Below are 461,373 nucleotides of genomic sequence, written 5' to 3' on the forward strand. Positions count from 1 at the left end.
AGGCATTAAGCACTTCGCGGCCATCCATCACTTTTGCATCATCGGCATATTGCGGGGCAATAACCGGCACATATAAAGGCGATTTTGGCGTATTTGAAAATAACTTAGAGTTATAACGCTCTTTATTTTTATCATTCTCTGCAGCCAGCCAGTTTACCAGAGCGTTACGTGCATCTGATGGTTCTTTCACAATCAGGCGTAAAACTTTACGCACAGTACCTACTGTATCTTTCCTACCCGGATCAATACAGGTTTGCAGGCCCGACATCAGCTTTTGCAACTCATCACGGTGCTGTGACGGCTGTGCAACATTATCTATCAGTTGTAAAACGCCGGTTATTTCGGCTTTTATTTCTTCCTCAAGTTCGGCCCATGCTTCACGCTGGCTATTACGCACATGTTTCTTGGCCTCGCCCTCAAGTACTTCAATTTCCTCAGTAGTAATAATGGCCGATTGGATCATCCATTTACGCATCTGCACCAGGCAATCGTGTTCTTCTTCCCAGGCCAAACGGTCTTTTGACTTATAGCGCTCGTGCGAGCCTGAGGTTGAGTGCCCTTGCGGCTGTGTCATCTCCACAACGTGGATCAACACCGGTACATGCTCTTCGCGGCAAAGTTTAATGGCGCGCTCATAAGTTTCGCAAAGGGCAACATAATCCCATCCGCGAACTTTAAATATTTCATACCCGTTCCCTTTGCTATCGCGCTGGAAACCTTTCAGTACTTCAGATATATCCTCTTTGGTGGTTTGCAATTTGGCAGGTACAGAAATTGCATAAGCATCGTCCCAAACGGAGATAGCCATAGGCACCTGCAGAACACCGGCAGCATTAAAAGTTTCAAAAAATAAACCTTCTGATGTAGCACCGTTACCGATGGTACCAAAAGCTACCTCGTTACCGCTTACCGAAAATTGTTTAAGATATTCAAGCTCTTTGTTCTGGCGATATAGCTTTGATGCATAAGCCAAACCCAATAAGCGTGGCATGTGCCCGCCCGTGGTAGACATATCTGCCGAACAGTTTTTGGTATCAACCTGATTAGTCCAGTTACCATCAGCATCAATAAAGCGGGTTGCATAGTGGCAATTCATTTGCCTGCCGCCTGATGCAGGGTCTTTCTCAATATCGGGGTGAGCGTAAAGCTGGGCAAAAAACTCTTTAAGGTTGCTCATGCCGGTGGCAAACATAAAAGTTTGATCGCGGTAGTAGCCGGCGCGCCAGTCGCCGTTTTTAAAGGCCCTTGCCATAGCCAGTTGGGCTACCTCTTTACCATCGCCAAATATGCCGAATTTCGCCTTCCCGGTAAGTACTTCTCTCCTGCCCAATAAGGCCGCCTGCCTGCTCTCGTAACCAATACGATAGTCGGCGATGACGATCTTCTTGAAATCCTCAAAACTGAGTTCGGCAGAATTGATTCCGGTAGCTGTGTTTAATGCAGTTTCTGGCATATAATATTCCGATTAAGGGGTAAAAGTAGGAAATTCTATTTTGTTTCGGTAATTGGTACCAGCAAAACAGTTAGATTTTACATAAGTTTTGACATTATATTAATCCTTCTATCTTTGTAATAGTCAAACACGAAAACGATGAAAAAACTAATTCTAATATGTGCAGTAATTTTAGGCTTCGCCTACACTGCATCAGCCCAAACCGCCGAATTTAAATTTAACGAGGAGAAACACGATTTTGGTAAGATCCCTCAGGGAACTCCGGTAACTACTGTATTTGAGTTTACCAACGTTGGCACTACCCCACTGATCTTGAGCGAAGTAAAACCTACCTGTGGTTGTACCATTGCTGACTACACCAAAACACCTGTAGCGCAAAACGGTAAAGGTACCATCAAGATCACCTACAACGCAGCTGTAGTATCGGCCTTTAACAAAACCATTGTGGTAACTTCAAACGCTAAAACCCCAACCAAATATTTAAATATTGTTGGCGAGGTGGTAGCTAAAGAAGGCGGCGCAAGTAAGTAAAAGCCCCACCCAAACCCTCCCCTAAAGGGAGAGGGCTTATAAGAATTTAAGGCACCGTTTAGCGGTGCCTTTTTTGTTTATTAGCCTCTCCCCAACCCCTCTCCGAGGGAGAGGGGCTTTTAAAAATTATATATCAAATATTTTATAAAAAGTCTCCCCTTTCGGGGGAGATTTAGAGGGGGCTAAATATTTTTCCTAATTTTGCGCATGCCAAAAATTTCGCAAAAGGGGCACGATATGCCCGCATCGCCTATACGTAAATTAACGCCGTTTGCCGATAAAGCTAAAACCGACGGTAAAAAAGTATATCACCTTAATATCGGCCAGCCTGATATTGAGACGCCAGAAGGCATGCTGAATGCCATTAAAAACATCGATTTTAAGGTTTGGGCCTATACCCCATCAGAAGGTACATTAAGCTACCGCAAAAAACTGGTAGAGTACTACAATAAATTGGGTTATAATATTACGCCGGATAACATCATTGTTACAACCGGTGGCTCAGAAGCGATAACCATTGCCATGATGACCTGCCTTGATGAAGGCGATGAGGTGATCATCCCCGAGCCTTTCTACGCCAACTATAATGGCTTTGCCAATCAAACGGACATCGTTGTAAAACCAATCCTTTCATACATTGAGAATGGTTTTGCGTTGCCGCCGATTGCAGAGTTTGAAAAGGTAATTACTGACAAAACTAAGGCAATCATCATCTGTAACCCTAACAACCCTACAGGTTATTTATACTCTCGTGAAGAGTTAGAAGCTTTAAAAGAGCTTTGTTTGAAATACGACCTGTATTTGTTCAGTGATGAAGCTTACCGCGAGTTTTGCTACGATGGCCGCACCTTTACCTCGCCAATGCACCTTGATGGATTAGATGAGAACGTAGTGGTAATGGACACCGTAAGCAAACGTTACAGCGCATGTGGTGCACGTTTAGGTTGTTTAATCACCAAAAATAAAGATGTTATTGCTACCGGTTTAAAATTTGCACAAGCCCGCCTTTCGCCGGGTATGGTTGAACAAATTGCCGGCGAAGCTGCTGTTGATACGCCTGATGAATATTTTGAAGCGGTAAGCAAAGAGTACACCCAGCGCCGCGATACGCTGGTAAATGCTCTTAACCAGATGGATGGCGTTTACTGCCCTAACCCGGGCGGCGCATTCTATGTGGTAGCTAAACTACCTATAGACAATGCCGACAAGTTTTGCCAATGGATGCTGGAAGACTTTAGCCACGAAAACCAAACCGTGATGATGGCACCGGCCACAGGTTTCTACAGCACGCAAGGCGCAGGCACCAACGAGGTACGCATGGCATACGTACTCAACAACGCCGATTTGACCAAAGCGATGGAATGCCTTGCTGAAGCATTGAAACAGTATCCGGGAAGAATTTTGTAGTTTGCAGTTTTTAGTGGGCAGTTTGCAGCAAGTTTAAAAGTTTTGACTTTCTGCTAACTGCAAACCGCCCACTGCAAACTAAAAAAGCGTATATTTGTAGTTCGTTTAACTGCAAACTGGAAACAGCCAGCTACGAACTCAAAAAATGGGGTCGACCGGAATTGACAGGATGGAGATAAATAGGTAAGCATGCAGCGCGTTGGGTGAATTAGCGCTAAAATCTGAACGCTCAAACTTACAAATGGCGAAAATAACTACGCCTTAGCTGCCTAATTTAGAATTAGCATAGCTTTTGTCCCGCCGGTTTTCGGTTCTGTTGAACCGGTATTTGGGGCATCATCAAACGGAACTGGCCTGCTTAGGGTGCGATAAGCGGGCGAGATAAAGCACCTACGGATACGGTACAGGCAAGCAACTGGCCTTCCTCATCCCGACAATTAAACAGAAGCTAAGCATGTAGAAAGCTTATCTTATACCATGTTTGGACGAGGGTTCGAATCCCTCCGGCTCCACTAAGTAAGTATCAAAAAGCACTAAAACCCTTCATACGCTACGTATGAGGGGTTTTTTGTTTTAGTTTGGTGCCATTTATTGGTCTTTGAACGCCGATTTTGGTGAGCATTCTGGTGAGCACGAGCTTTCAGAACACCTGCTCACCAGATCCGATTTAACTAATTGTCTTACAGCTTGTTCAGCGAGTGAACATCTTGTAAAAATTATGCTGTGAAAGTAATTTTGTTTAACTTTTTAACAGCCTTTTATGATTAAAAATGTGGCTATCCTCTTTTACTTGAAGAGAAGAGCAAATGCAAACGAAGAAAAAGTACCCGTTTATGTAAGAATTACTTGTGAGGGTCAACGGGTCGAAATGACAACCGGACAAAAGATCCATCCAAGATCATGGGATCCAAGTCAGGAAAGAGCAAAGGGCAAAGCAAGTGATAATGTAAAGCTTAACGTGGCACTTGATGAATTTGGACGAAAGATCAATGACACGATCCGTTATCTGAGAGACATACAAGAAGAACTCTCCGCAGAGAAGATCAAAAATCGTTTCTTAGGTAAAGCCGAAAAGCCAATTATGCTGATGGATGTGTTCAAAGAGCATAATCAGAAAGCAGCAGCTTTAGTTGGCCAAGAGTTTTCTCCATCTACTGTCACAAGGTATGAAACAACGCTAAAGCACACTCAAAACTTCATGCAATGGAAATACAAGATCAATGATATCCGTGTTAAAGAGATAGATCATCGATTTATTAGCGAATTTGAATTTTACCTGCGTTCAGTGCGTAAGTGTAATAATAACTCAGCTTTAAAGTACATCAAAAATTTTGGCAAGATCGTTCGCATTTGTCTTGCCAACGGCTGGATAATCATAAACCCTTTCTTAAATTATAAAATCAAAATTAAGAAGGTTGACAGGCCCTTTCTTTCGCAGGAGGAACTGGAATTGATGGCGTCCAAAAAATTCGTCGGTCCCCGTCTCGAACAAGTTAGGGACATATTCCTGTTCAGTTGCTATACCGGGCTGGCATACATCGACGTACAAAAACTAAAACGTTCGGAAATAGTAAAAGGCTTCGATGGCGAACAATGGATTTTTACCAATCGCCAAAAAACAGATACGCCTTCGAGAATTCCCCTGCTACCTTATGCAATGACAGTAATAGAAAAATATCGTGAGCATCCTCAATGTACAACTGAGGACAAACTTTTACCCGTGCTAAGTAACCAGAAAATGAATGCTTATCTTAAAGAGATAGCCGACTTGTGCGGTATTCTCAAAGACCTGACATTCCATATCGCGCGACACACCTTTGCCACTACCGTAACATTGCTAAATGGGGTACCGATCGAAAGTGTTTCAAAAATGCTGGGACATACGAATATCAAAACGACCCAACATTATGCCAGAATTTTAGATCTGAAAGTCGGAGAAGATATGAGTGTGCTAAGAACAAAAATGCAAACAAAATAGGCTGATCAATATGACAAATCAAACTGAAGTGGCATCAGATGCAATCATCGCAGGTAAGATTGTGAGAAACCGGAAAGTCATGTTTGACCGGGACTTGGCGGATTTATATAATGTACCGACAGGTCAATTGAAGCGGGCTGTACGCAGAAACATCAAACGATTTCCGAACGACTTTATGTTTCAGTTGACCCAGGAAGAATTTAAAAACTTGATATTCCAAAATGGCACATCAAACTGGGGAGTTACACGCAAATTACCTTACGTCTTTACCGAACAGGGTGTTACCATGCTATCTGGAATCTTAAACAGTGAACGTGCGATAAGTGTAAATATTCAGATTATGCGGATTTCTCAAAAGTGCGAGAAGTATTTCTCGATAACACAGAAATCCGGCTTGAGCTTGAAAAGATCAAGACCCACTTATCCAATCATGATACGAATATCGAGCTCGTTTTTCAGTATCTGGATGAATTTCTTGTGTCTAAAATTAATCTTCCCCACCGCAAGAGAATAGGATACAAATCAGATGATCTTTGAACATGTTAAACTCATGCTAACACCGGTTACTTTCAGCGTTATTCTGCCCTTTATAATTATAAAAGGCTGTGTCTCATAACTGTCACAACCAAAAAGTCAATTTCAAGGTCTCGCAAAATGCGAGACCTTCCGAACGCCAATAATTAATTCATCGAACTATATTCCATCGGCGAATGCCCTACCTGTTTCTTGAAAAGCCTTGCAAAATGCGTTGGTATTTGAACCCTAACTCATAACTTAGGCACCGTTAGGTGGCCTTCCGAATGTAGACACGGAGTCTTTGCTTTGTGTGTAGCGGTATGAGTGGTCAGTGCCAAGAATCATTAATAGGTCAACCTGCCGAGCTCAGAATTGTTTTCCGAACGGCAATTAACTTAACTGATAGTTAACCAGCGTGGGACTCAAACACTAGTAGCAAATCCTGGAAGACCTTTGGTTCTGATGTATGGCCTATTAAGTGAAACTGCCAGTAAGAAATGCAATCTAGCACATCATAAACTTCTCAAATTTTATTGCAAAAGCAATACATTAGGTGGTAATTAATATGATACCGCATAATGCGGTATCATATTAAACCATTTAATAACGCTATTATTCAAACCAATTCACTTATCGTTTGGTAAATACCAAGCTTATTTGACACGCCCCCAGTTAAAGACATTTTTATCGATAGGCTATCATCATCTTACATCGTTTTTTATTTTATTGCCGGTGCTGCGTGCAGGTAAATATATTTGGAAGCCAAAGGACAAATTCAGATTGCTCTGATAACCCTGACTGCCGAACCCACCTAATCCATTATATTTAAGAAGAGTCTCCAATCCGATATTTGGCGTAATAAAGTACGCAAAACCGGGCCCGAAGCTAAAGTCAAGCCCGTTAGTATTGCCTCCGCCATTACTAACGTTTACGCCGCCAAGGCCGATGGTGCCTTCTCCGAATAGGCGTCCGTGTTTTAGTATTTCTACGTCTGACCCTGTGTAGTACCGTCCTAAAGCACCTAAACCATAATTAACGGTAGTATTTGACCCTTTTGCTGTTTGGATGCCTAGGTCAACATAAGCGCCTAAGGCGATATTGTCTTGTACGAACCATGCGGCTTTCGGAGTGACATCAAGGCTAAACACCTTCGGATCATTTAAGCCCAGATTGATATTGGTGAAATTGCCACCGACCATAACATTTCCTTTCTGAATCTGTGCCGTTGCATTCAAGCCATTAAGGATTGTTAAAATAACTGTAATAAATAATACTTTTTTCATATGTTTCTGTTGATTTTTACAGGATCGTAGACCTGCCTTAAGGCAGGTATTAATTAATGATTAGCCGTTCTTAGTGAACAATGTCGATGACCGTGAATGCAATTTCACTTTATTGATCAATTCGTCTATGTTAAACGGTTTTGAAATAAAATCTTCGCAGCCGAAGCTGCCGGGTTTAAGCCCTTTGTCTGAATAGGCAGAAAAAATGATCACCGGGAGGCGCGCTGATGAAACGGAATTTTTTATAAGCGCACAAACTGCACCGCCATCCGGATCACCCAGTGAATAATCGATCAATATCAGGTCCGGTCTTCTTCGCGTTATAAGATCTAATACATCTTTCGCATTAGGAGCGGTATCCACCTCAAAACCCTCATACATTAATACCTCCTGTACTATGTCAAGAACTTCTGATCTGTCATCTATTATTAGTATACGTTTGTTCATATTTAGTACTTTAGTTACATGAATAATGCAGAGGGGTACAAAGCCATCGCTAATTTTAATGTAATGCGAAACGCTTTTACTTATTAATAAACCAAAATTACTAAAGGCGATTTTTACTAAAAATGTTGAAATCCCCAAATTGCATACGCGTTTTACTCTTTTTAGGAGTGTTCGAATACGGTAAATTTTTGATGGTGACAAGGGTCACTCTGAGAAGTTAACCATGTGAGATTAGTAAAACTTAGTCAAAAAATGGGTAATTAGAAGCTATAGCAAAATTTACATCCATCGTGAGTATGGGGGTGCAATAGTTGAGGTAAAAACAGAAGATGCTGATGACGGTTTAGATAATCCCGTTTAGTATTGCAAATCTTACCAAGGCGATAGTATTTCGCGTTCCGCTTTTATCGATCATCGCCTGCCGTTGATTTTCGATAGTTCGCTTACTGGTAAACAATTTATCTGCAATTTCCTGATTAGTGAAACCTTCACCTAATAAAGATAATATTTCAATTTCGCGGGTAGAAAAATCAAGATCCTGTACATTTTTGTGGGTTACGGGGTCAGGAAGAGCCAGCAATCTGTTCAAAAAACGTCTTGCAAGATCTGAACAAATGTATTGCGTAAAGTGATGTGTATGTTTGATCGCGAATACCAATTCGTCCGGACTGACGCTTTTTAACAGATACCCCTTAGCACCGGCTTTAAAAGCTTTTAATACGTACTTCTCGTTATCCATAGCACTTAAAATAATCACTTTTGTTTCAGGATAATTTGTTTTTAGCTTTTCAGCAAGCTCTATTCCACCTAATTGGGGCATATTCATATCCGCCAGGATAATGTTAGCTTTGACACCATTATCGAGCAAATTAAGCACATCCTGCCCATTTGAAGCTTCTCCTGCAATTGAAAAGTTTTTTTCCTTCTCAAGCAGTGAACGGATTCCCCCGCGAACAATGTGGTGATCTTCTGCTAAAATAATTTGTATCATAAGATATCTGCTTTATTCATTCCTGTAACTCAAGGTTGCTGTGACAGATGTTCCACTGCCAACAGAAGATTTAACCTGCAAAGTTCCATTATACAGGTTTACACGGTTACGTATGCTTGTTAGCCCCGCGCCTGTAGGCACCTGGGGCGGCGCTGTAGGTGGGAACCCCCTGCCGTTATCCGTAACGTGGATCTCAATAAGTTTATTTTTGTGCACATCGATAGTAATTTTTGAAGCACCTGAATGTTTCATTGCATTATTTACCAGTTCTTGTATAATTCGAAAAATGCTTATTTCAATGTCCAACGAAAATCTTCTGGAAAATCCACTGAGATTGGCAGTTATCTCCATCTGGTCTGTAGACAACCGCGTACAAAGTTCTTCAAGGGTGGCACCCAGTCCGAAATCTGCAAGAATAGCAGGTGCCAATCGAAATGATAAATTCCTGGTTTCTTCAATAACAGCGTCTAAAAGCGCGTTCACTCCGTTTACCTCGGGTAGGTTATCATCAGTTTGTAAAGCAGATAGGCGGATACGAATACCGTACAGTAACTGGCTTACGCCATCGTGCAGGGCATCACTTATCCTTTTGCGCTCATTTTCTTCGGCGGCCAGTGTAGCCAGCGCGATGGCAGTCTGCTGATCATGTTTTAATCGGGCGGACTCTTGTTCTATCCTGCGCTTTTCCGTTATATCCATCATGATACCAATAAAACGATCAGGCTGGCTCTCCTCACGTACAACGTGGCCGCGTATACTGGCAAAGCATTCATGTCCTGCATAGTTTAGGAACCTGCACACCACATCAATTTCGCTTTGTTGGTTCAAAGATTTGCGAAAGTGCTGATCAACTCTTTTTCGGTCATCAGGATGCACCATATTGATAAAGGTTTGATACTTATCATCAAATTCGTTATTTTTAATAGCAAATATTTGAAAGTTGGTATCATCCAGGAAAAAGGTCATGGTATCAGGTTCCAGTTCCCAGGTACCAGAGGCAGAAGCTTCCAAAGCGAGTTCAAGTCTTTCCTTAGTTTTGATCAGGTTTTTATCTGCGTTTACACGTTCGGTAACGTCGATCATAGCAATATCACACTGAAGCGGCATCGCCTCCGCAGGAGAAATAGCAATACCTTCTACCTGCACATAAACTTCCGAAGCATTATCAGTAAGTAATTTAAGAAGACAACTTTGTTTGGATTTGGTCCTGATGAGATCGCGAAAAAAAAAATGGTAGCGGTCAGCGTATTCTGGCGACAAAAATGATTGCAGCCGCTTGTTCAGGATCCTGCGTTTTATTGTCCCCAACATGCTCATGCCTGCATTGTTTACCTCATTTACGATTCCGTCAGTATTTAAAATAAAATATCCTATCGGGGCCAGATCATAGATACCCGCAAATTTTAACTGCTGCAGTTCTAACTGTTCATTAGCCAACCGCAGTTCATCATTCTGCATTTCAAGCTCAGCTTGGTGAAGCTGCAGTTGCTGGAGAAGATAAAAATCACCAGATAATTTATCCTCTTTAGGGTTGGCTGATTGTTTCGTCATCGATCGTAAACAAGATTAAGAAAATGTCGTTTTTGAGTTCAGCATCAAATAGACGAGACCTGATAATTATTTCCTTATCCGTCCCGGGTATCAAAATAGCCGCTTCCTGCGGCATTCCCGTCGCAAGGCATTTATCCAACGTCTCGATAGTTGCATCTGTTTGCCAACGCTGGCTCAGAAAAGCGGGTAGCGATTTTCCAAGCAGATCCGTCCTTAGTACTTCAAAGAAATTAAGGAATGCCGGGTTTGCATGTGTAATAGACAATGATCTGTCCAACCTGCACATTGCCAAGGTAGATTGTTCGGCCATTGCATCTGTATACTCTTTAAGTGTATTCAGTTGCGACTGCATTAATTTAAAATCTGTTATCAACGTAAAGGTGATCACCGCACCTGATATAAAATTATCAGACGTACGGTAAGGCATAATCCTGACCCGATACCATTCCTTGTCATATGTGCTCATATCGATTTCCTTGATCGCGAGCTTATCTATTACTTCCCTAATGTCATCTTCCTTAAGTGATTGTTCAAAATTGTCCACTACATGCATGATAGGCCGACCTATATCTGTTGAGATGAGGTTAAACAGCTCTTTAACTTGTGGCGTATAACGAAGAATAATTAAGTTATTGTCCAGGAAGATGGTGCCGATCTCGGTAACGTCGAGCAGGTTTTTCATGTCATTATTAAGCCTTGTAAGCTCTTCTGCCTTCGACTGATATTGCACATTAATAGTCATCAGCTCTTCATTTAGCGATTGCATTTCCTCTTTCGTGGTCAGCGATTCCTCGTTGGTACTCTGCAATTCCTCATTTGTGCTTTGCAATTCTTCGTTTGTTGATTTTAGTTCTTCCATCGATGATTCCATTTGCTCAATGGTATTATTTAACCTTTGCCGTGTAAACAGCAGTTCGCGTTCAAGCTCAGACACCCGCGAAGATTCATCCGCAGTTGCAGCCTTTATCCGGTTATTCCGCTTTACAGGAGCAATAGATTTTTCAAAAATCAACAATACCGAATCCTGCATGCCTTCTTCTTCAACTTTAACAGCACGCAGATTGATCACCTGGTCAGATTTTTCACCTTTTAGCCTTACATCGCGCACTGCGACGTTCTTTCCATCAGCCAAGGCCTGACTTATGCAGTATTCTACCGGGTAACGCAACTCTTCCCGAACCATTTTATGAATACTCATGGTTGCCTGGCCGCTCGGGAACGACAATAATTCATCGGTTTTTCCATTTGTAAACAAAATGGTACCTTTTATATCTACCAATATGGCAGCAGGTGCAACGTGTTCTATCAACACCCGGTTAAAAAATTCATTTGCCGACTTTACCGGGTTCAATGCCGGAGCTTTTTTGTCCGATTTATCTTCCAGCATTGGTACCGGCGCAACATTAAAAGGGAAATCGGCCAGTCTGGTAGCCTGTACATTGCCTTTCATTCGTTCAAATAGCTTCCATTTATGATCTACCGATAAAAACATATCGGTAAAGCCCCCAATGGTTTCGGCGGGGCCCATTAACAATAACCCACCGGGATTAAGTGCGTAATAAAATAGCGGAATGATCCTTTTTTGGAGTTCAGCAGTAAAATAGATCAGCATATTGCGGCAGCAAATCAAATCAAGCCGTATAAAGGGCGCATCTTTGATTATATTTTGCTGAGCGAATACGATCATCTCCCGCATATGTTTGTTCACTACGTATCCATTTCCTCTTTTTGTAAAAAACCTTCGCAAGCGCTCAGGTGAAATGTAAGCGGCAATATTTCCATGATAAACTCCTGCCCGCGCATGCTCCAATGCGTCCTGATCCAGATCGGTAGCGTAGATCTGTACTTTACGCTGGATGTGGTTAGGTTCTTCATCCTGGCATTCCATAATGATCATGGCGACAGAATAGGCTTCTTCCCCCGTGGAACATCCTGCAATCCAAACGCGTATGGGATCGTCTTCGTTCTTGTTTTTCAACAAGTTATATATTTTTGATTTTAATCTGTCAAAAGCTTCCTCATCTCTAAAAAACTTTGTAACTCCTATCAGTAGTTCGTTAAAAAGTGTTTTTATTTCCTGTGGATTCTCTTTGAGCAGATCTACATAACTGTCGTAATCTTTTAACTGATAATAAGCTATCCGCCTGTCAATTCTTCTGGTGATGGTGCTCATTTTATATTGAGCGAAATCATTGCCGGTGTAAGACCTTAACAGCATCAAAACTTTCTGCACGGCATTACCTGTTTGCATAGCAAACCGCTCCTGATCCGAATCCAGTGCGAGCGCAGGGTGGTTCATATACCGGATAAGGCTATGTGGCATTTCCTCCGGCGCAAGTACAAAATCAACCAGACCGGTTCCGATAGCTGCCCTGGGCATACTGTCATATTCTGCAGTTAAGGGGTCCTGAACTAAAGTTACGCCAAGTTTTTCTTTAAGCATACGGATACCGGTTTCACCATCAGAACCCATGCCAGAGAAAATGACACCCGCCCCTTTACCCCATTGGTCGTCAGCAAGGCTTTGCAGAAAAAAGTCGATAGGCTGGCGAACACCCTTTGTTTTAGACGGCGGCATTAATAACAACCGCCGGTTATGCATCCCCATATCTTTGTTACGGGGTATCAGGTACACTTTATTAGGTTCGATAACCATTCCGTCGACCGCTTCAGAAACAGGCATCGGCGTAAAACGCTGGAAGACCTCATCAAGATGACTACGGTAATTCGGATCAAGATGCATGATAATGACAAAGGACATCCCGCTATCTGCAGGCATTTTCGAAAAGAATTTTTCAAAAGACAGGAAAGATCCTGCCGAACCGCCCAGGCCTATTACAGGGAAAGATTCAGATGATGTATTCCTCGGATCGGCTTCAATCGTTACTTGTTCTGTAATTTCGTTTTTCTCGGGTGTCTCAGGCATCGGTCGCGCTTAGTAGGTAGGTGATAAAAGTAACCATAAAATTAGATTTATGACACGGTTTAAAAAAGTGAAGTATTTAACCTATGAAATTGGTGTAATTTACTTAAAGAGTAAAAATACATCGCCGTAATTTTGTTGTACATCATCAATTGTGCAAACTGTCCTATGATTATCCATGCTCAATTTACGGGATACCTAAATCAGCTTTACTGCGCAGAATCGCACCTTGTAGAGCGATTATCTGATATATGCGCACATCCCGATTTTGATGATTTCCAAAGCCTGATCAATATTATTTGCGAAAACGCAGAAGCCCGGTGTTCAAAACTTGAATCAATTTACGCATTGATAAATCTGGAATATTCTTTCGTTTACTGTAAAGACCTGATCAATTTTGCGGATACTGTCTTCGATAGTATCCTGAAAACGCAAGAAAATATCGTTGAGCGGAACCTTGCACTACTATATTATATCAATATGATAAATGCCGTGACAGCTGCCGCTTTTGAAAATATCCAGTTATTGGTGACGGTTTTAAATGACGATCGCCTTGTCAATTTATTTAATAGCTATCAAAGCGAAAATAAAACAGGCTTTCATCTTTCTGTATTAAGTGACCATATTCGATCGTATCAAAGTTTAGTAAACTAAAATCCAGATAGAGTATTTTTCCAGCCTGCCAGGCGTATTAATTACTGATATGTAAAAATCCAAAGTCTCAACTTTGAGTTAACCCGACAGTTTGAACTGAAAACAGATAACTCAAGTTTGATGATATGGCTTTTCTTGATCACGTTTTACAACCGCCTTCCTACGGATGGACCGATATCAACGGGAATCTCTCGCGCCCTACAACCTCGCAAATTATTGTGGAATTTTTATCAAGGGTCAATATTTTCCGAGATAGAAAAAACTGGTTGCCTTTCTTCAGTTGGTTAAAAGTACTGTGCCTCATACCTTTTTTTGTAAGCTTTGCGCTTTACTATATGAACTGGTGGACGTTAATTTGCGCGTTTATCTACGGTATGATCGTGATGGGCACGCATGGCACCATCTGGCATCACCGGTATTGTACGCATCGTGCATATAAATTCCGGAACCGATTCTGGAGGTTTATCACGCAAAACTTAACTATAAATGTTATTCCTGAAGAAATTTATGTCATCTCGCATCACGTACATCATTATAAATCTGACCAGCCTGGCGACCCTTATAATGCCGAAGCGGGGTTTTTATATTGCTTTTTGGCAGATGTTAACCATCAGCCCATTGCAAAAAATTTGAATGAACAGCAATATAAGCGAGTCTGTTATCTGATGGCTCATACCGGCGTTGCTGGTAATAGCTTTAAACAATACAGCTGTTGGGGTTCTTATGCCAGCCCGGTATGGGCGGTTTTATCCTGGATTTTAAATTGGCTATTCTGGTTCCTTGTTTTTTATTTAATTGGGGATTTAGCCTTAGTTACATGCCTGTTTGGCGCAGCTGCAGTTTGGGCAATCGGTGTTCGCACTTTTAATTATGAAGGACATGGAAAAGGAAAAACTCAACATCGTAACGGCGTTGATTTTAACGAGTATGATAAATCCATTAACCAGTTATGGCCAGGTTTAGTGGCAGGAGAATGGCATAACAATCATCACTTATATCCCAGAAGTGCAAGAAGCGGGTTTAAGCCCCGTCAGATTGACCTCGCCTGGTATTATATCAAATTAATGAGCTGGTTGGGGGCAGTAAGCTATTACAGAGATTATAAGCAGAAATTTTATGATGATTATTATTTGCCTTACAACAAATTAAAAAACAAAACATCCGATACTTCCACCTTAACCAACTACTCACATGCAAAATCCACCTGAAATTTCAAAGCCTGTCAGAGATGTTCCAGATACTCAACTTTTTAGTTTTTTAACAGCAAGCCTGTTAAGCATATACCGCACAAAACGGTCCCTCGTTACCCGGCTCCCGAAAATTGCATGCCAGGCTGCCTCTGGGGAGCTAAAATCGGTTATGATGGAAATAACGAATGATCTTGCGGTGCAAATTTTACGTTTAGATAAAATATTTGCCTTGTTGGGTTTTGATAAATCTTTAACAAAGAATCTTCCGGTTTTCTCTTTAAATGAAAATACTTTTCAATCGACGGTAACCAAAAACGTTGACCCTATGATCAACGAGTTTGATATTCTATTGTATATCTCAAATCTTGAAAGTATGGATATAGCCGCTTTCCCGATGGTATTGTCAGCCGCAGATAAATTAGGATTTGACGATATCCGGCAACTGTTGCAAGAGTGTTTTGATGACGCTAATGATAACCGGGCATTAATAGATGTAATTGTAGATAAATATCTGGCTGCGCAATACGAAAACAGGAAAATAAAATTAAGTTTAGATGTAAAGGCAGATAACCATATGTAAATTTTGTTAAAGGATAAAAATATTAGAAATGGACAGAAAAGGTCAAAGAGTAAGCACGCCTGATGGAAAAGGTGAAGTTTTAGAGACAGTTGGTGATGAGGTGAATGTAAAACTTGATTCTGGTGAAACAAAAACCTTTCCGGATGATGATGTTGCGGATGACAGCACGGCGAATTGATTTCCAATATCAATAGCTTTCAAAAAGGCCTTAGGCCTTAATTATCTTCCTGCAGGACGGCATTCCGCATGTGCAAATGCCGTCCCAATTCGAACCGGGTAATATTATAGCGTAATCTATAGTGATCTCCGCATCTTCTGTTAGTATATTAACATTTACCAGGCAGCCTGTATCTGTAAGCTGGGCGTTAGGTTGACAACAGTGATTGATGTGCTTAAAAATACTATCCTCCGGAGTGGCGGGGTCTACCCCATCTACGCCAATGATCGCCCTTTTGTCACGCAGTGACAAAACATCTCTTAATCCTAAACGGCGGCACAGTATAGTATGTGCTAATACAGTAACATTGGTAAACAAGCCTCTGCCATGTATTAATGATAAGCCTGTGTATAAGTTTCGCTTCCCGTTATCAACCAGCGCCATATCGTATAAACTCATCATATTAAACAGCAATATTGCAGCGCGCAGGTAAAACGTTCTTAACGCATTGGCTCGCAAAACCCTTTTCATCTACTTTCCATTCCCCTAACACGCCATCAAGCAGTATGTCAAGTGCCGCGTCTATTTGCTTAACACTCTGATTGTCATGAAAATAAATGATAAGATCTGGTTTGGCCTGGGTAATTACTTTCATTTTATTATCAAAGTTTATTGCCACGGGTATATTGAGGTTTCGTTTTTTGGAAATAACAATAAGTTGCTTTGCCTGGCTTCCTGTTACAGCAATTAATTGCACAAAGTGATTTTCGGCTTCTGTTTCCTGTTTACTCCCATAAATTATCCTGCAGGGACGCTTCCACCAACCCTTTTCCTTTAATACCACGTGGAAAAACATTTCGCCTTTGCTAAATGATCTGATCATAGCTGCCAGAATGGTTGGTCTGGGATAACCATCTGCAAGGTCAAACACGCCGGACTCATACGTTCCACCATGACTTTTCAACAATTTATCCCACCCGAAAGATCCTAGTAAAGCCCAGGGTGTGATAGCAATTACACTAACGCCGTTACTATTAATTCGATTGGCAGCAAGCCAGATCTCGTTAAGCCATCGCATTTGTTCTTCGCGCGTACAATGCAAGTGCACTTCGGTAATGGCGATAGGGATATGGTATCGCTCCCAGGCCTCTCTAAGCAATTGGTTTATACCAGCCGGGCGAACATTGTTTACCCTTACCGCTTCCACATCGGCATAAGTATGTCGCCCGTTTCCACCATGCGTATGCACCGGGTAGAGGGTTTTTTGCGTATCCAGATAGCGCTCACTTGTAAGATAATAGTTGACACCCATGATATCAGGTGGGCAGGGATTGGCTATAAAATATTCCAGATCTTTCACAGCCATCCCATGTGCAAGTAGGTACTCCCATAAAGAGTGGTTTTCGTTTACATGACCGCATAGTAGATCAAAACTTAACCAGCGTCTATCATTCTCAAATGCTGACTGGTATAGTAATGACGGGCAGCTATGTACTTTTGCCAGATCGTCGGTTTGTACCAGTTTAGCATCAGGATTGACTTTTCTTATAGCCTCCATAGCCAGAACCGTTGCTTTGCATTCATTCAGTAGTATCCTGCAAAATGTGTGATCGCTGGTGGCGTGTGGGTACCAATGCCCATAAAGGCCGCAGAAACGTGCGGTTGTCAAAGGTTCATTTATGGGTGTGTAATAATTGATCCATGGAAATTGTTCTGCAACCTTAGCGGCATAAGCAGCCAGACCGATGGCGAAGCTATCTTCCATTATTTCTACATAGGCAGGGCCACTTCCGTGATGAACAAGCCCCGCGATAACATCAATGTTATAGTCACGAAGCTCGTTAAGTTTTTTTGCAGTACCTGCCCAATCGATAGCAACATCTTTATGAGGCTGATGGCGTTCCCAGATAATTGGAAAGCGCATTTTCTTCAATCCTAATGAAGCAAACATTTTTATATCACTATCACGATGCCAATGACCGGATTGATCCAACTGATCAAAATAAGCATCTCCAACCCGGTTAACGGTACATTCTACCCCGCCCCAAACTTGAACTTGTTTCTCAGGCAATAAATTCATCAGCCTCCGGTTTGTCAGCCGTTTCCGCCTGTATTTTTTTAAATGTGTGAAGTGCTTGTGCCACAACCTGGTCCATATTATAATATTTATAAGTGGCCAACCTGCCTACAAAGTGCGTATCAGATGCATCTGCAAGGGATTTGTATTTTTTGTACAGCTCTGCATTCTCCGGCCTTGGTATAGGATAGTATGGGTCGCCTTTGGCTGTCGGAAACTCGTAAACCAAACTTGTTTTGTGATGCTTTTGTCCGGTGAGGTATTTAAATTCTGTTATTCGCGTAAACTGATAATCGTTTGGATAATTGATAGTCCCGGTGTTTTGGAACTTAGCCATATCTAGCGTTTCAAATTTAAAGTTGATTGATCGATATGGCAGCTTTCCGTAGCAATAGTCAAAATATTCATCAACCGGTCCGGTAAAGATCATTTTTGTAAAGGGAATGCTTTCTACAATTTCATGATAATCTGTGTTCAGCATCACTTTTATATTAGGATGGCTAAGCATTTTCTCAAACATCCGAGTGTAACCGTGCAAAGGCATTGATTGATATGTGTCCGTAAAATAGCGGTCGTCTTTATTCACCCTTGTTGGTACCCGGGCAGTTACGGATGCGTCAAGTTCAGACGGATCAAGATCCCATTGTTTTTGCGTATAACCTTTAAAGAACTTATTATATAAGTCTCGCCCTACTGCTTTGACTACTACATCTTCTGAGGTGCGAACCTGCGGCACGTTTTCTCCTTTCGATGCAAAAAACCCATCCAGTTCGGTACTGCTTAGATCCAGATTGTAAAGTGTATTTATCGTAGTTAAGTTTATGGGGATAGGGACCTGTTGCCCGTCAAGGTCGGCCAATACTTTGTGTTGGTAATGCCGCCATTCTGTAAAACGCGACAAGTGCTCAAATACCTCTTTACTATTGGTATGAAAAATATGCGGGCCGTATTTATGGATCAGAATACCATCATTATCGTAATGATCGTATGCATTACCACCAATATGATTTCGTTTGTCTAACAGTAATACTTTTTTGTTTTCTACAGCGGCAAGTCTTTCGGCAAGGATACTACCGGCGAATCCCGCGCCGACAATCAGATAATCAAACATCAGGATTGAATTAGGGAATTATAAACTGCAGGTGCAGGTGCCAGTACGGCCTTCATTTTTTCAGTCATCTGTTCGCAGGTTTGGTCCCACGAATTTTGGGCAAGGAAGAAATCAACTTTTTGTAACCATTCTTTTTTATTCGAACGATTCAATTCTATTTCGGCCTTGGCAACAAAATCTGCCGCGTTTGTACCGATAGATACAAACCCAAGTTTGCCATACGGATGAACTACATCTTTGATCGCTGAGGATACCACCGGTAGTCCTGCTGCGAGGTATTCGGGCGTTTTTGTAGGGCTTATGTAGCGTGTCGATTCGTTCAGCATGAAAGGAATAAGTGCCAGATCCCAGCCTGCCATCAAGGTAGGAAGTTCGGCATACGTTTTAGAGCCTGTATAGTAAATATTGCTATTTTGAGGCAATGTGTCCGGATCTATCTTTACCACAGGGCCTACAAGAATGATGTCCCATTCAGGTCGCATTTTGGCCATATCTTTAATGAGGCCTATGTCAAACCGCTCGTCAATAACGCCATAAAAGCCAAGTTGCTTACGATCTTTTTTATTAGCTTTTAAAGTTCTGGCTTGCGCAAAGTGCGCTTTATCAATACTGCTTGGAAAAGCATATATGTTCTGATGCTGATTTTTTTTGGCTTCGTAAAGTGATTGACCTCCGGTGAATACGATATCGGCTTTTTTAAGCAGTTCTTTTTCCAAAAGTTTTATTGATTCAGGGGCGAATTTGAAAGCAGATAATTCGTCCATGCAGTCAAATACTGTAAGTTCGGGTCGATAGCCCCTGCTAAATTCTAAAGCCATAGGTGTATAATACCAAAACGCATAATCAGCCATTTGGTGCCCGGCCATAAAGTCCTTGAACAATTCTATCTCGATATCTTTGGATTCTTTTGGCCCGAGTCCTTCGGGTAGCTGCGGCTTTACAATGGTGATGTGTTTCCCACGCTTTAAATAAACATAATGAGGCGTAGTTTGCCCCGGAAGAAAAACGGGTTCTTCGATATAAAATAGTTCTGTTGACTCAGACAAACGCGTTAATATGTGCTGCGGCCGCTGAAAAACAAAGTCCCATCTCAGGTGAGAAAAGCATATCAGATTAGTTGGCAACCGCCCTGGAATTGCAGAGATTGGCTTGTTATTTAAATCTTTAATTAATTGCATATCATGTTTTTATCGCCGAAGCGTATTGTTTATTAGTAAAATTGATAAAGCTATTTTTGCGATATTGAAGGCTTCGGGATAAGTTAAGTTGGTTCTCTTAGTCCAATGGATATACTTGCGCACGGTCTTAATACTTGAGCTGTCGAAACAAAACCAACATACAGTTGAAAAAATTGCATGTTGGTTTTAATTGATCTAATTGGTTACGATTCTTTGTCGTGGCCTTCGAGTTTTACCAGTTTGTTGTATACACCCAGCAAAAGAAATGGCGCTGCCCATTGCCCTACGAATAAGGCGGTGTGCTTCTTTTGAAAGATCTTCAGCGTTAATGAGGTAGCCATTGATGCTAATGCCGCCCACAGAAAAATATCTGATGGCAGTTTAGCGGTTTGTTCTTCGATAGCTTTGGCAACAGGGCCTTCGCTTTTTGATTGATTGTTTTCCATGTTTTTGTTATCGGTATGATTGTTATTTAATTGAATGTATTACTGTAAGCTTACGCTTAGTGGATGTAGGTTGATTATAACTTAAGAAGTTTATCACCGATTTTTTCAGCATAAAATTGACTGATATTTTTGGGTATTATATGCCAATAGCCTTCTTTTTTAAAAAGCAAAACGTTCTTCCCGCCTGGTATCATAACTACCCATGCCTTAAAAGTGAAATTGTTTACAGGATGTATCCTGATGTTCGTAATTAATCCTGATTCTGGATCTTTAATCCTGATAACGATCATAGTCATAGATATTGATAGTTAAAGCATATTGGTGTTGAATACAGCACCAATATTATTCATGCTTTTATCAAAAATATCAGTTAGGATTATTTCCAATAAGAGTATAATACCTGCTGACTATGTGGCTATTACTCGTTTTTAACTTTTTCTTATTTTCCTTCCTTTTGAACCGGATCTGTAAGTAAAGAAGCCATAAGTCCCGTAACACCAATGCTCATCAGCGCGTTACGAGCCACATTCTTTTTATTGAACGCTAATAAGCAGGGTGATGCCAATACCAACAGACTTATCGTAATATAAATCGGCAACGGCGTTTTGGCAGGTATCAGTTTTGTTAACCCCCAGTTTGCTTTGGTAAGTACAATGTACGTAAGCGCACCTGCTCCAAGTGCGCAGCAGATAATTGCTGAGATCTTTTGATCGTCAATCCTGTTAAGTGCGGTATGAGCGGAACTACAATTGCATAATTGTAATCGATAATCCCATGGGTAGTAATAGATATTGGTTTTTTCATATTGGCAATTAAGCAAGTTATTAATTATGATTATTTGCTTCCTTGGGCTTTGGCAAAGGCCTAAATACAGCATAGTGAATAGCGAAGTGTTTGGCAGGAACGGCGTTGCTATCAAGCAATTCATTTAACCTTGCATTCATGACCCAAACTTCGTTGCGGTTAAATGTTGCGGTGGCAGGGTAAGTAAAGCGGTCTGCTATCAACGTACTAGCAGCAAGTTTTGCGTTTTGCCAAATATCTGTTGATTCAAGTTGAATGATCATATCATTAATCGAGATGTTGCGGGTAATGGTGACCATTTTCGCTTTGATTCCGGTTTTTGGGGGGCAGCCCTCGTTGGGCATAAGCACTAAAACCAAGCGTGTAAATGCCGACTATAATGACAAGTTTGAGTAACCCCATATATTATTTATTTTTAGTTAAATAATATTCTTTTTAGAATAATTGTTTCGAATCTAAAAACTATATATTCCAACCAAGCGAAAACCCTTTTAAGTTGCTTTTCAGCTTCATTTTTAAATGAGCGATACTGACAACGAAAAAATTGCAGGAACTACCTGATGAGATGGTACAAAAATAGGCGGGACACAAGCCGATAAAATGCGTTTAATCTTTTCGACTGTAGAATTTTATCTAGAATTTCGTTGTTAGCATTAACTGCCAAACGTTAGTTCTGGTAATACCCTCTTTTTCTTTTTGAAGCCAGTACATATAACCAAACTCCGCATCAATTTTTTTGCTGACCCGATAGCCTAAAGAAATGAATGACCGGTTTTGATCGAACAGACTGTTATTTACATTAGCATTATTTTGAGCGTTAAAAAAGAGCTCGTCCTGTACACCGGTAAATAGTCCTCTGGTGAAACCGGTATCGGCAACCAAGGGGATCTGCGCGCTGATAAACGCCCGAACACGCTGAGAAAAGAAAGAGCGGTCATCCTCCTTCAAAAAACGCTGTTCCAAACGTAAACGAAAATTCAACTCTGTTTTGCCTGCTTTAAAATTGTAAAGGTATTGCTCATAAATCCGATTCTCCGGCGAGTAAATAATTTTACTTTGTTGATGCTCCCAATCGCCTTTGTAAGCATAACCCAGTGCCAAAGATCTCTTTTTATTAAAATTGTAACTAAAGGCGCCTCGCAATAGCAAAGTATTGAAGTATTCAAATTGATTTGCAGAGCGTAGCTGCACATCAGTTAACAGATCAATTTTTTTGGATAAAGAATGCGTGTTACTCAGAAAAAACCAACCCCTATTATTAACAGATTGTCCGTATCCAAGCGTTGCAAAAAACGAGAAAAATACAAGAGCTGAAATTTGTCTCGTCATATTACATAGGTCAATTACTTACAATCCCTTTTTATCGGTTAATGGAGATCGTTAATTTCAATTACTAAAATCAATAATCACTCTACACTTACAACCCCAAAAATTAGCTTTTGTTAAGCATGCGTTAATATTTAAAAATTCATACAACTGCATTTAAATTTTGCGTCGTCCGAACCCGGAAGTATTGGATTTTGACGTTAATATTTTGATTGTCTCAAATAGGTGATAATAGACCAGCTAAGATGAACGCAGACTTAGGAAAGTCGTCAAGTACTTAAAAACTTTTGAAAGTCCAAGAAAACTTGCCAAAAACAGCATCAGTACAGCGGAGGGCACATAGGTTCTTAACCTAACTGTCCTGTTGAGCCCGGCGTTACAACACTTCAAAATTTCCCAAAACGGCAGATAGCAGAGTTGCGGGAGCAGTTTATCGCTATACTGGGACATGACCTGCGAACCCGGCCGGCGCGATCAATCATAATGTTGCGCAGCTCGTGCTGCGCATGCCACTCGATGACCGTATGCGACGCCTTGCGTACATTCTGAGAGACTTTCTTCGGAATGCGGGAACTAATCGAGAACGTATTCGATTTCGCGCGGAAAAATAGAGGGAGGGATCTTTAATGCCGGGCAGCCGATATCGGAGGTTTTGCTCAGGAACCTCTGCCAGCCTTTTTCCAGGGGAAAGATCAAACCGGGGCAACAGGGATTGGGCCTGGGCTTTTTTATTGCGGCCAAGATCGCGAAGGCGCATAGCGGCGAACTTGCTATTAGTTATAATGACGAAGCGACCTGCTTCACCCTGACGATTCCGTTAGGATAATTTATTGGTACATTATTTGTCTTTAATAACTATCCGATAGCCCCTAACCGGCCACCGGCCGGCAGTATGGCACAAGAAAAGGTTCGCAAAGCGTTAGTAGTTGACGATGATCCTAACATCCGCGATATTATCATGATGGTACTAGACATGGAAGGGTATGTCGTCACAGGCCTGGATAACGGTCACCAGGTCATACAGGTCGCCAAGCTGGAACATCCTGATATCGTGTTGTTAGATGTCATGCTGGGCGATGCAGACGGCCGTGAAATTTGCCGTGCCTTGAAGACTGACCCGGCAACGGAAGCAATCCCGGTGTTGATTGTTTCTGCTACTCACGGGACGGCTGACCTGAAAACCAGCAGTTGCGGCGCAAACGACCACTTGGCGAAACCTTTCGATATCCGGGAGCTAATTGCCCGGGTCAAAAAGCTGGCGGCCTGAAACGGGGAAAAATTGCCACATTTTCTACGATTGATCGTGAATGAACTGAATCTAAACTGGATGCAAACCGCGTTGCATTTAGGAACCGGTTGACAGCGTTCCTATTAAATTCTCCGAACAGATTACTATTTTAAATTATGGGTGTTCTTTCAAACCCCAAACAGAAACCGAACCGGCCTTAACCGTAAATTGCGCCCAGCCATCTTCATTAATCCTTATTTCCTCATTTATTTTATTTAATAGATCGACAAATACTTTGCCCGCAAAATTACTGCCCAACTCCATATTTTTGGTACCAGCGTCGCCATTAGAAATTAGTACCGCGCAGCCAGAGTTTTGATGTTCCTCGTTCCCGATTCTCGTCCATCCGATGCAATTCGGATGGTCGAAATAATCGTGTTGCTCACCATAAGCTAAATGTTTACGTGCATATAATAAAGCCTCCATCTCATCCACATTTTCTAAGGTAACTTTATAGTCTTCACCGTCTCCGCCCTTATCTTTATACTTTGCGCCGTATAGGTCTGTGTAGAAAATACAAGGATAACCATCTGCACGTAGCAGGATCAATGCATAAGCAATAGGCCTGAACCAGGCCTGTACCGGTTGTTCTAAAGATTGTAAAGGCTGAGTATCGTGATTTTCTACCAAAGTGACCGCCAGTGCGGGATTCGCCTGAACTAAAGTTCCGTCGAAAATACTGCGGAGATCAAAGTTATTTCCTCCATTAGAAGCTTTATGAAAATTGCCCTGCAAAGGAGCGTCGAATAAGGACATGCGGCCACCGGTCGCTTCGATATAGTTCAGCATAGGTTGCAGATTATAAGGCTCCCAATATTCACCCACTGTAAAGAATTCGTGCTGTAATTCAGTCCGCAGGTAATCCAGCCACTCATTAAAGAAGGTTGGGTCCATATGTTTGATGGCATCCAAACGAAAACCATTGAAACCGACAGTCTTATAATACCATTTGCCCCAGCGTTTCAATTCTTCCCTCACGTTCGGATTTCGGAAATCAATATCACAAAGCATTAAAAAATCATAATTACCGTGCTCATCAGACATCACCTGTTGCCAACCTTCGCCAGATTCGTTCTGGATGCTGAAGATAGCCGTTTCTTTTGTGCGTGCATCGTAATCTACACCGGCAAAACACTGATGATCCCAGATAAATTGTGAATATTGGCCCTTACGGCCTGGGAAAATAAATTTGGTAAAGGCTTCAATCTCGTAAGGATCGCTAATGAATTCGTTACGGTTGTCTGGGTTGACCTTGCGAACTGTAATGGTTTCTTTTTCATCTGCGCCGCCCATATGGTCCAGGACGATATCGGCATAGACTTTCAGGCCCGCGGCTTTTGCTGCGGCCACCGCATCGATCAGTTCCTGTTTGGTGCCATATTTTGTAGCTACCGATCCCTTCTGATCAAATTCACCCAGATCGTACAGATCATAAGAATCGTATCCATTTGCTTGGCTGCCTGCCATCCCTTTATGTGCCGGTGGCAGCCAAACGGTATCGATTCCTATATTTTTTAAGTGCTCAGCTTCAGCTTTGAAGTGCTTCCACAAACTGCCGTCTGCCGGGTAATACCATTCAAAGAATTGTAACATGGTGAAGTTTTCCATAGGTTGTTTTTTGGCAAAATAAAAGCGCGCCGGACAGATAACTTATATAATGAGTTCTGGTTTGAAATATTATGCTCCGGCTTCAATTTTGATAAAACTTTGGCTCCTTAAAAAGTGCCGGAAGATTCTGCGCATGGAATAAGTTTTTGACCGCCGCGGCCCAGGGTGATCGTGCATTCATCGTTAAAATTCAAATCGTTAAACAAAAATTCATTACAGCGAAAACACGTCGGATAGCGCCAATAAGATAAAATCGTGAACCAATAACTTTACAGTTTATGATATTGTTTTGAGCAGTAGATAAAATATAGTTAAATTATTTTCTTTTTAGTTGAAACATTCAGCCTCATCGGCGGTTGCTTTAATACACGCACGATCCCTCTCTCATCCAGCCGCTAGCTACTGCGATCATTCACTTTTTTTAAAATCATAAACAATGTTTCACCACGTTAAATCACTACAATTTAATGCCAGGGTTTCGCGCCCTGACCCGCGCTTTGCTAACTTATTATTAGAGCAATTCGGCGGCGAGAACGGGGAGCTCGCTGCGGCCATGCAGTATTTCACCCAGGCTTTCGGGGCTAAGCAACCGCACCCGGATAAATACGATATGCTGATGGATATCGCCACCGAAGAATTCAGCCACCTGGAGATTGTAGGCGCAACCATCACCATGCTATTAAAAGGGGTTAACGGCGAACTGAAAGATGCTGCCGAACAAAGCGAGATCATGGTTGCCATGAACGGGAAAGCCGAAAAGGAAAGCGTTATCCATGCCGCCCTTTCCGCTAACCCGCAGTTCCCGATCATTACCGGCGGCGGGCCTACACCGCGAAACAGCCAGGGCATTCCCTGGTGCGCATCGTACATCAATTCCAATGGTGACCTGACCGTAGACCTGCGGACCAACCTGGCCTCAGAATCACGGGCCAAACTCGTTTACGAGCACCTCATGAAATTTACCGACGACCCATATATCCACGAAACCCTGTCTTTCCTGATGACCCGCGAGGTGACCCACTATAAGATGTTCGAGGCGGCGTTGAACAGCATCCAGCCTAACTTCCCGCCAGGCGTTTTGGCTGCTGACCCGCGGTACCTGCAGAATGTTTACAACCTGTCCGACGGTACCGTGCGCGGTCCCTGGAACGAGGGCGAGATCAAAGGCATGGGCAAAGAATTTGTTTATGTCGAAAACCCATTGCAACAAGTGCAGGAAACCGATGGCCAAACCCAGCTGTCTGAGGACTTCACCAAAGAACTAAATGACAAAGACAAACTGGATAAGCAAATGAGCGAGCTCAAAAGCGCGGAGGTGAAGAATGCCGAACCTAAAGGAGTGGCACAATGGAATGAATACCCCGGCACGAACCAGCTTCAATAAAAAAAATTATCCGGCTCCGGAACAACAATTATATGGAAACAACGAACAGGGTCAAACAGATCCACACCAACTTCCGGCAAAGTATCTGGCTGGATTTTATAGACCGGGAGATCATGCGGTCAGGCAAATTGCAACAGCTGATCGCTGAAGATGGCATCAGGGGCGTAACATCGAACCCGGCCATTTTTGCGCAGGCCATAGCTGCCAGCGCGGATTATGATGCCGATATTGCAAGCCTGTCGGACAATTACCCCGACGATGAAGATCTATTCTATCAACTGGCGATCAAAGATATCCGGCAGGCTGCCGACCTTTTCGCGCCCGTATATAACGAAGAGATCAGCGGCGCGGACGGCTATGTCAGCCTGGAAGTGTCGCCCTTTCTGGCCCTTGATGGCGAAAGTACCAGCCGGCAGGCTATGAAACTATGGCTCGCGGTTGACCGGAAGAATGTCATGATCAAGATCCCCGCCACCCAGCCTTGCTTGCCATCCATAACAGAGGCTATCAGCCAAGGCATCAATATTAACGTTACGCTGATCTTCGGATTGGAACGTTACCGCGAGGTTGCACTGGCCTATATCGAGGGTTTGGAACAGCGCCTGCAGGCCGGGCTGGATGTCAGCCGAGTCGCTTCCGTAGCCAGCTTCTTTTTAAGCCGGATCGATATCCAGCTTGACCCTGTGCTGGATAGTAAGGACCTGGGTGAAATGAAAGGCGAAGCGGCTATCGCTTTAGCAAAAACTGCATACCAGGTGTACCAGGAACTGTTCAATTCAGCACGCTGGCAAAAGCTGGCTGCTGCCGGGGCGAAACCCCAGCGCTTATTATGGGCCAGTACCGGCAACAAGAATCCGGCTTACCGGGACACCCGCTATATCGATGAACTGATCGGGCCGGACACCGTAAACACCGCGCCGCTGAATACCATTGCGGCGTTTCGCGATCATGGCAAGCCGGCGGCGTCCTTACAGGGAGAACCGGACTGGGCCAAAGGTATTCTCGCGGCACTTAGCGAAGCCGGGATCGACCTGACAGCCGTTGCGGCGGAATTGGAAACTGCCGGTATCGCCAAATTCAATGAACCTTATCAGCAAATGCTGGCGGCAATTGCCGCCAAGCGGATTGTAATTCACTAGTCAAAAAACATCAAACCTCTGACTTTATCAAAAAGTCTGTTGCAATGAGCGCAGGCTTAACCTTGGCAGGCAGTTTGCTGCAGTCTTTTCAAGCGGAAGCAGCAGTTGACCCAGGCAGCCCGGTGGCAGCGAACGAAAAAGAGTTTCGCATGGGCGTAATTGGCCCTGCCGAATTATCCCTGGCCACCAGCCAGATCGCCGCAGGTAAAGCTACCAACAAGAACGCTAAAGAATTTGCGGGTTTTGAATTAGGTGAAGCGATCGCGGTTACAGGCGTTCTAAAAGACCTTGGCACACCAGTACCGGCGATGGACGCTAAAGCCAAGGCCACTTTGGAAAAAATCAAATCTACACCTGCGGGTCCTGAATTTGATAAAATTTATATCAAGGCGCAATTAGAAAACCACGAATTTTTACGCGACTTAGCACAAAATTATATCAGTAAAGGAAAGCTGGCCGGCGCTGCGGAAAATCAGGGCAGGCATTTAGCTACCTTATCGCTGACTGTTTTTAAAGAGCATATCGCTATTACATCCCGGATTTTAAAAGAACTCGGCGCATAACGGAATACGATCTTAAGGTCACCCTGCGGCAGGCAGTCGCCGGGTTAAGTACTACACTGGCAGCTGTAGCGGTGTCGCCGGTATTGGCTGCTGCAAAACCTACAACTATGGAAATCAGAAATTGGAAGTTCCGATGACCAAATATCCGCAATTACCGTTTACAGGAATGGCTCGGGTTAGCCATTAAAATGAACCCTAAGCCCGATCACGGTGAAATGAGTTACAAAGGTTCAGGAAGGTTAAAAGGGCGCAAAGCATTGATCACTGGTGTTGATTCGGGCATCGGCCGTGCAGCTGGAATCGCTTACACCCGTGAAGGTGCAGACGTAGTCATCAACTATTACCCGATCGAAGAACCTGATGCACAAGAGGCAATCGCACTCATGAAAAAGGAAGGCGTCAAAGCCGTCGCGATCCCAGGCGATCTTCGCGACGAACAATTCTGTATCAAACTCGTTAAGAGGCCGTTAAAAATTGGCGGTTTAGATTTTGGTCAGCAATGCTGGCCGTCAGCAAAGTCATGCTTCGATCTTGGCTATCTCTAAAGAGCAGATCGACTGGACGATGAAAATCAATATCTATGCGCCTTTTTGAATCATCAAAGCCGCACTGCCGCATTTATCGCCAGGTTCCACCATTATCGGAACAACTTCAGAGCAAGCGGCTGACCCGACACTTGATCTGTATGACTACGCACAAACCAAAGCCGCGAGGATCAACTGTGTGCGTTTGCTCGCTAAATAATTAGCATCGGTGTGGGTATACTCAGGTAAATCGATGCTGTTACTGGGCTCGGCTTAAAACAACAGGATTTGTTATCCTGTATTTGAAAAGATTTATCACGATATTGATTTGAATCTTTTCTGATACTGAACTATATCACCCGCGTGGTTGGAACATTAGTTATCCTGCTGTGTTACATCAATATGAAAAATCCATTTGAAAAAGAAGATCATACCGGTTTGATCGTTGGAATTGCTGTCGGCGTTGCAGCGGGCATCGGTTTAGGTTGGCTCTTACTGACCGATAAAGGCGCAGTTTACCGTGACCAGCTAGCACGCAGATTAAAAGACGGTATTAGTGATACTGCAGCTGATTTTATCGATCATAAAACTTTTATTGCTAAAAAGGTGGCAAAAGTTGCCACAGATGCCGTGATCAAAGAATAGGTTCTGGCGTGAAGATCGCTACCTATAATATCAACGGGATTAACGGCCGTATATACAATTTGGTGCGCTGGCTTGAAAAGGCGCAGCCTGATGTTGTGTGTTTACAGGAATTGAAAACAGAAGATCATAAGTTCCCTGAACGAGCCCTGCTCGAAGCAGGTTACCATTCGATCTGGCAGGGGCAAAAAAGCTGGAACGGTGTAGCCATCCTCTCCAGGTATGGCGAGATCCAAGAGACCAGGTGGAGATTCTGATGAACTTGACCACTATGTTCCGGAACAAACTGACCATCTATTCCGGGCGAAACTGACCACCTGATTCCGGGGCAAACTGACCACCGCAAAGTCGTAGCAAATGCTGTAAAAGAGACCATCTTTTGAGGGCAAATACACCTTCCTAAGAATGGCAAACTTAACAATCAGCATGAGTAAGATCAGAAAGATACTGAAGATGTATAGCCAGCAGCGGCCTTTAATGACCATAGCTGCCCAGGCTGATGCATCGAGAAACATGGTAAAAAAGTATGTAGCAACATTCAAAGCCAGCGGCCTCACCTTTGATGAGGTTAATGCACTGAACGACAAAGAACTGGAAGATTTGTTCGGAAAGTCTAAAGAACACCCACCTAACGCACGTATGCAGTCCATGCTGCGCTGTTTCCCCCACGTCGATAAAGAGCTTAAAAAGACCGTCATGAACCGGCAGATCCTATGGGAGGCCTACTATAAAGAGTTTCCTGGCGGGTATCAGTACAGTCAATTCTGCTTTTATTATAACCAGTGGAAAGCCAGGGTCAACCCGACCATGCATATGGATCACAAAGCCGGTGATAAGCTTTATGTGGACTTTGCAGGCGAAAAGCTAAGCTATACCGATAAGGATACCGGTGAAGTTATTGCAGTAGAGGTCTTTGTGGCTATCCTCGGAGCCAGCCAGTTAACCTTTGTTGAAGCTGTTATGAGCCAGCAAAAGGAAGACTTTATCGCGGCCTGTGAGAACACTCTGCACTTTATCGGTGGCGTTCCTGCCGCCATTGTCCCCGATAACCTGAAGGCTGCCGTAACCAAAAGCAGCCGCTATGAGCCCACTTTGAACGAAACGTTCGAGGACTTTGCAGATCATTACGGCACTACCATACTACAGCGCGGGCGTACCGCCCGCGTGATAAAGCATTGGTAGAAGGTGCCGTTAAGATCATTTATACCAAGATCTATGCACCGATCAACCGGGCTACCTATCATTCTTTAAAAGAGTTGAATACAGCTATCTGGCAAGCATTGGAAACCCAAAACAGCCAATTGCTTAAAGGTCGCAACTACAGCCGCAGGCTACAATTCGAAGAGATCGAGCGGCATACCCTGATGCCATTGCCTGTCCTGCCCTATCAGTTCAAAAAGCACTTCTACGCTAAAGTGATCAAGAACGGCCATGTCAACCTCGGCCCGGATAAACACTATTACAGTGTGCCTTATCGCTTCATTGGCAAGCGGGTTAAGCTTTTGTATTCCAGTACCATCGTAGAGATCTACTCCAACTACGAACGCATTGCTTTGCACAAACGGGCAAAGAACCCTTATGGCTATACGACCGACAAAGACCACATGGCTACTACGCACCGCTTTGTAACCGACTGGACACCTGATAAGTTCTTAGAATGGGCTGCTTCCATCCATGAGGATGTCAGGCTGTATATCCTTAAGATACTTGACCGCAAACAGCACCCGGAACAGGCTTACAAGTCCTGTCTGGGCGTACTTGGCTTTGCCAAGAAAGCAGGTAACGAGCGATTAATAATGGCCTGTCAGCGTGCACTCAGCTATGGTATTTACAACTATAAAACCATACAAACCATCCTGGAGAATAAGATGGACGGCTATGAGGAAAGCTTGTTTGCCGATGAGCTGCCGATGCCTAACCACGATAATATTAGGGGAAAAGACTATTACAAATAACCATTAAACAACAAATAACATGAACACAAGTACATTAGAAAAGATGAGGAAGATGAAGTTCTTCGGTATGTTCCATGCTTTCAAAAGCAGCATGGAAACAGGTAAAACTAACGATCATACAGCGGATGAGCTACTCGCTCTGTTGGTAGATGCAGAATGGGACGACCGGCAAAACAGGCGTATAGAAAGGACAATACAGTATGCCAAGTTCCGCTATAAAGCCTCTGTAGAGGACGTTCATTACCATGCCGAACGAAGTATCGACCGCAACCAGATCATGCGCCTGGCAGACTGTACCTTCATTGACCGAAATGAAAACGTACTGGTTACCGGTAGTACCGGCATTGGTAAAAGTTATGTGGCTTCTGCTATCGGCTACCAGGCCTGTATGCTGGGCTACAGGGTATTCTATGCCAGTACCCCCAAACTATTCGCTAAACTGAAGATGGCGAAGGCAGACGGCTCTTATATCAAAGAACTGGCTAAACTCGAAAGGACACAGCTGCTTATACTGGATGACTTCGGTATACAGCCTTTTGATGCACAAAGCAGAGCTGCGCTCATGGAGCTGATCGAGGATAGGCATGGCAAAACCTCACTGATCATTACTTCACAGCTACCGGTAAGCAAATGGTTTGAGGTGATCGGGGAAAAAACGGTTGCTGATGCGATCCTGGACCGGATCGTTCATGATGCGCATCGCATTGAACTGAAGGGGGAATCTATGAGAAAAAAACGTAGTGTTGAACCTGCAAAAAGCTACTAATGGAAATACCTTTTAAATAACTATTTTTGTACACGCTTTTATAGCATTTGCTGCAACCCAAAAGTCAGCTAACCCAGTGGTCAATTTGGCCCGGAACAGGGTGGTCAACATCTCCATAACATACAGGCTCATCCGCGAATAAGATCTTTGGCTGGTTGCTTAATGCCCTCGCCAGCGACACCCTTTGCTGCTCGCCCCCTGATAATTGCAGCGGGTAGTGGTGACCACGATCAGCGAGGCCAACTTTATCCAGCAGCTCCAGCGCACACGGGCGGATATTCTTCTCGCCACGCAGCTCAAGCGGCACCATTACATTCTCCAGAGCGGTAAGCGTTGGCAATAGCTGAAAATTCTGAAAGATGAAACCTACGTTACGGTTCCTTACCTCGGCACGCTCATCTTCTGTAAGCTTGTCAAGCGCGATCCCGTTCAATTCTACCGAGCCTGTTGTTGAGCGGTCTAAACCTGCACAAAGGCCAAGTAAAGTGGTCTTGCCGCTTCCGGAAGGGCCTACTATAGCATTGGTTGAACCGGGTGAGATAGAAAAATTGATATCATCGAGTACCACTAACGCACGGCCCGCGTTTTGGTAGCTTTTTCCGAGATGGCTGATCTTTAAAATAGAATCCACTTATTGCTGTTTTTTATTTGGACGATTGACAACCCTGATAATTACCCGGAATCATAAAAAGTTTATGAAAAGCGGGGTTTATGACAATTGAGTGAGTTTAGAAAACTCTGCATACCTTTAGCATGATTGTAGCATTACAAAACAAAAACCGTTACTTTAAAATTTAATTACAAGGAATTTGACTTAATTACATATTAAGAAAAACAATAACTTGTATAAATCGTTGGAAATAAAAGTAGTTTAGGAGCTACAATCATTTAACTATCCAAAGCCGGATAGCCATCACAGTATTCTTAATCAAACCACTATGAAAATCAAACTTTACTTGATCGTCCTTGCTTTTATATCCTTACACGTTGCCTGCAGACCGATTGACGATGTTAAACCCTACGATGTGACCAATAAGGTTTTCAGAGTAATAGCTTATTACCAAAACGAGCCCTATAACATCACTATCAACCAAATTAAGCCCAATGCCGTTAATGCTGCGCCGTACAGCATCTTAAATACTACCCAAAATGCAAATTTCGAATTTGGATTTACACCAGCAGCGGGAGATACCATCAAAGTTAATGCTGATTCGAAAACGGGTTCGTTCACGATATTTGCACACTACCTTGGAAAAGACCTCGGGAAAATAAATTTAACTCCGACCAATAATGGCAAACATACGGCTGAATTTATTTACGTTGTGCCTAATTAGGCACACGTTGTTGTCGACGTTATCACTATAACAAAAACAAAAAAGCCGCTTAAGCGGCTTTTTTGTTTTATAAAAGATCCAGAAAAAAATATCTTAATGTTACGGATGCTTAAAATTGCCTCTTCATTGGCTTTGAGTGCGTCACAAAAGCTAAAAACCATCCTATCGAACTGCCAATTAGCGCTGCCAGCATCCATAACCAATGTGTGGTAATAAAATTACCGATACTTGCAAAATCTATAATTTGACTATTCATATAAATCTTATTTTTTTATAAATTTTGTTTTTAAAAACCTAATTTACTGATATATGAGCAATTTTATCCTTATAATGTTTTTAATTTAATAAAAAATCATACAACTTCAATGTGTATTTGATAAATGCAAACGGCAAAATTAACTGTTGTGCAATTATAATGGCGTTATCCAGTTTCGTACTTTTAGCAACAGCGTAAACTCGTTTTTTATTAATATCTTAATATCAAAGCATAATAGAGCTAAATAATTATCTTATTGTATTTTTTATGCCTATTTTTTTGTGAAAATAAGATTTTAACAATATTGCTGTAACTATGCGATCTGTATCTCCGTATAAAATCTCAATGAGAAGAGCAAAGGCTTTATTTTTAGATGGTGCTGAGCGAATTGTTGGCGTCAACCAAAATCCTACCGATGTAGCTGGCAGGACAGTGATCGTTTTGATCGTAGCTAATTTATTTGCGGCTGCGCTTTTATATCTGGTGTATCTGGTATTCTGATACTGAAATACTCTTCTATCATCTTCTCGCTTCAAAGGATATTCTTTAATCTACACCCTGGCGGTATTTTAATATCATACTGTAAATCAAATGTTTTAGATAATTTGTAGCCCTATAGGGCTATTGATGGCTAAACGTAAAAAGCGGACGTTTGTATCAGCAATTGTTTAATCTACACTTGATGATATGAAAAAACAGAAACTTGATATCTTACGTTTTTTTCTGAGCCTAAGTGACATCTTATTACTCAACATGTGCCTGTTTGTAGGCACTTATCTATCTAATAAATACGGCAATCAATACAACGAGAATATTTATTTACATAGTGTTTTGCCGCTTAATGCTATATGGGTTTTAGTTACAAATTTGTTTAGGGTTTATAACGAATACACGGTTTACAAATTGGCGGATATAAAACGGGCTACATGGCGAAGCATATTGGCTTTATGCTTGTTTTTTGAATTATATACTAAAATTACTGTTCCGTACAGCTATCCAACCCAATTCACTTACTTCGTTCTTGGGCTTGTAGTATTGATGTTTGCCTTAAGCCGGTACCTGTATTCAACTATTGAAAAACTTATGCAGATAGACCCTGCCGAACGTTCTGCAACGGTTTTGGCAATTGCATCAATTGGCGGCCACTGGGTTGAGTTGCAACGTTTAAGCCCTTTATTTAAAGAGCACGACGTGACTTATATATCTAACACCCGCAATATGGACACCAAGGTTAAAGGCAGCAAACATTATTACGTTCCCGATGCAAATAAAGACAGGAAGCTCGACCTTATAAAATGTTTTTTTGCTGTTTTAAGACGTGTTATATTATTAAAACCCAGGGTGGTGATCACAACCGGTGCTGCACCGGGCCTAATGGGTATAGTGGTTGGGAAAATTCTTGGTGCAAAAACCATCTGGATCGATAGTATTGCAAACGTGGAAAAACTATCTTTAAGCGGACGCATAGCCTTGAAGGTAGCTGACCGTGTGTATACGCAGTGGGAGCACCTTTCTAATGACAAGATTGTTTACAGCGGTAATTTACTATAATGGTATTTGTAACAGCCGGTACCCAATTACCTTTCGACAGGCTTATAGAGGCGGTAGATGATATCGCATCAATGCATCCTGATGTTCAGTTTGTTGTTCAGGCATTAAGTTCTCGTTATAAAGCTAAACATGTCGAAGTTGTCGACTTCCTTTCATCGCAGGAATTTGATCAGTATTTTAAGCAAGCAAATATGATCATTAGCCATGCAGGTATGGGAACGATCATATCTGCCCTTGTAAAAAAGAAGCCGATCATCGTAATGCCAAGACAATACGCATTTAATGAGCACAGGAACGATCATCAGGTTGGTACGGCCAAGCAAATGGAAGCCAATGGCTATGTGTATGTTGCTTACGATAGCGATGAATTGAAAACACTGTTTAAAAATATGTGGCCTGATAATTTAAATATCCGTGCCACCATCTCGGATGTAGCATCTGACGAAATTATTCAATCGCTGAATGATTTTATAAAGTCCAAATAACGGGTTCAAGATCTTTTGTGATAGATCGATTTAATCATAATCATTTCATTTTTTATTATGTGTGCACAGATTTCTGATTTATTTCCCATAACAAACAAAGATGAAAAAAACACGTCCTCTAATTTTAGGGATAGTCTCAACATCTATTTTTATCACTGGCCGCTTTTTGTGCTTTGTTTGATCATCACCCTTTCTGTTGCTGTTTACTTTATAAAACATAAAGCATCCTATTATACTGTTAAGGCCACTGTAATCATAAAAGATGACAAAAAAGCGCCTGCTGCACAGGAAAAATTATCAGAGCTTGATCTTACAGCTCAATCTAAATTAGCTGAAAATGAACTGGAAGTTTTGAAATCCAGAAAACTCACCACACAGGTTGTCAATGACCTTGGGTTATGGATCAATTATAAACAAGGTAGCAAATCTTCGGGCGACGATCTGTATGCTTCTACACCTGTTGCTTTTAAAGTCGTAGATTCCATCGGCGCTTTTGACAAGCGCTCTTTTAGAGTAAAAATTAAAGATAATAAATCGTTCTACTTAATAAAATCTGATGGTTCTTTAAAGGAGTTCCGTTTTTATGATGTACTTGCAAATAGTTTTTGCACCTGGAAACTAATTCCAACAAAAAACCTGCAAAAATATATCGGCACTACCCTAACTATTACTTTAAACAATGTAGAAAGAGTTTCTGAGGTATATCAGAAAGCTATTGAAGCAGAAATTCCGAATAAAACGGTACCGGTAATCAATTTCACTATTAAAGATGAAGTTGAACAACGTGGAAAAGATGTTTTAAACCATTTAATTGTATCGTACAACAGTGGTGTTGTTGCTCAAAAAAATCAGCTAACCAAATCAACTTTAGATTTTTTAGATGCCAGGATAGCTACGCTTGCCAGTGAATTAAATAATTCTGAAAAACAGGTAGAAGGTTACCGCTCAAGCAAAGGGTTAACAGATATCTCTTCGCAATCTAAAGTTTACTTAGAGAATGCGCAGTTAAATGATAATAAACTGAATGATGTAAATGTGCAGCTAAATGTTGTAGAAGGCATTGAGCAATACTTAAACTCCTCGCAAAGCATTCAAAGCGCTTCGGCATCATTAGGGCCAAACTATCCGGCGCTAAATAGCTTGATAGAAAAACTATCGGTAGTTCAGTCTCAAAAAGACAAGTTGTTAGCCACCACGCCCGAAAGCAACCCCGTATTTGACCCTCTCAATCAGCAGATCAAATCGTTAAAGGTTGAAATAAGGGATAACATCCGAAATATCAAAAGATCCCTGATGGCTTCTAAAAGCCAACTGCAATCATACGGTTCACAATTCGAGTCAACCATTAAAGACATACCTGTGCAGGAACGTGAGCTTGTTGATAAAACAAGGAAAAAAACCACGAAAGAAAACCTGTATGTATACCTTCTGCAAAAGCGGGAGGAAATTTCATTTAATTACGCATCCACACTTCCAGACGCAAGCATAGTTGATTATGCGTACTCGGGCTCAGCAAAGTCGTCGGCAGCACTGCTAATTTTTGGTGTCGCTTTTATTTTCGGTTTATTGATCCCGTTCGGTATTATCACTGTAAGGAATATACTTTCAAACCGGATAACCGAAGGCCGGGAAATTGAAAATTTTACCGGCAAGAGAATATTTGGAGAACTATCAAACGCAGCAGCTGTTGGGGACAAGATAAAGCTTGATGGTGATAACGTACAGTTAGGAGAAGAATTTAGGGGCGTGCGCACCAACCTGCATCTGTTAAAGGGCAGCACAGCTACGAACTGGGTTTCGGTGATCACCTCCAGTATATCAAATGAAGGAAAAAGCTTTTTTAGCAGTAAGCTGGCAAGCGTTGTTTCAGCATCGGGAAAAAAGACCGTGTTGCTGGAGATGGACTTGAGAAGACCGAAAATTTCACAACTGTTTGACCTGCCTAAAAACAAATTGGGGATAACCGATTATTTGAATGGCACAGCAAACCTTTCAGATATCATTCAACCCTGCCCAGACCATCAAAACATGGACATCATCAGCAGCGGAACTACAACGGCAGACCCCTCTGAATTACTTGAGCAGAAAACCTTAAGCACATTGATAACCGAATTAAGAGCTCGCTATCAGCACATTATAATTGATACGCCGCCGGTTAACCTGGTTACTGATGCCAGGATCGTTGCATCATTTGCCGATTGTATTTTCTACATTATCCGCCAGGGGGTCACGTTTAAATCATTGCTGCCATTTATCAAATCTCTTGGTGCTGAACGCAATTTCCAAACCATGAATTTAATATTTAACGGCGTTGAGAAAGGCAGATATGGTTATGGTCACAATTATGGAAACGAGTATTACCAGGAAATGAACCAAGGCAATCACAACCGCAATAAATTCCGGTTTGCCGATTTGTTAAAAAGGTTTTAGTCACACTTTTAAGCTAACTTTTATAACATGTTAACCCGGATAGCCAGCCCTTTAAAATTTGTCCAGCAATTTATCAATCAGGGACAAAGCAGAAGCATAAAGGCAAAAAAAAATATAATCACTTCTTTCCTCATAAAAGGGGTTAGTATCTCTATCAGCCTGGTTTTGGTGCCTTTAACCATCAATTATATCAATCCTTCGCGTTACGGGATATGGTTAACATTGAGCTCGATAGTCGGGTGGTTCAGTTTTTTTGACATCGGGCTTACGCACGGGTTGCGTAATAAATATGCCGAAGCTAAAGCTAATAATGATGATTCAAGCGTGCAGATGTACATCAGTACTACCTATGCTGTTTTAACCATCATTTTTGTATCGCTCTGGCTGATATTTTTGATCATAAACGGGTTTCTTGATTGGGCATCTATCTTAAAAGTACCGCAGGATATGAAACATGAAGTATCCCTGCTGGCCATGATCGTTTTCACTTATTTCTGCGCTCAATTTATTTTACGCGTTGTAACCACTATAGCAATTGCTGATCAGCAATCCGCAAAATCAGCTATGATAGATGTATTGGGGCAAATCATTTCACTGATTGTTATAGTTGTACTTGTTAAAACAACTAAAGGCTCTTTAATCAATTTAGGGTTGGCTTTATGCCTGTCGCCTTTACTTGCACTTATCAGCGCCAATATTTTGTTTTTTAAAGGAAAATATGAAAAGTACAGGCCTAAGTTTTCAAAGATAAATTTCTCATATGCAAAAGGCTTGTTCAATTTAGGTTTAACTTTTTTCATTATACAAATAGCTGCAGTAATTCAATTCGAATCAGCCAATATCATCATCGCAAGAAATTTTGGCACTTCAGAAGTAACCTCATATAACATTGTTTACAAATATTTCGGAATGGTTACCATGCTATTCACCATATTTTTAACGCCTTTTTGGTCGGCCTCCACAGAAGCCTATGCTCAGCGGGATTTTTCGTGGATAAAAAGCAGCATGAAAAAATACAATCTGTTGAATGTTCTTTTATTCGCGGTAAGCCTCCTTATGCTGGTTTTCTCTAACTATATATATTCATTATGGTTGGGTAAAGGCAAGGTTGATATAGGTTTTTGGCTTTCTTTCTGGGGCTTTGTTTATGTAAGCTTCACGATATTCGGGTCTAAGTATGTAAACTTCCTGAACGGTATAAGTGCGCTGCGCCTCCAGTTCTGGACATCGATATTCAGCCCTGTTATTTACATAGCAGTTGCTGTGTTACTGATCAAATATTTTAAAGCGGGGGTGGCTTCTTTGTTTATCGCTTCCATTATTGCAAATCTGTACGGGATTATCATGGCGCCCATACAGTATTACCAAATAATAGTTAAAAACAAAAAAGGAATCTGGACCAAATAGAGATATGACAAAAATAGTTCAACTACAACACACAAGTGAATCAGCCGGCGGCGCTGCAATGCGGCTTAACAAGGCATTTTTAGATCACGGTATCGAGTCGTCTGTTTTGTCACTTTATCCCGATCTGATAAAAAAACGGCCTATAGCTTCTGTTGGCTTTAAAGAGAGGCTTTATTCTAAAATTGATTTAAAGTTACAAGAATATGCTACCAGAAACTTTGACAAAAAAATGGGCTTATTCACCTACCCTTTTATTGGTTCTAACGTAGCAAAGCTCCAACAATTAAAAGATGCCGATGTAATTTACGTACACTGGGTTTTGCACGGGTTTTTAAGCTTCAATAGTATCCAGCAAATACTTGAGTTAAATAAGCCTGTAGTGTTTTTTTTGCATGATATGTGGTCGATCACCGGTGGTTGTCACCAAGCTTTCACGTGCGAAAAATATATGTCTCATTGTCATAACTGCCCAATGTTCCCGGGAGAGAAAAATCACGACCTGTCATGGAAAGGGTTTGAGAAAAAAATGAAGCTTTATTCGGCATTTCAGAATATATATTTCATGTCGCCGAGCAAGTGGCTGCTTGATTGTATTAAACAATCGGCACTTACCCGTAATAAACCGATGTACCTTGTGCGAAATGCGCTCGACCAAACAATATTTAAGCCTGCAAACAAACGCGAGGCTAAAGCATTTTTGAACATCGACCCGGATGAAACGGTGATCAGTTTTGGTGCCGTATCAGTTACCGATGCCTACAAAGGCTGGGCGTACCTGCAAAAGGCCCTGGAGATCATATTTGCTGATAACAGCTCCCGCAAAATTACCGTGGTAATATTCGGCAGCTCGCATAATGAGGCGCTTAGTAAAGCTATTCCTTTTAAAACCAAATTTATGGGTTATTTAAGGGATGAATATACCACCTCGCTTGTTTATAATGCTTCAGATGTTTTCGTGGCCCCTTCTTTAGCAGATAATCTTCCTTACACAATTTTCGAGGCATTAAGCTGCAGCACCCCGGTAGTTGCTTTTGACGTTGGCGGTATCCCAGACCTTGTTCTGCACAAACAAAACGGTTACCTGGCTAAATATAGAGATGCAGACGACCTTGTAGCCGGTATCAAATATTGTTTGGATAACCAGATCAAAGGCTTTACCACGCCAGAATATGGCACACAGGCCGTGGTAGAAAAACATATTGAGTTTTGGCGTGGACTAAACCCTGCAAATGTTTAACAATGTCCCTATAGAATCAATTGGCTCTTATGTTAATAAGAGACAGATAAAAGCACTTAACTTTTTCTGGATAGGTATTGCTGCCTATACTTTATGTGTTACGTACACCGGCTCGCCAAATGCTAATTATACCATTAGCCAGGCAATTCAATCAGTGGCAATAGTTTGCTTTATGTCTGCCGCAATATTTATAGCAGACTTTAAAATAAAGAGCGTTTACCTTAGGGTAACTTATATCTTATATCTGTTTTGGTTGCTTACGGTTATATCGCGGGGCTTTGTTTTCAACGTGCAATCCATGAAAGATTATCTCTTCGACGGCTGGTTTGGCATATTCGCTTATTTTGTTCCGCTCGTGCTCTTATTCCCCCAAAATATTTTAAGCTACAAGAAGGCATTCAACGTAATTGTGATTTTAGGGATATTTTACTTGTTCTACGATGCATTATTTATCAAAGGTTTAATTAACAGGGATATCTCCAATACCGATAGCAGGACGCTGGTAGAATACTTTACAAAAAACTTGGCCCTGCCTTGTACTTTCCTGCTGTTGTGCCTTAATTATCAATCAAAAAAAGTAAAGATCTTCGTTTGGCTAATTGCTATCACCGGTTTACTATTCGCCATTTTGCGGGCACGCAGGGGGCTAATATTTACCCTGGCTTGCCCTATGTTGTTCGCTTACATCATATATGTGTTGCAATCTAAAAAGAAATTCATCCTGGTATTATTTTCTGCTTTGATGGGTGCCATGTTGATGGTTTTTGGCATAGCATTTTTTAACAACAGCAGCCTTTTTCATTCTGTAAAGGAGAGAAAAGATGAAGATACCAGGACACCGGTTGAAGACTGTTTTTATAGTGATATGCAAACCACCGATTGGATCATAGGAAGAGGTTTAAACGGAAACTATTACTGCCCTAACATTGATGAGGACGATAAAACAGGCTTCCGCTCGGTTATTGAGACCGATTACCTCAACATCATTTTAAAAGGCGGCATAATAAGTTTAGGGTTGTTATTAGCTATCCTTATACCTGCTGTAATTAAGGGGCTATTCTTTTCAAAAAATCAGTTGGCAAAGGCTGCCGGTGTCTGGATCCTTTTATGGATTGTGAGCTTGTACCCTACCACCGGTTTTGCATTTAATTTAAACTACATATTGGTTTGGCTCGCTGTAGGGATATGTTACAACAAGAGCCTAAGGGAAACTCCTGAAAATGTAATGCAGGCCTACTTTAAAATAGTTGAAAAACTGCCTCAGCAATTTACATAAGTCCTTTTTTAACAACTACCATGAGCAATCCAAAAGTTTTAATAATAAATGAGGCCTTTAATAACCATACCGGCGGGGGCATAACACTCAGCAACCTTTTCTCGGGCTGGGAAAAAGATAAAATAGCTGTTATTTGCCAAAGCTATTTGTTAAACGGTGTTGACAATAGTATATGCGATACTTATTACCAACTTGGCCACAAGGAACGTAAGTTTTCTTTTCCACTTAACCTTATTAACAATAAACATTACTCCGGCATAATTGATGTTGACAACAATAACGCTACACCGGCCCAAAATGAAGCTAAACCAACATTAAGGTCGCGGTTGATTATGAATTATTTTTATCCGGCCTTAAAATATCTGGGGCTTTATCACCGCATACTTTCTACAGGTATTTCTTCGGAGTTATCCGAATGGTTGACCAATTATAACCCCGATATAATTTATGCACAGGCCCACGATAGCGAGGGCGTGTTGCTGGTGTTAAAAATACAGCAGCATCTAAAAAAGCCAATGGTATTTCACATGATGGACGATTGGCCTGCAATTGCTACCGGGAATAAATTACTTACCCGCAGTAAAAGGAAGGCGGATGAATATAAGTTTCGCGAATTGCTGAACAGATCCTCGGTCCTAATGAGCATCAGTCACAAAATGGCCGAAGTTTATAAGGTTAAATACCAAAAGAACTTTACGACCTTCCATAACCCGATAGATCTCGAATTTTGGAGCAGGTTCCAGCGAAATAATTACGACCTGCCTAAAACCCCAACGCTTCTTTATGCCGGCAGGGTTGGTTTAGGGATAGACAGTTCATTAAAATTGGTAGCAAAGGCCGTTCAAAAAACTAACACCGACCTGAAGGTTGCATTGAGATTTGTGATACAAACCAAGCAGCGCCCGGAGTGGATAGACGAATTTGATTGTGTTGATCACAAAAGCTTTGTCAGCTATGAAGATCTGCCAAAAACATTTTCAGAAGCTGATTTCCTGATCCTCCCTTATGATTTTTCGGAAAAATCACTGCAGTTTATCGGTTATTCTATGCCAACTAAAGCTACAGAGTACATGATAAGCGGGTCGCCGGTCATCGTTTTTGCCCCACAAGAAACAGCTTTAGTTAATTATGCCGAAAAAGAAAATTGGGCGGCAGTAGTTACTAAAAACGATCCTTCAGCACTATACAATTGTTTGGCAACGTTAATAAAAAGTAAGGAAAAACGGGTCGCTTTGGCAAGCCGCGCAATTGAAGTTGCGACAAAAAACCACTCTTCGCAGGCTATTAAAAGCCAGTTTAATGAAACGCTACGGTCACTTATTCAATAAAGCACGCAAATGAAACGTAAGGCCATTTACTTATACCCCATTACTGCTGATAACCTCCCGGTTAACGGGAACAACTATATTGGGAATTTAATTAATGAGCTGGAAAAAGAATTTGTGGTGGTTAATAAACAACCAACCACTTTGGGCATTATTGATATCCTGAGGAAGATCCATAAAACAGATATCATCTATTTCAACTGGATAGAAGACTTGCCCGACCGCCGGTTTGCCTTGTTGCAAACCTTCCTGTTAATGGTCCTGCTGCCACTTTCGAAAATCTTGAATATAAAGGTACTCTGGTTTGTGCACGATAATTTATCGCACACAAAAAGGGCTATCCGCCATAAAAAATTCATAGCCGGCATGATGCGCCGCCGCGCCGATTACATCGTGGCCCACACCCCAAACACCCAATATAATAACCTGGAAAAATTTTATTCATTCGATCATCCTATCGAACAGTTTAATCCCATCGCCCCGGAATTACCTTACAAATATGATCTGTTAATTTGGGGAAAAATGCTCGAATATAAAGGCATTGCCGAGTTTGTGGAGTTCCATTCAAAAAAAGGCACCAATACCGACCTGAACATTTTGATAGCAGGTGCGTTTCCTTCTAAAGAATATTACGAAAGGGTAAACAACAGCATTACTCCTAACATGACCATTTCTAACAAGACAATACCTGAGGATGAGTTAAGATCGTTGTTTGCCAAATCAAAATATATATTATTTACATACAACTCACCTTCTGTTTTAAGCTCGGCTGCCTTATGTAAAACAATTGGGTGGGGAAAAGAAATGATAGGCCCTAACATAGGTTCTTTTAAAGAATTTGGCCAAAAGGGGCTTATTTATACCTATAATTCATTGGAAGACCTGGAAGTGCTTCTATCAGTACTGCAGGGTGGCTATGTAGAGATAAAGCAGGCGGAAATGAAAGTATATGCCGAGCGTACTACATGGAATTTGTTTTTAAAATTTTTAGTGAACATTTTAAAAAATTAATAGTCGGTCGCTTGGTAAAAAAGGCCGTAAGGAATTTACATGAAGGTAGTTATCCTCGGAAATGATTTGAAAGCCTATTGGAAAGGCAGAATAGGTTATTTATATGCATTTTTTGCAGCTAATAATATTGAATTGTTTGCAATCGAAATATTCGGGCAAGGCTCTCCGTATGCTTTCGATAAGGCAAACGAAAAGGATAATTACTGGAAACTTATTTTTCCAGACCGCCGCTCAGACCAACTTACTAAAAAACAGATCACCAAAGGTGTGTTTCATCACCTCGATAAGTTAAAACCAGACGTTATCATATCGTCATCAATTGTGTTTTATGCGGGTGCACTTGGCCTTAGATGGGCAAAGAAAAACAACAAGAAGTTTATTATGTTCGATGATATGAAGGTTGTCCAGGTGAAACGGAATTTTCTGGTGCAGTCTGTTAAAAACTTGATCACCAGCCAGGTTGATGGTTTTTGGTTCCCGACAGAAAAATACTATGCAGATTATTGTTATTATCACAATAAGGACATCGAATTTATTTATGGACTTAATTGTGTAGACAACCAAAAATTTAAAACTAAGGGACAGAAAAAACTAAACCACAATACTTTAATATGCGTTGCAAGACTTGTTCCGGTTAAGAACCTCGAACGCCTTTTGATGGCTTGGCAACTTGTTGAAGAAAAACATCCGCATTATTTATTAAAGATCATAGGTGACGGACCTTTGTTAGATAACCTGACCACGTTAAAACAAAGCCTGCAGCTTAAAAACGTGGAATTTTTAGGCGCGGTAGATAACAGTGCCGTAATTGAGCATTATTTTAATGCTGATGCATTGGTGTTGCCCAGCCTTACAGAGAGCTGGGGCCTGGTTGTAAATGAAGCTATGTCTGCTTCCCTGCCGGTGATATTAAGCGATACTGTTAATGCAGCTGAAAGCCTTTTAGAAGAAGGCGGGAACGGCTTTAGTTTTGACCCTCTGGACGTTTCAAAAATAGCCGGTTCTATACAACGGTTCGTCCATCTTGATGAAGATGAAAAAGCGCGAATGTCAGATAGGTCGCTTCAGATAATTGAGGAAATGAGCTACAAACAAATGGGCGACCAATTGCTGGATGGGATCATAAAAGTAAAATCAAAACCCGGAAAATCAAGCCTGTTATCATCAATGGTTATCAACTATTGGGCAGGTGGTAATAATATAGCAGGATGGGATACTCTTAAAACGTAAACACAAATAATAAACAAAGGAGGTGAAGATGATGAGTGAAATTAAAAGTGCGTTAAAAAAAAATGAAACGGTTGTAAAATTAGTAAGGCTCTTTAACAAACTCCTGAATGACAGGATAAGTAAAAATATTTCCGGAAAAAACAACAAAGTATTGTTTTCTCCGCTAAGCGGTGTGATCAAATGCCATATAACCATTAATGGTAACAACAATGAGATTCTTGTTGAAAAAGGAGTTACGTTAAATAACTTGAAAATTTTTATTGAAGGAAACAATTGCCTTATACATTTACGTAAAAATGTACAGTTTAAGGATGGAGGCACGCTTTGGGTAGAAGATAATCATGGTAAGATATCTATTGGAGATGATACCGTGATACACCATGCCGAGTTGGCGGTAACTGAAAATAATTCCAAGATCACGATAGGCTCCGGTTGTCTTTTCGCTTACGGGATAGACATCAGGTGCGGCGACTCGCACTCCATTATTGACCTTGGCAACAAAGAAAGGATAAACCATGCAAAAGATGTAGTAATTGGAAACAAGGTTTGGATGGCCGCCCATACTACCGTGCTTAAGGGCGTAACCATACTCGATAATTGTGTTGTAGCAACAAAAGCGATAGTCACAAGGTCGCCCGGGCTAAGCAACGTTATACTTGGGGGCATACCCGCGAAGGTTATCAAAAAAAACATTAGCTGGGCCCATGAGCGGATGTAGGTAATATTTCAACAATAAATAAATACTAACTTGTAAGTGCATTGTATTTGCAGGTTCAAAATTGCGAATTTGTCTCTTTTGAAGTGCGGATGAGACATTGCCCCCCGGTTATGAAAAAGATTATAGGTATAGCCATTTTTTTCTTGTGTATAGTTAAAGCATACGGCACTACCTATTACGTAGACTCTAAAGGAAACGACAATAACAGCGGAAAAAGCCCTGATAAGGCCTGGGCTACATTAAAAAAAGCAAATGAAGCTGTTTTAATGCCCGGCGATAAGGTTCTTTTTATCAAAGGCGCGTCATGGTACGGTACAATTATTCCTAATAGATCTTCCTACAGCACAAGTTCAAATCCGGTTACCTGGAGTTCATATGGCACAGGGGCCAACCCTTTGATATCTGGTTTTATAAAGGCTTCCGGCTGGGTTAATAAAGGTGGCGGGATATGGAGCTTTACCAGCCCTGCTCTAACTAAAATGCCAGGTATCCTTACTATAAACGGAAAGGTAGAACACTTGGGAAGGTTTCCCAAAAATACTTTTAATACATACAGTTCCCACACCCAAAAATCATCAATCACTGATGCCAAATTTACGGGGGGCAAAAGTTTTGTTGGTGGCGAAATTGTGATACGCACTGCGCATTTTGTATGGTCAAAGGGTAATATTATATCTCAGGCAGGCGGTCATTTCAACTACCAAAGCGATAGTGATTATGAACCGGTTAACGGCTATACTTACTTTATTCAAAACCACGTTAATTGCCTGTCGCAATTTGGAGACTGGTGTTATGATAAGGCAACAAAAACCGTAAGTGTGTTTTTTGGCGCCGGCTCAAATCCGTCAGACTACGCTGTAAAATTAAGCAGTTTACCCACGTTGGTTAGCGTATCTTCAGAAACCCCTTGTAATAGTTTTATCGGGATAGATTTTGAGGGGGCGGATGCTGCGTTTGCAGGCACCGGAGCAGACCATACCGTAATAAGAGATTGTAATATTAAAGCAATTGGTGACAACGCCATTGATTTTGGACACTCTAATAACCTTACCATTACCGGTAATAATATTACAGATTGCAACAACACAGCAATTGCCTGCTGGTATGGCACAAGCAACAGCACCATCAGTTCAAACACTATATACCGATCAGGCGCAGTTGCTGGTGCGGGTGAGAACGATACAGGTGGAAAGTATAACAAAGGTGCATACAGCGGTATAGTGATAAGCGACCTCGGCTTAAGCAAATCAAATAAGGTAGAATATAACCATCTTACCAATGTTGGCTATAACGGCATACAGGTTAACGGACACAGCTACGTAGTTAACAATAATTTTGTGGATAGTGCGTGTGCTGTGTTAGATGACGGCGGTGGTATATATACCTACGTTGGCCGCGAGGCAATAGCTTATGCTGATAGGGTTATTAGCAATAATATAGTACTTAATTCAGTTGGCAGTCATTTATTTGATTACGAGATAGCCAGCGGCATTTACCTGGACGATAATTCATCTAACATTACCGTAAGCGGTAATACCGTCGCCAATTGCAAAACGCACGGATATTATTTACATAATTGCCACGATGTGGTTTTCAGTGATAATTTTTCATACGATAACGGATTAGCCCAGCTATTTATAGTGTATGACGACAATGTACCTTCCCTGGCCGGTAAAAGTAAACGGGTCACCATGAGTGGTAACACACTGGTTAATAAAACAAATAAACAATTAGGGATGCTGTTCCAGTCTGTTGGGTATAATAGCTCAGTAACAGATTTTCAAATGTTCGGCACTTCAACAAACGCGGTTTACGGATCACTCTCCGCAACTAAATCTATTGTTACCACAGCTATCAATTGGGCAACCAGTACAATAAGCGATCTGACTGGCTGGAAAACGATTTCCAAGACCGATCAAAACTCAACATTTTATAGCCCCACCTATATCAGTGCAAGTTTCCAGTACAACAATAAGCTTACCGAGCAAACCATATCTCTTAATGGCATATTTAAAGATATAACAGGTAAAACTTACACAGGCAATGTAAAGATAGCGCCGTTTAAGTCCTTGCTGCTGCTATCGCAATCGCCAAACTGCGTAATAAAAAAGCCAGTGATATTATGGGATAATTGAGCCCACAATATTACCGGCCTTTAAATTGCCTTTATCCGTTTTATTAACGGTTAAATATCAGATAAGCAGATGTAGCTAAAACCGACAAGATACCAATGATCAAACTTGCTCTTCTGTATCCGGCAGTTTCAATCGTGCTTACTTTCAATTTACCCGGCTTCACATACAGCAGATCGTTACTTTTCAGGTAATAATATGGCGATTCAAAAAGGTTGGCTGAAGTCATGTCAATATGATAATATTCCCTTTTACCATTTATTTCCCTTACAAGTAATACATCACGCGCTGCTGTAACGTTCAGGTCTCCGGCCAAGCTTAGCGCCTCAGGAACGGTTAAACGCTCGCTTGTACTGCTGTAAACATTCGGCCGTGCAACGTCCCCCATAATCGTTACTTTAAAATTAAGGAACCTTACCGATGTCCTGGGTTCTTTCAGGTATTTTTTTAGGCGCTCGTTCAAACTTGCACTCAATTCATCGGTGGTCATACCGGCAACTTTTGTAAGGCCGATGATAGGCAAATTTACTTCGCCTTTGTCGTTTACAAGATAGTCATATACAGGTGTATTAACAGCATTAGTGGCGGTTTGCATGTTATTATTAAACACTAATGCCCCTTCGGGACTTAAGCTACCTATATGAATCAATAATTCGTCTTTAGGTGCTATGGTGTGTGCAGAATAATTGGTTATTTCTTCGGTTTTATCTTTTACGCTAAGGTCCTGAAAATAAGGGATCTTCTTGTACGATGCGCAAGATGATAATATTACCGGGCCTAAAAAGGCCAATAATATAAACTTGTTAAAACTTTTAATTTTTTTGAGCATGCTGTTTTTTATAGGGTGATGAATAAAATAATTTTAACTATAACGAGCTATTCAAATTGATTTCTTATTAAGTAGCCAGAGTCTTTCAATACTTTTTCACGGCGGAAAAGTTCAAGGTCAGCCGCTACCATTTCACTTACCAGGCCTTGCAAATCATATTTAGGTTTCCAGCCAAGTTTGGTTTGTGATTTTGTTGGATCGCCTATTAAAAGGTCTACTTCCGTTGGTCTGAAATATTTCGGATCTACGGCAACAACTTCAGTTCCTGGTTCTAACTGGTAATCCGGATTGTTGCATTCCGTCACAACCCCCTTCTCATCAGCACCCTCGCCCTCAAACTTTACTATTATTCCTAATTCGGCGAATGCCAAGCGCACAAATTCACGCACACGGGTAGTTACGCCTGTTGCAATTACAAAATCTTCAGGTGTATCCTGCTGCAGTATAAGGTACATCGCTTCCACGTAATCTTTTGCGTGGCCCCAGTCTCTTTGCGCATCAAGGTTTCCCAGGAAAAGTTTATTCTGTAGCCCTAAAGCAATTTTGGCCGCCGCCCTGGTAATTTTGCGGGTTACAAAAGTTTCGCCACGTAAAGGGCTTTCATGGTTAAACAAAATACCGTTGCAGGCGAAAATTCCATATGCTTCACGGTAGTTTACAGTTATCCAATAAGCATACATTTTTGCCACTGCGTATGGCGATCTTGGGTAAAAAGGGGTGGATTCTGATTGGGGTACAGCTTGTACCAAACCATATAGCTCAGAAGTTGAGGCCTGATAAATTTTAGTTTTCTTAGTTAATCCTAATATACGAATGGCTTCAAGTAACCTTAGGGTACCTATCCCATCGGCGTTGGCTGTGTATTCGGGCGTATCAAAACTTACCTTAACATGAGACATTGCCCCCAAATTGTAAATTTCATCAGGTTGTACCTGTTGAATTATTCTGATAAGGTTAGTAGAATCAGACAGGTCACCATAATGGAGAATAAAACGTTGGTCATCATCATGCGGGTCCTGGTATAAATGATCTATCCTATCGGTGTTGAATAATGAGCTACGTCTTTTAATACCGTGCACTATATAGTTTTTGGCTAACAGTAAATCAGCTAAGTATGCACCATCTTGCCCGGTGATACCCGTTATTAATGCTACTTTTTGTGGTTTTATCATATATTGTAGGCTGTTTTTCAGTAATTATAGTTTGATGAATTATTTATGGATCAATGTTCGTGTTAAACCTAAAATTCTAATTCTACAATGTTTTAGCATCATAGTGAGGTTAGTATTTCCTCTATTTTTTCCGATGAAATAGGTTTTATTATGTAATTAGATATGAAAGGATAACTCAAGGCTTTCCTCATATTATTAGGGTCGATTGATGAAGAAACAACATAAATTTTGATGGTCTTGTAAATTATTTTATGCAGGTCGTTGTAAAGCTTCATAAAGTCCCATCCGCTAAAAACCGGCATATTTAAATCAACAAATATGAAGTCGGGCAGCTTTAATGGATCGTTATAATTATTCCTTAAAAAATCAATTACCGACATCACATCCCAACTGTAGGTTACCGTTGTAGACGAGGTATGCCTGTTCATCAGTTTTTTTATTATAAAATGAAAGAACGGGTCGTCATCAATGATTACTAAATTCTGCACATGGTAAATGTTAGAGGTTTAAAAAATAAAAGAGGTTTGGTTAGTACGCATTCGCATCCCCTTTAATCGTATTTACAAAAGTTTTGTAAACAATGAATATGTCTTTTAAAATAGACCAGTTTTCTATATACCAAATGTCATGTTCAATCCTTTTGGTCATTTGCACGTTCTCTTTTGTTTCGCCCCGGTAACCGTTTACTTGTGCCCAACCTGTGATGCCCGGCTTAAAAAACAACCTGGACATATACCGTTCTACAACCAACCGGTATTGCCCGGTGTGCGACAGCATATGCGGCCGCGGGCCCACTATGCTCATATTGCCTATCAGCACATTAAAAAACTGAGGTAGTTCGTCAACACTGGTTCTTCTCATGAATTGCCCCAACTTGGTAATACGTTTATCGTTTTTTGATGCCTGCACATGATTTGAATCACGGTTTACCGCCATGCTTCTGAATTTATAGCACCAAAAGGGCTTATTATTTTTGCCAGACCGGAGCTGCTTGAAAAAAACCGGCCCGCGCGATTCAGCCTTGATCATAATAGCCAGGATAGGCGTAAGCCAGGATAGCAGTAAGATGATAACCATTAAACTAAACCCAATGTCAAATAAACGCTTAATAATACGATCATTAATAGAGTATGTAGGCTCGGGGCCGGCGGTTAGTATAGGAACACCGTTACAGAAGCGGTTTAAGCTGTACTGCAGCTCTTCAATTTGCTCCATCTCGGCTATCGTCGCTATAAAGCGCACTTTAACACATCTTTCTTCGGCCAGTTTAATAATTGATAAAAAATCAGCATTGTTGACCAGGGGTATCGTGGTGTATACCTCATCCAGATGCCTTTTCACGGCAAACTTTATCGTTTTTTTTATATTGGCATTTTTACCGTTTGTAATGCCCCCATTCAACTCCTTAAAATGCCCTATGAAGTTGTAGGCTACTTTATTCTCTAAAAAATATTTAGCTACTATTTCGCTTGATTCATTATCACCTACAATAGCGATCTTACTTTTATAGAATTGCAATCCCGAAAAATGTTTCTCGATAAAGAAAATACATAGCCTTTCAAACAACAACATCAGTCCGCCGCAAAAAAGGCTGTAAAAAACAATTTTTTCGTCCAGAAAAACTCGATTGAAAAAGCTTATGGCCAAACCAACAAAAACAACCTGGAAGCTAAAAGCAAGCAATGCCGTACTTAAAATCTTACCGTTGGTTTGAATATTAAAGGCATTATACACCCTGTTTATAAAAGCAGCCAAGAACCAGCTACTGTTTAACAGAAGGAAAAAATATAAATTGAAAGATTCTTCGCCGTAATTGCTATAATTTAAAAAACTAACCAGGCAATAAGAAAAATTTATACCTATAAAATCTAATAAGAACAATAAGAAGATAAGGATAAATGTATTCCGGGTTTCCATTTTAACCAAAAGTTTAATGTAGAAAAGCACTGTACACTTACCTGCTGATCCAGGTTTAGTAAGTCTCCTCGTTTGCAACGATTTTCACTGGTACAAATCTGTTGCTAAAAATCTGGTAAAAAAATAGCCCTTACGGGCTATAACAATACTATCGCATTGTAAATGTGATATTTAAATTAAAATTGGTTAAGCGTTGAACTTATTGAGGGCCTCTACCCTGTTTTGAACGTGAAGCCTTTTATAAATATTTTTGCAATGGTTCTTAACTGTATTTAAACTAATTCCTAGTAGATCGGCAATTTCTTTATAAAGTAGGCCTTTACTTAAATGTGATAACACTTCAATCTCACGTTCGGTAAGGTCATAATTATTTTGATCTTCTTTGCCATGTAACAAGTTGATCACTTTCTTTGCAATGTAAGGGCTCATGGGCGCACCGCCGTTATAAAGTTCTTTTACGGCACTTTGTATCTCTTCGGCCGAAGAGCCCTTTACTATATACCCGCTGGCGCCGGCTTTTAACGCTGTAAAAACATTTTCATTATTTTGGTAGGCTGTACACATTAAGAACAATGTTTGCGGAATTTTACTCTTAATACGTTGTATAAGCTCAATACCAGAAAGAGATTTTAACTTTATATCTATAATAGCAATGTCGGGCGGGTTTATTATTATACTCTTTAAGGCCTCTTCTGCAGATGAAAAGCTATCTAAGATTTGAAACTCAGGATTGTCGTTTATCACTTGGTATAACAGATCGCGATACTGATCATGATCTTCGACAATCGAAACGGTAATCATATAATTTGTAGTTCAAAAATATTCTTAAATATAAAGCTAATAAGTCCTAAATGTTTAAACATTTATCCTACTTTAAAAAAAAATTAACAATTAAATGTTAAAAAGGTTATTAGCCGCTTTTTTTTTCACTTTTATTACCCTGAGTAATGCAGTGAAAGCACAGTCTCGATCCTATCAAACGGCATTTGAAATGCCAACCAGGGTTGTTTACAACCTAATGGTTGACAAACGGGGATTTTTATGGATCGCCAGTGACATCGGCATTTCCAGATTTGACGGCGTAAACTTAGTTCATTTTAAAAGTGCTGAGCAATCGTCGCTATCAGCAGTATGTTTATATGAGGATAGCCATGACAGGATCTGGTTTACCAATTTTGCCGGACAGATATTTTTTATTAAAAACCAAGAAGTACATCTTTTAAAAAATTATAGCGACAAAAATGGCAAAGGTGCGCCGGAGATTGTTTTATTTGATGATAAACTTATCGCCACGACCCATAATGGGTTGTTTGTTGTTGATTTGAATACGCTTAAAGGCAAATATCTCACACTCAGCAATAATTCTGATTTTGAAGCTTACTCATTGACCAAAATGAGCTCGGGTGTACTTATTTACGGGAAATCGGGTTATTATTTATATGGCATTAACGGCAAAATAAAAACAATCAAAAGCAGTTTGAGCATGTCTGCTTTAAACGCTGATGTAACAATCCTTAACCCTTTAACTAAGAACGATACGGTATATCAACAATCTAATCCTTCCGGCATAATAAGGAAAATTATCATACAGCATGACAGTATTAATGTAATAAAGACAACTAAATATGATAGTTATATCAATTCAGTAACGATAGACGGCAATGAACAATGGGTAAACACCACAAAGGCGAGTTACTTGTTGAACAGTAACATGCAACTTAGAGATTTAAATATTTCAGATATCGTTACTGATAAAGAAGGGAATAATTGGATAAGTACGCTTAATAATGGTGTTTTTGTAAAATATCGTAAAACCCCTTTCATTGCAGAGTTAAAACCAACTGGTTTGGATAGCAATGATCTATTTACTTCATTTTTAAAAGCCGGGGAAATATTTTATTGGGGTACGCAGGGGGGTAAATTGATTTCTTATAACCCTGCAAGCAAGGCAATAGTTAAAAAGGTGAGTTTCAACCCAAACTTCGGCCCTATTAATGCAATCGCTATTGATGGGCATAAAAATATATTTGTTGGTTTTGCTACAGGTTTGGCTATTCTTAAAAGTAACGGAAAGCGTGTTAACCTGCCGGTTATCAATATAAAGCAAATACTATCCGTTGGCGACTATACTTTCGTGGCATCGGGTAGCGGCTTAATTGCCATTGCAGATACCCCTTCAAGTGCATCCATCAGAAAATTCCGGTCGCTATTCGGCAAGGATGTTGAATATGACCCGAAGGCGGGTTGGTTTAACTTAGATAAATCCTGTCGCGAGATATGTTTCGACCCTGAAAAGCAATTATTAGCCGTAGCCTCAAAAGAAGGTCTCTTTTATATCGGTAAGAACGGGCGCCAGCCTGTATACTACAACAAAAAGCCAATTTATGCCTCTACAATATGCTACCTGCATGCTAAACTTTATGCCGGGACAATTGACAACGGGTTACTTATACTTGATAAAACAGGCATCAGAAAACTTTCAATAAGCGATGGATTACTATCAAGTAATATCATGAAAATAAGACCTGGAACCGACCACCTTTGGATCATTGGCTCGGGGCCTTTACAGCTATTTGATTTGAACAATAATAGTCTTGAAAGTTATGATAATTTGCCATCGCGCAAAGATGCACAGGTAATTGACGTGAACGAATCAGGTCACAATGCTTATTTGATGACGCTGAACGGATTGCTCATTTATCCATTGAACAAAAAAACACCCAATCCGGCACCGATAATTTATCAGTTAAAGATCAATAACAAGATAAGATCCGACAACGAGATCGCGAAGTTTTCCTATATACAAAACAACTTTAATTTTAAACTGGAGATCCCTAACTTTTACTATGCAAAAGACATATATATAAAGTACCAATTATTAAATAGTGCTGATATTACCTGGAAAGTAACTGAACCTGGTGGCAGGCAAATTAATTACTTTACTTTACCTCCGGGGAAATACGTGTTTAAAGCCGTTGCAATTAACCCCAAGGCAAATTTAAATGCAAAGGTGATCACCTACAGTTTTCAGATATCTCCGCCCTGGTGGAAAAGAACGTGGGTAAGGTTCTTCGTCGCGATCATCATTTTTGCTTTAATTAACTATATTGTAGTTAGCTACCATTTTAGGCAAATTGCTTACCAGCGTGCCTTCCACGAAGAACAAGAATCAGTTCGCTTGGAAAGGCAGAGGATCAGCAGTGAAATACATGATGATATTGGCGCTGGTTTATTTGCCATTCACTTGTATGCCGACAGGGCAAAACAAAGACTTCCTCATGTTCCGGAAATCAGCGAACTAAATAGTATGGTAAACGGTATAGCTGATAAGATCAGAGATATTATATGGAGTACAAATACAGAAAACGACAATCTGGAAAATCTCATTTACTATATCCAGTTTCAGATGGAAAAGCTGTTTGAGAATTCTTCCATAAAGTTTGAGTCATCTATTCCGGATGAAATTATCGATGTGAACGTAAGCAGCCAAGCAAGGCGGGATATTTATTTAATTACTAAAGAGTTAGCCCATAACTCAATTAAGCACTCAGCTGCTGTGAAGGCAGAATTGACCATAAAGATAGACCAAGAATGCTTATACCTGTCAATGGAAGATGACGGAATAGGGTTTGAAAAAGGAAAGAAATTAGTTAACTCAATGGGTCTTGAAAATATCCAGATGAGAATTAACCGTTGGAAAGGGTTATTAACAATGACCCAGGGAGATGAAGGGATCAAAATAGTCATCCAAATCCCGCTTAAGCAGATGCTTACTTTAAAGCTCAATGATATGCTTAAGAAATGGCAGATGTCTATTTTTGAACTGTTAAGAGCATTTCGTAAAAAAACTTAAATCAACTTCTACAGCACCAGTATAAAGAAAATTTAAAAAAACTGTTAATTAATTTACTTTACCTTAAAGAATACATTAGCTTTTAATAATGATGCCTCTTTTTTAAACAGAGAGCACAACTTTTCACTCTCAAACAGCGTAAAAAACCAAATAATTCTCAAGTGGTCATTTAACCACGGAGAAACCCTGATTATTTGATTGATTTTAATTATTTAAAATGAAAAAACGCTATTGTATTCTAAGCTTCGCTGTTTTTATTATTACTTTAACAACGAATAGACTGTGTGCTCAAGTATTTCAGGGGCCAAGTGATGCTGTATCTGCTGCTCCTGTTAATCCATCAGATGTTAACAAGATCATTACTTCCGGTCAGTCTATTACAATGACAGGCCCTCAGGATGAAAATAAAAAAGACTATTCTACCTACAGTTGGTATAAGATAGATGCCAGCGGAAAAAAACAGCTAACATCTGTAAAAACTAAAAAGTATACGGAGGTTGCTACAGCTCAGGGTTATTACAGCTACCAGCTGGTCACCGAGAACAGTAACGGCTGTGAATCACCCGTTTCAGACGTTTTTAAAGTATTTGTACTTCCGGTAATTGATATCACCGTTACGGCCGCCAACACCTCAATTTGTACAGACGTTGGTTCTACTACCCTTACCGCTAAAACTTCGCTAAAAAATCAAAACCTGGTTTATCAATGGTACCGGAACGGTGTTAAAATAAATGGTGCCAATGATGAGACTTACAATGTTACAGGCGAAGCAAAAGCCGAAAAGATCATATTTTCTGTAAGTGCGTCTTTCGCCCTTAATCCCAATTCACCTGTAACGGTAACCAAAGAAGTAACCGTTATCCCGCAGGCCACTAAACCAATGATCACTGCCAACTAATCAAAACGGATTAACCGGGGAGAATACGCGGGCATGTTAAGGAATTTGTTTTATGTGATACTTTTTGTTGGCATAGTAATACGCCCTCAGGTCGCATATGCGCAAAAGAGTTTAGAAGAAACTCCTCAGCAAAAAGTACTTTATATGGCTAAGGGTGCAAAAATCATACTTCATGGCAATTCTAATGCAGCTGCAGCTTATCAGTGGTATAAAAACTCTGTCAAATTACAGGGTGAAACAGCAAAGGATATCGTGATAACAGAAGAAGGAATATTTAATGTTTTATCATTTAACCGGGAGGGCTGCCCCTCAGAAATGTCTGATAACATTAAAATAGCCTTCGCTACAAGTACCGATGTCAACCTTTCAATTGATATGCAAACAAACAACGCAAAGATATTGCCCGGGCAATCTTTTGATTGTCAATTATCTGCATTTAACAAAAGTATAACAGATGCATCCGGCGTGATAGTTTCGCTGAAAATTTCAGGTAAGTTTCTGTATCAACCTGATCCTCTTAATCCTTCAATCGATTATGACCAGAACAACCAGCTTATCACCTGGAGTTTGGATAAACTTAACGCCGGATCAAAAAAAACTATCACCTTAAATATCAAAGCAAAACAGCCCGGGCAATTAGATCTGTTGGCTGATATCCGTGGTTCACAACAAGATCCTGAAATGGGCAATAATACAAAAAGATTGTTGCAGCAGATAGATGCATTAAATATCCCCAATGTTTTTACACCTAACGGGGATGGAGTGAATGATACCTTCGCTATACCGGGGTTGGAATCTTTCGCTGAGTCTGAAATTACCATTGCAAACCGAGCGGGTGCAAATGTATTTATAAAGAAAAATTACAAAAATGACTGGTCTGGCGAAAATTTGCCGGAGGGTACTTATTTCTATCTGCTAAGAATCAAAGATAACGAAGGATCATGGCAAGTTTATAAATCATATATCACGCTTTTAAGATCAAAATTATAATGTTGAAAAAGTTAATTGTATTATTGGTCATGGCATTAGCCGCAGTTAACTGTGAGGCACAGTATACAACTAAATTTAACCAATACCTGTTTAATCAGCTTTACATCAATCCGGCGTACGCAGGTTACAAAAATGACCTTTCCGTAAGCAGCATATACCGCTCTCAGTGGACCGGCATCGATGGCGCGCCAAAGACGATCGCATTGGCCGCAGATGGGATGTTTGACAATAAAAATGTAGGGATTGGCTTAACTTTACAAAGTGACCGGGTGGGCGCACAAAATTTTACAGCAGTATACGGTAACTACGCTTACAAAATAAAGCTCTCAGATTTTAATGATTCTAAGATCTCGTTCGGTCTTGGTTTCGGGCTAATACAGTCGGGCATTAACGGCTCAAAATTAGTTCCTGGTCAGGAAAATGATAACGTTGTGCCTGTTGGCGACCAAAGTAACATCTTACCGGATGCCCGTTTCGGGTTTCTTTACTCTAATGAACATCTGTTTTTTGGCGCTTCTGTAGATAATTTATTAGCCAATTTTTTTTACAAAGCCAATGGCAACTTTCTATCAACATTTATCCCTAAACCAAATGAATATCTTACTGCAGGCGCTTTACTCGTAATAAACGAAGACATGAAATTCAAACCATCTATATTGTTGAGAGACGGTCCTGAAAATCCAACAAATATAGATTTTAACACTGCTGTAATACTAAAGGACAGAATAGGGTTTGGGTTTACATACCGAACGGATGTTAACCTGTATAATAAAGCTATAACACATCGGGATTTTCAAAGATCAAATGCCATGGTAGCTTATACCAGTTTTTCCATCAACGGCAATATTTCCATTGGTTATGCTTTCGATTATTCGTTGAGTAAAATTGATAACGCGAGCTATGGTAGCCATCAATTATCCATAGGCTTTCATTTACAACGAGCCAGCAATTTAAATGATAGCAACCTTTCTACATTTTGATTATTATTCGGTTGCTGATCTTAAAGTACTTTTAATTGCTCACCTCATAAGCAGTATGACCGTCCTTATTGCGGTGGTATAAATAGCTAAATATTTCCTCGGCGCCTTCATAGGCTAAATAAAAACCGCCTGCTAACATGATGACCGTGATCGATGCCGGCAGAAACGCATTCAGCAATAATGCTGCGGGAGCAACATCACCTTATTTAGTAAAGAACCCTTAGTGGTAGACCATAGAACAGGAAGCTTCCTGGAAGCCATGAAGCCCGTGGCCTTTTCTGCATTTACAGCAAGGTCGTCGCCAAGTATTCCCGCTGTTTTCCTTGCGGCTATCTTCGTCGTTACCGCTACGTCATCCATTAGAGTGGTGATGTCATCTACTAATGCAAAAAATCCGGATGCCATGTCTATTAAAGGCTGGCAGCAGCATTTAGGTTTAGGGATCACGAATTTATGGTCACAGATCTGTTCGAATTACGATCATACAACTGAATAAAACTGCCATCATTAGTTCGTTCGCATATTAATCGTTTCCATAAGTTATAATAAGGCCATCACAAAAATTATAACGACCCATAATCTCTGAAAGTTCTGTTTCATGGAACCTGTCTATCTCACCTCTAAACCAACTTCCCGTTTTCCGCCTGCGGTATCAGCCATTTTACGGATAAATAAATTCAATATTTTACCTTTCAAACAACAGGAATAAGTTAATTTGCATGATGGAGAGATCTCAAATTGTCGACAGACTTTTAAGTAACATGAACAACATTCATGAGCTGGGCAGGCAAAGGGCTTTTGAATTAGGCAATCCTTTTTATTCAAAACATGAGGATGACGGGGATTACTACAGAAAAGAACTGCCGACAGGCGAACAGTATCTGGTTGCAGTAACTATCGTAACCGACGATAATGACATGCCCGTAAAAGTGGAAGACACCATTATAAAAAAATTGAGCTTATAATGGAAGTGCCTGAACTGATCTTTGTGGCGGGTCCAAATGCGGCCGGGAAATCGAGTTTTATAAGGACAAGGCTCGATGAGCTGCAAGGCTTTGAAGTTATCATGACTGATGTTTACAAAGGCAGGACAAAAGCTGTTTTCGGGCAGGCGCTTAGCCAACGGAAAAGTATCATCCTTGAAACCGTATTTAACGATGGAACTTTTAAAGACCTGGTGGACAAGGCGAGAGACGCGGGTTACTATACATCTTTGCTTGTCCTGTTCCTTGACAACCCAAAGCAATCATTGGACAGGGTGTCCTTTCGAAGTATTGAGCAAAATGGCCTTACAATAAGTGGCAGCAACATTAAAATCAACTTCAACGAAAGTTTTAAAAACATTGCTTCATGTTATTTTTATTTCGATCAGTCTGATTTCGTTTATACCGGCATTACCGGCAGGAATGAGCTGATCATGAGTTTCAATAAAATGAAACTGACTTTATACACCGAAAACAAACTTCAGTATCCGCAAAGATTTGCTGAGTACGCTTTTATGCATCAACGATTGAGTGAACATGCTAACACACTGATCCGGAGAAATCATTCCTTCAAGGACTCTGAGATCGGATCAGATCAAAAAGAAAAGCAATCTTTCAAGAAACGAATGAAATTCTAAACTTTCAGCTCTGATTTACAGTCAATCACATGATTTGGATGGATCTGCGGGCACTAATTTCATTATGCAGAAAGATTGTGAATTATATTTATAAAAGATCAGATTATTCCATTAAGAGATTCATATTGGGAGTCTTCACTCGGTTAATTCCATTATCTCATCAATGCACAAACGATAAATTTACTGGTTAACGGTGATACTATTGTGGTTGAAATGCCTCGCGCTAAGCGTTCGGGGATTTCTTATTTATGATGCACACACGACGGCATTGCAGCGCTTGAACAACCGAAGCATGAAGCAGAAAAACTGTCAAGGGCGACGGCGACAGCCCTCGTTTATATACCCTTGACAGTTTTCCTGCGCCGCTATCTTTGTGAAGGCGGTGCTTGCCGAAGTTCAAAGTGTTGGAAAAGCAGGGCTGGTCAAGGAACGAAGACCTGCAATGCGCGCGGCAGCGAGGTTTGATGCGAAATGGAACCCGGCGCGAAGCTCGTGGTGCAATGCAGCGATCATGCCGCAGCTGCAAGGGCAAACTAGAGCCTTACATAGACGGCCCTCTGTACTGATCCGAACCCTGTCCCAAACCCCTCTTTTTCTTCTTCCGTCGCTTCAAGTCCTCATCCATACCGCCCCCCGCAGGTGGACCCATAAACTCCGGCTCCAGCAAAGCTTTTAATAGTGGAAAAGATTGAGATACCTTCTGACCTGAAGCAGCCTGCCACTCAAGCTGTATATCGTTCATTTGTTTACGCTCCTCGTAACTGCCATTCTTTAACGTATTAGCATACTTAAATGACTCATCCAACGTCCTCGTATAATCGAACAACCGATCGAACAAAGATTCAGCAGCCTGCTTAAATGCTACCCTGTCGAACTGTCCGACCTTCAGACTATGCTCCGCATTCTTACCCTTGGAATTATTGAGCGGACTTAGCTTGATACTGTTACTAGCATCCTTTCGGCTAACGATGATCTGCACATGCATCTGCCGCCCCGGCTTGACCTCGCCGCGCTTCGCTTTACCTTTCCTAACTTCAAGGTCTTTATAAGTATAGTAGCGGTTATGCTCCAGCTTCCCGAAGTAGACCAGGTCTTTCCCACTTTCCACACCGCTTCGTTTAAAGTTACCGGCATAAGCATCCATTACCTGTTTGGCATAAACTTTCAGATAGTCACCTGCTTTGTCTCCAAACTTATCTTCCAGATACAATAGCTCTTTCTCACTTGGGCTAATGTTGACCAGAAAGAATTTAGCATCATCACGGGATAGCTTCGCGATGTTATTATCAATGCCCTGTCTCACCTCATAAGCCTGCACATCATCCTGCTGATGGCTGAACCAATATTCAGGAACAGCGAACTTATCCAACGCCTCCGCAAGCCTGTTCTCTTTCTCCAAGTAAGCCACCAATTGGCTGCAACTACCTTTGTTGTTACCGGCCTCGCTTTTTGTAATGTTGATATGCATAGACAATACTTTATCCTTCAGCTATAAATTTTGCACCCTTTGCCTCACCTCATTTATCAGCGCATCTTTATCCGCCGGGCTGCTGAGCATTCCCAGCTTCTCTCGTTGCCTGATATAGTATTCCAGTATCTCACTGGCCTGTTTCTTTATCCGGCTTTTATCTAAATGTGCATTATCCATTTTCGAGAGAAACTCCCTGACCTGCTTCAGCTCTCTCGCATGGACAGCTAATACCTCCTTTTCCCAAAGATTATGGTCTGCAATGTCATGCTGAAAGTTCTGCATAATGCTCCGCTCAAAAGCCATTGTCCTTTCCCCATCCTTTTTGATGGGTATCAACAGGTCTTGTTCTTGTCTCTTGATAAAAGCAACGATATTATCGGTCTTTCTATTGATCGCATTTTTTAGTAACTCATCATTCAGGTCTCTTGGGTCTTTCTTTGTTTTATAGAAATAATCTACCATAAATACAAAAGCATCCAGCTTGGACAGCCCGTTTTTACGGGCAATGGCCAACAGCCTTTCATCCGTCTTTGCAGGAAACCGTACCGTCTTATTGTTTTCTGCATTACCCATAAAATCATTCAAACTCCATCCTTGCGTATACCGTCAGGTATACTGTTTTCTTTGTTTATCCTATCAGGCGGGGGGCAAAGTATACTGATGGTATACTGAAAACCGCCATAGCCCCGCAGGGCGAGCGGAAAAGTCGGGCTTGCCCGACTTCCGCTCGCTCCCCCCGCATGCTGCGAGAGGACATGAGATATACTGCTGCATAGCTATCCGGATATACATCTATACCGCTATACAAATGTCTCGTCCTAAAAAGTCTTTACAGTTTCGAGGTGTTTGTCCTGTATAATGTTTACTTTCTTTGGTTCGTCCTGAGTGGACTTTACATATGCAATTTTACTCATCCTGTTTCAGCTTTACAAGTAATTCGTCCTTAGCATTCATGGGTTCAGTTTTATCCTTTTGGTAATAACTTTTCCACGCCCGGCTGAGTTCCCCTTTTAATGTATGCGCTGTTGCGGGTGTTCGCATGCCGATACTCATGTGAGGCCGTTTATGATTGTAAGCGTGAATAATCTCTGGTAACACAGCCTGCGCTTCCCATTTGGTTTGCGGCATTCTTTTGTTCAGCCACTCAGATTTTAAGATGTCGTTTACCCTTTCAGCGATAGCGTTTTCCAGCGGATCGCCATTTTCAGTCATACTGATATGAATGTCCTTTGACCTCAGCCTGCTAATGTACTTATCACAGCAATGCTGGATGCCTCGGTCAGAATGATGAATCAAATCGCTGGGATGGGGATCCGGTAACTGCAGGATGGCCATATCCAACGCGTTCACTGCACCATCCGCTTCCAGCTTAGGTGATAGATTCCAGCCCACGATCTTACGAGAATAAGCATCAGTAACTAACGACAGGTACAGGTAGCCTTCTCCGGTTTCTACGTAGGTGATATCACTTACCCAAAGCTCATGTGGTCTGCTGGGCACCAGCTCCCGGATCAGATTGGGATACCTGCGGAAACGGTGCCTGGAATCCGTGGTTTTGATCTTAGAGCGCAGGTGACGTACTAAAAGCCGGTTTTCGCGTAGCAGGGCAAAGAAAGCATCCCTGCCCAGCTGAATGCCTTCTCTTTTCATCAGCCCGCTCATCAGACTAAGCAGCTTACGCCCACCGATACCGGGAAGGCTTTGGCGCTCATTACTGACCATCTCTAAGATGATCTGGGATTGTGCCTGATATTTATATTCGTACTGCTGCAGCTGGTAAAAGGCTTGTCTGCTGTAGCCAAACAGTCCACAAAGCGTATCCATATTGATTTTTGGATAACGTGCTTTCATTTCCCTGACCGTTTGGCTCCAGACTTTTTTCGGATGGAGATCTTCAGGTCACGCTCGGCCACATCGATCATCGTGCTCATTGCCTGACTCCGAAGACGCTCGTTTTCCAAGGCCTGCTCCAGTTCCTGGATACGTTTAGCCATAGTCTCGGCATCGCCTGGATCAATCGGTTTTTCTTTTTTTGCTGGTTTACTCATTCCCGGCTGCGTAGTGGATTCGCCTATAAATTTACGAACCCATCGCATAACCATTGCAGCATAAGGTACATTAAATCGTTCTGCGGTCTTTTTATAACCTTCGTCAGAATCCAAGTAATGGCGAACCAATTTAAGTTTAAGTTCGTCCGGATAGTGCTTTACAATTTTCATTTTTCGATCTTGTTTAGACCTCAAAATTTGTAAACCTATTTCAGGACAAGACAAAATACATCAGTAAACTCATCATAACAGTCATCAAATCGAAGGCCATCAAACCGTTTCGGTCTCCCATCCGGCAGGCCACCATACCAGGCTGCCTTTTTTTGGGTGATAAGATGGCTGGTAACGGATATAACCATAGGCATCCAGTTCTTTGATGCACTTGTGATAGGTAGCAATGGATGCAATCCTGCTGTAGGCCATTAACAGCTTACGGGTGATGGCAAAAGGACTGATGTAGCTATTCCGCTGCCACTGGACGAATAACCCGCTGAACAGACTGATATGCGTCGCGTTCAGCCGCTCATCCCTGCTCATCTGTCGCAGCAGTTTACCATAGCCGCTCAGCTCTGCATTTGAGATAGCAAAAGACTTGGACTTAGCATTAGGCTTATTCATTCCAAGCCTCCTTCCAATAACTTGTTAATGTCTTCCTGCTTGTAATAGATGATACTGCCGATACGCGCAAAGCTCAGCGTACCGTTGATGCGCAGGTTCTGCAAAGTACCCGGCGAGATCTTCAACAGTTTTCGAACCTCGTTACTCTTCAGCCATTTCTTTGACACCGTTTCTCCGCCCACTTGTACGATCTTTTTGATCTCGGTCAGCAGCTTGTTCTCCAGTTCCCTCAGATCCTCTTTCGTGATCAATTCCACATTCATGCTTCCTCCTTTTTTGTTAAATAAATCAAACCAGTTCAGCAGGAATAGCAAAAGCGTTCCGCTGAACACAACGGATCAAAAGTGAAGGAGAAATGTGCGAAATGAATGACCAATGGCAGCGTTTGGTCAGATTTGGAGAGGGAAAAAAGCTAATCCCTAATCGTCCTTGCGGACGATCTTGAAGAGCTTATCCTTTTCGGCGATCTCGATGAACTTGGCAGGCTTATCATCCTTCTGCGCAGGGAAGTAATTACGGGCGGTATCAATAGAGATATCCTTGTCGCCATGCTTAAAATATTTGGCGATCATCTTGTACCAGGGTGCCTGGGTTTGTGAGCTGACCAGCCTGCCGCTTTCTGGAATACTTAGGTCAGGGATTTGCTTAATGACATTAATGAAGGCAGCGATATGGCCTTTAGTGATGTTGACCTTTTCGCTGACATCGTATTTGGTCGCTTCTTTTAACAATCTATTCAGCTCAACGACCTCCGCATTCAGCCTGTCGATCTCGCGGTCTTTCTCCGCAACAACTGATTCGATCGGCTCCAGCTTATGCCAGCGGTCGATGGTTTTCATAAAAGATAAGAATGACTCCAGCTTTTTGGCATGTATCATGCTGCGAGCATACTTCGAAGAGAACGGGTTCTGTCTATTGAAGTAATCGATGCGTATTCTTATAATGTCTGAGACATGGTCAAAGAACGCTTCTTCTTCGGATGGATGTCTTTCCAAAAAGTAAGCAAGATGAAAGCTATAGTAAGGTTCAAAGTCAGCCTCTACAAAATCATAGATCTTCAGCAAAAAGAAATTGTCTTCCAACGCCTTGTTCTGAATGATCGGGTTACCAATCTCATACTTGTGAGGGGAAAAATCAAAACGGTTTCGGAATTGGAAATAGAGGCTAGGGTTGGACATCAGATGTGTTTGCTTTAAAACAAGCTACACACCATTATGATTTATTTTTCTTAAGCTATTTAGGTTCTAATGAATTTATCAAATCGATCCTCTAAAAAAAGCTATAAAATAAACTCGATTTATGCAATTTATTATGTCTACGCGAGATTAACACTCTCTTCTGAGACCAGAAAAAACTGGTGAGAACTTCGGTGAGTCGACACTAGCTGTCTGTAACATAAATTGAAAAAAAGGCTATAAGCATTTAAGTTTTGAACTCTCCCCGAGGTTACTGCAAAATCATTTTTGTTAAATAGTTTTCTAAGTCTCTAATAAATCTTATCTTTATAATACTAAGTAGCATAATAAAGTCAATTAGTTTTTGGTGAGCACCTGGTGAGCAGAGCTTAAAACCAAGTAATAGATTCTGAAAGCGAGCCCTTTACGCGATTCTTCACGTTCCCTCCGGCTCCACAAAGTATTAAAAAGCACAAAAACCCTTTATACGTTACGTACGAAGGGTTTTTTGTTTTGTAAAAGCCGGATATAAATCAGGAAGCACCTCTGTTAAAGCCTACAGTATCCCGATAAAGTTGCGGTGATACTTCCGTTTTGCTTTTAAATACCCGGCTAAAATAATACTCATCGTCATAACCAAGTTCGTAGGCTATCTCTTTTATTGTTTTATCGGTAAGGTATAGTTCGCGTTTGGCTTCAATAATGATACGCTCAGTAATCAGGTCAGATAATGTTTTGTTGAAATGGCTCTTTGCTACCCTTGCAAGTGAGGTTGGGGTAAGGTGCAACAGATCGGCGTATTCGCTTGCCGAATGCTTTTCTCTGAAATTATCCTCAATGGCATTCTTCAGGTTTTGGATAAGCATAAGCTGCTTACCGTTAACAGTTTGAGCATCCTGTACATCCTGCTGATCAAGTTTTATACGGGTTGCCATAACCAGCAATATTTTAAGGTATGAAACCAGCGCCTCGTCTTTCCTAAACGAGTCTGTTTTTAACTCGTTAACAATACCTTCAATAAGGTTAAACATTGTGTTCCTACAGCCTTCGTTCACAAGTACAAATGGTTGCTCGTACACATTGTTAAACAATAACCCATTGTTTGCTATCTCTTTATGATGGCGATAAATACAAAAGAAATCATGATGAAACTGAATAGCAACCCCTCTTAAAGCACTTCGGGATTGCAGCATAAATGGCTGGTATGGATAAAAAGCGAATAGCGTATTTTCTGTAAAAGAGTAATCGCAAAAATCGACTTTAGCAAGACCTTCGCCCGCGGTAACAAGGATGAGGGTGAAATAGTTATTCCGCTGGATGTGGTCGAAATAGCTGTTGTTATCAAACTCAAAAAGTTTGAATGCCAGATTACCATTTTGCTGATTAATAAGCGTATATACCGATTGAGATAACATGATACTTACAAATTATTGGCTTTCCTGAACTCCTCGCTCAGTAAGTCGCATTCTGCCCTATACACTCCGCTGATAATGGTTGGCTTATCTCCCCATTTTGGTACATCCTGTGTAGACAAAATGTTGAATTTTGAGGTTGCCCCGCCTACCAAAGGTACGGATGTTCCGTAAACTATTTTTGAGATCTTATGGTGCCTTATCACGTACGAACACATCAAACAGGGCTCATGCGTAGTATACATAGTAGCCAGGTGCAATTGCTTAAGATAACCATTATCTATCGCATTTCTCACGGCCACTATCTCGGCATGGTTAGTTACATCGCCGGTTGACCGGCCTGCTTCTACCCCTTTGCCTATCACCTCACCCTTATAAACCAGTAAAGCGCCCACTGGCGGGTTGCCGGTAGCCAGGGCAACTTTTGCCAGGCGAAGGCATTGCTGCATATAATTCTCGTGTTCTTTTTGCATTTTGTTATTTAAGCCCGCACCAAAATAAAAACTGCCCCCTGATAGTTGCCAGGGGACAGCCATTAAACCCGGTTAGAAAATCAAGATCTGGTAGCCTTCGTTTCTAAGGTTAAGTAAACTTGGCAAGCCCGGGGTACCCGGTACTTTGTTATCGTTTAACAGATCATACCCAGAAATTTCGGTACCAAATACCGCCACACAACCTTGTGAAAGGCCATGAACGTGATCTTTTACCTCATTATAAAGACCATTTACCGGGTTCTCGGGTTTCTCCAATTCTTCAGGCCATCTGATGCCTGCGCCCTGAAAAATGATCTTTACGTCCTCACCTGCATGTTTAAATTCGTATGCCGATGCCAAAGCGTTAAATACGCGTCCGAGTGCTTCTTCTGAACCAGCCTTGGGATCAGAAAGAATTATGATAGCTGTTTTGCTCATTTCTATAATTTTAATTACACCACAAAGATGGCCGACTGCGCTTTGCCAATGAATGGATGTTTTTGACTATGTAATGGATGATTTTTTGTCTGAACTCGAATTATAAGAATTTATGGAATGCTGTGCTCGATGTATTTGATCTCTGTTAATTCCATAAATTCTTTTAATTCTGATTCAGACCATACTCACGAGCCTGGCTTAACAAACGTTTGCCAGCCGCGCATGGTGGTTATAAAACGTTCACTTAAACCACCCCGGCGCAGGTAATCAGCCGTAACAGGCATTTCCGGACTTTGATACATGGGATTGGCCTTTACCTGCATCGGAAAATCGCGCTGAAGGATACCAGCGCGGGCTATCAGCACAAAATCGCAACCTTCGTCCAACAGTTCGGCAGCGCGCCGGCCGCTGTAGATCTTGCCGGCTACGCCTAAACGCACGCCTTTACGCGGCAGTCCGGTAAATATGCTTAGCATGGTTTTTCCCTGGAAAGTTCCTTCCCTTACTACCTGGGCTGAATCCCAGAGGGCGAGGTCGAGATAGTCTATCAGTTCTTTATCAAATATTTCGGCCGTGATATCGCGCATTTCTTCCAGCCGCAAGCCGTAACGTTCTATTGACAACCGCCAGCCTATCTGAAAATCGGGGCCGCATGCCTTGCGGATACCTTCTATCACCTCGATGGTAAAGCGTGCACGGTTCTCCAGGCTGCCGCCATATTTATCCGTACGGTCATTTAAATGCGGCGATAAAAATTCAGACAGGATCCAGCCGAAGGCACCATGCACCGAAACCCCATTAAACCCGGCTCGTTGTGCTCTTTTAGCCGCAGCTATAAAACTATCGCGGATACGCTCTACCTCTCGGGTAGTTATGGCCCTAACACCAGGTACGGTATTGTCTGATGCGGGGGCGGGTATACCGCCAACTGCAGGCTTTGCCCGATGGCCGCCATGGTGCAATTGTACGGCAGATAAACCACCGCCCTGGCGTATAGCTGTGGCTATTTTGGTAAGGCCCGGCAGATGATCGTCGCTGTGGATACCAAACTGGCGTTCAAACGCAATGGCACCGGCTTCAACCGTGGCAGCACTTGTTTGGATCAAAGCATACCCGCTTTCGGCAAGCTGCTCATACCATAGCTGGTCAAACTCAGATGCGGTACCATCAAACTCGCTTTGTTGGCTGGTTAAGGGGGCCAGCATAAAACGGTTTCGCATGGCCGGCCCATGCAACAGCGTGAGCGGCTTAAACAGATCAGAAACTGACATATTGATTTACTTTTTAATATTGATTTTTTTTTGCCGCTGCAACAGACAGCAGTTCATTAATAGCCTTGGCTGTAGCACCCCATACTTTATGGCCATCCAAACTATAGTGCGGAGTTAGTACCTGGTCACCGGGAATAGATATCTCGCTTATACTTACTGCGCCGAAAGCTGCGAAGTGCTCAAGATCAACTTCAAATATTTGTTCTACTTCTCTTGTATCAGGCACAAAATTTGGCCGGTAAGGAATATATCCCAATACGGGCAGCATCATAAAATTGCTCGGGCCGATAAATACTTCGGTAAGCGTACCTAAAATGCGTACATCGCTTGCTACCAGCCCTATCTCCTCATTTGCTTCGCGCAGGGCTGTTTGTATCAGGTCATTATCACCTAACTCATACTTGCCGCCGGGAAAGGAAACCTCGCCGGAATGAAACCCGCTGTAGCTGCGCCTCAGGATCAACGGAAAACATATCTTACCGGCACATGGATAAAGCAACATCAGCACGGCGCTCTTGCGGGTATTTTCATCGGGCAGCACACCTAAATATTTTGCAGCCATGGCTTCCATTTCAGGATGGGCCGCCTCACCGGGAAGCGGTTTCTTCAGCCCCTCAGCAAGCTGTTCAATGAAACAACTAAATGATGTACCTGCAGCCATGTTTAACATCCTAACCCAATTATTATCCGGCTTAATAAGCGCAGAAACCATCAGCGCATGATTGCCCCGCATTTAATTCGGTAGCGGTTTGCTGTGCCAATTGTTCGTCTACCACCATTTTGAGCAGATCAAACTTTTGAAAACCACGGGTAAGCACTTTAACCGCTCCGTTATCGATAGTAAGCAACGTAGGGAAACCTTGCACACCAAGCTGGCGGCTAAACTCAAAACCATGAATGGTTTTACGCTTTGCATCATCAGAATCAAAGTGCTCTAAAAAGCTGTTTCTATCAACGCCTAACTCTTCGGCTACATCGGCAAGCACATCGGCCTTTGTGATATCCAGACCGTTTACATAAAATGCTTTTTGTAATAGGCTCAGGTATTCAAAATCTTTACCCGGCATCAGGTTCTGTACCACCACAAGCGCACGGCTTGATGGCTCGGTATCATAGCGAAAGGTATCGGAAACAAACTTCATGGCATGATCAAAATACTGACCGCTCATCTTGTTCACATTTCTCCAATGGAACTCCAGAAATTCCCTATATTCATCATTTACTACTTGTTTGCTAAAAGGCGAAAATCCGCCCGAAATAATTTGCAGGTCTATATTGGGGTAATTCTCTTTCAGTTGCTGCACTGTAGGGCTAAAGCCATAACACCATGAACACATAGGGTCGGTGAAATAATATATTTTCATAACACTCAAATTTTATTGCTATACAAAGATGGCCCCACTTTAAATGCTTTAAAATGGATGATTTTTGCTTTGTGATGGATGTTTTTGTATGAGAAGGGCATTATCAAATACGATTAAATAAAAAGGCCAAACGGTAAACCGTTTGGCCTTTTTATTCTAACAAGAGGTATTTACGATACACGCAAACGCAAAACTTTAAGCGGCATCGGCACCGTCGCTTTTAAAACTTTCAAGAAAATCAAGATACAGCGGAACACTTCTCTCTATCCATTCTTCCGTTGGGTTAAACGTCATTCCGTAATAAGCAAAAAATGGTTGGTAGTCTGCTTTAATATAATCAAACAGTGCTTCAAACGGGCGGGTAAGCTCTTCAAGGGTGTACTTGAAAATCGTACCATGCTGCAAATGCTCTTCTTTTAGCCCTAATGTTACCGCCAGCGCCACCTTTTTACCTTTAAATTTAAAGTCGCTTGCGCTACCATAGGCCCAGCCGCGGGTAAGTACTTCATCAAACCATTTTTTTAACAGCGCCGGGCTATGGTACCAATAGTATGGAAACTGGAAAATTATCCTGTCATGCTCTTCAACCAGTTTCTGCTCTGCGGCTATATCAAATTGCTGATCGGGGTAAACTTGATGCAGTTGATGGATATGAAACTGCTCGGGATATTTTTCTAATTCGTTAAGCCATCTTTTGTTTATCACTGAATTGTTGATATCAGGATGTGTTACGATAATCAATGTTTTTTTCATTTTAATTTCAAATTATACAGCAAAGGTATTTTGCCTGATTTGAATCGTCTATATTCGCAACCGGTTGTAGGATACTATAAAAAATGTTAGTATGTCTAAAATAAAAGAAACCTCTACCAACTTTGCTAACAAGCAAGCGTTGGCTGATCATTGCTCAGAAGTATATGCTTCCATCATCCTCGGCGGGCAATGGTCTATCGCCATCTGCTCGTGGTTGGCCAATGGCAAGCTAAGGTATTGCGAACTGAAAAAATCCCTTCCAAATATTACTGAACGCATGCTTTCGCTTCAGCTTCGCAAACTCGAAGACCATAAGATCATTAGCCGTTCTGTATTTGCAGGCGTGCCACCAAGAGTTGAATATGAATTAACTGCCATTGGTTATGAATTAGTGCCCATTATTAAAATGCTCGAAAGCTGGGGAGAGAAGCATAAAAAATGTATGGATTAGCTGCACAGATCCGTGATATGACAGCTCCTTACATAGCAAGCGGTAAGCTGATGTAGAATGTAGTGCCTGCCCCTTCCCTGCTATCGCACCAGATACGGCCATGATTGGCACGTATAAAGTCCCATGACAGCATCAGGCCCAATCCGGTACCTTTTTCGCCTTTGGTACCGTAGGTACTGTTAAGTTGTCCTTCAGAAAAAAGTTCGGCCTGTTTTTCTGCGGGGATGCCTTTACCATCATCATGCACGGCGATCAATCCGTTATGGTCTTGTTTTTCGGCGCTGATCTGTATCCTGCCACCGGGATAAGAAAACTTGATGGCATTGCTGATGAGGTTACGCACAACAAAATCCAGTTGATCAATATCGGCCAAAACAGCCACCGGGTTGCCGGCAGGTGCGCTGATCTCGATGTTCTTAGCAATGGCCTGCGCACGGAGCAAATCAAGCGAACGCTGTATCGCACTCATGGCGTTTACGGTAGCCACCTGCGGTTCGGCACCTTTTAGCTGGGCGGTGGCCCAATTGAGCAGAGTATTAAGCGTTTCGTTAAAAGACCAGCTTTGCTCTTTAAGTAAGGTAATCACTTCTTTTTCTTCCGCATCGTCCAGCAGGTCAAGGCCCAGTACATCCAGCGCCTGCATAATGTTACCCGCAGGGCCCCTCAGGTCATGGCCGATGATGGAGAAAAGTGTGTCTTTAATGCGGTTTGATTTGAGCAGGGATCTATTGAGACGACTTAATTTCCTGTGATAAAGCGCAAAAACAAGGAAGAGCAAAACAAGCGATGTTGAGATCATGATAAAAATCAGCCGATCGTCTTTATTTTGTTCTACCGCACGCTGCCTGGCTTCTTCTTTTCGCCTGTTGCTTTCAAAAACCGTTTTAAGGAGTTCCTGGTGAGCTTCAAGCGCGGCGAGCGCGTCACCGTAGTTTTGTTGTTGTTTATATACAGCACTCCTGGCTTTCATAATATCGGCCAGCAGATCTGCGCGGTTGAGCCTAAGGGCTATTTCGCGGGCACTATCCAGGTAGTTCAGGCTTTCGCTACTGTCTTGCCCTTTTAAAAGTATGGCAATGCGTGTTAGCGAGCGGGCTTCATGTTCAGGAAGCTTGTGCAATCGTGCATGTGCAAGCGCTCGCTTGTGGTACGCTATCGCTTTGCTGGTATCCTGTTGTCTGGCAAAATCATCAGCAGAATCGGTCAATAACCTATGCCTGGTTACATCAATAGAGTCGGCCAAAGGCAAAGGTTTGCCCTGGCAGCCCTGGGCTACGCATAAAAACAATACACAAGTGGTCAGATAGGTTCTCACTGATCATAGTTACGTATACTATTCCCGTTTGTTGAGTATGCACTACAGTCTGTTTTTTTTGAAATAGCACTAATAATTTACGTCTGGTGCCGGCTTAACGGCTGAGGGCAGTTCAGGTTAAATAGTTTACTGACATAACGCTCTTGAATATATTGTAAACAAAAAGTTACAAAGTGTATAAATAACACATTGACATATTTTCATAAAAAGCCTATGTTTGCACTTTATTTAGATTTAGTCCAAATAAATTGAAGATACTTTACTATTTCATTATTTTTTTATTTCTGATCTCAACCTGCGCTGCTTTCGGGCAATCAGGCGAGGTAATAGTTACCGGTAAGGTAACAGACGATGCCGGCAAGCCTATTGAATTTGCCAACATCTCTTGTGCCGACCTCAATATTTCTACATCCAGCAATGCCGGGGGGAATTTTAGCCTGAGCCTGAGAACAACCCGAGCCGACTCAACCACGCTTAGCATCACCTTTGTGGGTAAACGCGCAGTAAGTATTCCGGTAAGCATGCACGTATCTACAAGTAACCTCGTGATCAAGCTACAGGCGTTAAGCCTAACGCTTAACGAGGTGCAGATCAACTCGCAACGCAAACGGAGCAACATATCCAACTCATCCATCATATTTGACCGCGAAGCAATAGAGCAGGTACAAGCTTACAGCCTGGCCGATGTGCTTAACAATTTACCGGGCAAACGCATGTCTGCGCCCGATCTGCAGTACAACCAGCAGGCAACCCTGCGTTCGGCAAGCACCACCGGCGATCCCGTGCAGCAAGCTAATAATGCCCGGGGTGTAGCTATTTATGTTGATGACATTCGCCAATCAAACGATGCTAATATGCAAACCCGCGGCGTTGGTGCCTGGGGAATAACAGGTGGCGCCATTGGCAACATAAAAGACCCTCTTACAGGTAGCCCACAATATGATACACCTTTCGGCGGGCTTGATATAAGGAACATACCGGCAGATAATATTGAAAGTATAGAAGTGGTATCGGGCGTGGCATCTGCCAAATACGGCGAACTTACTGATGGTGCTATCATTATCAAACGTATGGCCGGCAAAACGGATTACCGGGTTAACCTGCGTTTAAATGGCGCATCTACCAACGCATCTGTTTCAAAGGGTTTTAACCTGGGCAAACGCCTGGGTGCCATCAACGTAAATTTCAATTACCTCAACAGTATACAAACGCCTACTGATAACCTGAAGAATTACGGCAGGGTAAGTGGCGGCTTAATGTGGACAACCAAACCCTTCCGCAACTTGCGAAACACATTTAGCGCCGATTACAGCCATAAGATAGATAACAGGAAGATAGACCCTGACGACTCAGAGAGCCAAATGATGTACTCTAAAGAACAACGCTTAAGCCTCAGCAACCGCATGAGCCTGGAAGTGAACAATTCGGCCTGGTTGGAGCGAGCCTCGTTCAGTGTGTCTTATGACGAAGGGTACCAGGAAAGCTACCGGCAAAGAACCGTGAACAGCGCAGTGGTAGGTGTTGCGGATAAAGATACCACAGGTATTTACGAAGGCTATTTCAGGCCGGGGAATTATTTATCTGTAGATCATATCAAGGGCCGCCCTTATAATGGCAGCGCGTCCCTGGATCTGGTTAATACAGTTAACTGGGGAAGCTTTACGCACAACATTTCCCTCGGCGGTACTTTCTCCTTTTCGGGCAACAAAGGCGAAGGTGTTCTTTCTGATCCGGACCACCCTTTTTTCAATATCAACGCCGGCGGCAACCGCGGCCAGCGACCTTACCCCTTTGATCTGTTACGCAACATTTACAACGGCGGCGTTTACCTGGAAGATAAAGCAACTACCAGTATGCTGGGTAAGCCGCTCACCCTATCTGCAGGTGTGCGGTATGATGTTCAAAACGGATTTCCGAGCTGGCAGCCACGTATCAACGCCAGTTATAATCTCTCAACTAAATGGTCGGTAAATGCGGCCTTTGGTATTGCCAGCAAGGCCCCGTCCATGTCATTCAGGTATCCGGCGCCAAGTTACTTTGATATCCCTTTACTTAATATTTACAATGGCAAAGTAAATGAGAGCGTTTTCCTGGCCTACACCCAGAAGATAATTAAAGATAACAGCAATCTTAAACCATCCAAATCTAACCAGGTAGAAGTGGGTTTGCGTTATGATGGTGGCTGGCTAAGCTCATCCCTATCAGGCTATATCAAACGCAACCGTGATGGTTTAAATAGTGTAAGCAGTTATCTGGCCATATATCTGCCAACTTATGATACGGTAATTACGCCCGGTCAAAAACCTGTTTACACCCCTACGGGCAATTTGAAATTGTACGGATCAGAACAAGACAGGAGCATCACCAATAGCGTAAAATCAGACAACTATGGCCTGGAATGGTTCGTCAGTACCAAAAAGGTAAGATCTATACAAACCTCTTTCAACCTTAACACCTCGTTCAGTTACAGTAAATACGAGAACGTTGGCGCGGTGAGGACAGAGAAAGTGGATGATAACTTCATCATTGCAGGCCGTAAAGCCTGGTATGGTATTTACCCTGCAGAACAAAGCCAGAATTGGGCTGTAATGAGTAAGCTAACTACCAACACCCACATCCCCAAACTGGGCTTCATCGTGAGCATAATGGCCGATATTTATTGGTCTACAATAACATATTCGCCGGGTAAAAACGCCTATCCGATAGCTTATATCGATAAAGACGGTATTGTAAACCCTATACCAGTGTTTGACCCTACTAACACCGATTACAACTATTTAGTAAGAAGCCCCGAAGATGCAAGAAGGCTCAAAAGGCCGGCATTTGTTTACAGCAACCTGAGTGCAAGACTATCAAAAGAAATAAAAAAGAAAGTAAACATATCCATCTACGCCTACAACTTTCTCAACCTGCTTATCCGCGATTATGACAGGTTGCTGGATACCGTTAATACCTACAACAACCCGGTAAACGTGGGTGCCGAAATATCATTTAAACTCTAAAAATCCTTAATCCATATAATATGAAACATATCAACTACCTTTTTCTAATGCTGAGTTTTATTGTACTCGCAACATCCTGTAAAAAGAACGACCCTAAAGACATTGAACTGGCTTCATTAAGCGTAAAAACAGCATTTGATGCCGATAATGCAACCTACGGTTTTGACATGAGCCAGCTAAAAGTTACAGCCACCAACCTGGTTACCAACCAAACCTACACCGGTAAAACCGAAACAGACGGTACTGTAAACTTCAGCTCATTATCTCCCGGTGATTACAACATAGCCGCAACACTAACTATTAAAGCGAGCGACTATAATGCCAAGGCAGGTACCAATGTTGAAGACGATGTTGTTTTTAACGGTTCCATTTCGCGCCAAAACGTGCAGCAAGCAGCTTCTGCAGCCATCACTTTAAAAGCGGGCCGTATTGGCGACTTTGTGATAAAACAGGTTTACTACGCCGGTTCTGACATAAAGGATGGTGCATTGTTCCGCGATCAATTCATCGAGATCTACAACAACTCAAACGAAACCTTATATGCTGATAGCCTTTATTTTGGCCAGGTAGAAAACGTAAGCGCAGTAGCTACCCGTATTGATTTTACCAAAGGTTACTACCAGGCCAACGGTAGCTGGGACTGGACAAAAGCTGTTGACATGAACAACGATAAAGCCAACACTGATTACATCTACTCAAAATCATTGTTCATGATCCCGGGTACAGGCAAACAATACCCTGTTGAACCGGGCAAAAGCATCATTATAGCGGCAAATGCACTTAACCACAAAGCCCCTTATACCGATGCCACAGGCAAAACTATAGGCGTTAACAAACCGGAGCTAACGGTAGATCTTTCTGCTGCTGACTTTGAGGTTTACCTGGGCAACCAGGACGGTATTAACCCATTGGCATCAGACATAGATAACCCTGCGGTACCTAACGTTGTGGTTATTAACCGTGGTGGTAACCGCGACCTTGTGATAGATAACCTGGGCCGCGATGGTATCATGATCTTTAAAACTGCTGCCGATGTAAAGAACCTGCCGCGTTACGCAACGCCTGATAAAACCGTAGTAACGGCAACAAGCACACTTTCTACACAAATACCTATCAGCTATATTATTGATGGTGTAGGTTTACAACATGCTGTTGCGGCATCGCGTGTACCAAAACAATTGCCAGACCTGCTTGATGGTGGCGAAATATTTGTTACCGGTGGTTCTTACTCATCACAATCAGTAGTGCGTAAAACGCGCCGCGTGGTTAACGGCCGTATTGTGTTGCAAGACACCAACAATTCAACTAACGATTTTGGTGTACTGATAAAAGCCGATCCTTCTAAATCAGCAACATCATTTATTAATTGATCTGGATGCGATATTTGATCATTCTGATATTTATTACGCTGCCGGGGGCTGTATTTGCACAAATACAGCCCGACAGCGTATTGCTTTTTGAACAGGGCAAGCGTTCTGTTGATTTTGCAGGCCAAAATGCCACGCAATTGCTTAGCGCGCTTTACCGGTCGTTAAGTAGTAATGCGTTGAGTTATGATACGCAAAGCGGGCATTTCAGAACATCGCAACAGGCCGAAAGTAATAATGCCATTCATTTTGGCACCAGTGGTATCCAAACACTTGGCCGGTTCAAAATGCGCGGCTCATTTGATTTTACACGAATGACAGAGGATAGCCTGGGTAACGTAATGAAGGGTTTATCTACTGATGTAACACCTTTTTATTACATGGCGGCCAAGCCGGGGCAATATCGCCGTTTAAATTATACGCTTACGGGGCTGTTGAGCTATGAACTGTTGAAGGATAAACTTTATATCGCATCAGGCATCGATTATTTGTACAATAACACCACCCGGTCGGTAGATCCGAGGCCATCTATACAAACCTTTAAGATGTTGCTTAAACCCGAAGTGGTTTACCATGCGGGAAATCATTTTATTGGGATAGGTACCGATATTGGTTACGGCAACGAAGACCTGAGCGTTGGTTTCAAGAACTCGCAGTATTCTACAGGTAACATGTACCCTGATAGGATACTATACCTGGTGCGTGGCTACGGCTACAGCGACCGGCCCGACGAAAGGAGATTTAAACGGGAATATTCTTTTGGTGGCTATCACGTTAATTATGCTGCACAGTTGAACAAATGGCAATTGGGCGCAAACTTCAGCTATGCCAGCGATACTGAAAAAAACTTATTGCCATTATCAAAATCAGAAAACGATTTGCTATTTGCCACATTTAATTTAAACACCTATAAAGTAAAAACCTTACTGGCTTACAGTGGCCGGTATAAACACCAGTTTTTTGCTGATGCTGCATGGCAAAATGGTTATGATGAAAACGTAAATCTCGGTGGCACCAATTACCGTTATCACACTACATCGGTAAATGCCGGTTACAGTTTTATTAAAAGCCAAAGCAATTTTGAGTTGGTGCCCGAGTTTGGCATTAACGTGGGCTATCAGCAAATTAGCCACCGCGACATTAGCGGCGGGGTTAGTTCGTTGCAATCCTATCTGCAACCCGGCTTATCAGTCGCATTGTACAAAAAATATCATAATTACAGCCGGGCATCATTTAAACTGCAGCCGTCGCTGCGTTTACCGCAACAGCGGGATCTAAGCATTACAACCGGCTTGTACCAATATTTTACAGATAACATTGCTGCGCCGGATCATGTGTATTTCAGCACTTCGGCTTTATTTTTAAATACCGAGGTGAGTTATTTAACCCCTCACCTTTTTAAAGGCATCAATAGCGGTATTCGCTTAAATACCACTTACGCCAGGCCCTTAAAAAATTATGCCTATGATTATCAGGGCACTTTTAAACCAGGTGGTCACCGTTTATTTACCTCATTAAGCCTGATTATTTATTTTTAGCCCATGAAGAAAGTTTTGTTTGGTTTGCTGGCTGCTATTTTTACAATGGTGCAACTGGGCTTTTACAACAGCAAAAGCAGTTATAACGCACTTCCTGCAGACTCATTGAGAGCAATCTACTCCCACCCTGCTGCAGAATGGCCAAAGCCTAATGTTGATAGTGGCGTGCATTGGGCTGAGCTTACCGCTTTACCAAAAGCCCCCATCGCTTCAAAGCAAAAAGAGCTGGAGAAAGTAATAGCGCTGGGTAAAGTGCTTTTTTACGATCCGCGGTTATCAGGCTCTAATCAGATCTCCTGCATCAGTTGCCACTCGCCAGATATGAACTGGGCTGATGGTAAACGCGTATCGCTGGGTCATGATCAATCACCTAACCAGCGCAATGCCCCGTCGTTGGAGAACGTTTGGTACCTTAAAAATTTGTTCTGGGATGGCCGTGCAAAAAGCCTGGAAGAGCAATTGGAAGGCCCTATTGGTTCAGATATTGAAATGCACCAGGATTTTGCTGCTCTGCCAAAAAAGCTGGGTAAAATAAATGGTTATAAAGCGCTGTTTACAGATGCATTCGGTGATAAAAAGATCACTACAGAACGCATAGCCACAGCATTGGCAGATTACCAGCGCACTTTTACCAGTCGCAAAAGCGATTTTGATTACTTTATGGAAGGGAACAGCAAACGCCTTACCGACCAGCAGATAGAGGGCCTTCATTTATTCCGCACAAAAGCGCGTTGTATGAACTGCCATTACGGCCCTTTATTTACCGATGATGATTTTCATAACCTCGGCCTCACCTATTATGGCCGCGATAAGTATGAAGACCTTGGCCGGTACAACATCACAAAGAAACCTGAAGACGTTGGCAAATTTAAAACACCCGGATTACGCAATATCATGCGCACCCGCCCTTGGTTTCATAACGGGCTGTTTGATAATATTGAGGGTGTGATAAACATGTACAATGCCGGCATGCCACAACCAAAGCCCCGCCCCGACCAACTAAACGATCCTTTGTTCCCAAAAACAGATCCGCTTATTAAACGCCTGGGCCTATCTAAAACCGAAAAAGAGGCTCTTATTGCATTTTTGAATAGTATTACCACTGAGCCATGGCGAATACAGGCGCCTGAAATGCCGAAGTAGGTGGCGTAATAAATAAAAAGCCCGCAGAAATTCTGCGGGCTTTTTATTTAAATTGATAATCTCTACTTAGCTGTAAATAACCCGGGGTAAAGAACGCCGTCAATACCCGGCATTTGCAGGTTAAGCAATTTTGCTACTATAGGTGCAATATCTTCCTGTCCTATCAGCGGTAAAACTACACCGGGTTTTATACCACGGCCAAAGGCCACAAAACCGGTTTGGATCTCTTTAAAATCAGTAGGCAGATAGCCATGTGTACCGCCTTTTGCTGCGGTAAGCAGTTCACCTTTGGCAGTGGCACCAAAGCTGATACCCTGGTAAGCCGCCAGTGCGATAGGTGCATTCGGGTCGCCCTGGGCATCGGCAACCTGCTGTTTATTAAGCACGTGGAAGAGTCTCTTAGTCCCCTCGGGCAAGGCATTAAGCGCCTTGTTTACTTTTTCAAGTGTTGCTTTATCATTAGGGTTGCGCAGATGTAAAAATGCCGAGCCACCGCTGGCCTGGAAGTAAGCTTTCCAGCCTTCTTTGTTTGCATCGTCATACAACCCTGCTTTTGCCAGCATCACGTTTGGGTTAACCTGCGTGTGGATGTCAACAAAACCATGGTCGCCGGTTACAATGAAGGTGGTACTGTCTTTAAGGCCCGCCATTTCAATAGCATCAAACATGGTTTTCAATGCAACATCAACGCCCACTACCGCAGAGCGTACTTTATCGCCATCCCTACCTTGCTCGTGCTCAAAATGATCAGTTAAGCCTATGTGTATCGCCAAAAAGCCAGGTTTATATTTGCGCAGTATGTAGCCGGCCATACGTGCCTTGTTCTGGTCGTTGGTGTAATAATCAAGGGTTGCGCCAAACTCTCCCAATTTGCCTATGGCATTGTCCTGCACTTCTTCAAAAAGAGTTTTCGGGTTCGATTCATCGTACAATGCTTTTATTTCATCCTTTTTCTCACCCTTGTTTTTTGGCAATATCACAAACTCAGGCAAATTATAATCAATAGGTGCACCAACGGTAACCGGCCAGCTTACACCTGCCGTAACCAGGCCTGCTTGCTTAGCTGCCGTCCATAAGGTTGGTACTTTTATATCTTTATAATACCAAAACCATTTGCCGGTAATGCCCAGCGGCTCAACCGGGGTGTTATAATAAATACCATGTTTAGCCGGCAACACACCGGATACAATGGTAGTGTGTGATGGATAAGTAACCGTTGGGAAGCTTCCTCTTACGCCTTCTGCATACGAGCCGGTGTTCATGGCCTGGCGCAGGTTAACCATTCCCCACGAGGGGTCGAGGTAAAACTCGGGCCTAAGTCCGTCAATGCTGATGAGTACAACGTGTTTTTGAGCCTTAACTCCTGTAGCCAATAACAAGCACACAACAAGGCTCTTTAATACTTTATTCATGATAATAGATGTTTATTTAGATGATGGGTTATCAAACAGAGGAACTGTAAACTGGCTGTCGCCATCTGTTTCGGTTACGTTGGCATACGGCGAAAATGTTTTAACGCTCAGTTCGTTTTTCTTTACTGAGAATTTATAGAGGCGCATTAAGCCATTGCCACCGTTTGGCCTGCTCTGGTAATCGTTAAGGAAGGTTTTAATGCTATGGCCTTCATAAACATCGGTACGGTAGCCTTCGCCGTTATCGCCAACGTGGCCGCAAAGCATCATAAACAAATTGGAGTTGGCTTTAAGACTTTCGTAAATGGCTTTACCTTCGGCATTAAAAGGTGCCTGCGGTGTGTTTGAGCCCTTAACAGGGTTAAAGTGGATGATAGAATGGCTTACCACAATAGCTTTACGCTGGGCATTCTCTTTCAGGATGCCGTTTGCCCAGGCGTATAAATTTGCCTGGTCTTCGTTATGAGAATCAAACTCAAGAAACAAAACAATAAAATCAACCCCACCTGCAGTAAATTTATCGTAATGGCTATCGTTGTTGTTGCCATAATGACCACCATAATAAGGGCGCCCTTCAAAGTGTTTCACCCCAAAATACTGATTGTACCCATTGGTAGTGCCCTTAACAGGATACTGGGATGGAAACTGATCGTGGTTCCCTACACTTAAACCGTAAGGAATACTAACCGGATTTTCCAATCCGTATAATGCTGTCTTAGCCAGGTACCACTCTGATTTTGATGTTACAGGGTTGTCGCCATGCTCGGTTATATCGCCCATGTGGGCCACGTAAGCAATATTCTCTTTAGCCTGGTTTTTCTGTATCCAATCTATCTGTGCCTTAAACATATCAAAGGTGCCGCCCAGTTGCGCCTGCGCCAGGTAGTATTGAGTATCGGGCAGTACGGCTATTGAAAAATCGCCGGGTTTAACCACTGCAGGCTTGCCTGGTGTATTTAAAACAGTATCTATAACTACCGATGTACGCGGAAGCATATCATTGGTGATGGCAGCAGCATTAGCCGCTACCCCGGTAAACAATAAGCCTGTAAGCAAAGCGGCAGTCTTCATGTTCTTGTTGTTTCTCATATCATTAAAATGTGTTGACAGATAAAATTACCCGGCAAGCCATTTAGCCTGCCGGGTATAACGAAATTAATAACCGGGATTTTGGATCATCCCGGATGGGTTCAGTTCCACCTCGTACTGTGGTATAGGGAATAATAGTTTGTTTTGGTTAAGCTTGTAAGCATCAGATGTAAGGTAATTTACCTGTGTTCTTAATTTATCGCCAAATGCATTAACTGTTTCAATGGCTTTACCTGTTCTCACCAGATCATTCCAGCGGTGATTTTCAAAGGCCAGTTCAACACGGCGCTCGTGCGCTATAACGTTACGTAAAGTACCCGGATCTGCCGATGCGGTTGTTAAACCTGCGCGTGAACGCACTGCACTTAGCGCCGTCATAGGCGATTTACCTTGCTCGTTCTGTGCTTCGGCCAATAGCAACAACGCATCAGAGTAGCGGTAGATAGGGAAATTATCGTTTGTACCAAGCGTTGTGGCCACAGGCGAGTGCATATATTTTTTAATGTACGGCACACCTACTTTACCACTTGCAGGCGTGTAGTTGATGATACTTTTATTAGCCGAATAAACAAAAAGGTTACTGGTATTATAAGTACCTTCTGCAATACCAATTGATGCATCAAGCCGGTTATCACCAGGCTCATAGCTATCAATAAGATCCTGGCTTGGGGTGTTCCAGCCGCCTGTTGAACTGTTATTGATATTTGCACCTTTACCATCAACAACGGCTGCTAAAACAATACTGATATTGGTACTGCGTGGCAAAAATTGAAACGGAAGTGGGTTTGGGCTGGTACCCAAAACGCTGCCGTTAAGGTACTGCACCTCAAATATCGATTCTTTACTGTTTTTATTGGTTGGCGAAAATGCATCGGCGTAGTTGGCGTTTAAGCCGTAACCCATTGCCGATAGCGTGTTTAACAGTGTCTCTGCTTCGGCCCATTTCTTTTGGGTAGCATAGACCTCGGCCAGTAGCATGGTAGCCGCACCTTTTGTTGCATAGCCCGATTGCGGAAACTTTGCTGGTGGCGCCAGTTCACTTATCGCATCCTTTGCATCAGCAATTATCTGGGCGTACACTTCATCTACAGTAGCGCGCTTTTTAAATGCATCATCGGCATTTTTTACCTCTTTTAAAAACAATGGTAAACCACCGTATAACCTTACCAGTTTAAAATAGTAATACGCTCTTAAGAACTTAGCTTCACCATCTAAAGGTGCTTTAACTGCCGCGTCGAACGTGGCCGCAGGTAAACGCTCAATTACAATATTAGTACGTGATATACCGGTGTAGCAATGCTGCCAAACCGCGTTTGCGTAATCGTTGGTTGAGGTATTGGTAAAATCTGAGATCTGCTCGCGATAGATATAAGCTGTACCCCTATTGCTTGGGTAAGGCTGATAAATAGAATTATCTGAGTGCATTTCAGAGGTAAAGTAATCGTTCAGCAATACATCTTTTAGCGGTGTATAAGCTGCGATAACCGCCTGTCTAAACTGGTCTGGTGTTTTATAAAACGTCTCACCTATGTAAGAATCCTCGGGCACCAGGTCTATAAAATCTTTTTTGCATGATGATGCCGATATGGCAAGCACTGCAAGTATCATATATATCTTTTTCATATAGCGTTAGCTGTTTTATCTGTTATTTAAAAGTTGCTGATAAACCCAAAGAGAATGTTCTTGGTACAGGGTAGGCATTTTCATCAACACCTATACCCAGGGTTGGGTCCTGGCCGGCAAAGTTTATCTCGGGGTTAAGGCCCGAGTAACCTGTTATTACAAATGCCTGCTGAACCGAGCCATAAACTCTTAAACTTTTCATCAGTGTATTTTTAAGGTTGATACGGTAACCTAAAGAGATGTTTTTGATAGACAGGTATGAGCCGTTCTCTAACCATTGCGAGTTTACCTGCCTGCCCATTGCCGTAGTACCGGTTTTGGTACGCGGATATACACCCGAACCCGGATTCTCTTCAGATCTCCACCTGTCTGCAGCTGCAGCAAGCATCACCCTTGAACCGTCGAGGTTGCTTTGGTAGGCCCATTTAGCAGCATTCAGAATTTGGCCACCAACCGAGAAAGCGGTATGGATACTCAGATCAAAATTGCCATACGAAAAGTAGTTGGTTAACCCACCGGTAAAGGTTGGTGTAGGGTCGCCGATGAAGGTACGGTCGTTAACATCATCAATAACGCCATCGCCGTTAATATCTTTAACTTTAATGGTGCCAACATCAGATGCGGTGCCGTACTTTGCAGAGTTAGCCAGGTCATTGGCGTCTTTATATAATCCCTGGAAAACAAAGCCATAGAACTCGCCCAGGTGATGGCCTTCCTGCTGGCGGTAATAATCTGAAGAAACGGTGTTGTTTCTGCGGATAAAGCCCGGATCAACCAGATCCTTAATAATGTTTCTATCAAACGATATGTTGAAGTTGGTATTCCATTTAAATTTGCCTGTAAGGTTGGTGCTGCTCACAGAAACCTCGTGGCCCCAAAGTGCAACCACACCCACGTTATCCAATATGCTTGTAAAGCCTGATGCTTTGGGAATAGGCCTGTTCATGATCAAACCATCTGATATTTTGTGGTAATAATCATAAGTAATGTTTAAGCGGTTGTTAAGCAATGACAGGTCGAAACCGATATCAAATTGTTTGTTACGTTCCCAGCGCAGGTTAACGTTCTCCAGCCTGTTGATGGTTTGGCCCGGGGCAGAATTACCGTCGGCGGCATAGTAGTATTTGCCCAGGGTTGCCTGAGCCTCGTAGTTGCCAAAGAAGTTATTACCGGTAATACCGTAACTGGCCCTTATTTTAAACAAGCTAAGTGCTTTTATATTCTGCATAAAGCTTTCGTCGCTCACTACCCAGCCTGCAGATACAGATGGGAATGTACCATACTTTTGATCGGCACCAAAACGAGATGAACCATCGCGGCGTACAGCGCCCTGTAACAGGTATTTGCCTTTATAGTTATAGTTTACACGCGCAATGCTCGATAATAAAGAGTATGCTGAATAAGTGCTGCCACCTTCTGCCAAACTGGTAGCGGCACTCAGATAAGGAATGTTATCATCAGGGAAACCCAATCCTCTTAAAGAATTGCTGTAACCACTATACTTTTGGGCAGAGTAGCCTGCAAGTACTTCGATATTATGATCGTTAGCGATAGTTCTGTTGAACACAAAGTTTGCCTCAGCGGTGTATGAACCGTTATCGGCCGAGCTGCTTATACCAACGGGTTGGTTAATGGTTGATGTTACAACGCCGGATTGGTAGTACTTACGGCTCTCGTTACCTTTATCAACCGCAAAGTTTGTTTTTAAGCTAAGGCCTTTTATAAACTCGTAATTGAAATAGGCATTACCTAAAATACGCGTGGTTTTATAATCATCCTGCGTAAGGTTAAACTGAGCCAGCGGGTTAATGTAAGCCACCATACCCGGCGAATAGGTATCGCGGTTATAAGTACCATCCGCGTTATAAGGCGATTTTAACGGGCTTGCTTCAAATATCCTTTCAAACAAACCACCCACACCATCAGTACCCAGGCGGTTGTTATGGTCAAGGCGGTAGCTTGGGGCTACGTTAAAGCCAATTTTGATACGGTTATGTAGCAGGCTCAGATCTTGATTTATCCTTAACGAGTACAATTTTGTACCAGTATTTATCAATACGCCCTGTTGCTCCTGGTAACCAAATATCACGGTTGATGATGAGTTTTCGCGTGCCGATTGTACGGTAAGATCATAGTTCTGGATTGGTGCTGTGCGTGTAAGCAATTTGTACCAGTTTGTACCTTCGCCGTATTGCTCGGGGTTTTGGTACTCTACCGGTGTTGCTGTAGTGTAATTGGTTTCATATTTGCGCGCATCCTCAAACTTCTCTTTCATGTATTGCGCAAAGCCACGCGCATCCATCATTTTTGGCACACGCTCGCTGGGTATTTTTTGAATACCGTAGTTGGAGTTAAACTCGATTTTGGTATCGCCCGGTTTAGCATGTTTGGTGGTGATCAACACCACGCCATTTGCAGCCCTTGAACCATACAGTGCCGTTGCCGATGCATCTTTTAAAACGCTGTAGCTCTCAATTTCAGACGGGTTAATGTTGTTGATGCTACCCGTAACCGGGATACCATCTACCACAAAAAGCGGCTGGTTACTGGCGTAAAACGATGCAGCCCCACGTATCCTGAACTCCACCCCACGGCCCGGCTGCCCACTGCTTTGCGCAATGTGCACACCTGCAACCTTACCCTGCAATTGCTGGGCAAACTGGTTAACGGGCATATCATCAAGCTGCTTTGCATCTAACTGCGCAATTGAGCCTGTAATTTCCCTTGCTCTTTGTTTACCATAACTTACGGTAACTTCCTGCAGCATTGCGCCGGCAGATAGTTTTATGTTCTCTACTGTGGTACGCTCGCCGGTGATGGTAACATTAACCTCGGCTTGTTTAAAACCTACAAACGTTACTGTTAACGTGTAGCTACCCTCTGGCGCGGTAATGCTGTAATCGCCATTAACATCAGTAGTGGCACCTAATGTTGTGCCTGCTATACGTACGGTTGCGCCGGGTAAAGGTTCGCCTTTATCATCAGTTACTTTACCGGTAATTTTACCCGCGGCCTGTTTAAAAAGCAATATGTTGCCACCCTGCTCTTTAAAACCTATGCCCTGTTGGGTTAATAAACCTGTAAGGATAGCCTGCACCGTTTGCCCCTGGTAAACAGAACCTTTAACGTGCTTATCGCTCAGTTTTAAATAAACCTCGTCATAGGCAAATACCAGATTGGCTTTCTTCTCGATCTTTTTTACCGCTGATGAAAGCGACTCGTTCTCAAAAGAAATATCAATGCGGGTATTTATGCCCTGTGCGTTAAGCCCACTGGCCTGCACCGACAAAAGGCCGGTTAATAAAATGGAAAATAGTAGAAATGTGATGCGCATAAAATGCCTCCATAACTCTGGATGAAAATTCATATTTTTGATTGCTTTGTAATAAGTAATTGATTGCTGAGCCGGGCAAACTTCGCGTCGAAACTTGGTTTGCTTAAAATTTTGGCCGGTTTCTGCTGTAACAGAAGCCGGTTATTTTTTTAGTATAACACTACTTCATCGCCCTCCCTTCTGAAATGTGTATTGTGTATCAAACTGATGATTTTCAGCGCGTCATCTGCCGGCATGTTGCGTTTTAGGCGCAGCGTAAACTGGTACTGCTCTACAGCCTTACTGGCCGCCTTAAGTTTAAGGCCGAACATGTTTTTTACTATCAGCGACAGTTCGTCGAAATTGGCCTGGGTTAAGTAGGTTTCGCCATCTTTCCAGCCTTGTGTTGCAGATATATCTATGTTGTTCTGTTTAAAAGCTTTGGTTTTTTCATCAAAAACCAACTCCTGCCCCGGCGTAAGAAACGAAAGCCTTTTACCCGCCGTACTAACTGCCACCTTGCCGGTAGCAACCGCCACACTGGTATGCTTAATACTTGCGTAGGCCTTTACGTTAAATGATGTACCCAGTACCTGTACCTGCAGGGTATGAGTATTTACCCTAAATGGTTTAGCATCGTTGTGTTTTACTTTTAGGAATACCTCCCCGTCATCAAGCAAAATATTACGGATGGAGCCGTTAAAGGCCGCAGGGATGCGCACCTTGCTTAATGAGTTTACCCACATCACCGAACTATCAGGCAATACGATCTGTTTAACTTCGCCTGCTTTGGTTTGTAAAGTAGTGTAGATATCTTCAGATGTGGCTTGCCCCCTGTTTTTAATAAAAAACAAAGCAATGCCTGATACCAGCAGTAAGCCTGCTGCCACGCTATAGTTACGCCACTTTAATTTTATAACGGGCGTGGTTGTAGTTTTGTGTATTTTTTGGCGGATAGCATTTTTTACGGTCTCTTTATTTTCAGAGCCTATCTCCGCTTCTTCCGCATCCTGGTATGATTTGTACCAGGCTTCAACTATAGCACTTTCGGTTTCGTTTGCAGTGCCTTTTAAATACCGCTCTAATTTCTTTCTGAACTTTGTAATATCCATCCTTTGGGTTTTCAGTTATATGTCGCTGAAAAGGCCCGCAGGTACTTTTAATTACAATGAAGTTTACGTTAATTATTTATTAAGGATGGCAATAATGAGTGCAAGGTAAGTAACCTGTTTTTCGGGATGCTTATCTACTATGGCAATGCGTAAGCGACGTAGTACTTCTGAGATATAGTTTTTTACTGTTTGCTCGGCAACACCCAGTTCGCCTGCTATTTCTTTAACAGGTTTGTTGGCGCTGCGTAATTCATAAACTTTTTGAAGCATATCGGGCATTTTACTCAGGGCGTCTTCCAGCGTTTTCTCCAGCTCAAAATAACCGGCATTTTCATTGATGGATGCTTCAAGCAAATGCACACGCTGCAGGGCATCATCAAGCCTTACCTCGTTTACATTTTTTGAACGGAAATGGCTTATCACACTAAACCTTACCGCACTAAGCAAATAATTCTCTAACGATAATTGGATGGCAAGTTTATTCCTGCGCTCCCAAAGTTTAATAAACAGCTCCTGAACAATGTCCTGGGCAACAGAATCGTCATCTACGCGGGCGAGGGCTGCACGGTAAAGGCGTTCCCAATAACGGTCAAACAACAGATCAAACGCAGAGTGATCGTTCTCTTTTATCAGGAGTAAAAGCTCCGTATCTGAAATTTGTTGCGTTATCATTTATTACGCAAAAATATACGCCTAATGTTAAGTTAGTTTTAAGGAAACGGAGTGTACGCAAAATATCAAACGAGATATTAAGCTTTAAGCTCAGGACAGTATTTATAGATCAAGGCTTGCTCCTGGGCTGTTAGTTCTTTTAACTGCACTGGCTTATCCTCGGGGCGTAGTCCTTTCTGGTTAATCCGGTTAATGATGCTCCAGTCTTTAACAGGATGATCTGGCCGGGCGCCTGTTGGTTCATGTGCAGGCAGGTCATACCTTGTAAAATCGATCACCATTTCAGGGGTATCATGGTGCCAGTCGCGCAGCAAAGCTAACCTGAAAGCCTTATTCATAAACCAGCGGATCTCGAGATTATTGTAAGAATCGCCCAATCCGCAACCGCGCTCTACAAATTTGTAGTTATAATCGTCATTGCTTTTATAGTGGTTACGCCAGATGTTTCCAAACTCACCAAAACTTACCCATTGTGTATCGGGCCAGCGCTTAAGTGTGTCCGTTACCCACATTTTCATGGCGTCGCAAATAAAGTCCATGCCAAACTCATATACCATTTGCGCTTCCCAAATATTAGGCACCCAGCCAAAGCCATTGAGCTCAACACCCTTATCAAAATGGATAGATTGTGTATGCATTACCTCGCGGTGCCCCAAATCAAGTCCCCAGCCTTTGTACGTTTCAATAGGCCCCACACCGCGGCGGCTATTATAGCCGGTTATCTCGTGGCCGGTTTGCCCGCTTTGCCGCGCACAAATAAAATCCATCGACCAGCCATCAAGGTTAACACAATCTATCAGATCTTTCTTACCCTGGCCCGGCTTGCAAAAATGTTCGGTAGATGGATAGTAAGGATACGATAGTGAGCCATCTGCCCCGCCCCCATCAATATTATGCTGACTCCAGATCACGGCCTGGGCCACGTGGATATTCTCTTTATCGGCTAAATATTTTAATGATTCGGCAGGCAAAAAACCACCAATTACAGATTGTGGCTTGTACCGCTTCCCCACAAAACCTGATATGATCTGCAAGGCTTCTGACAGCTCTTTATTGATACGCGCGGGCGGCAGGTACATAGCCGGGAAATATCCGGGGAATACAGTTACTTCATCGCCATACTTTGCGTGGCAATAAGCGGCATATTCTCTTATTTGGGCAAAATTAGTGCGCTTATCTTCGAGCGCATTAAGCGTAAAGCCCCAGGTTAAACGCCCATTCGGATTATTGGTACCAAAAGCCTCACGAAGCCTTTTGACGCCTTCAAGCGTATGCCATTTTCCCTCATCACGCGGGTGCAGTTTCACATCTCTTGATACTTCCCAGGGCGTGGTGCGGATCATGATACACAGGGTAACAAACCTGCCGCCCATTAACTGCGTTGGGGCCAACATACCTATGGGCATAGCATTAAGCAGCTGCGTACCGGCCAACAACCCAGCGCCCGTTAAACAAGTATTTTTTACAAACGATCTTCTGTCCATTTATTTTTGTGGTATATCCAAAAATGGACATTTTTTGGCGTATCAAAACATCACTTACCAAAGTTCGTGGCCATTTTATCTAATTCGTCTTTACTCAAGGTTTTAGCGCCGTTAGTGATAACGATGCGATATCTGAACGTAACCGACTCGCCTTTTTTTAACGTCAGGTTCTTAGCCGATTTGCCATTGGTAAACACTTTCTCGCCAAGTGGGTTTGCTGCAAAAAGCCCATATCCTCTTGCATGCCAAAAAGTTGGATAGTTGGGATTTTTAGGATGATCAATAATGGCAATACTCACCGAATCAGACCCCATTTTGCCGTAAACTTTGCACCACACCGCGCGGCTGCTCCAGGCGGCGTCGCCGGTTTTACCTTCGCTGGTAAGGTAATTGCCATTGGCAATCTTATCGGTACCGCCCTTTACTACGGTTACAATGCCCTTATTATCTGTGAACTTTTGGTCTTCAGTAGTGGGCATTTGCAGCTCATGTGCCAGGCGCAGGCCAAGCATCCCGTCTTTTGCATCGGTAAAAACGGTTTGGGTATCGGCTTTTAGGGTGGTGATGCGATCTATTACGCGCTGGTTCTTATCTCCACTGAACTCAAAGTGAGTAGTTTCTTCTAAAATAACGCTGCCTTGTTGGTTTGTCCAGTTGGCGTGGTATTCCAGTACGCCGGTTTTGCCGCTGCCGGTTTTTAGTACCTTATCTGTTTTTATCCATCCGTAGGCGTTCTTTTTTTCCTTCGGGATGGCGTACGAGTTATTCCAGAAATCCAATCCGTTAACATTTTCAAAGTTGAACCAGAGGCCCAAATGATGCGGATGATCGTTCGGTTCATCAGGTCGCGGTGCCAGCGGGAAACCACGGGTTACAATAGCGCCACCCGCCGAATATAGCGGGTAAAGCACAGGTTTCTCCAAACTATCAGGATAAATAAACTGTGTAAACAGCTTGCCGCCTATCAGCACATCTACATTTTTTTTATTGGCATGCGGAATAACATCCACCCGTTCAGTTTGCTGGGCTTGTGCAATAAACGGCATGGCGGTAAAAGCAGTCGCCATTATCCGTAAGGCAAGTTTATTCATGGCTTTAGTATTTAAATACTTTACCGTTGGCCATTACTTCCTGTGTTTTTTCATCAAAGGTAGCCTTGTAGCCGGTATGCACGGCAGCATTGGTCATGATGTTGGCAATAGAGTGACTGTAACCCGCCTCTACAGGCGCGTTTGGCTGCTTGCGGCTTCGCACACATTCCATCCAGTTACGTACGTGGTTTGAAGTAAGCACATCGCCGCCGGTATTGGCAGATGCTACCACCTTTTCGCTACTGGTAAGACTAACTTCGGGCAGCAGATTGGCCTTCATGTGCATGGCATCGGCCATATCCTGCGAAAGCCCACCTACCGGCGATACTTTGTTGGTATCGAGGTTCAGTTCGCCACCGTTAGCGTAATAAATTTCTTTAGGATGCTCGTCGCCATTATGCATACGCGAGCCGAATGTCACCTGAAAGCCTTTAGACAGGTCATCAGCGGGGCCATAATCAAATGCCGCGGTGATGGTGTCCCAGTTACGGCGGCCATCCTTCCACATATAAATACCGCCGTTAGCCACCACGCTGCGCGGATGTTTTAAACCTGTAAACCAGTGCACGGTATCGATCTGGTGGCTCATCCACTGGCCGGGCAGGCCTGATGAGTATGGCCAAAACAAGCGGTACTCGAGATATATCCTCGGGTCAAATTTCTCGAAAGGGCGGTTCATGATAAAACGCTTCCAGTCGGTATCTTCTTCTTTCAGCAGAGGTATCAGATCGGGCCTGCGCCAGCGGCCGGGCTGGTTCACGTTCCAGGTCAGTTCAACCATAGTAATATCGCCAAACTTGCCCGAGCGGATAAAATCATTAGCGGCGTGGTAGTTTGCCCCGCTCCTGCGTTGCGAACCTATCTGCACAATTTTAGCTGTTTCTTTTATGGCCTTCAGCGCCGCACGGTTATCTTCCATGGTTTCGGCAAAGGGTTTCTCTACATAAGCATCGCAACCTGCCTGTACCGCCTCAATGGCATGGCGAGCATGCTGGAAATCTGCCGTGCTGATAAATACCGCATCTACTGATTTGCTGTTGTAAAGCTCCTCGTTATTGCGATAGGCCTTCACATCGTTTTGCATCTTCTGTTTCCAGACTGCGGCACCCTCTTCGCGGCGGCGTTTCCATATATCAGATACGCCAACCACCTCAAAGTTCAACTCTTTATAATGGTTCATAAATGCCGGGATGTGCGAGTTTTTGTGCCTGTCAGAAAAACCGACAACACCCACGCGCACCCTGTCGTTTGCACCTATAATGCGTTTATAACTTTTTGCACTGAAACCGTTTTTGGCCAATAAAACACCAGCCCCGGCAATAGAAGTTTGCCTGATAAAATCACGACGCGAATTGTTCATAAAAGGTAGCTATAATTGGTAAAGCAGTGGCCGCTAATCAGGGGAAAGCGCCACAAATATTATTGAAGATACAAAAGCAAATAATAAAACAGTAAGATTGACAGATATTTTCGCCCTACCGTCTCATGATTATTACAATTGCCCTCTGATATCTACTTTACCACTTCCCACTTTTTGATAGCGTACCTTTTGTTGCCGAAGCTGCCTTTGCGGTTCAGTTTTCCTTTGCCGTTCTCATAACTCAAACCAATGCTGTTATACTTCCCTTTTTCGTAATTGAAGGTTATACCATCATCCTCAAATAAAGTTCCTTTGGCATTATCACCATACACGTAACAGGTAATATCAAACTGGCTGTTCGGCGCAACATATTCAAGCGGTTTGGCTAACGGCAATATGGTACCTTCTTTTATAAAGATGGGCAGTTGGGTGTAGGTTGGCTGGATGGTATATTCTTTACCGCCTTCCATTTTTTTTCCGGTGTTAAAATCATACCAGTTACCGGCAGGCAGGTAAATTTTGCGCTGGTCGGCCTTTTCGGTAAGTGGCGCGGCCAGTATGCCCTGCCCTATCATGTATTCGTCCCATATGCCGAATACTTTTTCATCATTAGGATAATCCATCACCAAGGCGCGGAATGGTGGGATGCCCTTAAAATGATACTCAGCAAAAGCATTATACAGGTATGGCAGCAAACTCATGCGGAAGTTAAGCAACTGGCGAACATCGGCCTCAATCTGTTTGGAATCTGCCATCAGCTCATCATGGTTGTTCTTTTCTTTATTGATCTGCAGCCATGGCGGGTTTTGCAGGTACCAGGAGTTATAAAGCGTTTGGGCCGATAGCACGGCGGTTTGGCTGCGGCGCATCAGGTCTTTAACGGTATTTGATTCCCTCACCTCAGGCGACCAGATCATGCCCGAGAAACCCGAGTTAACTACCATGCGGATATACTCGTCATGTTCATAGGTATCGCTGTACAATGCTGCCGGGTACGATGATGCAAATGAGCTTGAAGCACGCACATCCAGATAAGTGCGGATGTTGTTCTGCTTATAAACATTATAGATGGATTTCTGATACAGCAAACCAAACAGCTGGTGCATCTGCTCGCCATCTATCCCCGAAGGGAAACGGCTGTGTTCCGGGAAACTCCAGGTGGCGCTGCCGTAGCTGAGGTTGGAGTTATCACACTCGTCCATTTTAAAGCCGGAGATGCCTTGCTTGATGAAAGTATTCTCGTGGTAACCGGCAAACAGTTTACTTGTGGCGGCGTTGGCAAAATCGGGTACCAGGCCATTCCACACCAGGTAATTACCCGACTTGTTCTTCAGCGGCTCGTACAAGGGCGAGGCAGGATTAACGAAGGCGTGCTCCCAAAGATTAATATGGTAGCCCTGCAGTTTCATACTATCGATCAGGTTTTGAGGGTTCGGGAAGAAATCCTTATTCCATACGTAAGAGCAGGAATAGGCCGTGGTTTGCCAGCGCGGCTCCAGGCCCAGCACATCAACTGGGATATGATTATTACGGAAATAGGCGGCTGTTTTCTTTACTTCGTCCTGCTTAAAATCGGCTTTAACACGGTATTTTACACCGAGCCCCCAAATGGCAGGCAAGGCACCACCGCCCGAGAAAAGGTTGTAGCGCTGCATGGCGCTCAGCATATCAGGTCCTTCAAAAACATAGATCTCAATACCTTTAGCACCGGGCACATCTGCCGATACCACGCCAGAAGCGCCTGATCTATTAGCGTACAAATCTTCTACAGAGTTACCGCCATTGGTTTGTTTAACAGCGGCTACTGCACCGTTATTTCTTGAAGTAGAACCGCAATAAAAAGTGGTATAGCGCGATGTATTCACCAAAATACCATAGCCTTTGTTGGATACGTAAAAGGTTGTTGGCCCGTGGGTGTAACCCAGATCGTTTGATGGGTTATCATTCACTATAGGCTTTTTGCGCAGGCCACGCTGGTTGAATGAGCCTATCTGCAAACCGAAACCATAAAGCTGCTCGTCGCCATCAAGTGGCACTTCAACTACCACGCCGCGATCGGTAATGGCTACGGCAATGTTGTTGATATCAAAAGGCAGTTTAGCCGCGGGCAATTGCTGCATGGCGGCAAGCTGCGGCTTTTCATCGCAAAAACTGTAGGGACTGAATTTATCGGCCTGCCCTATGCTTATTTTCTTTACGCCGGGGGCAACTTCGGTTACCTGCCTTTGCTGGGCCGATGCAGGGTTTATCAGACTACAAACTACCGTTAATGCCAAAAGCACTTTAAATGGAACAGATATCATGATGGTTTATAAATAGGTTCGGTGGCTAAAATATCGATTTAGCATTCAATAATCGAAGAAATATTTTAATTTATTGTTATCAAATATACATTATCTGACAGAAACAGGTATTCACGTTCACGCCATGAACACCGTGAACGCCAATGCACAAAACATAAATACCTGATAATCAATAAAAATACAAAACACCAGTATAAATAAATTTTGCTAAATCGATTTATTAATTTACTTTGCCTGCAAATAAACCTTCCAATGTTTAAACCTTTTATTGCCTTTTTAACCTCGTTATTATTAACGCTTAACTTGTGTGCGCAAACTACTGCGCCATTAAAATGGAAACTGTTTCCGCAAAGTGCCGGTAAATTTACCGGTGCCGATGTATCATCTCCCGGGTTTACAAACGCCCAATGGATAGACGGCATTGTACCCGGCACGGTGTTCTACGCCTATGTAAAGGCCGGCAAGGAAGCCAACCCCGATTATTCTGAGAACATTTATAAAGTAGATAAAGCCAAATACAACCAGCCTTACTGGTACCGCGCCGAGTTTTCGGCAAAACCGTCAGGCAAAAGGATCTGGTTAAACTTTAACGGCGTACACAAACGCGCCGAGGTTTATTTTAACGGTAAGCACATTGGTACTATACAAGGTATTGTGCAGCGCGGGCAATATGATGTTACCGATCTGCTGAACAACGGTAAACCCAATGCGATTGCGGTGCTCATCACGCCGCCTGATGCAAGCTTTGGACTGGCTAACCGCCAGGCTCCTACTTACCTCAGCAGCGGCAGCTGGGACTGGATGCCTGCCGTACCTGGCCTGAATAGTGGTATCACCGATACCGTTGCCCTTACCAGCACCGGCCCTGTTGTGATACAGGATCCGCAGGTGCGTACCAAACTCATCAGTAAAAACCTGGCCGAACTGATGGTTAACACAGGTTTAAAAAACAGCACAAATAACGCGGTAAGTGGTAAATTAAAAGTAACTATCCAGCCGGGCAACATTGTGCTGAGCAGCGAGCAGATCACGGTTAAAGCCAACTCAGAACAAACTGTCAGCTTCGATAAAACGAAGTACGCTCAACTGAACGTTAAGAACCCGCGCCTTTGGTGGCCAAATGGTTACGGTAAACAAGACCTTTACACCTGCAAGGTTAGCTTTAGCCTGGATGATAAGAATTTATCTGACGTAAATACGCAAACTTTCGGTATCCGCAAGGTATCGGCAGATACTACCAGCATTAACGGCCGACTGAGGGTGTATGTGAACAATGTACCTATCCTGCTTAAAGGCGGCAACTGGGGCATGAGCGATTATATGCTGAAGGTACGCGGTAAGGATTATGAGCCGCGCATCCGTTTCCACAAGGAAATGAATTTCAACATCATCCGCAACTGGACGGGTGAGGTTACCGACGAAGCATTTTATCAATACTGCGACAAGTACGGCATTATGGTTTGGGATGATTTCTGGCTCAACAATTTCGGCCCTGTAGATAGCGTAAAGAATTTCGCAGTTAACGCGGTAGAAAAGGTAAAAAAATACCGCCATCATCCGTCCATCGTGATATGGTGCGGTGCCAACGAGGGTTTGCCGGGCGGAGACACCACGGGCGCTTTGAGCATGGCTATCAAAAACGCCATTAAAGATAATGATGAAGGCCAGCGTTTGTACATTGCCCGATCAAACGCGGGTGATACTAACCCTAATTTTTCTATCCATGGTGGCAGCCGTAACCTTTCAGGTAGTGGTAACTGGAGCAATGCCGACCCTAAGGTTTACTTTACCGACCCACATAACGGCTACCTGTTCTCCAAAGGATCATGGGGTATGCGCAGCGAGCTGGGCACGGCCACCTTCGTAAACGTTGAAAGCTTTAAGAAATTTATGCCGAAGGATTACTGGGTGGCTCCTACACCGCAATCGGTGGACAGCAAGGAGAATATGTGGGCGAGGCACTATTTTAGCACCAACGGCGACCTGGGCGGCGGCGCAGCACCCGCAAAATATGTAGCCGACGTGAACAAGAGCTATGGCGATGCAAAATCGCTGGAAGATTTTTGTAAAAAAGCCCAGATGCTGAACGTGGAGACCATGAAGGCCATGTTTGAAGGCTGGAACGACCATTTATGGAACGATGCCACCGGCATGCTGATATGGATGAGCCAATCGGCCTATCCATCCATGATATGGCAAACGTATGATTACTATTACGATTTGACCGGTGCTTACTTCGGTGCTAAAATGGCCTGCGAGCCGGTGCACATCCAGTGGAATGCGGCTACCAGCTCGGTAAAGGTCATCAACAATAATAACTACGTTATAAATAACCTTACCGCGCAGGCAGAGGTCTACGGTTTAAATGGCAAGCTTATTTCGGGCTACTCAAGCATTAAAACCATCAACGCACCTATATCATCAGCTACCGAAGCCTTCAACGCTTTTGCGGGTAAGGATACCACGGCCCTGCCGGATGTTTACTTCCTGAAACTGAAGCTGACGGATGCTAATAAGAAATTAGTATCAGAAAACTTCTACTGGATAGGAAAAAAACACCTGAATTACACCGCTTTAAACAATATGCCGGCAGTTGGTTCGTCTTTACAAATAAGCAAGGGCCAGCTTACCAATGCTGCTGAGGGACACAAAGTTATCACTTACACCGTTACCAATAACTCTAAAACCAGCGCAGCTTTCGGCATAAGAGCGCAATTGCTGAACAACAAAGGCGGGCAGATATTACCGGCCTTTGTGAACGATAGCTACTTCAGCTTAATGCAGGGCGAAAGCAAACAGGTAAAAGTTGAGGTAGAGGCCGGTCAACTGGCACAAGGCTATAAACTGGATGTAAAGGCTTATAATAATTAAAATGCAAACTTAAACAGGACTGGTATGCAACACTTTACAGATATTATCATCAGGATATTCAGCGTAACCGCTATACGCTATTTTGTAATAGCCGGCATACCATTTCTGTTTTTTTATGTATTGTTGAAAGGCCGTTTTGAGCGGTCGAGGATCCAGCAACGAGCCGCGAATGCAAAGGATTTTTTGCGGGAGATACTCCATTCAATGCAAACCACGGCAGTTTTTACGGTGATCGCTTTAGCGTTGCTGTTTACACCGCTGCGCAATTATACTTTGATCTACGCTAATGTGGGCGATTACCCCGCTTGGTGGATCCCTGTAAGTTTAATAATCAGCCTTATTATCCACGACACTTATTTTTATTGGATGCATCGCTTATTGCATCATCCCCGATTGTTTAAATACACACACCTGGTGCATCATAAATCGGTTACACCATCGCCTTGGGCATCATATTCGTTCCACTTTTTTGAGGCCTGGACGGAAGGTTTTGTACTGGTAGTGCTGGCGTTTACGCTGCCTATGCATCCTATTACCATCGGTTTATTTACCGTGGTGGGATTTATTATCAACGTATACGGGCATTTGGGGTTCGAGATTGCGCCAAAACGGCTGAGGAAATCGCCGCTGTTTAAGATCATCAATACCTCAACCTACCATAACCTGCACCACAGCAAATTTAAAGGCAACTACAGCCTGTACTTCAGGTTTTGGGACAGGCTGATGAAAACCGAGCATCCCGACTACGAAAAAGAATACGATAAAGTGCAGCAGCGCCGTTTCGGTGATGCTATTCAGCCGCAGTCTTTGAATGCTGCAGAGACGACTCACGGATATTCAAATTTGTAGAAAGCGTTATCTTCTGCGTGGTATTATTCGCTGCATTGTTATCCAGCTTTTTCAGCATCAGGCTTATCACGTTATCGGCCAAAGCCTCTATTGGCTGGGCAATAGCGCTCACAGGTGGCGAGTAAAGCTTAAACACGTCGTAATCATCAAAGGATACAACGGCCACATCATCAGGCACGTTCATACCCAGCTGTTTGATCACTTTCAATCCGCAGGTGCCAATGTGGTCGGTACCAAAAAGAACGGCATCAATATCCTGGTTCTTTTTCAGGAAAGCAGTCAAAGGCTCTATGATAAGCGCCTCGTTACGGTTAAATTCTATCTCTTTCAAAAATGGTTTCAGCTTGCTGTCCTTCAAGGCATTTTTATACCCGTTTATACGATCCAGCATCTGGCTTTGCTCTGATGAGAAAGTAATAAAGGCAATTTTGCTGTACCCCTGCTCTGCCAGATGTTTGGTGGCATTGTATGTACTAAACTCGTTATCAACCACCACGTAGTCGGTATCTACACCCGGCAAATAACGGTCAAACATTACTACCGGCAGGCCGGCGTTTATCAACTCCTTCACATCTTCTTCTATCTCCCTGGGTGGTGCCATAATGTAACCATCCACATGGCGGTCGCGGAACATGGTGATCAGGTCGCGGGTTTTTTCTGAGTTATTATCAGTGCTGCAGTAAATAATACGGTAGCCTTTTTCGTAAGCCCTGTCCTCTATCAAACGGGCAATATTGGCGAAGAAGGGGTTGGAGATGTCCTCAACCATCAGCCCGATAATATTTGATTTACCGGTACGCAGGCTTTTTGCAAGCGAGTTGGGTTTATAGCCTACTTCTTTAACCAGTTTAAGTACGCGAGCAACCAACTCTTCGCTTATTCTCTTCTCCTGTGCCCTGCCATTCAAAATAAACGACACCGTTGTTTTTGATATATTAAGCGTATTGGCAATATCAACAATTGATACTTTTTTACTCATACTAAACCGATTTATGCTGCAAGGTATATTTTATTTTCAAGTTATGAAAATAACCCACTTATGTTGAAAATTATAAAGCCTTTTTCAGTTTATTATAACCCGATGCAAAAGCAAATATCACGAGGTAACAAATTATAGGCAGCAGATATGATGTAGCTACGTTTTTGTTAGCGATAAGCCCCATAAGCGGCGGGAAAAGCGCTCCGCCAACCACTCCCATCACAATAAACGAGGCACCCTGCTGCGTATTGCGGCCAAGATCTTTTAACCCCAGGCTAAATATGGTTGGGAACATAATGCTGAAAAAGAAGTTGATCATGATGAGTGCACCGAATGATACCCAGCCAAAAGCCTGCGACACGATGATGCACATTACAATGTTGCAGGCTGCAAATATGGCCAGCAGTTTATTGGGCGAGATATAACGCATCAGGAAGGTGCCGATAAAGCGCCCTATCATCATCATAAAAATACTGAAGGCGAAATAATTGGCTGCAACAGCATCGGTAAGGTGCATTTTCTCGTGACCGTAATTGATGAAATAAGCCCAGGTACCGCCCTGTGCCGCTACGTTAAAGAGCTGCGCAACTACGGCAAATACAAAGTGCTTATTTTGAAATAATTTTTTTGTGGGATGCGGGGTTTCTGCAACGGCCATAGCATCGGGAGCCACCACATGCGGGTCGGTAAGGTCTTTAGGTACTTTTACAAAGGAGAATACCAGGCCTATCACTGTGATAACTGCGCCGATAACAATGTATAAATGCTTTACGGCAACAAGGTCATTAGTATGGCCGGCCTCGGCACGGAGAATGAAGTAGCTGCCTATCAGCGGACCAATAACACCGCCGATACCGTTAAAAGCCTGCGCGAAGTTAATACGCTGGTCGCTGGTGCGTTGGTCGCCTAACGATGCTACAAAGGGGTGTGCAACGGCCTCAAGAGTTGCCAAACCGCAGGCAAGGATAAACAGTGCTACCCTAAAGAATGTGAATGATTCTGCATTAGAGGCCGGTACAAAAAGGAAAGCACCGCAGGCATATAAAAACAAGCCTAACTGTACACCTCGCTTATAGCCAAAACGTTTCATGAACAGTCCCGCAGGGATACCCATTACGCCATAAGCCCCAAAAATGGACAGCTGTACCAAGCCAGAACGCGACTTGGAGATGTGCAGCACATTCTGGAAATGTTTGTTCAGCACATCGCCCATGGTCATGGCTACGCCCCACAGTAAAAACAGCGATGTTACAAATGCAATAATAATGTAGAACCGTTTTTCGGTAAAGCGGGGTTTAGCTTCCATTGCGGCTTAAATAATTGGGTACACAATAATAACATTATACCACATAGTCCGCAAGCTAAAACCCGCTTTTACCGCGCCCGGCAGCATTTATTTTTTTGCTACCGATACCGAGAACGGTTTATCAGCATCAGCCAAACCACGTTTGTAGGCCGGCTTAGCTCCCATTTTAAACTGCAGTTTACCACCTTTCATAATATCGGCATGGCTTAGCCAGTTGTGTGTATAAGTTTTTCCGTTCAGCGTGGCCGACTGGATATAAACATTGCTCTTAGTGTTATTATCAGCCTGGATAATGAATTTCTTACCATTCTCCAGCGTAAGCGTCACCTTAGGGAAAACAGGACTGCCAATAACATACTGATCTGTACCGGGGCAAACGCTGTAAATACCCAAAGCACTCAGAACATACCATGACGACATCTGGCCCTGGTCTTCATCGCCGGGGTAACCGTTTTCGGTAGCGTTATATAACTTATCGGTTACCTTACGGGCATACATTTGCGATTTCCATGGCTCGCCGGCGTAATTGTACAGGTAAATCATGTGCTGAATGGGCTGGTTACCGTGGGCATACTGGCCCATTTTTATCAGCGCCATTTCGGTCATCTCGTGGATGACTGAACCGTATTGGCCCGGTACAATGGTTGATGGCTCAGAGAACACAGAGTCAATCTTGGCTGTAAAGTTCTTGTTGCCACCCATCAGTTTGATCAACCCATTCACATCGTGAAAAACCGACCACTGCCAGTGCCAAGCGTTGCCCTCGGTGTAAGGGCCGCCCCATGCCAGCGGATCAAACGGTTCTACCCATTTGCCCTTATCATCCTTAGCGCGCATAAAGCGGGTGCCGGGATCATAAAGGCTTTTGTAATTGTACATGTTTTTGCCAAAGGCATCCATGTACTCTTTATTGCCTACGGCTTTGGCCAGCTGATATCCGCAGAAATCATCATAAGCGTATTCTAATGATTGTGCGGTGGCTCCCAATGTCTTTTCAGAGTACGGCACATAGCCATGCTCGTTGTAATAACTTGCTAAACCGCGGCCGTTTGCACCGCCCCACGGGCCTTTGTTGTTGGCCTCGTGCGAGTATGCTTTAAGCGCCTGTTGCGGATCAAAAGTACGGATACCTTTTACCCATGCATCGGCCAGTAAAGAGATGGCGTGGTTACCCAACATACCACCTGTCTCTGACGGGAAAGACCATGCCGGGAACCAGCCGCATTGTTCCTGCGCGGCCAACAATGCCTGCATATACTGGCCTTCCATTTTAGGGTGCAGAATGGTGTTAAGCGGAAATTGTGCACGGAAAGTATCCCAGAAACCATTATCAGTATACATATAGCCGTCGTGGATCTTGCCATCATACGGGCTGAAGTAGTAAGGTTTACCTTCTTTGTTGATCTCGAAGAAACGGTGCGAAAACAGGTTGGCATGATACAAGCAAGAGTAGAAAGTAGCACGCTGTTCTTCGGTACCACCCTCAACCAAAACGCGGTGGAAAAGCTTGTTCCAGATCTGGTTTGAAGCTGCCCTTGTAGCATCAAAGTTCTTGAATTTACCTAACTCGCTGGTAAGGTTTAAATGCGCCTGCTCCGGCGTGATGTATGACGAAGCTACTTTTGCCTGCACAACTGTGCCCGGTGCAAATTCTATGTAAGCACCGCGGCCTTCGCCTTCGTCGGTTTTATTATTGGCGTTGATAGTACCTTTTTTATTCTCCCAGGTACCGTAGCTTTTAAAAGGCTTATCAAAAACTATCTCAAAGTAGTTCTTGAAATTATTAGGCGCCCAGCGGCAATTGTTCACCCAGCCTACAATTTTATTTTCTTCGGGAATGATCTTAACGCTGGCGTCTTTGGTGTAACCATCCAACACCAGATGGGCAGCGCCACTGGCCGGGAAACTAAAACGCAGGTGAGCGCCGCGCTCGGTGGTGGTCATCTCGGTAGTGATACCGTTGTCCAATTTTACTTTGTAATAATCGGGCTGTGCCACTTCATTCTTATGCGAGAAGGTTGAAGCGCGATCATCATCCATTACCACCAGTTTACCCGTAACCGGCATCAGCGAGAACACGGCGTAATCATTAACCCATGAACTACACTGGTGCGATTGCTGAAAACCGCGGATCTTGTTATCAAAGTACTGGTATTTCCAGCCTTCGCCGTTCTTGCCGGTCTGCGGGGTCCAGGTGTTCATGGCAAAAGGTACGCTGGTTGCCGGGTAGGTATTACCGTATGATAATTCGAACTTGCTGTTAGTACCCTGTGTGGTATTGGCATAATGTACCAGATCGGTAGTTTGGGCCATAGCCGATGTACTAAAAGCAAGTAGAGCTGCAATTTTGCAGAGATTAGTTTTGTTTAACACGATGCAGATGTTTTTTGAGACGAGTGTAAAAATAACCGGGGCGTTTTACCGCCCCGGATACCCATCTTATATTAACCAATTAAAAAGTATTCAGGTTTTTTAGAACGTTACCTGTAAGCCCAGGTTAGCTATGCGCTGGTTTGGATAAACATCGCCGGCCGAGCTGGTGGCCACCTCAGGGTCTTGCTGATATTTATCGTAGTTGCGCCATGTGAACAAGTTGTAAGCACTAATGTAGATACGCGCGTATTTAAAGTGGAACGGCAACATTTTGCTCGGGAACTGGTAGCCTATATCTACACTTTTTAAGCGGATGTAGTGCGCGTTTATTAACCAGTAATCAGACATATAGTTGCTTGGGCTGCTCACCGAAAGCGGATCGGTAGTTAAGCTCGGGAACTGTGCTGTTGCCGCCGTTGATGGCGTCCAGCGTTGCTGGTGCACCGGCTGCCACTGGCTTTTGAAAGGTTCAACACCCGTACCCACAACAGCAAAGCTATACCCAAATGCGCCTTGCAATAAAACGCTTAAGCTAAAGCCTTTGTAAGCCACACCAAGGTTTAAACCTACGTTAGTGTTTGGCACGTTAGGGTTACCGATGGGCCCCTGGTCATACTTATCTATTTTACCGTCGCCATTTTCGTCGGCATATTTAAGGTCGCCTACCTGCACGCGTGATCCGTTGCCCGGTGTAGCAGGTTTATCCTGCGGCGCTACAGTAGGGTCGTTTATTTTTGCAATATCATCAGCAGTATAGTAACCTATGTACCTGTATCCAAATAACTGGCCAATTGGGCGGCCTGTTTGGCGTAACCTGTCATAAGCAGGTTGGGCCTCGCGCATATCCAGGATCTTGTTTCTGGCATAAGAGAACACCAGGCTGCTGTTAAATTGCAACTGCCCTATCCTGTCCTGGTAAGTAATTTGCGCCTCAAAACCGCGGTTTACTGATTTACCTGCGTTTATAGCCGGCACACCAACACCAATAACATTTGAGATATCGCCCGGAATGATCAACTGATTATAACGTATGTTTCTGAAATACTCTAACGTTACGGCCAGTTTACTGTTAAACATGTTAGACTCGATGGCTAAGTTGAACTCCTTTTGCGATTCCCAGTATACATAAGGGTTAGCCAGCGTACCTTCATATATGCTTCCTACCGGGTTATTGGTGGTACCGAAACTATAGCCACCACCGTTTTGGTAAAACTGAGTATATATGTAGCGCGAGCCACCGATTGCATCAGAACCTACAATACCGTATGATCCTCTCAATTTAAGGTATTGGATAAAATGGACATTGTTCTTAAAGTAATCTTCGTTAGCGATGTTATAACCAAATGATACCGCCGGGAAGAAACCATAACGCTGGCCCGAAGCAAAGCGGTCGCTACCGTTGATGGCGCCGTTGAAATCAATAAGGTATTTATCTTTATAACCGTAACCTACTTTAAGCGACTGCCCGCGGAATTTTGCAGGGGCATCTGCCTGGTTATTATCCTGGTATTGGTTGTACAATAATAACCCGCTTACGCGGTGTGCGCCATCAAACACCCTGTCATAAGTAGCAAAAGCCTGCAGGTTTACACGGGTAATGTAACTATCAGTAGCACCTTCAAGGTTATAATCTGATAGTACGTATTTACCGCGCGGATCAAGCGTATAACTATCATTTACAGGGTTGTAGTGGTAGCTTGGCGGGTTAAATGTTTCTGCACCCGAGTTATTGTAACGATATAGTTTTTTGGTGTATTGCTCAATGCTTGAGTAGCTTAAGCGGCCTGTTACAGTTAACCCCGGTGTTATATCATCCAGTTTTTCAGATACATCAAGCAACGAGTTAAAATCCGTACGGGTACTGCGGTCATAACCACCGTTGGCCAGCCTTGCATTAATGGTGCTTAACTGTGACGGTGTGTTTTTCCACGAGTTACTGTTAAATTGCGAGTAATTAAATGCATAGCTACCATTAGGGTTTATCAGCGGCGCCGAAAACGGCGTAACCTTGCTAAAGTCATAGATCTCGCTCAGGATGTTTGCGGTGTGCGGTTGGTTAATGATACCAAAACGCGCGCTCAGATCAAGCCTTACCGAAAGGTTCTTATTCGCTTTCATATCAAGGTTTGAGCGGAAATTGTAACGTTTGTAATTATAATTACTGTTTATCTGGTTCAGCGGATCAGAGAAATCCCTTAACAAGCCGTTTTGGCTTAACAAACCGCCGGTAATAAAGTATTTTACGTTATTGGTACCACCCTGCAGATCGAGGTTGGTATTTTGCTGATAGGTATAGTTCTTAAGTATAGCTTTATACCAGTTAACATCAGGGTGGCCGTAAGGATCACTGCCGCTTTTGAAGGCAGCAAGGTCGGCATCTGTAAAAGATAACTGGCCGTTTGCGATGTTGTAAGCTGTATTGTAGTTACTTTCGGCTTCGTTCATCAGCACTGCAGATTCATAGGCATTTAAAAAGTTAGGTATTTTGGTTGGCGACTGCAGGCCCGACTCGATACGCAGGTTTACGGCAGGGGGGCCGGCTTTACCACGGCGGGTAGTAACCACCAATACACCATTAGCACCTTTTACACCATATATGGCAGTTGTGGCCGCATCTTTTAAAATGGTAATGGTTTCTATCTCGTTAACGTTTATTTGTTGTAACTGGTCTGCCTGGTACTCCACGTCATCAACAATAATTAACGGGGTGTTTGAGCCATTGATAGAGCTTAAACCACGTATGTAAAACGTAGCCGCATCCCTGCCCGGCTGGCCCGAGGTTTGTTGAGAGAAGAAGCCCGGCAACCTTCCTGATAGCGTATTTTGAACGTTAGCAGTAGGTACAGTGCGTACTTCGGCAGCATTTATCTGCGCTGCAGAACCGGTTGATGTGATACGTTTTTTGGGCTGATAGGCCATTACAACCACTTCATCCATATCCTGGCTGTTTGGCTGCAATATAACATCCATAATACTTGACGCGCCAACCCTAACTTCTTGCTGGGTAAAACCTACATACTTAAAAACCAGCACATTTGATGTACCCCTTAAGCGTATGCTGAATTTTCCGTTTGAGGTTACAACAGTTACGTTTGCAGGCATACCTTTCTCGAAAACTGTAGCACCCGGTAAAACTCCCGAAGCGTCTTTTACAGTGCCGGTTATCAGCCTGCCTTGTGCAAAAAGCATCACCGGCAGCAGCATCATAACAACATTTAACAGTATTAATTTTCTCATGATAAGTTCTTGATTCTGATAATTGGTTAGTGGTTATTTACCATCCGGGATTTTGTTTCAAATTGGGGTTCTTAAGTGTCTCGTCGTACGGTATAGGGTACAGGTACATTTTAGGCGCATCAAACTTAGGGGTAAGCACAGTGCCATAAGTGTATGTATAACCTGCTGCCGTATTTGCTATAGTTACGCCTGTTATAGGCTGGTTCATAACGGTTTCGGCTATCTTCCAGCGGCGTATATCAAAGAAGCGATTCTCTTCAAATGCCATTTCTAAACGGCGTTCGCGGTGTATAGCCTCGCGCATCTTGTCTTTGTTTAAGCCTGTAGGCAACTGGTACGGAACCAGGCCGGCACGTTGCCTTATTTTTTCAACTGCCGAGTAAACCGAAGCATCAGGCGCACCCAATGCCTCGTTTTGTGCTTCGGCATACGATAGGAGGATATCTGCATATCTAAAGATCATCCAATCTTCGGGAGCGGTGGCATAGTTGGTTGCATCTTCGTACAAACCCATAAACTTGCGCATGTAATAACCGGTAGCCGTTTGCTGTGTACCTACATTAGGTTTACCTCTTGAGCCCTCATAAGTAACCACTGTTGATTTTAGCCATTTTGCTCCGTTAAAAAACACGGTAAAGCCAAGGCGTGGGTCGCGGTTATCATAAGGATTGGCCGGGTCATAGCCTGATGCTGCATCGGTAATATCTAAACCATTGCTCATAGGGTATGCGTTAACCAGGTTTTGACTTGGGCTTGTACGGCCCCCGCCAAGTGGGCTGGTGGTAAAACCAAGCGGCCCGTTAGCCCCTTCAACCCCATTGGTTAGGCCGTTAGGCCTCTGGAAAATAACTTCGGTATTGGCAGGTACCTGGGTAATAAATGCATTTCTGAAATCAGATACCAAACTATAGGCATTTAAATCCATTACTGCTTTTGCTGCAGCGGCTGCTTTTTGCCAGCGGCTAACATCATAACCAGCGTAACCGGTAAGCGAGTTTGTTGCATCAATATTGCCACCATTATAAAGCGGACTTGCCGCGTACAATAAAACTTTAGCTTTTAGTGCCAACGCTGCACCGTTGGTTACACGTTGTGAATAGGCCGCAGGCTGTGCAAGCGGTGCGGTAAGCAATGTATCTTTTATAGCATCACACTCGCTTACTATGTAGTTTACACAATCTTCAAACGAATTACGGGGCAAGGCAATGTTGTCTTCAAGGGTAAAAACCTTATCGCCAACTATAGGGATACCACCGTAGCGTTTAAGCAAATTAAAATAGGTTAAGGCTCTTAAAAAACGGGCTTCGCTTTTCCAGGCAAATTTCATTGAAATACCGGGGCGCAACTGGTCTTTAACCGGTACAATATTAATATTGGTAATAAAAATATTGGCTTGCCTTATGGCTTTGTAGCTGTTTGCCCAAATATTATCGCCCGGGAAAAAGTTAGTTGCGTTGTAGGCCGCAGTTGCCATTCTGTAAACATCCGCAGCTGCGTTATTAGGTGATGATACCGCATCATCACTTGCAGCATCAAGATAATCTGATGCTACCCTGTTATGGCCCGATTGCGTGAAAGCGTAAACGCTGTTTAAGTAAGCGTACGCATTAGCGCCAAGCGAATCGTCTTTATCAAAAACAAAATCGATAGTACGCTGCTCTGCCGGTACCGGCTCATATTTTTTACAGCCTACAATAATTGCTATTGCTATAAGAGCTGCTGATATATTAAATGATCTTCTCATGGTTTTAGCTGTTATAGTTTTACACTTACACCTGCGTTAAATACTCTCTGAATTGGATAAACCTGGCCAAAAACCTCAGGATCTATCCCTTTATAGCCTGATAGGGTTACCAGGTTTTCGCCGTTAACAAAGAAACGCAGGTTTGATACGTTGAACTTTGAGGTGATGCTGCGTGGAAGTGTATAACCAACCTCGGCATTTTTAAGCCTTATGTAATTACCCGAGTGCACGTAGTAGCTTGAGGCAGCCGAGTTGTTTTGATTAAACCCTGCTGTAAGCCTTGGCGAAGTTGCGGTTGCCGCGGTCTCGGGTGTCCAGCGGTTTAATATTGAAGTGTAAGCCTGGCCATAAGGCGGGCCACCAAGGCCACCTTTTCCATTAAAGCCCTGCGTAACATCTATCTGGCTGTAGTTTATCTGGTTATTGCCAACACCTTGCAGCAACACGCTCATGTTAAAACCTTTGTAGTTAAAACCAAAGTTTAAACCGTAATATACCAATGGTTTTAGACCGCCTATGGCCGATATATCATACTGATCTATAACGCCATCGCCATTAAGATCTTTGTATTTAATGTCACCTGCTTGTGGCGTGTAACCGGCTGTAGTAGGGCTGCTGGCAGCTTCTTGTTGTGTTTGGAATAAACCCAGCGCAGTATATCCGTAAATAGCGGTTATTGGTTTACCGGTACGTACCATCCATGGATATACTTGTTTCAGCTCGTCAAAGTATTCGGCTTTTGCTGATACGATGCTGGCATTACCGGTTACAAAGTAGTTGAAATCGCCTACGTGGCTTTGATGTGTAACAGTCAGCTCGCCGCCGGTCATTCTGTTTATGCCCAGGTTCTCAACCGGGTAATTAGACCCAAGCAACTGGTTGCTGGCTCCTCTTGAACGAAGCAGGCCGTAATATTTGTTGTTGTAGTAATCTGCCGTAATGGCTAATTTATTATCGAACAAAGAGATATCGGTACCAAAGTTTATTTTGTGTGCACGCTCAGGGTTAACATTTGGGTTTATAACACCATTCACCTCTCCGTAACCACCACCGTTTACATAACCTGTACCCTGCGGATAAGCATTACCGCTCCCCGAGTCATAGGTACTGCGATAAGCAAAATAACCCGTCCAGTCTACGTTACCATTGCCGGTATTACCGTATGATGCTCGCCATTTCCATGAGTTTATCCACGGCAAGTTATCTTTGATGAAGCTCTCGCGGCCCATTTGCCAACCTAAACCACCGGCGTAGTACCAGCCAAAACGATGGCCCGGTGCATATCTGTCGTCGCCGCTATTGTTTACCGTACCGGTGATGTAGTACTTGTTATCGTAGTTGTATGAAAGCTGCAAAGCGCGGTTTTGTAATAACCTTGGCAGGTCATAGGTTAATACCACAGACCGGTAATCGTAAAACAGCATGGCGTTAATGTTATTTTTTCCAAAGCTGTTATCATACGCCACAGCAGCCTGTGCGTACGCATATCTTGAATTTGATACGTTATTAAAGCTATTGCTTTGGGTACGCGGGTTACCAAATGCAGTATAACTCCCATCAACCTGCGAATACTGATAAACCGCATTTTGTAAGCTTCTGTCAATAAAGTTTTGCGAGTTAATGGCAAAGTTTCCTTTTCCGCGCAACGACAAACCTTTAAGCGTGCTGCCCATATCATACTTCAGATCCACGTTAGTTAAAATGTCGTGGTTTTGGGTATTGGTGTAGCCCGAGTATTGGCTCATAGCCAATAAGTTATTGCTAAAGTAATCTATGTTGCGGCCTGCAAAGCTGCCATTGAGGTTGTATATAGGGTAGGCATTACTTGGCGTACCGTACAAACGCTCAAGCAACATTGGGAATGTTGTACCACCCTGGCCCGGGTAAGTAATGGTTTGTACCCTGCCAAATAACTGCAGATCTATATCCAGATTTTTTGCCGCACTAATGTTAATATCAGAGTTAAGCGTGTAACGGCTTAAGTTGTTATTGGTATTGTATGACAGTGATGGATCTGTTTTCCACATCCCTCCCTGGTTAAAATAATTTAATGAGATAGAATATCTTGCAATGTTATTACCGCCTGTAATGTTCAACTTATAGTTACGCATTGGCGCATTTTTGCGAATCAACGTATTAAACCAGTTAACGTCAGGATGGCCAATAGGATCGCTGTGGTTACGGTAAGCCTCAAAATCGGCAGTGGTATAAATAGGCGATTTGTTATCGTTCTGCAAAGCCTCATTAGCCAGATAAGCATACTGGTATGCCGAAATTGGCGTTGGCAAACCCAATGATTGCTGGATACCGTACTGCGCCGAAAACGACAGTAACGTGCGGCCCTGTTGCGCTTTTTTAGTAGTGATAAGCAATACCGAGTTTGAGCTGTTTATACCCAAAAGGATGGTTGAAAGCCCGTCTTTAAGTACTGATACCGACTCGATGGTTTCAGGGTCGATAGAGGATATCTCGCGCTGCACGCCGTCAATAATGGTTATTGGTGCTTGAGGTGCGTTAAAAGGGTTTACAGCGCCGCGTACCTGTACATCAAACTGCCCGTTGTTATCCTCGGCGTTAATATTATGTTTACCAACGTAGTTAAACAAAAATGCGGCATTTGTTGGTGTTGCTGCCTGCGGATTTGGGAAACCGGTTCTTTGGCGCACATATAAACCTGCAAGCTGGCCGGGTAACGCAAAGGTGTATAACGATGCCGGCGTTGTGGTAAGCTGGTTGGTGTAAATGGTTGAAATTGCTGCCAGGTTATCCTCAGCTTTTACATTGTTGTACAGTACATCAATGCTTTGGGGCTGTTTCAAAAACTGTTCAGACAATTGTATTCCAACGCTATCCTTTTGCCCCACTTTATACTGGGCTACATTGTAACCCGGGCCTTTAAAACTAAGGGTAGCGCCCTGTTTTGCGTTGATACTAAAAAATCCTTTAGTATCGGTGCTCACGGTATCATTAGTTTTAACCACCACTACCTTTATACCTTTTATAGGCACGTTGTATTGGTTAAATACAGTTCCGTGTACGGCACGTGCTGTTTGCGCACGGGCAACGCCTACGGCTGTTACGCTGATGATAACAGGCATTAAAATACTTTTTATAACATATCTAAGTTGCATCAGATTAAGGTTTAAAAGTTGCAGAGCGGACATAAGCCAGGCTAAGCAGCTAAATTTTTGCTTTACTTTTAATGTATTTTATAAGCTTACTTGTGCGTTTATTCGCAAGCGAACTTTATGGTAAACGGAGCATCGGTATTACCGTAGCCAACCTTTATGTTACCGGCCTTGTTGGTTATAAAGTAGTCCATACTGGTAATGGTCTGCCCGGCTTCGACATTAAAAAGCTTCCTGGGCCAAAACGTTATCTGAAACTGGTTTGGATCGGTCTCCATAAGTTTCGAAGTTTCATTCTGCGCACATACGTTAATACTTTTACCATCACTTGTATGTGCGGTTGCACAAAGGTACAGGTCATGATTTCCCTTCAACTGAGTGTCTATCAAAACGTTGTTGTACGAAATGGTCTGGTAATCATTATCAAGCGCTTTGGTTGGATTTAGCGATGTAAGCGACGGGTTACAAAAATCTATCAGGTCGCCCTCTCCTTTTACTTCCAAACAATCAGCGTATTTAACCGGGGATAATTTAATATCGTCATCTCCAATACCATCATCATCATTACAAACCACATAACCCAACTTTACTGAAGTGTTTGCGCCATCAACACCAACTTTTATCTGTACACTAAACACGGCATGCACATTTTCAAACGGTGTTGTTTCGATATTTGCCGGCGTCCAAAAAGGTACCCATTCCATATCATCAATATAGTTGGGGCCTATGCCAAATCTGTTCTTCATACGGGTTGCCCAGTTCTCGCCATTCTTGGCTTTAGCGGCTACAACGCTTGCGGGTATAGGCACCAAAGTACCGCTACCTTTATTTTCTGATGTATAGGTTATCTTTACATTCTGGTTTTGGCCGAGTTTCCAGGCGCGCGGCGCAAGTACGCCCACTACTATCCTTTTACTATAAGGACCTTGCTCGGTCTGGAAATTCATATCCAGTTTTGCAGTGATCACATCACCTGCATTGGCACTGGTTGGTTGCTCAAGAGAGTTAATAAAGAACTCGCAATTGCTTAATAGCAATATGAGCATCCCCAGCGTTAAATTTCGCAGTAGGCTTTTGCGAGAGCTACGTAAACGTCTTATCATATTCTATTTCGTTAATTGGTTCTTTTTAAAGTATACTTATACACATTGGTTTCGCAGCCGGGGCTAAATGTGAGTACGATACGACGGCTGCCCTGTATGTTTGGCGACTGGTAAGTAGATTTTACCGGCGCCGGCGCTCCTTCTGCAGTAAAGCTGATATCAAAAGGATATTTGGGGTCGTTAAACTTGTACTCGCCATTACCGCTAACAATAAATGGCACCGGGTTTTCAACAGTATATTTACCATCGGTAAATGTTATTTTAAAATCGGCCAGATGCGTCATGCCATTTGGTAAGTTTATCAGTTCGCGGCCATTTTGTGTTGCCGATGAAATTGTCCAGGTACCGTTAATATCCTTGTTACTTTCTGTTACATCGGGCACCAGCTTATCTGTTTTACATGATGCGGCGGCCAGCACGTAAACCAGCAACGCAAGCACCGTAAATATTTTTTTATTTATCATGATCTCTGTGTGTCTCAAAATTTAATAACCAGGGTTTTGAAGCGTTTCTTTTGATTTTGCAACCTCAGCTGCGGGCAGCGGCCACAAGTATAAAGCACCTTTAAAACCATGTTTACGCACATTTACGCGTTTGTATGCTTTTAAATTACCTGCACCATCGCGCTGTATCTCCATACCTGTAAACTGGGCATTTTGTGTATCGCCCAATAACCAACGGCGCACATCCCAAAAACGGTGGCCTTCAAATGCAAGCTCAATACGGCGCTCGTGCTGTATAACCTTGCGCATTTGATCTTTATTTAAGCCTGTTGGCAACGCAAACGGAACAAGGCCGGCACGTTTTCTTATAGCCTCGATAGGTGCGTAAGCCTGTGCAGGGCCTTGCGATTCATTTATAGCTTCTGCGTAACTTAACAATACCTCGGCATACCTTATCAAGGGGATGCAACGTGTAGTACTGTTGAATGAGTTAGGCACAGCCGCCGGATCAAGCATTTTAGCGCCATAATAGCCTGTTTTAGTACCCGAATAAATGGCATCGAGGCCTACACCCTGCCCGTTAACGGTATAAATATTTATCGGTGTTTGTGTAAGTGAGCTATTGGTGATCCAGGTAGATTGATCGCGAAGTACGGAGTATGCCAGGCGCGGGTCTCTGCCATCATACGGTTTATTAGGATCATAACCAGACGCCGGATCGGTAATATCTTTACCATTTGCCATCTGGAAAGCATCTACAAACTCCTGGTAAGGGAAACCACCACCCTTACCACCACGGGATGGCGGCAGATAAAGGCTTTCCAGGTCGTTGTTATTACCTTTCATTACCTGGAAGATATACTCGTTATTATAGCGTTGTGTAAACACATACTGGAAACCATAACCAGGAGATGCATTATTTTCTTCAAGCTTGTATGTACCTTGATCCATAACTGCTTTTGCTGCAGCCGCTGCCGTATCCCAACGCAGTTGCGACGGTGTAACGTGTCCAAGCAACTTTTTCAATTCCTGGTTACCGCCGGCCATGTTATAAGGCATCTCTACAGAGGTATTCTCGGGGTTAAATAAAGGGCTTGCCGAGTACAGCAAAACGCGCATTTTTAAAGCCTTACAAGCACCGCCCGATGCACGGCCGTAAGTTAATGCTGTTTGTACAGGCGGCAGTATCTTGGCAGCCTCGTCACACTCTGAGACGATATAATTTACGCATTCATCAAATGACGCGCGCTTTGCGCTAACCTTATCGTTATAGTTATAAACAGTATCGCCAACAAGTACTACGCCGCCATAATGCTTTAACAAGATAGAGTAATACCACGCCCGCAAAAAACGCGCCTCGGCAAGCACCTGGGTTTTAGTTAGCTGTTTAAGCGGCGCCTTCGGCAAGTTTTTCATAAACACGTTTACAGACCTTATTTGTGTGTAACAAGTGTTATAAGCATCGTCAGAAACCGTGTTGGCATCAACCGAACCGTTGGCAAATGCAATCGGGGTGGTGGCACTGTTATCATAAGGCTCAGCCTCGTCTGATGCTATATCAAGGCCACCATTGGTAAACCTCTTGGAATCCTCACTAAATCCTATTTTAGAATAGATGTTAGACAGGAAGGCAATAGTTTTTGTACTATCGCTAAATACCGCCTGCTCTGTAAGGTCGGTAGTTTGTGTCTGCCCCAAAAAATCTCCCTTTTTACAAGAGAAAAGAGCAAACCCTGCCGCAAATAAGAAGACAAATTTGTAGAGTTTCTTCATATCATAATTTAATCAAGGTACTAACAACCGGCAGGTAAAGGCTCACCCTTAGTTGGTTATAATTGGTATATCAAATTTAATCTATAAAAACGATTTAGCAAACTTTTTAAGAGGATTATTGTAAATAATGCAACTTTTTACAAATTTTTAATTCAAAGCCGTTTTTTTAGAAGATTTTCAATTATAAACGGCTTAAAATACTAAGATTGCAACCCACTAAATCAGTTTAGCTTATTAAAGTATCTTTGAAAGAACAACATCTGATAATTAACAGAGTTACTCCAATACTCCCAGGTGTGCCCACCCGGCCTTACAGTGTAATCATGAGGTATCTTAGCATCAAGCAGTTGCTGATGGAAGGCGTTATTTATCCCTGCAAAAAAATCGTCGCTGCCACAGTCAAAAATTATCTTTAATGCGCCTGGCTTTAGCTTACCTACCATGCCGGTAGCACTATGGTCTAACCAGCTTTTAGGGTCTTTATCATACTCGCCTAATATCTGCTTAATAGCAAAATCATTTTTATACGGGCGCAGATCCATACATCCGCTCATAGAGCCTACCGCGCCATAAACGTCCTGGTGATTAATCCCCATAGTGATTGCACCGTGCCCGCCCATACTTAAACCGGTGATAGCCCTGCCGGTGCGATCTTTTACGGTTGAAAAATGACTGTCGATGTAAGCCACCAGTTCTTTAGATACATAAGTATCAAACATCCAGTAACTATTTACCGGGCTATCGATATACCAGCTGGCAAAAGCACCATCGGGGCAAACTATCAGGCAGTTATACCTATCGGCAAGGCCGGCAACCGCAGGGTCTTTGCTTATCCAATCGGCATAGTTGCCGCTAAAGCCGTGCAGCAAGTAAACTACCGGGTAATTAGCTTTCTTTGAATATTTGGCTGGAGTGATCACTACCGCTTTAATATCACGGTTCATGATCTGGCTGTGTACCGTAACCGTATCAACCTTTGCGGCCTGTGCGTTTAAGAAAAGGCAAAGTGCCGGTAAAATGATCAGTTTTTGTATTATTTGCTTAAGCATTGTAGGTTTAGTTGATACGTGTTAATGATATTTTGCGGGTTACAGGCTTGTTTATTTTGTAGATCTGGTTTACCAATACATCCTGCTCCATCTGCCAGGCTTCCCTGATATTTTTATACTGAGATAGTAGATAGCTTGGTTTATTGCCAGCAACAAAAATGTCTTTCTTAGCGCGCACGTTAACGGTGTCCATCGCCGCACGATTATCGGCATTAAGCAGGCCGCGCTCCAGCAATACGTTATATTCCATAAACGCATGGTTGCGCAGGCGGCGCTCAATTTCCCAGCGTTCCTCGTTCAGGTGCATTACCTGCATGGCCTGCTGGTATTGCGGCGTAGCAGTTTGCTCGGCAAGGTTAATACCCCGGCCCAGTTGGTCTGCAGACCATGCCCCTATCTTCTCTCCGTCAATACTTAACTGATAGCTGCCGCTTTGCAGATTTTTAACTGTTAGCATCTCGCGATCCAGTTCCTGAATAATAGGCGCTACTTTCACAGCTTCTGACTGGCGGCGTTTGTTGCCCCAACCATGCGAAACGGTATCTAACGGATAAGGCAATGATTTTGCCAGGTAATCAAAAGTGATGTTGTTGACATCGCCGGTTACTTTGCTGATCTTGCTGTTATCGGCCTTTAATATTTGCTTAGATGCAGCATCAAGCTCAACATCCGCAACAGGTTTGTTAGCCAAGCCCTGTGCTTTAAGAAAAAGATAAGCCATCACCATGTGGCCATCGTTATCCGGGTGGATACGATCATTAGGTGTTAAACTATAAGCCGGATTTTTCACCTGCTCGCGTTTGTTTATCTCGGTCATGGGGCGGTTAAAATCCACAAAACCCCAGTTGTTCTTTTGGGCAGCCTGTTGCTGAAACTCGGCCACTTTTAACAATGCTGCGCTTTTGCCACGGTAAATATTGTTTGGCGTAGCATAAGTAAACTCATCATAAGGCGACGACGCAATAAGGATGGGTTTTATCTCAGGGTGCTTTAACAATTTCGCCTCTATCTGGTGGTAGTATTTATATGAGGTATCTAAACGGTTTTGCAAGGTTTGCTGTGCATCGTCACGAAACCACTCAAAATACCCCGTATCATTCATACCCCATGAAAGGGTTAACACCGTTGGGTGATGCACCATCACATCGGTATCAAACCGGCGGGCTATTTGCCTGGCAACATCGCCACCAATACCAATGTTGTAGCAAGTAATACGCATTTCGGGGAAGTGCGTCATGTAATACAGCCATATATACGAGTGGTAATGCCCGCCATCGGTAATGCTGTTGCCTACAAAAGCTACCCTATCGCCGTTTTTAAACGGGGCCACATTTTGTGATTGCGCGCTTGCCCCCACGCTCATTAAAGCCGCCCCTGCGCATAGCAGCGTTCTTTTCCAAAATCCCGATCTCTTTTTCACTTTATCCGGTTAATCGTTTTAGTTATTTTATCTGAGCAGCCAATGCTGATCATTTTGGTTTAGTTTAATATTCCCCAGGTTTTTGACGGCGTACTGCCCATTACCAGTTTCAGCGTACCGCCGGCAGTGATATCGGCATAATCAATAAAGCACTTGTGGTAAGGCTTGCCGTTAAGCTCGGCACTTTGTATGTACACATTTTTGGCCGAGTTATTTTGTGCGATGATGGTAAAGCTTTTGCCTTTTGCGTACTTGCTATCCAGCGCAACGGTCACTTTATTAAAAACCGGACTGGTAATTTCCTGCCTTGTATCGCCCGGGCAAACAGGGTGCAAGCCCATGGCCGAAAGGATATACCACGCCGACATCTGGCCAACATCTTCGTTACCTACCAAACCTTCAACACTGTTGTGGTAAGCGCGGGCGCAGATAGCGCGTGTCCATTTCTGGGTTAGCCATGGCGTCCCCAATCGGTTAAACAGGTATGGCACGTGATGCACGGGTTCATTGGCGTGGTTGTAGTAATCGTTCCACATCATATCCTGAGGCGTTTTGGCAAAGAAGCTTTCCAGATCGGCAATTACTTTTGCCTTGCCGCCCATCAGTTTTACCATACCGTCTACATCCTGCGGAACAAACCAGCCCTGCTGATATGGGTTACTCTCGATACTGCCGTACCACTGCTTCAAACGGCCTTCGGCAGGCCATGGCAACCAGTTGCCGTCCTTATCTTTAGGCCTAAACCAGCCTTTATCGTTATCAAATATGTTTTTGTACGATGCCGAGCGGGCCATGTATTTTTCGTAGCCCTTATCGTCACCTGCTGCTTTGGCTAATTGCGCGGCACACCAATCGGTATAAGCATACTCTAAGGTGTAAGAAATGCTCAATGGCTCGGGCGTGAAGCCTTTTTCGCCGTTGCCAAATTTCTCAACTGAATTTGCTGACAGTTCATAAGCCTTCTGCAGATCATACCCGCGGATACCTTTCGCGTACGCATCGGCAATTACCGATACGGCGGGGTTGCCCAGCATACAGCCGCTATAGGCGTTTAAAAGCTCCCAACGTTCCAGATAATTGCGGTCTTTTTCCTGTGCAAGGGTAACGAGCGAGTTGATCTCATCATTAACCAGGCTTGGGTTGATGATGCTTTGCAGCGGCATCTGGCTGCGGAAAACATCCCAGCCGCTAAATATGGTGCGTTTTTTAAATGCTGTTGAATGGTGCGCTTTGCCATCGCCACCCGGGTACTGGCCGTCAACATCGGTAATAATACGAGGATCGAGCATGCTGTGGTACATAGCCGTGTAGAAAACTACTTTCTCCTCGCGGGTGCCACCCTCTATTTTAACTTTAGATAAGGCCGCGTTCCATAAAGCTACAGCCTTTTGATGCACAGCATCAAAGTTCCAATTCGTAATCTCTTTTGCCAGGTTATTACGTGCGCCTTCAACGCTAACGAATGAGATACCGGCTTTCATCAATACCGCTTCGTTGGCTTTGGTGGTAAACTCGGTATAGAAACCCAAATGTTTGCCTTCTTTCTCTTTAGCACCTTTTAAAACGGTTGCCTGCGCAACGCGGGCCTGGTATTTGGCTGATGTTACATCTTCCAGCTTGCGGGCCCAGTCGTTAGGGATATCGGCGCTCCAGATGCCATAGTTCTTTAATGGCTTGCTAAACTCAGCATGGAAATAAACGGTGTAATCGGCATGGCCTTCGCCGTTGCCCCAGCCGCCGCCATCGGGCGTGCATTTCATCCAACCCTCAATGGTGTGGTCGTTTATCACCTTAACATATTGTAATGACGAGGTGCCGCCTACCCTGCGGGCCAAATCTATCTGCATGCGCGATTGTTTGTTTTGCGGGAAGGTAAAACGCAAAATGCCGCTATGCGGCGCAACCGTCATCTCGGCTTTTACTTTATTGGCAAGCGCTACCGAATAGTAACCCGCCAACGCTTTTTCTGTTGATTTAATAAACCCGCTGCGGTATCCACCAACGGGATTCTTCAGCGTACCTGCACTGGTGTGCAGTTTGCCTGTGGTAGGCATCACCAGGAAATTTCCCAGATCACCACCCCAGCCTGCGCCGCTCATCTGCGTAAAAGCGAAACCTTCAATGCTGGTATGCTCGTGACTGTAGCCCGGCGCATTATCGCCGCCGGTAATAGTATTGGGGCTAACCTGCACCATGCCGAAAGGCACATCGGCACCAGGGAACGTTTTGCCTAAACCATGGTAAACACCAGCGGCAGCGGTGCTTGTACTGGCCCCTATAAAAGGGTTAACATAACCTGCAGGTGCCTGCGCATAAACCGAAGCACTGCACAAAAAAGCGGCAGAAAAAGCTAAAAGATATTTAAGTTTCATCAGTTCGTATCAGGTAAGGGAGCCAAAAACTCCCATAATTGGCGAACACAAATTTATCAATTAAAACGTTTTAGCAAAATTTATTTCAATTGATTGAAAATTTGCAGGCTACAATTGGAACCTCACCGTACGGAAACCCATCTTAGGCACATCAAAACTTAGCTGTTTACTATCGCCTGTTGTTTTGGCGGGTTGTAGTTGCTTCACTACCCTTCCATCCAACTCAACCAGACCGGCTGTTTTGAACTTAAATTTCGTAATGATGCTCTTCGTTCCGCTGATGCCTTCAGCATTAAAAAAACGGATATCCACATATCCTGCACCTGCAGTGGCGGATGACAGGCTAAGCCCCGAGTTATCCGCATCTATCAATGAGCGCGTGTCAGCAGCACCATTGCCAAGTACCGCTTTCAAAGGTTCGTTCCATCCTGCAGAAAGCGACCAAATGCCTGCTTTATCCCATGTACCTTTATGCGGCACTATGGCGTAACGGATGGTTGTAGGGCCATCAGTAAAATAATCTCTGCCCCAAAGCCCCATGCCCGAGTATTGGGTAACCAAACCAAGTGGGAAGTTCTCACCATGCGTGTAGCTGGTGGTATGGTCGGTAAGCAGTGCCATGCCGTATTCTCCGCGGGTATCCGTCACATCAACCCAGTTTAGGATAACGTTGTTTTTGATGCCGTCCCAGCTATTAAAGAATGTATTTTTCAGTTTACTCTCAGTCACCTCAAACGGGGCGTTCTTGTAAACTTTTTGTCCGGCCAGGTTCAGCGGGAAAACGGTTACCAGTTTGTTGCTATCGTTATAAAAAGGCTTTTTATAATCCGTCCATTTATAGTTCTTGCGGTCAACATCCTCACCTACCCCAACATTCTTTTTCCAGTCGATATTTACCTGCAGATCTACCACCGACGAGCCTTGCGACAGGGCGATGGTCTGCGTAAATGCCGTACCGGCGATGGTTCCCTTCACCTGTACAACAGAGCGTAGGGCACCATTCTCAATTACCTCTACCTGTGCCGCTTCATCCATAGACTTTTTCAACCCGCCATCATTATAAAAATTACCGCGCAGGGTGTTAAAGCCATTACGGTTAGCTTTATCTACCATCTCCTTACCATACTTTTTAAAGATAAGGCTGGTAATGCTGCCGCCCTTTTTGGGGTCGATGATGAGTTTGTATAGATCTGATTCTAACTGTATTTTACCATCGTTCAATTTTGTACCGATGCTTTTAGAGGTCTTTGCGCCACCTTCTGCCAAACTATAGGTCTGATAGCCAAAAGCAGGGACAGATGCGTTGATCAGCAAGCTATCTTTTACCATTTGTGAAGCAACCGTCTTACCCGCTGCATTTTTTATCACAATGTTCTTACCCTGCAATTGCGACGGGATAGCGACAGTCACCAAACCCGTTCTGCCTTTGCCCTGCGTATTTAAAACAGTCACGGAATTACCTTTTGAGAGCGATGAACCATTAGTAATATCATCTGAGAGGTGATTGGTATTACCCGTCCAGCTGATCACTTTATCTGCCCAGGTATCGCCTTTACTACCGTTGTAGGGCACTATCCAGCAATCGTGGTGTTGGGATAGCAATAGTGTGCGCCACGCACTGTCGACCGAGGCAGACGGCCACGCCGCCCCGTTGGTTAGTTTATTGATAACGGCAACTTTCTCGGCCCTTAAAATATTGTTCTCGGCAGCACGCACGCGTTGTGCAATTTTCTGCGTCACCTGCGATCCCCAAACCAAGCTCACCAGAATATCTTCCTGGCTAACCTTCCAATCTGTGCGTTTATCTTTTGGTACAACCGTTTCAAAATAGTTGCGCCAGGTGGTGTAAGTATTTTTTTGGCCTGCGCTATCCGCCTTGCCCAGGAAAGGGCCGCCTTTCCAGCCCGCATCCTGCAGGGTCATACCTATGGGGTTGGCCATACCATATTTGCGGGCAGCGTTGATGTATTTAGGCGAGTTATTCCAGGCAATGGTTTGCCAGGTTGATTTTGGCTCCAGTTCCTCAACCGCATAACGTGGCGAGGCGATGATAGTGCTGCCATCAGGACCAATCCAGTTCACCAATTCGCCGCCAAAGGCACGGGTGTAACCACCAAAACATGTATTGGGGTTCTTTAACGATGCATATTTAAAGCCGTACGAACTCAGGATCCCCGGCAGGGCATTTGTAAAACATGGCTCCTCAGACGAGTAACTGCTGAACTTTATGCCGGGGAAATACCCGCGCAGTTTCTGCATACCATAACCTAACTGCCTGATAATGCTTTCGCCTTCAATATTGTACATATAAGGCTGCCCGTAAGCCGGACTAACATATTCTATCCGCCCATTGGCCGACTGATCTTTCATCAGCGCCGCGAACTCTGCAAAAGCCTTCGGGTCAACTTTCGATGCCCTGTCCCAGGTCTCGGGTTCAATCTCGAGGTTTATTTTCCAGAAGGGCTGCTTATTCAGCATATCCACCATAAAGCGGGTATTCCAGTCGGGGTAATGGCCCCAAACACCGCCGTGGTAGCCATCGATATACCAAGCCTGCTGCGCCGACGCGCTTAACCCTGCCGATAGCATAATACCGGTTAATAATGCTTTAAACTTTCTATTTCTGCGTAAGTACATGTTGCTGTTGGTTTACCGCGGTTATCTCCACTTTACGTGCAACGGGGCGGTTTATCAGGTAAATTTGGTTAGTAAGCAGGTCCATTTCTTTCTGCCAGGCATCGCGCACGGGTTTAAGGCGTGCCTTATAATAGGTGTTCAGCGTGGCAGCCACAAAGAAATCTTTTTTAGCGTATTTCTGAAGCGAATCTACCGTTGCTTCGCCATCGTTATGCAGCAGACCGTGCGGTTTCATTATAGAGTATTGCAGCCACCAGTACTCGCGCAGGCGGCGCTCGGTTGCCCAGCGTTCTTCGTTTAGATGCATTACTGCAAGGGCTTGCTGGTATTGAGGTGTGGCTGATATATCGGCCAGGTTTATCCCCTGCGACAGTTCAGCACCGGTACGCGTACCCAGATCCTTGCCATCGATCCTGAGTGCGTAATTGGTTTGCGATGATAGGCCTTTCACCTGCACCAACTCCTGGTTAAACTCCTGTTGAAAGGGCACCAGTTTTAAACCATCTGCCTGCGAGCGCGGTTGATTGCCCCCGCCTCTTGGCAGCGTATCAACCGGATAAGGCAAAGCATTTGCTTTATAAATATAGCTTAAACCATCTGCTTTGGTAATGAGGTTGCTTACCTGGCAATTCTCCGCTTTTACATTTTTACTTTTTATATCGATGGCAACATCCGCCACCTTTTTACCGGCAAGGCCCTGCGCTTTCAGGAAAAGGTAGGCCATCACCATGTGGCCGTCGTTTGTTGGGTGGATGCGGTCGGTGCCTTCCATAGTGAACGCGGTGTCGCGTTTTTGTTGTTGCTGGTTAATGGCTTGCATGGGCTCATTAAAACTGTAGAACTCCCATTTATTGGCTTCGGCAGCTTTCTTTTGAAAATCGATCACCTTTTGGATAGCCTCGTTCTTCTTATAAAGCGCTATGAATTTGATCTTAACAGCCTCATCATAGGGTGTTGAACCCAGCATGATCTTGCGAACCTCTGGGTGAGTCTTTAGATGCTGTTGGATGCTTTGGAAACTTTGGTACGAGCGTTCGATGTTGGCCTTATAATTAGAATCGGCCTTGGCACCTTTGTACCACTGGTAACCGGTGTCGTTCATGCCGAAGCTCAATGTCATTACGGTTGGGTGATGCGCAAATACATCATCGTCCAGGCGTTCATCTATCTGTTTGGCTACATCGCCGCCGATGCCAGCATTGAAACAGTCGATACGCATGTTGGGCATCCGGGTCATGTAATACAGCCAAATGTACGAGTGAAAATGCCCGCCATCGGTGATACTGTTGCCCGTGAATACCACCCTGTCGCCGGCTTTAAAAGGTTTTATTTGCTGCGCGATGCTGCGGGTTGCGGTAAAAGATGCCGCCAGCAAAAAGGCCAGCGTTAAACGTTTATACATAAATCGATTTAGCGATTGATCAAAAATAAAAGCCTATTTCAAGGCTTTCTTAATTTCCTGTTCGGCAAGGGGCTCCATTATTTTGTATCCCGCCATGTTGGGGTGAACACCATCTACACACAGCTCCTGCTTAAGCTCTTTTTCAGGACCTACCATAGCCGAATAATAGTCGATATAGCCTAAATGATTTTTGGTGGCGTACTCTTTCAGCATCGCGTTCAATTTAGCAATAGGTTCGCGCGGGTCTAAACCAGGGTGCCACGGAAAAGCTTTTGCAGGAATAACCGATGAGAAAACCACTTTGATGCCCGCAACTTTCGCCAGTTCGGCCATGGAAAAGATGTTACCCGCCACGTTCTCAATTTTTGAAGGGCCGGTATTTTCGGCGATATCATTGATACCCGCCAGGATCACCACTACTTTAGGTTTAAGATTGATCACATCCTCGCGGAAACGCACCAACATTTGCGGCGTAGTTTGGCCGCCTATCCCCCTGTTCACATAAGATTTACCTTTGAAAAAATCAGGGTCGGTATTGATCCAGCCTTCGGTGATGGAGTTGCCCATGAAAACCACACGCTTTTCCCCGGCCGCGGGTGCTGGTAGTTTGGCGTTATCTTCTTCATAGCGTTTCATCCATGCCCAATCTTTATGGATGCGCTCTTCTATCATCTTCTGGAAGTTTGCCCAGGCCTCAGCTTTCTTTTGCTCTTCGGTTTTCTTTTGCTCATCTGTTTGTTGAGCGTGTGCCTGGGTAGCTGCAGCCAGCAGCAGGCAAAGCAGCAATTTGCCGCCTTTAAATTTCTTAAGGTTAAACATGGCTATTTAATAAAGGTCTATAATCGGTTAGATAGTCAAATATAAACAACTAAATTGTTTTAGCAAACTTATTTTAAAGGTTAATGGTCACAATTTGGTTGCAATGTTTTACTGGAACTTTAAACGGATAAAACGCGGGCGGTACAATTGCGGGTGGATCTTCAGGTCGTTTATAAAATCGAGCGAGTTGATGTTATAACTGATCAGCAGATCATTAGTGCCAGATAGCGTTGGATGCGCCTTTGCGTTGTACACCACAAAAGTACTCTTGATCAGGTCGGGTTTGCAATCCCATACTTTAATGACAGGTCCCCATGGGCCGGTTAGGTTATTGGCGAGGCGCATACCTATAATATGGCTCATAGCATCCACCTGGAATATCATGGCATAGCGGCCATCGGCCAGTTGGATAACACTTAACTCGTTCGAGGCTCGGTCGGTAATATTGGCTACTTTGTCCATTTCGGCTACCCAGGCTTTGCCATCCCAGAACTGCCATTTTGTATAAGTTTCAAAATCTTTTGGCAATACGCGGGCAACCACAAGGTTCTTCGCCCAATCGCGCACGCCATATACATATATATAACCATCTGGATTTTTTGCGCCCGCACTTTTGGTATTGGCGTAAATGCCCGCACCAAACGAGCCTACCCCGTTCCCCTCTTTATCGGCCAGGTAAAACGGCGAATCCATTTGTTTAACGGTTTTAAACGTTGGCGCTTCACTGGTTTTCAGTTTGATAAGCGTGTTGCCTATCTCCCTGAAACCAAAAGCCTCATCGCTCACATTGTGCATGCGATACCCGAAGATATATACAGAGCCATCGCCTTCTTTATTTACAAAGCCGTCGCCCAGCCAGTAATAGTCGCCCTCTTTTGTTTTTTGTGTTTGGGGAGCAAATACTGATTCTGCTTCGCCATTGGCTGCTTTCTTCCAGAAAAATTCCATCTGTTTTGCATCCGGCTTGCCACCAGTAAGCAGCGCGGTAGAATTATGGATCATTTTGTAACCATCCTGCATGGTACCATCCTTTACCTCGCCTATCATGGTATCACTAAAAATGAACAAAGTTTTATCGCGCTGGCCTGCTGCTTTTGCCTCGGCACCATTTAGGGGGATAGAATAAATACCATCGGCACCAAACCAGCCATGCGTACGTTTCAGCACGCCCGACCAGGCAGTATCAGCCTCAACTGTAAATTTTACCGATCGCTCATCTAACGACGGCACTTTTTGCTGCGCCATTGCGCTTGTAGCACAGGTTAACAACAAACACGATACTTGCAGGCGTAAAGACATCATGGGGATAATGTTATTGGTTTAAATCAGTTTATAATTAAAAAAAGCGTTTCTAATGCTTAAGAGCACATCAGACAGTGTTCTTTTTCGGGGTTCAATCTATAAAAAAACTTAATAAATAGCAATTTAAATACAAGCTAAATCGTTTTTATTATATTGCGGACAGAAAACCAATATAAACATCGCTCATTTCACTCTCTCTGAATTATGATGAACGCTTACCAAATTAAAGGATTTTATGGAGCAGCGGCACTGGCCTTGTCTCTGCTTACTCTATCTGCTTCGGCAAAGGTGGTGCCTGCCGGTTGCTTTACCGATAACATGGTGCTGCAGCAAAAGGCAAAAGCCAACATCTGGGGTACGGCCAAACCCAATAGCCAGCTAACTATTGTACCAACCTGGGACAAGCACAAATACCAGGTAAAAGTTGCTGCCGACGGCAAATGGACGGCTAAGGTTGCTACTCCTGCTTACGGCGGCCCCTACCAGATAGCGTTTGATGATGGCGAGAAACTTACACTAAATAATGTACTTATCGGTGATGTGTGGCTGTGCTCGGGCCAGTCGAACATGGAGATGACCGTGGGCAACGGCTACGGCGGTGTTAACAACGTGGAACAGGAAACTAAGGATGCAGCTAAATACAGCGCCATCCGCATGATCAAGATAGACAACAAAACAGCCTTTCAACCTCAGCAGGAAGTGCCAGTGAAATGGGCTTGGCGCGAGTGTAATTCTGAAACGGTTAAAGATTTCTCTGCGGTAGCCTACTTCTTTGCTAAAAAGATCTACGATGAGAAACATATCCCCATCGGTTTGATAAACGACAACTGGGGCGGTACTGTTGCAGAGGCCTGGACCAGCGGCACATCGCTTAAAAGCATGCCTGAGTTTGCCGAATTTGTGAAAACTGCCGAAGGCGGATTAACGCAAGCGGATATTGATGCCCGTTACAAAAACGAGGTGCGCCAGTGGATAAACCGCAGCATGACCGGCGACCCGGGCTTTACAGGCACCAACGCAACCTGGGCACAGGCTGATTTTAACGACAGCGCGTGGCCTAAAATGCAGTTACCGAATTTTTGGGAACAGGCAGGCGTTGCAAATTATGATGGTACTATGTGGTTCCGCAAGGTGGTGAATGTGCCTGCAGACTGGGCCGGAAAAGACCTTAAGCTGAACTTAACCGGCATTGACGACTACGATGTGAGCTTTTTTACCGGACAGGAAGTTGGCCATACAGAACAGTTCTTTTACCCGCGCAACTACACTGTACCGGGCAACCTGGTTAAGGCGGGCAAAAATGTAATAGCCGTACGCGTGTTTGATAACGGCGGCTTGGGCGGCATCAACAAAGGGCCGCTGAACTTGCAATTGGCTAATGATCCGTCAAAAACTTTAGATATCGCGGGCGAGTGGACTTACCAGCAAGCTGTACCGTTGATCAAACTGGAGCAACCACCTGTGCATGCTAATACACCCAACAGGCCAACATTGATCTATAATGCCATGATAGCACCTATCCTGCCCCTTACTTTTAAAGGTGTGATATGGTACCAGGGCGAAAGTAATGCCGACAGGGCCGAGCAGTACAAAACACTGTTCCCGCTGCTGATAAAAGATTGGCGCAGCAAGTTCAACAACTCTAACATGCCTTTTTATTTTGTGCAGATAGCCAATTACGACTGTAAAGATCAGCCACCTGTTGCGGACTGGCCGGAGCTTCGTTTCGCACAAACCGGCACGCTGGCAGTACCAAACACCGGCATGGCAGTGACCATTGATATTGGCGAGGGTGGAAATATCCATCCGCATAATAAACAGGACGTGGGCTTACGATTGGCGCTTATCGCGTTAGCAAAAGACTACAATGAGCAAGTGGAATACAGCGGCCCTACACTGTCATCTAAAAAGATAAATGGAAAAGATGTTGAATTGAGCTTTAGCCATGCAAACGGTTTAATGAGCAAAAACTCAACGGAGTTAAAAGGCTTTTTTGTAGCGGGTGATGATAAGAAATTCTATCCTGCTAAGGCGGTCATCAACGGAAATAATGTTACCGTAAGTAGCCCCGATGTGGCGCAACCTGTTGCCGTGCGGTACGATTGGCAAAACAACCCGGATGGTACGCTTTATAATAAAGCCGGCCTGCCTGCATCGCCATTTAAAACTGATGACTGGAAAGATATAAGACTTTAAACCAAAGCACCTTAAACCCATCTATAAAATGCAATTCAGATTTGTTTCAGAATTGCATTTTATATTTGTGCCGATGAAAGTACTTGTGCTTGAAGATAACCCGAGGCTTGGTGCCAGCATTCACGATTTTTTGGTGCGTGAGGGCTATACCTGCGAACTGGCCGATACTTATGCTAAAGCACGTGATAAACTACTTTCGGTAGATTACGACTGCGTACTGCTGGATATTATGCTGCCCGATGGTAACGGCCTCGATCTGTTAAAACTCATTAAGCAGGAAAATATCCCAAGCGGGGTGCTTATCATCTCGGCCAAGGAAGCGCTTGACGATAAAATCAAGGGCCTTGAAGGTGGCGCCGACGATTACATTACTAAACCCTTCCACCTTACCGAACTGCATGCGCGCCTGCGTGCCATTTATCGCCGTAAAAACCCTGCGGCAACCAACAACAACATCATCAGCTTTAACGAGATAAACCTGAATACAGATACTTTGCAGGCCTACATCAACAACCAGTTACTGGATATTACCCGCAAGGAATTTGACCTGCTAATGTATTTTGTGGTGAATAAAAACAGGGTATTGTCAAAACAAGCTATTGCTACCCACCTTTGGGGAGATTATACAGATAATTTAGATAATTTAGACTTTGTTTATCAGCACGTTAAAAATTTAAGGCGCAAAATATCGCAGTTGAACGGTACCGATTATATTGATACCGTGTACGGATTAGGGTACCGCTTTAAAGGAGCAGAGGAAGCACAATGAAGTTAATTAACAAGCTCACTTACTGGATAATGGGTGTGGTGTTCGTGGTAACACCGTTCACCATGATCATATCATACCGCAGCATAAAAGGCAACATCAACAAGGCCGAAATAACCCGCCTAAAAGACGTTACCGATAAAGTTGCCGAACAACTGAAAGCCGGTCAGCCACCTCACCAATACATCCTCGACAGGCCCATAACTGTTAAGCAGGTTGCAGCCATGCCTGCCGTTAAAATGCAAAGCCGGAACTATAATTTCTACAACGCCGAGCTAAAGCGTGATGAGTGCCGCATGGATGTTACCTCGTACTACAACATCAACAATAAGGTTTACGCGGTATCCACCTATAATTACGTTACCCAGGGCAAACAGATCATTATGGGGATGGTGTACGCACTGGCCTGGAAAATGGGTTTGATCACGCTTAGCGTGCTCATCAGCGGCAGGCTGGTTTCAAAATACATCCTGTCGTCGTTTAAACAAACCCTAAGAAGCATAGAACAATTTACACTTGGCAGTAAGGAGAAACTGGTTTTAGCCCCTACCTCTACCGCCGAATTTAAAGAGCTGAACAGCTTTCTGCAAAACATGACCGACAGAGCCGTAAAAGAATATGCCGCCGTGAAAGAGTTCAGTGAGAATGCATCGCACGAAGTGCAAACACCACTTGCTGTTATGCGCACCAAACTTGAACTTTTGTCAGAGACCGAAATAAACGCCGAACAAGCCCAATTGATAGGCGATATGCAATATTCGATAGAGAAGTTGGTAAAAATTAACCGCTCTCTCCTTCTGCTTACCAAATTGAATAACTCTGAATATCAGACCACCGAGATGGTTAAATTCTGCCGTATTGCCAAGGATATGGTAAAAGCTCTTGAGCCACACCTTGAGGTAAAAGGCATTGAGTTGCGCAACCACATCGGCAGCAATATTCCGTTGCAGATACACCCCGTTCTGGCAGAGATACTGTTGAACAACTTGTTGAGCAATGCCATCCGCTACAATGACCCTGACGGGTACATCGATATCACGTTAACTACTACCCAACTTACTGTTAAAAACCCCGGCCTTGCGCCTGAGGTTGACCCGGCAATGCTGTTCCAGCGTTTCAAAAAATCAAACCAGTGCGCCGATAGTGTAGGGTTGGGTTTATCCATTGTTCAGCAGATCTGTTCTGTGAATAATTTTGAGGTAAATTACAGCTACGAAAATCAGGAACATATTTTACGGGTAGACTTTAGTAACGAAGCTGTTACGCAGACAGAAACAGTAGCCGTTGAGGAGACATTTTTTAACAATGAGCCTGCTATTGCGTAATCTTTTTGTCATAAACCCAAACATTCTGCCAATTCTGTAACAGTACTTCAAAATTGCTTCAAAAAGTAGCGGTAGTCTTGCCTTGCGTTAATCGATCGATTAACGGCGCTTTTTTGAAGTAAATGAAACAACTATCCCTTTTAGTTTTAGCATCTGCCTTTCTGCTGGCAGATAGTGCAAAAGCACAGCAACATCTCAGTTTAAAAGAGGCCCTGCAAATGGCCACCGACAACTACGGTACCATTAAAGCCAAGGCCAACTATGCCAACGCATCAAAAGCTGGTGTAGACCAGGCCAAACGCGAATACCTGCCCAACCTTAATTTGGGTGTGGAGCAAGCCTACGGTACCATTAACGGGCAAAACGGACCGCTTTATGCATTTGGCGGTGCAGTAGCCTCATCGGGCCCGGCGCTGGCTAAACAGAACTGGAACGCCGCATTTGGTGCCTTGTACCTGGCCAACATGAACTGGGATTTCTTTGCCTTTGGCCGTGCCCGCGACCGTGTACGTGCTGCCCAGGCTGTTGCCCAACGCGATAACAACGATTACCAACAGGAGATTTTCCAACAAAAAATTAAAGTGGCTGCGGCTTACTTGAATTTGGTTGCAGCACAACGCATCACCACATCATACCGCAAGAACCTGTTACGTGCAGATACCTCACGCTTTGTGGTGCTTGCCCGCGCAAAAGGTGGTTTGATAGCCGGTGTAGATTCATCACAGGCCAACGCCGAGATCTCGGGTGCTAAAATATTACTGGTACAGGCGCTGAATGCCGAGCAGGAACAAGCTAAGACATTAGCTGTGCTGATAGGCTCGCAGAGCGCAGATTTCGCGTTAGATACCACCTTCACCTCGCGTATCCCTGCTGATATTGCAGGTGCTACTGCATCAGACAGTGTATCGGCCAAACACCCCGTTCTGGATTACTACAAAAGCCGCATTGCAGTTAGCGATAAGCAAGCCGACTACCTGCGTACATTCAGCTACCCTACTTTCTCGCTGCAGGGTGTGTTCCAATCAAGAGGTTCTGGTTTCAGCAGTAATTATATAACAGACCAAACGGCTTACAGCGGTAACTACTGGGATGGCGTTAACCCAACCCGTTCAAACTATCTGGTAGGTGTTGGCATCAGCTGGAACTTTACGCAGCCCTTCCGTGTGGCTAAGCAGGTAAAAGCACAACGCCTTATCAGTGCAGGTTTAAATGATGAATATAGCCTTGCCCGCCAGGAACTTACCGCACAGGTAAACCTGTCTGACAAGAAAATTGTGAACGCCCTTACCAACTACCGCGAGGTTCCCGTGCAAATTAAAGCTGCCGGCGATGCGTGGTTGCAAAAATCGGTACTGTATAAAAACGGGCTAACCAACCTGGTTGATGTTACCCAGGCCCGTTACGCACTTATCCGCGCCGAGACCGATCGCGACATAGCCTACAATAATGTATGGCAGGCCCTGCTGTTGAAAGCTGCCGCCACCGGCGATCTGAACCTTTTTGTAAATGAACTATAATATATACTGATGAATTTAATTCGTTTTGCGCTGCGTAAACCTATCACCATTATGGTGCTGGTTGCCGGTATGCTGTTCTTCGGCATCAAATCGGCCACTACTATAAAGGTTGATATTTTCCCTAAGCTCGATCTGCCCGTTATCTACCTTTCGCACCCATTCTCGGGCTACACCCCGTCGCAAATGGAAGCCATGTTTGGTAAGCAATACGTTAACGTATTGTTGTTTGTGAACGGTGTAAAAAGCATCGAGACTAAAAACATACAGGGCCTTACCCTGATGAAGATAAGCTTTTATCCCGGCACCAACATGGCCCAGGCCGCTGCCGAGGTGAGTGCTTTCTCTAACCGTGCCCAGGCAATTTTCCCACCCGGCTCAAACCCGCCGTTTATTATCAGGTTTGATGCTTCTACCCTGCCTGTAGGCCAGATAGTATTAAGCAGCAACAAACGCAGTAATAATGAACTTGCCGACCTGGCCAACGTTTACGTACGTGCATCCTTCACACAAATACCGGGTTTGGTTGGCCCGCCGCCATTTGGTGGTAACGTGCGTACCGTAGTAATTAAGGTTGACCCGCAACAGCTAAGATCACACAACTTAACGCCCGACCAATTGATAGAAGCTTTACGTGTGAACAACCTAACTGCGCCATCAGGTAACGTACGTGTAGGCGATAAAAACTATATCACCCCAACCAATACTACAGAACATAACATTAAAGACTTTGAAGATATCCCGCTGTTTAAAGGCGGTGTGCAAAACCTTTACCTAAAAGATGTAGCTACGGTTGAAGATGGTGCCGACGTAACATCTGGCTATGCACTGGTAAACGGCCGTCGTTCGGTTTACCTGAACATTGCCAAAAGTGCCGATGCATCAACCTGGGAAGTGGTACAAAAGCTAAAAGCATCGCTTCCAAAGATGCAGGCGCAATTGCCAGAGGATGTGAAACTGAGCTACGAGTTTGACCAGTCTACCTATGTAATTAACTCTGTAAAAAGCTTATTGACCGAGGGTGGCATTGGTGCCTTACTAACCGGTTTAATGGTACTCATGTTCCTTGGCGACGTGCGCGGTGCCTGTATCGTTATCTTAACCATCCCTATCGCTATCATTTCGGCGGTATTGTTCCTCAGTCTGTTCGGGCAAACCATCAACATCATGACCTTGAGCGGCCTTGCGCTGGCTATCGGGATCTTGGTGGATGAGAGTACGGTAACCATTGAAAATATTCACCAGCACTTTGATATGGGTAAGCCCAAGGCCCTGGCTATTTGGGATGCCTGTAAGGAGATCGCCTTCCCTAAATTACTCATCCTGTTCTGTATCCTGGCGGTTTTCGCGCCGGCATTCAGTATGGGCGGCATCCCGGGTTCATTGTTCCTGCCGCTGGCATTGGCTATCGGTTTCAGTATGATCATTTCTTACTTCCTGGCGCAAACTTTTGTACCGGTAATGGCTAACTGGCTGATGAAAATTAAACATCACCATAAACCAGACGGTCAGGAAATGACCGATGCCGAAGAGTTTGCAGCAGCCGGTCTGGACGCCCAAGGCGAACACGATACCTGGGCACAAAAAGGCCAGTTGGTTGAACGTGCAGACAGCAACCGCGATGGCAAGATAAGCCGCTTTGAACGCATTCGCATGAGCTACATGCGCTTTATTGACAGGATGGTACCTTTCCGCAAGCCTATTGTTATCGGTTATTTATTGATAACTGTTATTGCCGCAGGCTTTATGATGAACACCATTGGCCGCGACGTGTTGCCTAAGGTAAACGGCGGGCAGTTCCAGCTTCGTATTCGTGCTGCTGAGGGTACCCGTATCGAATCAACAGAGAAAAAGACGCTGGCAACCATCAATGCCATCAGCAGTATAACCGGGCCCGAGAATGTGGCCATCAGTTCGGCCTATGTAGGTTCTCACCCGGCATTATTCTCCATAAGCCCTATTTTCTTATGGATGGCGCAACCGCATGAGGCCATTATACAAGTTGCCCTGAAGGAAGATTATCACCCAAATCTGGATGAGCTGAAAGAGAAGATCCGCGCTAAAGTAAGCAAGGAAATGCCTGATCTGAAACTATCTTTTGAGCCGATAGAGCTTACGGATAAGATCCTGAGCCAGGGTTCTCCTACCCCGGTTGAGGTAAGGATCTCCGGTCGTAACAAACAACTGAACGAAGAATACGCTAATAAACTGATAGCTCAGTTGCAAAAGATAGATTACCTGCGCGATGTGCAGTTGGGCCAGTCAACCAAATACCCGTCTATCAAGGTAGAAGTTGACCGCCAACGTGCGGCACAATTAGGGGTGGATATGAGCGATATATCACGTTCACTGATCGCCTCTACCTCATCATCACGTTATACCGAGAAAAATATCTGGATAGATGAAAAGACAGGTTACAGCTACAGTGTGCAGATCCAGGTACCTGAGGCTAAAATGAGCAGCATTAATGATATAGGCGAAACCCCTATCCTGCGCAACTCTGATCGCCCTGTACTAAGCGACGTTGCCACCATCACCCCCGGTACTACCTACGGCGAAAATGATAACTTAGGTGCCATGCCGGTACTATCGGTAACAGCCAACTTAAATAACCACGATCTGGGTTCGGCATCAAAAGATGTACAGAAAGCCATCAACGCCCTTGGCGAACTGCCGCGCGGTTTAAATGTGGAAATGATAGGTTTAACCCAAACCCTTGGCGATACCATGAGCAGTTTGGAGAACGGATTGATCGTTGCCATTGTGGTGATCTTCCTGATGCTGGCGGCCAATTTCCAGTCGTTCAAAGTATCAGGCGTCGTACTGGTAACCGTTCCGGCGGTAATACTGGGTTCGTTGTTGTTGCTGATCATTTGCGGGTCTACATTGAACCTGCAATCATACATGGGTATGATCATGTCGGTAGGTGTATCCATCTCCAACGCGGTGCTGCTCATTACCAATGCCGAGCAATTGCGCAAGCATAACGGTAACGCGCTGCAATCGGCCAAAGAAGCTGCGGCCCTGCGTATGCGCCCTATTGTGATGACCGCCCTGGCAATGGTTGTGGGTATGATACCTATGGCAAGCGGTTTAGGCGAGGCCGGCGACCAGTCGTCGCCGCTTGGCCGTGCTGTTGTGGGCGGCCTTATAGCTTCTACCTTTGCAGCATTGTTTATCCTGCCGCTGGCGTTTGCATGGGGCCAGGGTAATGCTACTACACAAAGCGTATCACTCGACCCTGAAGACGAAGAAAGTAAATTTTATATCAACACAAACACTCCTGTCACTCACTAATATGAACAAGTCATCCATCATAAATTTATTAAAGGTTTCTGCCGTGGCACTGGCATTGCAGGCCTGCGGCTCGTCTGAGTCAAAAGATAAAAAAGCTGAAGTTGCAGAGGCACCTGCCACCGAGGTGATCAGCCTGCAAAAAGGTGCTATCAGCACATCATTTAACGTACCCGGCGAACTGGTGGCTTACCAGCAGGTTGATCTTTACGCCAAAGTGAACAGCTTTATTAAAAAACTCAACGCCGATATAGGTACACAGGTTAAAGCCGGCCAGTTATTGGCCACTATGGAAGCACCTGAGGTAAACTCACAACTATCAGGCGCACAATCAAGGTTGCAATCGCAGGAAGCGGTTTACCAGGCCAGCAAGGCAACTTACAAACGTTTGTTAGAAACCAGCAAAACACCAGGCACAGTATCGCCTAATGAGTTAGACCTGGCTTTGGCCAAACAAAACTCAGACCTGGCACAATTGGAAGCTGCCCGTGCAGCCTACAAAGAGAGTGGCGCTAACCGCGATTATCTTACCATCCGTGCACCTTTTGATGGCATCATCACCGCGCGTAACGTAAGTGCCGGTGCTTATGTAGGCCCATCAGGCAAAGGATCGGAGATGCCGGTATTTACCCTGCAGGAGCAAAAGAAACTGCGCCTTGCCGTTAGCGTGCCGGAGAATTATACGGGTGCTTTGAACGATAAAAGCGAGATCAGCTTTACCGTAAAAGCATTCCCGGGGAAAACCTTTAATGCCAAAGTAAACCGTTTGGCAGGTGCTTTAGATTCAAAACTACGTGCACAACGCATTGAGATGGATGTAACCAACGCCGACAAAAAACTTTTACCGGGCATGGTAGCAGAAGTACACATCCCCGTAGCGGGCGATGGTGGCGCTTTTGTGGTACCAACCAAAGCGGTATTAAACTCAACCCTGGGTGTTTATTTAATTGCAATCGAGAATGGGAAAGCAAAATGGGTACCGGTAACCGCTGGTCGCTCAGCTGATGATAAAACCGAGGTATTTGGTGAGCTAAACGCAGGAGCACAAATAGTAAAAGTAGCCAGCGAAGAAATAAGAGACGGCAGCGAGGTAAAAACCACGCCAGCCAAAGATTAATACTCCGAGAGGTTTATTTGTTTAGTTAGAAAAGCCGCCTGTAATGGGTGGCTTTTTTTGTTTGATGAAGGTAAGTTTAACAGATGTTTTAAATAAATTCATCATATGTTTAATAAAACATCGTACCTTTGTATCATTATGTCAGATGTCAAACTAAAACTCAGCGATCAGATCAGTCGCAAAATACAGGATGATATTGCAGGCGGCAGGTTCAAAACCGGCGAAAAGCTACCAACAGAGCCGGAATTAATGAAAATGTACAGCGTTGGCCGCTCATCCATCCGCGAAGCAGTAAAAGCTTTGGCAATGGCCGGTATCCTTACCGTTCAGCAAGGCGCGGGCACTACAGTAAATGCCGATAGACCTTCAGCATCTATTAATGATAAGATTCGCCATGCAAAGTTCGACGAGGTAAATGCCGTACGAAACCTGCTCGAGAAAGAGATCATTGCCTTAGCCGTTCAAAACAGGAACGAAGAGCAACTGGTAGCTATGCAGCAATGGCTAAACAAACGCCGCACAGCTATAGAAAACAACGAACGCCAGCAATGCATGGATGCCGATATTGGCTTTCACCAAACCATCGCCTCAGCATCAGGCAATACCGTACTGGCCGACCTGTACCAGAGCTTTACAGACACCATCCGCCATTTTTTTAAAGAGCGCGAGAAACAGGGCGTATCGCACTTCGCCTTTAGTCATCACCTGCATGAGCAGCTTTTCAACGCCATCAAATCCAAAAAAGGCAAACAGGCGCAGGAAGTGCTTCAGCAGATCTTAAACAACAACTATTAATTCTACTACAATGACCATATTAACTTTCAGCATTATATTATTGGTTGGCTCCTATTTGGCTGGCCTGTTAGGTTCGCTTACCGGTTTGGGCGGCGGCGTGGTAGTTATCCCCTTGCTAACATTAGTTTTCGGGGTAGATATTCGTTACGCCATCGGCGCGGCTTTGCTGGCCTCAATAGCTACCTCAAGCGGTTCGGCAAGCGCTTATGTTAAAGAGGGCATCACCAACATCAGGCTGGGGATGTTTTTGGAGATCGCCACTACTATCGGCGCGGTTATCGGTGCACTAATTGCCGTGTACACGCCCACCAACACCATTGCCATTATGTTCGGCGCGGTATTGATCTTCTCTGCAGCCATGACGCTGCGCAAGAAAAATCAGGAAGTTTTGACGCAGGGTAGTCCGATGGCAGAGAAATTAAAACTCAACAGTACCTACCCTACCAAGCAGGGCGAGGTAGCCTATCAACTTAAAAACGTCGGCGCAGGCTTTTCAATCATGACGGTTGCCGGTGTTATATCGGGCTTGTTGGGCATAGGTTCGGGCGCATTAAAAGTATTGGCAATGGATACTGCTATGCGCATCCCTTTCAAAGTAAGTACTACCACCAGTAATTTTATGATAGGCGTAACGGCTGCAGCAAGTGCAGTGGTGTACCTGCAACGCGGCTATATGGATCCGGGGCTGGCTTTCCCTGTTATGCTGGGCGTATTGGGTGGCGCGTTTACCGGCTCTAAATTATTAATGAAGATGAACCCGCAGGTACTGAGGGTGATCTTTTGCGCGGCCATAGTTTTTGTTGCCATTGAGATGATGTACAACGGCTTTCAGCACAAATTTTAACATTTAAGAAAATCATGAAAAAGACAGTTTCAAATAAATGGCAAGATACCGATGTGGAGCAAATTGTTGGTCAGCTATTGCGCTACGGGGTGCTCACTGCAACCATAGTAGCCTTTATTGGCGGGGCATTTTACATCGTATCTAACGGAAGTGCTCCCATGCCATCATATCATAAATTTACGGGCGAGGGCGCAGGCTTTACCACCTACGGCGGCATCATAGAAGGCGCTTTAAGCTTTAATGCGGCGGGAATTATCCAATTGGGTGTATTATTACTGATAGCTACGCCGGTGCTACGCATTGTATTCTCATTGGTTGGTTTCGCGCTGGAGAAAGACCGCCTTTATGTATGCATTACCCTACTTGTGTTAGCCGTAATCATGACCAGTATTTTTGGCGGTTTGAAAGTATAAATTGTTAATAAAACCTTTTTTGTTTAACAATTGTTAGGATTTAAATGGCAGCATTTTGCCTAATAGTTATATATTTGTAGATATGAGGTGGTGGATAAAGGTATTGTTTGGACTAATATTAGCTGTAAAGCTAACGCCATCGGTGGCGCAGCATCGTGCTGTAAAATCCAATGATGACATCACCCAACAAGAGCAAAATAAAGACGGTAAAGACCATCTTAATAAGCCCATGCAGCCCGGCGAAGGCTGTTTGGTTGAAGAACGCAGCGGCCAGCAAATCCAATTCCTTTTCCGTTGGCCAATACAGCTCCTAAAACTTTCAAGCTATAACTCCCAAACCTTATCAGGTCAGTTAATTACACAATGGTTCAGGCCACTTTCTAAAGTTCCGTTGCAGCATTTTTACCGAACGCTGCTTTTTCCGTTCCATTCAAATACATAGTTCGCGCACTTCTTGTATCAATTTCTAATGCAGCCAAAAAAATGGCCTGCACGCATTTTTCATTTACCAAAAAGAAAACTACAATGAGCAAAAACGAATTACAAATAGGCATGATGCTGCGCTACTTAGGTCGCCCGTTTGAAGGCTTTAACAAACTGATAACCGAAGTAAAATTTCTGGGCTACGATTGTAGCGGATGGAACAGTATCTGGATAGAATACCTTGGCGAACAACGCCTGGTAGCCTTAGCTGATATTGCTATAGACGAAGAATGAGATGTGCTGCAAAGCGCATCATCCTTTTAACCATCGCTATCCCGTTCTTATTGGCACTTAGTGCCGATAAAAAACCTGCTCCTAAAGCGGGTGATCTTTTGCTGCCCAAAGGCTTCAGCGCCGTTACGGTTGCTGATAGCTTACCCGGCGCGGCCAGGCACCTTGCGGTGAACAGCAATGGCGATATATACGTAAAACTCCGTTTTCCCGACAAAGCAGGCGGCAACGCCGCTTTGCGGGATACCAACGGGGATGGCCGTGCGGATATCATCCAAAAATTTGCCGACTACGAAGACAAAGGTACCTATGGTACCGGCATGCGCGTTTACAATGGCTACCTTTATTTCAGCTCGGAGACCAATGTTTTCCGGATGAAACTCGGCTCCTCATCCCATATCCCGCAAGGCGAACCTGAACTGGTGATTCACGACCCTGCGGGCCAGCACGAGCATGATAGCAAGCCATTGGCATTTGATGATGCCGGGCATATCTACGTGGCTTTTGGTGCGGCCTCAAACGCCTGCCAGGAAAAAAACCGCGTACCCGGCTCTAAAGGGATGAAAGGCTGCCCCCTATTGGATACCGCAGGCGGTATATGGCAGTTTGATGCCAACAAATTAAATCAGCAACCCAAAGACGGTGTACGCTATGCCACCGGACTGCGCAGCGTTGTTGCGATGGACTGGAACCACGCCAACCAATGCTTGTATATAGTTGCCCATGGGCGCGATGACATGCACCTGCTTTTCCCGAAACAATTTAATGCCTGGCAAAGCGCGGTTTTACCCGCCGAAGAATTTCTGCAGATAAAACCCGGAGCAGACGCAGGCTGGCCTTATTACTATTACGACCCGTACAAAAAGCAGCGCATGCTAAATCCCGAGTATGGTGGTGATGGCAAAAAGGCAGGCCAGGGTGCAAAGTATATTCAACCACTGGTGGCCTTTCCCGCGCATTGGGCACCTAACGACCTGCTGTTTTATCGCGGCAGCCAATTCCCGGCAAGGTATAAGAACGGGGCTTTTGTGGCTTTCCATGGTTCAACCAATCGCTCGCCATACCCTCAGGCAGGATACTGCATTGCGTTTGTGCCATTTAAGAACGGCAAACCATCAGGCCACTGGGAGTTATTTGCTGATGGTTTTACAGGCAAACAGACCATCCTCAGCGCCAGTGAAGCGGCTTACCGCCCAATGGGGCTTGCCGAAGTTCCTGACGGTTCACTACTCATCAGCGATACCGAAAAAGGGCGCATCTGGCGTGTAAGTTTCACCGGCAACAAAGCAGGCTTTAACCAAACCAACCTGCAGGCTATGCTGCGCAAAAAGCAACAGTTTTACCGCGACCCCAACCCTGTTAGTGACGACCGCAGCCGCAACATGCTCTCGCCGGGAGCTGCGCTTTATAAAAAGTATTGCATGAGCTGCCACCAGCCCAATGGCAAAGGCGATGGTAATTTGTTCCCACCTTTGGCAGGCTCTGAGTGGGTGGTTGGCGGCCCGTATGCCGAAAAACGTTTGGCTATACAAGCAGTTTTGAAGGGATTGCAGGGGCCGGTTACGGTTAAAGGCCATGCCTACAACAGCGTAATGCCATCATTCAGCCAGTTGAGTGATAAGCAGATTGCCCAGGTGCTCACTTACGTGCGCAGCCAGTTTGGCAATAATGCCAGCATGGTAACGGCCGAGGAAGTAAGATCTTTCAGAAAACCTTAACAACATTTTTGGGGTTAATGCATCTTACAACAGAAGAAATTTTATAAATGAACATATTTGCTATTATTACCGCCCTGTGCGCGGTAAGTACATTATTCAGTTACATAAACGCCCGCTGGATACGCCTGCCCGGCGTAATCGGCGTAATGCTGCTGGCCATAATTGCAGCTGTACTAACACTGGTGGCGGGCAAATCCTTCCCGGTTATCAGCGGCTTTCTGCATAACCTGGCCGGTGAAATAGATTTTTCAAAAACCCTGCTCGATGTACTCCTGGGCTTTTTACTGTTTGCAAGTGCCCTGCATTTTGATATTAACCGGCTTAAAGATGGTTTAGGCGCAGTGATCACCATCAGCACTGTTGGGGTAATATTGTCTACACTGATATTTGCGGGATTGTTATTTGAACTGGCCCCGCTTTTGGGCATGCAGATACCGTTTATTTACTGCCTGTTGTTCGGTGCCCTGGTATCACCTACCGATGCTGTGGCAGTTGCGGCATTGCTCAAAAATTCAAAAATGCCCACAAGGCTGGAAACCATCATTTCCGGCGAATCCCTTTTTAACGATGGCATAGGGCTGGTACTCTTCGTCACATTTTTAGAACTGGCCGAAACGCCCGATAAATCTTTCCACCTGCAGGAAGCGGCTATACTCTTCAGTAAAGAGGTATTTGGCGGCCTGGCGCTCGGTATTATAACCGGATGGATAGCCTATAAACTTATGCGTTCCATTACTGATTTTCAGACCATCGTGCTTATTTCATTAACGCTTGTAATGGCTATCTCGGCAATAGGCAGTGCGCTGCATGTATCAGTACCGCTGGCTGTTGTTGCAGCAGGTTTATTGGTTGGCAGCCATCCCATCGGCGTAGAAGAAAACTCGCCTACCAATGATTACCTCGGCCGTATATGGAAGCTGCTCGACGATCTTTTAAACACCATCCTGTTTGTAATGATAGGCCTGCAACTGGTTGGCATCACCATAAACAACAGTTACCTGCTTATTGGCTCGGTAGCAATAATTTTATTGTTGATGGCCCGGGCGCTCAGCATTATCCTACCCGTGGTTTTACTAAGGCGCACCTTAAAATTGAAATACAACAGTATCACTATACTTACCTGGGGTGGCTTGCGTGGCGGTATTTCTGTGGCGCTGGCTTTGTCGTTGCCCGAGTCGCCTTACCGCGCGGTTATACTTGGCGGCAGCTTTATCATTGTTGTTTTCTCTGTAATGGTACAAGGCTTAACGCTCAATAAAGTGGTAAACAAACTGCTTGGTTAAAACACCACGAAGACGTTTACAGGATCAGCTTCAAAACGTTTGACAGTATAGGGTTATGGTCTTCGGCGCGCCAGTTAACATATATATCTGTTTTAAAAGGCAGTTGTATAAAACGGATGCCGGGGCTTTCGTGGTACAGGTAAGAATCGGGCAGGATAGCTATGCCAAGGCCTTTCCTCACCAGCGCCATAATGGTTGAGCCAAACTCCGACAGCAGGAAAACATTGGGCGAAAACTCGTACGACCTGAAAATTTGCTTAATGATATCACTGTAGCTGCTCCCCTCGTCTTTTACCGGCAATATAAACTTTTGCTGCGCGAGGTTTTCGGTAGAAAGGTCTTTGATCGTTTTGTATGGATGACCTTCCGGCACTACCAGCGCCAGGTGATCGGTATGGATCTTTTTTGATTTTATCTCGCTGTGTTTGTTCACATCACGGGTAATGGCAAGATCTATCTTGTAATTGGTCAGATACTCCTGCTGATTTTCATAGGGCAGTTGCACCAACTCCACGCTCAACTGCGGAAACTCTTTTGAGATACGCGCCAGTATATCGGGCATCAGTGAGCCGGATATAGAATCGGGATGCGCTATGCGGATGGTACCACGTTCGCCCAGGTGGATCTGTTTGGCAAACTGGTGTATAAATTCCATCTCGCCCAGTTCTACTTCCCATTTTTCTTTCAGGAATTTTCCGGCGGGCGTAAGTTTAACGTTTCGTTTGTTGCGTTCAAACAATTGCAGGCCCAACTCAGCCTCCAACGACTGGATCTGCCGTGTTAATGCCGATTGGGTTATATTCATCTTCCCAGCTGTATTCCAGTAGTGTAACTCGCGCGAGAGCGCTAAAAAGTATCTTATTTGCTGCAGATCCATTAATGCAAATTACGCATTACAGGATGATTAAATAGCATTTTATTGCATTTGTTAGCATCGTAATTTTGAGGCATGGAAAATATCAGGATAGCAAGGGTAACTATCGATGAGGCGAGTGAGCTTAGGCAGATCAGCATAGATACATTTTGTGAAACTTTTGAGCACCTTAACTCAAAAGAGAACATGGCGCATTATCTAAAAAACAGCCTTTCTGTAGAAAAACTAACCAGCGAACTGCTTAATGATGGTTCTCAGTTCTGGTTCGCTATCCTTGATGATGCCATCATTGGTTACCTAAAGATTAACACCGGCCTGGCACAGGTAGAACCCCTTGGCAATGACCACCTGGAGATTGAGCGCATCTATGTAAAACACGCGTACCTTGGTAAAAAAGTGGGGCAACTGCTTTACGATAAGGCTATCCAAATTGCCCAAGATTTAGCGGCTAATTACGTATGGCTTGGTGTGTGGGAAGATAACGAGCGCGCCAAACGCTTTTACCACAAAAATGGCTTCACTGCTTTTGACAAACATGTTTTTAAACTGGGCGATGATGAACAGACCGATATCCTGATGAAAAAACCATTGAACGCAACTACATCTAATTAAGTAAAGCCATGGAGAAAAAGCACATATTTCTTATCCTTTTGATCGTAGGCACTGCATTTTGGGGTATATCATTTTCAGTTACTAAACTGGCTATCGGTAATTACTCGTCGTCGCTTTTTATGTTTTACCGTTTTTTGGGTGCAACCATAGTTCTATCTGTCATTTTTTGGAAAGAGGTAAAGAAAACAAGCCTTTCGTCGTTGTTGGTGGGTGCGGGGTTAGCTATCCCTCTATGTTTTGGCATTTACCTGCAAACGCTGGGTATTACGCATACATCGGCATCGCAATGCTCATTTGTGGCGGGCAGTTGTGTGGTGATCATCCCTGTGCTTAAGTTGCTTTTTTATCGCAAGGCTGCACCCTTAAAAATATGGGTGGCTGCCGTTATTGCGTTATGCGGCTTGTTTGTAATTTCCATAAAAGAAAACTTTAACATCAGCATCGGCGACCTGTATACCATTACCGGTTCATTCGGTTTCTCTATTTACCTTATCATGGTTGAGAGGCAAGCCGCTGTACGAAATTTGATCAGTACCATAGTACCCATGTTTGCCATGAGCACCGTGCTGGCCTTTATACTTGCCTTATCGCAAAGCGACGGTAACTGGATGCCTGCAAACCAAACTTTTTGGCTGGGCATAGCTTTTTGTGCGCTGTTTTCAACGGCGTATATGTACACGGTATCTAACATATCGCAACGCTACATCAGCGCCGAAAAAGTGGCCATCATCTACCTGTTTGAACCTGTATTTGGTGCCATCACTGCCGTATTTATGCTGGGCGAGAGTATCTCGTGGCGTATTCTGTTAGGCGGATGTTTAATTTTTGCGGCAACGGTAATATCTGAAGTAAAGTTTAAAAAGCCCGCACTGGTGGTGGAATAAGTTTTTTGATATCCCGATAAATGCGCTTTACTTTGGGCGATAAAGCGCACGAGCCATTTATGACCCTTGATGATATTTTAGACCGATTTTATCCCCTGCCCGATGCTTCAAAACAAGCCATCAGGGATTTGGTAAAAGATGTGCGCTACCCCAAAGGCCACATCCTGTTAACTGCCGATAAAGTGGAGCGGTATATCTATTTCATCAGCAAAGGTATGGTTAGGGCTTATGCCGATACCCCGAACGGGCAGGTGACCTTTTGGTTTGGCGCCGAAGGCGATGTGGCCCTTACCATGAACAGTTATATCGCCGGCCAAACGAGCTATGAAGACATTGAGCTGCTGGAAGACTGCAACCTGTATCGCATCGACATAAAAAAACTAAAGCAGTTGTATCAGCAGGATATCCACCTGGCCAACTGGGGCCGCAAATTTACCGAACGCGAGCTGGTGCGCACCGAAGAACGCCTGATAGCCATGCAGTTTAAAACTGCCGAAGAACGCTATACCGATCTTATCAACAAAAATCCCGACCTGCTTTTGCGCGTGCAGTTAGGGCATATCGCCTCGTATCTGGGCATATCCCAGGTGAGCCTGAGCCGCATCAGGGCAGCCCGCCGCTGATTTCATTTTTTAACATTTGTAAAATTTTAAGCGCCCACAGTTCATCACCTTTGTGGCAAATAAAAATTATATGAACTGGTTACTGGTTATTATTGGTGGTTTGTTTGAGATACTGTTTGCATCGTGCCTGGGTAAGGTGAGGCAAACCAGCGGTACCGAAATGTATTTGTGGTTTGCAGGTTTCCTGGTATCGCTAATTGCGAGCATGGGTTTATTGATGAAAGCTACCCAAACCCTGCCCATTGGTACAGCTTACGCCGTTTGGACGGGCATTGGCGCGGTAGGTTCGGTTATTGTGGGCATCATCATATTTAAAGAACCGGCAACCTTTTGGCGCCTGTTCTTTATCACTACACTTATCGGTTCAATTGTGGGGCTAAAGGTGGTTAGCCATTAACCAACCGGCGTATTAGTCGGCTTCTTTTGCCAGCCATGATACCTGTTGCTGAGGGTTGTGCTCCTGCCCAATAATATTCCTATACAGATCGGGGCGGCGGGCATTAAGATAGCGGGTACCACCAGCGAGGGCTATCTTATCGTGATGCAGTTCGGCTATGGTAAAATCGTTATCGAGTGCAGTACACTCGGCCAATACATCCCCAAACGGATCAATGATCATTGAGTGGCCGTTCTTGAGCTGGTCATCATCCATACCTACGGCATTAGAGAAAATACAGAACACGGCATTATCATAAGCACGGGCAGGCAGCCATTTCATGAGCCACTTACGGCCTTTTAAACCCTCAAACTCTTCGCGAAGCGTGGTTGGATCATTTTTTCGGTTTTCCCAAAGTTTGGGGTCAACAAAGCCTGCACCCGGTCGGGTTGATGGTGTACACATGGTAACGTGCGGCATCAATATGATCTCGGCACCTAAAAGTTTTGTGGCTCTTACATTTTCAATAATGTTGTTATCGTAACAGATAAGCATCCCTATCTTCCAGCCCTTCCAATCAAATACACAATAGCTGTTGCCCGGCGTAATGTGAGGATTGATAAAAGGATGCAGCTTTCGATATTTTGCCACCAGACCGTTGCCATCAACACATACATAAGCTTTAAATATGTTGTCATCTTCATCGCGCTCAAAAAATCCTGCACATACGGCCACGTTGTGCTCGGCGGCGATCTTAGTGAGTGCGGCAACGCTTGGGCCATCAGGAATATATTCAGAAATGTCTAAAAGCTCTTCCCGGCTCAGGTTACGGGCAAAGGTATAGCCGGATACAGAGCATTCATGAAAAGCTACCAGCTCTGCCCCTTTTGCCGATGCCTGCCTGCATATACCATCTATCGCTTTTAAATTATAGGTTTTGTCACCGCTGGCGTTCTCAAATTGTGCTGTTGCTACTTTTAAAGTTTTCATGGTTTTTTATTACAAACTTAAGGCGGTTACCATTAGCCAAATTGTAAAAAACCGAACAGCTTAATCTTTACGCAATGTGAAAAGGTTTAAAGCCAGCGACTGGCGCTGAGCGGCAAACTCTGAGGGTGTTGTACCAGTTAAAGCTTTAAAATCGTGGTTTAAATGCGCCTGGTCAAAGTATCCGGCACGATAAGCCTGTACAGTTAATGTGCTTGCATCATCAGCAGCCTGCAAGCTTTTAATAAAGCTGAGCATACGGGTAATGCGTGCAAACTTTTTAGGCGACATACCTATGTGCTCTTTAAACTTCTTCTCGAGGTAACGTTCGCTAAAACCAGTAAAGTTGCTGAACCCGGCCGAGTTTACATTGCCATTCAGCTTACGTACATGCTCAATAGTAGCTGCAAGCAAGCTTTCGGTGGCCATCAGCCTATCTGTTAATAAACGGCCAAACAGTTTATCGGCTTTTGTAAGCCTGGTGGTTATATCAATGGGATATAGCAACGCTTTGGCATCGTTGATAAAAGCAGGGCTAAACAGAACTTCGTCATTTAATATCTCGTTATTGAGCACTTGTGCTGGTGCCCGCATCAGCGACGATAGCCCGTAAGGATGCATCACTGCAATAAGCAGCTTTACATTTTCAGATGCATAAATAACACGGTGAGTATCTATCTGCCCGTAAGCAAAAATGGCCGGGTAAGGGTTTTTATGCAGTGCATCGGCATATAAACTACCTTCGCAGCAAAAAGCTATGCCGGGGTTGCCATCACTAAACATACGCAGTTGCCCGCCTACGGTAGCTGGTTTCTGCACCCATAAGTAGTGTTTAATGTAAAGCGCAAGCTGTGGTGCCGGTAAAACCTGCATATCAACCGATTTTTATCAAATATAACATTATCCGGGCAGACGTATTCTTGTTCCGTTTTGTTACAACCTTCAATACCGGCATTAATTATAGAGCAACCTTGGGTGCAATAAATCCGTAATACACCAAAAAAAGACCATCTTTACCGGATGCCCATAGCTCTATCTACCTACGTTCGTAAGGGTATTGGTCAAATCAGCAGCAACTGGCGCAAGCTGATAGGCCATACTACCGATTTCTCACTGGAGTCGCGCGTTTTCCATTCTATCAGTTTGGGCATGATATTGCTTACGGCAGTGTATGTGCCTTATAACCTGTACGCCGGGTTAAGGATTGCAGCATTATCCTGCATCATTATTGGTTCTTTTTTCTTTTATCAGTATTACTTCTCAAGATTCAAAAGCGTCCCCTATCGTAGTTTTCTGTTTGGTTTGCTTGGGCTTATCATACTCCCCATTAACTATTTTATAAATGCAGGCATTGCCGGGTCTACCGATTTGATCTGGCCCGGCTTTTTATTACTGCTGCTTACTATTTGCCCAAAGCGCCATCATGTTGCATGGGTAATTACCTACCTGGTGGTATTTGTAGTTGTACATTTTATAGAGTACCTATATCCGCAGTTGGTGCAATACCCTTTCCATTATGGCAAGGGGCAATTTATTGACCGTATTACGGCCTTCCCTATGCCGGTTGTAGGCATGGCTATAGTGGTTGGCTTATTTAGAAGAAGTTACGACCGCGAAAAAGCCAAAGTTGAGCAGCGCGACGCTGAGAAAGGCCGTCTGTTATCCATCCTTTCGCATGATTTCAGGGCACCGCTGATCCATATAGGCCATTACCTGGAATTACTGAATGATCCATCACTATCACAGGCAGAGCGCAGCACCATGGAGCAAAAACTCCGCGAAGCCAACGACCAAACTCTGCACCTGGTAACTAATCTGTTGTATTGGTCGCGCTCGCAAATGGATGGTACATCGGTAGAAATAGCTGATCTTTCCCTATCTAATACCTTAAAAAATCCACTGGCAATAGCCGCAGTGCTGGCCGCGCATAAAAATATCAACTTTGTACAAAATATTGATCCCGATACCCTCGTAGCAGGCGATGCCGATATGCTGCAATTAGTGGTACGAAACGTGTTGCAAAATGCCGTGAAATTTACTCCGGCGGGCGGCACTATCAGGATAAGGTCCATGGTTGAGGCCGATACCTGCCAGATCATTATTAGCGATACCGGCGCCGGCATGTCGCCACAGCAACTGGCAACCGTATTTAACGGCAACCCTAAGCCTACCTACGGCACCGAGAACGAAAAAGGTGTTGGTTTGGGGCTGATGATATGCAAAGAATTTATGGAGCACCAGGATGGTAGCATTTCTGCCGATAGCACACCCTGCGAAGGTTCAGTTTTCACAATAGAGATCCCGCTCGCCTGAATCCTAAATAGCAAAAAAGCCGGCTATTTCTGCACGGCTTATATGTGGTAAACGCTAAATTTTGCAGATTAGTTCGTCAAAAAAAATATAGTTCAAAATCTTCGGAATATCTATTTGGCCTGCTTATTTTCGGTTACTACCCAAGCAAAAACAGGAACCAATTATGCAACATCATCTTATTCAACTTAATGCCCTGGGCACTCATCAGCTTACCACAGCCGGGGGCAAAGGCGCCAATTTAGGAGAGCTTTGTAAGATAGATGCCATTAATGTACCCGATGGCTTTTGTATAACCACAGAGGCTTTTAATAAAATAATTTCTGTAAACCCATCACTCTCCGCTTTACTCAACCGCTTATCAGATCTAAAAGCCGATGAGTATGAAAAGATCAGCAACATCAGTCAGAACGTCAGGCGCATTATCGAAGACGCGATTATTCCCGGAGATATCACCGCAGAGATAAAACAAACCCTGGCCAACTACGGAGAAGGTAATGCCTGGGCAGTACGTTCAAGTGCTACTGCTGAAGATCTGCCGGGAGCCTCATTTGCCGGCCAGCAGGATACCTTCTTGAACATCATCGGCACGGATGCTATCCTCAAACACATCAGTAAATGTTGGGCATCGCTATTTACTGAACGGGCAGTGACCTATCGTATTCACAATAGATTGGGGCATGATAAAATAAGTTTGGCCGTAGTGGTGCAGCAGATGGTACTTTCGCAGGTTTCGGGCGTGATGTTTACTGCTGATCCGATAAACGGAAACCGAAAGATCATTTCAATAGATGCAACATTTGGCTTGGGAGAGGCCTTTGTATCGGGTTTGGTTATGGCTGATAATTACAAAGTGAATAATGGGATAATTATCGATAAAACCATCTCCACTAAAAAGATGGCTATTGTTGCTAAGGATGATGGCGGGACCATTGAACAGGATGCTACAAGCGACCAGCAAACCCGCCACGCATTAACAGATGAGCAGATAGTTCAACTCGCTGATATAGGCAGAAAGGTTGAAAAACACTTTGGCACACCGCAGGATATTGAATGGTGCCTGGCCGATGATAAATTCTACATTGTACAAAGCCGACCTGTTACTACCCTGTTTCCCATCCCCGAGAATAATGACGGTGTCGATCATGTTTATATTTCTGTAGGCCATCAGCAAATGATGACCGATGCCATAAAACCGTTGGGACTATCGTTGCACCAGATGATTGCCTCTATCCCCATGTATAAAGCCGCAGGAAGGTTGTTTGTAGATATATTGCCGCGCATTACATCTGCTGCAGGCCGTGCAGCCATGCTGGATGCTATGGAACAACACGATCCGCTGATAAAAGATGCGCTGGTTAACCTGATAACACGCGGGGACATTGTAAAACCCGTGCAGGAAAATGCCATAGAACCAAGGCTGGCAAAAACAGATAGCGGCCTTTCTGCTCAAGAGATCGCTATCCACGCCGAAAACGGCCCGGCGATAGTCAATGAACTCATCAAACAAAACGAAGAATCGATAGCAGAATTAAAGCAGACCATAGAAGGAAGAACGGGGGTTGATCTGATAGATTTCATCCTGGCTGATACCGCTACCCTGAAAAGCAATTTACATAACCCCAAAGGTTCAAAAGCGATTATGGCAGGCATGAATGCAGCCCGGTGGCTTAACGAGAGTATGCAGCAATGGCTGGGGGAAAAGAACGTGGCCGACACACTTTCGCAATCGGCACCCAATAATGTCACTGCCGAGATGGGCCTGGAACTATTGGATGTTGCGGATATGATACGCCCCTATCCTGCCATTGTTGCCTACCTGGAAAATGCAGACGACTACTTTTTAAACGGGCTAACTGCAGTTGAGGGCGGCGCACAAACCGCCGAAGCTATCGGGGCATATCTTGATAAGTATGGCGTACGTTGCCCCGGCGAGATAGACATCACCCGGACACGATGGAGCGAAAAGCCATCTACCTTTATCCCGTTGATATTGAGCAGTGTTAAAAATTCGCCGCACGGGGCTGGTAAGCAAAAGTTTGAGCAAGGTATTTTGCAAGCGCGTAATAAGGAACAAGACCTGTTATCCAGATTAAAACAGCTTAAGGACGGCGAACAAAAAGCCGCCGATACTAAAATAGTAATTGATATACTGCGTGCTTTGGTGGGCTATCGCGAATACCCAAAATATGGCTTTATTAAACGTTATTGGGTGTACAAACAGGCATTATTGAAAGAAGCCCAACGCCTGCAGCAGACCGGCATTATTGAAGACTCAGAGGATATCTACTACCTCACCTTTACCGAATTACGCGAACTGGTGAATACAAACCAAGCGGATAAGGAGCTGATCAGTAAACGAAAAGAAGAATTTCAACTGCACGAAAAACTTACCCCGCCGCGGGTGATCACGTCTGACGGCGAAATAATAACGGGCCATTACAAACGGGAGAACCTGCCTGCAAATGCATTGGCCGGTATAGCCGTATCTTCAGGAATAATTGAAGGGCGTGCACGCGTGCTATTTGATGTGCAAGATGCCAAATTGGAAGAAGGAGATATACTCGTCACCAAGTTTACCGACCCGAGTTGGACGCCACTATTCGTTTCTATAAAAGGCCTGGTTACCGAGGTTGGCGGCTTAATGACCCACGGCGCAGTTATAGCCCGCGAATATGGCCTGCCTGCAGTAGTAGGCGTTGAAAATGCCACCGGTATCATCCAAAACGGTCAAATGATCCGCCTAAATGGTACCGATGGCTATATAGAGCTGCTTTAAGTTTTATCCTAAGGCTTTGTTAAGCGCTATGATAGAAGCTTTGAACTGATCGCGCGGTACTACGAACTGGATGTTTACGCGGCCATAAGCTAAGCCTGCGGCCAGGATGTTTATCTCGTCGCGGGCAAGTGCGGCGGTACTTTTGGCAAGCAAGCCCGGCTGATCCATATTGGTACCCAGCAGGCACACCATTGAAACGGCTTGCTGCGATACACGCTCAAACTTGGCTTTCAGATCGGTGATGAGGCCTTCTTTAAAATCGTTTTCCCATATAACAATAGAAATGCTATTGGCACTGGTAGACTTGAAAGTATAACTCACCTGGTGCGCGGCAAATATCTCCATGATAATTAAGTCGCTGCCCACGTTACCGGTCATCAGCGGGTCGTAAATATCAATCAGCAATTGTTTATCGGTACCGGTTATTACCTCTACCCTTTTCAATTGCGATACATACTGGCGGGTGATGAGCGTGCCCGGGTGCGCCGGTTCAAACGTATTTTTTATACGCAGGTGTATGCCCGCCATCTCCAGCGGTTTAGCCGCTTTAGGGTGAATGGCTTCCATACCAACATCGGCCAGCTGGTCGGCAATATCGTAATTGGTGTTGCCCACCGGGTGCACATTATCAATGCCTACAATATTCGGGTCGGCGGTTGATAGGTGATATTCTTTGTGGATGATAGCCTCATCTGGTTTCAATATGGACGCTATTTTGCTGAAGGTAACTTCAGAGTATCCTCGATCAAACTCGCGCATAATACCTTCGGTACCTTTGGCATAGCCGGTAACAATGCAGATACTGTTTGGCAGGTCTATTTTAGCAAAGGCATCCTGGATACGCTCATCAATAGTCATGGCTCGCGAGTCATCAAAGCCGGCCATATCAACCAAAACGGCATTTAAACTCTTGCTTTGCAAAATGGCTGCCAGCACCATGGCAGAATGTGTTTCACCGATGGAAGCGAGGATCTCGCGTGCGGCAAGCAATACCCCCTCATTTAAATAGCCCGAGGCCAGCATGGTTGAAGCGCTATCCAGGTAAATAATAGCTTTGGCCATGTGCTGGTCTATCTTATCATTAGCTACGGCAACATCCAGCCCAAGCGGCGCGTAAACTTCGTTAAGGCGCTTCAGTTCAACCGACACTTCGTTGAGTGCAGTGCGGTAATCTTCGCCTTTTGCAAAGCGGTGGTAAACGCCGGGTGCTTTGGTCTTTTTATTCTCCAGTAAAAAATTGGTAACGCCTGAAAAGGCTGATACAACCAGGATGCGGTTGTAAGGCGAATCGCCATAAAACACAATATTTTCTATTACATCACTCAGCGCACTCATTGATGTGCCGCCAATTTTTTCAACTGTTAACCGGGTATTCATGCCGCAAATGTATAATATCAAACGAGAAATAAAATTTTTATACGTGCTGAATAATATCAGGCGCAGATAACACAAGTATGAAGCCTTATTACAAAAACAGCCTATATGGCCTTAAAACAGCATTTTTGTGTCAAAATAATATCATATCAAAAAATAACTACAAAACACGTAGACATTATATATTTTTCATTTATATTTGCAGCGAAGTTCTTTTTAAGACTTATCCAGAAAGACCGAGGGAATGGCCCTTTGACGTCTTAGCAACCTCTGCCCCTGTTGGCGAAAGGTGCTAAATCCTGCTCCCCTTACACGGGAAGAAAGATAAGCTAAAGCAACGCTAAGTTGCCAAACCAAAACCGGTATCAACTGGTAAGTTTCTAAAAAGACAAACAGAAAACATTACCCTACTACAGCCATGAAAACTGCTTTTACGCAAACTGTATCGTCTTTTTCAATTGCCCCTCTTTTAAGCCCACGAATGTGCGGCCAGTGTTGTTGCTGTTGTTAGTGCGGTAACACAAAACCATCCATTTAATTCACGTTTCATACTTCTTTAATACCGGTAACATTTCACACGGTATAGGAGAATCGTATGCACTTTTTCAAAACTTATTTCACAGTAAAAACATGTCAAAAATTTACAAACTTTTGCTGGTTGCCCTGCTGCCGGTAATTATTGTTCAACACCTCTCGGCCCAGTCGCTTAAGGTAAGCGGTGTGGTTACCGCCAAGGCCGATGGGCAGCCCTTGCCGGGCGTAAGTGTAGGTATACAAGGCAGCACAAACGGTACCCAAACTGATATTCAGGGCCGTTTCAGCATCAATGCCAAAGTAAACGATGTGCTGCAGGTATCTTACCTGGGCTACACTACACAACGCATTACGGTTTCGCAAAGCGATGCTCCTTTGCAGATAGTGTTGGTTGAAGCACCTAACTCGCTTAATGAGGTTGTAGTAACCGCCTTAAACATCAATAAGGATAAAAAATCATTGGGCTATGCCGTGCAGGGCCTTAAATCTAAAGATATATCCGAAGCTAAAGAGACCAACCTGGTGAACGCCCTTGCCGGAAAAATAGCCGGTGTAAACGTTACCAACAGCCAGGGTGATATGGGTTCGGCCCGTATCGTTATCCGCGGGGAAACTTCTATCGCCACTAATAACCAACCCTTATTTGTTATTGATGGTGTACTGGTAGATAATACACAGCAACTGGGCAGCGGCGGATCGCGCGATTTCCCTAACCCGCTATCAGATTTCAATGCTGAAGATATTGAATCGTTAACGGTACTTAAAGGGCCAAATGCGGCTGCTTTATACGGCTCGCGTGCGGCAGCGGGTGTTATCCTCATCAAAACAAAAACAGGTAAGGGCGCACAGGGACTTGGCATCACCATCAACTCAAACACAAGTTTTGCCACTTTAAAGGTATTTCCTGATTACCAGAACTCTTATGGCCAGGGCGCAAACGGACAGTTCAGCTATAAAGACGGTAAAGGCGGCGGCCTTAATGACGGTGTTGACGAAAGCTGGGGCCCGCGCCTTGACGGCCGGTTGATACCGCAGTTTAACTCAAATGGTGTAGCGGTTCCTTTTGTAGCCCATCCGAATAACGTACGCGACTTTTTTGAGACCGGCGTAACCCTTAATAATGGCGTTGCCCTTGCCGGTAGCAGCGAAAAATTTGACTATCGCATATCATACAACAACCTGCACCAAACAGGCGTAGTGCCTAACTCTTCGTTAGGCCGCAACTCGTTTGCATTAAACACAACTTTCCGCCCTAACTCAAAACTTACAGTAACTACCATTGCCAACTATATTAAAGATGATGCAGGTAACCTTCCGGGTACCTATGGCAAACGCGCTACAAGCACCATGTTGCAGTTTACATGGTTTGGCCGCCAGGTTGATGTTAGTGCGTTGAAAAATTATAGAGATGCTGATGGCAACACCTTTAACTGGAACAACAGCTACTACAGCAACCCGTATTTTATTGCATATGAAAATACTGTTGGCCAATACAAGAATCACTTTTTGGGTAGCGTAGAGGTTAACTACAAGATCATTGATGGCCTATCTGCCAATTTACGCAGCGGTACCGATTACTCTAACGACAGGCGCAAGATAAAAGTGGCGTACGGTACAAATGGTACACCGTTTGGTTCATACGAGGAAGATGCCTATTACACCAACCAAACCAATACCGAAGGCAGGTTACAATACACCAAAAAACTAAGTCAGGATTTTTCGCTGGATGCATTGGTGGGTGGTAATATTGAGACCTTTACTGTAGAACAGAACGACCAGATAGCGCCGAAACTGGCGGTGGCCGGCTTGTACACGCTCAGCAACTCGCGCGATCCGCTGTTGTCTTCAAACATTTTCAGCAAGGCAAAAACTTACAGTTACTTCGCTTCGGCACAACTGGGTTACAAAAACTGGGCTTATGTTACCGTAACGGGTCGTAACGACTGGTCGTCAACACTTCCTGCCGCCAGTTTATCTTATTTCTACCCGTCTTTTGCCGGTAGTTTGATCCTGTCTGATGCTTTGGATATTAAAAGCGATGTGCTGAGCTATCTGAAATTACGCGGCGGATGGTCAAAAGTAGGTAAACCAACCACTGCTTATCAATTAAGAAATACTTATGCTTTCCTGGCGCCGTTCACCGGCTACCCGCAGCAACTGATCAACAATACAGATCTTAACCCTGCGCTGAAACCGGAAACCACTACCTCATCTGAGGCGGGTGTTGAAGCAGGCTTCCTGAATAACCGCCTGCGCCTTGATGTGAGCGTTTACAACACCAACAGTATAAACCAGATATTACCTGTGGCAGTTAGCCCTACCACCGGCTTTAACTACAAGCTTATTAACGGCGGTAACATCAACAATAAAGGTATAGAGGTACTCTTAGGTGTAACGCCAATAAAAACAAATGATTTTAACTGGGATGTTACCTTAAACTACTCGCGTAACAAAAGCACGGTTTTATCGCTTTACAAAGAAGGCAACCTGCAAAGCTACATCTTAGGCAGCAACCGCACTGTTGATGTTGTAGCAGCACTTGGCCAGCCTTACGGAACGCTTTACGGTACATCTTACACGCGTGATGCACAAGGCCGTATCATTATAGGCGATAATGGTACGCCGGTTGTAAACAATACCAAAAAGGCACTCGGTAAATTTACGCCGGACTGGATGGGTAGCATCAACAACAGCTTCAGCTACAAAGGTATCAACCTGAGTGTACTGATAGATGCACGTTTCGGTGGCTCTATCTACTCAAACACTAACCGTACGGGTACTTATACAGGTGTACTGGCTTCTACCCTGCCAGGTCGCGGTGCCGAGAACGGTGGTATATCTTATTACTATGCCAACAACACCGGTACCAATGCCATACAAATATCTCCCGGCACGGCTGCACCCAACGGCGAAACAATTTATGATGATGGTAAAGTTTGGAACGGCGTAAAAGCCGACGGCACGCAAAATTCAAAAATAGTATCGGCACAAACTTACTACAAGGGCTACACCAACGTTGATGAGGCATTTGTTTACAGCGCATCGTTTATAAAACTGCGCGAGGTTAAACTGGGCTATACCCTGCCTGCAGCATGGGTTAAAGGCATTGGCTTGCAATCGGCAACTGTATCATTGGTAGGCCGTAACCTGCTCATCATCCACAAGAATGTACCAAACATCGATCCTGAGACAGCCTTTAACAGTGGCAACGCGCAGGGCCTCGAAGACCTTACCCTGCCTACCGTGCGCAACCTTGGTTTTAACGTAAACCTTAAATTCTAATAATCATGAAATTCAAATATATTACCACCATCATCATATCGGGCACGTTGTTACTATCGGCAACATCGTGCAAAAAAACGCTGGAAGACATCAACAAAAACCCAAACGGCTCTGAAGCTGCACAGCCCGATTACTTATTAACCGGTGTATCAAAAGCCGTTGCAGATACTTACTGGGGTACAGCAAATAATATGGATGCCGGCCTGCTTTGGATCCAAAACTGGTCTAAGATACAATATACCGACCCTGACAGGTACATCTACACCAGCACCTCATTTAACGAGCTTTGGAGCACAGGCTACAGCAAAGGTATAGTAAACCTTAACTCGCTTATTAAAATTGCAGATGCACAGGCAAACCCAAACTACAAAGGTGTGGCCTTGGTGTTGCGCTCATGGATCTTCCAATTACTGGCAGATAATTATGGCGATGTACCGTACAGCCAGGCAGCAGATATTAAGCAATACCTTACCCCTGCTTATGATAAGCAGAAGGATGTTTACTACGGTATCCTTGATGATCTGAAATCGGCACAAACGTTTTTGAACGCATCAGGCCCGGCAATAACCGGCGATATTATTTACGGCAACAAAATATTGTCATGGAAAAAGTTTGCCAACTCGTTACGTTTACGCATAGCGCTAAGAATAGCCGACCGCGAACCAGAGAAAGCCAGGCAGGTAATTGCAGATATACAAGCCGAAGGAAGCGGTTACATCAGCAGCAATGCCGAAACGGCGCAGCTGGTTTATTCAACATCGCCTAACCAAAACCCTATCAGCAATTTGTTTGATACCAGGGATGACTATCGCATTAGCAAAACCATTGTTGACAAGCTTTTTGCGCTGAATGATCCGCGCCTACCGGTATATGCCAGCAAAACAGCTGATGCCACACCGCAAACCTATGTGGGCCTGCCAAACGGTTTATTAGTGGGCGATGCCAGCGGCTATGGTTTTACCAAAACATCAAAACCGGGTACTTACTTTTTAGCACCAACTGCACCTGCTGTGATTGTTAGCTATGCCGAGACCTTGTTTGACCAGGCCGAGGCTGCTCAGCGTACCCTTAGCACCGCCGGCACTGCGGCAGACCTTTACAAACAGGCGATTACCGCAGCGCTATCACAATATGGTATTGCAACCGCCGATATAAACACCTATCTGGCGCAAAGCAGCGTAGCTTATGATGCAGCAAACTATCGTAAATCAATAGGCGAGCAAAAATGGATAGCACTGTTTGGCCAGGGGCTGGAATCATTTGCCGAATGGCGCAGGTTAGATTACCCGCAATTAACCCCTGCCGTAGCAGGTACGCTTGGCGGTAAATTCCCGCTGCGCTTTATATACCCCGGTACCGAGCAATCACTTAACGGCGCAAGCTATAAGGCAGCCGTAGCCAGCCAGGGTGCCGATGCACTTACCACTAAACTGTGGTTTGATGTGAATTAATTATCCTGATTATATAAAAAAGAAACGGCCCCGGAAATTCCGGGGCCGTTTCTTTTATGGTTAAGCCATGCGCAGCATAGCAGTTTGCTCTTCCAGATGCTTACGCAGCATTGCCCTTGCGCGTGAGGTGTTTGTGCGCGATAACAGCTGGCTTATGCCCAGCTGCTCCGATATTTCCTGGTGACTGTAGCCCTCAATGGCAAACAAGGTAAATGGCATGCGATAATTGCCGGGTAGGCGGTTTATCAAGTGTTGCAGGTACGCCTCGCCGTAAACATCGTGTAAAGGGGCGGCAGGATGATGATAATCTGTATCCAATTCGCAATACTGCGGCTGCCTTTTGGCTTTACGGTATTTGCTGATAGATGTGTTCACCATTATGCGGCGCATCCAGCCTTCAAAACTGCCTTGCTCGTTATATTGGGCAATGTTGCGGAATATCATTACAAAACCTTCCTGTAACACATCTTCTGCATCGGCGGTATCACGGCAATAGTGCCTGCAAACTCCAAATAGCTTTTTAGCGTATTGATTATACAAAGTTTCTTGTGCTCGCCTGTCTTGTTTGCGGCAGCCTGCCAACAATGTTTCTAAAGGGGTAATTATCTGTGCCATAAACTTATGCGGCAGTTCCTTTTTTTCCCTTACTGCCTTGGTTGCTTAATTTTAATGCCGCAAAAGTAGACCCGCACAGGCCCCATGATGCTACGCACAAAGGAGTAGCAACTACGCAAAAAGGATTTGTTCGAGGAGAGTTGAAATGTTGGAAGGTTTGAATGTTGAAAGGTTAGGACGCACTCATCCACAATATTACTTCGAGCGGGAGCAGAAGGGTAGTTGAGTGTATAATCCGCGAAATCAAAAAAATCAGCGCCAATCAGCGGTCATTTCTTTAATTGAGAAGGATTGATACCAGTGTGCTTTTTGTAAGCCGTAGAAAAGTGTTGCGGATACTCATAACCTAACAGGAAAGCTACTTCATCAACAGATGCATTGCCGTCTTTTAAAAGCAGTGTGGCGTAGTTCATACGGAGATTTTTAATGTAGGCGAACACAGGTACGTCAAAAAGCAATTTAAAGCCGCGTTTCAGTTTAAAATCATTAAGGGCAAAGCGGCGACTGAGTTGATTAAGCGTATGTTCTTCCAGAAAAGCCTGATCTAAAAATGCTTTCACCTGGTGCAGTTTTTCCGTATCTGCGGGGCTGGTGCCTGCATTTAGCTCTGCAGGTACTACCTGTTCAATATGGGCAGCTATCAGCTCCATAGCGCGCGATTGTACCATAAAATTGCGCATCGGCTCTGGTGATTTATCGGCAATAATGCCTTGTATCAGCTGATGCATTGCCGGGCTAACACCAAGTGCTTGTTTAGCACTCAGGAAAGGCTTGTTAAGCGCAAGGTTGTTCTGGATATGCTCAGCCCATTTTGAATTGCAGCCAATGCTTGCCGCAAAAAAGGCCTTATCAACGGCAATGTGCAGCACACTGAGTTGGGTATTAGCTTCTACGCGGTTATAAAACTCACGGTCGGCGTTGTATACCATGTAGTGCTGCCCTTTTTGGATATAAACGTTTTGATCGGCGGCTTCATAATGCACATCGTTAACGCCCGATAGCTGAAAATTAAAGTTGATGGTATCTGTAGGGATCTGGTTAACCAGTTTCAGTGCCTTATTGGTTTTCCAGTAAAGGTCCATCACATGGATATGCGGGAACGATACGTTCCTGTACTCCAGCACGCCTACCTCAGGGTGTATATGGCGGTCATACCCTTGCCGGCTGGTTAACGGCTGCGCACCAACCTTGAGCGGGTTGGGCAGATCGTTAAAATTATACACATTATGTGTTTGTATTACCAGGCCGGCCATCGTAAAGTTCTATAGAAATTGCGTGTAAAAATAATTAATCAAAAGCATTTAGCTACTATCTTTTTACAAGATAATCATCAAGTTACCAGCAGTTTGCGTCTTACATAGCTACTCCGCCAGATCACTTTAATACAAGACTCCAACTTCATTAGTTACGTTACGACCGCAGGCAGAAAAAAATCCTTTTTGCGGAGTTCTCCATCCGCTGCCCGTAGGTTAAAGCGCAGCCATACAGCCAATTTTGCAGCAAATTAAATGCACACATGAAAACAAAATTACTAATACTTGCAATGCTGGCCGTGCCGTTTGCAAGTAAGGCACAGTTTGGTGGCCTGTTAAAACGCGTACAAAACACCGCCGCCGAAGCCGTTGGCCGCAAAGCCGACCAGGCCACCGAGGGTGCCGTGAACGGCGCCTTAGAGAAAAAACCTAAGAAAGAAAAGCAAACACCTGCCCCTGTTGCAGAAAACCCTTCAAGCCTGGCAGCTACTGCTACTGCAACTGCCCCTGCTACTCCTCAAAACCAGGATCAGTTTAAAGCGTACTCCCGTTTTGATTTTGTTCCCGGCGAAAAAATAATTTATGCCGATGATTTTGCGCAGGATGCTGTAGGTGAGTTCCCGCTGCAATGGACCACCAAAGGCCACGGTGAGGTGATGACTTTATCGGAACAGCAGGGCAAATGGCTGCGCGGATTTAAAAACACCACCATCACTTCGGTAAATCCAAATGAATTGGGCGATAACTATACCGTGGAGTTTGATATGATCTACTATTTCGGTGCTAAGGAAGCTGTTTATGTAATGCCCGATATCGCCATCCGCTTGTTAAACAACTACAGCGTTAATTTTAAAAACGCCAGCGGTAATGTATCAGAACGCGCCGGGGAACAATCGTACCAGTTTGTTATCCATCCAAAAGAAGAAGGTTCATTGGCCTGGGTGGAGAGCCATGGTACCACGCCTGAATTTAGCAGCGAGAAAGCCACCGTTAATAGCTTTAGTAAGATGTATAACCAGCCGGTGCACTACGCTATACAGGTGCAAAAAAGCCGCCTGCGGATCTGGATGAATGAGAAAAAAGTATTCGACTTGCCACAGGCCATCAACTCAACCAAAAAACCAGCAAGAATAGCCTTCGAGTTTGGCCACACCAGTTATGATGATGAGGAAGTAGGTTACTATGTAAGCAACATCAGGATGGCTGCCGGCAATGCCGATACAAGGCATAAACTGTTGGAGACAGGATCGTTCACCACATCGGGAATCTTGTTTGATGTGAACAGTAATGTGATCAAACCGCAATCATTTGGGATACTGAACGAGATGGCAAAAGTACTGACCGACAACCCGACGGTACGCATAAAAATAACCGGCCATACCAGCGCCGATGGTAACGCTTCCGCCAATCTCGATCTGTCGAAAAGCCGGGCACAGGCTGTTAAAGATTTTATGGTGAAGGCCAACATTGATGCCGCCAGGATAGAAACTACCGGACTGGGCGATTCTAAACCGGTAGCTCCAAACACAACCCAGGCCGGTCGTGTGCAAAACCGTCGTGTGGAGTTTACCAAATTGTGATAAATTTTGTGTTTAGTAACAAGCCTCATCCGCAAGATGGGGCTTTGTTATTTTACCCATACCGAAAGCGGCCCTAAAGACAACCAGCCTTTGCTTTTCAAATCATCAAGTTCATTGCCTCGCGAATAGCCGACAACAGGCAAACCGGGAAACAAATGCTGTGAAGCGGATAAAAAGACATTAACCGCGCCCGGTATATCATCCCCATAAAATAAATTGGAGATGCCCACCACATTCTTACTTAAATTAAGGATAGCACCGGCCATATATACACCATTCTTTTTTATACCGATAAACTTTACATCACCATTTTTAAGCAATGAGGCATTAAAAAAACCGGAAGGCATATCCTTATCCCATGCATTTTGCCATTGCATTATCTCATCATCATTGCTAACAATTTCATAACCGGTAGCAGATGTTTGAACATCTGGCGCAAGCAGCCATTCGGCCTCAAATAATTTGATCATACTCAAAGTGGTAAGGTCAAGGTCGTTAAAACTATCCTTTATTGAAAAGTCGGCATCAGAATTTTCCGCAAAACGTCCAATATGCTCAGTTGAGACATCGGCCCTTAAGGTTACCAAATTTGGATAATATTGCGGTGGCGCTCCACCCGCATGCCACACATCAGCATCAAAAATACCGGCAGCGCCTTTTGCACCGCAAATAGTATTACACCATTCGGCATTATTCAACACGGCAGCGTTTAACAGGTCTTTATTTGGTATCACATCGTAAAGATAAATCAAGGGCATCCTCAAATCAAGAAGATCATACCCAGGAAAAAATCATAAAAATCAATTAATCACAAAAATCAGCGGTCAGCGGTCTAAAAAACAAAGGCCCCTGATGGGCAGGGGCACTTTGTAACCAATTATAAACCTGAGATGAGAAACTTAAATGAGGCGTGAGAACGGATTCGAACCGTTGTTTGGCGTTTTGCAGACGCCCGCCTAACCACTCGGCCACCCCGCCTTTTCTTAAAACTATTTGAGGTTAGAAGCGGATTTGAACCGCTGTAGCGGGTGTTGCAGACCCGTGCCTCGCCTCTCGGCCACCTAACCTTTATTTGCCTCTGCCCCAACCCACTCCAAAGGAAAGGGACTTAAGAAGCGTTGTATATGAATAATAAAATGAATCATAGATCGCTTTACAACGACCTGTTATGTAAAAATCAAACCAAATGCAGTGTATTTAATATAGATGCCGGATCAACAACAACAATAACTAAGCTTTTGAGAGAAGCTTAATTTAACAGCGGATATAGATGTTTTAGCGTAGATGCTCATGTTGTTTTTCTTATCGGACAGGACAAAAGTAAACACCAAAAATGAAAAATCAAAAAAAAATCTACAAAAACTATAGACTTTATATATTATTTGTATATTTGCTGTCGAAACGTTCTTTAAAACTTATCCAGAAAGACCGAGGGAATGGCCCTACGACGTCTTAGCAACCTGTACCAACTATGGTAAAAGGTGCTAAATCCTACTCCGCTTTAGGTGGAGATAGATAAGCAATTGCAGCGCTCTGCTGCCACGCCCACGGCATACTGGTAAGTTTTATAAAGACATAAAATTTATTAAACACCATGAAAATTTACCTCGACAACGCCGCCACTACCCCATTAGATAAAAAAGTATTTGAAGCCATGACGCCGTATTACCTGCAGCATTTTGGTAACGCATCATCACACCATACTTTTGGCCGCGAGGTAAAAGCCACTTTGGATGCCTGCCGCCAAACTATCGCGCAGCTATTAAATGCCAACGCAGATGAGATCATCTTCACCTCTGGCGGTACCGAGGCCGATAACACTGCCATCCAATCTGCTATTTACGGTGCCGGTGTTGAGCACGTGATCACCACCAAATTTGAACATCACGCGGTACTGCATACGCTGGAGCAGTTTGAGAAAAAAGGGAAAATAAGAATAAGCTACATCAACCACGATACGCAAGGTTCGCTTGATCTTGCTCATCTGGAAAGCCTGCTGCAACAACAGCCAAACAGTTTTGTAAGCGTAATGCATGCTAATAACGAGATAGGCAACCTTAATGATATTGAAGCCATCGGCGAACTATGCGAAAAATACAACGCCCTGTTCCATACCGATACTGTGCAAACTATGGGGCATTACGCGCATGATCTGCAAAAGCTGAAAGTGCATTATCTTGCTGCATCGGCACATAAATTTCACGGACCAAAAGGTGTAGGCTTTTTGTACTGCCGCAAAGGCACTCCCCTAACTCAACTGTTACACGGCGGTGGCCAGGAAGCTAAGCTTCGCGCAGGTACCGAAAATATTGCCGGTATTGTTGGCTTAACCAAAGCCTTAGAGCTGGCTTACGCTGATCTGCACGAGCATCACACCTACATCCAAAACCTCAAAAACCAACTGATAGATGGTTTATTAAATAACCTGAGCGATGTTACTTTCAACGGCAGATCATTTGAGGCCGATAAAAGTCTTTACACGGTACTAAGCGTCTGTTTGCCCGACACAGGGGATGATCTGCTGCGATGTTTGGACGAACAAGGCATAGCAGTATCCGGTGGTAGCGCCTGTTCTACCGGGGCAGCCTCACACGTATTACAGGCATTAAAACTGCGCCCCGGCCGCAATACGGTGCGTTTCTCTTTCAGCAGGTTTAACACTGCAGAGGAAATTGAACAAGTGGTAAATGTGTTATCTGCTTTGTTGCAGCCTATAGCTGCGTAAAAGATCGGGGATGCGCGATCCCCTAAATTGGTTTGGCCGCTCTTAGATCCGTCCCATGAATGGGACGGCAATGATTAAACATTATAGACCATGTTTAATCATTGCCGTCGGCTTCAGCCAGCAGATCAGCAGCACTCATAAGTTTTCCCTATTCGTTATCGAAAAATTCGATTGGTATTGTGTTTGTTAATCACCTAACTTCACTTTTGTTAATTCGCAGAAACTAACCAATCTAATTTAACATGGAAAACAATTCGAACGACATCAGCAAATGCCCGTTTCATAACGGAACCCTTCACCATACTACAGCCGGCGGCGGTACACGCAACCGCGATTGGTGGCCAAATCAGTTAAAACTGAATATTTTGCGCCAAAATTCGCAGCTTACTAACCCGCTTGGCGAAGATTTTAACTACGCCGAGGAGTTTAAAAGCCTCGACCTTGAAGCTGTAAAACAAGACCTTCATGCCCTCATGACCGATTCGCAGGATTGGTGGCCGGCAGATTTTGGTCATTACGGCGGTCTGTTTATCCGCATGGCATGGCACAGTGCCGGTACTTACCGCGTAACTGATGGCCGTGGCGGCGCAGGTGCGGGTATGCAGCGTTTTGCTCCGTTGAATAGCTGGCCGGACAACGTAAGTTTGGATAAAGCCCGCCGTTTACTTTGGCCTATCAAACAAAAGTATGGCCGCAAACTATCTTGGGCCGACTTAATGATACTGACCGGTAACGTAGCCCTTGAATCGATGGGTTTTAAAACCTTTGGCTTTGCTGGCGGCCGTGCCGATGTTTGGGAAGCAGATGAGTCTGTTTACTGGGGTGCCGAAACTACCTGGTTAGGTAACGATAAACGCTACGCAGATGGTAAGCCTGGCGATGCCGGTCACGGTGTGGTTTCTTCTGATGAGGATGCCGACGGCGATATCCACAGCCGTAAACTGGAAGAACCGCTTGGTGCCGCACACATGGGTTTGATATACGTTAACCCCGAAGGTCCGGATGGTAACCCCGACCCTATTATGGCTGCGCGCGATATACGCGAAACATTTGGCCGCATGGCAATGAACGATGAAGAAACCGTTGCCTTGATTGCCGGTGGCCACACCTTTGGTAAAACGCACGGTGCTGCATCATCAGACAACGTTGGTAAAGAACCCGAGGCTGCTGATTTAGCAGAACAGGGCTTTGGCTGGAGCAATAAATACGCATCGGGTAAAGGCGCGGATACCATCACCAGTGGTTTGGAAGTAACCTGGACCACCACCCCTACGCAATGGAGCAATAACTTCTTTGAGAACCTCTTCGCTTTTGAGTGGGAATTAACCAAAAGCCCTGCCGGCGCGCACCAATGGGTAGCCAAAACCGACCAGGAAATTATCCCGGATGCTTATGACCCAAACAAAAAGCATCGCCCTACCATGTTGACTACCGACCTTTCATTAAGGTTTGATCCGGCTTACGAGAAGATCTCGAGAAATTTCCTGAATAATCCAGATGCTTTTGCAGATGCTTTTGCCCGCGCATGGTTTAAATTAACCCACCGCGATATGGGTCCGCGTGCCCTGTACTTAGGTACCGATGTACCACAGGAAGAACTGCTTTGGCAGGATATTATCCCTGCGGTTGATCATGCCCTGGTTGATAACAGTGATGTGGATGCATTAAAAGCAAAGATCCTTGCATCAGGTTTGAGCGTGTCTGAACTGGTAGGTACAGCCTGGGCTTCGGCTTCAACTTTCCGCGGTTCTGATAAACGTGGTGGTGCAAACGGCGCACGTATCCGTTTGGCTCCTCAGCGTTACTGGCAGGTGAATAACCCTACGCAGTTACAAAAAGTGCTGAGCATTTTGGAAAGCATTCAGAACGATTTTAACGGCGCACAAAGCGGCGGCAAAAAAGTATCACTGGCCGATCTGATCATCATTGCAGGTAACGCAGGTATCGAAAAAGCTGCGGCAGATGCAGGTACATCAGTAAAAGTTCCGTTCACTGCCGGTCGCGCTGATGCTACGCAGGAACAAACTGATGTGGAATCATTCGGTTACCTTGAGCCACAAACTGATGGTTTCCGTAACTACCGCAAAGGCAGGTTAAGAGCATCTACCGAAGAATTATTGGTAGATAAAGCACAATTGCTTACCCTTACCGCACCGGAATTGACCGTGCTGATGGGGGGCTTAAAAGTGCTGAACATTAACCACGATGGCTCAAACAACGGTGTATTCACCTCTCGCCCCGGCCAGCTGACCAACGATTGGTTTACAAATCTGCTGGATATGGGTACCGAGTGGAAAGCGGCATCGCAAGACCGCGAAACCTACAATGGTAATGACCGCGCCACCGGCCAAACCAAATGGACAGGCACCCGTGCCGACCTGGTTTTCGGCTCAAACTCTGAGCTGCGTGCCGTGGCAGAAGTTTATGCTGCCGCCGATGCCCAACAAAAATTCGTAAAGGATTTTGTTGCCGTATGGACCAAGATCACCAACCTGGACAGGTTTGATGTGAAAAAATAAGCTTCTGAAAAGCTTAAACTATAAAGGCCAAAGCATAATGCTTTGGCCTTTTCTTTTCAATTTGATTTTCCTTCGTTACAAATGTGATGTAAGTATGACCATAGAAATAGTGTATCTGAAACTCTTTTATCTAATTTAGTAGTCGTAACTACTAAATTTATAATCATGTCAAATCCAACACAACTTAGTTTCGTTTCGCTCCAGGTGAGCGATCTTGAAGTATCAGGAAAATTCTATTCAGAAGTCTTAGGCTTTAAACAAGTGGAAAAATCGCCGCCGGATGCTATTGTATTTGAGCAAAAGAGCGGTGCGGCCTTCGCTATTAGGAAACCAATGATAGAATTATCTAAAGCAAACCTGTTGGGTTGGGGAGTCGCGGTATGGTTTGGTATAGGTAACCTGGATACTTTTCTGGAGAAGAACGGAGAGAAAATATCTATCGTTAAAGATATCCACCCTACCCCGTTCGGCAGGATACTGGTAATAGCAGATCCTGATGGCTATTCCATAACTTTACAGGAAACAAAAGAAGACTAATGGCAACAAGATTTTGGGTGGTGGTCACCTCGCGTGACCACGCCCTTGATGGCGAAAAGGCCGGCATTGTGCAGGTTAATCATGGCAAAAATGCGCCATTAAAAAGAATGGCAGCAGGCCACAAGGTTTTATATTACGCTTCAAAAATGGGTATCGGGCAAAAGGAATTGTGCCAGCGCTTTGTTGCATTGGCTACATTAACTGATGACGATATTTTTCAGCATGAAATGACATCAACCTTTAAACCGTATCGGCGCAAGGCAACATACGAGCAGGTTAAGGAAGCAGAGATAAGGCCTTTAATTGATGATCTTGAGTTTATCAAAGTGAAAGAAAAATGGGGATATATCTTCAGAACAGGTTTCTTTGAGATCAATCAGCATGATTTTGACCTGATCATATCACACATGCATAAATAAAAATGGATACAGAAAAAGTATTTTCATACAAAGAACCGGAAGAGAACAGCGGGTATCTGCTTTGGCAGGTTACTATGCAATGGCAGCTGAACATGAACAGGGCGCTCGGCAAAATGGGGCTTACGCTTACCCAGTTCTCGTTAATGGCGGGTTTGTATTGGCTGAGCCAAAAACAGCAAACCGTTACCCAGCAACAATTAGCAGATTACGCCAACACCGATAAAATGATGACCTCTAAAGTTTTGATAACCTTAGAGAAAAAGCAATTTTTAGAAAGAGTAAAAGACCCGGATGATAGTCGCGCCAAACAGTTAAAAATTACAAAAAAAGGCACTCAAACACTAAAAGAGGCATATCAAATTGTTAAGCAAGTAGATGATGTGTTCTTCAAAAATGTGTTTAAAGACAAAACTGTATTTGACGATCTGCTCACAAGGCTGATCAAATAACTCTTAAATCAGCGGCAGCGTAAACCAAAAAGTACTGCCTTTGCCCTGTTGGCTCTCTACCCCTATCTTACCGCCATGTTTGTGGATGATCTCGGCACAGATGTACAAACCCAGGCCAAGGCCCGAGAAGGTTGCACCGTTACCATCCTGGCCCTGGTAATACCGTTCAAACAAATACGGCAGCTTACTTTCAGGGATACCTGGACCAAAATCAGTTACAGATATTCGGGCTTTATCCTCAATATGCTCAACCTCAATAATGATCTGTTTAGAACTGGGTGCGTATTTAACAGCGTTGTTTACCAGGTTTACGATTACCTGGTCTAAAAGCTGCTCATCGGCATTTATTTTCAGGTCGAGCGCACCTTTTAATAATATATCATGGTTGCCTACTGTACGCACATGCTGGCAACAATCATCTATCAATTGCGAGAGGGCAAACTCCCTTTTATTGATAGGGAACCTACCCTGACTGATGCGGTTACTGTTCAACAAACTGTTGATCAGGTCGCTCAGTTTATCCAGGCTGCGGTTGGCTTGCGATAGTAAGCGTGCCTGCATTTCAGGCTTAATCGTTTCCTGCATCTTATCCAGCAACTGTAATGATGCTTTTAATGCGGTTACGGGCGTTTTCAGTTCATGGCTGGCCACGCTTATAAAATCTTCTTTCTGCTGTAATATCAAACGCCTGTTGGTAACATCAGTAAAGGTAGCTATACCGCCTGTTACCTCGCCTTCATCGCTTATGGTTGGCGCGGCATTGATGGAGATAAAGATCTTCTCGCCTGTTGCCAAAATCACAGCTATTTCCTGGTCGTACACCGGTAAGCCCGTGCGTAACACCACGTTCATTGGGTGGTCTTCGGCAGGCAGCGGTGAGCCGTCAACGCGTAAGTTCTGCCACTTGGCATCGTTGTATTGGCGGTCGCGATATTGATCCTGACTGATGCCCATAATGTTTTGGGCCATGTTATTTACATAGGTGGGGATGCAATTCACATCCACAATTACCAAACCCTCGGCCATGGTATCCAGTATGCTTTGCAGGCGCTGCTCGTTTGCTTCCAGCTTTTTGCGAGCCAGTACCTGCTCAGTCACCTCTATAGCTACGTCCATCACCCCTATTATCTTCCCGTTATCCATCAACGGGCGGTAGCTGAAATTGAAATAGCCCGTGCTGGTTTCGCCGTTGCGGGTAATGGGCACGGGAGCCTCGCTGCCGTCAAATGATCTGCCGGTGCGGTACACTTCAAACAACAACTCTACAGCTTTTGCACTCTCGGTTTCGGGCATACCTTCTAACAAAGGTTTACCTATCAGGGATGCGTCGCGACCCAGCAGATCAAGCATGGCATGGTTGGCAATATCTATCACCAGATCCTCGCCCCTAAATACTAAAATGGGAACCGGGGCCTGCTCAACCAAGCGCTTGAAATCCGTCTCCGATTCCTGCAAACGGGCGTTGAGCCGGTTTATATTCTCATTAGATAAAGTAAGATCGTGGTTTACGATGGACAGGTTTTCATTGGCTTCCTGCATATTATTGTTTGATGCCGATAATTCCTCTATCAGTTGCTCTTCTCTAAGCTGCCTCTCTTCTACCTGCTCCCATGCATTTACCCTACTGGTTACATCTGTGGCAGTATGCAATATGGCATAGGTTTTACCCTCTGCATCTACCAAAGGCCTATATTCAAAATCGAAATAAGAAGTCTGAAGCTTGTTATCAATTTCCAGCGTAGCTGCTGTGTCTACAGCATTATACGGCTGGCCCGTTTGCCAAACCTGTTTTAATATTGCAGTAAAAGGCTGATCGATGGTTTCGGGCAGCGCTTGTTCAAATACTTCCCCTATAATACTGTCATCCTTACCCCAAATTGCCAGCATGGCATCGTTCACAAAACTTATCCGCAGGTCAGCCGTGTCATAAATTGCTGTGGCATCTTTAGAGCGGGTGAGTATTTGGATAAGTTGGTGATCTGAGAGCATAATTATTTGAGCTTAAGGCAAAAATCTGCATGCCTTATACCTATTACAAATACCCGCTTGCTTTGTTTATTCATAGCACTAAAAGCTCTGATGTGTTGACTTTTACATCTAACAAAACAAAAAGTTTGAAATTTTCTTTTTAAAAATACTATGCATGCATAGTATTTTTCCTAATTTGGCGTTATCTAATAAAACCAGTACTAATGAACCATTTGCTTACCGAATTATCGCAACGGCTTGAGAAAGTAAAACTTGGTGGCGGCCCCAAAAAAACAGAGGCCCACAAAGCCAAAGGCAAAATGACCGCCCGCGAGCGTATCGACTACCTTGTTGACAAAGGCACCGAACAGCTTGAGATTGGCGCTTTTGCCGGCGATGGCATGTACGCCGATGAAGGTGGTTGCCCCGGGGGCGGTGTGGTTACCGTGATGGGCTATGTAAAGGGTCGCCTTTGCGTTATTGTATCAAACGATGCCACTGTTAAGGCTGGCGCGTGGTTCCCTATCACAGCCAAGAAAATTCTGCGTGCGCAGGAAATTGCCATGGAGAACCGCATCCCTATTATTTACCTGGTAGATAGCGCCGGTGTTTTTTTGCCGATGCAGGATGAGGTTTTCCCCGATAAGGAACACTTTGGCCGCATTTTCAGGAACAATGCCCGCATGTCGTCAATGGGTGTGGTGCAGGTATCGGCTATTATGGGTAGTTGTGTGGCTGGTGGTGCTTATTTACCCATCATGTCCGACTATGCTTTTATTGTTGAGGGTACCGGCTCAGTTTTCCTGGCGGGATCATACCTCGTGAAATCGGCCATTGGCGAAACGGTTGATAACGAAACACTGGGCGGTGCAAGCACGCACTCAGAGATCTCGGGTGTTACTGATAACAAATACCCTGATGATGCAGCTTGCCTGGATGCCATTAAAAAAGTTTTCGATAAGATGGGCCACAATGATAAAGCCGGTTTTGACCATGCAGAGCCTATCCTGCCTAAAAAGAAACCTACCGAGATCTACAGCATTGTCCCTGAAGATCGCACCAAGCCTTATGACATGCTGGAGATAATCGATCGACTGGTTGATAACTCGGAGTTTGAGCAATACAAAGAGCTCTATGGGCAAACCATTATCTGCGGCTTAGGCCGCGTGAACGGCTGGGCGGTTGGCATTGTTGCCAACCAACGTAAAATGGTAAAATCTAAAAAAGGCGAAATGCAGATGGGCGGCGTTATTTACTCCGACTCGGCAGATAAAGCGGCCCGTTTTATCATGAATTGCAATCAGCAGAAAATACCACTGGTTTTCCTGCAGGACGTAAGCGGATTTATGGTTGGCAGCCGGTCTGAGCATGGCGGCATTATAAAAGATGGTGCCAAAATGGTATCGGCAATGGCCAATTCTGTAGTACCTAAGTTCACGTTTATTGTGGGCAACTCTTATGGTGCAGGCAACTACGCCATGTGTGGTAAGGCTTATGACCCGAGGCTTATCTACAGCTGGGTAACCGGACAAATGGCCGTAATGAGCGGTGCATCAGCTGCTAAGACCTTACTGCAGATACAGGAAGCAGCACTTAAAAGCAAAGGCATTGAGGTTGATCCTGAGAAAGAAAAGGAACTACTGGATGAGATCACACAGAAATATAATAACGAGCTAAGTCCATACTACGGCGCGGCCCGCTTATGGACAGACGGTGTAATAGACCCGCTGGAAACCCGCAAAATTATATCAATGGGCATTGAGGCGGCCAACCATTCCCCTATCACCGAACGCTACAATGTTGGCGTTATACAAACCTGATTTTTACTGACCAATTATAAACCAAATTATGAACTTCCACGACACTACAGCCGACGAGCAGTTGGCTATGATAAAGCAAAGCGCACGCGAGTTTGCTGAGCAATTCATCCGCCCCCATATTATGGATTGGGATGAGCGCCAGTTTTTCCCTAAAGAGTTATTCCACCAGCTTGGTGAGTACGGCTTTATGGGCGTTTTGGTGCCCGAGCAATACGGTGGCAGCGGCTTAGATTACCAGACCTACATTACCGTTATTGACGAGATTGCGCAGGTTTGCGGCTCTATCGGCCTGTCGCTTGCTGCGCACAATTCGCTTTGCACCAACCATATCTTAATGTTTGGTAACGAGGAGCAGAAACAGAAATATCTGCCAAAACTGGCTACCGGCCAATGGCTGGGTGCCTGGGGCCTTACGGAGACCGGCACCGGCTCTGATGCCGGCGGCATGAGTACCATTGCCGTTAAAGACGGCGACCACTGGATCCTTAACGGCTCTAAAAACTTCATCACCCATGCTATCAGCGGCGATGTAGCCGTGGTTATCGTCCGTACAGGCGAAAAAGGCGACTCGCATGGCATGACGGCCTTTGTGGTTGAAAAAGGCACGCCGGGCTTTACCGCAGGTAAAAAAGAGAACAAGATGGGCATGCGTGCATCAGAAACTGCCTGCCTGTTCTTTGATAATTGCCGCGTGCAAGATACCAATGTTTTGGGTGAGGTTGGCGATGGCTTCATCCAATCATTAAAAGTATTGGATGGCGGCCGTATCTCTATTGCGGCTTTATCTTTAGGTATTGCACATGGCGCTTATAAAGCCGCCATTGCTTACTCAAAAGAGCGCGAGCAGTTTGGAAAGCCTATCTCACAGTTCCAGGCTATTGCTTTTAAACTGGCGGATATGGCTACTAAAATAGAAGCTGCCGAGCTATTGATCCGCAAGGCTGGACACCAGAAAGACAGTGGTGAAAAATGTACAAAGGTAGCTGCTATGGCTAAATACTATGCATCAGAAATTTGTGTAGAGGTAGCCAACGAGGGCGTACAGATCCACGGCGGCTACGGCTATACCAAAGATTATCCCGCAGAGAAATTCTACCGTGATGCTAAGCTTTGCACCATTGGCGAAGGCACATCTGAGATACAGAAAGTTGTTATTTCGAGGTTGCTGTTGGAAGAATAGTTTTAGCAGCAGTTGTGCGGTGGTAGAAATTCAGCCAATTTATAAGAGCCATTATCATTAAATGATAGCGGCTCTTTACATTAACCCCGTAGGGGTTTAAGGTCGGTAGAATTTTTACGTAAATAGAAAACCGCTCCGTCAGGTGCGATACATGAGAAGTTGCATACCTACGGCATGCAAGTAGCATTTGATTTTCTTTTCTACCGACCTTTTGCGCCGATGGCGCATCCTTGTGAACTTGCTTTAATTCTCACCGCACGCGTGTCGCGTGTGCCGCTTCTACCAAAACCCAATAAAAAACCCTCGCCATTTTACCGGAAAGGGTTTGGGTTTATAAACGGTTAACTATTACTGGCAACCTAAGTGCAGGTTATACCTGCTGATAAAACACCTGGTCAAACTGGTTCACTGCATCTTTACTTTCCAGGTTTGAGTGTCCCATTAAAAACTCGTCTACTTTACGGGCAGCTTCGCGGCCTTCTGAGATGGCCCAAACTACCAGTGACTGTCCGCGGCGCATATCGCCTGCCGCAAATACTTTGCTCACATTGGTGCGGTAGATGCCTTCGCGGGCTTTAACATTTTTGCGCTCATCAAGCTCAACACCTAATTGCTCCAAAGCGCCATCAAACTGCGGGTTAACAAAGCCCATTGCCAGGAATACACGCTGACAAGGAATTTCTCTCTCACTACCTTCTACCTCGCTAAATTTCATTGGGCGGCCCATCACATCTATCTCCCAGCTCACGTCGCTCACTTTAAGGGCTTTTAGTTCGCCGTTCTCATCACCAATAAACTCTTTGGTATTCACACCCCAAAAACGCTCTGCGCCTTCCTCGTGCGAGCTGGTGGTCTTTAACAGCATTGGGTAAGTTGGCCATGGCATATGCGCCGTACGCTCGCTTGGCGGCTGTACCATCACTTCAAACTGTTTTACAGAACGTGCACCCTGGCGGTTTGAGGTACCCACGCAGTCGCTGCCGGTATCGCCACCGCCAATTACCACTACATCTTTATCAGTAGCAAAAATATCTTCGGCAGTAACTTCAATGCTGCTCACGCGTTTGTTTTGTTGTTTCAGGAAATCCATTGCAAAGTGAACACCTTTCAATTCGCGGCCCGGTATAGGCAGGTTACGCGGAATGGTTGAGCCACCGGCCAAAACCACTGCATCGTAATTGCGCGCTATCTCATCGGCAGCAATATCTTTACCTACTTCAACATTGCATCTAAATTCAATGCCATCCTCTTCCATGATCTGGATACGGCGGTCTATCACCCATTTCTCCAGTTTAAAATCAGGGATACCGTAGCGCAGCAAACCACCCGGGCGGTCGTCGCGTTCAAACACGGTAACGGTATGGCCTGCTTTGCTCAGTTGCGCAGCAGCAGCCAGTCCCGCAGGGCCGGAACCTACCACCGCAACAGTTTTACCTGTTTTGATAAGCGGTGCAACCGGTTTAACCAGGTTTTTTGAGTAGGCTATCTCTATGATATGTTTTTCAATTTCCTCGATAGCTACCGGTGGCTTGTTGATACCTAACACACAGGCAGATTCGCACGGTGCAGGGCATATACGGCCGGTAAACTCGGGGAAGTTATTTGTTGACGATAGTATCTGGTACGCTTCTTCCCAGCTTTTGCGGTAAACCGCATCATTAAACTCGGGGATAACGTTGCCCAGCGGACAACCGCTATGGCAGAACGGGATACCGCAGTTCATGCAGCGTGCCGATTGCTGGTTTAATTTTTCATCAGGATACAAACCAACAAACTCATTATAATTTTTTACCCTTTCGGCAACTGGCGTTTTTTGCGGGAGTTCCCTGCCATATTCCTGAAATCCTGTAACTTTTCCCATTATATAATTTAGCTTACGGTTTGATACTCTAATTTTTCTAACACTTTTTTGTACTCTTTAGGGAATACTTTCACAAACTGTGATGATGCTTTATCCCAGTTTTTCAGGATGTCCTGCGCCACTTTACTACCGGTTAGGTTGATATGCTTTTTAAGCAGGGCTTTAATTTGCTCTTCGTCTTTAACAGATAGCGGATCAAGGTCAACCATCTCGGTATTACAGTTGGCAGCGAAGGTGCCGTTAGGGTTGTACACCCATGCAATACCACCGCTCATACCTGCTGCAAAGTTGCGGCCTGTTTCGCCAAGGATAAGTGCACGGCCACCGGTCATGTACTCGCAACCGTGGTCGCCAATACCTTCAACAACTGTGGTAGCACCCGAGTTACGTACTGCAAAACGCTCACCGGCCATACCGCGAACGTAAAGTTCGCCGCTGGTAGCACCGTAAAGCGCTACGTTACCAATGATGATGTTCTCCTCTGGCGTAAACTTAGCTGTAGCATCAGGATAGATGGCTAACTGCGCACCCGATAGGCCTTTACCTACATAGTCATTCGCTTCACCTTCCAGTTCAAAAGAAACACCTTTTGTATTGAAAGCACCAAAGCTTTGACCGGCAGAGCCTTTGAATTTGTAGTTGATGGTATTATCAGGCAATCCGGCAGAACCGTAAACCTTAGATATTTCGTTTGACAAAAGGGTACCGATGGTACGGTCAACGTTTTTCACATCAAAAGTGCCAAACACCGGTGTTTTATCTGCCAGGGCAGGTTTTGCATGCTCAAACAATTGCCAGTCTATAATGGCATCCATACCATGATCTTGTTTCTCGCTGTTGTAAAGCGTGCTGCCTTTAGCGGTATTCACCGGATGCAGGATAGCCGACAGGTTAACTGTTTTTGCTTTCCAACTTTGCAGGTTCTCTCTTACTTTAAGGAACTGCACACGGCCTACCATTTCATTGATGGTACGGAAACCCAACTCGGCCATAATTTCGCGCAACTCCTCTGCCATAAAGCGGAACAGGTTCACAACATGATCCGGGCTGCCGCTGAACAACTTTCTCAGTTCAGGATCTTGCGTTGCCACACCTACAGGGCAGGTGTTTAAGTGACATTTACGCATCATGATACAACCGCCGGCAACAAGTGCTGCAGTAGCCACACCCCACTCCTCTGCACCCATCAGGGTTGCAATGGCAAGGTCGCGACCGGTTTTTAGCTGACCATCAGTTTGCAACACCACACGGCTGCGCAGTTTGTTACGTACCAGTGTCTGGTGTGCTTCGGCTAAACCAAGTTCCCAAGGCAAGCCTGCGTGTTTAATAGAGCTTATTGGCGATGCACCGGTACCACCGTCATATCCGGCAACCAGAATTACATCGGCGTGGGCTTTTGCCACACCCGCTGCAATGGTACCTACACCGGCTTTTGACACCAGCTTAACGTTGATACGTGCGTCGCGGTTAGCATTCTTCAAATCGAAGATCAGCTGGGCTAAGTCTTCGATAGAGTAAATATCATGGTGCGGCGGCGGAGAGATCAAACCAACACCCGGAGTAGAGTGACGGGTTTTTGCAATCCAGTCGTCAACCTTGTGGCCCGGCAGCTGGCCGCCTTCGCCCGGTTTTGCGCCCTGCGCCATTTTTATCTGTAACTCATCGGCATTGGTTAAGTAATGCGAGGTAACACCAAAACGTGCTGATGCAATTTGCTTAATGGCAGAGCGCATCGAGTCGCCGTTTGGCAGTTTATCGTAGCGCATTTCATCCTCGCCACCCTCGCCGGTATTACTTTTACCGCCTATACGGTTCATGGCAATAGCCATGGTGCTGTGCGCCTCGTGCGAGATAGAGCCGAACGACATGGCACCTGTAGCAAAACGCTTCATGATGTTCTCTATCGGTTCAACCTCATCAATGCTTATCGATTCGCGGTGATGCGCAAAATCCAACAAGCCGCGGATGGTATAATGTTTCTCTGTTTGCTCGTTAATGGCAGCCGCATAGTTTTTGTAAACCTGGTAGCTGTTGCTGCGCGTTGCGTGCTGCAGCAAGTGAACCGTTGTTGGATTGAACAAGTGCGCTTCGCCGCGGCGTTTCCACTGGTAAATACCACCTTCTGGCAGTAAATGCGTTTCGGTTTTTGGCGCGTTAAAGCCTGTTTTATGTTTACAAAGCGATTCTTTAGCTATTTCATCAAGCCCTAAACCTTCAATACGGGTTACGGCGCCGGCAAAATATTTATCAACCACTTCCTGGTTCAAACCTAAGATCTCAAATACCTGCGAGCCATGGTATGATTGCAAGGTTGAGATACCCATTTTAGAGAAGATCTTCAACAAGCCATCATTAACCGATTTTACGTAGTTTTTGTAAAGCGATTTAAGATCTAAGCTGGTATCTAACTTACCTTCGTTTTTCAGCGTTTCGATAGTTGAAAGCGCCAGGTAAGGGTTGATAGCTGTAGCACCGAATGCTAACAAAGTAGCAAAGTGGTGTACTTCCCAAACATCGCCGGTCTCAGCAACAATACCTACCGCACCACGGCGGCCTTTTCTGATCAGGTGATGATGCACGGCAGATACTGCCAATAACATCGGGATAGGTGCGTGTTCAGAGTCGATAGCACGGTCGCTTAGTATCAATACCTCAAAACCATCGTCAACAGCATCCTCAGCATAGCGGCAAAGCCTTGCTATACCTTTCTCCATTGAGCCCGGGTTACCATCGGCGTTGTAATAAGTTTGCAGTGTTTTAGCGTGGAACAGACCGGTATCTATCGAACGCAGTTTTTCTAACTGGTGGTTCTTCAATATCGGGTGATTCAGCACAACGCAATGGCAGTGCATTTTATCCTCATCCAGCAGGTTACCGTTGTTACCGATGAAGGTAGCCAAACTCATTACCAAACGCTCACGAATTGGGTCGATAGGCGGATTGGTTACCTGGGCAAAAAACTGCTTAAAGTAGCTTGACAGGTGCTGAGGTTTATCAGACAATATGGCCAAAGGCACATCGGTACCCATCGAGCCGATCGGCTCTTTACCATCTAAAGCCATTGATTTGATAATGGTATCAATGTCTTCGCGGCTGTAGCCAAATACCTGCTGGTAACGGTAAACAGAGTCGGCAGTTAAACTGGCGAATGATACACGCGGCTCGGGCAGGTCGCCTAATTGTATTTTATAGTTCTCTAACCAGTTGCCGTAAGGCTGCTGGCCGGTAATTTCTTTTTTGATTTCTTCGTCGGTGATGATCTTACCTTGTTCGGTATCAATCAGCAACATTTTACCCGGCTGTAAACGGCCTTTGCGTACAACAGTGCTCTCGTCTATCTTAAGCGTACCTGCTTCAGATGCGGCAATTACACGGCCATCATTAGTGATCACAAAACGCAGCGGACGAAGACCGTTACGGTCAAGCACAGCACCTACTTTTTTACCATCGGTAAAGCTGATAGCGGCAGGGCCATCCCATGGCTCCATCAAAGTAGCATGGTACTCGTAGAACGCCTTTTTAACCGGATCCATTTGCTCGTTGCCATCCCATGCTTCGGGGATCAGCATCATCATTACGTGTGGTAATGAACGGCCGGTGTGCAACAATACCTCAATGATGTTATCTAAACAGGCAGAGTCAGATTGGTTGTTATCGATAACAGGCAGCAACATCTCCATTTCCTCATTAGTGAAATAGGCTGATGCAAATGATTTTACGCCAGAGTAGAACCAGTTAAGGTTACCGGTAAGCGTATTGATCTCGCCGTTGTGCGCAATTAAGCGGAACGGCTGCGCCAGTTTCCATGACGGGAAAGTATTGGTTGAGAAACGCGAGTGGATCAAAGCTAAGCCCGATGTAACACGCGGATCGGCAAGGTCTGTAAAGTATTTACGCAGTTGGTAAGTAGTTACCTGGCCTTTGTAAATAATGGTTTTGCAAGAGAACGAGGTGAAGTAAAAATGCTCGCCTGCTGCAGGAACCGTTTCCAGAACGGTTTTATTGATATAGCGGCGCAGTACATAAAGTTTGCGCTCAAAATCATCGGCATTAACAATACCGCGGGGGCGTGCAACAAATATTTGCTCGCTGTCAGGCTCGGCCTGGCGTGCAGTCTCACCTATTACAGATGAGTTTACATTTAACTTGCGGAAACCCAGGGTTTCAAAACCAAGCTTCTCGGTAGCTGCAGCAATAATTTTGCGGCATGCTTTTTTTAATGAAGGCTCTTTTGGCAGGAACATCATACCCACACCGTACTCACCCGGCTCAGGTAAACTGATTTCCAGGTCAGAACATTCTTCCATCAAAAATTCATGCGGAAGTTGGATAAGAATACCGGCACCGTCGCCGCTTTCGGGGTCACAGCCACAGGCACCGCGGTGCTCCATGTTCTCTAACATGGTTAAGGCATCGCTAACAATAGCGTGCGATTTATGTCCGTTTATATGGGTTATAAAACCTGTTCCACAAGAGTCGTGTTCAAATTCGGGCCTATACAAACCCTGCTGGTTGCATTCACTTTGATCCATACCTTTTTACCTGTCGTTTATAATCAGTGGTAATAACGAAATTACGAAAATTATCATTTTTTCATAATATTATGCATTATTTTTTCAAAATATCTAAAACAACAGGTTTTTAATGAAAGAAATTTATTAAGTCGACAAAAATCATATACTTTTGATAACAAAATGATAATTTTGACCTTTTAAATAATATGCACACATAGCAAATAAAGCGATAAGCTTACTTTTGCAAAAAATCACATTTTATACCTTATATATGGCAGAGAAAAAAAAGGCAGTTTTTTTAGACCGCGACGGCGTACTTAATCAGGAAATGGGCGACTACGTTTGCAAGTTTGAAGATTTTCATGTGCTGGATAACTTTGACGCGCTGAAAGAATTGCAAGACCGCGGCTACCTGCTTTTAGTGGCTACCAACCAGGGCGGTATAGCCAAAGGCTGGTACAGCGAAGATGAGCTGGCCAAGATGCATAACCACCTGAAACAGGTTTACCACGAGCGCGGCGTTGAGCTTACCGACTTTTTCTATTGCCCCCACCACCCCAACTTTACCGGCGACTGCGATTGCCGCAAACCAAAGCCGGGGCTGCTGCTGCAAGGCATTGAGAAATACAATATTGACCCATCCAAATCATACTTTATTGGCGATCGCGAGCGCGATGTTGAAGCAGGCGAAGCTGCCGGTGTTACCGGTATTTTGATTGACAGCGACCAGCCGATAAGTACGGTTTTGGGAATGATAGATTGATTATAGATGTGCAAATTTCAAATGTGCAGATTTCAGATGTGCAAATTTCAGATTTAAAATAGAAACTCTTTTTTCTCATTTGCACATTTGCACATCTGAAATCTGCACATCGCAAACATTTTAAAGTGTTTTTCCTTTTTATAGGCATCTAAGCATTAATGACATTTTCAGATAAATTAAAGAACTACGACACGCTTGTGTTTTCGGCGATAGCATTTTTTGCTATCTACCTGTTTTGCAGCTATAATGGTGTGGGCATCTCGCCCGATTCTATTATGTACACCAGTGCTGCCCGCAACTTTGTGGAACATGGCAACCTGCACACATTTAACCACAAGCCTATTGTAGATTTTCCGGTATTCTATCCAACTTATCTGGGTATCATCAGCTTCATTACCCGGCTCGATCCTACTGTTTTTGGCTGGTGGCTGGATGCCTTCATGTTTGCCGCGCTCATTTATTGCAGTGGCTACATCATGTCGAGATTTGTGCCTACTAACCGCATTTATAAATGGCTTATACTGGCTGCCATCATCCTTAATCCGGGATTACTGCAGGTGTATTGTTATTTATGGTCTGAGACGCTGTTCATCCTCGAGGTACTGCTGTTTATGATCGTCTTCCGTCAGTATTTGCTAAACCATGCCGGCAAATGGCTGGTATTTGCTGCGCTGATAGGTGCCGTTGCCTGTATAACCCGTTATGCCGCGGTAACCATTGTTGGTACCGGCGGATTGATCTTACTGCTCGACCGTACACTACCCATCCGCAAAAAAATCGGGCATATCCTTATTTACGGGTTTATCTCCATATCGCTTTTGGTGGCAAACCTGTGGTTCAACGCACTGCATACCGGAACGGTAACCGGCCCGCGCGAGCCATCCATCACTCCGTTCAGTAAAAACCTTTACTATTTCGGTACCGTGTTTTGCGACTGGCTGGGCTTTACGCCAAACCAATACTTTTTGGCAACACCGCTTGCTGCTATCATACTGATAGGTTTTATAGCGGCACTTGCTTTTAACTTCTATCGCCGCAAGCTGGATAGCTTTGAGAACCTTGCCATTACCTTTGCATTGGTTTACGGTTTGTTTATTGTGTTATCGTCCACCTTCTCGCGTTACGAGCGCATCAACCCAAGGCTGTTATCGCCTATGTACATCCCCGCGCTTTGGGGTTATACCAGCTGGGGATTATTGTTCCTGAAACGTTTGGCGAACCCGAAAGTGCGCATAGCTGTGGCTATTGTCTTCATAGGTGCTATGCTGGGTTATATCACCAAGATATTTATGGTGGACCATTTCCGCTACAAAGACCAAATCTCTGACGAGTATGGCAACCCCGGCTATACAGATAACGATTGGATGGAATCGGAATTTGCCAGGTACCTCAAAACCATGGATAAAAGGATCTTTAAACCAAAGGTGACGGTTTACTCTGATGCACACGAAGCCGTTTACTTCTTTTCGGGCATGTCATCGTTCCTAGTGCCGCATAAGTTTTTCCAAAAGGATGTAGACAAATTCTTTCAGAAAAAGCATTTCTATCTCATCTGGTTCAAAAACCTCGAGAATGCGGAGTTGATCAATCTGAAAGATATCCAATCTCGTGTTCCTCTAAAAACTATTAAAGACTTTGGCGATGAAGGCGGGATATATGAATATGAGGAATAGCTCAGAACTCGAATTTTATGGAATTAAAGGAATTTATTGAATTGTAAGTACGCATCACAATTTTTCTAATTCTTAAAATTCGAGTTCAGACAATTTATATAAGCACTTATACATATTGCCATTTTTATAAAAAATAGCGGTCTTTTTTATCTTTTCTTCAAAGAAAATCATTTTAAATTTTGATTTAATAATGGAGTGGCTATATTTGCAGCAATACCAGCCGGTATCATACTAAAAATGGAAAAGTATAAACTACATCATCTTCATCTGCACCATCACCACGCTGTGGTGAATAGATAATGTATGTTTCTACGCGAAATAACAACCCCCATTTTTTTAGTTACTAAAACTCCCATTTGTGAAAACATTAAAAATAGCGATCCAGAAATCGGGTCGTCTCAACGAAAAATCCGTTGAATTATTAAAGAATTGCGGCCTTAATTTTGAAAATTACAAGAGCTCGTTGATCTCTCCCGTATCAAATTTCCCTTTAGAAATACTTTTCCTTCGTGATGATGATATCCCCGAATATGTGCAGGATGGCATTGCCGACCTGGGCATTGTAGGCGAAAATGTTATACAGGAAACCGAAGTTGAGGTAAGCTACCTGCAGAAACTTGGTTTCGGCAAATGCTCACTTAAAATTGCGGTACCAAATAACAACAGCATCAACAGCATTGAAGAGCTTAATGGTAAAGCCATTGCAACCACCTACCCGGTTATCCTTGGCAAATACCTTAAAGAAAAAGGTATTACATCTGATATCCGCACCATATCGGGCTCGGTAGAGATCTCGCCGGGCTTAGGCTTAAGCGATGCCATCTGTGATCTGGTATCAACCGGCGGCACCTTAAAAAGCAACGGCCTAAAACCGTTTGCCGATGTAATGAGCAGCGAAGCGGTGCTGATAGGCCGCAAAGGCAGCGAGGATGAGGACCTGATAAAAGAACTGATACAACGCATACAATCGGTACTACGCGCCAAAGAGACAAAATATGTGGTACTAAATGTGGAGCGCAAAAACCTGGAAGCGGTTACGGCCTTACTGCCGGGCGTAAAAAGCCCTTCGGTAGTGCCACTGGCTGAGGAAGACTGGGTGGCGGTACACACCGTTATCCCGGAGCGCGATTTCTGGGACCGCATCAGTCAGCTTAAACAAGCCGGCGCACAGGGCATTGTGGTAATGCCAATTGAGAAGATAATATTGTAAGCCAAGCCCCCCATCCCCCTAAAGGGGGAGTAAAATTTTTAATATGAATAACAATAATTCAAAACCAAGCTTTTCAAAAGCTCCCCCTTCAGGGGGCGGGGGGGGCTTATACAGGTATTCTGCCCTTTCGCTGGAAGATATCAGTCGTTTGGTTCAGCGCAACGTTGACCCGGCGAATGAGATACGCACGCTGGTTGAGAACGTGATAGAACAGGTTAAACAGAACGGCGATAGCGCCTTGTTTGATTACGCCAGCCAGTTTGATAAGGTTGAGCTGAGCAAACTGTACCTTGACAAAGCCGAGTTGGAAGAGATTGCATCAGCCGTTACTGCCGACCAAAAAGCTGCGCTGAAGGTGGCTTATGATAATATTTACAAGTTCCACCAGTCGCAGGTAAAGGCCGAGGACAAGGTGGAGACCATGCCGGGTGTAACCTGCTGGCGCGAGTTAAGGCCGATAGAGAAAGTTGGCCTGTACATCCCTGGTGGTACTGCTGTATTGCCGTCGACCTTCCTGATGCTGGGCATCCCCGCGCAGATAGCGGGTTGTAAAGAGATAATCGTTTGCTCGCCGCCACAAAAGGGTGGCAAAGTGAACGCCTTTATTGCCGAAGTAGCGCTGATGCTGGGTATTGATAAGGTTTACCTTGTTGGTGGTTCGCAAGCTATTGCTGCAATGGCTTACGGCACAGAGACCATTACCAAAGTAGATAAGATATTTGGCCCGGGCAACCAGTTTGTAACTAAGGCAAAAACCATTATTCAAAGCACTACTACCACGGCTATTGATATGCCTGCAGGCCCGTCAGAAGTTTTGGTTATTGCTGATGGAACAGCGAAACCGGCATTTGTTGCTGCCGATCTGCTGGCACAGGCCGAGCATGGTATAGATAGTCAGTCCATTTTGGTTTGTACCGATGAGAACATCGCGCAGCAAACCTTAGCCGAGGTAGAGAAACAGCTGCAGGTATTACCACGCGCCGAGATAGCCCGCCAGGCACTCGATAACTCATACATTGTTATCACCGATACGTTGGCAGAGGCGATGGATTTCAGTAACCAGTATGCTCCTGAGCACCTGATACTGGCTACTGAAAGCTGGCAGCAGATAACCGGCAGCATTATCAATGCGGGTTCAGTTTTCCTGGGCAATTTAACACCGGAAAGCGCGGGCGACTATGCATCGGGCACTAACCACACCCTGCCAACCAGCAGTTATGCAAGGGCTTACTCGGGCGTATCGGTAGATTCGTTCGTGAAGAAGATCACTTTTCAGCATTTAACCAAAGAAGGTATCAAAAACATAGGCCCCTCAGTAGAGATATTAGCTGACCTTGAAGGGTTACACGCGCACAGGAATGCCGTGAGTGTAAGAATTAGCCCCCCAACCCCCTAAAGGGGGAGTAAAATCCTAAGTATATAGTAATGAGCAACGAGATAGATCAAGAACAACTTTATAGTGGCCCTGACGGTAACTCCCCCTTTAGGGGGTTAGGGGGGCTCCTCCGCCAAAACATCAAAAACCTTACCCCCTATTCATCCGCTCGTGATGAGTTCCAGGGAGAGGCAAGTGTTTTTCTGGATGCTAATGAAAACGCATACGGTTCGCCGCTGGTGCAGGCTTACAACCGCTACCCCGACCCTATGCAGTACCAGGTTAAAATGCGCCTGAGCCAGATAAAAGGTGTTCCGGCACGTAATATTTTCCTGGGCAATGGCAGCGACGAGGCTATCGATATCCTGTTCCGCAGTTTTTGCAACCCAGGTATTGATAATGTGATCATTGTACCGCCTACTTATGGCATGTACGAGGTATCGGCCAACATTAATGATGTAAAACTAAAACGCGTACTGCTTACCGAGGACTATCAACTTAACCTCGAGGGCATTGCCGAAGCCATCGATAAAAACACCAAACTGATCTTCATCTGCTCGCCAAATAACCCTACGGGTAACTCCATCAACCGCGATGATATTGAAACCCTGCTGGCCAATTTCAATGGCATTGTAGTGGTTGATGAGGCGTATATCAATTACAGCCGCCAAAAAACCTTTATACAGGAGCTTACCGAGTATGCCAATTTGGTAGTACTGCAAACCCTTTCAAAAGCATGGGGTTTAGCAGGATTACGCATGGGTATGGCTTTTGCCAGCGAGGAGATCATTGAGGTGATGAACAAGGTAAAACCGCCTTATAACATTAACGAGGCCTCGCAAACACTGGCTTTACAGGCTTTAGCCAATATTGACCAGGTGAATGTCTGGATAAAAGAGACCCTGCAGCAACGCGACAACCTGGTACTTACATTAAGGAACATGGCTTTTGTGCTTGACATCTATCCGTCTGATGCCAACTTTATCCTGGTAAAAACTACCGATGCTAATGCCATTTACAATCATCTGGTTGAGCGAGGCATTATTGTGCGTAACCGTTCAAAAGTTGAGCTTTGCGAGGGATGCCTGCGCATCACCATTGGCACACCGCAGGAGAACGACAAACTGATTGAAACTTTACAGCAATATACCGCATGAGCAAACTGCAAAAAGTACTTTTTATTGACCGCGACGGCACCCTGATAACCGAACCGGCTGATGAGCAAATAGATTCGTTCGAGAAACTGGGATTCTACCCCGGCGCTCTGCAGTACCTGCCACGCATTGCTGCGGAGCTGGATTTTGAACTGGTGATGGTAACCAATCAGGATGGTCTCGGAACTTCATCATTCCCTGAAGATACTTTTTGGCCGGTGCATAATCTCATCATCAAAACATTTGAAAGTGAAGGCGTACGCTTCAGCGAACAGGCGATAGACCGCACGTTTGCTAAGGACAATTCCCCTACCCGCAAGCCGGCTACAGGTTTGTTAACTAAGTATTTAGATGCAACCAAATACGATCTGGCCAATTCTTTTACCATAGGCGATCGCAAGAACGATATTCTGCTGGCCCGCAACCTGGGTGCCAAAGCCATCTGGATAAATAACAACAGCGGACTGGGTAATGCAGAGTTTGACGCTGATGAAGCGTTAAACGATGTTATCGCACTGGAAAGTACCGATTGGAAAGAGATCTACGAGTTTCTAAAGTTAGGCCAGCGTGTGGTTGAACATCGCCGCACTACTAAGGAGACTGATATCTACATCAAAATAAACCTTGATGGCAAAGGCGATGCAAAAGTATCGACAGGTTTGCATTTCTTTGACCACATGTTGGATCAGATTGCCCGCCACGGTGGTTTAGACCTTACCGTTGAGGCAAAAGGCGACCTGCATATTGATGAGCACCACACCATTGAAGATACAGGCATTGCTTTGGGCGAGATATTTGCCACCGCACTGGGTAACAAAATGGGCATTGAGCGTTACGGCTTCTGCCTGCCAATGGACGATTGCCTGGCACAGGCAGCTATTGATTTCGGCGGGAGAAACTGGATTGTGTGGGATGCCGTATTTAACAGAGAGAAGGTTGGCGATATGCCTACAGAGATGTTCTACCACTTTTTCAAATCCTTCAGCGATGCCTCAAAATGCAACCTGAATATAAAAGCAGAAGGACAGAACGAGCATCACAAAATAGAAGCTATATTTAAAGCCTTCGCAAAAGCCATAAAAATGGCCGTAAAGCGCGATGCAGAAAAGATGGTTTTACCTTCAACTAAAGGTTTGTTATAATAGAACCAAGATGCAAGAATCAAGAGACAAGACATTGGGCTCTCTTGATTCTTGCTTCTTGATTCCTGATTCTCTAACAAAATGATCGGAATTATTCGCTACGGCGCGGGCAATATATTTTCACTTACGGCAGCTTTAGATAGGCTGGGCATTGCCTATGGCATGGTACATACCGAAGCTGATCTGGAAGGTTTTGACCGTTATATCATCCCCGGTGTTGGCCACGCAGGTGCTGCTATGCATAAACTGGAAAGCACCGGTTTGGTACCTGCCATTAAAGCGTTAAATAAACCTACGCTGGGTATTTGTGTGGGCATGCAGCTGATGACAGCCTACAGCGAGGAAGGTGATGCCAGCCTGCTGAACATTTTCCCGATAAAAACATTGAAATTTCCCGGCGACACGGAGTTTAAAGTGCCGCACACCGGCTGGAACCAGGTATTTCCTGAAAAAGGCAATCCGCTGTTTACCGGTATCCCTGATGGTTCGCACTTTTATTATGTACATTCATACTTTATTGAGTATGATACGTTATATACTTTGGCCTCAACAAATTACATCCATAAATTTTCGGCATCAATTTGGCATAACAACTTTTATGGTGTGCAATTTCACCCCGAAAAATCGGGCGTGTATGGTGAAACATTATTAAAAAACTTTTCAAATATTTGAATCATGTATATTATTCCGGCAATCGATATTCTGAATAAAAAGGTGGTGCGCCTGCGCGAGGGCGACTACGCACAAGTAACAGAGTACGATGTTACTTTAGAGGAAATGATTGAGCGGTACCAAAGCAATGGTACAAACCTCATCCATATAATTGACCTAAACGGTGCAAAAAACGATTTCAGCAACCAGCAATACCTGTTTGATGTGATCAAAAAAACCGATATGCAGGTGCAATACGGCGGCGGTATCCGCAGCATCAAAAAGGTGAAAGAACTTATAGATGCCGGCGTATCACGCGTTATTGTAGGCACCCAGGCCATCACCAACCCAACTTTCCTGGAAGAACTGAGCAAAGAGATCTGCGGCAAAGACAAATGCAGCGACCAGGTGGTTGTAGCTATCGACGTGTTGGATGAGGTGATCAAATACTCGGGCTGGATGGAAAGCTCGCCGATTAAACTGATGGATTATGTTGATAAATGCCTTCGTTTAGGTTTCTTCCGTTTCTTGTGTACCGATATTGGAAAAGACGGCAAACTGGGCGGTGCAGGTATCGAGCTATACAGCAAGCTATTAGATCATTCGCCGTTCATCAAACTCATCGCATCAGGCGGTGTAAGTTCTATGAAAGACATCGAGGATCTGAACAAAATAAAGGTGGAATCATGTGTGGTAGGAAAAGCTATCTATGAGAACCATATCAGCATCGAAGATATCAAGAACTGGAATCTGGATGCATTGATATCGATATAAATATCTTCGCGCCCGCAGGGCGCAACCCAACCGTCATTGCGAGGTACGAAGCAATCTCTTCAGGACAAGCTTACACCTTGCATATGTGACTTGCTTAAAGAGATTGCTTCGTACCTCGCAATGACGCACTAATAGAATTTATGCTCAGTAAACGCATTATCCCCTGTCTCGATGTTAAGGACGGTCGCACGGTAAAAGGTGTGAACTTTGTTGACTTGCGCGATGCCGGCGACCCGGTAGAGCTTGCCTGGAACTACTCGCAGCAAGGTGCTGATGAGCTGGTATTCCTGGACATTACCGCCACCGTAGAGCGCCGTAAAACCATGGTAGAGCTGGTAAAGGCGGTTGCAAGGCAGATCAACATTCCGTTTACCATAGGTGGTGGTATCAACGAGATAGCCGATGCCGATGCTTTGCTAAACGCAGGTGCCGATAAGATTTCCATCAACTCGGCTGCGGTGCGTAACCCAGCTTTAATAGACGAACTGGCAAAGGCCTTCGGGGTGCAGTTTGTGGTGATAGCGGTTGATACCCGGGTGCTGAATGGCAAAAACATTGTGCACTTAAACGGTGGCCGCCTGCCTACAGAGAAACAAACTTTAGACTGGATACAGGAAGCCGAAAGCCGTGGTGCAGGTGAGATATTGCTCACCTCTATGGACCACGACGGTACAAAAGGTGGCTTTGACAACGGCCTGCTGAAACAGGTAAACGATGCGGTGAATATCCCGGTGATAGCATCTGGCGGTGCGGGTGCAGTTGAGCACTTTGTAGATGTATTCCATAAAACCAATGTAGATGCAGCACTGGCAGCATCGGTATTTCACTATGGTGAGATCCTAATACCAGACCTGAAAACGATACTGAAGGAAAATAATATTGAGGTGAGGGTGTAAAGCCCCTCTGCTCTACACAGTCATTGCGAGGTACGAAGCAATCTCTTCAGGACAAGTTAACGCCTTGCATGAGGGATCGGCTTAAAGAGATTGCTTCGTACCTCGCAATGACGGCTTGAATAAGAAAAAATGAACATCGACTTTAACAAAACCGACGGCCTGGTGCCGGTAATTATACAGGACGAGCAAACGCTTGAGGTACTGATGCTGGGTTACATGAACCAGGAAGCGTATAATAAAACCGTGCAAGAGAATGTGGTTACCTTTTTCTCGCGCTCAAAACAGCGCCTGTGGACCAAAGGCGAAACCAGCCAGAATTTCCTGCATGTAAAAAGCATGCACATCGATTGCGATAACGATACCCTGCTGATAAAAGTTAAAGCCGATGGCCCAACCTGCCATACTGGCTCTCGCAGTTGTTTCCAGACGGAGTATAACCAGAACTTCATCAACCAACTGGAAAACATCATTGCCGATCGTTACGAAAACCCGGTTGAGGGTTCTTATGTAAACAAACTCCGCAACAAGGGCCTCAACAAAATTGCCCAAAAAGTTGGCGAAGAAGGTGTTGAAACTGTGATAGCAGCCCTCGCAGAAACTGAAACAGATCTGGTTAACGAAGCCAGCGATCTTGTTTTCCACCTGTTGGTATTGCTGCGCGAAAAAGGCTTAAATTTGCAGCGCATCGCTAAAAATTTAGAGGAAAGACATAAGTAGCTTATAGTTAATAGTTCATGGTTCATAGTAGCTCATCCATGAACCATCACCTATCAACCATGAACTAACCATGCACGTAATAAAAACAGCAGATCTTACCGGCCATAGTAACCCTATATTTAGCCTGGAGCTTTCGCAAAAGCCGGGGATATTATTTACAGGCGGCAATGATAAAGGACTTGTAGAATGGAACCTGGCGGATAACTCATTCATTAAGGTGATGTTCCCGGTGCCTACATCGATATATACCATCCACTGCCCTACAGGTTACCCGCTGATGTTTGCCGGCCTGCGCAGCGGCGAGGTGCTGGTGTTTAACTTTATTGAGCAAAAGATAACCCATCGCTTACGCAAGCATATAAAGCCCATATTTGATATTAAATCATCCGTAAAAAAAGATGAATTATTGGTAGCATCAGAAGATGGTACTGTTACGGTATGGAGCCTGAAATCGCTGGAGTTGCTGCATACCGTGCAGGTATCGCACGATACGGTTCGCTCTATTGCTATCGCCCCGACCGAAGAACGTGTTGCCTTTGGTTGTCGCGATAACCGTATCAGGATATTTGACCTGAACGATTATAGCTTTATTACTAATTTAGAGGGGCATACCATGGCGGTATTTGCTTTGCAATACTCGCCCGACGGGCAGTATCTCATGTCGGGCGCGCGCGATGCACAGCTAAAGATCTGGGATGCTAAAACCTATTCGCTTGTGAAGAATATCCCTGCGCACATGTTTGCTATCAACCATATCCTCTTCCACCCTACGCGGCCATATTTCGCTACAGCCAGTATGGATAAGAGTATCAAAATTTGGGGTGCCGACGATTTTAAACTATACAAGATCATCAGCAGGGAAAAGGGATATCCTGCCCATGTGCTATCTATCAACAAACTGGCATGGAACGGCGACCACCTGCTATCTACCAGCGATGATAAAACGGTAATGATCTGGGATGTTACTTTCTAAAAGTAACGTTTGATAACGCGCAATTTATGCGTGTAGCGTTTAAGCTCCTCAGAATAAATACCCTGCGAATCCAGCGTATCTATCTTTACTTTTCCTGATGCATGAATGATCTCGCCACCACCTAAAACAATACCCACATGAGTAATGCGGCCATCGGCGTTATCAAAAAAAGCAAGGTCGCCAAAGCGCGAGGTAAGTGTAGATTCTATCTCACGGCCTTCCAGTGCCTGCTGCCAGGCATCGCGCTTCAAATGAAAACCTTTTAGCCTGAAAACAGCCTGCGTAAAGCCAGAGCAGTCAATCCCCCAATGCGTGCGGCCGCCCCAAAGGTATGGCGCGTTTAAAAACGACATGGCAATATTCCGCAGGTTATCGGTCTCGCCTATCTCACCTATAATCTCGAAACGCTGGTTACCAATATAGCTGGTGGTACCCTCTAAAAAAGCAAGCGAGCTGCCCACGGGCAGATATACAACAGAATTATCAATAATTTTCCAGGCCTGGGTAACGGCGCGGTAAGTACGCGGTGCGGGCGATTGCTGCAACCGTTTGTAGGCCAGGTGGCCAAGGGTATTTACATGCAGGCGATCTATCCAACCGGTATATTCGTCAAGTGCAGTGGTTATCTGCACCCATTTCTCTTTCCACTCCAAAATCTCAAAAGCTTCACCAAATAATATCTGGGAAACCATCTCGCTTCGGTCACTGGGCTCGGCACGTAGGGGTATTACAGCAAGGTTACAGATTCCGTATTCCATAAGTTAATCAGTAGCAGTAATACGTCAAAATACGAAAAATTGTTGTATAAAAATAAAAAAGGGGATGCGTTTTGCGCATCCCCCTTATAATCAATATCGTTATAATTAATTAACCGTTTGCGTGCAACCAGTCTTTCTTAGCATGTAATTCTTCTTCGGTCTCGCGTACGTCTTCGTCATCCACACAGCAATCAACCGGGCAAACTGCAGCACACTGCGGCTCATCATGGAAACCAACACATTCAGTACATTTATCCGGTACGATATAATAAATATCATCAGATAAAGCAGCCTGTGTTTCCTCTGCATTTAAAGTATTTCCGTCGCCAAAATCAATTACACCTTTCAGCGCGGTTCCGTCGCTAAAGCGCCATGCAGCACCAGCGTCGTATATAGCATTATTTGGGCACTCCGGTTCGCAGGCTCCACAATTAATGCATTCGTCGGTGATTATAATCGCCATATTATTTAAAAATTCTTAAGTACTTAGTTTACCTTTGCCCCAAATTTAGGCTTGCAAATATAACAAAAAAAGCGCTTAAGGGTTTAATCCCTTTACATATATATGTCAAAATTTAATATTACTGATACCGTAAATACATTTTCTGAACTGGGACGGCTTTTGGTCGCGCCGGATGCTGAGCTTGATCACATCATCGAAACCGAGCGACAATACAACGCCTGGTTCACGCCCGAAAGTGTACGCAGTGCCGTTACTGCCATTGGCCAAATGCTTAACCCTACCGATCTGGAGAAATGGCTAAGCAACTATTCTATCCAGTCAGAGAGCAATAAAAAGGTTGGTTTGGTACTGGCCGGTAACATTCCTATGGTGGGTTTCCATGACGTGCTTTGTGTATTGGTAACCGGTAATTATGCGCTGATAAAAGCATCATCACAAGATGCCCGTTTGATAAAATATGTACTGAACAAACTGGTGGAGATCAATCCGGCTTATGCAAGTCAGTTCAGTTTTGTTGAACGACTGGAAGGTTTTGATGCCATTATTGCCACCGGCAGTAATAATACCTCGCGCTATTTTGAGTATTATTTTGGCAAGGTACCCAACATTATCCGTAAAAACCGTAACAGCATTGCGCTGCTTACCGGCAACGAGAGCACCGAAGAATTAGGCGCTTTAGGGCACGATATTTTTGATTATTTCGGCCTCGGATGCCGTAACGTATCCAAGCTTTTAGTGCCCGAGGGATATGTATTCAATAAATTTTTTGAATCGATAGAGCATTTTGCGCCTGTGATCCATCATCACAAATACAATAACAATTACGATTACAATAAATCCATTTACCTGGTAAACCGCGATGAGCACCTGGATAATGGTTTCCTGATGGTAAAGCGCGATGAGAAACTGACATCGCCCCTATCGGTAGTATTTTACGACACCTATACCGATCTGCAACAGGCGCAAGAGCAACTACTTCAACAAAGCGATAACCTGCAATGCATAGTTACCGATGCGCAGATAGATGTGCCTAACCAGGTAGTAGCATTCGGCCAAAGCCAGCACCCTCAACTATGGGATTATGCCGATGGCGTGGATACTATGGAATTCTTGTCTAATCTTTAAATTTACAATACCTTTGGATTGTGAGGCAAAAGGCGAAAGCCAAAAGGTAAAAGGTGCTTTAATCCTACCTTTTACCTTTATCCTTTTACCCTTAACCTTTAAATAATGTACATCATAAAAGTAAAAGGCGTTGCCAAAATACCCGATTACGTGCAGCTGAGGGACGATAAATTTACCTTGCTGGCTTATTTCAGGGTGGATAGGCCCGAGAAATCATTAGACAAAATTGGCCTGGCCGATCGTTATGATTACATTATGGGCATTGTTAAAGAACTGCCGTTTGGTAAAATATTAAAATTAGAGCTGTAAATAAGATGATCGGAAACTCTATCATAAAACTTAACAACGTAGATATTTTTCAGCAAAAGCACCTGGTGCTTAGCGGTGTTAACCTGCATATTGATGCCGGCGACTTTGTGTGGCTGATAGGCCAGACAGGCTCGGGTAAAAGTAGTTTACTGAAAGTTATTTACGGAGACTTGAATATTGCTGCCGGTACCGGCCATGCTTGTGGTTACGAGCTGAGCAAACTGGCATCAAAGGATATCCCTTTTCTGCGCCGAAAGCTGGGTATTGTTTTCCAGGATTTTCAGTTATTAACAGACCGTTCGGTTGAGCAGAACCTGCAGTTTGTAATGCGCGCCACAGGCTGGAACGATAAAGCCCAGATAGCAGCCCGTATTTTAGATGTACTGGAGAAAGTTGGTTTGCGCTCTAAACTCAAAAAAATGCCGCATGAGCTATCAGGCGGCGAGCAGCAACGCGTGGTTATCGCCCGTGCATTGCTCAACAATCCTGAGATTATCCTGGCCGATGAGCCAACCGGTAACCTTGACCCTGATACTTCAGAAGAAATTGTATTACTGCTTAAGCAGATAAGCCAAAGCGGCACCGCCGTTGTGGTTGCCACACACGATTATCATATCATCCGCACTTTCCCATCGCGTATTATTAAATGCGAGAACGGTAAAGTATTAGAGGATGTACAGATAGCGTAGTGTTGAGTTTGCAGTTATCAGTTGAAAAATTTCTGGAAACTGCGCACTGAGAACTGCCAACTGAAAAAAACTGCCAACTGATACCTGCCACTTTTTACACAAACTTACAATGGTCTCTGTCACAGTGTCCGCTTTAGCCTAATGGCAGGATACTTGATTGGCACTATTTGCTATGAATTTTAACGATATGTTGAAGAAAAAGAATAAAGAAAATTCAGAAACGCCTGAAAACGCTGCCGAAACAACGGCAGAGAACGGACAAGAACAAACTACCGAAGCAACACCGTCTGCTGAGGATAAGTTGAAAGAAGAGCTTGCCCAGGCTAATGATAAATATTTAAGGCTATACGCGGAGTTTGATAACTTCAGACGCCGTACCATCAAAGAGCGCGAAGAAGCTCGTAAAACCGAAGGTAAAGACGTTATTGTAGCGTTATTGCCTGTATTAGACGACTTTGAGCGTGCCCTGCGTGCTATGGATAAAGCTACCGAAGTAGCTTCTGTTAAGGAAGGTGTTGAGTTGATCCAAAACAAACTTAAAGGTGTACTTACTCAAAAAGGCTTAAAAGAGATGAAATCTATCGGCCAGCCTTTTGATGCTGATATTCATGAAGCCGTTACCAGCGTACCAGTGCCAGACGAAGACCAAAAAGGCAAGGTTATCGATGAGATGGAAAAAGGCTACGAGCTAAACGAAAAAGTTATCCGCTTCGCAAAAGTTATTGTAGGCGCGTAAGGTAGTGAGTGAAGGATTGATTTAGTGAATGAGTGAATTCTTCTTTGCTAATCGATTTAAATAAAATTGATATATTAATATACTGAATGTTAGATGAGTACGATCACTCATTCCATCATTCACTAAATCACTAATTAATTAAAATGGCTAAGAGAGATTATTACGATGTGCTTGGTGTAGGCCGGGGCGCTGAAGCCGACGAGATAAAGAAGGCATATCGTAAAATGGCTATTAAATATCACCCCGATAAAAACGAAGGTGACAAAGAGGCTGAAGAGAAATTTAAAGAAGCTGCCGAGGCTTACGAGGTTTTAAGCAACCCTGAGAAACGCCAGCGCTACAACCAGTTTGGCCACGCTGCTAATGCAGGCTCGGCAAGTGGCGGCGGCTACGGCGGCGGCAGCATGAATATGGACGACATATTCAGTCAGTTTGGCGATATATTTGGCGGCGGTAGCCCCTTTGATGGTTTCTTTGGCGGCGGTGGTCGCCAGGGTGGCGGCAGGCGCGTTGCGCGTGGCAGCAACCTGCGCATTAAAGTGCGTTTAACCCTTGAAGAAATTGCCAACGGCACCGAAAAGAAGATCAAAGTAAACAAACAGATACTTTGTAAAACCTGTGATGGTACCGGCGCTAAGGATAAATCATCTTTCCAAACCTGTAAAACCTGTGGTGGCGCAGGCTCGGTGCGCAGGGTAACCAATACCATCCTGGGCCAGATGCAAACTACCAGCACCTGCCCTACCTGTAACGGCGAAGGTTCTACCATCACTTCAAAATGTAATGTTTGCCACGGCGATGGCGTTGTACGCGGCGAAGAAACCATTACTATAAACGTTCCGGCAGGTGTAAGCGAAGGCATGCAGTTAAGCATGAGCGGTAAAGGCAATGCAGCCCCACGCGGCGGTGTTCCCGGCGACCTGATCATCCTGATAGAGGAAGTTCCGCATGAGACCTTAAAACGCGATGGTAACAACGTGATCTATGACCTGCACATCAGCTTTGTTGATGCAGCCTTAGGCACCAGTGTTGAAGTACCTACCATTGATGGCAAAGCCAAAATAAAGATAGATGAAGGCACCCAGGGCGGCAAGATACTGCGCCTTAAAGGCAAAGGCGTACCTGAGGTAAACTCATACCACCGCGGCGACCAGCTTATCCATGTGAACATCTGGACACCAAAAGCCCTTAGCCGCGAAGAGCGCGAGGCATTAGAAAAACTACAAAGCTCACCAAACTTTAAACCCAACCCGGGTAAGAACGAAAAAAGTTTCTTTGAACGGATGAAGGAGTATTTTGAATAAAAGAGCAAACTGAAAAGCATAAAGGCCTGTTATCTAATGATAATCAGGCCTTTTTATTTTACCCGATCATGATAGAACAACCTAAAACCCTAACCTCGCTGTACGTAGTAACCATACTGTACCTTATTTTTATTTTAATAAATAGCCTGGCAAATTTTATACTCCCCGGATATAATTTTGAGAACAATATTTTTATCAACGTAGTACTGGGTGCTATAAAATACATCTACATGTTAGTAGTAGCCTGCGTTCTCTTTGCATTAGCCTCGCTCTTGCGCGATTACGACGAAAAGCAGGCCATCCAAACTTCGTTTGTAGTTTACGGCGCCATGGTTATATTACCAAACCTGGTTATCTTGCTATTCAATATGTCCCAAAAATCGTTTCAGGTTTTAGGCTTTATAAATCTTGCTGTTGTAGTAGTGCTTTGTATAATGGCCTTTCAGGTTCGTGAGCCTAAGATCTCCAGGTATTTCAAATTAATTGGTTTGGAGATATTGATACTGCATATTGCCAACATAGTTGCGCCCATGATACTGCTGCCTTATATAAACAGAACATATAATAGCTACGCAACGTTACAACTTATGTACACCGTTGTATTTTTATTATTTGCCACGCCTATACCCATTACAATACTGGTAATGGTAAGAAATATTATGAGGGCTAAACCGGTGTTTAAGATGCCGGGAGAGTTTGGATTTGAGGAGAAGAAATAGGAAAATTAACTTACCCCACAAAAAAGCCGCTATACATATAGCGGCTTTTCTGTTTTTAAATATTGTTTACTGATTAAAATACAAAGCGGAAACCTAAACCGAACCTTGCTGCGGTGAAATCTGAATTGTCGCCAACGTAGAACGCCGGGCGCCAGTCAAATGACAGATCAAGCGGTGCACCTTGGATTTTATAGTCTAAACCAGCCATAGGGCGGATATAGAAATCTGTGTTACCGTGGCCGAAAGCCAATTGCGGACCAATACCTAAGTACCAGTTTAAGCCACCAGCATTACGGATCCTGTCTTGATATTGGTAAAAAGCACCAACAAAAGTTTGGTCGCCACCAAAGGTGATCTCTGCCTGTCCGTAGCCATTGCGGGTAAACGCATGTCTCAAAGCCGGACCAACTAAAGTTGCACCATCGCCAAAATCAACTGTTAAACCAGCAGATGTTGAGCCTGTTTGCGCGTGGGCGGTATTGCCAAAATAAAGGAAAGCTACGGCAAATAATAAGAATAGTTTTTTCATAAAGTAATAGATTGATTAAAAAATATAGATAGGATTAATAAAACACTTAATTAATAATTATTTATTTAACACTATCCGGCACAAATATGTACATTTTTCGTAAAAAATATCGTCATAGTTCAAAAATATTTCATTTATACCGGTATTAAATATCTCGTGCTGTTTAAAATCACGAACTGGTATTTTAACAACAATTGTGTAACAATGTTTAGCCTATCCTATCTAATTTTAGCAAAAAACCCACACACTCATGCTAAGCATACGCAACATTGTTAAACAATACGCGGGGCACCGCGCTTTAGACGATGTAAGCCTGGAAGTTGAAAGCGGCAAAATATTCGGGCTGCTTGGCCCAAATGGCGCCGGTAAAACCTCGCTTATCCGTATCATTAACCAGATCACCGCGCCGGATTCGGGCGAGGTGTATTTTAACGGCGAACGTCTTAACCAATCTCATATTGAACGTATTGGCTACCTGCCCGAAGAGCGCGGCCTGTACAAAAAAATGGAGATAGGCGAACAGATGATCTACCTGGCCCGCTTAAAAGGCCTAAGCCGCGCCGATGCTACCACGAGGCTTAAATTCTGGTTCGATAACCTGGGCATGGAAAGTTGGTGGAAAAAGAAGATAGAAGAGCTATCTAAAGGTATGCAGCAAAAAGCTCAATTTGTAGCTACGGTGCTGCACGAGCCTGATCTGATCATCCTTGATGAGCCTTTTAGCGGTTTTGACCCCGTTAATGCCGAACTCATCAAAAACGAGATCCTGGAGCTGAACAAACAAGGCGCTACCATCCTGTTCTCCACCCATCGCATGGAATCTGTTGAGGAACTTTGTGATGCTATTGCACTCATCCATAAATCGCACAAGATATTGGATGGCAGAGTGAAGCACATCCGCAACTCCTACAAGAACGAAACTTATTTGATTGAATATACCGGTGATAAACTAACTTTTGATGGCTCTCAGCCTTTCAATATTGTCAGTGAAACCGATGGTGATGATAACAGTCATATCATTAAAATTAAGCTTAATGGCGGCTCCGCAAATGATGTTTTGCAATACCTGTTGCCAAAAACGCGCATCAACATGCTGCAAGAGGTTATCCCTACCATGAACGAGATATTTATTGAAAAAGTAAACCTAACCGCATAACATCATGAAAAAAGTTTTACTCATTATACAACGCGAATACCTTACCCGTGTGCGCAAAAAGGCTTTTTTAGTGATGATGCTGGTAGTACCGGTACTTATTGCCGGCATGACCAAGCTGATAGCCTACGTTGCTAAAGACAGCGACCAGGTAAGCAAACCACAAACCGTTAAGGTAATTGATGAAAGCCACTTGTTTGAAGGTAAACTAAAAAATGCTAAAAATATCCAGTTCATCCCTACTGATGAAACTTTAGATAAGGCTCAAAAAGGTTTAGCCGATAACGAAGACCTGTCTATCCTGGTTATATCTAAAGATTACTCAAGCAAGCCTGTTCAGTTCCTCTCTAAAAAGAAACCCTCATTTGCGCTTACCGGCGAAGTAGAGAACCAGATGAACGAGATAGCATCAACCAACACCATGTTGGCTAATCATATTGATACGGCTTTACTGAATAAGGCCAAAAAGAATAAGGTTAGTATTAACGCTTTAGAAGTTACCGATGCAGGCACCAAAGATGCCGACGTAGGTACAAGTATGGGCGTAGGTGTAGCCTGTGCTATTTTGATCTATATGTCGTTGTTTATTTATGGTGCCCAGGTGATGCGCGGCGTTATCGAGGAGAAAACAAACCGCATTATTGAAGTGATCATCTCATCGGTAAAACCATTTCAATTGATGCTGGGTAAGATCATTGGCGTTGGCCTGGTTGGCTTAACACAGTTTGGTGCATGGATAATTCTCTCTGTTATTGTCACCAAAACAATGGGCAATAACGCAAGCGGCGGCATTATGGGGGCATTGCAAACTTTGCAGCATATCCCTTTTGGTTATATTTTGTTCTGTTTTATGTTCTATTTTCTGAGTGGTTACCTGTTGTACAGCGCGCTGTTTGCGGCGGTAGGCTCGGCGGTGGATAGTGAGACGGAAACGCAGCAGTTTATGTTCCCCATTACGTTGCCTTTACTGTTCACTTATCTGTTATCGGTTACGGTGCTTTTCCGCGCGCCTGATAGTCCGTTGGCAGTTTGGTTATCAATGATACCATTTACGGCACCGGTTGCCATGATGATCCGCGTGCCATTTGGCGGCGTGCCTGCCTGGCAGTTAGGCCTATCAATGGGCTTGATGGTGATAGGCTTTGTGTGCACTACTTATGTGGCGGCGCGTATATACCGTGTAGGCGTGCTGATGTATGGCAAAAAAGCCAGCTTTAAAGAGTTAGCCAAATGGTTCTTTTATAAAGAGTAAGCCCCCCAGCCCCCTGAAGGGGGAGCCGGAACTTTTAATATTACATCCCTGTAAGGCCTTTCTTGCAGGGATTTTTTATTTTAGCAGCCAATGAGCAAGCAAAAACGCGTAGCGGTGATGGACCTGGGTACCAACACCTTCCATTTATTGATAGCTGAGAAACTGGGTGATACTTTTGTAGAGGTACTGCGCGAAACGGCTGCCGTAAAGCTTGGCGAAGGCGGTATAAACCGCGGAGTCATCCTGCCTGCGGCTTTTGATCGTGGTATTGCTACCATGCAACACTTCAAAAAACTGATAGATGACAACCATGTTGATGAGATAAAAGCCATAGCTACCTCCGCTATTCGCAGTGCCGGCAATGGCCAGGATTTTATTGCTACGATAAGGCAGCAAACCGGCATCGTGATAGACCTCATCACCGGCGACCAGGAAGCTGCGTACATTTATCAGGGCATAGACGCCAGCGGCGTACTTACAGAAGATAACGCGCTCATTGTTGATATCGGCGGCGGAAGCGTAGAGTTCATCATAGCCAACAGCGATGAAGTACTCTGGAAACAAAGTTTTGAAATTGGTGCTGCGCGGTTAATGGATAAGTTCCACAAAGTTGACCCTATCCCCGTTACATCTATCAAAGAACTCACAACCTTCCTTAACGGCAAACTGGGCGACCTATTTGTAGCGGCCGGTAAATACCGACCAAGCATTCTTGTAGGTTCATCAGGTGCTTTTGAAAGTTTTGCCGAAGTGATAGAACTAAAAAAAGGCCGCAGCTTTGATATCCGCCAGGCAAAAACCTATGAGTTTGATATCGACGAATTGCTGGGCCTGATAGAATTGCTCATCAAATCGAACCATAAACTGCGCGCCAGTATGAAGGGCATTATTCCCGTACGTGTAGATATGATCGTTACCGCCAGTTTGCTTACCATCTATATTATGCAAAAAATGGGCATAGCCGATGTAAGCATGTCTACATGGTCGCTTAAAGAGGGTGCTATGGTGCAGGCCATGCGGTCATGAACTAAAAACGCCTAAAACACAGGTAGAGAAGCCCGCTATTACCAGCAGCAGCCCCGCTAAAGCCCAGGCCCATTTTTGTACAACCGCTGCCACTATAAGGCAAATAAAAGCATGCGCACCGGCAAATATAAGAGATGCAAACGCCCAATCGCCTTTATCTAAGGTTGCTGAGAGGATAATGGTGTAGCCAATGAACACGGCGAAATTGATGCCTACTATCTTCATCCCGCTGTTTTCGGGACCGCCTTTTTTTGGTGGCGGGAAAGGAATTGGTTCTTGTTCCATATTAAACGTTCTCCATTTCTTGTCTTATCTGTTCCAGGTACTCGCGTTTATCATCGCGGTAAAACAGGTTCATGGTCTCAAAAGGGATGATCTGCATATCCTTGTTCACAATATGCACGCACGATTTTTTGATGGCGCGCACATCAAAATTCTGCGCATCAATAAATTGCATAATAATTACCCTGAACAGGTTATCATAACTCAACTGGGGAGCGTCTATCTCGGGCAAACAGCACATTATAGAGTGCAGGTGCTCTTTGGCCTTATCAACCGAGTTACCCGTACTGAACATATTTAAGAGGTGCATCTTAAGGCGCTCATCGTTCTCATAAACTATTGTATTCTTCGAGTTATCCAGCAGATCATCCGGGTTTATCATCCGCGTAAGCGGAAACACTTCGCCATTAAGCTTTAAAGCGTACCCCATCACCAAAACATCAGGGTTACACGGTACCGGAATCAGATCGTTTGCATTAAATACTTTTGTTTGCTCCAGGATGGCCGATCGTACTTCGGTAAGGGTATACCTATCAGTAGCCGGATCAAAGTTGGTGAGGCGGCCTGCCTGTTGCGTAGGCTGCAGGGTTACGCCGCGCACGCATGGTTGTTTCAAAGCATATTCTATTATCTCGCCTATCTCATCAGTGTTCAATCCCTTTTGCAAGGTAACTACCAGCGTGGTAGACAGGTTATATTTATTGAGGTTAGCAATAGCTTTTGCACGCACCTCGCGCAGGTCTTCGCCGCGTAGTTCCATCAGTGCTTCTTTTTTGAAAGAATCAAACTGCAGGTAGATCTCAAAATCGGGCTGATAAGTGGCCAGTCGTTTAACAAACTCTTCGTCTTTAGCTATGCGGATACCGTTAGTGTTCACCATCAAATGTTTGATGGGCTTAGTTTTGGCAATATCCAGTATCTCAAAAAATTGTGGATGCACGGTTGGCTCGCCGCCGCTTATCTGCACTACATCGGGTTCGCCCTCATTGGCTACAACTACATCCAGCATCTGCTCTATCTCCTGCAAGGTGCGGTGCCTTCCGTAATGCGGCGATGACATGGCATAACAGGTTGGGCAGGTTAAGTTACACCTGTCTGTAACCTCAACTACAGTAAGACAAGAGTGCTGTTCATGATCCTGGCACAGGCCACAATCGTAAGGGCAGCCATAATGCGTTTTGGCATTAAATTTAAGCGGCATTTCGCTGCGCTTGGCATAGTTGCGGCAGTTTTTATAATAGTCAACATCAGTGGCTATCAAAACTTTTTCGAAACCATGCTGGCGGCAGTTCTTCAGCATAAAAACCTTATCGTCCTCAAATACTATTTTGGCATCAACCCGCTTTAAACAGGTTGAGCATATACTGAGGGTAAAATCGTAGTAGATGTATGGGCGTTCAGGCATGTTTTAAAAGCAGGGTTTTAGGTTGGGTAAATACTTTATAATAATACAAAATACCGGCAATACATACCAGTTGAATTACACCAAGCCCGAAACTAAACACGTAATTGGGCTTAATAAATTCTATCAACAAACGAAAAACCAAATAGGACGAAAGAAATATTTTAAATCGTGCCCCATCAGCCAGCGGCTGCTTACGCTCGGTGATATAAAGGGTTATCCAGAGCAGTATCCAATAAAGTATCTCGTATAAATTGGTGGGGTGCCGGTGAACACCATCACCAAAGTCAATAGCCCAGGGCAGGTTGCTGGCAACGCCATAAGTACCATCCTCAAGCCCGGCAAAAAAACAACCGGTGCGGCCAATAAGCATAGCCAGTATCAGCGGGTAAACCATCAAGTCGCCTGATGATGCGGTAACGCCTATTTTTTTCTTGGTGAACTCCACGCCTATCAAACCACCAAGCAATCCGCCTACAATGGTTTTATTCCCCATAAAATAAACCAGGCTAAATTTTGAAAGTAACTCAAGATGTTCAAAAACACCTACAATGTGCGAACCCAGGAATGCCCCTGCGGCCGCCCCCACAAAAATGACCATGCGGTGGTTGGCGTTTATCTTATCATGCATTTTGCCGCGCTGATAACTATAGTACCTGTAACCTATAAAATAGGCCAGCGTTTCGCAAATAAAGTGCACGGGAATGTGCCCCTTGCCCAAAGGTATGTTTAACGGGAAGTGCATCACTGCACCTAAGTTATTAAAAACAGCGTTAACACCTGCAAGCTTAGTGTTTAAATACCCGTTTTACTTTATGCCATACACGTTTATGCAAAGGTGGCCTCTGTACATATACAGGTTCACCAAGCATCATTGAGCTCATTTTTAAACTGATGGCCGGCAACTCGGCAGACGTCGAGCCCAGGCTAAGTTCTGCAGTATTGTAGCCCACAAAACTAAAAACAAGACTTGTGGCGGTTGATGGCACATTTAAATAAAACTCGCCGTTAACGTTGGTTTGTGTACCAATTTGCATCCCTTTTATTATAACGCTTACACCAGGCAATCCTTGGTTTTCTTCATCTAACACCTTGCCTTTTACTCTAACGTAAGTAACAGAATCAGTTAGATCAGATGCATCAGTTCTAAAAGCCCTCGGCGACTGCTCTGTTTTAACCGGTGCAGTTTTCTCGGCTTTAACCGAATTATTGAACAACATAGCAATAGACGCCGCTATGGCAAAGCGCTGCCACAAGAAAGCTGGTTTGGCTACACTAACCAGTTTTGCATTTACCGATTCAAGCTTTTCCTTTGTAAACCTGCCGCAAACTTTTCCATTGGTGTTTAGATAGTTGATGATCTCGCTATCGGTCATTCGGGTAAAATCCACAACGATCTTTTGGCAGCTTTGGCAGTGGCGGCCCTGATCGGCGGGTGTCATATCGTTCCAGTTCTGGTGGCAGGGCTGCGGGATGCTGATGTTGGTGATGGCTTGCATAATTTTGGTTTTTATAGGTAAGATGCGGCTGCGAATCAGATTCCATAAATTATTTTCACCTTTTTAAAATAGCGATATCGTTACCGACGCCGCGCCGGTATTTAGCTCCATCATTTGTATATTGCCCTGCTATAACACGATACATGAAAAAGTTCACAGTTGCCACTCTGTTGCTGTTTGCGGCCAGCTTTGCCCGTGCGCAGAAAAATCCGAACGATACCATTACGAGCAACTATCAGCCATCGGTGCTGTTCTCTCCCCTGCCATACAAAGGCAAAGGCGACGAATTTCACTCTGCCAATGGCGAACCAGGACCAAAATACTGGCAAAACCGCGCTGATTATAAGATAGCCGTAACGCTTGATACCGTGCGTAAAACCATCAAGGGCGACGTGGCCATTACCTACACCAATAACAGCCCGGATGCGTTGCAATATCTTTGGCTACAACTGGATCAGAATACTTATAAAAAAGATGCCCGCTCAAACTTTGTAACGGGCACGCAGGCGCAGCAGCATACCAGTGGTTACGAGATAGAATCGGTTGAGCTAATAAGCGGCACTACCCGTAAAAAGGTAGAATATAAAGTGACCGATACCCGCATGCAAGTACGTTTAGCACAGGCATTGGGGAAAGGCAACATCGTTTTAAACATTAAATACCATTATACTATCCCCGGCAACTTTGGCAACCGCACCGATTTTGTAGATACCAAAAACGGCAAGATCTACGAGATAGCGCAGTTTTTCCCGCGGATGTGTGTTTATGATGACAGCCGCGGCTGGGCTACCGCGCCTTTTCTGGGTAGCGGCGAGTTTTACTGCGAATACGGTGATATCGACTACAGCGTGACTGCACCATGGGACATCATCGTGGCAGGCCCCGGCGACCTGCTGAACCCTAAAGAAGTACTGACCGCCACGCAGATAAACCGACTGGCACAAGCCCACAACAGCGATAAAACTATCATGATCCGCACTGCTGATGAGATCAATTCGCCATCATCGCGCCCGGTTAATAAAGGCACGCTTACCTGGCACTACAAAATGCTGAACACACGCGATGTGGCTTTTGGTGCATCTAAGGCCTACATCTGGGATGCCGCAAGGGTTAACCTGCCGGGCGGCAAAAAGTCGCTGGCTATGTCGGTTTACCCGGTAGAGAGCCAGGGCAACGCGGCCTGGGGCCGCGCCACGGAATACCTCAAAAAATCCATGGAATATTTTTCCGAGAAATGGTTCACTTACCCATGGCCAACTGCCATTAACGAGGCCGGCATTGCAGGCGGCATGGAGTATCCCGGCATTGTATTCGATGGTATTAACGATAAAGGCAGCGAGTTGTACTGGGTAACTGCACACGAGATAGGCCACAACTGGTTTCCGATGATAGTAGGCAGCGATGAGCGACGCTTTGCCTGGATGGATGAAGGATTGAACACCTTTATTGATATCTACGCTTCAGACGCGTTTAACAACGGCGAATACGCGCCCAAACGCGACGGAGAATATGCACCCGGCGGCGGTAACCCTGCCGATGAGATCATAGAGCATATTATCGATCCGGCATCGCCCAGCATTATGACACAACCCGATGCTATCCCTGAAAAATACCGCCATCCGCTTACGTATTTTAAGCCGGCCTTTGGTTTGGTGCTGCTTCGCGAACAGATCTTAGGCCACGACAGGTTCGACTACGCCTTTAAGAATTACACCCACAAATGGGCCTACAAACACCCGCAACCCGATGACTTTTTCCGCGCAATGGAAAATGGCAGCGGCGAAGACCTGAACTGGTTTTGGAACGGATGGTTCTACAATAACTACAAGCTGGATATTGCGCTGATAGACGCCAAATACATCGATAACAAGAAAGCCGTACAGCTTACCATCGCCAACAAAGAAATGATGGCCATGCCATTTACCGTTGAACTGAAGTTTAAAGATGGCAGCAAGCAGCGCACCTATTTCCCGGTAGAGACATGGCTGCAAAATAAAGTGACCAATTTTACTATTCCTGTTTCGCAGGAGGTAGTGAGTGTGGTGATCGATCCGGATAATGCGTTGCCTGATGTGAACAGGAAGAATAATAGTAAGAAATTGTAATAAACACTCTGTCATTTCGAACGAGGAACGAGGAGAAATCTTCTACACACGATACTTACACCGAAGAAGATTTCTCCTCGCGACCGCTCGTTCGAAATGACATGGTTAGTTGAATGGTTTCTCTGTGAAGCTAACGGATTCTTCGCTGTCGCTCAGAATGACAAATTATTGAAGTTTCTTCAACTGCTGATAAACCTTCTCGGTAGGTAAGCCTACCACGTTGGTATAAGAGCCATTGATACGCTCAATGCCTATCAGGCCGATGCGTTGTTGTATGCCGTATGAGCCGGCTTTATCGTAGGGTTTGTATTCGTCAACGTAACTGATGATCTCTTCATCTGTTAGCTGGCGGAAGAAAACTTCAGAGCGGTCGTAAAATTTATTGTAATGGCCTTTGTAGAATAAACAAACGCCAGTGTAAACCTCATGTACTTTGCCTGATAGGCGTTGCAGCATTTCAATAGCATGCTCGCGCGATTCTGGTTTGCCTAATATCAGGCCATCAATGGCAACAATAGTATCGGCAGTAAGCACAACCTCATCATTCACATCCTCATCAAAGGCTTCGGCTTTTTTTGAGGCGATGTAAACAGCTATCTCGGCAGGGGTTAATCCATCAGGGTACGATTCATCAACCTCTTTTAAAACCACACGGAAATCAATATCCATCAGCTTTAAAAGCTCCTGCCTGCGCGGCGATTTTGATGCAAGAATAATTTTTTGGTTCATGGTTAATGGTTCATAGATCATGGTAGCTGAAGATCATAGTTTATAGATCATGGTTCATGGCAGTTTCTATGAACTATCAACCATGAACTACTAACTAAAATCTACCAGCTATATGCCTTCTCGTTCATCCAGGTGCCTTGTACCTTCATCACCTTCTCTATTACCTCGCGGACGCAGCCACGGCCGCCGGGGATAGGTGATACATAGCTGCAAATGGCTTTTATCTCTTCGGCAGCATCGGCAGGGCAAACAGGCAGGCCAACCATTTTCATGGTCTCCAGATCCGGGATATCATCGGCCATATACAATACTCTCGATGGGTGGATACCCTTCTCTTGCGTGTACAGCTTAAACCTGTCCACCTTGGTATGGGTGCCCAGGTAAACATCTTTAATACCCAAACTATTTAAACGGAACAATGCACTTTTTGACCTGCTGCCCGATATAGCTGCTACATTATAACCGCTTTTAACAGCCAGTTGCAGCGCATATCCATCCTTAATATTAAACGCACGGCTTTGCACGCCGGTCTCGGTCACAAAAACAGAGCCGTCGGTCAACACGCCGTCCACATCAAAAATAAAGGTGGTAATATCGTTAAGCTTGGTTAAAAAGGATTCCATCTTTTTAATTTGTCATTGGGTCATCGGGTCATTGAGTCATTAGCTTTTAACTGCCAACTATCAACTGCCCACTGCAAACTGATTATTGGTTATCGCGCCATTCGTAAACCCAGGCGCTTTGGATCTGCTCCAGGTGGCCTTCGTTTGATTCTTCGCGAGTGCCGGCGAAGTGCGGCAGGCTTAATACCCACTCCAGCAAGTCAGTGAAGCGGATGCGGTATATTTTCGATTCGCCAAATTCATCGCCAAACTTTTCATAAAGGCCCATGGCAATGTCTTCGTAGTCGTTCCAGTGAATCGGCAGTGCGAATTTATCGTTACTCATTTTTTATCTTGATTCTTGATTCTAAATCTCTTAACTCTGATTTATTAGTGGCCCATAAAGCCTGATTGATCCGGCAGGGTAACTTCAATGTCGCCATCAATTACCACACATTGGCAACCCAAACGCGAGTTGATGCGCGGGTTAACAGCACGGTCAATAAAGTCTTCTTCCTTGTCAGATATCTCCTGAAGGTTATCCATGCCTTTATTTACGTATATATGGCAAGTACTGCAGCCACAAACGCCACCGCAATTGTGCTGTAGCTCGATGCCATTCTCAAGGCAAACGTCCAATACAGATTCCCCTTCGGCTATAGGCAGTTCCACGCTCTCGTGGTCGGCTTCCTCAAAGTTGATCTTTACTTTAAAAATATTCATTTGGGCAAAAGTAACAAAATTACCTGTCCCCGTTAACCTTGTTGTGGTTTTTGATAATATCCTGACTTAGCATCTTATAAACATCCTGCAAATGCGGTTGTTTATCAAGCAATTGCAAGTGTGCAGCCATTGTACTTTCATCGTTACGCACGGCAGGCCCGGTTTGCACCGTAAATGGCGAATGCTCTTTTATTTTATCGGCCGTCTCGGCTATCAGCGGGCGCAGCAGGTTAAAGCTCATGCCGCTATCTTTCAGCAAACCTTCTCCTACGCCATACAGGTGGTTGGTAAAGTTACAGGCAAATACCGCCGCCAAATGCAATACTTTGCGCTGCGCGGATGAAATGCGAGATACGTTGTTGCTGATGTCGCGAGCCAAATTTTCCAGCGTTTTGGTGATAGCTTCGTCCGCCCCCTCAATACACATGGGTACATCCCTAAAGTTAAGCTCCTTTGTTTTGCTGAAGGTTTGCAGGGGATAAAACACACCGGCCTGCTGTGTAAGCTCCAGCATGGGAGTTAATTCTACCGCGCCAGAGGTATGGGCGATAAGTTTACCGTATTTATCCAATTGCTTTACCGTATCCAAAATTGCATCATCCTTTACCGAGACAATGAAGATATCAGTGTCGGTAGTAAGGGCATTCAGGTTGTCCGTGGCCTCGGCACCAACGTGGTAAGCCAGCAAAGCAGCATTATGCAAATTACGACTGTACACCTGCACAATGCGATGGCCAGCATTTTTTAACGCGGCAGAAATATGTGTGGCTACATTGCCCGAACCGATGATGCTGATGCGCATGGCGTGGAAAAATAGGTGAGCAGCAAAATTAAATAAATCCGTTATTTTTATTCCGCAATTCCAACAACCTGATTTTATAATGAAGTTTCTGAGAAAACTATTGAGCGCACTGCTCATCATCATCATTTTTGGTGGTGCTGCCCTATTTATTATCTACTACTTTAAAAACATCGAGAAAAAAGAGATCACCCATGAGCTCCGTAAAAACACTAATGGTAGTTACATTGAGCTGAGCCAGGGCTTTACCCATTACGAGCTCGACGGCCCCGATACCGGCAAATTAGTGGTGCTATTGCATGGCTTCAGCGTCCCCTATTATATCTGGAATGGCACCTACGAATATCTTACCTCGCACGGCTTTAAAGTTTTAAGATATGATATGTATGGCCGCGGGTTTTCTGACAGGCCCGATGTGACTTATGATAAGCAATTTTACTTTCAGCAACTGAACGAATTAGTAGATCAACTTCATCTTAAAAAGCCCTTCAGTATTGTTGGTGTATCGTTCGGCGGGATGCTGGCTACAGATTATACCGCTGCCTATCCTGATAGAGTGAACAAAGTGGTACTGGTAGATCCGGCCTATGGCACAGAGCATCCAACACAGCCGCGTTTTGTTGCCGATTTTATGGATGCCATCGATCCCGAGAAACGCGCCCTTGGCCAGATGGATGATTTTAAATATCCAGATCGCCACCCTAACTGGGTTGAGCAATACCGCCCGCAGATGGAATATAAAGGTTTTAGGCATGCGCTTATTTCTACACTTTACGATTATCGCGCCAGCTACAACCCTACCGAAAGTTATAATTCTCTTAACAATCAGCACAAACCGGTGTTATTAATTTGGGGTAAGGAAGATAAGACCGTGCCTTTTGCCTACAGCGATGAGGTGCGCAAGCTGCTTAAAACCGAATTTTTACCGGTTGATGATGCCGCGCACCTGCCCCATTTGGAGCAGCCCGATGTGGTGAACCCTGCGCTGGTAACATTTTTGAAAAAATAACATCTAAACATAAAACACACAAACCTATGGACACTTCACTAATTACAACAAGCACCGCTTTAGAAGGCTACAAAGTAACCAAACACCTTGGCGTGGTACGCGGCATTACCGTGCGCAGCCGCAGCGTGGTAGGCAACTTTGCCGGTGGTATACAGTCACTATTTGGCGGCCGCCTTTCGGTTTACGTTGAGCTGTGTGAGAACGCCCGCGAGGAAGCATATCACCTATTGATACAACACGCACAGGCCCTTGGTGCCAACGCCATCATTAACATGCGTTACGATGCCAACGAGGTTATGCAAGGCATTACCGAGGTATTGGCTTACGGTACTGCCGTTATTGTTGAGAAAGCGGAGTAGAATATTCACTCCCAATATGTCATTTCGAACGAGGTACGAGGAGAAATCTTCTACGGTGTAAGTATCGCTTGCAGAAGATTTCTCCTCGCTGCCGCTCGTTCGAAATGACATTTTTTGTTTAATCCTTTCATTGTTGGTGTCCTCACCAACAATTTCTAACAGTCACCGCTTGTTGGTGAGGACACCAACAAGAATGAATGCCGCCCGCGCCGTTGTTGGTGTTGTCACCAACAACATTTTACCGAATACACTATATTTGCCACAAACACCATGCTTATGCAAACTATAAAGCAATATATAGATGATAACAAGCAGCGCATGCTCGATGAGCTTTTTGAGCTTTTGCGCTTCCCTTCTGTTAGTGCCGACCCAAAATACGCACCCGACGTACTGAAAACTGCCGATTACGTAGCCCAAAAACTACGCGATGCCGGAGCGGACAACGTTGAGGTTTGCCCTACTGCCGGCTACCCTATTGTTTACGGCGAAAAACTTATTGACCCGGCAAAACCTACGGTTTTGGTTTATGGCCACTACGATGTACAACCACCAGATCCTTTGGAGCTGTGGCATACCCCACCCTTTGAGCCAACCGTGCGCGATGGTAAGATTTACGCCCGCGGCGCTTGTGATGACAAAGGTCAGTTTTATATGCATGTTAAAGCTTTTGAGCTGATGATGCAGACAGATGGCCTGCCATGTAACGTAAAGTTTATGATTGAGGGAGAGGAAGAAGTAGGTTCAAACAACCTTGGCATCTTTGTAAAAGCTAACAAAGAGCGCCTGAAAGCTGATGTGGTACTGATATCTGATACCTCGATGATCAGCATGGAGCACCCATCGTTAGAGACCGGTCTGCGCGGCTTATCATACCTGGAAGTGGAAGTTACCGGCCCTAACCGCGACCTGCACTCGGGCGTGTACGGTGGTGCGGTAGCCAATCCCGCAACTATTCTTGCTAAGATGATCGCTTCGTTACATGACGATAATAACCATATTACCATCCCCGGTTTTTATGATGATGTAATTGAACTAACCGAAACCGAACGCAAAGAACTTAACGCAGCACCTTACGACGAGGATGAATACAAGAAAGACCTTGATATAGCCGAAGTTTGGGGCGAGAAAGGTTACACTACTTTTGAACGTACCGGCACCCGCCCAACCCTTGAAGTGAACGGCATTTGGGGTGGTTACATTGGCGAAGGTGCTAAAACCGTGCTGCCATCAAAGGCCAACGCCAAGATCTCGATGCGTTTGGTGCCCAACCAAACTTCAGAGCAGATCACTAAGCTGTTTACCGATCATTTCCTGAAAATAGCGCCACCTTACGTAAAGGTAAAAATAACGCCACACCATGGCGGCGAACCGGTGGTTACCCCTACTGATAGCGTTGCCTATCGTGCAGCACAAAAAGCCATTGCAGAAGCATTTGGCAAACAGCCTATCCCAACCCGTGGCGGCGGCAGTATCCCCATTGTTGCGTTGTTTGAGGCTGAGTTAGGCATAAAAACCGTGCTGATAGGCTTTGGCCTCGATAGCGATGCCCTGCACTCGCCAAACGAGAAATACGATATCTTTAACTACTACAAAGGAATTGAGACCATCCCATTGTTTCATAAGTACTTTGCAGAGTTGAGTAAGTAAGATCACTTAACAACTCTCCACGCGTCATTGCGAGGAACGAAGCAATCTCATAACTATACAGGGCCGCTTGTCCTAAAGAAATTGCTTCGTTCCTCGCAATGACGCTTTTTTATTTTTCACGCTTAAACACTAATCCTCTCACACCTTTCCAAAAACCCTTCATCCGCATCCGCTCCTATCCCTACTGCATCACTGATATTTAGCTTGTAGCCATCATAAGTTACACCGCCAACACATGGATCTTGCAGATGGCCCAACATGCAGGTATCCATATCATAGAATTTAATATTAGGGCTGGCGTAAACAAAGTGAAGTTTGCTGCTTAGTGCTATGCGGCTTTCCAGCATTCCGCCCATCATACAGGGGATACCATGTTCGGCTGCTACATTGTGGATCTTGCGCGCCTCGTGGATGCCGCCGGCTTTGGCCATTTTTATATTGATGTAGTGGCAACTTCCGCTTTCAATCTGCTTGCGGGCATCATGTTGATTGTAAACGCTTTCATCAGCCATAATTTTAACCAGCGATAGCTGCATCAGCACGGGCAGCTTATCATCATACCAGGTGCGCATGGGTTGTTCGCAGAACTCGATATCGTATTCGGCGATGGTTTGCAGAGCAAAAACAGCTTCGTCAAACGTCCAGCCTTGATTGGCATCAACACGTATCTTCAGATCGGGGCCAATGGCTTGCCTGATGGCTTTGATGCGTTCAGTATCTGTTTGGGCATTCTTGCCTAACTTCACTTTCAGGATCTTAGCGCCATTGACCTTAAATTGAATAGCTTGCCTGGCCATATTTTCCGGTGAGGAAATACCAATAGTGATATCGCTCTCTACCTCGCGCTTTTGGCCGCCCAGGAATTTATAGAGTGGCAGACCGGTATGTTTGGCGGCAATATCATACAAAGCCATATCAAAAGCACTTTTTATGGTAGTGTTACCAGCGGTAAAACTGTGCAGTTCCTGCAATCGTGTTTCGATATCCAAAGCATCTTTACCTTTCCATAAACGGGCAAACTCTTTGGCCATCACCAGGCAGGTATCCTGGGTTTCGCCTACTATCATGGGGAAGGCCGAGCATTCGCCAACGCCGTAAAAACCGGCATCGGTATGCACGCGGATAAATACATTTTGGGCATGATCCATAGTGCCGGTGGCAATAGTAAATGGCTCCATGGGGATGCTGAAGCGGTAGATATCTACAGAGGTAATTTTCATAGTGACGCTTTTTGCTAAAATAAGTTATTAAACATGCCACCCGAATAAAAAATAAAGCGAAATTTAAATAACCTTAAACTCAACACTTCTATGAATGCAGAGGAACAAATTGCAAGTCATATTGCCGGCCTTGCCAATGAAAAACGCGCCGAAGTACAAGAGTTACACACGCTCATCCTTCAATGGTTGCCTGCTACTAAGCTTTGGTTTGATGATGGTAAAAACGAAGACGGAAAAACTGTAACCAATCCTACCATCGGCTATGGATCGCACATTATAAAATATGCGGATGGCAAAACAAAGGAGTTCTTTCAAATAGGTGTAAGCGCAAATAAATCGGGTATATCTGTTTATATACTCGGCATCCCCGATAAAAACTATCTGCCCCAAACCTACAAACAGATCATAGGGAAAGCAACTGTAACAGGCTACTGCATTAAATTTAATAAACTAAAAAACGTTAACATTAACGTGCTTGAAGATGCTATTCTTAATGGGGTTAAGATAACAGGTAAAAGCTGATCATCCCATACAAAAATAGAGTACTATAACAATGAGTAGCTGAACACCTATTGCTGCCAAAAGTCTGCTAATACCATTTGTCTTTAACTTACTAAAGATATATACAGCAACAGATATCAGAAACATAAACAGCGCAAGCACTGTAACAATCAACAAGTTTGGGCCTTCCGGGTCATCGATAAACAAAAACAGTGCTCTTGAACAAAGCATAGCGGTTACTGCCAGTATGATGAGTGAGATAGTTTTTGAGCGGTAATACATTCCTGTAGCTTCGTTCTTTAACATACATAAATGTAACTATTTCAAACCTATACGCACAATATTTGCAACTCAACACATTTACTGTATATTTGCGTTACTACAAAGTATTCCATTTTAGTTCTCCGGTTTCCGCCTTCATCCTGTGAAACTGATCATGAGCTGAAAAACTTTTCAAGAACTTATTTAATTAAAAAATATTCATGGCATTAACCAATTTGCCTGGTCCGTTTGATTATAACTCAACCAGGAGCAAACTTTTACTTACAGAATACGGCCGCAATGTGCAAAACATGGTGAAATACATTGTTGCACTGCCTACTAAAGAGGAACGTAACCGCTACGCACAGGTCGTTATCGACCTGATGGGTTTTCTTAACCCCCACCTGCGCGATGTTGCCGACTTTAAGCACAAACTTTGGGATCACCTGCACATCATCTCAGGCTTTCAGTTGGATGTTGATTCGCCGTATCCAAAACCAACCGAAGAGGCTATTCACATTAAACCGGAGCCTTTAAAGTATCCGAATCAGCGTATCAGATCGCGCCATTACGGTAAAACTATCGAGCTAATGATCCAGAAAGCGAAAAGCATTGAAGAGCCTGAGCGTAAGCGCCACATGGTGCAGGCCATTGCCAACTTCATGAAAATGGCCTACGTACAATGGAACAAAGATTCTGTTGCCGATGAGATCATCCTTAACGACCTGTATTCGTTATCAAACGGTGAGTTGAAACTGGAAGAGAACGTTAATCTTAACAAAGTTGAGTTCCGTACCAATCAGAACAATCAAAACAACAACAATAACCGCGGTCGTCAAAACAACCAGAATAACCGCGGTGGCGGCGGTGGTGGTGGCGGTCGTCAGAACAATAACAACAATCAGAACCGTAATAACAACCAAAATAACCGCAACCGTAACAACGGCGGGGCTAAGAAATATTAAATAGTTAATAGATAATAGTTCATGGTTCATAGCTTTTAAAACGCCATTTTTTTGCAGATAAATTTTATAATCTTTGTGGCGTGATAGCGATTACAGCATACTTATTGCTATGAACTATCAACCATCAACAATGAACTAAAAACCACTATGAATAACGCATTCCAGATACAGGGCGGTAAAAAGCTTAAAGGAGAAATTATCCCTCAGGGCGCAAAAAACGAGGCCTTACAAATTATATCTGCCGTATTACTAACCGGCGAAAAAATGACCATTAGCAACATCCCGGATATACAGGATGTTAACAAACTGATTGAGCTTTTGGGTGATATGGGCGTTGAGGTGAATCGCATCTCTCGCGATACGGCAACCTTTGAGGCTAAAGAAATTGACCAGGATTTTTTCAACTCTGAAGCATTTAAAACCAAAGGTGGTGGCCTGCGTGGCTCTATCATGATCTTGGGTCCGCTGTTGGCGCGTTTCGGCAGTGCATCTATCCCAAAACCGGGCGGCGATAAAATTGGCCGCCGCAGGCTGGATACTCACTTCCTGGGTTTCGAGAAATTGGGTGCACGCTTTGATTTTAACCCCGAGAATGGTTTTTATAACGTAGATGCATCAAACCTGCAGGGTACTTATATCCTGTTAGATGAAGCATCGGTTACCGGCACAGCTAACATTGTGATGGCTGCCGTATTGGCAAAAGGCACAACCACTATTTATAACGCAGCTTGCGAACCATACCTGCAACAGCTTTGCAAAATGCTTAACCGCATGGGCGCCAAGATCAGCGGTATCGGCTCAAACCTGTTAACCATTGAAGGTGTAACAGAACTGGGTGGTACCGAGCACCGTATGCTGCCGGATATGATAGAGATAGGCTCGTTCATTGGCCTGGCTGCCATGACCGGTTCTGAGATCACCATTAAAGATGTACACTACGACGAGTTGGGTATGATCCCTGACGTATTCAAACGCCTTGGTATTAAGCTGGAGCGCCGTGGCGATGATATCTACATTCCTTCTCAAGATCATTACGAGATTGATACTTTTATCGATGGCTCGTTATTGACTGTTGCAGATTCACCATGGCCGGGCTTCACTCCCGACCTGCTGAGCATTGTATTGGTTGTAGCTACACAAGCAAAAGGCTCTGTGCTGATTCACCAGAAAATGTTTGAGAGCCGTTTGTTCTTTGTGGATAAACTTTTGGACATGGGTGCCAATATCATCCTGTGCGACCCGCACCGCGCAACTGTTATCGGTTTGGATAAACAAATTCAACTGCGTGGTATCTCCATGACCTCGCCCGATATCCGTGCAGGTGTGTCGTTACTGATCGCTGCTTTATCGGCACAAGGCCAGTCTACCATTTACAATATCGAACAAATAGAACGCGGCTACCAGAATATTGATGACCGCCTACGTGCCCTTGGCGCGGATATTAAACGCGTTTAAATATTAGGTGAAAGGTAAAAGGCGAAAGGTTAAGAGTTTTAAACTCTTAACCTTTCGCCTTTTCAATCTTTTCGACTCTTCCCATCATCATCTTTTACCTTTTACCTTTCCCCTTTTACCTTCCCCCTCTTTTCACTACATTTATGGCTTCCAGCACAATCAACCTGAGATGCCATATAAGAACCGGAAATCATCGTACTTCCCGTTTATACTGATATTTGTTGCCATTAAGGTTATTCTTAACCTTTTTGCGCTTAACAACTTTGGCTTTCATCGCGATGAATTGCTGCATTTGGTACTGGGCGATCACCTGGACTGGGGTTACAAAGAAGTACCGCCGTTTATAGCCTTGCTGGCCAAGATAACGCTCAATGTATTCGGCGATTCGGTTTTTGCAGCGCGCATATTCTCTACCCTTGCCAGCGGATTAATTATATGGCTTACCGGACTCATCACGGTTGAACTGGGTGGTAAACGCTTTGCCATTACCGTTGCCTGTTTAGCGCTCATCTTCTCCCCTGCTTTTGCAGCCAGCGGATATTTGTTTCAGCCCGTGGTGTTCGATCAGCTTTGGTGGGTTTTGACGGTTTGGTTGTTCATCAAATACCTTAACACTGCCGATGTACGCTACCTCTACTGGTTGGGCGCTGCCGTTGGTTTGGGTATGCTTACTAAGTACACCATGGCGTTCTTCACGGCATCGCTCATTATCGGTATTTTGATAAGCAGGGAGCGTAAACTACTTTACAATAAGCATGTATTTTTTGCTGCGCTGGTTGCTACCGCGATATTTTTGCCGAACGTAATATGGCAGTTTGCCCATCACCTGCCGGTTATACATCACATGCAAGAGCTGCGCGAAACGCAGCTGGATTACGTACATCCCATGGATTTTATTGAACAACAGGCCTTAGTGAATGGCACAGCGTTGTTTGTGTGGTTAACAGGCTTCATTGCCCTGTTTGTGGCCTTCAGGCTGCGCAGATTCAGGTTTATGGCGATAGCTTATATCCTGATATTCCTGTTTTTGCTGAAGATGAATGGAAAGAGTTACTACATCTTCGGGGCTTACCCAATGCTATTCGCTACAGGTGGTTTTGCTTTTGAACGGATACTAAAACGCAAAGCTTACTTACTGCGCACAGTTACTCTGCTGATAGTAGTTATCCCTAACATGCTTTTGTTGCCGATGCTGCTACCGATATTGCCTTTGCAAGACACCGTGGCCTTTATTAAAAACAAAACAGAGCGTTACCCTTTCATGAAGTTTATAGTGACCTGGGAAGACCAGAAACAGCATCCGCTCACTCAGGATTATGCTGACATGTTGGGCTGGGATGAGATGGCCAAAAAAGCTGCTGATGTTTACCACAGCCTAACACCCGAGCAACAAAAGAACACCCAGCTATTTGCCGATAATTATGGCGATGCAGGCGCCATGCACATATACCGCCATAGATATCATTTGCCGGAAGTGGTATCACTTAACAGCAGTTTCCAGCTCTGGGCCGCAGATAATTTAAACGCCAAGTACATCATATATGTAGATGACGATGACAATGTGGAAACCCGCTTAAGCAAAGTGGTAGGCAGCTACAAGCTAATGGGCGAGGTGACCACTCCGCTTGCCCGTGAGCACGGCACCAGGATCTATCTGCTTACTGATCCATCGCCTAAATTGAATGAGATATACCGGGCGGAGCTGGCTAAGAAACGATTGCAGTAAAACGCTGAAACACTGCGCGCAAATTGTTGTTAAGCATCCATATTAATTACAGATATGCGCGGCCTTAAAACGATATTGTTTCTTACTATATCTAACACCTTCATGATTTTTGCCTGGTACGGGCACCTCAAATTTAAAGAATACAGCTGGGGTAAAAACCTCGGTCTGCTATCCATCATCCTCATTAGCTGGGGAATGGCATTTTTTGAATACCTTTTTCAGGTACCGGCCAACCGCGCAGGGTTTAAAGAGGACGGCGGCCCGTTCTCCCTGGTGCAGCTCAAAACTATACAGGAAGCCATTACGCTTATCATTTTCATGGTATTTACCCTCTTATTTTTCAAAACCGAAAAACTGGGCTGGAACCATTTGGTTGGGTTTAGTTTGATCGTGTTGGCGGTGTTTGTGATATTTAAGAAATGGTGACATAGGCCATCGCCCTCTCCACGCGTCATTGCGAGGTGCGAAGACAACCGACCGAAGGGAGCTCATTGATACCTTAAAGAAAAATTAAACACATCAATAATCCCTTTAAGACAGTCTGCTTTGTATAGTTCGGAGATTGCTTCGTTCCTCGCAATGACGTGGTTTTTCGCGCCCTTGTTGGTGTTGTCACCAACAAGACGTGTTTAAGTCCATAAGCCACGCGTCATTGCGAGCGTAGCGTGGCAATCCTCAGCTTACAGAACCGCTCTGTATATCGAGGATTGCCACGTCGCTATCGCTCCTCGCAATGACGGGGTTGCCAATCAAGGTCAAAAATCCCACCCCTTTTCACCGACCCAAATCCGCCCTTTACCGACCAAAACCTGCACTGTGTCTAATTTACACTTATTGGCTGTAACGAAATCTTTTTGGGGGCGTCATATCAGTGTAGTTAACAAAACAACATTACATATATTATTCATAATCAAAATATTAATAGCCATGAAAACAAGAATTTTAACCATCGTAGCCGTAGCATTTATGGCCATGGTAAGCACCAAAACCACCTTCGCTAATACCTTTAACGGTAACGAAAAAGAGGCAACCGTTTTAACCAACATCAGCAAGATCAACAAAATTGAGATCCACGGAAATGTTGAGCTTTATGTATCTGACGGCGCTGCCGACCAGGTTAAAGTTTACAACAAGTACTATGCTGAGAATGCTTTGGTACAAAGCCAGAACGGCGTGTTACGCATCTCATCATATACTGATCAAAAATTGGTAGTGTGGGTTACCGCGAATGACTTGCAAGCTATTGCTGCTTACGATAACGCCGAGGTAAAGTCATTTGGTAACTTATCAAAAGTTGAGTTGAACGTAAGCCTTTATAACAGCGCCACTGCCGACTTGAAACTGGAAGCTTACAAAGCAAACGTTACGGTTAACGATGCAGCCAAAGTAACCCTTGCAGGTAACGTGAACGATTACAGCCTTGCATACACCAAACCGGCCAACGTAGAGCACGATAGCCTGGTAGCTGTAAATGCCGTAAAAACTCAGATCGTAAAAGCCAACACTTTATCAAGTTTATAATAGCAACAGGCTCAAAACCTTATCCGTTCTTTAAGGGCCATCGTTTAAATTGAATGATGGCTTTTTTAATTTTTAATGTAACTTCATGCGGCGAAGCATCGTCAAAAACACTAAAACTAAACCCTTATGAAAACCTCACTTAAAATATCGCTCTTAATCGCTTTAGCTTTTACTATCGCTTTAACCTCATCATGTAAAAGGTTCCGCTGCAAAAAAGGATCGGGCAATGTAAAAACCGAGACCCGCAAAGTTGGTGAGTTCACCAAGCTGGAGATCTCAGGCGGTTATAAGGTAACCCTTAAACAGGATAGTTCACAAAGCGTAACCATTAGTGCCGATGATAACCTGATGCAATACATCCAAACCAACTTAGATGGCAAAACGCTTGAGATAAAAACCAAACGCAACATTTGCGGCAGCCATGAAATTACCGTTGTAGTTGGCGTACGCAACCTGGATGAGCTGAAAGCATCAGGTGGTATCGAGATAAAAACCGACGGTAAGCTGAACGCCAAAAACTTTGACCTCGACCTTTCAGGTGCGACCAAAGTGGAGATGGACCTTAGCGCAGCTGCTGTACATGCCGAAGGATCGGGCGCTACCGAGTTAGACCTGCGTGGCCAGGCAGCATCTGCCGATGTGCACTTAACAGGATCAGGTAAAATAAACGCTCTGGATTTTGTGGTAGGCCGCTATAACCTTGAAACTACCGGCGCAGCAGAGTGCAACATTAACGTATTAAACGAGCTGAATGTACATAGCACAGGTGCATCTGACGTAAAATACCGCGGTACACCATCAACCGTAAATACCGATAAAACCGGTGCAGCATCGGTTAAAAAGATCGACTAATAAAAAGCTGGTTTTTATTTATACCCTATTGTAACGCATGACGGCCACTGGTCGTCATTGCTGTTTTAAAAGGTATTTTATTAAAAACCATCACAATGAAAAAATTTAAAAAATGGGCGGCATACACCGTTATCACATTATTGCTGGTTGTAGTTGCAGCCGTATCATACATTACCCTTGCCCTGCCAAACGTAGGCGAGCCAAAAGACATTAAAGTTGATCTTACTCCGCAGCGCATTGCCCGCGGTAAATACCTGGCCAATTATGTTGCCGTTTGTATTGATTGCCACTCTACCCGTAAATGGGGCGAATTTGCAGGCCCTATTGATACTACGCATATTGGCGCGGGCGGCGAGCATTTTGATCAAAACATCGGTTTCCCGGGCGATGTGTATGTGCCCAACATCACCCCATCAAATTTAAAGACCTGGACGGATGGCGAGCTTTACCGTGCCATTACTACCGGTGTGCGTAAGGATGGCTCGGCCATATTCCCTATTATGCCCTACTCATCTTACGGCAAAATGGACCAGGAAGATATTTATAGCATTATAGCTTATATCCGTACCCTTAAGCCGTATAACAACACCTACCCTGCCCGCAAGTTGGATTTCCCGCTGAATGTCATCGTTCACACCATGCCGGGTAAAGCGGCAGAAACAACCCGCCCTGCAGAGAAAGATACTGTGGCCTATGGTAAATACCTCATCACTACGGCTGCCTGTGCAGATTGCCATACAAAAGATAAAGGCCTTGATTATGGTGGTGGTGCCGAGTTTGGTATGCCGGGCGGTACAGTGCGCTCTGCCAACCTTACTGCTGATGCTACCGGTATTGGCGCATGGAGCAGGGAAATGTTTATTGCAAAGTTTAAACAATACAGTGGCAATGCTAAAACCCACGCCGTTAAACCGGGCCAGTTCCAAACGGTGATGCCATGGTACCGTTACAGCAACATGAGCGTAAATGACCTGGGTGCCATTTACACTTATCTGCGCAGCGTAAAGCCTGTAAAAAACAAGGTGGTTAAATTTAGCGTAAAGCAAAACACAAAAGGCTGATTATTCTAAAAATAAATTCATACTTTTGCGCCTCTAATTTTGTATTGCCGCCTACCATAAAACGGCTATACACAACACATTAACAAAACGGTAAAAGATGAATATATCACAGGAGAAAAAAGACGCCCTGAATGCAACTTTAACTATCAGTCTTAGCCCGGCCGATTATCAGCCGCAGGTTGATAAAGCCATTAAAGAACAAGCTAAAAAAGCGCAACTTCCGGGTTTCCGCAAAGGCATGGTTCCGGCGGGCCACATCAAAAAAATGTACGGTAAAAGCATTTTGGTTGATGAGATCAATACTTTGTTATCAGACAAGCTGAACAAATATATTGAAGACGAAAAGCTTGAAGTATTGGGCCAGCCCCTGCCAAAGCTTGATGACGAGAAAGAATACAACTGGGACTTTAACGATGAGTTTGAGTTTGTTTACGAGTTAGGTTTAGCGCCTGAGTTTGCTGTTGATTTCTCATCAAAAGATAAATTGACCCAATACGTGATCAAAGTTGATGCTGAGACATTGGCTTCACGCGAGAAAAACATCCGTCGTGCGTATGGCAAAATGACAAACCCTGACGTATCGGCAGATGATGACGTACTTTATTCGGTATTAACGCAACTTTCTCCGGATGGTTCTGTTTTTGAAGGTGGCATTAGCAACACTACATCTGTACGTTTAGACCAGATCAAAAACGAAGAGGTTAAAAAATCTCTGATCGGTTTAAAAAAAGATGATGTAGTTACTTTTGATATTCAGAAAGCTTTTGATAACGATGCAGCTAAAGTTGCCGGTTTATTAAAAATTGAAGAAGACGAAGCAGCTGAGTTAAAATCAAACTTCCAGTTAACGGTTAAAAATGTTAACCGTTTAGAAGAGGCAGATCTTAACCAGGAGTTCTTTGATAAATTGTTTGGTGAAGGTGTTGTAACAACCGAAGAAGGTTTCCGTGAGAAGATCACTGAAGAGCTTGAGACCATGATGCAACAGGACAGCGAGCGCAAATTGCAAAACGATATCTATAACCTTACTTTAGATAAAGTACAATTTGAATTGCCTGATGAGTTCCTGAAACGCTGGTTAAAAGCAACCAACGAAAAACTATCTGACGAAGAGTTAGAAGGCGGTTATGCAGACTTTGCTAAAAACCTTAAATGGACGCTTATTGCTAACAAAATTGTAGTTGATAACAAAATTGATATCAAATACGATGAAGTGTTTGCTTACGCTAAACAAAGCCTGAACAACCAGTTCAGAATGTACAGCCAGCAATCATTAACCGAAGAGCAATTGGCACAATACACTGTTCAGTATCTGCAAAACAAAGAAAATGCAAACAAGATATTTGAAGAAGTGAAAGCCGTTAGGGTTTTTGATTACATTAAAGGTGTAATTACCCTTGATAAAAAAGAGATATTGTTCACAGATTTTAACAAACTGGAAGACTAATAACTCTCTTACATAATACTTTTACCAAAAGCATTTGCCCAAAAAGGCAGGTGCTTTTGTGTTTATAAACAAAAATGTCATTTCGAACGAGCATGAGCGAGGAGAACCGGAACGAAGTGGAGCTCATCGAAGATAAATCTTCTGCAAGCGGCTTTATGCTGAACAGGTCGCTTGCAGAAGATTTCTCGTCACCCCTATACATTGGCCGGCACTTCTGTTCGCTCGAAATGACAGGTTGGCGAGAAAGACAGGCCCGGGCTTAATTTTTACTTTCTAAAAACTATATTGTTCTAAATCTATTCAACTAAAAACTATATTTAACCCATAACATCTAAAAAGAATAAACAACATACATCATGAGTAGTATTGCAGATAAAAACGAATTCCGAAAATACGCTGTTAAACACCACCGTATCAGCAGCACTTACGTAGATAAATTTATTGGCGGCGTAAACCGCGCATCAAGCCCATCCGGTATTGTTACCGGCCCGGGCATCACCGGCATGACGCCGTACATCATCGAAGAGCGCCCGATGAACATTGCCCAGATGGACGTGTTCTCGCGTTTGATGATGGACCGTATCATCTTCCTTGGCGATGCAATTTATGACCAAAACGCTAATATCATCCAGGCGCAGTTATTGTTCCTGCAATCGGCGGATGCTAAACGCGATATCCAGATCTATATCAACTCACCAGGTGGTTCGGTATATGCAGGTTTGGGTATCTATGATACCATGCAGTTCATCTCTAATGATGTAGCTACTATCTGTACAGGTATGGCAGCATCAATGGGTGCCGTGCTTTTAGTAGCCGGTACAAAAGGTAAACGTGCTGCATTGCCACACTCAAGGGTAATGATCCACCAGCCATCAGGCGGTGCGCAAGGTCAGCAATCTGATATCGAGATCACTTACCACGAGATCACCAAACTGAAGAAAGAATTGTACGAAATTATTGCTGAGCACAGCGGCGCCGATTACCAGAAAGTTTGGGATGCATCAGACCGTGACCACTGGATGATTGCCGAAGAAGCCAAAGAGTTTGGTATGGTTGACGAAGTGTTGAGAGCCAGCACAAGTAAATAATTATAATATAAACAATTAGCGGGTGAAATCCTTATAACAGTTGCGGGATTGACAATCATCCGCTAATTGATTATTTTTGATAAAACGGTATTAATAAAATGAATAAGAACAGCAAGGAGATCAGATGCTCGTTTTGTGGCGCAGGAAAACAAGACTCCCTGATGCTGATTGCCGGTTTGGACGCGCACATTTGTGATAAATGTGTTGACCAGGCCAACGAGATATTAGCCGAGGAATTGAAGGTGCGCAAAGTAAAAGCGTCGCCGGCAGTGCCTTCGGTGCTGAAACCTTACGAGATAAAAACCCACCTCGATCAGTATATTATCGGTCAGGATGATGCTAAGAAAGTATTATCTGTAGCCGTATATAATCACTACAAACGCCTTAACCAGCGTGTGGATAAAGACGAGGTTGAGATTGAAAAATCGAACATAATAATGGTTGGCGAAACCGGTACGGGTAAAACCCTGCTGGCTAAAACGCTTGCCAAAATATTGAACGTTCCTTTCTGTATTTGTGATGCTACGGTTTTAACCGAAGCCGGTTATGTAGGTGAAGACGTGGAAAGCATCCTTACCCGCCTGCTGCAATCTGCAGATTATGATGTAAATGCAGCCGAACGCGGCATAGTTTACATTGATGAGGTAGATAAAATTGCCCGCAAAAGCGATAACGCATCCATCACCCGCGATGTAAGCGGCGAAGGTGTGCAACAGGCCTTACTGAAGATATTAGAAGGTACCATGGTGAACGTACCACCACAAGGCGGCCGTAAACACCCTGATCAGAAGATGATCACGGTGAACACCAGCAACATCCTGTTCATCTGCGGTGGCGCGTTTGATAGCATCGAGAAAAAGATAGCTAACCGCCTTCGTACACAAACCGTTGGTTACAAATTTAAACACGATAATACCGAGGTTGACGTGAAGAACCTGTACAAATACATTACGCCACAGGATCTTAAATCATTCGGGTTGATACCTGAGCTGATCGGTCGTTTGCCGGTACTTACCTATCTGAACCCGCTTGATCGCGAGGCACTGCACAACATCCTCACCGAGCCTAAGAACTCGCTGCTTAAACAGTACAAAAAACTGTTTGAGTACGAAGGTGTAAAGCTTGAGTTTGACCCTGAGGTTTTAGACTTTGTGGTTGATAAAGCCATGGAATTTAAACTGGGCGCACGTGGCCTTCGTTCAATCTGCGAAGCCATTATGATAGATGCCATGTTCGAGTTCCCATCTAAGAAGGATGTGAAGCGTTTAAATGTAACTATTGATTACGCCAGAGAGAAGTTTGAGAAGAGCGATCTTAAAAAGTTAAAGGTAGCTTAACCATAATGTCATAGCAAATTACTATATTTGCATATCTCAAAACACAAGGCACCCTGGCAATTAGCCGGGGTTTGCTGTATAAAAACGTTTCGTTTTTTATAACCTGCGGCCGCCCGGCCGCCATAAAACAAATAATCGTATGAACGAAGAATTAGAAGTAAACAAAGAAGACAGCACCCCCGCTGCCAAAGCACCCAAAGAGGTGACATCGCCCGTTAAAAGCGGCTTAAAAACAAAAGAAGCCATCGTAGTTAATTGGTTACCGCGTTACACCGGCAGGCCTTTAGACCAATTTGGCGAGTACATCATCCTTACCAATTTCTCAAAATACCTGCAGCTATTCTCAGAGTGGAATGATAATGCACCTATCATGGGTTTAGACAAACCGATGCAAAGTGTAACTGCAGGTGGTATCACCATCATTAACTTTGGTATGGGTAGCTCGGTTGCTGCAACAGTGATGGACCTGCTTACTGCCATTAAGCCAAAAGCAGTTATTTTTTTAGGTAAGTGTGGTGGCTTAAAAAAGAAGAACAACGTAGGCGATCTTATCCTGCCCATAGCGGCCATTCGCGGCGAGGGCACATCAAATGATTACCTGCCTGCCGAAGTGCCCGCATTGCCTTCATTTGCCCTGCAAAAAGCCATCTCAACCACCATCCGTGATTACTCGCGCGATTACTGGACTGGCACTTGCTACACCACCAACCGCCGCGTTTGGGAGCATGACAAGGAGTTTAAGAAATACCTTAAGCAATTGCGTGCCATGGCCATTGATATGGAAACTGCAACCATCTTCACCACAGGTTTTGCCAACAAGATCCCTACCGGTGCATTGCTATTGGTATCAGACCAGCCAATGATTCCCGAGGGTGTTAAAACCGCAGAAAGCGACTCGAGCGTAACCGAAAAGTACGTAGAAACCCACCTGCACGTAGGTATCGAATCGTTAAAACAACTGATAAACGGTGGCTTAACTGTTAAGCACCTGAAGTTCTAAAGCCACAGCGCTTTAAACTCTTTTCTATAATATTTCGGAAACCCGCATTGCCGCTACCCAATAGCAGGCGTGTGGGACACCTGAAATAATCTTGCCCCACTCTCCACACTTATTGACATTTCTTAAATGCCTAAATTGGGTATCTGCCCAATAATTTTCCTAATTTTGTGTACTATCCAATTAAATACACAGGATAAGTAGACAATAAACTATGTGGTATAACAACATATTGGAAACCATTGGCCAAACCCCTTTGGTAAAACTCAACAAGATCGTAAAAGACATCCCGGCTACCGTTTTAGCTAAAATAGAAACCACCAACCCGGGCAACTCTATAAAAGACCGTATGGCCCTTAAAATGATTGAGGATGCCGAAAAAAGCGGTAAACTTAAACCCGGCGGTACCATTATTGAAGGTACATCGGGTAATACGGGTATGGGCCTGGCTATTGCCGCGGTTATAAAAGGCTACAAGTGTATTTTCACCAGTACCGATAAACAATCAAAAGAAAAGTTTGATGCCCTGCGTGCTTTTGGTGCCGAGGTAATTGTTTGCCCTACCAATGTAGAGCCCGAGGATCCAAGGTCATACTATTCTGTATCATCGCGCCTGGAGCGCGAGGTGCCTAACTCGTGGAAACCAAACCAGTACGATAACCTTTCAAACTCGCAGGCACACTATGAGCAAACCGGCCCCGAGATATGGGAACAAACCCAAGGTAAAATAACCCATCTTGTTGTTGGTGTGGGTACGGGTGGTACCATCTCCGGTACGGCACGTTACCTTAAAGAACAAAACCCAAACATCCAGGTATTAGGTATTGATACCTACGGTTCGGTATTTAAAAAATATAAAGAGACAGGCATTTTTGATAAGGACGAGATCTATCCGTACATCACCGAAGGTATCGGCGAAGATTTCCTGCCGCAAAACGTTGATTTTAGCCTGATAGATTACTTTGAAAAAGTAAGCGATAAGGATGCTGCCCTAATGACCCGCGAAATTGCCCGTAAAGAAGGTATTTTTGCAGGTAACTCAACCGGTGCTGCCGTTGCTGGCGCCCTGCAAATGAAAGACCGCTTTAAAGAAGGCGACGTGGTGGTGATCATCTTCCCTGACCATGGTACCCGCTACCTTGGCAAAATGTACAATGACGACTGGCTGCGCGACCGCGGTTTCCTGGCCGATGGCAAACTGACCGCCCGTGACATCATTGCCAAAAAAGAAAGCGCAGAAATCATCACCATCGATTGCGAGAAAACCGTGTTGGAAGCCATCAACGTAATCAAATCATTAAACATCAGCCAGATACCGGTAACACAGCAAGGTATGGTGATAGGCAAGATAACCGAAAGCGATATCCTTGATTCGCTGATGGAGAACCCTGGCATTAAATCGCAGCCGGTTAAGAGCATCTCTACTGCCCCCTTCCCGTTCATCGACCTGAATACTTCTATCGATCGTATCTCGGGGATGATCAACAAAGACAACATCGCCGTTTTGGTTGAGGATGAGCAAGGTAAGATCGAAATTATCACGCAATACGATATCATAAACGCGATATCAGCGTAAAACTAAATAGTATAAAAAAGAAAAGCCATCAGTCAATCACTGATGGCTTTTTCTTTTGGATATATGTTGGACTTATTAAAAAGTAATTGCGATTACAGGGTAGCTAATTCAGCGTTATCAGCCTTTACAAATTTGTTGGTTACAGTTTTGTTTGCGTTAGCAGCTACAAGGTTGGTGTTGTTTACAGTGGCAGACTGATCTTGGGTTAAGCTGTATTCGCCAACTTTACCGCTGATGTTTGCTTTAGCACGATCGTTTACGTTGATGTTGGCTTTGTAAGCATCTAACTGAAGGTTAGCAGATGCATTGTTGTTCAACGTTACATCAAGGTCGATTTTTGACAGGTTACCAAATGATTTTACTTCAGCGTTATCATAAGCGGCAATCGCTTTCAAATCGTTAGCAGTAACCCAAACCACTAATTTTTTATCAGTGTATGATGAGATGCGTAACACACCGTCCTGGTTTTGTACCAAAGCATTCTCTGAATAGTATTTGTTGTAAACTTTTACCTGATCGGCAGTACCATCAGATACGTAAAGTTCAACGTTACCGCGCAATTCAATTTTGCTGATCTTGCTCACGTTTGTTAAAGTAGTAGTGGCTTCTTCGTTCTTGTTTTTGTTATCGTTTGCAAAGGTTGCAGTGGCAGTACCTAAGGCTAAAGTTACGATGGTTGCTATGGTTAAAAATTTCGCTTTCATGGCTATAATATTTTGATTGTAAGTGTTTTAATTATTTCTTGTTATTAATTACACTGATAAGACGAGCACGAAAGAGAAACGTTACAGCCATTTCCCGGGAAATAGATGTACGGGGCAAATGTATCGGTGAACGGGTAGTTTAGGTCGGTGAAAAGCGGTGAAATTTTTGAGGATGATTAAAGGATTTGAGGATTTCCCGATCAGAAATCCGTCATTGCTGTCCGCCAGCTGAGAGGTAGCATTTCATTAGGAATGGCAATGATAATATTAATCGTCAGTGGATGTTACTTTCTTTTCTCTCAAAAGAAAGTAACCAAAGAAAAGTCGCGACTTGGTAACGCGCTATTACGTTTGTGCCACTGCAAGGCCTATGGTCACCGCACGTTACGCTATGTCGCATTTGTAATTGGCGTTCTGTCTGTGCTTTTCTTTTTATTTCCTGTCAGCAAAAAAGCCTCGGGCGAAAGCGGGCAGAACAATGGTGGCCTTGTGTGGCTGTGAGGGCTTGCGGAATCTATTCCAGAAGCGGTGGCCTAAAAAGTGGGGTAAGAGATTCCCAGCCCGTGGTTCTGGCTGCTTGCAGCGCAAAGGCCTTGTGCGAAAAGAAGCCTCTTTGCTGTATGATCTTTGGTTACTTTGTATCAAGACAAAGTAACAGTCCCCGCGGCAATTGAGCGGGCTAACGTTGACTAAGCACAGACTTATCCTAAAGAGATTGCTTCGTTCCTCGCAATGACGCACGGAAAAAACTCTTACCTACAAATAATAATTCTCCCCGTCTGTTTTTATCTTCCCTGCATCAAGCAGTAAACGGAGTGTTTGGATCTTCTCCCGTTCGGTGCCGAATTTGAGGGCAGGGATCAAATCGGCGATGGTATGAGGACGTGAGCTGAGGAGCTGTGCTATTTCGTTGGTGATATCATCAACAATTTCACCGGCATTGCGCAGGCGGCGCTCTTCAATACAAACATCGCATACACCGCATTTGGGTGCATCGTGCTCATCAAAATAATTAAGCAATTGCCGGCTGCGGCAAACTTGTTCTTCGGCGTAAGCAAAAACGGCTTTCAGCTTTTTAAGATAGGTTTCTTTACGCTGTTCTATATATACTTTATTAATATATAGCTGATTATTGGGCTGGCGGGGTTTGAGCCAGGTGATCTGCGGCTTATCCGTTTGCGGCAGATAGCTCAGCACGCCGAAAGCTTGCAACTGCTGCATACCGGTTATTACCTGTTGCACGCTCATGCCTGTGCGGCGGGCAATATCAAATTCTTTGATGCGTACATAATTCTCAAACGAGCCACCGTATGAGCGGAGCAGGGTTTTCACAAATGGATCCCAACCCTGGTTCTGGATCTGGAAATTGTAAAGATCCTCATTCAATACCTCGAACCTGAAACGCGATGGCAGAAATACGCTTTCGGTGAATGATACGTATTCGTCCTGCTCCAGAAATTTGAGGGCATTGATGGTTTTAATGGCGTCCAGTTCAAAGCGGCTACAGAACTCGCCCAGGTCAAGGTCGAAACTTACGCCCTCTCCTGCCCCGTAGGCCACCTGGCAGTAATTACCCAAGGCATGGTAGATCTTTTTGATCTCATCAACCGATGGGAAATTCTGCGTGAACTTCTTTTGCTGCCTCACCCTATCGGTTTGGTTATATAGCAATACACCGTAGGCTTTTTGCTCGTCGCGCCCGGCCCTACCAGCTTCCTGGTAGTAGGCTTCCAAACTATCGGGCATATCCTTATGGATCACAAACCTCACATCGGGCTTATCTATCCCCATCCCGAAGGCGTTGGTAGCTACAATAATACGTGTGCCATTATTTTTCCATGCCGATTGCTTCTCAGAGCGTTCATCGGCCGAGAGGCCTGCGTGGTAATAATCGGCTGATATTTTATGGCGCTGGTAGTGCCGCGCTATCTCAAAGGTTTCTTTACGGCTGCGTACGTAGACTATGCCACTGCCTTGTATACCGGCAGCTACATCTATCAGCTTGCGCAACTTATCTTCAGTATCCTGCACTACGTAGCTTAAGTTCTTTCGCTCAAAGCTTTTAACAAATACAACACCGTTCTTAAAGGCAAGTTTATCCTGTATATCCTGCTTAACATCGGCAGTAGCAGTGGCCGTTAAAGCCAATACGGGCACCTCGGGATGTAGTTCGCGTAGTTTGGCAATATGCAGGTACGGCGGGCGAAAATCATAGCCCCACTGCGAGATACAGTGTGCCTCATCAACCGCAAAAAGGTTAACGTTCATGTATTTGATCCGCTCGCGAACCAGCTCAGACAACAAACGCTCAGGCGAGAGATAAAGGAATTTTACCGAACCGTAGATACAGTTATCCAGTGCAATATCCACCTCGCGCTTACCCATGCCCGATACGATGGCAATGGCATTAATGCCCCGCTCCTTCAGGTTCTCTACCTGGTCTTTCATGAGGGCTATCAGCGGCGATACCACAATGCAGATACCATCCTTAGCCAGCCCCGGCACCTGGAAACACACGGATTTTCCCCCGCCGGTAGGCAGCAAGGCCAGCGTATCGCGGCCCTGCAATACAGATGTAATGATCTCTTCCTGCATTGGCCGAAAGTGGTCATGTCCCCAGTATTGTCTAAGTATTTCGCGTGGTGTCATTTATTTTAATTCAGAAAAACATTGCGGGCCAATAGCTCCGCCGCCGTACTCTAACACCAGATTGCGGTTCACATAAATGTAGGTACAGCTATCATTGTATTTCGCCTTTAAACTTTCAGCTAACGGCTTATCAAATACATTAAAAAAGTACATACCAAAGCCACTTCTTTTAAAACCTACTTTAGCCGGTTCACTGTTGGTTATTGAAATGCAATTTGCCTTATCAAGCTTCTCTTTTAAAGCAGTAAGCTTTGTCTCATCCCAGCCCAATATCTTCAGTAATGTATCGGCCCGTGCTGACCGCATCGAAATATCACGATCTTCTGATGCAAAACCCTTTTCTTCGCCGGTGACGGTGTCCCTATCCCTAACGCTCATATAAGCTATATTATCCCCGTCAAACTCCACTTCAACAGCTTTATCTGTTGGTGTTATAGCGCTGAGGTATTTCTTTGCATCGTTTATCCCATCCCGGTTTTCGTTAAAGCTTTCAATCAGCTCTGCAGTGCTGTAATTCCTGCCGTCGGGTAGCGCTGATATGATCAAAAAAAGGTAAATAGCAGGTATCGCCATTAAACCAACAATCACACCGCAAATCACCAGTATCGTTTTATTCCTTTTTTTCATGATTTAGGTACAGCGCTTGTGACATTCAGGTTTTTACAAAAAAAGCCCGTCACGTGGCGGGCTTTCGATAAAGTATATTTGGCGGTGATTTTACTCACCCGGTCTTTGCTTCGCTTGACCACCCTCTCTTCGCTGCGCGAAAAGAGGGTTAGCCTGAATATTTTTCTTTACCCTCTTTGCGTAGCAGAGAGGGTCGACCAGCGGAGCGTAGTCGGGGTGAGTCCACCCCGGGGCATTATCTGCCTTTAATATCGGTATAATCTCTATTTACTTCGCCAACATAAATTTGACGCGGGCGGCCAATAGGCTCTTTGTTGGTTTTCATTTCTTTCCACTGGGCAATCCATCCCGGTAAACGGCCAAGGGCAAACAGCACCGTGAACATCTCGGTAGGGAAACCTAAAGCAGTGTAGATGATACCCGAGTAAAAGTCTACGTTAGGGTATAGTTTACGCTCAACAAAGTAAGGATCGCTCAGGGCAACTTCTTCCAGCTTTTTAGCTATCTCTAAAGTTTCGTCTTGTACCCCTAATTTCTCAAGGATATCATCACACGCTTTTTTGATGATCTTGGCGCGCGGGTCGAAGTTTTTGTAAACGCGGTGCCCAAAGCCCATCAAACGGAACGAATCGTTCTTGTCTTTAGCTTTAGCAACCCATTTATCAACGTCGCCGCCATCTTCTTTAATTTTCTGCAACATCTCAACTACGGCCTGGTTAGCACCACCGTGCAGCGGGCCCCAAAGTGCAGAGATACCTGCCGAGATAGAAGCATAAAGGTTAGCGTCTGATGAACCTACAATACGCACGGTTGAGGTTGAGCAGTTTTGCTCATGATCGGCATGCAGAATAAGCAACTTGTTCATGGCGCTTACTACAACCGGGTCTATCTCCACATCCTCGGTACGCTGGCCAAAGGTCATGTGCATAAAGTTGGTAACGTAATCAAACTTGTTACGCGGATAAATAACCGGGTGACCAAGAGATTTTTTGTAGATCCATGATACCAGGGTACTCATCTTAGCGATCAGTTTAATGATCTCCAGGTTCACTTCTTCGGCAGTTAAGCCTTGTTTAAGTGATGCCGGGTTAAACGCAGCCAAAGCGCCGATTAATGATGATAACTGGCCCATTGGGTGCGAGCCAGAAGGAAAACCATCAAAAAATTTCTTCATATCCTCATGTACAAGGGTATGGTGGCTTATTTCATATTCAAAAGCTTTAAGCTGTTCTTCGGTAGGCAGGTTGCCGTATATTAATAAATAGGCAACTTCAATAAATGTGCTTTGCTCTGCAAGCTGTTCAATTGGATAACCACGGTATTTTAAAATACCTACTTCGCCATCTAAAAAGGTAATTGCGCTTTTTGTGGCACCGGTATTTTTGTAACCGATGTCAAGCGTAACATAACCGGTCTGGTCGCGTAATTTTGAAATATCAATGGCTTTCTCGCCCTCAGTACCCTCTATTACAGGAAGTTCGAATGTTTTGTCTCCAATTTTTAATTGTGCAGTTTCAGACATAGGATATTTAGTGTTTGCAACAAATGTAATTAAATCTGCGTATTAATACCCGTTAAGTATATTTACTATCTGTAAAATTCTTATTAAGTAATTATATTGTCGTCCCCAATAATGTTTGGCTTGATTAAAAATTTACCCCTACTGAATGTCGTTTAGAAGTAAGGCCCTACTGTTGATTGAGAACGATATCACAATTAACAGGCTCGTGCTGTTAGGCTTGCTTATTGCAAGCCCATCATTGCATTATCTGTGTTATAATAACAGTTACGATCCTGTTTGGTTGCGTGCAATTAACATTTTGGTTTGTTTGATCACCCTTGGCACATCATATCTTAAGGATAGAAAGCCGCTAAGACAGATGATCTATGTAACTATTTGTGCTCATCTTTTCATAAATAATTACCTGCTTTTAGGCACTAATAACTTTGCCAACGTATACCTTTTCAGTTCGTTAACCGTATTTGTTGCACTTACCCTTTTCTGTAAAAAACGCTGGGAGTTCATTAGCCTTTGCTGCTTAAATATAGTTGCTGTAGTGGGCGCTTACGGCACAGCCCCCCGCCCTATCTCATTGTCGGTTTTATTGATCCTGATAGGCGTTTTTTCCATTATCGCTTATGTATCATTCCTTGTGGTGCTGGCTTATAAGCTGCAATTTCGCAAGGCGGTGAAAAACATCGTACAGCTGAACGAATCACTTATTGCCAGCAGCCGTAAGCTTAAAGAGAGCGAGCAGCAATTGCACGCACTTATCAGCTCGGTAAACGACACCATTTTTGAATTTAACGAGCACCAGATCTGTATAAATGTATGGTTTGGCCCTAACACGCCAGACTACCTCAAACCCGAATACTTCATCAATAAAACGCTTATAGAGGCCATCGGCGAGGAACGCGCCCGTCCATTTCTTGAGGTTTACGATTACGTTATCCAACACAAAAAAGGCTACAGTGTAGAGTTTGCTTCGGTGTATGGTGAACCGGGCTGGTTTGTAGCTAAAGCCTCTCCTGTTGTTGATGTTAACGGCAATTACACCAAACGCATCTCCGTTTCGGTTACTGATATTACCGAGCAAAAGAAATACGCCGATGCCCTTGTTGAGAACGAAGAACTGCTGTTACAGGCCCAGCGCATGGCCAAAACCGGTAACTGGTGGTATGATGACGAAACGAAGGAAAACTACTGGTCTGAAAGTCTTTTTAATCTGCTGGAGATAGAAGCCGTACCCGAAGGGTTAAGCAAGTTTGAGTATTACATGAGTTTGGTTCATCCTGATGATGTAGAGCAAACTTTCAATTACTTTACCAATATTAATACAGAGAAAGTAAGCAGCCTCGACCATAAATTTATCTCCCCTAACGGCGAGCTTAAATATCTTAAAGTACTGCGCGGCGATCTGCAACAGCATGAGGATGGTACGCTGAAACGTGTAGTGGGTATTATACAGGATGTAACCGAATCTAAACTGGCCGAGAAAGCTGTTAAAGTGAGCCAGGCTGAGTTGCTGGAAGCCCAAACTATTGCAAAAATTGGCAATTGGAAATGGGATAGCAGCACCAACATGCTATCATGGAGCGATGAGGTAAATACCATTCACGAGATAGACATCAACAGCGCATCATCATCGCGTTTTGGAAAATTGCTTTTGCAGTACATCCACCCGGACGACCAATACATTGCTACCCGCCTTTTTAAACATGGCGACCAAACCGGCGACTCATTCGAGTATCGTATTATTACGCCTAACGGCAACCTTAAGTACATCAGTGTTATTACCGGTAAACTAATGTACCGTGAGGATGGCACCGTACGTAAAATAATAGGCACGCTACAGGATATTACCCAGCGTAAACAGGCGGAGATTGACCATCGCCGCACCGAGAATAAGTACCGCCTGGTGCTGGAAACCATTAAAATGGCGGCTGTATCTTTAAATGCCGAAGGCAGGGTGATCTTTTGTAACAAGTACCTGGCCAACCTGCTGGGCTACACCCAGGCAGAAATTTTGGGCATGGACTGGATGGCCAACTTTGTACCCGGCGAACATCGCGAGATACTGAACGCCTGGTTCAAAAACAAAACAGTTAAAGCGCACTACATTAACCCTATCATTTGCCGCGACGGCGAATTGCGCACTATCAGCTGGCAAAACACCGTAAGCTATGATGAGTATGGCAATATTAAAGAAACCACCAGTATTGGCGAAGATATTACTGTACAGCAAAAGGTAAGGCAGGAGTTGATATCGGCCAAAGAACAGGCAGAACGTTCATCGCATTTTAAATCGGAATTTCTGTCTATCATGAGCCACGAGATCCGCACGCCGATGAATGCGGTTATAGGTACCACCAATTTGTTGCTTGAAGAAAATCCTAAGCCCGAACAACTGGAATACCTCAACACGCTAAAATTCAGCAGCGAGAATTTGCTGGCGATAATTAATGACATACTTGATTATAACAAGATAGAAGCCGGTAAACTGCAGCTAAGCAACCTGCCGTTCAACATCCACCAGTTGGTTCAAAACGTAAGGCAATCGTTTTACGCTAAAGCGGTTGAAAAGAACCTGGAGATTGAGTTGCAGTATGACAGTGCTATCCCCGAGTTTTTAATGGGCGATCAAACCCGCCTTGGGCAGATACTGATAAACCTGGTGAGCAACGCGGTTAAATTTACCCACAAAGGCAAGGTTACCATCAGCTTAACTAAAGAGGAACTGATAGATAACCAGGTACTCGTAAACTTTGCCGTTACGGATACAGGCATAGGCATGTCTGCAGAGAACCTTGCCGTGGTGTTTGATCCGTTCATACAAGGGCCGCAAACTATTACGCACGAGTATGGTGGCACCGGCCTTGGCCTGGCTATTACCAAAAGGTTGATAGAGCTTTATGAAAGCGACATAGCCGTTAGCAGCGAACTTGGCCTGGGTACCACATTTACCTTTGCTATACGCTTTACCAATGTGCCGCAGGCTGCAGTACAGCCGCAAAACCTGGCCAGCTCAGAAGAGGAGATATTGACAACCCTTCCGCAAGACCTCGCCGGCATGAAGATATTAGTGGTTGATGATAACAAGATGAACCTGATGATAGCCGGCAAATTCCTTAAGAAATGGGAAGCCGAGGTTGAACAGGCCATCAATGGTGAAATTGCCGTGAACATGGTAAAAAATGGCGGCAACTATGACCTCATCATCATGGACCTGCAAATGCCGGTGATGGATGGTTTTGAAGCTACTATAAATATTAAGCAGATAAACCCAGGGGTGCCCGTAATAGCCTTTACTGCTGACGCCATGCCCGAGACACATAACAAAGCTTACGAAGCAGGCATGTGCGATTATCTGACCAAACCTTTTGTGCCGGAGAAACTGTTTGAGAAGGTCTCAAAATACCGCAAACAGACGCTCGATATTGATAGCCTGAAAAATATTGAAGAAGCTTAGTTAGTGCGGATAGCCTCAACCGGGTCAAGCTTGGCCGCAAAATAAGCCGGCACTATGCCTGATAGCATACCAATAGCTACCGATATACTTATTCCAAAAATAACGTTGCTGGCGTCAAGTACAACTTGTAAATCGGCAATGGCTTTTACGGCAAAGGTACCCAGGTAAACCAGGAACAGGCCTATAAAGCCGCCCATCAGGCAAAGTACAACAGCCTCTATCAAAAACTGCAGCATAATAAAGTAATTTTTGGCCCCCAATGATTTTTGGATACCGATAATATTGGTACGCTCTTTAACCGATACAAACATGATATTTGCGATACCAAAGCCACCTACCAGGATAGAGAAGCCACCAATGATGAGCCCGACGATGTTCACCACCCCGAACAATTGATCTAACTGATTAGACAGGATAGTTGATTTATTCAGCGAGAAATCATCCTCGGCGCCCGGGCGTATGCTGTGGATCGACCGCATAATACCACGTACTTCGCTTTCTACTTCTACATCGGTAAGATTATCCTGGCCGCGCACTACTATTTGCGGGTTATATTTTTCGTTCTCTACATCAATAACGTTTTTGGCAAAGTTGAGCGGCAGCAATATCTCATTATCACTGGTGATGCCCAGCATATCTTTACCTTCTTTGGTAAACACACCAATAACGGTCAGTTTACGGCCCATTATTTTTATCTGCTTGCCAACAGCACCACCATCGGGGAAAAGGTTTGACGCAATATCGGCCCCTATTACGGTAACCGGTGCACCTGTGCGCGATTCTATTTCGGTAAAATACCTTCCGTCCTGGAAATCAAAGTTCCAGGTTTTATCATGATCATGTGATACGGCATCTATTTGAGCACCATCAACCGTATTGCTTCCGTATTTAACGGTACGGTTATCAATACTTATCTCGTACGATAATGCTTTAGCGGTTTGGCTTCGGCGGCTTAGCTGGTCAAAATCACGCAGTTTTGGAACCGGGCGCTGCATATACTTCCACCAGGGGAAGTTATCTTCACCTACCCATGGCCATTTTTGCACGTAAATACTATTACTGCCCAGCTTGTTAACGCTTTGCTGCAGGTTATTGCGCAGCGTATCAACTGCCGAAAACACCGCTATAATGGTAAATATACCAATGGTTACGCCTAACAAAGAAAGCAGTGTGCGCAGCTTATTTTGCCTTAATGCATCAAATGCAAACAGGAAGCTCTCGCGGATAAGTTTTAATATGATCATAAGTTAACCACCGGTTAGTAGAATTTACCTTGCCTAAAACAGTATGGTTTAGACGGTGTTTATGGTGTTAAGTTACACCGATTTTCAACAAACTGTAATAAACCTATTTAAGTAAATAAAGGCGCATAATTTAAGAATATTTTCGTACATTTGCGCCCTAAAAATTCATATATACAAGCATGAAATTATCTCAGTTTAAATTCAATTTACCTGAATCATTAGTTGCCCATAACCCGGCAGACAAGCGCGATGAGTCGCGTTTAATGGTGTTACACCGCGATTCGGGCAAGATTGAGCATAAGATCTTCAAGGATGTTTTGGATTACTTTGATGACCAGGACGTAATGATCCTGAACAACACCAAAGTGTTCCCGGCACGTATGTATGGTAACAAAGAAAAAACAGGTGCTACCATTGAAGTATTCCTGTTACGCGAGCTAAACAAAGAACTTCGCCTTTGGGATGTACTGGTTGACCCTGCACGTAAAATACGCGTTGGTAACAAACTTTACTTTGGCGATGATGATTTATTGATTGCCGAGGTTGTTGACAACACCACATCACGTGGCCGTACTATCCGCTTCCTGTTTGATGGTACCGACGAGGAGTTCCGCCGTAACGTAGAGATCCTGGGCGAAACACCGCTTCCAAAATATATTAAGCGTAAAGCTACTGCCGAAGATAAAGAGCGCTACCAAACCATCTTCGCTAAAAACGAAGGCGCAGTTGCTGCCCCTACTGCAGGTTTACACTTTAGCCGCGAGCTAATGAAACGCCTTGAACTAAAAGGTGTTGAATTTGCAGAGGTTACTTTGCACGTTGGTTTAGGTACTTTCCGCCAGGTTGAGGTTGAGGATTTAACCAAACACAAAATGGACTCAGAACAATTCATCATTGAGCAAAAACAGGCTGATATTGTTAACCGCGGTATCGAGCGTAAAAAACGTATTTGCGCTGTGGGTACCACTTCAATGCGTACCATTGAATCTGCAGTATCTGCCAACAAAACACTGAAAGCAGCTAACGACTGGACCAGCAAGTTCATCTTCCCGCCGTATGATTTCAGTATTGCCAACTCAATGATCACCAACTTCCACACACCAGAGTCAACCCTGTTGATGATGATATGTGCATTTGGCGGTTACGAGCACGTAATGAATGCCTACGAAGTAGCGGTAAAAGAAAAATACCGTTTCTACAGCTACGGCGACGCAATGTTGATCATTTAAAAGAGATTAGAGGTTAGAGATTGGAGATTAGGTTTCCTTTCTAAGGATCATATAAGGAGATATGGGTTTACTCATATCTCTTTTTTGTTTTATACATTTGACCCAAACCACGTCATGCCGAACTTGTTTCGGCATCCCATCATACAGAGTTGGTTATGATGATTGTCCCGTGGGATGCCGAAATAAATTCGGCATGACGGTAATTTTTACATTATGCCTAATCTCCAATCTCTAACCTCTAATCTCTCGAATAAAAATTACGCCATCATCGTTGCCGGCGGCTCGGGTAGCCGTATGCAGTCGGTACTGCCTAAGCAGTTTATTGAGCTTTGTGGCGAGCCGGTGCTGATGCATACCATCAGGGCATTTAGCAAGAGTGATGCTGCTCCGCAGATCATCCTGGCGCTGAACGGCAGCTATCATGAGCTTTGGGCAGAGCTTCGTGAGAAGCATAACTTTAACATCCAACATACCGTTATTGCCGGCGGCGAAACCCGTTTCCACTCGGTTAAGAATGCTTTAGACACCATTACTGATACTAACGCTATTGTAGCTGTTCACGATGCGGTACGCCCGCTCACATCAAAGCAAACCATCGATGAGAGCTACCTTGTCGCCTCTACAACAGGCACAGCTGTAACAGCAGTAAAAAGCCGCGATTCGATAAGGCAATTAAACGGAGAGGTGTCTATCTGTTTGGATCGCGAAGGCATTTACCTGGTGCAAACACCTCAAACCTTCGAAGCTTCATTATTAAAACAAGCTTATGAGCAACCCTATACAAATATGTTTACCGATGATGCCTCGGTAGTGGAAAAAGCCGGTGCGCATATTACGCTGATAGAGGGCAGCCATAGCAATATCAAGATAACCTTCCCGGAAGATATTATCATTGCCGAAGCTTTATTAAACAAAAAAGCCATCAGCGGTAGCTAATGGCTTAATATTTTACGGATGGACTGCCCAAATCAGGCTCGTCTTATCACGCCTAACAGTAAAGCTATAATAGCGATCACTAAAAGGATGTGAATTAAACCACCTGCATGGCTTACAAAGAATCCGAAGATCCATCCTATTACTAAAATTACGGCGATAATGTACAATAAGCTTCTCATAGTATTGTGTGTTTTTGTTAAGTAGATGTTATGTAAACAGCGGGGTATTAAAAAAGGTTTTTACAACTGAGGGTTTTACGTATAAAACCCTCAGTTTCTTATTTCATCAAGCCCGTCTGATTATGCCTAACAGTAATGCGATGATCGCAATTACCAATAACACGTGAATTATTCCCCCCGCATCTGCGTAGAAGAAACCAAATGCCCATCCTATTACCAGGATAACTGCAATGATATAAAGTAAGCCTCTCATTGTTGTTTATTGTTTTTGTTTAAGTAGATGTTAATTGCAGCTACCAATACCAAAACCATTCCAAAAAATAAAGGCAAACAAAAAAAGCCACTGATAATCAGCGGCTTTAAGATTTAGCAGAGGTTTATTAGTACTCGTCCTCGTTAAAGAAGAAATCGTCTTTTGTAGGGTAATCAGGCCATATTTCTTCTATATTCTCGTATGGTTCGCCATCATCTTCAAGTGCCTGCAGGTTCTCAATAACCTCAACAGGAGCACCAGAACGGATAGCGTAATCAATTAATTCATCTTTTGTGGCAGGCCAAGGCGCATCTTCTAAGTGCGATGCTAATTCAAGTGTCCAATACATGTTTTTATCTTAAATGGTAAATATTTTCTATTTCTTCCGTTCTCGCAAAAGTATAATATTTTTAAATTGATAATCAATATTTTTTTGTAAAATTTTTACACCCGCGGCAACCATTGATTTTCAGGCAGGTTATGTTCATAAACAACCATTCGCGCTAAGGTAAACAGATAATCGCTTAATCTGTTCAGGTACATCACCACCTTTTCTTCTACTTTACTTTCTTCAGACAAATGCACGCTTAAGCGCTCGGCGCGGCGGCACACGCAGCGGGCTATGTGGCAGTAAGAAGCTGTGGTGCTGCCGCCGGGTAAAATAAAATGCTTAAGGGCGGGTAAGGTTTCGTTCATCTTGTCCATTTCTTTTTCCAGCAGTTCAATATCGGCGTCATACAAATCGGGGATCACCATTTTTGACTTCTCGGGGTCGGCGGCTAATGATGAGCCGATGGTAAAAAGCCTGTCCTGTATCTCTTTCAACATATCTTTATCGTTAGCCTTAATATCCTGGTCGCGGATGAGGCCGATATAGGAGTTCAGTTCATCAACCGTACCATAAGCCTCTATACGTAAATGATGCTTGGGCACGCGGGTGCCGCCAATTAACGAGGTTAAGCCTTTATCGCCGGTTTTGGTATAGATCTTCATAAACAATTTAATAATTGTGATGCCGTTTTAATATGCATATTTACAAAGTTTAAACTTAAACAACGTGTTTGTGTTTTCTACAAATAAAATATGTTCCGCTACCATGAAGATCATTATATCTACAGCCAAAATGGCTACCATAGCTTTATTTGCAACAGCACTGTTTGGGTTTAGCTGTGGCAACAGCAACGCAAAAAAACCTGCCGACAGCACAGCTGCTACCCAGGCAGCGCCTGCTCCAACCCCATCATTTAGTAAGTTTTTAACCGAGAAACAGTTTAACGAACTTTTCCCCGAGCGCGATAAATTTTACACCTACGCAGCCTTTATAAAAGCGGTTGACGATTTGGCTAAAATAAAGGTGCAGGTTACACGCCGTGCGGTTTCGGTATACCAGTTTATCCGTACAGACAAAACTATCGGTAAAGCCACCACTGTGCGCCAAGACGGCGATTGGAACGAACCATGGGCCAAACAAAAGCCTGACAGTACTTACATGGTTGATTACGGCAACTTCTGCACCGCAGGCGATGCCACCACCAACAAACGAGAACTGGCTGCATTTTTCGCCCAGATAGCCCACGAGACCCGCCACGGCCAAAACGGTAGCTATACCGATGGTTTGATGCTGAAACACGAGGATAATACCTCACTGCAATACATCAGCGACAGCGACGAATACCCGCCTGTGGCCGGCCAGAAATATTACGGCCGCGGACCAATGCAGATAAGCTATAACGGCAACTACGGCTATGCATCAGACTGTATTTTTGGTGATAAGAAAGTATTGCTGAATAACCCTGGCCTTGTTGAGACCGATCCTGTTGTGGCATTTAAAACCGCTATCTATTTCTGGATGACGCCCGAGACGCATAAACCATCTGCTCATGATGTAATGACCGGCAAATGGCAGCCAAAAGATACCGACAAGGCCAAAGGCCGCACACCAGGCTTCGGGATGACCATAGTGATCGTGAACGGCGAACTGGAGTGCAACAAAGGCGAAGACAATTACAGCATGAAAGACCGCATTGGCTTTTACCAGTTCTTCTTACAAAAACTGGGCGTTACCGACCCTAACTGTGCTTGCAGTTGCGGTAAAATGGAGCCGTATAAGTATTAAAATGATGAAGCTGCTATTTCTGTTAGGCTGTTTATTTTTTTGCTTCAACGTATCAGGCAAAGCCATGGTTGATACAACGGACTATTGGCATGTAAAAATAAAAGGGTTTCAGATAGCTGAATTTGACGAAAGGAGCCCCAAGCCTGCTATAACGTTAAACATAGATAAACTTTCACCGGCAGACATCATGACCGTAACCTACGGTAATGATACTCCTTGCGGGGATTGTACTACAAACCTTTATGTACTGGATGATAAAAGCCAGCGTATCGTGTTAGCTGAGGCTAAAGGCACAAGCGCTGCTCTTAACGTTTCAGTGGAGAAACTGAAACAGACAGCAACAAAGCTAAAGAAGAGAGTGTTCCAGGTTTTCTATACCGATAAAGGCAAACGTAACCGCAGTATCTTCAGGTTAAACCTGGGTAAGTAAAAAAATATGACTTTGGTCGACGTAAACAATACGGCGAAAATTACAAACATTTTAGCCGATTTACAGCCAGGCGCTACTCCCCTTTGGGGCAACATGAACGCGCAGCAAATGGTTGAACACCTAATAGATCAGGTACGCTATACCAACGGTGTAAAAACACCTGTTGATACGGGCCTGCCGCCAGATTTTGCTGAGCGCAAACAGCGGGGACTAAACCTGAGCTATGATTTTCCGCGCAATATCATTTTGGGCACTTTACCTGAGGATTACGAGTATGACGATATTGAAACCGCGAAGCAGCAACTGGTAAAAGAAGTGGAAACCTTTCACCGGTACTTTGCCGCCAACCCGGGCCTTGAGGTATTGCACGGTGGTTTCGGGATAATGAATTATAATGAATGGGTAATATGGCATGGCAAGCATTTCACACATCATTTTAAGCAGTTCGGTATTATCCAATAGTTAAACATTGCGGTTGTAACAAACGCTAAGTTGTACTATCTTAGCTAAATGAACTCCTTATCAGTTGATGCCACGGGCCTGCCCGATATTAGCAAACACCCTTACGAAACTACCTGCCAAAGGCTCAAAAACCGTTTCAGGATAGATATTCCGGGTGATATTGATTTTCAGTTGGAGCAGTTTGAAACGCTTAACCACCACCAGGCGGTTAACATCCGTAACACTTTTGCTATTAAAAACAACTGCGGCGACAGCTATGTGCTGCTGCTGGATACTGATACCGAAAAAGGCATCAACCAGAAAAACAAACTCAGCCATAAAGACACTTTTCAGCCCTGGGCGCTGGCTTACCTGAAAAAAGATTTTGGCCGCGTGGTGATCCGCACGGAAACCATTATCGATAAGATCCGCGAGATCGTTTTCCCTATCGAGCTTGATTTCCGTGAGGATAAACCCTTCAGCGACCGCTTCTACGTATTAACCGACGACCGACACAAAACCGAAGCTGCCATGACACAGGAGTTTCGCGATGCGGTAATGGCCATCAAAAAGTCGGACTTTGTGATCGAGATCCATGAGCATACGCTCATCATCGGTAACCACAAACCGGTTACTCCGGAGAACACCCTTTACCTTGCCGATTTTGTAGCCCGCCTGGCCGAACTAAAATGTTAAGCTTACTGCGTAACGGCCGGTAAAATATACTGCTGCATCATTTTATCAACCTGCGGGTGGGCGTAGCCTTCGTTGTACGCGCTTGCTGTAACTACGATAACCAGGGACTGATCTTTAAACACAAATATCTTATTGCCGCCATTGCCGGTGCAATACCAAACCTCGTAAGGTTTGCCATTAACCTCATAAGTTTTATTCCAGAACAGGTAACCATAATTGCCGGGGCCAACTACATCAGCCGGTAAAGCTATTTGTTTGGTGAATGATTTTTGAACCCATTCTTTCGGGATAATCTGTTTACCCTGCCACTGGCCATTGTTTTTATATAACTGACCAAATTTGGCAAAATCTAAAGCCCGCAGCCTTATGCCACCTGCAGTGTTTGCGACGTGTTGCGGCGTGTATTGCCATTTGTAATTGCGGATGCCGAGTGGTTTAAACAGTTTATTATCTGCGTAGCGCTCCAGTCCGCCGGGCACCTTTTTATTAAGCACATCACCTAACACCACTATACCTGCAGTAAAGTAATTCCACTGGGCGTATGCTTTCTTGCTGCTATCCACTTTCAGATCAAGGGCAAACTTTACCCAGTTATCCAACGGGTACATATTATTCTCGTTGCCCGGCGAGTTATCATCGTTATCATTTGCATCAAAAATAGAGCTCATAGTAAGCATGCTTTTTATGGTGATGCTATCCTTACGCGGCGAATAATTTTGATAGGCTTTCAGGTCGTAAAAGTCTCCCAGTGTTTGCTGTTCTGATCTGATGAACCCTTCATTAATGGCAATGCCCATCATAGCTGATGCAAAGGTTTTCCCTACAGAACGCGGATCATGCAAAGTATCTCGGCCTTCGCCGTTAAAATACTCCTCAATCAGCAGTTTGCCGTTTTTGATCACCACAATACCGTTGATGTTCTTGAACTTGTTCTGCAGGATCTTCTCATTCAGATCCATTATCAGCTGCTTGTTGTAGCCTTCGGCAGATATTGGCCAACCACTGTTGGATTGAATAGCCTGGATGGCCTTATTCTTTGCATCTACAACCGGCACGATCAATTTTATTTCGCCTTGGGCTATCAGGTCGCCCACTTTAACATCCGGCGTAACAACATACGGGCGCAGTTCAATTTTGAGCGTATGGCTGCCTGTAGTAAGCGCATCCTCGCCCCCGCGCACCATAAACCGGGTAAACATATACCGCGACCACATATCCTCGTGCAGGGTACTTATCAATTTAATAGTGAGCGCCGTACGACCGTTCTTATTATAAGCATAGCCCGCGCCTTTGTGCAGATTTTCCTGATAGATCTGTTTACCGTCTACATAATAAGTAAACTGGTAATTGCCCTGGTTCAATTGCTCAACTGTTTGCTGCAATGCCATTTTATGCTGCAGGTTGGTAAGCGAATTAGGCATAAAAGCACGCATGCTGAGGTTAGTATTCGGCGTAAGGGTAATCTCGCTCAGCAGATCAGCAGCAGTGGTTTTAGCCATGGGGATGGTATCTTTCATGAACACAATACGGCCCATGTTGGCTTTATGCAGCGGCGATTCTGTAACGTCGGCCTTTACAATATCCTGTGCATTGGCACTCTTGAAAGCAACGATAGAAACGAGTAAAAGCAGTGGTTTAAGTAGTTTCATGTATCAATTTTATTTCCCCAAAGATGGCCGGAAAGCATTTGCTAAAATAGAACACAATTAACGTTTTGTATTTTATTAAATGACACACCCAGTGAATGTTTCTGCTTTTTGTCAATCCCGGTCGCCCCTCTCAAGAGGGGAATAAGAGCATCTATTCCACCATCATACTTCCCTTCTTGAGAGGGGTCAGGGGTGTGTTATTGTTGAACCACCCGCCAACACCGCCCTGTAAGCCGATGGCTTATCCGCGTTAAACGTTTTAAAGCAACGCAAAAAATGGCTTTGATCGGCGAAGCCGCATTGCATGGCAATTTCGGTTAAGCTGAGTTTGCCGCTGTGCATCAGCGACAGGGCTTTTTCTACGCGCATGGCGCGGATATATTCGCCCAGGTTAGTGTTAAAATACTTTGAAAAATCGCGCGAAAGGTGTGCGGGATGTACATTGGCCGTAGTTGCCAGTTCTTTTAAGGTAAACTTATGCGAGAGGTCATCTGCAATAGCTTCTTTTACCTGTTTTACCCAATCTGGTCTGTTCCGGCTTCCGGTTACGGCGCTACTATCCATGCCGGCTAAAACCTGCAGCAGCAATGCCTCTGTTGCGGGTATAGATGCGTCATCATTAGCCTTAGATTCTTTAAATAACCGGTAAAAAAGCAATTTCACCTGTGGATTATCAATGGAAAAACTGCCCTGCAGGTTTTGGATATCGATATCTGCTTGAGCTAACCAATTGTTATTGATCTCTATCTGGAAGCCGCGGGTGTATCCTTTGGGCTTGATGTTGTAATGCGGATCCTGCCAGTTATGGAAAAGCAGGCTGCCGGGCGTACAGGTATAAACTTCCTTTTTATTACCCTCTATTACGTTGCCTTGCAGTATAAAGGTGAAATAAGCATTCTCGTGGTAATGCCAGCCTACCCTATCGTGGGTATATTCGGTATCGGTGATGGTAGCAAAATCAAGGTGCAGGGTTTGGTTGGTTTGCCCGTAAAATTCACCTGTTTTTAGCGTTTTCACAGTTAAAGATTATTAGCAGAGGTCTGTTTTAATTCAAAGTCGGTTACAGCTTTATTAAAAATGAAGCGTTCTTCAGTTTTCAGGCTCGCTGTGGTATCAGAAAGTAATTCGGCTATGATGTAATATTCGCTTTCTGTTTTAATTCTACCTCTTTTCAAAACCTGTTTAACACTATCTTTTAATTCAGCGGATATATCAAAGAAACCCGGAAGATTTTTGCCTTTTAGTATAACATCTATTGTCTTAAGATTTTCGGTATTAAGGTTCAATTGCATTTCGGTAAGTGTATCTACCAAGCCAGCTTTTAACCCTTTCAATGCGATAGATCTACTTTCTTTTTCCCATCTGTTTATTACTTCTATCGGAGATTCTAATTGGCTAATGTCCAATCCCAGTGTATTTGCCTGGGCCTTAGATAGTTCAAATTTAAATTGCCAAAGAGCCTCAAAAACTTTTTTGTACAGTTCGTAAGAGTCTTTATTAATTTTCAAGGCCATTGATTACTATTTGGTCAAATTGATGCCGCTTTCAGCTTCCGGCTCGCGTTTGCTAACGGTTTGGATGTTCTCGTTAAGATAATCGTTCTCTACCAGGCCATCGCGCATGCGCACAATGCGGTGGGCGTGCAGGGCAATGTCCTCTTCGTGGGTTACCAGGATAATGGTATTTCCTTTTGAGTGGATATCTTCCAGCAGGCCCATTATCTCGATAGATGTTTTGGTATCAAGGTTACCGGTAGGCTCATCCGCAAGAATAATAGATGGATTATTGATCAGGGCACGCGCCACAGCCACACGCTGGCGCTGCCCGCCCGATAGTTCGTTAGGGCGGTGATCTACCCTATGGCCAAGGCCTACGTTCTCTAAAGCTTGTTTAGCGCGCTCGTTACGTTTCTCTTTGCTGATACCGGCATAAACCAATGGCAGGGCAACATTATCTAACGCGCTGTTACGCGGCAATAAGTTAAATGTCTGGAACACGAAGCCTATCTCGGAGTTACGCACCTCGGCAAGGTCGTTATCGGTCATGTGGCTTACGTCGATACCGTTGAGTACATATTGGCCTTTTGTGGGTGTATCTAAACAACCCAGAATATTCATCAGCGTTGATTTACCCGACCCGGATGGCCCCATCAACGCAACAAACTCGCCTTTTTTTATGGTAAGTGTTACGGATTTTATAGCATGAATAACCTCAGACCCGATCACGTATTTTCGACCGATATCGTTAATGGTAATAAGCGGTTCGTCTTTGGTAAGTGTCTGCTTCATCCGTTTTTTTTGCTGCTTTGACAGTGTGCAGGTATAAAATGTTACAGGTTTTTGAAAAGATTCAAGAGTTAAGAATCAGGAATCAAGAGAAACGCCTTAAAGTTCGGTCTTGACTCTTGTCTCTTGATTCCTGACTCTCCAAAAAGCTACTTAGAAATCACCTTCGCTACTAAAAAGTGACTATCATCATGCGATGGGGCATTTTCAAGCGCTTCTTCGGTAGTGATATCCTGTTTTATGGCATCTTCGCGTAGGTTGTTTACCTCGGCGGTCATGTACACAAGGGGCTCAACGCCGGTGGTGTTCACCTCGTTCAGCTTGTCCATAAAGCCCAATATTTTGTTCATGTCCTTGATCATGGTCTGCTTTTCATCAGCAGCCAGCTCCAGACGCGCCAGGTGGGCTATTTTATCAACGGTTTGTTCGTCAATGTTCATGCTTGGTTCAGTTTATTGCTCATGATGCTGAAAACCTGGTCGCGCAGGGCATCGGCATCATCAACAGTTAAATGGGCCGTTTCAATAGGCTCATGTACAAATATATCACATACACCCGGTTTACTGCCCAATTTCTTTCCATCATCCCACATTACTTTCCAGGTATTTGCACAGGTTACGGGGATGATGGGCACTTTCAGCTCAATAGCCATCCTAAAAGGGCCGTTTTTAAACTGGTGCATCACCGGCGGATACTCATCGGGAATTGTTCCCTCGGGGAATATAACGGCGGTCATACCCTTCTCTATCCGCTCCATTATCAGTTTAAAGGCTTTAAAGGATGCTATCTTGCTTTCGCGATTAACCGGGATATCCACCGTGCGGAAGAAAAGGCCGGTCACCAGGCCATCCACCAGCTCCTGCTTGCCCATAAAGCAATAATTACTTTTCACCAACAGGCTCATGGCCGTTATATCAAGATTTGAGGTATGGTTTGGGGTGATGATGTACGTGCGACTCCAGTCGATCGGTTTTTCGTAATGAAATTGGTAGCGTATGCCCACCGCGCCCGAGCTTAGCCAGCCCCACACGCGCCTGATGGCATTCATACTGCCGTAACGCTCGTATTTGCGCGAATTGTAGTACAAAAAAGGCCACAACACAAAGTAAAAAAGCGCTACGCTGCCCTGGTAAAGGTATAGGTGCACTTTCTTCAATATCATTTTCATCCGCTCCAAAAATATAAAAAATAGCCACTTATAATAGAACTATACTATTTCATGCTTCACAGTTGACTCACCCCGACGTTGCTACGCTCGTCGCCCCTCTCTTCGCTACGCGAAAAGAGGGGATTAATTTTCTTGCGTTACCCTCTTTGCTGCTTGCAGCAGAGAGGGTGGTCCAGCGTAGCGTAGACCGGGTGAGTTACTTTACGAGCGGTTCAATACTTAGCTTGTCACCCGCTTATACTTTTTTCTTAAAAGCCCCTTCCCCTTGGAGAGGGGTTTGGGCTGAGGCCAAAAAATCCTTACTTTCGCTCCCTATATGGAAACTGTTGTTAGTGGCATAAGATCTACCGGAAACCTGCATTTAGGAAACTATTACGGAGCTATCCAAAACTTCGTGAAAATGCAGAACGAATATAATTGCTATTTTTTTATAGCCGACCTGCACTCGTTAACTACCCACCCTACGCCGGCTAATTTACACGCCAACGTAAAACAGGTTTTGGTGGAATATCTTGCTGCGGGTATAGATCCTGAAAAAGCTACCATATACGTACAAAGCGACGTGCCCGAGGTTACCGAGCTTTACCTCTATTTAAACATGAACGCCTACATGGGTGAGCTGGAACGTGCTACGTCTTTTAAAGATAAAGTGCGCGCTAACCCTGATAACGTTAACGCAGGCTTATTAACGTATCCTGTTTTGATGGCGGCAGATATCATTATCCATAAAGCTACCAAAGTACCTGTAGGTAAAGATCAGGAACAGCATCTGGAGATGGCCCGTACCTTCGGTAACCGCTTTAACCGTTTATATAACAACGAGTATTTCCCAGAGCCGTATGCGTTCTCTTATGGCACTAACCTGGTAAAAATACCGGGGCTTGATGGTGCAGGCAAAATGGGTAAAAGCGAAGGCGAAGGTAATGCCATATTTTTGGGCGATACGCCTGAGGCTATTCGCAAAAAGGTAATGCGCGCCAAAACCGATAGCGGCCCTACTGAAGAAAACCAAACCAAACCACAGGAGATCCAAAACCTGTTCGACCTGATGAAGGTAGTTTCTTCGCCTGATGCTATTGAACACTTTGATAACCTGTACAATACCATGGCTATCCGTTACGGCGACCTGAAAAAGCAACTGGCCGAAGATATGATCATTGCCACCGCCCCAATCCGCGACCGTATCAACGATATTGCCGGCGATGCTGATTACCTGCGTAAAGTAGCCAACCTGGGTGCCGATAAAGCCCGCGAAAGCGCATCAAAAACCATAAGGGAAGTAAGAGAGATCATCGGGTTCAGGAAGTTTTAAGAAGTATTAGCTTATAGTTGATGGTTCATAGTGTATATTAGCAGCAGTGACTGTTTAATAGCGCGGATTATTACCATGAACTATTAACCATGAACCATCATCAACATATATCACATGCACATAGCTATCGTAGGAAATATAGGCGCCGGTAAAACCACACTTACAGAATTGCTTGCCAAAAATTATGGCTGGGACCCTCTTTTTGAGGCGGTTGATAATAACCCTTATCTGGAAGATTTCTACAGCGATATGAAACGCTGGAGCTTTAACCTGCAGATCTATTTCCTGAATAGCCGTTACCGCCAAATCATCGATATCCAGAAAAGTGGCCGTAATATTATACAGGACCGCACCATTTATGAGGATGCACACATTTTTGCAGAGAACCTGCACGATATGGGCCTGATGACCACGCGCGACTACGAAAACTATCAAAGCATATTTGATAACATAACCGAATTTATTAAACCACCAGATTTGCTGGTTTACCTTAAAGCATCGGTGCCTACCCTGGTAAATAACATCCAACGCCGTGGCCGCGAGTACGAGATAGGTATCCGTATCGATTATCTGTCAAAGCTAAACGAGAAATACGATAAGTGGATAAAAAACTACAAGCTGGGCAAGCTGCTTGTGCTGGATAAAGACACTCTTGATTTCGCAAACAATCCCGAAGATATGGGTACTATTATTAACCAGATAGAGCGCGAAATAAACGGGTTGTTTTAAGACCCACCCAAAACCTAACCTTATTAAACTATTATATGAACTTAAACTTAAAGGGCGTTTTAGCCTGCGGAGCTGTGCTATGTGCGTTAAATGTAAAAGCACAAAGGAATGATTATGTTATTAATGCCAAAGGCGATACCATCCACTGTGAAGTAAGCTCAAGCAAATACAAGATCAACGGTGGTAAATCCATCAAAATGAAACCTGACTCAATACGGGAATACTACCGCTCAGAAAAAGACGAGTGCTTTAGGGCCGTATATCGCGAGAAAAAATCAAAAGCAGAATATTTTAAAGTATTAGAAAAAGGCAAGATCATGCTTTTTGAAGGTATTACTTCTTATGCAGGTGGTTTTTCACCAATGGGCGGGTACCATGGGGGTAGCTCAAGCACACAGTGGTATATCACCAAAGGCACTGATACTGTTAAAGAGGTAAAAAACAACGATTTTACGATGTTTAACCTGTTCGGAAAATCGCACAAAGCCAGGAAAAATGATTTTGAAGAAATGATAAGCGATAACGCCGACGTTTTAGCAAAATATAAAGCCGAGGATAAATTTAGCTTTAAACAAGTGCGCAACCTGATACATATCTACAACACAGGTGAGCCTTTTAAAGAAAAATAAGACTTGACAATATCAGCAAGCCGGTTTCACAATAATGAAACCGGCTTTTCTTTTGTAATGCTTTGTATGCAAAAACAACAAACTTCTTTTACAAAAGCATGTACCAGCAAAACACAATCTCAAAGAAAAAGCCGCTCTATCCTGTAAATCAACTTAATCCCCATAGCTTTTCCACAATTGTAAAATGAACGGACAAATCCCGTAAAATTTGCTACTTTTGTATCCCGTACACAAACAATTGGCAGCCCCCATTAAAACTGCCTTTGATTTCAAAAAAAATCATGACTAAATACATTTTTGTTACGGGTGGAGTTACCTCATCGTTAGGAAAAGGCATTATTTCGGCCTCATTAGCTAAACTTCTTCAGGCGCGCGGTTACCGCGTTACCATCCAAAAGTTCGATCCCTATATCAATATTGATCCGGGTACGCTTAACCCTTATGAACACGGCGAGTGCTATGTTACCGAGGATGGTGCCGAAACCGACCTTGACCTTGGCCACTACGAGCGTTTTTTGAACGTTCCAACTTCACAGGCTAACAACATTACCACCGGCCGTATCTACCAAAATGTAATTAACCGCGAGCGCGAGGGTGCTTTTTTGGGTAAAACCGTACAGGTAGTTCCGCACATTACTGATGAGATAAAACGCAACTTCCGCATATTGGGCGAAAGCGGCGATTATGATATTGTGATCACCGAAATCGGTGGCACCGTGGGCGACATCGAATCGTTGCCATTTGTAGAGGCGGTAAGGCAGTTTAAATGGGAAGCAGGGCCAAATAATGCGCTGGTTATCCACCTAACGCTTATCCCCTTCCTGGCTGCAGCAGGCGAGCTGAAAACCAAGCCTACACAGCACTCGGTAAAAATGCTTTTAGAGTACGGTATCCAGCCGGATATACTGGTTTGCCGCACTGAACACCACATCAACGCCGACATCAGAAAAAAAATTGCACTTTTTTGTAACGTAAACATCAATGCGGTAATCGAATCAATGGATGCGCCTACCATTTACGACGTGCCATTGCTGATGCTGAAAGAGAAATTAGACCAGACCGTATTAACCAAATTAAAGCTGCCGCATAAGAACGAGCCGAACCTGGAGAACTGGAAAGACTTTCTTGGCCGCTTAAAAAACCCTACTGCTGATGTTAAGATAGGCCTGGTAGGTAAATATGTAGAACTGCCTGATGCTTATAAATCAATCATCGAGGCATTTGTACACGCAGGTGCTAAAAACGAATGTAAAGTGCGTGTGGAATATATCCCATCGGCAAGTTTAACGGTAGAAAATGCAGTTGAAAAACTACGCGGCCTGCATGGTGTACTGGTTGCTCCAGGCTTTGGCGAGCGCGGTTTTGAGGGTAAGATAGAAGCTATCCGTTATGTACGCGAGAACAACATACCGTTCTTTGGTATATGTTTGGGTATGCAGTGTGCCGTTGTTGAGTTTGGCCGCCACGTGTTAGGCTACGCCGATGCAAGCAGCACCGAGATGAACCCGGAAACACCAAACCCGGTTATTGACATGATGGAAGAGCAAAAAACTGTGGTGAACAAAGGTGGCACCATGCGTTTAGGCGCTTACCCATGCGATATTAAAAAAGGAACAAAAGCAGCAGCGGCCTATGGCAAAACGCACATCAGCGAGCGTCACCGTCACCGTTACGAGTTTAATAACAAGTACTTACAGGAGTATGAAGCAGCAGGTTTAGTACCATCGGGCATTAACCCCGAGAACGGCCTTGTTGAGATAGTGGAGTTGAAAAACCATCCTTATTTTGTGGGTGCACAGTTTCACCCCGAATTAAAATCAACAGTTGCTAATCCGCACCCACTTTTTATTAACTTTGTCGCCGCTTCGCTGGCTTACGCCCGCAAGAACTAAGTTACAGTACGAGAAACAGATAAATGGATAAGAATACATTCACAGGATTATTCCTGATCATGATCATCCTTGGGGTTGGCGTCTTTTTAATGAAGCCAAACGAGGCCGAGATCAAAAAAGAACAGCTTACTGTTCACCAGGACTCAATAAAAAAAGGCTTAATAAAAGCCCCTGCCAAAGCAGATACTACAGCAAAAATTGCGGTAGTTGATTCAACTGCAATAAAAGGCCCTTTTGGTGGTGCAATTAACGGCAACCAACAATTTGTTACTTTAGAGAATGATGATGTTCGCATCAAATTAAGCACTAAAGGTGGCCGCGTTTACAGCGCCGAGCTTAAAAAGTACCTTACCTATGGCAAAAAGCCGTTGGTATTGTTTGATGGCGATAAAAACACTTTCGGCCTTAGCCTTGCCACTGCCGGTAAGAACTTTAACACCAATGATCTTTACTTTACGCCAAGCTCAACAGCGCTAACAGTAGCCGGTCAGGATTCATCATCGGTTACCATGCGTTTAAGCTACAGCCCTACGCAGTACATCGATTATGTGTACAGCTTAAAAGGTACAGGCTTTAAAGTGGGTTTAACCATCCGCTCAACCGGCATGGACCAGGTGTTGGCTAACAGCAATGTGTACAGCTTAAACTGGAACGCCAGCCTTAACAAACTTGAAAAAGACCTTAAACAAGAGCGCCAGTACTCTACTGTGTACTACAAAAACACAGATGGCGACGTAGATTACCTGTCTGAAGCGAAAGATGAGCAAAAAAGCATTGCTGACAAAAAAATGCAATGGGTTGCTTTTAAACAACACTTTTTCTCAAGCGTATTGATCGCTAAAGATGGTATTGCAAAATCTGACCTTTCTGTTGTTACAAACGTAGCAGATACTGCAGGTGTTAAAGAAATGAAAGCCGGCTTGCAACTAAACCGTGATGCAAGCGGTGCCGTACCGTTAGAGTTTTACTTTGGCCCTAACCAGTTCAACACCTTAAAAGAGCAAGGTTACGATCTGCAAAAGATCATTAACCTGGGCTGGGGACCGTTAAAATACATTAACCAGTTTGCGGTGTTGCCGGTGTTCAACTTCCTTAAACAGTTTAACTGGAACTACGGATTGATCATCCTTGCGCTTACCGTATTGTTGAAGTTGGTATTATCGCCGCTTACCTACAAATCATACCTATCAATGGCTAAAATGCGTGTTATTAAGCCGGAGATGGATGAGATAAAAGCTAAAGTTGGTGAAGATAACCCTACCCTTTTACAACAGGAATACTTAAAACTTTACAAAAAAGCAGGTGTAAACCCACTGGGTGGTTGTTTGCCATTATTGTTGCAAATGCCTATCGTAATTGCATTCTTCCGTTTCTTCCCGAGCTTGTTTGAGCTTCGCGGACAGAACTTCCTTTGGATGCATGACCTATCGACCTATGATGATGTGATCAAGTTTTCGACCAACATCCCTATCATAGGTAACCACATCAGCGCAATGTGTTTGCTGATGACGATCTCAACCTTGATCTATACGTATTTCAACAACCAGATCTCGGGTGCTACAGGCCAAATGAAGTACATTGGTTACATTACACCATTCATCTTCTTTGCTACGCTGAACAGCTACCCTGCCGGTTTGAACTACTACTACTTCCTGGCCAACATGTTCACCTTCTTACAACAATACCTGATCAAATTCATGGTGGATGATAAGAAGATCCATGCCCAGATCCAGGAAAACAAAAAGAAACCTGAAGATCCTAAAAAGAAAAAATCAGGCTTCGCTGCCAAAATGGAAGAAATGATGCGCCAGCAACAACAGGTGCAGACTAAGAAAGGTAAGTAAGTTGATTAGTGATCGGTTAATTAGAGATTAGTTGACCATCGCGATATAGAAAAAGACCCGTGGTTGAAAAAACTGCGGGTCTTTTTGTTTTGACCTGCTGTAGTTCGGGTGAGGACACCCGAACAGGAAAGGAATGTAATATCACTCCCCGTTCAGGTGTCCTCACCTGAACGAAATATTATCCATAAATAACTAAATTTATTAGCAATTATATTTACATTTGTTATTACCATGTATGCAATTGTAGATATCGAGACGACGGGTGGGCATGCCAGTGCTAACGGCATTACCGAGGTGGCTATTTGCATACACGATGGTAAAAAAGTTACCCGCCGGTTTGAGACCCTGGTTAATCCGCAGCGCGACATTCCCGTTTATATCAGCGCGCTAACAGGCATCACCAACGAGATGGTGCAAAAGGCTCCGTTATTTGAGGATGTTGCTGCCGAGATATTCCACCTGCTTAAAGGGCAAATATTCGTAGCGCATAACGTTAATTTCGACTACTCTTTTCTGCGTTATCACCTAAATGCTGCCGGTTACGAGATAAACCTCAATAAACTTTGTACCGTTAGGTTGGGGCGTAAAATAATGCCGGGGCTAATGTCATATAGTCTGGGTAAGCTTTGTACGCACCTGGGCATTGCCAACAATGCCCGCCATCGCGCCATGGGCGATGCTGAGGCTACTTCGCAACTGTTCTCTATCCTGATGAGTAAGGATAGTGATAACCACATCAGTAAAGCACTAAAACAAAACAGCAAAGAGCAAAGGCTGCCGGCCAATTTGCCCAAGGCGGATATCGAGGCCCTGCCGCCAAACCCCGGAGTGTATTACTTTCATGATCATAAAGGCAAAGTGATATACGTAGGCAAGGCAAAAAATCTGCGTAAGAGGGTTATCAGTCATTTTACCGGTAACAACCCCAACCTGCAAAGGCAGGAGTTTTTAAAGAACATCCATCATATCACCCATCAGGTTTGTGGTACCGAATTGATCGCTTTTGTGCTGGAAGCCGTAGAGATAAAACGCCTTTGGCCAAAGTACAACCGATCATTAAAACGCTTTGAAAATACTTTTGGCATTTATATGTACGAGGACCAGCGCGGCTACCTGCGCCTGGCGGTTGACAAGCACCGCAAGCACATGCCTGCTGTTTATGCCTGCAACTCACTGCTGGAAGGCCATAACCTGCTGAATACCCTTATCGAGACATTCGGCCTTTGCCCTAAGCTTTGCTTTATACAAAAGAATGACCAGCCCTGCAGCGGCACCAACGTTGGCGCCTGCGCCTGCGAGGGACACGAGTCGCCGAACGATTATAATGAACGTATTGATGCTGCCTTAGAGCAACTAAAGAAAGCCCTGCCCACTTTCGCTATCCGCGATGAAGGCCGTACCGATGATGAACATAGCTGTATCTTGATAGAAGAAGGCCGTTTCTATGGTATGGGCTACATATCCCACTACTACAATGCCGATAACCTGCAGGCGTTAAAAAACTACCTTACCCCCTACCCGGGTAATGATTATATCCGCAATATTGTAACGGGCTATGCCGACCGTTTTCCGCAACGGAAGGTGATGTTTGCGTAGGATCTGCCTCTTTCCGCGCGTCATTGCGAGGTACGAAGCAATCTCTGAACTATACAGAGCCGCTTGTCCTAAAGGGAGATTGCTTCGTACCTCGCAATGACGCTTGTAGAGTTGTCATTCGTTGAAACAAAACCACTATCCTAAAAGTTAATATATTATACTTTAACTATCAAAAACCACAAAGATGGATAGCATTAACCAGCAACAACCCGAAGATAATTTTGAGAATTTGGAAGGCAACGAAGCATGGAAAAAGATGAAAGAACTGGCAGAAGCGGCATCAAGCTGTTTCTTCTGCAGTAATATAAAAACCGGACTGCCTTTCTCTACAAGGCCTATGTCGCCGCAAAAGATAGATGACAACGGCGACCTGTGGTTCCTGAGTGCTGATGACAGCCATAAAAATGACGAAATAGGCAAAGACCCTTTTGTACAACTGTTATTTCAAGGCTCGGCACATTCAGATTTCCTGAACGTTTACGGCACTGCCGAGATCAGTAAAGACAAAGAAAAGATAAAAGAGCTATGGCAACCCATCCTCAAAACATGGTTCACCGAAGGTGAGGATGATCCGCGCATTACCGTTATCAAAGTATCACCCACCCAGGGCTATTACTGGGATAACAAGCACGGCAACGCCATTGCATTTGTAAAACAACTGGTAGGCGCAGCAATAGGCAAAACGCTGGATGATTCTATTGAAGGGAAATTGGAAGCGTAGCTTCTGAAGAGAGTCAGGAATCAAGAGACAAGAATCAAGACCGGAATTCTGTCCTCGTTCTTAGTTCTTAACCCTATTTCGACTGCAATTTATAGAAAGAGCCAAGATCAAAGTTCTGTCTTGATTCTTGGCTCTTAATTCTTGATTCTACTATATCACTAAATAACTCCCGCTTTCTCCAACTCTTCCTGCATTTGTTGTTGCAGTTTAAGGGCTTCGGCACGGGCTGCTTCGGCAAAGTTTTCGTCGTTGCCGGCGTAGATAATACCGCGTGATGAGTTTACGATCAAACCGCAATCTTTGGTCATACCATATTGGCAAACATCCTGCAGGCTACCGCCCTGTGCACCAACTCCCGGTACTAACAGGAAGTTATCAGGCGCGTGCTTGCGGATGTCGGTAAACTCTGTGCTTTTGGTAGCGCCAACTACATACATTAACCTATCGGCACCGGCCCAGGTATTGGCTTTTTTAATAACGGTTTCGTACAAATAGCCATCGCCCGTATTCAGGTATTGGAAATCCTTACTACCTACAGATGAGGTTAGCGCCAGGATAATTACCCATTTACCTTCATATTTAAGGTATGGCGTAACACTATCGTTCCCCATGTATGGCGTAACAGTAATAGCATCAAAATCCATCCCGGTGTTCTCTTTATCAAAAAAAGCTTTGGCGTAGTTATCAGAGGTGTTACCGATGTCGCCGCGCTTTGCATCAATTATGCTCAGGATATCTTTAGGGATGTATTGCTCTGTAGAAATTAAGCTTTGCAAACCTTTTAAACCGCGGGCTTCGTAGAAAGCAGCGTTAGGTTTGTAGGCTATACAAAGGTCTTTAGTAGCATCAATTATACGCTTGTTGAACTCAAAAACCGGGTCGGGATATTCTTTCAAAAATGCCGGTATCTTATCGATATCCGTATCCAGTCCAACACATAAGAATGATTTTTTTTGTTTGATCTGCTCAATAAGCTGCGCGCGCGTTATCATATTAGCGTGTAATTGATTATGGTGCGGCAAAACTACATAAATATAGCCAACGCTTAATTTTTTTAATAAATTTGCATTCTAAGAATAATTGATTAACATTGCAGTGTTTTCCTGAATTATTTCTTGTACCAAAGAAACAATTTTAATTTCCACGTTTTTATTATCTGATCTTAATACTTACCTGGGTTAACATTGTATATCAGGACTTCCGAACAACTTTCATTATAAAAATCCCATTGAACTATATTTCATAATATGTCTGAGACAACTGAATTGAACGACAAACTCGTTTCTGAGTTGCGCGAAATTGCTAAGAGTTTAGGTATTGCCGAAGCTGATGAACTGCGCAAAGCACCGCTTATTGCAGCTATAACTGAGCAACAACAACTGATAGCCGTAGCACGGGAACAACAAAATATAACCAACAACAATTACGCTGAAAAAACCGCCGAGGCTGCCCCTGCTGCCGAAGCTGAAGATAAACCCCGCAAACGCACACGTGTAGTTAAGGGTAAAGAACAGCCACGCGTTGAAGTACGTTTGGATGATACCAACCTGTTTGACCAGCAGGAAGAAGAAGCACAGCCCGAATCGCAGGAAACACCTGCTGCCGAAGTTGTAGCAGAAACAGCCACTGAAGCACCCCAAGCAGGCCAGCCTGATGCAGCACCAATTGCAGAAACCGGCCGCCCGCAGAAATTTGACCGCCGCAACAACCAGCAGCAGCAAAAAGCACAGGAACCAGCCATTAACATGGACTTTGATAACGTAATTGTTAACGAAGGTGTACTGGAGATAATGCCTGATGGTTACGGTTTCCTTCGCTCATCAGACTATAACTACTTAACTTCTCCTGATGATATTTATGTATCACAGTCGCAGATAAAATTATTTGGTTTAAAAACCGGTGATACCGTACGTGGCAGCATCCGCCCGCCAAAAGAAGGCGAGAAATACTTCCCGCTGGTACGTGTTGAAGCTATCAACGGCCGCATCCCTGCCGAGGTGCGCGACCGTGTACCTTTTGACCACTTAACGCCGCTTTTCCCGTCAGAAAAGCTGAGCCTGTTTACCGATCCTAACAACTACTCAACCCGCATCATGGACCTGTTCTCGCCTATTGGTAAAGGTCAGCGTGGTTTGATCGTAGCACAGCCTAAGACCGGTAAAACCATGTTGTTAAAAGATGTTGCTAACGCGATAGCAAAAAATCACCCAGAGGTTTACCTCATCATCCTGTTGATAGATGAGCGCCCTGAAGAGGTTACCGATATGGCACGCAGCGTACGTGCCGAAGTAGTTTCATCAACTTTTGATGAGCCTGCTGAGCGCCACGTAAAAATTGCCAACATCGTTTTAGAAAAAGCTAAACGTATGGTTGAGTGTGGCCACGATGTAGTGATCCTGTTGGATTCTATTACCCGTTTGGCACGTGCTTACAACACCGTTGCCCCTGCATCAGGTAAAATATTATCGGGTGGTGTGGATGCCAACGCGTTGCACAAACCAAAACGTTTCTTTGGTGCGGCCCGTAACATTGAGGATGGCGGTTCATTAACTATTATTGCAACAGCACTTACCGAGACCGGCTCTAAAATGGATGAGGTTATCTTTGAAGAATTTAAAGGTACCGGTAACATGGAACTTCAGTTGGATCGTAAGCTATCTAACAAACGTATATTCCCTGCTATTGATATTACAGCATCAAGCACCCGCCGCGATGATCTGTTGCTTGACCGCGATACCCTGCAACGTATCTGGATACTGCGTAACCACCTTGCGGATATGAACTCGCAGGAGTCGATGGAATTTTTACAGGCTCAAATTCGTGGTACAAAAACTAACGAAGAGTTCTTAATATCAATGAATTCATAATATTTTCACGCATAAAGGAGTTATAAATAACATAAGGTTAATTGTAACTCCTTTGCGTTTTAGTAAAATTTGTGATACCTTCATAGCTTTATGGGCGTTAAAAAACATCTACCGAATGCAATTACGTGCGCTAACCTGTTTAGCGGCTGTGTAGGTATTGTTTTTACTTTTCAGGATAACCTCATATTTGCAGCCTATGCCATTTTCCTGGCAGCCATATTCGATTTTTTTGACGGTTTTGCTTCAAGGGTACTACAATCTTTCTCGGGTATAGGTAAAGATCTGGACTCGTTGGCCGATATGGTGAGCTTTGGCGTACTGCCATCAGCCATTATGTATATGCTGATGCTGCAAACCAAGCAGATACCTAACGTAAGCGAATGGTTAAACTTTATTGCTTTCCTTATTCCTGTATTTTCGGCATTAAGGCTGGCCAAGTTTAATAATGATACCCGCCAGGCCGAGAGTTTTATAGGCTTGCCAACACCTGCAAACGCTATCCTGATAGCATCTATCCCGCTAATATTATCGCAGTACAGCAATGTAGCGCATTACATCCTTAAGCCTTACGTGCTATCAGCATTTATTATAGTGATGTGTGCCTTATTAGTGGCCGAATTACCGCTGATGTCGTTAAAATTTAAAGACCGCGACTTTAACAAAAACTTTTACAGGTATTTATTACTGCTATTTTCGGCAATACTCATTCTATTTTTTAAATTTGCGGCGGTTCCGGTGGTTATTGTAATGTATATCACCCTATCGTTAATTCAATTAAAATTTGCAGATCATACGCTGGCAGGCGGTTCAAAAAAATAACCGTTTAACAGGTATCATCCTCTTTAACTTCAAAAAATGAAAACATTTCTGGCCGAAATTGACGTAATGCCCAAAAAAGAAATTCTTGACCCACAAGGTAAAGCCGTAACCGGCAGCATGAAAAACCTTGGTTTGGCCGAGATACAGAACGTGCGTATTGGTAAACACATTTCATTAGAAATTGATGCCGATAGCGAAGCAACCGCAAGCGCAAAAGTTGATGAGGCCTGCAAAAACCTGTTAGCTAACCTTATTATGGAAAGCTATACTTTTACGCTAACGCTTAAGTCTTAAGTCGAAAGTCTTTAGTACGAAGTCAAACGCGTATTATACTATACAAGAAAAGCAAGCCTATGGCTTGCTTTTTTATTTCTATTCAATTCTAAATCTATTGACTTTAGACTTTCAACTAAATACTTCAGACTTTAAAGATTCGCTTCTTTTTCTGCTTTAATTTTCTGCAGTTCAATAAGGTTGGCATCAACAGTGGTTTTTACCTGGGTAAATTTCTCAATTACCTCTGCAGGGTTTGGTGCGCCGGCTTTGCAGGCCAGTTCAACCTCTTGTATGGTGGCCTGGCTTATAGGCATACCAAAAAAGCCAAGGTTAGGTTTCAGCTTGTGCGATGCCGAAGCCGCTGTTGGCCAATCCTGTGCGCTAATGGCATTGCTTATGGCATCAAGCAGTTGCGGGGTTTGTTCAAGGAACATTCCTATCGAGTCAACAATAAATTCATCGCTGCCATCTGCAATCTCGTACAGGAAAGACAGGTCAAGGTCTTGGTTTGAAGAAAAATCAGACATTTATATCAGTTTGTGGTATTCAAAAATATACTTTTTTTACAATTAAGCTATCGCTAAGTTCAGTTTTTAACTGTAGCATATTCTTACGTAAAACAGGATGTAAAAGATCAGGAGTTAACTCAACCAATGGCTCTAAAGTAAAGCGCCGGTTATGCAACTGAGGGTGCGGTATTTTAAGGTCGGGTTCATCAATTATGGTATCTCCGTAAAACAGGATATCGATATCGATCACCCTCGATCCCCATCTCTCCTCGCGCACGCGGCCCAGCTCCTGCTCTATCGCCAGCACTTTGTGTAGTAAAACTTTGGCAGGCATGTCGGTTTTAAGCAGTAAAACCTGGTTCAGGTAATCAGGTTCATCCGTTTTACCCCATGACTGTGTTTCATACACGCCCGATGCCTTTACTACCGGTGCAACCTGGGCAGAGATGCTGTCAATGGCCCTGTCTAAAAACAATTTACGGTTGCCGAGGTTACTGCCTAAGAGCAAAAAAACATCTATCATGTTGTAACAAATATCTGGTGTGCGGCTCTTAATAAATATGCAATCATTAAGTTTGCATAAATAAATGATTTATCACTCTTAATGAAACAATTCTTCAAATTTGTATTAGCTACCATAGTAGGTATCACGCTTGTTTTCGTTATCGGCTTCGCAGTTTTATTGGGAATAATTGCCGCTGCCGCCAGTGGCGACACTGCTACAACAGTAGATTCAAACTCTGTTTTGCACATCAAATTTGATTACCCTATTACAGAACGTACTCCAAACAATCCATTTAACAACCTGCCATTTCTTGGCCTGGATAAAAAACGCAGCCTTGGCCTTAATGATATCCTAACCAGTATTAAAAAAGCCAAAACCGACGATAAGATAAAAGGCATTTTCATGGACGAGAGCTACATGATGAATGGCCAGGCTACTACCGAAGAAATTCGCAATGCGCTTATCGATTTCAAAAAATCGGGCAAATTCATTGTTGCTTACTCTGAAATCTACACTCAGGGTTTTTATTACCTGGCATCGGTTGCTGATAAAATTTACCTGAATCCTAAAGGGATCATCGAGTTTAAAGGCTTTAGTTCTGAGATCACTTTCCTGAAAGGTGCACTGGATAAACTGGGCATCGAAGCACAAATTATAAAAGTAGGTACCTATAAAAGTGCGGTAGAGCCGCTGGTACTAACCAAAATGAGTGATGCAAACCGCCTGCAGGTTACTTCATACTTAGGTTCTATGTATGATCATTTTCTAACCAATATTGGTAAGGCGCGTAATATTAATAAAGATACATTGTTTAACTATGCCAACAGTGGCCGTATACAATTACCTGAGGATGCTTTAAAATACAAACTGGTTGATGGCTTAAAATACAAAGATGAGATCCTGTCTGATCTTAAACAACGCACCGGTAAACAAGAAAAAAACGACATCGCCAGTGTTGAACTGGATGATTACCTGAAAAGCAGCACCGAAACCACTACCGACCCTAAAGAGGTTAGTTCAAACAACCGCATTGCTGTGGTTTATGCATCTGGTGAAATAAGCGGCGGTGATGGCGATGACAACAGCATTGGTTCTGAAACCATTTCAAAAGCATTAAGAAAAGTACGTACAGATAATAAGGTAAAAGCGGTTGTGCTACGCGTTAACTCGCCGGGCGGCAGCTCATTGGCTTCAGATGTTATTTGGCGTGAAGTGATGCTGACCAAACAAGTTAAACCGGTTATCGTATCGATGGGTGATGTAGCAGCATCCGGCGGTTATTACATCTCTTGCGCGGCAGATTCTATCATTGCCGAGCCGAATACCATTACCGGTTCAATAGGGATCTTTGCAGTACTGCCAAACATGCAGAAACTGTTTAACGATAAGTTGGGTGTTACTTTTGATGGTGTTAAAACCGGAAAATTTGCCGATCTGGGCGATATCAGCCGCCCGCTTACCCCTGAGGAACGCGCTTTGTTACAAAACAACGTTAACCATGGTTATGATGATTTTACCAAAGCTGTAGCTGCAGGTCGTGGTAAAACGCAGGAATATATCAACAGCATTGGCCAGGGCCGTGTATGGACAGGCTCGCAAGCATTAAAAATTGGCCTGGTTGACCGCCTGGGTAATATTAACGATGCCGTTGCTTCTGCAGCAAAAAAGGCTAACCTTAAAAAATACAAACTGGTTAGCTATCCTGACCAAAAAAGCACACTCGACAGGTTTGGCGAAGGCCTGAGCGCCGAAGTAAGTACCCGTTTTGTAAAAGCCGAGCTTGGCGAAAATTATCGTGTTTACGAACAAATAAAAGGCATCACCAAAATGATGCGTACCCCACAAATGCGCATGCCGTATGATGTGGTTATAAAATAATTGGTTCTTAATATTTTGATGGAAAGCCGCCTTTTTACAAGGCGGCTTTTTTATTAGTAAAATTTAAAGCCTTACGTTTTTTAGCTAAATTAGCCCTATCTAAACCAAACAGTTCTATATGAGCCTTTTTAAATCTTACACGCCGATAGCCCTTTTGAGCGGCCTTGCATTCTTCTTTTTAACCTTCAATTCTTCATGTAAAAAAGCAGCAGATGACGATCAAAATCCGCAAGACACTGTAAGCACAAACTTTAAAGTAATAGTAGGTGGGCAGGATAAAAACCTTTACGCCTTAAACGGAAAAGATGGCACCTTAGAGTGGAAATTTACAGGCGAAGGTAATTTCTCCTATTCAAAGCCGGCTTATGATAAAGGTGTTATTTACACAACCAGCACTGATCATAACCTCTACGCAATTGATGCTAAAACAGGGGCGTTAAAATGGAAATTTGCAACGGGTGCCGCAAGTATTTCAAGCCCGGCTGTAGCCAACAACGTAGTTTATTTTGGTAGCGATGATTACAGTTTTTATGCTGTTGATGCAACAACAGGAAACCTTAAGTGGAGCTTCCGCACAGGCCAAATAGTAGATAGCAGCCCGGTTGTAAAAGATGGCGTTGTTTACGTAGGTAGTGCCGATTACAGGCTTTACGCTTTAGATGCAGCCTCCGGCTCTGTAATTTGGGCTTATAACACCGGTGATATAATTGTTTCATCAAGCCCGGTAATATCAAACGGTGTTGTATTTATTGGCAACAGGAGCGGTATATTAAACGCCATAAATATTACAGATGGCAGCCTTAAATGGCAGGCATCCTTTGATGGCATTTCACTTGAGCACGCTCGATTGCTGGTAAACAATGGAGCTATATACCTTGCCGGCTGGTATTCAACACCAGATTTTAACAAACGCGGCAGTTTATATGCTGTTAAAGAATCTGATGGTAGCCGCATTTGGACAGCCTTAGAAAATCAGGGTTTTACATCGGGCCCGGCGCTTGCAGATGGAGTTATTTTTATCAATAGCGATAATAGAAACATTTACGCAGTAGACGCAAATACGGGCAAAGAGATCTGGAATCGTGATGTAACAGCAAACGGCGCAATACCTGCCGTGGCGGGTGGTTTAGTGTTTGCCGGTGGTGGTGGCAGTAATGTTTATCACGTACTTGATGCAAAAAACGGCAACGAGATATGGAGTATGCCACTTATTCACTGCCTTGATACATCAGAGCCATTAATTATCAAAGAAGACAGCAAATAATCAGGCTATATATTTAAATAAAAAAGCCGCTTTGAATAAAAGCGGCTTTTTTATAGTAATCGCTTATTCAAGAAGCCATTTAAACGGCTCTGTTGCATTCACGTCTATTCCATCTTGAACAATGCTAACAAAATCCTGTGGTATCCAGGCATATAATATCCGACTTGGTTTAGTATCAATCAGGTAAAACCAGGTATCTATAGGCGGGCAATCATTACCATCAATAAAGCCTTTGGTATAAATCTCGGAAGCACCATCCATGAAATTATTATCTATTTCTGCCACTAATATTTTACCTTCAAATACTTTTCTATCCTGTATTACCAAGCTTCTTTTAATTTGCATTTGCTCCTCAAACAAATCCTCATAAATTTCAAATTCAAATGGGTCAGCTGTCCAATTGATAAACGAAAATACGCCACGCTTAAACGAAAAAACTTTTTCACCATCACGGATAGGGTTAATAGAGCGCAGTATTTCAGCGTCGCTTTTATCCGTATTCTTATTCTTTAATTGCTCTTCGCAGTAGATCTGCGTGAGCAAAAGGTTTTCGGCAAAAATTCTTCGGTCTATGTTTAACATTTCTGACTTAAACTGTTATATAAATAACCACTTACGGTAACGTCTTACAAAAGATAATGCTTTGAATAAGCCTTTTTGTATTTTTACCGTTTCAGCTAAGTTATGGAGAATAAACAAATAGCCCGCACGTTTCGCTTGTTGTCGCAGTTGATGGAGTTGCATGAGGTAAATGCCTTCAAAACAAAGTCGATAGCCAATGCTGCTTTTAAGATAGACAAGTTGCCTTTCCCGGCTGCCGGTAAAACGCAGGATGAACTGGAGAAAGTTGAAGGCATAGGTAAAAGCACGGCTGCAAAGATCATCGAGCTATTACAAACCGGCGCCATAGCCGAGCTGGAAGAAATGAAAGCCCAAACGCCCGAGGGCATTGTAGAGATGATGGGTATCAAAGGCATAGGCCCAAAGAAAATCGCTATCATCTGGAAAGAACTCGGCATTGAGAACATTGGCGAACTATACTATGCCTGTAACGAGAACCGCCTGATTGAGGCAAAAGGTTTTGGCTTAAAAACCCAGGAAGAGATAAAAAAGGTTATCGAGTTCAGGATGGCGGGCAACGGCAAATTCTTGTTTGCACAGGTTGAGCCCGAAGCAAAAGAACTGATGGAAGAGATACGTGGTATTTTCCCGGATGCACTTAAACATTTCGCGGGCGAGTTTCGCCGTTTAAATGAAATTATCAGCGAACTGGTCATCATCATCGGTAGTATAGATCAGCAAATTGCATTTAACGCGCTGGTAAATTCATCTATCCTGAAAAACGTGGCGCTTAACGGCAATCACATTTCCGGCGAGTTGCAAAACGGTCTGTTAGTTGATATTATTTGTGTACAACGTGCCCAATACTATAAAGAGTTATTTATAAATACCGGTACCGAAGAGCATGTTGAGGCAGTACTGAGCCGCATCAGCAATGAACTTGATTCGCCGGATAGCGAAGAGATCATCTACGAAAAAGCAAACCTGCAATGGATGCAGCCCGAGTTGCGCGAAGGAACAACTTTTATCCAAAAGGCTAATCATAACGAACTGCCAACGCTTATTACGGTAGCAGATCTGAAAGGGTCTCTGCACAACCACAGTACCTGGAGCGATGGTGTAAACACGCTTGAAGAAATGGCCCTTTACTGTCGCGACGAGATGAAGCTGGAGTATTTGGGTATATCAGACCACAGCAAAAGCGCTTTCTATGCCAAAGGTTTAAGCATCGAACGCGTATTGCAACAACACGAAGAGATAGACCATCTGAACAAAAAGCTGGATGGTTTCCATATATTTAAAGGCATAGAGGCTGACATCTTAAATGATGGCGCTTTAGATTACCCGGATGAGATACTGGCACGGTTTGATTTCATTGTAGCCTCTATCCACTCCAACCTTAAAATGAGCGAGGAAAAAGCTACCGCGAGGTTGATAAAAGCCATCGAAAACCCATATACTACTATTTTGGGCCACCCTACCGGCAGGCTATTGCTAAGCCGTAAGGGGTATGATATCGACCATAAAAAAGTGATTGAAGCTTGTGCAGCAAACAACGTTGTTATCGAAATAAATGCTAACCCGCTGCGTTTAGACCTTGATTGGCGCTGGCACCAATATGCATTGGAGAAAGGCGTAATGCTATCCATTAACCCCGATGCGCACCGTATAAGTGGCTTCCATGATATGAAATACGGAACCATTGTTGCCCGCAAAGGCGGATTAAGCAAAGAACATTGCCTTAATGCACTATCTTTGCAGGATATTAAACAAGTGTTTGCAAACAAAAAGAGCGCGGTAAACGCATAACTGCTCTTTACACCCCGTGTATGTTATCACAAAAAGTACGCAATTTACAGCAATCGGCCGCTAAACCAGGCATCCTGGTAATTGGCGACCTGATGATTGACCATTATATTATAGGCGATGCCAACAGGCTATCGCCCGAGGCACCTGTACCCGTTGTAAACGTAAAAAAGGAATTTATTACGCCTGGTGGCGCAGCAAACGTAGCGCAAAACCTGCTCTCGTTAGGTGCCCGCATAGCATTAGGTGGCGTAACGGGCGATGATGCGGATGCAGGCAAACTTACCGATGTCCTGGAAAGCGAAGGTATTGATACCGGTGCTATCTTTCGCGATGAAAACCGCCCTACTACTATTAAAACTCGTGTTATGGCAGGCAGCCACCAGTTAGTACGGGTAGATAGGGAGACTACCAATCCCCTGTCGCAAGAGTTACAGCACCAGTTTGTTGATAATATTAAAGCGCAAATAGCCGCTGCGGATATCGTTATCCTGTCTGATTACAACAAAGGCTTATTCTCTGCCGATCTTACACAAGAGTTAATAGACACCGCAAATGCAGCGGGCAAAAAGGTAATAGTTGACCCCAAAGGCCTCAACTATGCCAAATATAAAGGTGCTTACATCATAAAGCCAAACCGCAAGGAACTGGCCGAGGCTGCAAAGACCGAACGCATTACCAATATTGAAGAGCTGCAGCAAGCTGCACGCGTTATACTGCAACAAACCGAAGCCGAATACGTTGTGGTAACATTATCTGAGCAAGGCATGGCCATCATCAGCGAATTGACATACAAGCTGTTACCGGTAAAAGCAACCTCGGTATTTGATGTTACCGGTGCCGGCGATACAGTGATTGCTACCATGGCTTACTTTATGGCCCAGGGCCTTAATGTTGAGGAAGCCTGCGAACTGGCCAACCACGCCGCAGCTATAGTGATACGCCAGGCAGGCAGCGCCGTTACTACGGTAGATGAAATATTGCAGGATATAGAAAACAGGTAATAATGTCAAAGCATTGAGGCAATGACTCAATGCCCCAATGCCCTAATGCCCTAATGACAACGAAGAAATGGTTATAGAAGAACTATACGAACACCAGCAAACCATACAAAAGGTAATTGAGACCCTTACAGGTGATATTGAGTATGCCTGCAAAATGATAACCGATTGCATACAGGCCGGCAATAAAGTGCTGGTGGCAGGTAACGGCGGCAGCGCTGCCGATGCGCAACATATTGCTGCCGAATTAAGCGGCCGTTTTGTAAAAGAGCGCCGTGCTTTACCGGGTATTGCTTTAACGGTTGATACCTCGGCGCTTACCGCCATAGCAAACGACTATGGTTACGAGCATGTTTTCTCGCGCCAGGTTGAGGCCCTTGCCCGCCCCGGCGATCTTTTTATAGGCATTTCAACCAGCGGCAACAGCCAGGGGATACTGAATGCTTTAAAATCAGCTACAGAAATTGGCTGCAAAACATTGGGGTTGAGTGGCCGCGATGGTGGCAAAATGAACGGCATTTGCGATTTGAACATCGTAGTACCATCGCAGGTAACGGCCCGCATACAGGAAATGCATATCCTGATAGGCCATATCCTTTGCAAGGCCGTAGATGATCTTTTTTAAAAATCCCGTAGCTTTAAAACATGCGCCACAACCTCGAACAAACGCTTTTAGATAAGATCACCACCCTGCCCCAACTGCAGCAAACCATTGCTGCCTGGAAAAGCGAAGGGAAAAAAGTAGTGTTCACCAACGGCGTATTTGATCTGTTGCACTTAGGCCATGTTACCTACCTGGCTAAAGCTGCCGATCTTGGAGATAAACTCATTATCGGCTTAAATACCGATGCATCAGTTAAACGCTTGAAAGGCGAAAATCGCCCCGTTAACGACCAAAGCAATCGCGCGGCCATATTAGCTTCATTGTTTTTTGTGGATGCCGTGGTGCTTTTTGAGGATGACACCCCGCGCGATCTGATAGCGCAATTACTGCCCGATGTACTGGTGAAAGGTGCAGATTACACGGTAGATCAGATAGCGGGCGCCAAAGAAGTGCTGGCCAATGGCGGCGAAGTAAAAACCATTACCCTGGTTGATGGCTACTCGTCTACATCCATCATCAACAGGATAAAAGCGCAAACCACCTGATGAAAATACTGGTTATCCGCTTCAGCTCAATGGGGGATATCATATATACCACCCCCGTGGTGCGCTGCCTCAAAAAGCAGCTTCCCTGTGCCGAAGTGCATTTTATAACCAAACCAGCCTTCAAATATATCTACGATAACAACCCTTATCTGGATAAACTACTATTACTAAAACCCAAGCTTTCTGATACTATTGCAGACATAAAGGCCGAGGGCTACGATCATATTATTGATCTGCATAACAACCTGCGTACTACTATCATCAAACTGCGCACGCGTATTCCTTCATCAACTTACAATAAGCAGACTATACTAAAATGGCTGAGCCTAAAGCTCCGCAAAAATCTGGTACCGCCTGTACATCTGGTTGACAGGTACCTGCAAACCGTTAAATTTCTGGGCGTTGCTAATGATGGCGCACCGATTGACTATTATATCAAAAAAGAATATCAGCTTGCTGATCTGCTGCCTGCTACCCATCAAAACAGTTACACTGCCTTTGTGATAGGTGCAACCCATTTCACCAAACGGATGCCTAACCAAAAGATCATTAGTATTTGTAAGGATATAACCGGCCAGGTTGTGCTTTTGGGTGGCGATGATGTAAAAGCAAATGGCGATGAGATAGCATTATCGCTTGGCGAAAAAGTTTATAATGCCTGCGGTAAAACTACATTAGATGAATCGGTTTTTTTGGTTTCACAGGCTAAAAGTATAGCAGGTTTTGATACCGGCCTCACCCATATTGCCGAGGCATTTGACAGGCCGATAGTATCTATCTGGGGTGGCACCGTGCCCGATCTGCTTGGCGTACAACCTTACATGGTAAAGCAATCGCTGGTAGCGGGTATTGACCTTGACTGCCGCCCATGCTCAAAATTTGGGCTGGAAAAATGCCCGCTGGGCCACTTCAAATGCATGTGGGATATCCCCGAGAAACCCATTACTGATTTTATTAACAGCTAAAGCCCTTACCGGAATTTTCTCTACATTTGTGCAAACTAAATCTAAGCACAATGAGAAAATTTTTACTTTCTGTTTGCTGCGCATTCGCAGTATCTTCCGCATTTGCACAAGTTCCTTCATTCGGTATCCGTGGTGGTATAGGCTTTGCAAAATTATCAGCATCAAACGGCAACATTTCTGTATCAACCGGTTCAACTACCACTTTTGCTGCAGGCGTTTTTGCTGATTTTAAAACAGGAAACAATTTTAGCATACAACCTGCGCTAAACTATGTAGGCAAAGGCGGCAACGTGAGCGACGACGGCGCAGAGGTTGATATCAAAACTTACTACTTGCAAGTACCGATAAACGTTGTTTACCATGTTCCGGCTGTATTTGGCCATGTTTATTTTGGCGCAGGCCCTTACGTAGCAATGGGTTTATCAGGTAAGGCAAAAGCATCTGATGGTACAAACAGTGCAAGCGAAGACATCCACTTTGGCAGTGGCGCTGATGAGTTTAAAAAAATTGATGCCGGCCTTAACGGTATTGCCGGGTTTGAATTTAAAAACGGCTTTTTAATTGGCCTTAACTATGATCTGGGCTTAACTGATATCGGTAACGACGGCACCAGCGAAGTATCTACCAAAAACCGTGTATTTGGTGTTTCGATAGGCTTTAAATTCTAAACAACAGATAAGAAACTGTGGTAAAAGCGGGGCTTTGGCCCCGCTTTTGTTATTTTTGAACGTATGAAAAAGCTATTGCTCATTCGCCATGCTAAGGCCACCCACCAACCGGGTTATGTTGATTTTGAACGCCCGCTTACCAACAAGGGCTTTACCCAATGCGAAACCATAACGGCGAGGCTCATCAAAAACCACATAAAACCGCAGCTGCTGGTTGCAAGCCCTGCGTTACGTACGCTGTCAACAGCCAATGTTTTTAGTCAGGAACTTGGTTTGGCACCTGCTACCTTATACCAGGATATTTACGATGCCAGCGAGAGCACATTGCTAAAAGTGATCTATAATCTGCCCGATGAGCATGACTTTATCGCCTTGGTGGGCCACAATCCCGGCATAAGTCAGGTACTGTATGCGCTGAGCAACGAGCCGAAAGAAATGCCCACCTGTGCCATTGCCCTAATCGAATTTGCGGCCGATAGCTGGATGGAACTGCACGAAGGATCGGGCAAACTTACTTTGTTTGACAGCCCTAAAGAGGATTAATTGATAGCATAGGTTTTGCCCGGCAACGAGCGTATAAAGCCCTGCAACTCCATATCCAGCAAGGTCATGGCCAGCTGACTCATGGGCATATTCACCTTTATAGCCAGTTCATCAATAGCCAGCGGCGACTTATTTAACTGTATAATTTCGTAAACAGCACGTTCTTCGACTGATAGATCAATAGGTAAAATCAATTGCTCGGGTCCGCCTTTCACTTCGGTGTTCTTTTCCCAACCCATGCTGTAAGCCAGATCGGCCATGCAGGTAAGCAGGGCTGCTTTATTGTTACGGATCAGGAAGTTACATCCCTCAGAATACTCATCTCCCAACCTACCGGGGAAGGCAAACACATCACGGTTATAGCTATTAGCAATCTCGGCAGTAATTAAAGCGCCGCCTTTTAACCCGGCCTCGATCACGATAGTGGCATCGGCCATGCCTGCAACAATGCGGTTCCGCTCCGGGAAGTTCTGCCTGTCGGCATTGGTTCCCGACGGATATTCGGTAAGCAAACCGCCGTTTTGCAACATCTTATCAGCAGTACCACGGTTTTGATTAGGGTAAAGCCTGTCTAAGCCATGCCCCAACACGCCCACAGTTTGTACATTATTTTTAAGGCATTCTTTATGGGCAGCTACATCAATACCATGCGCAAGGCCACTTGTAACCAATACATTATACTCTGCAAGTTCTTCAATTAATTGCCTGCAAAGTTGCTTACCATAATCTGTAGCATTTCGCGTGCCTACAACACTTATCACTTTAAGAGGATTAAGGTTATAGTTGCCCTTAGCGTACAGTAACACGGGTGCATCGTTACAATTCTTCAGTCGTTTTGGGTAGCGGGCATCTGTATAAAACAAAACATCTATCCCATTATCTTCAACAAACTTCAACTCTTTTTCGGCACGCAGTAATGGTTCGGTAAAATCAAGTTTACCTACTGTGCCTTCGCCTATACCAGGTATTTTAAGGAGTTGAGCCGGATTTGCTTTAAATATGGCTTCGGCACTGCCAAGATGGGCGAGCAGCGTTTTAGCCTTAACATGGCCAATTTCTTTCAAAAAAGTGAGGGCAACCTGGTGTAATAGCGACATAGTTTTAAGTATCCCCAATATAGGTAATACTGTTAAAAATCAGCGCCTCAATAAAAAACTATAAAAATAGTTTGTAAACTATAAAAATAGTTTCTACCTTGGTTAAACTATAAAGATAGTTTGCTATGACACTAAAAGAACTCACCAAGGCCGAAGAGCAGATAATGCAGATACTGTGGCAGTTAAACGAAGGGATTGTAAAGGATATACTGGAGCAAATGCCCGATCCTAAACCGGCCTACAACACCGTATCAACCGTGGTGCGCGTATTAGAGGGTAAAGGATTTATCGATCATAAAGCCTACGGTAACTCACACGTGTACTTCCCCCTCATCAGCGAAGCCGACTACAAAAAGTTCAGCGTTGATAAACTGATGACCAGCTATTTTGATAACTCCTACAAAAGCCTGGTATCGTTCATCGCCGATGAAAATAAGCTGGGCGTAAAAGAGCTGGATGAACTGAGCGCATTGATTGAAAAACTTAAAGCCGAAAAAAAATGAGTTGGCTACATTACCTTATCGAAGCAAATATTTACCTGCTGGTATTTTATTTATGCTACCGTTTGCTGCTTGCAAATAATACACATTATACACTTGGCAGGGTATATCTTATCCTATCGTGCATAATGGCATTCTTTATCCCGTTCACACAGGTAACTATTTTAAAACCAGCAACTGATACGGTTACGCAGGTAGTTACACAAACATCTTATGTACTGCCGGCCAATATCAGGGTTAGTCAACCTACCGATACATCGTTTCGCCTGTCGGCAGATGAGCTTATTCCTTATTTATATATAGGCGGGGCTATGATTGCCGCAGTTATTTTGATAGTGAGACTGGTGCGTTTATTTAGCATCACCCGCTCGGGTACTTCGTTAAAACACGGCAATTATCAGCGTATCGACCTGCCTCATAGCCAAACTGCCTTCTCGTTCTTTAACTATTTGTACATAGGTACCGAGTTAAAACAACCCGATACCATTATAGCGCATGAGCTGGTACATATACGCCAGAAACATACGTTGGATATTCTTTTTCTTGAACTGCTGAAGATCATTAACTGGTTTAGCCCGGTGGTTTACCTGGTACAACAGAGTCTAAAAACCGTGCACGAATACATTGCCGATGAGCAAACCGCCGCTCATGAGAGCGATGCCATCGCCTACTCATCTTTCCTGCTCAACAATGCTTATGGCTTGCAGGGCGCATCGGTTACACATTCTTTCTTCAATAACAACCTATTAAAAAGGAGAATAATCATGTTAAACCAACAACGATCAGGTAAGTTAGCAAGGCTAAAATACCTGGCAGCAGTACCGCTTTGCGCGGGGATGTTATGCACATCCACCTTACTGTTTAGTAAAGATTATGGGCTTATTGACTTTGCACCGCAAAAGCAAACTACACCTACCGTGCAAATTGATAGCGGGAAGTATACACTTAAGCTAACCGATTTAAAGAGTGGAATTACTGCCATTGCAGATGACATGGAACTGCGTGATTCAACTGCCGACAAAGCCACTTATTATTCGGTAAAAACTTTTCCTGATGAACCAAAAGAAATAACTATTTCAAATGGCGATCACTTCAGGATTGAAAAAGTTCTGCGCGATTCGGCCCGCTCAGCGTATGAGCAAACACAAAAACTACCGCCACCGCCGCCGCCACCTGCAAGACCTGTATCAATATATAACAAAGATAAAAATGGAAGCGCACTTGTAATTGCCCCTCAATTGCCTACTAAAGCCTTGGCCCCGCCGCCGCCTTACGAAAAGGCGTATGTGGCCTTGTATAAACACATGGCAAAAACCTTGCGCTATCCACAATCGGCCCGCGAAAGTAAAACTGATGGTAATGTTATATTATCATACCGCTTAAATGCCGATCATAAAATAACCGACATAAAAGTGGAAAAAGGCATCGGTAATGGTTGTGACGAAGCAGCTGTAAACGCGCTGAGTTCTTTTAAGGGCACTGTTAATAAGGCCCCCGGCCAATACTACATGGCTACCGTATTTGCACTACAAGGTTATACTAAGAAGTATCAATCAATAGATAATTACAGGTCTAAACCAAATTTTGCCGGTGTGGTTGTAGCCACCGGTTATATGAATGCACCGCCACCGCCACCTGTAGAACCAGGAAAGAACGGTAAAAATATGCCTTTACCGCCACCGCCTGCACCTAAAATGAACAAGAACGTGCCGCCCCCGCCCCCACCGGTAGAGCCCGATAAAACGCCGGGTAAGCTGATGAGTAATGAGCAAAATTTAGCGGTGAGGGACTTATATACCCATCTTAGAAAAACATTAAGATACCCAAAAGCAGCCCGCGATAAAGATGTAGCAGGCCGGGTAATAGTAACTTTTGATGTAAATGATGAGAAGATAAGCAATGTTAAAGTGGTGAGAGGCGTAACCTCACTTGTTGATGATGAGGTGGTAAAAGCACTGAATAATTTCGATAAACCGCTGAATTTGCCGGTGCATAATTATTCGATACCTGTTCTGTTCCATTTAGATAACGGAAAAGAACAAATAGAAAGCCGCGCAAATTTCCCCCTTACACAAAATTATATGCCTCAAAATGGCAAAAGTGCTGCGCTTAATGAAATAGTAGTGGTAGGTTATAAAAACTAACCTTTTACGTAGATAACCTGTTTGGTTTCAAAGAAATCCTCAGTAAAATAATCTTTGAGGTAGAATTGCTGCACGGCTAAACCCGCTTCGGCAATTTCTTGCGTTAGGTCGCCTCCTTTTAAATAGAGTATCCCGTTGGCCAGTTTATTGTTCGATTCTTTTTTGAATTTGCCCTTCACCCATGGGTAAAAATCCTTCAGTTGCGTTACCGCACGCGATACCACAAAATCAAATTTGTCCTTTACTTCCTCGGCACGGGCGTGCGATGCGCGCAGGTTCTTAAGGCCGATAGCTGATGAAACTTCGGTAACTACTTTTATTTTTTTACCAATACTATCCACCAGGTGAAACTGCGTTTCGGGGAACATAATAGCCAGCGGCACACCCGGGAACCCACCACCGGTGCCTACGTCTAAGACGGTTTCGCCGGGCAAAAACTCCATTACTTTGGCTATACCTAAAGAGTGCAGCACATGGCGCTCATAAAGCAGATCAATATCCTTGCGCGATATTACGTTGATCTGGTTGTTCCAAAAGGTATAAAGCTCCTGCAGTTGGCCAAATTGCGCTTGTTGCTCTGCAGTTATATTCGGGAAGTATTTTAACAGGATATCAGATTCCATCCTTTTTATATCGGTTTATAATGTTACCCAACAGGTAGCGCCCTCTAAATAATTGTGCCTTAACAGTTCCCAATGGCAAATCAAGCTGCTGCGAGATCTCTTCGTACGATAACTCATCAAAATAACGCAGGGTAATTAAGTTGCGGTAACGCGGGGGCAAACTTTCAATCAGTAATTTTAGCTCGGCGGTTTGCTGTTTTTTTATGGATGATTCCTCGGGGTTCAGCGTATCGGCCTTAATTTGCAGTGGTTTTTCGTCGCCATCATCATCCATCATACCATGAATAGACTGTGTATTAAGCTTCTTTTTACGGATAAAATCAATACAATTATTGGTAGCCACACGAAATAACCAGGTACTAAAAGCAAATTCGGGCTGGTATTTATCCAACTTCTCAAAGGCCTTCGCAAAGGTTTCCACGGTAAGGTCCATGGCATCTTCCTTATTGTTTACCATTTTAAGCACCATAAAATAGATAGAATCCTTATAGCGCTGCATCAGGTCGGCGTAGGCTTTCTGGTTGCCTTCGCGCGCTTTAACAACAAGGTGAAAGTCGTTTTTTGCGTTCTCGGTGAAGTTTTTATTTATTTCCATCGGGTGGTTTTAATAAAGGTACCAATCAATCCAAACACATTCAGATATATATAATATATCATATCGAAGAACGGCAGCCACCACAGTAGGTCGCCACAGTCAAGCTTGCGGAATATTTTGCGGTAGATAGCAAACTGTAATATCAACCTAAATAAAACAACACCCGCAATTAATAATGGTTCAAACTTTAAAATAATGAACAAAATAAACAAAACATAATACAAAAAGCCGCTTATTGCATCAAAACTTAACATTCGGCGATGACTATTCTTGTACAATTTGCCTACACCCATGTGCCTCTTTTTTTGAATAAACCAACTGCTGAGTGTGCTTTTTGCATCACTATAAGTAAAGGTATCGGGATGAATTTCTATGGTTGTATTTCCCGAATTTCCGTTCTGGTTTACAAACAGGTCATCATCACCGCTCATTACATGCATGTGCGATGCAAAGCCCTTTGCGCCAAAAAACAGGCTTTTTGTGTACGCCAGGTTACGGCCAATGCCCATATAAGGGTCGCCTTTTAGGGCTGATGAAAGGTAGTTAATACCCGTTTTTAAAGTCTCGAAACGAATAAAAGGATTTAAAAAATTGCTTGTTTTCACATAAGGCGAGTAGCCCAAAACAATCTGTGTTGACCCGTTAAAGTTAGCCGCCATGCGGGTTATCCAGTTCAAAGTGGCGGGTTTACAATCGGCATCTGTAAACAAAAAGTGATCGTATCTGGCTGCTTTTATGCCCATGGTAAGGGCAAATTTTTTGCCTGTTTTATTCTTGTAATTCTCTACAACGGTAACAACTTTAAGGCCCGGGAACTCCAGCTGTATCTCGCGAAGCACATCTTCAGTATCGTCAGAAGAACGGTCATTCACCACAATAACTTCGTACTCGGGATAGTTTTGCTGTAATATATAAGGTAGATAGATCTCCAGGTTACGGGCCTCATTGCGGGCGCTTATGATCACAGAAACAGGCACGCCGGGTTGCGGCATCTCTTGCTGTGGGTTGTAGCCTGCAAGTTTACTATGATTACTGATAAGGTAATACAGTTGAAAAATAAAACAGAGCTGAAATAAAACGAATAATGCCTGGTGAACGTAAGCTTCCAATGTGCCTATGAAATAAGCAACAAATTTGTTAAAAAACACTGACAATTACGAGGCCGATTTAGTGTTTATATGGTTTGATTGCTTGATTGTTGTTTAGCGATAAATTATTTTACACAAACGCATAACAATCTAACAATACAGCAATTAAACAATAGCATTCGGCACAATTAAGCCCACACCAATCCAACCGTTTTTTGTAATTTTACCGGGATAAAATGAAATTTACTCTACAAGCACAAGATCCTCTGTCTAAAGCCCGCGCAGGCGAACTCGTTACCGACCACGGCGTTATTCAAACACCTATTTTTATGCCGGTAGGCACAGCCGGAACTGTAAAAGCCGTACATCAGCGCGAGTTAAAAGACGATATACAGGCTCAGATCATATTAGGAAATACTTACCATTTATACTTACGCCCCGGCCTAAACACACTTGAACAAGCCGGCGGGCTGCATAAGTTTAACGGTTGGGATGGCCCTATTTTAACCGATAGCGGCGGTTACCAGGTATATTCTTTAACAGAAGTACGCAAAATAAAAGAGGAAGGTGTTACCTTCCGCTCTCATGTTGACGGCTCAAAACACCTGTTTACGCCCGAGAATGTGATGGATATACAGCGCATTATTGGCGCCGATATCATCATGGCTTTTGACGAGTGTACCCCCTATCCATGCGAGTACAACTACGCCAAACGCTCTATAGAAATGACCCATCGCTGGCTTAAACGTTGCTGCGACAGGTTTGATAGTACCGAACCAAAATATGGTTACAGCCAAACACTTTTCCCAATTGTGCAGGGTTCGGTTTATAAAGATCTGCGGGTACGTTCGGCAGAAGTTATTGCCTCTTTTGAGCGTGAGGGCAACGCTATTGGTGGCCTCAGTGTAGGCGAACCTGCCGAAGAAATGTACGCCATGACAGAGATTGTGTGCGACATATTGCCTAAAGAAAAGCCCCGCTACCTGATGGGTGTAGGCACACCGGTTAACATACTGGAAAACATTGCTTTAGGTATTGATATGTTTGATTGTGTAATGCCTACGCGTAATGCCCGCAACGGCATGTTATTTACCAAGGATGGCATTATCAACATTAAAAACGAGAAGTGGAAGAACGATTTCTCGCCGATAGAAGCAGATAGCGACCTTTTTGCCGATCAGGTTTATACCAAAGCCTACCTGCGCCACCTAATCCATAGCGGCGAAATGCTTGGCGCCCAGATAGCAACGCTCCATAACCTTCATTTTTATCTGTGGCTTGTTACCGAGGCACGCAATAAAATCATTGCCGGGGAGTTTTACGACTGGAAGAACAAAATGGTAACCCGCTTAGGCACAAGATTGTAAATGAAGAGACTACTGCGCAGATATCTCACCGTTATTGACAGGTTTATTATGGGTAAATACCTGGGTACTTTCCTGTTTACCCTGGGCATTTTCCTGGTAATATCCGTAATTTTTGATATCTCAGAACACCTGGATAACTTCCTGGGCAAGAACTCAAACCTGCACGACATCATATTTGAGTACTATGCAGGCTTTATTCCGTTTTACCTGATGTTGCTCTCGCCGCTCATTAACTTCCTGGCGGTGATATACTTCACAGCTAAGATGGCCAACCAAACAGAGATAGTTCCTATACTTACCAGCAGGGCCAGTTTTTACCGCTTTTTAAGGCCTTACGCACTTTCTTCGGCACTCATTTTTGTTGTTTCGCTGTTGTTAAATATCTACGTTATACCTTACACCAATAAGCTTAAAGTTAATTTTGAGAGCAAGAATTTCTTTGCAAATGACGACCAATCAAAGGCCGATGTGCATATACAATTAGACAAACATACCTATGTTTATATGCAATCTTTTGACCCGTCAATGCAAACGGGCTACCAGTTTATGCTGGAAAAATTTGATGGTGACGAGATGAAAGAACGCCTTACTGCTACCAGTATAAAGTATGATTCGTTGAAGAATCACTGGATAATTAACGGCCCTACCCGCCGTATAATAAGCGGATTAAAAGACACATTATTTTCCAGTTATACGCAGATAGATACCGTGCTTGATATGCGCCCGATAGACTTCCAGGCGCACGATAATGTGGTAAGTAATATCTATGGCGCCATGCCATTATCAACCCTTAACGCTGCAATTGTTAAAGAAAAAATACGCAGCACAGGGGCAGTAATTGACATGGAATTTGAAAAATATCGCCGCTTTGTTGAGCCCTTATCCACCTTTGTACTTACGTGTATTGGCGTTGCTATCTCATCAAGAAAGGTGCGCGGCGGGGTTGGTTTACCTCTGGGGATAGGCATTTTTATATGCTTTACCTATATCGTAGTGAACAAATTTGCCCTCGTTTTTTCGGTAAAAGGTGGGTTTGATCCGCTCATTTCCGTGTGTATCCCTAACGCTATTTTTGGTGTTATAGGGTATATTTTGATCGTAAAAGCTCCTAAATAAAATGCCTCAAAAAGCTCAAAATCCCGGCTTTAATAAGAACCTTCTAATCCTTCATTTCACTGTTTTTATCTGGGGATTTACCGGAATTTTGGGGAAATTAATTTCAATATCGGCAGTAAATTTGGTGTGGTACCGGGTTTTAATAGCCAGTATTTCGTTGTTTTTGTATTTCAAATTCAACAAAACTGCGATGAAATTAGACGCAAAAACCACTCTAAAAATGGCACTAACAGGTGCAATAGTTGGTGGGCACTGGATACTTTTCTTTGCTTCTATCAAACTTTCCACTGTCCCGGTAACGCTTGTTTGCCTTTCATCCATCACACTTTTTACGGCGATTTTTGAGCCGCTGATCAATAAAAAGCGAGTTTCTAAATTGGAGATCATTGCGGGTATTTTTATAATCTTAGGCATAACGCTGATTTTTAAATTTGAAACGCAATACACTAAGGGCATCATAGCAGGCCTTGTAAGCGCTATGCTGGCCAGCCTCTTTTCTATTATCAACGGGCGGTTTGTGCAAAAAACTGAGGCGCCGGTAATTGCATTTTATGAATTATCCGGCGCGTTCATCTGGATCACTTTGTACCTTTTAGCCACAGCGGGTGGGACTGTTTTTGTTATCCCAAAAACATCAGATATTGGTTACCTCATCATCCTTGGTACCGTATGTACATCGCTTGCCTACGTTGCCGGGGTATCTGTAATGCGTGAACTTTCGGCGTTCCGGGTGGCGCTTATTACCAACCTTGAGCCGGTATATGGTATCATTATGGCGTTCCTTTTTTTTAATAATACCAGCACCATGAGCGCTGGTTTTTGGGCCGGTGCCGTTATTGTTTTGTCTACCATTTTTCTGTTTCCTGTTGCCCAAAAACAGGTGGCTAAACGCCGTACCAAATAAGCTTCTCTTCTCTTATTTTTCTCAACTATTTACCACTAACCCACTCAGGGTAGGGGCAAAGTGCGCATCACAAAACGAGGCATTTTTAGCCCCTCTGAGCCACTTTCATTTTTTAGCGCACTTTTCCCCGCGCAGAGATTTTGAGCCAAATACAGCCAATTTTTTAAATTTAGTTAGTGTATCAAATATCCAAACCTCATCACTATTGTCACATCCATTCAATCGACATCAATATTTCAACAAATACACTTAATTATAAATAAGATATTAATTATATATAACATTAAAAATCAGATATATATATAATTTAAAAAAAGTTTAAGTTTATATAAATAGCACTTTAAAACCTACAAAAAGCTAAAAATATTAGCACATACAATAATGGATATATTTAAAAGTATTTAATATTTTGTTAATCAGTATATATATGAAGTTTAATTAAACAAATTGTAAGCTATCGATTTGCGACAGTAATTATTGAAGCTAAGTGTATCAAACTATCAAATCAGGAAACTAATAAAATCATGGGGAGTACTGCAGCGCGTATACAAATTGAAATTTTGAGCGAAAATTCCTCAGAATTTTTCGCTCCTGATGAACGCCATCGGCATTAGAAAAAAATGTAAAAATGGAAGACAGTCCATCAGCCCGTCTAAAAAACAACAAGTAACAGATCCACCCTAAAACATGAAGACAAGACTCGAAACATCAGACATAAATCAAGGCTAAAAATCTTTGAGCTATCCAGCTTCTTCTCAGCAAAATCAGCACGTCAAAAAAAAAGCTACTCTCCCCCTACCGTTTTTTGATTAGCGATTAAAAAATGTAAATTGTAGAAAGATTATTCGAGCAGAAATTATGAGCATCAAAAATATCGTGGCACTGGTTATAGTAGTATTGCTAACCGTGATCATTATGCAGAATACAGACAGGGTTTACTTCCACATTTTATTTAGTACGGTGTACACTTCAAAAGTAAAGATGCTTTTGCCGGTGGCCATCCTGGCTTTCATTTTAGGGGTGCTGGTTGCCCGTCCAAAAAACAAGAAGTACAACATTAGCGAGCACTATGATGACATCCACGGGAAAGAAGACCCCAATACACTAAGTGACGAAGACAGGGATTATATTAGTTAGTGGTGAGTGGTGAATAATGAGTGATTAAATTGCAAAAACAGCCGTTTGCTTTAGCTTGGTTGATACCCGGTTGCCTATCGGTTGATACCCCCTTTAGCACTCCCTACCAATCACAACTTATCCATTCACTTATCACACCCCGTAAAAAACCTGGCAGGTCTCTTCCAGGTCGCTCAGGTCGGGGCGGGTCTCAAAGATGCCAAAAACCGACGCACCGGAGCCGCTCATACTGGCGTATAATGCACCGCGCTCATACAAGGTTGCTTTTACGCCACGGATAATGGGATGGTTGTTGAATATGTGTACCTCAAAATCATTCCGTATGTGCTTTTTCCAAGCCGCTACGGGCATATTTACCAGGTCGTATACAGTTTCTTTAACTGGCGTAGATTTTACGCCTCTGTAAGCCTCTGCGGTTGATACATGGGCATCGGGCATTACCAGTACAATGTGGTAGGCCGAGAGGTTGAGTTTTACGGGTTCAAACTCATCGCCCTTTTCAAAAGCAAAAACCGGGCGGTTGCTAATGAAGAAAGCACAATCGGCGCCCAGCACCCGGGCGTAGTCCATCATCTCTTCCTCATCCAGCCCAAGCCCGAATTTCTCGTCCATCAATTTAATGAAGAACGCAGCGTTGGCCGAGCCGCCACCAAGCCCTGCCCCTATCGGTACATTTTTGTGGAGATGAATTTTTACCGGCGGTAGTTTCGGAAAATCTTTTTTGAGCAGGTGATAGCCCTTGATGCAAAGATTGTCTTCTGCCCTGCCGGGGATGTCCAAGCCTGATGATTCGAAACTCAGCTCATCGGCCTCGATCACTTCCAGCACGTCAAAAATTTTAACGGGGTAAAAAACAGTTTCCAGGTTGTGGTAACCATCCAGCCGGCGCTCGGTAATGTTAAGGCCAATGTTTATTTTTGCGTTCGGGAATACGATCATCAGAGATTGATTAACAACGGCGGTATTTATACACATCCGTAGGATACCAAAATTAGATTATTTTTCTTTGTGTAAGAATTGTTCATTGGTTCAATAGTTCAATGGTTCATTAGTAACCTTTACAACTACTCACCCAATCAACCACCCACCCAATCAACTTTATAAAATGAAACAGTACCTCGACTTGATGCGACATGTGATGGAAAACGGAGCGCAGAAACATGACCGCACCGGTACGGGCACCCTTAGCGTGTTTGGTTACCAAATGCGTTTTAATTTGAAAGATGGTTTCCCGATGGTGACCACCAAGAAGCTGCACTTAAAATCAATCATCCATGAGTTGATCTGGTTTTTGAGCGGCGATACCAATATCAAATATTTAAAAGATAACGGCGTGCGTATATGGGACGAGTGGGCCGACGAGAACGGCAACCTTGGCCCGGTGTACGGTTACCAGTGGCGCAGTTGGCCAAAACCCGATGGCGGCCACATTGACCAGATAACCCAGGTGGTGAACACCATCAAGAATAACCCCGACTCGCGCCGCATCATGGTATCGGCCTGGAACGTGGCCGATGTTAACCAGATGGCCCTGCCGCCCTGCCATAGCCTGTTCCAGTTTTATGTGGAGCCCGCTGATGCATCGAAGGGTGAAACCAAAGGCAAGCTATCATGCCAGCTTTACCAACGCAGTGCCGATATATTTTTGGGCGTGCCTTTCAACATTGCATCATACGCACTGCTCACCATGATGATGGCCCAGGTATGTGATCTGGACTACGGCGATTTCATCCACACCTTTGGCGATGCCCACATCTACAACAATCACCTGGAGCAAGCCCAGCTACAACTGAGCCGCGACCCAAGACCGTTGCCAACCATGCGGATAAACCCAGAGGTAAAAGACATCTTCGGATTTAAGTTTGAAGATTTTACTTTGGAGAATTATGACCCGCATCCGCACATTAAGGGAGTAGTTGCGGTATAGTCAATTGTCATCGGACATTAGTCATTAGTACTTTTTGAAGAGAAAATGGCCAACAGGTTAGAAGATTTAGATGTTTATAATTTATCAGCGGACTTTGCAGAGAAGATCTGGACGATTGTCTTAATATGGGATCCCTTTTCTAAAAGCACCATTGGCAAGCAACTGGTCAGATCGGCAGATTCCATCAGCGCTAACATCGCCGAGGGCTTTGGCCGGTATCACTACAAGGAAAACAAGAACTTTTGCTATTTTAGCCGAGGCTCGATCCTTGAAACTAAATCCTGGATCAAGAAGTCGGCAAACAGAAATCTTATCACTACAATTGAATTTGAAAACCTTATAGAACAGTTAGAGCTAATCCACATAAAGCTCAACGCGTACATAAAACATATTGGGAAATTAGCCATCACTAAAACTGATGACTGATGCCCAATCACCAATGACAAATCACCAATGATCATAAGCATAATCGTAGCCATAGCAGAGAACAACGCTATTGGCAAAAACAACCAGTTACTTTGGCACATGCCAAATGATCTTAAACATTTTAAGGAGATCACCTCGGGGCGTACCATTGTCATGGGGCGCAAAACGTTCGACTCGGTAGGTAAGCCGCTGCCAAAGCGCCGCAATATTGTGGTTACCAGGCAGGAAATTGAGATACCGGGTTGCGAGGTAGTAAAATCAATAGACGAGGGTTTGGCACTTTGCGACGGCGAAGATGAAGTATTTATTGGTGGTGGTGCCGAGATCTATCGCCAGGCGATGGACAAGACCGACAGGATCTACCTTACCATCATCCACAAAGTATTTGATGCCGATACATTTTTCCCCGAGATAGACTACTCGCAATGGAACGAAGTGAGCCGCGAACGCCACGAACCGGACGAGAAAAATCCGCTCCCATATTCATTCATCACGCTGGATCGGCGTTAACAAAAACAGTTGATATTTTGTTTCAATTAAAAATTTCATGCTTGTGAAATTTTATTAGATTTGCCGTCTTATTAAAAAGCTTATAAACTAATTCATTACATATTTTAATTCGCAATGCAAGGTAAAGGGGTTATTAAATTTTTCGCCATTCTGCTGGCTGTGGTATGTATATACCAGCTATCATTCACATGGGTGACGCACAAAGTTGAGAGTGATGCGAAAGCGTACGCTAAAGGCGATGCCAACAAAGAGAAGGCGTATTTGGATTCTATTTCTACACAACCGGTGTACCCGGTTTTTGGCCACACTTACCAGTACTGTGTTGACAATACGCTTGCTTTAGGTTTGGACTTAAAGGGCGGTATGAACGTTACTATGCAGATCTCCCTGCGCGAGCTGGTGACTGCATTATCAAACAACAACAAAGAGGTTGCTTTCCAAACTGCGTTAACCAATGCACAGGCAAGAAGCGTTACCGAGCAAAAAGATTATATCACGCTTTTTGTTGACGAGTACCAGAAATTAAACCCAAGCGGTAAACTGGCTACCATCTTTGCTAACAACAATAATCAGGATAAATTAAAGTTCAACTCATCAAACAGCGAAGTTGAAGCTTACCTGAAAGACCAGGCAAATACTGCGGTACAACAATCATACACCGTATTGCATACCCGTATTGACCAATTTGGTGTAACCCAACCAAACATTCAATTACAAAAAAGCACTAACCGTATTTTGATAGAGTTGCCGGGTGTTAAAGATCCTGAGCGTGTTCGCAAACTTTTATCAGGTACTGCAAAGCTTGAGTTTTACCAAACTTTTGATAACAGCGAGATCTATGGCTTGTTGAACAATGTTAACGGCATCCTTGCTGCAAAAAACAAAACAGCTCCAAAAGAAGACACTACTAAAGCTGCAAAAGCAGATACCACTGCTAAAGTTGCGGCTAACGCCAACAAGAAAGATTCTGCTGCATCATTGCTAAGCAAAATCAAAACTGCAGGCGGTAAAGATTCTGCAGGTGTAAACAACAAAGCACAGCTTGCTGCACAAAACCCATTATTTGCGGTATTGTCTCCAATGGTTTACCAGGGGCAAGATGGCGCTCCTCAGTTAGCACCAGGCCCTATTGTGGGTTCTGCCGAGCAAAAAGATACTGCCAAAGTGAACAACTACCTGCGCAGTGCAGATGTTAAAGCAGTATTGCCTCAAAACTTAAGATTGTTCTGGAGTGTAAAACCGGAAAAAGGCACAAAAAGGTTCGACCTGTTTGCTATCAAATTAGCCGGTGCTGAAAACGGCCCGGTATTAACCGGCGATGTGATCAACGATGCACGCAGCGATGTTGACCAAATGAAAGGTGGCTTTGAGGTTACCATGTACATGAACTCGCAAGGTGCCCAGAAATGGAAAAACGTAACGGCAGAGGCTTCTGCAGGTGCTGCTAAAAAAGCAATTGCCATTGTATTGGATGACAATGTTTACTCGGCCCCTAACGTACAAAACGAAATTTCTGGTGGTGTATCATCAATCTCTGGTGGTAACTTCACCCAAGAAGATACTAAAGACTTAGCCAACGTATTAAAAGCCGGCCGTTTACCTGCCCCGGCACGTATCATCGGCGAAGCTGTTGTAGGCCCGTCATTAGGCCAGGAAGCTATCAGCGCCGGTTTAATGTCATGTATCTTAGGTTTGGTGGTTATCCTTATCTTCATGATAGCTTACTACAACCGTGCAGGAACTGTAGCCGTGGTTGCGGTATTGGTTAACGTATTCTTCCTGATGGGTGTATTGGTAAGTATCCGTGCGGTATTAACGCTGCCTGGTATTGCCGGTATCATTTTGATATTGGGTGTGGCAGTAGATGCTAACGTATTGGTTTACGAACGTGTACGTGAAGAACTTGGCCTTGGCAAATCATTACGTATTGCTATTGCCGATGGTTTTAAACACGCATTACCTTCAATCCTTGATGCCAACATCAGTACATTCTTAACAGGTGTTATCCTGTTCATCTTCGGATCGGGCCCTATCCAGGGTTTCGCAACTACGTTGATGATCGGTATCGTAACTACCTTGTTCTGTTCATTACTGATCTCAAGGTTGATCTTTGAATACATGCTTGAAAAAGGCTGGGATATCAAATTCTCTCGCCCTTGGAGCTCGCATACTTTCAAAAACGCAAACTTCGGTTTCGTTAAAAACCGTTTCAAGTTCTACGCATTCTCTGGTATATTCATTGCAGCCGGTTTGGTATCAATGTTTACCCGTGGCTTTAACTACGGTGTTGACTTTGGCGGTGGCCGTACTTACGTAGTTAAATTTGCCCCTGGTGTTACTACCGAGCAAATTCACGATGCGGTAGATGCTACCCTTGGCCGTGGTACTGAGGTTAAAACTTACGGTGCTGATAAAATGAGCATCACTACCAACTACCTTATCAATGATAATGCAGAAAGCGCTGATGCTAAAGTTGAGGCAGCTTTGATAAAAGCTTTAGAGGCTACGCCTGCTACAAAGATCACAGCTGACCAGATACTGAGCCACCAAAAAGTTGAGGCTACTGTAGCTAACGAGGTTAAATCATCAGCTAAGTGGACTATCATCATTGCTATCTTTGTTATCTCGGCTTACATCCTTATCCGTTTCCGCAGATGGCAGTTCAGCTTGGGAGCGATGGTTGCTACCGCGCACGATTCATTGCTGGTACTATCGTTCTTCTCGTTGTTTAAAGATATCCTTCCGTTCTCTTTAGATATCGACCAGGCGTTTATCGCAGCGTTGTTAACCGTTATTGGTTACTCAATTAACGATACCGTGGTAGTATTTGACCGTATCCGCGAGTTCTTGCAACACGAGAAAAATACCGACCAGAAAGAAGTTATCAACCACGCTATTAACAATACATTAAGCCGTACTATTATCACTGCTTTAACCGTGGTATTGATATTGGTAGTATTGTTCATCTTTGGTGGTGACGTTATCCGTGGTTTCTCATTCGCATTATTGATCGGTGTACTATTCGGTACCTACTCGTCGATCTGCGTTGCATCCCCGGTAATTGTCGACTTCGGAGACAAAAAATTGAAATAATATCATTTCAAAATAATTAAAAAGGCCCCGAAGAACATTTGGGGCCTTTTTTGTTTTACAACTATAGCTCAACACTGCTGCGAAGTGTTTTTAAGTCTCTCCGCCGGCTGGCGGAGGAGATTTAGAGGGGGCTTTCTAAACAAACAATAAATAAGGCATGAACCCTACTAATGCATCAAAATTCCCAACGGTAGTAATCATAGGCGGCGGTTTCGGCGGTATACAGGTTGCCAAGCAGCTAAAAGATAAACCGGTTGAGGTGATCCTGATAGATAAACATAACTACCACACCTTTCAGCCCCTGCTTTACCAGGTGGCTACCGGTAGTTTAGAGGCCGAGTCTATCGCTTTCTCTCTGCGTAAAAACTTCGATGATCAAAAGAACCTGCGTTTCCGGAATACTGAAGTATTATCTATCGACAAGGAGAACAATACGGTACATACCGAGATAGGCGATATCAGGTACGATTACCTGGTGATAGCAACCGGCTCCACCACCAATTTCTTTGGCAACAAAGAGATTGAGCATTATGCCATGCCAATGAAATCAATCCCCGAGGCTATGAACCTGCGCTACCTGGTACTGCAGAACCTCGAGGAAGCTATTTTAAAACCCTCTCGCGAAGAAAGGGCACCGTACCTATCCTTCGTACTGGTTGGTGCCGGCCCTACCGGTGTAGAGCTTGCAGGCGCCTTAGCCGAGCTACGTAACCACGTACTGGATAAAGATTATCCCGAGCTGGCCAAAGAGGAAATGAAAGTTTACCTGGTAGATTTTCTGCCCAAAGTTTTAGGGCCTTTCTCTGACGAAGGCTCAAAAGCTGCTGAGGAGTTTTTGAAAAAGATGGGCGTTGAGGTATTACTGGGCGTAAAAGTTGAAAGCTACGATGGCCACGAGATAAAATTTGAAGGCGGCAAAAGCATCCTCACCAAAAACGTGATATGGAGCGCCGGCGTAATGGGTGTTGTGCCCGATGGTGTTGCAAAAGATGCCATTGAGCGCGGTAACCGCATTAAGGTTGATAACATCTGCCGCATGGTGGGTACACAAAACATCTTCGCTATTGGCGATGTGGCAGCTATGATAACGACTGAGACACCTAAAGGCCACCCCGGCGTGGCACAGGTGGCTATACAGATGGGCCAAACCACAGGCAAGAACATTTACAAACTCATAAAAGGCGAACAAACTGAGCCATTCAAATACAATGATAAAGGCTCATTAGCCACAATCGGTCGCAATAAGGCCATTGCCGATCTGGGTAAACTAAAGTTCCAGGGCTTTTTTGCCTGGTTAGTGTGGATGTTCGTTCACCTGATATCATTGATGGGTGGCCGTAACAAGGTGATCGTTTTCATCAACTGGGTGGCCAGCTACGTTACCTACAACGGCGGCAGCAGATTAATTATTCGTAACTTTAAGCGTGAGGAACTTGTTGAAAAAGATGAGCAGGTTTCCCAACCCGACTAAGATTAATTAGTGAATTAATGAATGAGTGAATTAGTGAATTTTATTATTTTTTAAGATTACACTATGGATGGATCTTTGATTAATAAGTGGCATTTATAATTGTCAATCAATAATTCACTCATTCATTCATTCACTAATTCACCAACTCATTCACTAATTAAAAAATGCATATCAAGATAACCGAATGCCCCCGCGACGCTATGCAGGGGCTCCACGATTTCGTACCAACGGATGTTAAAGCCGAATACATTAACCTGCTTTTGCAGGTAGGTTTTGAAACCATTGATTTTGGCAGCTTTGTATCGCCTAAGGCTATCCCGCAAATGCGCGATACGACTGAGGTATTGAGCAAACTGGATCTGGACAATACCCGCTCCAAATTATTGGCCATTATAGCCAATTACAGGGGCGCTGAAGACGCTGTACAGCACCATGAGATAACTTACCTTGGTTACCCTTTCTCTATCTCTGAGACCTTCCAGATGCGGAATACCAATACCACCATAGATAAGGCCTTTGATGATGTGAAACGCATTAACGAATTATGCGCGGCCAACAACAAGGCGCTGCTTGTTTACCTCTCTATGGGTTTTGGTAACCCTTACGGAGATGAGTGGAATAACGAGATCGTTCTGAATTGGGCGCAGAAGATGATCGACGATGGCATAGGCTACATTGCCCTTTCTGATACCATTGGCGTTGCGCAGCCGGAGCAGATAAACAGCCTGTACCCTGCTTTGAAAGAGCTTTCAGACATTACAGAGTTTGGCGTTCACCTGCACTCTACGCCCGATACCTGGCAGGAGAAAATTGCCGCTGCCTGGGAAGCTGGCTGCAACAAATTTGATGTGGCGCTGAAAGGCTACGGCGGTTGCCCCATGGCAAAAGACGATCTTACCGGTAACATCGCTACCGAAAACCTCGTAGCTTTCCTGCTGCACCAGAACGTGCCCCTCAGCTTAGATCTGGATAAACTGGCCGAAGCAATGGATTACTCCGCCAAAGTATTTGGCTGAACTAAACCTTCAGCTTATCGGCCGGGTTAAACCTTATTGCCCTTACCACCTGCAGGCAAACCGTTAGCGCAACAATGGTTAACGATACGGCCAGCGCTATTACAAACGGCATAGCCGACAGGTGCACGCGGTAGGCAAAGGTTTGCAGCCATTTATCAGATATCAGGAACGATACCGGCCAGGCGATAATATTGGCGATGAGAACCGTGTAGAAGAACGGCTTGCTCAGCGTAACCATCAGCTGTTGCCCCATAGCGCCGAATACTTTTCTTATAGCTATCTCCTTCATGCGGATGCGGATAGCATTTGCCGCTGACGAGAAGATGCCCAGCGACGCTATAAACACCGCCAGTGCCGAAAAGAAGAATAGTACCGTTTGTAACTGCTCCTGCTTGGCAAATAGTTGTCCGTACAATTCATCCAGGAAATGGTAGCTGAAAGTATCGCCGTCCAGCTTATTGATATCTTTCCATTGTTTGCCTAAAGTGCTCAGCATGGTTGGGATAGCCCTCTCCTCGGCACTTATCATGATCTGCGTTTTGCTGAGGTTGCAATGGTCGTTCATTACATAAACGGTTGGCTGGATGTTCTCCTCAAAGCCATACGCTTTTACATCATTGGTAACGCCGATAATTTTATACCTGCCGCCGCAACCGTTGATGGTGGTACCCACAGGGTTCGGCAGATCCATTGCCTTTGCAGCTGCCTGGTTGATCACTACACCCACAGAATCGCCGGAGAACGTTGAGTTAAACACCCGCCCCTCTTTTACGCCGATATTTAAAGTCTCAAAGTACTCGTAATCTACCCCGATGGTGTTCATGGTAACCGCCTTGCTTTGCACTGTGTACTCGTTTGATACCGGCTTTAGTCCGCCCGGCACATTAGTCGCTACCGTAACATTTTTTACGCCGGGTATCTCTTTTATGCGGTTACGCACCGACTCAAATTTCTGCGGCGTATTGAACAGCGCCAGGTTATCTACATAAACCACCTGCTTAGCCGTAAAGCCGGCATCCCCGGCACGCATATACTTCACTTGCTGATTTATCACCACCAGCGTTATTACAAACACAATGGCAAAGGTGAACTGCAGTACGGTTATCGCGTTCTTCACCCATGAAAGTTTGCCCCCGCCGGATAGCTGATCACCACGCAATACCTCTGCGGGTTTAAAACCGGCCATTACCAATGCCGGATAAATGCCTGCAAGCAGAGTAAGCCCCACAAGCATGGCCAGCAACTGTGCAACTATGGTTAAATTGATACCCGAGATGAGCAGATCAGCCATCAGCAGCTGGTTAAAATATGGCAGGCCTATCACTACCAACCCAAAAGCAATTAAGAGGGCAACCACACACTGGAAAAATATCTCGAGCATAAATTGGCCGGCAATCTTCCCTTTCCTGATCCCGTTCACCTTTTTAACGCCCACTTCTTTTGCGCGCCTGTTGGCCTGGGTAATGTACAGGTTAGTAAAATTAACGCCGGTAACGATGAGGATGATGATAGCCAGCACAACCAGTCCCTGCACTATCTGCTCGCCGGTGTGCGAGGCGTAGTGGGGTTTAAGGTGCAGGTTCTGCAGCGCATCAAGATACACAGCAGGCGCATCGGGATTGATAGATTCCCTGCCGGATTGTGTAGTATCAGCCAGTGCAGCTTTTTTGTAGATGCCGTCTATCTTCTTCGATAGTTGGTTGACATCCGTATTTGGTTTTACAAGGATATAGGTCTGGAATATGCGGTTAGCAAAGCTTGCATCCTTACCCGAAGTTAGGTCATTAGAGAAGCCGATACAATCAAACTGAAAATTGGTATTGCCGGGGATATCATCCACCACACCCGATACAATGAACGGCATCCCCGACCGTGAGGCCATATTCACCGTTTTGTTAACCACCGTGCCATGGCCGGGGAAAAGCACTTCTGATGTTTGTTTGGAGAGCAGTGTAGTTGGTGTTTTACTATCAGGATCTAACTGAAAGCCTTTAGGCGTAATGCCCAGTATTTTGGCAATAGAATAATCGGCACCCGCCCATTTTTTGATCACAAAGCGCCCTGCGGCGGTATAAAAAGGCATCTCAAAAGGCGCAGTATTCGTACGGCCTACCTCTTCCACCTCGGGGCATTGGGCTTTTATGGCCTCCGCTAACGGCGCAGGCGTATATGGAGATGGCCCGTTGGGCAGTTCCCTCTCGATCAAAAATACGCGGCTGTAGTTTTTGTTCCACTTGTCATAGCTTGTCTCATGATCTACATAAAGGGTTACAAATATAAAAGCAGCCAGGCCAAGGGAAAGGCCTGTTATGTTCAGAATATTATACCATTTAGCTTTTAAAAACGTGCGGAGCGCTATCTTAAAGTCTAACTTATTCATGGGTGATGATTTAGACTTGCAAAATAATATTTCATTTTAATAATTAAAACAAAATATTATTTTAATTATCTAAGATATCCTGTTACACAACACCAGCTTACTTCTTGTTAAAGTTATATTCCAAAGAACCGTATGTTATCGGAAAACGGGACAATTTGAATCTGAAATGCACAGCAAAATAATACAGACAATATTTATCAGGAAATAAACTAACTCCGTTTTGAAAAAAGAAAAATGCGTTTTCTTAAGAATCCTTTTGTACAACAGCACAAAAATGAACACTATAGAAAATAGAAAGTGAATGAAGTTGAAATAAAATAACAAAATACCGGTAAAACCGGCAAAGCACCGCCAAAAAAGCAAAACTGCAACTAAAGCATTCAACACAGATGATGTTGCAAATATGACCCGCAATGTTATTTTGAGAATGTTCATCCTGAAGATTCACACTTTGAAATTAACCTTTTACCATCTTGAAATGCTGGATACCCGCTTCCTCAAACTGTGGGCCCGATGGCTTAAAGCCGAATTTCTCATACAAACCTACGGCCTGTACCTGCGAGTGCAGGTAAACATAAGTGGCATCTGCCGGCAGATCATCCAGAACAGCTTTTACCAATGCCTGCCCTACACCATATCCGCGGAATTTTGACAACACGGCAAAGCGCTCCAGTTTGTAACCTTTATCAGTTTTGCGCCAGCGCGCTGCACCAGCGGGTTCGCCATCAACAGTAGCTAAAAAATGGGTGGATACGTCCTCAAACTCGTATTCCAGCTCGGGCGGGCAGTTTTGTTCGCCCACAAAAACCTCGCGCCTTACGGCAAATACTTTTTCTAATTCCTGCGGATCATCAACTTTTCTTACTTCTGTGTTTGAGGGCATTCTGGTAGTGCTTTTTGCTCTTAAAGCCGGTTAATTTCTCGGTATGGTTCTCCTCTGCAGCATCTATAGAGTGCGTGCAGGTGATATCATCTTCTTCTTCGGCTAATTTAGATAAACGGATGTAGAATTTATACAGCTGATCCAGCTCTTTCTCGGTCAAATCCTCAATATTTACCATGCGGTTACTTGCTCCCTGGTGCGATGCCAGCAACTCGTTCAACTTCAGGTGCACAGCCTTTGAATCCTTGTTCTGCGATTTCTGGATCAGGAACACCATCAAAAAGGTAATGATGGTAGTGCCCGTATTGATAACCAGCTGCCAGGTATCAGAATAATGGAATATAGGGCCCGATATTACCCAAACAATAATGACTATTGTGGCGGTGATAAATGCGGCAGAGCTGCCGGTGGCCACGGTTGCCCAGTTGGCAAACCTTTCAAAAAGATGCTGTTTTTCCTTATTCGCGTGCATAACACAGTTGGGTTTAAGGCTACAACTAAAAAAAAGCGCCAATGTTTAAAACACCGGCGCTTTTTATTCTTATAAGCTATGTTGGTTACAGCTTGCTGTTTACGTCTAAACAGTTAAGGTCAGCGAAAGCATCTGTTAAGCGTTTAACAAAAGTTTCTTCGCCTTTGCGTAACCATACGCGTGGGTCGTAGTATTTTTTGTTTGGAGAGTCATCGCCATCCGGGCTACCGATCTGTGCTTGTAAGTAAGCCTCTTTTGATTGGTAGTAATCTTTAATACCTTCCCAGAAAGCCCATTGCATATCTGTATCGATGTTCATTTTGATAGCACCGTAAGAGATAGCCTCGCGGATCTCTTCCTGGCTTGAACCAGAACCACCGTGGAATACGAAGTTGATAGGTTTCTCGGCAGTAAGGTTATGTTTCTCTTTCAAAAACTCTTGTGAGTTGTGCAGGATAACCGGCATCAGTTTAACGTTGCCTGGTTTGTACACACCATGTACGTTACCAAAAGCAGCCGCTACGGTAAAGCGGTGGCTAACTTTTGAAAGTTCTTCGTAAGCGTAAGCAACCTCTTCTGGTTGGGTGTAAAGGCGTGAGCTGTCAACATCAGAGTTGTCAACACCATCTTCTTCACCACCGGTAACACCAAGCTCAATCTCAACAGTCATGTCCATTTTAGCCATGCGCTGTAAGTATTTAGCAGAGATCTCGATGTTTTCTTCGATAGGCTCCTCAGAAAGGTCAAGCATGTGTGATGAGAACAATGGTTTGCCGGTTGCAGCAAAAAATTTCTCACCGTGCTCTAATAAGCCATCAATCCATGGCAATAATTTTTTCGCAGCATGGTCTGTATGCAAAATAACCGCAACACCGTAGTGCTCGGCTAATAAATGTACGTGTTTAGCTGCAGATACAGCGCCCAATATGCAGGCTTGCAGTTTTGAGTTATCTAATGATTTACCAGCGTAGAACTGGGCACCACCGTTTGATAACTGAATAATTACAGGAGAGTTAACTGCTTTTGCAGTTTCCATTACAGCATTAATAGAGTTTGTACCAATTACGTTTACCGCAGGTAATGCAAACTGATGTTTTTTTGCTGCTTCAAATAGTTCCTGCACCTGATCGCCGTGCAGAACGCCTTTATAATTTTTTAAATCCATGAGCATTTGTTTGGGCTTCGAAGTTATAAAATTTTAATGTTTTGCCTAATAAATATCAGCTATTTTTGATTTAAGGCCTTGAAATATAAGCGCATTAAACTCTGAGTTGAAATATTCTACCATTTTAATAGGCTTTAGGGCGATAAGCATAGTGTACTTTATACAAAAAGCACAGCAACTTAACACAAGCTTAACTATATTATAATGAGCATTATCAACAGGGTTGGTGTGTTAGTGATTAAATTTCTGCAATCAATTACAAGCTTTTTTTGTTTCTTTGCAGTTACTTCTAACCACTTTTTAAGATATGGCTTGGTTTAAGCGCGAAATTAAAGGCATTATTACCACTACAGAGGAGAAAAAGGAAGCACCGGATGGGATATGGAACAAGTGCCCCAACTGTAAAAAACCGCTTCACTACTCTGAACAGGTTGAAAATCAATACGTTTGCCACTATTGTGGTTTCCATTTACGCATAGGCTCTAAAGAATATTTTTCGGTATTGTTTGATGATAATCAGTTCACAGAGCTTTTCAGCGAACTGCACTCGGGCGACCCGCTGCAATTTACCGACAGCAAAAAATACAGCGACAGGCTTAAAGAAACCAAAAACAAAACCGGTTTAACTGATGCTATCCGCTCGGCAGTTGGTAAAATGAATGGCCAGGACATTGTTATTGCCTGTATGGATTTTAACTTCATTGGCGGATCAATGGGTTCTGTAGTAGGCGAGAAAATTGCCCGCTCTATTGATCACAGCATCCAAAACAAAATTCCGTTCCTGATGATCTCAAAATCGGGCGGTGCAAGGATGATGGAAGCTGCTTTCTCGTTGATGCAGATGGCTAAAACATCGGCCAAACTGGCTTTATTGTCACAAGCTAAAGTACCGTACATCTCGTTACTAACCGACCCTACCACAGGTGGCGTTACCGCATCTTACGCTATGCTGGGCGATATCAATATTGCTGAGCCTGGTGCTTTGATAGGTTTTGCAGGTCCGCGTGTTATTAAAGAAACCATTAAGAAAGATCTTCCTAAAGGTTTCCAAACAGCAGAGTTTGTACAGGAGCATGGTTTCCTTGATTTTATTGTTGACCGTAGAGAGATGAAAGAGAAATTAGCATCGTTCCTTAAAATGCTTGCCCCTGCAGGCGGTGCTAAGGAAACTACAAAAGCTGAATAAGTTTTTATTTCGATATAAAGGAAAGGCCATCCGTACGGGTGGCCTTTCCTTTTATACTCCGTAGAGTTAAAGGTCGGTAGGATAATAACCGAAAAGCGGATTCGCTCCGTTAGGTGCGACACATCCGTGGTGGTGCGTACCTATGGCACGCGATAGGTCTAATTGAATTTGCTACCGACCTTATGCACCCATGGTGCACTATTGACTCACCCGATCATCGCTTCGCTCGACCACCCTCTCTTCGCTTCGCGAAAAGAGGGCATAATTTCTTTATTTCCCACTCCCACTGGACGAAGTTTAGCGACAGTGTAACTTCGACCTAAAATGTTGTAAGCTTTCAGCTTACGCAAGCAGGATGCTTGCTTTGTTTTAGGTCGAAGCTATAAGCTTCAACCAGTGAGTGAAAGCCGTAGGCGACGTAGCAATCTCATCGCGTTTGATATGCAAGCGAGGAGATTGCCACGCTATCGCTCGCAATGACATAGTTTGGTTTTAACTAATCAATGCACACCAATAAAAATCGATAACAAAACAATGGCTAAACCAAGCGATACCGCAGCAAAGCCGATAAACAAAATGGCATAAATTATAGCAGACATGCCTTTATCCATTACTTTACGAGTCGCCATGAAGCCAATTACAAGCAGACTGATGTAGCATATAATGAAGATGTAAAGCATCAGGACAGGTTTAGATTTTGAATAGACATAAATATAAACAAATCATGTCATTGCGAGGAAGCTGTAGGCGACGCGGCAATCACCCACTGGTCGAAGTTTAGCGACAGCGTAACTTCGACCTAAAATGTTGTAAGCTTTCAGCTTACGCAAGCAGGATGCTTGCTTTGTTTTAGGTAGAAGCTATAAGCTTCAACCAGCAAGTGAAAACTAACACTGTATGCCACTAAAGCTTATTGCTATAGCGGTATAAACTACAAGCAATACAGCAGCGCAAATAACAAACACAATACCGTAAGCTACTGCAGACCATCCCCGATCCATGGCCTTACGTGTAATTTGGAAGCCGATAATAAGCAGGATCAGATAGCCTATAACGAAAAGATAAAACATTAAATAAGTTTAGGTTTGATTTATACCTATAAATATAAGCAAAGATATGCCATTCATGTAATTCACCCACTGGTCGAAGTTTAGCGACAGCGTAACTTCGTCCCCAAACGTTGTAAGCTTTCAGCTTATGCAAGCAGAATGCTTGCTTTGTTTTAGATCGAAGCTATAGGCTTCAACCAGTGGGTGTTTTTTGTTAGTTAAAAATATGTCATTGCGAGGAAGCCGCAGGCGACGCGGCAATCTCATCGCGTTTGATCTGCATGCGAGGAGATTGCCACGCTATCGCTCGCAATGACATGGCTTGATATTTATTTAGCTCTTTTGCAGACGGATACCCCCCCACTGGTCGAAGTTTAGCGACAGCGTAACTTCGTCCCCAAATGAAGTAAGCTTTCAGCTTACGCAAGCAGAATGCTTGCATTGTTTTAGGTCGAAGCTATAAGCTTCAACCAGTGAAAGGTTCAAAACAATCCCTATTTCCCATGCAAACTCCACGAGTTACCATCAGGGTCTTTAACGGTTGCAAAACGGCCCCATGGGGTTTTATCGGCATTGCCTGCTTCTATGCCTTTTTCTTTTAGGCCTTCGAGGGTGGCATCAAGGTCATCACATTTAATCACATAACCGGCTATACAGCCAGGCGTAAGTTGCGGAAACCAGTTTACCAGTGTAATGGTGGTACCGCCGCCCGGTAAGCCCAGTTGGATCCAGTTGGCACCGTTTTGGAAAGGGTTTTCTACAATCAACGTGAAACCGAATTTGATGTAAAATTCTTTTGCACGTTGCTGGTCGGTAACGGGGATAGATATGATATCTATGGCTTTCATACTCATGGTAATGTCTAATTAGTTTATACTCAAAAATAAACCTGATATTTGTAAGTTATATACTAAAGCAAAAAATTAACATGGGTAAGTTTCCCGTTCCTGATAAAACGTTGTTTATATGTACCGGCAGCAAGTGCGCTAAACGTGGTGGGAAAGATATGTACAAATCGGCAAAGAGGTTTGCCAAATACAGCGGTCAGGATGTGGAAGTGATTCGTATAGAATGTACAGACCGGTGCGATTGGGCACCGGTCTGTACGTTTTCTCCCGGAAATATCTGGTTAAAAGAATATTCCGAAAAGGATGTTTTAAAACTCTTGATGGAAGATTAGTTAGCTTCGCTATCGTATTTGATCTTACCAACGTGTTTGTCAATTTCCCAGCTACCGGTACCTTCTTCGCCGATAATTTCGAATAGCTCAAGGGCACGGCGTGCTTTGTACTCTTCTTCGCGTTGCTCTTTCAGGAACCAGTTCAAAAATTCGTTGGTAACGTAATCCTGCTCATTTAAACAACGTGCGTAGATCTTTTTAATTGATTGCGTAACGCTGATCTCTTGCTCCAAAGCATCCTCAAACACTTCGCGGAATGAGTTATACTCTTGTTTAATGCCGGTAACCTCTGGCGAAATTGCGTTACCACCCATATCAAGGATGTATTTGTAAAATTTCAATTGGTGGTGGCGCTCTTCTTCAGCTTGTTTAAAAAAGTACTCAGAAGAATAATCGAAACCGTTACGGTTACACCATGAGGCCATGGCTAAATATATTGATGAAGACAAAGCTTCTTTTTTAACTTGCTGGTTCAAAAGGTCTTCTACTTCGGTAGAAAGAAGGCTCTTTATGCGGATCAGATCTTTCATATTGTTTGAATTTTTGATAGTAAGGGTAAGGCAACAAACGTGCCGTGCTTAAATATTTAAACAATAATACGGCAGTAATATGCCATCTGTTCAAAATAAACGCAATATGAATTCAGTCTAAATTATTAAACAGCAGTACGATACAGCTTATCGTGCAGGATGTTGTTTAATTGTAACATTACAAAGGTGCCTTGCAGTAGTTCTTTTAATTCGATGATCTGCAGTAATGTCAGGATGTAAGTGTGGTCGCAGGCGCAGATGAAGATGATCTCAACATCAGGGTCTTTTGAAGAATCGAGCAGTTTTGCTTCGATATCGATATGGTAAACAGCTTTCTTAAGTTTCTGTAGGCAACGGTAATCAAACTTAGCAACCTTGCCGGCAAAGTTGATATACCAGCAGCTTTCTGCATCACATTGGTAAACAGCGCCAGCCTGCGTGCTGAACACATCTTCCCAAGTACCCGTCTGTCTCTCCGTAACTGTTGTAACCATTTCGTGGAAACAAAAGTCATGATTATTTATAATTAATCCAAATAATGTTAACAATTATTTATAACGATTATTAACAAGCCGCTTACATTTACACCCATGGATATAAAGGCCTGCATTTTTGACCTCGATGGGGTATTGGTTGATACCGCTGTTTACCACTACAAAGCATGGAAACGCCTGGCTAACGAGCTTGGGTTCGATTTTACCGAGCACCAGAACGAGCAGCTGAAAGGCGTAAGCCGCATGGCTTCCCTGGATCTGATTTTAGGCTGGGGCGATGTTACCAACCTCTCCCCCGAACAAAAAAATGAACTGGCCGACCGCAAAAACACCTGGTACACCGAAATGATAGGCCAGATGACACCCGCCGAGATCCTGCCTGGTGCAAAGCAATTTGTAATAGCCTGCCGCGAAGCGGGATTAAAAACGGCTATCGGCTCGGCGAGTAAAAACACGCCCACTATTCTGCAAAAACTGGAGCTTAACCCTCTGTTTGATGCCGTGGTAGATGGCAACAGCGTAAGCGCCCCAAAGCCCGATCCTGAGGTATTTTTAAAAGGCGCCGAAGATTTGGGCGTATCCCCTGCCCAATGCGTAGTATTTGAGGATGCCGTGGCCGGGATACAGGCCGCTATAAACGGCGGTATGAAAACCGTAGGCATCGGTTCGCCGGATGTTTTGACAAAAGCTGATAAAGTGATCAGTGGGCTGGATAAGATGACGTTGGAGATGCTGGCATCGCTATAAAACAGAAAGTGTCCGCATCCCTCGCGGCTGCGAACACTCACACACTCAAATTGAAACTCAATTATTAATTAAACACTCACCTGTTTAATTTTGCTCTTTCGCGGATGATAGCTTTCACCGCATGCGCCACAAATGCCCTCTGCTCGGTTGATAGCAGATTAACAAAACTGTCGCCGTTAAAGCTGTAAACCACATGATCTTTGCCGTCATTCTCGGCACGCAGCTTTTTGCCGTCCTCATCAAAAAACAGGTAGCCGCGGTTTGATATATGCGCTATATCTGTCGAGTCGCGGTTAAACACCACACTTCCCGAGTACTTTATCTCCTGCCTGTGGTTATCAGTCGAGTTGATTATCCTTGTTGTTTTGCCTCTGTTACAGCCTGCCATTGAGGCCATTGCACCTATGGCTATTATTAAAAATCGTATTTGCTTATTCATCGTGATCGGTATTTAAATCAAAAATACACATTACATGGTATCATGCAATACATAGTACTATTTAAAAATATAAATAACTGATTATCAGGTCAATAATTTTAATTATATTCTAAAAAGTTTTGTAACAGAAACATTACAGCTATGTAACAGAAACATTACGTGAATAAATCACTACTGAGTTTTGGTATAGGTAACATTATGCACCAATTGGCCCTCATCTACCTATGCCACGCAAACGATTAGTGCTGTTCGCTTTATTTTTTATACCTGTAACGGCTATTTTAACCCAATGCCTCAGCACTAAACAGGCTTCCACTGATCCGCGCGGAGATGAATACACCGGCGCTAAAACCTGCCTAAGCTGCCACAAAAGCATAAACGACTCGTATATCCACACTGCCCACGCTTTAGCCTCATCGGCACCTGCAGATGCTACAGTTAACGGTAGCTTTTTAAAGGGGAATGATTCGGTTTATTATAATGACCATGCACACATCATGATGCAGAAAACAGATAGCGGCATGTATGAGGCGAGCTTTATCAACGGCCAAATGGTGAACCGCGAACGTATTGACATGGTAACCGGCGGCGTTAAAGGCGAAACTTATTTATACTGGAAAGAGAACGAGCTTTTTGAGCTGCCTGTATCGTACGATAACAGTAAAAGCAAATGGATTGTAAGCCCGGGCTTTGATACTACCATTGCCAGTTACGACAGGATGGTGAACCTGCGCTGTATGGAGTGCCATGCATCGTACGCTAAAACCGAACCGGGCAAGGTGGCCAGCTTCTCGGGCGAAGCGCAGGGGTTTGACAAGAACTCGGTTATCATGAAGATTGATTGCGAGCGCTGCCACGGGCCGGGCCGCGAACACGCCGATTTTCAACTGAACAATCCCGAAGTTAAAACTGCCAAATATATCACCCGCATACAATCGCTTACCCAGGCGCAACAAACTGATCTTTGCGGTACCTGCCACTCGGGCACGCAGACGGATAACAGCCGCTCGATATTTGAATTTAAGCCCGGCGATAAGCTCAGCGATTTTAAACAGCGCGCGGCATCAGCAGGCGCACCCGACCTGGAACATATTGATGTGCACGGAGATCAGTTAGAAATGCTTAAAACAAGCAAATGCTACAGCGCCTCAAAAATGAACTGTTCCAGCTGCCACGATGCGCACAAAAACCAGCGTAACGAGGCAGAGATGTTTGCTGCCAAATGCGAAAGCTGCCACAGCGCAGTAAACCACAACCTGTGCAAAATGACGGGTAAAATTGATGCAGCAGTATTAAAAACTAAATGTGTTGACTGCCACATGCCGCTGCTGCCCTCTAAAGCTATTGTAAACGAGCAGCAATCGGTAATGATACGCACGCACCACATTGCCGTTTATCCCGATCAAACAAAAAAAATACTGGCCTACCTTAAAGCAAAAAAATAAGCGCCGGTGTTTTACTTCCGGCGCCTGTCAAATATCTTAGGTCTGTTTTATTTCTTTAAGTTATTCTGCAATACAACAAACGGAATATGCTCATTCCAGTTTGGTGAAAAATTTGGCTGGAACATAAAGCCGCTTGCATAGTTACCTAACAGGATATCAGGTTTGCCATCTTTATTAATGTCGGCAACATCCATAGTCATCCAGCGGCCGTACTGGCTTATAGGCGCACTTTGCGGTTTAAACTGCATAGGTTTTTGCTGTTCAAAATATATAAACTCTTCGGCAGGGTTATTCTTCATATCAGCAAAAAAGGCACTTGTGGCAATATCCAGGTCGCCGTCACCATCAAAATCTGCTGCGATGGCTTTGGTAGCGCCGTTTATAGGGTAAAACCACTCCTGCTTAAATTTAAAATCGCCGGTATTTTTATAGATATAAAGGCCGTGATAAGGTTTCAGGATGCGGGTATCATGAAAGTTATAACCACAGGTGTATATCAAATCGAGGTTACCATCATGATCCATATCAGCCAATTGAAAACTGGTGGAACCATTAACCGGTGGAAATTGCAACAGATCTTTACTGATAAAGCCGCCTTTCTGGTCGTTCAAATAAAGCACAAGGCCCTCGTTGCCTATTCCATAAAGTACCATCAGATCGGGCCAGCCATCTTTATTAAAATCCTGCGATACGGCTTGTATTGCCCCCGCCCTATCCGTTATTGTGCTGCGTTTTACCAGTTTGTTATTGGCATCTAATTTTAACAGGTAAACGCCGCCTTTTTTGTAGCCCTGCCCACATACTACTATCTCGTCTTTTCCATCTTTATCAAAATCGGCACCAATGGTTTGCATAGGGCGCGATATATCTTCGGCAACATCAACAGTCTTGTGGTCGCTACCGTTAAGTTTCACATCAAGAATACGCCCGCTCGGGTAATCAACATGGTCTAACCGGCCTACAGCCGATAGCAATGCGTTGCCATCTTTCTGAAACTGCAGGTTAGTTGCCCCTGATGGCAAGCTGGTAAGTACATTAGGTTTAAGTTCGCTATCCCATTCGGTAAGGTTGGAAGCAACCAGGTCGCTGGTGTAAATTTTGCCTGTTGATGGGTTACCCGCTATCATTGTGGTGAATGCAACATCAGGCATTTCCTTTGGCTTCCTGAGTGTAAAACCCGCTAAACTTGTTGCCAGTGGCACATGTGCCTTAGCAGGTTTAAGTTCAACAGGTGCCACCTTGTTATAATAATCAACAATAGCCTGCCAATGTATTAAAGATATACCGCCGGTGTCGGTAGGTTTTTTAAAGAATTCGCTCCCATAGGTTGATATCTTCAGATAATCGGCCATGGTTGGCATCACGTGCATGCGCCATACATCTTTAGTAAGTGCATCTGCCGGTACCAGCGCGTGGCAGCTGGTACAGTATTGCTGTGCAAGATATTTGCCATCGGCAACTGTATCGCCGGTTAACTGGTAACTTGCAGCGGTTTTCGACTTACAGCCTTCAAACCCCACGCTTAGCGACAATAAAAACGACCCGGCTAACAAAGAGCCTATATAAACAGAAGTTCGCTTAAAACTCATAAAAACGCGCAGATAATTAATTTTCTAACTTTAATGTGCTCCAAATATATTCGCCTATCTGCCTGCCTTGTTTGGCTGCTGCATCCACGCTGAATTTGTAATGAATACCACCATAGTAACGGCTGATAGATGTTTCATCACATGCCTGATAAAAGGATTTGAAATGCCTTTGCATACCTATGTAGCGTAAATCGCTGGTATCCTGGTACTCAAAGTTATCGCCAAACATGTGGGTTAATACCACTGCCGATGCGGCGCTGATATCGCTGTGCCCGCTTGGGTACTCGGGGAACGGCGGTGTTTGCAGCAATGGCAGCCATTTAGGGTCTATCTTATCATTTATTACGGTAACTGGCCTTATGTACTCTGTGGTATATTTTACCTGCCAGCCGCATATAAATGCATCATACAGGGCAATGGCCGTCATGGCGTAGGCCTGCGCAGTTTTTGCGGCATCGGCTTTTGCTTTTTTACAAGCTATCGCTGTAATACCTATCCAGTGGCCACCGGGGGTTATTTTTTTGTTTACAAACATCATGTGCCCGTTGTGCTGTATCACAAAGGGGTTATCATCCCAAAACTTAGCTATTTCTATCTGTTCTTTTGTGAGTTTTTTACTCTGCTCATAAACATCCAGGTTTTGCTTAAAGTAAGTGCTGTTCTTATCATCGCTGTATGGCGGCGGTGGCGGCAGCGGGAAATCTGAAGATGATTTTACTGCAAACGTTTCCATCGTTCCCCAGCAAAATTCTACACCATCAAGATAATCTGGTGCAGTTGGGCGCCATTTACCATTATCATGGCTACCTAAAAACCTTGGTTTACCGCGCGTTTTTGCATAGTTATCAAACTTAGCGCGCGCCAGTATAGCTTTGCCCACAGTATCGCCAAAGGCCATTGAACGGGCAAAAGTAGCCTCGTCCAAATTATCTTTATACATAGCAAATACCTTATCCTCATAGCGTTTTAAGGTATCTACCGAAAAAGTGACTTTATGCGCTACCGTAAAAAAAGCTTTTGTAGCCGCCAATGCATAATTATACTTAGCATCTTTCTCAGGCACCGGCATTGTTTTAAAACCTTTTAACTGGTTTGCTATTGAGTTGTACTTAGGGTTTTGAAACCTGATAGCCTCATAAGCTGCCAGCGTGGTGTAGCCATAAATACGGCTGGCCACAGGCGGGCTAAACACGTCATAAATAATAACCTGCGTAAGCTCGTCAACATTTTCATGCAATACATCAGCATCGCTTTTAAGCTTTATTTTTTGCTTACCGCCGCAGCCTGCCATCATCAAACAAATTGTAAAAGCAGCGGCTATAACCTTTAGGGTCCTTATCATAACTGGCTGTAAAAAATTAATTTAAAGGTATATTCCGGGTTTGGCCTGTATTGTTGGTTACTGTTACAGATGCCATTGTATCATCAATATTAAAAAATCTGGCTGATTGCGACAAGAACGAACCACCGTGATAAAACTCTTGCTTAGCAGCTTTGCCATTTTTGTATTTAATGGTTGCAAACATATCTAACGGCTGTACCGCCACGGCCTTGGCAGGCTTTTTAAGCTCAAACACTTTAAGATTGCCTTTATGCTGGCTGGCCGCTAACAGGTATTTACCATTTGCACCGCGCAGTTTAACAAGGCCCTTGCCATCGCCGGGGATGTAAATACCGCTCTGCATAATGGTAAGCGGTTTAAAGCCGCCTTTGCCATCGCCTTTAAGCATCAGTCCGTTAAAGGCGTCGTACCTGCCTGTGCTTACATCGGTACCATAATCATTACCGTTAAGGATCACATCCAGGTTACCATCATGGTCAAAATCATCAACCACCATACCTGCCAGTTGCGACATTTGCGCCTCAATAGGCAGCGGCATCAACGTGAATTTACCATTGCCATCGTTACGCAGATAGCACGATTTGAGGTTGGTTGCCTTTAAACGAACGGCTCCTTTACGCATCTCGGGCGTTATTACGCTATCCATGGTAGCTACTGCATACGATTTGTAGTTTTGGAATTTACTACGCATACTGATCACCTGTTTCACAATATCATCACGGGTATGGGCCGGGAACTCTTTCATCTGGCCATCCTGATCTTTCAGGAACAGTGATGGGAAGGCATCATAGCTATCGTTATTATCAAAATCTTTAGCCGTAATGTACATAGGGTACTGGTCTGTAGCCTGGTAAAAGGTGTTGAGCCCTGTGTTACCAACAATGTAATCTATATCACCATCGTGGTCAAAATCGCCGCCGGCAATGGTATTCCACCAGCCCAGGTTTTTATCAATACCTGTTGATGCCGTTGCATCTTTAAATACCCCATGATCATTCTTCAGGAAGGTTACGGGCATCCACTCACCTGTTATCACCAGGTCGGGCCAGCCGTCGTTATCATAATCGGTGAAGGACGCATCACATACCAGGCCCAGCTTGTTTAAACTTTTGGCAACCGTAGGTGTAGCATCAGTAAATTTGATCTGCCCTTTGGTGCTCTCGTTACGCAGCACAAAGCTGGATACCGGCTTTGGATAACTCCATGGCTCAACCCGGCCCGAAACAAACAGATCGAGCATGCCATTCTTATCAAAATCTATTGCTTTTACACACAATTTGCTGGTGAAGTTTGCCGGCAGCGCATTAGGCTGCAGGGTAAAGTTGCCCTTGCCATCATTGGCATAAACCCTATCCTGATAAGCTTTTGAGTTTGGCTCCTGCTCATAACCGCCGCTGGCTACATACAGGTCAAGGTCGCCATCGCCATCGGCATCAAAAAGCAGCATGCCTTCGTCTTTAAATTGAACCGTAGTTGAAGCATCTGCTAAAGGGCGTTGTTTAAACGTGCCGTTTGCCTGCTGCAAGAAAACCTGCGCAGGGTATTTGGCCGAGCCGCCTACTACCATATCATCAAAACCGTTGCCATCAACATCGCCTACGGCTATCGCCGGCGAGTATTCGGTAAACTTGTGCGGCAGCAGTTTTTGTACGTTAAAATCGATGTAGTCGTCATCCTGCTGCTTGTAGTTGATGCCTACATTTCTGGTAACCTCAGCAAATAACGATCTGTCGTTTATTCCATCGGCTTTAAAGCTGTATGGGATATTAGCATTTTTAATGTTAACGGTAAGTACCTGGTCGGCTTTAACGCCTGTAAGTGTTTGCTGGCGGCCGTTTTGCCATTTTATCACCACCGAATCTAATTTGGATACGTTACCTAAACCAAAATGCGCAATGTTTTGAATGGTTGACAAATACCCACGGAACGGCGTATTTTCATATACCTGATGTTTGCCATTATCGTAATAAATATCAGCCCATGCACCTATCCCATCCTTGTTTTGGGCGGGGCCTTCAAATTTTATGTGCAGGTAATGGTTGTTTCCTTTATCGCTATCGCGCGATGTATTGCGGTATACAAATGGATCGTCATCAATGTTGTTGATGATCATATCCATGGCGCCATCGTTATCCAGGTCGGCATAAGCACAACCGTTAGAGAATGATGCTATATCCATACCCCAGTTTTTGGTAACATCCTCAAACTGTAGCTTGCCGTTGTTACGGAAAGCGTAGTTGGCAATTTTAACAATAGGGATCTGGCTCAGTACCTGTTTTTTTGATGCCAGAGCGTAAGATTCATTGCGGAAAACAATAAAATCATGGTCGGTAACATCGCGGGGGTAGCCGTTTGTTACCACTATATCTCTAAAGCCATCATTATCAAAATCGGTTATCATAGGCCCCCAGCTCCAATCTGTTTGGGCAACGCCGCTCATAAAGGCCACTTCGCTAAAGGCAGGTGCGCCTATAGTATCATTTTGGCCTAAACGCGGGCCCTGGTTTAGCTGCAGGGTGTTATGATTGTATTGATATTGATAGCCGTAATTATCAAAATTTTGGTAGAGTTGGTATTGGGTACCGGGCATAAACATCTTTTTACGATAGTTATCTTCCGGGTCCATATCCAGTTCAAAAACATCAGCAAGGCCATCGTTATTAATGTCCTGGATGTCTTGCCCCATGGCGCTGGTGGCAGTATGTTTAAAATACTCTTGCGTACGATCGGTAAATGTACCGTCGTGGTTATTGATGTAGAGGATATTGTTGGGCAGGAAATCGTTAGTAACATAAATATCTTTCCAGCCATCACGGTTTATATCAACAGTTGATGTGGCATGGCCATAACCTTCAATAAGGATGCCTGCTTCTTTTGATACATCTTTATAAACCGGGTGTTTTAAAACGGGATCATAATCATTACGGAAAAGTTTGCCCGTGCTTTTGCTTGTACCATCTGTTACCAACGGCCTAAACTGGCTTGTATTATCTGTTGATTGGGCCTCGTTAACGGTAAGGTACATATCCAGATCGCCATCGTTATCATAATCAAAAAACGAAGCCATAGTGGAGTGTACATTTATCTTAAGCCCATACTCTTCTGCTGATTCTTTAAAATGCGGAACGCCGTTTTTATCTGGCCCCTGGTTAATGTAAAGTAAATTTGTGCGCTTAACAGAATCATTAAGCAACGTGTAGCAAACGTAAATATCTTTCAGTCCGTCGTTATTGATATCAACAACAGCTACACCGCGGCCCCAGCCGCCTTTGCCACCTACGCCGGCCTGCTCGGTTACATCATCAAACTTAAAATCGCCTTTATTAATGTAAAGCTTGTTGGCTACAGCGTTACCTATAAAATAAATATCCTGCAGGCCATCATTGTTAAAATCGCCTATACCAACGCCACCACCGTTATAAATGTTCAGCTTATCAAGCGGGTTAATACTATCGTTCTCCACAATCTCATTATTAAATTTTATGCCGGAGTGTGATGAAGATATACGCTCAAAAAGTGTTGCTTTCTTACATGATGAAGCAAACAAAACTGTGGTTATTATCAGCAGGTATTTTAGGGGTTTCATAAACGGTTATTAACAAATATATCCAAAAAAAAAAGGGAAAGACGATACATCTTCCCCTCTTTTTTAATTATTCTGACTATGATTAATAGCCCGGGTTTTGCTTCAAAGTACCTTTAGACAAGTCGATCTGGTTTTGAGGAATAGGATAAATTTCGTTCTTGTTAGAAGTGAATTTAGCAACCTTCATAACTGCTGATGTAAATGAATCACCAAAGTCACGAGTGTTTTTAAGGAATTTCTCAATTTCAGTTGACATGATACCGGTTACAGGGCCGCCGTTAACAGCATCCCAACGAGAAAGGTCAAAGAAACGGTGACCTTCCATACCCAACTCTAACTTACGCTCAAAGTAAACTGCTTTGCGTGACCAAGCCTGGCCATTGGCAACAAATTGGTTTGTGTATAAACCTACTTTGTAGTTAGCAGCAAGCTGTGAGTTGTTTACAATTGGTTTAGTTGCATCAGGTTCTCCTTTATCATTATTGCCGTAACCTGTAAGTTTACCTTTAACCCAGCCGGTTTCATCAGCAGCACGCTCTCTGATTTGGTTTACATAACCTTGCGCATCAGCAAGTTGATTTGCTTCAACGGCACATTCTGCAGCCCATAGTATTACGTCGGCAAGCCTGATAGCATTGTAACTGTTTGCTGTTGACTGGTTAGCAGCCCAACCACCGTAGCTGTCTGAAGTTGTAGCTTGAGCAGATTTGTAGTAAACATTTTTAATTGGCAGGTAAGGGCCACCATTTGGCTGGTCACGAGCCCAAGCAGCACCCGGGCAAATACCCCAGTCTAAGTAAGGGATACCACGACGGCCAACTGACCAATCTAACCTTGCATCAACTAACTCATCGCCTGGCATGTAAATAGTACCGGCAGCAACAGCCTGATCATTTTTGATGTAACCATTTTGGTAAGTATCAATTAATGGTAAACCATTAGCATCAACTTTAAATGAGTTTACAAAATCAAAAGTAGGCTGGAAGAAACCGCAGCATCCGGCAGGGCCGCCTGATGGGAAGTTAAGTACGCTACCAGCGTTACCATTTAAACCGTTAGCACCATCATGTACTGAGGCCTGTACCACAAACACACCCTCGGCACCGTTTTTGGTTGATGGGTTAAAGTTGTTGGCGTATTTACCTAACTTATAATCGGCACCAGATGATGTTTTACCATGCGTTAAAACACCAGTAGCCGGATCTGCTAAGATCTTTAATGCATCAGCGTATTTGTGATCAAACATCAGGGTTTTAGCTTCAAATGCAAGCGCTGCCCATTTGTTGGCACGGCCAATTTGTGGTTGAGTTTCAGGAAGGTCTGCAGCAGCAGCTTTGAAATCAGCCTCTATTTTATCCCAGATTGGGCCTGTGTTTGGCACATTGTAGTTATTTGCCGTGTAAGTTATCGACTCATCAATGTAAGGGATGTTTTTCCAAAGCTTAGCAGCCTCAAGGTGGAAAAATCCGCGTAAGAAACGAGCCTCAGCAATGTACTGAGTTTTTTGCGCGTCAGTAATAGATCCGTCTTTAACTTGCGGAAGCAACCTTAAAACGTCATTTGCACGCTGTACACCAGCGTAGCAAACACGCCATTTATGGTCAAGGTAATCATTGGCACCTGTTGCGCTAAACGCTTCAAGGTTAGCCGCAGCAGGCTGGTCACCAGGGTTAGAGCCTTTGAAGGCATCACCCGCAACCACACTACCATATACCCAGTTATCCGTACCGGTTTCCCAAGGGCTACCAGCCTGGCCGTCAAAAACACCATCTACAACAGAATATGCACCGATCAGCACACCATCTACACCGGTACGTGTTGCAATCACCTCTGGGATCAAAGAGCCGATCGGCGCCTGATCAAGGAATTTTTTGCAAGAGTAAGTTAAACCGACCAACATAAGCGTGCCCGGAATAATTACTTTCAATTTAAAGCTTTTTTTCATAACTATTATCTTTATATCTTCTGTTAGTTATTATTAGAAACTAAGGTTTACACCAAAAATAAATCTGCGCTCGTTGTTTGGATAGTTACCCAAATCAATACCAGGGCTGTTACGGTCAACAGACTGTAACTCCGGATCAAGACCACTGTATTTAGTAGCAGTGAACAGGTTAGTACCTTGTACATAAGCACGTAATTTATCGATACCCACTTTTTTAAGCATTGATGGCTCAAATGTGTAACCAACTTGTACTGATCTTAATTTAAGGAACGAACCACTTTCTACGTAGTAAGAGCTGATCGCATCTGAAGTACTGAAGTTGGTTGTTTTCTCAAGGATCGGCGCTTTAGGATTTGTGTTGGTTGGAGTCCAAGAGTTGTTTAACAGGTCTAAGCTTTTGTTACCGGTTTGTGAACCGTAGAAGTTAGTCCAGTATTTGATAGTGTTGTAAATATCGTTACCATGTGAACCATAGAATACAGCACTAAGGTCAAACTTCTTGTAACCAAGGTTTAAGTTTACACCGTAAGTAAAATCAGGAAGCGGGTTACCAATTTTTGTACGGTCAGCATCAGTAATACGGCCATCACCGTTAACATCAGCATAACGGAAACGACCAGCTGCTGCGTCAGTTTGGTAAACCGGGGTTGAACCAAAAATATCTGGTTTTTGTTGTGCGTTAAGCGCATCAATTTCAGCTTTGCTGTTCCAGTAACCAATTACTTTGTAACCATAGAACTGGCCAATGCTACCACCTATCTGGTTGTAAACTACGTTACCGTTACGGATACCGGTTGTGAAGAACGGAGCACCAAGATCGGTAATTTTGTTGTTGATAGTAGTGATGTTAGCACCGATAGAGTAAGTGAAATCACCTGAAGCACCACGGTAGTTAGCACTGATATCAAAACCTTTGTTAACAACTGTACCAAAGTTAACAGCAGGGATAGCGCCATCGCTACCACCAACAGTTGCAGGAAGTGGTACGTTTACAAGCAGATCGCTGATGGTTTTCTTGTAGTACTCAACAGTTACATCAAAGTGGTTTAAGAATGTTGCATCAAAACCAACGTTAAATACTTTATCAGTTTCCCAGGTTGTTTTGTTGTTACCCAATGAGTTTTGGAAGTAACCAGGGATAACAGCGCTTGATGAACCATCAATTGGATATGAAGAGCTACCAGGGCCACCACCAAATGCGGCGTAAGCACTGTTTACACCAACGTTTGAGTTGTAACCTGATGTACCGTAGCTACCACGGATCTTCAAGTCATTTAACCATTGGTTACCTTTAAGAAACTCTTCCTGAGAAACTCTCCATGCCAATGATACAGCCGGGAAAGTACCCCATTTGTTACCTGCAGCAAATAAAGAGCTACCATCACGGCGGATAGTTGCACCCAGGATGTATTTATCGTTGTAAGTATAATCTAAACGCGCAAAGAACGACATGATCCTGTTAAGGTTTTGGCCGTTTGCACCAAATGAGCTGTTTGCAGTTGTTTGACCTGCCTGGCCGTTGGTGATGTTTGCGTAGAACGGATCAAGCGAGAACAGGTTTTTAGCGGTTGCGTTAATGTTACGACCGGTGAAACCTCTTTGCTCAAAACCACCTAACAAGCTAACATTGTGTTTACCAAATACTTGTTTGTAGCTAATGGTATTACTCCAGTTAAAGTTAGTTGCGTATGAAGAGCCTTCATTGTAGGTATTGTTACCACCATGGGCCTCACCGCTATCATACTGGCGGTAGCCAATGTTGTAGTAGTAACGGTTGTAAATATCAGCACTGTAAGCAGTACGCGCAGTAAAATGCTTAAGGAAATCAGCCTCAGCAAATACAGTTCCTTGTATACCGTACTCATTTGTGTGAGTAGTGGTTTGGCGTTGTTGTATACCAACAGGGTTAAGCGCGTTACCCAAAGCTGCAGGGCCTGCGTAAGTACCACCTAAGTTACCTGCAATATCATATACAGGGATAATAGGCAAAGTACGATAAGTTTCAGAAATAGGGTTACCCTCGTTTTGGTTACCACCGTTACCTAAACCACCACCACCGTTTGGTGAAGTGTTATAGAAAAAGCTCATGTTTTCGCCTAAACGAATATGATCTTTTACGTTAAAGGTAGTGTTAACACGTGCCTGGTAACGTTTAAAGTAAGTGTTGATAAGGGTACCTTGTTGGTTAGTGTAACCAAATGATAAGAAGTAAGAGCTTTTATCGCTTGCGGCACTTGCACTAAGTGAATGTTGTTGGATAGGTGCTGCTTTGAAAATTTCGTGGAACCAATCTGTACCTGCACCTCTAACAAATTTCTGGATCAGGTAATCTTTAGCCGGATCGTTATCAAGGTGATAGTTAGGTATAAAATTGTTTGCCTGCGCCTGGTTGAAAACACCTTTAGCAGATGCTGATTGGTAACCATAGTCATAAAACTTTTTGTTGTTACCTTTCATCAGGTCGTTATCAGGATCTACTTTACCAACCAATTGCTCGTACTGGTCTGCATTAAGCAGGTTAAACACGTTGCCGCTTAATGGCTGTGTAGTACCGTAGAAAGCATCGTAAGAGATAGTTGCTTTACCTTGTTTACCTTTTTTGGTAGTTACCACAACCACACCATTACCACCGCTAACACCGTAGATAGCTGCCGCACCGGCATCTTTCAATACAGAGATAGACTCGATATCATTAGGGTTAAGGTTTGAGATGCTACCGGTTTGTAAACCGTCAACAACGTAAAGTGGAGATGAGTTACCAAAGTTGCTGGTACCGCGGATAGTTACCTGCGCACCTGCACCAGGGGCACCTTGTGTAACAACGTTAACACCGGCTGCCTGGCCTTGTAACATATTCTCAGCACTTACTGTTGGTACTGACTTAGCTGCAGTAACGTTTACCGTGGTAACAGAACCTGAGATGTCCTTTTTACGCTGAGCGGTGTAACCTGTTACTACAACCTCGTTTAAAGTATTATTTGCAGACTTTAAGCTAACGTTAACAACGTCGCTTTGGCCTACTGTAACTTCCTGGGTTGTGTAACCCAGGTAGGTGATCACAAGCACATCGCCCGGCTTAACAGATATACTGTAATTACCGTTTACGTCTGTTTGTGTACCTATGGTAGTACCCTTTAACAAAATTGAGGCGCCAACTACCGGCAACTTGTCGTCGCTGCCTGTAACCTTACCTGTGTGTTTTGTTTGAGCTGTAACTACCAGCGAAGAAACCATGCAAGCCAGTAGCAGGCACAGCGCTCTTCCTTTGCGGAGTAAACTTTTAAACATGAGATTGAGATTTAGTTGATTAATATATTTGATTTAAGACCTTATTCGTGGTGAGATGGTGGAACATGGCCGGGAGTGCCCGTTCGCCGCCGTTTAACGGTAACATAAGACAAACGGATAGAATCTCTTCTTTCAGGAAAAAAGCATGGGCCTTTAGTTTTGAGATATGAAAAAAGAAATTGTAAAAGTTTAATCATATAGTTACACTATCCTATTAAAATATTACTGTTCAGTTTCAGACGGGCAACTCTGCAAAAAATGCGAAATCACTTTATCTGGTTAAATTGGTTTTGCGTTTCTTTATAAAGAAACTGGTTTATAATGGTATTCCTCTAATATAAATACAGTGTAAATGTTACACAAGCATAAAATAACGATTTACGAATTATTTATTTTTTTGCCATTATTTTAACAATTACATCACAATTACAACCCATGAGCATTTTATTAACAACAATAATCACTCTTAAATTATCATATTGTTAATAGCCACTTTATTGCAAAAGGCTGTTTTTCAGGGTCAAAAAGCCCAAATCAACGGGCTAACGTCACAAACTCGTTATACTACCTTTACATTTTAAAAACTTTGTGTTTTTTTTTAAAAAGTCCATCCCTCAAAATAAACATATTGTTAACGAACAATTAAATCTCCCGCACCCGAATACTGTCTAAACGACATTTACACGTACAAAATACACCAAGCCCATTTTTTACTCCTATAAAAACTTTGTATAAACAAAAACAGCTTTTGCGCAATGCAAAAGCTGTTTTTTTGACAGTTTATATAAATTATATTTAAATTATTTAAGCCACTTTACACTTGCTTTTTCGGTGATATCTGAGTTAGTACCAACCTCTATCACAAATTTGCCCGGCTCCCAATCATACTTCAGATCACTGTTAAAAAATTTCAGTTTATCAGGGGTGATAGCAAACGTCACTTCTTTCTTCTCTCCTACTTGCAACGATAGTTTTTTGAAATCCTTAAGCTCTTTAACCGGCCTGCTGATGCTTGCTTCAGGGTCACCTATATATAACTGTACCGTTTCTTCGCCGGCGTACTGGCCTTTGTTGGTTACAGTAACTGTAGCAGTAAGCGTTTCGTTACCTTTTAAGTTGGTTTTGCTTAATTTAAGGTTGCTGTATTCAAATTTGCTGTAGCTTAAACCATAACCAAACGGATATAAAGGTGAATTATCAATATCAAGGTAGTTTGATTTAAATTTAGTTGGGCCATCGGTATAAGGGCGGCCAGTATTTAAGTGGTTATAATATAAAGGTATCTGGCCCACACTGCGCGGGAAGGTTGTGGTTAGTTTACCCGATGGATTGTAATTACCAAATAACACGTTGGCTATCGCATTACCTGCTTCAGTACCCGGCGCCCATACATCTAATATAGCGGTAGCATTATCATTTTCCCATTGCAGGGTAAGCGGGCGGCCGTTAAACACCACCAGTACCATCGGTTTACCAAGCTTAGCCAGTTCTTTAAGCATTTTTTGCTGGCTTTCCGGTATGCCGATATCAGAACGGCTTGATGATTCGCCGCTCATACTTTGCGACTCGCCTACCACAGCAACAATAATGTCTGATCTTTTTGCCGCATCAACAGCATCATCGATCATGTCCTTAGGCGATTTTTTATCTAATGATACCATGCCCGGGCCAAAGTTAAGGCGCTTCATAAAGGTAGTATCATCAGTAATATTGCTGCCTTTGGCGTAGTTGATCTTTACTTTATCGCCAACCACACGTTGGATACCTTCCATCACGCTAACTGATTTTTCCCACTCGCCGCCAATAACCCAGGTACCTAACATATCGCGTTTGTTGTTGGCCAGTGGGCCAACCAACGCAATGCTGCCACCTGCTTTCTTTAACGGCAATGTTTGTGCATCATTCTTTAATAGTACAAAAGAGTGTTCGGCAGTAACGCGCGCAGCAGTACGGTTGGCCTCGTTCATGATATCATTTTTCTCACGAACCGGGTCAAGCGATTTGTAAGGATTATCAAACAAACCCAATTTATATTTAGCCTCAAGCACAAGGCGGCAGGCCCTGTCAATATCAGCAATGGTAACTTTTTTCTCTTGTAATGATTTCTTCAGTGTTTTTAAATAACCTTCGCCAACCATATCCATATCCAGGCCTGCATTAATGGCGCGGGCCGATACCGTTTGCAGGTCGCCAAGGCCGTGGTTAGTTACCTCGTTAAGCGATGTATAATCTGATACCACAAAACCTTTAAAGCCCCATTGTTTGCGCAAAAGGTCGGTAAGCAACCATTTGTTTACAGTTGAAGGCACACCATCAACCGTATTGAACGAGCTCATGATACTACCCGCACCTGCATCTAAAGCAGCTTTATAAGGTGGCAGATAATAATTATACATAGCCAGGCGACTCATATCTACAGTATTATATTCGCGACCAGCTTCGGCACCGCCATAAAGGGCAAAGTGTTTTACACAGGCCATTACCGCATCAGCATTTTTTAGGCTGGTGCCCTGGTAACCACGAACCATTGCAGCAGCAATACGGCCACCCAGGTAAGGGTCTTCGCCGCTACCTTCTGATATACGTCCCCAGCGTGCATCGCGGGCTATATCAACCATAGGCGAGAAAACCCAGTTCAAACCTTCGGCAGTTGCTTCTTTGGCAGCAATGCGGGCCGATTGTTTAATAAGATCAAGATCCCACGTTGCCGACATACCCAATGGTATTGGGAATATAGTACGGTGACCATGGATAACATCTAAACCAAATATTAACGGTATATGTAAACGCGAGCCTTTAACAGCAGCTTCCTGCATTTTGCGAACCTCGGCAGTGCCATAAAGGCCAAAAATACCACCAATAGATCCGTTCTTAACGCCATCGCCAATGCCGCTGTTGGTTACCGAACCAGTGATAGCCATACCACCCGTTACCAGGTTAAGCTGACCAATCTTTTCATCAATGGTCATCTTTTTCATCAGGCCGCTTACAAAGGCGTTCATTTTAGCAGTTTCGGCAGTGGTTTGCGCATTTACGTTAACACTTTTAAAACCGAATAAGAGAGCAGCGCTTATGCAAATAGCACTTTTAGGGGTAAAGATTTTTTTCATCTAAAAACAGTTTTGACGCGGTAAAAGCCAACATTATTAAAATGTTAACCTATCTTTATTAAATAACTGTAAAACTTATTAGTATAATTGGCATTATAAATTACACTAAAATAGGGTGTAATTTGTACACAATTGTAAATATTAAAATTAAACATTCAAAGTTTTTTATCTATAATACCCCATCATGTTAACAAAACAGGAACTGGAAGAGCATTGGGCGCAGGCAGAGGAGATATATCTTAACCATGTGTCTATAGACTGCGTTGTATTTGGTTTTCATGAGGGCCAGTTAAAGGTTCTGATGCTGAAAAGCAATAACGAAGAAGCCTGGTACCTGCCGGGGGGCTTTGTGCTTAACGAAGAGCCTATTGAGCAGGCGGCTAACCGTATATTAAAGGAGCGCACCGGTATTGACGAGGTTTTTTTACGCCAGTTCCATGTTTTTGGCGACCCCGATCGTACTAAATTTCATAAAGAGACTTACAAAGACAACTTGTTCTTTAACCAGCGTTTTATCTCGATAGGATACTACGCCCTGGTTGATTTTGTTGACGTAAAACCCATGCCCGATTCATTCTCTGAAGTTTGTACCTGGCGCGACCTGAACGACCTGCCCGAATTTCAGTTAGATCATGAGAATATTTTCCGCACCGCTTTGGATACCCTAAGGCTGCAACTGAACTATCAACCAATTGGCTACAGCCTGATGCCGCAGGAGTTTACCATGCCCGAGCTGCAGAAACTTTATGAGACCATACTGGATAAAAAACTGGATCGCCGTAATTTCCAGCGCCGTATTTTAGGTTTTGGCATTTTAAACAAATTGCAACAGACCCGCAAAGGCGGCGCGCATAAAGCACCATACCTTTACTCGTTTAACCTCGAGAACTACCGCGCAGCGCTTAAAGAAGGCTTGCAAGGCGGCTGGTAAAATTAGGCTGTACGGGCTTTTTTAGCTATATTAAGCCCGTTTGCTAACCTAATTTCTACTATGAAGCTCAAAAACGTACTGGTTGATACTGTTTTACTTATTTGCGGTATTTTTTCTGCAGGGTTCGGCCTAAAAGGATTTCTACTATCAAGTCATTTTATTGATGGCGGCGTAACAGGCATATCCATGTTGGTTGCCGATATCACCAAGACTCCCCTTTCGGTACTTATTTTTATCATTAATATTCCTTTCCTGGTATTGGGCTACCGTAAGCTGGGTTTAAAGTTTGCTGTTAAAAGCGCAGCCGCCATTGCCGGCCTTTCGCTATGCCTGGCATTTTTCCATTTCCCCGATGTTACGCACGATAAACTGCTTACCGCGGTATTTGGCGGTGTATTTATTGGCGCAGGGATAGGCATGGCCATTCGTGGTGGTGCCGTGTTGGATGGTACCGAGATAGCTGCCTTACTGGTAAGCAAACGGGCCCAGGTAGTACGCGTGAGCGACGTTATCCTGATGCTTAACGTTTTGATATTCCTGGTGGCAGTATTTACGCTGGGTGTCGAGTCGGGCTTATACTCTATCCTTACCTACCTGTCGGCTTCTAAGATGATCGATTTTATACTGAACGGTCTGGAGCAATATACCGGCATGACGGTGGTATCTGCCAAAGGCGAAGAAATACGTATTGCCATTACCCAAAGCCTTGGCCGTGGTGTTACCGTTTATCAGGGCAAAAGCGGTTATGGTAAAGACGGGCATATCAACTCGCCCCGCGAGATCATTTTTACTGTAGCTACCCGCCTCGAGGTACCGTTGCTTAAACGCGAGATATTAAAAATTGACCCGGCAGCCTTTATTGTACAAACCAGTGTGGATGATACTACGGGTGGATTATTGAAGAGGAAGAGCGGGCATTAGTAGCCCCCCGGCCCCCTAAAGGGGAGTAGGATCTAAACTTCACGTCATCCCGAATTTATTTCGGGATCCCACAGGACATGCCGTTCAACTTAGCATGTGAGATGCTGAAATAAATTCAGCATGACGACGGGTTACCGAGAGGCATCTTCGGCGTAATATTTGTTTATGCTGATGTAAACCAATTACATGCCCGAAGGCCCAAGCATACTTATCCTTAAAGAGAAGGTTCAGCAGTTTAAAGGCAAAACCGTTGTTGAGGCCACTTGCAACAATAGATCGCTGGATGTTTCTTTGCTTACAGATAAACCCATCATCGATTTTAAAAGCTGGGGCAAGCATTTCCTCATCTGCTTTCCTGACCTTACCGCGCGCATCCACATGATGATGTTTGGCACTTACCGCATTAATTCGCACACGGCTAAGCCGCCACGCTTAGGGCTGCGGTTTAGTGACGATACGGAGCTTAACTTTTACGCCTGCCAACTGCAATTAATTACCGAACCGCTTGATGATATTTACGACTGGCAGGCCGATGTAATGAGCGACGAGTGGGACAGCCGCAAAGCCATCAAAAAGATGAAAGCCGAACCGGAACTGTTAGCCTGCGATGCGTTGATGGACCAGCACATTTTCTCGGGCGTGGGTAACATCATAAAAAACGAAGCCCTTTTTAACGCCCGCATTCATCCGGAAAGTTTGATTGCTGCCCTGCCGCCAAAAAAGCTGAGAGAAATGATAAAAGAGGCCGTAAAGTACGCTTTTCAGTTTCTGGAGCAGAAAAAAGCCGGCACTTTAAAACGTAACTGGCAGGCCTACCATAAAAAAGAATGCCCGCGAGATCATGTGCCCTTCATCCGCAAAGACACCGGCAGATCGCACCGTACAAGTTTTTATTGTGAGGTGTGTATGAAGTTGTATGAGTAAGTAAGTGAGTGAAAAAAATGTCATTTCGAGCGAGCAGAAGGGTGGGGATATGTACCTGAGGGTGACGAGAAATCTTGTTACTCATGCATAGTTCAACTTGTTTTATCTAACAAGATTTCTCCTCGCTGTCGCTCGTTCGAAATGACAATATGTTTTTATTACTCGCAATGACGTATTTGTTGATATTACCCCAACCACTTACCAAATTCGTAAAACTTGGTGATCTTGATGCCCACCTTGCTGCCTACAGGGTACTTGCGCAGGGCGAAGTTCTGCAAGCGCAGGGTAACTTCATCGCGCTCTATGATGAGTTCTTCGTAAAAACCTTTGTATAGCACTTGTTTAACAAGCCACTTGGCGCCTAAAGCCATGGACGCGATCTGAATATGCTCGGCGTAGATAACCACTGCGCCGCGTTTTGATTTGATACCGCAAACCTTTGCCTGGGCAGCCGTTAGCTCGCTGCAGCTTACCAGTATTTTGGCAGTGTAAAGCAACTTAGGGCTTTCGTATAATTTCTCGGGCGAGCCGTGTTCTACAATCTCGCCTTCTTTTATCACAATGAGTTCATCGGCCATGGAAAGCAGCTCGCTTGGGTCGTGCGATACCAATACAACGGTTACCCCCCATTCTTTTACTATCTGGCGGATATCATGCTGCAGGCCTTCGCGGTAGTTGGCATCAACCTGGTTAAAAGGCTCATCCAGCATCAATACCTCGGGTCGGTTTATCAATGCTTTGGCGATAGTGACACGTTGTTTTTCGCCGCCGCTTAGCTTGCCGAAGGGCTGCTCGCGAAGCTCATATATGCCCAGCAGGTTAAGCGCCTGCGTTATTTTCTGTAGTTTGTAATTCACGTCCTCGGCAGGCAAGGAACGGCCGAGGTTATCCCAAACTGTAGCGGCCATTTCCATGTCGCTATTATCCTGGCTTACCATAGCAATTTTAGCATGCTCAGGCTCCATGTTATGCCCCCGCACCGGCAACGGCGCCCCGTGGAAGAACACGTCGCCGGAATCGGGCTTCATGTGGCCCGACAGTAATTTCAGCAATGAAGTTTTACCGCTGCCGCTCTCCCCCACTATACCGGTTATCTTACCCTTGGGTATAAAAACGGTGATATTATTTACCCCTGAAGATTTATCGCCAAAAAAATTCTTGGTAACCGTAATGGTCTCCAGTATCAGTTCATCCTTCATGTTTGCTTTAATGTGAGCCCGTTTCAAACGTAATAAAAAAAATTGTGATGAGCTCGTACAATCCCGTCATTGCGAGCGACAGCGTGGCAAGGAAGCCTCTCCCCAAACCTCTCTCCGAAGAAGAGGGGCTTTTAAGAAATTCATTTAAAGTCTCCCCGCCAGCTGGCGGGGGAGATTTAGAGAGGGCTTAACGAGCGTTCATGAATGCTTCGCAATTTAGTTAGGGCTCCAAAAACAAATCCCCAAAAAATACTATTCACACTAATAAACCATTAAACCAAACACCATGAACAAAACATTAGGCCTTATACTGATAGTAGTTGGCGCGGCAATGCTGATATGGACAGGCTTCACTTACACCAAAAAAGAAAAGATCATAGACGCGGGACCGATACAGGTATCGGCAGATAGGGAAAAAACTGTAAACTGGCCACCTTACCTGGGCGGAATACTACTGGTTGGCGGTATTGTGATCGTTGCTACCTCTAAAAAATCCTGAGGGGTAATTGTATATTAGCCCTATGCAACCTGTATTTTTTGAAACGCCTGCCCTTTTTCGTGAATGGTTTGAGCTAAACGCCGATAAGGAGAAAGAACTGCTGGTGGGCTTTTATAAAACAGGCAGCGGCTTGCCAAGTATTACCTGGCCGCAATCGGTAGATGAAGCGTTGTGTTTTGGATGGATAGATGGTGTGCGAAAATCCATTGATGATAAAAGTTATACCATCCGCTTTACGCCGCGCAAACCCGATAGCATCTGGAGCGCCGTAAACATGAAAAAAGTGGCAGAGCTGACTGAAAAGGGGTTGATGCAACCTGCCGGTGTAGCGGCCTATGCTAAACGGAAGGAAGAAAAGTCGGGGATATATGCTTTCGAGAACGAGGAGAAAGTGCTTTTGCCGGCTTACACCAAGCTGTTTAAAGCTAACAAAAAAGCATGGGCGTATTTTGAGGCGCAGGCACCGTGGTACCGCAAAGTCGCCTTCCATAGGGTGATGAGTGCCAAACAGGAGAAAACGCAGCTGAGCCGCCTGCAAAAGCTGATAGAGTACAGCGAAAAGGGCGAGCGTGTGCCCGGATGATGAAAAAAATACTGTCATCCCGGGTTGTTAGCTACCAAACCGGGACCCACACCGTAAAAACTCAACCTGTCATAGCCTGTATTTTGTGTGTGATGCTGCCTTTTGGCCTTGGGGCAGCACGACAGTTTATCTTTTAGTATCAAACCAGCTTTCCGTTATCTAAAGCCTGTTGTAATACCTCTACCTTAAATTTAGGTTTATAGCAATAGCCGGTAAGCTTTTTAACCCAACCGTACTTGTAGCCAAACATGGCTTTCAGCATCCGCACACGGGTTGATCCTTTTGGGTACCCGTATTTATACCAGCTGAATTTCGACTTGTCTATTTTAAAATGTTCGGCAAATTCTGCCAAAAACATATCTATTTCAATATCGTAAATATCAAGGTCGAGATCGAGGCTGGTATCTGCCTTTATCATTGATGTATCAACCGGCACAACCTTGTACCGCTTGCAATAATCAACAATAAAATCCTTTAGGTGCGGGGATAAATGCTCCATACAATGCCTTAATAGTTCTCTGATGTAAAGGACACCGTTATTTTGGCGGCGTTACACTTAAAGATACAAAAACGGCAAAAATGGTTGCAAGCAACTCAATAAAAGAAGATTAGATTAAAGTGGCTTATCAAATATGTACATCTCCAATGGCTCTTTTACACGGCCAAATTGCTCGGGGATGTTGAGCGATATCACCTCGCCGGTTTTGGCGTAGCCACGGCGCTCGTAGTAGGCTATCAGCTCGTGGCGTTTGGTGATAACCGTCATGGTCATGGCTTTTAAACCGCCGGCACGGCCATGTTCTTCGGCAGCCTGCAGCAGTTGTTTGCCCAAACCTTTAGCCTGCAGGGTTGGCGATACGGTAAGCATGCCCAGGTACAGTTTATCATTACGTTTTTGCACGTAAACACAGCCCGTTATTTTACCATCCTCGGTATTTTTGAACAGGGTAACGTTAGGGTCATTCAGTTCTTCGGTAAGGCTATCATGATCAATACGGGTACCTTCTATCATATCGGCCTCAGTGGTCCAGCCTTGTTTGGCACCTTCGCCGCGGTAGGCAGAGTTTATTAAAGCAACCAGTTCAGGTACGTCGGTTAATGTAGCGCGGGTAATAGCCATGCGGCAAATGTATTAAATCGGCTTAAAAATATGAGTTGAAAAATCAGCTTTTGCTGTCGGTATTTTCAATAACCCAATCTTTAAAATCATCAACACTGTAAAAAATAAAGTCGGGTTTTAAGGGAATCAGTTCGGCGGCATTTGTGGTATGCGCCCAGGCCGCTTCAGCTATCGGCACACCAACTTCTTTACAGCTTGTGATATCGCTTGGGGCATCACCTACATACAAAGCTTCCCCGGGCTGTATATTCAACCTTTGCAGCACACGTTTAATGCCGTTCACTTTATCCGGGCCATCCGGCGAACCCGTCTCCAATACTTCAAAATAACGGGTGGCATCAAACTGCTTCAGCGAGAGTTTTGTACTGTGGATGCCTTTGCCGGTCACCATAGCCAGCTGTACGCCTTTATCGGCAAGGGTTTGCAGCAACTCATTTATCCCCGGGAACATTGCCGGGCAGGTATGGTGCATGGCCTCGTAATGCAAAAGATAATCTTTAACGCCCTGGGCTTCCTGCTGTGGGATCAATGCGCGGATAGTCCCCTCTTCTGATGGACCAAAGGTGGCTATGATCTCCTCATTGCTAAGAGATTTGTTCAGTAAAGGTTCAATGCTTTTTTTAAAGGAGGCTATACAAAGTGGCAAAGTATCGGCAATGGTGCCGTCGAGGTCAAATATTATGGCTTTAAAATTCATAGGTATTGTAAACGCACCGCTACTTATAATCGTCGCGGGCGGGTGTAAAAATGTCTATCAGTTTGCAATCGGTAATGGCAAGGCCACTATGAGGTGCATCCGAAGGGATAACGGCAAACATGCCCGAATCCAATATCTGTGCGGTGCCGTTAACCGTTAGCTGAAACTTACCTTCAATAACAAACGACATTTGCTCGTGCACGTGGCTGTGTGTGCCCAAAGCGCAACCTGCGGCTACCTCAATAAAATTGATGGTATTGCTATCGGTATGTATCAGTTTTGAGAAAAAGCCGGGCGCAATTTCTTTTGTAGTGATCTCTGCAAAATGCCTGAAAATGTTATTGTCCATCAGCCTAAGTTAAGCTTTTTTCTTTTTAAGCGTGATAACCGTTATTTCCGGCCAAATACCCAACCTGCCCGAGAAAGCCAGGAAGCCAAAACCACGGTTAACATACAAATGGCGATTATCTTTCTTAACCAAACCGGCCCAATCCAAATAGCGGTACTGCACAGGGCTCCAGCGGAAACCTGCCGTTTCAACCCCGAATTGTGCGCCGTGGGTGTGGCCTGCAAGCGTTAAATGGATATCGGTTTTATGATAACGCACCTTCTCTTCCCAGTGGGTAGGATCATGAGAGAGGAGCACTTTAAACGCCTTATCATCAACACCCTGTAAGGCTTTATCAAGGTCGCCTTTTTGGATGAAACCTTTGCCCCAGTTCTCTACGCCTATCAGTGAGATCTTTTGCCCGTTCTTTTCAAGCTCCACATTCTCGTTCAGCAACAAGCGGTAGCCCAGTTCGGCATGGTGGCGTTTTAATTTATCAAGATTATCGCGTTTGGCCTGCTCGCTGTCCCATAAAATATAGTCGCCGTAATCGTGGTTCCCTAATACGGAGAACTGCCCGAAACGCGCCTTTATCTGGCCAAAACGGTCAATGTATTGTTCAATTTCCCAGGCAGCGTTATTCACCAGGTCGCCGGTGAAAACAAAAAGGTCTGATTTTTGGGCTTTCGCCAGATCAATACCGCGTTGCATGGCATCTACATTATCAAAACTGCCCGAGTGGATATCTGATAACTGAGTGATGGTAAAACCGTCAAAAGCATCGGGCAGGTCATCGTAATAAATGGTTTGCCTGTGTACTTTATAATCGTACTTACCACGGAACATGGCATAAAAGAACGATGTGAAAGGGAATGCCGCCAGCAATATCGCCAGCTCGCTGATAAACTTTCGTCGCTTAGGGAAGTAGGGTTCGCCCTGTTTATGTTCGCCAACCAGTCCTGCTATAAAACGGCCCAGATCGCCCAGTGAAAGCACAATACAGAATACCAGCTTGGTTACAAAAAAGGTAAGGAACAGGCTCAGCATCCACTCATGGAAAGGTGTCATCCCTTTTGATGAATTGAAACTGTTCAATCCAACCAAAAAAGTTATCGTGATGCCAACGGATACGATCACAAAGCCCCATGGCAGCGCCAACCTTGCAAAGCGCGATTGCCAGTCGAGCGTAAGGGTACGTAATCCATTGAATACATACCAATCCATCAGGAAAGTGATTGCTGATGCTATTAAAAAGAAATTGAATAAACCGCCTCTGTGCATAATTTATTGAGCTAAAGACTGCAAGATATAAAAGGATCAGCAATTGGTGGCAAAACAGCCATTGTTTGACTATTATTTTACAAAAGTCAAACAACTACTGTAAAAATCACTCCTGTTATCCGTTGGCTGAAGCCAACGGCAATGATGTTGTCTAAAAGTTTATAAATAAAAAGCCCTCACGCTAACAGTGTGAGGGCTTTAATATTAGTGATGGCGTCTCATCAACACCGGGCGATGCGCCGGGCGGTGATAATATGACCTTCTTGATACTAATACCGGGCGATGATAACGCGGGCGGTAATGCCTGCGCTCAACCACCACCACACGGCGTGGAGGGCGGTGATAAACAGGTCGTGGCGCTACATATACAGGCTCTTCGTACACCACGGGTGCAGGCGTGCCTATTTGTGCGGATATGGAAACCTGTGCTTTAGCGGTGTTAACACCAAACATAGCTACTACGGCAACGGCAAATATTTTTAAGTACTTCATGATCTATTTTATGTTTAAGGTTAATGTTTGAGTTATTTTAGTGCTTAGTATCCGCGGTAATGATGATCGTCATAACGGTCGTGATACCTGTCGTGGTGGTACCTATCGTATCTGCCGTACCTGCGGGTGCGGTTATCTACTGAACAGCTTGAGAACAATGCGGTACCTAATACCAGTACTGCCATTATTTTTATGATGCTTTTTTTCATGATTGAAAATCTCCTTATTAAGCTTTGTTTATTGCTCTTGTTTAAATATTAAACTGAATAGAAGTATCCAAGTTTAATGCCGCAGAGGGTGTATAACACACTTGTTACAAACGGAGATAATGAAAAAGAAAGAAATAATTAAGCTGATTTGCGAGCGCTAATACGCTGTGCTATAAAGGCATATAGCAGGCAAAACATCCAGAAAACCACCACCAAAATAGCGATGTGTACAGCTACTTTGGGGTAACCATATTTTACGGTATCTAAAAAGAAATAAGGGTAGCGGGCAGTGAATGCACCACGGATAAGGATGTAAACAATGTACACCAAAGGATACAATAACCAACTTAATGTGCTTTTATAGGCGATACCGTTTTTAGGCACTACCATCAACCAGAAGATGATATACAGCAGGGGATCTGCCACATGCAGTAACTCATCCGCAACACGCCCCCAACCTACGGGGTGGAAGATTGCGCGCAATACCGCATTATATACCACGCATACTATGGTTATATAAACTACAATTGCAGAGAGCACCTTAGGCCTGGTAAAAAACCTGTCCGAAAAACCGCCTACCGCAACAGAACCTGTTGCCAAAGCAACCAGCAAATTGCTTTGGATAGTGAAATAGCTAAAATATTCAACCAATGAACCACCGAGCGAACGCCCTTTCTCGAAGTAAGCCGGCAATGAGATGGCCAGCTGTAGCCCAACGGCAGCTAAACAAACAACAGCAATTACTGCGCTGAACGCACGGACACGATTACTTAGTGATGGATGAGCTTTAGCCTGGTTCATAGCCACAATATACTCCTATTGATTGTAACGGCAATTGTTACCATAAATATTTAGTTTAAACTGTACCGTATACAATTACTGATGTATATTTACCAAAACCTGAAAACGATGAGAATCTCTGTACCTAAAATATTGGCCGGTGCTGCCGTATGCGCCGCTATGCTGGCTTTGCCCGCTGTAACTAAAGCACAGGCAGTGTTTAACCACGTAGCCCTTTGCTCAAAAGATCTTAAAAAAAGCAATGAGTTTTATACCTCGGTGCTAAATCTTAAGATCATCTCTAACCCGTTTAAAGATACCGTGCATACCTGGTATAGCATTGCGCCAAACATTGCCATGCACGTTATCCAGAGCGATTGCTCAACCACCAAAGTAATTGCCGATCATATCTGTTTCAGCGTACCGTCGGTACCCAAATTTGTGGAGATGCTGAAAGCCAAAAACATTGCCTACTGTAACTGGAAACAAGTACAGGGGCAGATAGAGCACCGTGTTGACGGCGTATCGCAGGTATACATTCAAGACCCTGATGGTTACTGGATAGAAGTAAATGATGCCAAATAAACCTTTTTCATAAAAAGGCAACTCTTTTCATTATCAATACGTATCTAACTGTATACCAACGCTAAAACTGCAATAGCGGTTTCTTAAATTGTATTTAGTTTAACGGGAGTGTTATACATTAACTAAGATCAGCGTCTGTATGCGTATTGAAACTTCATATCATATCATGAAGGGTTATGTAAATATACCTGCATCTATACCTGTAAAAAACTGTAAGTATTGTGGCGCGCGGCCGGTGGTTGCACTGGTGGATGGCATACGCTATGTAGTTAAATGCCCCAATGATGATAGCCACTACCAAACCAAAGCCGGTGTTATTGATATTGAGGACTGGAATTTCCACAATACATCTTTATTTGATGAGTAACAGGCACTTTACAATTTAGCCTGCTCTGCGCGTTAAACCTTTCAAAATTGCTATGGTCACATAAACAGAAACACACAATCTGTTTACCATGAAAAAAGCAATTGACACCATAATAACCGACCTTAACCACGTATTTGTTAAAGGCGATTCTGATAAAGTTGAACAGGCACGCGTATTTTTACTGATGGCTACCCCTATCATGACGATAATGTACGCATTTGGTCAATTTCCGATATATTAACCGGCGGGCTCGAAATAAAATCTATTTTTGCGGCAATAACTGCAAAATGGAAAGCTTAAAAGGAAAATTCGACAGCATTATATTTGATTTGGATGGTACGCTTTGGGACAGCACCGAGACCATAACCCGCGCCTGGCAAACCGCTATTGACCAGGCCCCTTATATGGCCGGCGAAGTGATGACCCGCGAACGTGTACGCTCTATCACAGGGATGACCTACGATACGATCTTCATGAAGCTGTTTCCTACCCTTGATGAGCAGCAACGTGCCGAAGTACAAAAGCTTTGCTCTGTTGCCGAGCTGGACATCTTGCACAAGCAAGGCGGCGAGTTATATCCAAACCTTGCAGATACGTTGACCTATCTTGGCAAAAACTACAAGTTATACATTGTAAGCAATTGCCAAAGCGGCTATATCGAATTATTCCTTGATCTGCATAGCATGCACCCGCATTTCCTGGCGCACCAGTGCTATGGTACCAAAGGAAACCCAAAGGCCGATAACATCCGCGATATTGTGAACGACCATAACCTGCAGGCACCGGTTTACGTGGGCGATACCATGGGCGATTATGACTCGGCCACCAAAGCAGGCGTGCCGTTCATTTTTGCATCGTACGGATTTGGTAAGGTTGAAAGCGGTATGGTGGCCACTATTAACCACTTTGAGGAATTAAAAGACATCCTGTAAGCCAAACTTTTGCATGCAGGCAGGGTTTATTCTAAAACTTTGCTGTTAAACATGAAAATTTCCAAGTTCCTGCACTCCTGCCTGGTTTTTGAAGATAAGGGTTACAAATTGTTGTTTGACCCGGGCAAATTCACCTTTGCCGAAGGAAGGGTTAAGCCTGATGATTTTACCGATGTACATGCCATCATCATCACCCACATCCACCCCGATCATCTGGATACTGAAAACCTGAAAAAGATTGTAGAACTTAGCAATGCCCCTGTTTACACCAATGACGAGGTAGGCGAAGCCTTGGCTAAAGAAGGTCTCAGCTATCAATCCTTAAAAGAAGGCACTTTTGAATTAGGCCCTTTTAAATTACAAGCTTTTCCGGTACAGCACGAGCCTTTGCTTGACAATCCCATCCCACAGATGACGGGCTTTATCATCAACGATAAAGTACTGCACCCGGTTGATTCAATGGAAACCCGATTGACAGAGTTCCCGGATATTGAAGTGCTGATAATGGTAACCATGGCTCCCTTTGCCAACGAGCTGCGTATAGCAGGCTTTGCAGACCGTGTAAGGCCCAAACAAATACTACCGGTACATGATGGCTACGCAAAAGAATTCTTTCTTAAACAGCGCTATGATAACTATCAGAGACACTTTGCAAAAACAGATATCAAATTCCATCAGATCATTGAGATCGGCGACGGAATAAGTATTTAAGCTTGTCTATTTCCTGATCAGGTATATCTCACTGCGCTGCTTTACAGAATTTTGATCAGATAAAGGCCTCTCAATACTTAAAATTATCTGATTATTATCAACGTTAGTTAGCTGGTAATCAGTATTCAAATCTAAATCTTTGTAAGATAAAATAACTTTATTGGCTTGGCTTGCGTCGTAATTGAATTGATGGACTTCCGGAGTGCCAGATGCGTTGATGTATATCTGACCGGTTTTATCTTTATTAAAAAGTATATAGCCATTTTCATTGGCACCGTAGGTGAGTGTAAGATCTGACGTAACTTTACCATCAGCGTCAAACACCCTGTCGACAGTTTTTTGGATGTACCATTTGCCTACAATTTTAGCGGCAGGGCTATTGTCTTCTTTTTTACAAGCCGATAGGGCAACAAATAAAAATAGTAATAAGGTATAGGTCTGTTTCATCCTACAAAATTAGGATGCGCAGATTACCTTATTGTTAAATAGTTTGTTCTTCCCTGTCAAAATTCTCCATTACCAGTACTGCCGCGCCTATCAGCTCGGCATCAAAACCTAATGATGAGATCAGCAACTCCGTACCCGATGACAGCCTTGGGATACAGTATTTATGCAGCGCCTGTTGTATAGGAGCCATCAATATTTTGCCTACTTTGGCACCGCGACCGCTCAAAACGATGTTAGCCGGGTTCATGATATGGATAAGGATAGCCAAAGCCTTGCCTATTTTGTAACCCGCCTCGGTAAGCAATTCTATGGCGAATTGGTCGCCCTGGTTGGCAGCTTCCATCAGGGCATCGCCCATTAATTTCGATTCGCCGTTATGCAGTTGCAGGCTGGTAACACGGCCCTTCTTAATACCTTCTTCGGCTTTTTGTGCCACAACCAGCATTGATGCTTCGGCCTCTAAACAGCCGCGTTTACCGCATACGCAAAGTTCACCATCGTCAGACAGCGGTATGTGGCTCAATTCGCCCGCAAAACCATTATACCCGCGGAAGATCTTTCCATCAATGATCATCCCCAGGCCTATACCCCAGCCCAGGTTTATCACCATTACTTCCTGCTGTGAGCGGGCTATGCCAAACTTCTGTTCGGCAAGGGCTATCAAACTCGAGTCGTTATCAATATAGGTGGTGATACCTGTAGAGCGTTCAATGTACTTGCTCAGGCTTTCGCCACCCGCATCAAGGTAGGTATAGTTGATACCTTCAATGGCGTTAATAAAGCCCGGCATGCCGATGCCGATACCGGCAATTTTATCTTTAGGTACACCTGTTTGGGCGATATAATTATTCAAATGAGCTATGAGTTGCGGCAACGCATTGTCATTATTGTGCAGCTTCAGCTCAACAGTTATCATATCTGATACCGGGCTGTTATTTAGATCAAGCATCTGGATACGTGCCGATAGCTGATCCATAGCCACAGCAAGTATAAACATGGCCTTTGCATTAATGGCGTACATCAACGGGCGTCGGCCGCCGCTTGATGGCGCATAGCCTTGCTCAACCACAAAACCTTCTTTTATCAGTTCGTTAATAGCCTTGGCTATTGAGGGGATACTTTTATCAAAAAGCACACTTAAACCCGCGCACGACATCGCCTTATCAAAATACAACCTTTTGATGATCATATTCTTTAACCAGCTGCTTTTTACACCGGTGCTCTTAATTTCCATGTGGTTATATAGGCTTACTTTAAATAGTTTCGGGCAAAACTACTCTTTAAATGTAGCATTTTTTAACTACACAGCAAAAAGTGCAAAAACTTTTTAAAATTTTACATTAAAGATAAAAGCCACTGCATAACAGTGGCTTTATTTATTTAGAGTATTTTATACTTAGGCTACCAACTCAGGTATAGCAGGCCAGTCAACAGGTACATCAGTTAAAGCGTACACGTAGTTGGTTATCACTTTATCTCCAACGGCAATGGCAACATCTATCAGGTTTGCTTTGGTATAACCTGCGGCATAGAAGGCTTCAATAGTGGCTTCATTGGCATGGCCTTTACTTTCGGTGATGCTTTTGGCAACTTTTACGAGCGCATCCAGTTTGGTATCAAATGAAGCTGAACCTCCACGGATCTCTAATATCTGATCATCGGTAAAGCCGTTTAATTTACTGATGGCAGTGTGGGCACTTAAACAGTATAAACAATCGTTAACCTGGCTCACTATCAGGTTTACGGCTTCGCGTTCTTTGGCGCGTAATGAGTTTTTGCCGCTTGATAGGGCAAGGTAGTTACCCAATGCATGGTCTGATGTGGCAAACACGGCATAAAGGTTTGGCACATGGCCTATGGCTTTGGTAAGGTTATCAAATATTGCCTGGTTTTCTGCGGTTACGGTTTCGCGGGTTGGTACTGTGAACTTTTCCATTTTGTGTAGGTTGATTTTTTTAATTGCTTTCAACACTACAAAGGTGCATCGCCAAACGCCCCTACCCAATAGACAGATTTCCCGCCGACTTGTAATTATTTCCCTTCGGGAACCAAAACCTTATTATTTCTGAAGCCGGTAGGCGAAACGCCTGTATGTTTTTTAAACAGATTGCTAAAGTAGGCCGTATCCTCAAAACCCAGTTCGTAGGTAATTTCTTTGGCCGATTTTTCGGTATAATTGAGTAGTCGCTTCGCTTCCATCATTATCCTCTCCTGTATCACCGCCAGCGGCGATTTATGATTATACAGCGCAAAAAGGTTTGAGAGCGTTTTAGGAGATTTGTTCAGCGCATCGGCATAAAACGATACCGTATGCTGGTTGCGGTAATTATTCTCAACCAGTAAATTAAACTTACGGATGATGTTAAAGCGATCATCAGACTGGGCAACACCCGCCGCATGCTGGGCTTTCGCCAACCTGGTGATGATAATAATAAGGCGTTTCAGGAGCATCTGCAACATATCTGCCTGGATATTATCGCGGGTATTAAACTCTTCAATAAAGATCTCTGAGAGCAGTTGCAGTTTCTTTTGCGAAGCCTCGTCCAGCTCAATGATAACCTGCTTATCTGACCCATAAAAGATGAAACCTACACAGCTTACTTCTTCATCATGGTCAACAATGCAATAAAACTCGCGGTTAAACTGCCAGGCCACAATATCGGCAGGGCGCTGAAACCTAAACGACTGGTTTACCATTAACGGCACAATGCTTTGCTGTGGCATATTGTAAGGCACTTCATCAATGGTGATAGTTTGGGCAGGGCCTTTATTCCAGGCAATGGTGAGGTAGCGGTGCTCGCGGTCGCGGGTGTAAAACAACCTATCGAACTGCGGCTCATCCATCCACATGGATATCACGCCTTCGCTTTTGCTATCGTTGAGGGTTAGTTTCATGGCTCAGTGCAGCAAATATACAAGATTGCACTATTCGCCTAAACCCATGCGCATCTGCAGCAGATAAGACGTAAACCCAAACTTTTCGTAGGCTTTTATGGCCGATGCATTTTCGCTGTAAACTTCCAGCCTTAACTCGGTTATGTTGCGGGATAATGCAAATTGTTTCAGGGCATCAATAACCAAACGGTTAAGGCCTTTACCCCGATGCTGCGGCACCACGTACATAAAACCGAGGTAAGCTTCTTCTGCGTGCTTTAAATAGGGTTTGGATGCATCGATACGTGCATAACCGCTGGCAATAAGTTCACCGTTCAGTTCGGCCACCACCAAATAAGCATCCGGCGAAGTTAGCAACCAATCGAGGTCGTAATATTGCTGTTCGCCGGCTTTCATCTCCGGGGTAAAGGGGCGCTCTGCTTCTACCACGCCTTGCTCAAACCTCAGCAGGATTGGCTTATCATCCAAAGTAGCCTTGCGGATGACGGGCGTATTACTATCAGCATAGGCTGAAGGTATCCATTCGGTGCGGATCATAGGCGATATTACCTTATTTATATCTTACAGCAGGCTTTTACAAATGTATTATTTGAGCTATAATAAGTTCTTAATGCTTTACAGTAGAAAATTCAACTTACTTAATGATATAATCATATGTAAACTTTACATCGTAATGGCTACCGTCAAAATCCCTGTAATTTGTAGTTCCTGAAATCGGAAAGCCATCAGCATTGTATTGATAAGTAGTGTGCTCATAAACTTCTTGCCCTACAACAGCTTTCTCAATAATATTATTAGTGTAACCAGCTTTAGGGGCGAGAGAACCCAAAAAGAAGAAAATGTTGTACCCCTTCATCATGCTAAAAGCGCCCTTTTTGTCATCATAAGTTATTTTATCTTCGGTGCTACTATGATTTTTTTCGTCAACGCTTTTTGTGAGTATAATATTCCAGGCGTTATCATATTTGTACGAATAATAATAAGACGCGTCTTCATCAAAAAAAGCTTTCGTGATCTTGTTGCCTGTTAACTCAAAAGTTTGTTTTGAAACACTATGCGTATCTTGATAGTCATAATACTTTGTCAAAAGTATTTTATTTGAGGAGTAACTGTAAACCCACTTGCAAGTAGATGCAGATTTTGATAACTCATACAACTTAACTTCTTTCAGGCGATCTTCGGCATCATAAGTAAAACTATATTCAAAGTTGTCTAACGACCACGTTTTTATCAAGCCTTTGCTATCGTATTCAAATGATTCATCAACATGGCCATCTACTGTTATGCTTTTTAGAAGGTAAGTTTTTTGAGCAGGCTCAGCTGGAGTACTATCTTTTTTACAAGCGTTTAAACATAGCGCTATCCATAGCAACATTAATAAGCGGGTAATTTTGATCATAATAAGGTTTATTAACATCAAATTTAATAAATATTCTAATTCTTATAAACTTTTTCGTCTCTACGCACAAAACAAAATCCTATTTACGCGTTATTGCATAAATCCCTATTATTGGGGCCAATTATATGCGTATACTTTCCGTTATTCTCCTATTTGTTCTTTGTTCGTTTAAACCGGTTACCGAGCCTGATATTGATGCATCTGCCGATGCAAACCGTATCTGCGGCAAATGGGAATCGAGCGAAAAGAACCTTGTTGTTGAAGTGTATCCTTATAAAGGCACGTATAGGGCAAAAATGATACACTTTACCGGTGGTGTTACCAAAGATAAACCCATGGAAAGCATTACCGATAAAAAGAACCCCGACCCTACCTTGCGCAACCGTAAGGTATTGGGAATGGATGTGGTAGAAAATTTAAAATTCAATCCCAAATCAAACTCATGGGAAGGCGGCCGCATTTACGAAGTACAAAGCGGTAAATACTGGAGCGCTGCAGCATCTTTAGATGGCAGCGGCACACTTAAGGTTAAAGGTTACTGGAAAGTAAAACTACTTGGCCGCACTATGGTGTTTCACCGTATTTAACATTGGCTTAATTTGGCATTTGTATTGCCTTAGTATCAACTACTAAAGACAATACCATGACAAAACGCTTCCTCTCCATTTTTTGCATCATAATGTTGTACAGCAGTACCAATTACAGTACACCTAACCATGCTTCGGTTGATGAGATGGTTTGTGGCAGATGGCAATTGATTGATGATGCCCTTACCGTGCAGGTTTACCGCGAAGGCGGTGAGTTTAAAGCAAAGATCATCGCATTTGACGACCATGATGATACCAAGCCCATGGATTACTGGACAGATGACCTTAACCCCGACCCAGCCCTGCGCAGCCGTAAAATATTAGGCATGAACGTGGTAGAAAAGCTTACCTACAACCCAAGCACCAATACATGGGAAGATGGTATTATTTACGATGCTAAACATGGCCGCCACTGGAATTCATCTGCTTACCTCACCAAAGACGGCTTACTAAAAGTGAAAGGATACTGGCACGTTAAGTTTATAGGCAAGACACTGACTTTCAAAAGAATATAGTCAAAAAATCAGGAAAATATTTCTGTTAATTTATTTGGATTGTAACATTGCTGTTGCATATATTTATGTCACACCAATGTCATCCGAGTAGATTATGTTTAGAGCATTACAAATTTCCCTGATCACCCTTTTATTTACAGCGTTTACATGCGCTGCGGGTTCTGTTCGTAGTGATGAAGTAATATGCGGCAGATGGATGTCGGTAGACAAAGATCTGGTGATACAGGTGTCAAAAGATAATACCGAGTACCATGCCAAGATACTTTGGTTTGATGACCGCGACGACAGCAAAGAACTTGACGATCATCTTGACAGGCTAAACCCCGACCCGGCCCTGCGCAGCCGTAAAATTGTTGGGATGAACGTTTTGGAGAAACTGGAATACTCGCCCAATACCAACACCTGGGAGAATGGTGTTATCTATGATGCCCAGCATGGCCGCCTCTGGAACTCATGCGCCTACATTACCGATAAAGGCGAGTTAAAAGTAAAAGGCTACTGGCACTTTAAATTTATAGGCAAAACACTCACGTTTAAACGTATATAACAAAAGCGGCGCTCCTTAAAAAGAAGCGCCGCTTTTTATTTATCAATCAATTAAAACTTATTGTTTTAAGAACTCGCCGCTTGCAACTAATTCAACTTCGTCGCTTAGCATTGGTGAGCCGTATTTGCTGCCAAAACCAAAGTCAGAACGTTTGATAGTACCGGTGATTTTGAAACCAGCATCAGGAGTTTTGGTCATTGGGTTGGTGATAGTACCACGGTAAGCTGCATCTAAAGTTACCACTTTAGTAACACCGTGTAAAGTTAAGTTACCTGTTACTTTGTATTTGTTGGTACCTGCAGCTTTAACTGAAGTACTTACGAAAGATAGTGTAGGGTATTTCTCTACATCAAAGAAATCAGCGCCTTTTAGGTGGCCATCGCGTTTCTCGTTCTCAGTATCAACAGATGCAGTTTTAGCAGAGAAAGTGTATTTAGCATCGCTAAAATCTGGTTTTGCAGCTACGATAGATGCATCAAAATCTTTAAAAGTACCATCAACGTCAGACACTGCTAAGTGGGTGATGGTGAATTTTACGTGTGAGTGTGCTTTATCAACAGTCCAGGTGCTTTGTGCTGATGCTGCAGTTGCAAATAATGCAAGGGTAAGTAGGGTGAAGATCTTTTTCATTTTTGGGTTATTTATTTTAGTTTAATTTTCAATTGTGATGCAAATGTAGAAAAGGTTTTTACAAAAGATGTTTAAACATCTTTTTTTGAGATGTGTATGACAATTCACTTTTTCATAAAGAAATCATCCACCTTCTTGTTGAACTCGGCAGCATGTTCTATAAGCGTTCCATGGCCCGAATTTTTCACTATCCAAAGCTTTGACCCTTTGATGTTTTGTGCCATGTAACGGGTGTGGCTGTCGCTTATTACATCATGGTCGCCCGCTATGATAAAGGCGGGGCATTTTATTTTATGCAGATCAGCAGCAGTTAGGTTGGGTTGCTCCCAATCCAGCATAAACATCTTCCACTGGTTCTTTTCTTTAGCCGTTTTCCAAATCCTGTTCTTGTTCTCTTCGTAATATTTTTTGCCGCCGTCCCAACCTTTTGGGTCTGCGTATGAGCCGGCATCCGGCGTTACGTTAGCACCGGTAGCGGCAAAGGCAATTACTTTCTCAGGGTGGTATATGGCCATCATAATGGCGTCAATGCCGCCATCGCTCCAACCCAATACGTAAGCTTTAGGAATATGCAACTGTGCAAGCAAGACCGAAAAATCATCAGCCATTTGCTCAAAAGTGATCTTGGGGTTGGGGTCTACCGATTTTCCCTGCGAGCGGCTATCCACCAATATCACGCGGTACTTTTGGGCAAAGTAAGGCACGTTCTCGCTAAAAGCGCTCATATCGCCGCCATTACCGTGTATCATTAGTAGCGGCTCACCCTTGCCATACTCCTCTACGTACAGCTTAATGCCATTTACCTGGTAGTACTTACCCACAGCAGTATTTTTGCCGTAGGGTATTTTTTGGCCGTAGCCCAGTACCGATAATAATTGCGGAATAATTGCCATTAGGAGCAGTTGTTTAAGGCGCATGATAATTTTTGAGCAAGATAAGGATTTAAGAAACGCGCACAATAAAAGTGTTCACGCTCACTTGAAACGGCGATGCGTTTTCATTTTATTTTCACGCTTCGCGGGTATTTTAGCCCTTTCTGAAACATCAACCTAAATGAATCGCTTCCTTATCACATCCGCTTTTGTACTGCTCGTTTCTTTTGCCGCCAACGCCCAAAACAGCTTTTTGGCAAACATAAAAGCCATAAGCCCCGCGGCATCTTTTACCGATTCTAAATACGCCTCATTTGGTTTTGAGTTAGGTTACAGTCGCGAGTTTGCCCATGGCCGCGCCGGAATTGATATTGCCCCTTTTGCAGATTTCCTGAACTATAAGCATGACCTGCCCGATCTGCGCCAGTTTGACGGCACAACTTTTTATGCCGGTCTCGGCATAAGCCCGCGGTACTGTTTTAACCCCGAGCAGGAGTTGAAATTTTCTGCAGTAGTTACTGTAAAAGGTGGCTACAATTATGGATGGGGAATAGTAACGCAAACTTATATAGGCGCCGATGATAAACAGATAGAGAACCAAACTGTTAACGCAGGCTTCGCCCTAAACTTAGCCCCGGCTGTTGAGATGAGTTTCCCGGGCAGCAAAACCAACGTTTCGTTAAGATTGGGTTACGATAGCTCAAACTTTGGCAAAGGGCTTAACCGTTTAAGGTCGCAATACTATGCGCCCATAAATTATTCTTCGGGCGGTATTTTCCTGGGTGTGGTTTTAAGATTGGGCCGAAGGGATTATTAGTCGATTTGACCATCCACAAGAGTTAGTAGAAACTCTTTATTTACATTACGTTCATAACTAAAACCACCGTACGCCATAGCATAGCCGGCTAATGGCATTAACCACACAAATAGCACCGCAAAACTTGGATCTGGTTGTGTAAACAAGCTAATTGTAGTCGCTATGGCGCCAGAGGCAGCCCCGCAGATCCACAAACTCATAAAAACAATTATAAGGCCCTGTATCTCCATTTCAACCTTAATGGTACTACCGCTACCCATGGGTTTAATAACGCCGCGTATTTGGGGCAGAAAAGGATTACGGTATTGTATACGCCTTTTAACATCAAAAAAGCCGTCTACAATGTATCCACTGAAATAGGTATCATCAACGTTTGCTTTTCTTAAAAAATTATATTTCTCGTAAGAGATATTCTTATCCAGCAAATCGCGCACTTCCTGTTCTGGTTTGCTGGTATAAATAGTAAAGCTGTCTCGCGGCAGGATCTTCATCTTATGAAAGTAAAGAATTTTACCCGATCTTCTCCCATTTGCCACTATCCAAACTACGGTAAATAGCATCAATCACTTTCATATCCTTCTCACCCTCTTCGCCGGGCACGCGGCTTTGTTTGTTGAGGCGTACACAGGTAGCAAAATCATCCATCTGTGCGGCCTGCTGGTTAATGTTGGGAAGATCCATCTGCTTGCCGTTCACATGGCCATCAATGCCGTCGTAACCGTAGGCCGGTTCTACATCAAACTTGCCTTTCTCAGCAGTTACACGCAGAAAACCCAGGTTATCGTTATAGCTTGATTTGCCGGTCACCTTTTGCCCGCCGGGGAACTTCAGTTCCCAAAAAACAGTTTCATCCACTTCTTTAAACAGGTCGGGGTTGTTTTTTTCCTGGGTGGCTTTTACAGCAATTGGTTCCTGCCCCAGCGTATAACGAGCCGCCTGTATGGCGTAGATGCCCATATCCATCAGCCCGCCGCCACCTGCAAGGGCTTTCTTTAAGCGCCAGGCGTTAGGGTTGCCGCCGTACACAAAGCCGTTACCTGTTTCAATAATGGTAACCTTGCCTAAAACCTGTTTTTGCCCAAGGCGCATGGCTTCCTGGTTATGCGGTTCAAAATGCAGGCGATAACCTATGGATAGTAAACGGTTTGCTTGCCTGCAAGCTGCTATCATCGCGCGGCAGTCGGCAGCGTTAAGCGCCATCGGCTTTTCGCATATTACATGCTTACCGGCTTTGGCAGCGCGGATAGTAAATTCTTTATGCATTGATACCGGCAGCACCACGTAAACAATATCAATATCAGGATTATTGGCTATCTCATCAAACGTTTGGTAGTTGTAGATATTCTTTTGCGGGATGTTGTATTTCTTAGCCCATTCAACAGCCTTTGCGGGGGTGCCGGTAACAATACCTGCCAGGTAGCAATTAGCGGTTTTCTGTAAAGCGGGCGCTAACAAACCACCGGCATAGCCGCCCAAACCAACTAAGGCAATACCCAGCTTTTTATCGGGCGCAGCACAGGCAGCAGATAACACCGCCGGACTAACCGCCAGCACACCTGCCATTAATGAACCTTTACGTATAAAATCTCTGCGCGATGTTTTAGTTTCCGGTTTCATGGCCTGTGTGTTTTTTAGTTATCAATCAAACCCTTCGCGGTATTTCCTTACCGCGTTAACTATAGAGCGGGCTATGGCATTCTGCCCTTCGTTTGAGTTAAGGTATTTCTCGTCGCTCGGGTTATTAATAAACCCGGTCTCGATAAGCAGGCCCGGCATGCCGCTTTGCTGCAGCACCAGCACCCCTTGCTCTTTAACCCCAAGGCTACGCCGCCCGTTGTTCTCTTTAAACTCGGTATTTAGCAGGCTGCCAAAATGAACGCTCTGCTTACGGAAACGCTGCTGATAGGCGCTCATAATAATGGCGTTTACTGCAGCATCCTCACTGTAACCGTTATATTTCTTTTTGTAATCTTTCTCAATAAAAATAGAGGCATTCTCGCGCATAGCTTCCATTTGCTCCTGCTTGCGATGAAAACCATAAACCAGTAACAACACGCCCCGGTGCGTACCTACTTTTTGCGGCGACGAGTTACAATGTATTGATATAAACAGATTTGCCTTATTATCGTTTGCGATATCTGCACGTTTATGCAACTCAACAAACTTATCGGTACTGCGCGTCATGATCACATCTACCGATGGCATGGCCTCATTTAGCATAGCCTTCAGCTTTTTGCCTATCTCTAATGCAACGGTTTTCTCTTTTGAATAAGTACCATGCGAACCGGGGTCTTTACCGCCATGCCCGGGGTCGATAACAATGGTTTTGAATTTGAACCCCGCCTTCAATTCTTCGGCAGCCTTTTTGCTTTTGGTTTGTGCAGATACTACCTGGTTATTAATTATTAAAAATGCAATAAAAGTGATAGTTGTTGTTAAGTGCCTGTTTAACATGCCGCAAAGGTATACGGATTAAACTAAAACGCACGGTGATTTGTGAAATTGATAATAGTAGATATGCGCATTAGTTAAATTCTTTTTAAACAGTTGCAACCTAAAGTTAAAAGCTTCCGTAATAATTGAAACTAAACAACCTGTCACTATAAATTGAATTTGGAGCGGATAATTTATATGAGCGAACTATTTACAACACCGACAGCAATTTTTTTCTACTTTTTAGTGGTAGGTTCAACACTGGTATACTTTATTCTTGTTTTTGATAAAAAGAACAGGGAGAAGTTAAGTAAAGTACTTGTGCAGGCTAAAGATACGCAACCAATGATGATGAAAAAATCGGCGGAGCATAAAATGCGTGCCCTTAAAGCAGCCGTTAACGATCGCCGTTATGACCACAGTGCTGTTGAACAGCAACTTGATGCCCTGGTGGCCGATTACGATAGGGGCCTTATCTCATTACCGGATTACTGCAACCGCCTTAACCGTTTGATTGCCATGACGGCGTAGGTGACTCACCGCCTGCCCCCTCTCTGCTTCGCAAAGAGGGGAGTTATAAAAACACACATTTCCTTTGCTCACCCTCTTTGCGAAGCAGAGAGGGTCGACGCGCGTAGCGCCGTCGGGGTGAGTAAAACTCTACACTGTTTCTGATTACAAGCACGATTGGCTAATTTTACCGCCAATGAGCAATCAAGAACAAGCCACCCACCTCAGCATAGTAACCACTGCCGACGGCTCAAAAACCATTTATAATGCGTTAGTAGGCGAAAACTATCACTCCAAGCACGGGGCGTTACAGGAGAGCAAACACGTTTTTCTAAAGTCGGGCTTGCAGCATTTCCTGGAGTTAAATCCATGTGATAGCGTTTCGGTTTTAGAGGTTGGTTTTGGCACCGGTTTAAACTTTTTACTCACTGCCGATTATTGTAAAGAGCAAAATATCCAACTCCAATATACCGGCATCGAGGCCTATCCCCTATCCTCAGAAATGATCGCCGATACCGGTTATGAAGGCTTTACGAGTGCTGCTACCTGGCAAAATTTCATCAGCAATTATCCATTAGCATTAAGCAAAAACGTTGATATGGACAGCAATACGCGGTTTGAAATAGGCGTTACGCAGCTGCTGAGTTTCCAGTCAGACCAGTTATTTGATGTCATCTATTTTGATGCCTTTGCCGCCATCCACCAACCCGAAATGTGGGACGATACCGCCATTGCCCACACCTTAAAATTCCTGAAACCGGGTGGCGTGTTTGTAACCTACGCCATTACAGGTAATTTAAAACGAAGTATAAAGGCTTTAGGGCTTAAAGTGGAAAAGGCGCCCGGGGCACCCGGCAAACGCGAAATGCTCCGCGCTGTCGCGAGTTCGCAGTAGGCAGTTTTCAGTCGGCAGGCTTTTGTAAGCTGTTCAGTAGTCTGTACGCACCGCGCAGTTTGCAGTACACGTTTTTACTCATCAACTCCCTAATGGTTAATACCTTGTAATTTTTATTTGTCACATTTTTATTACCAACGCCCACCTGCAAACTGCCAACTAATAGCTGCAAACTGGTATTCATTGCAAATCAAATACTGCCAACTGCGCACTGCAAACTGCCAACTGAATAAGTACCTTTGTTATAAACACAAAAAATACTATGGCTTTAACAGCACCTGTTGCATCAAATAACCCAAGCGGCGCATTTGAGCGCCTGCTCACCATAATGGACGACCTGCGCATGAACTGCCCATGGGATAAGAAACAAACCCTCGAGAGCCTGCGCCACCTCACTATCGAAGAAACCTACGAACTATCTGACGCCATTTTGAGCGGTGATATGACCGAGATAAAAAAAGAATTGGGTGATATTATGTTGCACCTGGTTTTCTATTCGCACATAGCATCAGAAACTAATGATTTTAACGTTACCGATGTACTCAACAGTATCTGTGATAAACTCATCAATCGCCACCCGCACATATACAGCGATACCCATGTTAATGACGAGGCCGATGTTAAACGCAATTGGGAACAGATAAAACTGAAAGAGGGCAATAAATCTGTTTTGGGCGGAGTGCCTGCATCATTACCTGCGCTGGTTAAAGCATCGCGCATACAGGAGAAAGCGCGCGGCGTTGGGTTTGATTGGGAGAACAAGGACCAGGTTTGGGCCAAGGTTGAGGAAGAGTTGCAGGAATTTAAAGAGGAGTTTAACATAGCTGACGAAACAGCCATCGATAAAGAGAAAGCCGAAGGCGAATTTGGCGACTTATTATTCTCGCTCATCAACTACGCCCGTTTTATTGACATCAACCCCGAAGATGCTTTAGAAAAGACCAATCGTAAGTTTATCAAACGTTTTCAGTACCTTGAACAAAAGGCAAAAGAGCACGGTAAAAACCTGCACGACATGAGTTTAACCGAGATGGATGTATTTTGGGAAGAAGCAAAAAAAGTTTAAACATTTATTTAAAAGTTGTAGCGTTTTAAAAACCCGCCACGTAATCTAATTTGTAATTCAATTCATATATGAAACGATTAAGATATTTGATCCCGGTTTTATTGGGTGCAGCACTAACATCGGGGTGTTTAAAAACTACTGAGGCCCCGCCGGTTTTGGATCCCGATGGCACATTTGCCGGTGAGTTTAGGCTAATCAGCAAAAAATCAAATAAAACTACTATTGATACAGTAAAAGCTAACATAAAGCTTTCGCTTTCACAAGCAACAGCCAGGTATTCTGTAACCGGCGATACCGCTGTTATACACGCCGGCAGCAAAGGGCGTTGGGGCACAACCAGCCAGGCCATTGGTTTTGCCGATAGTACCTTATCTGCTGCCAATGCCGCTAAAAATGCGCCTATAGTAAACGGCAAAGCGCATTTGCATGGCACTTACCTATATGTTTATAACGGCAGCATTTTGCAAATGAAAACTGTAATTGGCGATTCGGTTGCCTTTGAATACGACCTTAAAAAAGTAAATTAAAAAACCATATCAGGTTTTTAAGCGCACATATATAACTGCGGTTGCAATAAATATTTCGGGGTGGTTGTAACGTTTTGGGTTAAGGGGCGTATTGTATATTGTCAATTAAGCAGTGTTACCATTAGATGCATCTACTTCATCGCATTACTGAGGAAGAAATCGTCAGTAAATGTAAATCGGGCAGTATTAAACACCAGGAATTGTTGTATAAGCAGTTCTATGGGTATGCCATGGGTGTAAGTATGCGTTACAGTCTTAATGAAGATGATGCGCTTGAAGTTGTGAACGATGCTTTTATAAAGATATTTAACAATATAAAAACCTATAATACCGATAAGCCTTTTAGAGCGTGGTTGCGTACCATAGTGGTTAATACAGCAATTGACAGGAGGCGTAAGGAACTTAAACACCAGGCCAATACTGATATTGACGAAGCTTATGATGTTGGCAGTAACGCCAGCGCAATTGAAAATTTAAATGCACAGGATATTTTAAAGCTGATGAAGCAGTTGCCGCAAATACAGCTTACAATTTTTAATATGTACGAAATAGATGGTTATAACCATGATGAGATAGGCCAGATACTAAACCTGCCGGCCAGCTCATCAAGGGTTTACCTGAGCCGGGCAAAAGAAAAGCTCAGACATCTGATAACAATCGAATCACGAAACCATGGATGAGCAGTTTGACAACAGGCTAAACAACCGCATCAGGGAAGTATTCGATAATTATGAATACCCACCTGTTGAACATGGCTGGGCCGAATTAAGAAAAAAATTCCCTGCCGAAGAAAAGCACAACAAAGTTGCCTGGCTTTGGTGGAGCAGTGCTGCTGCCATTATTTTGGTGGTGTTGGGCATTGGCCTATGGCGTAACGGTTTTGATGATACTCAAAATACGATAGCTCTTAAACCAGCAATAAAACAACCGGTTAAGGATTCTGTGATCAGCAATACGGTTGTACAGCAGCAACCTGTTGTTGCCAAAACTAATCCGTCAGATGTTAAACAATCTTATGTAAGCCCTTATGTGCAATCATTAGGGGTAACACCGCGCGTTAACTATCCGGCTAACAACACCGTAGTAACCATACCCGTTACCCAACAACCGGCTAAGGTGGTAGTACCTGAAAATAGCACAGCCATTGCGCAAGCAAAAAATACTCCTGCTACAGCCGTGCTTACAACACCTGCTGATAGTGTACAAACATTACCATCAGCAGTTCAACAACCGCAACTGGCGCAAGCTACCAAACCTGCTGACGATAACCTCAATGCTACCGCTGTACAACCTCAGCAAAATACGATGGCTGCAACTGCTACGCCTAAGCCCAAGCAAAACAGCATCATGGATATGTTTGAGCAGGAAAAGCGTAACCAATCGGCACAAAAGAATACAGCTAACAAGCAGGGCGATAAAAAGGTAACATTTGCTGTGTACGCAACAACTTACTTTAACTACTCTGAAGGGAGCAGCAACCAGATGAATGCCGGTGCAGGTTTTTCTTCGGATTTTAAGCTGAGCAAAAAGTTGAAACTATCAACCGGTGTGGCACTGGCGCAAAACTCACTTAACTATGGTTCTGCTGCAACAGCACCGCAAGCCGCCTTTGCGGCAGCGGCTAAGGCACCTGTATTAAAAGATGCGGCTTTGTTTGCCATGTCTGCAGCAGTGCCGGTGTTCAGAAATTACAATGTAAGTATGCTGGGTATTGATGTACCGGTAAACTTAAAATATGAGTTCAATCCCGATAAAACAGATGCATTTATATCAGCAGGTTTAAGTTCGGGTACTTTCTTTGATGAGAACTATACTTACAAGTACACCTACAGTAACGGCGCCGTGGCCAACAACACCGGCGCGGCCGAAGACCATAACGAGACCACGCACAGCAGCAACAATTTTTACTTTGGTAAAATGCTTAACCTGTCGTTTGGTATCGGCTATCCGGTAGGCACCAACAGGCTGATAGTTGAGCCGTTTGTAAAATATCCGCTTGGTGGTTTGGGTGCGCAGGATATCCGTTTCGGATCTGGAGGCGTAAACCTTAAATTCAGTTTTAAAGGCGGTAAAAGATAAAAGTAGTTTCTATCAATAAAATATTGCAAAGCCCGTTTTCGGGCTTTTTTTATTTAAACCTAATAGCCCTAACCGGTGTAATGCGTGTAACCAGCATTGATGGAATAATAAGCACCAGCAGGCAAACTACCAGCGTACCGGCGTTAAGCATCAAAACATCCATCAACCTGAACTCTATAGGAACAAAAGTCATGTAATATGACCCTTGATCGAGCTTAAAGAAATGCGTATTGGCCTGGAAAAAACCCAAGCCTAAACCAAGTGCATTTCCCAATATTAACCCAAGGCCAATTAGCCAGGCCGCATTATATAAAAACACTTTTTGGATGAGCCAGTTGCCTGCACCCATTGCCTTAAACATACCTATCATAGACGTACGTTCCAGTATCATGATCAGTAAGGCCGATATCATATTGATCACAGCTACCACTATCATTAGTACCAGCATCACCGCTATATTCACATCAAGCATGTTAAGCCACTCAAATATGGTGGGGTAATTCTCAAGTACAGTGTACGATTTAAGCGTTATAGGGATGCGGCTGTCAATTGCATCGGCAGCGGTGGCAATATCATTAAAATCATTAACGCGCACTTCGTAGCCGCCTATTTGGCCTTCGTTCCAATCGTTTAGGCGGCGCACCAGGTTAAGGTCGCCTATTACAAAGGTTTTATCAACCTCTTCAACCCCAATATCAAACACACCAACTATTTTTAGTTTGCGCTTACGCACGGGTTCCTGCACAAAATAGATCCACAGGTCGTCTCCGGCTTTTAGCTTAAGGCGGTTAGCCGTAGTTTGCGATATCATGATCTGTTTCATAGCCTCGGCCGAGTCAGCAAAGTTCATCACCTTACCGGCAACAAGATTTTTCTTCAGAAAATCCCAATTATAAGTGCTGTCTACACCTTTTAGTATTATACCCTCTATCTCGTTATTGGCCTTAATAATGGCGGGCTTTGTAGCATAAGGGTGTACATCATGCACCAGGTTTACCGAACGGATCCCTTTTACGTAAACGGCACTATCTATAAAGGCCGATCGCTCGTATGAAACGTTGTTATCCGTCTTCACAACTTGCATATCTCCGGCAAAGCCTCTAACTTTTTCGCGTATCTCTTGTTTAAACCCTCGGATGATGGCAATAGAAAGTATCATTACACCAAGGCCCAGCATAATACCGATGATGGCAATACGCACAATGAGCTTTGAGAAAGTGCGTTTGCTTTTAAATGTTATGCGGCTTGATATAAACGAGGCGAAATTCAATGTAGAATGTTTTTGTACCTTCGCAAAGATGCGTTTTTACACGTAACATACTGCCATAATTTTTGCTTTAAAAAACACTTATGAAAGGCATAAAAATATACACACTTCTATTAACCGCCGGCATGCTTGCCAGTAGCTGCGATAATTTTGCACAGGTAAAAAAGAACAAAACTGATAGCGGCACTAAAAAAGCGGTAAGCGTTAAGCAGGTTACTAACCCTATATTGCCCGCTGCCGAGCGCACGGATCTCTATCTGCCTTATCTTAAAGGCCGTAAGGTGGGGATGCTTATAAACCAGACATCCATCATCGGCCCAAATAAAAAACCATTGGTTGATAGCCTGCTGAAACTGGGCGTTGATGTGAAAAAGATCTACGGCCCCGAGCACGGTTTTAGGGGCGATGCCAGCGATGGCGCAACGGTGAACAGCACTAAAGACCCGGTTACCGGTTTGCCTGCTATATCTTTATACGGAAAGCATTTTAAACCCACCAAAGAAGACCTTAGCGGTATCGACCTGATGATTTTTGACGTGCAGGATGTAGGCACACGTTTTTACACCTACATCTCTACCCTGCATTACGTAATGGAAGCTTGCGCCGAAAACAACATCGAACTGATGGTTTTAGACAGGCCCAACCCCAACGGTGTTTATGTTGATGGCCCTGTGCTGGACACAGCAGGCTTCCGCTCGTTTGTGGGAATGCACCCAATCCCCATCCTGCATGGTATGACCATTGCAGAGTATGCCCAAATGATCAACGGCGAAGGATGGTTAAAAAACAAAGTAAAATGCAAGCTTAAACTGGTAAAGGTGGGCAACTATAACCGCAATATGGATTATACTTTGCCGGTTAACCCCTCACCAAATTTGAATACGCAGCAGTCGATATTGCTGTACCCGCACATCTGCTTTTTTGAGGGCAGTAAGCTGAGTTTGGGTCGCGGCACCTTGTTCCCTTTCCAGGTTATAGGCAGCCCTAAACTGAAGGATAAATATGAGTTTTCGTTTAAACCGGTGAGCATCCCCGGCATGAGCGATAATCCACCATTAAAAGATACCGTTTGCTACGGCCTCGACCTGAAAAATTACAATATGCAAACCATCCGCAGCAGCGGAAAACTTAATTTGGCATGGTTAATTGAAGTGTACAAAATTTACCCGGACAAAGAGCACTTTTTTACCGCCTATTTTAACAGGCTGGCCGGTAATGCCGAACTGCGCAAGCAGATAACGGCAGGTAAAACCGAGGCCGAGATTCGCCGGAGCTGGGAGCCTGGCCTTGCAAAGTTTAAGGCTACCCGCAGTAAATATTTGTTATACAATTAACGCATACAGGTTAGATTTCAAATGTGCAGATGTGTAGATTACAAATTTTCAAGTAAGGCATTCGCCCATTCACTAATTCACTAAATCACTAATTAATTTCTTCTCCGCTATGAGAATTGTTTTTATGGGCACTCCTGCCTTCGCTGTTGCTTCGTTAGATGCTTTAATTACCGCCGGATGTGATGTTGTTGGTGTGGTTACTGCGCCCGATAAACCTGCCGGTAGAGGCCAAAAGGTAAGCGAATCTGCCGTAAAACAATACGCTGTAGCCAACGGGTTAAAAGTTTTGCAACCGGAGAAACTGAAAAGCGCAGAGTTCATCACCGAGCTGAAAGCTTTAAAAGCCGATCTGCAGGTGGTTGTCGCTTTCAGGATGCTGCCCGAGATTGTATGGAATATGCCGGCAAAAGGTACCATTAACCTGCATGCTTCTTTGTTGCCGCAATACCGTGGTGCGGCGCCTATCAACTGGGCTATCATCAACGGCGAGAAAGAAACCGGTGTAACCACGTTCTTCCTGAAACATGAGATAGATACCGGCGATGTATTGTTCACCGAGAAGGTTACCCTAACCGGCACCGAAACCGCCGGCGACTTGCACGACCGCCTCATGACCAAAGGCGCAGGCCTGCTGGTTAAAACCGTTAAAGCAGTTGAAAGCGGTAAATACAACGAGCACCCGCAAGAACAATTAGCCGAAGGCATCTCGTTAAAACATGCCCCTAAAATTTTCAAGGATGATTGCCGAATAGATTTTAACCAGCCGGCCGAGCAGGTATATAACCATATCCGCGGCTTGAGCCCATCGCCGGTGGCTTACACCATGCTTAACGATAAAGTGCTGAAGATCTACAACGCCACCTTTGAACAGGGCGAGCCGGGTATATCTGCAGGCGGCTTTGTTACCAACCATAAAACCACCCTTAAATTTGCCACAAAAGATGGGTTTATCAGCGTAACCGATATCCAGCTGGAAGGTAAAAAACGCATGGGCATTGAGGAGTTTTTACGTGGTGTGCGGTTGTAACCTACTCACCCTGTAAATAAACACAAACATCAGCGAGGTGGCTATAGCCCCGAAGGTATGCCACAGGAAATGTGTGCCGATGCTTAGCGGGGTATATTTATCGTACACCCTGAAACCGATGGCCAATCCGAATGATGCAAGTGCACAGAATACCAGCCAGCTGTTGTGCCAGCGCATTTTCCATAGCAGCAGCATCAGTGGCAATACGATCATGAGCACCATGATGGTGTAGTTGAGGCTGATCATCAACTGGATATCGTACTTAGGCAGAAACCTTCTGATACCGAATGTTAATCCGAGGAAAACCAGCAACGCTATCGCGCCAATATAATTCCGCTCGCTAAATTTTATCCAGAAATACACGCTTGATATGAGGCATAATATGGCAATGGGCACCCAATCCATCATGATAAATACCGGCCATCGGCGCAGGCCGTGGTAGGTGGTGCTGCCAATACAACCGATGAGCAAAAGCCAGGTTGCTACACTTAAGAAAGCGTATTGACGGCTGAAACCCTTCACTTTTATCAGCCAATAAATTCCGGGAATAAGAAATAAAGCGGACGATACCATATTGAATGGCTCGGGGAACAAATGATGAAGATCGGTCTCGGTGTATATTAATCCGCCATCGGGCGGGCGTATTTCTGTAAGCATTAGTGGGCGGATTTTAGTTATCAATCAAACGTCATAATGTAGAAACTGTTCGGCCAATTTGCACTAATAACCCTACTTTTACATTTTATTAATACGGCTATGTTAGCATCTAATCCCCGCATTTCAGCGTTAAAACAACAGATAGAACCTCTTCGTCAGCAACTGATCAACCATGCGTTATATGACCACATTAACACACTTGATGAGTTGCATCTGTTTATGCAACACCACGTTTTTGCGGTGTGGGATTTTATGTCGTTACTGAAGGTATTGCAGCAAAACCTTACCTGCACAACCCTGCCATGGATGCCGGTTGGCAATGCCAATACCCGTTACCTCATCAATGAGATAGTAACCGGCGAAGAAAGTGATGTTGACCAGCAAGGTAACCGCACCAGCCATTTTGAACTGTACCTGAATGCCATGCAGCAGGCTGGCTCAAACGCATCGGCCATTGTATCCTTATTTAAAGAGCTTAGCGTTCAGCAAGATGTTAAAAAAGCACTAAAGAGTGCAGATATGCCGCAGGCTGCCCGCAAGTTTGTTGAGCATACTTTTGAGGTAATAGAAACCGACAAAAGCCACCTGCAGGCTGCTGTGTTCACTTTTGGCCGCGAGGATCTGATCCCCGGCATATTCACCAGTATTGTAAAAAAACTGAACAGCGAGACCGCCGGCAAGCTTGATATTTTTGTGTACTACCTGGAGCGCCACATCGAAGTTGACGGCGACCATCACTCCAGCCTCGCCTACGAAATGACCGCCGAACTTTGCGGCACCGACGATACCAAATGGCAGGAAGCCACCGTTGCCGTTGAACAGGCCCTGCAAGCACGTATTAACTTATGGGATGGCATACTGGAAGGTATAAAAGCGAGTATGGCGGAAACAACGGTTTAAAACCACTTGTTTCGCAAGGGTTGATTTATTATATTTATAATATGAAGTTAGCCGAATTAAAATCTGAGTTTCATCGTCTGATCGATGAAACAAATGATCCTCAAATAATAGAGCAATTTTTCGATGCGATGACTCAATCACTGCGCACAGAAGGTTCTGTTTGGCGTTCGCTTACTTCAGATCAACAACAAAGCGTTATCGATGCTTACGAGGAAAGTAAGGATGCCGATGATCTGACTACCCTCGATGAATTAAAAGCAAAATATGCCCACTGGTCTTAAAGTAGCTTTATCCAAACGCGCAGAGAAAGATCTTGAAACAATTTTAACCTATATCAGGAACGATTTCGGAAGCGCTTCTGCCGTAAGATTCAAAAATCTCATCATCAATTTTCTCGACCTTATCAGCAACTTTCCAGAAATTGGAAGCTTAGAGGTTCCGGACAAAAACATTAGGGTATTTGTAGCACACAAGCGTCTCAAAATATTCTATAACCTCTCAGATAAACGAATAGTTATCCTACGATTATTTGATACGCGGCAAAATCCTGATAAGAGATAATTTTTCTTACAACTTATTCAACTCATCCATCAGCGCTTTGCTGATGCGGTTAAAGTAGCGTTTAACGCCATAGCCCATCACCCATTGGATGCCTTTGGTGGCATTGGTCAGGAAAACTTCGTCGGCTTCGTTGAGTACTTCGGCGTTTATCTGGGCTTCGGTAACGGGGATGTTGTTATCACGGGCCAATTGTATCACCACGCGGCGCATTACGCCTTCTACACAACCTTCGCTAAGGGCCGGGGTGTACAGGTGATTTTGATACCAAACAAATATGTTTGAGCTGCCTGCTTCGCAAAGGTTGCTACTATCGTTCAGCAGGAAAATATCATCCAAACGGTTCTGTTGTTTAAACAGACCGGCCATCACGTAGATAAGCGAGTTGCAAGTTTTTATGTTTGAGAGGAAATTAAAAGGCTTTTTCAGTTCGCTGTAAACATCCATTATCAGGCCTTTATCGTTCAGGTAGTAACGGGGCTCATCCATAGCCTGCACCTCGAGGCAGTAGGCCATTTTATTTTGTGTGGGTGTGTACAACCCTTCCGCATCGCGGAATACGGTTAAACGTGCACGCCCATGTTTTATCTTGTTGCGGCGGGCAAGCTCTTCTACCTTCTCTTTCAGGAACCACGTATCGGTTTGCGAGTAGCCGTCTATCTTCAGCGCTTTCATGCCTTTCTGCAGGCGATCTGCGTGCAACTCGGGGAATTTAAGTTTCCCCTTCATAATGCGCATGCTCTCAAACAAGCCGTCGCCGTATCTGAAAGAACGGTTGGCTGCAGTAAACAGCTTGCTGTCCTCTGGTATTAGTTCTCCGTTAAAATTTATCAAAGCCGGCATAGGTAGTCGGGTTGTGAGATTAGGACTGTTTGACAACTTTATTTATATGAACACTTTTTAACAGAAAAAATTACTTATCGGGGAATGTATTTGCTTTGAAACGACTGATCTGATCTTTTGTTCTCTTCGTACTAAACTTCTTTTTCGGCTCCTGCATATTTGCGCCATTTCTCCAGCGCACCTTCAAAATCGGCAGGTAAAGGCGCTTCAAAATAGATATTGGTCTTTTTAGACGGATGCACAAACCCCAGCGATTGCGCATGCAAGGCCTGCCTCGGCATTATCTCGAAACAATTATCTACAAACTGGCGGTATTTATTAAACACCGTGCCTTTCAATATTTTGTCGCCGCCGTACATGGCATCGTTAAACAGCGGGTGCCCAATGTGTTTCATGTGCGCACGGATCTGATGGGTACGGCCCGTTTCCAGTTTACATTCTATCAGAGTAACGTAGCCCAGGCGCTCCAGCACCTTGTAATGCGTTACCGCCCATTTCCCTTTCTCAGGATCATCATATATCGACATCACGCGCCTGTCGTTGGGGCTGCGGCCAATGTAGCCGGTAACAGTGCCATCTTCAGCAATATCGCCCCAGGCAAGGGCCAGGTAGCGGCGATTAATGGTATGATCGAAGAATTGCTTGGCCAGGTAGTTCATGCTGCGCTCATTTTTACTGATGAGCAGCAGGCCGCTGGTATCTTTATCAATGCGGTGCACCAGCCCCGGGCGGCCGTCATTGCCCGGCAGGGTTGGCAGTTGCTGAAAGTGGTACACCAGGCCGTTCACCAGCGTACCGGTGTAATTGTTATAGCCCGGATGCACTACCAAACCTGCAGGTTTATTTACTATCAGTACGTCGTCATCCTCGTAAACAATATCCAAGGGGATATTCTCCGGGTAAACTTCGGTATCGCGCGGCGGATGTGGTAATACTACCGATATAACATCCTGCGGCTTTACCCTATAGCTAGCTTTGATAGGTTTATCATTTACCAGTACATTATCTGCCTCAATGGCGGTTTGTATGCGGTTGCGCGATGCGTTCTCAACACGGTGCATCAAAAATTTATCAATACGCAGTAACGATTGCCCTTTATCAACCACAATGCGCAGGTGCTCAAACAGATCCTGCTCTTCACTCTCAATAATCAGGTTATCGTCCGTCATGCTGCAAAAATAAAGGTTTCTGTAATCAGATGATAATGATAGTTTTGTAACTATGAAGCAAATCCCCCACTTCTTAGCATGCCTTATGCTAACCTGCTGTGCTTTAAATAGTAAGGCCCAAAGCAGCTTTGCCGACCTGATAAAATCCGGCCCCGCCGACGCTACAAAACTGATAGATGCGTACTCATCGCCCCTGTTCAAAGGCTTTGGTATTGGCCTCAACAGCGGATGGAACAGTACGGCCCACACCAAGAAACCTTTAAAGTTTGATATACGAATAACGGCCAGCGGAGCGCTTATTCCCACTTCCGACCGCAATTTCGATGTAAGCAAAATAGGCTTATCAAACAGCGTAAGGGTTAAACCGGGCAGCCCGAATATCACACCAACTTTTGGTGGCGGCAACAACCCAACCACCCTCGAAGTATTTGACGACCAGAACCATAAGATAGACGAATTTCAGCTACCCGGCGGCAAGAGTTCGATAGTGCCGGCACCTCAAATTCAATTAACTATAGGTTTACCTTTTAATACCGATGTATCTCTTCGCGGCGCGCCAACCATCAACGTTGGTGATGAAGTTGGCAAAATTTCCATGTACGGCATTGGTCTGAAACATAACATTATGCAGGACTTTGCCGGGCCAAAAAACAAAACCCCGTTCGACCTATCTGTGGCCTTCGGTTTTAGCAGGTTGAACATGCATGTGCCTTTAAACATTAAACCGGCTGAAGGAGCATTGCCTGCTCCCGGTACCGAAGCGGCCGATTTTGATACCCAACGCGTAGATGCACACTTTAACAGTTTCGAGATCCAGGCCATCGTATCTAAGCGCTACGGTGTTTTCATTCCGTTTGCATCTATCGGGTATAACCGTACAAAAACCTATGCCGATGCTTTGGGTAATTATCCGTTTACTACCGATGCCATTGGCGGTGTGCGCTTTTATCAAACGTTTACTAACCCAATATCCATTACTAAACGCTATCTTGACCACGCGAGGGCCGATGTTGGCTTCCAGTTAAACCTGGGCGTTTTCAGGTATTATGCCTCTTATGCTTTCTCGCAATATCATAGCATTAACACCGGTATAGGTTTCGGCATTTAACAGATGGATCTCAGCCTGGATATATACAGCCCTGTGCAGCCCCTGCAAAACCAGCTTTTTGCAGATAAGGGCCTGCAGGTTTACATCAAAAGGGATGACCTCATCCACCCCATCATATCCGGCAATAAATGGCGGAAGCTAAAATACACCCTACAGGAAGCGAATAGGCAGGGCAAGCATCATTTAGTAACATTCGGCGGTGCTTACTCCAACCACCTGATGGCCACCGCTGCCGCAGCCGCTAAATTCGGCTTTAAAGCCACAGGTTTTGTGCGCGGCGAAGAAGTAAGCAACGATACCCTGTTTATGTGCCGCCTGCATGGCATGCAGCTAATTTTTACTGACAGGGAAAGCTATCGCGATAAGCATACTTTGTTTGAAAAACATTTTGGAAATGATACCAACGCTTTTTTCATAGACGAAGGCGGTGCTTCAATAGAAGGCGCCCAAGGCGTTGCCGAACTAATTGATGAACTACCCCAAACCTACGACCATATCTTTTGCGCCTGCGGCACAGGAACAACGGCAGCAGGTATTATCAATGGATTGACCACTCACGGTTCGCCAACCGCTTTCAATGGCGTACCGGCCTTAAAAGGCGGCGATTTCCTGCGGGAAGATATCGACAAGATGCTAACCACGCCAGCTGATTACGTTCTCCACACTGGTTATCACTTCGGTGGCTACGGCAAAACCACGCCGGATCTGATCGATTTTATTAAGAAATTTATTGCGGAGACCGGTATCCTGATAGATCCTGTATACACCGGCAAAATGCTTTACGCATTGTATGACCTGGCTGCAAAAGACCACTTCGCCAGGGGCAGTAAAATACTGGTTATCCACACCGGTGGTGTTTGGGGTTTGCTGGGGATGAAGGAGAAGTTTGGGTTTTAGAGATTATCGCCAAGCCATGGGCCCGATTATCGAACCAATCAGCAAAAAGAAAGTTAGAAAATCAAGCACATTTGGTGGACGATTATCATATCTGTCACGTCCGTATCGATTAGGTATAATGTATTCCTGATGTTGAATATTCAAGTTAATAACCCTTATAACCTGATAAGCAATTAAAACAAACACGGTATTTCGCAAGATATATAAATTGCTGTGATGGCTTATGTTTATGCTCAGATAGAAAAACAAATGCCCGAGTGCGTACAAAACCCAGATCAGGTACACCAAAAAATTGCGCAATGAACGGTAATTTCCAAGCACCAGGAAAACTTGTGTAACAAGTGTGTAATTAACCACCAAATTTTCAGAAGATTTTGAAGATAGATCATCAAAAACTATCAAAAAAATCAATGCAGAAATAATTGGATAAATACCCAGGCTTATTTTGTCCCAGGCAGTAAGCTCTGCAAAATAAAAAATTGGCCTTTTCACAGGTTAATACTTCAGCTTTATCTTCTTCGCCAGCCTATACATCACCCAAAGCGGGGTAACATAAAACAGTTTGCTATCGTCGTTAAAAGATTGTTCTTTGCCTTCTGCCCTGCCACCTATGTACTGGCCTAAAAGCGACAGCATCAAAATACCCACGCTTATTAATCCCAATGCAGGCCCGCCGGCTTTTTCCCAAACCTCAAACTGCATAATGATGTAACTGAAGCCGAACATCAGGAACAACATCAGGTATGACAGCATTGGAGACTGTTTAAGGTAGTAATACACTGCAATGGCTATAACGAATGATGCCCAGTTAAAGTAGCCTTTATAAGCCTTTAAAAAGCCTATCTCGGGGAATGGAAAGGCCCAGGCCATGCCCAATATGCCCAGCACCATCAGTGGCACGCAAATGTAATGCAGCAGCAAGTTGGTAGGGTTTTGATGACTGGCATCTAACCTTGCAAAAACAAGTTCAACGGGGCGCAGGTCTTCCTGCTTTGGTTTGGCGGGGATTGATTGATTGTGGTGTTGCTTTCCCATGTATAAAAACAAAAAGCCCTCACCTTTTACAGAGAGGGCTTGTGCAAAGCTATTAAAATTATTTTGCGAATGCCACCGAACGGGTCTCGCGGATAACGGTAACCTTTATCTGACCAGGGTAGGTCATTTCGGTTTGGATACGGTTTGAGATATCTGCCGCCAATACTTCTGATTGTGCATCTGAGATCTTCTCGCTCTCTACCACAACGCGCAGCTCGCGGCCTGCCTGTATAGCAAATGTTTTTTCAACGCCAGGGTATGATAAAGCTAAGTCCTCAAGCTCTTTTAAGCGTTTGATGTAACTTTCTACCACCTCGCGGCGTGCGCCCGGCCTTGCGCCCGATATAGCGTCACACACCTGGATAATAGGTGATAACATCGAGGTCATCTCTATCTCGTCGTGGTGGGCACCAATGGCATTACACACTTCAGGGTGTTCTTTATATTTTTCGGCAAGCTGCATACCCAAAATAGCGTGAGGCAGTTCGGGGTTATCATCAGGTACTTTACCAATATCATGTAACAGACCTGCACGTTTTGCAAGCTTTACGTTTAGGCCAAGTTCTGCTGCCATGGTAGCACAGAAGTTAGCCACCTCGCGCGAGTGCTGCAACAGGTTTTGCCCGTATGATGAACGGTAACGCATACGGCCTACCATACGGATCAGCTCAGGGTGAAGACCGTTAATGCCTAAATCTATAACAGTACGCTCACCTATCTCTACAATTTCTTCTTCTATCTGTTTCTTGGTTTTGGCAACCACCTCTTCGATACGGGCCGGGTGAATACGACCGTCCGTTACAAGGCGGTGCATAGCCAAACGAGCGATCTCGCGACGAACCGGGTCAAAACCTGATAGGATAATAGCCTCAGGGGTATCGTCAACAATGATCTCGATACCGGTAGCAGCTTCCAGCGCGCGGATGTTACGACCTTCGCGGCCAATGATACGGCCTTTGATCTCATCATTCTCGATGTTGAAGATAGATACCGTGTTCTCGATAGCTGCCTCAGTAGCGGTACGCTGTATGGTTTGGATAACTATTTTCTTAGCCTCTTTGTTAGCGGTAAGTTTAGCTTCGTCAACAATGTCTTTTATCTGTGCCATTGCCTTGCTGCGGGCTTCCTCGCGCAGGTTATCAACCAATTGGTTTTTGGCATCTTCGGCGCTAAGGCCTGCAATGGTTTCCAGTTGTGCTACGTGCTGGTTTTTAAGTATCTCAACCTCTTCTTGCTTTTTAACAACAATATCGGTTTGGGTTTCCAGCTTTTTGCGTACGCCATCAAGCTCGGTCTCCTTACGGTTAAGGTTCTCCAGTTTCTGATTGTATGATTGTTCTTTTTGTTTAATGCCGTTCTCGCGCTGATTAAGCGTGTTGTTTTTGGCATTTACTTCCTGCTCGTGCTCGGCTTTAAGCTGCAGGAACTTCTCTTTTGCTTCTAACAAACGGTTCTTTTTCAAAATCTCCGCATTGTTCTCAGCATCTTTTAAAATTTTCTTTACTTTATTTTGAGCTGCTACTTCCTGGTCTTTAAACAACTTGCGTAGCAGGAAACGCCCTATGACTATCCCCGTCGGGACACCACACAGCACCCCGATAATTGCATATAATATACTGTTCATTCTTCTTTAGGTTATATAATAAAAAAACCGCAACTAAACTTCTAAGTGTTCATGTATTGTTAAAACTTCTTGTCGGATGTATCGGATCACGGGTTACCGTTAAAATACACGATCAACGCATGCCTCTTTTTAATCCGAAGATATTGAAGCGTTAAGTTTTTAATAGTGAAAACTTAAAATTTAACTGCGGTTAAATCTTAATAGCTCGTATGCTAAGTCAAAATTCAAAATTCAAAACCTGCGTGGCTTTTAACTTTATACTTTTAACTTAAAAAAAGAACGTTATTGTTTCGAAAAAAAGTCGTTTAGCAAATGATCTAACTGGTAAACTTTTTCGGCAACCTCGGTATCTTCCGTGCTTACCTTTTTATCTGCTTTTAATGATGATGTTGCGTAGTGCAGCACACACATTGATAACAGATCCTGTTTATCCCTAACCGCATAATTTTCCTGATATTCCTTTATACGGTCGTTGATCAGCTTTGCTGCCCTTCTAATAATCTCTTCCTCTTCCATGTTTACCTTTAGCGGGTAAACTCTGTCAGCAATATTTATTTTTATTGAGATTTCTCCCATTTGAGCTTTTCACTTTCTGTATTACTTTTTAAGCAACACAATACACTTATCTATTTCCTGCACAAAGTCGTTAATTTTTTGCTTAATGTCAACACTTTTTTCATTTGTTTCTGAAAACGACTTTGCCAACTTCAATACACGAAGCTTCTCTTCCAGTTCTTTTGTCTTGTTGGTACTGGCCTTTAAAGCTACGTTTAAAGCCTCACTTTCAAGCTTCAACAGGTCGTTCTCTTCCTGCAAAGCCGAGCAAAGCTCAATCAGCCTTTCGGTTTTTTCTACAACGGTATTTAGTTGGTCAGCTATGTTCATTACTAATTAGTGAATAAGTAAAGGAGTGAATGAGTGAGTATTTAGCTACAAAAAAATGAGTGAATATGCTGATAGCTTTCTATTCGCTCATTCCATCATTCGCTCCATCACTCCTTACTTCCTTATCTCCGCTCCTGCTTCTTTTCCTAAATTATAAATAATTTTCTGCATGATGGCGTCGATAGCTTTATCTGTTAAAGTTTTTTCGGTGTCTTGCAGGATAAAGCTCAGGGCATAAGATTTTTTACCTGCAGGCAGTTTATCGCCCTGGTAAACATCAAACACACTCACTTCTTTCAGCAGCTTTTTGTCCGTCCGTCCGGCTATCTGCTTCAGTTGTCCGAAGGTAACGGCAGTATCCACCAGCATACTCAGATCGCGGCGTACGGCAGGGAATTTTGAAACTTCCTGGAACACGATCACATTCTTACGAACAGCATTCAGTACGATATCGAAGTTGAAATCGGCATAGAAAACCTCTTTATCCAGATCCACTTTCTTCAGCGCATCTTTAGCCACCGCACCAAATTTAACAAGCTGCTTACCGTTAAGCGTGTATTGCAGGCCGTAAGCCAGCTTGCTGCAGGTTGCATCCTCAACCACGTATTCGGTGATCTTTAGGCGTTGCAAAATACCATCAACAATGGCTTTAAGGTTATAGAACGATACCTGCGTTTGCTTTTGGTTCCACTGCTCGGCAGCATCGTTACCGGTAATAAATACCGAGAAACGCTGCGTTTCTACATACTTATCTTCTTTGGTAGCGTACACTTTGCCAAACTCATAAAATTTCAAGTCGGGGCTTTTGCGGTTCTGGTTGTATGCTATAGCTTCCAGACCAGAATACAGCAGTGTTTGACGCATAGCATCCAGGTCGCTGCTTAGCGGGTTCACTATTTTAACGGCAGTCTCCGGTTTATCAGAGTAAGCCAGTTTGGTTAATGAGTTAGCCAGCATCTCGTTAAAGCCATTAGCGCTCAACAGGTCAGATATCGCGTTCTGCACGGTATCTTTCTCTGGGCGCTGAGAGGTATTTAATGATGCACGGATCTGCGTAGGGATCTCGATATTGTTATAACCGTAAAGGCGTAGTATCTCCTCTATCACGTCCACTTCGCGGGTAACATCCACGCGGTAAGGCGGCACTTTTAGCGATAAGCCTTCGGCAGTTTCGTTAACGATGGCAATATCCAGCGAAGTTAAAATACTTTTGATGGTATCGTTTCCGATGGCTTTGCCTATCAGGCGGTCGATATTTTTGAAGGTCACCTCAACATCAAACGGCGCAACAGGTGCCGGGTAATGGTCGAAAATTTCTGATGATACCTGCCCGCCTGCAACCTGCTGAATCAACAGTGCAGCACGTTTTAAAGCAAACACGGTCATATCAGGATCGGTACCACGCTCAAAACGGAACGATGCATCAGTTTTTAAACCGTGGCGTTTAGCCGTTTTACGTACCGATACCGAGTTGAAATAAGCACTCTCCAGGAAAATTGATTTTGTACCCTCGGTAACGCCCGATTTTGCACCACCGAAAACACCGGCAATACACATCGGTTCATCGGCATTGCAGATCATCAGATCATCGGCAGATAGCTTTCTGTCTACATCATCCAAGGTTTTAAAGATGGTACCTTCGGCAACATTCTTCACCACCACTTTACCACCGGCAATAGCGGCAGCATCAAACGCGTGCAGAGGCTGACCTAACTCGTGCAGCACATAGTTGGTAACATCCACCACATTGTTGATGGCGCGCACGCCGATAACGGCTAAGCGCTCTTTCAACCAATCCGGTGATTCTTTAACTTCCAGACCAGAAATGGTAAGGCCGGAGTAACGCGGGCTTGCCTGTTCGTTCTCTACCAGTACCTCTATCTTCAAGTCGTTGTCATCTATTTTAAATGCCGATACATCCGGCTTTTTAACCGCAATTTTCAGAAAGGCAGCAATATCGCGGGCCGTGCCCAGGTGCGATGCTGCATCGGCACGGTTAGGCGTAAGGCCTATCTCGTACATATAATCGTCCTGCACATTAAAGTGCTCTTTAGCCAGTTTACCAACAGGTACATCGGCATCCAGCACCATAATACCTTCGTGGCTATGACCAAGGCCTATCTCATCCTCGGCACATATCATGCCCTCAGAAACTTCGCCGCGTATTTTTGATTTGTTGATCTTAAAAGGTTCGCCGGTTGATGGGTGTACCATGGTACCTACGGTAGCCACAACCACCTTTTGACCCGCAGCAACGTTGCTGGCACCGCAAACAATTTGCAGGTCTTCGCCGCTACCAACATCAACTTTGGTAATTTTTAACCTATCGGCGTTGGGGTGCTGGGTGGTTTCTTTAACATAGCCAATCACCAGGCCTTCTAAACCGCCTGCTATAGCCTGCACCTTCTCAAGGCTCTCCACCTCTAAGCCGGTACCTGTTAATATTTTTGAGATCTCCTCCGGAGATTTTTCGGTATCAATAAACTCTTTAAGCCAGTTGTATGAAATTTTCATTGCAAGGGCAAAGATAGAACTTTGTCTTGAACCGTATATATACAAAAAGCGTCATTGCGAGGTACGAAGCAATCTCTACATAGGCAGGTCGGCCCTGTACCGTCTGGAAATTGCTTCGTACCTCGCAATGACGCGTAGGTTATTTCTTTGGAAATAAGCCTAAAGCTTATTCATCATCATCACTGGTATCGCCGTCATCGCCTAAATTAAGCGTATATGATGGCTCTGATGCATCATAAGCCTGGTTGGCCTGGTCTGTTTCATCAGTTTCGCCAATATCCTCGTTGGTATCATCAAAACCGTTGCTATGGATATCCTGTTGGCTCATTTGGTCTTCATTTTCAGTTTGGCCTAACTGATCATCCTGTTGCAGCATATCGTTTTGTTCTTCGGGTTGGTTTATCATGGTAGTTTGTTTTAAGTTTTATGTAGATAGAACGCTGTGGGTATTGCGTTGTTTGATTTTAGTTTCTATTTTAGAACACATGCTAAATGCTCAACCTAAACACAATATCACCGCTGCTTTAGCAATAGATCTAATTAATAACGGAACTACAATTGTTGACACTTACATAGAGGGCCATGTCGAAATAACCAGTGAAGATTTCACCAAAGAAATAACATTCATAAACTGTATCATCGAATCATTTACTGCAGTAGGTATTGACTTTGCAGAGCATATTAAATTCGAGAACTCCCATCTAAAGAGTTGCCAATTTAACTTCGCATATTTTTCAAAAGGCCTTACAATTAAAGACTGCTTATTTGACAATCGTTTATCTTTTGCCTTTGGCGGGCATAACCAACCAGGGTACACTGTTTCAATCACTAAAAACCATTTCCATGATTACGTTGATTTTTTCGATTGTTGGTTTACGTCAGAAATTGTTGTAACCAATAACATATTTTCAAGGGGCACTAATATTGAAAGCAAAAACCAGCTGATAACTTTTGATATCCAACCAATTATATCAAACAACATTGGACAGCTTGATCTACCTGAAGACAATCAATTTACTTAAATTAGCCCTTCATCGCCAAAACTGAAATAGCCGTTATCAGTCAGTATCAGATGATCAAGCACGTTGATATCCAGCAAACGCCCTGCATCAACAATCTTTTTGGTCAGCTTCAAATCTTCCTGGCTTGGCTTGAGGTTTCCCGAGGGATGGTTATGCACCATGATAATGCCGCTGGCCTGGTGTTGCAAAGCCATGTGGAAGATGATCTTGGGATCGGCAACAGTGCCGCTTAAGCCGCCTTTACTTACCAATTCTTTGGCAATCACTTTTGATGACCTGCCGATGAGCATCAGCCAAAATTCCTCGTGGTTCAAATCGCGCAGGTGGCGGCGCATAATATTGTAACCGTCACGGCTACAAGTTACCTCATCAGGTACCGGCGTCTCCGTATTATCCCTGCGTCGGCCCAGCTCAAGCGCGGCGATGATAGAAATGGCTTTGGCTTCGCCGATGCCTTTAAATTTGCATAGCTCGCTGATGGATGCTTTGCCCAGCTTGTTAAGGTCGTTATTGTAATGGAGCAGGATGCGTTTGCTTAGCTCTACAGCCGTTTCGGTACGGCTGCCGCTGCCAATGAGGATGGCAATGAGTTCAGCATCAGTAAGTGCACGTCGGCCCTGGCCGCTCAGTTTCTCACGCGGGCGATCTTCCTCGGCCCATGATTTTATGCTGATCTTATTCTGGTAGTTTTCCAATTGGTTTAGGATTAGGAAACTAAAATAAGGGAAAACTTTGAAAGTTGACTCACCCCGCGGCACTTCGTGCGCGCCCCTCTCTGCTTCGCAAAGAGGGTGAACTACCCAAAAGCGATTTGTCATGCTAAATGTAGTGAAGCATCTATTCGCCGCCTTGCATATTGTATAATAGATTCTTCGCTATCGCTCAGAATGCCAAGTTGCAATAAACAAAAAAGGGATAGCACCAATGGCACCATCCCTTTTAAAATATTGTTGATTAAGCTATTAGCTTAAGCCGTTAACAAATTTAGTAAGCTTCGATTTATTGTTTGAAGCTTTGTTTTTGTGAATAACGTTCTTTTTAGCCAAACGGTCAAGCATAGAGATCACTTTAGCTAAAAGCGGAGTAGCATCAGCTTTAGTAGTTGAACTTCTTAATTTTTTAACAGCGTTTCTGGTTGTTTTAGCCTGATACCTGTTACGCAGACGCTTCGCAGCGTTTGCCCTGATTCTTTTAATTGATGATTTATGATTTGCCATTGTAGCTTGTTATTCTTTTTTAAGGCTGCAAATATAGTGACAGATTTTTTATTATGCAATAGTTTTTACGGATTTTATTGGATAAGAAGGGATACTTTTCCACATATAACCTCATTTCACTTTATTAAGCAAGAGATAGTGCATTGATTTAAGTCAGTCTGCTCATTGCCGCAGTGGCTACTTCTTTTGTCTTGAAACAAAAGAAGCAAAAATTCATACAGCAAAGAGGCTTCTTTACCGCACAAGGCCATTGCCCTGCAAAACGGTCAGAACCGCGGGCTGCAACGTCTTGCCCCTACTTCGTTCGCACAAATGCCCGCGCTTCCGGCAAGTATTGCTATGCCCCTGCAACCGCACAAGGCCATCATTGTTCTGCCCGCTTTCGCCCGAAGCTTTTTTGCTGACGATAGGAGAAAAAAGAAAAACACAAACTGTCTTGATGAACCCAACGCCCCCGATCACTGCGGCATAGTGTAACGTGCGGGTAGTACAGACATTGCCATAGCAGAACCATTGTAGCGCGTTACCAAGCCGCGAGTTTTCTTTGGTTACTTTCTTTTGCGGAAAAAGAAAGTAACATCCACTAACGATTCATATTTCTCATTACCGTCGCTCATGAAATACTTATCGTGGATTGCGACACCCGTTAGCGCGGTGATTAAATTTCCGAATTAATGCAATTCCCCTATCTTTATCCAACCATGAAGCGCCGGCTTTTAACCCTTATCACTTGCATCATTATCATTACCACCTTATGCTCGTGGGGTTTCTTTGCACATTACCGCATTAACCGGTTGGCGGTTTTTACGCTACCTAAGGGCATGGCAGGCTTTTACAAGGCCAATATCCAGTTCATCACAGACCACGCTGTGAGCGCCGATAAAAAGCGCTATGTTGACTCTACCGAAGCGCCCCACCATTTCTTTGATGCCGACCATTATGGCAAGCAACCTTTTAAAGCAATGCCACAACACTGGATAGATGCGGCGGCCAAATACTCGTCAGACACGTTGAATAAATATGGCACCGTTCCGTGGGCTATCGCCAGCAATTATTATTGGCTGGTAAAGGCTTTTAAGGCGCATGATACTACGGGCATCCTCATCACATCGGCCAACCTGGCGCATTACATTTCTGACGCGCATACACCCCTGCATCTCACCCAAAACTACGACGGGCAGCTAACCAATCAGCAAGGCATCCATTCACTTTGGGAAAGCCGCCTGCCGGAGCTTTTCGCAAACGGTTATAACTACAACGTAGGCAAGGCCAAATATATCAGCAACCCGTTGGCAGAGGCATTTAGGATCTGCATCAATTCATACAAAAAAGTGGATACCGTTTTACGGGTGGAGAGGGCATTAAATAAAACCTTCCCACCGCTACAGAAGTATGTGATGGAACAACGCGGAAACCGAAAGGTAAAAACCTACTCGGTGGCGTACAGCCGGGCTTATCACAAACTATTGCGCGGAATGGTGCAACGGCAAATGAGGGCATCTATCCTCAGTGTAGGTAGCTTCTGGTTCTCGGCCTGGGTTGATGCCGGCCAGCCGGATCTGAATAAATTGATAATGAAACCATTAAGTAAAGAGGAGAGACTTAATATTGACCGCGAAGAGGCTTTGTATAAAGCAGGGAAAGTACTTGCTACACATTAAAGCCTTCATTGCCGTTGACTTCAGTCAACGGTTACCAGTATAAGCTTTTTGGCTTTAGCCCCAGTTGCCAATTATTTCGGCTAAAGCCAACTTGCCTTTGTTATATTCCGTTGGCTGAAGCCAACGGCAATGATTTCTTACATTACTCCATATTCACGTTTTCTTTCTTCGTCATGCGGCTTTTTGCGTAAGCAAATATTGGCGGAAGCAATGATACCAGGATAATAACGATAGCAACTAAAGAGAAGTTATTTTTAATGAACGTCACATTACCAAACAGGTAGCCACCATACAGGAATATGATAATCCATGATACACCACCCAATACATTGTAAACGGTGTAACGGCCAAAAGGCATCTGCCCCACCCCTGCCACAAATGGCGCAATGGTGCGTATGATCGGCACAAAACGGCTAAAGATAACTGCCTTGCCACCGTGCTTATCAAAAAATGCTTTGGTTTTAAGATAGTAGCTCAGCTTCAATACTTTATTCTCTTCTTTAAAAACTTTATCGCCCAGGTATTTACCCAGCAGGTAGTTTACGGTATTACCCAACACGGCAGATACCATCAGAATAATACAAAGCAGGTTCACATCCATACCTGTAGCGCCACCAGCAATTAAAGCACCGGCCGCAAACAGCAATGAGTCGCCGGGAAGGAACGGCGTTACCACAAAACCGGTCTCGGCAAAAATGATCACAAAAAGGATGAGGTATGTCCAGCTTTGATATTGGCTGATGATCTGCGCTAAGTGTTTATCAATGTGCAGAATAAAATCGATGATACTATGTACTACTTCCAAAGCTTAAGTTTTTGTGCAAAAATATAAAGATAATGCGGTATGCCAATTAATAGCGCGTATTTGGCGGCAGCGTGTTCAATATGGTATTAATACCATAAGATACGGAGTCTGATGTTGAACTTGATAAGCCGTAGCTAAAAATAGTATACATTTTACCATCTAATATGGTAAAATTGGTTAAGCCGGTTAATGGTTTAGTAGGATTGTTATTAGGTACTATGTTTATATTATAAGTACCGGCGGTAACCTCAATAAACTGGGTATTTCCTTTAAAGTTCACCTTTCTGAAAGCTGTAGTATCATTAAGCGTAAGGTTAATGCCCGATGGCACATTGGTTATACCATTTACCAACCTTATTTTACCCCGCCCATTAGCCGGTAAAGAAGAGGTATCAACGGTAAGTACGCTTGTAAGTGAGTTATCTTTAAGCAAACCCATCACAAACAAGGTATAAGGTGTATTGCGCAAAAGCCCACCGGTTAAAGTAAGCAGGTTAGTTGGGTTTACATTGTTTGCGGTTTGGGCAGTTCTTATCTGTATAGGCGTATCAGCAACATTTATAAGCGTATAACTTGATGCAAAAGGGTAACTGTATGAATTGGTACCCTGTACTATATAACGCCCGTATAGCTTAAATGGCAATACATCGGGACTAAGGTTAACCACCCCCAGGCGGGCATTGTTATTAGAACTGCTTACACCTTCGCCCTTACCACATGAGCTAAACATAGGTACTATCATTATTCCCGCAATAAACAGGATAAGATAAACCATAACGCCGCTGTTATTCTTTTGTATCATTTGCGCTTATCTGTAAGTAAGTATCTTTGCCCCGCTGGCACTGCCGCCATTAGCGCTTAACCCGCTTTTTGTAAATAATGTATACGCCCGGTTATCGTTTAGCGTAAAAGTATCGTCGCTAAGTAAAGTACTGGTTCCTGCTTTATAAATGCGTATGCGTTTTATACCCGGCCCAACAGCTACAAATGGCGATGTTGTTTTAAAATCCCTGTTACTAAACAACAGGGTATCTACAGTATTTCCAACACGAACATCAACCTGGCCCAAATTAGGTGAAGTATGCACAAAACGAAGCAGCAAGGTATCGGGTGTATTCTTTAATGTATCTACATCTGTAAAAGCTTGCCCGGGGCTGTTGCCGGCGATATAAAACGAATAAACTTTCCCCGAATCCAGACTGGCAGGCAGGCTAAAAAGCACATCGGGCTTACCGGCTTTACGCACCTGGTAATTTTGCTCGCCAAGCAGCGAATTTATATACCCTGATGCCCCAAGCGGATATAAAGAATTAGTTGTATTTACCCGGCTGCCGTTTACATACACGTTAACAGTATCAGCAGTGGCGTTGATAAAGTTTACACTGGTGTATTGTTTAATACCAATACTGTCATCGCCCTTTTTACAGGCAACAAATGCGCAAACAACAGTAAATACAGCAATAAAAAATAGTTTTAACTTCATTATCAAAAGCAGATGCTATATAACTCAATTACGGCAACAAATGTTATAGTGTTACACAAAAAAGTCCGACTATAGTCGGACTTTTTTGTACTGATTAGAGATTTGTGATCAGAGATTAGTTTTCTTGTCTGAATCGAATACCTAATCAATAATCTCTAATTAACTAACTATGCATAGCTATTTAACATAACCGGCATAACCAGCATTAATATATCTTCGTTCTCGTCGCCGCCTTGTGGCAATAATAAACCGGCACGGTTAGGGGTCGACATTTCGAGCGATACTTCTTCGCAGCTCAGGTTTTTAAGCATCTCGATAAGGAAACGTGCATTGAAACCTATCTCCAGGTCATCACCCTCATACTGGCAGGTTAAACGCTCGTGTGCTTCGTTAGCAAAGTCGATATCTTCTGATGAGATATTCAATTCGCTGCCGCTAATTTTCAAACGCACCTGGTGGGTAGTTTTGTTAGCGTAAATTGCCACACGACTTAATGAACCAAGGAACGACAAACGATCGATAGCCAGTTTGTTAGGGTTCTCTTTAGGGATAACCGCTTCGTAATCAGGGTAACGCTCATCAATTAAACGACAAACCAAATTAATGTTGCCGAATTTGAAGAAAGCGCTGGTGCTGTTATATTCTACAGAAACGTTCACATCATCAGCCGGTAAAGCCGATTTCAACAACGTTAAAGCTTTTTTAGGCAGGATGAAAGATGTAGTGCTCTCGGCCTTTGCATCTTTACGGCGGTAGCGTACCAGTTTGTGTGCATCAGTAGCCACAAAGGTTAATGATGATGTGGTTAGCTGGCAAAATACACCCGTCATGGCTGGGCGCAACTCATCGTTACTCACCGCGAAGATGGTTTTGTTGATGGCCTCGCCCAATACTGAAGCTGGCAGGTTTACTGATGATGCATTCTCAACAACCGGGATCTTTGGAAAATCCTCACCGTTCTCACCACTCAGTTTGTATTTACCGTCGCCGGCACTTATCTCAATAGCAAAGGTGCTGTCATCAACAGAGAAAGCAACTGGCTGCTCCGGTAACGATTTTAAGGTATCTAATAATATGCGCGATGGAATGGCTATACGGCCGTTCTCTTTCGCTTCTACAGCAAGCGAAGTGGTCATGCTGGTCTGCAGGTCGGTAGCAGAAATGGTTAAGTTCCCGTCTTTGATCTCAAACAAAAAATTCTCCAGTATAGGCAATACGGTGCTGTTGCTCAGCGCGCCGCTTACCGACTGTAACTGTTTGAGTAATGTTGATGTGGAAACAATAAATCTCATATAGTGTAACGTTTATCTCTCAAAAGTATAAAATTTAACGGGCATACTTTCGCTTGCGTAAATAATGTTGAAAAATAGCAAATATTAACACTAACGCTATCGGCACAATATTATTTACCAGTTGCCAGAACAGCTTTTCTTCGCGGATACGGGCACGGTTAAGCAGGCGCATCTGTATCTCTTTAGAACGCAAAGTGATAAGGCCAGAGTCATCCGTCATGTAATCGGCAATATTAAGCAGCAGGTTCTTGTTGCCATAGGTTTGGCGGGTGTAGCGGTCATACCCCAGCGGGAACGGCGAACCATCGGCACTTACCTGGTTGCGCAGGATATCGCCATCGCTCAGTACGATCATTTTGGTTGGCTTGCTTTTCTGTAGCGGTTCAATCTTATCAGCTATCCCATCAGGTACAGGGCGGTTCCTGAAATCGGACACAAACTCACCTTCCAGCAAAACGCCGGTTATTTTTGGCTGACTTTGAAACTCTTTAGGATCAGGCTCCTGCTCTAACGAGCGCAGCGACAGCATGTGCGGCGCACTCAGTTTTTTGTTGTACGGCGATGAGGTTAACAACACCGTCGACTTGATATTTTTAGCGCCCAGCACGTCAATAGTACTGGCAAACTGGCTGCTGATACCATCCAGGTTTTTCACTATAGGATGTTTGGCAAACGGCAGAAAAACCGGGTTAAACAACCATGGCAGCATCTGTATCTGCGGTTGGCCACCGGCATTACCTGTGGTTACGGGAATCTGCGAGCAATTCATATCGGCCAACAGATCATAATTGATCCGCACGCCATAATTAAACAGTTGGTCGTCTAAATTAAGTTGTTTATTAAAAGCCAGCTGGTCTTCGCCTTTTTGGCGCAGGCTGTCCAGTTCGGCGCTTACCTGGTCAATGGCCCACAGCACGCGGCCACCACGCATAATAAATTGGTCGAGCTTAAATTTCTCAGTTTCGGTAAAGGCTTTATCGGGTTTAGCTACCACCAACAGGCTAATCTTCGCCAGGCTATCAAACGGAATAGTGGCCAAATTTACACGACCTACCAAATAGCCATCGCTCAGGCTTTGCATGGCGCCGCTTAGCTCGCGATCGTTTAGTTCTTTGTGCCCTTCGGTAAAACCAATGCGCTGCATACCGCCGCTGGTTGCTTTTTTAATAGCTGACGAGAAAGCATACTCCAGATTTTGGATGGAGTTGTTCAGCACTTCATCCGGACTTAAATTTACGTTTGCCTGCGTCTCCAACAGTTTTACGGGGATAGTCTTCTTATCATAAGTAACCGCCGCAAACGGGATAATCAATTTCTGAGAAACCCCATCGTCTGTTTTAACACTCAGGTTTTGTGCCTCTATACCTTGCTGTTGCAATTCTTCCAGCTTTTGATTTTGCTGCTCCTGGTTAAGGCCTTTCAGCGGATCAATAAATTCAAACTGGAGCTGGCTGTTGCTGTAGGCCTGCAGATCGGCCAGCATATCTTTTACCGAAGTTTGCAGGCGTTTCATCCCGCCGGGGAAGTTATCGCCCTGCAGGTAAACGGTTACATTCACTGTGTTGGGCAGCTTTTGCATAATGTTGCGGCTAACCGGCGATATGGTAAAGCGCTTCTCTTTTGTGAAATCGAAACGGGTAAAAAACCTGCCTGATAAAATAGTTACCGCCGTAAGCGAAAACAAGATGCCCAACGAACTCAGAAAGGCAGTGTTCACAAACTTCATCTTTAACTGGCGGTGCAGCACATACAGCGTTAACCAGATAAAGAAGGCGATCACCACCAGGAAATACATCAGATCGCGGGTATCTAACACACCACGACTGATGGAATTATAATGCTCGGTAATGCCCAGGTTTTGCAAACCAAGGTTCTGCAGAGATAATATGGTATTCAGCGAATCGAACCCACTGTAGAAAAAGAAACAAAGGAAGACGGCGATGGTAAAGGCTATTACCTGCGTTTTACTTACCGACGAGGCAAACACCCCTATCGCCGTAAAAACAGCACCTAATAAGAATAACCCTATGTATGAACCGATAACCGCGCCCGTATCAATATTACCCTGCGGCGTACCCAAGGTTGATACGCTGAAGTAATAAACCAACGTAGGCAGCAAAGCAAACAGCACGATAAGTACACCCGCTAAATACTTACCCAATACGATCTGGATATTGGTTAGCGGACGGGTAAGCAACAGCTCAAATGTCCCCTCTTTACGTTCTTCGGCTAACGAGCGCATGGTAACCGCCGGCACCAGGAACATGAACAGGTATGGCGCCGTGCTAAACAGGCTGTCTAACCCGGCGTAGCCGTAAGCCAGTATGCTGGTATCGGGGAATACCCACAAAAACAGGCCAAGCACCAGTAAAAATACGCCAATGGTGATGTACGCCACCAACGAACTGAGGTAGGTTGTAATTTCTTTTTTAAGGATGCTAAGCACTTCTGATTACGGGATATGGGTTAAAACGGTAAAGTTACAAATTGGCGCTTATCTTAAAAGTTTATTATCAGCCAAACATTTAGCCTTCACAATGCTTTTTCTCGATATAATACCTCTGCATGTCAATAAAAATTAAAGACCAACCTTTTTATATACAGGCCACTACGGTACTGTTCGGCCTCATATTGCTGGTATATGTGCTCAACATACTGGCAGATATACTGGTACCGCTTGCCTTTGCCGCCTTCCTGTCTGTATTACTTAACCCGCTTTGCAACCGACTGCAGCAGCGCAAAGTACCTAAGGTTTTGGCCATTATTATTGCCATGCTCATCATGATCATATCGGTGTTGCTGGTGTTCTATTTCCTCTCCACCCAAATCATCCAGTTTGGCGACTCGCTGCCTATGCTGGAGAAGAAATTCGGAAGCATTACTACCGACCTTAAAAACTGGATCCAAAGCACTTTTGGCGTTACCCTGGCCAAACAGGAGCAGATGATTAAAGATGCCCTCAACAGCAGCCAAACCATGGTAGGTAAAACACTGAACAGCGTTTTAGGCGTGCTTTCGGTTGTGTTCCTGCTGCCGGTTTATATCTTCCTGATGCTGTTTTATAAAACACTTATCCTCAACTTCTTGTACGAGGTTTTTGCCGAAGAAAATTCCAAAAAAGTAAGCGAGGTACTCAGCGAAACCAAAACCGCCATACAAAGCTACATTGTTGGTTTGCTGATAGAAATGATCATTGTAGCCGTAATGAACTCAGCAGCGCTGATGCTGCTGGGTGTTAAATACGGCATCCTGATAGGTTGTATAGGTGCCATACTCAATCTTATCCCCTACCTGGGTGGCATCATCGCGATAGCTTTACCTGTGTTGATGGCAACGGTAACCAAAGATGGCTACTCTACCCAGTTAGGTGTAGTGATCGCCTACATTGTTATCCAGTTTATTGATAACAACATCCTTGTGCCGCGCATCGTATCCTCAAAAGTGCAGATCAATGCGCTGATGTCAATCATTGTAGTATTGTTGGGAAACCAGCTTTGGGGTGTATCGGGGATGTTTTTATCTATCCCGTTTGTGGCGGTCATCAAGATCGTGTTTGACCGTATTGAGCCGCTTAAACCATGGGGTAAACTCCTGGGTGATGATATCCCCACCCGCCAAATGGTTGAGATATGGCGAAGCAGAAGAAAGTCTGCAGTTCTAAGTCGGAAGTCGTCAGTCTGAAGTCCGTAGTCTGAAATTAAACAGAGAAAATAAAAAGAGGCCTGCAACACAAAAGTTGCAGGCCTCTTATACTTCAGACTAAAGACTTTCGACTTCAGACTTAATTAATGGCTCACCGGGTTATCTGCTTTGTTAAGCGTACCGTTGGTAAACAGTAATGGGTTAACTTTTTTGGTATCGCCCTGATAAACCCATATAATGTTACCAATGTACTTGCGGAAGGCATCGCTTACCTGTGTTGGGGTAAGTTTCTTCACATCATCGGCAAGGGTTAAGGAGCGTTTCCAGTTGTTGTGCAATACCTCGTTGGCAACAAGCGAACCTGCCTGTGCAGTATTGGTCTCGTTTTTATAGTAGAAACTGGTTAAGTAAGTAACCTTCATGTTGGCTACATCGGCAGCATCAAAGCCCTGGGTTTTAATACGATCAACCAGTTTATCAAAAACAGCAATGTATTTATCAGGCTGGGTAGTTGATACCGAGAATTTAGCTACCGAAGTTGAACCCACGCTGAACCATGATTGCGGCGCGTAAGATAAACCGTTGTTGGTACGCACATCCAGGAAGTGCTTATCAGCAAAAATACGCATAGCCACGTTAAAGGCATCAAAATCGGGCGTGCCCGGTGCAGGGCCACTGGTTACACCTTCAACGTAGTTGGTAGCCAGCTCGCGGTTCTCGCTCGAGAAGGTGTTTTTATACACCCTGAAGAATGATTTCTTCATCTCGTAAGGCGAACCTTGTTTAATAGTGCTCAGCAGGCCTTTAACTTTTGCCTCAATATCTGCACGGTCAAGATCGGCCACTACCACCACTAATAAACGTGATTTGGTTAGTATGGAGTGGTAGTATTTTTTTGTTTCCTCGGCAGTAAGTGCTTTTACTGTTTCGGGCGTACCGTTAGGGTTCTTTGCATAATCCCTACCGGTAAAAGCTACTTTATCGGCGTACTGGTCAATAGCGTAATCAGGGTCAGAATCCTGCGATTTAAGCTGATTGATCTGATCCTGTTTGATGCGCTCAAATTCCTTAGCATCAAACTTAGGGATGGTAACTGCCTCAACATATAAGGGCCATGCCTTAGGCAGGTCGCTCTTGATACAGTTAATTTTCACTACCGAATAATTTTTGATAGCCATGCCATAAACAGCAGCGCTTATCTTATCCAGTTGGTTCTTAAAGTCGTTTTTATCGTGTTTTAGGGTACCGCATTCGCTTAATGCGTTAAGTGCCATCGCTTCAATACCGGCTTTTTCGGCAGGGTAGTTTTGTACACCGCCTTTTATTACGGTTTGTATCTCCACAATATCGTTACCGCTTGGCTGTACAATTACCTTTACGCCGTCAACTGTCATTTCGTAGGCTTTTTGCTGGGCAAAGGCCGGGCTTGCGCCGATTGTGGCCGCAAGTAACAACAGGTATATATATTTTTTCATCTTGATATTCGGTTTAGATTATTTAACTACAAAAAACGATTGCACATTGGCTGCTTTGCTTGCCTCGGGCGTTAAGATTATTCCGGCTACACTTGGTTTACCAACCACATAAGTGTTCATGTATTTGGCAATATCGGCACGGGTAACTTTCTGGTAGTTATCAGTAAGATCGGTATAATAATCTAATGAGGTGCTGCACCACTGGTAGCTCAGTTGTGATGGTAATGATGATGGTTTTTCCATCGAGCGGCTATGATCGCGTAGCAGGATAGCTTTTGCATCAGCCAGTTGCTCATCGGTGTAATAATCTGCCTTACCCCAAATGCTCATCTGGTTTTTAACTTCTTCGTAGCACTCTTTTATTTTGTTCGGGTTAGGCATCACAAATAATTGAATGGGGCCAATGTAATGTGATGTGTTATAGCTAAAGCTTACTGATGAGGCTAAGCCTTTATCAACCAATGCCTGCTGTAGTTTTGACGAGTTTAGGCCAACAATGGTAGAGAAAACATCAGCCGCAATGGTTGATGCAGAATCTGTCATGTAAGCCGGCCCCTGCCAGTCTATCATCATCATCGGGGTGCGGGCAATAGACATTTCTTTTACGAACGCTACGCTTTTATCCAGTGGTTTAAAGGCAGGGATAGGGTATTTTTCATGCGGATTGAAACCGCTGCTTTGCCAGTCGCCGAAGATCTGTTCTGCTTTTTTAAAGCCGTCTTCGTGCTTAACATCACCACAAATGATCAGCAAGCTGTTGTTAGGAAAATAATATTTATTCTTGATGATCATCATCTTCTCGGGCGTAGCCGAGTTGATCACCTCGTGGATACCGATAGGCATTTTACGGGTGATAAGATCGCCCCAAAGGTGTTTGTTCACATCGTAGTATAACTGGAAACCCGGGCTGCTCTCGTTACGCTGAAATTCGCCGTCAACCACGGGGCGTTCTTTCTGCATATCTTCTTCGCGGTATATTGGGAAACGGATAGAGGCATTCATGAGGTTTAAACCTGCATTTAAACTATCCTTACCAACCGTAAAGTAGTAGTTTACACGCTCAACACTGGTGGTACCGTTCCAGATAGCACCAAGCTCTTGCGTACGTTTCAAAAACTTCTCCTGGGTAGGATAATCCTTGTTCGCCTTAAAGAACATGTGCTCAAACAAATGCGAAAGACCGCTGTACTCGGGGCCTTCGGTGTAGGCACCGTTTTTAACGGCCATCTCGATAGTGGTTAGCGGCACTTTGCTGTTCTCGATAACAACAACTTCCAGCCCGTTGGGTAGCTTTTTCCAGAAGTAGCCTTGCGGCAGCCTTGGCTGGGCAACTGCGCATAACGAACCAATGAGGCTCGCAGCAGTAAGGGTTAACAGTTTAGTAATTTTAGAGGTCATAAAAATTTAAATGATAACATTTAGATGATAAGACCCCTAATTTATTACATTATTGCCTTAAATTAAATTTTTAGTTGAAAGGAAATCGATGATGATAGATAAAAGTCAAATGAGTACAAACAGATATATTATAAATTGCAGGTTGTTATTAAAAATAAGCAGGCATCTATCACAAAAGAAGATCGCCCATATTTACCGGATTACCCCACCCCCTATTTTCGTCTACAGAATGTGAACTTACAACTGAAAATTCTGGTAATTGTATATTATTGGCTGTCATTAATTCTATAATATCCTTTACATATTCAAAGGTTATTTTGCTATCAAACCGGCCATATAAATTGGACATCCCCAACCAAATTAAATTTTCTATCACATCCGTCAGCAATTGACTTTCTGAATAGTATCGCCTCAAAACTAAAGCATGTTCGTATGAAATAGCTTTATAATTATCAGCATTTTTTTCCTGATCTAAAATCCAGGACGGCAACACCTCATTTGCACTATCCTGCCATACATCTAACCGGGATGAGTTAGTAAAATCTTTCAGAATAAAGTCAAGAACTTTTGGAATGTCAGGTAAAGACCTACTTTCAACGGTCTTCCTTAAACATAAATAACAATAAATATAACGACCGTTGATTGAAATTTGATGAAACTTATCTATCATAAATAGCGAGCTGATACAAGGTAAGATTTTCTAATTACTTAAACCTCACTACCACCGCTTTACCCGATACATTTTCTAAGAATGGCTTAAATATAGTACCGGCATTTTCTCGGGCTTTGCCCAAAAGGTTCATTTCTGTTGCAGTAGCCAGCATTTTCTTTTCGGCTATTTTGTAAACATCCTCAACCATCTCCTTGCTTTTATCGGCAAACCAAACGCCCGATACGTCATACACCCTCGACTTCTGGTGATCCAGCTTTACATAACATATCTCTGGCTGCGGCAGGCTTATAGTAACGCTGTCTTTTGTCTGGATGATATCATCCTTGCGCACTTTGGTAAGATCGATACAGGCGGTCACTTCTCCAACGGCTACAAACAGCACCCGGGAATCGGGCAGTAGGGTGTGGAGTTCTTTCTTTTCCACCACATCTTTCATGGCGTATTTAACCAGTTCCAGTTTACCCATATTGATTATTTTGGATACCATGGCATCCTCAGTAACCTCTGTACGGGTAGTATTAAACTCATGCTTGATGTACAGGAACAGGAATATCAGAAAGCCGGTGATCACCACTGCAAAAAACAAAGTAAACGAGAACCGCGAACGTGAGGAATTGAACATAACCTATTATTTACAAATAGCTACAAAACAAAACAGCGATGGTTTTCACCATCGCTGCCTATAAATATTAACACGCGTTAAATTATGCGTAAGTAACGTTCAAAGTAATTGGCACGCTAAGTGCTTTTGATACAATGCAGCCAGATTTTGCACCTTCTGCAATTTCTTTAAACTGTGCTTCATCAACGCCTTCAATAGCTGATGCTTTAAGCTCCAGGTGGATACCTTTAATTTCAAGCGCCTGCATATCCAGGTCAAGGATGGCTTCGGTTGAAAGATCGCCGGGCTCGATACCTTTGCTGCTCAAAGTGGCGCTAACAGCCATGGTAAAACAACCTGCATGCGCTGCAGCTATCAGTTCTTCGGGGTTAGTACCCACGCCTTCTTCAAAACGGGTTTTGAATGAGAATTGCGTATTGTTTAAAGTAGTGCTTTGTGAGCTGATCTCACCTTTACCGCTTTTTAAATTACCGTTCCAATGTGCATTTGCTGTACGTTTCATAGCTATTTGTTTTTTTGAGTTTTTGCTAAAGTAGTGAACTATTGATTTGAATAAAAATTATAGGTGTTAAGTAATTATAAATACCCGCGCCTATTTTGACTCACCCGGTCATCGCTCCGCTTGACCACCCTCTCTTCGCTGCGCGGAAAGAGGGTTATTACGCCCTATTTTCCCTTCACCCTCTTTGCGAAGCAGAGAGGGTCGCGCACGCAGTGCCGCGGGGTGAGTCACCTCTCTAAGCGAAAAATTCCAACTCCCTCTCCTTTGGAGAGGGTTGGGTGAGGCCAATTACCATTTTGCGCGCTCATACTGCACCGGCCATTTGGCATCAGCGCCCAGCTCGTGTGCAGCCCTCAACGCAAAATGCGGATCGCGAAGCATCTCGCGGGCTAAAAGCACCACATCAGCCTGACCGGTCTTGATGATCTCGTCGGCCTGTTTAGCTTCGGTTATAAGGCCTACTGCGCCTGTTAAGACATCAGCACCCTCTTTAACAGCTTCGGCAAATCCAACCTGATAGCCGGGTTTAAGCGGGATACGCGCACCTGCTGTGTTGCCACCGCTCGAGCAATCTACCAGGTCAACACCCTTATCCTTAAGTAATTTTGCTAACGCGATAGAATCCTCTATCGTCCAGCCGCCGTCAACCCATTCTGATGCAGAGATCCGCACAAATAGCGGCAGCTCGGCAGGCCATACTTCGTTTATGGCATCTGTAATTTGCAGCAATAGCCTTACACGGTTATCAAATGATCCGCCGTACTCATCCGTACGCTGGTTACTTGTTGGCGACAGGAATTGGTTAACCAGATATCCGTGCGCACCATGGATCTCTATTACTTTAAAGCCTGCTTCCAAAGCTCGTACCGCAGCCGCTTTAAAATCGGCAATCACTTTATCAATGCCTGCTTTATCCAGTTCAATAGGCGCAATCTCACTTGGTGTAAATGGCAACGCGCTTGGTGCAACGGTATCCCAACCATTTGCATCTGATGGCAGGATCTGCTTACCACCTTTCCATGGCAGATCATGACTGCCTTTACGGCCAGCGTGCGCTAATTGAACGCCGGCTATTGCGCCATGTTCTTCTATAAAAGATGTGATCTCTTTTAGTTTTTCGATGTGTTCATCTTTCCAGATGCCCAGGTCGCCGAAGGAGATGCGGCCTTCGGGAGATACAGCTGTAGCCTCGGTAATGATGAGGCTTGCGCCGCCTGTAGCAAAGCTACCCAGATGTACCAGGTGCCAGTTATTGGCAAAGCCATCTGTGCTGCTGTACTGGCACATAGGAGATACCACTATGCGGTTCTTTAATTCGATACTTTTTATTTTGAGCGGAGAAAATAAGTTCGCCATTGTTGTTCTTGTTTTTTAACAAATATGACTAAGATAACGCTGCCTGCCTTCAACAGTTTGTCAAAAACCGTTAAAGGCAGGCATATTTACTTAGAGATGAACAATGACGCTTGTTTGTTAGATGGCTTAGGCACACGCGAAACGCATTCGCCAGCAGAAAGTGTTCACGTTCACGCACGTGAACACCGTGAACAAGCGTGAACATTTGTGAACACCTGTATCCCTATTACGGCGTGGTTAATGCCACCGGCAGTATTTTTCCGTTAAAGAATTTGTGACCGGTAAGCGCAAAATCGGCAATGTATTTACCCATCTCAAAAGCCATCACCGGCGATTCGTACCCCGGGAAAGCCTGCTCCAGCATCTCGGTTTGTGCCGAACCTAAAGCAAGGCAGTTCACCTTAATACCTTGTTCAACAAACTCCTGCGCCAGGCATTCGGTAAGTGTATGCAATGCTGATTTTGCCGCTGAATAAGCTGATAATCCATTGAATTTTGAACTCCCCTGGAAACCACCCATACTGCCTATGTTCACAATATGCGAACCCTGGCCCATAAACTGCTGCAGGTTTTGAATGATACGCACATGGCCCAGGTAGTTGCTTTGCAGCATCTCTACAAAGTCCATTTCCTGCAGCTCCATAAATGGTTTGTTTATTAACACGCCGGCATTGTTGATGAGCACATCTATCTTGCCGTCAAAATTAGTGGTAATAAACTGCTGCAGACCTGCGTACTCATCATGCACAATATCAAAGGCAATGGCATATATCTCGCAATCGGGATTAATGCCCTGCGATATTTCCATCAGTCGGGTAAGTTTATCCTGCGAGCGGGCCAGCGCAATAACCTTGTGCTTGCCTGATGTGATCAATTCAATAACGGCTTCAAAACCTACGCCACTGCTGGCTCCGGTGATTAGGATGTTCATAGGGTAAATGGGTCAATTAATTCCACCTGGTTACCAAGTGGTTTAAAATCGGCTATATTATTAGTAAGTAAAGGTTGATTTTGAACTAACGCAGTTGCGTAAATTACAGCATCAGGCAATTTAATACGGTTACCGCGACGGATATCAATCGTTGCTTCAACAATCGCGTCAGACAGCGGGACAATCTTTAATTCATTACAAAGTTCAACGATTAATTGATGCTCTTCGACATTCTTGAAAGCAAAGCCTAATGCTTCTATTTTAGTAATAATTGAGATTGAAGCTGGTTTCGATAAGGTTTTTTCAAGGGATAACGTATAGTTCGACAAATAAATCAAAACATTCGTATCAAAAATCACGATCCCATTCCTTTCTTATCTCGCGCTGCCACTCTGACGGGTCTTTTATGTCTTTAAACAAATCTTTCCCTTTGGCTTTATCTAAAATTGCTTTGATACGCTGATATTGTTCTGATGGCTCCTGAAGTTGATTGTGGTTTTGCTCTTCCTCAACCTCATGCACATACGGTATCTCGCTCAGGATCTTCTTCAGCGACTCCGTGCGTTCATCATCAACTTTCACTATCAGCGTTGTCATAACTCTAAATTACTACAAATATCCTAAACCGCCAACTTCTCTTCTACCGGATGGGCTATCAGATACAGGCCGTCTTCTATCAGTTTGCGATACTCCGGTTGACTTGCAGCTTTAGTTGTCAGGAACTGGCGGATGTCTGCCGCGAGGGTTGGTTCGGCGTTTTCCTGTTCCAGCAGTTCCAGTATTTCGAGGGCACAAAGCCAGTCGTCATGATGAAACTTTTGCAGCATCATCCAAACGTTGCCAAGGTAACCCAGATCGCCGCGGGTTTGCCTGCGGTCGCGTACCTGCTGGTAAAGTTTATGCAATTCTTTGGTACGGGCATCATACTCAGCATGGAAGGTATTGGTTTGCGATTTTAGTGCGATCTCCAGAAAAGCGTCTTTATCCGCCGCACCGCAGAAAACCGAAACAATGCGTTCACCTACAGCCATATCATATTCACCCCATGATGGATCGAATAGTACGACGCCCTTCTTATCCGTCGCCGTGCAATTGGTGAAAGTGATGAGTTGGGTTTTGCCCCCATCAGCATGGATGTTCTTGATTTTTCCGGACACGGTGATACCGCTTTTAAACTCCAGCCTGGCTTCTTTGCCTTTTTCTATACCGGCTGCGGCAAGTTCATCAGCCGTAAAATCTTCTAAAGATTTATCGTAGCCTTTAAGTAAACCGACCGGCGAACTGAAACCATCTTTATGGTATTCCTTACCATGGCCTTTCAAATGCTTGTTATCATAAGCTAATGCAGACGGCCCCGTAGTTTTAATAAATGCCGGTTGCCCGCTGTCGGTTTTCAGATCCGTAAACGTACCCGAGACCTGCAAGCCCGAACTGTAAACCGCTGTACAGGTATTTTTGCTGTCGATAGCTTTTTGCAGACCGTACTCTCCGCCGCGGCGGAACGACATGGTGTCGGCAAATTGCTCCAGCACATCTATCAGGTTTTGGAAGGTTTCGGTCACAAATAGTTGCGGTTGCGTTTTGGTAATATCATAAGTATACTTTACCGCATCAATGGTGTAAGGCAGCTTGGCTACATTATCTTTCATGCAGCTGGCGCTTTCGCCTATTGAAGATAGCAGACCCGCCCCGTAGATCTTGGGATCATCCAGCGGACCGATCAAACCGTACTCCACCGTCCACCAGTGCAGGCGGCTTAGCAAGGCCATTTCAGATGGTTCGCCCATGTTGGCTTGCTGCCATTCTACGCGTTCTTCGGCTTGTTTGATGGCTTCTTCAGCGGCGTTAGGCATTTCTTTGAGGATGGATAGCGCACGTATAGCTTCGTAAAGCTCAAAATCCTGCGCGCTGAACATCGCCTTCGCCCCTATCGACCCAAAATAGCTTAAGTAGTTATGGTAATCCTTATCGGCAATAATAGGTGCATGCCCTGCCGATTCGTGAATAATGTCTGGGGCGGGTGTATATTCTATATGGTTCAACTGGCGGATATCTGCAGCAATAACCAGCACGCGGTAAGCCTGGTATTCCATAAACGCAGCGGGCGGGATAAACCCATCAACCGTGACCGCACCCCAGCCAATTTTGCCAAGGGCATCGTTCATTTCCTGCAAACTCGGAATCTTCTCGATGGTTAAACCGGCTTTTTGTAAACCGGGGATATAAGGATAATAAGCCACATCCTTTAAGTAACTATAGTTCTGGCGCATCACGTAGCGCCACACAGCATGGTCAATGGGCGTGTAGTGCTCATAGTGCTGGTCAACTATAAATTGCTTTAAATGCGCGGGCAACGCCGCACCCTGCGGATTATTAAAATCATTAAATCGGGCCATTACGGTTTGTTGGTTTATAACAAAACGTAAATTTAGGTAATTGGTTGAGTGAACTCCAACAAACCGATCATAATTCTATTTTGACTATTTAAATCAAAATATTATTCCGATTTCTTTTCTTCCTCATTAACCGGCTCCTCAAATTTTGGAAGTCCTTCTTCTAAACGGCTGGGGCGGATAACGTAATAAACACCCAGTAGCGCCACAATTAATGAGATGATGTAGAACGTTCCCGGAAGGAAAGTAGCCAGGCTTTCATCCATCGGGAAAACCTTGGTTAATTGCAGGAAAACTGTTTCGCGAATACCTGCGCCACCTATACTGATAGGGATGATAGTGGCCAGGGCAGATATCAGGAACGAAAGCAAATACGGAGAATATTTACCCTCAAAATCCTGACCTATCATTACAAAAACAATGGCTATCAGTTGCAGGCTTTGTACACCTACAGCTTTTAAATGTGCCTGCCAAAAGTAGTGCGTATAATCTCTAAAGAATTTGTAAGCCACAAAGTAATAAATGGCTGATGCTACTACGAAAATACTGAGTGGGATACCTATATGTATATCTATTTGCGGGATGAGGAATATCAGCGCAATAATGATTAAACCTATTGCCCATAGGCCGCTAAGCCTATCGAACATAATGGCCCAGAACACCTTCTTGGCCGGTAGTTTATAGTTTTTGTGCAGCAGGTAAATCTTGTAACCATCGCCGCCAATACCGCCTGGCAGCAGGAAATTATAGAACAAACCCAACAGGTACAAACGGAAGTTGAACCTCGGATCGAGCTTTAGTTTGATGGATTTAAAGAAACTTGATAATCGCCACGAAGAAATAACCATCGACCCGAAAAAGCTTACCAGCGCCGCCAGCATCCACCAGTAGTTGGCATGCAGCAAACGCAGCTTAACTTTCTCCAAAGGCACCTTCCTGAACACAAAGTATAGCAAAACGCCGGTCACGATAAATTTAAGCAGCACTTTGGTAATGCTCCACAAACGTTGTTTCCAGGTTTTTGGGGCTACCAGCTCCTGTGCTTCTTCTTCCTCGGTTTGCGCTAAATTCTTCATGCGGGTGCAAAGGTAATAAATTAGTAATTATTTGATTTGTGATGAGAGATTAGTTAACAATCCTTAACAGTTATGTTATGTAATATTTAAACGCAGGTAAAGTTTACAATAAGATGAGTAGTAGCGATAACTAATCTCTAATTAACTAATCACAAATCTCTAAAAAAACGGTATTTTTGCGGCAAATTTCAGAAACGCCATGGGTAAAGTACAAGTAGGTATTGTGCAGATGAGCTGCACCGCAAACAAACAGGAAAACCTTGATAAAGCTATTGTTAAAGTACGCGAGGCTGCGGCCAAAGGTGCGCAGATAGTTTGCTTACAGGAACTGTTTACGTCGCTTTATTTTTGCGATGTTGAGGATTATGACAACTTTGCACTGGCCGAGTCTATCCCCGGCCCGTCGACCGATGCACTGTCTGCCGTGGCTGCTGAGCTGGGCGTTGTGATCATTGCCTCGTTGTTTGAGAAACGTGCGCAAGGCGTTTACCACAACACCACCGCTGTTTTAGATGCCGACGGCGCTTACCTTGGTAAGTACCGTAAAATGCACATCCCTGATGATCCAGGCTTTTACGAGAAATTCTACTTTACCCCGGGCGACCTAGGTTACAAAGTTTTCAAAACCAAATTTGCTACCATCGGCGTGCTGATCTGCTGGGATCAGTGGTACCCTGAGGCTGCCCGCATCACTGCATTAATGGGTGCCGAGATCTTATTCTACCCTACCGCTATAGGCTGGGCAACCACACAGGACGAAGCTACCAACACCAAGCAATACAATGCATGGCAAACCATACAACGCAGCCACGCAGTTGCCAACGGTGTACACGTGGTAAGCGTTAACCGTGTTGGCGAAGAAGCCGGCGTTAAGTTCTGGGGCGGTTCGTTCTTTGCCGACCCGTTCGGCGAAGTAATGCACCAAACCACTGTTGAAGAGGAAGAGGTGATTGTTAAAGAGCTTGACTTGAATAAGTCAGATTACTACAGAAGTCATTGGCCTTTCTTGCGTGATCGCCGTATAGATTCTTATCAGCCGATAACGAAAAGACTTTTAGATAACGATTAATTTCTATATCCATGTCATTGCGAGCGATAGCGTGGCAATCCCGTCGCTCGCATACTGAACGCGACGAGATTGCCACGTCGCTACGCTTCTCGCAATGACATGTTTTTATATTGCTCTGCCATGAACAATGAACTATCAACCATGAACTTTCCGGACTTAAGCAACTTCCACTTCCCTGCCGAATGGGCACCGCAAACTGCTATGTGGCTTAGCTGGCCGCATAAAGAAGCTTCGTGGCCGGGTAAAATTGATCTGATATACCCCAAATACTGCGAGTTTATCAAAGTGGTTTCTGAAGGGCAGTTGGTGCGCATCAACGTTGCTGATACACAGATGGAAGCTTTTGCCAAAGCACAACTACAAGCCGTTGGTGCCGATCTGAGCAAGGTTGAGTTTTACCACTTCCCTACTAACGATGCATGGTGCCGCGACCACGGGCCGGCTTTTTTAGTGAATTATGAGGAGAAGAAAAAAGTAATAGTAGACTGGGGCTACAATGCCTGGGGCGATAAATATCCCCCGTATGATCTGGATGACGTTATCCCTACCAAAATTGCACAGCATTTCGGTCTGCCGGTTTACCATCCAGGTATTGTAATGGAAGGTGGCTCGGTTGATTTTAACGGCGCTGGTACGGTTTTAACAACCACAGCTTGCTTGCTGAATGAGAACCGCAACTCGCATTTAAACCAGCAGCAAATTGAAGGCTATCTGCAAAAATATTACGGTGTTGAGCAGGTGCTTTGGCTGGGCGACGGCATTATCGGCGATGATACCGATGGCCACATTGACGACATTACACGTTTTGTGAATACCGATACCGTTGTTACCGTTATCGAGGAAAACAAGAATGATGAGAATTACCATATACTGCAGGAGAACTTGCAAACCCTTAAAACCATGCGTTTGCTTAACGGCAAGCAACTGAACATTGTAGAGCTGCCAATGCCTGATCCGGTTATTTATGAGGATCAGCGTTTGCCTGCATCTTACGCAAACTTCTACATCGCTAACAAATCGGTAGTAGTGCCAACTTTCCGTTCAAAGAACGACGACAAGGCGCTCGATATCATCCAATGCTGCTTCCCGGACAGGAAAGTGGAGGGTATCGATTCAACAGATATTATCTGGGGTTTAGGGAGTTTCCATTGCTTAAGTCAGCAGGAGCCGGCGGTGTAAGGTTTAGCTCATAATCAAACCAAGGGATACTGAGGTAGCCTTTTCTCTCAAGAATTTGCACACTATCTCCAACGCGTGTTTTCTCGTAAGTACCCTGAGATACATCGATTGAAAGCTCATCCTGGTCTTTTTTCCATGGATTTATTTTCAAATGATAGTGAGGTCCTTTACCGCTGGTGGTATAGGTTTCAGTTACATTTGTGATAAATTTAATGGGATTTGAATTATCAAATAAGCAGTTGGCCAATATTGTGACGCTAAAACCAAATATTACACTTACTATAATCATAATAAGCACCTGGCCTTTTACTGCTTCCGTTGTCTTATTTCGCCCTATTATAAACAACGGAACAAATAAAATTAATCCGAAAATCGGGGTTATTTTGAGTGATTCTTTAAACGATAGAATCTCGAAGCTTTTGATTGCAGCTACCATCATAATTATAACCGGCATCATAAAACCGATGGCTATACCTGAATAAGCACTTCGTTTAGAATTAGTAACAAATTTTGTTAATCCGTCACTAAACTTAATAATGATCAACCCTAACAAAACGAAGAAAATCCCCACGTAAAAAATCAATTTAGGATTGCTAAAGAAAACAAGTATCATCGGAACGATAAAGCCCAAAATTGAATAAGCTATTGCTATGCCCCGCGTTTTTGAAAGTTTTGCCTTACGTTCTTCAATGGTATAACCCAACGAAGCATCATCCAATAAAATCTCTGTTTCTGCTTCCAGATCTTGTTTATCTAAATCCGGGAATGATTCTCTTAACCAACTAACCAAATCATCTGAACCTGCCAAATCACTGTAGTTACTTACTCTAAAATTCTTTTCTGTATCATGCTTAGGTTCTATAACAATTATCTTTGACTCTATCCTCACGCCTTTTATATCGTCAAAATGTAACGTCCTATCGTAGAATATTCTCTGGCGTGTTATACTGGTTTCGGTAATGATAACTTTACTTTTGAAAAGGTTTGCAAATATGACACTGCAAATAACCACAGGTACACCAATTATTAAGTAAACTATATTTTCATTTGGAGGCCGAACAATATTAAAAATTATAAGAAAGGCAGCAAATCCCCCGGTTAAAACTCCGTAAAATAGCTTTGCAAAGATGTTTAGTTTATACTCCTTTTCCATGTGATTATTCAGGTGTCCCGAAGATAAATAAATTACAAAACTCACACCGCCTAATTTTTCACCGACAATTCATCCGCTTTTACCGATATCTTTAATGATGTTGCCAATATTGAGTTTGCTAATCTGTAAGGTTAGTTTAGATTTGGTTAAGATTTAAATACAGACAGCCATGTTCAACAATATAAATAATTCACCCAACCGCTCTAAAAGCAAAGTAATGCTTGGAGCCATCCTACTTATTGTAGGTGCATACCTTTTGTTAAGGCAATTGGGTATCTTCTTCATACCGGATTACATCGACCTTTGGCCGTTGTGGTTAATATTCTGGGGCCTTGTAATTGGCGCCCGTAACAACTTCCAGAAATCATCAGGTGTAATACTGATGGGCCTTGGTGTTATCTTCCTGATCACCGAGAACATTCACAATGCCGACGGTTTTATATGGCCTGCTGCCATTATCGGCCTTGGTTTTTGGATAATGTCTAAAAAGAGCAACAAGAACACGCCAAAATACGATACCGATTACTGGGACAGAAAATACCGCACCGGCACTACAACTGACACTACCGAGAAACCTTTAGCAGATTTTAGCGGCGCCGAGTTTACAGGTACCGATGCAAACGTTCCGCCAGCAGAGCCAACAGGCAGCATGCCGCCGCCACCATCACATGATGATTACCTGGATGCTACCTCAATATTTGGTGGTGTAAACAAAACCATCCTGTCAAAAAACTTTAGGGGTGGCGATATCACCAACATCTTCGGCGGTACCGAACTTGATTTTACGCAGGCTGATATCCACGGGCGTGTAGTGATAGATGTTACCCAGGTATTTGGTGGCACAAAATTGATCGTTCCGGCCAACTGGCATGTGATACCCGATCTGGCTGCAGTTTTTGCAGGTGTAGATGATAAACGCGTTAAAACCGGCCAACCAAATATGGACAAGGTATTGGTACTAAAAGGCGTATCACTATTCGCCGGTATTGATATAAGGAGTTATTAAGAGCCCCCTCTAAATCTCCCCCTGAAGGGGGAGACTAAAAAAATATTTCTTTAAATCCCTCTCCTTTGGAGAGGGGTTTGGGGAGAGGCCCTAAAGGCCTAAATATTAACTATAAAACACAAGTCATGAACTGGTACGTAGCAAAATTGGTTTTCAGGGTGATAAGCGGCAATGGTGATCATAGCGCACAGTTTGATGAGCAGCTGAGATTGATAAATGCCGACACCGAGCAGCAGGCTTTTGAGAAAGCAAGCAGCATTGGCCATGCCAATCAGGATAGTTTTTTGAATGTGCAAAAGCAAACCGTTAGGTGGCAATTTATTGATGTGGCAGAGCTTAATGCCATAGGTGCCCCTACCGATGGTGCCGAGCTTTACTACAACATCCACGAAGCACCGGATGCCGAGCTCTATATAAAATGGGCTCACCATAAAAGTGCCCTGCTGGGTGTACGAAACTAAACTTAAACAAAAAACCAAACAGCTGTGGCTGCATCACAAATATCACAATCCAAATTAGTAGTCGCCTTTGTAATATGCGGGGCGGTTTGGGCTGCCCTGCAGGGGTACATTATCCATAGCTTCGGCTTTTTGTGGATGCCCTCGGTAGTTGATGCTTTGCTGAGCGCCGTATTGCTGGCCGTGGCCTGCTGGCTCATCAACAATAACCTACGCTACTACCAGCCGGATAAAGAAAGCTATTTTTACCTGTTCATCTGGTGTGCCGCCCTGTCTGTTGCCTGTGTTGCCGGCACGCGCTATATATTACCACTGTTTAACATGGGGCAGGTGTATTTCAACTTCCTGCAACAATCATTGATCATCCGTTTCTTTACCACGTTTTTGGCTCTGGGCTGGATGGCCATGATAAGCGCCCTGTTCTATACCCAACTTGATAACAAACGCACCGAGCAACGCAAAACCGAAGCTGAGAAGCTGGCCCGCGATGCAGAGCTATACAACCTTCGCCAGCAACTACAGCCGCACTTTTTATTCAATAGTTTAAACTCCATAAGTGCGCTGATAGGCTTTAAGCCCGAACTGGCCCGCACCATGATCCACCAGTTATCAGACTTCCTGCGTGGTACGCTAAAGAAAGACGAGCAGCTATTGGTGCCTTTAAACGATGAGCTTGCACATTTGAATTTATACCTTGAGATAGAGAAAGTACGTTTCGGCCACCGTTTGCAAACTGAGATAAGCTGTGATAAAACCTGCGGAGAGGCTAAACTACCATCACTATTACTACAGCCTTTGGTTGAGAATGCCATCAAATTCGGTTTGTATGATACTACTGAGGCAGTTACCATTAGTGTACGCGCCGAGGTGGAAGACCAGTACCTCATCATCATGATCCAAAACCCTTATGATCCAAAAACTTCGCGCCCGCGCAAGGGTACAGGTTTTGGCTTAAGCGGGGTGCAACGCAGGCTTTATTTGATATTTGCCCGCAACGACCTGATGGAAACTCACGCAAATGATAATATATTTACAACCATTATAAAAGTACCGCAGTTATGACACGCGTTTTAATTATCGACGACGAGCCACTGGCACGAATGGTTGTTTTGGAATATTTGCAGGAATTTAAAGACCAGATAGAGGTGTTACAGGAATGCGGCGATGGTTTTGAAGGCCTCAAAGCCATCCAACAACTCCAACCCGATCTTGTATTTCTTGATGTGCAGATGCCCAAAATAAACGGCTTTGAAATGTTGGAACTGGTTGATAACCCGCCTGCAGTAATATTTGCCACTGCTTTTGATGAGTATGCCATTAAAGCTTTTGAAGCCCATGCGGTTGATTACCTGTTAAAACCCTTCAGTAAAGAGCGTTTTAACAAAGCGATAGAGAAATTCCTGGCCGTAACACCGGCTACTAATAATATTGCCAAAAATACCGAGACCTTGTTAGAAGCCGCGGCGCAATCGCCTGCGCAGAACGAGCGTATTGTGGTGAAGACCGGCACCAAAGTAAAGATTATTGCCGTGCAGGATGTTGAGTACCTGCAAGCCGATGACGATTACGTAAGCGTTATCACTCCCGAGGGCGCTTTCCTCAAAAATAAAACCATGGCCTTCTTCGAGAAAACCCTCGACCCAAGGCAGTTTGTGCGTGTGCACCGCTCATACATCGTAGCTATCTCGCAAATAACCCGCTTAGACCCTTACGAGAAAGACAGCCACCTGGCCATCCTAAAATCGGGCGCCAAGATACCGGTAAGCAAAACCGGCTATGTGAAGCTGAAGCAGGTGTTGGGGATATAAAATTTTGTGCCAGTCACGCCCCTCTCGTCATTGCGAGGAAGGCGTAGCCGACGTGGCAATCCCCTACTTACAGAGCGGCTCTTCATATTGAGGATTGCCACGCTATCGCTCGCAATGACGCATACCAAACAGCCAATACCAAACTTAAGGTAAATAAATAAAAATTTAACAAAATTATATTTTGTTAAACTAAATTCTTAGGTATATTTGAATATCAATTATTCACATGCCTAAGATTCTCATCACCATACTTCTCACACTCTTCGCCAGCTTTAAACCCGAAGTGCCCGATAGCAAACGCGCCAGCGACGCACGCAGCAAACTATGGCCTAAACTGCAAAAACAGCTGACCGATGGCGGTTTCAACAGCAAATACGAACTATACCTGCGCATTGTTAAGCAAACCGACCAGCTGGAGATCTGGGCTAAAAAGGGTAAACGGTTTGAGTTTTTTAAAGGATATAATATCTGCTACTACTCGGGTGGATTGGGCACTAAAACAAAGGCAGGAGATAATAAAAGTCCGGAAGGCTTTTATACCATTAGCGCAGGGCAACTGCATCCCACCAGTCAGTACCATTTGGCCGTTAATATTGGTTATCCTAATGCGTTGGAAACACAAAAAGGGTACACCGGCAACGCTATCATGATACATGGCAACTGTGCATCCGTTGGCTGCTACGCCATGACGGACGACGGCATCGAGGAGATCTACACGCTGCTCTACAAAGCTTTTACTTCGGGCCAGCAGAAAATAGCTCTGGAGATATATCCTTTTAAAATGGATAATCAGCATTTGAAGGATTTTGCGGCATCGCCATATATGGCATTCTGGAAAATGCTAAAACCCGCTTACGATAAGTTTGAGAAAGATCATCTTCCCGCAAACATCAGTGTAGCCAACGGGCAATATGTTGCGAGGTAACTATTCCGCCAGCAACACCATCCATGCCTCGGCTACACGGCCATCTTCAAGTAATGCTTTGGCGTGCAGATGCAGCTGTACCTCGCGGGTTTGGCTATCGCCGATGGTGGCATCAAATATCTCTTTGATCTCGTCGCGTTGGGTGTATTCATCTATAGCTTCGTCATCCGGCAAAGCTTCTACATTACCCAGCTGACCAAGATTATTACCCGTAAGTACTCTCGAATTTCTGATAGACGACGGGATACTATCCACCCCTATCCCAATGGTACGAACAGGTTTGGCCACCTCGAAAAGGTTACCGGCGTTAACACGACAATACCAGTCGGCACCAAGGCGGGCCACCAGGTCGGTTTTGGTTTGATCAATGGTGGTGCCGGCATCGTTCAGAATCTCCTCTTTAATGTGGATCACTTTCACCTCGGCAATGATGAGATTGCCCGCGCCGGGGCCATCACCCAAGGCGATGATATCTTTCACCACACACTCTAACTGCACCGGCGATTCGGCCACACGTGGTGGTTTAACCAGTTGCGAAGGTTGTTCGGTTAGCCCGGCTTTGACAAACTCGTTTACACCTGCAGGATACTCCACACTCGAGAGCGACACCTGCTGCACCATATCGTAGCTCACGATATTGATAACACACTCGGGAACCTCTTTGATATTCTCTAAGGTATGCTTAGTTGTATTATCCCTCACCCTACGCGATGCCGAAAAAACGCATACCGGCGGGTTTACGCTAAACAAGTTAAAAAAACTAAACGGACTCAAATTCACATTGCCATCCTTATCCACGGTTGATGCCAGGCAGATAGGCCTCGGTGCCACTGCATGGTTAAGGTAACTTTGTATTTGGAGAGGGGTAAGATCTTTTGTTTCGAGGGTTAGCATAGTTCCCAAAGCGTCATTGCGAGGTACGAAGCAATCTCTTTAAGCAAGTCTCTTTTGCAAGGCGTTTAATTGTCCTGAAGAGATTGCTTCGTACCTCGCAATGACGGCGTTTTATTTCTTTAATTACTTCTTCAACTTTAAAATCGAAAACTCACTCTCCGACTTTTTAATAATATTCCCCAGCACACCTAAGCCTGTAATTTCCATTTCAACAAGGTCATTGGGTTGCAGCCATTGGGTTTGGTAGTTGGCATCGTTAAGCAGACCGGTGCCGTTCAGTTCAAGGAAACAGCCGGTACCTACCGTACCCGAGCCTATCACATCGCCGGGCAGAACATCGCAGCCGTAGGCGCAGCGCTCAATGATCTCGGCGAAGGTCCAGTCCATATCTTTCATGTTGCCCAAGCTAACCTGTTTGCCGTTTACATGGCATTTCATTTCCAGATTGTAGCTGGCACCGGTGTGGCCTTCTTTAGCCGGCACTTTGTATTGCTCCAACTCATCGGGCGTAACCAGCCAGGGGCCTATCACGGTAGAAAAGTCTTTTCCTTTAGCCGGGCCAAGGTTCAGCAGCATTTCTTCCATTTGCAGGGTGCGGGCACTCATGTCATTCATGATCATATAACCGGCTATATAGCTATCTGCCTCGGCAGCGGTAAAATTGCGGCCTTTTTTATTCAGCACAACGGCAACTTCCAGTTCAAAGTCCAATTTCTCAAAATGATCTGGCATACACTCTATTTCGCCGGGGCCTTGTACGGCGTTATGGTTGGTGAAATAAAAGATAGGGTATTGGTCAAACTCGGCTATCATATCTACCTTTCGGTTACGGCGTGCGGCGGCTACGTGCTGCCTAAAGGCATATCCGTCGCGGCACGATGTTGGGTGTGGCACTGGTGCCTGCAGCTCGTAAAAAAGCTCTTCTTTGGCCTCTATCTTACCACTTTTAATATCCTCGTTAACACGTTTGGCGTGCTCCATCAATTCATCCCCACCCCATAAAAACTCGTTCATGTTATCGGGTATCAGCTTATCGCATGAGTTGAGGTTATAGATATGCCCGTCAACGTAAACGCCAAGGTGCTCGCGGTCTTCAGTTTTATAGGATACTAATTTCATAAGGTGGCTAATTGGTATGCGTCAAAACTAATGATTTTTGTTTTTGTTGGATAAAAAACTATGCTTGCATATTAAATATATTCAGCTTAATTTCGTTTAACCAATTATGAGCATCAGCAAACAATTCTATTTTTCCCTTGGCCTCACCTCAATGAGCAGGTCGGCCATGTTCAGGGATGCTGTGCTTGCCAAGATCGTACTGGCGCAATTCTAAGTCTGTTGTTGTAAGGTTTTAAGCCTTTTGTTGTAAAGTTTTAATGTTGAAAGGTTGGAATGTTATGTATTCCGGCTAATCGTTTCAAAACCTTTACAAATTTTCAATTGTTTGATCTTAACTGTTGGGGTTCAACATTCAAACCTTGCAACCTTTCAACATTCAAACCAATTATAGCCATGCCAATTTACCATACATTAGGGAGCATCCCGCATAAGCGGCATACCCAATTCCGTAAACCCGACGGCAGTTTATATGCCGAAGAGCTGGTTTCAACGGAAGGTTTTTCGAGCTTGTATTCGCTGGTTTACCATGCTTATCCGCCTACAATTGTGAAGGAGTTGGGCGAACCGTATTCGGTTGAACCGAAGATTGCCCGCGAAAAGCACCTGAAGCATACCAGCCTTATTGGTTTTAATATTAAACCCGAGGATGATTACCTGCAAAGCCGCAAGCCGGTGCTGGTAAACAGCGACCTTCATATATCCCTTGCCGCCCCGCGCAAAAGCATGACGGATTATTTCTACAAGAACAGTCAGGCTGATGAGGTGATATTTATACACGAGGGTACGGGTACGCTAAAAACGGGTTTCGGTAAGCTGAAATTTGAGTATGGCGATTACCTGGTGATACCTCGCGGTACTATTTACCAAATGGAGTTTGACGGCGAGCAGAACCGCTTATTCATCGTGGAGAGCTTTAGCCCTATCCGTACACCAAAGCGTTACCGCAACCAGTACGGACAGCTCATGGAGCATGCCCCCTACTGCGAGCGCGATATCAAACGCCCTACCGATCTGGAAACCCACGACGAGAAAGGCGACTTTAAGATCCTGATAAAAAAGCAAGGCCTTATTTACCCATACATTTACGGCACACACCCTTTTGATTTTGTAGGCTGGGATGGCTTCCACTACCCGTGGGCATTCTCTATCCATGATTTTGAGCCGATAACCGGCCGCGTGCATCAACCACCACCGGTACATCAAACCTTTGAGGGCCACAACTTTGTGATATGCTCATTTGTACCGCGCAAGTTTGATTATCATCCGCTATCCATCCCTGCGCCATACAACCACAGTAATGTAGATAGCGACGAGGTGCTCTACTATGTTGATGGCGATTTTATGAGCCGCAAGCATGTGGTTAAAGGGCAGATCACCCTGCACCCCGGTGGTATCCCACATGGGCCTGCACCTGGCTCGGTAGAGAAATCCATAGGCAAGGAATTTACGGAAGAACTGGCCGTGATGATAGACCCCTTCCGCCCGCTGATGCTAACGGAAGATGCCGTAAATATTGAAGACGAAAATTATTATAAAAGCTGGATTTCTTAGAAGAGTCAGGAATCAAGAGACAAGAATCAAAACAAGCGAAGGAAAACATTCGCTCATTCGATCCTTCACTAATTCACTCATTAACAAAATGGAAACACTAACAATAGATAAAAAAACAACCTCAGCAGATTTCTTACCGCTTAACGGTACCGACTATGTTGAGTTCTACGTGGGTAATGCCAAGCAGGCAGCTCATTTTTATAAAACTGCATTTGGCTTTCAGGATCTGGCTTATGCCGGCCCCGAGACAGGCGTGCGTGATCGTGCATCTTATGTTTTACAACAAGGCAAGATCCGCCTGATGCTGACCACTCCGCTGCATTCGGATCATCCCATCAGCGAGCATATCAAAAAACATGGCGATGGTGTAAAAGCCCTTGCCCTTTGGGTTGATGATGCTTATGATGCATTTGAGCAAACCACCAGCCGTGGCGCCGAGCCATACCTGCAGCCGCAAACCATTACCGATGAATTTGGCGAAGTACGTACCAGCGGCATCAAGCTTTACGGCGAGACGGTGCACTTGTTCATCGAACGTAAAAATTATAATGGCGCTTTCCTTCCCGGCTATATCGAGAAGAAAACCACATACCATCCTACAGATACCGGCCTGCTGTATGTTGACCATTGTGTGGGCAACGTAGGCTGGCATAAAATGAACGACTGGGTGAACTTTTATGAAGAAGTAATGGGCTTCAAAAACATCCTTACGTTTGACGATAAGATGATCTCTACCGAGTACTCGGCCCTGATGAGTAAGGTAATGAGCAACGGGAATGGTTATGTTAAGTTCCCAATAAATGAGCCTGCCGAAGGCAAAAAGAAAAGCCAGATAGAAGAGTATCTGGAGTTTTACGAGGATGAAGGCGTGCAACACCTGGCCCTGGCTACCCACGATATTGTTAAAACCGTCACCGAGCTGCAAAACCGTGGTGTGGAGTTTTTAACCGTACCTACCACCTACTATGATGAGTTAGTTGACCGTGTTGGCCACATTGACGAAGACCTGGAGCCGTTGAAAGAATTAGGCATACTGGTTGACCGGGATGATGAAGGTTACCTGCTTCAGATCTTCACCAAACCGGTTGAGGACAGGCCTACCCTGTTCTTTGAGATCATACAGCGTAAAGGCGCAAAATCATTTGGTGCGGGTAACTTTAAAGCCCTGTTTGAGGCCATTGAGCGCGAACAGGAAGCAAGAGGCAATTTGTAAGCAAAAAATTAATTTAAAAGCCGGGCGATAAGTCCGGCTTTTTTACGTTGTAGCATTTTGCATAACTTATTTAAGCTGCTATATTCGTTTTAAACTATTTAGGAATATTTCTGCCTTTTGCACAGTCATGAATCAAGCCGTATCCAACAAAAAATTCCAGTTTATTCCGTACATCATTAGTCTGCTTATTAACCTTGCCATTGGTTTTGTGGCATCCATATTTACCCGGCCCGAAATTGAAGGCTGGTACCGCACACTTAAAAAACCCGGTTTTACCCCACCGGATATGGCCTTCCCCATCGCCTGGACCATTCTTTATATCCTCATCGCAACCTCAGCCTACCTGGTTTGGACCAAGCGCAATAATACCCCGGCCTTTAAAACCGCTTTGATTATTTACGCCCTGCAGCTGTTCTTTAACTTTTGGTGGTCGATCATCTTTTTCGGGTTGCACAGCATTCTTATAGCGTTGATTATCATTATTGCACTCCTGGTACTCATTATTCTTAATATAAGTTGGTTTAACCGTTTCAGTAAACCGGCAGCCTATCTGTTGGTGCCCTACTTGCTTTGGGTGGGCTTTGCGGCGTTGTTAAATCTCAGTATCTATATTTTTAACAAATAAAAAACGCTTATTTTTAGTGCTGTCAAAAACATTGGCGCATTATGAAGAAACTACTACTTATCTGCCTATTCCTGTTCAGCGCATCGGGCTTTTGTTATGCCGATAAAATTGCCATTGATAATTTTGTGGTAAAAGAGAATCCTTTTGCTAAAGATGAGATAGCCTTTGTTGCAGTTGATACAGCCGGTGTTATACAGGAGAACGTAAATGGTATCTTTTCATTCACCATCAACGGTTTTACCGAAGCGCTGAAGTTTGATAAAGGCACCGCTTTTTATCGCCATAAAATCGATAAATCGAGCTTTGTGTACTCGCGCCACCAAAACGATGACGGCACACACTCTATGCTATACTATATTTATAAAAGCGATAGCAAATTATCTCCTGTTAAAATAAGCTGGGTGGTGTTGGTAGCTATCCCTATCATACTAATACTTATAGGCTACATGTTTAAGCGCTTAATTATTATAGCCATTATAGCTTTCTGCGTATTCCTGTATTTTAACCATAGCAGCGGGCTAAGCATCCCTACCTTTTTCCAAAGCGTTATTGATGGGTTGAAGGGGATGTTTTAAGGCTGAGGGAGTCAAGAGTCAAGAGTGGAATGCTTCAAGGCAAACATTGTTTTTGATATGAATCAATAATTCGATAAATCATTAATTCAACGATTCACTCATCCACACCTTCCCACCTTCGCTCATTAAACTTTAGAACGGCAATCCGATACCAAAATTGAGTTGCATAAACGAGTAGCCATCTCCTACAATTTTACCGTTGCTGGTGTCTACGCCGGTTTTATTATCCTGCAGGTATTTTTGCTTGAAAGGGCCGTTTCCAAATATCTCATTAAAGTGTTTAATGAATACCCATTGGTCTGAGCCATTGAACTGCGGATCTTTAAATTTAAATGCGGCATCAAGCCTGAAAATAAAGAAACCCAAATCGAAACGTAAGCCTGTACCTATACCTATTGCTGTCCCATTCCATAAGTTGCCAAAGCTAAATTCGCCATTAGGGTTATCAGCCTGTTTGTGCAGGCGCCAAACGTTACCGGCATCCATAAAAAACGCGCCCTTTAGTTTAGATCCAAAGAAATTATCGGCCAGTTTATAACGGTACTCTGCATTGGCCAATATCTTCACCTCACCAAACTGATCAAGGAATTTTAACCTGGAGCGGGTAGTATCTGCCACACCACCGGTGCCGTAGCTGGCACGGTTAAACTGGCCCGGGCCTAAGTTACGCGGCAGCCAGGCACGCATATCGTTAGCACCACCAGCATAAAAGTTCTTCTCAAATATCAACTGGTTACTGTTGCCGTAAGGCACGCCTACACCGGGGTTAAAGCGGAAAATAAATTGTTTTTCGCCGCCCAGACTACGGTAGATGCGGAGATCGGCCTCTGTTTTAAAGTACTGCGAAAACGTATAGCCAAACATGGTACGCTGGCCAAGGCTATCGCGCGGCGCCCCTACCAGTTTACTCAATAATGCCAGGGTGTTGCCGCCCACATCAAGGTTGCCCCTAAAATAGATGAAGTTTTTGTACGAGTTAAGCTCAATAGCATTGTACTGGAAAGTGTACTGCGTTGCCGAAGTGAATGTAGTACGGCCTATCAGATACACATAAGAATACCTGTTTTGGCTCAGCAGCAGGTTACGTGCCGTAGGGTCAATGGTACCGTTAGAGAACTCGATGCTGATAGGCGTAATGGAATGCTGCTTGCGGAAGGTCTCGAAAAAGTCGTAAGTAACAGAGTTGATAAAGCTGCGGCGCTCCACCAATCCCTTCTGGTAAAACAACTGGAAGTTTGAAGAGAACGTTGTATGCGGCACACCAAACTTGGCCAGGTTAGGAAACTCAAATGGCAGCAATATACGCGGGTAAATAACACTTGCACCCACCCTGAAATCCTGGTTCTGAATTCCCTTTGTACCTGATCCATTATCGAATAAAATACTCCAGTTCAGTTTTAATTGCAAGGCAGCTGCCTGCTTAAATATATTACGGTTGGTAAACGTATTACCAATGTTATAGCCATACCGCCCGCCGTTGAACAAGAACTCGGCCTCTACCCGGTCTGTCATCCGCTTTAGCGGTACAATATCTATTTTGCTGTTGAGCCGGTTGGTACTATCGGACAGTTTCTCATAAGTGGGGTTGGGCACGTTACGGAACACATTCAACTCCGATAAACGCGAGGTGGTGATCATCTGGTTCTCGATGCTGTACTCATCCCCTTTTTTCTGGAACACATAATCCGTTACTGTACGGGGTTTAAACCTGCCCGAGTAATCAACAAACCTGAATTGGGAATCAACCTGTATCGTATCGGCTTTGCCCGTAGTTCGGCCGTTGCTGCGGGCAATGGTGATGAGCGTATTGTTCATTTTGTAAACAGGGTGCTCTTTCTTATTGGGCGGGTTATCAATCAGTATCACCACATCGGCAACGCTTTTACCCCAGGTGGTATCGGGCAGATAAGTAATGTACTGGCGATAAAAATCATAGTAGCCATACTTTTTCATTACCTGGTAAAACTGGTCGCGGTCATAAGCCAAACTATCCGTATCATAACGGCTACCAGGCTTTACGTGCGAGTATGAGTTGCGCGTATCGCGATAAATGTTGCGCACACGGCCGTCATAAATACTATCCTTATAATTGCGAATGTGAAACAGCGGCCCTTCCTGCGCAGTAAAATAGAGGGTTGCTTTACGTTTTTTTATAGCAATAGAATCGGTAACTTTTGCTTTGAGGTAACCTTTGTTAATGAGGAATTTCTGGATTTGATCGCGCGAGAAATCAACCAAATTACTATCCAATATAGCCGGGGCCTCGCCAATATTACGTTTTCCTTTTTTACTGAAGATGTAATAGATCTGCAGGTTTAACCAGTTATTTGGCTGCTGCTCTTTATCAACGTAATTTACGGCCAGTTCTTTAAACTCGTTATCAACACCCTTAATAACTATTTTGCGTACAATTGCCTGATCCTGACGGATACCGCGTGTAACACTGCAGCCCGACGCAATTATAAGCGCCAAAATATTTAATATTGCAATACGTAAAGTTACAGGGGTATATGCTTTCAAAATCTCAAATCAGTTTACTAAACTCGTTACAACAGAAAAAGTTTCGCAGAGAACATGGTTTGTTTATTGTGGAAGGATATAAATCTATTATTGAATTTGCAGATTCGGGCTATCATATCCACACCATATATCATACGGCTGATGCAGCTTCAAAATTGCTTAATTTATCCCGAAAAATAAACTTCCATGAGATTTCTTTGACAGAACTTGGGAAGATAAGCGCTTTAAAAACTCCTGCCGATGCCCTGGCCACCGTCAAAATGCCCGATAATGATGTTATCGACTCATCTTCACTTAAAAATAAATTCAGTTTGGTATTGGATGGCGTGCAGGACCCCGGCAATATGGGTACCATCATCCGCACGGCAGACTGGTTTGGTATAACCGATATTATTTGCTCTGAAGATACCGTTGATGTGTATAACCCTAAAGTGGTGCAGGCTACCATGGGTTCATTAGCCCGCGTTAATATTAGTTATACCGACCTAAAAAAATTTATTATCTACGCCGGACTGCCTGTTTTTGGAACTTTATTAAACGGTGATAATATATATACTACCCAATTTGGTGGCGAAGGATTGGTGATATTAGGCAACGAGGGTAATGGCATACGCCCTGATATACAGGAGTTAATAACAAAAGCCATCACCATTCCGCGCGTTGGCAAGGCCGAATCTTTGAACGTTGCCATAGCTGCTGCGATATGCTGTTCACAACTTGCTGCAAAAACCTTTAAATAAAAGTTGATTAGGAAATAATAATTACTATTTTTGCAGTCCTGAAAAATGGTCGGATGGCCGAGTGGCTAGGCAGAGGTCTGCAAAACCTCGTACAGCGGTTCGAATCCGCTTCCGACCTCAAGGTTTACAAAATATTTAAAATTAAAGTCATGGGCGTTACTCGTTTAAAAAGAAAAGATAGAAGAAACAAAACTACTTCTCGCTTAGAAGTTCAGTTTTTGAAACTGGCTACCAACATTGAGTTAGGCAGCCGTTCTGCACAGAAAAAAGGCAACCAAATTGATGCAAACAATGAGGTTTTAGCTAAAGCTGCTGCTGCTATCAAGTAATCTTCTCTCTTTTAAAAAGAAAGATCTTAAAAGCGTACTGACATATCAGTGCGCTTTTTTTGTGCTCAATAAGTTCTCGTAAAGCTTATAATTCTCATCATCAAAGCAGATAAAGATCACCTCTTCAATGGTCTCGTTATTCTGCAGAAAATCGTTAACCGTACTCACCGCTATCTCTGCAGCATCAGATTTAGGGAAATGATATATCCCCGTACTTATATTGGGGAAGGCAATGGTTTTGATATGATTATCAATAGCAAGATTTAAGCTATTGCGATAGCAGTTGGCTAAAAGTTCGCGTTGGTTACTCTTACCACCATTCCATACCGGGCCAACGGTGTGGATAACATATTTGGCAGGCAGGTTACCACCGGTAGTGATCACCGCCTCGCCGGTTGGGCAGCCACCCTGTTTGTTGCGGATGGCAATACACTCATCCAGTATCTGTTTACCGCCTGCGCGATGGATGGCACCGTCAACACCCCCACCACCAAGTAAGCTGGTATTGGCGGCGTTTACAATAGCATCAACGTTTAGTTTGGTAATATCGCCCTGCTGTAATTTTATACGCTTATCCATAAAAAGATAACCGCACAGCCAACACAGATGTTTTGCAGATTATTGCTTGTCGTGAAAGAACAGTGCTTTAAGCTCGGTGGCATCGTCGGCTTTCATTTTACCGGCCAGCACCAGCCTTAACTGGCGGCGACGCAATGCTCCTTCAAATAACTCTGTTTCTTCAGCAGTCTCAGGGATCAGGGCCGGTACCGGGATAGCCCTACCGTTTTGGTCTAATGCCACAAACGTGTAGTAGGCATCGTTGCTTTTTACTTTGGTGCCCGATGGGATGTTTTCGGCATACACATCAAGCCTAACCTCTACCGAGGTAGTAAAAGCTCGAGATACCCGGGCTTCAATAGTAATAACGTCGCCCAATTTTATGGGGTGGTGAAAAGAAACATTATCAACCGAAGCCGTTACCACAATGCGGTTGCAGTGTTTTTGCGCCGATATAGCCGCCGCAATATCCATAAAATGCAGCAACCTGCCCCCCATTAAGTTGTTAAGCGTGTTGGTATCATTGGGCAATACCAGCTCATTCATAATGGTATGCGAATCTTTAGGCGATTTTCCTTTCATGCGGCAAAGATAAGTTTTAAGCGGTAAAATCTATGCTAACATAGCAAACTACTGCTTAGAGCTGTTCAGTTCGCCGTAACCCACTAATTGCTCGTAACGAGAGCCTATCTGGCGGTAGTACACCAGCATCTGGTACTCGTTCTCGGTTTCGTAGTAATTGCCCTCTAAGAAGGTATCATCAGGCTTTTTGGTGGTATTGGGCACCCAAACGTATTGGTAATCGTACACACCTTGCTTTAGCTGCAGGCGGGTGTACCAGCGGCCGCGGTCGTCATACTGTAGCTTGCTGCGGTCATCCAGCTTATAATCATTAAACTGACCAACTATATAGGCCGTCCCCTCCTCTGCAGATTTGTTAGCTGCCAGGTTAAAATACATGTAAGCATAATCACCATCGCGGCGCGGGTCGGTGCCGTCTGTATTCAGGATAAAGAACTTGCCATCATTATCATACACGAGCGTATAGTTGGGCAGGTTGCGGCTTGGGTCGCCCAGAAGCATTACGGTATTTGCGGTATCCTTATAGATCTTGGATACTCGATCCGAGTTCAACTTCAACGTACGCGTATCAAAGTGCCTAAACTCATTACGGCCGGCAAAATCGTTAATGGTAACATCATTATAAACCAGTTGCGCTCCGCGGATATAGGTGGGAACGGTATTCAGCAAGCCGGTCTCGGGGCGAGCATTTTGCATAAGCAGTACCCTGACCTCTGCCCTCGGGTTCTGCACCTGTAAACCCGAGCAATCTACCGTAAAATTCACTTTTTGGTTGGTGCGCCTAAGCATCACGTTATTTGATGATTGCACGGTTGCCGCAACAGCCACCTTCCTTGTAACCACATACAAGCGGCGGGTAAGGATCATTTTCTGCTGATCGCCATCCTCATAAACCTTCAGGATATAATTGCCCGATATTTTGGGGATGATGTTACTGTTGGGCAATTTAAGCTCGTAGTGCGTATATTTTTGATACGTGGCCGATGAGTAGATGTAATCGTTAATGCGATCGTCTGTATAACTTTCCAGGTACTCTGCCGGTGATAGTTTTGATGGCTGCCAATTGGCATCGCAATGCTGCAAGGTGTAATTGAAAGTACGGGTACCGCCGCTCAGGTCATCAAAGCCGAGGATGACGTTTTCACCACTGCCTAATGTAATGATGGGGAATGATGATGTTTTTTTTGAGTTATAAAACTCAACGCTTTTTATTTCGTGCCGGTAAACATTGTTCCCGTAAGGCGGGGTTTGGGCATTGGCCTTTAGTGATAAAGCAGCAAGAAAAATCAGTAGCGTTTTTTTCATTTATGCAAGATAAACACAAAACGCCGTCATGCCGAATTTATTTCGGCATCCCACGGATAGGTCAACCGTTATTAGCGTGTGATATCCCGAAATAAATTCGGGATGACGTTATGGAAAGGTTACAAAAAAGGGCAATTGCTACTACAACTGCCCCCTGCTGCTAAAATCCTATATCCTACCCTTCCAGCTCCATTATCTGTTCGGCCAGGGCTTCCCAGCGGGCCTGCTGCTCGCGCATTTCCAGTTTCTTTAACTGGTAGGTATCTGTAAGCTGTTGTAATTTTTCAGCCTGATTGTAGATGCTGTTATCCGCCAGTTGGGCTTCCAGGTCTTTAACTTCTTTCTCCAGCTTGCTAACCAGTTCTTCTAATTTACTCAGGTCCTGGTTCATTTTCTTTAGCTGCTGCACTTTGTTATTATCGGCAGGCTGCTTAACAGGCTCCGGCTTTTTCTCTTCCTTTTTTGGCTGAGGTGTAGCCACTGCTTTTGGGGTTTCTATTTTACGTTTGGCATTCCACTCATCGTACTCCTGGTAGGTGCCCGGGTATTGTTTTATCTTTTGGTCTTCAATGAACCAGATCTTGTTAGCCACGTTGTCAAGGAAATACCTATCGTGCGATACCACTATCACCGTACCTTCGTACTGTTGCAATGCCTGTATCAGGATGTTTACTGATGCCATATCCAGGTGGTTGGTAGGCTCATCCAGTACCAGGAAGTTAGCATCGGCAGTAAGCGCTTTAGCCAGCGCTACACGCGATTTCTCGCCACCCGATAGTACTTTGATCTTCTTAAATACATCATCGCCCGTAAACAGGAAAGAACCTAATATAGAGCGCAGCTCTGTCTCGTTATGCTTTGGCGCAAATGATTGCAGCTCCTGTAAGATCTGATTTTCCAGGTGTAAGCTCTCTAACTGGTGCTGCGCAAAGAAGGTTTGTGTAACGTTATGCCCTGTTTGTGCCGTGCCCTTGTAATCGCTATCGGCACCTGCCACAATGCGTAACAGGGTTGATTTACCTTTACCGTTGGCACCTATCAACGCAATTTTATCGCCTTTTTCTATGATTGCCTCAGCATCCTCCAAAATATCAATGGCCGGGTATTTCTTGGTGATATGCTCCAGCGTAACCACGTGTCTGCCAGATTGCTTGCTGAATTTGAAGCTGAAGTTCACCTCAGGGTTATCATCATCCACATCATCAATACGCTCCAGCTTATCCAGCATTTTGATACGCGATTGCGCCATTTTAGCTTTTGAAGCCTTGGCACGGAAACGCTCAATTAAACGCTCTTCCTGCTTTATTTTTGATTGCTGGTTTTTAAACTCACCACGTTGTATCTCGGCACGTAATTCTTTCTCTTCCAGATAGAAGCTATAGTTACCCGCGTAAACCGTCAGTTTACCCTTGCGCGATTCTACCGTGCGGTTGATCACCTTATCCAAAAACCACCTATCGTGCGATACGATGATAATGGCACCGGTAAAGGCTTTCAGATACTCCTCTAACCATTGGATAGACGGTAAGTCCAGGTGGTTGGTAGGCTCATCCAGCAGCAGGATATCGGGTGCCTGCAAAAGGATCTTGGCCAGCATCACGCGCATGCGCCATCCACCCGAAAAGGTGCTTAGCTTACGTTGACAATCGGCCTCGCTGAAACCCAGACCAGCCAATATCTCGTGTGCTTTATACTCAATGTTATAGCCATCAAGCAGTTCAAACTCGTGCTGCTTGTCGCTCAGTTTATTTAGCAGGTCTTCGCTGTAATCGCTTTCCAGCTTTTTAAGCAGGCCTTCAATTTCATCATGCAGCTGGTTTTGGCGCTCAAAGGCTTCCATGGCAACGTGCACAATATTTTTATCAGATGAGTATGATAGCAGGTCCTGGTTAAGGTACCCCATGGTAAGGTCCTTAGCCATTGATACGGTGCCCGATGTTGGCTTATAATCGCCCACAATGATCTTTAACAGCGTGGTTTTACCGGTACCGTTGGCACCAATAAGGCCAATTTTCTCGCCCGGTTTTATATGCCAGTTAGCTTCATCATACAGGGCCCGCGCACCAATCTCAAACGTAAGGTTATTTATAGCTATCATTTCGGGCGCAAAGATACGGTTTTGAGGGGAGAGGTGAAAGGAGAAAGGTTAAAGGTAAAAGGCATCGAAGCACCATTTTAGCTAACTGCGTTAAAAGCAAAACCTTTCACCTTTAACCTTTTGCCTTTAACCTAATATGAAATAATTAACTTCGCGGCATGTATCAATTGATCAAACCGCTGCTTTTTAAGTTCGACCCGGAGAACGTACATTATTTTGTTACCCGCAACCTTAAGCGTTTCAATAAATTTCCCGGTGGCAAGGCCCTAAGCAAAGCCATCTGGACCATGGATGACAAACGCCTGGAACGCGAAGTTTTCGGCCTGAAGTTTAAGAACCCGGTGGGCCTTGCAGCCGGTTTTGATAAAAATGCAGAGATGATAGCCGAGATGGGCAACCTCGGTTTCGGCTTTATTGAGGTGGGTACCGTTACCCCCCTGCCTCAGCCCGGTAATCCTAAGCCGCGGATGTTTCGCCTGCCGGCAGATAGCGCATTGATCAACCGCATGGGTTTTAACAACTTTGGTGTTGATGTAGCGGCACAGCGTATTGAGGCTTACCGCAAAAGCATTAAACCTGGCAAAGAAGCTTTGATCATCGGTGGCAACATCGGTAAAAACAAGGTTACCCCTAACGAGGACGCCGTAAGCGATTACATCAAATGTTTCGATAGGTTGTTTGATGTGGTTGATTATTTTGTGGTGAACGTAAGTTCGCCCAACACACCCGGCCTGCGCGAGCTACAAGAGAAGGAGCCCCTGATGAACTTACTTAATACCCTGCAGCAACGCAACAGCAAAGATGGTATCAGCAGGCCTATCTTATTAAAAATAGCACCCGATCTTACGGATTCCCAATTAGATGATATTGCCGACATTGTTAAACAAACGGGCATTGCAGGTATCATCGCTACCAATACTACCATCAGCCGCGAGGGATTGGTTTCAAAACATAAAGATGAAACCGGTGGCCTAAGCGGCAAACCTGTAACCAAACGCTCTACCGAGGTGATCCGTTACCTGCACAAAGCATCAAATGGCGCATTCCCTATCATCGGCGTAGGCGGTATTCATTCTGCAGAAGATGCTTTAGAGAAACTGGAAGCAGGTGCTTCATTGGTGCAACTGTACACGGGCTTTATTTACGAAGGGCCGGGATTGATAAAGAGGATATTGAAGAGGCTGGTGTAGCGTTTTGCACGCTGTTACGAGTTAACTTTAAACACTGCGTCATTGCGAGGCACGAAGCAATCTCCGAACTATACAGAGCGGATATGCCTGTGTACAGATTGCTTCGTACCTCGCAATGACGCGCGGGGAGAGCATCGCTGTCGCTTGTTCGAAATGACACCTTTGTTTTTAAAAAAACAAAAGGCATATCTCCCGATATGCCTTTTCAATTTCTTATTCTCCTGCCAGTTCCAGTATCCTGTCAAACTCTTCGCGCGTGACTGACATTACCGATAGGCGGCCCTGCCTTACCAACCCGATGTCTTTAAGGCGCTCGTCGGCTTTTATTTGCTCAAGGGTTACGGCTTTTTTGAGGTTTTGTACCGGCTCAAGGTCAACCACTACCCAGTTCTTGTCGTCAGTGGTGGGGTCCTGGTAGGCTTCTTTTACCACGCGGGCAATGCCTACAATTTCTTTACCCTCGTTACTATGATACCATAGCACAAGGTCGCCCACTTGCATACCGCGCAGGTTGTTGCGGGCCTGGTAGTTGCGTACGCCATCCCAAAAGGTACGGCCTTCCTGGTTAAATTTATCCCAGCTATATTTAAAAGGTTCTGATTTTACGAGCCAATGGTTCATGCTGCAAAATAAATAAATATCGGCGATTTTAACGCGACTGTTATTTATCAAAATTAAATAGCCGCAAATCTCAAATTATCAATAAATTAGTGTTCACAGTTAATTGCCGGTGCGTAATAAAAGCCAAATATGAGCCTGCAGATCAAGAAAGACGACGCAACTTTTAAAGCCCTTTTTCATCACAACCCCTACCCCATGTGGATAGTGGAGATAGATACCCTGCTATTTAAAGAGGTTAATGAAGCAGCCATAAAACACTACGGCTACAGCCGCGATGAGTTTTTGAATGAGATAACCCTGGCCAACATCCGCCCGTTTTACGAGCAGCAGGAAATGCTTGATCTGATACGCCGCATTAAACACAACCAAACCATTACCACCGAGCTTACGCATATTCTTAAGGATGGCTCTATCATCTTCGTAAATATCACCTCGTTCACGGTTGATTATTATGGCGCACACTGCCGCATGGTGATCATCCACGATATTACCGAGCAACGCCTTAAAGACCTTAAACTTACCGAAGCGGTTGACCGCATTAACAAAACTCTTGAAAGCATTACCGATGGTTTTATTACGATGGACAAGCACTTCAGGGTTACTTATTGGAACAAAGAGGCTGCCCGCATACTGGCCATTACCCGCGAGGACATTTTAAACAAACAGCTTTGGGAAGTGGATACGCGGTACCATGAAATGGAGCTTTACAAGCAATTGCATAAGGCCTTGCAAAGCATGCAAACCAATAAATTTGAGCAGTATATACCTCAATTACATAAATGGGTTTGCTTTACCATCTACCCGGGTAAGGATGGGCTTGCTGTATACTTTCAGGATATAACGGCGCAAAAACGCGGTGAGGAAGAGTTGAACGAGAAGAACGAAAGCCTTAACCAGATAGCCTACATCAACTCGCACCTTATACGTAAACCACTGGCAAATATCCTGGGCATCATTAACTCAATGGAAGGCATCGCCCACAACGATTACATGGAAGAATCACTGAAAATGTTGCGGCGCAGTGCGGTAGAACTTGACAACATTATTAAAGACATCAACAACCGCGTTGAAAGGTCAAACCGGCTTTAGTGCATTATTTTATACACCAGCTCTTTCATTAGCCCGCCGTGGCCGGTGTTAGAGTCGAGGCCTTTGCTTTTAAGATCGTATTCGCGCAGGTAGCTGATCACCTGGAAGGTTTTGGCGAGGTTATAGCCTCGGGCTGCCTGTTCATAATCTTTTAAAAAATACGGACTAACACCCAGTTCCTTTGCCGCGTTTGCCTTATCCCTTACGTAATGATAAGCCAGCACCTTGCTGAAGAAGTTATTCAAATTACCCAACACTAACACAATAGGATTAGCTTTAGGGTTAGCTTCAAAATAATTCACAATCTGGTTCACCTTATAAGGATCTTTCCTTATCAAAGCAGATTGTAGCTCAAATACATTATACTCTTTACTAATGCCGATATTATCCTGAATATCCTTGAGCGAGATCTCCTGCCCCTGCGGGATGTTAAGCATCAGTTTATCCAGTTCGTTGGCGATCTTAGAAAGATCATTACCCAGGTACTCGGCCAGCATGGCACTCGCCTGTGGATTTACTTTGTATTTTTTATCACTGATGTATTCTTCAATCCAGCCCGGTATCTTATTATCATACAAACCTGCCGATTCAAATATCAGCCCGTTCTTTTCAATGGCTTTATAGGTTTTCTTGCGCTTATCAAACTTGCCATATTTGTAGCAGAAAACTAAAATGGTGCTTGGCAGCGGTGCCTCAAGATAAGCCAGTAAAGGATTGATACTTTTTTTATCATCATCATCACGGCCCCACTTCATATCCTGGGCCTCTTTAACCATCACCACCTGGTAGTCGCTCATCATGGGGTAACGCTTGGCGGCGTTAATGGCGGTCATCACATCGGTATCCTTACCGTATAAAACAGTTTGGTTAAAGCCTTTCTCGGCATCAGATAGTACATTACGCTCAATGTAGTTGCCTATCAAATCAATATAATAAGGCTCCTCGCCGTGCAGCAGGTACAGCGGTTTAAACTTACGGTTCTTAAGATCTTTGATGATATCGTGAGCGGACATTGTAAGTCAAAATTAAAAATTAAAAAGTCAAAAGACCCCAGTTTGTGGATAAAAGCCGAGAACTTTCCAAAAGTGCTGTTTTTTAATTTTTAATTTTGACTTTTGACTTCCAACAAAATGTTACAGCCCCTCAATCTCCCGCCCTATCCTTTTAAACTGACCGACGATAACGGAACGCTGAGTATTTTTGACGAGTTGCGCAAAAAGCAGATCATCCTCACGCCCGAGGAATGGGTGCGCCAGCATTTTGTACAATATCTTATTAAAGAAAAGGGCTATCCAAAAGGATTGATAAAACTGGAAGGTGGCTTAAAGCTCAACGGATTGGCAAAGCGTACAGATATCGTGGTATTTAACTCTGCCGGAGAAAGGATATTGTTAGTAGAATGCAAGGCTCCTTCTGTTGCTATAAGTCAGGCTACATTTGACCAGGCTGCACGATATAATATGGTGCATAAAGTTGCCTTAATGGCCGTAAGCAATGGTTTACAACATTACTATTGCAGCATTGACCACCAAACAGAAAGTTATCGCTTTTTAGAAGAATTGCCTGCCTACAAGGTTATTTAATAGTGGCACCTACCAAATTCTTTATCTTTTCCATCAATTCATCAGGTTTAAACGGTTTGGCCACATAATCGTTCATACCGGCGGCAGTAACCTGTTCGCGGATATCAAACAATGCCGATGCCGTAAGGGCAATAATAGGGATACCGGATTTGGCAGGATCGGGCATTTTACGGATTTCCATTGAGGCATCAAAACCATTCATAACCGGCATTTGCAAGTCCATCAATATCACATCAAAGTTACCGTATTGGACTATTTCAACCGCACGTTCGCCGTTCTCGGCTATGGTTGGCGTGATGTTCCATTTAGAGAAAAGCTTTTTCATCAGCATCACGTTAACGGGGTTATCTTCGGCAATCAATACCCTAAGGCCACTTGGCTCTGGGGCAGGTATAAACTGCTCGGTAACGGGCTGCTGTTCTCCGGCAGCTTCAACAGGTAATGATTCCTGTGCTTTAGTTAACGTAGATTCTTTAACCGGATTATAAACTTCGGTAGATACCGGGAACTCCATATTAAATGAAAACTCCGACCCCTGATCAACCACACTGTTCACATTCATCTGCAGGTTTTGCAGCTCAAGTAAACGTTTTACGATAGCCAAACCTAAACCGGTACCACCGTATTGGCGCGTAGTAGTTACTGATTCCTGTGTGAATGGTTCAAAAATACTCTCCAGGTTCTCAGGCTTGATGCCAATACCGGTATCTTTTACCGAGAAACTTACCGTGATATTGTTGTGGCGGTCTTCTACACAAGTCACACGTACCCATATACTACCCTGGGCGGTAAACTTAATGGCATTACTCACCAGGTTAAATATGATCTGTGTTAAACGTGTAGGGTCGCCAAATACCAGTTTGCGGCGCAGGGTGCTATCAACATCCAGTTTAAATAACAAACCTTTTTCTTCGGCTTTAATGATCTGCCCGCCGCAGATGTTCTGCATCAGGTCTACCAGGTTAAATTTGATCTGCTCAAAAACGATCTTACCCGATTCTATTTTGTTAAAGTCCAGTACATCGTTTACAATAGCCAGCAGGTTATTGGCCGAGAACTTCAGGATCTCGAGGTTCTCGCCCTGGTCTGCCCTCGGATTGTTCATCAGCAGCAGGTTGGTCATCCCGATAACGGCATTCAACGGAGTGCGGATCTCATGCGACATGGTTGATAAGAACTCCGATTGCGCCTGCGATGATTTCTCTGCTTTTTCAATCGCCCTTTCAAACTTCACGTTCAAAGCTGCTTGTTGCTCGCCGGTATCTTTAAGCTGTTTTATATTAGCAATAAAGGTGGTGTAAAAGTGGCTATTGATGAATATGATGAGGATAAAATTAACGCAGGCTGCGATGATATCAGTGGCTTCATCGGCACGCTCGGGTTTAAAGGCAATGTAGTAGTTATGATCATACTTCATCACCATAAACAGCAGCACCGGCAGCAAATTAAGCAACGAATAAAACATGCCCCAGTTTTGCCCCAGCATGTAAAAGCTGAAAACGATAATAAGGATGATGATCTGGATGGTGATCACATTTACATCCTGCAATATCACAAACACGCTGGAGAGGTTCACCAACGTACCAATTACAAGTGTTAGATGAGATATACTGCGCCAGTGCGGCTTAAATGTAAGGTATTTAAACAGAGCAACTACTGAAATAAGGACAGCGCCGGCAGTGGTTGTCATCACATCAAGCCCCTGCAGATAAACGCTCAGAAAAAGTGCACCTACACCAACTATAGCTAACAAAAAACCATAATAAAGTAAGCGTATCCGGGCTTTATCCAGATACGACATTTCGTCTGTTATGATCCTGTTTATCGAGAGGTTGAAAAAGTTCACTTAATTACCGCAGTTTTAACAAACTAATATAATGATTAATGCTTGATACGCAATAAGCCATTATAAGTTACGTATGCGGCTAAGCAAAGCAATTAATTTGCCAATCCTTTTAAGCCTTCTTCAACAATTTTAAGTTTGGCTTCGGCATCAGCTTTCTTCTTGCGCTCATTATCAACCACTTCCGGCTTGGCGTTAGATACAAAGCGCTCGTTCGACAGCTTGGCATCAACCGACTTAAGGAAACCTGTGAGATATTCTTTCTCTTTCTCTAAACGGTCTTTTTCGGCCTCAACGTCAATTTCTATGTTTAGCGCAACAAAAAACTCGTCGGTACCGGCAACAAAATTAGTGGCGCCGGCAACTGCTTCGGTTACAAACGTTAAGTCGTTAATATTAGCTATATGCTTGATGATAGCGCTGTACTGAGCATAATCAATAGCAGAGTTTACCTTAATGGCTAACGGCAAAACTTCTTTAGGCGAAAGACCTTTGCTGTTGCGGATGTTTCTAACCTGTGCAATGGCCTGCTGCACTACTTCCATCTCGGCAACCAGCTGTGTATTTATCTCCCCGATTGATGGCAATTGGGCAACAATACAACACTCCAGCTCGCCACGGGTACCAAACAGTTCATCGTGCCACAGTTCCTCGGTAAGGAACGGCATGTACGGATGAAGCAGTTTTAAGATATTTTCAAAGAAACTAACAGTTGCATTGTAAGATGCAGCGTCGATTTTTTGTTTTTCGGCATCAGCCTGGTATGGCGGCTTCACCATTTCCAAATATGACGAGCAGAAGTCGTCCCAAACCAGTTTGTAAGAAGCCATCAAAGCTTCAGATAAGCGGTACTGGGCAAAGTTTTCCTCTATCTCTACCAATGCCTGGTTAAAGCGGCTCTCGAACCAATCGATAGCTACTTTATTCTTAGCCTCTATGCTGTTATCTATCTCCCAGCCTTTAACCAGTTTAAAGGCATTCCAGATCTTGTTACCAAAGGCACTACCCTGTTCGCAATATTTCTCATCAAACATGAGGTCGTTACCGGCAGGCGAACAAAGCAACATACCTACACGCACTCCATCGGCACTATATTTAGCCATCAGATCGAGCGGATCGGGCGAGTTGCCTAATGATTTAGACATTTTGCGACCCAGTTTATCGCGAACGATACCCGTAAGGTATACATTGCTGAACGGCTTTTGCTGACGCAGTTCGTGGCCGGCCATTATCATGCGGGCTACCCAGAAGAACAATATCTCCGGTGCGGTTACCAAGTCGTTTGTCGGGTAATAGTAGTTTATTTCGGGGTTATCAGGGTTGCGCACGCCATCAAATACCGAGATTGGCCACAAGCCCGATGAGAACCAGGTATCCAGTACGTCCTCGTCTTGTGTAAGATCATTTATAGTGTAAGAAGCATTGATCTTCTGCGCTTCAACTAACGCTAACTCTTTGGTTTTGGCAACTACATACTCACCGGTTGGCAGGTAGTAAGCCGGGATCTGCTGGCCCCACCACAACTGGCGGCTGATGTTCCAATCCCTAACGTTTTCCATCCAGTGGCGATAGGTGTTGATGAACTTATCAGGTATCAGTTTTACATCGCCCTCTAAAACATAATCCAAAGCAGGCTGTGCCAGCTCTTTCATTTTGCAGAACCACTGCATTGATAGCTTTGGTTCGATAACCGCCGATGTACGTTCTGATACACCTATCTGCGAAACGTTATCTTCTGTTTTAACCAGTGCGCCGGCTTCTTCAAGCATTACGGCAATTTTCTTGCGGGCAGCAAAGCGGTCTTCGCCAACCAGTATCTGTGCTTTCTCGTTCAGTGAGCCATCATCATTCAGGATATCGATAACCTGCAGGTTGTGGCGCTGGCCAAGCTCGTAGTCATTTAAGTCGTGAGCAGGCGTAACTTTCAAACACCCTGTACCAAAATCCATGGTCACATACTCATCCAGTATAACCGGTATTTCGCGGTTGATGAGCGGGATGAAAACCGTTTTGCCATGCAGATGCGTGTAACGCTCGTCATTAGGGTTGATACATATCGCAGCATCAGCCATAATGGTTTCAGGGCGGGTGGTAGCAATAACAAGGTAAGAGGTTGAAGGGTTAAGGGTTAAAGGTTCTGGTTCACCTTTAACCTTTTGGCTTTCACCTTTTACCTCATATTTGATATAATAAAGCTTCTGATTTACCTCTTTGCGTAGTACCTCTTCATCACTTACTGCGGTTTTACCTTGCGGGTCCCAGTTTATCATGCGTACACCGCGGTAGATAAGGCCCTGCTTGTGCAGGTGAACAAAGTAGTCGATAACTGCTTCGCTCATGTCCTCATCCATGGTGAATTTGGTGCGGTCCCAATCGCATGAGGCACCCAGTTTTTTCAGCTGCTCCAGGATGATACCACCGTATTTATTTTTCCAGTCGTAAGCATGTTCCAGGAACTGCTCGCGGGTAAGGTCTTTTTTGCTGATGCCCTGCTCTTTAAGCATGGCTACTACCTTTGCTTCGGTAGCAATGCTGGCATGATCAGTACCGGGTACCCAGCAGGCATTTTTACCTTTCATGCGGGCACGGCGGATGAGTACATCCTGTATGGTATTGTTAAGCATGTGGCCCATGTGCAGCACACCGGTAACGTTTGGCGGGGGTATAACAATGGTATACGGCTCGCGCTCGTCTGGTACCGAGCGGAAAAATTTCTTATCTAACCAATACTGGTACCACTTTTCTTCGGCTTCTGCAGGTGAATAGGTCTTTGCAATACTCATAGCCGGCAAAAATAACAAAACGCTTTTAAATCCGCCTGCTGAAGCGGGCGGCAATGAATTTATTTTATCTATCCTGTATCCGTCGGTTGAAACCGATGGCAATGATGACGATCCTATTCCTGATTATCTTCATTTCCATCCCATTCAGGGGGCGGAAACATGTGGCAATTGATCTTAAATCCCGTCGGTTGAAACCGACGGCAATGAATTTGCCCTTTCATTCATTGCCGCCCCATTGATAGCACGGCATGCAGGGTAATAAACAGATACCCAACCCTTAGAACCATTATAAATTACACTGGCTCACATTTTCGCAACAATAATTTTACATACAGGCGTTTATACCTAACAAGCACATCAATAAAAATGAGAACATTGCCCGTAAACCGCTTTCTGGCAGCTATTATCAGGATGTCGAGGTTATCAGTTGTTATCAGCTGGTTTAATCGCTAAATACCCCATCCCGTTTTAGTACTTGCCTCAACGCACATTAAATTTTTAACTTTAGCTTTTTACTGATTTAATTATGAAGTTAAAGTTCACTAATCTGATGCTGGCTGGTGCGCTATGCCTTTCGGCCAGCGTATATGCCGCACACGGCGACAAACCTGTAAAAGGTAAAACATCCGCCAATCCCCCGAAAAAATTCATCGACCCTGCTAACATGGATATGTCCGTTAAGCCCGGCGACGACTTTTTTGAGTACGCCAACGGCGGATGGATAAAGCAGAACGCCATCCCGGCAAAAGAAACTCGCTGGGGTAGTTTCAACATCCTGAGGCAAGAAAACACCGACAGATTGTTGGCCCTGCTTACCGAGGTGAGCAAGAATACCAACCAGCCAAAAGGTAGCCTTAAACAACGCGTTGGCGATCTTTACGCCAGCGGCATGGACAGCCTTGCCATCGAGAAAAAAGGATATACCCCTATCCAGGCTGATCTGGAACGTATCGACAAGATCAGTGACCTTAACGGCATCATTAATGAGCTGATATACGAGCGCGTTAATGGTGTAGGCAGCCCGCTGTTTGGTTTTGGTGTTGGGCAGGATTCTAAGCACGTAGATAACTACATTACCCAACTACGCCAGGGCGGCACCAGCCTGCCGGATAGGGACAATTATCTGAAAGATGATGCCCGCTCTAAAAAAATTCAGGATGCGCTGAAAACATACATCAGCACTCTGTTTACCTTAACAGGTTCCCAGCAGGATGCAGCTACTAAAAATGCCAATACCATTTTTGAAATGGAGAAGAAATTGGCTAATTCGCAGTTGAGCCGTGTTGCCATGCGCGACCCTAATGTTACCTACAACAAATTTTCGGTAGCCGATTTCAGCAAAACCACCCCGCATTTAAACTGGGTGAAGTTGTTGCCAATGCTGAAAGTTAACGGTCAGGATACCGTACTGGTTGGTCAACCGGCTTTCTTTAAAGATATTGATGCCATGCTGGCTGCTACTTCTGTTGAGGATTGGAAAACCTATCTAAAATGGAACGTTTTGAAAGGTTCGGCATCATCATTAAGCTCGCCGTTTGTGAAAGCGGCTTTTGCTTACAGCAGCGCATTAAGCGGCCAAAAGGTTGAAACCCCGCGCACCGAACGTATGAGCGGCCTGGTTGATGGCAGCCTGGGCGAATTGCTTGGCCAGCTTTATGTAGAGAAATACTTTACACCTGCGGCTAAGAAATACATGCTCGACCTGGTGAACAACCTTAAAGTAACCCTTGGCGACCGCATTAAACGTTTAGAATGGATGAGCGATGCCACCAAAGCAAAAGCCTTAACCAAACTAAATGCCTTCACCGTTAAAATTGGCTACCCCGATAAATGGGAAACTTATGATGGCGTGGTTATCGACCGTAACGATTATGCCGGCAACCTTAAGCGTTTATCTATCTGGCGTTACAACTTCAACGTTAGCCGTTTGGGTAAACCGGTTGATAAAACCCGCTGGGGCATGACACCGCCTACCGTTAACGCATACTACAACCCAACCACTAACGAGATCGCGTTCCCTGCCGGTATCCTGCAGTTTCCGTTCTTTGATTTTGGTGCGGATGACGCTGTAAACTACGGTGGCATAGGCGCAGTTATAGGCCACGAAATGACCCACGGTTTTGACGACCAGGGCCGCCAGTATGATGCCGATGGCACCCTGCGCGACTGGTGGACAAAAGACGATGCCGATAAATTTAAAGTTCGCGCCACACAGGTAGAGAACCAGTACAATGCCTTTACGGTATTAGATACCATGCACGTTAACGGTAAACTTACCCTCGGCGAAAACCTTGCCGACCTGGGTGGTTTAAACATCGCTTACGAAGCATTCAAGAAAACTAAACAGGGAAAATCAAACAGCAAAATTGACGGTTTTACGCCGGATCAGCGTTTTTTCCTTTCATGGGCACAAGTTTGGAGAGGCCAGCAACGCCCTGAATCGGCTGCGCAACGTATTCTGACGGATCCACACTCGCCGGAGCAATTCCGCACCAATGCACCTATTACCAATATGGATGCCTGGTACGCTGCTTTCGGTATTAAACCTGAGGATAAAATGTACAAAAAACCTGAAGACAGGATAAAGGTGTGGTAGGCATTAGTGATCAGAGATTTGTGACCAGAGATTAGTTTTTGCAAAGCCCGACATTTGTCGGGCTTTGCTGTTTTATCAGTATATAACCACCGTGTCATTGCGAGGAGCGACAGCGACGTGGACAACCGACCTACGGGAGCTCATTAATACCCTAATAGAAATTAAACACATTAATAATCTCATAGCATGCCAGGAATAAACGCGACGAGATTGCTTCTCCGCCAGCCGGCGGATCGCAATGACATTTTTATTATAGCACCCTGTCATTTCGACCGAGGTACGAGGAGAAATCTTGTTAGATAAGACAAGCCAAGAGTGGAGCATCAACAACAGGATTTCTCCTCGCCGTCGCTCGCTCGAAATGACATGTCTAAGAGAATTTTGCTTCTTTAAAAATCCTATCTTTGCGGCACTGATTTCATTATGATAATTCACCAGTTTTACGATAAGGGCCTGGCACATGCTTCGTATGCCATAGTACGCAGCGGGAAGATGATAGTTATTGACCCGGCACGCAACCCGCAGCCTTATTATGATTTCGCTACGCTGCACGAAGCGGAGATCGTAGGAGTGATAGAAACCCACCCCCACGCCGATTTTGTGAGTTCTCACTTCGAGATCCACCAAACTACCGGTGCCACCATTTATGTGAGTAAACTGGCTGGTGCGGAATATCCTCACGATACCTTCGATGATGGTGACGTGATAAAACTGGAAGACATCAAACTGAAAGCCATCAATACCCCCGGCCACTCGCCCGATTCTATCTGTATCTTATTAGAAGACGAGAACAGTAAGGATTGCGCCATTTTCACCGGTGATACTTTGTTTGCAGGCGATGTGGGCCGCCCCGATCTGCGCGAATCTGCCGGCAACATCACGGCCAAAAAAGAAGAATTAGCCCGCCAGATGTACCACAGTACCCGCGAGAAGCTGATGACCCTACCTGCCCATGTAACCGTTTACCCGGCACACGGCCCAGGTTCGCTTTGCGGCAAAAGCATGAGCCCTGATCTGCATAGCACTATTGGTAAAGAGCTGCGCGAAAACTACGCCCTGCAATTGATGGATGAACTGGCTTTCGTAAATACCCTGATGGCCGACCAACCATTTATGCCCAAATACTTTGGCTACGACGTAGAGCTGAACAAGAACGGCGCGCCCGGCTTTACTGAAAGTATTGCCGCTGTAGCTAAACCATCGCAGGAGATAGATCTGAGTGATGCCTTGATCATCGATACCCGCAACCGCGATGCTTATCGCAAAGGCCACGTAAAAGGTTCTTTTAACCTGCAGGATGCTGAAAAATTTGAGACCTGGCTGGGTTCGGTAATTGGCCCTGATGAAGCTTTTTACCTGATTGCTGAGAACGATGCGGCCTTAGATACGGCCATCACCAAAGCAGCTAAAATTGGTTACGAACGTAATATTAAAGCAGCAGTTTTAACACCATCGACCGCAACGGAGCAATCGGCTTGTCTTGATATGGCCGACTTTAAAGCTAACCCTGATAACTATACCATCATTGATGTGCGCAATTGGGCCGAAATAAAAGCAGGCAAACTATTTGCCGATGCTTTAACCATCCCACTACCCGAGCTTCGCGAGCGTGTAGGTGAGATACCTGCCGATAAACCCATACTGGTGCATTGTGCTGCAGGTTACCGTTCTGCCGCTGCCGTGGGCATCATCAGTGCATCAGTTACCGGAGTACCGGTTTATGACCTTGGCGAAGCGATAAATGAGTGGAAATAATGTCGGTGAGGACACCAATAACCAAAAATATTTAGCGTACCCCATCCCGCAAGGATGGGGTATGCTCTTACTAAACTTCACCTTTCTTTAAAGCTTCAACCGCATGGTTGGCTGCGCGGGCGGTGAGCGCCATAAACGTTAGCGACGGGTTTTGTGTACCGGTCGAGGTCATGCAGGCGCCATCGGTAACAAATACGTTTTTGCAGGCGTGCAGTTGGTTCCATTTGTTGAGCATTGATGTTTTAGGATCATGCCCCATGCGCACGCCGCCTATCTCGTGGATATCCAGTCCCGGAGCTTGTTTACTGTCGTTTGTGGCTATATCCTTGCAGCCGGCTTTATCCAGCATTTCTGCTCCCTGCTGTAAAAAGTCTTTAAGCGACTTCACGTCATTATCATCATAATCAACAGACACCCGCAGTTGCGGCACGCCCCATTTATCTCTCAGGCTGTCGCTTAGCTGTACAGAATTGCTGGCTTTGGGGATGGTTTCGCCCTGCATCATCATGTAAATACCCCAGGGGCCTGCATCGCTGATGTTCTCCTTAAACTCTGCCCCCAGCGGCGCGCCATCAGTATAATGGCCCCAGCCTGCACGGGTAGCGGTATAAAAAACCATGTAGCCCCGCAAAAAATCGGTTTCCTGCTTATGCACATTTCTGAAGTTTGGCATCATCACCGCAGTAGGCCGGCGGCCATAATAGTAGCTGTCCATAGGGCCATCAAAACTGGCCGTCATGGAGCCGCGGTAGTTGTGGAATGCGATGTATTTACCCAGCAAACCATTATCATTCCCCAAACCATTTGGGAAACGGTTTGAAGTGGAATTAAGCAATATGAGGTTACTATTCAAAGTAGCACCATTAACAAATATCACCTTTGCAAAATATTCAATAGCCTTGTTGGTATGTGCATCAATAACGCGCACGCCTGTGGCCTTCTGCGTTTTATCATCATAGATAATGGAATGCACCACAGCATCGGGCCTCAAGGTTAAGTTGCCCGTTTTAGCGGCCCATGGTATGGTTGATGAATTGGAACTAAAATACCCGCCGAAAGGGCATCCGCGTTCGCAAAGGCTGCGCGCCTGGCATTTGCCCCTGCCCTGCTGCAGATGTATCTCTTTCGGCTCGGTAAGGTGTGCACACCTGCCAATGATCACATCACGGTCTTTGTAATTGGCCATAATGCGCTTTTGGATCTCTTTCTCTACCACATTCATTGTCCAGGCAGGAAGGAACTCGCCATCGGGCAGGGTTTCCAGTCCGTCGTGGTTACCGCTAATGCCTGCAAAGCGCTCTACATGGCTATACCATGGTGCAATATCATCATAGCGGATGGGCCAGTCTACAGCAAAGCCATCACGGGCAGGGCCTTCAAAATCGAACTTACTCCAGCGCTGGGTTTGCCTTGCCCACAACAATGATTTCCCCCCTACCTGGTATCCGCGTATCCAGTCGAATGGCTTATCCTGCACATACGGGTGTTCCTTATCCTTCACAAAAAAGTGTTCGGTGGCTTCGCCGAAGGCATAACAGCGGTCAACAACGGGGTTCTCCGTTTTCACATCAAGCGGCAATTGACCGCGGTGCGGAAAATCCCATGGGTTTTTAGTAGCTGTGGGATAATCTTTAAGATGTACTACATCCTTGCCCCGCTCAAGCACAAGGGTTTTAAGGCCATGTTCGCAAAGCTCTTTGGCAGCCCAGCCGCCGCTAATGCCCGAACCTATGACTATTGCATCAAAAGTGTTATCTGCGAAGTTATTGAGGTTTACATTCGCCATAATGGATTAAATTGGTGAATGTAAGTTAGTAAATTAAACGGTTATTCGTCCAGATGCCACATACCTGGATGATCACGGAAATGGCTTATATTTTCAATGATCTCCTCTATTTCGGTAGCCGTTAGTTCATCCTTTCCATCAGGTGTATAGGTGAACATCTTGCCGGGATCTTCAAAAGTTATAAATCCCCGATAGTTGGAGTCGAGCTTTTTGTCTAACAATAATTCTGCTTCCTGCTGATTCTCAAGCGCGTCGTCTTCGTGTTCGTCAGCATCATAGATGTTATAGGTATAAGTAATAACAGGATGGCCATTAGCTGCCGCCTGTACATTTGGGATGATCTTCAGGTTCTTTCCGCCGATATTAAAAAAAATGGGAGTCATGGGCATATATAATTATATCAAATGATACAAATGCCATTATCAATTGGTTTTATAAGGCCCGTAAATTGTATCTTAGATTAAGAGTATGGCATCTGTAGAAATAAACCCGGGCTTGTGGCTTTGCGCCGATACAGAGAACAAAAAGGTTCGCCTGAGCCTAAATGACGGCCATGTTGATCTTGCCTGCCGGCTCGAATCGGTAAGTAAGCTTAACCAATTTATTGCCGATGGCGAAGGGCTCCTATTTAAAGGCAGGTTACAATTGCATAAAGATGCCGGCCGTATAACTGTGCTGCTGAACGGCCAGCCTACCGCACAACTAAGTGTAACAACCTTATCCTCATTATTAAATAGCATTTAGATTTTACTATTTTAGGGTAAACTAAACCCGTTTTACATGACAACTAATGCTGATGAGCCGTTGTATTGGTCGGCCCCGCGCAAAATTGCTGTGCGCTTTTTCCTGGTGTTCTTTCTGCTTTACATGTTCTTTAACCCCAACGGGGTGCTGCCCTATTCTGATATTTTATATGAGTTGTATATCCCGGCATTCCATAACCTGGCGGTTTGGTTGGGCAATCATATACTTCATCTTAAAAATCCTATAACGGTATTTACCAACGGCAGTGGCGATACTACTTATGATTATGTGATGCTGTTGCTAATGTTTGTTACAGCTCTTGTATCAACCCTCATCTGGACGATAGCCGACCGCAGGGTGCGTAATTATAACAGGCTATTCTATTGGCTCACTGTGGTTGTACGTTATTATGTGGCGGTAACCATGGTAACCTACGGTTTTGTAAAAATTATTAAACTGCAATTCCCATATCCTGATCTTAACCGTTTGCTTGAGCCTATCGGCGATACTTCGCCCATGGGCCTGGCCTGGACGTATATGGGGTACTCAACTGGGTTTAACCTGTTCACCGGCCTAGGTGAACTGGCTTGTGGATTGTTATTATTCTTTCGCCGTACGGCTACGCTTGGAGCGCTATTAGGGCTGGTGGTTGCGGGTAACATTATGGCCATCAATTACTCGTTTGATGTGCCGGTAAAGCTACTATCAACCATGCTTACGGTGATGAGCATGTTCCTGTTATTTAAGGATGCCGTTCGATTAACCAATTTCTTTTTGCTGAATAAACCTGCAGCCCCTGCCAACCTTGGCCCTCATAAGTTTAAAAAGCGCTGGGCCAATATTACTGCCGCGGTTGTTAAGTATGCTTTGATATTTTTTGTACTGGCTGGTAATATTGAGAATGATGTAAATGCCATGAGCAATTACGGTACCCGCATGCCTAAACCGCCCCTATATGGTATTTACCAGGTACAAAGCTTTGTGCGTAACCGCGATACCATACCCCCGCTTACAACAGACAGTACCCGTTGGAACAAGTTGATACTTGCCTATACCGGTGGCGCCCGAGTAAAAATGATGAACGACAGCATTAAACGCTACGATTGGAAGATTGACACTATTAAACGCACTATAGTGATGTTTAACTATGCCGATACCGCCAATAAAGCGTATTACACCTATACATTACCTAAAAAAGGCGAGTTACTGATGAAAGGCAAAGACAAAGCCGATTCGGTATATATCCGGATGACGCAATTTGATTTGAAGAAATTCAGGCTCAATAGCCGTGGGTTCAACTGGATAAACGAGTATCCATATAATCGTTAACCACTGTAGTTACTAAACAGAAAAAGCGCCCTTGCTTTCGCAAAGGGCGCTTTTTTATTATTAATGTAAACCGTAGTACTAATTATTTAACAGCACCTGGAGTAGTGTATGGAAGTGATTGTGGATCAAAATGAGCCCAACCAGTAGTCCAGTCTTCAGTACCAAATGCACCTTTGTAAGCAACTACATCAAAACCAGTTTTAACTTTATCGTTTGTGAATAATGCACCGGTTAAAGCAGGTGAACCAGTGATTTGAGTAAAGTTTGGTTTACCGGTTCTTGTACCACCTGCAATATCAGCAGAGAATTTGTATGGATCTGCGTAGATACCTGCACCGTAAATATCTGGTGAGAAAGTGTTACCAGCAGCGTTTAACAATGTAGTGATAGCTGTTTTAGCATCAGCGTTTGAAGCTTTGATCTGGTTGCCTTTAACGTTGCTACCAGCTATTAAGTTGTTAGCAAATACAGATGCACCAGAAGCTAAGTTACCAGATGAGTTAGAACCGGTAGCCGGCAAACCGTCATCATAGTAAACACCTTCTGTGTAACCAACAATTACTGAGTTAAATAGGCTCATAGCTGAGTTACGACGGATTTGCGCACCATGCTGGAAGTTAGCGTTGATAGCAGTGAAATCAGATTTCTCTTTTGGACCTAAGATAGTCATGTTAGAGAAGATAGCTGAAGTTTTTGGCTCAGCGGCAGTACCGGCAGAGTTGTTATCAGACTCGAAACCGTTTGAACCAGATACGTCGGCAGTTGCAGCTAAACGTTGAGCTAAACCAAATTGGATCTTACCAGAGAAACCGTTATCGGTATCAAAGTCATCATCCCAGGTATCGATAGCTAAAAGGTGTTTAGCGTTTACAGTACCACCAAACCACTCGTAAGCATCGTCACCAGAACGGTAAACTTCGATGAACTCGATAGTAGTACCAGAACCAACGCTACCAAAAGTTAAACCGTTGATCTCGTTATCTGGGCTCAATGGAATACCAGCGTACTCGATACGTACGTATTTCATGATACCAGAGTTGTCACCAGCTTCGGTACCACCGTGCTTACCTTTATCAGTAGCATCAGAAATACCTTCAATTGGTACTGAAGTACCGATGTTGTTTGGAGCTTTACCCAAAAGGATAACGCCACCCCAGTCGCCTTGTGCACGGCCACCGGCAGCAATGTTTGAAGTGAACACGATAGGTGCCTCAGCTGTACCTTGTGCATCAATTTTAGAACCGCGGGTAATGATCAAAGCACCTTTAGTAGCTTTATCACCTTTAATGATTGTACCAGCCTCAATTTTAAGAGTTACGTTGCCGGTTACGAATACGTTACCTTTTAAAAGGTAAATTTTGTCTTTGGTCCAGGTTGTGTTTGCTGTAATGTCGCCAGAGATTGTAACAACACCATCTGTGTTGGTAGGCGGCGGAGTAGTGCCACCACCACCGTTAGGGTCAACTGTATTTTTTGAACAGCTGGTTACAAAAATACTCGCGCTAAGTACAGCAAGTAATAAAACTTTTTTCATCGCTTGATTTAATTTAATTTAATTTCGTTTATCAAAGAAACCCTTATGGTTTGAACTTAAGATTACGCACGGTTTAAACCTATGTTAAATAACATTGTAGTTTATTAACCTTGTATTAATACTACAGGGTGTAAGTGAATGATGCTGTATAAGTAGAACCTACACGGTAACTGCTTTGCGTATAATCACCTTTGTCAAACCTCTTGTTATTGTTATCATCAAAGAAGAAGGTGAAACGCTGGTTAAGAATATCGCCTGCGTTGATCTTGATCTCGCCTTTACCTTTAAGAACTTTTAAGCCTAACTGGGCATCGATAACATCGCGCGGCACATCAAACACATTCTTGTAAAGTGCACCTGCAGCAAGGCTCAATCTTGGGCCCACACGGTTGTACAATGCGTTAAATATTAACTTGTTGTTAAGGAAGCTGTGTTGTACGCCTGCGTTAATAACGTAAGGAGCCTGGCCAAGCAACGGGCGATCTTTGTATTGCAGGTTAATACCCGCGTTAACAGGGTTATCTGCTACTGATTTAGCCACAGATACGTTAGCATAAACAGTAGTGTTTTTCAGGAAATCAGTAGGTTTAATAAAGTCAAGAGATTTACGCGCCTCTAACTCCACACCGTACACATTGGCACGTGCACTGTTAAAGTACTGGATGATACGGGTTGATGTACCATCACTGTTAAATGCTTCGATGGCGTTTTTAAATTTCTTATAGAAACCTGATACCGAAAATATCTGACCGGCAGAAGGGAACAACTCAAAACGAACGTCGAAGTTATCGATGTTGGTACGCTTTAAGTTAGGATTACCTTGCTGGAACGCCAACAGTTCATAGTCATAATATTGAGACGTTGCCAACTCTCTAAACTCAGGCCTTGCCAATGTACGTGAGTATGATGCACGCAGGTTGATCTTTTCGGTAAGGGCATAAGTAAGGTTAGCAGACGGCAATATGTCGGTATACTGCTGGTGCACATTATCGCCGGGGTTTTGGTAAGATATCGGCGTTACGTTGGTTGTAAATTGCTCAACACGTGCACCCCAAACAAAACGCAATTTTTCGGTAAGCTTGTTATCAAGCATTAAATAACCTGCATTGGTGGTTGAGTTTGCCGTATAAGAGTCAGACGGGGTAAGCGCAACCTCGGCCAGTTTGTAAACGCCGCGATTGATAAGATCTGGAGCAAACAAGGTGTTTAAAGGGCGTTGCATTATCTGGTTCAACTCATCAAAATTATTAGGGTCGTTAGCAAACGCATCTGCAAACAATGGGCCTACGAAACGTACATCATACCTTCTTGTACGGTAAAGGCTTGATACCCCTGCTTTAAACGTTGATTGGGTAAACAACTTCACAGGCATGCTGTAATTTACACCGCCTGAGTATGAATCCTCATTCAGTTTACCAAATAAGGTTGAGTTCTCTTTAGTAAGTGAAGTAAGCTGCGCACGGAAAGGCTCGCCTGAATTTGTTTGGCGGGTATAAAGCGCTTTACGCTGACCAGGCTGGTCATTAAGTACGTTACCGTAGCTCAATTCCCAGTTTAACTTAGCACCTTTCTCGCCTATAGGGTGGTTACCTTCTAAGGTTGATTTTAATAAGGCTTTTTGCTGTAAGTCAAACGCGTAATATTTTACGTCAAGATCTGAGTTGTTATGCCCCTCGCGACCAAGATATTGATCGTCATAAATTCTGTTGTAAACGTTTTTGAAGGTGATCTTGTTCTTACCAAAGGTGTAACCCAGGTTTAACAAAGCACCAACGTTGGTACTGAATTTATAAGCGTCATCATTGTATTTATACTGATAAAAATCGCGCTGAATATCGCTGTAGATATTTTGCTGGTTACGGTAAGTAAGTGCAAATATGGCACCGAAACGGTTACCGCTTTCCTTAGCATCATGCACGCGACCGATTGAGAACTGGTAGTTCTGCGTAGGCAGTGCAGTGTTAACGTAGCGGTTCCAGTCATTAGGCATAGCGCGTAAATTGGCATTGCTTTGCTGTTGAGTAAGTGCATTAGTAGTAACCTGGTCTGTAGTAGCAAAGCCATTTGGCAATTGGCGTTTACCATTATCAAAACCAAAATAGTCTGATGTGTTACGCGGGCCGCTAATGAAATCCTTACCGGTTGATGCCGTGTTGTAACCACCTGCAATACCAAATGAGATAAAATTCTGGTCTGGTAAGTCTTTTGTTTGGATGTGGATCAAACCACCGGCAAAATCGCCCGGGTTATCCGGAGTAGCCGTTTTGGTTATGGTAAGGTTCTCAACAAGGTTTGACGGAACAATGTCAAACGAGAAAGCCTTACGGTTATTCTCGGTACTTGGCAGCGGGCCACCATCTAATAATGCAGTGTTGTAACGATCACTTAAACCACGGATAACCACGAACTTGTTATCCTGCACAGTAGCGCCGCTTACGCGCTTTAAAACATCAGCAGTGTTACGGTCTGGTGAACGTTTGATAACTTCTGATGAGATACCATCTGAAATTGATACACTATTCTTTTGCACCGCATATAATGATGCAACAGAAGCCTGCCTGTAAGTGGCTCTTACTACAACCTCTTTTAAAGCGGTTGATTCTGAAGCCGAAGCAGTAATGTTTAGTGCAGTTACCTCACCTGCTTTAACCTCAACATCTGAAACAGATTTGGTTTGGTAGCCAATGTAACGTACTAAAACTGTGTATTTGCCAGGTTTTAAGCCTGAGAGGGTGTACTTACCGTCAACATCAGTAGCGGCACCGGTGGTGGTACCTTCAATGTTTACAGTAGCGCCGATAAGGGTTTCACTTGTTTTTGCATCGATCACCTTACCGGCGATCTTACCCGTTGTTTGGGCGTAAGCTCCATTAAACAACAGCGCAACAAGCATTAGGGTGCTAATAGCGTAAATAATTTTTTTCACGTGTATTAATTTAATACCGCAAAACTATTACCGCGATGTTAGTTGAATGTTACTACTCTGTTACCAAAACAGGCACTTAATATTAAGTCAATGTTAAGATATTGAAGAAAGTTTTTGTTAGCCAGCCTGTTGCTGCGGGTTGCCAGTGGCACCTTTCATTTCCTGCAATTCCAGCTCATAAGCGCGCATACGGGCGTGCAGGATATCCACTTCGGTACGCAGCATTTGAATCTCGGTAATGAGCTTGGCCGAGTCCTGCTTGTGGATCATTTTATCGCCTGTACCCAGTATCAGCCACTCGGGCGAGTACTTTAACTGGAAACAAAGCTTGCGGATGAGGTAATAACTCACGTCCTGTTTCCTGTTGATCACCTTGCTGATAAAACCCTGGTCTACCCCTATAGCATTAGCAAGAGCCAATTGCCCGCCATGTTCTTTCACAATAACCTTCAGTCGTTTTACAACAGCATCATCAGACATGCTGCAAGTATAAACATTTTTGGCAAAGTGGGTATATGGGGTGTTTACCATTACGCATATGAACGAGCATGAACAGGCGTGAACGCGGGGATAATGGATTATTTGTTGCTTTTAAAATGAAGAGGATTTCAATTATGGTATTTTGTATTAGCTAAAAAAGATTAAGGTTGCTCGACTCTTCGCCTTCATCGTCTCCTAAAAAGTCCTCCATAAACTTGTCTATATTTGACACCTTATATCTTACGCTTTCGTATAAATCGAATATAGGCATTTCATAAGGAAACGTCCATTCCGAATTCCCCCATATCCCTACAAATTCTAACCTATACTTATCAACCCACTCATAAATATCTTCATCATAGTACGATTTATACTGAAATCTATACAATCTTAATTTCTTCTCTAGAACCTGAGTAACAAACACATCGTCTATTAAATTTTCGCTTCCTGACAAAGAAGAAGGTTTCTCTCTGGTTATACTCCAAACAATTTTCCCTTCTTTGGTATCACGATTAAACTTTGCTACTATTTTATACGCCTTACTATTATTCATCTTTATAAAGATTTGTCCTTGTTAAGCTTAATGTGTTTTAATTGTACACCAATTTCGACAAGACGGTTATAAACCAACCAAACATCGTTATAATTTGTCTGATACAACCCTTTTGGCTTTTGGATAATTAATGAAATTAAAGAAGTGCCAACAATAGAAAAATTAACGAATGGCAAAACCTTCTTTCGTTTAAGAAATTTAATTAATCGCCTGCTTTTCCCTTTTTCACCGTAACTAAGTTTAGGTATTATTTTCTCAAGTTCAATTTGGCATTCTGAAAATTTTGTTCTTATTAAATCTCTATTGTTATCATAGTCATTCAAAGCATTACTAATTTGTGATGCAATTGATTCAAGATTCTTTATATGTTTTACAATCGTTTTGTCGAAAAGATAACCTAATTTGATTTTTTCAATATCAGATCTAATAAATAAACTTAGAATAAAAGCTCCTGTAGAGCCAACAAATCCCAAAATGCCTAAAACATTTGACCACGCGCTTAAATCCCACTCTTTAAAAAGCTTATCTATCAAATCCAATTTTTGAGAGTTAAGAAGCTAAAATAAGAAACTATTTGATTTTTTCAGAAATCCCCTCTCATCACCACCCTGTCACAATCTTATTATAACATTTTACGGGTTGGCACTTCAGCTGCAAAAGCCCTATCTTTGCGGTCTCAACACAGATCACTATGTTAAAAGGATTTTTTAACGTTCCTGTGCCTGTAAATGAGCCGGTTTTAAACTACGGCCCAAACAGCCCGGAACGCGCAGCACTTAAGGCTGCACTCGAAAAAGCTCGCGCACAACAAATTGATATACCTATGTACATCGGCGGCGAAGAAGTTCGCACCGGTAACCTGAAAGAATTGCGCCCGCCACATGATCATCAGCACCTTTTAGGCACTTTCCATTATGGCGATAAAAGCCATGTTGTTGCTGCCATTGATGCTGCCCTGGCTGCAAAGGCCGACTGGGAGAACCTGCCATGGGAACAACGCGCAGCCATATTTTTAAAAGCTGCCGAACTGGTTGCAGGCCCGTACCGCGCTATCATCAACGCGGCTACCATGCTTGGCCAAAGCAAAAATGCTTACCAGGCCGAAATTGATGCTGCATGTGAGTTTATCGACTTCCTGCGCTTTAACGTGCAGTACATGACAGAGATATACCAGCAACAGCCGCCTGTATCTGGTAAAGGTATCTGGAACCGTTTGGAGCAACGCCCTTTAGAAGGTTTCGTGTTTGCATTAACACCTTTCAACTTTACGGCTATTGCGGGTAACCTGCCTGCTTCTGCAGCCATGATGGGCAACGTTGTAGTTTGGAAACCTGCCGATACGCAAGTTTACGCCGCCAACGTGATCATGCAGATCTTTAAAGAAGCCGGTCTTCCTGATGGTGTTGTTAACCTGATCTATGCTGATGGCCCTGAGGTTGGCGATGTAGTATTCAGTCACCCTGATTTTGCGGGGATCCACTTCACTGGTTCTACCAAAGTGTTCCAGCACATCTGGGGCGAAATTGGTGCCAACATCCACAAATACAAAACCTACCCGCGCATTGTGGGCGAAACCGGTGGTAAAGACTTTGTATTAGCACACCCAAGTGCCGATGCTGATGTGGTTGCCACTGCTTTGTTACGTGGTGCTTACGAGTACCAGGGGCAAAAATGTTCTGCTGCCTCACGTGCTTACGTGCCTGCAAGCCTGTGGCCTGCGGTTAAAGAGCACATGGTACGCGAAATGGCTACTTTTAAAATGGGTCCTACCGAAGATTTTGAGAACTTTATTAATGCCGTTATCAGCGAAGTATCGTTTGATAAACTGGCTAAATATATTGATGCTGCTAAAACCGATGCAGGCGTTGAAGTGGTTGCCGGTGGTAACTACGACAAAAGCAAAGGCTGGTTTGTTGAGCCTACCCTGCTTAAGGTTGACGATCCTAAATACGTTACCATGTGTGAGGAGCTATTCGGCCCGGTACTTACCCTTTACGTTTATGAGGATGACCAATTTGAGCAGATCATGGACGTGATAGATACCACATCTATCTATGCCCTTACAGGTTCTATCATCTCGCAGGATCGTTACGCTATTGCACAGGCAACACAACGCCTTCGCAATGCTGCAGGTAACTTCTATATCAACGATAAACCCACAGGTGCCGTTGTTGGTCAGCAGCCATTTGGCGGTGCAAGAGGTTCGGGCACTAACGATAAAGCCGGTTCAATGATCAACCTGCTGCGTTGGGTATCTCCACGTACCATCAAAGAAACATTTGATCCGCCAAAGGATTATAGATATCCGTTTTTGGCGAAGTAAGAGAATCAAGAATTAAGAGTCAAGAATCAAGATAAAAAGCAAAAGGGCCAATCCGTACGGATTGGCCCTTTTTTACACGTACGTCATTGCGAGAAACGAAGCAATGACGCGTGGGTTTGAAAGTCTTGATTCTTGACTCTTAATTCTTGACTCTCTTCAAATTATTTATCAAACCTAAACACCTCAGCTAACTTAGAGTTGTTGTTGGTGCTTACGTTCATATCGTTAATTAAACCGGTTGATAGGCTGTAAACCCAGCCGTGTACGCTAAGTTCCTGGCCTTTTGCCCAGGCGTTTTGTACGATGGATGTTTTAGCAAGGTTGTTAACGTTCTCAATAACGTTAAGCTCAACCAGCCTGTCCTGGCGTGCACCTTCGTCAGTGATCGCATTTAGTTCTTCAGCGTGTACGCGGTAAACATCTTTAATGTGGCGCAGCCAGTTGTCTATCAAACCGAATTGTTTGTGGGTCATGCTGGCAATAACACCACCGCAACCGTAGTGGCCGGTTACAATTACGTGTTTTACCTGCAGTACGTTCACGGCATAGTCAAGCACGCTCAGCATGTTCATATCCGTATGGATAACCATGTTGGCAATGTTGCGGTGAACAAAAATCTCGCCCGGGTTGGTACGAGTTATCTGGTTAGCCGGCACACGGCTATCGGCACAGCCTATCCACAAAATGGGTGGCTTTTGGCCGTTGGCAAGCGTGGTGAAAAAATCCGGGTCTTCTTTTAAAGCATCGGCTACAAATTTCTTGTTACCTTCTAAAAGGCCTTCGTAAGTTATATGACTGGTGTCATGAATTAATTTTGCACACATAATAATTATTAGTTTTTAGGTGATGAACTTTTGATTTTTGTTGGATAAAATATCTGAAATATCTTGTGAAAAAACACAGGCAACAGGTCGAAATAAAGCACGGTTAGCAAAATGACCGGCACAAAGTAAAACACTTTAAACTCGTACAGGCCAAAAAAGTAACCGCCAATAAACCCGCCAAAAATAAAAAAAGTAAGGATGGTTAATCGTACATAAATTTTATTCCGCACTTCCTGGCTTGATGCGGTACGCGGGTGCATCCAGTCGGCCAGTTCGCTGCCCAGATCTGTGAACAATCCTGTCAGGTGCGTGGTTTTGATCAACCCGCCCGATATGTTAGATACCAGGCTATTCTGCAAACCCATAGCAAACAGCATAGCACCGATCACGATCTGCCGCTCCTGCAGCGTTTCATTGTAAAAATGATTGCCATAAAAAGCAACAAACAGCAACACCAATATCTCGAGGATGATAGGTACCGAATGCGCCCTGTAATAGCTAATATGCTGTAACGACTTTACAATAAAGTTCGATACAAACGCCCCAAACAGGAACATCATCAGCCATATCCCGAATACGATAATAGAATCATAATTCTGACTAACGATATTCTTGGCCAGATTTGCCACGTGCCCCGTAATGTTTGAGGTAAATGCCAGGAAAGCCAGTAGCCCGCAAACATCAACAATGCCCGCCACAAACGCGGTAGACGATGACAGCATGAGATTTTGCTTTAACGTACGTTTCTCTTTGGGTTGCCTTAGCATATATTATTGTTTGCTGTGTAACAGCATTACTAACAAGGAGTTTGCCAAAATCAATAAAAACCCCGGCCGTTTTACCGGGGTTTTGAGGACAGATGCAGGGATATATACTTAGTTTATTGTTTGCTCTACAGTTTCAATTGGCTGTGCAGTGGTTTCGGGCTTGTAAACCATGTCTTTTAAAGGCGGCACATCATAGCGCTCCTTAATATCTTTAAGCTGCACCACAATGCCTTTGGTGTAGGCGTTATGGCGATAATTATTGATGATTTCCAGCACATCAGGATCAATGTAGCGTGAGTTGGAGCCATCTATTACCACGTCGGTTCCTGTAGGTAAACCGGTAAGCGTAACCTGTATGGCTGCTTTATTAAGGAACGATACCTCTTCGGCCAGTTTTATAGTGATAGTGTCTTTACCGCCCCTGCTGCTGATGTGATAGAAATACGGATTACGCATATTGGTGCGCAGGATATAGAAAACACCTACCAGCATGCCAATCCCTACACCTATCAGCAGGTCGGTAAATACCACCGCCAGTATGGTTACCACAAAGGGAATAAACTGATCAAGTCCTTTATGCCAAACGTGTTTAAACAGGCTTACACGGGCCAGTTTATAACCTACGGTAAGTAATATCGCCGCAAGGCACGAGAGTGGGATCTTGTTCAGCAGCGTCGGTATCGCCAATAAACATATCAGCAATAAAAAGCCGTGGAAAATGGCGCTCATTTTGGTACGTGCACCTGCACCAACATTGGCCGATGAACGTACGATAACGGCCGTCATGGGTAAACCGCCCAAAAAACCGCTCACTAAGTTGCCGGCACCCTGGGCAATCAGTTCGCGGTTTGTAGGCGATATTCTTTTAATGGGGTCAATTTTGTCTACCGCTTCTAAACTCAGCAGGGTTTCTAAACTGGCTACTATGGCAATAGTGGCTGCTACTATCCATACTTCCTTGTTCTTTATCCCCTCAAAATTCGGCGATTTAAATAGCCCGAAAAACTCATCAGTATTATTCACAACCGGTATCTGCACAAACTGCTTATCAAGCAATGCAAAACCGGTCCCTGCAAAAACCGCCGCCAGCGTAGTACCCACAACTACAACCAGCAGCGGCGCAGGAATAACAGCAAGTTTTTTGACCTTTGGCCAATAAACCATTATAGCTAAAGAGACAGCGGCAATAACCACAGCCCCGTAATTGATCTTTCGTAAAGCGTACAGTATGCCCGAGAAGGTATTCTCGGTATCCATCTGGCTAAAGTCCTCATCGCCCTCAAAATCCTTATCGTACCCAACAGCGTGTGGGAACTGTTTCATAATTAAGATGATGCCAATGGCAGCAAGCATCCCCTCAATTACTGATGACGGAAAATAATTAGCGATGGTACCGGCTTTAACCAAACCAAGGATGATCTGCATAGCGCCCGCTATCATGATGCAAAGCAGGAAGGCTTCAAATGAGCCAAGTTTATGAATGGAGTTTAAAACGATAACCGTTAAACCCGCGGCAGGCCCGGCCACACTTAGTTGCGAGCCGCTAAGCGTACCTACTACTATACCGCCTACAATACCTGCCAAAAGGCCCGAGAATAGTGGTGCACCCGATGCCAGCGCAATACCCAAACACAAGGGCAGCGCTACCAGGAACACCACTAAACCCGAAGGGATATCCTTCTTAAGGTTTTTGGCCAGGAAATATTTTTTTAAATTAAGATCGCCCACAGGGGTGCCACCTTGCTTAGTTTGCATAATGATTAAATAAAAAAGTCAACTGTGATGATTAATACTGTGCTGCAGAAAATGCAGCGAAACAGGAACTTACGCGCAGGCAAAATTTTGCTTATGCGGCAAGCCACCGGATAAGTGATATCCGGCTAAATAAAATTATGCGTTGGGAGGCGGGGTGGGAACAACCAGGTGATACACCTGTTGGTAAAGCGACCGTTCCTGGTTATGCAGGATGTTGGTCTCTAATAAATAAGGGCGATAGATGGTTAAATGAACAAGGTTCTCGTCAAAAGCTTTCTTTTCTTTAAAAGCATCTTTCTCGGGGTCTTCCTTTTCGTTCTTGGTTTCATGCTCTAATTGCATAATAACCGCCCTTACGTGTTTGTTATCCAGGCATAAAAACACGGGCGCAATTGATATGAACATCTTTGCTACAAAGATGCCCAGAAACAATGTCGCTATAGCGTGTTTAAATAACCTGCTTTTCATGCTACACAAATATAACATATTTTGGCAATGCAAAACATACACAGGCAACAACGCCGTTGTTATATTTTTATTACCTAATTTTAGCCATCACCAAACACTACACCGTGAACAAAAAGCTGGATACATTACAACAAAAACGCGAACAGGCACTGGAAGGCGGCGGCGCAGCACGCATTGAGGCGCAGCACAAAAAAGGCAAACTAACCGCCCGCGAGCGGCTTCATTTCCTGTTGGATGAAGGCAGCTTCCAGGAAATAGGCATGTTTGTATCGCACCGCTCTACCGATTTTGGGATGGAGAAAGAAAAGTATCCCGGCGATGGTGTGGTAACCGGCTACGGCAACATTAACGGCCGTTTGGTGTATGTTTTCTCTCAGGATTTTACTGTTTTCGGCGGATCATTGTCTGAAACCCATGCTGAGAAGATCTGTAAAATAATGGATCTGGCCATGAAGAACGGCGCCCCCGTGATAGGTCTTAACGACTCGGGCGGTGCGCGTATACAGGAAGGCGTGGTATCATTAGGTGGCTACGCCGATATATTTTACCGCAACACCATGGCCAGTGGCGTTGTTCCGCAGATCTCGGCCATTATGGGCCCATGTGCGGGCGGAGCGGTGTACTCCCCTGCCATTACCGATTTTATTTTGATGGTAGAGAACACTTCATACATGTTTGTTACCGGCCCTAACGTAGTGAAAACCGTAACGCATGAGCAGGTAACCTCAGAAGAATTGGGCGGCGCACATACCCACGCTACCAAAAGTGGTGTAACGCATTTTGCATGCGCCAATGAGATTGCCGCCATTCAGCATATAAAACAACTGCTGAGCTATATGCCGCAAAACTGCGAAGACCGCGCACCATCTGTACCTTACGAAGCTAAAGATGAAACCCGCCCGTCGTTGAATGACGCCCTACCGGAGAATGCTTCGCAACCTTATGATATCCGTGAAGTAATTGAGCAGGTGATAGACGGCGGATCATTCCTTGAAGTACATAAAGATTTTGCCGAGAATATTGTGGTAGGTTTCGCCCGATTGGCTGGCCGTAGTATTGGTATTGTGGCTAACCAACCAATGTTTTTGGCGGGGGTGCTGGATATCCATTCATCAACCAAAGGCGCACGTTTTGTACGTTTCTGCGATAGCTTTAATATTCCGCTGCTGGTATTTGAGGATGTACCGGGCTTTTTGCCGGGCACCGACCAGGAATGGAATGCTATTATCACCAACGGCGCCAAACTGCTTTATGCCTTCTGCGAGGCTACCGTGCCACGCATCACTGTCATCACCCGTAAAGCCTATGGTGGCGCTTACGATGTAATGAACTCCAAACACATTGGTGCCGATATGAATTACGCCTGGCCAACTGCCGAGATAGCCGTTATGGGTGCCAAAGGCGCTGCCGAGATCATTTTTAAACGTGAAATAACCACCGCCGAAGACCCAGAAGCCAAATGGCGCGAAAAAGAGGAACAATACGCCGGCATATTCGCCAACCCCTACCGCGCAGCAGAGCGTGGCTTTATTGACGAGGTGATAGAACCATCAGAGACACGCAGCAAACTCATCCAGGCCTTTAAAATGCTGGAGAATAAGGTAGTGAACAACCCGAAAAAGAAGCATGGGAATATACCGTTGTAGGGGAAGAAAGGTTAAAGGCGAAAGGTAAAAGGTAGCTGCAACTGAGCTCATTGCCGTCCCTTTCAAGGGACGGTTTTAAACAAACTCCTAATGGCTTTAGCCTAAAATAGCAATAGTCTGTTTTGGCTAAAGCCATTCTTGCGTGCTGGTTATCCGTTGGCTAAAGCCAACGGCAATGATGTGGGTCATATTTTTTCACCATTATTCGATGTTCGATTAAAAACTTTAACCATCCAACTAAAAAAGTAATTTTAAGAAAATCAAATCTCAACTGATGGACAATAGTCTTGATAAATTCGGAAAATTCTTAGTAGAAAACCTACGCGACAGTGGTATAAATCATTTTGAATTACTTTTAAAAGCCCAATGGAAAGCCCCTGCACTTCAAAGCATCCAAAACGAGCTCGGCGAACTGTCAGATAGTCAAACAGAAACCGTAAAAAAAGCCTTTATCGCATCTATAGACAGCGCTATTCACGATTTCCTATTCGCTTTACAAGAGCAGGCCGATTTTAAAAACGAGATCAGGATAATGGTAGACAACAACAATATCGCTGAACTTAGTGATGGCATTCATGGCGAATCATATTCTGATGATGGATGGAACGCTAAATACAGTAAATATGAAATGATCGAATAGGCATCCTCACTTCATCATTCTCAACTCACCATTCATTATTCGATATTAAAAAACCTTCTACCTTTATCCCAAATGATAAGTATCGAACAAATTACCCCGCACCTTACCTGGCAACTGCGCCGAGATGTGCTTTACCCCGGCGAGTATAAATTTAATATGGAGATGCCCGAGGATGAGCATGGCTACCACTTTGGGGCATTTACGGAGAACAAACTGGTGGGCGTGGTATCGTTGTTTAAAAATGGTAACGACTGGCAATTTCGTAAGCTGGCGGTTGATGAGGCCTGGCAGGGTAAAGGGATTGGTAAGGAATTATTAAATTACATCACGGGTTTTGCCATTGAGGAGCATGGCGAACGCCTTTGGTGCAATGCGCGTACATCGGCCATTGGCTTCTACAAAAAATATGATTTTGCGCAAACGGGTGCGCAATTCAGCAAAAAAGGTGTGGACTATGTGATAATGGAAAAGAGCCTGGTATCAGCCTGAAAACAAAAAGTCAGCCTGCCTTGCGCAAACTGACCTTTCAAATACTAAACTGACTAACTAATTATCTTAAAAATTAACGCTGCAAAGGTCAAGTATCAATATGAAGTGTATGTTAAGTTAGAAATAAACTTTACAACTGTCAAAAATACATTTCTTTGTATATCATTTGCTTTGTTATATTTGCCACGCGCTATTCCCCCGATAGCTTAACCATACAATCTGCATAATGGCAAAAAAGAAAACAGAAGTTGAGCAACAGAAACCTGCTGTTGTTAATGAAGCGTCCTTAGCATTTTTCGAAAAATATATCAATAACCCATCTCCTACCGGCTTTGAATGGAAAGGCCAGGAACTTTGGCTTGACTACATTAAACCTTACATCGACGACCATTACGTTGACAATTACGGTACTGCAGTGGGCATCATTAACCCTGAAGCCGACTACAAAGTGGTTATCGAGGCCCATGCCGATGAGATCTCGTGGTTTGTAAACTACATCACTAATGATGGTTTGATCTACGTTATCCGCAACGGTGGTTCAGATCATCAGATAGCGCCATCAAAACGTGTCGACATCCATACCGATAATGGCATAGTTAAGGCTGTATTTGGCTGGCCGGCTATCCACACCCGTTTAGGCGGCGAAAAGGAAGAGGCCCCAACCCTGAAAAACATTTTCCTTGATTGTGGTTGCACCAGCAAGGAAGAGGTTGAAGCACTTGGCATCCACGTGGGTTGTGTAATTACTTACGAGGATGAGTTTATGGTGCTTAACAACCGTTACTATGTTGGTCGCGCATTGGATAACCGCGCAGGTGGTTTCATGATAGCCGAGGTTGCCCGTTTGTTGAAAGAGAACAACATAAAACTGCCTTTCGGTTTATACATTGTAAATGCCGTACAGGAAGAGATAGGTTTACGTGGTGCTGAGATGATCGCCCATCGCATCAAACCAAACGTAGCTATTGTTACCGATGTTACGCATGATACCAATACCCCGATGATCAACAAGATCGTTCAGGGTGATCTGAGCTGCGGTAAAGGCCCGGTAATTTCTTATGCCCCCGCGGTACAAAACAACCTGAACAAATTACTTATCGAATCGGCACAGAAAGCAAACATTCCGTTCCAACGCCAGGCGTCATCGCGCTCAACCGGTACTGATACGGATGCATTTGCCTACTCAAACGACGGTGTACCATCAGCATTGATCTCTTTACCGTTGCGCTATATGCACACAACCGTTGAGATGATCCATAAAGAAGACGTAGATAACGTTATCCGCCTGATTTATGAGTCGTTGTTAAACATCCAGAACGGTCAGGATTTCAGGTACATCAAATAATTTAAAACATTTAGGCACAAATAGCATTTGTGTAACCAAAGCATCTATACCCTACTTTTACAATGAAACCAACACTATTAATTTTGGCCGCAGGTATGGCCAGCCGCTACGGCAGCATGAAACAAGTTGACGGCTTTGGCCCTAACGGCGAAACCATTATTGATTACTCTATTTACGATGCCATTAAAGCAGGTTTCGGTAAAGTAAGCTTTATTATCCGCGAGGAATTTGCCGAGCCGTTTAAAGCCATATTTGAGCCTAAACTGGCAGGCCGTATCGAGACGGATTACGTTTACCAAAGCTTTGACCTTACTCCATTTGGCATCAACGAGCAAATTGAGCGCGCTAAGCCATGGGGTACTGCACATGCGGTATTAGCTGCCCACAAACAAATCCACGAGCCTTTCTGCGTTATCAACGCCGATGACTTTTATGGCTATGAAGCTTTTGAAAAAATGGCCCAGTTCCTTACTACCGAGGTAGCTGATGATAAATATGCCTTGATGGGTTACCAGATAGACAGAACATTGTCTGATTATGGTACCGTATCGCGCGGTGTGTGTGCGGTTGATGAGAACGGCAACATGACCGAAGTTAACGAGCGTACCGAGGTTTACTTTAAAGAGGATGGTTCTGTAGCCTACAGAGACGCTACCGGTGAGCACCCGCTAAGCAATGATACCCGTGTATCAATGAATTTCTGGGGTTTTACACCTGCAGTTTTCAAACAAAGCGAAGAGCTGTTCAGGAAGTTTGTTGAAGCTAACAAGAACAATCCAAAATCAGAGTTCTTTATCCCGTTAGTGGCTGATGATCTGATTAAAACCGGCACCGCATCATTCAAAGTTATCCCTACCGCAAACAAATGGTTTGGTGTAACTTACAAAGAGGATAAGCCTATTGTACAAGCCAGTATATCTGAACTGGTTAACAACGGCACTTACCCTGCTAATCTTTGGGATTAACCACCATTATTCAATATAAAAAAGGCCCCCGAAATAATTCGGGGGTCTTTTTTATTTGTAACTTTCTTATTACAAATTATCTTACGGTTGTATCAACTCTAATTTGCTCTGAGCGCTTTACTATATTTAGTACCTAAACTGTTAACATGAAAATAAAGCTGTCCTTAATGCTGCTTTTAACGGGTCTTTCGGCTACCACGTTAAAGGCGCAAAGCCCTTACGTATGGAAAACTGCCACCAGCGGCGGCTATACCTACAAATACGTAACCGGCGACCCCACCCACTCACGTTTCTATACCCTAAAAAATGGCCTTACGGTAATTCTTAGTCCAACTGCTAAGCAACCACGTATACAAGCATACATCGCTGTTAAAGCCGGCAGTAAAACCGACCCATCAGACCACACAGGTTTGGCCCACTACCTTGAGCACATGATGTTTAAGGGTACCGATAAATTTGGCACTTTAGAATGGAGCAAAGAGAAACCTTTGCTTGATAAAATTGACGACCTGTATGAGCAATACAACTCTACAAAAGACGAGGGTAAGCGTAAAGAGATCTACAAAGAGATAGACAAAACATCGGGCGAGGCGGCAAAATTTGCCATCGCTAACGAGTATGATAAAATGATGGCAGCAATGGGCGGCCAAAACAGCAACGCGTTTACCTCGTTTGAGCAAACTGTTTACACCGAGGATATCCCGAGCTCATCAATAGATAAATTCCTGGTAATGCAGGCCGAGCGTTTCCGCGCACCGGTACTGCGTATATTCCATACCGAACTGGAAGCAGTTTACGAAGAAAAGAACCGCGGCCTGGACAGCGACCCACGCAAGGTGCAGGAAGCTTTGTTTGCCGCTATGTTCCCTAATAACAACTATGGCAAGCAAACCACTATTGGTACTATTGAGCATTTAAAAAACCCATCGTTAAAAGCTATCCGTAAATATTATTACGATTACTATGTACCAAACAACATGGGGGTTATCCTCTCGGGAGATTTTAACCCCGATGTGATGATAGGTAAAGTAGCTAAGAACTTCAGCTACATGAAAACCAAAACGGTGCCGCCGTACAAGTTTGCACCGGAGGCGCCTATCACTGCACCTATCGCCCGCGAAGTATTTGGCCCTAACCCCGAGAATTTGACCATCGCTTTCCGTTTTCCTGGTGCCAGCACGCGCGATGCACGCATCCTTAACCTGGTGGGCAGTATATTGGCCAACGGCAAAGCAGGTTTGTTTGACCTTGATCTTACCAAAAAACAAAAACTGCTTAGCGGTTTCGCATCTGCCGATATCCTTAAAGATTACAGCGTACTTACCCTGCGCGGCACGCCAACCAAAGGCCAATCATTAGATGAGGTAAAAACCCTGATGCTGGGCGAGATAGACAAACTTAAAAAAGGCGATTTCTCAAACGACCTTATCCTTTCTATCGCCAACAACCTTAAGAAGAGTAAAATTGAGCAGGACGAAAGCTACGTGCAACGTGCCAGCAATCTGATGGATGATTTCACATCGGGTGTTGACTGGAAAACCGATGTGGCCTCTATTGCCGAACTGTCAAAGATCACCAAGGCCGAGATCGTAGCATTTGCCAACAAATACCTGCACGATAATAACTTTGTAATAGTTTACAAACGCCAGGGTGCCGATAAAAATGTAGTTAAGGTTGATAAACCGCCTATTACCCCTGTTGAGGTTAATGCCAGCAAGCAATCGCCTTACGTACAGATGATCAACAGCATGCCGGCCAATCCGGTGAAACCTGTGTGGCTGGATTACAACCGCGATATACAACGTGCAAAATCGGGCAATGTGGATGTGCTGGCTGTACAGAATAAGGATAACAGCATCTTTAGGATGTATTACCGCTTTGATATGGGTAGCTGGAACAACAAACTTTTACCTATGGCTGCCCAATACCTTCAGTTTTTGGGTACAGATAAGATGAGTGCCGAGGATGTGAGTAAAGCTTTCTATAAGTTAGCTACTTCGTTCAGTGTAAATGCCAATACCGATCTGTCGCATGTGGTTATTAGCGGTTTGCAGGAAAATTTTGGCGCATCTGTTAGCCTGGTTGAGAACCTGCTTGCCAATTGTAAGGCAGATGAAGCTGCTTTAACCAGCTTAAAAGCAAGGATCAAAAAATCAAGAGAGAACCTTAAGCTGAATAAAAATAACATTATGCAGGGGCTGGTAAGCTACGCGCAATATGGTGCCGATAACCCTTTCAACTATACCTTATCAGAGCAGGAAATAGACGCTGTAAAAGCCGAAGATCTCATTAACCTTTTGCATAGCCTTACTGCATACAAACACAGTATTTTGTATTACGGCCCGCAAACTGCAACGCAGGCAGCTGCATCATTAGTGCAACTGCATAAAACACCTGCAACCTTTACGGCATATCCGGCCAAGAAGCAATTTACGCGCATAAAACAAGACAAAAACTCGGTACTGTTTGCCAATTTTGATATGGTACAGGCCGAGATACAATGGGTGCGCAATCAGGAAGTTTACACCCCGGCAAAAACGCCAACTGTTGAGCTTTTTAATGCATACTTTGGCGGAGGTATCAGCTCCATCGTTTTCCAAAACATCCGCGAGTCTAAAGCGCTTGCCTACTCAACCTATGCTGATTATGCGCAATCAGCCAAGAAAGACGACAACGATGTATTTGTTGGTTATGTAGGCACCCAAGCCGATAAAATGAACGAGGCTATTGCCGCCATGAACGACTTGCTGAACACCATGCCCGAATCTGGCGAAGCCTTTAAATCGGCACGCGAGAACGTGGTAAAATCAATAGAAACCGAGCGTATTACACAAGAAGGCATCCTGTTTAACTATCTTGCCGCGCAACGCAAAGGTTTGGATTATGATATCCGCAAAAACACTTTTGAAACTGCGGGCAAATTAGGTTTTACTGAACTGAATGCTTTCCACGATATGGAGTTGAAAGGCAAACCCTATACCTATTGTGTAGTGGCATCAGACAAACGCATCACCGACGATGACCTTAAAAAATACGGGGAACTTGTAAAGCCCGATCTAAAGCAAATATTTGGCTTTTAAACATTTATAAATTAACATGGCCGGGGCAAGGTCTCCGGCTATGTTAATTTATTTGACCGATATTGTATAGTAGCCTTATTTTTACAATAATTTAATGTGCTATTATACTAACTTCGCAAACCAATTGTAACAACCTGTTGCCTTTACTCGTCAACTGTTAAAATACAACATTGGGAAACTTTATGTAAGTGTATTGCGTAAATCAAACAACGCTACAGCTTACTGTACTAAACAATAAACTAAATTGAGCCATACTGCTAAATCCCCCAGCACTTATTGCCCAAAATGCGGCAATCTTTTTCATCATCAACTTCACAGAAGCTGGTTTGTTAAAAACCTGCTGTTCTTTCTTCCGCTTAAAAAGTACTTCTGCGCCAATTGCAAAAAAGCACGTTACATATTTAAAAAGCCGCAGGAATAATTTCCGTTTTAAGCAATTTACTTTACCGTTTTAAGTAAAATTTTCTGTGCTAAGTAATTTGGTATAACAATTGCTCTTACGCTCCTGATACTATTAAGATACTTACAGATTTTTAATTAAACACAGTTATGCGGCGGATTTTGGCTGTAGATGATGATAACGACATTCTGGATATATTGCAGTTTATACTGGAAGATTCGGGCTATAAAGTAGACACTTTATCTGATGGTAATAAATTAATGGACACCATCAATAAAAATAATCCCGATCTTATACTGTTAGATGTAATGCTGGGTAATGTTGACGGCCGTGATCTATGCAAACAATTAAAGAAAGACGATACCACTCATGATATTCCTGTTGTAATGATATCTGCCAGCCATAATGCGGGCAATACCATTAATCAGGAAAACGGCCCTAATGATTTTGTTGCCAAACCGTTTGATATTAACGTATTGCTAAGCACCATCAAAAAGCAGCTTAACCTAAAGGCGGCTTAAGTTTTCTCTATCATTTTATCCCGCTTGCTGTTAATTCTTTATCTATACGATTGTTCCATTGCTCCTGCGCAGTAACATTGCCGCTGTGTGATGTTTCATTATCATATTGCTTTTGCATACTTACCAGTTCGCGCAGGGCATCCAGATAAGCGGTATTCAATTCGCCTTCATAGGTATCAGGCGCCATCGTTATGGTTTTAAGCCGGTTCTTAAAATGCCCGGTAACCAGGCGGGTAATATCAAAATGCCTTTGCTCGTGGTTAAGGGCATAGTCTGTTTGCATACCTGGCAGCACCCAACAAGCACTTTTAGCCACCCAGCTCTTAAGAGCGATACTTAAAAATATCGTGCTGTTTCTAACATCCACGCTTTGGTCATACCCTATATAAGAGAATATTTCAGCCCCTTTAGTTGACCCTCGCAGTGGTTTAGCTTTAAAATCGTCCCATTTTAGCGGACGATCAACTTTATAATAGATCGTATCTCCCTCGCCATTCTCATCATAATCTGTAAAAGACAAATTCACTTTCCGGGCAAGTTTAATATTGGTATCTGCCTGGCTATTTACCCAGTTATCAAAAAACGATACGCCATTGGTGATGGCTTTATTTAATATTGGCTCTATATATTGCGCCGGCCCGGCAGGGCGCTGGTAAGTTGTTGTAGTGTTGTAGCTTGTTAACTTAACCGGCACATACGTTCCTTCTAAAGCAAATGCCAATGTAATTTTCACCGAACCTTTAACCGCACCGTTTACAGCAGGCTCCTCATTTACCGATAACTCGTTTATAGTAAGGATAACAGGGCGCAGCTTATAATTTGCACCTGTATTATTCTTGATAAAGCTGATCAAAGCAGCACTCCCACCCTTAAAATTTATTGCGTACGAAGAGGTGAACGGGCCGCCTTTATACAGTTGCATGCGGCCTAAAGCAGCTTTATTTTTCCGTTCGTCGTTTATCTCTTTTAAATAAAACTCAGTAGGTTTTACTGTAACTGCTGTACTTCTAAGTTCTATTAAAGCCGGGTTTTGTTGTTGTGCCACAGCAAAAAAAACCGGCAGCTGCATTAGATATCCCACCAATATTGATAACTTTTTTATCATTGTTTAGCTAAACGCTTTATATTCGCCAATATTTTGTGTGTATTTATACACAGCGTTGGTTAAACGCAAATATTCTTTTTACGCTTTACACGCCATTCCAAGTGGTTTTATTAAAGTTTTCCACAAGCATACCATTCTCATAATCAGCATCGTTTAAAAAAAGTGCTTTTCCACACTTGTTAATTACTTATGTGGATTGCATTTTTGCGATTACGCTAATTTAGCACCACTATAATTGCGCTCTATGATAAAACTTAAATACGTCGCCTTCATTGCCCCGGTATTGTTATCCCTGCCAGCGCTCGCACAGCAAAGCCCTTCATTCCATGTTAACCGCATTTACCAGAATGCGAATAACCTTATGGCTATGGGCAAGTATGCTTCTGCGGCCGAGCAGTACCGCCTGGTTGAGCAAACAAGGCTTACAACTACATCACAGTCAAAATTTGAGTCGGAAGTATCTTTGCTTAAAGAGAATGCACAATACTATGAAGCCCTTTGTGCCCTGGAGCTGGATAATGACGATGCCCAAAGCATGTTTGCCCGCTTTATTAAAGAGCACCCCGAGAATCCGCTGGCTAAATCGGCGTACTTCCAGGTGGGTAAGGCTTACTTTAAACAAGGCAAATACACCGAGGCCTTAAACTGGTTCAATAAAGTTGATGCCGGCGATTTAACCGGTGCCCAAAACACCGAGTATAAATTCCGTAAAGGCTATGCTTACTTTGTAACCAACGATTACAAGAACGCGCAACTGCTGTTCAGCGAGGTGAAGAACAAAAGATCGGCCTATACCGATGATGCTGTTTATTACTTTGCCTACATCGCATACTTAAACAAAGATTATCACCTGGCGCTGGTGAACTTTGAGCGTTTAAAAAACTCTAAGAAATACGAGGCCAGCTATCCGTACTACATCACGGCAGTTTACTTTTTAGATAAACGCTATGATGATGTACTGAACTACGCCATCCCTATCCTTAAAACAACCAAGCAACAACACGAAACCGAGATGTTCCGCATTGTTGGTGCATCGTACTTTGCAAAAGGCAATTACGATAAAGCGGTTGAATACTATAGCCGTTTTGAGGAGCAGGACCAGGGCCGTACCCAAAACACACAGGATAGCTACCAGATAGGGTATGCTTATTACAAGGTGGGCAATAACGGAAAAGCTGCTGCGGTGTTAACCAACCTGGTTGCGCAAAATGATAACTACAGCCAAAGCGGTAGCTACACTTTAGGTGATGTTTACCTGAAGATGAACAACAAGCCGTCGGCCCGCAATGCATTCTTCACTGCATCGAGATTAAACTTTGATACGCAGTTACAGGAAGATGCCTTGTACCAGTATGCTAAACTATCTTACGAGTTAGATTTCAATAACGATGCATTGGTGGCCACCCGCCAGTATCTAAAAAACTATCCACGTTCGGTACGTCGCGATGAAGTAAAAGTTTTATTGGGCGAGGCCTTGCTTAACTCTAAAAACTACAAAGAGGCGATAGATATCCTGGAGCCTATCCCTAACAAATCTGAAAGTGCGCTGATAGCCTATCAAAAAGTTACTTACTACCGCGGTTTGGAGTTTTACAACGAACGCGCGTTTGAGAACGGCATTGGCGTTTTTCTGCGTTCGCTTAAAAACCCTATCGATACCAAGATACAGGCTTTAACCTATTACTGGATGGCCGAGTCGATGTTCGAGGTGAGGAAATACAGTGAATCGGTTGAGAACTTTGAACTGTTCCTGGGCATGCCTGAATCTAAAGAGACCGGCCTGACCAACTATGCTTACTACGCACTGGCTTATTCTGCCTTTTACGATGAACAGTACCGCAAGGCTGCCAACTACTTTGAGAAATTCTTAGCCGGTGGCGCTAAAGACCAAAACACCGAGAACGATGCGATAAGCCGTTTGGGCGATAGTTACTTCGGCATGAAGAGCTACGGCCAGGCCTTAACTTATTACGATAAGATCATAGCCCGCCACAGCCAGGGCCAGGAATATGCATTGTTCCAGCGTGGTATTATCCAGGGTTTACAGGGTTCGTATGATGCGCGCATCAGCACATTGAACAGCTTATTACAGCAATTCCCTAATTCAGATTACGCTGATGATGCGGCATTTGAGATAGCCTACGCCTACTTCTTGAAAAATGATGGCGAGCGTGCCAAAGCCGATCTGAATGCCATGATACAGAAGTATCCGCATAGCAGTTATGTGCCGCGTGCTTACACCACCATCGGTTTAATTGAGTACAACGCCAATAATGATGATGCCGCAACCGAGGCATTTAAGAAAGTGGTATCAGACTACTCATCATCTGACGAGGCTAAGCAGGCTTTGAAACAGGTTGAGAAGATCTATACCGATAAAGGTGATGCAGGCTCGTTCTTAAACTATGCCAACTCTACTGCAATTGGTAACTACACCACTGCCGAGCAAGAGAACATTATGATCACCGCTGCTAACAACCTTTACTTAAAAGGCGACTGGCAGGGATCTGTTAACGCAGTTAACTCTTACTTTGATAAGTTCCCTAAAAAGCAGATCTACGAGAAACAGGCTCGCTTTATCCGTGCGCAGGGCTTAGCTAATCTGGGTAAATACGATGACGCTGTTACCGATTACAACGTGATCCTTAACGACTGGACAAGTGCTTACAGTGAGAAATCGCTTATCAGCATGGCTAAGTTGTACATGAACCAGAAGAAATACAATGATGCCATTGTGTTCCTGAAACGTTTGGAGACCAACTCAGAATACAAGGCCGATTACAGCTTCGCCATTAACAACCTGCTGGTTTGCTATACGCAGATCAATCAGCCAAATGATGTGTTGAAGTATGTACAACTGGTGCGCGATTACGAGAAAACCGCACAGGAAGATAAATTCCGCACCGGTTTATATGCAGGTAAAGCACAATTGCAACGTGCCGATACTGCAGCAGCTATTAAAGAGTTTAACTACACCATCAGCAATACCAAAACAGTTGCCGCTGCCGAGGCCAAGTACAATGTGGCTAACATTGAGTACCTGCAAGGCAAATACAAAGCATCGCAAAAAACAGCTTTTGAATTGGTTAAAGAGCTATCAAACTACGATTACTGGGTAGCCAAAACCTACATACTGCTTGCAGATGATTATGTAGCGCTGAAAGATAACTTCCAGGCTAAAGCAACCCTGCAAAGTGTGATAGATAATTACAAAGGCAATGACGACGTGCTGCCAACGGCTAAAGCCAAACTGAACAAACTTGCGCCAGGCAAAGGCGGCGCACCGGTTGATACCACACCGGCACCTACCGAGCAGCCAGCACCGGCAGAACAAAAACCTGCTGAACAGCCTGCACCGGCTGAGCAGAAACCTGCGGAGCAAACAGCCCCTGCAGAGACCAAGCCTGCCGAAGAGAAGCCGGTAACTACCGAGCCTGCTACTGAACAGAAACAATTACAAGAGAACAAAGGACAATAAACGGAGAGACAAGCAATGAGATCAGGATATAAAATAACACTGCTTACCTTAATAACGGTATTTTTCTTTGCCTCTGCCAATGCGCAAACAAAGAAACCTGCCGAAAAGAAACCGGCGGCAAAAACTACAGCAAAGCCCGCATCAAAAGCGCCGGCTAAAAAAGCGACTGCTGCTAAACCAACAACCCAGCAAAAGGCCAATGCCAAAAACCTGGGCGATGCTGCATCAAAAGTGTCAGCAGATACATCTAAAAATGGCGGTAATGGCAATAACCCTAATAATGGCAATGCCCTTGCAGAGGAAATTGTGGTAACCACTTCATATAAACCGGTACTGGCCGAGGCGGTAAAAATTCGCCGTAACCCCGATCTGGAAGATAAGCAGCCGTACAAAGCGCCGCTTGCTTACGCTCCTATCGACAGGAAACTGGCACAGGATAACAACATCCGCCAGCTGGATGCTATGAAACGCCCTGCCGAGCAAGATTCGGCTTTGTTTAACAATTACGTTAAAGCAGGCCTGGGTAGTATGAAAACCAGCATCGCCGAAGGCTATTTTAGCAATGGCCGCGATGAGGCTTTGCAGGTTGGCGGCTTTGTGAAACACTTTGCACAATCGGGCAGTATTGAGAAACAAAGCGATGCACGCCAGGAACTGGGTGTTTTTGGTAGAAGCGTTACTGAGGATATCACATTAACCGGTCGCGTTAACTATCAGCGCCATGCAACCTACTTCTATGGTTACAATGACGAGAACCCACGCCCTGCTTTTGATCCGCAGAAACAAACCTTTAACACTTTTGGAGTTGAGGGCGAAGTTTCAAAGAACTTTAAAGACGAGGAGAATCCTTTTACCTACGCGGCAAAAGTTAAAGGCTACGTATTTAGCAATGCTTTCAACGCTCGCGAGAACAACATTATCCTAAGCGGTTTCCTTAACAAAACCGTTAAACAGTTTTATGCCGGTGTAGCTGCGTCATTAGATCTGGGTACGCAAAAGGATAGCCTGTACTCGAACAATAACAGCATCCTGAGGGCCAACCCTTACATCAAATTCCAGGGCGATAATTATAAGATAGAAGCAGGTGTTAACATTGCCAAAGAGTTTGGCTTTTCATCGCGCTTTTACATTTTCCCGGCAGCAAAGTTAGAACTACAGGTTGTGCCAAAATATGTGCGGTTGTTTGCTGAAGCTAAAGGAGACGTTAATAAAGCGTCTTTACTCGGTTTCACCAACACCAATCCGTTTTTGGGCCAAAACATAAACCTCAGAAACTCTGTTGACAAGCTGGATATCACCTTAGGACTAAAAGGTACTCTTGCACCAGGCCTTGCGTTTAAAGCGGCTATATTCCGCAACAGCATCAAAGACCTGCCATTGTTCGTGAACAATTTTGCAGCCGAGTTTAACAAGTTCCAGGTGATATATGATAACGGCGATGCACGCGTAAGCGGCTTCAACGGCGAACTGGATTACAAAGCAAGCGACGACTTTAACCTGTATGGGCGTATTGAAATCAAAGATTACAAAATGGCGAGCGAAGCACAACCATGGAACCTGCCTAAGTTTGTATTAACTGCAGGTACTACCATCCACATTAGCGATAAAGTGGATATAAATGGCTCGTTAATGTTCCGCGGTAATACGCAGGATCCATTACAAACTGCTACCAGCACACCGGCTAACCCGTTATACACGCAGATACCATCGTTTACCGACCTAAGCGGCGGTGCTACTTATAAAATAAACAAGCAGTTATCTGTTTTTGTACAGGCAAATAACATATTAAATGCCGGCAACAAAACATGGGTTTACTACCCTGCCTACGGCTTTAACATATTTGGTGGCGTAGGTTACGCATTTTAAGAATTTTGAGGTTTTATAATTATACGTACTTTTAGCGAATGGATGTAGGCAATTATATAAGCGAACTGCTGGCGCAAAAAGGCGAGGTTAGCGTACCGGGTTTGGGATATTTTGCACATACCCGCGTTAACGGCTATTACAACGAGCGCGAAGGCAAATTTTACCCGCCCACGTACAGCGTACAATTTGATCCGCAGTTGATAGATGATGATACGCTGGCGCAATACATGGCCGAAAAAAAGCGGATTTCTGTAGCATCGGCAAAGTATTTTACCGAAAAATACATCAACAGCCTTAAACAACTGGCGCAAACCGAAGAGGCTGCACTGGCAGACTTGGGTTGGTTTTACATTGAGCAGGGCCGGTTATTTTTTAGCCCTAATGATGAGCAAAGTACCGATCTCAACTTTTTTGGATACGAACCGGTTGCCTTGAACAGACTTGATGGTGCACCTAAAGTTGAAAGAACTTTTGCGCCTACACCAACGCCTGCCCCAACGCCAGCAGCACCGTACACCGAACCCGAGACCTTTGCTGTGGCACCAGATGAGTACCCCGACAGAGACGATGACCTGCGTTACGAAACGGATGAAGAGTACGCAGCAAACCTTGCAGCAGAAGCCCGCGCACGCAAACGCCGTGGTAACTGGATACTTGCAGTAGCCATCATTGCATTTTTTGCGCTTGCTGTATTCCTGGTGTACCGCTATGATCCTACGATCTTCAACTTTGCATCGGTTAAAACAGCCGTTAAAGAAAAGCCCGCCGATACGATAATAAATGCAAGAGTGGAAACTATTGCGCCCGAGGATACCACACCCGCTAAAGATACCATGAAGGCTGCAACACAGCCTGATATGCAAACCGGTTTACCTAAAAAGGCAGATTCTACAACAGCAAAAAAAGAAGAGCCCGCAACAAATAATACACCCGTTGCAAAAGAATCTATAACCAGTTCACGTTATGAGATAATGGGCGGCTCTTTTAGAGATGATAAGGAAGCCAATACCGCTATAGCCAATTATAAAACATTAGGCATAGAGGCCCACATTGTTACCGACGCACCGGGCAAACGAAAAAAAGTGAGCCTGGGTACTTATAAAACACGCGCCGAAGCCGAAGACGCCCGCAAAGTGCTTGAGGCTAACAAAAAAGTTAATAAAGACATTTATACGTTAGAAATTAAACCCAAATTATGATGTTACTACTGCAGGTTGCAGATACTGCCACTAAATTAATTGATACCGCAAACCAGGCTGCAACGCAGCAATTAGCCAAAATACCCGAAGAGGAATTGCGTTTTGGCGACCTGCTGATAAAAGGTGGCTGGGTAATGATACCAATTGGTATACTGGCTGTTTTGGGCCTCGTGATATTCTTTGAACGTTTCTTCACTATCCGCAAAGCATCAAAAGACGAATCGCATGTAATGCAGCAGGTTCGCGGCAGTGTAATGTCGGGTAATTTGCAGTCGGCTATTGCTATTTGCCGTAACAGCAACTCACCGCTTGGCCGCATGCTGGAGAAAGGCTTGCTGCGTATCGGTCGCCCTATTAAGGATATTGAGGGCGCTATTGAGAACGTTGGCAAACTTGAGGTATCAAAACTGGAGAAAAACATCGGTATCATCGGTATAGTAGCTGGTATTGCGCCCATGTTCGGGTTCCTGGGTACTATTGCAGGTGTGATCAAGATCTTCTACGATATCTCTAAAACCGATAACATCTCTATGGGCGTTATCTCGGGCGGTTTGTATGTAAAAATGGTTACCTCAGCAGCTGGTCTGTTCGTGGGTATCATCGCTTACGTATGTTATCACATCCTTAACATGATGGTTGATAAAGTGATTCTTAAACTGGAGACCGATGCTATTGAGTTTATTGACCTGTTAGAGGAGCCAAGCAAATGAATTTAAGAAAACGAAACAGGGGTGCATCGGCAGAGGTACATACTTCGGCCATGAATGATATCATGTTCTTCCTGCTGTTGTTTTTCCTTATTGCATCAACCGTTACCAACCCAAACGTGGTAAAACTGATGCTGCCGAAATCATCAAGCGGGCAATCGGTATCTAAAAAAACCATCAACGTATCTATCGATAAAAACCTGGTTTATACTATCGATAAAAAACAGGTACCGGTGGATCAGTTGCAACCAACGCTGCAATCATACAAAAGCATGGCATCAGAACTGACCATCGTATTGTACGTTGACCGTACTGTAGCTATTCAGGATGTGGTAGCTGTAATGGACATAGCCCAAAAATTAAATATTAAAATGGTACTGGCCACCGAGCCGAAAGCATAGACAGGAAGCTGAAAGGTAAAAGCTAAAAGGTTAAAGGTGTTTGCGAGAATACCAAAACCCTTTACCCTTCACCTTTCGCCTTTCACCTTATAAAATGAACTACAGGGAAGAAAATAATTATCCGAAGGCGTTTGCTGCAACAGGTTTAATACTGGGCATTGTGATGGCATTGTGCTATTTCATTGTGTTCCAGATGCCGGTTAAGGAAGAAGATGGCACCGGTGGTATCCTTGTAAATTACGGCACGGTAGATGAAGGTATGGGCAATGATTACATGAGCACCGAAGAGCCTTCCGTAGCCGAAAAAGCCAACAGCACCAAACCCGATAAAGTTACCCCTGCCCCACCTACCGAGGAGAAAGTTGAGGCCGACCAAAGCGATAAAAACGTAGTTACCCAGGCTAATGAGGATGCACCCGAAGTTACTGCAAACTCTAAAGCGCCAAGCAAAACAGTAGCTACCACTCCAACAAAAACCGAAGCAAAACCAACTGTTAACCAAAACGCCCTATACAAAGGCAAAACCAACAACGGTACCGGCGAAGGCGATGGCACAGGCAGCACGCCCGGCAACCAGGGTAAAACCACAGGTACAACTCTCACCAATAACTATAATGGTACTGGTAGCGGCAATGGTGGCAATCTTAACCTTACCCAGCGTAGCTTTGTGAGTTCGCCGAAGGTTGATGCAGCAAACCGCTACAATGGTAAAGTAGTAGTTGATATTCTGGTAGATCGCGATGGCAATGTAGTACAAGCCACTGCCGGTGGCCGCGGCACTACCATTACCGATGCCGCGCTTCTCCAAAAATGTGAGGATGCTGTAAAACGATCTCGCTTCAATCAATCAGAAACAGCTCCTGAAACACAGAAAGGTACGCTGACTTTTGTGTTTAAAGTGAATTGATTTCAAAGTTGCGGTTACATAATTTTATCCGCGTTCCGTCCCATGAATGGGACGGCAATGAATATGGAACCCGTCCAACCCAAAAATATCATTGCCGTTCGGCTTTAGCCAACGGTTTTTTTATTACCGATACCTCCATAATTTTAAGTTACGCTGATGAAAGCTTATAAATCATAGCAAGATTTTATCTTAAGTTTGCATCGTCATCCGTAGCTATCGACTATGGACTATCGACCATGAACTACAACGAAACCCTCGATTACCTGTACACCCAGTTGCCGATGTTTACGCGCGACGGGGCATCTGCTTTTAAGAAAGACCTTACCAACACCCTTGCCCTTTGTGTGCTGCTGGATAACCCTCAGCATAAGTTTAAAAGCGTGCATGTGGGTGGCACCAACGGCAAAGGATCCACATCGCACATGCTGGCCGCCATTTTGCAGGTAGCGGGTTATAAAACCGGATTGTACACCTCGCCCCACCTGCGCGATTTCCGCGAGCGTATCCGTATAAACGGGCAAATGATCAGCGAGCAAAAAGTTATAGATTTTGTTGCCGCTAACCGCAAAGCATTTGAAGATATCCAGCCCTCATTTTTTGAAATGACGGTTGCCCTGGCATTTGATGTATTTGCCAAAGAGCAAGTTGATATTGCTGTTGTTGAAGTTGGCCTCGGTGGCAGATTGGATTCTACCAATGTCATCACCCCGCTCCTGTCCGTGATCACCAACATAGGTTGGGACCACATGAATATGCTGGGCAATACGCTTGAACTGATTGCGGGCGAGAAAGCAGGTATCATTAAACCGGGCATTCCGGTTGTTATCGGCGAGCGTCAGCCTGAGGTTGCGGATATATTTATACAAAAAGCCGGAAAAGAGGGAAGCGAGATAAACTTTGCATCTGATGTAAAGTCAATTAAGCTAAAAGCCGAAAGTCCAAAGTCCAAAGAAAAAGAGCTGCTGGATATTTCCGTTTCATCTTCAGGCTCAGGACTACAGACTTTAGACTTAGAGCTCGACCTAACCGGTACTTACCAGCTTAAGAATGTTAAAACCGTTTTAACTGCTGTTGATGAATTGCGTAAACAGGGTTTTAATATTACCGACGAACACATTACCACAGCGCTGAAACAGGTAAAAACCCTAACCGGCCTGCACGGCCGTTGGGAAACACTCAGCACCGATCCACTTACCATTTGTGATACCGGCCACAACCCGGAAGGCATACAGGAAGTAATGAAAAACATAGCATCTGTCAATTATGACCAGCTGCATTTTGTGATAGGTATGGTAAATGATAAAGACAGCAGCAAAGTACTCAGCATGCTGCCGAAAGATGCTACCTACTACTTCTGCAAACCCGATATCCCCCGCGGTTTAGATGCAACAAGTCTGCAGGAACAAGCCGCGGCGTTTGACTTAACAGGACAAACCTACTCAACAGTAAAAACTGCATACGAGGCCGCGCAACAAGCCGCCGGGAAGAATGACCTGGTATTTGTAGGCGGAAGTACTTTTGTGGTGGCAGAGGTGGTCTGAACTTATCTCACTTGTCATTCTGAGCGACAGCGAAGAATCTAACCGCGTTTCACCAACACGTCATTGCGAGGTACGAAGCAATCTCTTTGAGCATGTCCCCTATGCAAGGTGTATAATTGTCCTGAAGAGATTGCTTCGTACCTCGCAATGACGCGCTGAGGATTAGCCAAAAAATCTTACTTTAGCCCAAAACCAAAACTCATGACCTATCTCCCATCATCAGAAAGATATAACAAAATGCGTTACCGCCGCTGCGGTAAAAGCGGCATTAAACTGCCCGAAATTTCATTAGGCCTATGGCACAACTTCGGCCATGTGGATGTGATGGAGAACTTCCGCAAGATACTGCACCTGGCTTTTGACAGCGGTGTTACCCATTTCGACCTGGCCAACAATTACGGCCCGCCCCCAGGTAGTGCCGAAGAGAATTTCGGTAAGATATTGAAAGATGATTTCCGTGGCTACCGCGATGAGATGATCATCAGCAGCAAGGCCGGTTACACCATGTGGGATGGCCCTTACGGCGATTGGGGTTCAAAGAAATACCTGGTTGCCAGTTTGGACCAAAGTTTGAAACGCATGGGACTGGATTATGTAGATATTTTCTACCACCACCGCCCCGATCCCGAAACACCATTGGAAGAGACCATGGCAGCGCTTGATCTGATAGTCCGCCAGGGCAAGGCCTTGTATGCGGGGATCTCTAACTACCCGGCAGAAGAAGCGGCAAAAGCCATTGCGATATTGAAAGAGCTGGGTACACCCTGTTTAATTCATCAGCCTAAATACTCCATGTTTGTTCGCGAGCCAGAAGAAGGTTTGCTGGATGTGTTAGGCGAAAATGGCGTGGGTTGTATCCCATTCTCGCCATTGGCACAGGGTTTACTCACCAACAAATACCTACACGGTATCCCTGAAGATTCACGCGCAGCCAAATCAACCGGCTTTTTACAGGAAGGCCAGGTTACTGACGAGGTTGTAGCCAAAGTAAAACAGCTGAATACTTTAGCCACAGAACGCGGACAAACCCTTGCACAAATGGCTTTAGCCTGGTTGTTGAAAGATGAGCGCGTAACATCTGTACTCATCGGCGCCAGCAAACCCGAGCAACTGGCCGATTCGTTAAAGGCATTGGATAATATCAATTTCTCGGGAGAGGAATTGGAGCGGATAGAGGGGATATTGAAATAGAAATACTCTAAAGCGACCTGTCATTGCGATCCGCCGGCTGGCGGAGTGGCAATCCCCTACTTACAGAGCCGCTCTGTAGGTAGGGGATTGCCACGTCGCTATCGCTCCTCGCAATGACGGTTTTATTGAATATCACAAAGGCGTACTAAAAAAGTACGCCTTTTTATTTAACAAATATTAACGGGCAGCATCTAAACGTTACAAACAATAAAACCCATATTAGCGCTAACTTAAACACTTTCATGAGAAACGCCCTGCTGCTTGTACTGCTCACGCTATTTATATCCCCCGTTTTTGCGCAAACCTATATTGTAAAAGGGAAAGTAACAGATGGCACCGGTAAAGGTATTCCGTTTGCTTCTGTTTATATACGAAATACTACCAAAGGGACATCAGCCAACAGCGATGGCAGCTACAGCCTTACGCTGCCCTCCGGAAAGTATGAGGTAATATTCAAAGCCGTAGGGTACAAACAGGTAAGCGATATTATAACACTTGGTTCAGACATCATATTGGATGCTGCACTCGGAGTGGAGCAATACCAACTCAACGAAGTATCCATAAAATCTGGTGGTGAAGACCCTGCTTACGACATCATCCGCAGGGCCATCAAAAAACGAAAAACCTATCTTAACGAAGTAAATGCCTACACCTGCGAGGTATATATAAAAGGCCTGCAGCGCTTGTTGGCAGCGCCTAAGAAATTCATGGGGTTTGATGTACAAAAGTTCGCTCTGCAAAACGGCCTCGACTCAAACCGCAGGGGAATTGTGTACCTGTCGGAGTCGCAATCAAAATACAGTTTCATGAAACCCGATAAGGTGCACGAGGAAATGATCTCGTCTAAAGTATCGGGCAGTAACCGTGCTTTTAGCTTCAACCGCGCAAGCGATATTCAGGTAAACTTTTATGAGAACATGCAAAACTGGGACGGTATAAGCAACCGCCCTGTGATATCGCCAATCGCGGATAATGCCCTCAGCTTTTACAAATACAAACTGATAGGTGCTACCATTGAAAACGGCGAAACCATCAACAAGATACAGGTGACGCCTCGCAACGAGAATAACCCATGTTTTAGCGGGTACATCTACATTTTGGAAGATACCTGGCGCTTGCAAAGCCTGTCGCTGTATATCACCAAAAAGGCCAATATTAATTTCGTAGATACCTTGCGTGTTGATGAGCAGTACGTACCCATCAATAATAAGGTTTGGATGCCCGCATCTATGAAATTTGAGTTTAATGGCGGTTTTATGGGCTTTAAATTTGCGGGCTATTTTGTATCACTGTATAAAGATTATGACATCAATCCGCAGCTGGATAAAAGTCAGTTTAAAGAAACGCTGCGCATCAGCAAAGGCATCAACAAGATGGATTCGGTGTACTGGCAGCAGCAACGCCCTATCCCCCTTACCGACGAGGAGAAAACCGACTACAAAAAGAAGGAAGTACTGGCAGCCAAACGCGAATCGAAACAATACCTCGATTCGATTGATAACGAGAACAACAAGGTTAACGCAACCCGTTTGATACTGCGCGGTTATTACCACCGTAACCGTTTTAAGCACGAGTATTTTACTACCAGCTCGCTCATCAGCGCGGTGCAGTACAATACCGTTGAGGGGCTTTCGCTCAACTATGGCGGCTTGTTCAGCAAAGTGATAGACAGCTTAAATAACCGCCGTTTCGCGGTTTATGGAAACGCGCGATACGGGTTCTCAAACAAACTGTTCAACGCTTATGGCGGCGTGAGCATCCCTGTTGGCGAGGCTACTACACTGAACCTTTCGGGTGGCTCTACCATTACCGACCTTAGCGACAGGCAGCCGGCATCTACATTTGTAAACTCGCTTTATACCTTGCTTAATCGCCAAAACCTCGGTAAGCTTTACCAGAAGCAATTTGCTTCTGCAAGCCTAAGCACCCGCATTTATGGCGGCTGGAAAGCCAGTGCCTCTGCCGAGTGGGCTAATCGCAAATGGTTAGATAACACGGCTTATTACAGCTTATTCCACCCCAAAGGGCACGAGTTTACATCTAACAATCCATTGGTACCAGACGCTGATGTACCGCTGTTTGAGAATAATCAATCGTTCAAAGTATCAGTACGTACTACCTATGATTTCAGTAACAGTTACGAGACCTACCCAACCGGCAGGCGTTATCTGCCATCAAAATATCCGACAGTTGGAATCGGTTTCACTAAGGCCATCAAAAACGTATTCGGGTCTGATGCGGATTATAACCTCATAACCGCAGATATCACCAAGAGCGATATCCAGATGGGTTACTATGGCAAGTTCTCGTTCTGGGTAGGTGCCGGTAAGTTCTTCAATACTAAAAACATCTACTATACCGATTTCCACCATTTTGCAGGCAACCAGGTACTCGCTTATAAAGTAGGTATCGATAAATTCCTGTTGCTGGATTACTACACCTACAGCACCGGCGATAAATACCTGGAAGGCCATATAGAGCACAACTTCTCGGGCCTGTTCACCAATATGGTGCCAGGCTTGCGTAGCTTAAAGCTACAGGAGATAATCGATGTGAACTACCTTACTACCCCTAACCTAAAAAACTACACTGAACTGGGTTTCGGCTTCCAAACCAATTTTGGCTTAAGGGTGATGTATGGTACATCGTTTAACAACAGTGAGGTAAAGGCTAATCACGGGTTAAGGTTGGGGTTGAATTTTTAGGTATATTACTTATACAACTCATACCTTATTTCCGTCAGTATATTTTCAGCAACATCAACATTTGGACGTTCGGGTAGTTCGGATTTTTCGTACAGGCTTTTTATGTCTTCTAATTTGATATTTATCATTTCCATCAGGTCATCAA

423 protein-coding genes, 3 tRNA genes, 1 other RNA gene, 1 pseudogene and 2 riboswitches (2 of these 430 running past the window's edge) are annotated in these 461,373 nt (G+C 44.2%); of the genes and pseudogenes, 225 read left to right on the forward strand and 203 right to left on the reverse strand.

The features are described from left to right. A protein-coding gene (locus D0C36_RS04535; RefSeq protein WP_117390366.1) for an alpha-ketoacid dehydrogenase subunit alpha/beta crosses the window boundary here: on the reverse strand, positions 1–1,453 show its 5' portion. 980 nt of this gene lie to the left of the window's left edge; the window shows 1,453 of its 2,433 coding nt (coding positions 1–1,453); it begins with the start codon at positions 1,451–1,453; its stop codon lies off the left edge, out of view. A 138-nt stretch (positions 1,454–1,591) separates the two neighbouring features. Here D0C36_RS04535 and D0C36_RS04540 point away from each other — a divergent pair, with 138 nt between their 5' ends. The 5 genes from D0C36_RS04540 to D0C36_RS04560 all read left to right on the forward strand — a co-directional run bounded on the left by D0C36_RS04540 (position 1,592) and on the right by D0C36_RS04560 (position 5,883). Beyond that, positions 1,592–1,984 carry a DUF1573 domain-containing protein gene (locus tag D0C36_RS04540; protein WP_117390367.1) on the forward strand — a complete coding sequence of 131 codons (393 nt, stop codon included), beginning with the start codon at positions 1,592–1,594 and terminating at the stop codon, positions 1,982–1,984. A gap of 207 nt (positions 1,985–2,191) precedes the next feature. After that, complete coding sequence (locus D0C36_RS04545; protein ID WP_117390368.1) at positions 2,192–3,391, forward strand: pyridoxal phosphate-dependent aminotransferase; 1,200 nt, start codon at positions 2,192–2,194, stop codon at positions 3,389–3,391. A 147-nt stretch (positions 3,392–3,538) separates the two neighbouring features. After that, positions 3,539–3,906: a transfer-messenger RNA gene (ssrA, locus tag D0C36_RS04550) on the forward strand. Between the two features lie 245 nt (positions 3,907–4,151). Further along, the gene (locus D0C36_RS04555) at positions 4,152–5,369 is read left to right on the forward strand and encodes a site-specific integrase (protein ID WP_117390369.1); all 1,218 of its coding nucleotides are present in this window, start codon (positions 4,152–4,154) and stop codon (positions 5,367–5,369) included. A 10-nt stretch (positions 5,370–5,379) separates the two neighbouring features. Continuing rightward, positions 5,380–5,883 carry an ORF6N domain-containing protein gene (locus tag D0C36_RS04560; protein ID WP_233524409.1) on the forward strand — a complete coding sequence of 168 codons (504 nt, stop codon included), beginning with the start codon at positions 5,380–5,382 and terminating at the stop codon, positions 5,881–5,883. Positions 5,884–6,586: 703 nt separating this feature from the next. On the opposite strand, the gene D0C36_RS04565 is transcribed toward D0C36_RS04560, so the two are convergent. The 5 genes from D0C36_RS04565 to D0C36_RS04585 form a co-directional block, all read right to left on the reverse strand. Continuing rightward, positions 6,587–7,168 carry a hypothetical protein gene (locus tag D0C36_RS04565; protein ID WP_117390370.1) on the reverse strand — a complete coding sequence of 194 codons (582 nt, stop codon included), beginning with the start codon at positions 7,166–7,168 and terminating at the stop codon, positions 6,587–6,589. Between the two features lie 60 nt (positions 7,169–7,228). Next, positions 7,229–7,615 (reverse strand): response regulator, encoded by a 387-nt coding sequence (locus D0C36_RS04570; RefSeq protein WP_117390371.1) that lies wholly within the window; start codon positions 7,613–7,615, stop codon positions 7,229–7,231. Between the two features lie 343 nt (positions 7,616–7,958). Beyond that, positions 7,959–8,606 carry a response regulator gene (locus tag D0C36_RS04575; protein ID WP_117390372.1) on the reverse strand — a complete coding sequence of 216 codons (648 nt, stop codon included), beginning with the start codon at positions 8,604–8,606 and terminating at the stop codon, positions 7,959–7,961. Positions 8,607–8,618: 12 nt separating this feature from the next. Then, the gene (locus D0C36_RS04580; protein ID WP_117390373.1) at positions 8,619–10,157 is read right to left on the reverse strand and encodes a PAS domain-containing sensor histidine kinase; all 1,539 of its coding nucleotides are present in this window, start codon (positions 10,155–10,157) and stop codon (positions 8,619–8,621) included. After that, on the reverse strand, positions 10,132–13,083 hold the full coding sequence (locus D0C36_RS04585) for a CheR family methyltransferase (protein ID WP_117390374.1): 2,952 nt from the start codon (positions 13,081–13,083) through the stop codon (positions 10,132–10,134). Before D0C36_RS04585 ends, D0C36_RS04580 begins: the two co-directional genes overlap by 26 nt. 165 nt (positions 13,084–13,248) lie before the next feature. Here D0C36_RS04585 and D0C36_RS04590 point away from each other — a divergent pair, with 165 nt between their 5' ends. From D0C36_RS04590 to D0C36_RS04605, 4 genes are all read left to right on the forward strand, one after another. Beyond that, positions 13,249–13,734 carry a hypothetical protein gene (locus tag D0C36_RS04590; RefSeq protein ID WP_117390375.1) on the forward strand — a complete coding sequence of 162 codons (486 nt, stop codon included), beginning with the start codon at positions 13,249–13,251 and terminating at the stop codon, positions 13,732–13,734. Positions 13,735–13,859: 125 nt separating this feature from the next. Then, the gene (locus D0C36_RS04595; protein WP_117390376.1) at positions 13,860–14,942 is read left to right on the forward strand and encodes a fatty acid desaturase; all 1,083 of its coding nucleotides are present in this window, start codon (positions 13,860–13,862) and stop codon (positions 14,940–14,942) included. Beyond that, complete coding sequence (locus D0C36_RS04600) at positions 14,926–15,504, forward strand: DUF892 family protein (RefSeq protein ID WP_117390377.1); 579 nt, start codon at positions 14,926–14,928, stop codon at positions 15,502–15,504. The genes D0C36_RS04595 and D0C36_RS04600 overlap by 17 nt, the downstream gene beginning before the upstream one ends. A gap of 28 nt (positions 15,505–15,532) precedes the next feature. Beyond that, on the forward strand, positions 15,533–15,682 hold the full coding sequence (locus tag D0C36_RS04605) for a myosin N-terminal SH3-like domain-containing protein (protein WP_117390378.1): 150 nt from the start codon (positions 15,533–15,535) through the stop codon (positions 15,680–15,682). 30 nt (positions 15,683–15,712) lie between these two features. Here D0C36_RS04605 and D0C36_RS04610 read toward each other — a convergent pair whose 3' ends face one another. From D0C36_RS04610 to D0C36_RS04640, 7 genes are all read right to left on the reverse strand, one after another. Next, positions 15,713–16,123: an SET domain-containing protein gene (locus tag D0C36_RS04610; protein ID WP_117390379.1), complete on the reverse strand. Its 411-nt coding sequence runs from the start codon at positions 16,121–16,123 to the stop codon at positions 15,713–15,715. 1 nt (position 16,124) lies between these two features. Next, positions 16,125–17,741 (reverse strand): family 1 glycosylhydrolase, encoded by a 1,617-nt coding sequence (locus tag D0C36_RS04615; protein ID WP_117390380.1) that lies wholly within the window; start codon positions 17,739–17,741, stop codon positions 16,125–16,127. Next, positions 17,725–18,849 carry a UDP-galactopyranose mutase gene (glf, locus tag D0C36_RS04620; protein ID WP_117390381.1) on the reverse strand — a complete coding sequence of 375 codons (1,125 nt, stop codon included), beginning with the start codon at positions 18,847–18,849 and terminating at the stop codon, positions 17,725–17,727. Before glf ends, D0C36_RS04615 begins: the two co-directional genes overlap by 17 nt. Next, a complete protein-coding gene (locus D0C36_RS04625) occupies positions 18,849–20,027 on the reverse strand; it encodes a glycosyltransferase family protein (RefSeq protein ID WP_117390382.1) in 1,179 nt (392 codons plus the stop codon). The genes glf and D0C36_RS04625 overlap by 1 nt, the downstream gene beginning before the upstream one ends. A gap of 203 nt (positions 20,028–20,230) precedes the next feature. Beyond that, positions 20,231–20,473 (reverse strand): hypothetical protein, encoded by a 243-nt coding sequence (locus D0C36_RS04630; RefSeq protein WP_117390383.1) that lies wholly within the window; start codon positions 20,471–20,473, stop codon positions 20,231–20,233. Positions 20,474–20,547: 74 nt separating this feature from the next. Beyond that, positions 20,548–20,763 (reverse strand): hypothetical protein, encoded by a 216-nt coding sequence (locus D0C36_RS04635; RefSeq protein WP_117390384.1) that lies wholly within the window; start codon positions 20,761–20,763, stop codon positions 20,548–20,550. Positions 20,764–21,297: 534 nt separating this feature from the next. After that, positions 21,298–21,540 (reverse strand): hypothetical protein, encoded by a 243-nt coding sequence (locus tag D0C36_RS04640; protein WP_147321931.1) that lies wholly within the window; start codon positions 21,538–21,540, stop codon positions 21,298–21,300. Here D0C36_RS04640 and D0C36_RS24475 point away from each other — a divergent pair. After that, positions 21,533–21,673: a hypothetical protein gene (locus tag D0C36_RS24475; RefSeq protein WP_158557074.1), complete on the forward strand. Its 141-nt coding sequence runs from the start codon at positions 21,533–21,535 to the stop codon at positions 21,671–21,673. The genes D0C36_RS04640 and D0C36_RS24475 overlap by 8 nt on opposite strands. Positions 21,674–21,910: 237 nt before the next feature. On the opposite strand, the gene D0C36_RS04645 is transcribed toward D0C36_RS24475, so the two are convergent. Beyond that, positions 21,911–22,606 carry a DUF2490 domain-containing protein gene (locus tag D0C36_RS04645; RefSeq protein ID WP_117390386.1) on the reverse strand — a complete coding sequence of 232 codons (696 nt, stop codon included), beginning with the start codon at positions 22,604–22,606 and terminating at the stop codon, positions 21,911–21,913. Positions 22,607–23,222: 616 nt separating this feature from the next. Between D0C36_RS04645 and D0C36_RS04650 the strand changes: the two genes are divergently transcribed. Together D0C36_RS04650 and D0C36_RS04655 are read left to right on the forward strand one after the other, a co-directional pair. Beyond that, a complete protein-coding gene (locus D0C36_RS04650; protein WP_262512195.1) occupies positions 23,223–23,429 on the forward strand; it encodes an ATP-binding protein in 207 nt (68 codons plus the stop codon). A gap of 66 nt (positions 23,430–23,495) precedes the next feature. After that, a complete protein-coding gene (locus tag D0C36_RS04655; protein ID WP_117390388.1) occupies positions 23,496–23,870 on the forward strand; it encodes a response regulator transcription factor in 375 nt (124 codons plus the stop codon). Positions 23,871–24,005: 135 nt separating this feature from the next. On the opposite strand, the gene D0C36_RS04660 is transcribed toward D0C36_RS04655, so the two are convergent. Further along, entirely contained in the window at positions 24,006–25,499 is a 1,494-nt protein-coding gene (locus tag D0C36_RS04660) for an alpha-amylase (protein WP_117390389.1), read from the reverse strand. A gap of 436 nt (positions 25,500–25,935) precedes the next feature. Here D0C36_RS04660 and D0C36_RS04665 point away from each other — a divergent pair, with 436 nt between their 5' ends. From D0C36_RS04665 to istB, 9 genes are all read left to right on the forward strand, one after another. Beyond that, on the forward strand, positions 25,936–26,883 hold the full coding sequence (locus D0C36_RS04665; RefSeq protein ID WP_117390390.1) for a manganese catalase family protein: 948 nt from the start codon (positions 25,936–25,938) through the stop codon (positions 26,881–26,883). Between the two features lie 32 nt (positions 26,884–26,915). After that, the gene (gene tal, locus D0C36_RS04670) at positions 26,916–28,022 is read left to right on the forward strand and encodes a transaldolase (RefSeq protein WP_117390391.1); all 1,107 of its coding nucleotides are present in this window, start codon (positions 26,916–26,918) and stop codon (positions 28,020–28,022) included. Between the two features lie 44 nt (positions 28,023–28,066). Next, positions 28,067–28,585 (forward strand): DUF4142 domain-containing protein, encoded by a 519-nt coding sequence (locus D0C36_RS04675; RefSeq protein WP_117390392.1) that lies wholly within the window; start codon positions 28,067–28,069, stop codon positions 28,583–28,585. A gap of 188 nt (positions 28,586–28,773) precedes the next feature. Beyond that, on the forward strand, positions 28,774–29,130 hold the full coding sequence (locus D0C36_RS24660; protein ID WP_199501964.1) for an SDR family NAD(P)-dependent oxidoreductase: 357 nt from the start codon (positions 28,774–28,776) through the stop codon (positions 29,128–29,130). Between the two features lie 381 nt (positions 29,131–29,511). Further along, positions 29,512–29,754 (forward strand): hypothetical protein, encoded by a 243-nt coding sequence (locus tag D0C36_RS04685; protein ID WP_147321932.1) that lies wholly within the window; start codon positions 29,512–29,514, stop codon positions 29,752–29,754. Positions 29,755–29,762: 8 nt separating this feature from the next. After that, entirely contained in the window at positions 29,763–30,008 is a 246-nt protein-coding gene (locus D0C36_RS04690) for an endonuclease/exonuclease/phosphatase family protein (protein WP_117390394.1), read from the forward strand. Between the two features lie 169 nt (positions 30,009–30,177). Beyond that, the gene (gene istA / locus D0C36_RS24755) at positions 30,178–30,933 is read left to right on the forward strand and encodes an IS21 family transposase (protein ID WP_233524413.1); all 756 of its coding nucleotides are present in this window, start codon (positions 30,178–30,180) and stop codon (positions 30,931–30,933) included. Then, positions 30,927–31,706 carry a Mu transposase domain-containing protein gene (locus D0C36_RS24760; protein ID WP_233524414.1) on the forward strand — a complete coding sequence of 260 codons (780 nt, stop codon included), beginning with the start codon at positions 30,927–30,929 and terminating at the stop codon, positions 31,704–31,706. Before istA ends, D0C36_RS24760 begins: the two co-directional genes overlap by 7 nt. Positions 31,707–31,725: 19 nt before the next feature. Then, a complete protein-coding gene (istB, locus tag D0C36_RS04700) occupies positions 31,726–32,472 on the forward strand; it encodes an IS21-like element helper ATPase IstB (protein WP_117390395.1) in 747 nt (248 codons plus the stop codon). 64 nt (positions 32,473–32,536) lie between these two features. Here istB and D0C36_RS04705 read toward each other — a convergent pair whose 3' ends face one another. Further along, complete coding sequence (locus D0C36_RS04705) at positions 32,537–33,103, reverse strand: ABC transporter ATP-binding protein (protein WP_117390396.1); 567 nt, start codon at positions 33,101–33,103, stop codon at positions 32,537–32,539. Between the two features lie 307 nt (positions 33,104–33,410). Here D0C36_RS04705 and D0C36_RS04710 point away from each other — a divergent pair, with 307 nt between their 5' ends. The 13 genes from D0C36_RS04710 (at position 33,411) to D0C36_RS04775 (ending at position 48,867) form a co-directional block, all read left to right on the forward strand. Then, positions 33,411–33,806 (forward strand): hypothetical protein, encoded by a 396-nt coding sequence (locus D0C36_RS04710; RefSeq protein WP_117390397.1) that lies wholly within the window; start codon positions 33,411–33,413, stop codon positions 33,804–33,806. Positions 33,807–34,407: 601 nt separating this feature from the next. Next, the gene (locus D0C36_RS24480; RefSeq protein WP_158557075.1) at positions 34,408–34,563 is read left to right on the forward strand and encodes a hypothetical protein; all 156 of its coding nucleotides are present in this window, start codon (positions 34,408–34,410) and stop codon (positions 34,561–34,563) included. A gap of 186 nt (positions 34,564–34,749) precedes the next feature. Beyond that, complete coding sequence (locus D0C36_RS24765; protein WP_233524415.1) at positions 34,750–35,613, forward strand: glycosyltransferase family protein; 864 nt, start codon at positions 34,750–34,752, stop codon at positions 35,611–35,613. Beyond that, a complete protein-coding gene (gene pssE / locus D0C36_RS04730) occupies positions 35,613–36,098 on the forward strand; it encodes a PssE/Cps14G family polysaccharide biosynthesis glycosyltransferase (protein ID WP_117390400.1) in 486 nt (161 codons plus the stop codon). The genes D0C36_RS24765 and pssE overlap by 1 nt, the downstream gene beginning before the upstream one ends. Positions 36,099–36,155: 57 nt before the next feature. Beyond that, complete coding sequence (locus D0C36_RS04735; RefSeq protein WP_117390401.1) at positions 36,156–38,528, forward strand: GumC family protein; 2,373 nt, start codon at positions 36,156–36,158, stop codon at positions 38,526–38,528. Positions 38,529–38,555: 27 nt separating this feature from the next. Then, the gene (locus tag D0C36_RS04740) at positions 38,556–39,935 is read left to right on the forward strand and encodes a lipopolysaccharide biosynthesis protein (RefSeq protein ID WP_117390402.1); all 1,380 of its coding nucleotides are present in this window, start codon (positions 38,556–38,558) and stop codon (positions 39,933–39,935) included. 4 nt (positions 39,936–39,939) lie between these two features. After that, the gene (locus tag D0C36_RS04745; RefSeq protein WP_117390403.1) at positions 39,940–41,172 is read left to right on the forward strand and encodes a glycosyltransferase; all 1,233 of its coding nucleotides are present in this window, start codon (positions 39,940–39,942) and stop codon (positions 41,170–41,172) included. Beyond that, positions 41,165–42,448 (forward strand): hypothetical protein, encoded by a 1,284-nt coding sequence (locus tag D0C36_RS04750; protein WP_117390404.1) that lies wholly within the window; start codon positions 41,165–41,167, stop codon positions 42,446–42,448. Before D0C36_RS04745 ends, D0C36_RS04750 begins: the two co-directional genes overlap by 8 nt. A gap of 20 nt (positions 42,449–42,468) precedes the next feature. After that, complete coding sequence (locus tag D0C36_RS04755; RefSeq protein ID WP_117390405.1) at positions 42,469–43,776, forward strand: glycosyltransferase; 1,308 nt, start codon at positions 42,469–42,471, stop codon at positions 43,774–43,776. 9 nt (positions 43,777–43,785) lie between these two features. Further along, positions 43,786–44,784, forward strand: a complete 999-nt coding sequence (locus D0C36_RS04760; protein WP_117390406.1) for a glycosyltransferase family protein — start codon at positions 43,786–43,788, stop codon at positions 44,782–44,784. Between the two features lie 39 nt (positions 44,785–44,823). Next, positions 44,824–46,014 (forward strand): glycosyltransferase family 4 protein, encoded by a 1,191-nt coding sequence (locus tag D0C36_RS04765; RefSeq protein ID WP_117390407.1) that lies wholly within the window; start codon positions 44,824–44,826, stop codon positions 46,012–46,014. A 28-nt stretch (positions 46,015–46,042) separates the two neighbouring features. Then, the gene (locus D0C36_RS04770) at positions 46,043–46,732 is read left to right on the forward strand and encodes an acyltransferase (RefSeq protein ID WP_117390408.1); all 690 of its coding nucleotides are present in this window, start codon (positions 46,043–46,045) and stop codon (positions 46,730–46,732) included. A gap of 110 nt (positions 46,733–46,842) precedes the next feature. After that, positions 46,843–48,867: a right-handed parallel beta-helix repeat-containing protein gene (locus D0C36_RS04775; protein WP_158557077.1), complete on the forward strand. Its 2,025-nt coding sequence runs from the start codon at positions 46,843–46,845 to the stop codon at positions 48,865–48,867. Positions 48,868–48,910: 43 nt separating this feature from the next. On the opposite strand, the gene D0C36_RS04780 is transcribed toward D0C36_RS04775, so the two are convergent. The 5 genes from D0C36_RS04780 to D0C36_RS04800 form a co-directional block, all read right to left on the reverse strand. After that, positions 48,911–49,693 (reverse strand): polysaccharide biosynthesis/export family protein, encoded by a 783-nt coding sequence (locus D0C36_RS04780; RefSeq protein WP_117390410.1) that lies wholly within the window; start codon positions 49,691–49,693, stop codon positions 48,911–48,913. Between the two features lie 47 nt (positions 49,694–49,740). After that, positions 49,741–50,865 (reverse strand): GDP-mannose 4,6-dehydratase, encoded by a 1,125-nt coding sequence (gene gmd, locus D0C36_RS04785; RefSeq protein WP_117390411.1) that lies wholly within the window; start codon positions 50,863–50,865, stop codon positions 49,741–49,743. 98 nt (positions 50,866–50,963) lie between these two features. Beyond that, a complete protein-coding gene (locus D0C36_RS04790) occupies positions 50,964–51,353 on the reverse strand; it encodes a response regulator (protein ID WP_158557078.1) in 390 nt (129 codons plus the stop codon). 40 nt (positions 51,354–51,393) lie between these two features. Further along, entirely contained in the window at positions 51,394–52,782 is a 1,389-nt protein-coding gene (locus D0C36_RS04795; RefSeq protein ID WP_117390413.1) for an exopolysaccharide biosynthesis polyprenyl glycosylphosphotransferase, read from the reverse strand. A 186-nt stretch (positions 52,783–52,968) separates the two neighbouring features. Continuing rightward, the gene (locus D0C36_RS04800) at positions 52,969–53,583 is read right to left on the reverse strand and encodes a response regulator transcription factor (protein WP_117390414.1); all 615 of its coding nucleotides are present in this window, start codon (positions 53,581–53,583) and stop codon (positions 52,969–52,971) included. 94 nt (positions 53,584–53,677) lie between these two features. Between D0C36_RS04800 and D0C36_RS04805 the strand changes: the two genes are divergently transcribed. From D0C36_RS04805 to D0C36_RS04820, 4 genes are all read left to right on the forward strand, one after another. Next, entirely contained in the window at positions 53,678–56,635 is a 2,958-nt protein-coding gene (locus D0C36_RS04805; protein ID WP_117390415.1) for a sensor histidine kinase, read from the forward strand. A 382-nt stretch (positions 56,636–57,017) separates the two neighbouring features. Beyond that, positions 57,018–57,533, forward strand: a complete 516-nt coding sequence (locus D0C36_RS04810; RefSeq protein WP_117390416.1) for a hypothetical protein — start codon at positions 57,018–57,020, stop codon at positions 57,531–57,533. A 33-nt stretch (positions 57,534–57,566) separates the two neighbouring features. Further along, on the forward strand, positions 57,567–58,523 hold the full coding sequence (locus D0C36_RS04815) for a T9SS type B sorting domain-containing protein (RefSeq protein ID WP_117390417.1): 957 nt from the start codon (positions 57,567–57,569) through the stop codon (positions 58,521–58,523). Continuing rightward, the gene (locus D0C36_RS04820) at positions 58,523–59,503 is read left to right on the forward strand and encodes a PorP/SprF family type IX secretion system membrane protein (protein ID WP_117390418.1); all 981 of its coding nucleotides are present in this window, start codon (positions 58,523–58,525) and stop codon (positions 59,501–59,503) included. Before D0C36_RS04815 ends, D0C36_RS04820 begins: the two co-directional genes overlap by 1 nt. Before the next feature lie 31 nt (positions 59,504–59,534). Here D0C36_RS04820 and D0C36_RS24930 read toward each other — a convergent pair. Further along, positions 59,535–59,908, reverse strand: a pseudogene (locus D0C36_RS24930) (DUF808 family protein). Positions 59,909–60,264: 356 nt separating this feature from the next. Between D0C36_RS24930 and D0C36_RS04830 the strand changes: the two are divergent. Together D0C36_RS04830 and D0C36_RS04835 are read left to right on the forward strand one after the other, a co-directional pair. After that, a complete protein-coding gene (locus D0C36_RS04830; protein WP_117390419.1) occupies positions 60,265–60,468 on the forward strand; it encodes a hypothetical protein in 204 nt (67 codons plus the stop codon). Beyond that, the gene (locus D0C36_RS04835; protein ID WP_117390420.1) at positions 60,468–61,124 is read left to right on the forward strand and encodes a hypothetical protein; all 657 of its coding nucleotides are present in this window, start codon (positions 60,468–60,470) and stop codon (positions 61,122–61,124) included. The genes D0C36_RS04830 and D0C36_RS04835 overlap by 1 nt, the downstream gene beginning before the upstream one ends. Positions 61,125–61,665: 541 nt before the next feature. Here D0C36_RS04835 and D0C36_RS04840 read toward each other — a convergent pair. The 14 genes from D0C36_RS04840 to D0C36_RS04905 form a co-directional block, all read right to left on the reverse strand. Next, positions 61,666–62,592 (reverse strand): DUF5712 family protein, encoded by a 927-nt coding sequence (locus D0C36_RS04840; RefSeq protein WP_117390421.1) that lies wholly within the window; start codon positions 62,590–62,592, stop codon positions 61,666–61,668. Between the two features lie 21 nt (positions 62,593–62,613). After that, entirely contained in the window at positions 62,614–63,168 is a 555-nt protein-coding gene (locus D0C36_RS04845) for a BfmA/BtgA family mobilization protein (protein WP_117390422.1), read from the reverse strand. A gap of 333 nt (positions 63,169–63,501) precedes the next feature. Continuing rightward, on the reverse strand, positions 63,502–64,446 hold the full coding sequence (locus D0C36_RS04850) for an IS3 family transposase (protein ID WP_117390423.1): 945 nt from the start codon (positions 64,444–64,446) through the stop codon (positions 63,502–63,504). After that, positions 64,443–64,814, reverse strand: coding sequence for a transposase (locus tag D0C36_RS04855; protein WP_117390424.1), 372 nt, complete (start codon positions 64,812–64,814; stop codon positions 64,443–64,445). The genes D0C36_RS04850 and D0C36_RS04855 overlap by 4 nt, the downstream gene beginning before the upstream one ends. Positions 64,815–64,913: 99 nt before the next feature. Then, complete coding sequence (locus D0C36_RS04860) at positions 64,914–65,261, reverse strand: hypothetical protein (RefSeq protein WP_117390425.1); 348 nt, start codon at positions 65,259–65,261, stop codon at positions 64,914–64,916. Continuing rightward, entirely contained in the window at positions 65,258–65,524 is a 267-nt protein-coding gene (locus D0C36_RS04865) for a helix-turn-helix domain-containing protein (protein ID WP_117391372.1), read from the reverse strand. The genes D0C36_RS04860 and D0C36_RS04865 overlap by 4 nt, the downstream gene beginning before the upstream one ends. A gap of 156 nt (positions 65,525–65,680) precedes the next feature. After that, positions 65,681–66,439: a hypothetical protein gene (locus D0C36_RS04870; protein ID WP_117390426.1), complete on the reverse strand. Its 759-nt coding sequence runs from the start codon at positions 66,437–66,439 to the stop codon at positions 65,681–65,683. A gap of 530 nt (positions 66,440–66,969) precedes the next feature. Further along, the gene (locus tag D0C36_RS04875) at positions 66,970–67,851 is read right to left on the reverse strand and encodes a helix-turn-helix domain-containing protein (protein WP_117390427.1); all 882 of its coding nucleotides are present in this window, start codon (positions 67,849–67,851) and stop codon (positions 66,970–66,972) included. Between the two features lie 5 nt (positions 67,852–67,856). Next, positions 67,857–68,321, reverse strand: a complete 465-nt coding sequence (locus D0C36_RS04880) for a nucleoside deaminase (RefSeq protein ID WP_158557079.1) — start codon at positions 68,319–68,321, stop codon at positions 67,857–67,859. A gap of 72 nt (positions 68,322–68,393) precedes the next feature. Beyond that, positions 68,394–68,759 (reverse strand): DsrE family protein, encoded by a 366-nt coding sequence (locus D0C36_RS04885; protein WP_117390429.1) that lies wholly within the window; start codon positions 68,757–68,759, stop codon positions 68,394–68,396. A gap of 185 nt (positions 68,760–68,944) precedes the next feature. Further along, the gene (locus tag D0C36_RS04890) at positions 68,945–70,030 is read right to left on the reverse strand and encodes an NADH:flavin oxidoreductase (protein ID WP_117390430.1); all 1,086 of its coding nucleotides are present in this window, start codon (positions 70,028–70,030) and stop codon (positions 68,945–68,947) included. Between the two features lie 13 nt (positions 70,031–70,043). After that, the gene (locus tag D0C36_RS04895) at positions 70,044–70,691 is read right to left on the reverse strand and encodes an NUDIX hydrolase (RefSeq protein ID WP_117391373.1); all 648 of its coding nucleotides are present in this window, start codon (positions 70,689–70,691) and stop codon (positions 70,044–70,046) included. 31 nt (positions 70,692–70,722) lie between these two features. After that, the gene (locus D0C36_RS04900; RefSeq protein ID WP_117390431.1) at positions 70,723–71,394 is read right to left on the reverse strand and encodes a DsbA family protein; all 672 of its coding nucleotides are present in this window, start codon (positions 71,392–71,394) and stop codon (positions 70,723–70,725) included. A gap of 195 nt (positions 71,395–71,589) precedes the next feature. Continuing rightward, entirely contained in the window at positions 71,590–72,147 is a 558-nt protein-coding gene (locus tag D0C36_RS04905) for an NAD(P)H-dependent oxidoreductase (protein ID WP_117390432.1), read from the reverse strand. 91 nt (positions 72,148–72,238) lie between these two features. On the opposite strand from D0C36_RS04905, the gene D0C36_RS04910 reads away from it, so the two are divergent. Then, positions 72,239–72,598 carry a winged helix-turn-helix transcriptional regulator gene (locus tag D0C36_RS04910; RefSeq protein WP_117390433.1) on the forward strand — a complete coding sequence of 120 codons (360 nt, stop codon included), beginning with the start codon at positions 72,239–72,241 and terminating at the stop codon, positions 72,596–72,598. Positions 72,599–72,626: 28 nt separating this feature from the next. On the opposite strand, the gene D0C36_RS04915 is transcribed toward D0C36_RS04910, so the two are convergent. Continuing rightward, on the reverse strand, positions 72,627–73,913 hold the full coding sequence (locus D0C36_RS04915) for a sensor histidine kinase (protein ID WP_147321934.1): 1,287 nt from the start codon (positions 73,911–73,913) through the stop codon (positions 72,627–72,629). A 248-nt stretch (positions 73,914–74,161) separates the two neighbouring features. Here D0C36_RS04915 and D0C36_RS04920 point away from each other — a divergent pair, with 248 nt between their 5' ends. From D0C36_RS04920 to D0C36_RS04935, 4 genes are read left to right on the forward strand one after another with little or no spacing between them, the layout of a single operon-like run. After that, positions 74,162–76,915 carry a TonB-dependent receptor gene (locus D0C36_RS04920; RefSeq protein ID WP_117390435.1) on the forward strand — a complete coding sequence of 918 codons (2,754 nt, stop codon included), beginning with the start codon at positions 74,162–74,164 and terminating at the stop codon, positions 76,913–76,915. Positions 76,916–76,935: 20 nt separating this feature from the next. Beyond that, entirely contained in the window at positions 76,936–78,285 is a 1,350-nt protein-coding gene (locus tag D0C36_RS04925; protein WP_117390436.1) for a DUF4876 domain-containing protein, read from the forward strand. A 5-nt stretch (positions 78,286–78,290) separates the two neighbouring features. After that, positions 78,291–79,820 carry a DUF6850 family outer membrane beta-barrel protein gene (locus tag D0C36_RS04930; protein WP_117390437.1) on the forward strand — a complete coding sequence of 510 codons (1,530 nt, stop codon included), beginning with the start codon at positions 78,291–78,293 and terminating at the stop codon, positions 79,818–79,820. 3 nt (positions 79,821–79,823) lie between these two features. Beyond that, a complete protein-coding gene (locus tag D0C36_RS04935; RefSeq protein WP_117390438.1) occupies positions 79,824–80,963 on the forward strand; it encodes a cytochrome-c peroxidase in 1,140 nt (379 codons plus the stop codon). 62 nt (positions 80,964–81,025) lie between these two features. Here the strand turns inward: D0C36_RS04935 and D0C36_RS04940 are convergent, their stop codons facing one another. From D0C36_RS04940 to D0C36_RS04985, 10 genes are all read right to left on the reverse strand, one after another. Next, positions 81,026–82,375, reverse strand: a complete 1,350-nt coding sequence (locus D0C36_RS04940; RefSeq protein ID WP_117390439.1) for an alkaline phosphatase family protein — start codon at positions 82,373–82,375, stop codon at positions 81,026–81,028. A 12-nt stretch (positions 82,376–82,387) separates the two neighbouring features. Further along, positions 82,388–83,464 carry a metallophosphoesterase gene (locus D0C36_RS04945; protein WP_117390440.1) on the reverse strand — a complete coding sequence of 359 codons (1,077 nt, stop codon included), beginning with the start codon at positions 83,462–83,464 and terminating at the stop codon, positions 82,388–82,390. 66 nt (positions 83,465–83,530) lie between these two features. After that, positions 83,531–85,087, reverse strand: a complete 1,557-nt coding sequence (locus tag D0C36_RS04950; protein ID WP_117390441.1) for a RagB/SusD family nutrient uptake outer membrane protein — start codon at positions 85,085–85,087, stop codon at positions 83,531–83,533. Positions 85,088–85,109: 22 nt separating this feature from the next. Continuing rightward, positions 85,110–88,421 carry a SusC/RagA family TonB-linked outer membrane protein gene (locus D0C36_RS04955; RefSeq protein WP_117390442.1) on the reverse strand — a complete coding sequence of 1,104 codons (3,312 nt, stop codon included), beginning with the start codon at positions 88,419–88,421 and terminating at the stop codon, positions 85,110–85,112. 149 nt (positions 88,422–88,570) lie between these two features. Continuing rightward, positions 88,571–89,512: a FecR family protein gene (locus D0C36_RS04960; protein ID WP_117390443.1), complete on the reverse strand. Its 942-nt coding sequence runs from the start codon at positions 89,510–89,512 to the stop codon at positions 88,571–88,573. 72 nt (positions 89,513–89,584) lie between these two features. After that, positions 89,585–90,184, reverse strand: a complete 600-nt coding sequence (locus D0C36_RS04965; RefSeq protein ID WP_117390444.1) for an RNA polymerase sigma factor — start codon at positions 90,182–90,184, stop codon at positions 89,585–89,587. A gap of 77 nt (positions 90,185–90,261) precedes the next feature. After that, positions 90,262–91,668, reverse strand: a complete 1,407-nt coding sequence (locus tag D0C36_RS04970; protein ID WP_117390445.1) for a DUF3863 domain-containing protein — start codon at positions 91,666–91,668, stop codon at positions 90,262–90,264. 50 nt (positions 91,669–91,718) lie between these two features. Continuing rightward, entirely contained in the window at positions 91,719–92,759 is a 1,041-nt protein-coding gene (locus D0C36_RS04975; protein ID WP_117390446.1) for a DUF6807 domain-containing protein, read from the reverse strand. Positions 92,760–92,763: 4 nt separating this feature from the next. Next, entirely contained in the window at positions 92,764–94,119 is a 1,356-nt protein-coding gene (locus tag D0C36_RS04980) for a Gfo/Idh/MocA family protein (RefSeq protein ID WP_117390447.1), read from the reverse strand. A gap of 152 nt (positions 94,120–94,271) precedes the next feature. Beyond that, positions 94,272–96,422, reverse strand: a complete 2,151-nt coding sequence (locus tag D0C36_RS04985; RefSeq protein WP_117390448.1) for a glycoside hydrolase family 31 protein — start codon at positions 96,420–96,422, stop codon at positions 94,272–94,274. A gap of 252 nt (positions 96,423–96,674) precedes the next feature. Here D0C36_RS04985 and D0C36_RS04990 point away from each other — a divergent pair, with 252 nt between their 5' ends. Together D0C36_RS04990 and D0C36_RS04995 are read left to right on the forward strand one after the other, a co-directional pair. Continuing rightward, positions 96,675–99,293: a glycoside hydrolase family 2 protein gene (locus D0C36_RS04990; protein WP_117390449.1), complete on the forward strand. Its 2,619-nt coding sequence runs from the start codon at positions 96,675–96,677 to the stop codon at positions 99,291–99,293. A 24-nt stretch (positions 99,294–99,317) separates the two neighbouring features. Continuing rightward, positions 99,318–100,142, forward strand: coding sequence for a sterol desaturase family protein (locus D0C36_RS04995; RefSeq protein ID WP_117390450.1), 825 nt, complete (start codon positions 99,318–99,320; stop codon positions 100,140–100,142). On the opposite strand, the gene D0C36_RS05000 is transcribed toward D0C36_RS04995, so the two are convergent. The 16 genes from D0C36_RS05000 to D0C36_RS05075 form a co-directional block, all read right to left on the reverse strand. Further along, a complete protein-coding gene (locus tag D0C36_RS05000; protein ID WP_117390451.1) occupies positions 100,084–101,121 on the reverse strand; it encodes a LacI family DNA-binding transcriptional regulator in 1,038 nt (345 codons plus the stop codon). The genes D0C36_RS04995 and D0C36_RS05000 overlap by 59 nt on opposite strands. Positions 101,122–101,191: 70 nt before the next feature. Beyond that, positions 101,192–102,427: an L-fucose:H+ symporter permease gene (fucP, locus tag D0C36_RS05005; RefSeq protein ID WP_117390452.1), complete on the reverse strand. Its 1,236-nt coding sequence runs from the start codon at positions 102,425–102,427 to the stop codon at positions 101,192–101,194. Positions 102,428–102,514: 87 nt separating this feature from the next. Continuing rightward, positions 102,515–104,800, reverse strand: a complete 2,286-nt coding sequence (locus D0C36_RS05010; protein ID WP_199501965.1) for a GH92 family glycosyl hydrolase — start codon at positions 104,798–104,800, stop codon at positions 102,515–102,517. 99 nt (positions 104,801–104,899) lie between these two features. Further along, on the reverse strand, positions 104,900–108,037 hold the full coding sequence (locus D0C36_RS05015) for a SusC/RagA family TonB-linked outer membrane protein (protein ID WP_117390454.1): 3,138 nt from the start codon (positions 108,035–108,037) through the stop codon (positions 104,900–104,902). Between the two features lie 37 nt (positions 108,038–108,074). Continuing rightward, positions 108,075–109,781 (reverse strand): RagB/SusD family nutrient uptake outer membrane protein, encoded by a 1,707-nt coding sequence (locus D0C36_RS05020; protein WP_117390455.1) that lies wholly within the window; start codon positions 109,779–109,781, stop codon positions 108,075–108,077. Between the two features lie 11 nt (positions 109,782–109,792). After that, positions 109,793–112,789: a SusC/RagA family TonB-linked outer membrane protein gene (locus tag D0C36_RS05025; RefSeq protein ID WP_394339841.1), complete on the reverse strand. Its 2,997-nt coding sequence runs from the start codon at positions 112,787–112,789 to the stop codon at positions 109,793–109,795. 221 nt (positions 112,790–113,010) lie between these two features. Continuing rightward, on the reverse strand, positions 113,011–114,012 hold the full coding sequence (locus tag D0C36_RS05030) for a DUF4961 domain-containing protein (RefSeq protein WP_117390457.1): 1,002 nt from the start codon (positions 114,010–114,012) through the stop codon (positions 113,011–113,013). Between the two features lie 11 nt (positions 114,013–114,023). Beyond that, a complete protein-coding gene (locus D0C36_RS05035) occupies positions 114,024–114,476 on the reverse strand; it encodes a DUF5004 domain-containing protein (protein ID WP_117390458.1) in 453 nt (150 codons plus the stop codon). 21 nt (positions 114,477–114,497) lie between these two features. Next, positions 114,498–116,228: a RagB/SusD family nutrient uptake outer membrane protein gene (locus D0C36_RS05040; RefSeq protein WP_117390459.1), complete on the reverse strand. Its 1,731-nt coding sequence runs from the start codon at positions 116,226–116,228 to the stop codon at positions 114,498–114,500. 221 nt (positions 116,229–116,449) lie between these two features. Then, the gene (locus tag D0C36_RS05045) at positions 116,450–117,277 is read right to left on the reverse strand and encodes an alpha/beta hydrolase (RefSeq protein WP_117390460.1); all 828 of its coding nucleotides are present in this window, start codon (positions 117,275–117,277) and stop codon (positions 116,450–116,452) included. A gap of 7 nt (positions 117,278–117,284) precedes the next feature. Further along, positions 117,285–118,697: an SGNH/GDSL hydrolase family protein gene (locus D0C36_RS05050; protein ID WP_199501966.1), complete on the reverse strand. Its 1,413-nt coding sequence runs from the start codon at positions 118,695–118,697 to the stop codon at positions 117,285–117,287. A 59-nt stretch (positions 118,698–118,756) separates the two neighbouring features. Beyond that, entirely contained in the window at positions 118,757–121,069 is a 2,313-nt protein-coding gene (locus tag D0C36_RS05055) for a GH92 family glycosyl hydrolase (RefSeq protein ID WP_117390461.1), read from the reverse strand. A gap of 108 nt (positions 121,070–121,177) precedes the next feature. Further along, the gene (locus D0C36_RS05060) at positions 121,178–123,706 is read right to left on the reverse strand and encodes a glycoside hydrolase family 38 C-terminal domain-containing protein (protein ID WP_199501967.1); all 2,529 of its coding nucleotides are present in this window, start codon (positions 123,704–123,706) and stop codon (positions 121,178–121,180) included. Then, a complete protein-coding gene (locus D0C36_RS05065; RefSeq protein ID WP_117390463.1) occupies positions 123,687–125,108 on the reverse strand; it encodes an SGNH/GDSL hydrolase family protein in 1,422 nt (473 codons plus the stop codon). The genes D0C36_RS05060 and D0C36_RS05065 overlap by 20 nt, the downstream gene beginning before the upstream one ends. 33 nt (positions 125,109–125,141) lie before the next feature. Continuing rightward, positions 125,142–125,927 carry an SGNH/GDSL hydrolase family protein gene (locus D0C36_RS05070; protein ID WP_117390464.1) on the reverse strand — a complete coding sequence of 262 codons (786 nt, stop codon included), beginning with the start codon at positions 125,925–125,927 and terminating at the stop codon, positions 125,142–125,144. 108 nt (positions 125,928–126,035) lie between these two features. Next, positions 126,036–127,229, reverse strand: a complete 1,194-nt coding sequence (locus D0C36_RS05075; protein WP_117390465.1) for a DUF4185 domain-containing protein — start codon at positions 127,227–127,229, stop codon at positions 126,036–126,038. 204 nt (positions 127,230–127,433) lie between these two features. Between D0C36_RS05075 and D0C36_RS05080 the strand changes: the two genes are divergently transcribed. The 13 genes from D0C36_RS05080 to D0C36_RS05140 all read left to right on the forward strand — a co-directional run bounded on the left by D0C36_RS05080 (position 127,434) and on the right by D0C36_RS05140 (position 143,208). Next, a complete protein-coding gene (locus D0C36_RS05080) occupies positions 127,434–129,425 on the forward strand; it encodes a sialate O-acetylesterase (RefSeq protein ID WP_117390466.1) in 1,992 nt (663 codons plus the stop codon). A 28-nt stretch (positions 129,426–129,453) separates the two neighbouring features. Then, a complete protein-coding gene (locus tag D0C36_RS05085) occupies positions 129,454–130,194 on the forward strand; it encodes a response regulator transcription factor (RefSeq protein ID WP_233524417.1) in 741 nt (246 codons plus the stop codon). Beyond that, the gene (locus D0C36_RS05090) at positions 130,191–131,516 is read left to right on the forward strand and encodes a sensor histidine kinase (RefSeq protein ID WP_117390467.1); all 1,326 of its coding nucleotides are present in this window, start codon (positions 130,191–130,193) and stop codon (positions 131,514–131,516) included. The genes D0C36_RS05085 and D0C36_RS05090 overlap by 4 nt, the downstream gene beginning before the upstream one ends. Positions 131,517–131,638: 122 nt before the next feature. Continuing rightward, positions 131,639–133,033: a TolC family protein gene (locus D0C36_RS05095; RefSeq protein ID WP_117390468.1), complete on the forward strand. Its 1,395-nt coding sequence runs from the start codon at positions 131,639–131,641 to the stop codon at positions 133,031–133,033. A gap of 9 nt (positions 133,034–133,042) precedes the next feature. Then, positions 133,043–136,327: an efflux RND transporter permease subunit gene (locus tag D0C36_RS05100; protein WP_117390469.1), complete on the forward strand. Its 3,285-nt coding sequence runs from the start codon at positions 133,043–133,045 to the stop codon at positions 136,325–136,327. 1 nt (position 136,328) lies between these two features. After that, positions 136,329–137,441, forward strand: coding sequence for an efflux RND transporter periplasmic adaptor subunit (locus D0C36_RS05105; RefSeq protein WP_117390470.1), 1,113 nt, complete (start codon positions 136,329–136,331; stop codon positions 137,439–137,441). A gap of 138 nt (positions 137,442–137,579) precedes the next feature. Then, positions 137,580–138,236 carry a FadR/GntR family transcriptional regulator gene (locus D0C36_RS05110; protein WP_117391376.1) on the forward strand — a complete coding sequence of 219 codons (657 nt, stop codon included), beginning with the start codon at positions 137,580–137,582 and terminating at the stop codon, positions 138,234–138,236. Positions 138,237–138,246: 10 nt separating this feature from the next. Further along, positions 138,247–139,080, forward strand: coding sequence for a sulfite exporter TauE/SafE family protein (locus D0C36_RS05115; RefSeq protein ID WP_117390471.1), 834 nt, complete (start codon positions 138,247–138,249; stop codon positions 139,078–139,080). A gap of 14 nt (positions 139,081–139,094) precedes the next feature. After that, entirely contained in the window at positions 139,095–139,493 is a 399-nt protein-coding gene (locus tag D0C36_RS05120; RefSeq protein WP_117390472.1) for a DUF1634 domain-containing protein, read from the forward strand. An 82-nt stretch (positions 139,494–139,575) separates the two neighbouring features. After that, positions 139,576–139,935, forward strand: a complete 360-nt coding sequence (locus D0C36_RS05125) for a hypothetical protein (protein WP_117390473.1) — start codon at positions 139,576–139,578, stop codon at positions 139,933–139,935. Between the two features lie 83 nt (positions 139,936–140,018). Next, positions 140,019–140,210, forward strand: coding sequence for a hypothetical protein (locus tag D0C36_RS05130; protein ID WP_147321935.1), 192 nt, complete (start codon positions 140,019–140,021; stop codon positions 140,208–140,210). After that, positions 140,207–141,925, forward strand: a complete 1,719-nt coding sequence (locus tag D0C36_RS05135) for a c-type cytochrome (RefSeq protein ID WP_117390475.1) — start codon at positions 140,207–140,209, stop codon at positions 141,923–141,925. The genes D0C36_RS05130 and D0C36_RS05135 overlap by 4 nt, the downstream gene beginning before the upstream one ends. A gap of 47 nt (positions 141,926–141,972) precedes the next feature. Beyond that, complete coding sequence (locus D0C36_RS05140) at positions 141,973–143,208, forward strand: cation:proton antiporter (protein ID WP_117390476.1); 1,236 nt, start codon at positions 141,973–141,975, stop codon at positions 143,206–143,208. Between the two features lie 16 nt (positions 143,209–143,224). On the opposite strand, the gene D0C36_RS05145 is transcribed toward D0C36_RS05140, so the two are convergent. Beyond that, positions 143,225–144,085, reverse strand: a complete 861-nt coding sequence (locus D0C36_RS05145; RefSeq protein ID WP_117390477.1) for a LysR family transcriptional regulator — start codon at positions 144,083–144,085, stop codon at positions 143,225–143,227. 72 nt (positions 144,086–144,157) lie between these two features. On the opposite strand from D0C36_RS05145, the gene D0C36_RS05150 reads away from it, so the two are divergent. The 4 genes from D0C36_RS05150 to D0C36_RS05165 all read left to right on the forward strand — a co-directional run bounded on the left by D0C36_RS05150 (position 144,158) and on the right by D0C36_RS05165 (position 146,598). Then, positions 144,158–144,694 (forward strand): GNAT family N-acetyltransferase, encoded by a 537-nt coding sequence (locus D0C36_RS05150; protein ID WP_117390478.1) that lies wholly within the window; start codon positions 144,158–144,160, stop codon positions 144,692–144,694. Positions 144,695–144,702: 8 nt separating this feature from the next. Further along, on the forward strand, positions 144,703–145,578 hold the full coding sequence (locus tag D0C36_RS05155) for a DMT family transporter (RefSeq protein WP_117390479.1): 876 nt from the start codon (positions 144,703–144,705) through the stop codon (positions 145,576–145,578). Positions 145,579–145,598: 20 nt separating this feature from the next. Continuing rightward, entirely contained in the window at positions 145,599–146,201 is a 603-nt protein-coding gene (locus D0C36_RS05160) for a Crp/Fnr family transcriptional regulator (protein WP_233524418.1), read from the forward strand. A gap of 70 nt (positions 146,202–146,271) precedes the next feature. Beyond that, positions 146,272–146,598 (forward strand): DMT family transporter, encoded by a 327-nt coding sequence (locus D0C36_RS05165; protein WP_117390480.1) that lies wholly within the window; start codon positions 146,272–146,274, stop codon positions 146,596–146,598. Between the two features lie 12 nt (positions 146,599–146,610). Here the strand turns inward: D0C36_RS05165 and D0C36_RS05170 are convergent, their stop codons facing one another. Both D0C36_RS05170 and D0C36_RS05175 read right to left on the reverse strand, forming a co-directional pair. After that, a complete protein-coding gene (locus D0C36_RS05170) occupies positions 146,611–147,567 on the reverse strand; it encodes a nitrilase family protein (protein WP_117390481.1) in 957 nt (318 codons plus the stop codon). 60 nt (positions 147,568–147,627) lie between these two features. Next, positions 147,628–148,437, reverse strand: coding sequence for a helix-turn-helix domain-containing protein (locus D0C36_RS05175; protein WP_117390482.1), 810 nt, complete (start codon positions 148,435–148,437; stop codon positions 147,628–147,630). A gap of 147 nt (positions 148,438–148,584) precedes the next feature. On the opposite strand from D0C36_RS05175, the gene D0C36_RS05180 reads away from it, so the two are divergent. Both D0C36_RS05180 and ppsA read left to right on the forward strand, forming a co-directional pair. Further along, the gene (locus D0C36_RS05180) at positions 148,585–149,877 is read left to right on the forward strand and encodes a sensor histidine kinase (protein ID WP_117390483.1); all 1,293 of its coding nucleotides are present in this window, start codon (positions 148,585–148,587) and stop codon (positions 149,875–149,877) included. Positions 149,878–150,040: 163 nt separating this feature from the next. Next, positions 150,041–152,653, forward strand: a complete 2,613-nt coding sequence (gene ppsA / locus D0C36_RS05185) for a phosphoenolpyruvate synthase (protein ID WP_117390484.1) — start codon at positions 150,041–150,043, stop codon at positions 152,651–152,653. 3 nt (positions 152,654–152,656) lie between these two features. On the opposite strand, the gene D0C36_RS05190 is transcribed toward ppsA, so the two are convergent. Beyond that, positions 152,657–154,030 (reverse strand): aspartate kinase, encoded by a 1,374-nt coding sequence (locus D0C36_RS05190; RefSeq protein ID WP_117390485.1) that lies wholly within the window; start codon positions 154,028–154,030, stop codon positions 152,657–152,659. A 217-nt stretch (positions 154,031–154,247) separates the two neighbouring features. Further along, positions 154,248–154,358, forward strand: a riboswitch (SAM riboswitch). 299 nt (positions 154,359–154,657) lie between these two features. Here D0C36_RS05190 and D0C36_RS05195 point away from each other — a divergent pair. Both D0C36_RS05195 and D0C36_RS05200 read left to right on the forward strand, forming a co-directional pair. Next, on the forward strand, positions 154,658–157,843 hold the full coding sequence (locus tag D0C36_RS05195) for a SusC/RagA family TonB-linked outer membrane protein (RefSeq protein ID WP_117390486.1): 3,186 nt from the start codon (positions 154,658–154,660) through the stop codon (positions 157,841–157,843). Between the two features lie 5 nt (positions 157,844–157,848). After that, positions 157,849–159,294, forward strand: coding sequence for a SusD/RagB family nutrient-binding outer membrane lipoprotein (locus D0C36_RS05200; RefSeq protein ID WP_117390487.1), 1,446 nt, complete (start codon positions 157,849–157,851; stop codon positions 159,292–159,294). A gap of 60 nt (positions 159,295–159,354) precedes the next feature. Here the strand turns inward: D0C36_RS05200 and D0C36_RS05205 are convergent, their stop codons facing one another. Both D0C36_RS05205 and D0C36_RS05210 read right to left on the reverse strand, forming a co-directional pair. Continuing rightward, complete coding sequence (locus tag D0C36_RS05205) at positions 159,355–159,909, reverse strand: RNA polymerase sigma factor (RefSeq protein WP_117390488.1); 555 nt, start codon at positions 159,907–159,909, stop codon at positions 159,355–159,357. 269 nt (positions 159,910–160,178) lie between these two features. Further along, on the reverse strand, positions 160,179–161,162 hold the full coding sequence (locus D0C36_RS05210) for a helix-turn-helix domain-containing protein (RefSeq protein WP_117390489.1): 984 nt from the start codon (positions 161,160–161,162) through the stop codon (positions 160,179–160,181). A gap of 263 nt (positions 161,163–161,425) precedes the next feature. Between D0C36_RS05210 and D0C36_RS05215 the strand changes: the two genes are divergently transcribed. Next, positions 161,426–162,742, forward strand: a complete 1,317-nt coding sequence (locus tag D0C36_RS05215; RefSeq protein ID WP_117390490.1) for an OmpA family protein — start codon at positions 161,426–161,428, stop codon at positions 162,740–162,742. Between the two features lie 47 nt (positions 162,743–162,789). Here D0C36_RS05215 and D0C36_RS05220 read toward each other — a convergent pair whose 3' ends face one another. The 3 genes from D0C36_RS05220 to D0C36_RS05230 all read right to left on the reverse strand — a co-directional run bounded on the left by D0C36_RS05220 (position 162,790) and on the right by D0C36_RS05230 (position 163,809). Beyond that, positions 162,790–163,476: a hypothetical protein gene (locus tag D0C36_RS05220; RefSeq protein WP_147321936.1), complete on the reverse strand. Its 687-nt coding sequence runs from the start codon at positions 163,474–163,476 to the stop codon at positions 162,790–162,792. 172 nt (positions 163,477–163,648) lie between these two features. After that, positions 163,649–163,720: transfer RNA gene (locus D0C36_RS05225), tRNA-Cys, on the reverse strand. Between the two features lie 18 nt (positions 163,721–163,738). Next, positions 163,739–163,809, reverse strand: a tRNA-Cys gene (locus D0C36_RS05230). A gap of 345 nt (positions 163,810–164,154) precedes the next feature. Further along, positions 164,155–164,264, forward strand: a riboswitch (SAM riboswitch). A gap of 72 nt (positions 164,265–164,336) precedes the next feature. On the opposite strand from D0C36_RS05230, the gene D0C36_RS05235 reads away from it, so the two are divergent. The 5 genes from D0C36_RS05235 (at position 164,337) to D0C36_RS05255 (ending at position 169,391) form a co-directional block, all read left to right on the forward strand. Then, entirely contained in the window at positions 164,337–165,467 is a 1,131-nt protein-coding gene (locus D0C36_RS05235; protein WP_117390492.1) for a cysteine desulfurase family protein, read from the forward strand. Between the two features lie 242 nt (positions 165,468–165,709). Beyond that, on the forward strand, positions 165,710–167,986 hold the full coding sequence (katG, locus tag D0C36_RS05240; protein WP_117390493.1) for a catalase/peroxidase HPI: 2,277 nt from the start codon (positions 165,710–165,712) through the stop codon (positions 167,984–167,986). 165 nt (positions 167,987–168,151) lie between these two features. After that, complete coding sequence (locus tag D0C36_RS05245) at positions 168,152–168,523, forward strand: VOC family protein (protein WP_117390494.1); 372 nt, start codon at positions 168,152–168,154, stop codon at positions 168,521–168,523. Beyond that, complete coding sequence (locus D0C36_RS05250) at positions 168,523–168,942, forward strand: EVE domain-containing protein (RefSeq protein WP_117390495.1); 420 nt, start codon at positions 168,523–168,525, stop codon at positions 168,940–168,942. The genes D0C36_RS05245 and D0C36_RS05250 overlap by 1 nt, the downstream gene beginning before the upstream one ends. A 2-nt stretch (positions 168,943–168,944) precedes the next feature. After that, complete coding sequence (locus D0C36_RS05255) at positions 168,945–169,391, forward strand: MarR family winged helix-turn-helix transcriptional regulator (RefSeq protein WP_117390496.1); 447 nt, start codon at positions 168,945–168,947, stop codon at positions 169,389–169,391. 3 nt (positions 169,392–169,394) lie between these two features. Here the strand turns inward: D0C36_RS05255 and D0C36_RS05260 are convergent, their stop codons facing one another. After that, positions 169,395–171,380, reverse strand: a complete 1,986-nt coding sequence (locus D0C36_RS05260; RefSeq protein ID WP_117390497.1) for a PAS domain-containing sensor histidine kinase — start codon at positions 171,378–171,380, stop codon at positions 169,395–169,397. Between the two features lie 203 nt (positions 171,381–171,583). Between D0C36_RS05260 and D0C36_RS05265 the strand changes: the two genes are divergently transcribed. The 3 genes from D0C36_RS05265 (at position 171,584) to D0C36_RS24485 (ending at position 174,704) form a co-directional block, all read left to right on the forward strand. Beyond that, positions 171,584–173,179, forward strand: a complete 1,596-nt coding sequence (locus D0C36_RS05265; RefSeq protein ID WP_117390498.1) for an acyl-CoA carboxylase subunit beta — start codon at positions 171,584–171,586, stop codon at positions 173,177–173,179. A 28-nt stretch (positions 173,180–173,207) separates the two neighbouring features. Next, a complete protein-coding gene (locus tag D0C36_RS05270; RefSeq protein WP_117390499.1) occupies positions 173,208–174,359 on the forward strand; it encodes an acyl-CoA dehydrogenase family protein in 1,152 nt (383 codons plus the stop codon). 174 nt (positions 174,360–174,533) lie between these two features. Then, positions 174,534–174,704 carry a hypothetical protein gene (locus D0C36_RS24485; RefSeq protein ID WP_158557081.1) on the forward strand — a complete coding sequence of 57 codons (171 nt, stop codon included), beginning with the start codon at positions 174,534–174,536 and terminating at the stop codon, positions 174,702–174,704. A 25-nt stretch (positions 174,705–174,729) separates the two neighbouring features. Here the strand turns inward: D0C36_RS24485 and D0C36_RS05275 are convergent, their stop codons facing one another. Both D0C36_RS05275 and gltB read right to left on the reverse strand, forming a co-directional pair. After that, entirely contained in the window at positions 174,730–176,220 is a 1,491-nt protein-coding gene (locus D0C36_RS05275; RefSeq protein ID WP_117390500.1) for a glutamate synthase subunit beta, read from the reverse strand. Between the two features lie 8 nt (positions 176,221–176,228). Then, complete coding sequence (gene gltB, locus D0C36_RS05280; RefSeq protein WP_117390501.1) at positions 176,229–180,752, reverse strand: glutamate synthase large subunit; 4,524 nt, start codon at positions 180,750–180,752, stop codon at positions 176,229–176,231. A gap of 253 nt (positions 180,753–181,005) precedes the next feature. On the opposite strand from gltB, the gene D0C36_RS05285 reads away from it, so the two are divergent. The 11 genes from D0C36_RS05285 (at position 181,006) to D0C36_RS05335 (ending at position 192,062) form a co-directional block, all read left to right on the forward strand. Continuing rightward, positions 181,006–181,497: a D-glycero-alpha-D-manno-heptose-1,7-bisphosphate 7-phosphatase gene (locus tag D0C36_RS05285; RefSeq protein WP_117390502.1), complete on the forward strand. Its 492-nt coding sequence runs from the start codon at positions 181,006–181,008 to the stop codon at positions 181,495–181,497. Positions 181,498–181,655: 158 nt separating this feature from the next. Then, positions 181,656–183,170 (forward strand): hypothetical protein, encoded by a 1,515-nt coding sequence (locus D0C36_RS05290; RefSeq protein WP_117390503.1) that lies wholly within the window; start codon positions 181,656–181,658, stop codon positions 183,168–183,170. Positions 183,171–183,528: 358 nt separating this feature from the next. Next, positions 183,529–184,380, forward strand: coding sequence for an ATP phosphoribosyltransferase (gene hisG / locus D0C36_RS05295; RefSeq protein WP_117390504.1), 852 nt, complete (start codon positions 183,529–183,531; stop codon positions 184,378–184,380). Between the two features lie 43 nt (positions 184,381–184,423). After that, on the forward strand, positions 184,424–185,776 hold the full coding sequence (gene hisD, locus D0C36_RS05300) for a histidinol dehydrogenase (protein WP_117390505.1): 1,353 nt from the start codon (positions 184,424–184,426) through the stop codon (positions 185,774–185,776). A 29-nt stretch (positions 185,777–185,805) separates the two neighbouring features. Next, positions 185,806–186,912, forward strand: a complete 1,107-nt coding sequence (gene hisC / locus D0C36_RS05305) for a histidinol-phosphate transaminase (protein WP_117390506.1) — start codon at positions 185,806–185,808, stop codon at positions 186,910–186,912. Next, the gene (gene hisB, locus D0C36_RS05310) at positions 186,909–188,051 is read left to right on the forward strand and encodes a bifunctional histidinol-phosphatase/imidazoleglycerol-phosphate dehydratase HisB (RefSeq protein ID WP_199501968.1); all 1,143 of its coding nucleotides are present in this window, start codon (positions 186,909–186,911) and stop codon (positions 188,049–188,051) included. The genes hisC and hisB overlap by 4 nt, the downstream gene beginning before the upstream one ends. An 81-nt stretch (positions 188,052–188,132) precedes the next feature. Then, positions 188,133–188,723 carry an imidazole glycerol phosphate synthase subunit HisH gene (gene hisH, locus D0C36_RS05315; RefSeq protein ID WP_117390507.1) on the forward strand — a complete coding sequence of 197 codons (591 nt, stop codon included), beginning with the start codon at positions 188,133–188,135 and terminating at the stop codon, positions 188,721–188,723. A gap of 3 nt (positions 188,724–188,726) precedes the next feature. After that, positions 188,727–189,476, forward strand: a complete 750-nt coding sequence (locus tag D0C36_RS05320) for a 1-(5-phosphoribosyl)-5-[(5-phosphoribosylamino)methylideneamino]imidazole-4-carboxamide isomerase (protein WP_117390508.1) — start codon at positions 188,727–188,729, stop codon at positions 189,474–189,476. Between the two features lie 140 nt (positions 189,477–189,616). Beyond that, positions 189,617–190,372, forward strand: a complete 756-nt coding sequence (hisF, locus tag D0C36_RS05325; protein ID WP_117390509.1) for an imidazole glycerol phosphate synthase subunit HisF — start codon at positions 189,617–189,619, stop codon at positions 190,370–190,372. A 129-nt stretch (positions 190,373–190,501) separates the two neighbouring features. Next, positions 190,502–191,089 carry a bifunctional phosphoribosyl-AMP cyclohydrolase/phosphoribosyl-ATP diphosphatase HisIE gene (gene hisIE, locus D0C36_RS05330; protein WP_117390510.1) on the forward strand — a complete coding sequence of 196 codons (588 nt, stop codon included), beginning with the start codon at positions 190,502–190,504 and terminating at the stop codon, positions 191,087–191,089. Positions 191,090–191,159: 70 nt separating this feature from the next. Next, entirely contained in the window at positions 191,160–192,062 is a 903-nt protein-coding gene (locus D0C36_RS05335) for a WD40 repeat domain-containing protein (RefSeq protein ID WP_117390511.1), read from the forward strand. Here D0C36_RS05335 and D0C36_RS05340 read toward each other — a convergent pair. Both D0C36_RS05340 and D0C36_RS05345 read right to left on the reverse strand, forming a co-directional pair. After that, a complete protein-coding gene (locus tag D0C36_RS05340) occupies positions 192,059–192,820 on the reverse strand; it encodes a C40 family peptidase (RefSeq protein ID WP_117390512.1) in 762 nt (253 codons plus the stop codon). The two genes, D0C36_RS05335 and D0C36_RS05340, sit on opposite strands and share 4 nt — an antisense overlap. A gap of 109 nt (positions 192,821–192,929) precedes the next feature. Beyond that, a complete protein-coding gene (locus tag D0C36_RS05345; protein ID WP_117390513.1) occupies positions 192,930–193,283 on the reverse strand; it encodes a 4Fe-4S dicluster domain-containing protein in 354 nt (117 codons plus the stop codon). Positions 193,284–193,385: 102 nt separating this feature from the next. On the opposite strand from D0C36_RS05345, the gene D0C36_RS05350 reads away from it, so the two are divergent. The 6 genes from D0C36_RS05350 to D0C36_RS05375 all read left to right on the forward strand — a co-directional run bounded on the left by D0C36_RS05350 (position 193,386) and on the right by D0C36_RS05375 (position 198,165). Next, positions 193,386–194,408, forward strand: coding sequence for an acyl-CoA reductase (locus tag D0C36_RS05350; protein WP_117390514.1), 1,023 nt, complete (start codon positions 193,386–193,388; stop codon positions 194,406–194,408). A 105-nt stretch (positions 194,409–194,513) separates the two neighbouring features. Further along, positions 194,514–194,717, forward strand: coding sequence for a fructose-6-phosphate aldolase (locus D0C36_RS05355; RefSeq protein ID WP_117390515.1), 204 nt, complete (start codon positions 194,514–194,516; stop codon positions 194,715–194,717). A 5-nt stretch (positions 194,718–194,722) separates the two neighbouring features. Further along, the gene (locus D0C36_RS05360; RefSeq protein WP_117390516.1) at positions 194,723–195,406 is read left to right on the forward strand and encodes a cell division ATP-binding protein FtsE; all 684 of its coding nucleotides are present in this window, start codon (positions 194,723–194,725) and stop codon (positions 195,404–195,406) included. Between the two features lie 187 nt (positions 195,407–195,593). Continuing rightward, complete coding sequence (grpE, locus tag D0C36_RS05365; protein WP_117391379.1) at positions 195,594–196,142, forward strand: nucleotide exchange factor GrpE; 549 nt, start codon at positions 195,594–195,596, stop codon at positions 196,140–196,142. 143 nt (positions 196,143–196,285) lie between these two features. After that, complete coding sequence (gene dnaJ, locus D0C36_RS05370; RefSeq protein ID WP_117390517.1) at positions 196,286–197,446, forward strand: molecular chaperone DnaJ; 1,161 nt, start codon at positions 196,286–196,288, stop codon at positions 197,444–197,446. A gap of 68 nt (positions 197,447–197,514) precedes the next feature. Next, a complete protein-coding gene (locus D0C36_RS05375; protein WP_117390518.1) occupies positions 197,515–198,165 on the forward strand; it encodes a hypothetical protein in 651 nt (216 codons plus the stop codon). A 73-nt stretch (positions 198,166–198,238) separates the two neighbouring features. Here the strand turns inward: D0C36_RS05375 and D0C36_RS05380 are convergent, their stop codons facing one another. After that, positions 198,239–198,694 (reverse strand): hypothetical protein, encoded by a 456-nt coding sequence (locus D0C36_RS05380; RefSeq protein ID WP_117390519.1) that lies wholly within the window; start codon positions 198,692–198,694, stop codon positions 198,239–198,241. Positions 198,695–198,944: 250 nt separating this feature from the next. On the opposite strand from D0C36_RS05380, the gene D0C36_RS05385 reads away from it, so the two are divergent. The 3 genes from D0C36_RS05385 to D0C36_RS05395 all read left to right on the forward strand — a co-directional run bounded on the left by D0C36_RS05385 (position 198,945) and on the right by D0C36_RS05395 (position 202,125). Then, a complete protein-coding gene (locus tag D0C36_RS05385) occupies positions 198,945–199,850 on the forward strand; it encodes an ABC transporter ATP-binding protein (protein WP_117390520.1) in 906 nt (301 codons plus the stop codon). Positions 199,851–199,854: 4 nt separating this feature from the next. Beyond that, entirely contained in the window at positions 199,855–201,099 is a 1,245-nt protein-coding gene (locus D0C36_RS05390; protein ID WP_117390521.1) for an ABC transporter permease, read from the forward strand. A gap of 90 nt (positions 201,100–201,189) precedes the next feature. After that, positions 201,190–202,125 (forward strand): Ppx/GppA phosphatase family protein, encoded by a 936-nt coding sequence (locus D0C36_RS05395; protein ID WP_117390522.1) that lies wholly within the window; start codon positions 201,190–201,192, stop codon positions 202,123–202,125. Here the strand turns inward: D0C36_RS05395 and D0C36_RS05400 are convergent. Genes D0C36_RS05400 through D0C36_RS05415 form a run of 4 tightly spaced genes read right to left on the reverse strand, consistent with a single transcriptional unit; the run spans position 202,120 to position 205,308 of the window. Further along, a complete protein-coding gene (locus tag D0C36_RS05400) occupies positions 202,120–202,410 on the reverse strand; it encodes a hypothetical protein (RefSeq protein ID WP_117390523.1) in 291 nt (96 codons plus the stop codon). The two genes, D0C36_RS05395 and D0C36_RS05400, sit on opposite strands and share 6 nt — an antisense overlap. A 1-nt stretch (position 202,411) precedes the next feature. Beyond that, positions 202,412–203,812, reverse strand: a complete 1,401-nt coding sequence (locus tag D0C36_RS05405) for a radical SAM protein (RefSeq protein ID WP_117390524.1) — start codon at positions 203,810–203,812, stop codon at positions 202,412–202,414. Next, complete coding sequence (locus D0C36_RS05410; protein ID WP_117390525.1) at positions 203,805–204,554, reverse strand: prolipoprotein diacylglyceryl transferase; 750 nt, start codon at positions 204,552–204,554, stop codon at positions 203,805–203,807. Before D0C36_RS05410 ends, D0C36_RS05405 begins: the two co-directional genes overlap by 8 nt. 43 nt (positions 204,555–204,597) lie before the next feature. Next, on the reverse strand, positions 204,598–205,308 hold the full coding sequence (locus D0C36_RS05415; RefSeq protein WP_117390526.1) for a carboxypeptidase-like regulatory domain-containing protein: 711 nt from the start codon (positions 205,306–205,308) through the stop codon (positions 204,598–204,600). A gap of 143 nt (positions 205,309–205,451) precedes the next feature. Here D0C36_RS05415 and D0C36_RS05420 point away from each other — a divergent pair, with 143 nt between their 5' ends. Further along, on the forward strand, positions 205,452–207,413 hold the full coding sequence (locus D0C36_RS05420) for a M1 family metallopeptidase (protein WP_117390527.1): 1,962 nt from the start codon (positions 205,452–205,454) through the stop codon (positions 207,411–207,413). Positions 207,414–207,578: 165 nt separating this feature from the next. Here the strand turns inward: D0C36_RS05420 and D0C36_RS05425 are convergent, their stop codons facing one another. The 5 genes from D0C36_RS05425 to D0C36_RS05445 all read right to left on the reverse strand — a co-directional run bounded on the left by D0C36_RS05425 (position 207,579) and on the right by D0C36_RS05445 (position 210,269). Further along, entirely contained in the window at positions 207,579–208,142 is a 564-nt protein-coding gene (locus tag D0C36_RS05425; protein WP_117391380.1) for a Maf family protein, read from the reverse strand. Between the two features lie 101 nt (positions 208,143–208,243). Beyond that, positions 208,244–208,765, reverse strand: a complete 522-nt coding sequence (locus D0C36_RS05430; protein WP_117390528.1) for a KdsC family phosphatase — start codon at positions 208,763–208,765, stop codon at positions 208,244–208,246. An 82-nt stretch (positions 208,766–208,847) separates the two neighbouring features. Then, entirely contained in the window at positions 208,848–209,090 is a 243-nt protein-coding gene (gene iscX / locus D0C36_RS05435; RefSeq protein WP_117390529.1) for a Fe-S cluster assembly protein IscX, read from the reverse strand. Positions 209,091–209,134: 44 nt separating this feature from the next. Then, positions 209,135–209,467 carry a 2Fe-2S iron-sulfur cluster-binding protein gene (locus tag D0C36_RS05440; protein ID WP_095703935.1) on the reverse strand — a complete coding sequence of 111 codons (333 nt, stop codon included), beginning with the start codon at positions 209,465–209,467 and terminating at the stop codon, positions 209,135–209,137. A 19-nt stretch (positions 209,468–209,486) separates the two neighbouring features. Continuing rightward, positions 209,487–210,269: a Rossmann-like and DUF2520 domain-containing protein gene (locus D0C36_RS05445; protein WP_117390530.1), complete on the reverse strand. Its 783-nt coding sequence runs from the start codon at positions 210,267–210,269 to the stop codon at positions 209,487–209,489. A 79-nt stretch (positions 210,270–210,348) separates the two neighbouring features. Between D0C36_RS05445 and D0C36_RS05450 the strand changes: the two genes are divergently transcribed. The 3 genes from D0C36_RS05450 to D0C36_RS05460 all read left to right on the forward strand — a co-directional run bounded on the left by D0C36_RS05450 (position 210,349) and on the right by D0C36_RS05460 (position 213,281). After that, positions 210,349–211,275, forward strand: coding sequence for an alpha/beta fold hydrolase (locus D0C36_RS05450; protein ID WP_117390531.1), 927 nt, complete (start codon positions 210,349–210,351; stop codon positions 211,273–211,275). 26 nt (positions 211,276–211,301) lie between these two features. Beyond that, positions 211,302–211,634, forward strand: a complete 333-nt coding sequence (locus tag D0C36_RS05455) for a YbjQ family protein (RefSeq protein ID WP_117390532.1) — start codon at positions 211,302–211,304, stop codon at positions 211,632–211,634. 276 nt (positions 211,635–211,910) lie between these two features. Continuing rightward, positions 211,911–213,281, forward strand: coding sequence for a dipeptidase (locus tag D0C36_RS05460; RefSeq protein WP_117391381.1), 1,371 nt, complete (start codon positions 211,911–211,913; stop codon positions 213,279–213,281). Between the two features lie 122 nt (positions 213,282–213,403). Here D0C36_RS05460 and D0C36_RS05465 read toward each other — a convergent pair whose 3' ends face one another. Then, complete coding sequence (locus tag D0C36_RS05465) at positions 213,404–214,501, reverse strand: mandelate racemase/muconate lactonizing enzyme family protein (protein ID WP_117390533.1); 1,098 nt, start codon at positions 214,499–214,501, stop codon at positions 213,404–213,406. Positions 214,502–214,591: 90 nt separating this feature from the next. On the opposite strand from D0C36_RS05465, the gene D0C36_RS05470 reads away from it, so the two are divergent. Then, the gene (locus D0C36_RS05470; protein ID WP_117390534.1) at positions 214,592–215,023 is read left to right on the forward strand and encodes a DUF1801 domain-containing protein; all 432 of its coding nucleotides are present in this window, start codon (positions 214,592–214,594) and stop codon (positions 215,021–215,023) included. Here D0C36_RS05470 and D0C36_RS05475 read toward each other — a convergent pair whose 3' ends face one another. Beyond that, positions 215,024–215,308, reverse strand: coding sequence for a hypothetical protein (locus D0C36_RS05475; protein ID WP_117390535.1), 285 nt, complete (start codon positions 215,306–215,308; stop codon positions 215,024–215,026). It abuts the gene before it with no gap. 176 nt (positions 215,309–215,484) lie between these two features. On the opposite strand from D0C36_RS05475, the gene D0C36_RS05480 reads away from it, so the two are divergent. The 12 genes from D0C36_RS05480 (at position 215,485) to D0C36_RS05535 (ending at position 229,288) form a co-directional block, all read left to right on the forward strand. Continuing rightward, positions 215,485–216,228, forward strand: a complete 744-nt coding sequence (locus tag D0C36_RS05480) for a DUF4290 domain-containing protein (protein WP_117390536.1) — start codon at positions 215,485–215,487, stop codon at positions 216,226–216,228. A gap of 147 nt (positions 216,229–216,375) precedes the next feature. Continuing rightward, the gene (murA, locus tag D0C36_RS05485; RefSeq protein ID WP_117390537.1) at positions 216,376–217,683 is read left to right on the forward strand and encodes a UDP-N-acetylglucosamine 1-carboxyvinyltransferase; all 1,308 of its coding nucleotides are present in this window, start codon (positions 216,376–216,378) and stop codon (positions 217,681–217,683) included. Between the two features lie 169 nt (positions 217,684–217,852). Continuing rightward, entirely contained in the window at positions 217,853–219,409 is a 1,557-nt protein-coding gene (locus tag D0C36_RS05490) for an ArnT family glycosyltransferase (RefSeq protein WP_117390538.1), read from the forward strand. Between the two features lie 54 nt (positions 219,410–219,463). Next, complete coding sequence (locus D0C36_RS05495; protein WP_117390539.1) at positions 219,464–219,835, forward strand: DMT family protein; 372 nt, start codon at positions 219,464–219,466, stop codon at positions 219,833–219,835. 501 nt (positions 219,836–220,336) lie between these two features. Then, a complete protein-coding gene (locus D0C36_RS05500) occupies positions 220,337–220,930 on the forward strand; it encodes a GIN domain-containing protein (protein ID WP_117390540.1) in 594 nt (197 codons plus the stop codon). 126 nt (positions 220,931–221,056) lie between these two features. Beyond that, positions 221,057–221,782: a head GIN domain-containing protein gene (locus D0C36_RS05505; protein ID WP_117390541.1), complete on the forward strand. Its 726-nt coding sequence runs from the start codon at positions 221,057–221,059 to the stop codon at positions 221,780–221,782. A gap of 95 nt (positions 221,783–221,877) precedes the next feature. After that, positions 221,878–222,843: a c-type cytochrome gene (locus tag D0C36_RS05510; RefSeq protein WP_117390542.1), complete on the forward strand. Its 966-nt coding sequence runs from the start codon at positions 221,878–221,880 to the stop codon at positions 222,841–222,843. 97 nt (positions 222,844–222,940) lie between these two features. Beyond that, complete coding sequence (gene tig, locus D0C36_RS05515) at positions 222,941–224,290, forward strand: trigger factor (RefSeq protein WP_117390543.1); 1,350 nt, start codon at positions 222,941–222,943, stop codon at positions 224,288–224,290. A 356-nt stretch (positions 224,291–224,646) separates the two neighbouring features. Next, entirely contained in the window at positions 224,647–225,378 is a 732-nt protein-coding gene (locus D0C36_RS05520; RefSeq protein ID WP_117390544.1) for an ATP-dependent Clp protease proteolytic subunit, read from the forward strand. A gap of 98 nt (positions 225,379–225,476) precedes the next feature. Then, complete coding sequence (gene clpX / locus D0C36_RS05525) at positions 225,477–226,715, forward strand: ATP-dependent Clp protease ATP-binding subunit ClpX (RefSeq protein WP_117390545.1); 1,239 nt, start codon at positions 225,477–225,479, stop codon at positions 226,713–226,715. A gap of 139 nt (positions 226,716–226,854) precedes the next feature. Continuing rightward, positions 226,855–227,715 (forward strand): AMP nucleosidase, encoded by an 861-nt coding sequence (locus D0C36_RS05530; protein WP_117390546.1) that lies wholly within the window; start codon positions 226,855–226,857, stop codon positions 227,713–227,715. Between the two features lie 211 nt (positions 227,716–227,926). After that, on the forward strand, positions 227,927–229,288 hold the full coding sequence (locus tag D0C36_RS05535) for a pyridoxal-phosphate dependent enzyme (protein ID WP_117390547.1): 1,362 nt from the start codon (positions 227,927–227,929) through the stop codon (positions 229,286–229,288). A gap of 92 nt (positions 229,289–229,380) precedes the next feature. On the opposite strand, the gene D0C36_RS05540 is transcribed toward D0C36_RS05535, so the two are convergent. The 4 genes from D0C36_RS05540 to D0C36_RS05560 form a co-directional block, all read right to left on the reverse strand. Further along, a complete protein-coding gene (locus D0C36_RS05540) occupies positions 229,381–229,992 on the reverse strand; it encodes a GIN domain-containing protein (protein ID WP_117390548.1) in 612 nt (203 codons plus the stop codon). A gap of 756 nt (positions 229,993–230,748) precedes the next feature. After that, a complete protein-coding gene (locus D0C36_RS05550; RefSeq protein ID WP_117390550.1) occupies positions 230,749–232,641 on the reverse strand; it encodes a RecQ family ATP-dependent DNA helicase in 1,893 nt (630 codons plus the stop codon). Further along, positions 232,642–233,268 carry a hypothetical protein gene (locus tag D0C36_RS05555; RefSeq protein WP_117390551.1) on the reverse strand — a complete coding sequence of 209 codons (627 nt, stop codon included), beginning with the start codon at positions 233,266–233,268 and terminating at the stop codon, positions 232,642–232,644. Between the two features lie 235 nt (positions 233,269–233,503). Further along, positions 233,504–234,790, reverse strand: a complete 1,287-nt coding sequence (locus D0C36_RS05560) for a citrate synthase (protein WP_117390552.1) — start codon at positions 234,788–234,790, stop codon at positions 233,504–233,506. 145 nt (positions 234,791–234,935) lie between these two features. Here D0C36_RS05560 and D0C36_RS05565 point away from each other — a divergent pair, with 145 nt between their 5' ends. Next, positions 234,936–238,238, forward strand: a complete 3,303-nt coding sequence (locus D0C36_RS05565; protein WP_117390553.1) for a PAS domain S-box protein — start codon at positions 234,936–234,938, stop codon at positions 238,236–238,238. Here D0C36_RS05565 and D0C36_RS05570 read toward each other — a convergent pair. Further along, complete coding sequence (locus D0C36_RS05570; protein ID WP_117390554.1) at positions 238,235–239,482, reverse strand: ABC transporter permease; 1,248 nt, start codon at positions 239,480–239,482, stop codon at positions 238,235–238,237. The genes D0C36_RS05565 and D0C36_RS05570 overlap by 4 nt on opposite strands. 179 nt (positions 239,483–239,661) lie before the next feature. Here D0C36_RS05570 and queA point away from each other — a divergent pair, with 179 nt between their 5' ends. After that, positions 239,662–240,711: a tRNA preQ1(34) S-adenosylmethionine ribosyltransferase-isomerase QueA gene (queA, locus tag D0C36_RS05575; RefSeq protein WP_117390555.1), complete on the forward strand. Its 1,050-nt coding sequence runs from the start codon at positions 239,662–239,664 to the stop codon at positions 240,709–240,711. A gap of 213 nt (positions 240,712–240,924) precedes the next feature. Next, positions 240,925–241,647 (forward strand): 2-C-methyl-D-erythritol 4-phosphate cytidylyltransferase, encoded by a 723-nt coding sequence (locus D0C36_RS05580; protein ID WP_117390556.1) that lies wholly within the window; start codon positions 240,925–240,927, stop codon positions 241,645–241,647. A 32-nt stretch (positions 241,648–241,679) separates the two neighbouring features. On the opposite strand, the gene D0C36_RS05585 is transcribed toward D0C36_RS05580, so the two are convergent. The 4 genes from D0C36_RS05585 to D0C36_RS05600 all read right to left on the reverse strand — a co-directional run bounded on the left by D0C36_RS05585 (position 241,680) and on the right by D0C36_RS05600 (position 243,072). Next, positions 241,680–241,826: a lmo0937 family membrane protein gene (locus D0C36_RS05585; RefSeq protein WP_117390557.1), complete on the reverse strand. Its 147-nt coding sequence runs from the start codon at positions 241,824–241,826 to the stop codon at positions 241,680–241,682. Positions 241,827–241,932: 106 nt separating this feature from the next. Further along, a complete protein-coding gene (locus D0C36_RS05590) occupies positions 241,933–242,079 on the reverse strand; it encodes a lmo0937 family membrane protein (protein ID WP_117390558.1) in 147 nt (48 codons plus the stop codon). Positions 242,080–242,206: 127 nt separating this feature from the next. Further along, a complete protein-coding gene (locus D0C36_RS05595; RefSeq protein WP_002996718.1) occupies positions 242,207–242,428 on the reverse strand; it encodes a DUF2795 domain-containing protein in 222 nt (73 codons plus the stop codon). Positions 242,429–242,523: 95 nt separating this feature from the next. Then, the gene (locus D0C36_RS05600) at positions 242,524–243,072 is read right to left on the reverse strand and encodes a cob(I)yrinic acid a,c-diamide adenosyltransferase (protein WP_117390559.1); all 549 of its coding nucleotides are present in this window, start codon (positions 243,070–243,072) and stop codon (positions 242,524–242,526) included. A gap of 103 nt (positions 243,073–243,175) precedes the next feature. On the opposite strand from D0C36_RS05600, the gene D0C36_RS05605 reads away from it, so the two are divergent. From D0C36_RS05605 to D0C36_RS05620, 4 genes are read left to right on the forward strand one after another with little or no spacing between them, the layout of a single operon-like run. Then, the gene (locus tag D0C36_RS05605; protein WP_117390560.1) at positions 243,176–244,195 is read left to right on the forward strand and encodes a chitinase; all 1,020 of its coding nucleotides are present in this window, start codon (positions 243,176–243,178) and stop codon (positions 244,193–244,195) included. 1 nt (position 244,196) lies between these two features. Then, a complete protein-coding gene (locus D0C36_RS05610; protein WP_117390561.1) occupies positions 244,197–244,625 on the forward strand; it encodes a hypothetical protein in 429 nt (142 codons plus the stop codon). Positions 244,626–244,631: 6 nt separating this feature from the next. Further along, entirely contained in the window at positions 244,632–245,087 is a 456-nt protein-coding gene (locus tag D0C36_RS05615; RefSeq protein WP_147321937.1) for a hypothetical protein, read from the forward strand. Positions 245,088–245,135: 48 nt separating this feature from the next. Further along, positions 245,136–245,762, forward strand: a complete 627-nt coding sequence (locus tag D0C36_RS05620) for a hypothetical protein (protein WP_117390563.1) — start codon at positions 245,136–245,138, stop codon at positions 245,760–245,762. Positions 245,763–245,764: 2 nt separating this feature from the next. Here D0C36_RS05620 and D0C36_RS05625 read toward each other — a convergent pair whose 3' ends face one another. From D0C36_RS05625 to D0C36_RS05650, 6 genes are all read right to left on the reverse strand, one after another. Then, on the reverse strand, positions 245,765–247,411 hold the full coding sequence (locus D0C36_RS05625) for a serine hydrolase domain-containing protein (RefSeq protein ID WP_117390564.1): 1,647 nt from the start codon (positions 247,409–247,411) through the stop codon (positions 245,765–245,767). Between the two features lie 186 nt (positions 247,412–247,597). Then, entirely contained in the window at positions 247,598–248,428 is an 831-nt protein-coding gene (locus tag D0C36_RS05630) for an AraC family transcriptional regulator (RefSeq protein WP_117390565.1), read from the reverse strand. A gap of 2 nt (positions 248,429–248,430) precedes the next feature. Then, positions 248,431–248,925 carry a hypothetical protein gene (locus tag D0C36_RS05635; RefSeq protein WP_117390566.1) on the reverse strand — a complete coding sequence of 165 codons (495 nt, stop codon included), beginning with the start codon at positions 248,923–248,925 and terminating at the stop codon, positions 248,431–248,433. 6 nt (positions 248,926–248,931) lie between these two features. Beyond that, a complete protein-coding gene (locus tag D0C36_RS05640) occupies positions 248,932–249,699 on the reverse strand; it encodes an ABC transporter ATP-binding protein (protein ID WP_117390567.1) in 768 nt (255 codons plus the stop codon). A 146-nt stretch (positions 249,700–249,845) separates the two neighbouring features. After that, positions 249,846–250,136 carry an Asp-tRNA(Asn)/Glu-tRNA(Gln) amidotransferase subunit GatC gene (gene gatC / locus D0C36_RS05645; protein WP_117390568.1) on the reverse strand — a complete coding sequence of 97 codons (291 nt, stop codon included), beginning with the start codon at positions 250,134–250,136 and terminating at the stop codon, positions 249,846–249,848. Next, positions 250,133–250,864, reverse strand: a complete 732-nt coding sequence (locus tag D0C36_RS05650; protein ID WP_199501969.1) for a lysophospholipid acyltransferase family protein — start codon at positions 250,862–250,864, stop codon at positions 250,133–250,135. The genes gatC and D0C36_RS05650 overlap by 4 nt, the downstream gene beginning before the upstream one ends. Positions 250,865–251,180: 316 nt before the next feature. On the opposite strand from D0C36_RS05650, the gene trpS reads away from it, so the two are divergent. The 7 genes from trpS to D0C36_RS05685 all read left to right on the forward strand — a co-directional run bounded on the left by trpS (position 251,181) and on the right by D0C36_RS05685 (position 259,587). Continuing rightward, positions 251,181–252,176: a tryptophan--tRNA ligase gene (gene trpS, locus D0C36_RS05655; protein ID WP_117390569.1), complete on the forward strand. Its 996-nt coding sequence runs from the start codon at positions 251,181–251,183 to the stop codon at positions 252,174–252,176. Between the two features lie 114 nt (positions 252,177–252,290). Then, positions 252,291–252,905: a deoxynucleoside kinase gene (locus D0C36_RS05660; protein WP_117390570.1), complete on the forward strand. Its 615-nt coding sequence runs from the start codon at positions 252,291–252,293 to the stop codon at positions 252,903–252,905. Positions 252,906–252,940: 35 nt separating this feature from the next. Further along, positions 252,941–253,534 (forward strand): hypothetical protein, encoded by a 594-nt coding sequence (locus tag D0C36_RS05665; protein ID WP_117390571.1) that lies wholly within the window; start codon positions 252,941–252,943, stop codon positions 253,532–253,534. A 281-nt stretch (positions 253,535–253,815) separates the two neighbouring features. Continuing rightward, entirely contained in the window at positions 253,816–255,426 is a 1,611-nt protein-coding gene (locus tag D0C36_RS05670) for a CTP synthase (RefSeq protein WP_117390572.1), read from the forward strand. A gap of 23 nt (positions 255,427–255,449) precedes the next feature. Further along, positions 255,450–257,270, forward strand: coding sequence for a membrane protein insertase YidC (gene yidC, locus D0C36_RS05675; RefSeq protein WP_117390573.1), 1,821 nt, complete (start codon positions 255,450–255,452; stop codon positions 257,268–257,270). 231 nt (positions 257,271–257,501) lie between these two features. Then, positions 257,502–258,866 carry an exonuclease domain-containing protein gene (locus D0C36_RS05680; RefSeq protein WP_117390574.1) on the forward strand — a complete coding sequence of 455 codons (1,365 nt, stop codon included), beginning with the start codon at positions 257,502–257,504 and terminating at the stop codon, positions 258,864–258,866. Positions 258,867–259,050: 184 nt separating this feature from the next. Then, on the forward strand, positions 259,051–259,587 hold the full coding sequence (locus tag D0C36_RS05685; protein WP_117390575.1) for a pyridoxamine 5'-phosphate oxidase family protein: 537 nt from the start codon (positions 259,051–259,053) through the stop codon (positions 259,585–259,587). A 158-nt stretch (positions 259,588–259,745) separates the two neighbouring features. Here the strand turns inward: D0C36_RS05685 and pyrF are convergent, their stop codons facing one another. Continuing rightward, the gene (pyrF, locus tag D0C36_RS05690) at positions 259,746–260,576 is read right to left on the reverse strand and encodes an orotidine-5'-phosphate decarboxylase (protein ID WP_117391383.1); all 831 of its coding nucleotides are present in this window, start codon (positions 260,574–260,576) and stop codon (positions 259,746–259,748) included. 258 nt (positions 260,577–260,834) lie between these two features. Between pyrF and rho the strand changes: the two genes are divergently transcribed. From rho to purS, 3 genes are all read left to right on the forward strand, one after another. After that, entirely contained in the window at positions 260,835–262,454 is a 1,620-nt protein-coding gene (rho, locus tag D0C36_RS05695; RefSeq protein ID WP_117390576.1) for a transcription termination factor Rho, read from the forward strand. A gap of 90 nt (positions 262,455–262,544) precedes the next feature. Continuing rightward, positions 262,545–263,273 (forward strand): CDP-alcohol phosphatidyltransferase family protein, encoded by a 729-nt coding sequence (locus D0C36_RS05700; RefSeq protein WP_117390577.1) that lies wholly within the window; start codon positions 262,545–262,547, stop codon positions 263,271–263,273. A gap of 36 nt (positions 263,274–263,309) precedes the next feature. Further along, a complete protein-coding gene (purS, locus tag D0C36_RS05705; RefSeq protein WP_117390578.1) occupies positions 263,310–263,567 on the forward strand; it encodes a phosphoribosylformylglycinamidine synthase subunit PurS in 258 nt (85 codons plus the stop codon). A gap of 131 nt (positions 263,568–263,698) precedes the next feature. Here purS and D0C36_RS05710 read toward each other — a convergent pair whose 3' ends face one another. Next, on the reverse strand, positions 263,699–264,076 hold the full coding sequence (locus D0C36_RS05710; protein ID WP_117390579.1) for an Hpt domain-containing protein: 378 nt from the start codon (positions 264,074–264,076) through the stop codon (positions 263,699–263,701). Between the two features lie 19 nt (positions 264,077–264,095). Then, a complete protein-coding gene (folK, locus tag D0C36_RS05715; protein ID WP_117390580.1) occupies positions 264,096–264,581 on the reverse strand; it encodes a 2-amino-4-hydroxy-6-hydroxymethyldihydropteridine diphosphokinase in 486 nt (161 codons plus the stop codon). Positions 264,582–264,662: 81 nt separating this feature from the next. Here folK and sppA point away from each other — a divergent pair, with 81 nt between their 5' ends. Next, a complete protein-coding gene (sppA, locus tag D0C36_RS05720; protein WP_117390581.1) occupies positions 264,663–266,441 on the forward strand; it encodes a signal peptide peptidase SppA in 1,779 nt (592 codons plus the stop codon). 118 nt (positions 266,442–266,559) lie between these two features. Further along, positions 266,560–267,705 carry an outer membrane protein assembly factor BamB family protein gene (locus D0C36_RS05725; RefSeq protein WP_117390582.1) on the forward strand — a complete coding sequence of 382 codons (1,146 nt, stop codon included), beginning with the start codon at positions 266,560–266,562 and terminating at the stop codon, positions 267,703–267,705. A 63-nt stretch (positions 267,706–267,768) separates the two neighbouring features. On the opposite strand, the gene D0C36_RS05730 is transcribed toward D0C36_RS05725, so the two are convergent. Beyond that, entirely contained in the window at positions 267,769–268,287 is a 519-nt protein-coding gene (locus tag D0C36_RS05730; protein ID WP_117390583.1) for a hypothetical protein, read from the reverse strand. Between the two features lie 102 nt (positions 268,288–268,389). On the opposite strand from D0C36_RS05730, the gene D0C36_RS05735 reads away from it, so the two are divergent. The 7 genes from D0C36_RS05735 to D0C36_RS05765 all read left to right on the forward strand — a co-directional run bounded on the left by D0C36_RS05735 (position 268,390) and on the right by D0C36_RS05765 (position 274,398). Next, complete coding sequence (locus D0C36_RS05735; RefSeq protein ID WP_117390584.1) at positions 268,390–270,075, forward strand: DNA polymerase/3'-5' exonuclease PolX; 1,686 nt, start codon at positions 268,390–268,392, stop codon at positions 270,073–270,075. A gap of 20 nt (positions 270,076–270,095) precedes the next feature. Then, the gene (rfaE1, locus tag D0C36_RS05740; RefSeq protein ID WP_117390585.1) at positions 270,096–271,076 is read left to right on the forward strand and encodes a D-glycero-beta-D-manno-heptose-7-phosphate kinase; all 981 of its coding nucleotides are present in this window, start codon (positions 270,096–270,098) and stop codon (positions 271,074–271,076) included. Positions 271,077–271,143: 67 nt separating this feature from the next. Further along, complete coding sequence (gene gmhA / locus D0C36_RS05745) at positions 271,144–271,698, forward strand: D-sedoheptulose 7-phosphate isomerase (RefSeq protein WP_117390586.1); 555 nt, start codon at positions 271,144–271,146, stop codon at positions 271,696–271,698. Positions 271,699–271,718: 20 nt separating this feature from the next. Continuing rightward, a complete protein-coding gene (rfaE2, locus tag D0C36_RS05750; RefSeq protein WP_117390587.1) occupies positions 271,719–272,222 on the forward strand; it encodes a D-glycero-beta-D-manno-heptose 1-phosphate adenylyltransferase in 504 nt (167 codons plus the stop codon). Beyond that, positions 272,222–273,187 (forward strand): glycosyltransferase family 9 protein, encoded by a 966-nt coding sequence (locus D0C36_RS05755; protein ID WP_117390588.1) that lies wholly within the window; start codon positions 272,222–272,224, stop codon positions 273,185–273,187. The genes rfaE2 and D0C36_RS05755 overlap by 1 nt, the downstream gene beginning before the upstream one ends. A 50-nt stretch (positions 273,188–273,237) precedes the next feature. Beyond that, the gene (locus D0C36_RS05760; RefSeq protein WP_117390589.1) at positions 273,238–273,855 is read left to right on the forward strand and encodes a porin family protein; all 618 of its coding nucleotides are present in this window, start codon (positions 273,238–273,240) and stop codon (positions 273,853–273,855) included. Between the two features lie 63 nt (positions 273,856–273,918). After that, on the forward strand, positions 273,919–274,398 hold the full coding sequence (locus D0C36_RS05765; protein ID WP_117390590.1) for a SixA phosphatase family protein: 480 nt from the start codon (positions 273,919–273,921) through the stop codon (positions 274,396–274,398). Here the strand turns inward: D0C36_RS05765 and dprA are convergent. Next, positions 274,395–275,495: a DNA-processing protein DprA gene (gene dprA / locus D0C36_RS05770; protein ID WP_117390591.1), complete on the reverse strand. Its 1,101-nt coding sequence runs from the start codon at positions 275,493–275,495 to the stop codon at positions 274,395–274,397. The genes D0C36_RS05765 and dprA overlap by 4 nt on opposite strands. Positions 275,496–275,620: 125 nt before the next feature. Between dprA and D0C36_RS05775 the strand changes: the two genes are divergently transcribed. Both D0C36_RS05775 and D0C36_RS05780 read left to right on the forward strand, forming a co-directional pair. Then, positions 275,621–275,998: a BlaI/MecI/CopY family transcriptional regulator gene (locus D0C36_RS05775; protein WP_117390592.1), complete on the forward strand. Its 378-nt coding sequence runs from the start codon at positions 275,621–275,623 to the stop codon at positions 275,996–275,998. Next, positions 275,995–278,139, forward strand: coding sequence for a M56 family metallopeptidase (locus D0C36_RS05780; RefSeq protein ID WP_117390593.1), 2,145 nt, complete (start codon positions 275,995–275,997; stop codon positions 278,137–278,139). Before D0C36_RS05775 ends, D0C36_RS05780 begins: the two co-directional genes overlap by 4 nt. On the opposite strand, the gene rsmG is transcribed toward D0C36_RS05780, so the two are convergent. Genes rsmG through D0C36_RS05795 form a run of 3 tightly spaced genes read right to left on the reverse strand, consistent with a single transcriptional unit; the run spans position 278,136 to position 280,505 of the window. Further along, complete coding sequence (gene rsmG, locus D0C36_RS05785; protein WP_117390594.1) at positions 278,136–278,762, reverse strand: 16S rRNA (guanine(527)-N(7))-methyltransferase RsmG; 627 nt, start codon at positions 278,760–278,762, stop codon at positions 278,136–278,138. The two genes, D0C36_RS05780 and rsmG, sit on opposite strands and share 4 nt — an antisense overlap. Further along, the gene (locus D0C36_RS05790; RefSeq protein WP_117390595.1) at positions 278,752–279,357 is read right to left on the reverse strand and encodes an RNA polymerase sigma factor; all 606 of its coding nucleotides are present in this window, start codon (positions 279,355–279,357) and stop codon (positions 278,752–278,754) included. Before D0C36_RS05790 ends, rsmG begins: the two co-directional genes overlap by 11 nt. Continuing rightward, entirely contained in the window at positions 279,348–280,505 is a 1,158-nt protein-coding gene (locus D0C36_RS05795; RefSeq protein WP_233524419.1) for a glycosyltransferase, read from the reverse strand. The genes D0C36_RS05790 and D0C36_RS05795 overlap by 10 nt, the downstream gene beginning before the upstream one ends. A 176-nt stretch (positions 280,506–280,681) precedes the next feature. Here D0C36_RS05795 and tgt point away from each other — a divergent pair, with 176 nt between their 5' ends. The 4 genes from tgt (at position 280,682) to D0C36_RS05815 (ending at position 284,969) form a co-directional block, all read left to right on the forward strand. Next, positions 280,682–281,812: a tRNA guanosine(34) transglycosylase Tgt gene (gene tgt, locus D0C36_RS05800; RefSeq protein ID WP_117390596.1), complete on the forward strand. Its 1,131-nt coding sequence runs from the start codon at positions 280,682–280,684 to the stop codon at positions 281,810–281,812. Further along, positions 281,813–282,928, forward strand: a complete 1,116-nt coding sequence (locus tag D0C36_RS05805; RefSeq protein ID WP_117390597.1) for an LptF/LptG family permease — start codon at positions 281,813–281,815, stop codon at positions 282,926–282,928. Position 282,929: 1 nt separating this feature from the next. Beyond that, entirely contained in the window at positions 282,930–283,832 is a 903-nt protein-coding gene (locus D0C36_RS05810) for a DMT family transporter (RefSeq protein WP_117390598.1), read from the forward strand. Between the two features lie 858 nt (positions 283,833–284,690). After that, positions 284,691–284,969 (forward strand): hypothetical protein, encoded by a 279-nt coding sequence (locus tag D0C36_RS05815; RefSeq protein WP_117390599.1) that lies wholly within the window; start codon positions 284,691–284,693, stop codon positions 284,967–284,969. A gap of 132 nt (positions 284,970–285,101) precedes the next feature. On the opposite strand, the gene ispE is transcribed toward D0C36_RS05815, so the two are convergent. Further along, a complete protein-coding gene (gene ispE / locus D0C36_RS05820) occupies positions 285,102–285,908 on the reverse strand; it encodes a 4-(cytidine 5'-diphospho)-2-C-methyl-D-erythritol kinase (protein WP_117391385.1) in 807 nt (268 codons plus the stop codon). Between the two features lie 166 nt (positions 285,909–286,074). Between ispE and D0C36_RS05825 the strand changes: the two genes are divergently transcribed. The 6 genes from D0C36_RS05825 (at position 286,075) to D0C36_RS05850 (ending at position 293,412) form a co-directional block, all read left to right on the forward strand. Beyond that, positions 286,075–286,896 carry a thymidylate synthase gene (locus tag D0C36_RS05825; RefSeq protein WP_117390600.1) on the forward strand — a complete coding sequence of 274 codons (822 nt, stop codon included), beginning with the start codon at positions 286,075–286,077 and terminating at the stop codon, positions 286,894–286,896. 45 nt (positions 286,897–286,941) lie between these two features. Next, complete coding sequence (locus tag D0C36_RS05830; RefSeq protein ID WP_117390601.1) at positions 286,942–287,322, forward strand: four helix bundle protein; 381 nt, start codon at positions 286,942–286,944, stop codon at positions 287,320–287,322. 27 nt (positions 287,323–287,349) lie between these two features. Continuing rightward, a complete protein-coding gene (locus D0C36_RS05835) occupies positions 287,350–287,832 on the forward strand; it encodes a dihydrofolate reductase (RefSeq protein ID WP_117390602.1) in 483 nt (160 codons plus the stop codon). A gap of 114 nt (positions 287,833–287,946) precedes the next feature. Continuing rightward, on the forward strand, positions 287,947–290,925 hold the full coding sequence (gene secDF / locus D0C36_RS05840; protein ID WP_117390603.1) for a protein translocase subunit SecDF: 2,979 nt from the start codon (positions 287,947–287,949) through the stop codon (positions 290,923–290,925). Between the two features lie 157 nt (positions 290,926–291,082). Continuing rightward, positions 291,083–292,396 (forward strand): NAD(P)/FAD-dependent oxidoreductase, encoded by a 1,314-nt coding sequence (locus D0C36_RS05845; protein ID WP_117390604.1) that lies wholly within the window; start codon positions 291,083–291,085, stop codon positions 292,394–292,396. A 164-nt stretch (positions 292,397–292,560) separates the two neighbouring features. Continuing rightward, complete coding sequence (locus tag D0C36_RS05850; RefSeq protein WP_117390605.1) at positions 292,561–293,412, forward strand: hydroxymethylglutaryl-CoA lyase; 852 nt, start codon at positions 292,561–292,563, stop codon at positions 293,410–293,412. A 1-nt stretch (position 293,413) separates the two neighbouring features. On the opposite strand, the gene D0C36_RS05855 is transcribed toward D0C36_RS05850, so the two are convergent. From D0C36_RS05855 to fbaA, 4 genes are all read right to left on the reverse strand, one after another. Then, positions 293,414–295,792, reverse strand: a complete 2,379-nt coding sequence (locus tag D0C36_RS05855) for an ABC transporter permease (RefSeq protein WP_117390606.1) — start codon at positions 295,790–295,792, stop codon at positions 293,414–293,416. 457 nt (positions 295,793–296,249) lie between these two features. Next, positions 296,250–296,675, reverse strand: a complete 426-nt coding sequence (locus D0C36_RS05860) for a GNAT family N-acetyltransferase (RefSeq protein WP_117390607.1) — start codon at positions 296,673–296,675, stop codon at positions 296,250–296,252. Then, positions 296,644–297,147: a low affinity iron permease family protein gene (locus D0C36_RS05865; RefSeq protein ID WP_117390608.1), complete on the reverse strand. Its 504-nt coding sequence runs from the start codon at positions 297,145–297,147 to the stop codon at positions 296,644–296,646. Before D0C36_RS05865 ends, D0C36_RS05860 begins: the two co-directional genes overlap by 32 nt. A gap of 85 nt (positions 297,148–297,232) precedes the next feature. Next, positions 297,233–298,312 carry a class II fructose-bisphosphate aldolase gene (gene fbaA, locus D0C36_RS05870; RefSeq protein ID WP_117390609.1) on the reverse strand — a complete coding sequence of 360 codons (1,080 nt, stop codon included), beginning with the start codon at positions 298,310–298,312 and terminating at the stop codon, positions 297,233–297,235. Positions 298,313–298,619: 307 nt separating this feature from the next. Between fbaA and accD the strand changes: the two genes are divergently transcribed. Next, entirely contained in the window at positions 298,620–299,498 is an 879-nt protein-coding gene (accD, locus tag D0C36_RS05875) for an acetyl-CoA carboxylase, carboxyltransferase subunit beta (RefSeq protein ID WP_117390610.1), read from the forward strand. Positions 299,499–299,998: 500 nt separating this feature from the next. On the opposite strand, the gene D0C36_RS05880 is transcribed toward accD, so the two are convergent. The 3 genes from D0C36_RS05880 to D0C36_RS05895 form a co-directional block, all read right to left on the reverse strand. Then, positions 299,999–300,178: a hypothetical protein gene (locus D0C36_RS05880; RefSeq protein WP_117390611.1), complete on the reverse strand. Its 180-nt coding sequence runs from the start codon at positions 300,176–300,178 to the stop codon at positions 299,999–300,001. 207 nt (positions 300,179–300,385) lie between these two features. Further along, positions 300,386–300,568, reverse strand: a complete 183-nt coding sequence (locus D0C36_RS05885; RefSeq protein WP_117390612.1) for a hypothetical protein — start codon at positions 300,566–300,568, stop codon at positions 300,386–300,388. A gap of 473 nt (positions 300,569–301,041) precedes the next feature. Then, positions 301,042–301,401, reverse strand: a complete 360-nt coding sequence (locus tag D0C36_RS05895) for a VOC family protein (RefSeq protein ID WP_233524420.1) — start codon at positions 301,399–301,401, stop codon at positions 301,042–301,044. 74 nt (positions 301,402–301,475) lie between these two features. Between D0C36_RS05895 and D0C36_RS05900 the strand changes: the two genes are divergently transcribed. Then, a complete protein-coding gene (locus D0C36_RS05900; protein WP_117390615.1) occupies positions 301,476–301,727 on the forward strand; it encodes a (2Fe-2S) ferredoxin domain-containing protein in 252 nt (83 codons plus the stop codon). Here D0C36_RS05900 and D0C36_RS05905 read toward each other — a convergent pair. After that, complete coding sequence (locus tag D0C36_RS05905; protein ID WP_117390616.1) at positions 301,724–302,257, reverse strand: ferritin; 534 nt, start codon at positions 302,255–302,257, stop codon at positions 301,724–301,726. The genes D0C36_RS05900 and D0C36_RS05905 overlap by 4 nt on opposite strands. 125 nt (positions 302,258–302,382) lie before the next feature. Then, positions 302,383–302,751 (reverse strand): hypothetical protein, encoded by a 369-nt coding sequence (locus D0C36_RS05910; RefSeq protein ID WP_117390617.1) that lies wholly within the window; start codon positions 302,749–302,751, stop codon positions 302,383–302,385. A gap of 96 nt (positions 302,752–302,847) precedes the next feature. Between D0C36_RS05910 and pgmB the strand changes: the two genes are divergently transcribed. After that, the gene (pgmB, locus tag D0C36_RS05915; protein ID WP_117390618.1) at positions 302,848–303,498 is read left to right on the forward strand and encodes a beta-phosphoglucomutase; all 651 of its coding nucleotides are present in this window, start codon (positions 302,848–302,850) and stop codon (positions 303,496–303,498) included. Between the two features lie 76 nt (positions 303,499–303,574). Here the strand turns inward: pgmB and D0C36_RS05920 are convergent, their stop codons facing one another. After that, positions 303,575–303,937 carry a hypothetical protein gene (locus D0C36_RS05920; protein WP_117390619.1) on the reverse strand — a complete coding sequence of 121 codons (363 nt, stop codon included), beginning with the start codon at positions 303,935–303,937 and terminating at the stop codon, positions 303,575–303,577. A 224-nt stretch (positions 303,938–304,161) separates the two neighbouring features. On the opposite strand from D0C36_RS05920, the gene D0C36_RS05925 reads away from it, so the two are divergent. Next, positions 304,162–305,382, forward strand: a complete 1,221-nt coding sequence (locus tag D0C36_RS05925; RefSeq protein WP_117390620.1) for a multiheme c-type cytochrome — start codon at positions 304,162–304,164, stop codon at positions 305,380–305,382. A 47-nt stretch (positions 305,383–305,429) separates the two neighbouring features. Here the strand turns inward: D0C36_RS05925 and D0C36_RS05930 are convergent, their stop codons facing one another. The 6 genes from D0C36_RS05930 to bglX all read right to left on the reverse strand — a co-directional run bounded on the left by D0C36_RS05930 (position 305,430) and on the right by bglX (position 320,242). Then, on the reverse strand, positions 305,430–306,971 hold the full coding sequence (locus D0C36_RS05930; RefSeq protein WP_117390621.1) for an FG-GAP repeat domain-containing protein: 1,542 nt from the start codon (positions 306,969–306,971) through the stop codon (positions 305,430–305,432). 16 nt (positions 306,972–306,987) lie between these two features. Further along, positions 306,988–308,313, reverse strand: coding sequence for a vanadium-dependent haloperoxidase (locus tag D0C36_RS05935; protein WP_117390622.1), 1,326 nt, complete (start codon positions 308,311–308,313; stop codon positions 306,988–306,990). A gap of 16 nt (positions 308,314–308,329) precedes the next feature. Further along, the gene (locus tag D0C36_RS05940; RefSeq protein WP_117390623.1) at positions 308,330–311,899 is read right to left on the reverse strand and encodes a VCBS repeat-containing protein; all 3,570 of its coding nucleotides are present in this window, start codon (positions 311,897–311,899) and stop codon (positions 308,330–308,332) included. An 82-nt stretch (positions 311,900–311,981) separates the two neighbouring features. Next, positions 311,982–313,844, reverse strand: coding sequence for a RagB/SusD family nutrient uptake outer membrane protein (locus tag D0C36_RS05945; RefSeq protein ID WP_117390624.1), 1,863 nt, complete (start codon positions 313,842–313,844; stop codon positions 311,982–311,984). Between the two features lie 33 nt (positions 313,845–313,877). Continuing rightward, positions 313,878–317,132, reverse strand: a complete 3,255-nt coding sequence (locus D0C36_RS05950) for a SusC/RagA family TonB-linked outer membrane protein (RefSeq protein ID WP_117390625.1) — start codon at positions 317,130–317,132, stop codon at positions 313,878–313,880. 800 nt (positions 317,133–317,932) lie between these two features. Next, a complete protein-coding gene (gene bglX / locus D0C36_RS05955; RefSeq protein WP_117390626.1) occupies positions 317,933–320,242 on the reverse strand; it encodes a beta-glucosidase BglX in 2,310 nt (769 codons plus the stop codon). 184 nt (positions 320,243–320,426) lie between these two features. On the opposite strand from bglX, the gene D0C36_RS05960 reads away from it, so the two are divergent. The 3 genes from D0C36_RS05960 to D0C36_RS05970 all read left to right on the forward strand — a co-directional run bounded on the left by D0C36_RS05960 (position 320,427) and on the right by D0C36_RS05970 (position 323,018). After that, positions 320,427–321,173 carry an NUDIX hydrolase gene (locus D0C36_RS05960; RefSeq protein WP_117390627.1) on the forward strand — a complete coding sequence of 249 codons (747 nt, stop codon included), beginning with the start codon at positions 320,427–320,429 and terminating at the stop codon, positions 321,171–321,173. A gap of 60 nt (positions 321,174–321,233) precedes the next feature. After that, complete coding sequence (locus tag D0C36_RS05965; RefSeq protein WP_117390628.1) at positions 321,234–322,094, forward strand: YitT family protein; 861 nt, start codon at positions 321,234–321,236, stop codon at positions 322,092–322,094. A 186-nt stretch (positions 322,095–322,280) separates the two neighbouring features. Next, on the forward strand, positions 322,281–323,018 hold the full coding sequence (locus tag D0C36_RS05970) for a DNA-formamidopyrimidine glycosylase family protein (protein WP_117390629.1): 738 nt from the start codon (positions 322,281–322,283) through the stop codon (positions 323,016–323,018). Positions 323,019–323,203: 185 nt separating this feature from the next. Here D0C36_RS05970 and D0C36_RS05975 read toward each other — a convergent pair whose 3' ends face one another. Beyond that, positions 323,204–324,217 carry an ABC transporter ATP-binding protein gene (locus D0C36_RS05975; protein WP_117390630.1) on the reverse strand — a complete coding sequence of 338 codons (1,014 nt, stop codon included), beginning with the start codon at positions 324,215–324,217 and terminating at the stop codon, positions 323,204–323,206. A gap of 286 nt (positions 324,218–324,503) precedes the next feature. On the opposite strand from D0C36_RS05975, the gene D0C36_RS05980 reads away from it, so the two are divergent. Next, on the forward strand, positions 324,504–324,716 hold the full coding sequence (locus D0C36_RS05980; protein WP_117390631.1) for a hypothetical protein: 213 nt from the start codon (positions 324,504–324,506) through the stop codon (positions 324,714–324,716). A gap of 22 nt (positions 324,717–324,738) precedes the next feature. Then, positions 324,739–325,299 carry a YdeI/OmpD-associated family protein gene (locus D0C36_RS05985; protein WP_117390632.1) on the forward strand — a complete coding sequence of 187 codons (561 nt, stop codon included), beginning with the start codon at positions 324,739–324,741 and terminating at the stop codon, positions 325,297–325,299. A 139-nt stretch (positions 325,300–325,438) separates the two neighbouring features. Here the strand turns inward: D0C36_RS05985 and D0C36_RS05990 are convergent, their stop codons facing one another. The 8 genes from D0C36_RS05990 to D0C36_RS06020 all read right to left on the reverse strand — a co-directional run bounded on the left by D0C36_RS05990 (position 325,439) and on the right by D0C36_RS06020 (position 330,227). Further along, positions 325,439–325,798 carry a DUF1493 family protein gene (locus D0C36_RS05990; RefSeq protein WP_117390633.1) on the reverse strand — a complete coding sequence of 120 codons (360 nt, stop codon included), beginning with the start codon at positions 325,796–325,798 and terminating at the stop codon, positions 325,439–325,441. A 114-nt stretch (positions 325,799–325,912) separates the two neighbouring features. Beyond that, positions 325,913–326,419 (reverse strand): GNAT family N-acetyltransferase, encoded by a 507-nt coding sequence (locus D0C36_RS05995; protein WP_117390634.1) that lies wholly within the window; start codon positions 326,417–326,419, stop codon positions 325,913–325,915. Between the two features lie 43 nt (positions 326,420–326,462). Next, complete coding sequence (locus tag D0C36_RS06000) at positions 326,463–327,116, reverse strand: HAD family hydrolase (protein ID WP_117390635.1); 654 nt, start codon at positions 327,114–327,116, stop codon at positions 326,463–326,465. A gap of 19 nt (positions 327,117–327,135) precedes the next feature. After that, the gene (locus tag D0C36_RS06005) at positions 327,136–327,465 is read right to left on the reverse strand and encodes a cupin domain-containing protein (RefSeq protein WP_117390636.1); all 330 of its coding nucleotides are present in this window, start codon (positions 327,463–327,465) and stop codon (positions 327,136–327,138) included. Positions 327,466–327,474: 9 nt separating this feature from the next. Next, positions 327,475–328,725: a metallophosphoesterase gene (locus D0C36_RS06010; protein WP_117390637.1), complete on the reverse strand. Its 1,251-nt coding sequence runs from the start codon at positions 328,723–328,725 to the stop codon at positions 327,475–327,477. A 204-nt stretch (positions 328,726–328,929) separates the two neighbouring features. Then, a complete protein-coding gene (locus D0C36_RS06015; RefSeq protein WP_117390638.1) occupies positions 328,930–329,217 on the reverse strand; it encodes a hypothetical protein in 288 nt (95 codons plus the stop codon). Between the two features lie 44 nt (positions 329,218–329,261). Further along, entirely contained in the window at positions 329,262–329,426 is a 165-nt protein-coding gene (locus D0C36_RS24490) for a hypothetical protein (RefSeq protein WP_158557082.1), read from the reverse strand. A gap of 138 nt (positions 329,427–329,564) precedes the next feature. Continuing rightward, a complete protein-coding gene (locus D0C36_RS06020) occupies positions 329,565–330,227 on the reverse strand; it encodes a Pr6Pr family membrane protein (protein ID WP_117390639.1) in 663 nt (220 codons plus the stop codon). Between the two features lie 108 nt (positions 330,228–330,335). On the opposite strand from D0C36_RS06020, the gene D0C36_RS06025 reads away from it, so the two are divergent. The 5 genes from D0C36_RS06025 to D0C36_RS06040 all read left to right on the forward strand — a co-directional run bounded on the left by D0C36_RS06025 (position 330,336) and on the right by D0C36_RS06040 (position 332,801). Beyond that, positions 330,336–330,791 carry a VOC family protein gene (locus tag D0C36_RS06025; RefSeq protein WP_158557083.1) on the forward strand — a complete coding sequence of 152 codons (456 nt, stop codon included), beginning with the start codon at positions 330,336–330,338 and terminating at the stop codon, positions 330,789–330,791. 166 nt (positions 330,792–330,957) lie between these two features. Continuing rightward, positions 330,958–331,158 carry a hypothetical protein gene (locus D0C36_RS06030; RefSeq protein WP_158557084.1) on the forward strand — a complete coding sequence of 67 codons (201 nt, stop codon included), beginning with the start codon at positions 330,958–330,960 and terminating at the stop codon, positions 331,156–331,158. Positions 331,159–331,246: 88 nt separating this feature from the next. Next, positions 331,247–331,399 carry a hypothetical protein gene (locus D0C36_RS24495; protein ID WP_158557085.1) on the forward strand — a complete coding sequence of 51 codons (153 nt, stop codon included), beginning with the start codon at positions 331,247–331,249 and terminating at the stop codon, positions 331,397–331,399. Between the two features lie 46 nt (positions 331,400–331,445). Further along, positions 331,446–332,090, forward strand: a complete 645-nt coding sequence (locus tag D0C36_RS06035) for an HAD family hydrolase (protein ID WP_117390642.1) — start codon at positions 331,446–331,448, stop codon at positions 332,088–332,090. Positions 332,091–332,141: 51 nt separating this feature from the next. Further along, positions 332,142–332,801, forward strand: a complete 660-nt coding sequence (locus D0C36_RS06040; RefSeq protein WP_117390643.1) for an MBL fold metallo-hydrolase — start codon at positions 332,142–332,144, stop codon at positions 332,799–332,801. A gap of 6 nt (positions 332,802–332,807) precedes the next feature. Here the strand turns inward: D0C36_RS06040 and D0C36_RS06045 are convergent, their stop codons facing one another. From D0C36_RS06045 to D0C36_RS06070, 6 genes are all read right to left on the reverse strand, one after another. Continuing rightward, positions 332,808–333,248, reverse strand: coding sequence for a hypothetical protein (locus tag D0C36_RS06045; protein ID WP_117390644.1), 441 nt, complete (start codon positions 333,246–333,248; stop codon positions 332,808–332,810). Positions 333,249–333,282: 34 nt separating this feature from the next. Beyond that, a complete protein-coding gene (locus tag D0C36_RS06050) occupies positions 333,283–334,482 on the reverse strand; it encodes an ROK family protein (protein ID WP_117390645.1) in 1,200 nt (399 codons plus the stop codon). A gap of 162 nt (positions 334,483–334,644) precedes the next feature. Further along, positions 334,645–335,184, reverse strand: coding sequence for a carboxymuconolactone decarboxylase family protein (locus D0C36_RS06055; RefSeq protein ID WP_117391386.1), 540 nt, complete (start codon positions 335,182–335,184; stop codon positions 334,645–334,647). Positions 335,185–335,279: 95 nt separating this feature from the next. Then, on the reverse strand, positions 335,280–336,143 hold the full coding sequence (locus D0C36_RS06060) for a helix-turn-helix domain-containing protein (protein ID WP_117390646.1): 864 nt from the start codon (positions 336,141–336,143) through the stop codon (positions 335,280–335,282). Between the two features lie 30 nt (positions 336,144–336,173). Beyond that, positions 336,174–336,680, reverse strand: a complete 507-nt coding sequence (locus D0C36_RS06065; RefSeq protein WP_117390647.1) for a GNAT family N-acetyltransferase — start codon at positions 336,678–336,680, stop codon at positions 336,174–336,176. Positions 336,681–336,777: 97 nt separating this feature from the next. Beyond that, positions 336,778–337,542: a class I SAM-dependent methyltransferase gene (locus D0C36_RS06070; protein WP_147321939.1), complete on the reverse strand. Its 765-nt coding sequence runs from the start codon at positions 337,540–337,542 to the stop codon at positions 336,778–336,780. Between the two features lie 125 nt (positions 337,543–337,667). Between D0C36_RS06070 and D0C36_RS06075 the strand changes: the two genes are divergently transcribed. From D0C36_RS06075 to D0C36_RS06085, 3 genes are all read left to right on the forward strand, one after another. After that, positions 337,668–338,129: a DUF2147 domain-containing protein gene (locus D0C36_RS06075; protein WP_117390649.1), complete on the forward strand. Its 462-nt coding sequence runs from the start codon at positions 337,668–337,670 to the stop codon at positions 338,127–338,129. 56 nt (positions 338,130–338,185) lie between these two features. Continuing rightward, on the forward strand, positions 338,186–338,644 hold the full coding sequence (locus D0C36_RS06080) for a DUF2147 domain-containing protein (protein WP_117390650.1): 459 nt from the start codon (positions 338,186–338,188) through the stop codon (positions 338,642–338,644). A 94-nt stretch (positions 338,645–338,738) separates the two neighbouring features. Next, positions 338,739–339,191 (forward strand): DUF2147 domain-containing protein, encoded by a 453-nt coding sequence (locus tag D0C36_RS06085; protein ID WP_117390651.1) that lies wholly within the window; start codon positions 338,739–338,741, stop codon positions 339,189–339,191. 57 nt (positions 339,192–339,248) lie between these two features. On the opposite strand, the gene D0C36_RS06090 is transcribed toward D0C36_RS06085, so the two are convergent. Further along, a complete protein-coding gene (locus tag D0C36_RS06090) occupies positions 339,249–339,821 on the reverse strand; it encodes a YceI family protein (protein WP_117390652.1) in 573 nt (190 codons plus the stop codon). 104 nt (positions 339,822–339,925) lie between these two features. Further along, a complete protein-coding gene (locus D0C36_RS06095) occupies positions 339,926–340,714 on the reverse strand; it encodes an alpha/beta fold hydrolase (protein ID WP_117391387.1) in 789 nt (262 codons plus the stop codon). Positions 340,715–340,874: 160 nt separating this feature from the next. Here D0C36_RS06095 and D0C36_RS06100 point away from each other — a divergent pair, with 160 nt between their 5' ends. Then, positions 340,875–341,510, forward strand: coding sequence for a hypothetical protein (locus D0C36_RS06100; RefSeq protein ID WP_117390653.1), 636 nt, complete (start codon positions 340,875–340,877; stop codon positions 341,508–341,510). Here the strand turns inward: D0C36_RS06100 and D0C36_RS06105 are convergent. From D0C36_RS06105 to D0C36_RS06115, 3 genes are read right to left on the reverse strand one after another with little or no spacing between them, the layout of a single operon-like run. After that, positions 341,507–342,001: a hypothetical protein gene (locus D0C36_RS06105; RefSeq protein ID WP_117390654.1), complete on the reverse strand. Its 495-nt coding sequence runs from the start codon at positions 341,999–342,001 to the stop codon at positions 341,507–341,509. The genes D0C36_RS06100 and D0C36_RS06105 overlap by 4 nt on opposite strands. Positions 342,002–342,020: 19 nt before the next feature. Next, positions 342,021–343,127: a Gfo/Idh/MocA family protein gene (locus D0C36_RS06110; RefSeq protein ID WP_117390655.1), complete on the reverse strand. Its 1,107-nt coding sequence runs from the start codon at positions 343,125–343,127 to the stop codon at positions 342,021–342,023. A 21-nt stretch (positions 343,128–343,148) separates the two neighbouring features. Beyond that, on the reverse strand, positions 343,149–343,964 hold the full coding sequence (locus tag D0C36_RS06115; RefSeq protein ID WP_117390656.1) for an N-acetylmuramoyl-L-alanine amidase family protein: 816 nt from the start codon (positions 343,962–343,964) through the stop codon (positions 343,149–343,151). A gap of 177 nt (positions 343,965–344,141) precedes the next feature. Here D0C36_RS06115 and D0C36_RS06120 point away from each other — a divergent pair, with 177 nt between their 5' ends. The 6 genes from D0C36_RS06120 to D0C36_RS06145 all read left to right on the forward strand — a co-directional run bounded on the left by D0C36_RS06120 (position 344,142) and on the right by D0C36_RS06145 (position 349,020). Continuing rightward, positions 344,142–344,474 carry a hypothetical protein gene (locus D0C36_RS06120; RefSeq protein WP_117390657.1) on the forward strand — a complete coding sequence of 111 codons (333 nt, stop codon included), beginning with the start codon at positions 344,142–344,144 and terminating at the stop codon, positions 344,472–344,474. 175 nt (positions 344,475–344,649) lie between these two features. After that, on the forward strand, positions 344,650–345,348 hold the full coding sequence (gene mnmD, locus D0C36_RS06125; RefSeq protein WP_117390658.1) for a tRNA (5-methylaminomethyl-2-thiouridine)(34)-methyltransferase MnmD: 699 nt from the start codon (positions 344,650–344,652) through the stop codon (positions 345,346–345,348). Between the two features lie 262 nt (positions 345,349–345,610). Next, complete coding sequence (gene mazG / locus D0C36_RS06130; RefSeq protein WP_117390659.1) at positions 345,611–346,414, forward strand: nucleoside triphosphate pyrophosphohydrolase; 804 nt, start codon at positions 345,611–345,613, stop codon at positions 346,412–346,414. 68 nt (positions 346,415–346,482) lie between these two features. Next, the gene (locus D0C36_RS06135; protein ID WP_117390660.1) at positions 346,483–346,941 is read left to right on the forward strand and encodes a hypothetical protein; all 459 of its coding nucleotides are present in this window, start codon (positions 346,483–346,485) and stop codon (positions 346,939–346,941) included. 125 nt (positions 346,942–347,066) lie between these two features. Beyond that, positions 347,067–347,621 (forward strand): RNA polymerase sigma factor, encoded by a 555-nt coding sequence (locus D0C36_RS06140; protein WP_117390661.1) that lies wholly within the window; start codon positions 347,067–347,069, stop codon positions 347,619–347,621. Beyond that, a complete protein-coding gene (locus D0C36_RS06145) occupies positions 347,614–349,020 on the forward strand; it encodes an outer membrane beta-barrel protein (RefSeq protein ID WP_117390662.1) in 1,407 nt (468 codons plus the stop codon). The genes D0C36_RS06140 and D0C36_RS06145 overlap by 8 nt, the downstream gene beginning before the upstream one ends. Positions 349,021–349,069: 49 nt before the next feature. Here D0C36_RS06145 and D0C36_RS06150 read toward each other — a convergent pair whose 3' ends face one another. After that, on the reverse strand, positions 349,070–350,290 hold the full coding sequence (locus tag D0C36_RS06150) for an ABC transporter permease (RefSeq protein WP_117390663.1): 1,221 nt from the start codon (positions 350,288–350,290) through the stop codon (positions 349,070–349,072). An 80-nt stretch (positions 350,291–350,370) separates the two neighbouring features. Between D0C36_RS06150 and D0C36_RS06155 the strand changes: the two genes are divergently transcribed. Next, complete coding sequence (locus D0C36_RS06155; protein ID WP_117390664.1) at positions 350,371–351,621, forward strand: exo-beta-N-acetylmuramidase NamZ family protein; 1,251 nt, start codon at positions 350,371–350,373, stop codon at positions 351,619–351,621. A 109-nt stretch (positions 351,622–351,730) separates the two neighbouring features. Then, positions 351,731–352,648 carry a methionyl-tRNA formyltransferase gene (gene fmt / locus D0C36_RS06160; protein ID WP_199501970.1) on the forward strand — a complete coding sequence of 306 codons (918 nt, stop codon included), beginning with the start codon at positions 351,731–351,733 and terminating at the stop codon, positions 352,646–352,648. On the opposite strand, the gene D0C36_RS06165 is transcribed toward fmt, so the two are convergent. Continuing rightward, the gene (locus tag D0C36_RS06165) at positions 352,628–353,305 is read right to left on the reverse strand and encodes a hypothetical protein (RefSeq protein WP_117390666.1); all 678 of its coding nucleotides are present in this window, start codon (positions 353,303–353,305) and stop codon (positions 352,628–352,630) included. The two genes, fmt and D0C36_RS06165, sit on opposite strands and share 21 nt — an antisense overlap. 99 nt (positions 353,306–353,404) lie before the next feature. Here D0C36_RS06165 and D0C36_RS06170 point away from each other — a divergent pair, with 99 nt between their 5' ends. The 3 genes from D0C36_RS06170 to D0C36_RS24935 are packed head-to-tail and all read left to right on the forward strand — an operon-like array spanning position 353,405 to position 354,766. After that, the gene (locus tag D0C36_RS06170) at positions 353,405–354,205 is read left to right on the forward strand and encodes a DUF3050 domain-containing protein (protein ID WP_117390667.1); all 801 of its coding nucleotides are present in this window, start codon (positions 353,405–353,407) and stop codon (positions 354,203–354,205) included. Positions 354,206–354,246: 41 nt separating this feature from the next. Then, entirely contained in the window at positions 354,247–354,486 is a 240-nt protein-coding gene (locus tag D0C36_RS06175) for a hypothetical protein (protein ID WP_117390668.1), read from the forward strand. Continuing rightward, positions 354,470–354,766, forward strand: a complete 297-nt coding sequence (locus tag D0C36_RS24935) for a type II toxin-antitoxin system RelE/ParE family toxin (protein ID WP_117390669.1) — start codon at positions 354,470–354,472, stop codon at positions 354,764–354,766. Before D0C36_RS06175 ends, D0C36_RS24935 begins: the two co-directional genes overlap by 17 nt. A gap of 6 nt (positions 354,767–354,772) precedes the next feature. On the opposite strand, the gene D0C36_RS06185 is transcribed toward D0C36_RS24935, so the two are convergent. Beyond that, entirely contained in the window at positions 354,773–355,606 is an 834-nt protein-coding gene (locus tag D0C36_RS06185; protein ID WP_117390670.1) for an aminotransferase class IV, read from the reverse strand. A gap of 131 nt (positions 355,607–355,737) precedes the next feature. Further along, a complete protein-coding gene (locus tag D0C36_RS06190) occupies positions 355,738–356,775 on the reverse strand; it encodes an RluA family pseudouridine synthase (protein WP_117390671.1) in 1,038 nt (345 codons plus the stop codon). A gap of 52 nt (positions 356,776–356,827) precedes the next feature. On the opposite strand from D0C36_RS06190, the gene D0C36_RS06195 reads away from it, so the two are divergent. After that, complete coding sequence (locus tag D0C36_RS06195; protein WP_117390672.1) at positions 356,828–357,883, forward strand: DUF6588 family protein; 1,056 nt, start codon at positions 356,828–356,830, stop codon at positions 357,881–357,883. Positions 357,884–357,886: 3 nt separating this feature from the next. Then, entirely contained in the window at positions 357,887–358,780 is an 894-nt protein-coding gene (locus tag D0C36_RS06200) for a 1-aminocyclopropane-1-carboxylate deaminase/D-cysteine desulfhydrase (protein WP_117390673.1), read from the forward strand. A 3-nt stretch (positions 358,781–358,783) separates the two neighbouring features. On the opposite strand, the gene D0C36_RS06205 is transcribed toward D0C36_RS06200, so the two are convergent. The 7 genes from D0C36_RS06205 to D0C36_RS06235 form a co-directional block, all read right to left on the reverse strand. Then, complete coding sequence (locus tag D0C36_RS06205; RefSeq protein ID WP_117390674.1) at positions 358,784–359,272, reverse strand: hypothetical protein; 489 nt, start codon at positions 359,270–359,272, stop codon at positions 358,784–358,786. A gap of 3 nt (positions 359,273–359,275) precedes the next feature. Further along, the gene (locus D0C36_RS06210; protein ID WP_117390675.1) at positions 359,276–359,815 is read right to left on the reverse strand and encodes an Mpo1 family 2-hydroxy fatty acid dioxygenase; all 540 of its coding nucleotides are present in this window, start codon (positions 359,813–359,815) and stop codon (positions 359,276–359,278) included. Between the two features lie 58 nt (positions 359,816–359,873). Next, positions 359,874–361,439, reverse strand: coding sequence for a ribonuclease Y (gene rny / locus D0C36_RS06215; protein ID WP_117390676.1), 1,566 nt, complete (start codon positions 361,437–361,439; stop codon positions 359,874–359,876). Between the two features lie 282 nt (positions 361,440–361,721). Further along, positions 361,722–362,015 (reverse strand): cell division protein ZapA, encoded by a 294-nt coding sequence (locus tag D0C36_RS06220; protein ID WP_117390677.1) that lies wholly within the window; start codon positions 362,013–362,015, stop codon positions 361,722–361,724. Between the two features lie 21 nt (positions 362,016–362,036). Then, positions 362,037–362,324 carry a hypothetical protein gene (locus D0C36_RS06225; protein WP_117390678.1) on the reverse strand — a complete coding sequence of 96 codons (288 nt, stop codon included), beginning with the start codon at positions 362,322–362,324 and terminating at the stop codon, positions 362,037–362,039. A gap of 114 nt (positions 362,325–362,438) precedes the next feature. Continuing rightward, on the reverse strand, positions 362,439–364,838 hold the full coding sequence (gene pheT / locus D0C36_RS06230) for a phenylalanine--tRNA ligase subunit beta (RefSeq protein WP_117390679.1): 2,400 nt from the start codon (positions 364,836–364,838) through the stop codon (positions 362,439–362,441). Between the two features lie 166 nt (positions 364,839–365,004). Beyond that, positions 365,005–365,244: a hypothetical protein gene (locus D0C36_RS06235; protein WP_117390680.1), complete on the reverse strand. Its 240-nt coding sequence runs from the start codon at positions 365,242–365,244 to the stop codon at positions 365,005–365,007. Between the two features lie 79 nt (positions 365,245–365,323). Between D0C36_RS06235 and D0C36_RS06240 the strand changes: the two genes are divergently transcribed. Further along, positions 365,324–365,860 (forward strand): hypothetical protein, encoded by a 537-nt coding sequence (locus D0C36_RS06240; protein ID WP_147321941.1) that lies wholly within the window; start codon positions 365,324–365,326, stop codon positions 365,858–365,860. On the opposite strand, the gene radC is transcribed toward D0C36_RS06240, so the two are convergent. Both radC and rpsT read right to left on the reverse strand, forming a co-directional pair. Beyond that, complete coding sequence (radC, locus tag D0C36_RS06245; protein ID WP_199501971.1) at positions 365,857–366,555, reverse strand: RadC family protein; 699 nt, start codon at positions 366,553–366,555, stop codon at positions 365,857–365,859. The two genes, D0C36_RS06240 and radC, sit on opposite strands and share 4 nt — an antisense overlap. 267 nt (positions 366,556–366,822) lie before the next feature. Beyond that, positions 366,823–367,077, reverse strand: a complete 255-nt coding sequence (gene rpsT / locus D0C36_RS06250) for a 30S ribosomal protein S20 (protein WP_117390683.1) — start codon at positions 367,075–367,077, stop codon at positions 366,823–366,825. 701 nt (positions 367,078–367,778) lie between these two features. On the opposite strand from rpsT, the gene D0C36_RS06255 reads away from it, so the two are divergent. Further along, entirely contained in the window at positions 367,779–368,738 is a 960-nt protein-coding gene (locus D0C36_RS06255) for a zinc dependent phospholipase C family protein (protein ID WP_117390684.1), read from the forward strand. Positions 368,739–368,880: 142 nt separating this feature from the next. On the opposite strand, the gene D0C36_RS06260 is transcribed toward D0C36_RS06255, so the two are convergent. The 5 genes from D0C36_RS06260 to gldG form a co-directional block, all read right to left on the reverse strand. After that, the gene (locus D0C36_RS06260) at positions 368,881–369,543 is read right to left on the reverse strand and encodes a DedA family protein (protein WP_117390685.1); all 663 of its coding nucleotides are present in this window, start codon (positions 369,541–369,543) and stop codon (positions 368,881–368,883) included. A 46-nt stretch (positions 369,544–369,589) separates the two neighbouring features. Continuing rightward, positions 369,590–370,345, reverse strand: coding sequence for a DUF4397 domain-containing protein (locus D0C36_RS06265; protein WP_117390686.1), 756 nt, complete (start codon positions 370,343–370,345; stop codon positions 369,590–369,592). A 6-nt stretch (positions 370,346–370,351) separates the two neighbouring features. Further along, complete coding sequence (locus D0C36_RS06270) at positions 370,352–371,026, reverse strand: DUF4397 domain-containing protein (RefSeq protein WP_117390687.1); 675 nt, start codon at positions 371,024–371,026, stop codon at positions 370,352–370,354. Positions 371,027–371,193: 167 nt separating this feature from the next. Next, positions 371,194–372,318 carry a DNA polymerase III subunit beta gene (dnaN, locus tag D0C36_RS06275; protein ID WP_117390688.1) on the reverse strand — a complete coding sequence of 375 codons (1,125 nt, stop codon included), beginning with the start codon at positions 372,316–372,318 and terminating at the stop codon, positions 371,194–371,196. A gap of 34 nt (positions 372,319–372,352) precedes the next feature. Next, on the reverse strand, positions 372,353–374,764 hold the full coding sequence (gene gldG, locus D0C36_RS06280; RefSeq protein ID WP_117390689.1) for a gliding motility-associated ABC transporter substrate-binding protein GldG: 2,412 nt from the start codon (positions 374,762–374,764) through the stop codon (positions 372,353–372,355). A 119-nt stretch (positions 374,765–374,883) separates the two neighbouring features. Between gldG and D0C36_RS06285 the strand changes: the two genes are divergently transcribed. Then, entirely contained in the window at positions 374,884–375,999 is a 1,116-nt protein-coding gene (locus tag D0C36_RS06285) for an AI-2E family transporter (RefSeq protein WP_233524421.1), read from the forward strand. Between the two features lie 104 nt (positions 376,000–376,103). Here D0C36_RS06285 and D0C36_RS06290 read toward each other — a convergent pair whose 3' ends face one another. The 6 genes from D0C36_RS06290 to D0C36_RS06315 all read right to left on the reverse strand — a co-directional run bounded on the left by D0C36_RS06290 (position 376,104) and on the right by D0C36_RS06315 (position 381,986). Next, a complete protein-coding gene (locus tag D0C36_RS06290; protein WP_117390690.1) occupies positions 376,104–377,435 on the reverse strand; it encodes a M16 family metallopeptidase in 1,332 nt (443 codons plus the stop codon). A gap of 18 nt (positions 377,436–377,453) precedes the next feature. Continuing rightward, complete coding sequence (locus D0C36_RS06295) at positions 377,454–378,833, reverse strand: M16 family metallopeptidase (RefSeq protein ID WP_117390691.1); 1,380 nt, start codon at positions 378,831–378,833, stop codon at positions 377,454–377,456. A gap of 169 nt (positions 378,834–379,002) precedes the next feature. Beyond that, complete coding sequence (locus D0C36_RS06300; RefSeq protein ID WP_117390692.1) at positions 379,003–379,503, reverse strand: hypothetical protein; 501 nt, start codon at positions 379,501–379,503, stop codon at positions 379,003–379,005. A gap of 34 nt (positions 379,504–379,537) precedes the next feature. Further along, entirely contained in the window at positions 379,538–380,128 is a 591-nt protein-coding gene (locus D0C36_RS06305) for a DUF4230 domain-containing protein (RefSeq protein WP_117390693.1), read from the reverse strand. An 82-nt stretch (positions 380,129–380,210) separates the two neighbouring features. Beyond that, complete coding sequence (locus D0C36_RS06310; protein ID WP_117390694.1) at positions 380,211–380,630, reverse strand: OsmC family protein; 420 nt, start codon at positions 380,628–380,630, stop codon at positions 380,211–380,213. A 288-nt stretch (positions 380,631–380,918) separates the two neighbouring features. Further along, positions 380,919–381,986 carry an NADH:flavin oxidoreductase/NADH oxidase gene (locus D0C36_RS06315; protein ID WP_117390695.1) on the reverse strand — a complete coding sequence of 356 codons (1,068 nt, stop codon included), beginning with the start codon at positions 381,984–381,986 and terminating at the stop codon, positions 380,919–380,921. Between the two features lie 24 nt (positions 381,987–382,010). Here D0C36_RS06315 and D0C36_RS24500 point away from each other — a divergent pair, with 24 nt between their 5' ends. Then, positions 382,011–382,187 carry a hypothetical protein gene (locus D0C36_RS24500; RefSeq protein ID WP_158557086.1) on the forward strand — a complete coding sequence of 59 codons (177 nt, stop codon included), beginning with the start codon at positions 382,011–382,013 and terminating at the stop codon, positions 382,185–382,187. 25 nt (positions 382,188–382,212) lie between these two features. On the opposite strand, the gene D0C36_RS06320 is transcribed toward D0C36_RS24500, so the two are convergent. The 5 genes from D0C36_RS06320 to D0C36_RS06340 form a co-directional block, all read right to left on the reverse strand. Continuing rightward, positions 382,213–382,917 carry an SDR family NAD(P)-dependent oxidoreductase gene (locus D0C36_RS06320; protein ID WP_117390696.1) on the reverse strand — a complete coding sequence of 235 codons (705 nt, stop codon included), beginning with the start codon at positions 382,915–382,917 and terminating at the stop codon, positions 382,213–382,215. Then, positions 382,914–383,276 carry a type II toxin-antitoxin system VapC family toxin gene (locus tag D0C36_RS06325; RefSeq protein WP_158557087.1) on the reverse strand — a complete coding sequence of 121 codons (363 nt, stop codon included), beginning with the start codon at positions 383,274–383,276 and terminating at the stop codon, positions 382,914–382,916. Before D0C36_RS06325 ends, D0C36_RS06320 begins: the two co-directional genes overlap by 4 nt. Further along, positions 383,266–383,514, reverse strand: a complete 249-nt coding sequence (locus D0C36_RS06330) for a hypothetical protein (protein ID WP_117390698.1) — start codon at positions 383,512–383,514, stop codon at positions 383,266–383,268. The genes D0C36_RS06325 and D0C36_RS06330 overlap by 11 nt, the downstream gene beginning before the upstream one ends. A gap of 23 nt (positions 383,515–383,537) precedes the next feature. Then, entirely contained in the window at positions 383,538–385,313 is a 1,776-nt protein-coding gene (locus D0C36_RS06335; RefSeq protein ID WP_117390699.1) for an aromatic amino acid hydroxylase, read from the reverse strand. A 101-nt stretch (positions 385,314–385,414) separates the two neighbouring features. Beyond that, positions 385,415–386,386 carry a lysylphosphatidylglycerol synthase transmembrane domain-containing protein gene (locus tag D0C36_RS06340; RefSeq protein ID WP_117390700.1) on the reverse strand — a complete coding sequence of 324 codons (972 nt, stop codon included), beginning with the start codon at positions 386,384–386,386 and terminating at the stop codon, positions 385,415–385,417. Between the two features lie 199 nt (positions 386,387–386,585). Here D0C36_RS06340 and D0C36_RS06345 point away from each other — a divergent pair, with 199 nt between their 5' ends. Together D0C36_RS06345 and D0C36_RS06350 are read left to right on the forward strand one after the other, a co-directional pair. Further along, complete coding sequence (locus D0C36_RS06345; RefSeq protein ID WP_117390701.1) at positions 386,586–387,455, forward strand: carbon-nitrogen hydrolase; 870 nt, start codon at positions 386,586–386,588, stop codon at positions 387,453–387,455. A gap of 120 nt (positions 387,456–387,575) precedes the next feature. Continuing rightward, positions 387,576–388,634 (forward strand): agmatine deiminase family protein, encoded by a 1,059-nt coding sequence (locus D0C36_RS06350; protein ID WP_117390702.1) that lies wholly within the window; start codon positions 387,576–387,578, stop codon positions 388,632–388,634. Here D0C36_RS06350 and D0C36_RS06355 read toward each other — a convergent pair. After that, entirely contained in the window at positions 388,579–389,787 is a 1,209-nt protein-coding gene (locus D0C36_RS06355; protein WP_117390703.1) for a hypothetical protein, read from the reverse strand. The genes D0C36_RS06350 and D0C36_RS06355 overlap by 56 nt on opposite strands. A 169-nt stretch (positions 389,788–389,956) precedes the next feature. Here D0C36_RS06355 and D0C36_RS06360 point away from each other — a divergent pair, with 169 nt between their 5' ends. The 5 genes from D0C36_RS06360 to D0C36_RS06380 all read left to right on the forward strand — a co-directional run bounded on the left by D0C36_RS06360 (position 389,957) and on the right by D0C36_RS06380 (position 393,984). Beyond that, positions 389,957–390,793: a LiaF transmembrane domain-containing protein gene (locus tag D0C36_RS06360; protein ID WP_117390705.1), complete on the forward strand. Its 837-nt coding sequence runs from the start codon at positions 389,957–389,959 to the stop codon at positions 390,791–390,793. Positions 390,794–390,918: 125 nt separating this feature from the next. Then, the gene (locus D0C36_RS06365) at positions 390,919–391,254 is read left to right on the forward strand and encodes a DUF4288 domain-containing protein (protein ID WP_117390706.1); all 336 of its coding nucleotides are present in this window, start codon (positions 390,919–390,921) and stop codon (positions 391,252–391,254) included. Positions 391,255–391,278: 24 nt separating this feature from the next. Next, positions 391,279–392,313: a sensor histidine kinase gene (locus D0C36_RS06370; RefSeq protein ID WP_233524422.1), complete on the forward strand. Its 1,035-nt coding sequence runs from the start codon at positions 391,279–391,281 to the stop codon at positions 392,311–392,313. Continuing rightward, the gene (locus D0C36_RS06375; protein ID WP_117390709.1) at positions 392,310–393,059 is read left to right on the forward strand and encodes a LytR/AlgR family response regulator transcription factor; all 750 of its coding nucleotides are present in this window, start codon (positions 392,310–392,312) and stop codon (positions 393,057–393,059) included. Before D0C36_RS06370 ends, D0C36_RS06375 begins: the two co-directional genes overlap by 4 nt. A 226-nt stretch (positions 393,060–393,285) precedes the next feature. Then, complete coding sequence (locus D0C36_RS06380; RefSeq protein WP_117390710.1) at positions 393,286–393,984, forward strand: L,D-transpeptidase family protein; 699 nt, start codon at positions 393,286–393,288, stop codon at positions 393,982–393,984. Here D0C36_RS06380 and D0C36_RS06385 read toward each other — a convergent pair whose 3' ends face one another. Further along, positions 393,985–394,878 (reverse strand): flavin reductase family protein, encoded by an 894-nt coding sequence (locus D0C36_RS06385; RefSeq protein ID WP_117390711.1) that lies wholly within the window; start codon positions 394,876–394,878, stop codon positions 393,985–393,987. Positions 394,879–395,001: 123 nt separating this feature from the next. Beyond that, complete coding sequence (locus D0C36_RS06390; protein WP_117390714.1) at positions 395,002–395,997, reverse strand: fumarylacetoacetate hydrolase family protein; 996 nt, start codon at positions 395,995–395,997, stop codon at positions 395,002–395,004. A 393-nt stretch (positions 395,998–396,390) separates the two neighbouring features. Here D0C36_RS06390 and D0C36_RS06395 point away from each other — a divergent pair, with 393 nt between their 5' ends. The 4 genes from D0C36_RS06395 (at position 396,391) to D0C36_RS06410 (ending at position 399,961) form a co-directional block, all read left to right on the forward strand. Beyond that, on the forward strand, positions 396,391–397,548 hold the full coding sequence (locus D0C36_RS06395) for a homogentisate 1,2-dioxygenase (RefSeq protein ID WP_117391389.1): 1,158 nt from the start codon (positions 396,391–396,393) through the stop codon (positions 397,546–397,548). Positions 397,549–397,636: 88 nt separating this feature from the next. Next, complete coding sequence (gene hppD, locus D0C36_RS06400) at positions 397,637–398,761, forward strand: 4-hydroxyphenylpyruvate dioxygenase (RefSeq protein ID WP_117390715.1); 1,125 nt, start codon at positions 397,637–397,639, stop codon at positions 398,759–398,761. A gap of 127 nt (positions 398,762–398,888) precedes the next feature. Next, positions 398,889–399,386, forward strand: a complete 498-nt coding sequence (locus D0C36_RS06405) for a TspO/MBR family protein (RefSeq protein WP_117390716.1) — start codon at positions 398,889–398,891, stop codon at positions 399,384–399,386. 41 nt (positions 399,387–399,427) lie between these two features. Next, positions 399,428–399,961 carry a hypothetical protein gene (locus tag D0C36_RS06410; protein ID WP_117390717.1) on the forward strand — a complete coding sequence of 178 codons (534 nt, stop codon included), beginning with the start codon at positions 399,428–399,430 and terminating at the stop codon, positions 399,959–399,961. A 132-nt stretch (positions 399,962–400,093) separates the two neighbouring features. Here the strand turns inward: D0C36_RS06410 and tamL are convergent, their stop codons facing one another. Then, positions 400,094–402,481 (reverse strand): translocation and assembly module lipoprotein TamL, encoded by a 2,388-nt coding sequence (gene tamL / locus D0C36_RS06415; protein WP_117390718.1) that lies wholly within the window; start codon positions 402,479–402,481, stop codon positions 400,094–400,096. Between tamL and D0C36_RS06420 the strand changes: the two genes are divergently transcribed. From D0C36_RS06420 to D0C36_RS06430, 3 genes are all read left to right on the forward strand, one after another. Next, entirely contained in the window at positions 402,472–403,221 is a 750-nt protein-coding gene (locus D0C36_RS06420) for a TrmH family RNA methyltransferase (RefSeq protein WP_117390720.1), read from the forward strand. The genes tamL and D0C36_RS06420 overlap by 10 nt on opposite strands. 47 nt (positions 403,222–403,268) lie before the next feature. Further along, positions 403,269–403,339: transfer RNA gene (locus D0C36_RS06425), tRNA-Cys, on the forward strand. Between the two features lie 31 nt (positions 403,340–403,370). Continuing rightward, complete coding sequence (locus D0C36_RS06430; protein ID WP_117390721.1) at positions 403,371–403,550, forward strand: spore protein; 180 nt, start codon at positions 403,371–403,373, stop codon at positions 403,548–403,550. A gap of 45 nt (positions 403,551–403,595) precedes the next feature. Here the strand turns inward: D0C36_RS06430 and D0C36_RS06435 are convergent, their stop codons facing one another. From D0C36_RS06435 to D0C36_RS06450, 4 genes are all read right to left on the reverse strand, one after another. Continuing rightward, positions 403,596–404,129, reverse strand: a complete 534-nt coding sequence (locus tag D0C36_RS06435; protein WP_117390722.1) for an O-acetyl-ADP-ribose deacetylase — start codon at positions 404,127–404,129, stop codon at positions 403,596–403,598. Positions 404,130–404,168: 39 nt separating this feature from the next. Next, complete coding sequence (locus D0C36_RS06440; RefSeq protein WP_117390723.1) at positions 404,169–404,690, reverse strand: acyl-CoA thioesterase; 522 nt, start codon at positions 404,688–404,690, stop codon at positions 404,169–404,171. Positions 404,691–404,738: 48 nt separating this feature from the next. Next, positions 404,739–405,995 (reverse strand): type IX secretion system plug protein, encoded by a 1,257-nt coding sequence (locus tag D0C36_RS06445; RefSeq protein WP_117390724.1) that lies wholly within the window; start codon positions 405,993–405,995, stop codon positions 404,739–404,741. A gap of 175 nt (positions 405,996–406,170) precedes the next feature. After that, positions 406,171–408,093, reverse strand: a complete 1,923-nt coding sequence (locus D0C36_RS06450) for an ABC-F family ATP-binding cassette domain-containing protein (RefSeq protein WP_117390725.1) — start codon at positions 408,091–408,093, stop codon at positions 406,171–406,173. A 158-nt stretch (positions 408,094–408,251) separates the two neighbouring features. Between D0C36_RS06450 and D0C36_RS06455 the strand changes: the two genes are divergently transcribed. Continuing rightward, positions 408,252–409,283, forward strand: coding sequence for a quinone-dependent dihydroorotate dehydrogenase (locus D0C36_RS06455; RefSeq protein WP_117390726.1), 1,032 nt, complete (start codon positions 408,252–408,254; stop codon positions 409,281–409,283). 213 nt (positions 409,284–409,496) lie between these two features. Here D0C36_RS06455 and D0C36_RS06460 read toward each other — a convergent pair whose 3' ends face one another. Next, positions 409,497–409,904, reverse strand: a complete 408-nt coding sequence (locus D0C36_RS06460; RefSeq protein WP_117390727.1) for an EVE domain-containing protein — start codon at positions 409,902–409,904, stop codon at positions 409,497–409,499. A gap of 129 nt (positions 409,905–410,033) precedes the next feature. Between D0C36_RS06460 and D0C36_RS06465 the strand changes: the two genes are divergently transcribed. Then, positions 410,034–410,993, forward strand: a complete 960-nt coding sequence (locus tag D0C36_RS06465; RefSeq protein WP_117390728.1) for a PAS domain-containing protein — start codon at positions 410,034–410,036, stop codon at positions 410,991–410,993. On the opposite strand, the gene holA is transcribed toward D0C36_RS06465, so the two are convergent. Further along, complete coding sequence (gene holA / locus D0C36_RS06470) at positions 410,990–412,006, reverse strand: DNA polymerase III subunit delta (protein WP_117390729.1); 1,017 nt, start codon at positions 412,004–412,006, stop codon at positions 410,990–410,992. The two genes, D0C36_RS06465 and holA, sit on opposite strands and share 4 nt — an antisense overlap. Before the next feature lie 117 nt (positions 412,007–412,123). Here holA and D0C36_RS06475 point away from each other — a divergent pair, with 117 nt between their 5' ends. Further along, the gene (locus D0C36_RS06475; protein WP_117390730.1) at positions 412,124–412,576 is read left to right on the forward strand and encodes a type I restriction enzyme HsdR N-terminal domain-containing protein; all 453 of its coding nucleotides are present in this window, start codon (positions 412,124–412,126) and stop codon (positions 412,574–412,576) included. On the opposite strand, the gene D0C36_RS06480 is transcribed toward D0C36_RS06475, so the two are convergent. Both D0C36_RS06480 and D0C36_RS06485 read right to left on the reverse strand, forming a co-directional pair. Continuing rightward, the gene (locus tag D0C36_RS06480) at positions 412,569–414,422 is read right to left on the reverse strand and encodes an ATP-binding protein (RefSeq protein ID WP_147321942.1); all 1,854 of its coding nucleotides are present in this window, start codon (positions 414,420–414,422) and stop codon (positions 412,569–412,571) included. The genes D0C36_RS06475 and D0C36_RS06480 overlap by 8 nt on opposite strands. Before the next feature lie 92 nt (positions 414,423–414,514). Beyond that, the gene (locus tag D0C36_RS06485; RefSeq protein WP_117390732.1) at positions 414,515–417,202 is read right to left on the reverse strand and encodes a valine--tRNA ligase; all 2,688 of its coding nucleotides are present in this window, start codon (positions 417,200–417,202) and stop codon (positions 414,515–414,517) included. Between the two features lie 526 nt (positions 417,203–417,728). Here D0C36_RS06485 and D0C36_RS06490 point away from each other — a divergent pair. Further along, on the forward strand, positions 417,729–419,798 hold the full coding sequence (locus D0C36_RS06490) for a M13 family metallopeptidase (RefSeq protein WP_117390733.1): 2,070 nt from the start codon (positions 417,729–417,731) through the stop codon (positions 419,796–419,798). Between the two features lie 423 nt (positions 419,799–420,221). Then, complete coding sequence (locus D0C36_RS06495; RefSeq protein WP_117390734.1) at positions 420,222–421,553, forward strand: MBL fold metallo-hydrolase; 1,332 nt, start codon at positions 420,222–420,224, stop codon at positions 421,551–421,553. Between the two features lie 70 nt (positions 421,554–421,623). Here D0C36_RS06495 and D0C36_RS06500 read toward each other — a convergent pair whose 3' ends face one another. Continuing rightward, a complete protein-coding gene (locus D0C36_RS06500; protein WP_117390735.1) occupies positions 421,624–423,339 on the reverse strand; it encodes a GMC oxidoreductase in 1,716 nt (571 codons plus the stop codon). A 41-nt stretch (positions 423,340–423,380) separates the two neighbouring features. Beyond that, on the reverse strand, positions 423,381–423,722 hold the full coding sequence (locus D0C36_RS06505) for a hypothetical protein (protein ID WP_117390736.1): 342 nt from the start codon (positions 423,720–423,722) through the stop codon (positions 423,381–423,383). A gap of 85 nt (positions 423,723–423,807) precedes the next feature. Between D0C36_RS06505 and D0C36_RS06510 the strand changes: the two genes are divergently transcribed. Both D0C36_RS06510 and D0C36_RS06515 read left to right on the forward strand, forming a co-directional pair. Further along, positions 423,808–424,083, forward strand: coding sequence for a hypothetical protein (locus D0C36_RS06510; RefSeq protein WP_117390737.1), 276 nt, complete (start codon positions 423,808–423,810; stop codon positions 424,081–424,083). Between the two features lie 36 nt (positions 424,084–424,119). Continuing rightward, the gene (locus tag D0C36_RS06515) at positions 424,120–425,412 is read left to right on the forward strand and encodes a hypothetical protein (protein WP_117390738.1); all 1,293 of its coding nucleotides are present in this window, start codon (positions 424,120–424,122) and stop codon (positions 425,410–425,412) included. Positions 425,413–425,494: 82 nt separating this feature from the next. Here the strand turns inward: D0C36_RS06515 and D0C36_RS06520 are convergent, their stop codons facing one another. From D0C36_RS06520 to D0C36_RS06540, 5 genes are all read right to left on the reverse strand, one after another. Further along, complete coding sequence (locus D0C36_RS06520) at positions 425,495–426,946, reverse strand: hypothetical protein (protein WP_117390739.1); 1,452 nt, start codon at positions 426,944–426,946, stop codon at positions 425,495–425,497. Positions 426,947–427,067: 121 nt separating this feature from the next. Further along, positions 427,068–429,872 carry a TonB-dependent receptor gene (locus D0C36_RS06525; RefSeq protein ID WP_233524424.1) on the reverse strand — a complete coding sequence of 935 codons (2,805 nt, stop codon included), beginning with the start codon at positions 429,870–429,872 and terminating at the stop codon, positions 427,068–427,070. Positions 429,873–429,989: 117 nt separating this feature from the next. Further along, on the reverse strand, positions 429,990–430,403 hold the full coding sequence (locus D0C36_RS06530; protein WP_147321943.1) for a helix-turn-helix domain-containing protein: 414 nt from the start codon (positions 430,401–430,403) through the stop codon (positions 429,990–429,992). 100 nt (positions 430,404–430,503) lie between these two features. Further along, complete coding sequence (locus tag D0C36_RS06535) at positions 430,504–430,905, reverse strand: hypothetical protein (RefSeq protein ID WP_117390742.1); 402 nt, start codon at positions 430,903–430,905, stop codon at positions 430,504–430,506. 2 nt (positions 430,906–430,907) lie between these two features. Next, positions 430,908–431,444, reverse strand: a complete 537-nt coding sequence (locus D0C36_RS06540) for a hypothetical protein (RefSeq protein ID WP_117390743.1) — start codon at positions 431,442–431,444, stop codon at positions 430,908–430,910. 152 nt (positions 431,445–431,596) lie between these two features. On the opposite strand from D0C36_RS06540, the gene pruA reads away from it, so the two are divergent. Continuing rightward, a complete protein-coding gene (gene pruA, locus D0C36_RS06545) occupies positions 431,597–433,228 on the forward strand; it encodes an L-glutamate gamma-semialdehyde dehydrogenase (RefSeq protein WP_117390744.1) in 1,632 nt (543 codons plus the stop codon). 161 nt (positions 433,229–433,389) lie between these two features. On the opposite strand, the gene can is transcribed toward pruA, so the two are convergent. From can to D0C36_RS06565, 4 genes are all read right to left on the reverse strand, one after another. Further along, the gene (gene can, locus D0C36_RS06550) at positions 433,390–434,052 is read right to left on the reverse strand and encodes a carbonate dehydratase (RefSeq protein WP_117390745.1); all 663 of its coding nucleotides are present in this window, start codon (positions 434,050–434,052) and stop codon (positions 433,390–433,392) included. A gap of 8 nt (positions 434,053–434,060) precedes the next feature. Then, complete coding sequence (locus D0C36_RS06555) at positions 434,061–434,819, reverse strand: YoaK family protein (protein WP_117390746.1); 759 nt, start codon at positions 434,817–434,819, stop codon at positions 434,061–434,063. 108 nt (positions 434,820–434,927) lie between these two features. Beyond that, entirely contained in the window at positions 434,928–436,574 is a 1,647-nt protein-coding gene (locus tag D0C36_RS06560) for a SulP family inorganic anion transporter (protein WP_117390747.1), read from the reverse strand. Between the two features lie 135 nt (positions 436,575–436,709). Next, a complete protein-coding gene (locus tag D0C36_RS06565) occupies positions 436,710–437,042 on the reverse strand; it encodes a hypothetical protein (protein ID WP_117390748.1) in 333 nt (110 codons plus the stop codon). 104 nt (positions 437,043–437,146) lie between these two features. On the opposite strand from D0C36_RS06565, the gene D0C36_RS06570 reads away from it, so the two are divergent. The 7 genes from D0C36_RS06570 (at position 437,147) to D0C36_RS06600 (ending at position 446,128) form a co-directional block, all read left to right on the forward strand. Beyond that, positions 437,147–438,688, forward strand: a complete 1,542-nt coding sequence (locus tag D0C36_RS06570; protein ID WP_117391390.1) for an acyl-CoA carboxylase subunit beta — start codon at positions 437,147–437,149, stop codon at positions 438,686–438,688. Positions 438,689–438,962: 274 nt separating this feature from the next. Beyond that, positions 438,963–439,328 carry a hypothetical protein gene (locus tag D0C36_RS06575; RefSeq protein WP_117390749.1) on the forward strand — a complete coding sequence of 122 codons (366 nt, stop codon included), beginning with the start codon at positions 438,963–438,965 and terminating at the stop codon, positions 439,326–439,328. 72 nt (positions 439,329–439,400) lie between these two features. Beyond that, complete coding sequence (locus tag D0C36_RS06580; protein WP_117390750.1) at positions 439,401–439,817, forward strand: GNAT family N-acetyltransferase; 417 nt, start codon at positions 439,401–439,403, stop codon at positions 439,815–439,817. A 226-nt stretch (positions 439,818–440,043) separates the two neighbouring features. Next, on the forward strand, positions 440,044–441,162 hold the full coding sequence (locus D0C36_RS06585; RefSeq protein ID WP_117390751.1) for a M42 family metallopeptidase: 1,119 nt from the start codon (positions 440,044–440,046) through the stop codon (positions 441,160–441,162). 62 nt (positions 441,163–441,224) lie between these two features. Next, the gene (locus tag D0C36_RS06590) at positions 441,225–442,127 is read left to right on the forward strand and encodes a nucleotidyltransferase family protein (protein WP_117390752.1); all 903 of its coding nucleotides are present in this window, start codon (positions 441,225–441,227) and stop codon (positions 442,125–442,127) included. Positions 442,128–442,273: 146 nt separating this feature from the next. Further along, positions 442,274–445,207: a M16 family metallopeptidase gene (locus D0C36_RS06595; protein WP_117390753.1), complete on the forward strand. Its 2,934-nt coding sequence runs from the start codon at positions 442,274–442,276 to the stop codon at positions 445,205–445,207. A 549-nt stretch (positions 445,208–445,756) separates the two neighbouring features. Continuing rightward, entirely contained in the window at positions 445,757–446,128 is a 372-nt protein-coding gene (locus D0C36_RS06600; RefSeq protein ID WP_117390754.1) for a response regulator, read from the forward strand. Between the two features lie 10 nt (positions 446,129–446,138). Here D0C36_RS06600 and D0C36_RS06605 read toward each other — a convergent pair whose 3' ends face one another. After that, a complete protein-coding gene (locus tag D0C36_RS06605) occupies positions 446,139–447,233 on the reverse strand; it encodes a hypothetical protein (RefSeq protein WP_117390755.1) in 1,095 nt (364 codons plus the stop codon). A 244-nt stretch (positions 447,234–447,477) separates the two neighbouring features. Here D0C36_RS06605 and D0C36_RS06610 point away from each other — a divergent pair, with 244 nt between their 5' ends. The 9 genes from D0C36_RS06610 to D0C36_RS06650 all read left to right on the forward strand — a co-directional run bounded on the left by D0C36_RS06610 (position 447,478) and on the right by D0C36_RS06650 (position 461,228). Then, positions 447,478–450,711, forward strand: coding sequence for a tetratricopeptide repeat protein (locus D0C36_RS06610; RefSeq protein ID WP_117390756.1), 3,234 nt, complete (start codon positions 447,478–447,480; stop codon positions 450,709–450,711). A gap of 15 nt (positions 450,712–450,726) precedes the next feature. Continuing rightward, entirely contained in the window at positions 450,727–452,577 is a 1,851-nt protein-coding gene (locus D0C36_RS06615) for a porin family protein (RefSeq protein WP_117390757.1), read from the forward strand. 38 nt (positions 452,578–452,615) lie between these two features. Beyond that, the gene (locus tag D0C36_RS06620) at positions 452,616–453,776 is read left to right on the forward strand and encodes an HU domain-containing protein (protein WP_117390758.1); all 1,161 of its coding nucleotides are present in this window, start codon (positions 452,616–452,618) and stop codon (positions 453,774–453,776) included. Then, a complete protein-coding gene (locus D0C36_RS06625; protein WP_233524426.1) occupies positions 453,773–454,486 on the forward strand; it encodes a MotA/TolQ/ExbB proton channel family protein in 714 nt (237 codons plus the stop codon). The genes D0C36_RS06620 and D0C36_RS06625 overlap by 4 nt, the downstream gene beginning before the upstream one ends. Next, entirely contained in the window at positions 454,483–454,884 is a 402-nt protein-coding gene (locus D0C36_RS06630; protein ID WP_117390759.1) for an ExbD/TolR family protein, read from the forward strand. The genes D0C36_RS06625 and D0C36_RS06630 overlap by 4 nt, the downstream gene beginning before the upstream one ends. Positions 454,885–454,978: 94 nt before the next feature. Continuing rightward, positions 454,979–455,791 carry a TonB C-terminal domain-containing protein gene (locus D0C36_RS06635; protein WP_117390760.1) on the forward strand — a complete coding sequence of 271 codons (813 nt, stop codon included), beginning with the start codon at positions 454,979–454,981 and terminating at the stop codon, positions 455,789–455,791. Between the two features lie 236 nt (positions 455,792–456,027). Beyond that, positions 456,028–457,332: a bifunctional folylpolyglutamate synthase/dihydrofolate synthase gene (locus tag D0C36_RS06640; protein WP_117390761.1), complete on the forward strand. Its 1,305-nt coding sequence runs from the start codon at positions 456,028–456,030 to the stop codon at positions 457,330–457,332. Positions 457,333–457,533: 201 nt separating this feature from the next. Continuing rightward, positions 457,534–458,523 carry an L-glyceraldehyde 3-phosphate reductase gene (gene mgrA, locus D0C36_RS06645; protein WP_117390762.1) on the forward strand — a complete coding sequence of 330 codons (990 nt, stop codon included), beginning with the start codon at positions 457,534–457,536 and terminating at the stop codon, positions 458,521–458,523. A 242-nt stretch (positions 458,524–458,765) separates the two neighbouring features. Continuing rightward, entirely contained in the window at positions 458,766–461,228 is a 2,463-nt protein-coding gene (locus D0C36_RS06650) for a DUF5686 and carboxypeptidase regulatory-like domain-containing protein (RefSeq protein WP_117390763.1), read from the forward strand. 5 nt (positions 461,229–461,233) lie between these two features. Here D0C36_RS06650 and D0C36_RS06655 read toward each other — a convergent pair whose 3' ends face one another. Continuing rightward, a protein-coding gene (locus tag D0C36_RS06655) for a DNA polymerase beta superfamily protein (protein ID WP_233524428.1) crosses the window boundary here: on the reverse strand, positions 461,234–461,373 show its 3' end. It continues 928 nt past the right edge of the window; only the last 140 of its 1,068 coding nucleotides appear in the window; its start codon lies beyond the right edge, outside the window; the stop codon is at positions 461,234–461,236.

Source organism: Mucilaginibacter conchicola, assembly GCF_003432115.1.
GTDB classification, from domain to species: domain Bacteria; phylum Bacteroidota; class Bacteroidia; order Sphingobacteriales; family Sphingobacteriaceae; genus Mucilaginibacter; species Mucilaginibacter conchicola.

Coding starts and splice junctions, on each gene's coding strand:
- D0C36_RS04540 (WP_117390367.1), top strand. CDS start 1,592: ATGAAAAAACTAATTCTAATATGTGCAGTAATTTTAGGCTTCGCCTAC.
- D0C36_RS04545 (WP_117390368.1), top strand. CDS start 2,192: ATGCCAAAAATTTCGCAAAAGGGGCACGATATGCCCGCATCGCCTATA.
- D0C36_RS04555 (WP_117390369.1), top strand. CDS start 4,152: ATGATTAAAAATGTGGCTATCCTCTTTTACTTGAAGAGAAGAGCAAAT.
- D0C36_RS04560 (WP_233524409.1), top strand. CDS start 5,380: ATGACAAATCAAACTGAAGTGGCATCAGATGCAATCATCGCAGGTAAG.
- D0C36_RS04565 (WP_117390370.1), bottom strand. CDS start 7,168: ATGAAAAAAGTATTATTTATTACAGTTATTTTAACAATCCTTAATGGC.
- D0C36_RS04570 (WP_117390371.1), bottom strand. CDS start 7,615: ATGAACAAACGTATACTAATAATAGATGACAGATCAGAAGTTCTTGAC.
- D0C36_RS04575 (WP_117390372.1), bottom strand. CDS start 8,606: ATGATACAAATTATTTTAGCAGAAGATCACCACATTGTTCGCGGGGGA.
- D0C36_RS04580 (WP_117390373.1), bottom strand. CDS start 10,157: ATGACGAAACAATCAGCCAACCCTAAAGAGGATAAATTATCTGGTGAT.
- D0C36_RS04585 (WP_117390374.1), bottom strand. CDS start 13,083: ATGCCTGAGACACCCGAGAAAAACGAAATTACAGAACAAGTAACGATT.
- D0C36_RS04590 (WP_117390375.1), top strand. CDS start 13,249: ATGATTATCCATGCTCAATTTACGGGATACCTAAATCAGCTTTACTGC.
- D0C36_RS04595 (WP_117390376.1), top strand. CDS start 13,860: ATGGCTTTTCTTGATCACGTTTTACAACCGCCTTCCTACGGATGGACC.
- D0C36_RS04600 (WP_117390377.1), top strand. CDS start 14,926: ATGCAAAATCCACCTGAAATTTCAAAGCCTGTCAGAGATGTTCCAGAT.
- D0C36_RS04605 (WP_117390378.1), top strand. CDS start 15,533: ATGGACAGAAAAGGTCAAAGAGTAAGCACGCCTGATGGAAAAGGTGAA.
- D0C36_RS04610 (WP_117390379.1), bottom strand. CDS start 16,123: ATGATGAGTTTATACGATATGGCGCTGGTTGATAACGGGAAGCGAAAC.
- D0C36_RS04615 (WP_117390380.1), bottom strand. CDS start 17,741: ATGAATTTATTGCCTGAGAAACAAGTTCAAGTTTGGGGCGGGGTAGAA.
- glf (WP_117390381.1), bottom strand. CDS start 18,849: ATGTTTGATTATCTGATTGTCGGCGCGGGATTCGCCGGTAGTATCCTT.
- D0C36_RS04625 (WP_117390382.1), bottom strand. CDS start 20,027: ATGCAATTAATTAAAGATTTAAATAACAAGCCAATCTCTGCAATTCCA.
- D0C36_RS04630 (WP_117390383.1), bottom strand. CDS start 20,473: ATGGAAAACAATCAATCAAAAAGCGAAGGCCCTGTTGCCAAAGCTATC.
- D0C36_RS04635 (WP_117390384.1), bottom strand. CDS start 20,763: ATGATCGTTATCAGGATTAAAGATCCAGAATCAGGATTAATTACGAAC.
- D0C36_RS24475 (WP_158557074.1), top strand. CDS start 21,533: ATGATCATATCATTAATCGAGATGTTGCGGGTAATGGTGACCATTTTC.
- D0C36_RS04640 (WP_147321931.1), bottom strand. CDS start 21,540: ATGATCATTCAACTTGAATCAACAGATATTTGGCAAAACGCAAAACTT.
- D0C36_RS04645 (WP_117390386.1), bottom strand. CDS start 22,606: ATGACGAGACAAATTTCAGCTCTTGTATTTTTCTCGTTTTTTGCAACG.
- D0C36_RS04655 (WP_117390388.1), top strand. CDS start 23,496: ATGGCACAAGAAAAGGTTCGCAAAGCGTTAGTAGTTGACGATGATCCT.
- D0C36_RS04660 (WP_117390389.1), bottom strand. CDS start 25,499: ATGGAAAACTTCACCATGTTACAATTCTTTGAATGGTATTACCCGGCA.
- D0C36_RS04665 (WP_117390390.1), top strand. CDS start 25,936: ATGTTTCACCACGTTAAATCACTACAATTTAATGCCAGGGTTTCGCGC.
- tal (WP_117390391.1), top strand. CDS start 26,916: ATGGAAACAACGAACAGGGTCAAACAGATCCACACCAACTTCCGGCAA.
- D0C36_RS04675 (WP_117390392.1), top strand. CDS start 28,067: ATGAGCGCAGGCTTAACCTTGGCAGGCAGTTTGCTGCAGTCTTTTCAA.
- D0C36_RS24660 (WP_199501964.1), top strand. CDS start 28,774: ATGAACCCTAAGCCCGATCACGGTGAAATGAGTTACAAAGGTTCAGGA.
- D0C36_RS04685 (WP_147321932.1), top strand. CDS start 29,512: ATGAAAAATCCATTTGAAAAAGAAGATCATACCGGTTTGATCGTTGGA.
- istA (WP_233524413.1), top strand. CDS start 30,178: ATGAGTAAGATCAGAAAGATACTGAAGATGTATAGCCAGCAGCGGCCT.
- istB (WP_117390395.1), top strand. CDS start 31,726: ATGAACACAAGTACATTAGAAAAGATGAGGAAGATGAAGTTCTTCGGT.
- D0C36_RS04710 (WP_117390397.1), top strand. CDS start 33,411: ATGAAAATCAAACTTTACTTGATCGTCCTTGCTTTTATATCCTTACAC.
- D0C36_RS24480 (WP_158557075.1), top strand. CDS start 34,408: ATGAGAAGAGCAAAGGCTTTATTTTTAGATGGTGCTGAGCGAATTGTT.
- D0C36_RS24765 (WP_233524415.1), top strand. CDS start 34,750: ATGAAAAAACAGAAACTTGATATCTTACGTTTTTTTCTGAGCCTAAGT.
- pssE (WP_117390400.1), top strand. CDS start 35,613: ATGGTATTTGTAACAGCCGGTACCCAATTACCTTTCGACAGGCTTATA.
- D0C36_RS04735 (WP_117390401.1), top strand. CDS start 36,156: ATGTGTGCACAGATTTCTGATTTATTTCCCATAACAAACAAAGATGAA.
- D0C36_RS04740 (WP_117390402.1), top strand. CDS start 38,556: ATGTTAACCCGGATAGCCAGCCCTTTAAAATTTGTCCAGCAATTTATC.
- D0C36_RS04745 (WP_117390403.1), top strand. CDS start 39,940: ATGACAAAAATAGTTCAACTACAACACACAAGTGAATCAGCCGGCGGC.
- D0C36_RS04750 (WP_117390404.1), top strand. CDS start 41,165: ATGTTTAACAATGTCCCTATAGAATCAATTGGCTCTTATGTTAATAAG.
- D0C36_RS04755 (WP_117390405.1), top strand. CDS start 42,469: ATGAGCAATCCAAAAGTTTTAATAATAAATGAGGCCTTTAATAACCAT.
- D0C36_RS04760 (WP_117390406.1), top strand. CDS start 43,786: ATGAAACGTAAGGCCATTTACTTATACCCCATTACTGCTGATAACCTC.
- D0C36_RS04765 (WP_117390407.1), top strand. CDS start 44,824: ATGAAGGTAGTTATCCTCGGAAATGATTTGAAAGCCTATTGGAAAGGC.
- D0C36_RS04770 (WP_117390408.1), top strand. CDS start 46,043: ATGATGAGTGAAATTAAAAGTGCGTTAAAAAAAAATGAAACGGTTGTA.
- D0C36_RS04775 (WP_158557077.1), top strand. CDS start 46,843: ATGAAAAAGATTATAGGTATAGCCATTTTTTTCTTGTGTATAGTTAAA.
- D0C36_RS04780 (WP_117390410.1), bottom strand. CDS start 49,693: ATGCTCAAAAAAATTAAAAGTTTTAACAAGTTTATATTATTGGCCTTT.
- gmd (WP_117390411.1), bottom strand. CDS start 50,865: ATGATAAAACCACAAAAAGTAGCATTAATAACGGGTATCACCGGGCAA.
- D0C36_RS04795 (WP_117390413.1), bottom strand. CDS start 52,782: ATGGAAACCCGGAATACATTTATCCTTATCTTCTTATTGTTCTTATTA.
- D0C36_RS04800 (WP_117390414.1), bottom strand. CDS start 53,583: ATGATTACCGTTTCGATTGTCGAAGATCATGATCAGTATCGCGATCTG.
- D0C36_RS04805 (WP_117390415.1), top strand. CDS start 53,678: ATGTTAAAAAGGTTATTAGCCGCTTTTTTTTTCACTTTTATTACCCTG.
- D0C36_RS04810 (WP_117390416.1), top strand. CDS start 57,018: ATGACAGGCCCTCAGGATGAAAATAAAAAAGACTATTCTACCTACAGT.
- D0C36_RS04815 (WP_117390417.1), top strand. CDS start 57,567: ATGTTAAGGAATTTGTTTTATGTGATACTTTTTGTTGGCATAGTAATA.
- D0C36_RS04820 (WP_117390418.1), top strand. CDS start 58,523: ATGTTGAAAAAGTTAATTGTATTATTGGTCATGGCATTAGCCGCAGTT.
- D0C36_RS04830 (WP_117390419.1), top strand. CDS start 60,265: ATGAACAACATTCATGAGCTGGGCAGGCAAAGGGCTTTTGAATTAGGC.
- D0C36_RS04835 (WP_117390420.1), top strand. CDS start 60,468: ATGGAAGTGCCTGAACTGATCTTTGTGGCGGGTCCAAATGCGGCCGGG.
- D0C36_RS04840 (WP_117390421.1), bottom strand. CDS start 62,592: ATGCATATCAACATTACAAAAAGCGAGGCCGGTAACAACAAAGGTAGT.
- D0C36_RS04845 (WP_117390422.1), bottom strand. CDS start 63,168: ATGGGTAATGCAGAAAACAATAAGACGGTACGGTTTCCTGCAAAGACG.
- D0C36_RS04850 (WP_117390423.1), bottom strand. CDS start 64,446: ATGAAAGCACGTTATCCAAAAATCAATATGGATACGCTTTGTGGACTG.
- D0C36_RS04855 (WP_117390424.1), bottom strand. CDS start 64,814: ATGAAAATTGTAAAGCACTATCCGGACGAACTTAAACTTAAATTGGTT.
- D0C36_RS04860 (WP_117390425.1), bottom strand. CDS start 65,261: ATGAATAAGCCTAATGCTAAGTCCAAGTCTTTTGCTATCTCAAATGCA.
- D0C36_RS04865 (WP_117391372.1), bottom strand. CDS start 65,524: ATGAATGTGGAATTGATCACGAAAGAGGATCTGAGGGAACTGGAGAAC.
- D0C36_RS04870 (WP_117390426.1), bottom strand. CDS start 66,439: ATGTCCAACCCTAGCCTCTATTTCCAATTCCGAAACCGTTTTGATTTT.
- D0C36_RS04875 (WP_117390427.1), bottom strand. CDS start 67,851: ATGTTATCTCAATCGGTATATACGCTTATTAATCAGCAAAATGGTAAT.
- D0C36_RS04880 (WP_158557079.1), bottom strand. CDS start 68,321: ATGCAAAAAGAACACGAGAATTATATGCAGCAATGCCTTCGCCTGGCA.
- D0C36_RS04885 (WP_117390429.1), bottom strand. CDS start 68,759: ATGAGCAAAACAGCTATCATAATTCTTTCTGATCCCAAGGCTGGTTCA.
- D0C36_RS04890 (WP_117390430.1), bottom strand. CDS start 70,030: ATGTCAGTTTCTGATCTGTTTAAGCCGCTCACGCTGTTGCATGGGCCG.
- D0C36_RS04895 (WP_117391373.1), bottom strand. CDS start 70,691: ATGGCTGCAGGTACATCATTTAGTTGTTTCATTGAACAGCTTGCTGAG.
- D0C36_RS04900 (WP_117390431.1), bottom strand. CDS start 71,394: ATGAAAATATATTATTTCACCGACCCTATGTGTTCATGGTGTTATGGC.
- D0C36_RS04905 (WP_117390432.1), bottom strand. CDS start 72,147: ATGAAAAAAACATTGATTATCGTAACACATCCTGATATCAACAATTCA.
- D0C36_RS04910 (WP_117390433.1), top strand. CDS start 72,239: ATGTCTAAAATAAAAGAAACCTCTACCAACTTTGCTAACAAGCAAGCG.
- D0C36_RS04925 (WP_117390436.1), top strand. CDS start 76,936: ATGAAACATATCAACTACCTTTTTCTAATGCTGAGTTTTATTGTACTC.
- D0C36_RS04930 (WP_117390437.1), top strand. CDS start 78,291: ATGCGATATTTGATCATTCTGATATTTATTACGCTGCCGGGGGCTGTA.
- D0C36_RS04935 (WP_117390438.1), top strand. CDS start 79,824: ATGAAGAAAGTTTTGTTTGGTTTGCTGGCTGCTATTTTTACAATGGTG.
- D0C36_RS04940 (WP_117390439.1), bottom strand. CDS start 82,375: ATGAATAAAGTATTAAAGAGCCTTGTTGTGTGCTTGTTATTGGCTACA.
- D0C36_RS04945 (WP_117390440.1), bottom strand. CDS start 83,464: ATGAGAAACAACAAGAACATGAAGACTGCCGCTTTGCTTACAGGCTTA.
- D0C36_RS04950 (WP_117390441.1), bottom strand. CDS start 85,087: ATGAAAAAGATATATATGATACTTGCAGTGCTTGCCATATCGGCATCA.
- D0C36_RS04955 (WP_117390442.1), bottom strand. CDS start 88,421: ATGCGCATCACATTTCTACTATTTTCCATTTTATTAACCGGCCTTTTG.
- D0C36_RS04960 (WP_117390443.1), bottom strand. CDS start 89,512: ATGGATATTACAAAGTTCAGAAAGAAATTAGAGCGGTATTTAAAAGGC.
- D0C36_RS04965 (WP_117390444.1), bottom strand. CDS start 90,184: ATGATAACGCAACAAATTTCAGATACGGAGCTTTTACTCCTGATAAAA.
- D0C36_RS04970 (WP_117390445.1), bottom strand. CDS start 91,668: ATGGACAGAAGATCGTTTGTAAAAAATACTTGTTTAACGGGCGCTGGG.
- D0C36_RS04975 (WP_117390446.1), bottom strand. CDS start 92,759: ATGAATAAACTTGCCTTACGGATAATGGCGACTGCTTTTACCGCCATG.
- D0C36_RS04980 (WP_117390447.1), bottom strand. CDS start 94,119: ATGAACAATTCGCGTCGTGATTTTATCAGGCAAACTTCTATTGCCGGG.
- D0C36_RS04985 (WP_117390448.1), bottom strand. CDS start 96,422: ATGATATCTGTTCCATTTAAAGTGCTTTTGGCATTAACGGTAGTTTGT.
- D0C36_RS04990 (WP_117390449.1), top strand. CDS start 96,675: ATGTTTAAACCTTTTATTGCCTTTTTAACCTCGTTATTATTAACGCTT.
- D0C36_RS04995 (WP_117390450.1), top strand. CDS start 99,318: ATGCAACACTTTACAGATATTATCATCAGGATATTCAGCGTAACCGCT.
- D0C36_RS05000 (WP_117390451.1), bottom strand. CDS start 101,121: ATGAGTAAAAAAGTATCAATTGTTGATATTGCCAATACGCTTAATATA.
- fucP (WP_117390452.1), bottom strand. CDS start 102,427: ATGGAAGCTAAACCCCGCTTTACCGAAAAACGGTTCTACATTATTATT.
- D0C36_RS05015 (WP_117390454.1), bottom strand. CDS start 108,037: ATGAGAAAATTAATACTGTTAAATGTTGTTATGATGCTGCTGCCGGTG.
- D0C36_RS05020 (WP_117390455.1), bottom strand. CDS start 109,781: ATGAGAAGATCATTTAATATATCAGCAGCTCTTATAGCAATAGCAATT.
- D0C36_RS05030 (WP_117390457.1), bottom strand. CDS start 114,012: ATGATAAGACGTTTACGTAGCTCTCGCAAAAGCCTACTGCGAAATTTA.
- D0C36_RS05035 (WP_117390458.1), bottom strand. CDS start 114,476: ATGATAAATAAAAAAATATTTACGGTGCTTGCGTTGCTGGTTTACGTG.
- D0C36_RS05040 (WP_117390459.1), bottom strand. CDS start 116,228: ATGAAGAAACTCTACAAATTTGTCTTCTTATTTGCGGCAGGGTTTGCT.
- D0C36_RS05045 (WP_117390460.1), bottom strand. CDS start 117,277: ATGCTTAAGCAAATAATACAAAAACTGATCATTTTACCGGCACTTTGC.
- D0C36_RS05055 (WP_117390461.1), bottom strand. CDS start 121,069: ATGAAACTTAAATATCTTTTAGCTTTTTCTGCCGCTTTTTTGTGCAGT.
- D0C36_RS05060 (WP_199501967.1), bottom strand. CDS start 123,706: ATGTACTTACGCAGAAATAGAAAGTTTAAAGCATTATTAACCGGTATT.
- D0C36_RS05065 (WP_117390463.1), bottom strand. CDS start 125,108: ATGTATAAACGTTTAACGCTGGCCTTTTTGCTGGCGGCATCTTTTACC.
- D0C36_RS05070 (WP_117390464.1), bottom strand. CDS start 125,927: ATGTTTAACCTTAAGAAATTTAAAGGCGGCAAATTGCTGCTTTGCCTG.
- D0C36_RS05075 (WP_117390465.1), bottom strand. CDS start 127,229: ATGATGTCTTTACGCCTGCAAGTATCGTGTTTGTTGTTAACCTGTGCT.
- D0C36_RS05080 (WP_117390466.1), top strand. CDS start 127,434: ATGATGAACGCTTACCAAATTAAAGGATTTTATGGAGCAGCGGCACTG.
- D0C36_RS05085 (WP_233524417.1), top strand. CDS start 129,454: ATGCAATTCAGATTTGTTTCAGAATTGCATTTTATATTTGTGCCGATG.
- D0C36_RS05090 (WP_117390467.1), top strand. CDS start 130,191: ATGAAGTTAATTAACAAGCTCACTTACTGGATAATGGGTGTGGTGTTC.
- D0C36_RS05095 (WP_117390468.1), top strand. CDS start 131,639: ATGAAACAACTATCCCTTTTAGTTTTAGCATCTGCCTTTCTGCTGGCA.
- D0C36_RS05100 (WP_117390469.1), top strand. CDS start 133,043: ATGAATTTAATTCGTTTTGCGCTGCGTAAACCTATCACCATTATGGTG.
- D0C36_RS05105 (WP_117390470.1), top strand. CDS start 136,329: ATGAACAAGTCATCCATCATAAATTTATTAAAGGTTTCTGCCGTGGCA.
- D0C36_RS05110 (WP_117391376.1), top strand. CDS start 137,580: ATGTCAGATGTCAAACTAAAACTCAGCGATCAGATCAGTCGCAAAATA.
- D0C36_RS05115 (WP_117390471.1), top strand. CDS start 138,247: ATGACCATATTAACTTTCAGCATTATATTATTGGTTGGCTCCTATTTG.
- D0C36_RS05120 (WP_117390472.1), top strand. CDS start 139,095: ATGAAAAAGACAGTTTCAAATAAATGGCAAGATACCGATGTGGAGCAA.
- D0C36_RS05125 (WP_117390473.1), top strand. CDS start 139,576: ATGAGGTGGTGGATAAAGGTATTGTTTGGACTAATATTAGCTGTAAAG.
- D0C36_RS05130 (WP_147321935.1), top strand. CDS start 140,019: ATGAGCAAAAACGAATTACAAATAGGCATGATGCTGCGCTACTTAGGT.
- D0C36_RS05135 (WP_117390475.1), top strand. CDS start 140,207: ATGAGATGTGCTGCAAAGCGCATCATCCTTTTAACCATCGCTATCCCG.
- D0C36_RS05140 (WP_117390476.1), top strand. CDS start 141,973: ATGAACATATTTGCTATTATTACCGCCCTGTGCGCGGTAAGTACATTA.
- D0C36_RS05145 (WP_117390477.1), bottom strand. CDS start 144,085: ATGGATCTGCAGCAAATAAGATACTTTTTAGCGCTCTCGCGCGAGTTA.
- D0C36_RS05150 (WP_117390478.1), top strand. CDS start 144,158: ATGGAAAATATCAGGATAGCAAGGGTAACTATCGATGAGGCGAGTGAG.
- D0C36_RS05155 (WP_117390479.1), top strand. CDS start 144,703: ATGGAGAAAAAGCACATATTTCTTATCCTTTTGATCGTAGGCACTGCA.
- D0C36_RS05160 (WP_233524418.1), top strand. CDS start 145,599: ATGCGCTTTACTTTGGGCGATAAAGCGCACGAGCCATTTATGACCCTT.
- D0C36_RS05165 (WP_117390480.1), top strand. CDS start 146,272: ATGAACTGGTTACTGGTTATTATTGGTGGTTTGTTTGAGATACTGTTT.
- D0C36_RS05170 (WP_117390481.1), bottom strand. CDS start 147,567: ATGAAAACTTTAAAAGTAGCAACAGCACAATTTGAGAACGCCAGCGGT.
- D0C36_RS05175 (WP_117390482.1), bottom strand. CDS start 148,437: ATGCAGGTTTTACCGGCACCACAGCTTGCGCTTTACATTAAACACTAC.
- D0C36_RS05180 (WP_117390483.1), top strand. CDS start 148,585: ATGCCCATAGCTCTATCTACCTACGTTCGTAAGGGTATTGGTCAAATC.
- ppsA (WP_117390484.1), top strand. CDS start 150,041: ATGCAACATCATCTTATTCAACTTAATGCCCTGGGCACTCATCAGCTT.
- D0C36_RS05190 (WP_117390485.1), bottom strand. CDS start 154,030: ATGAATACCCGGTTAACAGTTGAAAAAATTGGCGGCACATCAATGAGT.
- D0C36_RS05195 (WP_117390486.1), top strand. CDS start 154,658: ATGTCAAAAATTTACAAACTTTTGCTGGTTGCCCTGCTGCCGGTAATT.
- D0C36_RS05200 (WP_117390487.1), top strand. CDS start 157,849: ATGAAATTCAAATATATTACCACCATCATCATATCGGGCACGTTGTTA.
- D0C36_RS05205 (WP_117390488.1), bottom strand. CDS start 159,909: ATGGCACAGATAATTACCCCTTTAGAAACATTGTTGGCAGGCTGCCGC.
- D0C36_RS05210 (WP_117390489.1), bottom strand. CDS start 161,162: ATGGCCGGCCTGGTAATACAAACACATAATGTGTATAATTTTAACGAT.
- D0C36_RS05215 (WP_117390490.1), top strand. CDS start 161,426: ATGAAAACAAAATTACTAATACTTGCAATGCTGGCCGTGCCGTTTGCA.
- D0C36_RS05235 (WP_117390492.1), top strand. CDS start 164,337: ATGAAAATTTACCTCGACAACGCCGCCACTACCCCATTAGATAAAAAA.
- katG (WP_117390493.1), top strand. CDS start 165,710: ATGGAAAACAATTCGAACGACATCAGCAAATGCCCGTTTCATAACGGA.
- D0C36_RS05245 (WP_117390494.1), top strand. CDS start 168,152: ATGTCAAATCCAACACAACTTAGTTTCGTTTCGCTCCAGGTGAGCGAT.
- D0C36_RS05250 (WP_117390495.1), top strand. CDS start 168,523: ATGGCAACAAGATTTTGGGTGGTGGTCACCTCGCGTGACCACGCCCTT.
- D0C36_RS05255 (WP_117390496.1), top strand. CDS start 168,945: ATGGATACAGAAAAAGTATTTTCATACAAAGAACCGGAAGAGAACAGC.
- D0C36_RS05260 (WP_117390497.1), bottom strand. CDS start 171,380: ATGCTCTCAGATCACCAACTTATCCAAATACTCACCCGCTCTAAAGAT.
- D0C36_RS05265 (WP_117390498.1), top strand. CDS start 171,584: ATGAACCATTTGCTTACCGAATTATCGCAACGGCTTGAGAAAGTAAAA.
- D0C36_RS05270 (WP_117390499.1), top strand. CDS start 173,208: ATGAACTTCCACGACACTACAGCCGACGAGCAGTTGGCTATGATAAAG.
- D0C36_RS24485 (WP_158557081.1), top strand. CDS start 174,534: ATGCAAGTAGCATTTGATTTTCTTTTCTACCGACCTTTTGCGCCGATG.
- D0C36_RS05275 (WP_117390500.1), bottom strand. CDS start 176,220: ATGGGAAAAGTTACAGGATTTCAGGAATATGGCAGGGAACTCCCGCAA.
- gltB (WP_117390501.1), bottom strand. CDS start 180,752: ATGGATCAAAGTGAATGCAACCAGCAGGGTTTGTATAGGCCCGAATTT.
- D0C36_RS05285 (WP_117390502.1), top strand. CDS start 181,006: ATGGCAGAGAAAAAAAAGGCAGTTTTTTTAGACCGCGACGGCGTACTT.
- D0C36_RS05290 (WP_117390503.1), top strand. CDS start 181,656: ATGACATTTTCAGATAAATTAAAGAACTACGACACGCTTGTGTTTTCG.
- hisD (WP_117390505.1), top strand. CDS start 184,424: ATGAATAACAATAATTCAAAACCAAGCTTTTCAAAAGCTCCCCCTTCA.
- hisC (WP_117390506.1), top strand. CDS start 185,806: ATGAGCAACGAGATAGATCAAGAACAACTTTATAGTGGCCCTGACGGT.
- hisB (WP_199501968.1), top strand. CDS start 186,909: ATGAGCAAACTGCAAAAAGTACTTTTTATTGACCGCGACGGCACCCTG.
- hisH (WP_117390507.1), top strand. CDS start 188,133: ATGATCGGAATTATTCGCTACGGCGCGGGCAATATATTTTCACTTACG.
- D0C36_RS05320 (WP_117390508.1), top strand. CDS start 188,727: ATGTATATTATTCCGGCAATCGATATTCTGAATAAAAAGGTGGTGCGC.
- hisF (WP_117390509.1), top strand. CDS start 189,617: ATGCTCAGTAAACGCATTATCCCCTGTCTCGATGTTAAGGACGGTCGC.
- hisIE (WP_117390510.1), top strand. CDS start 190,502: ATGAACATCGACTTTAACAAAACCGACGGCCTGGTGCCGGTAATTATA.
- D0C36_RS05335 (WP_117390511.1), top strand. CDS start 191,160: ATGCACGTAATAAAAACAGCAGATCTTACCGGCCATAGTAACCCTATA.
- D0C36_RS05340 (WP_117390512.1), bottom strand. CDS start 192,820: ATGGAATACGGAATCTGTAACCTTGCTGTAATACCCCTACGTGCCGAG.
- D0C36_RS05345 (WP_117390513.1), bottom strand. CDS start 193,283: ATGGCGATTATAATCACCGACGAATGCATTAATTGTGGAGCCTGCGAA.
- D0C36_RS05350 (WP_117390514.1), top strand. CDS start 193,386: ATGTCAAAATTTAATATTACTGATACCGTAAATACATTTTCTGAACTG.
- D0C36_RS05355 (WP_117390515.1), top strand. CDS start 194,514: ATGTACATCATAAAAGTAAAAGGCGTTGCCAAAATACCCGATTACGTG.
- D0C36_RS05360 (WP_117390516.1), top strand. CDS start 194,723: ATGATCGGAAACTCTATCATAAAACTTAACAACGTAGATATTTTTCAG.
- grpE (WP_117391379.1), top strand. CDS start 195,594: ATGTTGAAGAAAAAGAATAAAGAAAATTCAGAAACGCCTGAAAACGCT.
- dnaJ (WP_117390517.1), top strand. CDS start 196,286: ATGGCTAAGAGAGATTATTACGATGTGCTTGGTGTAGGCCGGGGCGCT.
- D0C36_RS05375 (WP_117390518.1), top strand. CDS start 197,515: ATGATAGAACAACCTAAAACCCTAACCTCGCTGTACGTAGTAACCATA.
- D0C36_RS05380 (WP_117390519.1), bottom strand. CDS start 198,694: ATGAAAAAACTATTCTTATTATTTGCCGTAGCTTTCCTTTATTTTGGC.
- D0C36_RS05385 (WP_117390520.1), top strand. CDS start 198,945: ATGCTAAGCATACGCAACATTGTTAAACAATACGCGGGGCACCGCGCT.
- D0C36_RS05390 (WP_117390521.1), top strand. CDS start 199,855: ATGAAAAAAGTTTTACTCATTATACAACGCGAATACCTTACCCGTGTG.
- D0C36_RS05395 (WP_117390522.1), top strand. CDS start 201,190: ATGAGCAAGCAAAAACGCGTAGCGGTGATGGACCTGGGTACCAACACC.
- D0C36_RS05400 (WP_117390523.1), bottom strand. CDS start 202,410: ATGGAACAAGAACCAATTCCTTTCCCGCCACCAAAAAAAGGCGGTCCC.
- D0C36_RS05405 (WP_117390524.1), bottom strand. CDS start 203,812: ATGCCTGAACGCCCATACATCTACTACGATTTTACCCTCAGTATATGC.
- D0C36_RS05410 (WP_117390525.1), bottom strand. CDS start 204,554: ATGCACTTCCCGTTAAACATACCTTTGGGCAAGGGGCACATTCCCGTG.
- D0C36_RS05415 (WP_117390526.1), bottom strand. CDS start 205,308: ATGCAAGCCATCACCAACATCAGCATCCCGCAGCCCTGCCACCAGAAC.
- D0C36_RS05420 (WP_117390527.1), top strand. CDS start 205,452: ATGAAAAAGTTCACAGTTGCCACTCTGTTGCTGTTTGCGGCCAGCTTT.
- D0C36_RS05425 (WP_117391380.1), bottom strand. CDS start 208,142: ATGAACCAAAAAATTATTCTTGCATCAAAATCGCCGCGCAGGCAGGAG.
- D0C36_RS05430 (WP_117390528.1), bottom strand. CDS start 208,765: ATGGAATCCTTTTTAACCAAGCTTAACGATATTACCACCTTTATTTTT.
- iscX (WP_117390529.1), bottom strand. CDS start 209,090: ATGAGTAACGATAAATTCGCACTGCCGATTCACTGGAACGACTACGAA.
- D0C36_RS05440 (WP_095703935.1), bottom strand. CDS start 209,467: ATGAATATTTTTAAAGTAAAGATCAACTTTGAGGAAGCCGACCACGAG.
- D0C36_RS05445 (WP_117390530.1), bottom strand. CDS start 210,269: ATGCGCATCAGCATCATCGGTTCGGGCAATGTAGCCACACATATTTCT.
- D0C36_RS05450 (WP_117390531.1), top strand. CDS start 210,349: ATGAAGTTTCTGAGAAAACTATTGAGCGCACTGCTCATCATCATCATT.
- D0C36_RS05455 (WP_117390532.1), top strand. CDS start 211,302: ATGGACACTTCACTAATTACAACAAGCACCGCTTTAGAAGGCTACAAA.
- D0C36_RS05460 (WP_117391381.1), top strand. CDS start 211,911: ATGCAAACTATAAAGCAATATATAGATGATAACAAGCAGCGCATGCTC.
- D0C36_RS05465 (WP_117390533.1), bottom strand. CDS start 214,501: ATGAAAATTACCTCTGTAGATATCTACCGCTTCAGCATCCCCATGGAG.
- D0C36_RS05470 (WP_117390534.1), top strand. CDS start 214,592: ATGAATGCAGAGGAACAAATTGCAAGTCATATTGCCGGCCTTGCCAAT.
- D0C36_RS05475 (WP_117390535.1), bottom strand. CDS start 215,308: ATGTTAAAGAACGAAGCTACAGGAATGTATTACCGCTCAAAAACTATC.
- D0C36_RS05480 (WP_117390536.1), top strand. CDS start 215,485: ATGGCATTAACCAATTTGCCTGGTCCGTTTGATTATAACTCAACCAGG.
- murA (WP_117390537.1), top strand. CDS start 216,376: ATGAATAACGCATTCCAGATACAGGGCGGTAAAAAGCTTAAAGGAGAA.
- D0C36_RS05490 (WP_117390538.1), top strand. CDS start 217,853: ATGCCATATAAGAACCGGAAATCATCGTACTTCCCGTTTATACTGATA.
- D0C36_RS05495 (WP_117390539.1), top strand. CDS start 219,464: ATGCGCGGCCTTAAAACGATATTGTTTCTTACTATATCTAACACCTTC.
- D0C36_RS05500 (WP_117390540.1), top strand. CDS start 220,337: ATGAAAACAAGAATTTTAACCATCGTAGCCGTAGCATTTATGGCCATG.
- D0C36_RS05505 (WP_117390541.1), top strand. CDS start 221,057: ATGAAAACCTCACTTAAAATATCGCTCTTAATCGCTTTAGCTTTTACT.
- D0C36_RS05510 (WP_117390542.1), top strand. CDS start 221,878: ATGAAAAAATTTAAAAAATGGGCGGCATACACCGTTATCACATTATTG.
- tig (WP_117390543.1), top strand. CDS start 222,941: ATGAATATATCACAGGAGAAAAAAGACGCCCTGAATGCAACTTTAACT.
- D0C36_RS05520 (WP_117390544.1), top strand. CDS start 224,647: ATGAGTAGTATTGCAGATAAAAACGAATTCCGAAAATACGCTGTTAAA.
- clpX (WP_117390545.1), top strand. CDS start 225,477: ATGAATAAGAACAGCAAGGAGATCAGATGCTCGTTTTGTGGCGCAGGA.
- D0C36_RS05530 (WP_117390546.1), top strand. CDS start 226,855: ATGAACGAAGAATTAGAAGTAAACAAAGAAGACAGCACCCCCGCTGCC.
- D0C36_RS05535 (WP_117390547.1), top strand. CDS start 227,927: ATGTGGTATAACAACATATTGGAAACCATTGGCCAAACCCCTTTGGTA.
- D0C36_RS05540 (WP_117390548.1), bottom strand. CDS start 229,992: ATGAAAGCGAAATTTTTAACCATAGCAACCATCGTAACTTTAGCCTTA.
- D0C36_RS05550 (WP_117390550.1), bottom strand. CDS start 232,641: ATGACACCACGCGAAATACTTAGACAATACTGGGGACATGACCACTTT.
- D0C36_RS05555 (WP_117390551.1), bottom strand. CDS start 233,268: ATGAAAAAAAGGAATAAAACGATACTGGTGATTTGCGGTGTGATTGTT.
- D0C36_RS05560 (WP_117390552.1), bottom strand. CDS start 234,790: ATGTCTGAAACTGCACAATTAAAAATTGGAGACAAAACATTCGAACTT.
- D0C36_RS05565 (WP_117390553.1), top strand. CDS start 234,936: ATGTCGTTTAGAAGTAAGGCCCTACTGTTGATTGAGAACGATATCACA.
- D0C36_RS05570 (WP_117390554.1), bottom strand. CDS start 239,482: ATGATCATATTAAAACTTATCCGCGAGAGCTTCCTGTTTGCATTTGAT.
- queA (WP_117390555.1), top strand. CDS start 239,662: ATGAAATTATCTCAGTTTAAATTCAATTTACCTGAATCATTAGTTGCC.
- D0C36_RS05580 (WP_117390556.1), top strand. CDS start 240,925: ATGCCTAATCTCCAATCTCTAACCTCTAATCTCTCGAATAAAAATTAC.
- D0C36_RS05585 (WP_117390557.1), bottom strand. CDS start 241,826: ATGAGAAGCTTATTGTACATTATCGCCGTAATTTTAGTAATAGGATGG.
- D0C36_RS05590 (WP_117390558.1), bottom strand. CDS start 242,079: ATGAGAGGCTTACTTTATATCATTGCAGTTATCCTGGTAATAGGATGG.
- D0C36_RS05595 (WP_002996718.1), bottom strand. CDS start 242,428: ATGTATTGGACACTTGAATTAGCATCGCACTTAGAAGATGCGCCTTGG.
- D0C36_RS05600 (WP_117390559.1), bottom strand. CDS start 243,072: ATGAAGATCTATACCAAAACCGGCGATAAAGGCTTAACCTCGTTAATT.
- D0C36_RS05605 (WP_117390560.1), top strand. CDS start 243,176: ATGAAGATCATTATATCTACAGCCAAAATGGCTACCATAGCTTTATTT.
- D0C36_RS05610 (WP_117390561.1), top strand. CDS start 244,197: ATGATGAAGCTGCTATTTCTGTTAGGCTGTTTATTTTTTTGCTTCAAC.
- D0C36_RS05615 (WP_147321937.1), top strand. CDS start 244,632: ATGACTTTGGTCGACGTAAACAATACGGCGAAAATTACAAACATTTTA.
- D0C36_RS05620 (WP_117390563.1), top strand. CDS start 245,136: ATGAACTCCTTATCAGTTGATGCCACGGGCCTGCCCGATATTAGCAAA.
- D0C36_RS05625 (WP_117390564.1), bottom strand. CDS start 247,411: ATGAAACTACTTAAACCACTGCTTTTACTCGTTTCTATCGTTGCTTTC.
- D0C36_RS05635 (WP_117390566.1), bottom strand. CDS start 248,925: ATGGCCTTGAAAATTAATAAAGACTCTTACGAACTGTACAAAAAAGTT.
- D0C36_RS05640 (WP_117390567.1), bottom strand. CDS start 249,699: ATGAAGCAGACACTTACCAAAGACGAACCGCTTATTACCATTAACGAT.
- gatC (WP_117390568.1), bottom strand. CDS start 250,136: ATGAACATTGACGAACAAACCGTTGATAAAATAGCCCACCTGGCGCGT.
- D0C36_RS05650 (WP_199501969.1), bottom strand. CDS start 250,864: ATGAAAATGATATTGAAGAAAGTGCACCTATACCTTTACCAGGGCAGC.
- trpS (WP_117390569.1), top strand. CDS start 251,181: ATGGAAACTGTTGTTAGTGGCATAAGATCTACCGGAAACCTGCATTTA.
- D0C36_RS05660 (WP_117390570.1), top strand. CDS start 252,291: ATGCACATAGCTATCGTAGGAAATATAGGCGCCGGTAAAACCACACTT.
- D0C36_RS05665 (WP_117390571.1), top strand. CDS start 252,941: ATGAACTTAAACTTAAAGGGCGTTTTAGCCTGCGGAGCTGTGCTATGT.
- D0C36_RS05670 (WP_117390572.1), top strand. CDS start 253,816: ATGACTAAATACATTTTTGTTACGGGTGGAGTTACCTCATCGTTAGGA.
- yidC (WP_117390573.1), top strand. CDS start 255,450: ATGGATAAGAATACATTCACAGGATTATTCCTGATCATGATCATCCTT.
- D0C36_RS05680 (WP_117390574.1), top strand. CDS start 257,502: ATGTATGCAATTGTAGATATCGAGACGACGGGTGGGCATGCCAGTGCT.
- D0C36_RS05685 (WP_117390575.1), top strand. CDS start 259,051: ATGGATAGCATTAACCAGCAACAACCCGAAGATAATTTTGAGAATTTG.
- rho (WP_117390576.1), top strand. CDS start 260,835: ATGTCTGAGACAACTGAATTGAACGACAAACTCGTTTCTGAGTTGCGC.
- D0C36_RS05700 (WP_117390577.1), top strand. CDS start 262,545: ATGGGCGTTAAAAAACATCTACCGAATGCAATTACGTGCGCTAACCTG.
- purS (WP_117390578.1), top strand. CDS start 263,310: ATGAAAACATTTCTGGCCGAAATTGACGTAATGCCCAAAAAAGAAATT.
- D0C36_RS05710 (WP_117390579.1), bottom strand. CDS start 264,076: ATGTCTGATTTTTCTTCAAACCAAGACCTTGACCTGTCTTTCCTGTAC.
- folK (WP_117390580.1), bottom strand. CDS start 264,581: ATGATAGATGTTTTTTTGCTCTTAGGCAGTAACCTCGGCAACCGTAAA.
- sppA (WP_117390581.1), top strand. CDS start 264,663: ATGAAACAATTCTTCAAATTTGTATTAGCTACCATAGTAGGTATCACG.
- D0C36_RS05725 (WP_117390582.1), top strand. CDS start 266,560: ATGAGCCTTTTTAAATCTTACACGCCGATAGCCCTTTTGAGCGGCCTT.
- D0C36_RS05730 (WP_117390583.1), bottom strand. CDS start 268,287: ATGTTAAACATAGACCGAAGAATTTTTGCCGAAAACCTTTTGCTCACG.
- D0C36_RS05735 (WP_117390584.1), top strand. CDS start 268,390: ATGGAGAATAAACAAATAGCCCGCACGTTTCGCTTGTTGTCGCAGTTG.
- rfaE1 (WP_117390585.1), top strand. CDS start 270,096: ATGTTATCACAAAAAGTACGCAATTTACAGCAATCGGCCGCTAAACCA.
- gmhA (WP_117390586.1), top strand. CDS start 271,144: ATGGTTATAGAAGAACTATACGAACACCAGCAAACCATACAAAAGGTA.
- rfaE2 (WP_117390587.1), top strand. CDS start 271,719: ATGCGCCACAACCTCGAACAAACGCTTTTAGATAAGATCACCACCCTG.
- D0C36_RS05755 (WP_117390588.1), top strand. CDS start 272,222: ATGAAAATACTGGTTATCCGCTTCAGCTCAATGGGGGATATCATATAT.
- D0C36_RS05760 (WP_117390589.1), top strand. CDS start 273,238: ATGAGAAAATTTTTACTTTCTGTTTGCTGCGCATTCGCAGTATCTTCC.
- D0C36_RS05765 (WP_117390590.1), top strand. CDS start 273,919: ATGAAAAAGCTATTGCTCATTCGCCATGCTAAGGCCACCCACCAACCG.
- dprA (WP_117390591.1), bottom strand. CDS start 275,495: ATGTCGCTATTACACCAGGTTGCCCTCACTTTTTTGAAAGAAATTGGC.
- D0C36_RS05775 (WP_117390592.1), top strand. CDS start 275,621: ATGACACTAAAAGAACTCACCAAGGCCGAAGAGCAGATAATGCAGATA.
- D0C36_RS05780 (WP_117390593.1), top strand. CDS start 275,995: ATGAGTTGGCTACATTACCTTATCGAAGCAAATATTTACCTGCTGGTA.
- rsmG (WP_117390594.1), bottom strand. CDS start 278,762: ATGGAATCTGATATCCTGTTAAAATACTTCCCGAATATAACTGCAGAG.
- D0C36_RS05790 (WP_117390595.1), bottom strand. CDS start 279,357: ATGGAAATAAATAAAAACTTCACCGAGAACGCAAAAAACGACTTTCAC.
- tgt (WP_117390596.1), top strand. CDS start 280,682: ATGAAATTTACTCTACAAGCACAAGATCCTCTGTCTAAAGCCCGCGCA.
- D0C36_RS05805 (WP_117390597.1), top strand. CDS start 281,813: ATGAAGAGACTACTGCGCAGATATCTCACCGTTATTGACAGGTTTATT.
- D0C36_RS05810 (WP_117390598.1), top strand. CDS start 282,930: ATGCCTCAAAAAGCTCAAAATCCCGGCTTTAATAAGAACCTTCTAATC.
- D0C36_RS05815 (WP_117390599.1), top strand. CDS start 284,691: ATGAGCATCAAAAATATCGTGGCACTGGTTATAGTAGTATTGCTAACC.
- ispE (WP_117391385.1), bottom strand. CDS start 285,908: ATGATCGTATTCCCGAACGCAAAAATAAACATTGGCCTTAACATTACC.
- D0C36_RS05825 (WP_117390600.1), top strand. CDS start 286,075: ATGAAACAGTACCTCGACTTGATGCGACATGTGATGGAAAACGGAGCG.
- D0C36_RS05830 (WP_117390601.1), top strand. CDS start 286,942: ATGGCCAACAGGTTAGAAGATTTAGATGTTTATAATTTATCAGCGGAC.
- D0C36_RS05835 (WP_117390602.1), top strand. CDS start 287,350: ATGATCATAAGCATAATCGTAGCCATAGCAGAGAACAACGCTATTGGC.
- secDF (WP_117390603.1), top strand. CDS start 287,947: ATGCAAGGTAAAGGGGTTATTAAATTTTTCGCCATTCTGCTGGCTGTG.
- D0C36_RS05845 (WP_117390604.1), top strand. CDS start 291,083: ATGAACCCTACTAATGCATCAAAATTCCCAACGGTAGTAATCATAGGC.
- D0C36_RS05850 (WP_117390605.1), top strand. CDS start 292,561: ATGCATATCAAGATAACCGAATGCCCCCGCGACGCTATGCAGGGGCTC.
- D0C36_RS05855 (WP_117390606.1), bottom strand. CDS start 295,792: ATGAATAAGTTAGACTTTAAGATAGCGCTCCGCACGTTTTTAAAAGCT.
- D0C36_RS05860 (WP_117390607.1), bottom strand. CDS start 296,675: ATGCCCTCAAACACAGAAGTAAGAAAAGTTGATGATCCGCAGGAATTA.
- D0C36_RS05865 (WP_117390608.1), bottom strand. CDS start 297,147: ATGCACGCGAATAAGGAAAAACAGCATCTTTTTGAAAGGTTTGCCAAC.
- fbaA (WP_117390609.1), bottom strand. CDS start 298,312: ATGGATTTAAAAAATTATAAAGGCGTTCTGCACGGCGATCAGGTGCAG.
- accD (WP_117390610.1), top strand. CDS start 298,620: ATGGCTTGGTTTAAGCGCGAAATTAAAGGCATTATTACCACTACAGAG.
- D0C36_RS05880 (WP_117390611.1), bottom strand. CDS start 300,178: ATGCTTTACATCTTCATTATATGCTACATCAGTCTGCTTGTAATTGGC.
- D0C36_RS05885 (WP_117390612.1), bottom strand. CDS start 300,568: ATGTTTTATCTTTTCGTTATAGGCTATCTGATCCTGCTTATTATCGGC.
- D0C36_RS05895 (WP_233524420.1), bottom strand. CDS start 301,401: ATGAGTATGAAAGCCATAGATATCATATCTATCCCCGTTACCGACCAG.
- D0C36_RS05900 (WP_117390615.1), top strand. CDS start 301,476: ATGGGTAAGTTTCCCGTTCCTGATAAAACGTTGTTTATATGTACCGGC.
- D0C36_RS05905 (WP_117390616.1), bottom strand. CDS start 302,257: ATGAAAGATCTGATCCGCATAAAGAGCCTTCTTTCTACCGAAGTAGAA.
- D0C36_RS05910 (WP_117390617.1), bottom strand. CDS start 302,751: ATGGTTACAACAGTTACGGAGAGACAGACGGGTACTTGGGAAGATGTG.
- pgmB (WP_117390618.1), top strand. CDS start 302,848: ATGGATATAAAGGCCTGCATTTTTGACCTCGATGGGGTATTGGTTGAT.
- D0C36_RS05920 (WP_117390619.1), bottom strand. CDS start 303,937: ATGAATAAGCAAATACGATTTTTAATAATAGCCATAGGTGCAATGGCC.
- D0C36_RS05925 (WP_117390620.1), top strand. CDS start 304,162: ATGCCACGCAAACGATTAGTGCTGTTCGCTTTATTTTTTATACCTGTA.
- D0C36_RS05930 (WP_117390621.1), bottom strand. CDS start 306,971: ATGAGTTTTAAGCGAACTTCTGTTTATATAGGCTCTTTGTTAGCCGGG.
- D0C36_RS05935 (WP_117390622.1), bottom strand. CDS start 308,313: ATGATAAGGACCCTAAAGGTTATAGCCGCTGCTTTTACAATTTGTTTG.
- D0C36_RS05940 (WP_117390623.1), bottom strand. CDS start 311,899: ATGAAACCCCTAAAATACCTGCTGATAATAACCACAGTTTTGTTTGCT.
- D0C36_RS05945 (WP_117390624.1), bottom strand. CDS start 313,844: ATGAAAAAAAGCTTTAAATTGAAAGTAATTATTCCGGGCACGCTTATG.
- D0C36_RS05950 (WP_117390625.1), bottom strand. CDS start 317,132: ATGTTTAAAAGTTTACTCCGCAAAGGAAGAGCGCTGTGCCTGCTACTG.
- bglX (WP_117390626.1), bottom strand. CDS start 320,242: ATGAAAAAAATCTTTACCCCTAAAAGTGCTATTTGCATAAGCGCTGCT.
- D0C36_RS05960 (WP_117390627.1), top strand. CDS start 320,427: ATGTTAACAAAACAGGAACTGGAAGAGCATTGGGCGCAGGCAGAGGAG.
- D0C36_RS05965 (WP_117390628.1), top strand. CDS start 321,234: ATGAAGCTCAAAAACGTACTGGTTGATACTGTTTTACTTATTTGCGGT.
- D0C36_RS05970 (WP_117390629.1), top strand. CDS start 322,281: ATGCCCGAAGGCCCAAGCATACTTATCCTTAAAGAGAAGGTTCAGCAG.
- D0C36_RS05975 (WP_117390630.1), bottom strand. CDS start 324,217: ATGAAGGATGAACTGATACTGGAGACCATTACGGTTACCAAGAATTTT.
- D0C36_RS05980 (WP_117390631.1), top strand. CDS start 324,504: ATGAACAAAACATTAGGCCTTATACTGATAGTAGTTGGCGCGGCAATG.
- D0C36_RS05985 (WP_117390632.1), top strand. CDS start 324,739: ATGCAACCTGTATTTTTTGAAACGCCTGCCCTTTTTCGTGAATGGTTT.
- D0C36_RS05990 (WP_117390633.1), bottom strand. CDS start 325,798: ATGGAGCATTTATCCCCGCACCTAAAGGATTTTATTGTTGATTATTGC.
- D0C36_RS05995 (WP_117390634.1), bottom strand. CDS start 326,419: ATGGCTATTACCCGCGCTACATTAACCGACGTACCTGAACTGGTTGCT.
- D0C36_RS06000 (WP_117390635.1), bottom strand. CDS start 327,116: ATGAATTTTAAAGCCATAATATTTGACCTCGACGGCACCATTGCCGAT.
- D0C36_RS06005 (WP_117390636.1), bottom strand. CDS start 327,465: ATGGACAATAACATTTTCAGGCATTTTGCAGAGATCACTACAAAAGAA.
- D0C36_RS06010 (WP_117390637.1), bottom strand. CDS start 328,725: ATGCACAGAGGCGGTTTATTCAATTTCTTTTTAATAGCATCAGCAATC.
- D0C36_RS06015 (WP_117390638.1), bottom strand. CDS start 329,217: ATGAAGTACTTAAAAATATTTGCCGTTGCCGTAGTAGCTATGTTTGGT.
- D0C36_RS24490 (WP_158557082.1), bottom strand. CDS start 329,426: ATGAAAAAAAGCATCATAAAAATAATGGCAGTACTGGTATTAGGTACC.
- D0C36_RS06020 (WP_117390639.1), bottom strand. CDS start 330,227: ATGAACCAGGCTAAAGCTCATCCATCACTAAGTAATCGTGTCCGTGCG.
- D0C36_RS06025 (WP_158557083.1), top strand. CDS start 330,336: ATGAGAATCTCTGTACCTAAAATATTGGCCGGTGCTGCCGTATGCGCC.
- D0C36_RS06030 (WP_158557084.1), top strand. CDS start 330,958: ATGAAGGGTTATGTAAATATACCTGCATCTATACCTGTAAAAAACTGT.
- D0C36_RS24495 (WP_158557085.1), top strand. CDS start 331,247: ATGAAAAAAGCAATTGACACCATAATAACCGACCTTAACCACGTATTT.
- D0C36_RS06035 (WP_117390642.1), top strand. CDS start 331,446: ATGGAAAGCTTAAAAGGAAAATTCGACAGCATTATATTTGATTTGGAT.
- D0C36_RS06040 (WP_117390643.1), top strand. CDS start 332,142: ATGAAAATTTCCAAGTTCCTGCACTCCTGCCTGGTTTTTGAAGATAAG.
- D0C36_RS06045 (WP_117390644.1), bottom strand. CDS start 333,248: ATGAAACAGACCTATACCTTATTACTATTTTTATTTGTTGCCCTATCG.
- D0C36_RS06050 (WP_117390645.1), bottom strand. CDS start 334,482: ATGGAAATTAAGAGCACCGGTGTAAAAAGCAGCTGGTTAAAGAATATG.
- D0C36_RS06055 (WP_117391386.1), bottom strand. CDS start 335,184: ATGGAAAAGTTCACAGTACCAACCCGCGAAACCGTAACCGCAGAAAAC.
- D0C36_RS06060 (WP_117390646.1), bottom strand. CDS start 336,143: ATGAAACTAACCCTCAACGATAGCAAAAGCGAAGGCGTGATATCCATG.
- D0C36_RS06065 (WP_117390647.1), bottom strand. CDS start 336,680: ATGATCCGCACCGAATGGATACCTTCAGCCTATGCTGATAGTAATACG.
- D0C36_RS06070 (WP_147321939.1), bottom strand. CDS start 337,542: ATGATCAAAATTACCCGCTTATTAATGTTGCTATGGATAGCGCTATGT.
- D0C36_RS06075 (WP_117390649.1), top strand. CDS start 337,668: ATGCGTATACTTTCCGTTATTCTCCTATTTGTTCTTTGTTCGTTTAAA.
- D0C36_RS06080 (WP_117390650.1), top strand. CDS start 338,186: ATGACAAAACGCTTCCTCTCCATTTTTTGCATCATAATGTTGTACAGC.
- D0C36_RS06085 (WP_117390651.1), top strand. CDS start 338,739: ATGTTTAGAGCATTACAAATTTCCCTGATCACCCTTTTATTTACAGCG.
- D0C36_RS06090 (WP_117390652.1), bottom strand. CDS start 339,821: ATGAAAAAGATCTTCACCCTACTTACCCTTGCATTATTTGCAACTGCA.
- D0C36_RS06095 (WP_117391387.1), bottom strand. CDS start 340,714: ATGGCAATTATTCCGCAATTATTATCGGTACTGGGCTACGGCCAAAAA.
- D0C36_RS06100 (WP_117390653.1), top strand. CDS start 340,875: ATGAATCGCTTCCTTATCACATCCGCTTTTGTACTGCTCGTTTCTTTT.
- D0C36_RS06105 (WP_117390654.1), bottom strand. CDS start 342,001: ATGAAGATCCTGCCGCGAGACAGCTTTACTATTTATACCAGCAAACCA.
- D0C36_RS06110 (WP_117390655.1), bottom strand. CDS start 343,127: ATGAAACCGGAAACTAAAACATCGCGCAGAGATTTTATACGTAAAGGT.
- D0C36_RS06115 (WP_117390656.1), bottom strand. CDS start 343,964: ATGTTAAACAGGCACTTAACAACAACTATCACTTTTATTGCATTTTTA.
- D0C36_RS06120 (WP_117390657.1), top strand. CDS start 344,142: ATGAGCGAACTATTTACAACACCGACAGCAATTTTTTTCTACTTTTTA.
- mnmD (WP_117390658.1), top strand. CDS start 344,650: ATGAGCAATCAAGAACAAGCCACCCACCTCAGCATAGTAACCACTGCC.
- mazG (WP_117390659.1), top strand. CDS start 345,611: ATGGCTTTAACAGCACCTGTTGCATCAAATAACCCAAGCGGCGCATTT.
- D0C36_RS06135 (WP_117390660.1), top strand. CDS start 346,483: ATGAAACGATTAAGATATTTGATCCCGGTTTTATTGGGTGCAGCACTA.
- D0C36_RS06140 (WP_117390661.1), top strand. CDS start 347,067: ATGCATCTACTTCATCGCATTACTGAGGAAGAAATCGTCAGTAAATGT.
- D0C36_RS06145 (WP_117390662.1), top strand. CDS start 347,614: ATGGATGAGCAGTTTGACAACAGGCTAAACAACCGCATCAGGGAAGTA.
- D0C36_RS06155 (WP_117390664.1), top strand. CDS start 350,371: ATGAAAGGCATAAAAATATACACACTTCTATTAACCGCCGGCATGCTT.
- fmt (WP_199501970.1), top strand. CDS start 351,731: ATGAGAATTGTTTTTATGGGCACTCCTGCCTTCGCTGTTGCTTCGTTA.
- D0C36_RS06165 (WP_117390666.1), bottom strand. CDS start 353,305: ATGCTTACAGAAATACGCCCGCCCGATGGCGGATTAATATACACCGAG.
- D0C36_RS06170 (WP_117390667.1), top strand. CDS start 353,405: ATGTTAGCATCTAATCCCCGCATTTCAGCGTTAAAACAACAGATAGAA.
- D0C36_RS06175 (WP_117390668.1), top strand. CDS start 354,247: ATGAAGTTAGCCGAATTAAAATCTGAGTTTCATCGTCTGATCGATGAA.
- D0C36_RS24935 (WP_117390669.1), top strand. CDS start 354,470: ATGCCCACTGGTCTTAAAGTAGCTTTATCCAAACGCGCAGAGAAAGAT.
- D0C36_RS06185 (WP_117390670.1), bottom strand. CDS start 355,606: ATGCCGGCTTTGATAAATTTTAACGGAGAACTAATACCAGAGGACAGC.
- D0C36_RS06190 (WP_117390671.1), bottom strand. CDS start 356,775: ATGACGGACGATAACCTGATTATTGAGAGTGAAGAGCAGGATCTGTTT.
- D0C36_RS06195 (WP_117390672.1), top strand. CDS start 356,828: ATGAAGCAAATCCCCCACTTCTTAGCATGCCTTATGCTAACCTGCTGT.
- D0C36_RS06200 (WP_117390673.1), top strand. CDS start 357,887: ATGGATCTCAGCCTGGATATATACAGCCCTGTGCAGCCCCTGCAAAAC.
- D0C36_RS06210 (WP_117390675.1), bottom strand. CDS start 359,815: ATGGGAAAGCAACACCACAATCAATCAATCCCCGCCAAACCAAAGCAG.
- rny (WP_117390676.1), bottom strand. CDS start 361,439: ATGAACAGTATATTATATGCAATTATCGGGGTGCTGTGTGGTGTCCCG.
- D0C36_RS06220 (WP_117390677.1), bottom strand. CDS start 362,015: ATGGGAGAAATCTCAATAAAAATAAATATTGCTGACAGAGTTTACCCG.
- D0C36_RS06225 (WP_117390678.1), bottom strand. CDS start 362,324: ATGAACATAGCTGACCAACTAAATACCGTTGTAGAAAAAACCGAAAGG.
- pheT (WP_117390679.1), bottom strand. CDS start 364,838: ATGAAAATTTCATACAACTGGCTTAAAGAGTTTATTGATACCGAAAAA.
- D0C36_RS06235 (WP_117390680.1), bottom strand. CDS start 365,244: ATGATAAACCAACCCGAAGAACAAAACGATATGCTGCAACAGGATGAT.
- D0C36_RS06240 (WP_147321941.1), top strand. CDS start 365,324: ATGCTAAATGCTCAACCTAAACACAATATCACCGCTGCTTTAGCAATA.
- rpsT (WP_117390683.1), bottom strand. CDS start 367,077: ATGGCAAATCATAAATCATCAATTAAAAGAATCAGGGCAAACGCTGCG.
- D0C36_RS06255 (WP_117390684.1), top strand. CDS start 367,779: ATGAAGCGCCGGCTTTTAACCCTTATCACTTGCATCATTATCATTACC.
- D0C36_RS06265 (WP_117390686.1), bottom strand. CDS start 370,345: ATGATACAAAAGAATAACAGCGGCGTTATGGTTTATCTTATCCTGTTT.
- D0C36_RS06270 (WP_117390687.1), bottom strand. CDS start 371,026: ATGAAGTTAAAACTATTTTTTATTGCTGTATTTACTGTTGTTTGCGCA.
- dnaN (WP_117390688.1), bottom strand. CDS start 372,318: ATGAGATTTATTGTTTCCACATCAACATTACTCAAACAGTTACAGTCG.
- D0C36_RS06285 (WP_233524421.1), top strand. CDS start 374,884: ATGTCAATAAAAATTAAAGACCAACCTTTTTATATACAGGCCACTACG.
- D0C36_RS06290 (WP_117390690.1), bottom strand. CDS start 377,435: ATGAAAAAATATATATACCTGTTGTTACTTGCGGCCACAATCGGCGCA.
- D0C36_RS06295 (WP_117390691.1), bottom strand. CDS start 378,833: ATGACCTCTAAAATTACTAAACTGTTAACCCTTACTGCTGCGAGCCTC.
- D0C36_RS06300 (WP_117390692.1), bottom strand. CDS start 379,503: ATGATAGATAAGTTTCATCAAATTTCAATCAACGGTCGTTATATTTAT.
- D0C36_RS06305 (WP_117390693.1), bottom strand. CDS start 380,128: ATGTTCAATTCCTCACGTTCGCGGTTCTCGTTTACTTTGTTTTTTGCA.
- D0C36_RS06310 (WP_117390694.1), bottom strand. CDS start 380,630: ATGAAACGTACAGCAAATGCACATTGGAACGGTAATTTAAAAAGCGGT.
- D0C36_RS06315 (WP_117390695.1), bottom strand. CDS start 381,986: ATGGCGAACTTATTTTCTCCGCTCAAAATAAAAAGTATCGAATTAAAG.
- D0C36_RS24500 (WP_158557086.1), top strand. CDS start 382,011: ATGACTAAGATAACGCTGCCTGCCTTCAACAGTTTGTCAAAAACCGTT.
- D0C36_RS06320 (WP_117390696.1), bottom strand. CDS start 382,917: ATGAACATCCTAATCACCGGAGCCAGCAGTGGCGTAGGTTTTGAAGCC.
- D0C36_RS06330 (WP_117390698.1), bottom strand. CDS start 383,514: ATGACAACGCTGATAGTGAAAGTTGATGATGAACGCACGGAGTCGCTG.
- D0C36_RS06335 (WP_117390699.1), bottom strand. CDS start 385,313: ATGGCCCGATTTAATGATTTTAATAATCCGCAGGGTGCGGCGTTGCCC.
- D0C36_RS06340 (WP_117390700.1), bottom strand. CDS start 386,386: ATGAAGAATTTAGCGCAAACCGAGGAAGAAGAAGCACAGGAGCTGGTA.
- D0C36_RS06345 (WP_117390701.1), top strand. CDS start 386,586: ATGGGTAAAGTACAAGTAGGTATTGTGCAGATGAGCTGCACCGCAAAC.
- D0C36_RS06350 (WP_117390702.1), top strand. CDS start 387,576: ATGAACAATGAACTATCAACCATGAACTTTCCGGACTTAAGCAACTTC.
- D0C36_RS06355 (WP_117390703.1), bottom strand. CDS start 389,787: ATGGAAAAGGAGTATAAACTAAACATCTTTGCAAAGCTATTTTACGGA.
- D0C36_RS06360 (WP_117390705.1), top strand. CDS start 389,957: ATGTTCAACAATATAAATAATTCACCCAACCGCTCTAAAAGCAAAGTA.
- D0C36_RS06365 (WP_117390706.1), top strand. CDS start 390,919: ATGAACTGGTACGTAGCAAAATTGGTTTTCAGGGTGATAAGCGGCAAT.
- D0C36_RS06375 (WP_117390709.1), top strand. CDS start 392,310: ATGACACGCGTTTTAATTATCGACGACGAGCCACTGGCACGAATGGTT.
- D0C36_RS06380 (WP_117390710.1), top strand. CDS start 393,286: ATGCCTAAGATTCTCATCACCATACTTCTCACACTCTTCGCCAGCTTT.
- D0C36_RS06385 (WP_117390711.1), bottom strand. CDS start 394,878: ATGCTAACCCTCGAAACAAAAGATCTTACCCCTCTCCAAATACAAAGT.
- D0C36_RS06390 (WP_117390714.1), bottom strand. CDS start 395,997: ATGAAATTAGTATCCTATAAAACTGAAGACCGCGAGCACCTTGGCGTT.
- D0C36_RS06395 (WP_117391389.1), top strand. CDS start 396,391: ATGCCAATTTACCATACATTAGGGAGCATCCCGCATAAGCGGCATACC.
- hppD (WP_117390715.1), top strand. CDS start 397,637: ATGGAAACACTAACAATAGATAAAAAAACAACCTCAGCAGATTTCTTA.
- D0C36_RS06405 (WP_117390716.1), top strand. CDS start 398,889: ATGAATCAAGCCGTATCCAACAAAAAATTCCAGTTTATTCCGTACATC.
- D0C36_RS06410 (WP_117390717.1), top strand. CDS start 399,428: ATGAAGAAACTACTACTTATCTGCCTATTCCTGTTCAGCGCATCGGGC.
- D0C36_RS06420 (WP_117390720.1), top strand. CDS start 402,472: ATGCTTTCAAAATCTCAAATCAGTTTACTAAACTCGTTACAACAGAAA.
- D0C36_RS06430 (WP_117390721.1), top strand. CDS start 403,371: ATGGGCGTTACTCGTTTAAAAAGAAAAGATAGAAGAAACAAAACTACT.
- D0C36_RS06435 (WP_117390722.1), bottom strand. CDS start 404,129: ATGGATAAGCGTATAAAATTACAGCAGGGCGATATTACCAAACTAAAC.
- D0C36_RS06440 (WP_117390723.1), bottom strand. CDS start 404,690: ATGAAAGGAAAATCGCCTAAAGATTCGCATACCATTATGAATGAGCTG.
- D0C36_RS06445 (WP_117390724.1), bottom strand. CDS start 405,995: ATGAAAAAAACGCTACTGATTTTTCTTGCTGCTTTATCACTAAAGGCC.
- D0C36_RS06450 (WP_117390725.1), bottom strand. CDS start 408,093: ATGATAGCTATAAATAACCTTACGTTTGAGATTGGTGCGCGGGCCCTG.
- D0C36_RS06455 (WP_117390726.1), top strand. CDS start 408,252: ATGTATCAATTGATCAAACCGCTGCTTTTTAAGTTCGACCCGGAGAAC.
- D0C36_RS06460 (WP_117390727.1), bottom strand. CDS start 409,904: ATGAACCATTGGCTCGTAAAATCAGAACCTTTTAAATATAGCTGGGAT.
- D0C36_RS06465 (WP_117390728.1), top strand. CDS start 410,034: ATGAGCCTGCAGATCAAGAAAGACGACGCAACTTTTAAAGCCCTTTTT.
- holA (WP_117390729.1), bottom strand. CDS start 412,006: ATGTCCGCTCACGATATCATCAAAGATCTTAAGAACCGTAAGTTTAAA.
- D0C36_RS06475 (WP_117390730.1), top strand. CDS start 412,124: ATGTTACAGCCCCTCAATCTCCCGCCCTATCCTTTTAAACTGACCGAC.
- D0C36_RS06485 (WP_117390732.1), bottom strand. CDS start 417,202: ATGAGTATTGCAAAGACCTATTCACCTGCAGAAGCCGAAGAAAAGTGG.
- D0C36_RS06490 (WP_117390733.1), top strand. CDS start 417,729: ATGAAGTTAAAGTTCACTAATCTGATGCTGGCTGGTGCGCTATGCCTT.
- D0C36_RS06495 (WP_117390734.1), top strand. CDS start 420,222: ATGATAATTCACCAGTTTTACGATAAGGGCCTGGCACATGCTTCGTAT.
- D0C36_RS06500 (WP_117390735.1), bottom strand. CDS start 423,339: ATGGCGAATGTAAACCTCAATAACTTCGCAGATAACACTTTTGATGCA.
- D0C36_RS06505 (WP_117390736.1), bottom strand. CDS start 423,722: ATGACTCCCATTTTTTTTAATATCGGCGGAAAGAACCTGAAGATCATC.
- D0C36_RS06510 (WP_117390737.1), top strand. CDS start 423,808: ATGGCATCTGTAGAAATAAACCCGGGCTTGTGGCTTTGCGCCGATACA.
- D0C36_RS06515 (WP_117390738.1), top strand. CDS start 424,120: ATGACAACTAATGCTGATGAGCCGTTGTATTGGTCGGCCCCGCGCAAA.
- D0C36_RS06520 (WP_117390739.1), bottom strand. CDS start 426,946: ATGAAAAAAGTTTTATTACTTGCTGTACTTAGCGCGAGTATTTTTGTA.
- D0C36_RS06530 (WP_147321943.1), bottom strand. CDS start 430,403: ATGGTAAACACCCCATATACCCACTTTGCCAAAAATGTTTATACTTGC.
- D0C36_RS06535 (WP_117390742.1), bottom strand. CDS start 430,905: ATGAATAATAGTAAGGCGTATAAAATAGTAGCAAAGTTTAATCGTGAT.
- pruA (WP_117390744.1), top strand. CDS start 431,597: ATGTTAAAAGGATTTTTTAACGTTCCTGTGCCTGTAAATGAGCCGGTT.
- can (WP_117390745.1), bottom strand. CDS start 434,052: ATGTGTGCAAAATTAATTCATGACACCAGTCATATAACTTACGAAGGC.
- D0C36_RS06555 (WP_117390746.1), bottom strand. CDS start 434,819: ATGCTAAGGCAACCCAAAGAGAAACGTACGTTAAAGCAAAATCTCATG.
- D0C36_RS06560 (WP_117390747.1), bottom strand. CDS start 436,574: ATGCAAACTAAGCAAGGTGGCACCCCTGTGGGCGATCTTAATTTAAAA.
- D0C36_RS06565 (WP_117390748.1), bottom strand. CDS start 437,042: ATGAAAAGCAGGTTATTTAAACACGCTATAGCGACATTGTTTCTGGGC.
- D0C36_RS06575 (WP_117390749.1), top strand. CDS start 438,963: ATGGACAATAGTCTTGATAAATTCGGAAAATTCTTAGTAGAAAACCTA.
- D0C36_RS06580 (WP_117390750.1), top strand. CDS start 439,401: ATGATAAGTATCGAACAAATTACCCCGCACCTTACCTGGCAACTGCGC.
- D0C36_RS06585 (WP_117390751.1), top strand. CDS start 440,044: ATGGCAAAAAAGAAAACAGAAGTTGAGCAACAGAAACCTGCTGTTGTT.
- D0C36_RS06590 (WP_117390752.1), top strand. CDS start 441,225: ATGAAACCAACACTATTAATTTTGGCCGCAGGTATGGCCAGCCGCTAC.
- D0C36_RS06595 (WP_117390753.1), top strand. CDS start 442,274: ATGAAAATAAAGCTGTCCTTAATGCTGCTTTTAACGGGTCTTTCGGCT.
- D0C36_RS06600 (WP_117390754.1), top strand. CDS start 445,757: ATGCGGCGGATTTTGGCTGTAGATGATGATAACGACATTCTGGATATA.
- D0C36_RS06605 (WP_117390755.1), bottom strand. CDS start 447,233: ATGATAAAAAAGTTATCAATATTGGTGGGATATCTAATGCAGCTGCCG.
- D0C36_RS06610 (WP_117390756.1), top strand. CDS start 447,478: ATGATAAAACTTAAATACGTCGCCTTCATTGCCCCGGTATTGTTATCC.
- D0C36_RS06615 (WP_117390757.1), top strand. CDS start 450,727: ATGAGATCAGGATATAAAATAACACTGCTTACCTTAATAACGGTATTT.
- D0C36_RS06620 (WP_117390758.1), top strand. CDS start 452,616: ATGGATGTAGGCAATTATATAAGCGAACTGCTGGCGCAAAAAGGCGAG.
- D0C36_RS06625 (WP_233524426.1), top strand. CDS start 453,773: ATGATGTTACTACTGCAGGTTGCAGATACTGCCACTAAATTAATTGAT.
- D0C36_RS06630 (WP_117390759.1), top strand. CDS start 454,483: ATGAATTTAAGAAAACGAAACAGGGGTGCATCGGCAGAGGTACATACT.
- D0C36_RS06635 (WP_117390760.1), top strand. CDS start 454,979: ATGAACTACAGGGAAGAAAATAATTATCCGAAGGCGTTTGCTGCAACA.
- D0C36_RS06640 (WP_117390761.1), top strand. CDS start 456,028: ATGAACTACAACGAAACCCTCGATTACCTGTACACCCAGTTGCCGATG.
- mgrA (WP_117390762.1), top strand. CDS start 457,534: ATGACCTATCTCCCATCATCAGAAAGATATAACAAAATGCGTTACCGC.
- D0C36_RS06650 (WP_117390763.1), top strand. CDS start 458,766: ATGAGAAACGCCCTGCTGCTTGTACTGCTCACGCTATTTATATCCCCC.